At 71.2% G+C, this 396,422-nt stretch carries 345 protein-coding genes, 4 tRNA genes and 2 pseudogenes (1 of these 351 running past the window's edge); 177 read left to right on the forward strand and 174 right to left on the reverse strand.

Annotation, left to right across the window (positions count from 1 at the left end):
* Positions 1 to 647, reverse strand: the start of a protein-coding gene (locus tag D458_RS0115390; protein WP_026119334.1) for a metallophosphoesterase family protein. It extends 895 nt beyond the left edge of the window; the window shows 647 of its 1,542 coding nt (coding positions 1-647); the start codon lies at positions 645 to 647; its stop codon lies off the left edge, out of view.
* Positions 648 to 743: 96 nt separating this feature from the next.
* Here D458_RS0115390 and D458_RS0115395 point away from each other — a divergent pair, with 96 nt between their 5' ends.
* Both D458_RS0115395 and D458_RS0115400 read left to right on the forward strand, forming a co-directional pair.
* Positions 744 to 1,094: a metallopeptidase family protein gene (locus D458_RS0115395; protein ID WP_017587644.1), complete on the forward strand. Its 351-nt coding sequence runs from the start codon at positions 744 to 746 to the stop codon at positions 1,092 to 1,094.
* 427 nt (positions 1,095 to 1,521) lie between these two features.
* Positions 1,522 to 2,838 carry an MFS transporter gene (locus tag D458_RS0115400; protein WP_026119335.1) on the forward strand — a complete coding sequence of 439 codons (1,317 nt, stop codon included), beginning with the start codon at positions 1,522 to 1,524 and terminating at the stop codon, positions 2,836 to 2,838.
* Here the strand turns inward: D458_RS0115400 and D458_RS37940 are convergent.
* From D458_RS37940 to D458_RS0115420, 4 genes are all read right to left on the reverse strand, one after another.
* Positions 2,835 to 2,969: a hypothetical protein gene (locus tag D458_RS37940; RefSeq protein WP_017587646.1), complete on the reverse strand. Its 135-nt coding sequence runs from the start codon at positions 2,967 to 2,969 to the stop codon at positions 2,835 to 2,837. The genes D458_RS0115400 and D458_RS37940 overlap by 4 nt on opposite strands.
* On the reverse strand, positions 2,969 to 3,229 hold the full coding sequence (locus tag D458_RS0115410; protein WP_017587647.1) for a PspC domain-containing protein: 261 nt from the start codon (positions 3,227 to 3,229) through the stop codon (positions 2,969 to 2,971). Before D458_RS0115410 ends, D458_RS37940 begins: the two co-directional genes overlap by 1 nt.
* Positions 3,230 to 3,481: 252 nt before the next feature.
* On the reverse strand, positions 3,482 to 4,093 hold the full coding sequence (locus D458_RS0115415) for a TetR/AcrR family transcriptional regulator (RefSeq protein ID WP_017587648.1): 612 nt from the start codon (positions 4,091 to 4,093) through the stop codon (positions 3,482 to 3,484).
* A gap of 184 nt (positions 4,094 to 4,277) precedes the next feature.
* A complete protein-coding gene (locus D458_RS0115420; protein ID WP_017587649.1) occupies positions 4,278 to 5,057 on the reverse strand; it encodes an SAM-dependent methyltransferase in 780 nt (259 codons plus the stop codon).
* A gap of 512 nt (positions 5,058 to 5,569) precedes the next feature.
* Here D458_RS0115420 and D458_RS0115425 point away from each other — a divergent pair.
* Positions 5,570 to 6,181 (forward strand): DUF4352 domain-containing protein, encoded by a 612-nt coding sequence (locus tag D458_RS0115425; protein WP_026119337.1) that lies wholly within the window; start codon positions 5,570 to 5,572, stop codon positions 6,179 to 6,181.
* A 387-nt stretch (positions 6,182 to 6,568) separates the two neighbouring features.
* Here the strand turns inward: D458_RS0115425 and D458_RS38170 are convergent.
* Positions 6,569 to 6,763 (reverse strand): annotated as a pseudogene (locus D458_RS38170) (hypothetical protein); the annotation flags it as partial.
* 198 nt (positions 6,764 to 6,961) lie between these two features.
* Between D458_RS38170 and D458_RS0115435 the strand changes: the two are divergent.
* Positions 6,962 to 7,037, forward strand: a tRNA-Lys gene (locus D458_RS0115435).
* A 244-nt stretch (positions 7,038 to 7,281) separates the two neighbouring features.
* On the opposite strand, the gene D458_RS35095 is transcribed toward D458_RS0115435, so the two are convergent.
* The gene (locus D458_RS35095) at positions 7,282 to 7,455 is read right to left on the reverse strand and encodes a DUF397 domain-containing protein (protein WP_017587652.1); all 174 of its coding nucleotides are present in this window, start codon (positions 7,453 to 7,455) and stop codon (positions 7,282 to 7,284) included.
* The gene (locus tag D458_RS0115445; RefSeq protein ID WP_051049694.1) at positions 7,452 to 8,219 is read right to left on the reverse strand and encodes a helix-turn-helix domain-containing protein; all 768 of its coding nucleotides are present in this window, start codon (positions 8,217 to 8,219) and stop codon (positions 7,452 to 7,454) included. The genes D458_RS35095 and D458_RS0115445 overlap by 4 nt, the downstream gene beginning before the upstream one ends.
* Before the next feature lie 538 nt (positions 8,220 to 8,757).
* Between D458_RS0115445 and D458_RS37945 the strand changes: the two genes are divergently transcribed.
* The 7 genes from D458_RS37945 to D458_RS0115480 all read left to right on the forward strand — a co-directional run bounded on the left by D458_RS37945 (position 8,758) and on the right by D458_RS0115480 (position 13,305).
* Positions 8,758 to 8,889: a hypothetical protein gene (locus D458_RS37945; RefSeq protein ID WP_017587654.1), complete on the forward strand. Its 132-nt coding sequence runs from the start codon at positions 8,758 to 8,760 to the stop codon at positions 8,887 to 8,889.
* 100 nt (positions 8,890 to 8,989) lie between these two features.
* Positions 8,990 to 9,517, forward strand: a complete 528-nt coding sequence (locus D458_RS0115455; RefSeq protein ID WP_017587655.1) for an ATP-binding protein — start codon at positions 8,990 to 8,992, stop codon at positions 9,515 to 9,517.
* Entirely contained in the window at positions 9,514 to 9,993 is a 480-nt protein-coding gene (locus D458_RS0115460) for a hypothetical protein (RefSeq protein ID WP_239647964.1), read from the forward strand. The genes D458_RS0115455 and D458_RS0115460 overlap by 4 nt, the downstream gene beginning before the upstream one ends.
* A 252-nt stretch (positions 9,994 to 10,245) precedes the next feature.
* Positions 10,246 to 10,386, forward strand: coding sequence for a hypothetical protein (locus D458_RS37000; protein ID WP_169556882.1), 141 nt, complete (start codon positions 10,246 to 10,248; stop codon positions 10,384 to 10,386).
* 9 nt (positions 10,387 to 10,395) lie between these two features.
* Positions 10,396 to 11,589 (forward strand): cupin domain-containing protein, encoded by a 1,194-nt coding sequence (locus D458_RS0115470; RefSeq protein ID WP_017587658.1) that lies wholly within the window; start codon positions 10,396 to 10,398, stop codon positions 11,587 to 11,589.
* Complete coding sequence (locus tag D458_RS0115475; protein ID WP_017587659.1) at positions 11,586 to 12,491, forward strand: aldo/keto reductase; 906 nt, start codon at positions 11,586 to 11,588, stop codon at positions 12,489 to 12,491. Before D458_RS0115470 ends, D458_RS0115475 begins: the two co-directional genes overlap by 4 nt.
* Positions 12,463 to 13,305, forward strand: coding sequence for a phosphotransferase (locus tag D458_RS0115480; RefSeq protein WP_017587660.1), 843 nt, complete (start codon positions 12,463 to 12,465; stop codon positions 13,303 to 13,305). The genes D458_RS0115475 and D458_RS0115480 overlap by 29 nt, the downstream gene beginning before the upstream one ends.
* A gap of 487 nt (positions 13,306 to 13,792) precedes the next feature.
* Here the strand turns inward: D458_RS0115480 and D458_RS35535 are convergent, their stop codons facing one another.
* Positions 13,793 to 14,587 carry a Crp/Fnr family transcriptional regulator gene (locus tag D458_RS35535; RefSeq protein ID WP_083936326.1) on the reverse strand — a complete coding sequence of 265 codons (795 nt, stop codon included), beginning with the start codon at positions 14,585 to 14,587 and terminating at the stop codon, positions 13,793 to 13,795.
* Positions 14,588 to 14,589: 2 nt separating this feature from the next.
* Entirely contained in the window at positions 14,590 to 14,811 is a 222-nt protein-coding gene (locus D458_RS0115490) for a hypothetical protein (protein WP_017587662.1), read from the reverse strand.
* Between the two features lie 2,040 nt (positions 14,812 to 16,851).
* Between D458_RS0115490 and D458_RS36395 the strand changes: the two genes are divergently transcribed.
* The 4 genes from D458_RS36395 to D458_RS0115520 all read left to right on the forward strand — a co-directional run bounded on the left by D458_RS36395 (position 16,852) and on the right by D458_RS0115520 (position 19,617).
* On the forward strand, positions 16,852 to 17,151 hold the full coding sequence (locus tag D458_RS36395; RefSeq protein ID WP_160168054.1) for an SdpI family protein: 300 nt from the start codon (positions 16,852 to 16,854) through the stop codon (positions 17,149 to 17,151).
* Between the two features lie 19 nt (positions 17,152 to 17,170).
* The gene (locus tag D458_RS33580; RefSeq protein ID WP_017587666.1) at positions 17,171 to 17,860 is read left to right on the forward strand and encodes a hypothetical protein; all 690 of its coding nucleotides are present in this window, start codon (positions 17,171 to 17,173) and stop codon (positions 17,858 to 17,860) included.
* Positions 17,861 to 18,046: 186 nt separating this feature from the next.
* The gene (locus D458_RS0115515; RefSeq protein WP_017587667.1) at positions 18,047 to 18,613 is read left to right on the forward strand and encodes an SdpA family antimicrobial peptide system protein; all 567 of its coding nucleotides are present in this window, start codon (positions 18,047 to 18,049) and stop codon (positions 18,611 to 18,613) included.
* Positions 18,604 to 19,617: a sporulation-delaying protein SdpB family protein gene (locus tag D458_RS0115520; RefSeq protein WP_083936327.1), complete on the forward strand. Its 1,014-nt coding sequence runs from the start codon at positions 18,604 to 18,606 to the stop codon at positions 19,615 to 19,617. The genes D458_RS0115515 and D458_RS0115520 overlap by 10 nt, the downstream gene beginning before the upstream one ends.
* A 240-nt stretch (positions 19,618 to 19,857) precedes the next feature.
* Here the strand turns inward: D458_RS0115520 and D458_RS0115525 are convergent, their stop codons facing one another.
* The 6 genes from D458_RS0115525 to D458_RS0115550 form a co-directional block, all read right to left on the reverse strand.
* Positions 19,858 to 20,499 carry a response regulator gene (locus tag D458_RS0115525; protein ID WP_017587669.1) on the reverse strand — a complete coding sequence of 214 codons (642 nt, stop codon included), beginning with the start codon at positions 20,497 to 20,499 and terminating at the stop codon, positions 19,858 to 19,860.
* Positions 20,492 to 21,751: a sensor histidine kinase gene (locus D458_RS0115530; protein WP_017587670.1), complete on the reverse strand. Its 1,260-nt coding sequence runs from the start codon at positions 21,749 to 21,751 to the stop codon at positions 20,492 to 20,494. Before D458_RS0115530 ends, D458_RS0115525 begins: the two co-directional genes overlap by 8 nt.
* Positions 21,752 to 21,753: 2 nt before the next feature.
* Positions 21,754 to 22,455, reverse strand: a complete 702-nt coding sequence (locus D458_RS0115535) for an ABC transporter permease (protein ID WP_017587671.1) — start codon at positions 22,453 to 22,455, stop codon at positions 21,754 to 21,756.
* 34 nt (positions 22,456 to 22,489) lie between these two features.
* Entirely contained in the window at positions 22,490 to 23,407 is a 918-nt protein-coding gene (locus tag D458_RS0115540; protein ID WP_026119338.1) for an ABC transporter ATP-binding protein, read from the reverse strand.
* 136 nt (positions 23,408 to 23,543) lie between these two features.
* The gene (locus D458_RS0115545) at positions 23,544 to 24,737 is read right to left on the reverse strand and encodes an AlbA family DNA-binding domain-containing protein (protein ID WP_017587673.1); all 1,194 of its coding nucleotides are present in this window, start codon (positions 24,735 to 24,737) and stop codon (positions 23,544 to 23,546) included.
* A gap of 240 nt (positions 24,738 to 24,977) precedes the next feature.
* A complete protein-coding gene (locus D458_RS0115550; protein ID WP_017587674.1) occupies positions 24,978 to 25,988 on the reverse strand; it encodes a GlxA family transcriptional regulator in 1,011 nt (336 codons plus the stop codon).
* Positions 25,989 to 26,071: 83 nt separating this feature from the next.
* On the opposite strand from D458_RS0115550, the gene D458_RS0115555 reads away from it, so the two are divergent.
* The gene (locus tag D458_RS0115555; RefSeq protein WP_017587675.1) at positions 26,072 to 27,376 is read left to right on the forward strand and encodes an MFS transporter; all 1,305 of its coding nucleotides are present in this window, start codon (positions 26,072 to 26,074) and stop codon (positions 27,374 to 27,376) included.
* Positions 27,377 to 27,824: 448 nt separating this feature from the next.
* On the opposite strand, the gene D458_RS0115565 is transcribed toward D458_RS0115555, so the two are convergent.
* Positions 27,825 to 28,568 carry an AlkZ-related protein gene (locus tag D458_RS0115565; RefSeq protein WP_017587676.1) on the reverse strand — a complete coding sequence of 248 codons (744 nt, stop codon included), beginning with the start codon at positions 28,566 to 28,568 and terminating at the stop codon, positions 27,825 to 27,827.
* 64 nt (positions 28,569 to 28,632) lie between these two features.
* Between D458_RS0115565 and D458_RS0115570 the strand changes: the two genes are divergently transcribed.
* The 3 genes from D458_RS0115570 to D458_RS0115580 are packed head-to-tail and all read left to right on the forward strand — an operon-like array spanning position 28,633 to position 32,396.
* Positions 28,633 to 29,736, forward strand: coding sequence for a CdaR family transcriptional regulator (locus tag D458_RS0115570; protein ID WP_051049695.1), 1,104 nt, complete (start codon positions 28,633 to 28,635; stop codon positions 29,734 to 29,736).
* Between the two features lie 52 nt (positions 29,737 to 29,788).
* Entirely contained in the window at positions 29,789 to 31,042 is a 1,254-nt protein-coding gene (locus tag D458_RS0115575) for a glycerate kinase (RefSeq protein WP_017587678.1), read from the forward strand.
* Entirely contained in the window at positions 31,035 to 32,396 is a 1,362-nt protein-coding gene (locus D458_RS0115580) for a GntP family permease (RefSeq protein ID WP_017587679.1), read from the forward strand. The genes D458_RS0115575 and D458_RS0115580 overlap by 8 nt, the downstream gene beginning before the upstream one ends.
* 160 nt (positions 32,397 to 32,556) lie before the next feature.
* Here the strand turns inward: D458_RS0115580 and D458_RS0115585 are convergent, their stop codons facing one another.
* The 3 genes from D458_RS0115585 to D458_RS0115595 all read right to left on the reverse strand — a co-directional run bounded on the left by D458_RS0115585 (position 32,557) and on the right by D458_RS0115595 (position 34,984).
* Positions 32,557 to 33,540: a permease prefix domain 1-containing protein gene (locus D458_RS0115585; RefSeq protein ID WP_017587680.1), complete on the reverse strand. Its 984-nt coding sequence runs from the start codon at positions 33,538 to 33,540 to the stop codon at positions 32,557 to 32,559.
* Positions 33,537 to 33,878, reverse strand: a complete 342-nt coding sequence (locus D458_RS0115590; RefSeq protein WP_017587681.1) for a PadR family transcriptional regulator — start codon at positions 33,876 to 33,878, stop codon at positions 33,537 to 33,539. Before D458_RS0115590 ends, D458_RS0115585 begins: the two co-directional genes overlap by 4 nt.
* Positions 33,879 to 33,988: 110 nt before the next feature.
* Positions 33,989 to 34,984, reverse strand: a complete 996-nt coding sequence (locus D458_RS0115595; RefSeq protein WP_017587682.1) for a phosphotriesterase family protein — start codon at positions 34,982 to 34,984, stop codon at positions 33,989 to 33,991.
* Positions 34,985 to 35,225: 241 nt separating this feature from the next.
* Here D458_RS0115595 and D458_RS0115600 point away from each other — a divergent pair, with 241 nt between their 5' ends.
* Together D458_RS0115600 and D458_RS0115605 are read left to right on the forward strand one after the other, a co-directional pair.
* On the forward strand, positions 35,226 to 36,458 hold the full coding sequence (locus D458_RS0115600) for a DUF418 domain-containing protein (RefSeq protein WP_017587683.1): 1,233 nt from the start codon (positions 35,226 to 35,228) through the stop codon (positions 36,456 to 36,458).
* A gap of 37 nt (positions 36,459 to 36,495) precedes the next feature.
* The gene (locus D458_RS0115605) at positions 36,496 to 37,227 is read left to right on the forward strand and encodes a TetR/AcrR family transcriptional regulator (protein ID WP_017587684.1); all 732 of its coding nucleotides are present in this window, start codon (positions 36,496 to 36,498) and stop codon (positions 37,225 to 37,227) included.
* A gap of 10 nt (positions 37,228 to 37,237) precedes the next feature.
* Here D458_RS0115605 and D458_RS0115610 read toward each other — a convergent pair whose 3' ends face one another.
* From D458_RS0115610 to D458_RS0115620, 3 genes are all read right to left on the reverse strand, one after another.
* Complete coding sequence (locus tag D458_RS0115610) at positions 37,238 to 37,774, reverse strand: SRPBCC domain-containing protein (protein WP_017587685.1); 537 nt, start codon at positions 37,772 to 37,774, stop codon at positions 37,238 to 37,240.
* Positions 37,771 to 38,067: an ArsR/SmtB family transcription factor gene (locus D458_RS0115615; protein WP_017587686.1), complete on the reverse strand. Its 297-nt coding sequence runs from the start codon at positions 38,065 to 38,067 to the stop codon at positions 37,771 to 37,773. Before D458_RS0115615 ends, D458_RS0115610 begins: the two co-directional genes overlap by 4 nt.
* Before the next feature lie 88 nt (positions 38,068 to 38,155).
* On the reverse strand, positions 38,156 to 38,740 hold the full coding sequence (locus D458_RS0115620) for a TetR/AcrR family transcriptional regulator (RefSeq protein ID WP_017587687.1): 585 nt from the start codon (positions 38,738 to 38,740) through the stop codon (positions 38,156 to 38,158).
* A gap of 69 nt (positions 38,741 to 38,809) precedes the next feature.
* Here D458_RS0115620 and D458_RS0115625 point away from each other — a divergent pair, with 69 nt between their 5' ends.
* The 3 genes from D458_RS0115625 to D458_RS0115635 all read left to right on the forward strand — a co-directional run bounded on the left by D458_RS0115625 (position 38,810) and on the right by D458_RS0115635 (position 41,414).
* A complete protein-coding gene (locus tag D458_RS0115625; protein WP_017587688.1) occupies positions 38,810 to 39,394 on the forward strand; it encodes a GNAT family N-acetyltransferase in 585 nt (194 codons plus the stop codon).
* 68 nt (positions 39,395 to 39,462) lie between these two features.
* Positions 39,463 to 40,836, forward strand: a complete 1,374-nt coding sequence (locus D458_RS0115630) for an amidohydrolase family protein (protein ID WP_017587689.1) — start codon at positions 39,463 to 39,465, stop codon at positions 40,834 to 40,836.
* 62 nt (positions 40,837 to 40,898) lie between these two features.
* Positions 40,899 to 41,414, forward strand: coding sequence for a DinB family protein (locus D458_RS0115635; RefSeq protein WP_017587690.1), 516 nt, complete (start codon positions 40,899 to 40,901; stop codon positions 41,412 to 41,414).
* A gap of 152 nt (positions 41,415 to 41,566) precedes the next feature.
* Here the strand turns inward: D458_RS0115635 and D458_RS0115640 are convergent, their stop codons facing one another.
* A complete protein-coding gene (locus D458_RS0115640) occupies positions 41,567 to 43,234 on the reverse strand; it encodes an MFS transporter (RefSeq protein ID WP_017587691.1) in 1,668 nt (555 codons plus the stop codon).
* A 168-nt stretch (positions 43,235 to 43,402) separates the two neighbouring features.
* Here D458_RS0115640 and D458_RS0115645 point away from each other — a divergent pair, with 168 nt between their 5' ends.
* The 9 genes from D458_RS0115645 (at position 43,403) to D458_RS0115685 (ending at position 50,635) form a co-directional block, all read left to right on the forward strand.
* The gene (locus tag D458_RS0115645; RefSeq protein ID WP_017587692.1) at positions 43,403 to 44,188 is read left to right on the forward strand and encodes an ABC transporter ATP-binding protein; all 786 of its coding nucleotides are present in this window, start codon (positions 43,403 to 43,405) and stop codon (positions 44,186 to 44,188) included.
* Positions 44,185 to 44,988, forward strand: a complete 804-nt coding sequence (locus tag D458_RS0115650; RefSeq protein ID WP_017587693.1) for an ABC transporter permease — start codon at positions 44,185 to 44,187, stop codon at positions 44,986 to 44,988. The genes D458_RS0115645 and D458_RS0115650 overlap by 4 nt, the downstream gene beginning before the upstream one ends.
* 57 nt (positions 44,989 to 45,045) lie before the next feature.
* Positions 45,046 to 45,483, forward strand: a complete 438-nt coding sequence (locus D458_RS0115655; RefSeq protein ID WP_017587694.1) for a hypothetical protein — start codon at positions 45,046 to 45,048, stop codon at positions 45,481 to 45,483.
* Between the two features lie 178 nt (positions 45,484 to 45,661).
* Positions 45,662 to 46,465 carry an ABC transporter ATP-binding protein gene (locus D458_RS0115660; RefSeq protein WP_017587695.1) on the forward strand — a complete coding sequence of 268 codons (804 nt, stop codon included), beginning with the start codon at positions 45,662 to 45,664 and terminating at the stop codon, positions 46,463 to 46,465.
* Between the two features lie 97 nt (positions 46,466 to 46,562).
* On the forward strand, positions 46,563 to 47,363 hold the full coding sequence (locus D458_RS0115665) for an ABC transporter permease subunit (protein WP_051049705.1): 801 nt from the start codon (positions 46,563 to 46,565) through the stop codon (positions 47,361 to 47,363).
* A gap of 11 nt (positions 47,364 to 47,374) precedes the next feature.
* The gene (locus D458_RS0115670) at positions 47,375 to 48,475 is read left to right on the forward strand and encodes an ABC transporter substrate-binding protein (RefSeq protein ID WP_017587697.1); all 1,101 of its coding nucleotides are present in this window, start codon (positions 47,375 to 47,377) and stop codon (positions 48,473 to 48,475) included.
* A gap of 42 nt (positions 48,476 to 48,517) precedes the next feature.
* Positions 48,518 to 49,600, forward strand: a complete 1,083-nt coding sequence (locus D458_RS0115675; RefSeq protein ID WP_017587698.1) for an LLM class flavin-dependent oxidoreductase — start codon at positions 48,518 to 48,520, stop codon at positions 49,598 to 49,600.
* The gene (locus D458_RS0115680; protein ID WP_017587699.1) at positions 49,597 to 50,253 is read left to right on the forward strand and encodes a cysteine hydrolase family protein; all 657 of its coding nucleotides are present in this window, start codon (positions 49,597 to 49,599) and stop codon (positions 50,251 to 50,253) included. Before D458_RS0115675 ends, D458_RS0115680 begins: the two co-directional genes overlap by 4 nt.
* Before the next feature lie 130 nt (positions 50,254 to 50,383).
* On the forward strand, positions 50,384 to 50,635 hold the full coding sequence (locus tag D458_RS0115685) for a DUF2795 domain-containing protein (protein ID WP_017587700.1): 252 nt from the start codon (positions 50,384 to 50,386) through the stop codon (positions 50,633 to 50,635).
* A 33-nt stretch (positions 50,636 to 50,668) separates the two neighbouring features.
* Here the strand turns inward: D458_RS0115685 and D458_RS0115690 are convergent, their stop codons facing one another.
* The gene (locus tag D458_RS0115690) at positions 50,669 to 51,724 is read right to left on the reverse strand and encodes a fatty acid desaturase family protein (protein WP_017587701.1); all 1,056 of its coding nucleotides are present in this window, start codon (positions 51,722 to 51,724) and stop codon (positions 50,669 to 50,671) included.
* A gap of 729 nt (positions 51,725 to 52,453) precedes the next feature.
* Between D458_RS0115690 and D458_RS0115695 the strand changes: the two genes are divergently transcribed.
* The 7 genes from D458_RS0115695 (at position 52,454) to D458_RS0115725 (ending at position 58,427) form a co-directional block, all read left to right on the forward strand.
* Positions 52,454 to 53,446: a siderophore ABC transporter substrate-binding protein gene (locus D458_RS0115695; protein WP_017587702.1), complete on the forward strand. Its 993-nt coding sequence runs from the start codon at positions 52,454 to 52,456 to the stop codon at positions 53,444 to 53,446.
* Between the two features lie 79 nt (positions 53,447 to 53,525).
* A complete protein-coding gene (locus tag D458_RS0115700) occupies positions 53,526 to 54,515 on the forward strand; it encodes an ABC transporter permease (RefSeq protein ID WP_017587703.1) in 990 nt (329 codons plus the stop codon).
* A gap of 16 nt (positions 54,516 to 54,531) precedes the next feature.
* Positions 54,532 to 55,590 carry an iron chelate uptake ABC transporter family permease subunit gene (locus D458_RS0115705; protein ID WP_017587704.1) on the forward strand — a complete coding sequence of 353 codons (1,059 nt, stop codon included), beginning with the start codon at positions 54,532 to 54,534 and terminating at the stop codon, positions 55,588 to 55,590.
* Positions 55,587 to 56,342, forward strand: a complete 756-nt coding sequence (locus D458_RS0115710; RefSeq protein ID WP_017587705.1) for an iron ABC transporter ATP-binding protein — start codon at positions 55,587 to 55,589, stop codon at positions 56,340 to 56,342. The genes D458_RS0115705 and D458_RS0115710 overlap by 4 nt, the downstream gene beginning before the upstream one ends.
* A 55-nt stretch (positions 56,343 to 56,397) precedes the next feature.
* A complete protein-coding gene (locus D458_RS0115715) occupies positions 56,398 to 57,306 on the forward strand; it encodes an aminoglycoside phosphotransferase family protein (RefSeq protein WP_017587706.1) in 909 nt (302 codons plus the stop codon).
* A 306-nt stretch (positions 57,307 to 57,612) separates the two neighbouring features.
* Complete coding sequence (locus D458_RS0115720) at positions 57,613 to 58,032, forward strand: NUDIX domain-containing protein (RefSeq protein ID WP_017587707.1); 420 nt, start codon at positions 57,613 to 57,615, stop codon at positions 58,030 to 58,032.
* A gap of 98 nt (positions 58,033 to 58,130) precedes the next feature.
* A complete protein-coding gene (locus D458_RS0115725; RefSeq protein WP_017587708.1) occupies positions 58,131 to 58,427 on the forward strand; it encodes a DUF4287 domain-containing protein in 297 nt (98 codons plus the stop codon).
* Positions 58,428 to 58,461: 34 nt separating this feature from the next.
* Here the strand turns inward: D458_RS0115725 and D458_RS0115730 are convergent, their stop codons facing one another.
* Together D458_RS0115730 and D458_RS0115735 are read right to left on the reverse strand one after the other, a co-directional pair.
* Entirely contained in the window at positions 58,462 to 60,270 is a 1,809-nt protein-coding gene (locus tag D458_RS0115730) for an alkyl/aryl-sulfatase (RefSeq protein ID WP_017587709.1), read from the reverse strand.
* A gap of 137 nt (positions 60,271 to 60,407) precedes the next feature.
* Positions 60,408 to 62,162 (reverse strand): SulP family inorganic anion transporter, encoded by a 1,755-nt coding sequence (locus tag D458_RS0115735; protein WP_017587710.1) that lies wholly within the window; start codon positions 62,160 to 62,162, stop codon positions 60,408 to 60,410.
* Positions 62,163 to 62,489: 327 nt separating this feature from the next.
* Between D458_RS0115735 and D458_RS0115745 the strand changes: the two genes are divergently transcribed.
* Together D458_RS0115745 and D458_RS0115750 are read left to right on the forward strand one after the other, a co-directional pair.
* A complete protein-coding gene (locus D458_RS0115745) occupies positions 62,490 to 64,016 on the forward strand; it encodes an FAD-dependent oxidoreductase (protein WP_017587712.1) in 1,527 nt (508 codons plus the stop codon).
* Entirely contained in the window at positions 64,013 to 64,636 is a 624-nt protein-coding gene (locus D458_RS0115750; RefSeq protein WP_017587713.1) for a TetR/AcrR family transcriptional regulator, read from the forward strand. The genes D458_RS0115745 and D458_RS0115750 overlap by 4 nt, the downstream gene beginning before the upstream one ends.
* A 39-nt stretch (positions 64,637 to 64,675) precedes the next feature.
* Here the strand turns inward: D458_RS0115750 and D458_RS37950 are convergent, their stop codons facing one another.
* From D458_RS37950 to D458_RS33590, 3 genes and pseudogenes are all read right to left on the reverse strand, one after another.
* Positions 64,676 to 65,323, reverse strand: a complete 648-nt coding sequence (locus D458_RS37950) for an FAD-dependent monooxygenase (protein WP_152521147.1) — start codon at positions 65,321 to 65,323, stop codon at positions 64,676 to 64,678.
* A gap of 118 nt (positions 65,324 to 65,441) precedes the next feature.
* Positions 65,442 to 65,906 (reverse strand): annotated as a pseudogene (locus D458_RS38175) (FAD-dependent monooxygenase); the annotation flags it as partial.
* Positions 65,903 to 66,391: a GbsR/MarR family transcriptional regulator gene (locus tag D458_RS33590; protein WP_017587715.1), complete on the reverse strand. Its 489-nt coding sequence runs from the start codon at positions 66,389 to 66,391 to the stop codon at positions 65,903 to 65,905. The pseudogene D458_RS38175 and the gene D458_RS33590, both read right to left, overlap by 4 nt.
* A gap of 233 nt (positions 66,392 to 66,624) precedes the next feature.
* Between D458_RS33590 and D458_RS0115765 the strand changes: the two genes are divergently transcribed.
* The 5 genes from D458_RS0115765 to D458_RS0115785 all read left to right on the forward strand — a co-directional run bounded on the left by D458_RS0115765 (position 66,625) and on the right by D458_RS0115785 (position 71,047).
* Entirely contained in the window at positions 66,625 to 67,140 is a 516-nt protein-coding gene (locus tag D458_RS0115765; RefSeq protein WP_017587716.1) for a hypothetical protein, read from the forward strand.
* A gap of 79 nt (positions 67,141 to 67,219) precedes the next feature.
* A complete protein-coding gene (locus D458_RS0115770; RefSeq protein WP_017587717.1) occupies positions 67,220 to 68,017 on the forward strand; it encodes a DUF4097 family beta strand repeat-containing protein in 798 nt (265 codons plus the stop codon).
* Between the two features lie 28 nt (positions 68,018 to 68,045).
* Positions 68,046 to 69,011: a daunorubicin resistance protein DrrA family ABC transporter ATP-binding protein gene (locus D458_RS0115775; protein WP_017587718.1), complete on the forward strand. Its 966-nt coding sequence runs from the start codon at positions 68,046 to 68,048 to the stop codon at positions 69,009 to 69,011.
* Positions 69,008 to 69,793 (forward strand): ABC transporter permease, encoded by a 786-nt coding sequence (locus tag D458_RS0115780; protein ID WP_017587719.1) that lies wholly within the window; start codon positions 69,008 to 69,010, stop codon positions 69,791 to 69,793. Before D458_RS0115775 ends, D458_RS0115780 begins: the two co-directional genes overlap by 4 nt.
* 48 nt (positions 69,794 to 69,841) lie before the next feature.
* Entirely contained in the window at positions 69,842 to 71,047 is a 1,206-nt protein-coding gene (locus D458_RS0115785; protein ID WP_017587720.1) for a cytochrome P450, read from the forward strand.
* 109 nt (positions 71,048 to 71,156) lie between these two features.
* Here D458_RS0115785 and D458_RS0115790 read toward each other — a convergent pair whose 3' ends face one another.
* The 4 genes from D458_RS0115790 to D458_RS33595 form a co-directional block, all read right to left on the reverse strand.
* Positions 71,157 to 72,071, reverse strand: coding sequence for an SDR family NAD(P)-dependent oxidoreductase (locus D458_RS0115790; protein WP_017587721.1), 915 nt, complete (start codon positions 72,069 to 72,071; stop codon positions 71,157 to 71,159).
* Between the two features lie 90 nt (positions 72,072 to 72,161).
* The gene (locus D458_RS0115795; RefSeq protein WP_017587722.1) at positions 72,162 to 73,730 is read right to left on the reverse strand and encodes a fluoroquinolone export ABC transporter permease subunit; all 1,569 of its coding nucleotides are present in this window, start codon (positions 73,728 to 73,730) and stop codon (positions 72,162 to 72,164) included.
* A complete protein-coding gene (locus tag D458_RS0115800; RefSeq protein ID WP_017587723.1) occupies positions 73,727 to 74,605 on the reverse strand; it encodes an ABC transporter ATP-binding protein in 879 nt (292 codons plus the stop codon). The genes D458_RS0115795 and D458_RS0115800 overlap by 4 nt, the downstream gene beginning before the upstream one ends.
* Complete coding sequence (locus tag D458_RS33595) at positions 74,598 to 75,185, reverse strand: TetR family transcriptional regulator (RefSeq protein WP_017587724.1); 588 nt, start codon at positions 75,183 to 75,185, stop codon at positions 74,598 to 74,600. Before D458_RS33595 ends, D458_RS0115800 begins: the two co-directional genes overlap by 8 nt.
* 171 nt (positions 75,186 to 75,356) lie before the next feature.
* Between D458_RS33595 and D458_RS0115810 the strand changes: the two genes are divergently transcribed.
* Genes D458_RS0115810 through D458_RS0115820 form a run of 3 tightly spaced genes read left to right on the forward strand, consistent with a single transcriptional unit; the run spans position 75,357 to position 78,615 of the window.
* Positions 75,357 to 76,046 carry a TetR/AcrR family transcriptional regulator gene (locus tag D458_RS0115810; RefSeq protein ID WP_017587725.1) on the forward strand — a complete coding sequence of 230 codons (690 nt, stop codon included), beginning with the start codon at positions 75,357 to 75,359 and terminating at the stop codon, positions 76,044 to 76,046.
* A complete protein-coding gene (locus D458_RS0115815) occupies positions 76,043 to 76,963 on the forward strand; it encodes an ABC transporter ATP-binding protein (RefSeq protein WP_017587726.1) in 921 nt (306 codons plus the stop codon). The genes D458_RS0115810 and D458_RS0115815 overlap by 4 nt, the downstream gene beginning before the upstream one ends.
* On the forward strand, positions 76,960 to 78,615 hold the full coding sequence (locus D458_RS0115820) for a hypothetical protein (protein WP_017587727.1): 1,656 nt from the start codon (positions 76,960 to 76,962) through the stop codon (positions 78,613 to 78,615). The genes D458_RS0115815 and D458_RS0115820 overlap by 4 nt, the downstream gene beginning before the upstream one ends.
* Before the next feature lie 119 nt (positions 78,616 to 78,734).
* On the opposite strand, the gene D458_RS0115825 is transcribed toward D458_RS0115820, so the two are convergent.
* Positions 78,735 to 79,613, reverse strand: coding sequence for an alpha/beta fold hydrolase (locus D458_RS0115825; protein ID WP_017587728.1), 879 nt, complete (start codon positions 79,611 to 79,613; stop codon positions 78,735 to 78,737).
* A 328-nt stretch (positions 79,614 to 79,941) separates the two neighbouring features.
* Between D458_RS0115825 and D458_RS37005 the strand changes: the two genes are divergently transcribed.
* The 9 genes from D458_RS37005 (at position 79,942) to D458_RS0115870 (ending at position 88,204) form a co-directional block, all read left to right on the forward strand.
* Positions 79,942 to 80,112 (forward strand): hypothetical protein, encoded by a 171-nt coding sequence (locus tag D458_RS37005; protein WP_017587729.1) that lies wholly within the window; start codon positions 79,942 to 79,944, stop codon positions 80,110 to 80,112.
* Between the two features lie 126 nt (positions 80,113 to 80,238).
* Positions 80,239 to 83,115 carry a DUF4040 family protein gene (locus D458_RS0115835; RefSeq protein WP_017587730.1) on the forward strand — a complete coding sequence of 959 codons (2,877 nt, stop codon included), beginning with the start codon at positions 80,239 to 80,241 and terminating at the stop codon, positions 83,113 to 83,115.
* Positions 83,112 to 83,420: a sodium:proton antiporter gene (locus tag D458_RS0115840; RefSeq protein WP_017587731.1), complete on the forward strand. Its 309-nt coding sequence runs from the start codon at positions 83,112 to 83,114 to the stop codon at positions 83,418 to 83,420. The genes D458_RS0115835 and D458_RS0115840 overlap by 4 nt, the downstream gene beginning before the upstream one ends.
* Positions 83,417 to 84,937, forward strand: coding sequence for a monovalent cation/H+ antiporter subunit D family protein (locus D458_RS0115845; RefSeq protein WP_017587732.1), 1,521 nt, complete (start codon positions 83,417 to 83,419; stop codon positions 84,935 to 84,937). Before D458_RS0115840 ends, D458_RS0115845 begins: the two co-directional genes overlap by 4 nt.
* Positions 84,934 to 85,311 (forward strand): Na+/H+ antiporter subunit E, encoded by a 378-nt coding sequence (locus tag D458_RS0115850; protein WP_017587733.1) that lies wholly within the window; start codon positions 84,934 to 84,936, stop codon positions 85,309 to 85,311. The genes D458_RS0115845 and D458_RS0115850 overlap by 4 nt, the downstream gene beginning before the upstream one ends.
* Positions 85,311 to 85,568 carry a monovalent cation/H+ antiporter complex subunit F gene (locus D458_RS0115855; RefSeq protein ID WP_017587734.1) on the forward strand — a complete coding sequence of 86 codons (258 nt, stop codon included), beginning with the start codon at positions 85,311 to 85,313 and terminating at the stop codon, positions 85,566 to 85,568. Before D458_RS0115850 ends, D458_RS0115855 begins: the two co-directional genes overlap by 1 nt.
* A complete protein-coding gene (mnhG, locus tag D458_RS0115860; RefSeq protein WP_017587735.1) occupies positions 85,565 to 85,903 on the forward strand; it encodes a monovalent cation/H(+) antiporter subunit G in 339 nt (112 codons plus the stop codon). The genes D458_RS0115855 and mnhG overlap by 4 nt, the downstream gene beginning before the upstream one ends.
* 309 nt (positions 85,904 to 86,212) lie before the next feature.
* Positions 86,213 to 86,416 (forward strand): cold-shock protein, encoded by a 204-nt coding sequence (locus D458_RS0115865; protein WP_017587736.1) that lies wholly within the window; start codon positions 86,213 to 86,215, stop codon positions 86,414 to 86,416.
* Positions 86,417 to 86,674: 258 nt separating this feature from the next.
* Complete coding sequence (locus tag D458_RS0115870; protein WP_017587737.1) at positions 86,675 to 88,204, forward strand: DEAD/DEAH box helicase; 1,530 nt, start codon at positions 86,675 to 86,677, stop codon at positions 88,202 to 88,204.
* A gap of 123 nt (positions 88,205 to 88,327) precedes the next feature.
* Here D458_RS0115870 and D458_RS0115875 read toward each other — a convergent pair whose 3' ends face one another.
* Positions 88,328 to 89,386, reverse strand: coding sequence for an alcohol dehydrogenase catalytic domain-containing protein (locus tag D458_RS0115875; protein ID WP_017587738.1), 1,059 nt, complete (start codon positions 89,384 to 89,386; stop codon positions 88,328 to 88,330).
* 188 nt (positions 89,387 to 89,574) lie between these two features.
* On the opposite strand from D458_RS0115875, the gene D458_RS0115880 reads away from it, so the two are divergent.
* Both D458_RS0115880 and D458_RS0115885 read left to right on the forward strand, forming a co-directional pair.
* Positions 89,575 to 90,273, forward strand: coding sequence for a FadR/GntR family transcriptional regulator (locus D458_RS0115880; protein ID WP_017587739.1), 699 nt, complete (start codon positions 89,575 to 89,577; stop codon positions 90,271 to 90,273).
* Positions 90,270 to 91,481: an MFS transporter gene (locus D458_RS0115885; RefSeq protein WP_017587740.1), complete on the forward strand. Its 1,212-nt coding sequence runs from the start codon at positions 90,270 to 90,272 to the stop codon at positions 91,479 to 91,481. Before D458_RS0115880 ends, D458_RS0115885 begins: the two co-directional genes overlap by 4 nt.
* A gap of 269 nt (positions 91,482 to 91,750) precedes the next feature.
* Here the strand turns inward: D458_RS0115885 and D458_RS0115890 are convergent, their stop codons facing one another.
* Entirely contained in the window at positions 91,751 to 92,404 is a 654-nt protein-coding gene (locus tag D458_RS0115890; RefSeq protein ID WP_017587741.1) for a response regulator, read from the reverse strand.
* The gene (locus tag D458_RS0115895) at positions 92,361 to 93,671 is read right to left on the reverse strand and encodes a sensor histidine kinase (protein WP_239647966.1); all 1,311 of its coding nucleotides are present in this window, start codon (positions 93,669 to 93,671) and stop codon (positions 92,361 to 92,363) included. Before D458_RS0115895 ends, D458_RS0115890 begins: the two co-directional genes overlap by 44 nt.
* Positions 93,672 to 93,849: 178 nt before the next feature.
* Here D458_RS0115895 and D458_RS0115900 point away from each other — a divergent pair, with 178 nt between their 5' ends.
* Positions 93,850 to 95,016 carry a DUF418 domain-containing protein gene (locus D458_RS0115900; RefSeq protein WP_026119345.1) on the forward strand — a complete coding sequence of 389 codons (1,167 nt, stop codon included), beginning with the start codon at positions 93,850 to 93,852 and terminating at the stop codon, positions 95,014 to 95,016.
* A 174-nt stretch (positions 95,017 to 95,190) separates the two neighbouring features.
* On the opposite strand, the gene atzF is transcribed toward D458_RS0115900, so the two are convergent.
* The 4 genes from atzF to D458_RS0115920 form a co-directional block, all read right to left on the reverse strand.
* Positions 95,191 to 96,930, reverse strand: coding sequence for an allophanate hydrolase (gene atzF, locus D458_RS0115905; RefSeq protein WP_017587744.1), 1,740 nt, complete (start codon positions 96,928 to 96,930; stop codon positions 95,191 to 95,193).
* The gene (gene uca, locus D458_RS0115910) at positions 96,930 to 100,604 is read right to left on the reverse strand and encodes an urea carboxylase (protein WP_017587745.1); all 3,675 of its coding nucleotides are present in this window, start codon (positions 100,602 to 100,604) and stop codon (positions 96,930 to 96,932) included. The genes atzF and uca overlap by 1 nt, the downstream gene beginning before the upstream one ends.
* A gap of 49 nt (positions 100,605 to 100,653) precedes the next feature.
* A complete protein-coding gene (locus D458_RS0115915; RefSeq protein ID WP_026119346.1) occupies positions 100,654 to 101,382 on the reverse strand; it encodes a GntR family transcriptional regulator in 729 nt (242 codons plus the stop codon).
* Positions 101,383 to 101,752: 370 nt separating this feature from the next.
* Positions 101,753 to 103,315: an SLC13 family permease gene (locus tag D458_RS0115920; protein ID WP_017587747.1), complete on the reverse strand. Its 1,563-nt coding sequence runs from the start codon at positions 103,313 to 103,315 to the stop codon at positions 101,753 to 101,755.
* A 255-nt stretch (positions 103,316 to 103,570) separates the two neighbouring features.
* On the opposite strand from D458_RS0115920, the gene D458_RS33600 reads away from it, so the two are divergent.
* Positions 103,571 to 104,569 (forward strand): TAXI family TRAP transporter solute-binding subunit, encoded by a 999-nt coding sequence (locus tag D458_RS33600; RefSeq protein ID WP_040702480.1) that lies wholly within the window; start codon positions 103,571 to 103,573, stop codon positions 104,567 to 104,569.
* 1 nt (position 104,570) lies between these two features.
* Here D458_RS33600 and D458_RS0115930 read toward each other — a convergent pair whose 3' ends face one another.
* Together D458_RS0115930 and D458_RS0115935 are read right to left on the reverse strand one after the other, a co-directional pair.
* Entirely contained in the window at positions 104,571 to 105,977 is a 1,407-nt protein-coding gene (locus D458_RS0115930) for a sensor histidine kinase (RefSeq protein WP_017587749.1), read from the reverse strand.
* Between the two features lie 3 nt (positions 105,978 to 105,980).
* A complete protein-coding gene (locus tag D458_RS0115935) occupies positions 105,981 to 106,649 on the reverse strand; it encodes a response regulator transcription factor (protein ID WP_017587750.1) in 669 nt (222 codons plus the stop codon).
* Between the two features lie 702 nt (positions 106,650 to 107,351).
* Here D458_RS0115935 and D458_RS37955 point away from each other — a divergent pair.
* The gene (locus D458_RS37955; protein ID WP_026119347.1) at positions 107,352 to 107,546 is read left to right on the forward strand and encodes a DUF397 domain-containing protein; all 195 of its coding nucleotides are present in this window, start codon (positions 107,352 to 107,354) and stop codon (positions 107,544 to 107,546) included.
* A gap of 48 nt (positions 107,547 to 107,594) precedes the next feature.
* On the opposite strand, the gene fxsT (D458_RS0115945) is transcribed toward D458_RS37955, so the two are convergent.
* The 4 genes from fxsT (D458_RS0115945) to D458_RS0115960 are packed head-to-tail and all read right to left on the reverse strand — an operon-like array spanning position 107,595 to position 115,927.
* On the reverse strand, positions 107,595 to 112,151 hold the full coding sequence (gene fxsT / locus D458_RS0115945; protein ID WP_017587752.1) for an FxSxx-COOH system tetratricopeptide repeat protein: 4,557 nt from the start codon (positions 112,149 to 112,151) through the stop codon (positions 107,595 to 107,597).
* Entirely contained in the window at positions 112,148 to 113,317 is a 1,170-nt protein-coding gene (locus tag D458_RS0115950) for an AAA family ATPase (RefSeq protein WP_017587753.1), read from the reverse strand. The genes fxsT (D458_RS0115945) and D458_RS0115950 overlap by 4 nt, the downstream gene beginning before the upstream one ends.
* Positions 113,318 to 113,348: 31 nt before the next feature.
* The gene (locus D458_RS36085) at positions 113,349 to 114,992 is read right to left on the reverse strand and encodes a hypothetical protein (protein WP_017587754.1); all 1,644 of its coding nucleotides are present in this window, start codon (positions 114,990 to 114,992) and stop codon (positions 113,349 to 113,351) included.
* Positions 114,989 to 115,927: a S1 family peptidase gene (locus D458_RS0115960; RefSeq protein ID WP_026119349.1), complete on the reverse strand. Its 939-nt coding sequence runs from the start codon at positions 115,925 to 115,927 to the stop codon at positions 114,989 to 114,991. The genes D458_RS36085 and D458_RS0115960 overlap by 4 nt, the downstream gene beginning before the upstream one ends.
* Positions 115,928 to 116,675: 748 nt before the next feature.
* Between D458_RS0115960 and D458_RS0115965 the strand changes: the two genes are divergently transcribed.
* Complete coding sequence (locus D458_RS0115965) at positions 116,676 to 117,380, forward strand: AAA family ATPase (RefSeq protein ID WP_026119350.1); 705 nt, start codon at positions 116,676 to 116,678, stop codon at positions 117,378 to 117,380.
* Between the two features lie 206 nt (positions 117,381 to 117,586).
* Here D458_RS0115965 and D458_RS0115970 read toward each other — a convergent pair whose 3' ends face one another.
* Together D458_RS0115970 and D458_RS0115975 are read right to left on the reverse strand one after the other, a co-directional pair.
* Positions 117,587 to 118,027: a DoxX family protein gene (locus tag D458_RS0115970; protein ID WP_017587757.1), complete on the reverse strand. Its 441-nt coding sequence runs from the start codon at positions 118,025 to 118,027 to the stop codon at positions 117,587 to 117,589.
* 196 nt (positions 118,028 to 118,223) lie between these two features.
* Positions 118,224 to 118,730, reverse strand: a complete 507-nt coding sequence (locus D458_RS0115975; protein ID WP_017587758.1) for a MarR family winged helix-turn-helix transcriptional regulator — start codon at positions 118,728 to 118,730, stop codon at positions 118,224 to 118,226.
* Positions 118,731 to 119,135: 405 nt separating this feature from the next.
* On the opposite strand from D458_RS0115975, the gene D458_RS0115980 reads away from it, so the two are divergent.
* Entirely contained in the window at positions 119,136 to 119,705 is a 570-nt protein-coding gene (locus tag D458_RS0115980; RefSeq protein WP_040702481.1) for an NADAR family protein, read from the forward strand.
* 289 nt (positions 119,706 to 119,994) lie between these two features.
* Positions 119,995 to 120,237, forward strand: a complete 243-nt coding sequence (locus D458_RS0115985) for a hypothetical protein (RefSeq protein ID WP_017587760.1) — start codon at positions 119,995 to 119,997, stop codon at positions 120,235 to 120,237.
* Positions 120,238 to 120,297: 60 nt separating this feature from the next.
* Here the strand turns inward: D458_RS0115985 and D458_RS0115990 are convergent, their stop codons facing one another.
* Entirely contained in the window at positions 120,298 to 121,089 is a 792-nt protein-coding gene (locus tag D458_RS0115990; protein WP_017587761.1) for an SDR family oxidoreductase, read from the reverse strand.
* 136 nt (positions 121,090 to 121,225) lie between these two features.
* Here D458_RS0115990 and D458_RS0115995 point away from each other — a divergent pair, with 136 nt between their 5' ends.
* Positions 121,226 to 122,149 carry a helix-turn-helix transcriptional regulator gene (locus tag D458_RS0115995; protein WP_017587762.1) on the forward strand — a complete coding sequence of 308 codons (924 nt, stop codon included), beginning with the start codon at positions 121,226 to 121,228 and terminating at the stop codon, positions 122,147 to 122,149.
* A 60-nt stretch (positions 122,150 to 122,209) separates the two neighbouring features.
* Entirely contained in the window at positions 122,210 to 123,778 is a 1,569-nt protein-coding gene (locus D458_RS0116000) for a hypothetical protein (RefSeq protein WP_040702482.1), read from the forward strand.
* Between the two features lie 56 nt (positions 123,779 to 123,834).
* Here the strand turns inward: D458_RS0116000 and D458_RS0116005 are convergent, their stop codons facing one another.
* From D458_RS0116005 to D458_RS0116020, 4 genes are read right to left on the reverse strand one after another with little or no spacing between them, the layout of a single operon-like run.
* On the reverse strand, positions 123,835 to 124,755 hold the full coding sequence (locus D458_RS0116005) for a carbohydrate ABC transporter permease (RefSeq protein ID WP_017587764.1): 921 nt from the start codon (positions 124,753 to 124,755) through the stop codon (positions 123,835 to 123,837).
* Positions 124,752 to 125,723: a carbohydrate ABC transporter permease gene (locus D458_RS0116010; RefSeq protein WP_017587765.1), complete on the reverse strand. Its 972-nt coding sequence runs from the start codon at positions 125,721 to 125,723 to the stop codon at positions 124,752 to 124,754. Before D458_RS0116010 ends, D458_RS0116005 begins: the two co-directional genes overlap by 4 nt.
* The gene (locus D458_RS0116015; RefSeq protein WP_017587766.1) at positions 125,720 to 127,138 is read right to left on the reverse strand and encodes an ABC transporter substrate-binding protein; all 1,419 of its coding nucleotides are present in this window, start codon (positions 127,136 to 127,138) and stop codon (positions 125,720 to 125,722) included. The genes D458_RS0116010 and D458_RS0116015 overlap by 4 nt, the downstream gene beginning before the upstream one ends.
* A gap of 38 nt (positions 127,139 to 127,176) precedes the next feature.
* Positions 127,177 to 129,639, reverse strand: coding sequence for a beta-glucosidase family protein (locus D458_RS0116020; protein ID WP_017587767.1), 2,463 nt, complete (start codon positions 129,637 to 129,639; stop codon positions 127,177 to 127,179).
* 170 nt (positions 129,640 to 129,809) lie between these two features.
* On the opposite strand from D458_RS0116020, the gene D458_RS0116025 reads away from it, so the two are divergent.
* A complete protein-coding gene (locus tag D458_RS0116025) occupies positions 129,810 to 130,517 on the forward strand; it encodes a TetR/AcrR family transcriptional regulator (RefSeq protein WP_017587768.1) in 708 nt (235 codons plus the stop codon).
* 156 nt (positions 130,518 to 130,673) lie between these two features.
* On the opposite strand, the gene D458_RS0116030 is transcribed toward D458_RS0116025, so the two are convergent.
* On the reverse strand, positions 130,674 to 131,972 hold the full coding sequence (locus D458_RS0116030) for a L,D-transpeptidase (protein ID WP_017587769.1): 1,299 nt from the start codon (positions 131,970 to 131,972) through the stop codon (positions 130,674 to 130,676).
* Positions 131,973 to 132,291: 319 nt separating this feature from the next.
* Between D458_RS0116030 and D458_RS0116035 the strand changes: the two genes are divergently transcribed.
* Together D458_RS0116035 and D458_RS0116040 are read left to right on the forward strand one after the other, a co-directional pair.
* Positions 132,292 to 132,615 (forward strand): DMT family transporter, encoded by a 324-nt coding sequence (locus D458_RS0116035; RefSeq protein ID WP_017587770.1) that lies wholly within the window; start codon positions 132,292 to 132,294, stop codon positions 132,613 to 132,615.
* 31 nt (positions 132,616 to 132,646) lie between these two features.
* A complete protein-coding gene (locus D458_RS0116040; RefSeq protein ID WP_017587771.1) occupies positions 132,647 to 133,240 on the forward strand; it encodes a TetR/AcrR family transcriptional regulator in 594 nt (197 codons plus the stop codon).
* 112 nt (positions 133,241 to 133,352) lie between these two features.
* Here D458_RS0116040 and D458_RS0116045 read toward each other — a convergent pair whose 3' ends face one another.
* The 6 genes from D458_RS0116045 to D458_RS0116070 all read right to left on the reverse strand — a co-directional run bounded on the left by D458_RS0116045 (position 133,353) and on the right by D458_RS0116070 (position 143,261).
* The gene (locus tag D458_RS0116045; RefSeq protein WP_017587772.1) at positions 133,353 to 135,374 is read right to left on the reverse strand and encodes an ABC1 kinase family protein; all 2,022 of its coding nucleotides are present in this window, start codon (positions 135,372 to 135,374) and stop codon (positions 133,353 to 133,355) included.
* 169 nt (positions 135,375 to 135,543) lie between these two features.
* Complete coding sequence (gene dacB / locus D458_RS0116050; protein WP_017587773.1) at positions 135,544 to 137,154, reverse strand: D-alanyl-D-alanine carboxypeptidase/D-alanyl-D-alanine endopeptidase; 1,611 nt, start codon at positions 137,152 to 137,154, stop codon at positions 135,544 to 135,546.
* Positions 137,155 to 137,294: 140 nt separating this feature from the next.
* Positions 137,295 to 139,541 carry an ABC transporter ATP-binding protein gene (locus D458_RS0116055; RefSeq protein ID WP_040702483.1) on the reverse strand — a complete coding sequence of 749 codons (2,247 nt, stop codon included), beginning with the start codon at positions 139,539 to 139,541 and terminating at the stop codon, positions 137,295 to 137,297.
* Positions 139,538 to 140,461, reverse strand: a complete 924-nt coding sequence (locus tag D458_RS0116060; RefSeq protein WP_017587775.1) for an ABC transporter permease — start codon at positions 140,459 to 140,461, stop codon at positions 139,538 to 139,540. The genes D458_RS0116055 and D458_RS0116060 overlap by 4 nt, the downstream gene beginning before the upstream one ends.
* Entirely contained in the window at positions 140,454 to 141,464 is a 1,011-nt protein-coding gene (locus D458_RS0116065; RefSeq protein WP_017587776.1) for an ABC transporter permease, read from the reverse strand. The genes D458_RS0116060 and D458_RS0116065 overlap by 8 nt, the downstream gene beginning before the upstream one ends.
* A gap of 84 nt (positions 141,465 to 141,548) precedes the next feature.
* Positions 141,549 to 143,261, reverse strand: coding sequence for an ABC transporter family substrate-binding protein (locus D458_RS0116070; protein WP_026119353.1), 1,713 nt, complete (start codon positions 143,259 to 143,261; stop codon positions 141,549 to 141,551).
* Between the two features lie 663 nt (positions 143,262 to 143,924).
* Between D458_RS0116070 and D458_RS0116080 the strand changes: the two genes are divergently transcribed.
* Together D458_RS0116080 and D458_RS0116085 are read left to right on the forward strand one after the other, a co-directional pair.
* Positions 143,925 to 144,398: a hypothetical protein gene (locus D458_RS0116080; RefSeq protein ID WP_017587779.1), complete on the forward strand. Its 474-nt coding sequence runs from the start codon at positions 143,925 to 143,927 to the stop codon at positions 144,396 to 144,398.
* A gap of 134 nt (positions 144,399 to 144,532) precedes the next feature.
* Entirely contained in the window at positions 144,533 to 145,147 is a 615-nt protein-coding gene (locus D458_RS0116085; protein ID WP_026119354.1) for a rhomboid family intramembrane serine protease, read from the forward strand.
* 94 nt (positions 145,148 to 145,241) lie between these two features.
* Here the strand turns inward: D458_RS0116085 and D458_RS0116090 are convergent, their stop codons facing one another.
* From D458_RS0116090 to dcd, 5 genes are all read right to left on the reverse strand, one after another.
* Positions 145,242 to 146,168: a glycine betaine ABC transporter substrate-binding protein gene (locus tag D458_RS0116090; RefSeq protein ID WP_026119355.1), complete on the reverse strand. Its 927-nt coding sequence runs from the start codon at positions 146,166 to 146,168 to the stop codon at positions 145,242 to 145,244.
* Positions 146,169 to 146,359: 191 nt separating this feature from the next.
* Positions 146,360 to 147,313 (reverse strand): glycine betaine ABC transporter substrate-binding protein, encoded by a 954-nt coding sequence (locus tag D458_RS0116095; protein ID WP_017587782.1) that lies wholly within the window; start codon positions 147,311 to 147,313, stop codon positions 146,360 to 146,362.
* Positions 147,314 to 147,354: 41 nt separating this feature from the next.
* Positions 147,355 to 148,581, reverse strand: a complete 1,227-nt coding sequence (locus D458_RS0116100) for an ABC transporter permease (protein WP_017587783.1) — start codon at positions 148,579 to 148,581, stop codon at positions 147,355 to 147,357.
* Entirely contained in the window at positions 148,578 to 149,603 is a 1,026-nt protein-coding gene (locus D458_RS0116105; protein ID WP_193374624.1) for a quaternary amine ABC transporter ATP-binding protein, read from the reverse strand. The genes D458_RS0116100 and D458_RS0116105 overlap by 4 nt, the downstream gene beginning before the upstream one ends.
* Positions 149,604 to 150,017: 414 nt before the next feature.
* Positions 150,018 to 150,602 (reverse strand): dCTP deaminase, encoded by a 585-nt coding sequence (gene dcd / locus D458_RS0116110; protein ID WP_017587785.1) that lies wholly within the window; start codon positions 150,600 to 150,602, stop codon positions 150,018 to 150,020.
* A gap of 123 nt (positions 150,603 to 150,725) precedes the next feature.
* On the opposite strand from dcd, the gene D458_RS0116115 reads away from it, so the two are divergent.
* Positions 150,726 to 150,799: transfer RNA gene (locus D458_RS0116115), tRNA-Gly, on the forward strand.
* Positions 150,800 to 150,994: 195 nt separating this feature from the next.
* Here the strand turns inward: D458_RS0116115 and D458_RS0116120 are convergent.
* Complete coding sequence (locus D458_RS0116120; protein WP_026119357.1) at positions 150,995 to 151,603, reverse strand: TetR/AcrR family transcriptional regulator; 609 nt, start codon at positions 151,601 to 151,603, stop codon at positions 150,995 to 150,997.
* Between the two features lie 261 nt (positions 151,604 to 151,864).
* Between D458_RS0116120 and D458_RS0116125 the strand changes: the two genes are divergently transcribed.
* Together D458_RS0116125 and D458_RS0116130 are read left to right on the forward strand one after the other, a co-directional pair.
* Entirely contained in the window at positions 151,865 to 152,815 is a 951-nt protein-coding gene (locus tag D458_RS0116125) for an alpha/beta hydrolase family protein (RefSeq protein WP_017587787.1), read from the forward strand.
* A gap of 925 nt (positions 152,816 to 153,740) precedes the next feature.
* Positions 153,741 to 154,064: a MerR family transcriptional regulator gene (locus D458_RS0116130; RefSeq protein ID WP_017587788.1), complete on the forward strand. Its 324-nt coding sequence runs from the start codon at positions 153,741 to 153,743 to the stop codon at positions 154,062 to 154,064.
* Between the two features lie 248 nt (positions 154,065 to 154,312).
* On the opposite strand, the gene D458_RS0116135 is transcribed toward D458_RS0116130, so the two are convergent.
* Positions 154,313 to 155,425: a baeRF2 domain-containing protein gene (locus tag D458_RS0116135; RefSeq protein ID WP_017587789.1), complete on the reverse strand. Its 1,113-nt coding sequence runs from the start codon at positions 155,423 to 155,425 to the stop codon at positions 154,313 to 154,315.
* A 221-nt stretch (positions 155,426 to 155,646) separates the two neighbouring features.
* On the opposite strand from D458_RS0116135, the gene D458_RS0116140 reads away from it, so the two are divergent.
* Positions 155,647 to 155,850, forward strand: coding sequence for a CsbD family protein (locus D458_RS0116140; RefSeq protein WP_017587790.1), 204 nt, complete (start codon positions 155,647 to 155,649; stop codon positions 155,848 to 155,850).
* 606 nt (positions 155,851 to 156,456) lie between these two features.
* On the opposite strand, the gene D458_RS0116145 is transcribed toward D458_RS0116140, so the two are convergent.
* Positions 156,457 to 157,356, reverse strand: coding sequence for a CPBP family intramembrane glutamic endopeptidase (locus D458_RS0116145; protein WP_017587791.1), 900 nt, complete (start codon positions 157,354 to 157,356; stop codon positions 156,457 to 156,459).
* 497 nt (positions 157,357 to 157,853) lie between these two features.
* Between D458_RS0116145 and D458_RS0116150 the strand changes: the two genes are divergently transcribed.
* The 7 genes from D458_RS0116150 to D458_RS0116180 all read left to right on the forward strand — a co-directional run bounded on the left by D458_RS0116150 (position 157,854) and on the right by D458_RS0116180 (position 163,475).
* Positions 157,854 to 158,147, forward strand: coding sequence for a lactococcin 972 family bacteriocin (locus D458_RS0116150; RefSeq protein WP_017587792.1), 294 nt, complete (start codon positions 157,854 to 157,856; stop codon positions 158,145 to 158,147).
* A gap of 13 nt (positions 158,148 to 158,160) precedes the next feature.
* Positions 158,161 to 158,463, forward strand: a complete 303-nt coding sequence (locus tag D458_RS0116155; RefSeq protein ID WP_017587793.1) for a lactococcin 972 family bacteriocin — start codon at positions 158,161 to 158,163, stop codon at positions 158,461 to 158,463.
* Positions 158,464 to 158,507: 44 nt separating this feature from the next.
* The gene (locus D458_RS0116160) at positions 158,508 to 158,801 is read left to right on the forward strand and encodes a lactococcin 972 family bacteriocin (protein ID WP_026119358.1); all 294 of its coding nucleotides are present in this window, start codon (positions 158,508 to 158,510) and stop codon (positions 158,799 to 158,801) included.
* Between the two features lie 75 nt (positions 158,802 to 158,876).
* Positions 158,877 to 160,964 (forward strand): hypothetical protein, encoded by a 2,088-nt coding sequence (locus tag D458_RS0116165; protein WP_017587795.1) that lies wholly within the window; start codon positions 158,877 to 158,879, stop codon positions 160,962 to 160,964.
* A gap of 24 nt (positions 160,965 to 160,988) precedes the next feature.
* Complete coding sequence (locus tag D458_RS0116170) at positions 160,989 to 161,624, forward strand: ATP-binding cassette domain-containing protein (RefSeq protein ID WP_017587796.1); 636 nt, start codon at positions 160,989 to 160,991, stop codon at positions 161,622 to 161,624.
* A 134-nt stretch (positions 161,625 to 161,758) separates the two neighbouring features.
* A complete protein-coding gene (locus tag D458_RS0116175; protein ID WP_083936331.1) occupies positions 161,759 to 162,571 on the forward strand; it encodes a trypsin-like serine protease in 813 nt (270 codons plus the stop codon).
* A gap of 163 nt (positions 162,572 to 162,734) precedes the next feature.
* Positions 162,735 to 163,475: a hypothetical protein gene (locus D458_RS0116180; RefSeq protein ID WP_017587798.1), complete on the forward strand. Its 741-nt coding sequence runs from the start codon at positions 162,735 to 162,737 to the stop codon at positions 163,473 to 163,475.
* A gap of 299 nt (positions 163,476 to 163,774) precedes the next feature.
* On the opposite strand, the gene D458_RS0116195 is transcribed toward D458_RS0116180, so the two are convergent.
* The 6 genes from D458_RS0116195 to D458_RS0116220 all read right to left on the reverse strand — a co-directional run bounded on the left by D458_RS0116195 (position 163,775) and on the right by D458_RS0116220 (position 170,149).
* Positions 163,775 to 164,914 carry a PQQ-dependent sugar dehydrogenase gene (locus tag D458_RS0116195; RefSeq protein WP_017587801.1) on the reverse strand — a complete coding sequence of 380 codons (1,140 nt, stop codon included), beginning with the start codon at positions 164,912 to 164,914 and terminating at the stop codon, positions 163,775 to 163,777.
* A 34-nt stretch (positions 164,915 to 164,948) separates the two neighbouring features.
* Positions 164,949 to 166,103, reverse strand: a complete 1,155-nt coding sequence (locus tag D458_RS0116200; RefSeq protein WP_017587802.1) for an FUSC family protein — start codon at positions 166,101 to 166,103, stop codon at positions 164,949 to 164,951.
* 129 nt (positions 166,104 to 166,232) lie between these two features.
* Positions 166,233 to 166,970 (reverse strand): polyamine aminopropyltransferase, encoded by a 738-nt coding sequence (locus D458_RS0116205; protein ID WP_040702508.1) that lies wholly within the window; start codon positions 166,968 to 166,970, stop codon positions 166,233 to 166,235.
* Positions 166,971 to 167,042: 72 nt separating this feature from the next.
* A complete protein-coding gene (locus D458_RS0116210) occupies positions 167,043 to 167,642 on the reverse strand; it encodes an O-methyltransferase (protein WP_026119359.1) in 600 nt (199 codons plus the stop codon).
* 281 nt (positions 167,643 to 167,923) lie between these two features.
* Positions 167,924 to 168,628 (reverse strand): Crp/Fnr family transcriptional regulator, encoded by a 705-nt coding sequence (locus tag D458_RS0116215; RefSeq protein WP_017587805.1) that lies wholly within the window; start codon positions 168,626 to 168,628, stop codon positions 167,924 to 167,926.
* 126 nt (positions 168,629 to 168,754) lie between these two features.
* Positions 168,755 to 170,149, reverse strand: coding sequence for an MFS transporter (locus D458_RS0116220; RefSeq protein WP_239647968.1), 1,395 nt, complete (start codon positions 170,147 to 170,149; stop codon positions 168,755 to 168,757).
* A gap of 360 nt (positions 170,150 to 170,509) precedes the next feature.
* Between D458_RS0116220 and D458_RS0116230 the strand changes: the two genes are divergently transcribed.
* Positions 170,510 to 170,944 (forward strand): VOC family protein, encoded by a 435-nt coding sequence (locus tag D458_RS0116230; RefSeq protein WP_026119360.1) that lies wholly within the window; start codon positions 170,510 to 170,512, stop codon positions 170,942 to 170,944.
* 45 nt (positions 170,945 to 170,989) lie between these two features.
* Here D458_RS0116230 and D458_RS0116235 read toward each other — a convergent pair whose 3' ends face one another.
* The 5 genes from D458_RS0116235 to D458_RS0116255 are packed head-to-tail and all read right to left on the reverse strand — an operon-like array spanning position 170,990 to position 178,582.
* A complete protein-coding gene (locus D458_RS0116235) occupies positions 170,990 to 172,150 on the reverse strand; it encodes a VWA domain-containing protein (protein ID WP_017587809.1) in 1,161 nt (386 codons plus the stop codon).
* A gap of 11 nt (positions 172,151 to 172,161) precedes the next feature.
* A complete protein-coding gene (locus D458_RS0116240) occupies positions 172,162 to 174,447 on the reverse strand; it encodes a DUF5682 family protein (protein ID WP_026119362.1) in 2,286 nt (761 codons plus the stop codon).
* Entirely contained in the window at positions 174,447 to 175,577 is a 1,131-nt protein-coding gene (locus tag D458_RS0116245) for an ATP-binding protein (RefSeq protein ID WP_017587811.1), read from the reverse strand. The genes D458_RS0116240 and D458_RS0116245 overlap by 1 nt, the downstream gene beginning before the upstream one ends.
* Positions 175,578 to 177,230 (reverse strand): DUF5691 domain-containing protein, encoded by a 1,653-nt coding sequence (locus D458_RS0116250; protein ID WP_017587812.1) that lies wholly within the window; start codon positions 177,228 to 177,230, stop codon positions 175,578 to 175,580.
* Positions 177,227 to 178,582, reverse strand: coding sequence for an SWIM zinc finger family protein (locus D458_RS0116255; RefSeq protein WP_026119363.1), 1,356 nt, complete (start codon positions 178,580 to 178,582; stop codon positions 177,227 to 177,229). Before D458_RS0116255 ends, D458_RS0116250 begins: the two co-directional genes overlap by 4 nt.
* Positions 178,583 to 178,972: 390 nt before the next feature.
* Between D458_RS0116255 and D458_RS0116260 the strand changes: the two genes are divergently transcribed.
* A complete protein-coding gene (locus tag D458_RS0116260; protein ID WP_017587814.1) occupies positions 178,973 to 180,409 on the forward strand; it encodes a cytochrome P450 in 1,437 nt (478 codons plus the stop codon).
* Positions 180,410 to 180,683: 274 nt separating this feature from the next.
* The gene (locus D458_RS0116265; protein ID WP_017587815.1) at positions 180,684 to 181,556 is read left to right on the forward strand and encodes an alpha/beta hydrolase family protein; all 873 of its coding nucleotides are present in this window, start codon (positions 180,684 to 180,686) and stop codon (positions 181,554 to 181,556) included.
* 546 nt (positions 181,557 to 182,102) lie between these two features.
* Here D458_RS0116265 and D458_RS0116270 read toward each other — a convergent pair.
* The 6 genes from D458_RS0116270 to D458_RS0116295 all read right to left on the reverse strand — a co-directional run bounded on the left by D458_RS0116270 (position 182,103) and on the right by D458_RS0116295 (position 190,049).
* Positions 182,103 to 183,428, reverse strand: a complete 1,326-nt coding sequence (locus D458_RS0116270) for an ABC transporter substrate-binding protein (RefSeq protein WP_017587816.1) — start codon at positions 183,426 to 183,428, stop codon at positions 182,103 to 182,105.
* A 26-nt stretch (positions 183,429 to 183,454) separates the two neighbouring features.
* Entirely contained in the window at positions 183,455 to 184,549 is a 1,095-nt protein-coding gene (locus tag D458_RS0116275; RefSeq protein ID WP_017587817.1) for a branched-chain amino acid ABC transporter permease, read from the reverse strand.
* A 6-nt stretch (positions 184,550 to 184,555) separates the two neighbouring features.
* The gene (locus D458_RS0116280) at positions 184,556 to 185,407 is read right to left on the reverse strand and encodes a branched-chain amino acid ABC transporter permease (protein WP_017587818.1); all 852 of its coding nucleotides are present in this window, start codon (positions 185,405 to 185,407) and stop codon (positions 184,556 to 184,558) included.
* A 10-nt stretch (positions 185,408 to 185,417) separates the two neighbouring features.
* On the reverse strand, positions 185,418 to 186,182 hold the full coding sequence (locus tag D458_RS0116285; RefSeq protein ID WP_017587819.1) for an ABC transporter ATP-binding protein: 765 nt from the start codon (positions 186,180 to 186,182) through the stop codon (positions 185,418 to 185,420).
* The gene (locus D458_RS0116290; RefSeq protein ID WP_026119365.1) at positions 186,179 to 187,042 is read right to left on the reverse strand and encodes an ABC transporter ATP-binding protein; all 864 of its coding nucleotides are present in this window, start codon (positions 187,040 to 187,042) and stop codon (positions 186,179 to 186,181) included. The genes D458_RS0116285 and D458_RS0116290 overlap by 4 nt, the downstream gene beginning before the upstream one ends.
* 103 nt (positions 187,043 to 187,145) lie before the next feature.
* On the reverse strand, positions 187,146 to 190,049 hold the full coding sequence (locus D458_RS0116295; protein WP_026119366.1) for a helix-turn-helix transcriptional regulator: 2,904 nt from the start codon (positions 190,047 to 190,049) through the stop codon (positions 187,146 to 187,148).
* 415 nt (positions 190,050 to 190,464) lie between these two features.
* On the opposite strand from D458_RS0116295, the gene D458_RS0116300 reads away from it, so the two are divergent.
* Positions 190,465 to 191,610: a carboxylate-amine ligase gene (locus tag D458_RS0116300; protein ID WP_017587822.1), complete on the forward strand. Its 1,146-nt coding sequence runs from the start codon at positions 190,465 to 190,467 to the stop codon at positions 191,608 to 191,610.
* Here the strand turns inward: D458_RS0116300 and D458_RS0116305 are convergent.
* Both D458_RS0116305 and D458_RS0116310 read right to left on the reverse strand, forming a co-directional pair.
* Positions 191,607 to 192,587 carry a carbohydrate kinase family protein gene (locus tag D458_RS0116305; RefSeq protein ID WP_017587823.1) on the reverse strand — a complete coding sequence of 327 codons (981 nt, stop codon included), beginning with the start codon at positions 192,585 to 192,587 and terminating at the stop codon, positions 191,607 to 191,609. The two genes, D458_RS0116300 and D458_RS0116305, sit on opposite strands and share 4 nt — an antisense overlap.
* Positions 192,584 to 193,876, reverse strand: a complete 1,293-nt coding sequence (locus D458_RS0116310; protein WP_017587824.1) for an AGE family epimerase/isomerase — start codon at positions 193,874 to 193,876, stop codon at positions 192,584 to 192,586. Before D458_RS0116310 ends, D458_RS0116305 begins: the two co-directional genes overlap by 4 nt.
* A gap of 264 nt (positions 193,877 to 194,140) precedes the next feature.
* On the opposite strand from D458_RS0116310, the gene D458_RS33605 reads away from it, so the two are divergent.
* Entirely contained in the window at positions 194,141 to 196,171 is a 2,031-nt protein-coding gene (locus D458_RS33605; RefSeq protein WP_083936333.1) for a cation:proton antiporter domain-containing protein, read from the forward strand.
* Between the two features lie 30 nt (positions 196,172 to 196,201).
* Here the strand turns inward: D458_RS33605 and D458_RS0116320 are convergent, their stop codons facing one another.
* The 6 genes from D458_RS0116320 to D458_RS0116345 form a co-directional block, all read right to left on the reverse strand.
* Positions 196,202 to 197,023: an alpha/beta fold hydrolase gene (locus D458_RS0116320; RefSeq protein ID WP_017587825.1), complete on the reverse strand. Its 822-nt coding sequence runs from the start codon at positions 197,021 to 197,023 to the stop codon at positions 196,202 to 196,204.
* A 91-nt stretch (positions 197,024 to 197,114) separates the two neighbouring features.
* The gene (locus tag D458_RS0116325; RefSeq protein WP_017587826.1) at positions 197,115 to 198,512 is read right to left on the reverse strand and encodes an acyltransferase family protein; all 1,398 of its coding nucleotides are present in this window, start codon (positions 198,510 to 198,512) and stop codon (positions 197,115 to 197,117) included.
* A 407-nt stretch (positions 198,513 to 198,919) separates the two neighbouring features.
* On the reverse strand, positions 198,920 to 199,750 hold the full coding sequence (gene nadE / locus D458_RS0116330) for an ammonia-dependent NAD(+) synthetase (RefSeq protein ID WP_026119368.1): 831 nt from the start codon (positions 199,748 to 199,750) through the stop codon (positions 198,920 to 198,922).
* A gap of 126 nt (positions 199,751 to 199,876) precedes the next feature.
* Positions 199,877 to 200,461, reverse strand: coding sequence for a putative glycolipid-binding domain-containing protein (locus tag D458_RS0116335; protein ID WP_026119369.1), 585 nt, complete (start codon positions 200,459 to 200,461; stop codon positions 199,877 to 199,879).
* Positions 200,462 to 200,604: 143 nt separating this feature from the next.
* The gene (putP, locus tag D458_RS0116340; RefSeq protein WP_017587829.1) at positions 200,605 to 202,176 is read right to left on the reverse strand and encodes a sodium/proline symporter PutP; all 1,572 of its coding nucleotides are present in this window, start codon (positions 202,174 to 202,176) and stop codon (positions 200,605 to 200,607) included.
* A gap of 260 nt (positions 202,177 to 202,436) precedes the next feature.
* Positions 202,437 to 203,165 (reverse strand): FadR/GntR family transcriptional regulator, encoded by a 729-nt coding sequence (locus D458_RS0116345; RefSeq protein WP_017587830.1) that lies wholly within the window; start codon positions 203,163 to 203,165, stop codon positions 202,437 to 202,439.
* A gap of 517 nt (positions 203,166 to 203,682) precedes the next feature.
* Here D458_RS0116345 and fxsT (D458_RS0116350) point away from each other — a divergent pair.
* The gene (fxsT, locus tag D458_RS0116350) at positions 203,683 to 206,238 is read left to right on the forward strand and encodes an FxSxx-COOH system tetratricopeptide repeat protein (RefSeq protein ID WP_017587831.1); all 2,556 of its coding nucleotides are present in this window, start codon (positions 203,683 to 203,685) and stop codon (positions 206,236 to 206,238) included.
* A gap of 7 nt (positions 206,239 to 206,245) precedes the next feature.
* On the opposite strand, the gene D458_RS0116355 is transcribed toward fxsT (D458_RS0116350), so the two are convergent.
* From D458_RS0116355 to D458_RS0116380, 6 genes are all read right to left on the reverse strand, one after another.
* Positions 206,246 to 206,458: a DUF397 domain-containing protein gene (locus tag D458_RS0116355; RefSeq protein WP_017587832.1), complete on the reverse strand. Its 213-nt coding sequence runs from the start codon at positions 206,456 to 206,458 to the stop codon at positions 206,246 to 206,248.
* A gap of 467 nt (positions 206,459 to 206,925) precedes the next feature.
* On the reverse strand, positions 206,926 to 208,008 hold the full coding sequence (locus D458_RS33610) for a ribonucleotide-diphosphate reductase subunit beta (RefSeq protein WP_017587833.1): 1,083 nt from the start codon (positions 208,006 to 208,008) through the stop codon (positions 206,926 to 206,928).
* Positions 208,009 to 208,117: 109 nt separating this feature from the next.
* Positions 208,118 to 210,670, reverse strand: a complete 2,553-nt coding sequence (locus tag D458_RS0116365; RefSeq protein ID WP_017587834.1) for a ribonucleoside-diphosphate reductase subunit alpha — start codon at positions 210,668 to 210,670, stop codon at positions 208,118 to 208,120.
* Between the two features lie 867 nt (positions 210,671 to 211,537).
* Complete coding sequence (locus D458_RS0116370) at positions 211,538 to 212,110, reverse strand: hypothetical protein (protein ID WP_017587835.1); 573 nt, start codon at positions 212,108 to 212,110, stop codon at positions 211,538 to 211,540.
* A 26-nt stretch (positions 212,111 to 212,136) separates the two neighbouring features.
* Positions 212,137 to 213,843: an NYN domain-containing protein gene (locus tag D458_RS0116375; protein ID WP_017587836.1), complete on the reverse strand. Its 1,707-nt coding sequence runs from the start codon at positions 213,841 to 213,843 to the stop codon at positions 212,137 to 212,139.
* 199 nt (positions 213,844 to 214,042) lie between these two features.
* The gene (locus tag D458_RS0116380; RefSeq protein WP_026119370.1) at positions 214,043 to 216,958 is read right to left on the reverse strand and encodes a sigma-70 family RNA polymerase sigma factor; all 2,916 of its coding nucleotides are present in this window, start codon (positions 216,956 to 216,958) and stop codon (positions 214,043 to 214,045) included.
* A 233-nt stretch (positions 216,959 to 217,191) separates the two neighbouring features.
* Here D458_RS0116380 and D458_RS0116385 point away from each other — a divergent pair, with 233 nt between their 5' ends.
* The gene (locus D458_RS0116385; protein WP_017587837.1) at positions 217,192 to 217,947 is read left to right on the forward strand and encodes a hypothetical protein; all 756 of its coding nucleotides are present in this window, start codon (positions 217,192 to 217,194) and stop codon (positions 217,945 to 217,947) included.
* Between the two features lie 1,071 nt (positions 217,948 to 219,018).
* Entirely contained in the window at positions 219,019 to 219,627 is a 609-nt protein-coding gene (locus tag D458_RS0116390; protein ID WP_026119371.1) for a hypothetical protein, read from the forward strand.
* Here the strand turns inward: D458_RS0116390 and D458_RS0116395 are convergent.
* The 3 genes from D458_RS0116395 to cutA all read right to left on the reverse strand — a co-directional run bounded on the left by D458_RS0116395 (position 219,597) and on the right by cutA (position 221,345).
* Positions 219,597 to 220,253, reverse strand: coding sequence for a GNAT family N-acetyltransferase (locus D458_RS0116395; RefSeq protein WP_017587839.1), 657 nt, complete (start codon positions 220,251 to 220,253; stop codon positions 219,597 to 219,599). The genes D458_RS0116390 and D458_RS0116395 overlap by 31 nt on opposite strands.
* 151 nt (positions 220,254 to 220,404) lie before the next feature.
* Positions 220,405 to 220,986 (reverse strand): hypothetical protein, encoded by a 582-nt coding sequence (locus tag D458_RS0116400; RefSeq protein WP_017587840.1) that lies wholly within the window; start codon positions 220,984 to 220,986, stop codon positions 220,405 to 220,407.
* On the reverse strand, positions 220,983 to 221,345 hold the full coding sequence (gene cutA / locus D458_RS0116405; RefSeq protein ID WP_017587841.1) for a divalent-cation tolerance protein CutA: 363 nt from the start codon (positions 221,343 to 221,345) through the stop codon (positions 220,983 to 220,985). The genes D458_RS0116400 and cutA overlap by 4 nt, the downstream gene beginning before the upstream one ends.
* A 61-nt stretch (positions 221,346 to 221,406) precedes the next feature.
* Here cutA and pyrE point away from each other — a divergent pair, with 61 nt between their 5' ends.
* Positions 221,407 to 221,940, forward strand: coding sequence for an orotate phosphoribosyltransferase (pyrE, locus tag D458_RS0116410; RefSeq protein ID WP_017587842.1), 534 nt, complete (start codon positions 221,407 to 221,409; stop codon positions 221,938 to 221,940).
* Between the two features lie 184 nt (positions 221,941 to 222,124).
* Here pyrE and D458_RS0116415 read toward each other — a convergent pair whose 3' ends face one another.
* The gene (locus D458_RS0116415; protein WP_017587843.1) at positions 222,125 to 222,508 is read right to left on the reverse strand and encodes a RodZ domain-containing protein; all 384 of its coding nucleotides are present in this window, start codon (positions 222,506 to 222,508) and stop codon (positions 222,125 to 222,127) included.
* A gap of 428 nt (positions 222,509 to 222,936) precedes the next feature.
* On the opposite strand from D458_RS0116415, the gene fbaA reads away from it, so the two are divergent.
* The 11 genes from fbaA to D458_RS0116470 all read left to right on the forward strand — a co-directional run bounded on the left by fbaA (position 222,937) and on the right by D458_RS0116470 (position 235,100).
* The gene (fbaA, locus tag D458_RS0116420) at positions 222,937 to 223,959 is read left to right on the forward strand and encodes a class II fructose-bisphosphate aldolase (RefSeq protein WP_017587844.1); all 1,023 of its coding nucleotides are present in this window, start codon (positions 222,937 to 222,939) and stop codon (positions 223,957 to 223,959) included.
* 351 nt (positions 223,960 to 224,310) lie between these two features.
* Complete coding sequence (locus D458_RS0116425) at positions 224,311 to 224,739, forward strand: hypothetical protein (RefSeq protein WP_017587845.1); 429 nt, start codon at positions 224,311 to 224,313, stop codon at positions 224,737 to 224,739.
* A gap of 45 nt (positions 224,740 to 224,784) precedes the next feature.
* Positions 224,785 to 225,546 carry an ABC transporter ATP-binding protein gene (locus D458_RS0116430; RefSeq protein WP_017587846.1) on the forward strand — a complete coding sequence of 254 codons (762 nt, stop codon included), beginning with the start codon at positions 224,785 to 224,787 and terminating at the stop codon, positions 225,544 to 225,546.
* A 77-nt stretch (positions 225,547 to 225,623) separates the two neighbouring features.
* Positions 225,624 to 226,916, forward strand: coding sequence for a hypothetical protein (locus D458_RS0116435; RefSeq protein WP_017587847.1), 1,293 nt, complete (start codon positions 225,624 to 225,626; stop codon positions 226,914 to 226,916).
* Entirely contained in the window at positions 226,904 to 227,584 is a 681-nt protein-coding gene (locus D458_RS0116440) for a hypothetical protein (RefSeq protein ID WP_017587848.1), read from the forward strand. Before D458_RS0116435 ends, D458_RS0116440 begins: the two co-directional genes overlap by 13 nt.
* A gap of 44 nt (positions 227,585 to 227,628) precedes the next feature.
* Positions 227,629 to 228,045 (forward strand): DUF3151 domain-containing protein, encoded by a 417-nt coding sequence (locus D458_RS0116445; RefSeq protein ID WP_017587849.1) that lies wholly within the window; start codon positions 227,629 to 227,631, stop codon positions 228,043 to 228,045.
* A gap of 214 nt (positions 228,046 to 228,259) precedes the next feature.
* Positions 228,260 to 229,543 (forward strand): adenylosuccinate synthase, encoded by a 1,284-nt coding sequence (locus D458_RS0116450; protein ID WP_017587850.1) that lies wholly within the window; start codon positions 228,260 to 228,262, stop codon positions 229,541 to 229,543.
* 49 nt (positions 229,544 to 229,592) lie between these two features.
* Positions 229,593 to 230,843, forward strand: coding sequence for a phosphoribosylamine--glycine ligase (gene purD, locus D458_RS0116455; protein WP_017587851.1), 1,251 nt, complete (start codon positions 229,593 to 229,595; stop codon positions 230,841 to 230,843).
* Between the two features lie 164 nt (positions 230,844 to 231,007).
* Positions 231,008 to 231,913: a phosphoribosylaminoimidazolesuccinocarboxamide synthase gene (locus D458_RS0116460; RefSeq protein ID WP_017587852.1), complete on the forward strand. Its 906-nt coding sequence runs from the start codon at positions 231,008 to 231,010 to the stop codon at positions 231,911 to 231,913.
* A gap of 375 nt (positions 231,914 to 232,288) precedes the next feature.
* Complete coding sequence (gene murA, locus D458_RS0116465; RefSeq protein ID WP_026119374.1) at positions 232,289 to 233,584, forward strand: UDP-N-acetylglucosamine 1-carboxyvinyltransferase; 1,296 nt, start codon at positions 232,289 to 232,291, stop codon at positions 233,582 to 233,584.
* A 250-nt stretch (positions 233,585 to 233,834) separates the two neighbouring features.
* Positions 233,835 to 235,100 carry a hypothetical protein gene (locus tag D458_RS0116470; protein ID WP_017587854.1) on the forward strand — a complete coding sequence of 422 codons (1,266 nt, stop codon included), beginning with the start codon at positions 233,835 to 233,837 and terminating at the stop codon, positions 235,098 to 235,100.
* 140 nt (positions 235,101 to 235,240) lie between these two features.
* Here D458_RS0116470 and hisC read toward each other — a convergent pair whose 3' ends face one another.
* Positions 235,241 to 236,323, reverse strand: coding sequence for a histidinol-phosphate transaminase (hisC, locus tag D458_RS0116475; RefSeq protein WP_017587855.1), 1,083 nt, complete (start codon positions 236,321 to 236,323; stop codon positions 235,241 to 235,243).
* A gap of 159 nt (positions 236,324 to 236,482) precedes the next feature.
* Here hisC and D458_RS0116480 point away from each other — a divergent pair, with 159 nt between their 5' ends.
* Positions 236,483 to 237,139, forward strand: a complete 657-nt coding sequence (locus D458_RS0116480; RefSeq protein WP_017587856.1) for a hypothetical protein — start codon at positions 236,483 to 236,485, stop codon at positions 237,137 to 237,139.
* Here the strand turns inward: D458_RS0116480 and D458_RS0116485 are convergent.
* Both D458_RS0116485 and D458_RS0116490 read right to left on the reverse strand, forming a co-directional pair.
* On the reverse strand, positions 237,114 to 238,103 hold the full coding sequence (locus tag D458_RS0116485; protein WP_017587857.1) for a MauE/DoxX family redox-associated membrane protein: 990 nt from the start codon (positions 238,101 to 238,103) through the stop codon (positions 237,114 to 237,116). The two genes, D458_RS0116480 and D458_RS0116485, sit on opposite strands and share 26 nt — an antisense overlap.
* A gap of 3 nt (positions 238,104 to 238,106) precedes the next feature.
* The gene (locus D458_RS0116490; protein ID WP_017587858.1) at positions 238,107 to 239,078 is read right to left on the reverse strand and encodes a hypothetical protein; all 972 of its coding nucleotides are present in this window, start codon (positions 239,076 to 239,078) and stop codon (positions 238,107 to 238,109) included.
* Positions 239,079 to 239,374: 296 nt separating this feature from the next.
* On the opposite strand from D458_RS0116490, the gene D458_RS0116495 reads away from it, so the two are divergent.
* The 6 genes from D458_RS0116495 to D458_RS0116520 all read left to right on the forward strand — a co-directional run bounded on the left by D458_RS0116495 (position 239,375) and on the right by D458_RS0116520 (position 244,830).
* The gene (locus D458_RS0116495; RefSeq protein WP_017587859.1) at positions 239,375 to 239,563 is read left to right on the forward strand and encodes a hypothetical protein; all 189 of its coding nucleotides are present in this window, start codon (positions 239,375 to 239,377) and stop codon (positions 239,561 to 239,563) included.
* 253 nt (positions 239,564 to 239,816) lie between these two features.
* Positions 239,817 to 240,344, forward strand: a complete 528-nt coding sequence (locus tag D458_RS0116500) for a SigE family RNA polymerase sigma factor (RefSeq protein WP_017587860.1) — start codon at positions 239,817 to 239,819, stop codon at positions 240,342 to 240,344.
* A 398-nt stretch (positions 240,345 to 240,742) separates the two neighbouring features.
* Positions 240,743 to 242,695, forward strand: a complete 1,953-nt coding sequence (locus D458_RS0116505; RefSeq protein WP_017587861.1) for an ATP-binding cassette domain-containing protein — start codon at positions 240,743 to 240,745, stop codon at positions 242,693 to 242,695.
* A 96-nt stretch (positions 242,696 to 242,791) separates the two neighbouring features.
* Positions 242,792 to 242,878 (forward strand) — tRNA-Ser (locus tag D458_RS0116510).
* A 108-nt stretch (positions 242,879 to 242,986) separates the two neighbouring features.
* On the forward strand, positions 242,987 to 243,592 hold the full coding sequence (locus tag D458_RS0116515) for a cysteine hydrolase (RefSeq protein WP_017587862.1): 606 nt from the start codon (positions 242,987 to 242,989) through the stop codon (positions 243,590 to 243,592).
* 86 nt (positions 243,593 to 243,678) lie between these two features.
* Complete coding sequence (locus D458_RS0116520; RefSeq protein WP_017587863.1) at positions 243,679 to 244,830, forward strand: glycerol dehydrogenase; 1,152 nt, start codon at positions 243,679 to 243,681, stop codon at positions 244,828 to 244,830.
* 55 nt (positions 244,831 to 244,885) lie between these two features.
* Here the strand turns inward: D458_RS0116520 and D458_RS0116525 are convergent, their stop codons facing one another.
* Together D458_RS0116525 and D458_RS0116530 are read right to left on the reverse strand one after the other, a co-directional pair.
* Positions 244,886 to 246,286, reverse strand: a complete 1,401-nt coding sequence (locus D458_RS0116525) for a TrkH family potassium uptake protein (RefSeq protein ID WP_083936335.1) — start codon at positions 246,284 to 246,286, stop codon at positions 244,886 to 244,888.
* Complete coding sequence (locus tag D458_RS0116530; RefSeq protein WP_017587865.1) at positions 246,283 to 246,990, reverse strand: response regulator; 708 nt, start codon at positions 246,988 to 246,990, stop codon at positions 246,283 to 246,285. The genes D458_RS0116525 and D458_RS0116530 overlap by 4 nt, the downstream gene beginning before the upstream one ends.
* 303 nt (positions 246,991 to 247,293) lie before the next feature.
* Between D458_RS0116530 and D458_RS0116535 the strand changes: the two genes are divergently transcribed.
* Positions 247,294 to 249,858 (forward strand): sensor histidine kinase, encoded by a 2,565-nt coding sequence (locus tag D458_RS0116535; RefSeq protein WP_026119378.1) that lies wholly within the window; start codon positions 247,294 to 247,296, stop codon positions 249,856 to 249,858.
* A gap of 100 nt (positions 249,859 to 249,958) precedes the next feature.
* Here the strand turns inward: D458_RS0116535 and D458_RS0116540 are convergent, their stop codons facing one another.
* Together D458_RS0116540 and D458_RS0116545 are read right to left on the reverse strand one after the other, a co-directional pair.
* Positions 249,959 to 251,929, reverse strand: coding sequence for a M3 family metallopeptidase (locus D458_RS0116540; protein WP_083936341.1), 1,971 nt, complete (start codon positions 251,927 to 251,929; stop codon positions 249,959 to 249,961).
* 110 nt (positions 251,930 to 252,039) lie between these two features.
* The gene (locus D458_RS0116545) at positions 252,040 to 253,578 is read right to left on the reverse strand and encodes an ABC transporter substrate-binding protein (protein ID WP_017587868.1); all 1,539 of its coding nucleotides are present in this window, start codon (positions 253,576 to 253,578) and stop codon (positions 252,040 to 252,042) included.
* A 356-nt stretch (positions 253,579 to 253,934) separates the two neighbouring features.
* Here D458_RS0116545 and D458_RS0116550 point away from each other — a divergent pair, with 356 nt between their 5' ends.
* Positions 253,935 to 255,713: an ABC transporter ATP-binding protein gene (locus tag D458_RS0116550; protein ID WP_017587869.1), complete on the forward strand. Its 1,779-nt coding sequence runs from the start codon at positions 253,935 to 253,937 to the stop codon at positions 255,711 to 255,713.
* Positions 255,710 to 257,452: an ABC transporter ATP-binding protein gene (locus D458_RS0116555; RefSeq protein WP_017587870.1), complete on the forward strand. Its 1,743-nt coding sequence runs from the start codon at positions 255,710 to 255,712 to the stop codon at positions 257,450 to 257,452. The genes D458_RS0116550 and D458_RS0116555 overlap by 4 nt, the downstream gene beginning before the upstream one ends.
* A gap of 110 nt (positions 257,453 to 257,562) precedes the next feature.
* Here D458_RS0116555 and D458_RS37960 read toward each other — a convergent pair whose 3' ends face one another.
* The 5 genes from D458_RS37960 to D458_RS0116580 all read right to left on the reverse strand — a co-directional run bounded on the left by D458_RS37960 (position 257,563) and on the right by D458_RS0116580 (position 261,366).
* Complete coding sequence (locus tag D458_RS37960) at positions 257,563 to 258,135, reverse strand: HD domain-containing protein (RefSeq protein WP_017587871.1); 573 nt, start codon at positions 258,133 to 258,135, stop codon at positions 257,563 to 257,565.
* A complete protein-coding gene (locus D458_RS0116565; protein WP_017587872.1) occupies positions 258,135 to 258,932 on the reverse strand; it encodes an ABC transporter permease in 798 nt (265 codons plus the stop codon). Before D458_RS0116565 ends, D458_RS37960 begins: the two co-directional genes overlap by 1 nt.
* 14 nt (positions 258,933 to 258,946) lie before the next feature.
* Positions 258,947 to 259,726, reverse strand: a complete 780-nt coding sequence (locus tag D458_RS0116570; protein WP_017587873.1) for an ABC transporter permease — start codon at positions 259,724 to 259,726, stop codon at positions 258,947 to 258,949.
* Entirely contained in the window at positions 259,723 to 260,673 is a 951-nt protein-coding gene (locus D458_RS0116575; protein ID WP_017587874.1) for an ABC transporter ATP-binding protein, read from the reverse strand. The genes D458_RS0116570 and D458_RS0116575 overlap by 4 nt, the downstream gene beginning before the upstream one ends.
* A 96-nt stretch (positions 260,674 to 260,769) precedes the next feature.
* The gene (locus D458_RS0116580; RefSeq protein ID WP_239647970.1) at positions 260,770 to 261,366 is read right to left on the reverse strand and encodes a GNAT family N-acetyltransferase; all 597 of its coding nucleotides are present in this window, start codon (positions 261,364 to 261,366) and stop codon (positions 260,770 to 260,772) included.
* A 149-nt stretch (positions 261,367 to 261,515) separates the two neighbouring features.
* On the opposite strand from D458_RS0116580, the gene D458_RS0116585 reads away from it, so the two are divergent.
* Positions 261,516 to 262,088, forward strand: a complete 573-nt coding sequence (locus D458_RS0116585) for a DNA-3-methyladenine glycosylase I (protein ID WP_017587876.1) — start codon at positions 261,516 to 261,518, stop codon at positions 262,086 to 262,088.
* A 61-nt stretch (positions 262,089 to 262,149) separates the two neighbouring features.
* Here D458_RS0116585 and D458_RS0116590 read toward each other — a convergent pair whose 3' ends face one another.
* Entirely contained in the window at positions 262,150 to 263,949 is a 1,800-nt protein-coding gene (locus D458_RS0116590) for an ABC-F family ATP-binding cassette domain-containing protein (RefSeq protein ID WP_017587877.1), read from the reverse strand.
* A 151-nt stretch (positions 263,950 to 264,100) separates the two neighbouring features.
* Here D458_RS0116590 and D458_RS0116595 point away from each other — a divergent pair, with 151 nt between their 5' ends.
* The 4 genes from D458_RS0116595 (at position 264,101) to D458_RS0116610 (ending at position 267,866) form a co-directional block, all read left to right on the forward strand.
* A complete protein-coding gene (locus tag D458_RS0116595; RefSeq protein ID WP_017587878.1) occupies positions 264,101 to 264,733 on the forward strand; it encodes a TetR/AcrR family transcriptional regulator in 633 nt (210 codons plus the stop codon).
* 282 nt (positions 264,734 to 265,015) lie between these two features.
* Positions 265,016 to 266,074: an ATP-binding cassette domain-containing protein gene (locus D458_RS0116600; protein WP_017587879.1), complete on the forward strand. Its 1,059-nt coding sequence runs from the start codon at positions 265,016 to 265,018 to the stop codon at positions 266,072 to 266,074.
* Positions 266,071 to 266,952 carry an ABC transporter permease gene (locus tag D458_RS0116605; protein WP_017587880.1) on the forward strand — a complete coding sequence of 294 codons (882 nt, stop codon included), beginning with the start codon at positions 266,071 to 266,073 and terminating at the stop codon, positions 266,950 to 266,952. Before D458_RS0116600 ends, D458_RS0116605 begins: the two co-directional genes overlap by 4 nt.
* 131 nt (positions 266,953 to 267,083) lie before the next feature.
* Positions 267,084 to 267,866: a TetR/AcrR family transcriptional regulator gene (locus tag D458_RS0116610; protein WP_017587881.1), complete on the forward strand. Its 783-nt coding sequence runs from the start codon at positions 267,084 to 267,086 to the stop codon at positions 267,864 to 267,866.
* A 182-nt stretch (positions 267,867 to 268,048) separates the two neighbouring features.
* On the opposite strand, the gene D458_RS0116615 is transcribed toward D458_RS0116610, so the two are convergent.
* The 5 genes from D458_RS0116615 to zwf all read right to left on the reverse strand — a co-directional run bounded on the left by D458_RS0116615 (position 268,049) and on the right by zwf (position 273,480).
* Positions 268,049 to 268,558: a thioredoxin domain-containing protein gene (locus D458_RS0116615; protein ID WP_239647971.1), complete on the reverse strand. Its 510-nt coding sequence runs from the start codon at positions 268,556 to 268,558 to the stop codon at positions 268,049 to 268,051.
* Positions 268,559 to 268,709: 151 nt separating this feature from the next.
* Positions 268,710 to 269,360 carry an FMN-binding negative transcriptional regulator gene (locus D458_RS0116620; protein ID WP_017587883.1) on the reverse strand — a complete coding sequence of 217 codons (651 nt, stop codon included), beginning with the start codon at positions 269,358 to 269,360 and terminating at the stop codon, positions 268,710 to 268,712.
* A 78-nt stretch (positions 269,361 to 269,438) separates the two neighbouring features.
* On the reverse strand, positions 269,439 to 270,077 hold the full coding sequence (gene eda / locus D458_RS0116625; RefSeq protein WP_017587884.1) for a bifunctional 4-hydroxy-2-oxoglutarate aldolase/2-dehydro-3-deoxy-phosphogluconate aldolase: 639 nt from the start codon (positions 270,075 to 270,077) through the stop codon (positions 269,439 to 269,441).
* 71 nt (positions 270,078 to 270,148) lie between these two features.
* A complete protein-coding gene (gene edd, locus D458_RS0116630; protein WP_017587885.1) occupies positions 270,149 to 272,008 on the reverse strand; it encodes a phosphogluconate dehydratase in 1,860 nt (619 codons plus the stop codon).
* Positions 272,005 to 273,480, reverse strand: coding sequence for a glucose-6-phosphate dehydrogenase (gene zwf, locus D458_RS0116635; protein ID WP_017587886.1), 1,476 nt, complete (start codon positions 273,478 to 273,480; stop codon positions 272,005 to 272,007). Before zwf ends, edd begins: the two co-directional genes overlap by 4 nt.
* A 239-nt stretch (positions 273,481 to 273,719) precedes the next feature.
* Between zwf and D458_RS0116640 the strand changes: the two genes are divergently transcribed.
* The 3 genes from D458_RS0116640 to D458_RS0116650 all read left to right on the forward strand — a co-directional run bounded on the left by D458_RS0116640 (position 273,720) and on the right by D458_RS0116650 (position 278,172).
* Entirely contained in the window at positions 273,720 to 274,907 is a 1,188-nt protein-coding gene (locus D458_RS0116640; protein ID WP_026119379.1) for an ROK family transcriptional regulator, read from the forward strand.
* A gap of 360 nt (positions 274,908 to 275,267) precedes the next feature.
* Positions 275,268 to 275,981 (forward strand): hypothetical protein, encoded by a 714-nt coding sequence (locus D458_RS0116645; RefSeq protein ID WP_017587888.1) that lies wholly within the window; start codon positions 275,268 to 275,270, stop codon positions 275,979 to 275,981.
* A 448-nt stretch (positions 275,982 to 276,429) separates the two neighbouring features.
* The gene (locus tag D458_RS0116650) at positions 276,430 to 278,172 is read left to right on the forward strand and encodes an LCP family protein (RefSeq protein ID WP_017587889.1); all 1,743 of its coding nucleotides are present in this window, start codon (positions 276,430 to 276,432) and stop codon (positions 278,170 to 278,172) included.
* Positions 278,173 to 278,396: 224 nt separating this feature from the next.
* Here D458_RS0116650 and D458_RS0116655 read toward each other — a convergent pair whose 3' ends face one another.
* Entirely contained in the window at positions 278,397 to 279,491 is a 1,095-nt protein-coding gene (locus tag D458_RS0116655; RefSeq protein WP_017587890.1) for a hypothetical protein, read from the reverse strand.
* Positions 279,492 to 279,857: 366 nt separating this feature from the next.
* The gene (locus D458_RS0116660; RefSeq protein WP_026119380.1) at positions 279,858 to 280,676 is read right to left on the reverse strand and encodes a hypothetical protein; all 819 of its coding nucleotides are present in this window, start codon (positions 280,674 to 280,676) and stop codon (positions 279,858 to 279,860) included.
* A gap of 318 nt (positions 280,677 to 280,994) precedes the next feature.
* Between D458_RS0116660 and D458_RS0116665 the strand changes: the two genes are divergently transcribed.
* Positions 280,995 to 282,731 (forward strand): sensor histidine kinase, encoded by a 1,737-nt coding sequence (locus D458_RS0116665; RefSeq protein WP_017587891.1) that lies wholly within the window; start codon positions 280,995 to 280,997, stop codon positions 282,729 to 282,731.
* Between the two features lie 138 nt (positions 282,732 to 282,869).
* Here the strand turns inward: D458_RS0116665 and D458_RS0116670 are convergent, their stop codons facing one another.
* Genes D458_RS0116670 through D458_RS0116685 form a run of 4 tightly spaced genes read right to left on the reverse strand, consistent with a single transcriptional unit; the run spans position 282,870 to position 286,538 of the window.
* Positions 282,870 to 284,102: an ABC transporter permease gene (locus D458_RS0116670; protein WP_017587892.1), complete on the reverse strand. Its 1,233-nt coding sequence runs from the start codon at positions 284,100 to 284,102 to the stop codon at positions 282,870 to 282,872.
* Positions 284,099 to 284,911, reverse strand: a complete 813-nt coding sequence (locus tag D458_RS33615; RefSeq protein ID WP_017587893.1) for an ABC transporter ATP-binding protein — start codon at positions 284,909 to 284,911, stop codon at positions 284,099 to 284,101. Before D458_RS33615 ends, D458_RS0116670 begins: the two co-directional genes overlap by 4 nt.
* Positions 284,908 to 286,041, reverse strand: coding sequence for a peptidoglycan-binding protein (locus tag D458_RS0116680; protein ID WP_017587894.1), 1,134 nt, complete (start codon positions 286,039 to 286,041; stop codon positions 284,908 to 284,910). Before D458_RS0116680 ends, D458_RS33615 begins: the two co-directional genes overlap by 4 nt.
* Complete coding sequence (locus D458_RS0116685; RefSeq protein ID WP_040702519.1) at positions 286,038 to 286,538, reverse strand: hypothetical protein; 501 nt, start codon at positions 286,536 to 286,538, stop codon at positions 286,038 to 286,040. The genes D458_RS0116680 and D458_RS0116685 overlap by 4 nt, the downstream gene beginning before the upstream one ends.
* A 202-nt stretch (positions 286,539 to 286,740) precedes the next feature.
* On the opposite strand from D458_RS0116685, the gene D458_RS0116690 reads away from it, so the two are divergent.
* A complete protein-coding gene (locus D458_RS0116690; protein WP_017587896.1) occupies positions 286,741 to 287,397 on the forward strand; it encodes a response regulator transcription factor in 657 nt (218 codons plus the stop codon).
* Between the two features lies 1 nt (position 287,398).
* A complete protein-coding gene (locus D458_RS0116695; RefSeq protein ID WP_083936336.1) occupies positions 287,399 to 288,700 on the forward strand; it encodes a sensor histidine kinase in 1,302 nt (433 codons plus the stop codon).
* A 187-nt stretch (positions 288,701 to 288,887) separates the two neighbouring features.
* On the opposite strand, the gene D458_RS0116700 is transcribed toward D458_RS0116695, so the two are convergent.
* The 8 genes from D458_RS0116700 to D458_RS33620 all read right to left on the reverse strand — a co-directional run bounded on the left by D458_RS0116700 (position 288,888) and on the right by D458_RS33620 (position 295,844).
* Complete coding sequence (locus D458_RS0116700; protein ID WP_017587897.1) at positions 288,888 to 289,802, reverse strand: DMT family transporter; 915 nt, start codon at positions 289,800 to 289,802, stop codon at positions 288,888 to 288,890.
* 97 nt (positions 289,803 to 289,899) lie between these two features.
* The gene (locus D458_RS0116705; RefSeq protein ID WP_017587898.1) at positions 289,900 to 290,394 is read right to left on the reverse strand and encodes a hypothetical protein; all 495 of its coding nucleotides are present in this window, start codon (positions 290,392 to 290,394) and stop codon (positions 289,900 to 289,902) included.
* Between the two features lie 100 nt (positions 290,395 to 290,494).
* Positions 290,495 to 291,517 carry an ABC transporter ATP-binding protein gene (locus D458_RS0116710; protein ID WP_017587899.1) on the reverse strand — a complete coding sequence of 341 codons (1,023 nt, stop codon included), beginning with the start codon at positions 291,515 to 291,517 and terminating at the stop codon, positions 290,495 to 290,497.
* Positions 291,518 to 291,520: 3 nt separating this feature from the next.
* Entirely contained in the window at positions 291,521 to 292,375 is an 855-nt protein-coding gene (locus tag D458_RS0116715) for an ABC transporter permease (protein WP_017587900.1), read from the reverse strand.
* Positions 292,368 to 293,174, reverse strand: coding sequence for an ABC transporter permease (locus D458_RS0116720; RefSeq protein WP_017587901.1), 807 nt, complete (start codon positions 293,172 to 293,174; stop codon positions 292,368 to 292,370). The genes D458_RS0116715 and D458_RS0116720 overlap by 8 nt, the downstream gene beginning before the upstream one ends.
* 47 nt (positions 293,175 to 293,221) lie before the next feature.
* Positions 293,222 to 294,097, reverse strand: a complete 876-nt coding sequence (locus D458_RS0116725) for an ABC transporter permease (RefSeq protein ID WP_017587902.1) — start codon at positions 294,095 to 294,097, stop codon at positions 293,222 to 293,224.
* A complete protein-coding gene (locus D458_RS0116730) occupies positions 294,090 to 294,890 on the reverse strand; it encodes an ABC transporter permease (protein ID WP_026119383.1) in 801 nt (266 codons plus the stop codon). Before D458_RS0116730 ends, D458_RS0116725 begins: the two co-directional genes overlap by 8 nt.
* 213 nt (positions 294,891 to 295,103) lie before the next feature.
* Positions 295,104 to 295,844 carry an alpha/beta fold hydrolase gene (locus D458_RS33620; RefSeq protein WP_017587904.1) on the reverse strand — a complete coding sequence of 247 codons (741 nt, stop codon included), beginning with the start codon at positions 295,842 to 295,844 and terminating at the stop codon, positions 295,104 to 295,106.
* 49 nt (positions 295,845 to 295,893) lie between these two features.
* On the opposite strand from D458_RS33620, the gene D458_RS0116740 reads away from it, so the two are divergent.
* Complete coding sequence (locus tag D458_RS0116740) at positions 295,894 to 296,592, forward strand: helix-turn-helix transcriptional regulator (protein ID WP_017587905.1); 699 nt, start codon at positions 295,894 to 295,896, stop codon at positions 296,590 to 296,592.
* Positions 296,593 to 296,629: 37 nt separating this feature from the next.
* Here the strand turns inward: D458_RS0116740 and D458_RS0116745 are convergent, their stop codons facing one another.
* From D458_RS0116745 to D458_RS0116755, 3 genes are all read right to left on the reverse strand, one after another.
* Positions 296,630 to 297,385 carry an SDR family oxidoreductase gene (locus D458_RS0116745; RefSeq protein ID WP_152521150.1) on the reverse strand — a complete coding sequence of 252 codons (756 nt, stop codon included), beginning with the start codon at positions 297,383 to 297,385 and terminating at the stop codon, positions 296,630 to 296,632.
* 99 nt (positions 297,386 to 297,484) lie between these two features.
* Positions 297,485 to 298,093 carry a dihydroxyacetone kinase subunit DhaL gene (gene dhaL / locus D458_RS0116750; protein ID WP_017587907.1) on the reverse strand — a complete coding sequence of 203 codons (609 nt, stop codon included), beginning with the start codon at positions 298,091 to 298,093 and terminating at the stop codon, positions 297,485 to 297,487.
* Positions 298,094 to 298,104: 11 nt separating this feature from the next.
* The gene (locus tag D458_RS0116755; RefSeq protein WP_017587908.1) at positions 298,105 to 299,100 is read right to left on the reverse strand and encodes a dihydroxyacetone kinase subunit DhaK; all 996 of its coding nucleotides are present in this window, start codon (positions 299,098 to 299,100) and stop codon (positions 298,105 to 298,107) included.
* 227 nt (positions 299,101 to 299,327) lie between these two features.
* Here D458_RS0116755 and D458_RS0116760 point away from each other — a divergent pair, with 227 nt between their 5' ends.
* Positions 299,328 to 300,539 carry a DUF418 domain-containing protein gene (locus D458_RS0116760; RefSeq protein ID WP_026119384.1) on the forward strand — a complete coding sequence of 404 codons (1,212 nt, stop codon included), beginning with the start codon at positions 299,328 to 299,330 and terminating at the stop codon, positions 300,537 to 300,539.
* Positions 300,540 to 300,643: 104 nt separating this feature from the next.
* Here D458_RS0116760 and D458_RS0116765 read toward each other — a convergent pair whose 3' ends face one another.
* From D458_RS0116765 to D458_RS0116780, 4 genes are read right to left on the reverse strand one after another with little or no spacing between them, the layout of a single operon-like run.
* Positions 300,644 to 301,231: a hypothetical protein gene (locus D458_RS0116765; protein ID WP_017587910.1), complete on the reverse strand. Its 588-nt coding sequence runs from the start codon at positions 301,229 to 301,231 to the stop codon at positions 300,644 to 300,646.
* Positions 301,228 to 301,827 (reverse strand): DUF6286 domain-containing protein, encoded by a 600-nt coding sequence (locus D458_RS0116770; RefSeq protein WP_017587911.1) that lies wholly within the window; start codon positions 301,825 to 301,827, stop codon positions 301,228 to 301,230. The genes D458_RS0116765 and D458_RS0116770 overlap by 4 nt, the downstream gene beginning before the upstream one ends.
* The gene (locus D458_RS0116775) at positions 301,821 to 302,012 is read right to left on the reverse strand and encodes a hypothetical protein (RefSeq protein ID WP_017587912.1); all 192 of its coding nucleotides are present in this window, start codon (positions 302,010 to 302,012) and stop codon (positions 301,821 to 301,823) included. The genes D458_RS0116770 and D458_RS0116775 overlap by 7 nt, the downstream gene beginning before the upstream one ends.
* Positions 302,013 to 302,049: 37 nt before the next feature.
* Positions 302,050 to 302,580, reverse strand: coding sequence for an Asp23/Gls24 family envelope stress response protein (locus D458_RS0116780; protein WP_017587913.1), 531 nt, complete (start codon positions 302,578 to 302,580; stop codon positions 302,050 to 302,052).
* 196 nt (positions 302,581 to 302,776) lie between these two features.
* Between D458_RS0116780 and D458_RS0116785 the strand changes: the two genes are divergently transcribed.
* From D458_RS0116785 to D458_RS33625, 7 genes are all read left to right on the forward strand, one after another.
* Positions 302,777 to 303,328 carry an RNA polymerase sigma factor gene (locus D458_RS0116785; protein ID WP_017587914.1) on the forward strand — a complete coding sequence of 184 codons (552 nt, stop codon included), beginning with the start codon at positions 302,777 to 302,779 and terminating at the stop codon, positions 303,326 to 303,328.
* The gene (locus D458_RS0116790) at positions 303,319 to 303,885 is read left to right on the forward strand and encodes an anti-sigma factor (protein ID WP_017587915.1); all 567 of its coding nucleotides are present in this window, start codon (positions 303,319 to 303,321) and stop codon (positions 303,883 to 303,885) included. Before D458_RS0116785 ends, D458_RS0116790 begins: the two co-directional genes overlap by 10 nt.
* Before the next feature lie 158 nt (positions 303,886 to 304,043).
* Positions 304,044 to 304,904 (forward strand): ACT domain-containing protein, encoded by an 861-nt coding sequence (locus D458_RS0116795; RefSeq protein ID WP_026119385.1) that lies wholly within the window; start codon positions 304,044 to 304,046, stop codon positions 304,902 to 304,904.
* A 121-nt stretch (positions 304,905 to 305,025) separates the two neighbouring features.
* Positions 305,026 to 306,270, forward strand: coding sequence for a hypothetical protein (locus D458_RS0116800; RefSeq protein ID WP_017587917.1), 1,245 nt, complete (start codon positions 305,026 to 305,028; stop codon positions 306,268 to 306,270).
* Between the two features lie 73 nt (positions 306,271 to 306,343).
* On the forward strand, positions 306,344 to 307,123 hold the full coding sequence (locus tag D458_RS0116805) for a L,D-transpeptidase family protein (protein WP_026119386.1): 780 nt from the start codon (positions 306,344 to 306,346) through the stop codon (positions 307,121 to 307,123).
* A 21-nt stretch (positions 307,124 to 307,144) separates the two neighbouring features.
* Positions 307,145 to 307,909: a protein phosphatase 2C domain-containing protein gene (locus tag D458_RS0116810; RefSeq protein WP_017587919.1), complete on the forward strand. Its 765-nt coding sequence runs from the start codon at positions 307,145 to 307,147 to the stop codon at positions 307,907 to 307,909.
* A 418-nt stretch (positions 307,910 to 308,327) separates the two neighbouring features.
* A complete protein-coding gene (locus D458_RS33625) occupies positions 308,328 to 308,822 on the forward strand; it encodes a hypothetical protein (protein WP_017587920.1) in 495 nt (164 codons plus the stop codon).
* A 16-nt stretch (positions 308,823 to 308,838) separates the two neighbouring features.
* Here the strand turns inward: D458_RS33625 and D458_RS0116820 are convergent, their stop codons facing one another.
* Both D458_RS0116820 and D458_RS0116825 read right to left on the reverse strand, forming a co-directional pair.
* On the reverse strand, positions 308,839 to 309,402 hold the full coding sequence (locus D458_RS0116820) for a TetR/AcrR family transcriptional regulator (protein ID WP_017587921.1): 564 nt from the start codon (positions 309,400 to 309,402) through the stop codon (positions 308,839 to 308,841).
* A gap of 9 nt (positions 309,403 to 309,411) precedes the next feature.
* Positions 309,412 to 311,526, reverse strand: a complete 2,115-nt coding sequence (locus tag D458_RS0116825; protein ID WP_017587922.1) for an MMPL family transporter — start codon at positions 311,524 to 311,526, stop codon at positions 309,412 to 309,414.
* A gap of 385 nt (positions 311,527 to 311,911) precedes the next feature.
* Here D458_RS0116825 and D458_RS0116830 point away from each other — a divergent pair, with 385 nt between their 5' ends.
* From D458_RS0116830 to D458_RS0116850, 5 genes are all read left to right on the forward strand, one after another.
* Positions 311,912 to 313,216 (forward strand): multidrug effflux MFS transporter, encoded by a 1,305-nt coding sequence (locus D458_RS0116830; RefSeq protein ID WP_017587923.1) that lies wholly within the window; start codon positions 311,912 to 311,914, stop codon positions 313,214 to 313,216.
* Positions 313,217 to 313,295: 79 nt separating this feature from the next.
* Positions 313,296 to 313,823, forward strand: a complete 528-nt coding sequence (locus D458_RS0116835; RefSeq protein WP_017587924.1) for a PadR family transcriptional regulator — start codon at positions 313,296 to 313,298, stop codon at positions 313,821 to 313,823.
* Positions 313,820 to 314,560, forward strand: coding sequence for an ABC transporter ATP-binding protein (locus D458_RS0116840; RefSeq protein ID WP_017587925.1), 741 nt, complete (start codon positions 313,820 to 313,822; stop codon positions 314,558 to 314,560). Before D458_RS0116835 ends, D458_RS0116840 begins: the two co-directional genes overlap by 4 nt.
* On the forward strand, positions 314,557 to 316,917 hold the full coding sequence (locus D458_RS0116845) for an FtsX-like permease family protein (protein ID WP_017587926.1): 2,361 nt from the start codon (positions 314,557 to 314,559) through the stop codon (positions 316,915 to 316,917). Before D458_RS0116840 ends, D458_RS0116845 begins: the two co-directional genes overlap by 4 nt.
* A 111-nt stretch (positions 316,918 to 317,028) precedes the next feature.
* Positions 317,029 to 319,818, forward strand: coding sequence for a DEAD/DEAH box helicase family protein (locus tag D458_RS0116850; RefSeq protein WP_026119387.1), 2,790 nt, complete (start codon positions 317,029 to 317,031; stop codon positions 319,816 to 319,818).
* An 86-nt stretch (positions 319,819 to 319,904) separates the two neighbouring features.
* On the opposite strand, the gene D458_RS0116855 is transcribed toward D458_RS0116850, so the two are convergent.
* Complete coding sequence (locus D458_RS0116855) at positions 319,905 to 321,434, reverse strand: MFS transporter (protein WP_239647973.1); 1,530 nt, start codon at positions 321,432 to 321,434, stop codon at positions 319,905 to 319,907.
* Between the two features lie 231 nt (positions 321,435 to 321,665).
* On the opposite strand from D458_RS0116855, the gene D458_RS0116860 reads away from it, so the two are divergent.
* The 3 genes from D458_RS0116860 to D458_RS36750 all read left to right on the forward strand — a co-directional run bounded on the left by D458_RS0116860 (position 321,666) and on the right by D458_RS36750 (position 326,155).
* On the forward strand, positions 321,666 to 323,372 hold the full coding sequence (locus D458_RS0116860; protein ID WP_017587928.1) for a choice-of-anchor I family protein: 1,707 nt from the start codon (positions 321,666 to 321,668) through the stop codon (positions 323,370 to 323,372).
* Between the two features lie 178 nt (positions 323,373 to 323,550).
* Positions 323,551 to 324,744, forward strand: coding sequence for a PP2C family protein-serine/threonine phosphatase (locus tag D458_RS0116865; protein WP_239647974.1), 1,194 nt, complete (start codon positions 323,551 to 323,553; stop codon positions 324,742 to 324,744).
* Positions 324,745 to 325,081: 337 nt separating this feature from the next.
* Positions 325,082 to 326,155, forward strand: coding sequence for a hypothetical protein (locus D458_RS36750; protein ID WP_017587930.1), 1,074 nt, complete (start codon positions 325,082 to 325,084; stop codon positions 326,153 to 326,155).
* Between the two features lie 40 nt (positions 326,156 to 326,195).
* Here D458_RS36750 and D458_RS0116875 read toward each other — a convergent pair whose 3' ends face one another.
* The gene (locus D458_RS0116875) at positions 326,196 to 327,449 is read right to left on the reverse strand and encodes an FAD-binding protein (RefSeq protein ID WP_017587931.1); all 1,254 of its coding nucleotides are present in this window, start codon (positions 327,447 to 327,449) and stop codon (positions 326,196 to 326,198) included.
* Positions 327,450 to 327,642: 193 nt separating this feature from the next.
* Here D458_RS0116875 and D458_RS33630 point away from each other — a divergent pair, with 193 nt between their 5' ends.
* Entirely contained in the window at positions 327,643 to 328,419 is a 777-nt protein-coding gene (locus D458_RS33630; protein ID WP_083936338.1) for a DUF4429 domain-containing protein, read from the forward strand.
* Between the two features lie 58 nt (positions 328,420 to 328,477).
* Here the strand turns inward: D458_RS33630 and D458_RS0116885 are convergent, their stop codons facing one another.
* Positions 328,478 to 329,335, reverse strand: a complete 858-nt coding sequence (locus D458_RS0116885; protein ID WP_017587933.1) for an ABC transporter permease — start codon at positions 329,333 to 329,335, stop codon at positions 328,478 to 328,480.
* A gap of 266 nt (positions 329,336 to 329,601) precedes the next feature.
* Between D458_RS0116885 and D458_RS0116890 the strand changes: the two genes are divergently transcribed.
* The gene (locus D458_RS0116890; RefSeq protein WP_017587934.1) at positions 329,602 to 330,555 is read left to right on the forward strand and encodes an ATP-binding cassette domain-containing protein; all 954 of its coding nucleotides are present in this window, start codon (positions 329,602 to 329,604) and stop codon (positions 330,553 to 330,555) included.
* A 6-nt stretch (positions 330,556 to 330,561) separates the two neighbouring features.
* On the opposite strand, the gene D458_RS0116895 is transcribed toward D458_RS0116890, so the two are convergent.
* The 3 genes from D458_RS0116895 to D458_RS0116905 all read right to left on the reverse strand — a co-directional run bounded on the left by D458_RS0116895 (position 330,562) and on the right by D458_RS0116905 (position 334,591).
* Complete coding sequence (locus tag D458_RS0116895) at positions 330,562 to 331,287, reverse strand: class I SAM-dependent methyltransferase (RefSeq protein ID WP_017587935.1); 726 nt, start codon at positions 331,285 to 331,287, stop codon at positions 330,562 to 330,564.
* 92 nt (positions 331,288 to 331,379) lie between these two features.
* Positions 331,380 to 333,953 (reverse strand): class III lanthionine synthetase LanKC, encoded by a 2,574-nt coding sequence (gene lanKC / locus D458_RS0116900; protein ID WP_017587936.1) that lies wholly within the window; start codon positions 333,951 to 333,953, stop codon positions 331,380 to 331,382.
* Positions 333,954 to 334,009: 56 nt separating this feature from the next.
* Positions 334,010 to 334,591 (reverse strand): GNAT family N-acetyltransferase, encoded by a 582-nt coding sequence (locus tag D458_RS0116905; RefSeq protein ID WP_017587937.1) that lies wholly within the window; start codon positions 334,589 to 334,591, stop codon positions 334,010 to 334,012.
* A gap of 208 nt (positions 334,592 to 334,799) precedes the next feature.
* On the opposite strand from D458_RS0116905, the gene D458_RS36090 reads away from it, so the two are divergent.
* From D458_RS36090 to D458_RS0116920, 3 genes are all read left to right on the forward strand, one after another.
* Positions 334,800 to 334,898 (forward strand): SapB/AmfS family lantipeptide, encoded by a 99-nt coding sequence (locus D458_RS36090; protein WP_086002516.1) that lies wholly within the window; start codon positions 334,800 to 334,802, stop codon positions 334,896 to 334,898.
* Positions 334,899 to 334,979: 81 nt separating this feature from the next.
* Complete coding sequence (locus tag D458_RS0116915) at positions 334,980 to 335,537, forward strand: hypothetical protein (RefSeq protein WP_017587939.1); 558 nt, start codon at positions 334,980 to 334,982, stop codon at positions 335,535 to 335,537.
* Positions 335,538 to 335,583: 46 nt separating this feature from the next.
* Positions 335,584 to 336,834: an activator-dependent family glycosyltransferase gene (locus tag D458_RS0116920; RefSeq protein ID WP_017587940.1), complete on the forward strand. Its 1,251-nt coding sequence runs from the start codon at positions 335,584 to 335,586 to the stop codon at positions 336,832 to 336,834.
* A 36-nt stretch (positions 336,835 to 336,870) separates the two neighbouring features.
* Here D458_RS0116920 and D458_RS0116925 read toward each other — a convergent pair whose 3' ends face one another.
* A complete protein-coding gene (locus tag D458_RS0116925) occupies positions 336,871 to 338,127 on the reverse strand; it encodes a nucleotide disphospho-sugar-binding domain-containing protein (protein ID WP_017587941.1) in 1,257 nt (418 codons plus the stop codon).
* Between the two features lie 275 nt (positions 338,128 to 338,402).
* Between D458_RS0116925 and rfbA the strand changes: the two genes are divergently transcribed.
* The 8 genes from rfbA to D458_RS0116965 all read left to right on the forward strand — a co-directional run bounded on the left by rfbA (position 338,403) and on the right by D458_RS0116965 (position 346,979).
* A complete protein-coding gene (gene rfbA, locus D458_RS0116930; RefSeq protein ID WP_026119390.1) occupies positions 338,403 to 339,299 on the forward strand; it encodes a glucose-1-phosphate thymidylyltransferase RfbA in 897 nt (298 codons plus the stop codon).
* Positions 339,296 to 340,291, forward strand: coding sequence for a dTDP-glucose 4,6-dehydratase (gene rfbB / locus D458_RS0116935; protein ID WP_017587943.1), 996 nt, complete (start codon positions 339,296 to 339,298; stop codon positions 340,289 to 340,291). The genes rfbA and rfbB overlap by 4 nt, the downstream gene beginning before the upstream one ends.
* An 85-nt stretch (positions 340,292 to 340,376) precedes the next feature.
* Complete coding sequence (locus D458_RS0116940) at positions 340,377 to 341,492, forward strand: AMP-binding protein (protein WP_017587944.1); 1,116 nt, start codon at positions 340,377 to 340,379, stop codon at positions 341,490 to 341,492.
* Positions 341,489 to 342,988 carry an aromatic amino acid ammonia-lyase gene (locus D458_RS0116945; protein WP_017587945.1) on the forward strand — a complete coding sequence of 500 codons (1,500 nt, stop codon included), beginning with the start codon at positions 341,489 to 341,491 and terminating at the stop codon, positions 342,986 to 342,988. Before D458_RS0116940 ends, D458_RS0116945 begins: the two co-directional genes overlap by 4 nt.
* Positions 342,989 to 343,020: 32 nt before the next feature.
* Positions 343,021 to 344,061, forward strand: a complete 1,041-nt coding sequence (locus tag D458_RS0116950) for a ketoacyl-ACP synthase III family protein (RefSeq protein WP_026119391.1) — start codon at positions 343,021 to 343,023, stop codon at positions 344,059 to 344,061.
* A 13-nt stretch (positions 344,062 to 344,074) separates the two neighbouring features.
* Positions 344,075 to 345,220 carry an acyl-CoA dehydrogenase family protein gene (locus D458_RS0116955; protein ID WP_017587947.1) on the forward strand — a complete coding sequence of 382 codons (1,146 nt, stop codon included), beginning with the start codon at positions 344,075 to 344,077 and terminating at the stop codon, positions 345,218 to 345,220.
* Positions 345,217 to 346,707, forward strand: a complete 1,491-nt coding sequence (locus tag D458_RS0116960) for an AMP-binding protein (RefSeq protein WP_017587948.1) — start codon at positions 345,217 to 345,219, stop codon at positions 346,705 to 346,707. The genes D458_RS0116955 and D458_RS0116960 overlap by 4 nt, the downstream gene beginning before the upstream one ends.
* Positions 346,704 to 346,979 (forward strand): hypothetical protein, encoded by a 276-nt coding sequence (locus D458_RS0116965; RefSeq protein ID WP_017587949.1) that lies wholly within the window; start codon positions 346,704 to 346,706, stop codon positions 346,977 to 346,979. The genes D458_RS0116960 and D458_RS0116965 overlap by 4 nt, the downstream gene beginning before the upstream one ends.
* Positions 346,980 to 347,011: 32 nt before the next feature.
* Here the strand turns inward: D458_RS0116965 and D458_RS0116970 are convergent, their stop codons facing one another.
* A complete protein-coding gene (locus D458_RS0116970) occupies positions 347,012 to 347,998 on the reverse strand; it encodes an aldo/keto reductase (protein WP_026119392.1) in 987 nt (328 codons plus the stop codon).
* Between the two features lie 217 nt (positions 347,999 to 348,215).
* Here D458_RS0116970 and D458_RS0116975 point away from each other — a divergent pair, with 217 nt between their 5' ends.
* Complete coding sequence (locus tag D458_RS0116975) at positions 348,216 to 349,493, forward strand: activator-dependent family glycosyltransferase (protein WP_026119393.1); 1,278 nt, start codon at positions 348,216 to 348,218, stop codon at positions 349,491 to 349,493.
* Positions 349,494 to 349,568: 75 nt separating this feature from the next.
* On the opposite strand, the gene D458_RS0116980 is transcribed toward D458_RS0116975, so the two are convergent.
* Positions 349,569 to 350,822, reverse strand: coding sequence for an activator-dependent family glycosyltransferase (locus D458_RS0116980; protein ID WP_017587952.1), 1,254 nt, complete (start codon positions 350,820 to 350,822; stop codon positions 349,569 to 349,571).
* A gap of 375 nt (positions 350,823 to 351,197) precedes the next feature.
* Between D458_RS0116980 and D458_RS0116985 the strand changes: the two genes are divergently transcribed.
* The 3 genes from D458_RS0116985 (at position 351,198) to D458_RS0116995 (ending at position 354,853) form a co-directional block, all read left to right on the forward strand.
* Positions 351,198 to 352,550, forward strand: coding sequence for a nucleotide sugar dehydrogenase (locus tag D458_RS0116985; protein ID WP_017587953.1), 1,353 nt, complete (start codon positions 351,198 to 351,200; stop codon positions 352,548 to 352,550).
* 5 nt (positions 352,551 to 352,555) lie between these two features.
* A complete protein-coding gene (locus D458_RS0116990) occupies positions 352,556 to 353,542 on the forward strand; it encodes an NAD-dependent epimerase/dehydratase family protein (protein ID WP_026119394.1) in 987 nt (328 codons plus the stop codon).
* A gap of 135 nt (positions 353,543 to 353,677) precedes the next feature.
* Positions 353,678 to 354,853, forward strand: a complete 1,176-nt coding sequence (locus D458_RS0116995) for a class I SAM-dependent methyltransferase (protein ID WP_017587955.1) — start codon at positions 353,678 to 353,680, stop codon at positions 354,851 to 354,853.
* On the opposite strand, the gene D458_RS0117000 is transcribed toward D458_RS0116995, so the two are convergent.
* Entirely contained in the window at positions 354,826 to 356,130 is a 1,305-nt protein-coding gene (locus D458_RS0117000) for an activator-dependent family glycosyltransferase (protein WP_040702488.1), read from the reverse strand. The genes D458_RS0116995 and D458_RS0117000 overlap by 28 nt on opposite strands.
* 557 nt (positions 356,131 to 356,687) lie before the next feature.
* Between D458_RS0117000 and D458_RS33635 the strand changes: the two genes are divergently transcribed.
* The 4 genes from D458_RS33635 (at position 356,688) to D458_RS0117020 (ending at position 361,332) form a co-directional block, all read left to right on the forward strand.
* The gene (locus D458_RS33635) at positions 356,688 to 357,266 is read left to right on the forward strand and encodes an LmbU family transcriptional regulator (RefSeq protein ID WP_239647975.1); all 579 of its coding nucleotides are present in this window, start codon (positions 356,688 to 356,690) and stop codon (positions 357,264 to 357,266) included.
* Between the two features lie 242 nt (positions 357,267 to 357,508).
* Positions 357,509 to 358,621, forward strand: coding sequence for a DegT/DnrJ/EryC1/StrS family aminotransferase (locus D458_RS0117010; RefSeq protein ID WP_017587958.1), 1,113 nt, complete (start codon positions 357,509 to 357,511; stop codon positions 358,619 to 358,621).
* On the forward strand, positions 358,618 to 359,997 hold the full coding sequence (locus tag D458_RS0117015) for an NDP-hexose 2,3-dehydratase family protein (protein WP_017587959.1): 1,380 nt from the start codon (positions 358,618 to 358,620) through the stop codon (positions 359,995 to 359,997). The genes D458_RS0117010 and D458_RS0117015 overlap by 4 nt, the downstream gene beginning before the upstream one ends.
* Positions 359,998 to 360,042: 45 nt before the next feature.
* Positions 360,043 to 361,332, forward strand: coding sequence for an activator-dependent family glycosyltransferase (locus tag D458_RS0117020; protein ID WP_017587960.1), 1,290 nt, complete (start codon positions 360,043 to 360,045; stop codon positions 361,330 to 361,332).
* Positions 361,333 to 361,372: 40 nt separating this feature from the next.
* On the opposite strand, the gene D458_RS0117025 is transcribed toward D458_RS0117020, so the two are convergent.
* Together D458_RS0117025 and D458_RS0117030 are read right to left on the reverse strand one after the other, a co-directional pair.
* Positions 361,373 to 361,657, reverse strand: coding sequence for a hypothetical protein (locus D458_RS0117025; RefSeq protein ID WP_017587961.1), 285 nt, complete (start codon positions 361,655 to 361,657; stop codon positions 361,373 to 361,375).
* 43 nt (positions 361,658 to 361,700) lie between these two features.
* Positions 361,701 to 362,243 (reverse strand): GNAT family N-acetyltransferase, encoded by a 543-nt coding sequence (locus tag D458_RS0117030; RefSeq protein WP_017587962.1) that lies wholly within the window; start codon positions 362,241 to 362,243, stop codon positions 361,701 to 361,703.
* A gap of 359 nt (positions 362,244 to 362,602) precedes the next feature.
* Here D458_RS0117030 and D458_RS33640 point away from each other — a divergent pair, with 359 nt between their 5' ends.
* Together D458_RS33640 and D458_RS36095 are read left to right on the forward strand one after the other, a co-directional pair.
* Positions 362,603 to 363,427 carry an SAM-dependent methyltransferase gene (locus tag D458_RS33640; RefSeq protein ID WP_017587963.1) on the forward strand — a complete coding sequence of 275 codons (825 nt, stop codon included), beginning with the start codon at positions 362,603 to 362,605 and terminating at the stop codon, positions 363,425 to 363,427.
* A 401-nt stretch (positions 363,428 to 363,828) separates the two neighbouring features.
* Positions 363,829 to 363,933: a SapB/AmfS family lantipeptide gene (locus D458_RS36095; RefSeq protein WP_152521151.1), complete on the forward strand. Its 105-nt coding sequence runs from the start codon at positions 363,829 to 363,831 to the stop codon at positions 363,931 to 363,933.
* Positions 363,934 to 364,038: 105 nt separating this feature from the next.
* Here D458_RS36095 and D458_RS0117045 read toward each other — a convergent pair whose 3' ends face one another.
* From D458_RS0117045 to D458_RS0117060, 4 genes are read right to left on the reverse strand one after another with little or no spacing between them, the layout of a single operon-like run.
* Complete coding sequence (locus tag D458_RS0117045; RefSeq protein ID WP_026119397.1) at positions 364,039 to 365,190, reverse strand: ABC transporter permease; 1,152 nt, start codon at positions 365,188 to 365,190, stop codon at positions 364,039 to 364,041.
* Entirely contained in the window at positions 365,187 to 366,380 is a 1,194-nt protein-coding gene (locus tag D458_RS0117050; RefSeq protein WP_017587966.1) for an ABC transporter permease, read from the reverse strand. Before D458_RS0117050 ends, D458_RS0117045 begins: the two co-directional genes overlap by 4 nt.
* Before the next feature lie 2 nt (positions 366,381 to 366,382).
* Positions 366,383 to 367,318, reverse strand: a complete 936-nt coding sequence (locus tag D458_RS0117055) for an ABC transporter ATP-binding protein (protein ID WP_239647976.1) — start codon at positions 367,316 to 367,318, stop codon at positions 366,383 to 366,385.
* Positions 367,305 to 368,603 carry an activator-dependent family glycosyltransferase gene (locus D458_RS0117060; protein ID WP_017587968.1) on the reverse strand — a complete coding sequence of 433 codons (1,299 nt, stop codon included), beginning with the start codon at positions 368,601 to 368,603 and terminating at the stop codon, positions 367,305 to 367,307. The genes D458_RS0117055 and D458_RS0117060 overlap by 14 nt, the downstream gene beginning before the upstream one ends.
* 194 nt (positions 368,604 to 368,797) lie before the next feature.
* Between D458_RS0117060 and D458_RS0117065 the strand changes: the two genes are divergently transcribed.
* Positions 368,798 to 370,054, forward strand: coding sequence for an activator-dependent family glycosyltransferase (locus D458_RS0117065; protein ID WP_017587969.1), 1,257 nt, complete (start codon positions 368,798 to 368,800; stop codon positions 370,052 to 370,054).
* A 32-nt stretch (positions 370,055 to 370,086) separates the two neighbouring features.
* Here the strand turns inward: D458_RS0117065 and D458_RS0117070 are convergent, their stop codons facing one another.
* Entirely contained in the window at positions 370,087 to 371,085 is a 999-nt protein-coding gene (locus D458_RS0117070) for a Gfo/Idh/MocA family protein (RefSeq protein ID WP_026119398.1), read from the reverse strand.
* Positions 371,086 to 371,351: 266 nt separating this feature from the next.
* Between D458_RS0117070 and rfbH the strand changes: the two genes are divergently transcribed.
* From rfbH to D458_RS0117085, 3 genes are all read left to right on the forward strand, one after another.
* Entirely contained in the window at positions 371,352 to 372,689 is a 1,338-nt protein-coding gene (gene rfbH, locus D458_RS0117075; RefSeq protein WP_017587971.1) for a lipopolysaccharide biosynthesis protein RfbH, read from the forward strand.
* A gap of 173 nt (positions 372,690 to 372,862) precedes the next feature.
* The gene (locus tag D458_RS0117080) at positions 372,863 to 373,615 is read left to right on the forward strand and encodes an ABC transporter ATP-binding protein (RefSeq protein WP_051049700.1); all 753 of its coding nucleotides are present in this window, start codon (positions 372,863 to 372,865) and stop codon (positions 373,613 to 373,615) included.
* Complete coding sequence (locus D458_RS0117085) at positions 373,615 to 376,065, forward strand: FtsX-like permease family protein (RefSeq protein WP_017587973.1); 2,451 nt, start codon at positions 373,615 to 373,617, stop codon at positions 376,063 to 376,065. The genes D458_RS0117080 and D458_RS0117085 overlap by 1 nt, the downstream gene beginning before the upstream one ends.
* A gap of 48 nt (positions 376,066 to 376,113) precedes the next feature.
* Here the strand turns inward: D458_RS0117085 and D458_RS0117090 are convergent, their stop codons facing one another.
* From D458_RS0117090 to D458_RS0117100, 3 genes are all read right to left on the reverse strand, one after another.
* A complete protein-coding gene (locus tag D458_RS0117090) occupies positions 376,114 to 376,806 on the reverse strand; it encodes a response regulator (protein ID WP_017587974.1) in 693 nt (230 codons plus the stop codon).
* A 31-nt stretch (positions 376,807 to 376,837) separates the two neighbouring features.
* Positions 376,838 to 377,992: a sensor histidine kinase gene (locus D458_RS0117095; protein ID WP_017587975.1), complete on the reverse strand. Its 1,155-nt coding sequence runs from the start codon at positions 377,990 to 377,992 to the stop codon at positions 376,838 to 376,840.
* A 211-nt stretch (positions 377,993 to 378,203) separates the two neighbouring features.
* On the reverse strand, positions 378,204 to 380,441 hold the full coding sequence (locus D458_RS0117100; RefSeq protein WP_017587976.1) for a glycoside hydrolase family 3 C-terminal domain-containing protein: 2,238 nt from the start codon (positions 380,439 to 380,441) through the stop codon (positions 378,204 to 378,206).
* 171 nt (positions 380,442 to 380,612) lie between these two features.
* Between D458_RS0117100 and D458_RS0117105 the strand changes: the two genes are divergently transcribed.
* The 3 genes from D458_RS0117105 to D458_RS0117115 all read left to right on the forward strand — a co-directional run bounded on the left by D458_RS0117105 (position 380,613) and on the right by D458_RS0117115 (position 383,722).
* Complete coding sequence (locus D458_RS0117105; protein ID WP_026119399.1) at positions 380,613 to 381,257, forward strand: TetR/AcrR family transcriptional regulator; 645 nt, start codon at positions 380,613 to 380,615, stop codon at positions 381,255 to 381,257.
* A gap of 832 nt (positions 381,258 to 382,089) precedes the next feature.
* A complete protein-coding gene (locus D458_RS34880) occupies positions 382,090 to 382,632 on the forward strand; it encodes a hypothetical protein (RefSeq protein ID WP_017587978.1) in 543 nt (180 codons plus the stop codon).
* Between the two features lie 886 nt (positions 382,633 to 383,518).
* The gene (locus D458_RS0117115) at positions 383,519 to 383,722 is read left to right on the forward strand and encodes a tyrosine-type recombinase/integrase (RefSeq protein ID WP_017587979.1); all 204 of its coding nucleotides are present in this window, start codon (positions 383,519 to 383,521) and stop codon (positions 383,720 to 383,722) included.
* Between the two features lie 148 nt (positions 383,723 to 383,870).
* Here the strand turns inward: D458_RS0117115 and D458_RS0117120 are convergent.
* Both D458_RS0117120 and D458_RS0117125 read right to left on the reverse strand, forming a co-directional pair.
* Positions 383,871 to 383,946: transfer RNA gene (locus D458_RS0117120), tRNA-Arg, on the reverse strand.
* Between the two features lie 149 nt (positions 383,947 to 384,095).
* Positions 384,096 to 385,346, reverse strand: coding sequence for an aspartate aminotransferase family protein (locus D458_RS0117125; protein ID WP_017587980.1), 1,251 nt, complete (start codon positions 385,344 to 385,346; stop codon positions 384,096 to 384,098).
* Between the two features lie 159 nt (positions 385,347 to 385,505).
* Between D458_RS0117125 and D458_RS0117130 the strand changes: the two genes are divergently transcribed.
* Positions 385,506 to 386,972 (forward strand): NAD-dependent succinate-semialdehyde dehydrogenase, encoded by a 1,467-nt coding sequence (locus tag D458_RS0117130; RefSeq protein WP_017587981.1) that lies wholly within the window; start codon positions 385,506 to 385,508, stop codon positions 386,970 to 386,972.
* A gap of 383 nt (positions 386,973 to 387,355) precedes the next feature.
* On the opposite strand, the gene D458_RS34885 is transcribed toward D458_RS0117130, so the two are convergent.
* From D458_RS34885 to D458_RS0117160, 6 genes are all read right to left on the reverse strand, one after another.
* The gene (locus D458_RS34885; protein WP_017587982.1) at positions 387,356 to 388,183 is read right to left on the reverse strand and encodes a hypothetical protein; all 828 of its coding nucleotides are present in this window, start codon (positions 388,181 to 388,183) and stop codon (positions 387,356 to 387,358) included.
* Positions 388,184 to 388,484: 301 nt separating this feature from the next.
* Positions 388,485 to 389,279: a hypothetical protein gene (locus D458_RS0117140; RefSeq protein ID WP_026119400.1), complete on the reverse strand. Its 795-nt coding sequence runs from the start codon at positions 389,277 to 389,279 to the stop codon at positions 388,485 to 388,487.
* Positions 389,280 to 389,497: 218 nt separating this feature from the next.
* The gene (locus tag D458_RS0117145) at positions 389,498 to 390,187 is read right to left on the reverse strand and encodes a GntR family transcriptional regulator (RefSeq protein ID WP_026119401.1); all 690 of its coding nucleotides are present in this window, start codon (positions 390,185 to 390,187) and stop codon (positions 389,498 to 389,500) included.
* An 84-nt stretch (positions 390,188 to 390,271) separates the two neighbouring features.
* Complete coding sequence (locus tag D458_RS0117150; protein ID WP_017587984.1) at positions 390,272 to 391,021, reverse strand: maleate cis-trans isomerase family protein; 750 nt, start codon at positions 391,019 to 391,021, stop codon at positions 390,272 to 390,274.
* Between the two features lie 38 nt (positions 391,022 to 391,059).
* Positions 391,060 to 391,908: a maleate cis-trans isomerase family protein gene (locus D458_RS0117155; RefSeq protein WP_017587985.1), complete on the reverse strand. Its 849-nt coding sequence runs from the start codon at positions 391,906 to 391,908 to the stop codon at positions 391,060 to 391,062.
* 106 nt (positions 391,909 to 392,014) lie between these two features.
* Entirely contained in the window at positions 392,015 to 392,497 is a 483-nt protein-coding gene (locus D458_RS0117160) for a DUF3830 family protein (RefSeq protein WP_017587986.1), read from the reverse strand.
* A gap of 346 nt (positions 392,498 to 392,843) precedes the next feature.
* On the opposite strand from D458_RS0117160, the gene D458_RS0117165 reads away from it, so the two are divergent.
* The 3 genes from D458_RS0117165 (at position 392,844) to D458_RS0117175 (ending at position 396,402) form a co-directional block, all read left to right on the forward strand.
* A complete protein-coding gene (locus D458_RS0117165) occupies positions 392,844 to 393,875 on the forward strand; it encodes a D-2-hydroxyacid dehydrogenase (RefSeq protein ID WP_017587987.1) in 1,032 nt (343 codons plus the stop codon).
* A gap of 26 nt (positions 393,876 to 393,901) precedes the next feature.
* On the forward strand, positions 393,902 to 395,431 hold the full coding sequence (locus tag D458_RS0117170) for an amidase (protein ID WP_017587988.1): 1,530 nt from the start codon (positions 393,902 to 393,904) through the stop codon (positions 395,429 to 395,431).
* A gap of 299 nt (positions 395,432 to 395,730) precedes the next feature.
* Positions 395,731 to 396,402, forward strand: a complete 672-nt coding sequence (locus D458_RS0117175) for a response regulator (RefSeq protein ID WP_017587989.1) — start codon at positions 395,731 to 395,733, stop codon at positions 396,400 to 396,402.
* Positions 396,403 to 396,422: the final 20 nt, after the last annotated feature.

Below are 396,422 nucleotides of genomic sequence, written 5' to 3' on the forward strand. Positions count from 1 at the left end.
CTGAACCGGCTGACCACGTCGTCGGCGCTGCCCACCACCTGGGGGGCGCCCGCGATGAGACCGGTGTAGCGCGGTTCGGCGATGGCGCTCGGGTTGAAGGTGAGGCCCGCCAGGCCGCCGAAACCCACCAGGACGGCCAGCGAGGTGACCCCGCTCGCCAACGCGCGCCAACCGCTGCGGAACAGCAGGAGGCCCATCACGGCCGCGCCCGCGGTCGCCGCGAGCACGGAGCGCAGCAGGAGGGCGATCACGCCGCTGGTGAGGTCCGAGCCGATGCCCGCGGCCATCCGGTTGATGGCGTCGGGGTCGGCGAACATCTCCTCGGCCGCGGCGAGCCGGATCTCGGTGATGGTCGCCTCGAGCTTCAGGGGCGCCGCATGGGTGTCGAAGGCCAGCTGGCCCAGGGGGGCGACATTGACGACGGTCTCGCCGTGCCACTGGGGGCTCAGGGAGAAGGTGACGTCGGCCGGACCGATCGGTGTGACCACCTGACCGCCGAGGGCCAGTCCCAGCCAACCCCCGACCAACCCCGCGACGACGACGCAGCTCCAACGCCACAGACGCCCGGCACGCCATCGGCGGAGGGCCTCCCGGGACCGTTCGAGGGCCCCCCGAAAGTCGTAAGCGCGAATCTCTCCCCAAGACAACACACCCCCATCATGCCGTTGACGGAAGCTGTTCCCAATATTTCCTCCCCTCCAGAGTGTTATGTCTCTTCCTTGCCGCTCCGGGAAGGCAGCACAATGGCAGGCGTGGTTGAACTGACGCGCAGGGACTTCGAGGAACTGGTGGCCGACGCCCTGGACCAGATCCCGCCGGAGCTGGCACAGCTCATGGACAACGTGGTGATCACGGTCGAGGACGAGTCCCAGGAGGGTCTGCTCGGTCTGTACGAGGGGATCCCGCTGACCGAACGCGGCGACTCCTACTTCGGCGTGCTCCCGGACCAGATCTTCATCTACCGGCTCAACATCTGCTCGATCTGCGAGTCCCCGGAACAGGTGGTGGACGAAGTCCTCATCACCGTCGTCCACGAGATCGCCCACCACTTCGGCATCGACGACACCCGGCTCACCGAGCTCGGCTGGGGCTGAGCGTTCCGGAGCCGGCCTCCGGGGCCGACTGCTTCAGGAACGACCCGAAAGGCATCGGGACTCCGTCGGCCGATAATCACTCAGAGTGACATTCGGATGAGCATTCATCCGAAGATCCCATAAATAAGGGCCCCGCCGAGCGATTTTGCATTTGCAATCACGCGTCGGCATGCAACAACACCCTCCGCGCCATCTGCCGCGCCAAGCCCTCGCAAACCCCTCCCGTTCAACCGGGGCCACCTGGGAAAACCATCGGGTCGTCAGTCCCGAAGGGCGACACGGAATCACACCGGGGGAATTACCCGGAGCAACGAATCAGACACGAATTTCCCCAACCGACTTGCCAGTCAGGCCACCTTCCGGAACCGTTGGTCATTGGAGCACGACTCAGCGTGATTTCACCCCTGTGACAGTGAGGGAGTGCCGGGTGGGCAATCCGAGCCTCGACAAAGCCCCTGACGGCGGAGAGCAAGAGTCTTCGGAGGCGCAGGCCGACAAATGGCGCAGCAGTTACCGCGACGTCATGGCCATCGGCGAGTTCCGCTCCATGTGGTTGGCCCACGCCCTGTCGATGATCGGCACCAACCTGCTGAACATCACTTCCAGCGTCCTGGTCTACCAACTGACGGATTCGGCCTTCGCGGCCGGAATCACGCTGGCCGTGATGTTCCTTCCGCCGATTCTCGCCGGCCCCCTGTTCTCCGGGCTCACCGACATCCTGCCGCGACGCCAGGTGATGGTGGCCTGCGACGTGATCAGGGCAGTCGTCATCATGCTCGTCGCGATACCCGGCATACCGGTCTGGCTGGTCTGGGGGCTGCTGTTCGTCTCGATCCTGCCGTCGATCCCGTTCGCCGCGGCCCGGGCGGCCCTGCTCACCCAGATCGTCCAGGGTGAGCGCTACGTGGCCAGCACCGCGATCATCCAGCTGACCGCCCAGTTCGGAATGCTCCTCGGGCTGATCGCGGGCGGTGTGATCGTCACGTTCGTCGGCCCCAACATCACTCTGCTGTCGACGGGCATGCTCTTCGTCCTGTCCGCGCTGATCCTGCGGTTCGGGGTCAGGGCCCGGCCCACCCCGGCCCGGGAGCGGTCCGACGAGAAGCGGCCCGGATTCCTGGTGACGATCAGGGACGGCGCCAAGCTGGTCTTCAGCGACCCGAAGCTGCGCACCCTCGCCCTGCTCGCCTGGCTCGCGGGCCTGTACTCGGTCCCCTACGGGCTGGCCAACCCCATGGCCGCCGAAGCGGGCGCCGGGCCGGCCGCGGCCGGCTTCATCATGGCCGGGCAGTCGATCGGCGCGCTCGTCGGCGGTTTCGTGCTCACCCGGCTGATCCCCCCGCCCACCCGGGTCCGGCTGCTCGGGCCGCTCGCGATCCTCACCTGTGTGCCGCTGCTGCTCTGGGTGCTCCAGATGCCGCTGTGGATGATGATCGGGGCCCTGGCGCTCTGCGGGGCCGCCGGCTCCTACCAGTTCGTGGCCAACGCGGCCTTCGTCCTGTGTGTGCCCAAGGAGGGCCGCGGTCTGGCCTTCGGCCTGGTCGCCTCTGGGCTCCAGGCCGCGCAGGGCCTCGGCATCCTGCTGTCCAGCTACTTCGTCGAGATCACCGGTACCAGCACGGTCATCGCCGGAGCGGGCCTGCTCGCCCTGCTCTCCGCGATCGCCCTGTCGGTCCCGTGGGCGCGGATGTCCAAGGAGGTCTCCGCGCGGATGGAGGAGACCGAGTCGGAGACGGCCTCCTAGTGAGAGGCGGTCGCCCAGCGTTCGGAGCGGTGCTCGGCGGTCTGGTCGCGAGCCTCCTCGGGCTCGCGCTCCTCCCGCGGGACACACAGCTCACGACGCTGCCAGTCGGGGTGCGCGCGCAGGCTCCACATCAGTTACCACCTGACTTTCCCTGGAAGTTGCGGATGATCTGCTCCAGCAGGGAACGCCGCTCGCTCTCGGCCGGCATGAGCAGCCAGGCCAGAATGTAGATCGGGATACCCGCCATGCCCAGCAGGGCGAGGACGACGAAGATGATCCGGACGATGGTGGAGTCCACCCCCGTGTAGGCGGCGATGCCCCCACAGACACCGGTCAGGAAGCGGTCGGATTCGCTGCGCTGGAGCCGCTTGCTCCCGTGGTTCTCGTTCATACCTCCACCTTGCCCGCCAGTGACGACGATTCCCATCGGGGAGAGCCCTGGGCGGCCCCTGACTTACGTCCCCGACTCCTGAGGAGAGTCCGCTCCGGGGGCGCTGGCCCCGTGCCGGTTCGACGGATCCGGGGTCCGCGGGGTTCCTGAGGCGTGGAGCACACCGCGGCCCCGAACGGGCTCAGGGTTCCACTCGGGCGTGAGGGTTCCGGATGTGGGGGTTCCGGGCGGACGCGGGGATTCCGGGCGGGCTCAGGCGTCCGTCTCGGGGGCGAAGACCTCGCCCAGCGTCCGGAACGACTCCGCGAGGCGGTCCTTCAGCTCGTCGATCCCCGCTTCGGACTGGTCCGGGACCATCTTCATGGACTGGCGCACGGCGGACATCGCGGCCGCCGCGGCCAGCTGGGAACGCGGGTCGTCGTCGGGGGCGCCCGAGCGCTCGGCGATCGCCGAGGCCAGGCTCAGCTCCATGCTGTGGAAGCGGCCGAGGAGGCCGGGCAGGAGGTGGGGTTCCCGGGCCATGAGCAGCTTGCGCTGCGCCATGTCGGCCCGCCGCGTCTCGAGGTCGCCCGAACCGAGCAGGGAGGCCACCAGCAGGGCGCTGAGGTCCTCGACGAACACCCCCGTGGGGCCGCCCGCCGCGAACGCCTCTCGCACCGCCTCGTCCGGGACGCTGGTGACGTCGTCGAGGAGGGCGTCCTCCTTGGTCGCGAAGTAGTTGAAGAAGGTCCGGGGGGAGACGTCGGCCGCGGCCGAGATCGCCTCCACCGTGACCTTCTCCAGCCCGTGCTCCAGGGTGAGCCGCACCGCGGCCTCCCGCAGCGCTCGGCGTGTGGCCAGCTTCTTGCGTTCCCTCAGCCCCATGGGTCCTCCCCTTACACGGATAATTGTTGCATCTCGTGCAAATTTTCTCAATGTGTACTTTTTCATGCCACAGCACAAGAGGCCCGGCCCTGTCTGGGCCGGACCCCTCAGGGCCGGAGGCTCCGGGTCCCCTCAGGGACGGAACCCGTGCCGGCGTTCGGTGATCATCTCATTCCAGTCGGCATCAGGGCTTGCGACCGACCGCCCCGTACCCGTCCACCTCGGGCGGCACCCCGAAGCCGCTCACCTCGTACCGCCAGCGCGTGACCGAGACCAGACCGGGCTCCACCAGCTCCAGCCCTTCGAAGAAACCCCCGAGCTCCTCCGGGCTGCGCTGGACGTAGGGCACCGCCCCGCTCTCGTTGTACTGGTCGTGCGCCTCGACGTTGGCGTCACTGAGCACATTGGTGCCGTCGTTGATCACCAGATACCCGCCGGAGGGCAGAGCCGCCACCAGCTGACGCACCAGTCCCCGGGCCTCCTCGTAGTCGGGGATGTGCCCGAGGATGCCCATCAGCATCAAGGCGACCGGCTTCTCGAAGTCCAAGGACTTCCGGACGGCCTCCAGGATCACCTCCGGCTCCCGCAGGTCCGCGTGCACGTAGTCCGTGGAGCCCTCGTCCGTGCTGGTCAAAAGGGCCCGGGCGTGCGCCAGCACCAGCGGGTCGTTGTCCACGTAGACGATCCGCGCCTCCGGGGCCACCGCCTGGGCGACCTCGTGCGTGTTGTCCGCGGTGGGCAGCCCGGTGCCCACGTCGAGGAACTGCCGGATCCCGGCTTCTCCGGCCAGATAGCGCACGGTCCGGGCGAGGAAGGCCCGCGAGGCCCTCGCCCCCTGCGCCATCCCGGGAAAGACCTGGAGGAACTGCTCGCCGGCCTCCTGGTCCACGGGGTAGTTGTCCTTGCCACCCAGCCAGTAGTTCCAGACTCTGGCCGAATGCGGGACGGTGGTGTCGATCTCCATCTGCCTGCGCACCTCACTGCGTCCGAACGCCCCCCGTACCCGGCCCACCCTAGAACCCTTGCGAGCAAAGCATTCCAGCGCTCTGCGACCGCCCGTGGAAACCTGCACTGCGCCGGCCCTACCACTGCGGTAGAGTTGTCCCGGCGACGAGCCCGGTGCCGTCGTAGGGCCTTAGCTCAACTGGCAGAGCAGCGGACTTTTAATCCTGTTTCTGTGCACCTCTGTGGCACACCAGTCTGACCAGGTGAAACGTGACCATGCACGTGACCTCTGCAGCACAGTTCCGCTGCTGTGAGAATGGCCTGATCCGGCCATGATCACCGAATCACTCGCGTTTTCCATTTCACAGTCCGTGCGCTTTCCCGCCCGTTTTCCGCTACGCTCACCGCCATCGCCGCGCATCCCCGTTCCCTGCCCGGCGCACCGACGGAACCCCGTACCCAGCCTGCCCGTCTGACCCTCTGCGGCTCCCGCTCCGCCGCCCCCTTGCACACGAGAGACGGAGCTCCCCCATGTCGTATCCCCCCTCAGGTCCCCAGCAGCCCCACTACGGGCCGCCCCAGCCGCCGCCTCAGCCCCCGAAGAAGGGCATGTCCACCGGCGGCAAGATCGGGCTAGGCTGCGGAGGCTGCCTCGGTCTGCTCCTCATCCTCGCCCTCATGGGCGGATGCATGGCCGCCCTGTCCGGCGACACCGCACCGGCCGCCCCGCCCGCCGCCAGCTCCTCCCCCGATACCGAGGAGAGCGCTGCCGAGGAGGTCGAGGAAGAGCCCGCCGAGGAGGTCTCGGACGTCGTCCTGACCGCCACGAACGCGGGCACCGCCGGGGACGTCGTCGACGACACCGTCTACACCGTCCTCGACATCACCGTCGAGAACGGCAGCGAGGAGGACCTCGAGGTCAACCCGATCTACTTCTCGGTGGTCCTGGCCGACGGAACCGTCATCAGCGACTGGGCGAACGCGATCTTCGCGGATATCGACCAGCTCGACGCTGTGACTCTCAGCCCGGGCCAGCGCACCGAGGGGCAGATCGCGGTCGTCGGCGAGGGTCTCGACATCGCGACGGTGGAGATGTCGGAGTTGTTCGGTCTGCAGGAGACCGTCACCGCCGACGTCAGCTAGGACCCCACAGCTGAAAGCGGCCCCGACCGGTGCTACCAACACCGAGTCGGGGCCGGCCCATCTCCCGAGACCCGGACGTAACCGGAGACGAGCATGGCCACCGTGCCCCGCCCGCTGGTGGGGCCCCGACCGGCCACTGACCGCGACAGCCCTCGTCGCCCTGGAGACAGTGGCCGCGGACCACGGATGCCACCCCCTGACCCCTGTCAGCGAGGGTGAGGATGACCGCCCGGTCCCGCGGTCCTCGAAGCTGCCGCCCTCGCAGGTTTTCAGGAGGGCCTTGACCTGGTCGGCTTCCAGGAGCTTCATGTCCTTCTCGGGGACGTTGACGGCGTCGGCCTTCAGCCTCGGGTTCTTGCCGGGTTTCAGCTCGTCCTCGCGCACCATCCAGCGGAAGAACGCTTTGAGGTTGCGGTAGTCCAGGGCGGCGGTATCGGGGCTGGTGGCGATCTTGCGATCGAGGAGGGAGCCGCGGACCATCGTCGCCTTGGTTTTGGACGCTTTCATCTCGTGGCCCTGGGCGTCGAGGTAAGCGGCGAACCTGTGGACAGTGCGGCGGTAGGAGGTGATGGTGCCTTCGGAGCGGCCGCGGGCGTGGAGTGCGAGCGCCTAGCTGCTCATGTGCTCGGCGCACGGGTTGCGGCGTGGTGGTGTGGTACTCATGCGCGGAGGGCCTCTCACGTTCGTGCTGGTGAGTGAATCCTCTGCTCTGTAACCCCTGTGGTATCCGGTAGGATGTCGTCTTGGTGAAGCCCCTGCTGGTCAGGCAGGGTGTACCACGGGGCCTTAGCTCAACTGGCAGAGCAGCGGACTTTTAATCCGCGGGTTCGGGGTTCGATCCCCCGGGGCCCTACCAGAAAAACCCCAGGCCAGAGCGCACACATCAGCGCCCGGACCTGGGGTTTTCGCGTACCCGGGAGCCGGTCCCGTTTCATGTACACTCCGCGGCCTCGGCGGTGTACCCCCTCACCGAGAGCCCAGCTCCGGAGAGCCCCCGTGAACAACAAACGCCCGGCGGGGAAACCCTGCCGAGCGCTTGGACTAGCTCTTGGAGGCGGACAGTCGATCAGGCTGTGTCACGGGGGCCGGTCACTTCCCAGCTATCGGTCCGAGACCACGGTTCCCAGCAGCGCGGACCACTCAACCGCGTTGAAGGACAGGTGCCCCGCCTCCCGATTCTGCGTGTCCCGCACATCCGCGCCCCCGGAGTGCTCTCGCGCCTCAACACAGTTCGCCCCCGTGTTGCTGTACGAGGACTTGTGCCAGTGGTTCATGTCGTCAAGCCTTCCAATACCTGTCGAGAGTGCTCGGCGGGGAGGGAAGCCGCCAGGGCCCCTGTGACGAGTGATGCAAGCCGGTCGTAACCCTCGGAATTCTCGTAGATCACGTTACCGTCCACGTGATCGCTGGAGATCACGGTCTCCCCGGAGCGCAGGCGAAAGACGAGCAGCGGAGAGGTAACCGCCGCAAGAATGGAACCCTCCGGAACAACGTGCACGGACACGTCCCGCTTCTTCACCACCGTGAGTAGGTGCTGGACCTGGGCTCTCCTCACATTCGACGGGGAGCCCGTCAGAGCGGTCACCGGAAAAACAGCCGTCATACGCAGCCCCGGCAGCTCTCCCAAGCGTCGTGTCCGCACGTGGGTGAGGTACTCGATTTCCCTGTCGGAGGCCTGTGGCCAGCCCAGCCGGAACACCCACTGGGCGTACTCGGCGCACTGAAGGTACCCGGGCACCAGCACCGGGGACACGCACTGCAGAGTCTGCGCGGCCTGCTCGATCGCTGACAGCGACCTCGCCCACTCCGGGGTGACCGTGCCTGTACGGCCAAGCCTCCATGCCGCAAACAACTTTTTGTCTGCATTGAGTAGCTTGTCCAATTCCTCCGCAGTTTCGCGCTGCGGGAGTGAGTGTCCGTTAGCCCACCTGGAAACGGATGCTGACGAACACCCCAGGTGGGATGCTACCTGCTCCTGACTCAGCCCTTTGAGTTCTCGGTATTTCGTGAGCAGCTCACGAAAGGGGGGTTCACTCATGCGTGCAAGATTACGCGCAAGAGCAGAAACCTGTCAGGAAGTTACGAGAATCAAACAAGCAGTGGCGCAAGGAACACGAGAGGGCCGACCGTTGAAGCACGACCCCAACGGGAGCCCTACATGACCGACCTCCTCTACTGGCCTCGGCCCTGGCTCAACGGTGGCGCGTTGAACGCCCTGGTACCGCCCTCGAACCAACACCGTTCTCGCCCCCGCAGGGCTGGACGTGTGCGCACCTACGCTTCGTCTCTCCGGACCTGCTCTCGGAGCCAGCCGCCGCGTACACCCCGCCTGCCGCCGGTCCCGGACCCCCGAAGACCGTTGGACACCGCTCCTCTGCAGATCCTTCAGATGGTTCTGGCAGGAGCGCACCGACTGAGAGTGGCCGTATGAGCATCACGGCGTCGATGCCATTGCTGCCCGAGGTGACTCTCCCCCTCAGCCAACTGGTACCCGACGAGTAGACCCAGCCCCGTCGGGGCGCTGGAGTAGGGCCGATCAGCGGTCGGCATTCCTCAGCTCCGCCCGGTGAGGCGCGATGGACAACCAGACGACCTGTTCAGACCCCAACGGGCACGACTACGTCCCGGACCAGCCACCGGTCAAGCGCGGGAACACGGCCACCGCGACCTGCCGCTACTGCGGGCACACGATCACGGCCACACGCTGAGGCCCACAGCCAAGGCGACCAAGAAAAAAGCTCTGGCGGGTGCGTGAACACCCCCAGAGCAGGCCGACAAACACCAACCGTAAAGAAAAGAGTTGCCGACATGGCCATTGTGCCGCACCCGCACACCCCGCTCCACACCCCCGCCACGCCCTACACCGGACGCCGCTGGCCCTCCCGGATCTACCCCGGCGAGCTGGCCCGGACCGCCTGGATGCGCACCGACCTGGCCGTGGACCTCTCCCGCCTGGCCGGGATGGACCAGGAGACCATCGAGAACATGGTGCTGTGCGCCAGCGAGATGTTCGCCAACGCCTGCGACCACTCCCGATCGGGCCAGGACCCCGAAGGCCGCATCATCCGCACCCTGCACATGCCCACCCACGCGACGATCCAGGTCGCGATCGTCGACGACGGCAACCGAACCGACATCGCCGAACCCACGGGGCCGAAGATCCCGCACGAGCGCACCTTGGAGGAGTGGGAGCAGGCCGAGCGCGGCCGGGGCCTGCTGCTCATCCACTACCTCGCCGAACGCTGGGGCACCCGCTCGGTGCTGGACTTCCCCTTCTGCGCCGGGCTGGGCACCGTCATCTGGGCCGAGTTCACCTTGGGCGGTGGTCAGGCATGACCGTCACCGACACCAGGGTGCGTTCGGTACTCGCCGCGCCCCGAGGACACCGGTTCTCCCGTCCCGGCTCCCTCCAGCCGGGTTCCTTGCCCCCGACCACCTCCCGTCCGATGGACACCCTGCCGGAATCGCATCAGGACCGGCGGGAGCGGCTTCTACGACAGATGCAGGACAACCCCAGAGTCGCCTACATGCTCGAACACGGCCCCGTCCCCCACTGGGCGAAGGTAGCCCGCCAACAGCAGGAACGGGCTGAAAGGAAAGCCAAGGAAGCCAGGGCGGCCAGGCTCTCCGAGGAACCGGTGCCCGCCGATCTCCCCGGCATGCTCCCGCGCGGCTCTCGGGGCCGCCATCGGGCCCCGCGCCGGTGGTGGAGCTGGCCCGCCCTGGCTATCAGCTCGGTGCTGCTCTTCGGGCACGCGAGTACGGAAGCGGTCGGCCAGGCGGCCACCCGGACGGGCGGATTCCCGCTCTAACCACCAGCACCACAACCGCGTTCAAAGACTTTCCCGCATGAGAGGGACGGTCACAACTGCCATCGGCACGTCCTGTGTCAACACGTGGATGCCGCGACCGAGAAACGCCTGAACCCCGCTCGGCCTTGAAGAACCGTCACTGTCCAGGCCGGGAAGCAGGGCGAAGCCCAGGAAGGGACGCATGGTCCGAGCACGAGCACCGCCCCGTGCAGAGCACACCCCCCGAATCCAACGATGTACGAGGAGATCCTGATGGACAGCACCACGCAGTACGCCGACGACGACCTGGTCCTCGCGGTGGAGGACATCGCGGCCGTCCGGTCCCGCGCCGAGCAGCCCTCCGACGGCGGCAGCACCGGCAGGGGCGACACCAACGACAACGGCCTGTACTAGGAGCACACCTTGACCGCTGACCTGATCAGCGGCCGTCTGGGCGGGGACCAGTTCCCCGCCCGGGTGCTCGGCCGCGAACACCGCCGCTACCCGGCCGGCGAAGGCGAACGAGAGGCCTTCGCCGACCTGCTGAACTGGTCGGATCTGAACACACTGCTCGCGCACCAGCGGCTCGACTCCCCCAGGATGCGGCTCGCCGCGGGAGGGGTCGTTGACGCTGGTGCCTACACCCGGCTTCGGCAGTACCGCCGGATGCCCAACTGGAACCAGCCCGTTCCCCACCTGTTCCAGCAGCAGCTCAAAGAGGGCGCGACCCTGGTTCTGGACGCCATCGACGAGATGCACCCGCCGATCGGACGGCTCATCAGCGAGCTGGAGGCCTGGCTCAGGACCGGAATCCAGGTCAACGCCTACGCCTCCTGGACCAGCCGGGAAGGTTTCGGAGTCCACTGGGACGACCACGACGTCATCGTTCTCCAGGTGTCGGGGCGCAAACGGTGGCGCATCTACGGCAACACCCGTCTCGCCCCCTTGCATGAGGACGTCGAGTTCGCCGAAGAGGAACCCACGGAGATCATCGACGAGTTCGTCATGGCTCCCGGGGACGTCCTGCACGTCCCCCGAGGATGCTGGCACGCGGTCGCTGCTTCCGAGGGCGAGCCGAGCCTGCACCTGACCTGCGGTCTGGTGACCACGACCGGGGTGAACTTCCTGCGCTGGCTGGTCAACGACCTGGTCGGGCACGACGAGGTCAGGGCCGACGTTCCGCGTGCGGCCGCCGAGCACGCGCTCTGGGCCCGGCGTATCTCCAAGCTGGTGTCGGACCGTCTGCGTTCTCCGGAGGTGGTGGAGGAGTACTGGCGGAGCCAGGACGAGACCTCGGCGGCACGTCCGGTGTTCAGCCTGCCGGTCGCGGTCACCGGCGACCTGACGCTGTCCTCCGTCGTCCGGTTCGCCTCCCTGCGAGGCACGGTCACTTCCGAACGCACCCAGGCGGGAGACGAAGTGGTCTATGCCGCGCAGGGGCGGCGCTGGCGCCTCTCAGCCAAGGTCGCCCCGGCGATCGCCCACCTGAACCGCAACGGGCCCACCAGTGTGAAGGAGCTGCACGAACTGGTCCCTGACGTCTCGGAGAAGGCGCTTCTGGGGCTGCTGCGCAGGTTGATGGACGATGGTGCGCTGGCCTGGGAAGGCACCGTATGACCCTCCTCGGCATGGGGACCTACCGGAGCCGCGACGCCGCCACCTCGGTGAGCATCGCGGCTCCGGCCGGGTGCACTCTCATTGACACCGCTCCCGTGTACGGAGGCGGTTCACACCAGGCCGCGATCGCGCCCGTGTTGCGTGAACATCCCCGGCTCCGTCTCTCCACCAAGGTCGGCTACATGACCGGTGGCCAGGCCCGGGTGGCGCTCACCAGCGGCGCGCTTTCCCAGGAGGAGGCCGCGCTCCGGCACAGCATCGCCCCCGACTACGTGCGCCACCAGGTCGCTATGTCGCGCACCGAACTCCGGCGAGCGCCCGACCTGGTGTACCTGCACAACCCCGAACACCACCACCAAGAGCGGGGCGACCTCCACCAGCGCCTACGGTCCGCCTTTGCCGTCCTGGAGGAGCTGTACGCCTCCGGTGCCATCGGCGGGTACGGCGTCGCCACCTGGAACGGGTTCGACACCGGGGCGTTCACCGTCGCCGAGCTGCTCCACCTCGCCGAGGAAGCAGCAGGCCGCCCCGAGAACGGGCTCCGCGCGATCCAGCTTCCCGTGTCCATGGTGAAGATCGCCCCCATCCGCCAGAGCCTGGAAGGAAGCGGCCCCATCGCCCAGGCCAGCCAGGCAGGATTACAGGTGTGGGCTTCGGCGCCCTTCCACGGCGGTGAACTGTTGCCGCTGATCACCTCGAAGCTGGCCGAAGCGGTACGGCCCGGAGCGGACCCTGTTGAGGCCGCGCTGAAGGTCACCGCGTCAGCACCGGGGTTGACAGGGGTACTGATCAGCACCACCAACAGCAAGCACTACGCGCAGGCTGCCGAAGCGATCCGTGAACCTGTGCCCGACCACCGACTCAAGGAACTCTGTGACCTCCTCGACCCACCTGCCCGCTGACCTGAACAGGCGATGGCACCAGTCGGCCGAACACCTCGGAGCCCACGCCCCTGCTGGGGTCTCGTTGCATTCCGGGGTGGGTGGACGCACACTGAGCGGCCCGGTAACCGCGGCCGCTGGGCTCCCGGCTTGGCTGAGGGTGATGGCCGCACCACGGCCGGAGGGAAAGATCTGGGAAGGCGCCGCACTCGCGGACACGCTGCTCGGTGAAGCGGTTCCGCGCCCGGTGATGCTCGGCGAGCACGCATGGCAAGAAGAACAAGGCGCGTTCCAGGCGACTCTGTGGACGCGCCTTCGCGGGCAGGTTCTCTCACCGACGCCGGACCTGTCCGAGACGGCTCCGGTGGACGACCAGTGGTGGCAGAACCTGCGCGCCTGCATGGAAGAAGTTCGCGCTACCTCGGTCCCATCGGGCCGGGAGGTGATGACACAGGCGTACATCAACCGAATCCCCCGGTTCATCCCCGAGCTGGCCGGAGAAGACCTGACGGTGCACCGCTGGGAATCGGCTCACGGAGACCTGCACTGGGCTAATCTGACCCGCGACCCGCTGGAAGTCATCGACTGGGAAGGGTGGGGAACCGCCCCGGCCGGATACGACCCGGCCGTCCTGCTGGCCTACGCCCTCCCCACCCCGGCCACCGCCGCGAAAGTGCGCCAAGTGTTCGGTGACGTGCTGGACACCGAGCACGGCCGCCTGGCCCAGTTGGTGATCTGCGCCGAGATCATCCAGGCTTCCGAGCGAGACGACGTCCACGCCCGGCTGAAGCCCTACGTAGAGCGGCTCGCTGGCGAAGTGCTCGTCCAGCAGTAGTCGGACTCAGCAGGTCCTGCCCGATCACCCGAGTGGCGTGGCCTGGTTCATGCGCGGGCACAAAGCAGAGCTTCCATCACACCCGGCCCGAAACACCAGTACCCCGCCGGTCAGGCAAAAGTGCGAGGCTGTTCCTTTGGTTTCCAGGACTTCTCAGCCGCCGGTTTCGTAGGCATGCTGCCATCGCCAGGCCGACATGCGGGTGATGAGTTAGGTGCAAGCGATCTGGGCATCGGTGGATCTGAAGTCAAAGTCGTCCGCGGCGGCCATGCGCACCGCCTCGCGTCGCTGGCGTTCTGCGGCGGTCAGTCCGCCGCCAGTGGAGTACCTCATATCTTCGCTATACTCCGACGGGACGGCCTGTCATGAACGACAATCCCACAATTAAAGTTCAGCAAACGTCCGGGGCCGCTTCAGACCCCGAACCCAACACACGTCAAACCCTCCAACGCACCGGACAGAAAACACTCAGCTACGAAAGCAGAGTTCAAGCGCTGGCAGCAGCGTTCCCCCGTGACACCGACGCATGCCCTCGCCGGATAGGCGCTGGAGACCTCCGTGTTCCTCGCAATCCAGAGATCATGGCGAGTTTCTCAGGATCAACCACGAGGATTGAACGGTGCATCGTTACGATGACCTTTCGATCCCGCCAGTTACGCAGGATCCTTTCCACCGTCCCCCTGGAAGACCCGATCCAGGAGGCAAGCTCGTCCTGGCTCAGTGGAATCTCGTGCCTCTGGTCGTTAATCCTCTGACCTCGGCGCGTAGGCATTTCCAGGAGTGCTCTAGCGAGTCGCTGGTTGGCATTCTCGCCTGCGGCCTGAGAGAGCCTCTTCTCCGCGTCAGTCAGACGAACCTGCAGATCGCGGGTGACCAGCTGCCAAATTTCAGAGTGGTCCCTCACCAGCTCACTGAAGTCCTTACCGCGAATAAACCTCGCGGAGACAGGACTGAGGGCGCGAGCCTGGCTGCTTCTAGGAGAGGATGTTCCAGTCCTACTAAAGGTCTTCTGGTTGATTCCATCCAAAACCTCACGCTCGCCGACCAGGTCACCTGCCGAGCGGATGTCCAAAAGTGTCTCTGCCCCTGTGGCCGTGCGCGATGTCAGGGCCACTGCACCACTCAGGATCAACACGACGAAGCCACCCATGTCGCCCTCGCGGTAAAGCATCTGCCCTTGGCTGTACCGGCGATTTGTGGAGAGCTCCATGAAGCCCTTCAAAGACGACTCCGTGAGTCCTTCATAAAACGTGCCATAACGCACGATCTCAACAGCGGCCATGATCAGCGCTCCCGCAGAGACCGGATCATGCCAGCAATCGCCGTGAGAACGGCCGCCAGCGCGGTAAGTACGGCAGCGACCATCACCGGTTCCTGATCGCTCACCTGATAGACGACAAAGCCGATGAGGGCGAGCGCCGCCAAGGCCACGAAGGCCTTGATCCACACGTGTCGCTGCCCTTCACTCAGGCCTTTGGGTACGAGTTCGCGGGAGTCCGCGGTCATTCTGTTGCTCCTTGCCGAGCCCGATAAAAGATCCACACCCGACCTTCCGGAACCTGGTAGGCGGTTCCGCGTCCCGGTGGTAGGCCCGGGCCGCAAAGGATGGCCATGATGTGCGAACACCAAGATATCCGTCTCCGAGGACAGCGAAGGGCCGTGCACCCTGGGGTGTACGGCCCTTCGCGACGGTTGGCTCACCATGGGCTACCACCCCCACAGCGCTCCTACCTGCAGCTATATGTCGGGCTCGGCAAGAGACACGACCTGCGATACCCCCACCCTAAGCCCGTACGCCGAGGCCAACTTCCCTCATATGTTGGATTCGTTCTCGATGAACCCATAGTACGAGTTATGCACACGGCTGACCTCTCGCCCGGATGAGCAAAGATCCTGCTCGATGCCACCGCTGCAATGACTTCGGGGCACCGGGACTTCGGTCGAGATACTACTCGCCTTCGCCCTGTTCACCCTTGAGATGTCGGAGCATCTTTCCAGCTCTGGAGGGGCGCTACCTGCTGTTTTGACGAACCGCATCACGTTGTCCGCGTGACCGAGCAACCGACGCAGATTCCCCTACCGGTGTCGCTGGAGATGGCCCTGCGGTAGGCGATCCTGGCGTACTCCGGCCGGGAGCTGGGAGAGATGGTGTGCAGGAAGAACTCTGATGCTCCCTCATCCTCGGCTTCCAGGATCCCGTCCTTGTCCAACGCCGACAGAACGGGGACGGCTTCCTCACAGGTAGTGCCCGGGAAGATTGACCACAGGTTGTGCTGAGGTGGTGGTCAGTGGCCGCGTGCTTGCGGAGGCCGCATAGTGGTCACGGCACGCTGACCTTGAGTATCCAGCGGATTCTGACGGCACCCTGGTGGTGCCCGAACTAGCTCCGTTGTGGCTCCGGCGTTCCGGAACCCGGCGGTCGGCGGTGGTCTTCCGTGGTCTCCGGTGGCACGACACCGCCCGGGCAAGCCGGAACGAAACATCACATAGCGTGGCGAAATACCCGCCATCCCGTGAACTTTTAATCCGCGGGTTCGGGGTTCGATCCCCCGGGGCCCTACCAGGGAGAACCCCAGGTCAGAGCGTGATTTCAACCGCTCAGGCCTGGGGTTTTCGCGTGCCCGGAGGCCTGCCCCGGCTTCTTCCGGAGAGCTGTCGCACTTGACCAGCATCACCAGAGGGCACCCACCGCTGCAACGAACCCAGCAGAGGCGGCCGGCAGACCGTCCGGCCACGAACTCTCCGCCGTCACCCACCGCTTCCGCCCCCTGGCCGAGCTTGCTCTGGCCGGGGAGGCCATCACGTGCGATGTCCGTGCACGCCCACCTCCGGGCGCCGCCCCGGATCGCTGACACGGACCCGGCGAGGTTATTTTTCCGCTGGAAATACTTATTCATGGTCATTCGATTCTGACACCCTCCCCCATGATCCCCACGAAGGATTTCATGCGCTTCACCCGTTCAAGCGCGACTCGCCCCAGCCATCGTGCACGACATCACCCCCAATCTCCCGGAACCCCATTAATGATCTCCGACAAAGACCAGGAGCAGCCTGCACCTGAAGCCCCTCACGCCAGTGGTGACCCATTTCACACACAGAGCTCGAGCTGGGATCCCCAAGGGCAAGCAAGCTTTTTATGGAATCGTAACAAGAAAGCGCTGACCAGGAAGAATTTCCTTTCCTTCTCTCCTGCTCTCCTCACGCCGTCGCAAGCATCACCCTGCCCGCCAGGACCTCGAGCCCTAACTCCATGGCCTTCATCATCCCTGGTCATACCATTCCCGTCAGACGAACTGACCGACTGCATGCTTACGGAGCGAGGGCATAGGAGCGCATTACGCCCTCACCACGCTTGACAAACCGCTGCATTGACACAGCGGCCCCTCGTGCGATTCGGTAGGCATCGCCGCGAACACCTCGCGCCACTACAGTGACCACGATCAAAAGAAATGCGCGACCTTCATGGAAGTACTAGCCTCGCTCCTCAGTGCCGCAGCAGGCATTGCCGCCTTGTCCGGAGTGGCCCACCACATCAGACAAGCGACCATGAGCGGGAACCTGGGAAAGAACTCCGCGGTCGGTCTGAGAACGCGCATCACGAAATCTTCGGACACCGCCTGGGAATCAGGCCACAGGGCCGCAGCTCCATGGCTACTGGCCTGTGCCTATACGGGATATTCCAGCAGTGCACTGACCATCGTCTTTGCGGCATTGACGATTGCAGGAGTATTTTCCGGAGTCGGGGCCATGATCGTCCCGGCCCTCGGCTTCACAGCCGTCATCACAATTCTCGCGATTGCGACAGTCATTGCCCACAGGACCGGCAAGGACGCCATTCGCAAATAAAGGAAAAGGAGTTCACGGTTTGAAGAACCGCATCACAGCTACCGTGGTGGCCGCAACGCTCGTCGCCGGCTCCACGGTCACCGTGTCGGCCTCCGCCTTCGCCGACACCGCACCCCCGGTCAGATCCAACGCCTCCGGGAACGAGAGCCGGGCCGAACTCATCCAGAACACGGAGGAGTTCCAAGAGACAGCGCGCTACTCCCAGGAGGAGGTTCTCCAGCTCCTCCTGGCCGGCCAGGGGCCCATCGCCGAAGCGAACCCCGAACTCCTCGACACGCTGGGCTTCTCTGCGGAGAAGCCCCATACCGACGAGGAGGCCCTGGACCAGCTCATCAGCGACTACCTCACCTACGAGAAGGACTTCGAGGAGAAGGTCGCCGTACCGGTCCGGTCCGGCGATCCGCAGAAGGTGGAAGCTGCCCTGGTAGCGCTCTCCGAATCCTTCATGGGCTTCCTCGACGCCCCCGCAGACAACACCAGCAATTCGTCCGCGGCGTCCGGCTGGACCTACCAGGGGGTCAACGTAGCGATCTACGCCAACGCGGTCGGTGTGGTCAACGTCGCCGGCTACACCAACGCGGGGGTCGCGACCCTTGCGTTGGCGACGCTCGCGGTGGTGACCTTCTACTTGGAGGACGAGGACGCCGGCCAGAACGGCTTCGAGGAGCAGCACGTCATCAACGAGCTCACCGAGGCCATGGCCAACTGATCTGTTGACTGTGGGGCTCCCGGCGGAGACGGCCCGAATCTTCATCGCCTCCGTTCCGGAAGTCTCTGAGCCGCTCCCGGGCGGCCAGTCGGGGCCGCGCCTCCGCGCGGGGTCCCGACCCTGTCGGTATGTCGGTAGAGAATCAGTGACGAAAAGGCTTGTCAATTGGCCGCTCACCAAACCGGTGTGGAGAAAGACGATGACGGTGGGCACCGGGGTGCCGGCGCATCGGTCACCTTGACTCTGGTCATCCTCGTTCTTGCGGGATCGATCTTCTACGCCCTCCCCAGCAACACTCTCTCTGTTCGCGACGGCGGAACCGTGCGGACCCTTTTCGCGCGCACCATGCCACAGAATTGGGCGTTCTTCACCAAGCCGCCGAACGATCCGGAGCTCGTTCCTTACACAGCCGACGGGGATGGTTCCGTCGATTTCGCCTCCACGATGCCTAACGGTAGCGCCGAAAATCTTTACGGATTGACCCGTACACAGCGCGCGCAGGGACCGGAGATCGCCAACATGGCCAACCGAATCGAGGAGTGGACGGATTGCGGCTCCCTGAATGGTGATTGCCTGAGCGAGGTGGCTTCGGGTACACCCGTCCAGTGGGTCGAGAACACTTCTCCGGTACCAACACTGTGCGGCAAGGTCATCATAGCCAGGACCGAGCCCGTGCCCTGGCCTTACCGGGACAAATACCGGGGTTGGAGAATCGACGACGAGATGGCGCTGATCGAGGCCCGATGCCGGTAACGACCGCAGTGAAGACAACAGCGAACCGGGTGTTCTCCCGCGTTTCTGCCGCCGCAGCAGCCTTTCCGGAGCAGTCGCGCGTCCTGGGTCTAGGACGCACCATCGTGGCACTCGCCCAGGCGTCCGTGCTCGGGCTGACTCCCTCGGCCTACCTCTTCGTGCCGGTCGGAACTGACGAGTTCGAACCCGCATGCGACGCCCCGTACGCGGTGAGCGCCTACTGCCTCGCAAACGGCATCGATCGACAGATCGTCAGCTGGTTCCTGCTGGCGATCCTCCTCGTAGTCGCCTCCGGCCTCCTACCGAGATACACGGCATTACCACACTTCTGGGTCTCTTTTTCCGTCCACGGTCATATTGCCCTTCCGGACGGCGGGGAGACCGCAGCGCAAGTCGGCACTGCATTCCTCGTACTGGCCTGTGCGAACGACCGCCGGATGTGGCACTGGCAACGGCCTCGCAATCCTGAGAAAGCATCAGCATTCCAGGGCATTGCTTGGGCGGGCCACTGGGGCCTGCGACTACAACTGGCCTACCTCTACCTCAACAGCTCAGCTGCCAAGCTGGCTGTTGAGCAGTGGGGTTCGGGGACCGCCGTGTATTACGTCACCCGTATGGAGTCATTCGGAGCGTCCGGGTTGTTCGCCAACACTGCTCTGTGGCTCACGGCCATACCGGCGGCAACCCTCGTGCTGTCATGGGGCACGATCGTGGGAGAGGCCAGCCTGGCGTTCTTGATCTTGCGAGGCGGCCGTATGCAGGTCCTGGCCTTCGGCGTGTGCGCGGTACTGCACATCGGGATCATTCTCAGCATCGGCATCGTGAGTTTCGGGCTGACCATGGTCGGCTTGGTGATGTGCGCGACGTCGCAGGGCCTGTCCGACTACGCACACAGGACAGGTGTCCGCGGTCAGAAGGAACGGGAAGGCCTCGGACCGAACGCCCCAGCGCCCAAGGCATCGGAGAAGCCTGCGAAACGGCCGCAAGCTGCCGGACAACACTGATCGGACCTGCTCGTCGGCGCCATGCGCTACCTCCCGCTCTCGCCCGGCTGCTCCTGAGCCAAAGGGCTCGTGGTCAGCCTCACCGAGGAGCCCTTGCGCCGGACCTTTGTCGAGATGGCCCGGCCCGTCCGGTCTCCGCCGCCGCGGCTCCGTGCTTCGGGTTCTCGTTCCCGACGGAGCGGGACGGGTCCGCTGACCCGGGCACGCCGCCCCGGCTCCGGCCGGGACGGCGTGCGTGGGTCAGCCGTTGCCGAGGTCCAGCAGGCCGCGGCGGAAGCCCGCGGCGACCGCTGCCGCCCGGTCGTTGACGCCGAGCTTGCCGTAGAGGTGCAGGACGTGGGTCTTGACCGTGGCCTCGCTGATGAACAGGCGGGCCGCCGCCTCGCGGTTGGTGGAGCCGTCGGCGATGAGCCTGAGGATCTCCAGCTCCCGTTCGCTCAGGGGCACGGCGGGCTCGCGGACCCGGCCGACCAGGCGGGTCGCCACCGTCGGGGAGAGCACGGTCTCCCCGCGCGCGGCCAGGCGGACGGCGCGGACCAGCTCGTCGGGGAGGGCGTCCTTGAGGAGGTAGCCGGTGGCCCCGGCCTCGATGGCGGGGCCGACGTCGCTGTCGGTGGCGTAGGTGGTCAGCACCAGGACCCGGGTCGCGACCCGCAGCCGGGTGAGCTCCCGGATGGCCTCCACGCCGCTCGTCCCCGGCATGCGCAGGTCCATGAGGACCACGTCGGGTTCCAGGGAGCGCGCGAGCTCGACGGCGCGGCCCCCGTCGGCGGCCTCACCGACCACCTCGAACCCCGGTTCGCGCTCGAACATGCCGCGGATACCGTCGCGGACGACGGGATGGTCGTCGACGATCAGGACACCGATGCGGGCTTCACTCACCGGAGGGCTCCCTCGGAACGGCCGGGACAGTGGCGGAGACCGCCGCCCCGGCACCTGGTTCGGACTCGATCTCCAGGGTGCCCGCGAGCCGGGTCACCCGCTGGCGCATCGAGGTCAGGCCGAAACCGCCGCTGGCCTCGCTGCCGGGTGCGAATCCCGCGCCGTCGTCGCGGACGTCCAGGACGACCAGGTCCCCCACGTACGACAGGGTCACCCCGACGCGGGTGGCCCCCGCGTGTCCGGCGACGTTGGACAGGGCCTCCTGGGCGGTGCGGAGCAGAGCCGACTCGACCTCCGGATGCAGAGGGACGACCGGTCCGGTGGTGGTGAAGTCGGCGCGCACCCCGTTGAGCCGGGACCACTCGGCGGTGAGGCCGGCCAGGGCGTCGGTCAGCGGAGCGCCCTCCAGCGGGGCCGGGCCCAGGGCGTGCACGGATCTGCGCGCCTCCACGAGGTTCTCGCGGGCCAGGCGGGTGGCGTTGGCGATCCTCAGCCGCCACTCGGCGCGGTTCGGGTCGTCGGGATCGGCGAACGTGTCGGCCTCGGCCCGTTCGGCCGCCTGGAGCTGGGCGATGATGCCCACGAAGCCCTGGGCCAGGGTGTCGTGGATCTCCCGGGCCATGCGCTCGCGTTCGTCGTGCGTCCCCGCCTCGCGGGCCTGGAGCAGCAGCTGCGCCTGCAGCCCCTCGTTCTCCCGGATGGTCTCCCGCAGCTGTTCCACCATCCGCCCGCGCTCGTCGCTGCGCTCCGCGGTGACCTCGCCGAAGTGGCTGAAGATCGCGACCATGTAGACGACGGCGGCCACGAAGAACACGTGGAAGAGGACCGACGCGGGGGTGGGATCGGGGAGCCCGCCCAGGTAGGCGGTGACGGTGACGGCCGCGGTGGCCGCCACCCCCGCGAACTTCCAGCGGCCCCGGAGGAAGTGCCAGGAGTAGACGTAGCCGGTGAAGCCGAAGAATCCCGCGAACCAGACGCTCCGGGTGCTGAGCACCGCGATCATCACGACCAGTGCGGCCACGAGGGCGGCCGTCCGCTTCGGGTGCGCGGACCACTCCGGGTTCAGCCCGGTCATGGCCCAGATGAGCGCCGCCGCGAGGGCCACGAGGCCGAGGGTCTCCAGGTTCCGGGGCCAGGGGCTCTCATGGGTGACCACGGTCAGGACGGTGGAAGCGGCCAGCAGGACGTAGGGCACGGCGGTGATGAGCCGCCGCTGGCGCAGGTCGAGGTCGTGTTCCGGCACCGTCTCCATACTCACTCCCAGCGGAAGGATCTGGCCGCCACGAGGCTGAGGACCACCGCGTACACGGCCATGGTGACCAGCGGCAGCGGTTCGAGGGCTCCGCCGTTCCAGAGCTCGTGGAGGCTCTGCCGCAGGGCGCCCATGGGGGTGTACCGACCGACGACGGCAAGGATATCGGGCATGTGTTCGACGGGCTGCATGAGTCCGCCGAGGTAGGCCAGGGGAAAGTAGAGCAGGACGCCGAACCCGTTGGCGGCCCGCCCGTTGGGGGCGAGCGCGGCGATGAGCAGGCCGACGGAGAACATCGCGGCGGTACCGAGCAGGAAGACCAGCAGGAACCCCAGGGGCCCGGGCGCCCGGGCCCCGAGGAAACCGACCCCGACGACGAGCAGCAGGGCGGCCGTGGCCACAGCCATGACCAGCTGGAGCAGGAGCTGCACGGTGAGCAGGTTGCCCGGACTCACGGGGGTCACCGAGAGCCTGCGCAGGACGCCCCGTTCCCGGTAGGTGGCCAGGGTGGTGGGGAGCAGGTAGAGACCGACCAGGCCGAGCGCCATCGACACCGCCATCGGCATGAGGAAGGTGTCCCCCTCGCTGATCCCCCCGCCGAACACCAGGAGGATGAAGAGGGGGATGAGCAGTGAGAACACCGCTCCGGGTTCACGCACCATCAGTTTGGTCTCGACGTGTGTGAGTTTGGCGAGGACAGGCACAGCGGTTCTTCCGTTCGGGTCGGGCCGGGCGGGTTCAGGCCTGGAGGGAGCGGCCGGTGAGGGCGACGAAGGCGTCGTCGAGGGTGCGTTTGTCGATGCGCAGGTCGGAGACGAGCACGTGCTCGCGGGCCAGGGACGCGGTGACGGCGGTGACGAAGTCGCCCCGCCCGGCCACGGTGACCCGGTCGCCGGTACGGCTCACCGACGTCACCCCGGCGAGGTTCCCCAGCAGACCGTCCGGATCGGGGGCTCCGGCGTCCACGAGCCGAAAGCTCATCCGGTACTCGGCGTCGACCCCGTCGATCAGGCCGGCGGGGGTGTCCAGGGCGACGACGGAGCCCCGGTCGAGGACCGCGACCCGGTCGCACAGCTCCTCGACCTCGTCCATGAAGTGGCTGACCAGCACCACGGTCACGCCCTCGGCCCGCACCCGCTTGACCAGTTCCCAGGTGGCCCGGCGGGCCTGGGGGTCGAGTCCGGTGGTGAGTTCGTCGAGGAACGCGACCCTGGGGTCCCCGACCAAGGCCAGGGCGATGAACAGGCGCTGCTTCTGCCCGCCGGAGAGCTTCCCGAACCGCGCGCCGCGCTTGTCCGCGAGGCCCCACCGGTCCAGCAGCTCCCGCCAGTCGCGGGAGCGGTCGTAGAACGAGGCGTAGAGGTCGAGTGCCTCCCAGACCTTGATGTTCTCGGGCAGCTGGGTGTGCTGGAGCTGGACGCCGACGTGCTCGCTCAGCTGCTTCCGCTGCCGGACCGGATCGAGCCCGAGCACCCGCACCGTCCCGGAGTCGGGCCGCCGCAGGCCCTCCGCGCACTCGACGGCGGTGGTCTTGCCGGCGCCGTTGGGGCCGAGGAGTCCGAAGACCTCCCCCTCCTCCACGGAGAAGGAGACCCCGTCCAGGACCACGTGGTCGCCGTACTTCTTCCTGAGCTCTGTGACCTCGATGATCGCCATGCCCACAAGCCTGGTCCGCCGGGCCTCGGAGCGAATCGCCTGTCCGGCCCCGATCCCGCGCGGATCCGGCCGACCCCCGCCATCCACCGTTCGGTGGATGGCGTCCCCGGAGCCCGGCGGACGGCCCGGCCCGGGCTCACTCCGGGTCGGTGAGCAGGTCCGCGTGGGCCGAGGCGTTGCCCAGGGAGCGGAGCAGCTCTCCCACGAGGCGGTCGGTGGCGCTGCCGGGTTTCTCCAGCTCCAGCTGGGGAACCCGGGTGACCTGCTCGTAGCGCTCGGCGTCGTACTCCACTCCGGGGGACGGGTACCGCTCGTCGGCCCAGGCGGAGACGCCGTGCAGGTTGGTGACGGCCACGCCCACGTCCCAGCTGCCGCCGTATCCCGCATCCTTCGAGAGGCTGCCGAGCAGGTCGAGGAAGGCGCGGACCCGGAAGGCCAGTGCGCCGTCGAAGATCAGGTGCTGGCCGTACCGGCGGTCGGCCGACCTCCCGCAGTACAGGAACACCTCGCCGCGCTCGCGGACGATGAACCGCAGGTCGTTCTGCTCCCTGGCCTCCGCCGCGGTCTGGCTCGCGATGCCCACGCCGCCCGCGGTGCGGAACCCGGACCACAGGTCCCCGAACTCCGGGGCGACCAGGGCGGTCTCGCCGCCGCGTGAGCGGGTCCGCTCCGAGATCCCGTCGCGGACCAGGTCGAACAGGAGGGGGCGCGCGTCCTCGGCGGCGGTCCAGGCCTTGAACATCCCGGGGATGCGGCGGGAGGGCAGCGCGACCACGTGCAGGTGGGCCAGTTCGCCCTCGGGGAAGGGGTCCCTCTCCACCTGTTCGCGCAGCGCGGTGCGCACCACGTCCAGGGAGGCGTCCCTGGCCCGGATGAGCCGTTCCACCTCGGCGTCGGACAGGCGCCGCTTCTCCCGGTCGCCGCGCCCGTAGTACGCGCCTCCCGCCATGTGCGGGGCCAGAGGCGAGGCGGGGACCTCGATGAGCAGGTACCCGTGGCCCGGCCGGTCGCTGTCCAGCCAGTCCACCGAGACCTGGAGCGGCGGGTCGCAGGAGGAGGCCGCGATCCGGGCCGGGGTCTCCAGGATCTGGTCGACCCACTCGACCGGGGCCAGCTCGAAGCGCCCCTCGGTCTTGACCTCCCGCACCCCGACCACGATCAGCCCGCCGTCGATGGCGAACGACGCCATGTCCTTGGCCTGGTCCTTGGAGCTGCGGAGCTGCTGTTTGGCCTCGCGTTTGGGCGTCTCGGTGAACGCGCCCTCGTTCAGGGCCGCCTCGAGTTCGGCTTCGCTGGAAGGGCGCCACGTCGGGGGTAGGACTCGATCCATGTCGGCATCATGCCCACTATCACCGACAACCCCGCACGACTTCCCGAACTCGGGTCCGTGGTTCCCCGGGCCGGAGGGCCCCGGGCCGGAAGCGGGGCCTCCGGCGTCCGGAACGCGACGGCGCGGGGTCAGCGGGCCGCGGGGTCCGGTAGGGGTTCAGGGTGCCACCGGGTCCGGTAGGGGTTCAGCGGGCCGCGGGGTCCGGTAGGGGTTCAGCGGGCCGCGGGGTCCGGTAGGGGTTCAGGGGGACGCGGGGTCCGGTGCCGTCCCCCGGAAGGTGCGGCGGTAGGCGCTGGGCGACACCCCGAGCTCGGTCTGCATGTGCTGGCGCAGCGACGCCGCGGTGCCGAACCCGGCCCGGTCCGCGATCCGGTCCACCGACAGGTCCGAACCCTCCAGGAGCCGGCGGGCCAGGTCCAGTTTGCGCTGGGTGATCCACCGGCCCGGTGACAGTCCCGTCTCCTGCCGGAAGCGGCGGGTGAACGTGCGCACGCTCATCGACTCCCGCTCGGCCATGTCGGCCAGGCTCGGCTGGAGGTACAGGTGCTCCTGGGCCCAGGCCCGGGCTCGGGCGGTCGCGGACCGCTCCGGGGCGGGCACGGGCAGGCGGATGTACTGGGCCTGTCCGCCGTCCCGGTGCGGCGGCACCACGGTGTTGCGGGCCACCTCGTTGGCGACGGCGGCTCCGTGGTCGGTGCGGATCATGTGCAGGCTGAGGTCGATGCCGGAGGCCACCCCGGCGGAGGTCAGCACCCGGCCGTTGTCGGTGTAGAGCACGTCCGGGTCGAGATCGATGTGCGGGTACATGGCGCGGAAGTACCCGGCGGACATCCAGTGCGTGGTCACCCGGCAGCCGTCCAGGATCCCGGCCGCGGCGAGCACGAACGCCCCCGAGCAGATGGAGGCGATCCTGGTGCGTTCGCCGATCCTGCGCAGGGCGGCGGCCAGGTCCGGGCGGATCGGGTCGTGCGGGCGCTCGACGTAGTCCTCCTGGGCTGCGGGCAGGATCACCGTGTCCGCCTCCTCCAGGGCCTCCGGGCCGTGGCGGACGTTGAGGGTGAGGTCGGAGTCGGCGTCGGTGGTGACCACCCCCGGTTCCAGGGCGCAGGTGGCCACCTCGTAGAGGGGAAGGCCGTCGGCTCCGCGGACCCGACCGAACAGGCGGTGGACGATCCCGGCCTCGATGGGCAGTACACCGTGCCGGACGAACAGGGCCACGCGGTGGCGGCCCGGGTGGACGAAGACGTTCATGACACGATCCTATGGCCGGATTCTTTCGGATGTTGTCTTTCGGGTCACTGTTGATCTCTGACCTGGAACGCGAGCCTGGAGGCATGTCTTCCAGAACCGAGCCGCCGAACCCTGTTCCCCCCGTCGCCGAGGCCCGGCCCCGGTCCGCGCCGATCCACCGCGCCTGGATGATCGCTCTGGTCGCGGGGCTGACCATCGTGGCCGCGGCGGCCTTCGCAGCGATGCCCGGACTGCTCGTCACCCCACTGAACACCGAGTACGCGTGGTCGCGCGCCTCGATCGCGCTGGCCTCCTCGGTCAACATGGTCGTCTACGGGCTGATCGCGCCGTTCGCGGCGGCGATGATGGACCGGTTCGGCATCCGCCGGATCGCCCTGGCGGCGCTCGCGGTGATCGTGGTCGGCGCCGGGCTGACCACGGTGATGACCGCCTCCTGGCAGCTGACCCTGTACTGGGGTCTGCTCATCGGCGCGGGCGCCGGGTCGCTGTCGATGACCTTCGCCGCGACCGTCGCGCACCACTGGTTCCTGGAGCGGCGGGGCCTGGTCGTCGGCGCGCTGACCGGGTCGAGCGCCTTCGGTCAGCTGGTCTTCCTGCCCGTACTGGCCTGGACCGTCGACGAGCGGGGGTGGCGGCCGGCCGTCGTCACCCTGGCGCTGGCCGCCGTGACCGTGGCCGTCCTCGTGGCCCTGGTCCTGCGCGACCACCCCGCCGACCTCGGACTGCGGCCCTACGGGGCGACGGTGGACGTGCCCAGGCCGAGGGCGGAGCAGGGCGCGGCCCGGCGGACGGTCAGGATCCTGTTCGCGTCGGTGCGCAGCCGACAGTTCTGGATCATCGCGGGGACCTTCGCGGTGTGCGGGGCGACCACCAACGGAATCCTGTGGACCCACTTCGTGCCCGCCGCGCAGGACCGCGGGATGGCGGTGACGGTGGCCGCGGCGCTGGTGTCGACGATCGGCGTGTTCTCGCTGGTCGGCACGGTGATCTCAGGCTGGCTGACCGACCGTTTCGACCCGCGCCGCCTCCTGGTCCTCTACTACGGGGGCCGGGGTCTGCTGCTGACCGCCCTGCCCGTACTGCTGGGCCCGGAAGCCGGGCCCGCGATCGTGGCCTTCGTGGTGGTCTTCGGCCTGCTGGACGTGGCGACCGTGCCGCCGACCATCCTGCTGTGCCGCAGGGCGTTCGGCGCGGACGGCGCCGTCGTCTTCGGGTGGGTCAACGCCCTCCACCAGGTGGGCGCGGGCACCATGGCGGTGTTCGGCGGCCTCACCCGCGACCTGACCGGCGGCTACGGCCCGGTGTGGCTGATCGCGGCGGGGCTGTGCGCGGTGGCCGCCCTGCTCGCCGTCCGGATCACCCGGACCGACGCGACCACCGAGGGGTGAACACCGTGACCGACCGCTCGAACCCGGGCCCGCCCCCGGACACGGAGCCGGGCCCGGGCCCGGGCGGCGCCGGACCGCGCCGCCCCTCCCCGCAGTTCTGCCTGGTCCTGCTGCTCCTGGCCGCGGCCGTCGCCTACGTGGGGCTGGCCGGGTTCGACCAGAGCCTTCGCGCCGCGCGGGGCGAGGGTGCCCCGGGGGTGTTCACTGCCGACAGCCTCACCTGCGTCCAGCACCCGGGGCACGAGTCCTGCACCTGCAACGGGGCCTTCGTCCCCGAGGACTCCGAGGAGCCCCGGGGCGTCCACCTGCACGCCGCCGGACACGAGACCTGCCAGGTGGGCGAGCCGGTCCCGGCGATCGACGCGGGCGCGGCCAACCGGGTCTACGGCCCGGACGGCTCCCGCGAGTGGCTGTTCTCCTCGGCCCTCGTCACCGGTTCGCTGGCGGTCTACGCGGGTGTGGCCCTGGCGTGGGCCCGGTGGGCCCTCTCGCGGTCCCAGCGGAAGGCGCGCCGGAGTTCGCGCGGGGCCGCCTCGACCATGGTGTCCAGGAAGCGGGCGGCGGCGGAGGCGTCCCGTGCCTCCCGGTCGCCTTCCCCGGGCACCTCGAAGGCCCGGGAGGTCAGCTCCACCACCGAGGCCGGCCAGCCGGGCCCGGAGTCGTCGCAGCCGTAACCGGTGATCAGCAGCGCGCGGCCGAGCTCGGTGACGTAGCGGTCGGACTCCTTGCTGCCGATCCCGAGTGCGGCCCGCAGCGCCCGGGTGGTCATGGGCCCCTGGAGCAGCAGGGTCCGGGCCAGGTCGCGGGCGCCCGGGCTCAGGGTCCCGCAGCGGGTGAAGTCGTCCGGCTCGCCCGGGTACTCGTACAGGTCTGCCAGCAGGTCGGGGCTGATCAGCGTCTGCCTGGTCCCGATGAACCTGCCGAGCCAGGCCTCGCCCCGGGCGGGGAGTTCGTCCTTCCAACCCCACATCGCCTCGAAGTCGGCGCCCATCCCCGTGGAGAGCACCTCGGCCGTGTCGTCGCGGGAGATCTCCCGCAGGCAGGGGTAGGTGGGCCGGTCACCCCCGAACAGCACGGCGAACCCGACGTCGTGCACGAACTCCCGGGCCTCCCCGAGCGTGCGGACGACCGGTCGGTCGCACCACCAGCGCTTCAGCCGCGCTTCGAGAAGATCGTCCACCGCGTGGTCCATGCAAGCTCCTGAGGAGGTGAGGAATCGAACGCTCGTCCGGGTCGGGCGTCAATATCCTGGCAGCATGCCCGAAGACCGTCGGCGGACGCCGCTGAGCAGTGAGCTCGCACAGCGGGTGGTCGACCTCATCGCCCCGACCATCAGCCACAACATCAACGTGATGGACGAGCACGGCACGATCATCGCCTGCATGGACCCCGGCCGGGTCGGCAGTCTGCACCACGGCGCCCAGCGGGTCATCGCCGAGCGCCGCAGCGTGCTGGTGACCGTGCCCGAACCCGGGACGTCCGACCGGCCCGGCGCCAACGAGCCCCTCATGATCGACGGCGAACTGCGCGGGGTCGTCGGGATCACCGGGAACCCGCGGGAGGTCGAGGACCTGGCCCGGGTGGTGGCGCTGACCGTCCAGCTGCTCATCGCCCAGGAACACGAGCAGGACGCGGTCAGCAGACGGCACACCGAGGCCCGCGACCTGGTGGCGGCGCTGAGCTCGGGGACGACCCGCCCGGACGACGCCCGGGCACGCCTGGCCGCGGCGGGGCTCGGGCCGCCGTGGTCGCTGGCCCTGTGGGCGGCGGACGCCCCGCGCCACGGCGGCGGGGTCGCGCCTCCCCCGCTGGCGGAGACCGCCGCGACGAAGGTGAACGGCAGCGGCGGACGACGGGCGGCCGTCCTGCACGGCGCGCTATGGATCATCAGCCCCGGTCGGCCCCCCGCGGCGGACGCGCTGGGCCTGCCCGCGGAGAGCCGCCACACGTACACACCGGCCACCGACGACGTGGAGTCGCTGATGGCCTACGCGGAGGAGTCGCGGGCACTGTGCCGGTACGCGGGGCTGATCCCCAGCATCGAGCGTCCCGAACCGTGGTCGCGGGAGCTCGCCGTGTCCGTGGCCCACCTGCCCCGCCGGTCCCTCACCCGGATGACCGCCCGTACCGCGTCCCTCAGCGAGGCGCAGCGCCGGACCGTGTCCGCGATGGCCTCGGCCGGTTCCATGCGCGAGGCGGCCGACGCCGTGTTCGTGCACCGCAACACCCTGCTCCAGCGCGTGGACCGCATCCGGAGCGCGACCGGGCTGGACATCCGGCGGCCGGACCACCTGACCACAGTGCACATGTGCCTGTACGCGGAAGCCGCACTGGGCATTTCGCACATATCTCCGGAATAAAGCCGCAGGAAGACTGGGCGCCACGCCGTCGAAATGCACCGAACCGGATTCTATGATCTGGCTCATGTCCAACGCGTTGCACGCACATGTCGAGAACCAAGACGGCCCCCCTGCCGTTCGCGTCGTGGTGGTCCCGGACTCCTTCAAGGGGAGTGCCTCCGCCGTGGAGGTCGCCGAGGCGATGGCCCGCGGCGCCCGGGAGGCGTACACCGAACGGGGCGTCCCCGCCTCCGTCCACACCCTGCCCTTCGCCGACGGCGGCGAGGGCACCCTGGACGCCCTGCTCGGCGCATGGGGAACCGAGCCGCTCACGGTGGAGACCACCGACGCCCTCGGGCGCCCGACCCGGGCCCGCTTCGGCCTCTCCCCCGACGGCACCACCGGTGTCATCGAGGCCGCGGAGGCCAACGGACTGCCCGGCGTCGCCGACGTCCCCCTCCAGGCGCGCACCGCGAGCAGCCGCGGGGTCGGCCCCCTGGTGACCGCGCTCCTCGACACGGGCGTGGAGGAGATCCTCCTGTGCATCGGGGGTTCGGCCTCCACCGACGGCGGAACCGGAATGCTGAGCGCGCTCGGTGCGCGGTTCCTCGCCGCCGACGGCTCCGAACTCCCTGACGGGGGCGGCCGCCTCGGCGATCTCGCCTCCCTCGACCTGGACCGCCTGGACCCGCGCGCCCGCTCCGTCCGCTGGCGGGTGGCGTGCGACGTCACCAACCCGCTGGTCGGCCCCGAGGGCGCCGCCGCCGTCTTCGGCCCCCAGAAGGGCGCCGGCGCCGAGGACGTGCGCGTCCTGGACGAGGGCCTGGGCCGACTGGCCGACGTCCTGGCCGAGGCCACCGGCAGCGACCTGCGGGACGTACCCGGCATGGGCGCCGCCGGAGGCATGCCCGTGACCCTGACCTCCCTCCTCGGAGCCGAGGTGCTCCCCGGATCGCAGATGGTCGCCGACGTCCTGGGGGCCGGGGAACTGCTCTCGCGGGCCGACCTCGTCCTCACCGGCGAGGGCCGCTTCGACAGCCAGTCCCTCGGCGGGAAGGTCGTCGACGCGGTCCGCCGCCTCACCCCGCCGGACGTGCCCGTCGTGGTGATCGCCGGCAGCGTGTCGATCAGTACCGGCGAACTCCTGCGCTCCGGGATCACGGCGGCGTTCTCGATCGCCCAGGGCCCCCGGACCCTGGACCAGATGCGGGACGAGGCCGTCTCCGCCATCACCCGGACAGCGTTCAACTGCTGTCGTCTCCTCGCCCACCACCCAGGACCACCGGACACGGCTCCGGACACCGCTAAGGACCACTCCCGTGATTGATCTCCTCATCCTCCTCTTCCTCGTGGCGGGCATCGTGCTCGTCACCGCGAGGTGGAAGGTCAGCCCCTTCCTGGCGCTGATGGGCGCCGCCGTGCTCGGCGCGTTCCTGTACCGGATCCCGTTGGCCGAGATCGTCCCGACCGTGACGACGGCGTTCGGCAGCACGCTCGGCAACATCGGTCTGGTCATCCTCTTCGGCACCATGATCGGTGTGATCCTGGAGCGCTCCGGCGCCGCGATCGCGATGGCCGAGGGCCTGATCAAGCTCATCGGCACCCGGTTCCCGAACCTGACGATGACGCTCATCGGCTACATCGTCTCCATCCCGGTGTTCTGCGACTCCGCGTACGTCATCCTCAACTCGCTGCGCAAGGCGATCACCCTGCGCACCGGAGTGTCCGCGCTGGCCACCTCCATCGCGCTGATGACCGGCCTCTACGCCACGCACACGCTGGTCCCCCCGACCCCGGGCCCGCTGGCCGCCGCCGAGAACATCGGCATCACCGACAGCCTCGGCATGATCATCGCCCTCGGCGTCCCGGTGGCCGCCGTGGCCGCGCTCGCCGGCCTGGCCTACGCGAGCACGTTCTCCCGCAAGGAGTTCACCCCGCTGCCCGCCGACAGCGAGTCGGACCTCTCCGAGCAGTCCTACGACGATCTGCGGCAGAGCTACGGCACGCTGCCCAACGGCTTCCTCGCCTTCTTCCCGATCCTGCTCCCGCTGGTGCTCATCTGCGTCGGCTCGATCGTGAAGCTGCCCGCGCAGCCGATCGGTGACGGCGCCGCGTTCGACGCCCTCTCCTTCCTGGGCACGCCGGTCATCGCGCTCGCCCTCGGCCTGCTCGCCGCGGTGGCGCTGCTGCGCGGCCACGGCAAGCTCGCCCGGTTCAACGATCAGATCAACGACTCCGTGCGCATCGCCGCGCCGATCCTGCTCATCACCGGTGCCGGTGCCGCCTTCGGCGCCGTGCTCGCCGCCTCCCCGCTGACCGGGTTCCTGTCGGACAACCTCAGCGGTCTGGGCATCGGCCTCGCGGTCCCGTTCCTGATCTCCGCGGCGCTCAAGACCGCTCAGGGTTCGTCGACGGTGGCGATGGTGAGCACGTCCGCGATGCTCGCGCCCATGCTGGGCTCGCTGGGCCTGGCCTCCCCGGAGGGCATGGTCCTCAGCGTGCTGGCCGTCGGCGCCGGCGCGATGGTCGTCTCGCACGCCAACGACTCCTACTTCTGGGTCGTCTCGCAGCTGAGCCGCATCCCGGTCGCGACCGCCTACCGGACCCTCACCGTGGCCACCGCCGTCGAGGGCACCGCGGCCTTCGCCACGGTCTGGGCCATCAGCCTGTTCCTGTTGTAGGCACGGCTGTTGCAACTCCGCAAGCGGGGCTGACCGAGTGCAGGCGGTCAGGCCGTGCGAAGAGGGTCCGGAGCAACGTTCCGAGGCCACCGAACCACAGAGCCGGCCGCCCCGGGTTTCCCGGGGCGGCCGGCCCTGTGCGGTTTCGGTGCAGTGGAGGTCAGGCCCGGAGGGCGGCCTGGCGGGTCCGGTTGAGGCAGCTGCCGATCTCCCAGGCGGAGACGGCGATCACCGCGGCGGCGAGCGGGAGGGTGGGCACCGACCAGTCGGCGGGCAGGTCGAACACCGCGCCGAACCGCTCGGGGAGGTCGGCGGTGATCAGCTGGTCCTGGACCAGCAGCCACACGGCCACCGTGGCCCACGAGGCGTTGGCGAGCACACTGACCACCGCGAGTGCCGGGGTCCAGTGGCCGACCCGCCAGACCAGGACGGCCACGACGATCTCGACCGCGAGCAGGCCGACGAGGAGCACCGTCCAGGGCAGGGCGAGGTCGGGGTCGAGGACCTGGACCTGGGTGGCGGGGTCCGAGACCCCGGTGAACTGCCAGGACAGGAGGGCGATCACGACGCCCATGAGCAGCACGTGGACGACGGTCGACGGCAGGCTGACCTGGCGCCACGGGGTCTCCTCGGGCAGCTGCCCGGTGTCCCAGGCGACCAGCGGCTCACCCTGCCGGTCGGCGGGGCGCGTCCGTTCGACGAACGCGTAGGCGAGGGTCACCCAGAAGCCGACGTGCACCGTGACGCCGATGGCGGCGGCGACCGACTGCAGCGCGATGTCGCCGAAACCGTCGGGTCCGGACACGAACTGCTCCGCGAACAGCAGGACGAGGACGAGCGGGACCAGGATCGCCAGGAGGGCCCTCAGCAGCCGGACGTAGCCGGGGTACAGGCCCGGTCCGACGAGGTAGCGGGGCTTCTCCCCGTACTGGGCGGCGAGGACGTCGGGGTCGCCGAGTTCGGTGAGCGCCTCCTTCTCGGCCCGGTCCGGGTCGGTCCCGGCCTCGACCTTGGCCTCGACCGCGTCCAGGACGGTTCCGCGCAGTTCCCGCGCCACGTCCGGGCCGGTGTCCGGCCCCAGGTGGCGGGTAACGCTCCAGACGTAGCGGTCGGTCAGCGTGGATCCGGTTCTCTGGTCACTCATCGGGTCTCCCCTTGTTCGAGGGAGCGGACCGCGCCGTCCAGCGCGTGCCATTCCCGGGTCAGTTGTTCGTGTAGTGCTTCGCCGTCCGGGCTGACCTTGTAGAACTTGCGCGGCCGCGCCTCCGCCGTGTCCCACTCGCTGGTCAGCAGTCCCTGCTTCTCCAGGCGCCGCAGGAGCGGGTAGAGGGTGTTGCCGTCGACCGAGAACCCGGCCTCATCCAGGTACTCGAGAAGCGCGTATCCGTAATAGGGCCGCTTCAGAGTGGCGAGACAGGCCAGGACGACCGTCCCCCGCCTCAGTTCCTGGATGTGCCCGGCCAGGAGCTCGTTTTCCTTCATACTTCACACGATAGTGTGCCTCACACACCACAGTCAATCGCACATCAATGTGGAGGCGACAAAAAGAACCCCCGGCGCAGGCCAGGGGTCCGACAGGGGTTTCGACGGGATCAGGGCTTGGGGAGCGCGCCCTCGAAGAAGGCCCGGGGCGTGTCCACGAGCATCGTGTGGACCTGCTCCTCGGTCACCCCTCGCTCCTGGACGTAGGGGAGCACCTCCTCGCCCAGGTGGAGGTAGTTCCACTGGGGCAGGAAGGCCATGACGTTCGGGTCGATCCAGTCGTTGAAGCAGGCGGCGTCCTGGGAGAGCACCATCCGCTCGGCGTAGCCGCGCCGGCACATCTCGACGAGGGTGTCCGCGCGGGCCTCGAAGGTGGTGTCGAAGTTCAGACCGAACCGGTCCATGCCCAGGACGAAACCCGCGTCGGCGAGCTCCGAGAGGTGGTCGGTGTCGGTGGTGTCGCCGCTGTGGCCCAGGACGATGCGGGCCGGGTCCACACCCTCCTGGTCGCACATCACCTGCTTGACCAGCAGTCCCGTCCCCGAACCCGGGTGGGTGTGCACGGTGATCGGGACCCCGGTCTCGTGGTGGGCCCGGGCCACCGCGCGCATCACGCGTTCGACGCCCGACCGCAGGCCCTCCTCGTCGATCGCGCACTTGAGCATCCCCGCCCGCACCCCGGTTCCGGCGATGCCCTCGGTGATGTCGGCGACGAACATGTCGACCATGGGGTCGGGGACCTCCGTGCCGAGCGCCTCGTTCAGGGCCGGGCCCCGGTACCGGAAGTAGCGGGGGACGCTGTCGTAGGTGTAGATCCCGGTCGCCGCCACGATGTTGAGCTCGGGCACCTGCTCCGCGATCCGCCGGATGCGCGGCAGGTACCGGCCGAGCCCGATCACGGTGGGGTCGACGACCGTCCGGACCCCCTGGCCGGCCAGCGCCCGCAGCCGGGTGACGGCGTCCGCGACGCGCTCGTCCTCGTCACCCCACTCCTGGGGGAAGTCCTGCTGGATGTCCGGGGTGAGGATGAAGACGTGTTCGTGCATGTAGGTCCGGCCGAGGTCGGCGGCGCCGACCTCACCAAGGACGGTGCTGACTGTGGTCATCCGGGCAGCTCCTCACCTCGCCCGCCCTCCCCGTGCGGAAAGCGCGCGCACCTGACTGGGCAGGCGGAAACTACCACAGGTGTGACCTGGAGCACTCGCCCGGGGATCAGTGGACGGCGGGCTCCGGCGGAGTGAGTCCGACGCCGTCCAGCCCCACGGGGGCCGGACACCGCCCTTGAAGGGGTCCGGCGGGTCGCCTATAATTCTGAACAGTGTTCAAAGATGCAACGGGGGACCGCACATGCAGGCGTCACGACTGTTGGCACCCGACTTCGCCAGGGGCGGCATGCTCCTGCTGATCCTGCTGTCCAACTCGGCCTTCTTCCTGTACGCCGGGGCCTACACGCTCTCGGGCGACTACCCGGACCCGGCCTCGGCGGCGGACAGTGTCACGCAGTTCCTGATGCTCGCCCTGCTCGACGTGCGGATCTACCCGCTGTTCGCCTTCCTCGTCGGCTACGGGATGGTTCAGACCCTCACCCGCCGGACGGCCTCCGGGGCCGACCGGGACGAGGCCGCCAGGACCGTCCAGAGCCGCAACCGGTGGCTGTTCGCCTTCGGGTTCGTGCACGCCCTCCTGCTGCTGGGCACCGAGGTCCTGGCCGCCTACGGGATCATCGGCCTCGTGCTGTGCGCCCTGTTCCTGCGCGGGAGCGACCGACGGCTGCGCGGGGGCATCCTCACCGGGATCGGCCTGCTCACCGCGGTGTTCGCGGTGGCCGCGGTGGTGCTGGCTGCGATCGTCCTGGTCGACCCGGCCGGCGGAGCCGCCGGGGCCGCAGCCGCGGAGGAGGGAAACCGCTCCCAGCTCAGCGGTGCCGCCGAGGACAACTACCTCGTGTCCGTGCTGTACCGCCTGGGCACCTGGTTCGTGCTGCTGTTCATCAACGGCTTCGGCGTGGTGCTGCCCACCGCGATCCTGATCGGCATGTGGGCGGCCCGGAACCGGATCCTGGAAGAGCCCGAGCGGCACCGCACGCTCATCCGGCGCGTGGCGGTCTTCGGTACCGCACTGGGCCTGGCCGGAGCGCTCCCCGGGGCGCTGAAGCACGTGGGGGCGTTCGACCCCGCGTCCTTCCACGGGCTCTCCGACCTGGCGACGACCATGACCGCCTGGACCTCCGGACTCGCGGGCGGCCTGGGGTACGTGGCGCTGTTCGTGCTCGCCGCCGGACTCCTCACCCGTCAGGGGCGCCCGCCCGTGGTGGTGGCCTCGGTGGCCGCGCTGGGCAAGCGGTCGCTGAGCGGCTACCTCACCCACTCGATCGTGATGGTCCCGGTGCTCTCCGCCTGGGGCTTGGGTCTGGGCGCCCACCTGACCAGCTTCACCATGGCCCTGTTCGCCCTCGGGCTCTGGCTGGCCACCGTGGTGGTCGCCGCCCTCATGGAGCGGTGGGAGGTGCGCGGCCCCTTCGAGGTGCTGCTGCGCCGTCTCAGCACCAGGAAACCGGACCGCGAGCCCACTGCCTCCTAGGCCGCCCGTCCCTCGGGCCGGGCATTAGATTGGGCACATGCCGACGACACCCGATTCCGGCCCCGGCGGCCCTTCCCGCCGAAGGGCCTCCGGAGGGCGCCGCAGGCCGGGGCCCCGGCGGCGGCTCTCCCTCGAGCTGATCGTCGACACCGCCATCGAACTGGTCGAGGCGCGGGGGCTGAGCGCCCTGTCCATGCGCAGCCTCGCGGAACGGCTGGGGACCGCCCCCGGCACCCTGTACACCTATGTCGCCAACCGCAGCGCGCTGGAGGCCCTGATCCTGGATGCCGTGGTCGCCCGGGACGGCCTCCCCCACGAGCTGCCCGGCACCTGGTTGGAGAAGCTGGAGACCTGGGCTCGAAAGGACTGGGTGACCTTCCGGGAGAAACCGTGGGTGATGGAGCTGCGCCGGGCCAACCCGGACTTCGGCCCGGCCTCGGTCATCTGGCTGGACTCGGCGCTGCGGGTCTTCGACGGCACAGAGTTACCCGCACAGGTGAAGCTCGACATGATCGACGCCCTGGACGCCTACGTGCTCGGTGCCGCCACCGTCGACGTGCAGTCGAACGGCCGCGCACCGGGCCCCTCCCCCGAGCTGTCCGGCAAGCTGGACGAGGCCCAGCTGAAGGTCCCGACGCTCTTCCAGGCACTCAGCACCGGGGCGACGCCCTTCAGCGCGAGCGGGTTCGAGTTCGGCCTGCACTGCCTGCTCGCCGGTTTCCGGGCGATCGCCGAGGAAACGCGGGACGCTCCCCCGCAGGCCCCCTGAGCCCCGGAGCCTACTCCGAGGCGTCCGCGTAGAGTTCCGCGACCTCGCCCACGGCGTTCCAGGCGTCGTCGGCGGATCTGCCCTCGGCGGCCAGGTCCAGGGCGTCGAGCATCACGTGCCAGCCGGTGGCGAAGTCCGCGGCGGGCCCGGGGAGGAGCTCGCTGTGCACGAGCGTGAGCCGAGTCCCCTCGGGTGCGGCCTCCACCGTCCAGCGGACCACCGAGTCGGGGACGCCCTCCCAGCACCAGCTGTGCACGAGGACCCCCTGTGTTCCCGAGCCCTCCGCCTCCCCCGGCGGGACGGCCTCGCCGACCACGCCGGTGGCGGTTCCCTCGTCGCCGAAGTCGAAGCTGACCGCGCCGCCGACCCGCGGGTCGATCGCGCAGCCGGGGAGCCAGAGCGCCAGCCTCCCGGGTTCGGTGATCCACGCCCACACGCGCTCCGGGGTGTGGGCGAGGACGCGTTCGAAGCGGATCCGGAACGCACCGTCCGGACCGGTGCCGAGCGTGCCGCGCCGGAGCGCCTGAGTCGGGTTCGGGGTCGTCATGACTCTCCTTCGTCCATCGCCTGTTCCAGGGCGTCGAGCGCCGTGTTCCACCGACCGCGCTGGGCTTCGAGCCAGTCGCCCACCTCGTCCAGCGCGGACGCGTCGACCGAGTAGAACCGCTGCCGCCCCTGGCGGCGTACCCGCAGCACCCCGGCCTCGACGAGCACCCCCAGGTGCTGCGACACCGCCGGGCGGCTGATGTCGAACCCGGCCGCGATCTCGCCGGCCGAGCGCTCGCCCGCCGCCAGGACCTCGACCACGCGCCGACGGTTCGGCTCTCCGATCGCCTCCATGACATCCACACCAGATATGTAAGCAGTGACTTACGCATTTGGTCAAGGGATGGCCCGAAGGGGTTCCCCGGCCCCGCCCTCACCCGGGTCAGGCCTTCGGAGCGGCCTCTTCCTCCCCCAGGAGCGAACGCACGCCCGCGGCCATACGGGTGCCGTCCGGAGCGCTGTCGGGGTCGACCAGGAACAGGGCCATCGTGCCCGGCAGCATCGTGAGCAGCAGCGCGCCGAGCCCGTTCTCCTGCTCCGGGGTGACCTCCCCGTCCGGAACGTCGAGCACCAGGGCGGCAAGGCTCCGCCGGGCCACCGAGTGCCACTCCGCCAGCTGCGCACGGAGTTCGGGGCGGCCACCCATCTGCGCCAGGGCCTCGAAGTTGGCGGCCACCATGGTGTGCACCTCGGGATAGGACCGGACGAGCTGGTTCATCGCCTCCTCGAACCGGCCCATCGGATCGGTCCGCACCAGCGCCAGGGACCCCAGCAGGCGGGTCGACCAGTCGTGGACGGCCTCGACCATCGCCCGGGTGAGCAGGGCCTCCTTGGAGCCGTAGTGGTAGCCGATCGACGCCAGGTTGGTCCCGGACACGGCCACGATGTCCCGGGCGGTGGTCCGGGCGTACCCCTTGGTGTACAGGCACTGCTTGGCGCCTTCGAGCAGCTGTTCCTTGTGTCCCATGCGTTGATTCTAGCCCCGATTTATACAAGCGTCTTGTACAAACGTCATATACATACGTATGATCACAGCATGGAGATCAAGCGGCTGAACAAGGGCGAGGAAGGGCGCGCCATCGCCGTCCTCGCCGAGGCGATGTATGACGACCCCGTGCTGAGCTGGCTGTTCCCCGACCCCGAGGGCCGGACCCGCGCGATGCCGTACGCCATGGGGCACTTCACCTCCAGGGCCATGGCCACCGACCGGGTGCTCATGGACGGGGCCGATCAGGCCGCCTCCCTGTGGTTCCTCCAGGGAGGCGGCGCTCCCCCGGCCACCTCGGACGAGGACCCGGTCGGAGGCGGGGCGGCCCCCGAGGCGTTCGTGCCGTACATGGAGCGGCTCGACCTCCTGGGCCGGATCGTCACCGAACGCCGGCCGGCCGAACCCCACCTGTACCTGTCGGTGATCGGCACCCTCCCCGAAGCCCGCGGCCGGGGTCTCGGCGGGGCCCTCCTCGGCCACCGCCTGTCCGACAACGAGCTGCCCGCCTACCTGGAGGCCAGCTCGCCCCGAAGCCGGGAGCTCTACCTGCGCCACGGCTTCGAGCCCCACGGGGACCCGATCCGGCTCCCGGACGGCCCGACCGTGTACCCGATGCGGCGCCCCGCGCCCTGACCCGCCCCACCGAACCGGCCCCTGCCCCGAGCCCGACCCCACCCCGAACCACCCATCAGGGAGAGACCATGCGGGCCTACACCCACGCCACCGTCATCGACGCCACCGGAACCCCTCCGCTTCCCGACCACACCGTGCTGGTCGAGAACGGTGTGATCACCGCCGTCGGGCCCACCGCCACGACCTCCGTCCCCGAGTCCGCCGAGGTCGTCGACCTCACCGGCCGGTACCTGATCCCCGGTCTCACCGACGCGCACACCCACAGCAACGGCGACGAGCGGATCGCTCCCGCCCTCCACGTCCTCAACGGCGTCACCGCCGTCCGGGAGATGTGGGGCTCCGACGAGCAGCGGGGGTTCCGTGACCGCATGGACGCGGGCACGTCGCTCGGGCCGCGCTGGACCATCGCCGGGAACCTGATCGACGGGGCTCCGTCGCTGTGGGACGACGCCCCCGGACCCCAGGCGCCGACCGTCGTCGCCAACCCGAGGGAGGCGCGCAGGGCGGTCAACCAGTCCAAGGACGAGGGGGCCGACTTCGTCAAGATCTACTCCAGGCTCGACGCGGACTCCTACCACGCGATCCTCGACGAGGCCCGGCGGCTCGACATCCCGGTGGCCGGCCACCGCTCCGACCACGTGCCCCTCCTCGAGCAGATCGAGTCGGGACAGCGCTCCTTCGAGCACGTCCACGGCCTGTGGCCCGCGCTCTCGCGGGACGCCGAGGCGATGGAGGCGGCGATGGATCGGATCCGCCTCCAGCCGGACACCTATTACTCCAGCTGGTTCCAGCAGGTCAACGAGGTGGAGTGGGAGGCAGCCAACACCTACGGCCCGGCCGAGTCGGCCTCCGTCTTCGAGCGGATGGTCGCCAACGAGGTCGCCTACTGCCCCACCCTCTTCATGCACAAGAACCTGGACCTGCCCGAGCGGGTCCGGTTGACCGACCCCCGCATGCGCTACATGACGCCGGACACGGCTCAGATCTGGTCGTACGTGCTGGACAGCATGTACCTCAAGGGCCGCAGCGCCGACGAGGCGGCCAAGCGCCGCGTGCTGTTCGAGCTGCGCCGGGCGGTCGTCTCCGCGATGGACGAGGCCGGGGTCCGCATCCTCGCCGGGACCGACACGCAGACCGTGGGCGTCATTCCGGGTTTCGCACTGCACGAGGAGCTGGAGCAGATGGTCGAGGCGGGCCTGACACCTCTGCGCGCGCTCCAGACCGCCACCCTCGAACCCGCACGATTCCTCGGCCGCGAGGCCTGGTCGGGCACCGTGGAACCGGGCAGGGTCGCCGACCTGCTCGTCCTGGACGCGGATCCGCTGGCGGACATTCGCAACACCACCCGGATCCACTCGGTGGTGACGCGCGGCCGCCACATCGGCCCCGAGGAGCGCACGGCTCTGCTGGCCGAGGTCGAGAAGGCCGCCTCAGGAGCCTGACCCGACCGTGCCCAGGTGAAAAGAAGCTGTGTCCCGTGGGGCTGCTGTGACAGATTGGGCCCATGCCTGACTACCGCCGTGACCTGCTCCGTGACCAGTACGACCTGACCTGGGCACTCTTCGAGTACCACCTGGAGCGCCTGCAGCCCGAGGACTTCCTCTGGGAGCCCGCCGAACTCTGCTGGACGCTGCGACGCGGCCCGGGCGGGGTGTGGACCCCGGACTGGGCCGACAGCGAACCCGACCCCGTGCCGGTGCCCACGATCGCCTGGCTGACCTGGCACATCGGCTGGTGGTGGACGGTGACCCTCGACCACACCCTGGGGCGCACCCCGCAGGAGCGCGCCGAGATCCGGTGGCCGGGCGAGGAACTGACCGTGGACTGGCTCCGCGGGCTCAACACGGAGTGGCTCGTGGCGCTGTCCGAGGCGGACCTGGACGAACCCGCCTCCTTCCCCTGGCAGGGGGCGGACGGGAAGACCAACGCGCACACCGCCGCGTGGGTCAACAGCGAACTGATGAAGAACGTCGCCGAGATCGGCCAGCTCCGCATGCTACGCGCGGCGAGGAAGGCCTGAGGGCGGTCACGTCCCGGGCGCGTTCGCGCACACCGGTGTGCGTGGGAACCGCTGATGCGCCAGTACACCCACGAGCACACCGAGCGGTGGAGCGGGAAGGCCGCCGGGGCCGACGCGCTCGGCAGCACCGCCGACGCCCTGCGCCCCCTGTGTCAGGGCCGGTCCCGGTCCCCGGCGGCCGCCGGGGACCTCTCCGGGGCCGCCGCGCCGCCTTCCGGGCTCCAGTCCTCAGCGGGTCTCCGGCCCTCACCGGGATCCTCTTCCCCGCCGGGTTCCCCGTCCTGGGTGGCGTCCAGGCGGGTGTGGCGCAGCAGCCACAGCACCGCCACCCCCACGGGGGCCAGCAGGAGGGCACCGAAGCCGTACCCGGTCTGGATCGCGGTGGTGAAGGAGCCGAAGGCGGCGTCCAGCAGCTGTCCCGCCTGGTCGGCCGGGAGGTGTTCGGCCACACCCACGGCCCCGCCGACGCTCTCCCCGGCCTCCTCCAGCGCGGGTCCGGGGATGCCCTCGAGCCCGGCCCCGTGGAGGCCGCGCCGGTAGACGACCGCGGCCATGCTGCCCAGGAAGGCCATGCTGAGCGCGCCGCCGAAGCCGCCCGCCACGTCGGACATCGCCGCCGCGGATCCGGCCTTGCGGACCGGGGCGCTGACCACGATGAGGTTGACGCCGAGGGTGAAGAGCGGGCCGAGCGCGGCCGCCATGACCGTGGCCGCCGTGATCAGGGCGGGGGCGCCGGCCTGGCCCGCCATGAGGGCGAGCGCACCGCCGGCGGCGGAGGCCACGAGCAGACCGCCGCCCATGGCAACGGAGGGCCGCATCCAGCGGGTCAGCAGGGGCGCCGCCATCCCGCTGACGATGGAGGCGAGCGCCGGGACCACCATCAGGGCGCCGGTCTCGGCGGGTGAGAGGCCGAGTGCGGTCTGGAAGTACTGGACCAGCAGCATGTCCGCGCCGCCGTAGGCCAGGAGCATCATCAGCATGGCGCCGAGGGACACGGCGAAGGCGGGTACGGCGAACAGCCGCATGTCCATGAGGGGTTCGGGCAGGCGCAGCTGTCTGCGGACGAACAGCGCCCCGAGCACCAGCCCGACCGCGACCGGCAGCAGGTAGGGCCAGACCGGGCCGTCGGACCCGGAGGAACTGCGGTCGGCGATCTCCTGGAGCCCGAAGATCACGCCGATGATCGCCGCCATGGACAGCAGGACGCTGAGCACGTCCACACTCCCCTCGGCCTTCTCCCGGTGGCCGGGCAGGAGCGGCGCGCTGAGCAGCAGGAGCACGGCGACCGGGACGTTGATCAGGAAGACGGCCCCCCACGGGAAGTATTCGAGGAGGATCCCGCCCAGAGGCGGTCCCAGGGCCATTCCGCCGGAGAAGGCGCTCATGACCACCGCTACGGCCACGGAGAACTGGCGGGCGTCGGCGAAGAGCACGCGGAGCATCCCGAGGATGCTCGGTGTCATGGTGGCCGCGGCCGTGCCCATGAGGGCCCGCATGGCGATCAGGACCTCGGGGGTGGGCGCGAAGGCCGCTCCCAGGGAGGCGAGCCCGTAGACGGCCACCCCGGCCATGAGCAGGCGGCGGCGCCCCGTCCTGGCGCCCAGCCAGCCCATCGTGAGGACCAGGCTGACCGCGAGGAACTCCCCCGCGTGCAGGAACCACAACAGCTGGGTGCTGCCCGGTGACAGGTCGGCGGCGATCGCCGGCAGGGCTATGAACAGTACTGACATGTCCGTTGCCGCCATCAGCAGCGGCAGCGTCATGACGGCGAGGGCCAGCCACTCCCGCCAGGTCGCGCGTTGGGGGGCCTCGGTGCTCACGGTGTCCTCCAGGGTCGGTGTCGTACGCCCAACGCTAGAACCTCAACCAATGTTGAGATCAATCCGGAAGGCCTCCCTCTTCTGCAATTCTATTTTGCTATGGAAATCACTTGCCAATATGGAAAGTAGTTGCCACTCTGAAGATACACCCCCGACGGAAGGCACCGCATGCACCACCACGCACCGGCCCTGGAAGCCGCGGGGCTGGTCAAGCGCTACGGCGCCGTGACCGCCCTCGCCGGGATCGACCTGACCGCCGCCCGCGGCGAGGTCCTCGGCCTCCTCGGACCCAACGGCGCGGGCAAGACCACCGTCGTCGAGATCCTCACCGGGATGCGCGCCCCCACCGCGGGCACCGCCCGCGTCCTCGGCCTGGACCCGGTCCGGCAGCGCGCCGAGGTCCGCACGCGTGTCGCCGTCCAGCCCCAGCACGCCGCCCTGTTCGAGCGCCAGACCGTCACCGAGACCCTGCGCCTGTGGGCCTCCCTCCACACCGACCCCGCCGACCCCGAGGAGGTGATCGGGCGCATGGGGCTGACCGGCTCGCGTGACGTGCGTGTGAACCGGCTCTCCGGCGGCCAGCGCCAACGACTCCTGGTCGGCACCGCGCTGGTCTCCCGCCCCCTGCTGCTGGTCCTCGACGAACCCTCCACCGGCATGGACCCCAACGCCCGACAGGATCTGTGGGCCGCGGTCCGGGGGCACCGCGACAGGGGCGGGACCGTACTGCTGTCCACCCACTCCATGGAGGAGGCCGCCGCGCTGTGCGACCGGGTCGCGCTCCTGGACCGGGGCCGTGTCGCCGCCCTGGGCACCCCCGCCGAGCTGGTCTCCCGTTACGCGCCCGGACATGCGGACCGAGGGGTGGGGTTCGGACTGGAACAGGTCTTCCGCGACCTCACCGGCCGCACCCTCGCCGACGCCGACGCCGAGGCCCCGGAGGAGGTCCGATGAGCGACCGCACCGCCGCGACCCCTGAGACCGCCCGCCGCGCCCCGCGCTCGGCCACCCGCGAGCTCCTGGGCCTGCACACCCGCGAGTTCGTCCGCGACCACCGCAACTCCCTGCCCGCCCTGATCCTGCCCCTCGGCATGGGCGCGCTGTTCCTGTCCGTCGCCGAAGCCGTTCCCGACACCGACGGTGCGCCGACCTTCGGGCAGATGATCGTCCCGATCCTGCTCCTCCTGACCGTGACCGGCGCACCGCTGACCGGGACCTCGGGCCCTCTGGCCGCCCTGCGCGTCCAGGGCTCGCTGCGCCTGCTGGGCACCACCCCCGTGGGCCGGGCCCGCCTGCTGCTGACCCACATGCCGGTACGCCTCGGCCTGGTCCTGGCCCAGCTGACCGTGCTGATCACGGCGAGCACACTCCTGGGCCACGTCGTCCCCGCCGACCTCCCGGCCCTGTTCGGGACCTCCCTGCTGGGCCTGCTGATGTTCGGCGCCGCCGGCTACCTGATCGGCGGGGTGATGCGCGGGATCGACTCCGCCGTCCACACGGCCCTGTTCGTGCAGATGGCCTCGTTCCTGCTGTGCTTCATGTTCCTGCCCATGGGGATGCTCCCGGACAGCCTGCAGAGCGTCGTCGGCCACCTGCCGCCCGGTTTCCTCGCCGACCTGTTCCTCTCCCCGAACCCGGGGTGGGAGCGGCTCCACCCGACCTGGCTCTCGGTACTGGTCGTCCTGGGCACCGCGGTCGTCCTCACCGCCCTGGCCGTCCGCTTCTTCCGCTGGGACCAGAGCGGTCGGGGATGACGCGCACAACCACACAAGGCCTGCCCTGTAGGGCCTGTGTGTAATATCGTCCCTTCCATGAAGCCCCCCGCACAAGATGCCCCGGACCACAGCGCCCCCTCCCCGGACCTGGTCGGCGCCCTCTCCGCACACCTCGGCCGCCAGCTCACACCACGCGAGTTCTCACTGCCCGGCGGGGGCCGTGTCGCCGTGGACGGAGCCGACGGCGACCCGCCCGAGGTGATCGTCCAGTGCACCCGGGTCCGGGGACAGCTCAAGTCCAGCCACCGCAACAAGATCATCGCGGACGCCTTCAAGCTCATGTGGCTTCGTGACAGCGCCTTCCCCCGAGCCCGGGCACTCCTCGCGGTGAGCCCCGAGTGCTCGCGCCTCTTCAGCCCCGACGCCTGGCTCACGATCGCCCTACGGCACTCGCGGATCACCGTGGTCGTGCCCACTGAAGGAGGCATCACCACCCCGATACCTCTCCGTGACCATTCGTTCACCGGGGGGTAATGCACCGCTCCTAGCTTTAACGCGTCAACGACCCCGCGGGCCGCCGACCGCTTCACCGCTTCCGCCCGCTCTCCAACGACGTCCTGGCCGCTCCCTGCCCAGGACGACTACACGGAGGGTGCCCGGTGAAACGCCGTACCCCGCATGAGAACGCTCCGATTCCGGTCGCGTACCCGACGTGACCGACGATCACATCGAGATACGGGGCCTCACCAAACGCTACGAGGGCGGCGACCCCGGTCGGCCCGCCCTGTACGACGTCGACCTCGACATACGCCACCGCCACTTCGTCAGCCTCATCGGCCCCAGCGGTTGCGGAAAGTCCACCCTCCTGCGAGTGATCGCCGGACTCGAGAGCCACGACGGCGGACGGGTCTCCCTCTTCGGGCAGACCCCGCTGCAGATGTGCCGGAGGAAGGCCGTCGGGCTGGTCCCCCAGACACCGGCCCTGCTGCCGTGGCTCACCGTGCGCCAGAACGTGGCGCTGCCCTCGAAGGTCAACCGGCGGGCACGGCGGCAGGGGGACTCCCCCGACGAACTCCTGCGCGCGGTCGGCCTCGACGACGCCGCCCACCGCTACCCCCACGAGCTGTCGGGGGGCATGCGGCAGCGCGTGGCGATCGCCCGGGCCTTCGGACTCCGCCCGGACGTGCTCCTCATGGACGAGCCGTTCTCCGCTCTCGACGAGTTCACCCGTGAGGCGCTCCAGCTCCAGCTCCTCGCCCTGTGGCAGAGCAGGGCGACCACGGTCGTGTTCGTGACGCACTCCGTACACGAGGCGGTCACGCTGTCCGACCGGGTCGTGGTGATGTCCGCCCGCCCCGGCCGGGTGCACGAGGTCGTGCCCGTCGACCTGCCCCGGCCCCGGGACCGGGAGGCCGTGACCGGGTTCCGGACGAACGGCCTGGAACAGCGCGTGCGCGCCTCCCTCCAGGGCGCCTGGGAGAGCGGCGCCGCGCCCGACGACCTCGTCCGCCGGTGAGGGAACGGTGAAGGAGAGAACGGACGTGGCCGACCACGCACTCCGGCACGCCCCCGGCACGCCCGCTGGGACCGCCCCCGGCCCCGTTCCCGGCCCCGTGTCCAGGAGCACGCCCGGCACCCGGCGGCGTTCTCCGCTCCACCCGGTCGTCTGGCTGCCCACCACCGTGCTCCTGGTGGTCCTCGGGTTCGCCTGGTCGGCAGTGGCCGAGGAGCACCCCTACATCCTGCCCACGCTGTCCGAGGTCGGCGGAACCCTCGTCAGCGACCCCCTGCTCTTCCTGGGAAACGCCTGGGCCACCCTCCGGATCGCCCTCGTCGGTGCGGTCTTCGGCGCCGGAACCGCCTTCGTCCTCGCACTCCTGATGTCGGAGATCCCGGTGGTCCGGCGCGCGCTCATGCCCCTGGCCGTGGTCCTCAACGTGACCCCGGTCGTGGCCATCACCCCGGCCCTGGTGGTGGCGTTCGGGTTCGGCATGACCCCGAAGGTCGTGGTCACCGCGATCATCACCTTCTTCCCGGTGCTGATCAACGTGACCACGGGCCTGCGCTCGGTCCCCGTCCCCGTCCTCCACGTCTTCAGGACCCTGCACGCGTCCCGCCTGGAGGTGCTGTTCCGCCTGCGGATCCCCAGCAGCCTCCCGTACACGCTCGCCGCCCTCCGGGTGGTGCTTCCCCTGTCCGTCGTGGGTGCCGTGGTCGCGGAGTTCGTCGCCGCCGGGTCCTCCGGCGGTCTCGGGACGATGATCCGCAACTCCGCCGCCACCGCCCGCCTGGACTACGTCTACGCCGCCATCACCTGTCTGGCCGCGATGGGCGTCCTGATGCTCGCGCTGGTCACAGCGGTCGAACGCCGACTGCTGTTCTGGCACGACTCCCAGCAACAACCCGCCACATGAACGGAACACCCATGCCCGCCCCCACCCCCCGGCGCCCCCTCGATCTCCGACTGGCCGCCGCCCTCCTCGCCGCAGGTCTGTTCGCCACGGCCTGCGGCCCCGACGCGAGCGACGACGCGCCCCAGGCCGCCCCGGTCATCGACCAGGAGCGCTGCGACACGAACGCCGCGGCCGGGACCGTCACCTACATCACCGGCTACCACTACCAGGCCTCCGTCACCCAGTTGGAGGTCATCGCCGCGGACGCCCTCGGCCTCTTCGACGCCCTCTGCCTGGACGTGGAGATCCAGCCGGGCAACGGAGACGTCATGGGCAACGCCCAGCTGGTCTCGGCGGGCACCGCCCACTTCACCCCCACCAGCAACGAGGCGGAGATCCTCCAGGCCAATGCCCGGGATCACGAGATCATCGGCATCGCCACCTACGGCCACGTCCCCATCTCCTCGCTGCTCACCGGGACCGACATCGAGGACCTCACCGAGCTGGAGGGACAGACGCTCGGCCACCAGAGCATGATCCCGGCCCCGCTGGAGGCCATGCTGGTCGCCGCGGGCGTCGACGTCGACGCCATCGACCAGGTCGAGGCGGGCTACGACCCCAGCGTCCTGCCCCGGGACCAGATCCAGGCCCTGACGGGGTTCCGCTCCAACGAGCCCCACCAGCTCGACGCCATGGACGAGGACTACACCGAGTGGCTCCCCGAGGACTTCGGGGTCGTCGGTTCGTTCGGCGTGATGGCCACCAACCCGGAGTGGGCCGAGGAGAACCCCACTGTCACCGAGGACTTCCTGCGCGCCGTCGCCCAGGCCTTCGACCACTGCTCCGAGAACGGCGAGGAGTGCGTCCAGTACGCAGCCGACCTGGACGAGGCCGGGTACGACACCGAACACAACCTCAAGGTGTGGAACACCGAACGGGAGCTCGTGGGCGCCTCCACCCCGGACGACCAGCCCAACGGCTACATCGACCTCGCGCTGACCGAGCAGGAGGGCGAGACGCTCCTGGACAACGGCGCCCTGGACGAGCTCCCCGACCTGGAACCGCTCTTCGACCCGCGCTACCTGGAGTCGGTCCACGTCGCGACCGAGGTGGTCTGGCCCGGCCAGGAGTGACCGCACGGACAGAACCGCACAGGGACGACAGAGGAGTCCACCTTGGCAGCACCAGAGAGAGCCCCGTCGGCCGCGACCGAGTACGGGATCTTCCTCCCCATCGGCAGCGGCGGCTGGATCGTGTCCGAGACGGCCCCGCACCCGGAGGCCACCTACGAGTACAACCGTGAGGCCGCCGTCCTCGCCGAGGCCCACGGTTTCGACTTCGTCATGTCCATGGGCAAGTGGCGCGGCTACGGCGGCGCCACCGGACACTGGGAACACACCCTGGAGTCCATGACGATGATGGCCGGGCTCGCCGAGGCCACCGAACGCGTCAGGGTGTGGGCGACGGTCCACGCCAACCTGTTCCACCCCGCCCTGGCCGCCAAGATGTTCACCACGCTCCAGGAGATCAGCGGCGGGCGCGCCGGGATGAACATCGTCGTCGGCGCCTACGCGCAGGAGTTCTCGCAGATGGGGCTCTGGCGGGAGGACCTGGACCACGCCGACCGCTACCGGTACACCGAGGAGTGGGCCACCGCGCTGCGCCGTCTGTGGACCGAGGACTCGGTGACGATGGACGGCGAGTTCCTGCGGCTGGACGACTGCCGCTCGCTGCCGCACCCGGACCCGCTCCCCACCCTGATCGGCGCGGGACGCTCCCCCGCCGGCCTCGGATTCCAGGCCCGCCACTGCGACGGGTCCTTCCTCACCGCGCCGGACCTGCCGGGGCTGCGTGAGGCGAGTCGGCGCGTGAAGGAGGGCGCGGAGCGGAAGGGCCGGAGCATCCGCACCTACTCGATGCTCACCGTGGTGATGGACGAGACCGACGCGGCGGCCGAGGCCCGCAGGGCCGAGTACGGCCGGGGCGCCGACGTGGAGGCCATCGTCAACATGAAGCGGTCCTGGGGGCTGCCCCTGGAGAAGGCGCTGTCACTGACCGCCGAGTGCCCGGAGGACGAGGCGTTCCAGACGCCCTTCGTCACGGGCTCCCCCGCGACGGTGGCCGGGCGGGTGCGGGAACTGGTCGAGGAGGCGGAGCTGGACGGGCTGATGCTGATCTTCCCGGACTACCACGCCGATCTCCGCGCGTTCGGCGAGCGGGTGATGCCCCTGCTCCGCCCCGAGGAGGCGCTCCGGTGACCGGCCGCCTCACCGACGTGTCCGGGCGCTCCCTGCCCCTCCCCGCTCCTCGGGAGGAGGCCGCGCTCCTGGTCGTCGACGTCCAGCGGGACTTCGCGGACACCGGACGGCTGCCCTGGCTGGCCGACAGCGATCGGGCCCGGGTCACAGCGGCGGTGGGGCGCACGGCGGAGCTGGTCCGGAGCGCGCGCTCCGCCGGGGTCCGGGTGGTCTGGGCCGCCCTGGAGCAGGATCCCGACCAGCCGTGGGCGTCCTCGCTCTGGCTGCGCGGCCTCACCCAGGTGCCGCGGGAGGACCGCCTGGCACGGGAGCCGTGCGTGGCGGGCACCTCCGGCGCGGAGTGGTTCGGGGTGGCCCCCGCCCCGGGTGAGGAGGTCGTCGTCAAGCGGCGCTACTCGGCCTTCCACGGCACCGACCTGGCCGAGCTCCTGCGCGGACACGGAGTGACCTGGCTGACCGTGTGCGGGCTGACCACCGACTGCTGCGTGGACGCGACCGTCCGGGACGGCTTCCAGCTGGGTCTGCGAACCGTGGTCGCGGCGGACGCCACCGCCGCCTACGAAGAGGGCCAGCACGCCCACACGCTCAGGGTCCTGTCCCGGATCGCGGCGGTGGTCGCCACGGCGGAGGAGGTCGCGGCGGCCTGGGGCTGAGACGGCCCGGGGGGTGGGGCGGCCCGGGGTTGAGTCCCCGCCCTGCCGGGTAGTCCCACCTGTGTCCGTACAGGTCCAGACGGTTTCGCGCCCCGGAAGCAGGGGTGCGCGGTACTCGGGGGGACAGACGATGGGTGTCAAACGCGGCCGCGACGGGCTCCGGAAGATCCTGGACGGGGTGGATTTCCCCGAGACCCGGGATGCGGTGGTGGCCGCGGCCCTGGACGCGGGCGCCGACGAGGAGATCATGAGCGCCCTGCGGGCCATTCCGGACGCGGAGTACTACGAGGCCAAGGAGATCCTGGGCGCGGTCCCGCTGCCCGACCGCGAACCGGGTTCGCACACGGAGACGGCGCGGTCCCAGGAGCGCGAACAGCGCTAGAGACCGCGCCGGCGTCCGGCTCGAGCAGGTGGATCAGGCGGGTGTCCTCGCGCGCAGCGGGGCGCCCGCCTTGTGCATGTGGGTCATCGCCTCCACGTGCGAGCGGATGAAGCCCGTCTCGTGGTAGGACACCCCGATCTCCGCGCAGTAGTCGCGCACGATCGGCTGGGCCTTGGCCAGGTGGGGGCTGGGCATGTTCGGGAAGAGGTGGTGCTCGATCTGGTAGTTGAGCCCGCCGAGCGCGAGGTCGGTGAAAGCGCCGCCCTGGACGTTACGCGAGGTCAGTACCTGTTTGCGGAGGAAGTCGAGCTTCTCGCCCTTCTTGAGGATGGGCATGCCCTTGTGGTTGGGCGCGAAGATGCAGCCCAGGTAGACCCCGAACAGCCCCTGCTGGACCGCGATGAACACGACCGCCTGGAGGGGGTCGAGGACGACGAAGACCGCTCCGAGGTAGAGCACGAAGTGGGCGGCCAGCAGCGCGCCCTCCAGGACCCGCTGCTTGGTGGAGGGCTTGAACAGCGCCCGCACACTTCCGACGTGCAGGTTCAGCCCTTCCAGCAGGAGGAGCGGGTAGAAGAGGAAGGCCTGGTACTTGCCGAGGAAGGCCGGGATGCCCCGGGCCGCCTCGGCCTGGTCCTTCGACCACACGAACAGGTCCGGATGGACGTCCGGGTCGTGCTCCTCGTGGTTGGGGTTGGCGTGGTGGCGGGTGTGCTTGTCCTGCCACCAGCCGTAGCCCAGGCCGATGCCGAGGTTGCCGACGATCCGGCCGAAGGCCTCGCTGATGCGGCGGCCACTGAAGATCTGCAGGTGCGCGAGTTCGTGGGAGACCAGCCCCACCTGGCCGAAGACGGCGGCCATGGCGACGGCGGTGACGATCTGCCACCACGAGTTCCCGATGAGGAAGAACGCCGCCCACGTCCCGACGAAGGCGAGGGCGATGAGGCTCAGACGCACCGCGAAGTAGACGGGTGTGCGTTCCATGAGGCCCGCGTCCTGGACGCGTCGGGACAGTCGAGCGAAGTCGCTGCCCCTGACCCTGGTGGCTCCCGCCCCGGGCTCCCGGGCCTCGGTGGTGTTGTTGGGCATGGCTGCTGCCCCTCCCCGATGTTGGTGGCACCCCCGGCTCTGGTGGCACCTATACCTCCACGCTAGGTCGGGGCGGACTCAAGGGCCAGGGCGTTCGCACGCCGTGAAATAGGGGTGCCTGCACCCGTGTCTATCCGGACCTCTTGCTTTGCTACCCGCTGGTCACCCGAGTAGGGAATCGCACGGGGCGACCGAGGCCCGTTCGGTGTCTTGGCCTTGCCTTCCCCCTGGCCCAGGGAGAGCTGCTGCGCCCCCGATCCGAAGGTGCCCCGTGACACCCCAGCGGAAACCCTGCTCCCCCATGACCCCGAGCACCTGGGCGGACTGACCGGGCCCCTGCGCTTCCTGATGACCGAGGCGCTGGCCAAGGAGCCGCGGGACCGGCCCTCCTCCGTCGACGTTCTGCACCGCCTGCTGGGGCACACACCCGGGTCGAGGGCTGCCCCCGCCCGGATACCCGGCGAATCCGGGACCGCGGCGGAGCCGGGCTCGCGAACGCCCCGCCGACGGCGAGTCCGGTCGCCGCGTGGACGGTGACGGCCCTGGTGGCCCTCCTCGCCGTCATCGGAGTCGCGGCGTCCCAGCTCTGACCCTCGCCGGATCAGCGCGTCATGGCTGATCACAGCCCCGAAAACTGAGGACAACGTCTCAAACGGCACTCCGTTGCACGTTCAATAAAAAGGTTAGGTTAGGCTCTCCTTCGTCAACAGCTCTTGGAGGAGAACCACCATGAAGTCCCCCGGTCGTCCCGTCACGGCGCTCTCGCTCATTCTGGCATCGTCCCTGGTCATCGCCGGATGCTCGACCGACCAGCAGGACGCCGACGCCTCCGCCGCGGCGGAGGGCGCCACGGCCGAGGTCGAGGACAACAACGGCACGCAGACGGTGAACACCCCGCCCGCGTCGGTCGTCGCGCTCGACAACCGGACCTTCGAGACACTGTCGGACTGGGACATCGAGCTGTCCGCCGCCGCCGTCTCGCTGATGCCCGACACGATCGACTACACGCAGGACGACTCGATCGTCGACATCGGCACGCACAACGAGCCCGACCTCGAAGCGATCGTCGCCGCCGAGCCGGACCTCGTCGTCAACGGCCAGCGCTTCGCCCAGTACCACGACGACATCGCCGCCCTCGTGCCCGACGCGACGGTCCTCGAGCTCGACCCGCGGGACGGCGAGCCCTTCGACGCCGAACTCAAGCGCCAGGTCACCGTGCTCGGCGAGGTCTTCGACAAGCAGGACGAGGCCGCCCAGATCGTCGAGGACTTCGACGCCGCCGTCGAGCGGGTCGTCGAGGCCTACGACGAGGGCGACAGCGTCATGGCCGTCACCACCTCCGGCGGCGAGATCGGCTACCTGGCCCCCGGCGTCGGCCGCTCCCTCGGCCCGGCCTTCGACCTCTTCGGGCTCACCCCGGCGCTCGAGGTCGACGGTGCCAGCGACGACCACCAGGGCGACGACATCTCCGTCGAGGCCATCGCCGACTCCGACCCCGACTGGATCCTCGTCATGGACCGCGACGCCGCCGTCGCCGCCGACGAGGCCGGGTACGAGGAGGCCGACAAGATCCTGTCCGAGTCCGAGGCGCTCTCCGGCGTGACCGCCGTCGAGAACGAGCAGATCGTCTACATGCCCATCGACACCTACACCAACGAGGGCATCCAGACCTACACCGAGTTCTTCAACGCGTTCGCGGACGCTCTGGAGGCCCGGGCTTGATCCGCATCATCCGTGGGACACGCGCCGACGGTGTCGAGCACACCGTCGGCGCGTGCCGCTGTGCGGGGGGCGATCGCACATGACGACCGCGCCCCCGACCCCGGCGCGCGCACGGCGCGGGGGACGGCTCCTCGACTGGAAGCTGCTCGTCGGCGTCCTCGTCGTGGGCGGCCTGCTCGCGCTCTCCCTCACCACCGGGGTGTACGACGTCTTCGGCGCCGAGGACGGCAGCGAGATGTTCGCGATCACCCGCATCCCGCGCACCGTCGCCCTCGTCCTTGCGGGCGCCGCCATGGCGATGTCGGGCCTGGTCATGCAGCTGCTGACACAGAACCGCTTCGTCGAGCCGACCACCACCGGCACCACCGAGTGGGCCGGACTGGGTCTGCTCACGGTGATGATCCTGTTCCCCGGTGCGAGCATCAGCGCCCGCATGTCCGGCGCCGTCCTGGCGGCGTTCATCGGCACGATGGTGTTCTTCCTGTTCCTGCGCCGCGTCACCCTGCGTTCCTCACTGATCGTCCCGATCGTGGGCATCATGCTGGGCGCCGTCGTCAGCGCGGTGTCGACCTTCATCGCGTTGCAGACCGACATGCTGCAGAACCTCGGCGTGTGGTTCGCGGGCAGTTTCACCTCGGTCCTGCGCGGCCAGTACGAGCTGCTGTGGATCGTGGCGCTCGTGGCCGTCGCGGTGTTCGTCGTCGCCGACAGGTTCACCGTCGCCGGTCTCGGCCAGGAGATCTCGACCAACGTCGGCCTGAACTACAACCGCGTCATCCTGCTGGGCACCGGCCTCATCGCGGTGGCGACCGGCGTCGTGACCGTGATCGTGGGCAACCTGCCCTTCCTCGGGCTCATCGTCCCCAACGTCGTCTCGATGCTGCGCGGCGACGACCTGCGCAGCAACCTGCCGTGGGTGTGCCTGCTCGGCGTCGGCATCGTCACGGTGTGCGACCTGATCGGCCGGACCGTCATCATGCCCTTCGAGGTGCCCGTGTCCCTCATCCTCGGGATCGTCGGCGCCGCCGTGTTCATCCTTCTCCTGTTGAGGCAGCGCCGCCGTGGCTGAGTCGACCGCTTCCCGTGTGAGCCCCTCCCCCGAGGGCCCCTTCCGCACGTCCGAACCGCTCCCCGCGAGGTCCGAGCGCTCCTCCCGAACCCTGCCCACCAGGCGCGCCCGCCGCCGCTACCGGATCATCGTCACGGTGCTCTCGGTACTGGCGGTCGGATTCGCGTTCGGCTTGCTGGCCTGGGACAACCCGATGCCGGTGGGTTCGGACGGCTTCTGGCGGATCGCGGAGATGCGCGCCACCAACGTCGTGGTGATGGCCGTGGTGGCGATCTGCCAGGCCATCGCCACGGTGAGCTTCCAGACCGTCACCAACAACCGCATCATCACCCCGTCGATCATGGGGTTCGAGGCGCTCTACATCGCCGTCCAGACCAGCGCGGTGTACTTCCTCGGCGTCGCCGGGATCCTGGCGATCCAGGGGGTCTCGCAGTTCCTGCTGCAGATCGCGGTCATGGTCGGCTTCGCGATGCTGCTGTACGGATGGCTGCTGTCCGGCAGGTACGGCAACCTCCAGGTGATGCTGCTGATCGGCATCGTCATCGGCGGCGGCCTCGGCTCGGTCTCCGCCTTCATGCAGCGCCTGCTCACCCCGAGCGAGTTCGACGTGCTCTCCGCTCGGCTGTTCGGCAACGTCGCCAACGCCGACGCGTCCTACCTTCCGGTCGCGATCCCGCTGTGCCTGGGCGCCGCGGCCCTGCTGGTGCTGAGCTCGCGCCGGCTCAACCTCGTGGCGCTGGGCCGTGACGCGAGCGTCGGCCTGGGCCTGAACCACCGCCGCGAGACCATGCGCGTGCTGTTCCTGGTGTCGGTCCTCATGGCGGTCTCGACCGCGCTCGTGGGACCGATGACCTTCCTCGGGTTCCTCGTCGCGACCCTGGCCTACCAGTTCGCCGACACCCACGACCACCGCTACGTCTTCCCCGTCGCCGCGCTGACCTGCTTCGTCGTCCTCAGCGGCGCCTACTTCGTCATGCGGAACATCTTCTACGCGAACGGCGTGGTCTCGATCATCATCGAGCTCGTCGGCGGCCTGGTGTTCCTGTTCGTCATCCTCAGAAAGGGCCGGCTGTGATCACCCTCGAAGGTGTGCGCAAGAAGTACAGCAGCGAGGTCGCGATCGGCCCCGTGGACCTGGAGATCCCCAAGGGCGGCGTGACCGCGCTGGTGGGTCCGAACGGCGCCGGGAAGTCGACGCTCCTGACGATGGTGGGGCGCCTGCTCGGCATCGACGAGGGCACCATCGAGGTCGCCGGGTACGACGTGACCAGCACACCGTCCAAGGACCTGGCCCGGATCGTCTCGATCCTGCGCCAGGAGAACCACTTCATCACCCGGCTGACCGTGCGCCAGCTCGTCGCCTTCGGACGCTTCCCCTACTCCCAGGGGCGGCTGACGGTGGAGGACGAGGAGGTCGTCAGCCGGGCGATCGACTTCCTGGACCTCACCGACCTGGAGAACCGCTACCTCGACCAGCTCTCGGGCGGGCAGCGCCAGCGCGCCTACGTGGCGATGGTGCTCTCCCAGGAGACCGAGTACGTACTGCTGGACGAGCCCCTCAACAACCTCGACATGCGCCACTCGGTGCAGATGATGAAGCACCTGCGCCGCGCCGCCGAGGAGCTCGGCCGGACGATCGTGATCGTGCTCCACGACATCAACTTCGCGGGCCACTACGCCGACCGGATCTGCGCGGTCAAGGACGGCTCGGTCGTGGAGTTCGGCACCCCGGCACAGATCATGACCGACGAGGTCCTCACCCGGGTCTTCGAGACCCCGGTGACCGTGGTCGAGGGCCCCAACGGGCCGCTCGCGGTCTACTACTGAACCCGGCACCGGCCGGGGCGTGTCCGGCGGACGCGCCCCGGCCGATACTGGAGTGATGCGCACACCTCCCGCCGAAGTGGCCGTCACCCCCGAACTCGTCCGCCGGCTCCTGCGGGACCAGCACCCCGACCTCGCGGGACTGCCCGTCGCCGAGATCGCCCACGGCTGGGACAACTCGATCCTCACCCTGGGCGAGCGCATGTGCGTCCGGATGCCCCGGCGCGCGGCGGCGGCGCAGCTGGTCGTGAACGAACAGCGGTGGCTGCCCGGGATCGCCGAGCGCGTGGGCGTCCCCGTCCCCACTCCGCTGCGTGTGGGACGACCCGGCCAGGGCTACCCCTGGCACTGGTCGGTCAACCCGTGGTTCGAGGGCCGCACCGCAGCCGAGACCCCGGTCGGCGAGCGCTCCGACCTGGTCCGGCCGCTCGCCCTGTTCCTGTCCCGTCTGCACGTGCCCGCCCCGGAGGAGGCCCCCCGCAACCCGTTCCGGGGCGTCCCCCTGCGCCGGCGCGACGGGAAGGTGCGCGAACGCCTCGCCGACAGCGCCCTCCCCCGAAGCGCGGAGCTGCTCGCCCTGTGGGAGGAGCTGGTCGGGACCCCAGCCTGGACCGGTCCGGCGCTCTGGCTGCACGGCGACCTGCACCCCGCGAACCTCCTGGTCGGTACGGAGGAGCGCACCCGCGCCGAGGACCGCCCGACCCTGGCCGCGGTCCTCGACTTCGGCGACCTCACCTCGGGCGACCCCGCCTCCGACCTCGCGGTGGCCTGGCTGGCCTTCGGCCCCCGGGACCGCGCCCGCCTGCGCGCCGAACTGGACCGCCGGGCGGGGATCGACGACCACACCTGGGCCCGGGCCCGCGCCTGGGCGGTCCTCTACGCCGTGCTCCTGGCCGGCAGCGCCGAGGAGCACCCGCTGCTGGGCGCCATCGGGGAACACACCGTCACCCAACTGCTGGACACGTGAGGCGAGGAAGCGTCTCCAGCGTGTCCGCGGCGAAGAATTCGAAGGATGAGGCACAAGGTGGCCTTCGAAGGAGGCCGACCTGGTGGCCTGGCGCAGGTCCAGCTACTCCGGAAGCGGTGACGGCAACTGCGTACTGGGCGGGATCGGTCCGCACCCGGTGGCGGCCGCCATCAGCAGAGGGGCGGCGGTCAGCGCGGGCAGGGTTCAGAGCAGGGACATCGGTGCGACTCACTTCTGGTCGGGGACTCCCCTGTGGGATGCCCGTGCGCCACCCCTGGTTTCCCTTGAAGGCCTACCGTGGGGCGCATGGACACCGACCAGCCACAGTCCACGCTCCTGCGCGGCGCCGTCGCCCTCATCGAGAACGCCCGCGGGGAGCTTCTCCTCCACCTGCGGGACGACATCCCCGGTATCGCCTGGCCCGGCCGCTGGTCCGCGCTCGGCGGGGGCTGCGACCCGGGCGAGAGCCCCAGGGAGACCATCGTCCGCGAACTCGACGAGGAGGCCGGGCTCGCCGTCGACGACCTGGTCGAGCTCTTCGAGATCCCCGACCCCGGAGGGTCCAGCGACGTCGTCACCGTGTTCGCCGCGACCTGGGACGGCGACGCCGGGGCGCTGCCCCTCGCCGAGGGGGTCGAGCTCGGCTGGTTCCGCCCCGAGCACCTGGGTTCCCTGAACCTGCCGCCGTTCCTGCGCGAAGCGCTCCGCAGGTACCTCGGGGACTGAACCGGCACCTCGGGGACCGAACCGGGGCCCGCTTCCCCGGAAATGTCTCAGGCGGGTGCGAGCATCGGGTTCTGGATCCTTTACCGGAGGAGGAACCCATGTCGTTCCAGGCCTATCTGGACACCATCGAGGACAGGACCGGACTGGTCCCGCGCGCACTGGTCGACCTCGCGAAGGAGAAGGGGTTCGACGACCCCTCGGTCAAGGCGGGCACCGTCGTCCAGTGGCTGGCCGACGACTACGGCCTGGGCCGCGGCCACGCGATGGCCCTGGTCCACGTCATCAAGAAGGGCCCGAAGATCGACGCCAAGCACGTGGGCACCTCGGGCAGTCACCGGGACGCCTCCGCGGAGCTCTGGCTGGACGGCAAGGCCACCAACCCGGACAGGACCTGACCCCGGGTCCGGGGGCGCGCCCCCGGACCCGGGGTCAGGGCGTGACGATCGCGAAACTCGGGTCGGGGTCGTCGAGCACGCTCAGGAGCTTGCCCAGGACACCCAGGTCTCCGCTGTGGTCCAGGTCGTCGGCGTTGCCGTTCGCGAGCAGCCCCAACAGCTGCGGCTTGGTCAGCTCGAAGCTCAGGTCGGCCTCCCCGCCGCCGTCGCCCTGCGTGGGCCAGTGCACGAAGGCCCCGTTGGACAGCTGGGTCCGGTAGTTCTCCCCGAGGTCGGTGAAGGTCCAGTCGATCACCAGGGGCGTCCTGGCGGCCTTGGGCCCGTTCACCCGGATGGCGACGGTGTCGAAGAGCTGGGTGACGGTGAGCATGGCGGCCAGGCTCGACGAGCCGAGCTCCGTCTTCACCACACCGTCGCGCAGCTCACTCGCCCCGGTCAGGTAGCAGTTGCGCCAGGTGGCGTTCTCCGCCCCCTCGCCCAGGCGCTGGTACACCGAGGCGAGGAGTTCCTTGGCAGCGGAGTTCGACGGCTCCGCGAACACGGCGTGCCTGAGCAGCTGCGCGGCGAACCGCAGGTCGCCTGCGTCGGCGTAGGCGCGGGCCTTGGCCAGCACGGCGTCGATCCCGCCGATCGTGTCCACGTACCGCTTGGCGCTCTCCGCCGGCGGGTGCTCCCACAGCGAGGACGGGTTGCCGTCGTACCAGCCCAGGTAGCGCTGGTAGATCGCCTTCACGTTGTGGGAGAGCGAACCGTAGTAACCACGCGTGTTCCAGGCCCCCTCCAGCCCCTCCGGCAACCGCATCTCCTCCGCGATCTCGGGGCCGGTGAGACCCTGGTTGAGCAGGCGCAGGGTCTGGTCGTGCATGTAGGCGTACAGGTCGCGCTGTTCGGACAGGAAGCCCACGATCTTCTCGCGACCCCAGGTCGGCCAGTGGTGCGAGGCGAACAGCATGTCCGCGCGGTCGGCGAACAGCTGGATCGCCTCGTTGAGGTAGCGGGACCAGATCCGGGCGTCGCGGACCACCGCGCCGCGCAGGGTGAGGATGTTGTGCATGTTGTGGGTGGCGTTCTCCGCCATGCACAGGGCCCGGCGGTCGGGCAGCAGGAAGTTCAACTCCGAGGGGGCCTCGGTGCCGGGGGTCATCTGGAAGAGGAACCGCACCCCGTCCACGACCTCCTCCTGGCCGGTGCGGGAGATGTCCACCGTCGGCGGGATCAGGCCGGGCGTGCCCACCGACACGGTCGGGCCCAGCCCCATGCTGACGACCCCGTCGGGTCCGGTGCCCAGGTTCGCGCCCGAGTAGTACATGCCCCGCCGCAGCATCGCCGGGCCCGCGTACACGTTCTCCACCACGGAGTGCTCCAGGAAGCCCTCCGGCGCGAGGATCGGCACGTCGTCCTTCTCCGGGTCGATCACACCGGGGGCGCCGCCGAAGTGGTCGAGGTGGGAGTGGGTGTAGATCAGCCCCGTGACCGGCCGTTCGCCGCGGTGCTCCCGGTACAGGGCCAGCGCGGCCGCGGCGGTCTCGGTCGAGATGAGCGGGTCGACGACGATCACCCCGCGATCGCCCTCGATCAGGGTCATGTTCGACAGGTCCAGGGCGCGGACCTGGTAGATTCCCTCGGCGATCTCGTACAGCCCCTGCTTGGCGCACAGCTGGGACTGGCGCCACAGGCTCGGGTGGACGGAGTCGGGCCGCTCCCCCTCGAGGAACGAGAAGGCGTCGATGTCCCACACCACGTGCCCCTGGGCGTCGCGGACCACACCGGGGGTCAGCTTGCCCACGAAGCCGCGGTCGGCGTTCTCGAAGTCCGTCTTGTCCTCGTACCTGAGCTCGGTCACGGTCGTCCCTCCAGAGGAGCACGCGAGTGCGGTCGGACTGTCCGGTCCACCCTCCATGATCTGCGGGGACCGCCCGCCGGGGCGGCGGCGCCATGCCAAGGCCGGGCCAACTTCCGGTACTGATCCGCCCGGGACGGTCAGCCGGCCGGGGTGGCGGGGCCGTCCGGGGCGTCGGGGCCCCGCTCGTCTCGCGCGTCGTCCCGCCCCGCTGCCCTGACCGCCTCCTCGACGGTGGCGAAGACGTCCTCCGGTGTGTCCAGGAGATCCCTGACCTGGCCGATGCCGTGGGCCAGGAGCAACCGGCCGCCGGCCCCGCGCACGTCGTCGGACAGGCGGCGCAGCATCCGCGCGGCGGTCAGGTCGACGAACGGGACCGTCTGGGCGTCCAGGACGACCGCGCGCGTCTTCGGGTCCTTCGCCTCCGCCACGGCGCGGTCGTGGACCCAGGCGGCGTTGGCGAAGAACAGGCCTCCCTCGACCCTCAGCACCACCACGCCCGGTTCGGGGCGGTTACCGGAATCCCGGGCGAGGTCCTCCCACTGGGGCCGGACGTCGCCGACGGTGGCGGCGACCCGGCCGAGTTCGGCGATGTTGGGGCGGGAGGCGCGGTACAGCAGGAGGAGCAGGGCCAGGCCCACACCGATGAGCAGGCCCTGGAGGGTCCCGAAGAGGAGCACACCGAACATCGCCCCCACCGCGCTGATGAAGTCCGCCCGGGCCGTCGCGCCGTAGGCGGCCCGCAGGCCCGGCGTGGCGACGCGGTACAGCTCACGGATGGCGCGCAGGTCGACGAGCTCGACGACGGCGGTGATGACCACCGCCGCCAGGACCGCCTCGGGGAGCTTCTCGAACAGGCCCGTGAGGAACAGGAGGGTCAGCACCGTGAACAGTGCCGCGGTCAGACCCGAGACCTGGGAGCGGGAACCGGCGCCGGCGTTGACCGCGGTCTTGGACAGGCTTCCGTTGACGACCATGCCGGAGCCGAACCCCGAGGCGAGGTTGGCGGCGCCCATCCCGAAGAGCTCCCGGTTCCCGTCGATCCTGTCCCCCGTCCGGGCCGCGTAGGTCTTGGCCGCGCCGAAGCCCTCGGCGAACCCCAGCAGCGCCACGGCCGTCCCACCGCCGACCAGCGCCCCGTACTGGCTGAGGGAGAGGTCGGGGAGCCCGAGCGGGGGAAGCCCCGAGGGGAGCGTGCCCACGATGTCCACCCCGTGGCCGTCGAGGCCGAGCAGCACGGTCGCGGCCACCCCCGCGGCCACGGCGAGCAGCGCGGCCGGGACCAGGGGCAGGAACCGGCGGAGCACGAGGATGCCGACGACGGACAGGGCCCCGATGGCGAGGGTCGGTACGTGCGTCTGCCCGAGTGCCGTGACCAGGCCCCACAGCTTCCCGAAGAACTCGCCGTCGCCGCCGTCGACCCCGAAGAGGGCCGGGAGCTGGCCCACGACGATGGTCAGGGCCAGCCCGGTGATGAAGCCCTTCATCACCGGTTCGGAGACGAACGACGCCAGGAAGCCGAGGCGGAGCAGCCCCGCCACCATCGCGACCGCGCCGGCCACGACCGCCAGGCCGGCGGTCAGGGTCGCCGCGTCGGCCCCGCCGCCCGAGACAGCGGCCACGATGCCGGCGGACAGGACCGCCGTGGTGGACATCGGCCCCACGACCAGCTGGCGGGAACCGCCGAACAGCGCGTAGAGGGCCAGGGCGGCCGGTGCGGCGTAGAGCCCGGTGATCGGCGGGGCCCCGGCGAGCGTGGCGTAGGCGATCGACTCGGGGACCAGCACGGCCCACACGGTGAGTCCGGCGACCAGGTCCCCGCGCAGCCAGCCCTTCCGGTAACCGCGCAGGGTCGGCGGGACGAGGCCGGGCCGCCGGTGCTCGGGTCCGCTCATCAGCGTCCTTTCCGCAGGTCGTGTCAGGCGAGGGCGGTCCTCGGACCGTTGGGAGCCGAGGCGGGTCCGAGGGGCGCGTCGGTCAGGACCCGGAGCTCGTCCTGGTGGCGGATCAGCCGGGTCCGCGTCGTGCTCTGCCGCTCCTCGCCGCCGGAAAAGTCTTGCCGGTGAGCGGTCTCCGGATGGCCAACCCCCGCCCTCGGAAGGCACAAGAAGGCGCAAACACAGCCGAAAATCCCGTTCCCTGACCGGGCCCGCCCCGGCCCTGCCCCACACCTGGGCCTATTATGTTTACGGTACCGATCCGTTAATGAATTAAGGAACGCCATGTACGACACCGATGTCCTGGTGGTGGGGGCAGGCCCCACGGGGTTGACCGCGGCCTGCGCACTCGCGCTCCGCGGTGTCTCCGTGCGGGTCATCGACGCGGCGGACGGCCCTTCGCCGAGTTCACGGGCGAACTTCCTGCACGCGCGGGGGGCCGAGGTGCTCGACCGGCTGGGGGCACTGGGGGACCTGCCCGAGGAGGCCATCTCGGCGCTCACCATCACGGTGCACGTGGCCGGCGAACCGGTCTCCGTCGTGCGCTTCGGCGACGCCGGCCTGCGCACCAGCCGTCCCGCGCTGCTCGCTCCGCAGTCCCGGGTCGAGCAGGCCCTTCGGGAGCGCCTGAGGGAACTGGGCGGCACGGTGGAGTGGGGTACGCGGTTGGAGGGGATCCGGCAGGAGCCCGACGGGGTCGTCGCCTCCGTGGAGGGCGGCGGTCGGATCCGGGCGCGTTGGCTCGTGGGGTCCGACGGAGCGCACTCCGCCACCCGCAAACTCGTCGGTGAGGCGTTCCCGGGTGCTCCCGTCGCGGACACATGGCTGCTGGCCGACGTCCACATGGACTGGCCTCTGGAGCCCGACGGCTCCTACGGCTGGCTGCACCGCGACGGGGTCGTGGGTGCCCTGCCCATGCGCGACCCTGCCGGTGAGGGCGTGATCTGGCGCCTGATGGCCTACGTCCCCGGCCTCCAGGGCCGACAGCTCGGCGAGGAGGAGATCGTGGACCGCCTACGCACGCTGCTCCCCGAACGCACCCTCGTCACCGACGCACGCGTGCTCGACGCCACCTGGGCGTCGGTCTTCCGGATCCACCGGCGGCTGGCCGACTCCTACCGCCACGGCCGGGTCCTGATCGCCGGGGACGCGGCGCACCTGCACTCCCCCATGGGCGGCCAGGGGATGCTGACCGGCATCGGGGACGCGGAGAACCTCGCGTGGAAGCTCGCGCTGGTCCTGCACGGCAAGGCCGACTCCGCACTGCTGGACACCTACCAGGACGAGCGGCGGCCGCTGGCCGAAACGGTCCTGCGCACGACCACCGCGAACTCCCGGCTGCAGCTCGGCGAGGGCGCGGTGCTGCGCTACCTGCGTGAGCACGTGCTGCTCAAGCTCATCGACCTGCCCTCGGTCCAGCGCTGGGCCACCGCCGCCGCCTCGCAGCTGGGCGTGAGCTACCGCAAGGGCCCCCTGGGCGGGCGGCGCCCCCTCCTCCCCTCGAGACGCCCCGAACCGGGCGACCGGGTCCCGGACCTGGCCTGTCTGCGGGAGGACGGCGGCCGGACCCGCCTGCACGGCGAACTCGGCTCGCACTGGGTCCTGCTGGCGCCCACAGCCGACCCGCGCGGAGCCGAGACCGTCCGCGACCGCCTCGGGGACGGCGTCGTCGTCCTCCGACCCGAGACGGAAGGGCTCTCCGACGTGCTCCTGATCCGCCCCGACGCCCACCTGCTCTGGCGCGGCCGCCCGGACGACGACCGCCTCGGCCGCGTGCTGGACGGCCTGCTTCAGGAAGGCCGGACCCGATGACGGCTGAAGGGGCACGTCCTCAGCGCGGTCGGCCCCGTGACCCCGCGACCGACCGGGCGATCCTCGACGCGGCCCTGGAACTGTTCGTCGAGAAGGGCGCCGACGGAGCCAGTATGCAGGCGATCGCGGCGCGTGCCGGAGTCGGCAAGCTGACGGTCTACCGGCGGTGGTCCTCCAAGGAGGAACTGATCGCCCAGGCCATCGAGAGCACGCGGGGCGACCTCGCCGCGCAGCCCGTGGACGACACCGCGGCGACCGTCACCGAGCTGGTGGAACAGGTCGTCCCGGCCGCCGCGGCCGCCATCACCCGGCCCGGGTTCCGTGCCGTGCTGGCACAGATGCTGGGTTCGGCCCAGACCCACCCGCGCATCATGGAGGCCTGCTGGGAGCACTACATCCTGCCCCAACGCGAGGCCGCCGCGGACCTGCTCGCACGGGCCGTGGAGGAGGGGACGGTCGAGGCCGGGGCGGACTTCGACGCGCTCATCGACATGATGGTCGGCGCCGTGATCTACCGCGTCCTGCAGCCCGTGCCCCTGGACGCGGCCGAAGCGGAGCGGTACCTGAGGTCCGTCTACCGGCAGGCCGGGCTCCTCCCCGCGGCGCCCGGAAGGGGTTGACCGGAGCGTCCGCGCCCCGGTGAGGAGGGCGGCTCCGGCTCACACCTGCTCCGGCGGTGTCCGGGTGTCCCGTACCGGAGCCGGGCCCGGGAGGGCGGGTGGCTCCCACCCCCACAGCCGGGACAGCCCTCGCTCGGCCCACCGGGGCCAGCGCGATGACGGCACCAGTGACATCACGGCCGCCGTCGCGGCATGGGCGGACCGGCTCGGGGAGAGGTTCTGGTCGGCGTTCTTACGAGCCTCCGCGGCCACCCACTGAGAGCGCGGGCGGCGCTCGGCGTCGTAGCGCGCCAGCCCTTCCTCCACCCGGCCCGAGGCGGCGAGCGAAGCCGCCAGTACCACCGCGTCCTCCAGCGCCTGGCCCGCCCCCTGAGCCAGGTCCGGGCACATCAGGTGTGCGGCGTCGCCCAGCAGGGCGACCCTCCCGTTCACGTAGCGGTCCAGAGGAGCGAGGTCGAACACGTCGTGGTGGAGGACGTCCGACGCCGGGGTGGCCTCCACCAGTTCGCGCAGGTCGGCCGGCCAGGAATCGATCCTGCGCAGTACTTCGGCGCGGTCGTCGCCGTAGCGGGTGCCGGGCCGCTGGGAACGGCAGGCCACGGCCCAGTAGACCCGGTTCCCGGCCACGGGCATGGCGAGTGCGTAGGAGCCGCGCCCCCTCACCATGAAACCCCGTTCCAGGGGCACGCGTGCGATCCCCCGCCAGACCGTGCCCCCGGTGAAGCGGGGAGGATCCGCCTCGGGCCACGGGGCGCCGCACGACGCTGTTCGCGCCGTCGGCCCCGATCACCAGATCGGCCCGCAGCTCCCCGTCCGCGAGCTCGACCGCGGCGCCGCCCGGCTCCGGCCGCAACCCGGTCACCTCCGCCCCGGTGCGCAGCCAGGCGGACGGGACCGCTTCGAGGAGGATGCGGTGCAGGTCCGCGCGGTGGAAGCCGAGCAGGGGGGAGGTGCTTCCGGGGAGCGCCGTCACCAGCCGCCGCCCGGACGGCAGCCGCAGGTCGAAGGGACCGTGGAAGGGAGTACCGGTCTCGCGGACGCGCTCCCCCACCCCGAGGGCGTCCAGGGCGCGCAGGGCGTTGGGCGACTGGGACATGCCCGCCCCGACCTCGTCGAAGGAGGGCGACCGCTCCAGCACGGTCGCGGTCCAACCGGTCCTGTGCAGCGCCAGGGCGGCGGCCAGGCCTCCGATGCCGCCTCCGACGACCACCGCGGTCCGCCGGGGTGTGCGGTGTCCCTGAGCGGGAGCGTCTCCCGGAGTCCTGGTCACGACTGCTCCCCCGAGTCAGGAGTCGAGCGGTGTGCCGGCGCCGGGGCCCCGCCCTCCGCCTCGTCCGTGGACACGACATCGCTCAACACGTCCTGGAGCCGCTGCAGGACGTGGTCCGCCTGGCGCACGCGACGCGACCGTTCGCTCCGGGCGTCGAGCAGGTCGATCCCTTCGGCCGTGATCGCCCGGAACGACCTCAACGCCGCCACCTGCTGCTCCACCACCGCCTGCCAGGCGTTGTCGACCAACCGGTAGTAGGTGGTCCGCGAACCGGGGCGGTTGATCCGTTCCACGAAGCCCACGCCGGTGAGCTGTCGCAGGTTGGGGGTCATCGACCCCCGGCTCGCACCGATCGCCTCGGCGATCTGCCCGGCCGACTGCTCGACCGGCTCACAGACCATGAGCCAGCCCAGCACGCGGCCGGTGATCGGCGGCAGGCCGTCCACCGCGGTCAGATGGGAGGCGATGCGGTCGACCCACTCCATGAGTCGATCGTGAGCGTCGGCAGACATATTCAACTCCGATGGTCGTTTCAGTCACTACTGAAACTAAAGCCGCGGCCGGGCCCCGCCAAGGGGCCGGAAACGGAGCGCGCCACCAGCGGCCACGCCTCCCGCGACCCCGCTCCCGCCTCGGGATGTGCCACTGCTGACGTCAGCCGCAGAAATGAGGCTTGACATGACGCCATCAATGACGTCATTATGACATCATGGATTTGATGCCGCATGTCGACGAACTCCGCCGCCAGTTCCTGGCAGCCGCCGAAACCGGGGACGAGGACACCAGGGTCATCGCTGTCCGCCTCAGCGAAGCCCTGGCCCCTGCCACACGCCTCACCCTGCTGGACGCCCTGGCGGCCGCCACGGACGAGATCACCCGGGACCTCGCTCCCGGATCGGTCGAGGTCCGGCTCCGGGGGGAGCGGATCGAGTTCATCGTGACGCCGCCTCCGACCGACGAGCCCACCGGGACCGCACACCTGACATCTGATCGGCGTCACCATGACGTCGCCCCGCTGCTCCTCGAAGGCGAGGAGGGGGGCACCTCGCGGATCACACTGCGGCTGCCCGACCACCTCAAGCCGCATGTGGAGGAGGCGGCCCGCTCCGAGGGGCAGTCGGTCAACGCCTGGCTGGTCCGGGCCGTGGCCGGGGCGCTCGGACCCGAGGGCCGCCGGACCGCCCCGCGCACCAGTCACCAGATCGGACGCGATCACACCGGCTGGGTCCGCTGACCGGACCCCGGCACCCGAATCCACCACCACGTCTCCCGAACGCGGAGACGACCCACACCACGATCACAGGGAGACAGCTGTGACCACCTTCGCCACCCCCGGACCGATCACCGCCGACATCACCGTGGTCTCCGGCACCCTCCAGATCATCGCTGGAGACCGCGCCGAGACCACCGTCGAGATCCGCCCGCGCGTCGACCACAAGGACAACGACGTGCGCGCCGCGGAACTCGTCGAGGTCGACTTCGCCGGCGGCCGCCTCGAAGTGCGCGACCCCCAGCCCTCGGGCCTGGGCCGCGTGATCGGGCGCAAGGGCATGGTCGACATCACCGTCGAACTGCCCGCGGGCTCACGCGTCCTCGCGGAGTGCGGGTTCGGCAACATCCGCTGCGAGGGGGCCCTGGGAGCCTGCGAGATCTCCACCTCCCACGGCAACATCACGGTGGACCGTCTGACGGGCAACGCCAAGCTCACCACGGGCCACGGCTCGATCCGGGCGGAGGAGATCGACGGTTCCGCCGTGGTCAAGTCCACCAGCGGCGCCATCACCCTCGGCGAGGTGACCGGAGAGCTGCGGGCCAACTCCGCGCACGGCGACGTGACCGCCGACCGCACCCTGGGCTCGGTCACCGCGCGCACCACCCACGGCAGTATCCGGCTCGGCCAGGTGGTGCAGGGCAGCGTCGGCGTGGAGACCTCCTACGGCGAACTGGAGATCGGCGTCCGCGAGGGCACCGCGGCCTGGCTGGACGCGGTCTCCACCAAGGGCGTCGTGCGCAGCTCCCTGGAGGCCGCCGACAGCCCCGCCCCCACCGACCGGACCGTCGAGGTCCGGGCCCGCAGCGTCTGGGGCGACGTCCTGGTCCACCGCTCCTGACAGCAGGCCCGAGAGAAACGAGGCAGACATGACACAGCACACCCCCGGCACGGCCGTAGCGGCCACCGGGCTGCGCAAGTCCTACGGCGACCACGTCGTGCTGGACGGCGTCGACCTGGACATCCCCGCGGGAACCGTGTTCTCGCTGCTGGGCCCGAACGGGGCCGGCAAGACCACCGTCGTGAAGATCCTGTCCACCCTGATCGGCGCCGACGGCGGCCGGGCCAGTGTGCTCGGGCACGACGTGGCCACCGAGTCCGAGGCGGTGCGCGCCGCGATCGGCGTCACCGGCCAGTACTCGGCGGTGGACGGCCTGCTCACCGGGCGCGAGAACCTGATGCTCATGGCGAGGCTGCACCGTCTGGGCCGGACCGACGCGAAGCGGCGCGCCGCCGAACTGCTGGAGCGCTTCGACCTCGTCGAAGCCGCGGGCAGACCCGCCGCCACCTACTCCGGGGGCATGCGCCGACGGCTCGACCTGGCGATGACCCTGGTGGGCCGGCCGCGGCTGATCTTCCTCGACGAGCCGACCACGGGACTGGACCCGCGCAGCCGCCGGGACATGTGGCAGATCACCCGCGACCTGGTGGCCGACGGCGTCACCGTCTTCCTCACCACGCAGTACCTGGAGGAGGCGGACCAGCTCGCCGACCGGATCGCGGTCCTGGACCACGGGTCGATCGTGGCCCAGGGCACCGCCGCCGAACTCAAGCGCCGGGTCCCCGGCAGCCACGTCCGGCTGCGCTTCACCGAGGCGCCGTCCCTGGAGTCCGCGGCCCGGGTGCTGGGCGGTGAGGCCGACACCGAGGCCCTGACGCTCAAGGTGCCCGGGAACGGCGGCGTCGCCTCGCTGCGCGAACTGCTGGGACGCCTGGACACCGAGTCGATCCTCCCCGAGGAGCTGTCGGTGCAGACCCCGGACCTGGACGACGTCTTTCTCGCGCTCACGGGTCACCGGAGCGCCGACGACAACGCAAGGAAGGCGAACCGATGACCACGCTCACCCACGCCCTCGGCGACTCGGCCACGATGGTGGCCCGCCAGCTGCGGCACATGCAGCGCTACCCGTCCCTGACGCTGACCCTCATGGGTATGCCCATCGTCTTCCTGCTGCTGTTCGTGTACGTCTTCGGCGGCGCGATGGGCGCCGAGGGGGCCTCCGGCAACCGGTCCGACTACGCCAACTACATCGCGCCCGGAATCATGCTGATCACGGTGGCCAGCGCGGCCCAGGGCACGGCCATCTCGGTGGCCATGGACATGACGGAGGGCATCGTCGCCCGGTTCCGCACCATGGCGATCGCCCGGGTCTCGGTCCTGAGCGGGCACGTCGTCGGGAGCCTGATCCAGGCGATGCTGGCCGTGGCCGTGGTCACCGCGGTGGCGGTGCTGATCGGGTTCCGGCCCAGCGCGGGTCCGGCTGAGTGGCTGGCGGCCTTCGGCCTGCTGGCGCTGGTCTCGTTCGCGCTGACGTGGCTGTCGGTGGCGCTGGGCCTGGTCGCCAACAACGTCGAGTCAGCCAGCAACCTGCCGTTGCCGCTGGTCTTCCTGCCCTTCCTCGGCAGTGGCTTCGTGCCCACCGAGACCCTGCCTGCGGGTGTGCGGTGGTTCGCCGAGTACCAGCCCTTCACCCCCGTCATCGAGACCCTGCGGGGCCTGCTGTTGGGCACCGAGATCGGAAGCAGCGGGATCCAGGCCCTCGCCTGGTGTGCCGCCATCGCCCTGGCCTCCTACCTGTGGGCGCGGAAGCTGTACAACCGCGACCCCGCCGTCTGACCGCCGTTAACGAACCGGACCACCGACCCCGCGAGACGAGGAACGACCATGAGTGCAACCCTCCACACCCTCACCACGATGCCCACCGAACGCCGGACCGGCTGCCCCTTCGCGCCTCCGGAGGAGCTGCTCGAGGCCCGCCGGCACGGCCCCCTCAGCCGCTACGTCTTCCCCGGCGGCAAGCCCGGCTGGCTGGTCACCGGCTACGAACTGGTCAGGTCGGTCCTGGCCGACCCGCGGTTCAGCTCCCGCAAGGAACTCATGCTCCACCCGACCATCGACGTCACCGGAATGGAGCTGCCTCCGGCGCCGCCCGGCGAGTTCCTGCTCATGGACGCCCCGCAGCACACCCGCTACCGGAAGCCGTTAGCGGGCAAGTTCACCGCCCGGAGGATGCGCATGCTCACCGAGCGCGTCGAGCAGATCACCGCCGAGCACCTGGACGCCATGGAGGAGGCCGGGCCGTCGGCCGACCTGGTGACGGCCTTCGCCAGGCCCATCCCCGCGATCATGATCTGCGAGCTGTTGGGGGTGCCCTACGAGGACCGGGACTCCTTCCAGGAGAACGTCGAGTCGTTCATGGACGGGGAGACCGGCGACGAGGAGCTGCTCGCTGCCTACACGGGGACCCAGGACTACCTCGCGGAGCTGGTGGCAGCCAAGCGCGCGAACCCCACCGACGACGTGCTCAGCGACCTCACCGACAGCGACCTCACCGACGAGGAACTGCAGGGGATGGCCCTGCTCCTGTTGGCGGCCGGTTTCGACACCACCGCGAACACCCTGGCCCTGGGCACCTTCGCGCTGCTGCGCAACCCGGAGCAGCTGGCCGCGCTGCGCGCCGGCCCCGGGCCGGCCGACGGGGCGGTGGAGGAGCTGCTGCGGTACCTGAGCGTCGCCAAGACGTTCATGCGCACGGCCCTGGAGGACGTCGAACTGGGCGGACAGACCATCGAGGCCGGGACGACGCTCGTCCTCTCACTCAACACCGCGAACCGGGACCCCGAACGCTTCCCCGACCCGCACGCGCTCGACATCCGCAGGCAGGACGGCGGGCACCTGGCCTTCGGCCACGGCGTCCACCTGTGTCTGGGGCAGCAGCTCGCCCGCGTCGAGATGGGGGTCGCGCTCCCCGCGCTGTTCGAGCGCTTCCCCACCCTGCGCCTGGCCGTACCGGCCGAGGAGATTCCCCTGCGCCCGGAGAGCGCGGACATCTACGGGGTGAAGAGCCTCCCGGTCGCCTGGGACGTGTGAGGGCGGCCGGGACCCGGGCCCGCGCCCGGAACCGGTCCGCCGTCGACACGCGCGGAGGCGGTTCCGGCCGGTGGGCCCGGTGCGGGTGCTCTCCACGCCCGCACCGGACTCACCAGGCCCACTCCGGGTGTCCGGTCGCCTCCTGACTCACCTGCCACAGGCGCTCGCGGGCCTCCTCGTCGTAGGCGAACGCGGGGGCGGGCACCGGACGGCACCGCTCGTCGCGGTAGACCCCGCCCGAGGCCTTCCGGTCACCGCTCCACGAGCCCACGGGGTCGTTCCAGGGGTCCGGCCGGGTGGCGATCCGGGCGTAGGTCCGGGCCAGCTGTTCCGGCGGGAGCGCGGCCCGGTTCTTCGGTGCGTACAGCGCCCGGAGCAGCGAGGGCATCGCGGCCACCCGGTCGGCGTCGAGCCGTACGGCCGGCACCCGCAGGCAGACCACGTCGACCGCGCCCCGCGCGTGCCGGGCCAAGCGCAGGCTCAGCATGATCTGGGCCAGTTTCGCGTGGTAGTAGGCCTTGGTCGGGCTGTACCAGCGGGGTGAGTCGAGCTCGTCGAAGCGGATCCTGATCCAGGGCATCGCGACCAGGCCCTTGCTGGCCACCGTGACCAGACGCGGTGCGGGCGCGGCGGCCATGAGCGGGCTGAGTTCGGCGGTGAGCAGGTGCGGCCCCAGGTGGTTCGTGGCCCAGAAGAGCTCGTGTCCGTCGTCGGTGAACCGGGGTGCGCGCATCGTCTGGTCGAAGACGGCGGCGTTGTGGATCAGGACGTCGAGGCGGTCCAGCTCGCCGGTGATCTCCGCGGCCGCGGACCGGACGGACGCCGGGTCGGCGAGGTCGGTCACGACCAGTCTCGCCGGGACGGCGGCCCGGCTGTTGACCTGTTCGAGGGCGGCCCCGCCCCGGACCGCGTCGCGGCACAGGGCGTAGACGCGGTGCCCTTCGGCCGCCAGTTGTCCGGCCGCGCGGAGACCGATTCCCGAGTTGGCCCCGGTGACGGCGATGGTGAGGGGTTTCAGCGGCACGGTGGCCTCCTGTTCTGGGCAGGCCCGGGTCGGGTCCTGCGGTGGATCGGGGCGCGGACCACGCACTCTCCTCGCAGACCCGCCGAAACGCTACCCGAGCAGGCGCGCCCTCGTCCGCCGGACCAGGACCAGCGCGACGGCCCCCGCGCTCACGAGCCCGCCGAGCAGGACCGCCGCCGCGGGAACGGCGGCGCCCGGGGAGCCGGGCAGGGTCAGCAGCGCCCACGCGGGCGGCAGGAGCAGCAGCGGAGACCACCAGAGCCCGGGCAGCACCCAGACCAGCACCGGCACGAGAACGGACACGGCCGCGGCCCCCTTGACCACGACCAGGGCCTCGACCTTGTTGCTCGCGAACGCCACGGCGGTCAGCACCACCAGGGGTGCGAACAGTGCGGCGAGCACCACCGCGACGACCAGGTCCGACGACATCGCCGGGCCCAGACCGGAGACGGGAACGGCGATCGCCAGCCCGGTCAGGGTGAGAAGGAGGGCCGTCCCCACCCGGAACCCGAAGTAGGCGGTCAGGGACAGCGGAGTGACCCGCAGCACCAGCAGGGCGCGGTCGTCGGCGTCCTCGGTCACACGCAGCGCCACCACCGCTCCGACCATCACCGGGACGTGCAGCAGGACCAGCGCGCCGAACACGGCGGGGGCGTGCGGGGCGAGATCGAAACCATGGGTGGACCGCAGGTACTCGACCAGCGCCGGACAGGCCCACCGGAGGGCCAGCGCCAGGGGCAGCGGGGCAAGGGCCACGGCCAACAGCAGGGGATCGCGTCGCGCACCGGCGAGTTCGTACCGGGCGAGGCTCACGACCGGGTGGAGCACCCTTCCGGGTCCGACCGGGCGTGGGCGCACCCGCGCGGACCGGCGGGCGAACCGCCGACGCGGGCCGCGGTCGGCGATCGGCACGCCCTCCCCGGTCCCCCGCCCCCCGCGGAGTACCGTCCCCTCACCGGTGACGGTGGTCCGTCGGGCCGCCCACCAGCAGAGGGCCACCGCACACCCCACCGCGTACAACACCGCCGCCCACCAGGCGGGCCCCTCCGGGAGACCTGCCTGCCCGGTCAGGCCGCGGCTGATCAGCTCGGCGCCCGCCGTGGTGGGCACGGCCCACAGCAGCGGGCTCTGGACCGCGCCGGACAGGTGCAGCACCGGGACCGCGACGAGCGGGGCGATGGCCGGGGCCGCGGCGAGCAGGGCGCCCTGGAAGGTACGGGTGAGCGCGCCCAGCCCCAGACACACGGCCACCAGCAGGACCGAGGTCAGTGCGACCCCGGTCACGGCGTATCCGAGCGCGCCCCACAGCCGCCCCGCCGGTGCGGTCACCACGACCATGGGGACCGCCATGGCGACGACCGGGAGGGTCAGCGTGCCCACCCGCACGAGCGCGGCCTCCCCCGGGCTGACGGGGGTGACCGCCCGGGCGGCGTCGGTGCCCTCGACCCGCTCGAACATGAGCAGTGCGACGGCGAACAGCGCCCCGAACCCGGCCGTGTCCAGGAACAGGAGGTAGGGGACCAGAACCTGCGCGCCCTGCGAGGGCAGGGCCAGCAGCAAGCCGGTCCAGAGCACGGCGAGGACGGCGGCGATCGCCACGACCCCGTACCGCCACACCACCTTCGCCTCCAGCGCGAACGTGCCGACGAGCCGGTTCACAGCCGGACCCTGGTGACCGCGGCGAAGACGTCGTCGAGCGTGGCCTCACGTGTGTGCAGGGTCGTGACCGCGCCCGAGGCCACGAGGCCGGACAGCTCACCGCCGGCTCCCAGCTCCGAGAGGTCGAAGGTGCGCCGGAGTGGTCGCCCGCCGGTCACGTACTCGGCCACGACGCCGGGGCGGCCGTAGCGGCGGCGGAAGCCGTCCGGGGTGTCGACGGCGGCGATCCGTCCGTCGACCACGAAGGCGAGCCGGTCGCACAGGTCCTCGGCGGTGCGCATGTCGTGGGTGGTGAGGAAGACGGTGGCGCCCCGGTCCGCCTCGGCCCGGATGACCTCGCGCAACCGTGCCGCGCGCACGGGGTCCTGGCCCGACGTGGGTTCGTCCAGGAAAAGCAGCCGGGGGCGGTTGAGCAGGGCCCGGGCCAGACTCAAGCGCATCCTCATCCCCTTGGAGAAGGCGCTCAGCCGCTGGTCCGAGGCCTCCCCCAGGTCGACGCGGTCCAGCAGTTCGGCGGGGTCCGCGACGGGTCCGCGGTAGAGGGAGGCGAACACCTCCAGGTTCTCCCTCGCGGTCAGGCGGGTGAACTCGGCGGGCAGCTCGAACCCCACGCCGATCCGCTCGTAGTAGTCCCTGCCCCATTCCGGCAGCGAGCGGCCGAGCACGCTCACGCGGCCTTCGTAGCCGCGCAGCAGCCGGGTCAGAACGCGTTGGACCGTGGACTTGCCCGCGCCCGAGGGACCGAGGAAGCCGAAGATCTCCCCTGCCCCCACGGTGAAGTCCATCCGCCGCACCGCGTCCTCGTCCGCCCCGCGGTAGCGCACACGCAGATCCCTCACGGAGACGGCGTCGTCGGTGCCGGTGCTCTCAGCCATCCCGGACTCCAGGTGTCTCGAGTACGTCGAAGGCCTGGTCCATGAGGGCGGGCAGGTCGCTCTCGCCGCCCTCCTCGACCCAGACGGTGATGGCGGTGGTGAGCGCGGCGGTGCAGGCGGAGGCGACGACACGGGCGGCGAGGGGTGGCGCACCGGCCTCTTCCGGTTCGCTGAGCCCCCGCTCGAAGGCGGCCCGTGATCCGCTCATGCTCTCCCCGATACGCGCACGCAGGGCCGGGGTGGTCAGCAGCAGCCGGGAGCGCAGCAGCAGGGCCTCCCGTTCCTGCGCGTAGACGGCGGGCACCGCGCTCATCACCGCGTCCCGCACACGGCGCACCGGGGACTTCCCGGCGGGTTGGGCGCGTACCAGCTCCTCGAGCATCGGGTCGTAGTCGTCGCGCAGGACCACGTCCTCCTTGGCCGGGAAGTAGCGGAAGAACGTCATGTGCGAGACGCCCGCCTCGGCCGCGATCCGCGCGACGGTCGTGTCCTCGTATCCGTGCTCGGCGAACAGCCGGAACGCCGCCTCCCTCAGTGCGTTTCGGGTGCGTTCCCTCTTCTGCTCACGCCAGTGCGCCATGTACCCCGAGCCGATTCGTGTTAGTTGATAACAAGTTACTTTCTAACATTAACCGCCCGAACCCTTCCCGTAAACCGCCGGGAGGGGGCGACCCGCCCCCGGGGCATCACGAGACCCGAAAAGTGACTACTCATACGTGTAGTTTGCTACATGTCCATGTAGTATCGCGGCATGGACTCCGCACGACCCGAACCCGATCCCGACCTCACCGGGCGCGCCCGCGTCCGCGACGCCGCGCTGAAGGTCTTCGCCGAACACGGCTTCAAGGGCGCCACCGTCCAGCTCATCTCCGCCGAGGCGGGCGTCTCCACCGGCCTGATCCGCCACCACTTCGGCTCCAAGGAAGGGCTGCGCGCCGCCTGCGACGCCCACGCCATCGGCACCCTTCTCGACCAGGCCCGCCGGGCCCTGGAAGAGGAGGCCTCCGCTCCCGGATTCGCCACCTCGATGTACCGGTCGAGCCAGGCGAGCACCCGCTATCTGGCGCGCGCCCTGGTGGAGGGGTCGGCCGCGGCCGACGAGCTCTTCGAGGCCGGCGCGGACCTCGCCGAACGCTTCCTGTCCGAACGGTGGCCCGACCGGTTCCCGCCCGGTTCCCCGGCCCTCAGGGACGCCGCCGCGGTCATGGGCACCATGCACCTGGGCCCTCTCGTCCTGCACACGCACCTGGCCCGGCGGATGGGGGCCGACACCCTGGACCCCGAGCACGCCCCCCGGGTGGGAACCGCCATCGCCGCCCTGTACACGTCCATGGCCGACTTCCTCGCCGACACCCAGGGACGGAGAATCACCGACGCCCTGGGCGGGCACGGCACCGGGGCGACCACGGAACCGCTTCCCCCCGAGGGAGAACAGCCATGAACAGCGCCGCCGTCGAGATCACCGGACTCGTCAAACGCTTCGGCACCACAACCGCCCTGGACCACCTCGACCTACTCGTGGGCACCGGGGAGGTGCACGGCTTCCTCGGCCCCAACGGGGCGGGGAAGACCACCGCCCTGCGCATCCTGCTCGGCCTGACCCGCGCCGACGCCGGCACCGTCCGCCTGCTCGGCGGTGACCCGTGGCGCGAGGCGGCCGAACTCCACCACCGCCTGGCCTACGTGCCCGGTGACGTCACCCTCTGGCCGGGTCTGTCCGGCGGCGAGATCCTGGACCTGCTGGGCCGGATCCGTGGCGGCACCGACCCCCGGCGCCGCGCCGAACTCACGGACCGCTTCGACCTGGACCCGCGGACCAGGGGGCGCGCCTACTCCAAGGGCAACCGGCAGAAGGTCGCACTGGTGGCGGCGCTGGCCGCCGACACGGAACTGCTGGTACTGGACGAACCCACCTCCGGCCTGGATCCGCTCATGGAGGCGGTGTTCCGGCAGACCGTCGCCGAGGAGCGGGACCGGGGGCGCACCGTCCTGCTCTCCAGCCACATCCTGTCCGAGGTCGAGGCCCTCTGCGACCGGGTGAGCATCATCCGAGCCGGTCGCACGGTGGAGAGCGGGACCCTGGCCGAACTGCGCCACCTGTCCCGGATCGACGTCACCGCCGAACTCACCGGCCCCCCGGACGGGATCGCCGACCTGCCCGGGGTGCACGAGGTGACGGTGGAGGGCACCCGCGTGCGCCTGCAGGCCGACCCCGACGCCCTCGACGCGCTGTGCTCCCGTCTCGCCAGGGCCGGTATGCGCGATCTCACCGCCGGACCGCCCTCCCTGGAGGAGCTGTTCCTGCGCCACTACGCCGCGGACACCCCTGCCGGCACCGTCGCCGAGGGGGCCCGGTGAGCGCCCCCGCGGCCCCTGGCGCCCCCGCCCGACCGCTCCGAGGCCGGTCGGCCCGGCGGCCCGGTGCGGCTTCGGGCGCGGGCCACCTGGTCCGGTCGGCCCTGCGCCGGGACCGGGCTCTGATCGCGGTCTGGGCGGCTGTCACCGTCGGCGTCGTCCTGGGCGGGGTGGCGGCGGCCGAGACCACCTACCCCACGGCCCAGGACCGACAGGACCGGTGGGAACAGCTCCAGAGCGTGCCGATGTTCGTGCTGTTCCAGTCCAGGGCCTTCGCCGACACCGCCGAGGCCCTGGCGGTGCAGCAGGCCTTCGCGGGCGGCACCATGTGCGCGGCGCTGGGCGCGATCCTGCTGGTCGTACGGGGCACCCGGGCGGAGGAGTCCTCCGGGCGCCGGGAGCTCCTGGGCGGGCTGCCGCTGGGGCGGCACGCCGACCTGGCCGCGGCGCTGGCCGTCGCCCTGGGCTCGGGTGCCGCCCTCGGGGCGCTGATCGCCTGCGGGCTGATCGTGTCCGGGATGCCGGTCGCCGGTTCCGTGGCCCTCGGCCTGGTCACCGCCATGGCGGTGTGGACAGGGGCGGGGACGGCCGCTCTCGCCGCCCAGCTCACCTCGGGCCCCGGCCGGGCGGTGGGTCTGGCCTTCGGCGCGTTCTACCTCCTGCACCTGATCCGGGGGTTGGGCGCGATGGCGGGCGGGGACGCCCTCCGGTTGACCTGGGTGACGCCCCAGGGGTCGTGGGAGAACCTGCGCTCCTTCGCCGACGAGCAGTGGTGGGCGCTGCTCCCCGCACTGATCTGGATCGTGCTGACCGTGGCCGCGGCCTTCGCCCTGGCCGACCGCCGCGACCTGGGAGCGGGCCTGCTGCCGCAGCGCCCCGGTCGGGTGCGCGGAGCCGGCTGGCTGCGGTCGGTACCGGCACTGACGTGGCGGTTGGACCGCGTCCCGCTGGCCGGCTGGGCGGTGGCGGTCGCCGTGACGGGGCTGGCGATGGGGTACGTCGGGGCCGGTGCGATGGCCGAGTACGCCGACATGCCGTGGGTCCGGGGCATGGGCGCCGAGCTGGGAGTGGCACCCGCCGACACCTTCTTCACCTACGTCGTCTTCGTGTTCGTCTTCCCCGTCGCCGCGCAGGCGCTGTTCACGGCCCTGCGGATCCGCCGGGAGGAGACCTCGGGAACAGCCGAGCTGCTGTTGTCCGGCCCGACCGGACGGACCGCCTGGGCGCTGGCACACGCGGGCGCGGCACTGGCCGCCCCCGTGGCGCTGTTGGCGGTCCTGGGCGTGTCCGTCGGCCTGGGGTCCGGACTCGGCGGAGGACAGCTGTGGGCCGACGTCGCGCGGTTCACCGGGTTGACCCTGTCCCTGGCCCCGGCCGTGTGGGTCGTGGTCGGAGTGGCCGTCCTGGCCCAGGGGCTGGTGCCGCGCCTGAGCACGGCGGTCGGGTGGACGGCGCTCGGTGCGGGCATCGTGACCGAGATCGCGGTGAAGACCGGCCTGATCCCGGAGCTGCTGTTCCTGCTGCTGTCACCCTTCGCGCACGTCAACCCCTATTACCAGGGGTCGGTGATCACCTATCCCGCGCTCACGGCGCTGGCCGCCGCGCTCGTGGCCGCCGGGGTGTGGGCGCTGCGCCGAAGGGACCTGCCCGTCTGAGGCGGGCGCGGACGGCCCCGCGCTGCCGTCCGAGGTGGGGGCGAGGCTCCCGCGCCCGCCCCCGGGCTCTCCCCGCGCGGCCGGGGGACCTGTGCGGGCGGTCCCGGGACTCCCCGGGGTCAGACGTCGGCCTGGCGGACCAGATCGGCGACCTCACCGGAGGACTCGTAGGGGGCCAGGTGCCCGGCGCCCTCCAGGACGTGCAGGTCGGTGTCCAGGAACCGGCGGGCGGGGCCGTGCAGGCGGGCCGGTGAGAAGAACACGTCGTCCGAACCGGTCGCCACGGTGACGTTCTTCTTCTGCCAGGCCAGCAGCGACTCGGTGGGCAGCGGCCCCGGGGCCAGGCTGGTCCGGCAGTACTTGCCCACCATCGTCATCCACCCGGCGAACGGGTGGGCGGGGTGACGGAAGTCGGGCCCGCTCATGAAGTTGAGCAGCCTGGTGCTCTTGTCCTCCCGGGGTCCGATCATCCACGGCAGCGTCACACGCATCAGCTCGGGTGGGGCGGCGGCGCTGGTCAGACCGGCCGGAGCGATCAGAACCATCCCCTTGACCAGGGAGCACGGTTTCGAGGCCAGGGCGACGGCCGCGCCCAGGGAGTGGCCGAGGACGATCGCGGGGCGGTCCACCAGCAAGGGGAGCACTTCGTCGAACCACGCGCCGTACGCCTCCGCGCGGTGTCCCTTGGGTCGGAGCCCGCAGCTGAGCCCCGGCTGGCCGGGCAGGTCCACCAGGACGACGTCACGCTCCGCCGTCATGTCGGAGGCGGGCGAGGCGCTGAGCGCGCTGTTGAAGTTGGTACCGCTGAGCACCACCACCGGCGCCTCGGAGCCGCCGGGCATCCGGAAAGCGCGGGTCGGTCCGATCGCCGTGCTGATCTCCGGCAGGGAGGTCAGGTCCGGATACTCGTCGAGCCGTTCCCGGCACCATCCCCGGACGGTTCTCTCTGCGAGTTCTGAGCGGTATACGCGCGCGCCGTGGAGAGCGGTCTCCGGCATCGGGCACCTGGTTTCGGGTAGGGATGAGCAGTTCGCCGACCAGCCTTCCCGGCACACCTGACCCGCACTCTACGCCTGTACGCCAGGTCAGGCCAACCAGCGGAAACTTCAACGAACCGGACGGCGGCAACGGATTATTTTACCTGTTCAGGGACTATATTGACCGGAGCCCCTTGACGTCGGTGCCGATTTCTCCCCGCTGGGAGAACATGGCCGGAACTGGACATATACACCAGCATCGACGAACATGGGCGCGGCGCCACAAGCGCTACAGGTGTGCCGGGAAGACTGGTCGGCGTCCCTACGACCCATGTCCGGAGCACACCGCATGACCAAGACCGTCACCACCCCTTCGCGCGCGCTGCGCCGAAGCCGCTTCGGTGAGCGCCACAAGCTCCCGATCGGAAACCGCCGTCCGCACGGCACCAACGGCTATACCACATCCTGGGGAACCAACGCGCACGGCGAGCTCAGCTCCTGCCCGCCGGGACCCGGTTGACGGCGTCCGTCCGACGCTGTCCCGAAACCACTCCTCATCCGTTGTCGCCGCGCGCACCGCACCGGCCGCCCCCGGGCCGCCGTGCTTCTCAGCCTGCGCGGCGCAAAGCCGTGAAAGGACAGTGGCGTGGTGCTGCTGCTTCTGATGATCGTGCTCGCCGTGACCGTGGCGTGCACACCGTTACTAGACCGATTGCTGGGCCGGAACGCCGGTTGGCCCATCTCCGCTGTCTTCCTCGGCCTGACCCTGCTGGTGGCCCTCCAGGCCCCCCAGGTCCTGGGGGCCGGTGAGCCCCTGGAGTTCTCCCGGCCGTGGATGCCGCAGATCGGTGTCGACCTCCACCTGCGCATGGACGGCCTCGGCTGGCTGTTCACCATGCTGGTCACCGGCATCGGCTCGCTGATCATGGCGTACTCGACCCGGTACTTCCCGCCGGGTCGCAGGCTCGGCTTCTACTTCCTGATGTCCCTCTTCGCCATGGCGATGACGGGCCTGGTCCTGGCCGACGACGTGGTGCTGCTCTTCGTGTTCTGGGAGCTCACGACGATCGCGTCGTTCTACCTCATCGGACTGTCCGGGGTCTCGGCCGACCGACCGGCGATCCGCACGTTCCTGCTCACCGCCATGGGCGGACTCGCCCTGCTCGCGGCGGTCGTGCTGCTCATCGTACGCACCGGAACCAGCCGGCTCAGCGTGATCCTGGCGGACACGTCCTGGACCCAGGACACCGGGTTCACCTCGTTGGTCGCGGTACTGGTCGCCACCGCCGTGTTCACCAAGTCGGCGCAGTTCCCGTTCCACTACTGGCTGCCCGACGCCATGGCGGCGAGCACCCCGGTCAGTGCCTACCTGCACGCGGCCGCGATGGTCAAGGCCGGGATCTACCTGGCCATGCGGTTCACCCCCGCCTTCGGCGACCTGCTGCTGTGGAACACCCTGCTGATCACCCTGGGTCTGACCACGGCCGTGATCGGCGCGGTCTTCGCCCTGCAACAGCACGACCTCAAGAGGCTCGCGGCCTTCTCCACCGTCAGCCAGCTCGGCTTCCTCGTCGCGGTGATCGGCGTGGGCACCCCCGCCGCCCTGGTCGCGGCGGCCGTGCACACCGTCGCGCACGCCCTGTTCAAGTCCGCGCTGTTCATGGTGGTCGGCCTGGTCGACATCCAGACCGGCACCCGCGACCTGCGCCGACTCGGCGGCCTGCGCAAGCGGATGCCGGTCACCGCGACCGTCGCCGCGTTGTCCGCCCTGTCCATGGCGGGCATCCCGCCGCTGCTCGGCTTCATCAGCAAGGAGAACCTCTTCGAGTCCCTGATCCACGCGCCCGGACCGGCGTGGTTCGGGCCGGTGGCCGGGATCGTGGCGGTCGGTGCCGCCGCGTTCACCTTCGCGTACTCGTTCCGGTTCGTCTACGGGGCCTTCTGGGGGCAGCCCCGGGGCGAGGACGAGGAGAGCACCGCGACCGAGGCGCGCTCCAGCTTCTGGCTCCCGGCGATCACCGCCTCCCTCGGCGGTCTGCTGCTCGGCCTGACCGTCCCGGCACTGGACCCGCTGGTCAACGAGGTGGCCCTGAACGCCACGCACCAGAGCGCGGACGCGCACCTGCTGCTGTGGCACGGGTTCAACGCGGCCCTCGGCATGTCGGCCCTGGCCATCGGCCTGGGCGCGCTGCTGTCCTGGCGGAGCCGCTCCGGTGAGGCCCTCGCCGGCCGCGACCTCGTCCCGGTCACCGGCGTGGGGGTCTTCGAGGCGCTCTACGACGGGGTCATCCGGGCGGGCAAGCGGACCGGCGACCTCACCCGGACCGACTCCCCCGCGTTCCACCTGGGAGCACCGACGATCGTCATGGTCGTGCTCGCCGCGGTGGTCGCGGTGGCCGGCCTGGGCCTTCCGCCGGTGGCCGGACAGACCGCCCTGGGCCTCGACTGGCTGCTCGTGGGCCTAATGGCCGTGGCCGTCGGCTCCGCGGTGGTCACCCGCTCCCGTATGGCGGGTCTGGCACTGGTGGGTGTCGCCGGTTTCACCGTCGCCCTCTGGCTGTTCTTCCTGGGCGCCTTCGACGTCGCCCTCACCCAGCTGCTGGTGGAGATCCTGACGGTGGTCATCGCGGTACTCGTACTGCGCCGCCTCCCCGAGAAGTTCCACACGGTGAAGCGCAGCCGCACCGTCCTGACCGCCGCCATCGCGATCGGCGCCGGCCTCAGCACGGGAGCGGCCGCCTACGCCCTGACCGGCCGCCGGGAGATCTCCGCCGCCGGCGAGTACTTCCTGAGCAACGCTCCCGACGACACCGGTGGCACCAACGTGGTCAACACGATCCTGGTGGACTACCGCGCCCTGGACACCTTCGGTGAACTGGTGGTGCTGGGCGTGGCCGGGCTGATCATCATCGCGGTGCTGCACTCCAGCGGCCTGCTGCCGGTGCACGCCTCCCGCCGGGTCACGGTGGCCGAGTCCAACGCCGCCTACTCGGCGAACGACAACACCGTGCTGATGCGCACGGTCGGCCGCTTCCTGATGCCGCTCCTGGTCCTGTGGTCCATGTACCTGCTGCTGCGAGGACACAACGAGCCGGGCGGCGGCTTCATCGCCGGACTCGTGGGCGGATCGGGCTTCGCACTGCTCTACCTGGCCGCCTCGAGCGACACCAGGGCACGCATCCGGCTCGCCTACCCCGCCATCATCGCGGCGGGCGTCCTGGTCGCCGCGTTCTCCGGGTTCCTCGGCTACGCCGACGGATCGTTCCTCAAGCCGCTGCACGCCGAGATCCCGCTGGCCTGGGGCGGATACTTCCACTTCACCACCGCGCTCATCTTCGACGTGGGCGTCTACCTGGCGGTGGTGGGCGTCCTGCTCACCGCGCTCAACGAGCTCGGCCTCGACCAGGGGTCGGGAAGGAGAGCCAAGCCCAGGGAGGCCGACGCGGAACAACACCCGCCGGCCCTGTCGTCCGACGAGGACACGTCCGCCCTGGACGGCTCCACCACCGGAGGTAACCGATGACCCTCGCCATCACCATCGGCATCATGGTCGCCGGGGGCGTCTACCTGATGCTCCAGCGCGGCATGGTGCGCATCGTGTTCGGCCTCATCCTGGTGGGGCACGCCGTCAACCTGCTGATCATGTCGGCGGGCGGCGTGGGCCGCCGGGACCTGCCGCTGCTCCAGTTCGGTACCGCGCTCACCGCGGGTGACCCGCTTCCGCAGGCGTTCGTGCTGACCGCGATCGTGATCGCCTTCTCCATCGCGATCTACATGCTCACACTCGCCGCCTCCGGCAGCGACGACGACACCGAGGACGCCTCATGAACACCTCGCTGCTCCCTCTCTTCGTCGCCGTCCCACTGGTCGCCGCCGGGGCGCTGATCGTCCCGAAGGGCCCCCTGTGGGTGCGCCGGGCCCTGCTGCTCGCGCCCAGCGCGGCGGCACTGCTCGCCGCCACCTGGCTGCTCTGGCTCACCCGGGACGGGGCCGTGTTCGCCCACAACGTGGGGCTGTGGCAGGACGGCATCGCGATCCCGTTCGTCGTCGACGTCTTCAGCGCCCTGATGCTGTGGACCACCTCGCTCCTGGCGCTGGTGTGCTCGGTCTTCGCCATAGCCACCGGGGACGACCGGCAGCCCTTCTTCGCCACCCTGGTCCTGGTGCTGACAGCGGGTGTCTCCGGTGCCCTGCTCACCGGCGACATCTTCAACATGTTCGTGTTCATCGAGGTCATGCTGTTGCCCTCGTACGGGCTGTTGGCGATGCTCGGCGTCCTGGGGCGCCTGCGGGGCGGGCGGATCTACGTCACCGTCAACCTGCTGACGTCCACCATCTTCCTCGCCGGCGTCGCACTGGTCTACGCCGCCGCCGGAACCGTACACCTCGGTGAACTGGCCGGCTCCGCCAAGGAGAACCCGACGGTCGCGGTCGGCATGGGCGTGGTCATCCTCGCCCTGTCGATCAAGGCGGCCGTCGTCCCGGTGCACGGCTGGCTGACCCGTACCTATCCCGCCGCCTCACCCGCCGTCACGGCACTGTTCTCCGGCCTGCACACCAAGGTGGCGATCTACGCGATCTACCGCCTGTACGCGCTGGTCTTCGACGGGGACGCGAAGTTCCTGTGGATCGGCGTGGTGGCGTTCACCCTCACCATGCTCATCGGGGTGATGGGCGCGGTCGGCGAGAACACCACCCGTTCCATCCTCGTCTTCCACATGATCAGCCAGATCGGCTACATCCTGCTCGGGGTCGCCCTGTTCACGGAGTTCGGTCTCATGGCGGGCATCTTCTACCTCATCCACCACATGATCGTGAAGGCGTCCCTCTTCCTGTCGACCGGAGCGATCGAGCACACCTACGGGACCGGCGCACTGGACCGGTTGGGCGGTATCGCCAAGCGGGAGCCGCTGCTGGCCCTGGTGTTCATGGGTGCGGCTCTCTCCCTGGCCGGTCTCCCGCCGTTCTCCGGGTTCGTCGCGAAGCTGACCCTGGTGATGGCGGCCGTGGAGGACGCCCAGTGGACCGCTGTGGCCGTGATGATCGCGGTCAGCCTGATCACCCTCATGTCCATGCTGAAGATCTGGGGAGGGGTGTTCTGGGGCCAGGAGCCGCCACCGGACGACCGCGGCGCACCGGCGAAGGCGGGTGAGAACGGCTCCGTCACCACCGGCACCCGCACTCAGCCGAAGATCCGCACCGCGCTGCTCGTCCCCGGCCTGATCCTGACCGCGACCACCCTGGGCATCGGCCTCGGGGCACAGGTCCTGCTCGACCTGAGCGCACAGGCGGCCGCCGGGCTGTTGGACACTTCCGGATACGTCGAGGCGGTGCTGGGACGATGACCTATCTGATGTGGGCGCTGCGGCTGCTCCGCTTCCCCTTCTACGCGGGCTGGGAGATCATCAGGACCTCCTTCGAGGTGATGCGGGACATCCTCACCCCGGGGAGCTCCACGAACCCTGCCTTCGTCGAGGTCCCGGTCCGGTGCCGGACCGACCTCGAGTTCACGTTGCTGGCCAACCTGATCTCGCTGACCCCGGGCACGGTGACGGTGGCCGTGCGGCAGGAGCCCGCCGCCCTGTGGGTCCACGGCCTGTACGTGGAGGACCGGGAGTCCTTCCGGCAGGACATCCGAACGATGGAGGACCGTGTTCTCGCGGTCACCCGCCCGACGGGCTCCCCCGAGAGCGCCCCGGGCGAAGGAGGACGTCACTGATGCAGCTCATCGACATCGGCCTGGCCGCGATCGTCGTGGCCATGGCCATCGCCGCGTACCGCATCCTCACCGGACCGTCCGCGGCCGACCGGGGCGCCGCCTCCGACGTGGTCTTCTTCGGCTTCGTGGGGCTGGTCGCCATGCTCGGCTACCGGCTGGAGACCGAACTGGTCGTGGACATCGTCCTGGTGGCCGCACTGGTCGGCTTCCTCGCCGCACTGTCCCTGGCCCGACTGATCACCGGAGGTAAGCGATGAACGCCCTGGACATCGCGGGAGTCGCCTGCATGATCGCGGGGGCCGTGGTCTTCCTGGTCGGTGCCATCGGCCTGATCCGCCTCCGGGACTTCTACGCGCGGCTGAGCGGGGTGAGCATCGCGGGCGGCCTGGGAACCGCCCTCCTGCTCCTCGGGCTGCTGTTGCACTACCCGTCCGTGGAGAACGCGGTCAAGATCGGGCTGGCCCTGCTCATCCAGCTGGCCACCGCGGCGGTCGGCGGCAACGCGATCGCCCGTGCCGGTTACCTGACCGGGGTCGAACCCGCCGACAACACGAAATTCGACGATCTGGCAGCCACCGAGAAGGACTCGTAGACACGCCGGTGGTTCCGACGGGGCCCCGCCCTCCGCGTGAGCGGACGGCGGGGCCCGTCTCGTTCCGACAGGCCCCACGCAGGCGGGAAACCGCACCCCAACGCGTTTTGGCGGTCAGTCGTTACCACGATTTACGGTGCCTTGTGACACACGATATTTCATCCCCGGATCGAAAATCCTGTGCTAGATTCTAAGAAGTTGCAGTCGTGATACCCGTTGATTTTGCTTCGTTTCGGGTGATCACCGCGGTGACGGGAAAATCGTCAGACCGCGGTTTTCTTCTTATGCTCCCGAACGAGAGGTACATCTATGGCTACCGGCAAAGTCAAGTGGTTCAACGGCGACAAGGGCTTCGGCTTCATCGAGCAGGACGGCGGCGGCGCTGACGTCTTCGCCCACTACTCGGCCATCCAGGCCAACGGCTACCGCGAGCTCGCGGAAGGCCAGGCCGTCGAGTTCGACGTCACCCAGGGTGCCAAGGGTCTCCAGGCTGAGAACATCAACCTGATCTGACCGAACACGCCCTAAGGCTGTTCAAGCGGCAGGGGCCCGCCCGCAAGGCGCAGGGCCCCTGTCCGTTTTGCTGTTTTTCAGGACCGGTTTTCTGGCCGTCGCTCACCGACAGGCGCCGGTTCGTCCGCCACGACCCCGGGTTTTCTCCGTGTGGGCCGTGGATCTCGAAGTATTTTCTTCGACGCACACCCGGTGCCACACGCCGAAGCCCCGCTGCGGGCTTCTCGCCCGGCAAGCGTCGTCGGCGAAAGGTCACATATGAACAACCCTCGTGCCAACACGCGTCGCGGCCGTCCCTCCAGCGGTCCCGCCCCCTACGGCCGTCAGCGCCCCCGTCGTTCCTTCGACGGCCCCCAGCGCGGAGGCGGCTACCAGGGCCGCTCCGGCGGTGGACGCTCCTCCAGCGGTGAGTTCGCGCTTCCCGTCACGGTCAACCCCGGGCTCGACCCGGTCGACAACTTCCAGGACCTGGACATGCCCGCGCCGCTGAAGGCGACGCTGGCCCGCCAGGGTCTGACCACCCCGTCCGCGATCCAGGCGGCCACGCTGCCGAACTCGCTGGCCAAGCGCGACGTCCTGGGCCGCAGCCAGACCGGCTCGGGCAAGACGCTCGCCTTCGGCCTGGCCCTGCTGGCCCGACTCGACGGCCGCAGCGCCGAGGAGCACCGCCCGCTGGCCGTGGTCCTCGCCCCGACCCGCGAGCTCGCCCAGCAGGTCACCGACGCCCTCACGCCCTATGCCCGCTCGGTGCGGGTGCGGATGTCCACCGTGGTGGGCGGCATGCCCATCCACCGCCAGGCCCGCGCCCTGCGCCAGGGTGTCGAGCTGCTCGTCGCCACCCCGGGCCGCCTGCGCGACCTGATGGAGCGCGGCGACTGTGTACTGGACCAGATCGAGGCCGTCGTCCTCGACGAGGCCGACCAGATGACCGACATGGGCTTCATGCCGCAGGTCACCGCGATCCTGGAGCAGGTCCCGGCCGACGGACAGCGCATGCTGTTCTCCGCCACCCTGGACCGGAACGTGGACCAGCTGGTCCGTCGCTTCCTCAAGGACCCGGTCGTCCACTCGGTCGACCCGTCCGAGGGCGCTGTCTCGACCATGGAGCACCACGTCCTGCACGTGGCCCACTCGGACAAGATGGCCACCGCCACCCACATCGCGGCCCGCGACGGCCAGGTCATCATGTTCCTGGACACCAAGCACGCCGTGGACCGGATGGCGCAGCACCTGCTGGACAGCGGCGTCCGGGCAGCCCCGCTGCACGGCGGCCGCTCCCAGCCCCAGCGCACCCGCACCCTCAAGCAGTTCAAGGAGGGCACGGTCACCGCGCTGATCGCCACGAACGTCGCCGCGCGCGGCATCCACGTGGACGGTCTGGACCTGGTCGTGAACATCGACCCGCCCACGGACCACAAGGACTACCTGCACCGCGGCGGCCGTACCGCCCGCGCCGGCGAGTCCGGCAACGTGGTCACCCTCGTGACGCCCAACCAGCGCCGTGAGATGACCCGCCTGATGCACCGCGCGCGGATCGAGGCGCAGATCGCCCAGGTCCAGCCCGAGGACGCGGAGCTGGCCCGCGTGACCGGTGCCCGCACCCCGTCCGGTGTCCCGGTGGCCCTGCCGAGCGAGCCCCGTCGTGAGAACCGTCAGCGCGGCCCGCGCAGCGGCGGTTACGGCGGCTCCCGCGGTGGCGGCTACGGCGGCGGCAGCGGCTTCGGCGGCGGCTCGCGCGGAGGTTCGGCCTCCCGCACGCGTCGTCCGCGCCGCGCCCCGCAGGCCTAGCCTGTAGACACGAGCCCCGCCACCCCCTGTGGGTGGCGGGGCTCCGTCGTGCCCGGCCGGGGGTTCGGAAACACCGGGTCCGGGGCGCCAGGTTCAGGGAGGCACTCTTCAGGGGCGCACGCTTCAGGGGCGCACCAGAACGCGCGCGTACGCGCCCCGGCGCATGAGCTCGAACCCGTCCGTGATCTCCGGCAGCGGGACCGGCGGGGACAGCAGTCGCTCCAGCCCCAGGCCGCCGCCGTGCTCCAGGAGCCAGTCGACACCCCGGACGAAGCTCTCCAGGGTGTAGTTGTGCACCCCGACCACACTGATCCTGCGGGTGACCAGCAGCGCCGGATCGAGCGTGACCGCGGTGGCTCCCGGGCTGACCGAACCGGCGGCGACCAGGCGCCCGCCGACGTCCACCGCGTTCAGGGCTCCGAGGAACGCGTCGGGGTGGCCGGAGGCCTCCACCGCCACGGGATACGGGCCTCCCCCACCTCCCGGGTCCGGGTGCCCGCCCAGGCTCTCCGCCAGCGCCAGGCGCTCCTCGGAGACCTCCCGCACGGCCACCCGGCAGCCCATCCCCGCGAACATGGCGACACAGTAGGCGCCCACCGCCCCCGCGCCCACCACCAGGACGTCCCGCCCGGCCGCCTCCGGCCCGGCAGCGGCGACGATCTCGGCGGCGGTCGCCACCGCACACCCGGCGGAGACCACCAGCGTGTCCTCGTGGCCGTCCGGGACCCGCAGGACGGGAACGCCCGGGAGCAGCCGCACCCGGTCGGCCAGGGTCCCGGTGGCCCGCGGTTCCCGGTCCACCGACTCGTGTCCGTACTTGAGGACCGAACGGCACTTCATGGCGAGTCCGGAGGCGCAGCGGTCACAGGTCCCGCAGGCGGCGTACAGGGCGAAGACCGCCCGGTCGCCCGCCCGCAGCGGAGTCCCCCTCAGGTCACGGGCACCGGGGTCGGCGTCGCGGACCACACCCACCCCCTCGTGTCCGAGGGCCGTACGCGGCGGCGCCGGGCGGTGTCCGAGCACCGTGTGCAGGTCGGAACCGCAGACGGCGGCGGCGAGCACCGTCAGGTCGACCTCGCCCGCCTTCCGGGGAGAGAGCTCGACCCGTTCGATCCCCACCCTCCCGTCGTCGAAGGTCGCGATCGTCGCGAGGTCGGCCCCTCCGCGTGGTTCGGTGTCCAAGGAACCCTCCGTCCGCTGTGCTGGAGGCCCATCGTGGTGGGCGTCGGCCACAGCGCGGTATCCACCGGGTGGCCCTCGGGAGAACGTCCAGCTCAGCGGCGCTCGGCCGGAGCGCCCCTTGTGCACCCGCGCACCGCGCCCTAGACTCCGTGCAAATGTCGGACATCTAGGAGTCAGCCGTGTCGCCCATGACCCAGCCCACCCGGGCCGAGCCCCTGGTCGTCCAGGTCGGCAAACAGTTCCGGGAGCGCATCGCGAACGGCGACTGGCCCGTGCACAGCCGTATCCCCGGGGAGAAGCACCTCGCCGAGGACCTCGGGGTCAGCCGGGGCACCGTCCGCGAGGCGCTGCGCGCGCTCACCATGTCCGGGCTGCTGGAGCCCCGCGTGGGCGACGGCACCTACGTGCGGGCCAGCGACGAGCTCACCGGCCTGCTCCGGCACGGCGGCGGCACCGAACTCGAACACGTGCTGGACGTGCGCGCCGTACTCGAAGTGGCCGCGGCCGAACGCGCCGCGCGTCACCGCACCGACGCCGACCTCGAAGCCATGCGATCGGCCCTGTCACTCCGGGCCGGGGCCGAGCGCGCCGGAGACGTCGACGCCTACGTGAGCGCGGACTCCCGCTTCCACCGGGCCGTGGTCGGGGCCACGGGAAACCCGCTGCTCACCCGGCTCTACGACGCGCTCCGGGAGAACGTGGTGGAGTCCATCCGCCGCACCACCTCCCTTCCGGAGGAGGGAGACCTGAACGACCTGCACGAAGGCCTGCTGGCGGCGATCGAGGCCCGCTCCCCCGAGCGCGCCCGTGCCATCGCGGTGGAGCTCGCGGACGAACTGGGCTTCATCAGCGCCGTGGTCGACGCCCCCTCGGACGGGACCGAATGAGCACCCCCGTCCGGGCCGTCTCCCGATCCCGCTCCCGGAACCGGCTGGTCCCGGCGCTGGCCCTGGTCTCCCTCCTCCTGGTCAGCTCCAGCCTGCGCCCCGCGCTGACCTCGGTCGGCCCGGTCCTGGAACGGATCGGCACCACCACCGGCCTGTCCGACAGCGCTCTGGGCCTGCTGACCGCGCTCCCCCTGCTCGGCTTCGCCCTCTTCTCCTCGATCGTCCACGGGCCGGCCGCGCGCTGGGGTGTGGACCGCGTGCTCCTGGCCGCCCTCGCCGTCCTGGCGGCCGGGATCGCGATCCGCTCCCTGCCCGCGCTGCCCGCGCTGTGGATCGGCACCGCGATGATCGGCGCCGGTGTGGCCTTCGGCAACGTACTGGTCCCGGTGATCCTGCGGCGCGACCACCCGGGACGGATCGCCCTGTTCACCGGGCTTTCCACCTCGGTGATGACCGGCTTCGCCGCCCTCGGCGCCGGACTCGCGGTACCGCTCGCCGCGGCTCTGGGCGGTTGGCGGATGTCGCTCGGCCTCTGGGCCGTGCCCGTGGTGGTCGCCTTCCTGGTCTGGGCGGCCCGGACCCGCTGGGCCCCCTCGCCCGCGCCCGTCACCTCGGCCGCCGGCGCACCCGCCGAACCCGTCGGCTCGGTGTGGCGCTCGGCGACCGCCTGGCAGGTCACCGCGTTCATGGGGCTGCAGTCGACCGCCTACTTCACGCTGATCAACTGGCTGCCCTCCGTCGAGGCGTCCCGGGGCGTGAACCCGCAGACCGCCGGTTGGCACCTGTTCGCGTTCCAGGTCGCCGGGGTGGCGGCCGGGTTGGCGATCAGCGCGCTGATGGGTCGGCGCGCGGAGCAGCGCCCGGCCTGCCTCGCCGTGAGCCTGGCCATCCTGGTGGCCATGGCCGGACTCCTGTGGGTCCCGCAGTGGGGCGTCCTGTGGATCATGCTCGCCGGGGTCGGCACGGGAAGTTCCATCGTGGTCGCGCTGTCCCTGATCGCCCTGCGCGGCCGGAGCCAGTCGGAGACCACCCGCCTCTCGGGTATGGCCCAGTCCATGGGCTACCTCCTCGCCGCCGGCGGCCCCATCGCGGCCGGCGCCCTCCTCCAGCTCACCGGGTCCCCGGACCTGGTGCTGGTGCTGGTCGGCGCCCTGGCCCTGGTCCAGGCGGTGGTCGCCTTCTGGGCGGGCCGGGACCGGAGGGCCTGACTCCCCGGCGCCGAAGACCCCGCTGTGGGGCGGGGCCTTCGGCGTCAGGGGTGACGAGGAGGCAGCTAGGCCCTGTTTTTCTGGATGCTTTCGCTCGTGTCGGCGGAGCCGACATCGATGCGAGCGGCCGTCTCCCCTACTGTGCATTGCTTCGCAAGCTCAGCAGTTTCGCACAGCGGGGGCCCGCCTGGGTTTGGCTGTCCGAGTGATATCGGCGCAGCGAGAGGCCGCCTGGTGGTCGCGAGCGCGGAATGATCCAAAAACAGGGCCTAGCCGTCCGCCCAGGTGGTCAGGCCGTGGCGGTAGGCGTAGACCGCCGCCTGCACCCGGCTCCGCACCCCCAGCTTGGCCAGGATCCGGGCCACGTGGACCTTGGCCGTGCCGTGGGTGATGCCCAGCTCCCCGGCGATCCGGGCGTTGCTGCGGCCCCTGGCCACCAGCACCAGCACCTCCCGTTCGCGGGACGTCAGCTCCTCGACCAGCCGCGGCGGTGTGCGCGGCGAGGTCCTCGCGAACCGCTCCACCAGGCGCGGTGTGACCCTCGGATCGATCACCCCCTGGCCGGAGGCCGCCGCCCGCACCGCCTCCACGTACAGCTCCGGTTCGCTCTCCTTGAGCAGGAACCCCACCGCCCCCGCCTGGAGCGCGCCGAACAGGTACTCGTCGGTGTCGAACGTGGTCAGCATGACCGTCGGCGGCGAAGGTGAGAGTCCCGACAGTTCCCGGGCCGCCTCGACTCCGTCCATGCCGGGCATCCGGATGTCGGTGAGCACCGCGTCCGGGTGCAGACGGCGCGCCAGGGACACCAGCTCCCGGCCGTTCGCGGCCGCCCCCACCACCTCCACGTCCTCGACCGGCCGGAACAGCAGCCGCAGCCCCTCACGGGCGGCTGGCTGGTCGTCGGCGATCAGCAGTCGGATCATCCGTCCCCTCCCTGCTTCGCGTGTTCTCCGCTGTTCCGGGACCGGCCGCACCGTCCGCCCGGACACCCTCCGCTGGGAGCACGGCCCGCACCCGCCAGCCCCGCCCGGGGCGGTTCCCCGCCTCCAGGACGCCGCCCAGCTCACCGACGCGCTCCCGCATCCCCGCCAGACCGCGCCCGCCGGAACCCTCCGCCGCCACGATGCGCCATCCGTCGTCCTCCACCATGACCGTCAGCGCGTCGGCCGTGCGCGTCAGCCTCACCCGGACCCGCCGCGCCGACGAATGCCGCAGCACGTTGCCCAGGGACTCCTGGACGATCCGGTACGCGTCCGCTTCCACTCGCTCGGACAGGCCCTCCCCGACCCCCTCGGACATCACCAGCTCCACGTGTACCCCCGTGCCTTCCAGAGCCGACGCCAAGGACGCAAGGTCCGCCAGCCCCGTGCCCGGCACCGCCCCGGTCAGCCGGTCCTCGCGCAGAGCCTCCAGCAGTTCACGCACCTCCCGCACCGCGCGGCCGGACAGATCCGCGACCGACCCGAGCACGGCGACCGCTTCTGGGTCCCGGCCCGCCAGGGCCTGCCGACCACCGACCGCCAGCAACCGGATCGCGCTGAGGTGGTGACCGGCGATGTCGTGCACCTCGCGGGCGATCCGCTCCCTCTCGCGTAGCCGCTCATACTCGAACGCGTTGCGCGCCTCGCGCCGAACCCCCTCGGCGCGGTCGGCCCGCAGCCGCCACACGTACCCCGCCAGGACGGGGATGAGGACGGGCAGCGTCCCCAGGGCGAAGCCCACGAAGTTCCCGGTCACGGACGCGGCTGGGGCGGACGGGTCCCCCGACCACTCGACCATCCCGTTGGTGTCAGGGAAGAGAATCACCTGGGAGGCAGACCAACACGCGACCCCCGCCGCGGCCAGCACCGGTACCGCACCGGGGCGCCGGTAGGCCGCGGACGCCGCGGCGAGCATGGCGGCGAACACGGGGCTGCCGTAGCCCACGGTCACGTACGAGACGAACGAGAGGGCTCCGGTCGCCAGAACCACCGTCAACGGGAACCGCCGCCGCAGCACCAGAGGGGCGCAGGCGAGCAGCACGACCGTGTGGGAGAGCCACCCCGCCTCGGCGCTGCCCTCGATGGGAGCGAGCTCCAAGACCACCAGCCCCACCAGTACCGCCACCACCCCGTCGCGCACCGGGACGGGGAGCCACCGCCATCGCCACCGCCTCCGCGCGAACGTTTCGCCCGCCTCTGCCGCACCCATCCGTCCATAGTGCGGCACGGCGCACGGTGTCCGCGTCCGCCGAAAGGCGTACGGGTGACGGCGGGGCTCGGAGGGTCAGAGGCGTACGGGCAACGGGCGGGGCGCGGAGGTCGAAGAAGCCCGGCCCTATACCCTTCGGCGGATGCCCCGGCGGGCGAAACCCCGGGACCATACGCCCATGGACACAACCACACGACCGCCCGCGCCCCCGCGCATACCGCTCCTGGACGTGCTGCGCGGGTTCGCCATCCTGGGCACACTCGCCATGAACATCTGGCTCTTCGGCTATCCCGAATCAGGCGGCTACGGCCCCGTCGCCGAAGGGCTGCGGAGCATGTTCATCGACGGCAAGTTCTTCGCGATGCTCACCCTGCTGTTCGGCGTCGGCCTGGCCATCCAGTACCGGGCCGCGGCCGAACGTGGTCACTCCCGGCCGAGCAAGCAGATCTGGCGCGCCCTCCTCCTGCTGGTCGAGGGGGCTCTGCACGTCGTCCTCCTGTTCGCCTGGGACGTGCTCATGGGCTACGCGATCACGGCGCTGCTGGTGGTCTACGTCCTCGGCCTCTCCGAGCGGACGCGCTCGGCCGTCATGTGGACCGCTTTGGGCCTCCACCTCACCTTCATAGGTTCGGTGACGGCGCTCACCACCCTGTTCTTCCCCGTCGTTCACAGTCAGAGCCCCCCGATGCAGACCGAGAAGGGCCGGCTGTACCTGGAAGGGAGCTACGCCGACCAGGTCCTGTACCGGGCGACGGACTTTCTGGACTCCCGGGTGACGGTGCTCCATACCTTTCCCCTGATGGTGTTCCTCTTCCTGTTCGGTGTGCGCCTGTACCGGGCCGGAGCGTTCGGAGACGACCGGGCCGGTCGGGCCCTGCGGTCCCGGATGACGGTCTGGGGCCTGGGGCTGGGTCTGCCGCTCAACGCGCTGCCCACCGTCTGGCCCGACGACTCCCTGTTCCTGATCGGGAACCGCGTCTTCGCCGTGGTGCTGATGCTGGGGTACGTGGGACTCGTGGGACTGCTGATGGACCGGGTACGGCGAACCGGGCTGGTCACGGTCTCCCTGACCGCCGTGGGCAGGACGGCGCTCAGCTGCTACATCCTCCAGAACCTCCTGGCCTCGGTGCTCTTCTACGACTGGGGCCTGGGCCTGGCCGCTCACGCGCACCACGCGAGCTGGATAGTGGCCGCCTGGGCGGGGATCAGCCTGGTGCTGGTCGCGGGTTCGCGCTGGTGGCTGTCGCGTTTCGCGCGGGGGCCGATGGAGCTGCTCCAGGCCCGGATCCTGGCCCGGGTCACCGAGCGCAGGCCCGCCTCCGGCCCGCCCCCTGTCAGGATGTGAGGCGCTCAGCGGGGAAGCCCCCCGGCCGCCCGGGACACCGAGGACCCGGCGGTGGCCGTCCGCGGCCACCGCGATCGAGACGCCGGAGGACTTCCACCGCCGCAGGGGTCGGCGGCCGGGGTCGGGGCGGAGCCGGACCAGGCTTCACGATCACACCGCTTCGCAAAGGAGTGGCTAGGCCAGGGACTCGCGGTAGGCGATCCAGCCGCCGTGGCGGGTGATGTCCTCCGCTCCCTCCGCGGCGGCGGGGTCGCAGCCGAAGCCGACCACCGTACGCCCGTCCGCGAGGGTGACCGCGCCGAGGGACATCGGTGCGGGCAGCGCCGCCAGGAAGGTGCCGAGGCCGGCCGGGGAGATCGACCAGACCTCGCAGCGCAGCGCCGCGCCCCCGCTGTTCACCCGCAGCAGGCCGGGCTTGGGCGGTGTGGTGGCGAGGGCGAACAGGCGGTAGTCCTCGCTGGTGGCGGTCTCCTCCACGAAGCGCGCGCCGAGGTCGGTGAGCTGGTGGTTGAGCGGCTGGCCGCGCAGGTGCGCACCGAAGACGGCCAGTTCCGGTCCGTCGGCGGGACGGATCCGGCCGGGCTCCTCCTCGTTGAGGAGTCCGGCCAGGTCCAGGGCCACCTGGTCCTCGAAGGCGTTCGTGACCACGGTGACCCCGAACAGGTGGCCGTCGGCGGTGCCGGCGGGCACAGCGACGGCAGCGAGATCGAGCAGGTTCACGAAGTTGGTGTAGGTGCCCAGCCGGGCGTTCTCGCCCACCGGATCAGCGGCCACCTCGGCCAGGGTCGGGTGCCCGACGGTGGTCGGCAGCAGAAGCCCGTCGAACCCGGAGAGGAGTTCGCGGGCGATCGCCTTGTACGCGGTCAACCGGTGCTGGTCGGCGGCGAGCGCGGTGGCGGGCAGGTCCGCGGCGGCCAGGATGATCCCGGCGACCGTGGGGTCGGCGCCCTCCGGGTGCGCCTGGAGGAACTCCCCCACCGCCGCATGACGTTCGGCGACCAGCGCGCCGTCGTAGAGCAGCCTGGCGGCCTCCAGGAGCGGGGAGACGTCGACGCTCTCCACCGTCGCCCCGGCGGCGGTGAAGCGGTCGGCGGCGGCCCGGAAGGCGTCGCGCTCGGCGGCGCTGAGGGGGGCGAGGCCCTCGGTGGTGGGGACGGCGATCCGGGCCGGGTTCCGGGGGGCCAGCCGGACGTCGGCGGGCCGGTCCCGGCCGGCCGGGTCCTTCTGGTCGGGCCCGGTCATGACCGCCAGGGCACGCCGACCGGTGGCCAGGTCCGGAGCGAACACCGTGACGGTGTCGTAGGGCTTGGCCGCGGGCACGACCCCCGTGTTGGGGACCAGCCCGAGGGTGGGCTTGAGGCCGACGATCCCGTGCAGGGCGGCGGGCACCCGGCCGGATCCGGCGGTGTCGGTGCCCAGGGAGAAGTCGGCGATGCCCAGGGCCACCGCCACGGCCGAACCGGAGCTGGAGCCTCCGGAGACCCGCTCGGGGTCGAAGGCGTTCCGGACGGCCCCGTAGGGGCTGCGGGTTCCCACGAGGCCGGTGGCGAACTGGTCCAGGTTGGTCTTGCCGAGCACCAGCGCCCCGGCCTCCACCAGGCGTTCCACGGCGGTCGCGCTCACCTCGGGCGTGTACGCGAAACCGGGGTGCGCGGCGGTGGTGGGCAGCCCGGCGACGTCGATGTTGTCCTTGACCGCCACGAGTGTGCCCGCCAGGGGGAGCTCCTCGTCCCCGTTCTCCCTGATCAGGGCCAGGCGCTCCTCCAGCGCCTTGGCCTCCACCAGCAGGTCCTGTTCGGGACGCAGGGTGATCCAGACCTCCGGCCGGTCGGCCTCGGCGATCCGGCGGTAGGCGGCGCGCACTCTTTCGGTGGGAGCGGGTGCGGTGGGAGCGGGTGCGGTGGGAGTGGGCATCAGGCGGTTTCTCCTTGCGTGATGACGGCCATGGCGTGCCCCGGGTCCAGGTGCTGCCCCGGGCTGACGAGGATCTCGGAGACCGTGCCCGCGCCGGGCGCCCGGACCACCACCTCCAGCTTCATGGCCTCCAGACGGACGACGGGCTGCCCCTCCTCGACAGTCTCGCCCGGTTCCACGTCCACCTTCCAGACACTCGCCGAGAGCGGCGCCGCCACTAGGGACGCCCCGGGCGGCAGGTCCAGCTCCCCGGCGGGCGCGGCCGGTTCGGGTTCGGGCCTGTCCTCGAACTCCCCCGCGGCCTCCCAGCGCCGGCGCTCCTCCTCGAAGGCGGTGGCCTGTCTCTGCTCGAACTCCCTGATGGAGTCGGCGTTCTCCGCCAGGAACCGCTCGTGGTCGGCAAGGACGAACTCGCCCTCGGTGACCTGGAGCTCGTGGCGTCCGGCGAGCAGGTCGGCGCGGATGTCCAGCAGCTCCTGCTGTTCCACCGGGTACCAGGTGATCTGGTCGAAGAACCGCAGCAGCCACGGCGTTCCGGGTTCGAACTGGCCGTACTGGCGCAGCCCGGACCAGATCGGCACGGTGCGGCCGATGAGCTGGTAGCCGCCCGGGCTCTCCATCCCGTACACGCACAGGTACGCACCGCCGATCCCGACCCCGGCCTCGGGCGTCCAGGTCCGTGCGGGGCTGTACTTGGTGGTGACCAGTCGGTGGCGCGGGTCCAGCGGGGTCGCCGCGGGCGCGCCCAGGTACACGTCGCCCAGACCCAGCACCAGGTAGGAGGCGTCGAAGACGATGTCCCGAACCTGGTCCACGGTGTCCAGTCCGTTGATCCGGCGGATGAACTCGATGTTGTCGGGGTTCCAGGGCGCGTCGTCGCGCACACCGGTCTCGTAGCGGGCGATGGCCTCGTGGATGGAGGGATCGTCGAAGGACATCGGCAGGTGCAGGGTCCGGCTGGGCACCCGCAGCCGGGAGGTGGGCGGCAGCTGCGCCTCGATCTCCTGGAGCAGGCCCAGGAGGGTGCGCAGCGGCAGCACCGCGGGGTCGGTGTGCAGGTGCAGCGAGCGCACGCCGGGTGTGGTGTCCACGATCCCGGCGGGGGCGGCCTGGTCGAGGGCGGCCATGAGGGCGTGCACGCGCATGCGCAGGCCCAGGTCGAGCACCATCGGGCCGTACTCGACGAGGAGGTTGTCGTGGCCGCTGCGCCGGTAGGTGACCTCGGGGGTGCCGTCACCGGCGGGGACGCGGGCCAGGACGCCGTCGTCGCCGTCGGACCCGGTGGAGCGCAGCAGGGGCGCGGCGAGGGGTTCGGTGTGCAGCTTCTCCGCGGCGGCCTCGGTGACCGGGTGGAACCGGACGGTGTCGCCGGGGCGGAGCTGGCCGATCTTCCAGCGGGCGCCGGTGACCACGGTGACCGGGCAGACGAACCCGCCGAGGCTGGGGCCGTCGGGCCCCAGGAGCACGGGGGTGTCCCCGGAGAGGTTGACCGCGCCGACGGAGTAGGCGGTGTCGTGCACGTTGGAGGGGTGCAGCCCGGCCTGGCCGCCGTCGGGTCGGGCCCAGGTCTGCTTGGGACCGGACAGGCGCACGCCGTTGCGGGCGGACTGCGGGTGGACCCGCCAGGCGGTGGCGTAGAAGTCGGCGAGGCCCTCCCGAGTGAGGAACTCGGGCGCCGCGTGCGGGCCCTCGGAGACCTCGATGTCCCAGTGCGCGCCGTCACCCTCCGCCGCTTCGGCGGGCGTCCGGAAATCGGGCCGGTCTGCCTCGGGGACGGGCGCGGTGGCGGGAGCGTCGGCCGGCAGCGGACAGGAAGGGGTGCTGCGGCCGGAGGCCGTCCGCTGAGGGTCGCGAAGGGCGGCGAGCGGGCGCAGGACGTCGCCCGGGCGCAGGGCCCGGCCCGCGTGGCCGCCGTACTCTCCGGCGGTGAACGTGGACGTGCTGCCCAGGTACTCGGGGATGTCCAGACCGCCCCGGACCAGCACGTAGGTGCGCATGCCCGGGCCCCGGGCGGGACCGACGTCGAGCAGCGCCCCGGCGGGTACCTCCACCGGCTCCCACTGGGGCACGGGGCTTCCGTCCACGGTGACGTCGGCGGGGGCACCGGTCACGCACACGGTGGCGGTGTGGGTGAAGCGCAGTGCCGGGCCCTCCATGGTGCACTCCAGGCCCGCGGCGCCCTCGGGGTTGCCCAGGGCGGTGTTGCCCAGGCGCAGCGAGAGGTCGTCCATGGCTCCCGACGGGGGAACACCCACCTGCCAGTACCCGGTGCGGCCCGGGAAGTCCTGGACGGTGGTGAGGGTGCCCGCCCGCTCCACCTCGATCCGCGGTTCGGGGTCGCCGACGGTGCCGCAGGTCGCGGTGGTGTGCGCGGCGGCGCGCACGTCCGGGTGGACGCTCAGGGCGCGCAGCAGGCCCAGGTTGGTCTGCACCCCGTCGATCCGCGTCTCCGCCAGGGCGCGGCCGAGCCGGTCCAGGGCGTCCTCGCGGTCGGTGCCGCGGACGATGACCTTGGCGAGCATGGGGTCGTAGTCGCTGGTCACCCGTTGGCCGGTCTCCACCCAGCCGTCCACGCGGGCCTCCACGGGGGCCTCCACCCGGGTGAGCAGGCCGGAACTGGGCCGGAAGTCGTGCGCCGGGTCCTCGGCGTACACGCGGGCCTCCACGGCGTGGCCGGTGCGGGCCGGTCCCTCCGGAGGGACGTCGGCGAGCACGTCCTCCCCACGGGCCAGCCGCAGCATCCAGGCGACCAGGTCCACCCCGGAGATCTCCTCGGTGACCGGGTGCTCCACCTGCAGACGGGTGTTGACCTCCAGGAAGGAGGCCTCACCGCGTTCCACGTCGTAGACGAACTCCACGGTCCCGGCGCTGCGGTAGGACACCCCGGAGCAGAGTTCGCGGGCGGTGCGGTGGAGTTCGGCGCGCAGGGCATCGTCCAGGTCGGGGGCCGGCGCCTCCTCCACGACCTTCTGGTTGCGGCGCTGGAGCGAGCAGTCGCGGTCCCCGAGGGTGACGACGTTGCCGTGGCCGTCACCGAAGACCTGCACCTCGATGTGGCGGGCCCTGGACACGAAGCGCTCGACGAACACACCGCCACCGCCGAAATGGGTCAGCGCCATCCGGCTGACCTGGTCGAAGGCCGCGCGCAGGGACTCCTCGTCGGGGCAGGGGCGCAGGCCGATCCCGCCGCCGCCCGAGGTGGACTTGAGGATCACCGGGTAGCCGATCCGCTCGGCGGCGGTGACCGCCTGCTCCACGTCGGGGAGGGTCTCACTGCCCGCCACCATCGGCAGCCCGGCCGCGGCCGCTGCCTTGCGGGCGGTGTGCTTGTCGCCGAACTCCTCCAGGTGGCGGGGCTCGGGACCGACGAAGACCAGCCCGGCGGCCTCCACGGCGTGGGCGAACTCCGAGCTCTCGGACAGGAAGCCGTAGCCCGGGTGGACCGCACCGGCGCCGGTCTCGGCCGCGGCCGCGAGGACGCGCTCGATGTTCAGGTAGCTCTCGGCGGCCGGGGGCGGGCCGAGGCGGACGGCCTCGTCGGCCATCCGGGGGTGCGGGGCGCCCGCGTCGGCGTCGGAGTAGACGGCGACGGTGCGCAGCCCGAGTTCGCGGGCGGAACGGATGATGCGGCAGGCGATCTCGCCGCGGTTGGCGACGAGCACGGAGTCGAACACGGGGCTCTCCCTCTGGTCGGAGGCTGAGGCTGGCGGTCGGGAGGGCGGGTCAGAAGAGGTCGGAGTGCAGCGCCATCTGGGTCAGGGCGCGCTGGGCACGTTCCAGGACGACCTCCATGGACGCGCCCACGTGCTCGTGCAGGGCGCGGTAGGCGGCGTCGAGTTCGTCCGCGCGCAGGTGCTCGACGATCTGGATGTGCTCGGTGATGGTCGAGGTGATCCGGTCCCCGGTGAGGAAGTCGTACATGCGCACGCGGCGGATCCGCTGGTTGACGGAGACCAGGGACTCGGTGAGGGCTCCGTTGCCGGAGGCCCGGGACAGGGCGGCGTGGAACTCCTCGTCGAGGAGGACGAACGAGGGGTCGGGCGCGGGAGGGCCGGCGCGCAGCCCTTCCCAGCGGTCCAGTTCGGCGACGAGGATCCGCGGGTCGTGCCGGATGGTGCGGTCCTCCATGGCACGGGCGATACCGCGCAGTTCGAGGGCGACCCGGAGTTCGTAGAGGTCGCGCAGCTCGGCGAGGTTGGGGACGGCGACGTAGAAGCCGTTGTCGCGGCGCTCGACCAGGCCGTCGGAGTGCAGGCGGGCCAGGGCCTCGCGGACGGGGGTGCGGGAGACCCCGAAGTGTTCGGCGAGCCGGACCTCGCCCAGGCGGGTGTGCGGCGTGATGCGGCCGCTCAGGACCTCCTCACGCATCAGGGCGTGGACGCGGTCGCGGCGGGAGAGGGTGCTGTCCTCCGCGCCGGCCGGCCCAGGCCGTGTATACATCGGTGTGTCCATGGCCCCAGACGCTAGAAAGCCCTTGTTTCACGAACCCTGTCGCGGGGTGAAGCCTGGGTTTCCCTGTGTTTCCGCGTGTTTCGCGCCTGGGTGGGGCGGGCGTCCGGGGGCCGGGGTGGGTGTCCGTGCGGGGCGCCCGGGATCCGGGCGGGGGTCCGAGCCGGGGCGTCCGGGCAGCCCGGACACGCGAAGGCCCGGGCTGACGAGGGCCCGGGTACAGGAAGAGGGCGCCCCTCCCGGTTCCGATGAACGGTGTCGGAACCGGGAAGAGCGCCCTGGGAGTGCCGGGACGGCGGTCGGGAGAGGAGATCGCCGCCCCGGGGAAGGGGCCCCCCGCTCTCTGCTCCGGGCGGCCCGTGGTCGGAAGGGCCTACATGGAGATCCCCAGAGCCCAGGCCATCAGCACGTACATGGTGGCGACGATGCACAGGAGGGCGGCCAGGTTGAGCCAGACACCGCCCTTGATCATCTCGCCGATCTTGACGTAGCCCGAGCCGAAGGCGATCGCGTTCGGCGGGGTCGCCACCGGGAGCATGAAGGCCATGGTGGCGGCGAGCGCGACCGGGACCACCAGGGTGAGGATGTCGATGTCCATACCCATCGCCACACCGCCCATGATCGGCAGGAAGGTCGCCGCCGTGGCCGTGTTGCTGGTGAGCTCGGTGAGGAAGAGGACGAGCGCGGTGACAGCCGTGATCAGCACCCAGACGGGCACGCCGGACAGGAAGGAGACCTGCCCGCCGATCCAGGCGCTCAGGCCGGAGCTCGTGAACTGGGCCGAGATCGCCAGGCCGCCGCCGAAGAGCAGCAGGACGCCCCAGGGGAGCTTGACCGCGGTGTCCCAGTCGAGCAGCTGGGTCCGCCTGTCCACCGGGATGATGAAGAGCAGGACGGCGACGGTCATCGCGATGCCGGCGTCACTCACGCTGCCGAGCCACGGGGCGGCGGCGGCCACCGACTCGATGTCGGCGATCATCGGGACGAAGATCCAGGACAGGGCGGCGAAGGCGAAGATCGCGAGGACCAGCTTCTCACCGCGGGACATCGGCCCCATCTTGCCGAGCTCATCGCGGATGAGCTCCTGGGCGCCCTCGACCTTCTTGATCTCCGGTCGGAAGAGGCGGGTGAGAACGAACCACGCGATCAGCATGAAGACCACGGCCAGCGGCACACCGGCCATCATCCACTGGCCGAAGCCGATCTGGATGTCGTGGGTCTCGGACAGGTAGCCGACCATCAGGACGTTGGGCGGGGTGCCGATCAGGGTGGACACGGAGCCGATGGAGGCGGCGTAGGCGATACCCAGCATGAGCGCGGTGGCGAAGTTCGCGTCCGTGCGGCCGCCCCGGAACTGGGCGATCAGCGCGATGACGGAGAGGCCGACCGGCAGCATCATCACGGCCGTGGCGGTGTTGGACACCCACATGGAGATGAAGCCGGTGGCGATCATGAAGCCGCCGACGAGACCGACCGTGTTCGATCCGACCTTCGAGACGATCGTCAGGGCGATGCGCTTGTGGAGGTTCCACTTCTGCATGGCCAGGGCGAGCATGAAGCCGCCCATGAAGAGGAAGATCGTGTCGGATCCGTAGGAGGGGGCCACGTCACCGATGGCGGTGCCGTCCACCATGAGGGGGAAGAGCACCAGCGGCAGCAGGGAGGTCACCGGGATCGGGATCGCCTCGGTCGCCCACCAGACCGCGATCCAAGCGGTGACCGCCGCGACCACGGACCCGTTGACCGACAGGACCTCGTCGGTCTCGCCCTCGCCGAGCGGCAGCGGCATCTCGGGCATGAGGAGGAAGATCGCGAGAGCGAGCAACGGTCCCAGGACGAGGCCGATGATCCGGCCCCGGGTCATGACGTGCGAGGATCTCTCCTCACGTTTGACCGACGACATGTCGGGGGTGTCGACGGCCTTCGAGCTCGCCATGTGCTCCTCCTCCGTTGGGCGCCGTCCAGGCGGACGCCCGTCTTCGGAGGCGCGTCCCGCGGTTTGCCGCGGGGTTACCTCCGGGTTACTTCCTGACTCCACAGATGGTGAGCTCACAGGGTGGTGTGTGCAAAGTAACTCCGCATTTCTTGGGATTTCTCTGACATTGAGCCACGTTAGGTGTGTGTTCCGGGACACGGGGTGAGGTGGGGTGACCCCCTCAGCCCAGGCCTGGGGCCCGCCTAAGCTGCGAGTATGGGATCTACGGGACCGACCAGACGCGCCGCTCTCCTGGGAGCCGCGGGGGCCCTCACCGTCGGCGCCGTGAGCGGTTGCACACGCGGCCCGGCCCCGGACCTCGACCGGATCGTGATCGCCACCGGCCCGCCCGGGGCCGTCTACCGGGAGATAGGAGGGGCGATCGCGGCCCTCCTGGACCAACGGCTCTCCGACATCGAGGTGGTCACCGTCGAGACCGGCGCCTCGCACGACAACCTCCTCCTCCTGGAGGACGGGGAGGCCCACCTGGGCCTCGCCAACCTCGACTCGGTCCTCGACTACGGCACCGAACGGCCACTGCTCAGCTCCGTCGGACGGCTCTACGACAGCTTCGTCCACCTGGTCGTCACCGACGACTCCCCCGTGTGGCGGCTGACGGACCTCGAGGGTGCGCGCGTGTCGATCGGCGCGGTCAACTCCGGTACCGAGTTCACCGCCGAACAGATCTTCGACGTGACCGGGATGGAGCTCGAGGTGGTCCGGATCGACCAGGCCGAGTCCGCGCAGTCCCTGGCCTCCGGTGAGATCGACGCGATGTTCTCCCTCACCGGCCTCCCCACCCCCGCCATCACCGACCTGGCCCGGCGAACCCCCGTGCGCCTGATCGACCTGGCCGACGCCGCCGACCTGATGGTCACCGTCTACCCCGAGGCGTACTTTCCGGCGACCATCCCCGCCACCACGTACTCCCGCAACCCGGCCTGTCCCACGATGTCCATCCCGAACCTGCTCCTGTGCCGCGACGACCTGCCCGAGGACCTCGTGTACGTGGTCACCGACACCGTCTACACGGGCGCGGCCCGACTGGCCGAGCAGCGGCCCGAAGCAGCGCAGATCAACGTGCGCACCGGTATCTCCACCGGCGTCGTGCCCCTGCACCCGGGCTCGGAGAGCTGGTACCGGGACAACAAACCCGCCTCCCAGTGGTCGGACTCGCCGGAGGACCTGCCGACACCGGCGGTCCCCACCGAATAGGTCAGTCCCGCACGACGGGGGGATCGGCCGGGGGCAGTGTGATGACCACGCCGAACCCCCGACGCCCCTGGTCGGCGAGGCCGTCTCCCAGGGTGAGCCGTCCGCCGGCCTCCCGGACCAGGTCGGCGACGATCGCCAGCCCCAACCCCGTGCCCTCGGTGTTCTGGTGGCTGGGCGAACGCCAGAACCGGTCCAGGGCGGCCTCCCTCTCCTCCTCCGGCAGGCCCAGGCCGTTGTCGAGCACCCCGATCCGCACCTGCTCCCCGTCCTCGGCCCGCACCTCGATCCGGGTGCCGCCGGACAGCCGCAGGGCGTTGCTGACCAGCTCGTCGAGGATGCTTCCCAGCCCGCCCGCCGGGGCGTGCGCCCACAGGTGGTCGGGCAGGTCCGTGGTCACCTCGATCCCCCGTGACTCCCCCAGCGCGTTCCAGCGCGCCACCCGGATGTCGACCAGCCCGACGACCTCCACCGCCTCGGTACCGGTCACGCTCTCCAACCGGGTGGCGGCCAGCAGCGAGTTCAGCATGCGGTGCATGACGGTGGTCTCGTCGATCGCGACCGCGTGCGCCTCGCGGGCCTCCGGGCCGTCGAGGTAGGGGGCCAGGTTCTCCACCGAGAGCCGCAGGCTGGCCAGAGGGTTGCGAAGCTGGTGGGAGGCCTCGGAGACGAAGGAGCGCTGCCGCTCCAGCGCACGGCGCACCACCTCCACCATGGTGTTGAAGGAGTCCGTGAGCCGACGCAGCTCCGGCGGTCCGCGCTCCGCGTCCACGTGCACGTCCAGGTCTCCCGAGGTCACCGACGTGGTCGCCGCGTCCAGCCGGCGGATCGGCTGCAGGACCCAGTGGGACAGCGGCACCGACGCCGACACCAGCAGGGCCAGCGGCAGGGTGCTGGCCAGGACCATCCACCCCCACGCGCCGAGGATGGCCGCGCCCAGTTCCTCGGTGGGCGCGACCAGCACCACCGCCCCGGCGACCTCGCTGTCCCGGCCGATGGGTTCCGCGATGACCAGCGGCTCCGCCTGCCAGGGCCACACCGTGGTCGGCGGCTCCGGGCGCTCCCCCGCCAGCGCCGCGGTGATCCCGCCACCGGTGGCCACGTCCGCCACCAGGGCCCGCATCCGGTCCTGTTCACCGGAGCCCACGACCACCTGCCCGTCGGGGGCGACCACCACCGCGGGGATGCCGTAGAGCTGTTCGTACCGGGCCATCTCCTGGACGAGGGCGTTGGTCCGCTCCGCCTCCAGGGCGGTCCCCGCCAACGAGGCGAACCGGCCCGCGTCACCCAGCCGGTCGACGTAGACCTCCTGGGTCTGCTGCTGGGCGATGACCGCGCCCAACGGGGCCAGCACCGCCGCCACCAGGACGAAGGCGGCCGGAAGGAGGATCGCCAGGAGCCGCCGCAGCACGGGTCAGGCCTCGTCGAGCACGTAGCCGACCCCGCGCACCGTGCGGATGCGGGGGACCGCGCCGACCTTGGCGCGCAACGAGGCGATGTGCGTGTCCAGGGTCCGCGAGGAGGCCTCCCAGGCGGCGCCCCACACCTGGTCGAGGATCTGGTCCCGCGCCACCACGTGGGGAGAGCGCTCCACCAGCAGACGCAGCAGGTCGAACTCCTTGCGCGTCAGCGGAAGCACGCCCTCGCCGACCCGCGCCTCACGCGCGTTGACGTCGAGGGTGAGTCGGCCGACCCGCAGCGGCGGGTCCTCCCGCTCGGGCTCGGCCCGGGCCGTCCGGGTCCGCCGCAGCACCGCGTCGATCCGGGCGAGCAGCTCAGCGACCCCGAAGGGTTTGACCACGTAGTCGTCGGCGCCGGCCCGCAGCCCCCGCACCCGGTCCCGCTCCTCACTCCGCGCGGTCACCGCGATGATCGCCGTCTGCGGGCGCTCCCGGAGCCTGCGCAGGAGATCGATGCCGTCAGCGTCGGGCAACCCGAGGTCGAGCAGGACCACGTCGGCCGGGGGCGCCGAAAGCGCCCGCTCGGCCGTGGCCACCCGCTGCACGTCGAAGGAGGCCGCGCGAAGCGCGGTGACCAGCCCACGGGCCACCCGGTCATCGTCCTCGACCACGAGAATACGCATGGCTAGTCATAGTAGGCAGAGTTCGGCGTGCCCGACCCCCCGGGCACGCGGTCCGCCGCTCACGGTCGTCGACGGTCCTCCCCGCGCGCCGCCTGGAAACACCCCTCCGGGTGCACGCCGCGCGTACCGGAATCCGACAGCCCGCATCCTCCGTGAAGGCCTGGTGGGAATTCAGAGAAAAACGATGCTGGCGTGACGGATGTGAATTCGGGCAACCAGTGAAATTGTATCGATTCGATCACACGATCTGGTGTCGGTCCCGGATTCCGTTTTCACTTCACCCGCAGATGTTCCCGACTTCGCCGCGCACCGCCGAAACCGACTTACCTGCAGAGGAGGAATCGGGACCATGTTCCCCGTGGCATCGGCGACCATTTCATCAGTGCTGAACTGGCGTCTCCCTCAGTCCAGACCTTCGGCTCCGGCGATGCGTCCCCGGATAGGTCAAACTTGAAACGTACTGCTCTCATCGATTTATGGAGCACTTCTCCGACACGGGCCGGATGCGGACGACATGAACAAGGCCCTCATGGGGATGTACAAGCAGGACCTGTTATCAGCACAATACATAAGTGGGACAGCGCCGACCCGAACTTATTCCAAGGACCAGGGGAAACAGGAGCATCAATGGTGGCAGCGGAAGGATCGAGGCCGACGCGTGGGTGAGGCAGAACTGTGCAGACGAGCCAGACGGGGGCTCAGGTGAGAGGGCTTGGAAAAGACCTCGGCCAGTGGCGGAAGTCGAGTTACAGCTCGAATGACCGAGAGTGCGTCGAGACGGTGCTGTGGGAGTGCGGGGACATCGGCCTTCGGGACTCCACCCGGCGCAGCGGCACCGTCCTGGAGTTCCGGTCGAATCAGTGGACCGCCCTGCTCGAGCGTGTCCGCGCCGAATGAGCACGGGGAGTCGCGGTCCGGCCCGTCCCGGACCGCGCACCCGTCATGTCAGACCATGCTGACGTAGATGTCGGCGTCCCCGCGTACCTCGTCGTCCAGGGTGAGGGTGGCGGGGTGCTGGGGTCCCATGAGGTCCCGATAGCGCCGCCGGAGATCCTCGTATTCCTCGGCCACGTCCTCCCCCAGACCCTTGCGGCTGAGCAGGAGGTTGCGTTCGGCCAGAAGTGTCAGCGGGTGGTCCGCGCCCAGCTTGGTCCGGCACGCGGCCAGGGCCTGCTCGTCGGTCTCCCTGGCAGTGCCGATGTCCCCCAACAGGAAGTGGTTGTTGGCCAGGTTCACCTGACAGGCCAGAGTGTTCGGGTGGTCGTTGCCGATCGCCGCCGACATCAGCTCCAGGGCCGAACTGTCCAGGGCCAAGGCCTCCGCGGGCCGGTTGAGGCGGCGCAGGATGAGTGCTCGGTTCACGTTCGCGGCTGCCACGTACGGGTGGTTCTCCCCCAGAAGCCGCGCGTAGGGATCGGCCACCTCTTCCGCCAGTTTGAGGGCCTCGTCGAAGCGGTCGATGGTTCGCAGCGACCGGGCGTGCACCATGGCGATGTACAGGGCCCGCGGGCTGCTGCGCCCTTGGAGGGCCACGATGCGCTCCCAGGCGTGCTTGGACTGCTCGTAGGCCTCCTGGTGGTGCCCGGCCCGGCGGAGCATCACCGACCAGGCGGCGATGAGGCCGAACACCTGGGCGTCGTCCTGGTCTTCGGGTGCTTGGAGACCAGCGACCAGGTCCGCCTGGATCCGCTCCGCCTCCTGATAGCGCCCCTCCTCCATGAGTGCCTCGGCGTAACCGTGGATCGCTCCCTCGGTACGCCTGTGGTTCCTGCCCAGGACGATCTCGAACCGTCGCAAGGCCTCCTCGTACCGGAGCGAGGCGCGGTCGGGGAAACCGGTGAGCTGCTCGTTGAAGGCCACCGTGCGGGACATCATCAGGGTCTGCGGATCGTCCTCGCCGAACAGCCGGATCCGTCGTTCGAGACTAGCTGTGGCCTCGACCAGACCGTCGTGGAAGCGCCCGGCCAGCCACAGGTTGCGGATGTTCTCGTGCTCGGCCTCCAGGACCTCCGGGTCGTCCTCTCCCAGGACCTCGCGCATGGTCGCCAGGGTGTCCGCGCACAGCTCCCGCGCCTCGGACAGGCGCCCCAGCGCCTGGAGGGCCCGGGAGAGCTGGATCGCCATGGCGAGGGTGTCGGGGTGCCGGCCACCGAGCGTCCGCTGCCAGGTCTCGTAGGCGGCCTCGCACAGGTTGATGATCTCCTGGCCCTGGCCGCGCGCCACACCGGTCCAGCAGAGCGTGATGACCACCCGGCGCATCCACGGGTCCTCGCAGTCCCAGGCCTCGGAGGCCCACACGTGCGGGAGCAGGTCCGCGTAGCGCGGGTTGCCCTCGGCGACGTCGCCGCGGGGGCCGGCGCGGCCCAGCAGCTGGTGGGCGCAGTGCTGGAGCGTGATCCGCTCCTCGGCGCTCATCGGGGTCTTCACCGCCATCTGGACCAGCCGGTGCAGGGAGATGCTGTTCTGCTGGTGGTCGATGTGCGCCAGGCTGTTGCGGCCGATCGCCCGGATGGCGACGTTCAGCTTGGTGGGGTCCTCCAGGATCTCGACCAGTTCCGGCGGTCCCTTGACCCCCCGCGCGAACTCGAAGACGTACTTGGGGATGGGCGCCGCGGACAGGAACGAGCAGAGCTGGAGCAGGCGCAGCGCCCCCGGGTTGGTCACCGCCAACCGGTCCAGGGAGACGTTCCAGGCCGCCGCCACCGGGATCTGGTAGTCCGGGTCCTCCGGCTCGAGGAGGAGGATCATCTCCTCTTTCTTGCGGGCGAACTGTTCCAGGTACTCGGCCGCGGACATGCCGCTCTCGTGCAGCCAGACGGCCGCCTGGTTCAGTGCCAAAGGCAGGTCGCCGAGCTCTTCGGCCAGCCGTTCGGCCTCCTCCACGGTCAGCGACCGCGGTCCGCGCCGGTGCAGCAGTTGAATGCTCTCACTGCGGTCGAATTCTCGGATCGACATGGAGCCGTGGCCCCCTGGAAGCTCCCAGCTTCCGTCCCGAGAAGTGATGATCACGTGCCCCTCGCCCCCGACCGGAAGAAACCTTTGAAGTTCCGCCCGGGACTGCGCATTGTCATAAACGAGGAGCCAGCGCCGGAAACGATCGCCTCTGCGGAGAGCCTCCAGGACCTCGCTGACCACGTACTCGTTGTCGGCGCCTGATCCACCGATTCCGAAGTGCGAGGCTATATGGGAAAAGGAGTTTCTGACCTGGTTGATGTGCCGCGACGGGATCCAGCAAATCAGATCGTAGTCGTCGGCGTTCCGGTAGAGGTACTCCTTGGCCATTTCGGTCTTTCCGACACCGGACATGCCTCGAAGAGCCGTGATGACCTGTTGTTGATCCCGGCCGAGCTGGTTGCGAAGTGAGGTCAGCAACTCCTCCCGCCCGACGAAGGAGGCGTTGCGGTGCGGAACCTGGACCCAGGTCGTGGCACGCGGACGCCCCCCGGTCGAGCCCCGTCCGACACGGTCGGTGGGCCTGGAGGATGATGCGAGAGAATCTGTCATGTTTTCCCCACCAAACTGGCTCTCGGGATTTTCCGGACTTCCCCCCATGCTCCCCGGGGCCGATCTGGGACGCGTCCGCAAAGGGACATCCGCAGAATCCTCGTGCGCAGACCCGGACGCCTGTGATTCTAGACCAAACCCGTGGAGTGTCTGCGCTGATGAGATAGCGCGGGAAGAGTGGTTCTGCTGTTCCTCGTGATCGGTGGAGCGCTCTGTGGTGATACGTACGGAATCGGCGTGGAACCCCGTTATGGAAACCGCTTCCAGAGCAGGGGACATCACGTTCATCCAATAAGCGGATCTTTCCGTTCTGCGCGGGTTCTCAGGCCTTCGTCCGAGCAGCAGAAGGGACAGTTCCTCGAACCACGGGTCCACCTCGCGCAGCTGCTCGGCGGCCAGGCGCAGCATCCTGCGGACCTCGGGCACACGGCCGCCCAGGAGCAGGAGCTCACGGCGGACCCCGTCACGGAACTCCCACCGCGGTTCCTCCCCCGGCGGGTTCGCCCCCTCACCGTCCACGAGCTGGACGAGGCCGCTGAAGAACACCTCGGTGAGCTCGGAGGGCGAGTCACCGCCGAGGACGTCCTCGCAGACGGCCTCCACCATGCGCGGTTGGAGGGGGACGGCGGCCAGCGCGACCGCCAGTTCGAAGGCGTCGGGGCTGACACTCTGCTGGAAACGGCGCACCTCCTCCGCCCGACCGAGCTCGGTGGACCTCCCCAGGACGATCTCGTCGCCGGGTTCGGCGGGGCGCTCCCGGGAGGGGAACTCGGCCGTGTGCACCCACAGCCGGGAACGGCTGCGGAACATCACGAACGAGGCCCAGTCGTGCAGCGCCCCGGGCCACAACGGCAGAACCGGGATGAGGGTGCCGTAGGGCGCCTCCTCCTCACCGACCTCGGTGATCGCGCGCTCCCTCAGGTAGCTGCTGTTCGGCGCGCCCGGGGCGGCCGGCCAGGACAGCCTGATCTCGGAGGGGACGGTGCGGATGGTGCCGCGCCGCCACACCTGCGGCTGCAACAGGTGGAGCACCGCGACCGCGTTCCGGGAGCCCAGGTCCGCCAGCCAGGACTGGAACTCCCGGTCCCGCCAGGCGGCTCCGAGCCCTCCGGTCAGAACGAGGACGATCCTGGGTCCGGGTTCCTCGGGTCCCGGAACCCGGCACGCCCGCCCCTTGGCGTCCACCAGCCGCGGCACTCCCGCGCGTTCGGAGTCGAAGCGCATCCGGCGCACCTGGCGGAAGACACCGCTGTCCTGGAGCATCCGGCTGAACGCGTCGGCCACCCCCTGCTGGAAGAGCATGGACACGCCCTCGTCCACGAGCACGGTCAGCCGCACCGCCCGCAGGCGCCGGCGCCGGGTGGCGGGGACGACCGGGACCCCGGCGACCCGGCGTTCGTCCTCGTCCCACCAGAGACTGTCCAGGAGCGCGCGGGCGTAGTTCCGGGCGGTCGACTCCGGATCGACCTGGTCGGCCGGTCCCTGCGGGGTCCTGAGGTTGAAAGGGCTGAGGGCGGCCAGGAGTCGCTGCCGGTCCTCCAGCACGGGCGGGACGAAGGCACCCTCCAGCCCTGAAGAGGAACGAGGGGTGTCCTGGTCCGAGGTTCCACCGCGCGGCGCCGTCCTTCTCCCGACCGGCCCGGTCCGTCCCGTCGCTCCGGACCGTCCACCCGCCAGATCGACGGGCCGGAGCCCGGGCTCCGAGGCGGCGGCCCCGGAGCCGGTCTCCGTGACGGGTTCGGCCCGCGACCACGGCCCGTCGGCGTCCTCCGCGAGACCGGGAGCGCCGCCCTCCCACGGAAGGGGCTCGGTGTCGGGGGCGTGGAGACGGGGGGCGTAGCGCGTCGGTGCCGCGTCCGTGCTCCGCTTCATCACGGCGGCGAGGTGGAGGGCGTCGGCCAGGTCGGTCGCGGACAGGCCGAGGGCACCGAACGGGAACTCCGCTCGGTGTCCGTCCGACCGACCGCCCGGAGGCACCGGGGAGCCCTCCTCACTCATTCAGGGTTTTCCATGTTTTCCGTCAGCCGGTGCCAGAGGAGCTCGGCCAGGTAGTCGATCTGTTCCTGCTGTTCGCCCGGCACCGGTTCCTGCCGTCCTGTCTCGGAGAGCAGGTAGACCGCGTTGAGCAGCTGGTCGAGGGCGAGCCTGTCCCCGTTCCTGCCCGCTTCGAGGAACCTGCCGACCAGCTCGCGTGTGCCGGTCGGCAGGTTCCCCCTGAAGTGCCCGGCGACCGCGGCCAGCAGTTCGGACTCCTCGGGCATGCCCATGCGCACCGGGATGCAGCGCCGCAGGAAGGCCGGGGGCAGGTCCCGGTCGGTGTTGCAGGTCAGGACGATGATCGGGAACGCCGAGCAGAGGATCTCGCCGCCGTGGACCTCGACCCGTTCCCCCGGGTCGTCGGTGCCGACCTCGATCGACTCGGCCACGTTGGCCAGTCTGGCCAGTTCCGGGATCCGGTAGCCGCCGTTCTCGAACAGGTCTAGGAGGTCGCCGGACAGGTCGAAGTCGCCGAGGTCGAAATCGTCGACCAGCAGGACCCGGGGCAGCTTCCGGGGGAGGAAGGCGGTGCCCAGCGGGCCGAGGGTGAGGTAGCGGCCGATCGACTTCGCGCTGCTGCTCAGGTGCGCCTCGGTCTCCCCGCCGCCCTGGGTGGTCTCCGGGGCGAACCTGCGGTCGGGGAAGCCCGACAGCCTGTTCCGGGTGTTCTCCAGGTTGAGGTCGTGGATCTGGGTGAGGGGGTCGTAGGTGTAGAGGCCGTCCCCGACGGTGGCGCGGCTGGTCACGGACCAGCGCAGCAGCCGTCCCAGTTTCAGTTCGCGCGCGATCTGGTGGGCCAGGCTCGACTTCCCGATCCCGGGAGGGCCGACGAGCAGCAGGGGGCGCCGCAGGTGGATCGCGGCGTTCACCTTGTCCAGGAGCTCCCGGCGTCGGGGGCCGAGCGGGACCGCGAACCCCAGGGAGCGGGTCGGGCCGAGGTGGCGCTCACTGTCGACGTCCGGTGGCGGGGAGGTCGGCTCGGGGGTGCCGGAATAGGTGCGCCAAGGGGGCGGCGGGGGTAACTGGGCCGCCAGGTCGAGGTGGACGCGCGGTTGTCCGGTCCCATGGAAGATCCACCACCCCGGTATCTCCCGCGCGGAGTCGGTCGCCCCTGGTTCTGTGCTCATGGAGTGTCCTTCGAACCGCGCCCAACGGCGGCTAGCGGATGCTGTCGGGGGATATCCGGAGGGTCTGCGGAGGACGGACGGGCAGGTCGTCGTGGAACATCAGGGCCACCGCGAACCCGTCCTCGATGTGGACGCTGTCCTGGTCGGTGGCTTTTCCGGTCCGTGATCGGAGAAGGGTCGCGGGGAGCCCGTGCACCTGGTCCGCCGTCAACGTCACCTCTCCTTTCAGCCGCACCGGATCCAGCCAGTCATGAACCGAGCCGTTCTGCGTTCCGGAATGCCACACGAGAACCGGAACTCCACCATCAAGCGCATCGTGAACATGCCTCACGGGCTGTTCGAGCCCTCCGGGGACAGAAAGGCAGATAACGCGTTCATCGTCCCATCGTCTGTTGGGCAGTCTCTCACTGATATCCCCTTTGTGGAAGAGATCAAGCACGCGCGCCTTCCCTTTCCTTTCGAGGGAACCCCAGCGTTTCCGAGCGTGCATCCACGCATTCCTGGCCGCGCCTGACCGGTGGTCCGCCACCTCCGCCGCCCGGTAGACCACCTCGGCCCTGGTACCCAGCCTCTCCCTGCCCAACGCCGCCTGGCTCTGCCAGAGCTCGACCCGGAGGGCGCACATCTGGGACACCGAGGCGATCACCTCGACCCGGAGCGCGCGATGGTTCCTGGTGCGCACGTCCTCCGCGAGCTGACCGAGACGGTCTCCCAGTCTGGCCGCGACCTCGTCCCGGCTGACCCGGTCCACCCAGTGTTCGAGGAACTCCGGTTCCCCGCCGCTCTGCTGGCTGAGCACGGCCCAGCTCTCCAGTTCGACCTGCTCCCTGCGCGCACCGGGATTGACCCACACCACCAGCCGGGCCGGGGTGTCCACCAACTCCGGGTCGCCCCATATGAACTGCTGTGGACTGGTACTGCCCCAGTGCCTCAACAGACCGGCGCAGGGCAGCGCGGGCAGGAGCTTGGCGAGCTGCTTGCACAGCCCCCGCACCGGCGGCTCACCCTTCACAGCGGTGAACTGGGAGAGGCAGACCAGGGCCTCCCACGCGTTGCCCGGCTCGGGCAGGCGACCCGGTGCGGCGCTCCTGCTCCTCACCTTCCTGAACGCGATCTGGACCATGTCCTCGCAGGCGACGGGGGTGAGCTGTCGGCGCACCTCGTCGAGGTCGGCCCCAGCGGCGTCGAAGAGCTGGGCGGAGAGTGTCTCGTTCTCCTCCTTCTCGACGAGGGGGCGTACCAGCCTCACCACCCTCTCCGCCTGCAGGGAACCGTCCTCCCACCGGTGGAGCCACCGGCTGAGGTCGAGGAAGGCGAAGCGCCGTACGCAGTGGTCGACGAGGCGCTCCGCGAAGACCATGAGGGAGCCCGTCGGCACACGCCTCTGCGCACTGGACGAGACGAGGTAGCTCAGCAGACTCGTCTGTCCCTGCTCCTCCGACAGGCGGCCGATCTCGCACAGGGCGTCCACGATCTGGGCGCGCAGGTCCGGAGGCAGCGTGTGGATCCCCGGCTCGCCGTGGACCGGTTCGCCGTGAACCGATTCGCCACGGGCCGGTTCATCGTGGGCCGGTTCGCCGCGGGTCGGTTCATCGTGGGCCGGGTCGCCGTGGACCGGTTCGCCACGGGCCGGTTCACTGAGGCCGACCTCGCTGAGGCCCGCTTCGCCGCTCATGCGTCCTCTCCCAGCAGGGGGCGGGCCGTCGCCCAGACCTCGCGCATGGCGGCGGTGCCCTCCTCCCGCTGGTCGAGCTGCTCCAGGACCCGGCGCAGGACGCCGAAGTTCCGGTGGGCGATGGACACCAGGTGCTCGGCGTAGACGTGGGCCGACTGGTCGAGCCTGATCCGCCTCCGGAGGCGGACCTCGAGCGCCTGGTGGAAGAGTTGGCGCGTCTCAGGCAGGGCGACGGTGTCCAGCTCCGCCACGGCCAGTGCCAGCTCACGGATCTGATCGGCCTGGGCCGCCGGGTCAGGCAGCGGTTCGGGCACGGGTCCGGGCACCTCTGCCAGCGGCTCCCACGCCTCCTGGATCTCTTCGGTGGGGATCATCCAACCGATCCTCCCGTCGGCGGAGGCCTCGCAGACGATGCCCAGGACCTCGCCGCTGTGGTCCTCGATCACCCCTGCCCCGCTGAACCCGCGCTGGAGGTGGAGCGCGTTGTCGGGCGCGACGTCGAACTGGCAGTACTCGCTCCTGCTCCCGCCGAAGCGACGCAGACGGGCGGTGACCCACTGGCCGTGCTCGACACCGGGGAAGCCCACGATGCTCAACCACTCGCCCCGGCGACGGAAGGACCCCACCGGAGTGAGTGCGGCCGGGGCGACGCCGGGTGCGGGCTCGAGGCGCAGGACCGCCAGGTCCCAGGGCGCGTGGTCCTTCCACCACCAGCCGTCCTCCACCACGGTTCCGGTCAGGACCGGCTCCGTCAGGCCCGGGCGGCGCACGTAGACGGAACTGCCGGGGCCGGGGTCGGACCCTCCACGGGCGAGGACCGCGTTGTAGACGACGTGTGCGCAGGTGATCGCGTGGTTCGGGGACACGAGCACCGCGGCCCCGCGCAGCTGCTGTCCGTCCCCGTCGACCACCTTCAACTGCCAGTCTGTGGACACAGTGCTCCCGTTCGGTACGGGGGCCGGAACGGGGGGACGGTCCCGACTCAAACACAGCCCCACTGACAACGTGACTGTTCGTTATTCCCCACATACTACCGACCACAATCCGAACACCGCGATCGATAGAACTCACTCTTACCGAAACAGAAAGGGCATCCTCATCCGATGCGAATCGATCGGACACCCCTTCACCTTTCTGGCCTCTAAAGCCTCACGAATAAACAAACGAAACAACAGCCCCGCAGAAAGCACGAACGGCTGCCCGACATCCTTCATGGGCGGCCGCGTCAGCGATGCGAGTCCACTCCAAACCAACGTTCGGGGCCCGGACCAGGCCGGACGCCGAGTCGGCTCGGATGCCGGCCCGAACCGTGTTGCGCCGGCGGGCCGAGGCCGTGCGATGATCATGTCCCGTGGATCGGGGGATCTGGCAGACGCCCAGTGGGCGGCGCCGGAATCGTTGCCTCCGAAGGGCGTCGAGCCCGGACGGTCCCCAGCGCGCACCGAGCGCCAGCTGATCTCCCGGGACCTCCCCGTGGGCTCCACCACCACCCCAACCCACCGACACTCGGCCGGCGCACCCCTCCAGATCGTGGTTCTGGCGCCGACCGTCACCCGGGGCGCGCGGGAACGCGCGGTACCCGTCGGAACCGTCGATGTCCAGTTGCACCATGACGTCGGTGACGCGGCCGCTGCAGAGCCGCGCCGCACCGGCGCGAAGGTCGGCTTTGAGGAGCTACCGAAGATGTTCCAGGGTCTGGTGCGGTACGTGCCCGCGGCGAAGGGGTCGGCGGTGCGCGGAGCGGTCTACCCTCGGCGGTCCCTGGTCCTGGTCACCGGGGTGCCCGGGGCTGGGAAGAGCACCCTGCTGCGGCGGCTGTTCGGTCTCGACGGGGACGAGAGACGGCCCGTGCTCACCGCAGACGGTGTGCGGGTGATCGACTCGCTGCAGTCGCGGTACCAGCTGGGGTCGCTGCTCGGCCGGGTCCCCTACCCGCTGTGGCGCTGGGTGGTGCACGTACTGCACCTGGCCCAGGTGGCCGCGGCGCTGCGGGGCGGCCCGGTGGTGGTGCACGAGTGCGGGACCCGGCGCCCGGTCCGCGTGCTGCTCTCCGTGCTCTGCCGACTCCGCCGGTACGAGGTGCATGTGCTGATGATCGACGCCACCCCGCAGGAGGCCCGGAGCGGGCAGGAGGCCCGGGGGCGGCGGGTGACCGAGCGCAGCCACCGGATGCACTCACTGCGCTGGCGGCGGTTGCGCGCGGCCACCCTGCACGGGCCGGCGGCGTTCGCGCCGGGCGCGCGCAGTCTGCTCGCACTGGACCGGCGCCGGGCGAGGGAGCTGGCCTGGATCCGGTTCGGACCCTGCGCGGACACCCGTGGCCCCCTGCACACCGCGGCGGGGGCGCCCTCTGCCCAGGTTGAACCCGTGATGTCCGACACCTCGTGAAACCGGCTGGTCACGACGGCACTCCGCCCCCGTGGGGCACGGGCGAGGGTGCGGGTCGACGCCTCAGGGGCAGCGGCGACGAGAACAGGTGCGGATACGGGCGGTCGCGACCCGCCAGGACCAGCGGGCCGCGACCTTGGACGGGACCGTCCAGGCGGCCTCGATCCGGATCCGGCTCTACGGCCCGACCCGTTCGGGAACAGTGCCTAGGCGGGCACGGACTCCGCGGTTCCCCGCTCCCCGCGGACGCGGCCCCAGGGCATCAGGCGGTCCACCGCGTAGCGTCCGCCGGAGAAGCCGAGGGCGAGCGCGGCGGCACCGAGGACCAGGGGCAGCTCGAAGCCGCCGACCAGGGGGTCGCCGACATGGGCGAAGGCGTACGCACCGCCCATCATGAGGGCGAGGGCCACGCCCGCGACCGGCAGGGCGAAGCCGACGACGAGCGCGACACCCGCACCCACCTCGGCGGCCACCGCCAGGAGGGCGGCGAACTGCGGGAAGGGGACGCCCATCGCCCCGAAACCCCCGGCGGTGCCGGCGAGGTCGGCCGCCTTCGGCAGCCCGTGGGCGAGGAAGACGACGCCGACGACGATCCTGGCCAGCAGGGCGGTCGTGTCACTGATCCTGAGTCTGAGCGTTTCGGTCATGGTGGTTCCTGTTCTGTGAGCGGGTATCCCGGAGTCAGGCGGATCCCGTCGACGTGCGGTTCCAACACTTGAGATCGCAACCTTTTCCCGAGAAACAAGATGGTAGTACGTATCCGCCCGAACACATAGCGTGCATGTCACAGAGTTGGAAAAGGTCCACCATCCGCCCTGGTCAGGGCCGATAACAGAACACGGTTCAGTCCTGGGAGCCGATCCCGTCCGGGTCCGGGTACCTGGGCTCCTCGCCCTGGGGGTCGAGCACGGACAGCATGGACTCGGAGATCTCGCGCAGCTGCGCCACCTGTTCACGGCTGAGCGTGTCGAACAGGACCCGCCGGACCTCGTGCACGTGGCCCGGGGCGGCCGCCTCCAGGACCTTCAGCCCCGCCGGGGTGAGTTCGACGATCGTGGTGCGCCGGTCTCCCGGCCGCTTGAAGCGGCGGATCATCCCCTCGCCCTCCAGTCGCGCCGCCGCGTGCGAGAGCCTGCTCGGCGAGGAGCGCAGCAGGCGGGCCAGCGCGGTCATCGTCAGCTCCCGCTTCGGAGCCTCGGACAGCATCGCCAGGATCTGGTAGTACGCGTGCGGCAGCCCGGAGTCATGCCTGAGCTGACGGTCCAGCGCCCCGTCGAGCAGGTTGACAGCCATGAGAAAGGCACGCCAGGCCTGCTGCTCGCCGTCGTCGAGCCAGCGTGTCTCGGCCATCTGACCAGAGCCCCCGAAATACTTGAGCGTTCAATTGTATGGCTCCGTGGGAAGGAGCACCCCCTGGCCGTCGCCCCCGTGCGGACCCGACGGCCGATCGACTGGTCTGGTGGCCCTCTCCCCCCGACGAGGGCCCCGGTGGACTCCGCGCGCCGACAAGGACACACCGCCGGGCACCGGCGCCACCCACCCCGCTGACCTAAGGATTCCAGGGTTTCCCGCAACGCTACTACGACGTGCCCCGCACCGCCCCCGAAGCTCCCCCGCCCGCCGGACGGGGCCGGGCGCCCACCACTGGTCCAGTCGTTCCGGTCCGACCGGGCACCCGGGTTCCGGGCCCATGAACACCGGAAACCCGCCGAAAGGGCTACCGGAATGTCGTGGGGTTCTGGGAAACTCCCGTCCATGACAGGCACACGCACCCCTGCCGACGCGAGGACCGTGGAGGATCTGCTCCGGATCGACGGACGGATCAAGTACCTGCACTTCTGGGGGCACCAGCCACCGCCCGGCGGAGTGTCGGCGAGCTGCCTGTCCCAGTGGTGGGCGGCCGACTTCACCGTGGACGGGGTCACCTACCCCACCGCCGAGCACTTCATGATGGCCGGAAAGGCGCGACTGTTCGGCGACACCGAGGCAGCCGAACGGATCGTCGCGGCGGGCCACCCGCGCGACGCCAAGACGATCGGCCGCGAGGTCCGCGGCTTCGACCAGGAGGTCTGGGAGCGGGAGCGCTTCGAGATCGTCGTCCGGGGCAACGTCGCCAAGTTCGGCCAGAACGAGGACCTGCGTGCCTTCCTGCTCGACACCGGACAGCGCGTCCTGGTCGAGGCCAGCCCCCGTGACCGGGTGTGGGGGATCGGAATGGGCAAGGAGAACGAGAAGGCCGAGCACCCCCGTTTCTGGCGGGGGCGCAACCTGCTCGGCTTCGCCCTGATGGAGGTCAGGTCCAGGCTCTCCGCGCAGACCGGCTGAGGGAGGCCCGCCGACGGCGTGCGGGACCCGTTCTCCCCGATTTCACTTCGGATTCCCCTGTTCACCCTGCGTCGCCATCACTGCGGGAGTAGAGTCCGAACACGCGGACAGCACGGTGCCCGGGCACCCGCGCCTGTTTCCCGCCTTCGCCTGGCGCTCTCGCCATCGAACCCGCGGCCCGACCCCGAGGTCCCGCCGTGCCTGGGAGACAGATCCTCCAGCTTCGCCGAACGCGCGAGTTCCGGACTCCACCGTCCTCTCTTTCCAGGACGACACTCAGGGGATTCCCATGGCCTACTACCGCATTCAGCTGCACGACGGCACTTCCCGCACCCTCCAGGCGGTGCGGATGCGCACCGACGCGAGCAGCCTCTACCTGGAGGAGCGCGCCGCCGGAGACTGGCGCGAGGTGTTCAGCAACCCGATCGACGACGTCGAGCGCGTCCAGCGCCGGTTCACCGAGAACGACGGCACCTGGACCTGGCTCCAGGAGCGGCTGCCCGCCCCGGTCGGCGGGGTCCGCGCCTGGTGAACCCGGCGGCGCGGGACACAGCGGTCCCGCGCCTCCGGCCCTCCGAGGCCGAACCGGGGTCTACCAGGGCAGGACCCCGTAGCTCTCCGGGTCGTCCGCCGAGGCGAGGTGCCCCCACAGGACCCCGCTGGGTCCGTCGTCGGGCAGGTTCGCCAGGTACAGGCTCACCTGTGCCCCCTGCCTCGCGCTGCGTGAACCGCTGTGCCCGTTGAGGTCGGTGGCGCAGAACCCCGGGTTGGCGGCGTTGACCTTCACGGACGTGCCCGCGAGCTCCTTCGCGTACAGGGCGGTGAGCATGTTGACCGCCGCCTTGGACACCGGGTAGGCGGGTGAGCCGGACATCCCGAAGAAAGGGCCCTCCGGATCGGTCATGGACCCGATCGAGCCGATCTCACTGGACACGTTCACCACCCGCCCCGCCGGGGACCGGCGCAACAGCGGCAGGAACGCGTTGATCACCCTCACCACGGAGACCGTGTTCACGTCCAGGAGTGTGCGCAGCTGATCCGGATCAGAGGTGCTCGGGGTGGCCCCGAGACCCAGGGCCGCGCCCGCGTTGTTGACCAGCACGTCCAGCCGTCCGAACTCGGTCTCCACCCTGGCCGCGGCCGCCTTCACGCTCTCCGGGTCGGTGATGTCCAGGGACACCAGGCGCACGTCCCACCCCTCGTCCCGCAGGTCCCTCTCCGCCGTCGCGCCGAGCTCCGGGTCCCGTGCGCCGAGCAGGACGAGCGCGCCCTCCTCCCCCAGCAGCCTGGCGGTCTCCAGCCCGATGCCCTTGTTCGCCCCGGTGACCAGGGCGATCCTCGTGTCGTCGTCGTTGGTGCTCTGCTTGTTCCGGCTCTGGCTCATGCGCTCATCGTGGGCACCGGAACGTCTCGGGAAAAGGGGTCGGCCGATGGTGGTACCGGCGGTACCAGTGTCATCGGCGCACGGGTCGGGCACTCTGGAGGAGAGCCCGTGGCGATCGAGCACAGAGGAGGACGTGATGGCGGACCGCTCCGAACTGGCCGCGTTCCTGCGGCACCACCGCGGCCGGATCGTGCCCTCCGACGTCGGACTCCCCGAGACCGGCCGACGGCGCACCCCTGGGCTGCGCCGCCAGGAGGTGGCCCAGCTCGCCGGGATGTCCGTGGAGTACTACGTGCGCCTGGAACAGGCCCGCGGCCCGAACCCCTCCGACCAAGTGCTGTCCGCGCTCGCCCGGGCACTCGTGCTCTCCGCGGACGAGCGCTCCTACCTGTTCCGGGTGGCCGGAGCCGAGCCCCCGCCGGTCCTCGCCCCGGTCCGGGAGGTCTCCCTCGCCGTCCGGCACCTGTTGGACAGCCTCACCGCCACCCCCGCCTACGTCCTGGACGCCAAGTACGACGTCCTGGCCTGGAACACGATGGCCACCCACTTCATCGGCGACATGGCCGCGGTCGACGAGTCCGAGCGGAACATCATCATGTGGATGTTCCGGCGCTCCGACGACGACCCGCAGGTGGCGGAGCACCCCGACGCCAACTGCATGGAGCGCAACTCGGTGGCGGACCTGCGCGCGGCCTATGCCCGTTATCCGGGTGACCGCGGCATCAACCGGATGCTGACCACGCTTCTGGGCACCTCGCCCCGGTTCGCCCGCCTGTGGGAGGAGCGCACCGTGCAGGAGCGGCGCGGCTTCCACAAGAGTGTGGCGCACCCGCTCGTCGGCCGTCTGGAGTTCGAGTGCCAGGTGCTGCACGTCCCCGAGACCGATCAGCGGATCATGCTGTACTGCGCCGAACCCGGTTCCCCGAGCGAGGAGGGCATGCGCCGGCTGGCCGCCGAGTACGCACCGCCCGGTGCGGGTGATTTCCCCGGCGGGGCGCGCAACGCCGCCCTCAGCGCCGAGCGCGAAATCCTCGGGAGCGCTCCGGAGGGCCTCCAGTAGTCTGTCGGCGCCCCCGCCCCGGCTCACTCTGCACCGAACCCGCTCTCCCATCGAGGATCCGTGCCCGAATCCCCCGCCGTGGACCCCGAGGTGCCCAGCACCCTCCGCGCCGTCCTGTGGCTCCCCCTGTCCCTCTACGCCCGGCACCCGATCGCCCTGCTCGCGGCCACCGCCCTCCCCCTCCTCCCCGGCCAGGCGCTCGGCGCCTACTACAACATCAGGGAGACCGAAGGCGCCCGCGTGGTCGACGGTGAGGTACTCGCGCCGCCGACGCGACCCGGCTTCGACGACTCACTCACCCTGGGCGTCCTCACTCTGGAGCCCGGCTGGCCAGGGGGCGCGCTGACCTTCGTGGGCTGGGTCCTCGGCCTGGCCGCCGGATCACTGGTCGCGGCAGCCCTGCTCCTGGGTCTTCGGCTCCCCGCCCGCGCCGTGGTCAAGGCCGTGCTGCGCCGCCTCCCCCTGCTGCTGACGTGGGCGGTGGTGGTGCTGGCGTACGTGCCCGTCTCCCTGATCACCGGCGGAATGGGCTTCGCGGCGCTGGTCTCCCACCTCCAGGGCTTCTCCTCGGGGATCGCGGGTGGGGTGTTCTGGCTGCCGATCGGGGTGGCACTGCTGGTGGCACTGACACCCCTGCTCATCGGCATGCCCGTCGCCCTGCTCCGCGGTCTGACCCTGGTCGAGGGGATCGGTGCGGCCTGGCTGCTGTGCCGTCGCCGCCGGATCGCTCACGTGCTGTGCCTGTTCCCGCTGGCCGCCCTGCTCCTCCTGCCCCAGGAGATCGGGGAGCGGATGGCTGAGACGGCGGCCGGAACCGTCCCCGCCCTCGGGACCGCACTCGGCCTCAAGATCCTGCTGGTGCTCTTCCTCGCCCCGCTGCCCGTGCTCCTGCTGACCGCGCAGTCGCTGTGGACCCGCCCCGGCCCGGTGCCGATCGCAGGCCTGTCCGACGGGGAGTGGATCGCCGACCAGCTGGACGAGCGTGGTGCCACCGCCGAGGCGCCCCACCGCCGACCGATCGCCGCCGCAGCCCTGTTCGCCGTCCTCGTGGCGGTACCCCTGGTCGGAGGCGGTGTCCTGGGGGCCAACCCTCACGGCGCCCCGGTCGTGACCACCGAGCGGCTGGACCGCGGCGAGTTCCACCAGCTGACGGGGGACGCGGCACCGGCCGAGTACGGGGAGCACGCCCCGGTCGAGGTGACCCGCTCGGACGGCCGCCCCCTGGTCGCGGACCGGGACCGGGACGTCCACCTGCGGGACTGCCGGAACACCGAGTGCTCGGAGTGGGACACCGTCTCCCTGGGCGGTGGCACGATCACCGTCCTCCACACTCCGCCCGGGTTGGCTGTCGACGACCGGGACCGTCCCCGGATGGCGTTCCTGGCCGGGGACAGCGCGATGCTGACCTTCCTCGCCTGCGCCGACCCCGGCTGTTCCAGCTGGGAGAGCGTGGAACTCCTCCACCTGAGCGACGTCCGGTCCACCCCGACCCCGGAGAACCACTGGGACTCGGCGCCCGTACTGGTCCTCTCCCTGGACGGTGACCGGCCCGTCCTGCTGGTGGGGCACACCCGGGTCACCTGCCTCGACCCCATGTGCGGCCTGACCGGGGGCCCGGGGCAGGAGTGACTGTGGGCGGCGGGACCCCCGAAGGGCTCGGACGAGGGCCCCGCCGGTCTTGGGGATCAGCCCTTGATCGAACCCTCCGTCAGCCCGCCGCGCCAGAAGCGCTGCAGGACGACGATGGCGATGACCAACGGGATGATCGACAGCATGGAGCCGGTGACGACGTTCGTGTACATCTCGATGTCACGGCCCTGGTAGGACTGCCAGGTCACCAGGCCCAGGGTGATCGGGTACAACTCCTCGTCGGCGAGCATCACCAGCGGCAGGAAGAAGTTGTTCCAGATGCCGACCATCTGGAACAGGAAGACCGTCACCAGGGCGGGGGCCATCAGGCGCAGCCCCAGCGAGAAGAAGATGCGCCCCTCCCCGGCGCCTTCCAACCGGGCCGACTCGATGATCGAGTCCGGCACCGAGGCGTCGGCGTAGATCCGGCACAGGTAGAGGCCGAACGGGGAGATGAGGCTGGGCAGCAGCACCGCGAGGTAGGTGTTGGCCAGGCCGATCTGACTGAACAGCAGGTACAGCGGCAGGGCGGTGGCGGCGGCCGGGACGAGCACCCCGCCGAGCACCATGCCGAAGACCAGTTCGCGGCCCCGGAACCGGTACTTGGCGAGGGCGTACCCGGCCGCGGCGGCGAGCAGGGTCGCCAGCAGGGCTCCGACCACCGAGTACAGGATGCTGTTGAACGTCCAGCGCAGGAAGATCGCGCCGTTGACGCTGAACACCCTCGCGATGTTGTCGAACAGGGCGAACTCGCTGCCGAGCCCGAACCCGAACGAGTTGAACAGGTCCGAGGTGGTCTTGGTCGAGGCGACGAACACCCACAGCACCGGGATGACGAAGTACGCGGTGACGGCGGCGAGGATCGCGGTGACCAGGATCTTGGAGCGCAGGGGCGCGCCGGTGGCGACCCCCTTGCCCGTGGGGCGGGGGGCGGAGGCCTTGCCTCCGGGCTTCGTGGCGTCGGCAGTGACCGTCATCGGTTCCGGCCCTTCCTGTTCATGAACCAGAGGAACCCGAACGAGAGCACGAAGGCCGTCACGGCCACGATGACGGACTGGGCCGCCGCCACGTTGTAGTCGTTGTCGGTGAAGGCCGAGTTGTACGCTGCCATGTTCGGCGTGTACGCGGAGTCGATGTTCACCGTGAAGCCCGCGATGATCAGGGGTTCGGCGAACAGCTGGAGGGTGCCGATGATCGAGAAGATCGTGGTCAGCACCAGGGCGGGGCGGATGAGGGGGATCTGGATCCGCCAGGCGATCTGGAACGGTCCGGCACCGTCGATGCGCGCCGACTCGTACAGCTCGCCCGGGATGGTCTTGAGCTGCGCGATCAGGATGAGCATGTTGTAGCCGATGAACAGCCACGTGATGATGTTGGCGATCGACCACAGGACGCTGGTCGGACCGAGCAGATCCAGTTCCAGGCCCACCAGCCCGGCGACGTCGATGACCGGGGACAGGCCCGGGGTGTACAGGAAACCCCAGAGCAGCGAGGCCACGACACCGGGGACGCCGTAGGGCATGAAGTACATGGCCCGGAAGAAGCCGGGCCACTTCGCGGAGGCGGACTCCAGCAGCAGGGCCAGGAGCAGCGCGGCGCCGAGCATGACCGGCACCTGGACGATCCCGAACAGCAGGACGCGGCCGATCGAGTCGACGAACGCGTCCTGGCCGAGGGCCCGGGCGTAGTTGTCGAACCCGGCGAAGACGGTCTCGCGGCCCTCCTCACCGAACAGGCCGAACCGGCGGACCTGGATGAAGCTCTGGTAGACCGCGTACAGGATCGGCAGCAGGAAGCACAGGACGAAGAGGCCGACGAACGGGGCCAGGAAACCCCAGGGGACCAGATTCCCGGTCCGGAACCCGCGCTGGGGGGCGCGATCCCGGGTGGGGGCCGACCGGCCGGACGGACTCGGGGAGGCCGGGACACGCGTGGTGGTCGTCATGACTCGCTCCTCACCGACAGGCCCTTGGCACGGATGTCCCGGACGGTGTTCTCCTGGGCCTGCGCCAAGGCGTCCACGAAGGAGGTGCCGTCCGCGACCGCGGAGCGGAACGCGTCGCCGATGTGGTTCTTCGTGGCGCTGAGCGTCGGCCCCCACACCCACTCGGTGGGGATGTGCTCGGTGGCCTCGGCGACGATGTCGGTGTAGTTCTGGTCCGAGAAGAAGGGGTCGGGGCCCTCGTTGCGGACCGCGTTCTCGTTGACCTCCTCGGATGCCGCCCACCCGATCCCGCACTCGGTGATCATGGCGTCCACCGCGCGCTGGTCGGTGCTGAGCCAGTTCGCGAACCGGACCGCCTCGTGGGGGTGCCGCGCACCGCTGAGGACCACCGAGGCGGAACCGCCCCAGGTGCCCTCACGGCGGGGTTCGCCCTCCCACTGCGGCATCCCGGAGACCTCCCAGCGGCCCGGGTTGTCGGGATCGTTGCCCTTGATGATGGCGTCGCCCCAGCTGCCGACCGTCCAGGTCCCGATCGTGCCCTGCTGGAGGCCCTGGAACCAGCCGGTGGACCACACCGGGTGGGTGAGGTCCAGGACGTCCTCGTTGACCAGCTCCTCCCAGAAGCGGGCCACCCGTGCCGAGGCGTCGTCGACGAAGTTGACCGTCCACTCCCCGCCCTCGGTGCTGAACCACTGGGCTCCGGCCTGCATGCACATGCCCGCGAGCCAGTCGGCGTCACCGACCGGGAAGGACTCGATGGCGGCGCCGTCCTCGGCCGCCGCGGCGCGCCGGGCCGCCTCGGCGTACTCGTCCCAGGTGGCGGGGGCGCCGTCGATGCCCCACTCCTCGTACTTGTCGGCCCGGTAGAAGTACATCAGCGGGCCCGAGTCCACGGGGATGCCGTAGTGACCGTCGATGTAGGAGGCCTGGAGCCACTGCCACTCGTCGAAGCGCTCGATGTGGTCCAGGGCCCCGTACCGGCTGAGGTCCTCCAGTCCGTTCTCCAGCAGGAAGGAGGGGATCTGGAAGTACTCGACCTGGGCCAGGTCGGGCTGGTTGCCCGCGACCAGGGAGTTGAACATCTTCGCGTAACCGCCGTCGAGGCCACCGGGGATGGTGACCGCCCGGACCTGGATGTCGGGGTGTTCCGCGTTCCAGATGTCGGCGACGGCCTGGAGTGCGGGCCACCAGGTCCAGTAGGTGAGGGTGATGTTCTCGTCCGGGGCCTTGGGCGGCACGAGCGGCCGCTCTCCCACGGGGCCGACGGTGGCCGCGCATCCGCCGAGCGCCGCGACGGAGCCGGCAGCGGACGCTGTCAGCCCGGCTCGGAGCAGCCCTCGGCGGGAGAGCCCCTGGTTCGACAGGCCCGGTCGGGTGAGCCCGCCCGGTCCTCTGCGGGGGATGGGAACTTTCATGCTGGTTCCTTAGGGAAAACCTGCGGTGGGGGGTGGACTCAGCGCACGTCGAGGGGGAGACGGTGCGCGAGGGCGCGGCTGGAGGAACCCACCGCGAGGTGGTAGGTGCCCTTCGGGGTGCGCCACGAATGCGCAGCGGGGTCCCAGACCGCGAGACTGCGCGGCGGGATGTCGAGGTGGACCGTGACCTGCTCTCCGGGCGCGGCGTGCACGGAGGCGAAGGCGGCCAGGGAGCGGAGCGGCCGGGCGGGTCCGCCCTCGGCGGGCGGCTCCACGTAGACCTGCACCACGTGGCGTCCGGGGCGGGCACCGGTGTTGGTGAGGGTGGCGGTGACGGTGAGGGGGTCCGCGGCCAGGCCCTCCACCAGGGTGTCGGACTCGAGGGCGGCGGCGGAGAGTTCGGCGCCGTCGGTCTCCCAGTCGGTGTAGCCGAGCCCGAAGCCGAAGGGGCGGTGGGGCTCCACCCCGTCCCGGTCGTAGGCGCGGTGGCCGACGAACACGCCTTCGTCGTAGGTGAGGACGCCGTCCACCGGCCGGGTGTCCATGATCGGGACGTCGTCGTGGTCGCGCGGCAGGGTCCAGGGCAGTCGTCCCGTGGGCTCGGCGCGGCCGGTGAGGGTGTCGGCGAGGGCGTGGCCGTACTCGTGGCCGCCGAACCAGGACCACAGGACGGCGGGCACCTCGTCCAGCCAGGGCAGGAGCACGGGGGCGCCGGCGTTGACCACGACCACGGTGTTCGGGTTGGCCGCGCTCACCCGGCGGACGAGTTCGTCCTGCGGGCCGGGCAGGTCCAGGGTGGGCCGGTCGTAGCCCTCGGACTCGACCTCGTTGTTGGTACCGACCACCACGACCGCGACGTCCGCGGCCTCGGCGGCCCGGACCGCCTCCTGGATCTCCTCCTCGTCGGTCGGCCCGGGGGGCCGGTGGCGGATCTGGGAGATGACCGCGCGGCCGAAACCGCCGAAGTCGCCGACCTCGGCCTCGACCCGGATCCGCACCCTGCGCGGACCGTCGCCCTCGGCCACCTCGATCCCGACACGGGGACCGTCGGGGTTGGAGTGGCGGGACTCCAGGATGTCGTCGACCGAGGCGGGGGCGTCGGCCTCGCTGACGACCTCACCGTCGATCCGGCTGGTGTGGCGTCCCACCACGGCGACCTCCACCAGGTGGGTGCCGGGTTCGGTGAGGGTGAGCACGGCGTCGAGGGCGGCCCGTTCGGCCTCCTTCGGCGCCCCGATGTGGAACGCCCCACCGGTGACCTCGGGGCCGTCGACGGTCATCCCCGAGCCGTCGTACAAGGTCAGGTCGATCTCGGTGAGGCGTTCGGCTGTGACCACCGGCAGGTGGCGGCGGGGGTCGCCGCCGCGCACGAGGGTGAGTTCGACGTCGTCGGGCAGGGCCTCGCGCAGCCCGTCGGCCGGGCTGACCAGGTACTTGGAGTTGACGTGCGCGCTACCGCCGCCCTGGGTGTAGGCGTCCACGGCGTTGGGACCGATGAGCGCCACGCTGCGGACCCGGTCGGCGGCGATCGGCAGGACGCCGCCCTCGTTGCGCAGCAGGACGTGGCCGCGCGCGCCGACCTCGCGCAGGACGACCCGCTCGTCCTCGCCGTCCACCGCCGGGGCGGTGTCCTGGTCGAGCTTGCCGACCCGCTCGGCCAGGAGCAGCAGGCGGGCGACCTTGTCGTCGACCACGGACTCGGCGACCTCACCGGAGCGGACCGCCTCGACCAGGGCATCGCCCCAGGGGCCGTCGGGGCCGGGCATCACGAGGTCGAGTCCCGCGTTGGCGGAGGGCGCGGTACTGCGGGCGGCGGCCCAGTCGCTGCACACCACCCCGTCGAAGCCGAGTTCGTCCTTGAGCAGTCCGGTGAGGAGGCCCCGGTGGTCGGTCATGCCGGCGGCCTCGGCCCCGTCGTCGACCCCGTTGTAGGCGGCCATGACCATCCAGGCCCCGGCGTCGAGCACGGCCTCGAAGGGCGGCAGGTAGACCTCGCGGAGCGTGCGTTCGTCGATGCGGGAGTGGTAGCTGGTGCGCTCGTGCTCGGTCTCGTTTCCGATGAAGTGCTTGGGGCAGGTGCCCACGCCCTCGCCCTGGACAGCGCGGACGAAGGCGGCGCCGAGCTCCGCGGTGAGAAGGGGGTCCTCGGAGAAGCACTCGAAGTGGCGGCCGCCGGCCGGGGAGCGGTGGAGGTTCAGCACGGGGGCGAGGACGACGTCGACGTCCTTGCGGCGGGCCTCGGAGGCGAAGAAGCGCCCGACGCGCTCCATGAGCCCGGTGTCCCAGGAGGCGGCGACCGCTGTGGGGCTGGGCGTGCTGGCCGAGTGCTCCATCTGGTTGAGGTCGGTACCGCGGACCCCGGCGGGGCCGTCGGAGACGGTGACCGGCAGCAGTCCGGCCTCGGGGCTCTCATGCAGAACCCACCCGGTACGTCCGGTGAGCAGGCGCACCTTGTCCTCGAGGGACAGGCGGGCGACGCGCTGGTGAAGTTCCGAGTCCATGAGCCCCTAGCCCTGTGATCTGTGTCTCTTGAGGCGAGAGACTAGTTACTAAATGTTCATTAAGTCAAGGGGGAGTGGGAAAGTCTCGATAGCGTGGGGTACGCCCCGGCCTCGACGTCCCGGCTGTCGGCCCGGAGTACCCCCGCGGTACAAGGAAGTGGAGAGCAGGAATGAGCGAGACGACCCCCACGGAGACGCGCTCCAACGAGGGCCGGCCCCCTGAACGCGCCCCGCGCAAACGGGTGAACCGGCGCGAGCAGATCCTGCGCACCGCGGCCGACGCGTTCGCGGCCCAGGGCTTCAACAACACCTCGCTGGCCGATATCGCGGCGATGCTCGACATCACCCCGGCGGGGGTCCTGCACCATTTCGGTTCCAAGACCGACCTGCTCACCGCCGTGCTGGAGCTGCGCGACAACAACGATCCCGCACCCCCGGGCAGCGGCATGCTCGACCACCTGGTCACCACCGCCGAACGCAACGCGGAGCGCCCCGGGACCACCCAGCTGTACGCCGTGCTGTCCGCCGAGAGCGCCACCGCCGGCCATCCCGCGCAGGAGTGGTTCCGCGAGCGCTACACGGTGCTGCGCCAGGAGGTCGAGGACGCGGTCCTGGACCGGCTGGGTCCCGAGCACAGGGAGGCCGCGGGCACCCCCGGGCCGAGCGGCCACTCCCCCGCCCGGTCGGCGGCCGCGGCCGTCCTCGCCGCCATGGACGGGCTCCAGGTGCAGTGGCTGCTGGACCCGGAGGCGGTGGACATGGCCGCCGTCACCGAGCTGGTGATAGACGCCGTCGTGGCCAGGCTGAGCACCCGGGCGGACACCGGGAAGAGCTCAGGGGAGGGATCCCAGGAGGCCTCGGGGAACACGGAGGGCTGACACGCGTAGCGGGCACCAACGGAACCGGACACACAAGCACCGGGCACCCGCGTGCCGACTGCACGCGTGCCGGACACACAGAAAAGGGGGCGCCGCGGTGCTGTTCGCACCGCGGCGCCCCCTCGGGCCCGTCGGGCCGTGGCCTTCAGGCCGGTGTCACAGGTCCTCACCGTGCACGGAACCGGGGGTGCCGTAGGTGGTCATCTGCGGCTCGGAGGTCTCACTGCCCTCGAGCCACTCGTCCCAGGACTTCTGCCAGTAACCCCAGCCGTTGTCGTGCTCGAACTCGCGGTCGGTCCCGGTGGTGTCGAGGACGTCACCCATCAGGGTGTTCTCGAAGAACCACTTGGCGTCGTCGTAGCGCAGGTTGGTGCAGCCGTTGGAGGTGTTGGCCGAACCGATGTTGCCGTTGTAGGACGCCTCGTGCACGAACTCGCCGCTGTTGGAGGTGCGCACCGCGTACTGCACGTCGACCTTGTAGGAGCCGGGGGCGTCCTCGGGGATGCCCACGGTCGCCGAGTCCATGGTCAGCTGCTCGTAGCGCTCCATCAGCACGTGCGTGCCGGTGGTCGTGGTGTCGAACTCGCGGTTGGCCGCGCCGTTGCTCACCTCGAGGACGCGCTCCTCCTCGCCGTCGACCTGGATGACCATCTCGTGGTCGGGCACGTGCATGGTCGCGATGAGCTCGCGGCCGATCTCGAAGTCGATCCGGTAGTTGCGCACGCCGTAGATGCCCTCGGACGCCTCGACGCCCGCGAGGTTCAGGTCGACGCTGACCTCCTGGTACGGCTCCCAGTACTCCTCGGGCCGGAAGACCGCCATCTGGTCGGTGATCCAGTTCCAGGCGCCGGCGGTCTCCTGCTCGGCGACGACGTTCATGGAGTTCTCGACCTGTGCCTTGTTGGTGACGGGCAGGTCGAAGTTGATCACCACGGGCATGCCGACACCGACGGTGTCACCGGAGCTGGGGAAGTTGGAGACGAGTTCGAGGCGCTGGCCGGGGACCGCCTCGAAGGTGGTGAACTCGGTGCTGAGCTCGGTCTCCTCACCGGCCTCGTTCTCGGCCGTGGCGGTCACCACGATCTCCGAGCCGGGGCGCAGGTTCCAGTCACTGACCCACTCGGTCTCGTCCTCGTTGAGGGTGCCGGTCATGGCGTAGAGGTCGGCGTCGTCACCGCCCTCGCCCTCGCCCGCGGCCTCGCTGACCACGGTCTGGTCGACCTGGACGTCGGTGATGACCCCGTGCTCGGCGCTGACCCGGACGGGGGTGTTGGGCGCGATCTCCTCGCTGCCGGTCTCCGGAGTGATGCTCAGCTCGACCGGAGTCTCGTCGGCGGGATCGGCGTTGCTCTGCGTCTCGGCGTCACCGGACGTACAGGCGGTCGCGACGAGCGCGAGTGCCGCCAGTCCGATGCCGAACCGACGCACCACCGCCGGGTGGGTCTTCCCCGTCACGTCTGGACCTCCATAGCTGAAAATCGAATCCCGACCTACTTCTCCGAGTAAGACGCTCCCGCACGGAAAAGGTTCAGAAATCCCGTACATCGGTATGGAGCGGTTATCCGGGACACGTGCCCTGGGGCACCCGGAACCGCTGAGAATACACCCAGGGGGTACGGGTCCGGACCGCCAGGGGGTGGGGTTCCGGCTGCCCGGAAGCGCCTCTGCTTGCCCTGCCATCATGCCCGATCTAGAATGTTGTTCGTTCGCTCAGGTTTCTTGTGGGATGAAAGTTGTCCGTTCGCTCAGGTTTTTGGAGACAAGGAGACGTCACATGCCCTGGATCTGGCTGGCCGGAGCGATCGTCCTCGAGGTCCTCGCCACCACCTCCCTGAAGTTCTCGGAAGGGTTCACCAAGCTCCTGCCCTCGGTCCTGGTCGTCGTGGGCTACGTGGGAGCGTTCTACATGCTCTCCCAGGCACTCACCCGGGGCATGCCGCTCGGTGTGGCCTACGGGGTGTGGGCCGCGATCGGGATCGCCCTGCTCGCGGTGATCGGAGCCGTCTTCCTCGGCGAGTCCCTGACCTGGGTCCAGGTGGGGGGCATCGCGATGGTCATCGCCGGGGTCATGGCCCTGGAGATGGGCGGACAGCACTGACCGCCGGCACGGGCCGACAGGAGGGGAGAACATGAGTACCGACCAGCAGCTCGAGGACCCGGAGAACATCAGCGACGGCCGCCGGCGCAAGGGGGAGCAGCGGCGCCGCCTGCTCCTGGACGCCGCCATGGACGTCATCACACGGGACGGCGTCACCGCCGTCAGCCAGCGCCGGGTGGCCGCCGAGGCGGGGGTCCCGCCCAGTACCGTCACCTACTACTACGCGACCGTCGACGATCTCCTGGTGGACGCCCTCACCCGGGTGAACGACGCCTACGTCCGGCGGGTCGACGCCCTTCCGAAGGACCCGGACGAGGCCCTGCGCGGCTTCGCCGCCCTCATCGCCGAGTGCGCGGAGACCGACCACGCGCACGCCCTGGCCGAGATGGAGCTGTTCCTCATGGCGGCCCGGCGCCCCGCCCTGCGGGCGCAGATCGACCGCTGGACGGCGGCCGTGGACGCCTTCCTCACCCCCTACCTCCCCGACCCCGCCGCTCGGGCCGGAGTGGCCGCGGCCTCGGACGGCTACTTCCTGCGCTGCTGCACCGCCGATCCGCCGCCCGGTGCCGACGAGGTCCACCGGGCCCTTCGGCGTCTCATCGACCGCGAGCACGCCGCCCGCTGAAGCTGCTGCGCTCGCCGACCCGGCCCCGGCCCGGCGGTACGGATCGGCGTCCCGGATCCGGCGGTAGGGGCAGGCGTCCCGGATCCGGCGGTACGGACCGGCCGGATCCCGGTCATCTCCGCCTGCGGTCGCCGCCGTCCCGGACCATGTCCACCAGCAGTCGCAGCACGAACATCGCCGTGGCCGCCAGCAGCATCCAGGCCAGCAGGTTCAGCGCCTGCGCGTGGGTGGCCAGTTCCGACCAGGACACCCCCGGCGTCTCGGTGACGTTGAACAGTCCCACCGACATGAACCCGGTGACCACCGCCAGCACGGTCATGACCGCGCTCCGCAGCACCGAGCGCAGGAGTCTTCGGTCCTCGGGGTGGGCGAACATCCGGGCCTGCACGGTGAAGCGGCCCTTGTGCAGCTGGTCGGTGATCCGGTCCAGTCTGCGCGGCAGCCGACGCAGGGTGGGCAGCAGGGCGATCAGCTCCCCCGAGGCCATCTCCCGCAGGTTGCCCGTGCCCAACTGCTCGGACATCCGCGCCCCGGCGTACCGCTTGGCCTCGGCCACCGTGTCGAACCCCGGGGACAGGTGCACCAGGGTCCCCTCCAGCGTGGCCAGCGCCCGGAAGACCGCCGCCAGCTCGGCGGGCAGGACCAGCCCGAACCGGGTGACCAGCATCAGCAGCTCGGTGAACATCCGCATGCTGGCGGCGGCCCCGCCGTGCAGGTAGCGCGCCATGAACTGGCCGAGTGAGCGGCGCAACCGCTCGGAGTCGATCTCCCCCGGGTCGTCGACCACGTCGAGGAGGGTGTCGGTGAGCAGCACCGCGTCGCCCCGGTCGATGGCCAGCAGCATCATCTGGAGGGCCTCCCGGGTCTGGGCGTCCAGACGGCCCACCGACCCGTAGTCCAGCAGCCCGACCCCGCCCTCGTCGAGCAGCAGGATATTGCCCGGGTGGGGGTCGGCGTGGAAGATCCCGCTCAGCAGGACCTGCTCGAGCAGGCAGTCCAGAAGGGTCCGGGCGATCCGCTCCCCCTCCTCCGGGGGAAGCTCGCGCCCGTCGACCTGGGTCCCGTGCAGACGCTCCATCACCAGGACGCGGCGGCTGGTGTAGGCCTCGTAGACCTGCGGGATCCGCACCGGGGAACCGCTGGTGGCGTCGGCGACGGCGGCGATGTTGGCCGCCTCCACCTCGAAGTCCAGCTCCTCCAGCAGCGCCTCGGCGAACCCCTCCGCCAGTTCGAGCACACCGATCGCGGGCCCCCAGTCGGTGTTCTCGTCGAAGCGCCGGGCCAGCCTGCGGATGATGTCGAGGTCGCGCCGGACCACCGGGGCGATCCCGGGCCGCTGCACCTTGACCACGACCTCCTCGCCGCTGTGCAGCCGGGCCAGGTGGGCCTGGGCGATGGAGGCGGCGGCCAGGGGTTCGGGGTCGAACTCGGCGAACACCTCACTTGACGCACGGCCCAGTTCGCCCTCCAGGCAGTCGCGGATCTGCTCGTAGGGGACCCGTGCCACCTCGCTGTGGAGACGGCCCAGCTCCTCCACGAACACCGGGGGCAGCAGGTCGCGCCGCGTACCCACCACCTGTCCGAGCTTCACGAACACCACCCCGGCCTCCTCCATGGAACGGGCCAGGGAGCGGGCCAGGCGCCGCTGCGCCGAGGTGTCCTCGACCCCCTCCCGGCGGCCGACCACGTAGCCGCCCAGCCCGTGCCGGGCCAGGATCCACAGGATGCGCCGGTAACGGCCCAGCCTGCCGAACCAGTCCCTGGCCTCGCGGGCCATGGCCACCGGACGGACCCTGGTGCCCCGGGGCAGGAGCAGTTCCAGGGCGACGAACGCGAGCATCGCGCCCACCGCCATCGCGAAGAGCATCAGCGACATGAACCCGGGCTGGTTCAGGTCGGCCGGATCGTTGGAGTTGAGCGCCTCGAAGGTGCCGTAGTAGGCGAGGATCGCGCCCACCGATCCCACCGGCGCCCCGACCAGCGCCGCCAGGGCCAGCCTCGGCAGGTTGAACGGCACGTCCATGAGTCTGCTGGCCAGCTTGCCCAGGCCCAACAGGATCAGGACCAGCACGATCAGCGACAGCACCTGGCTGACGACCATGCCGAACACCGAGGTGATGGTCAGTGATTCCATGAATGTCCTTCTGGCTGGGGAGAGGGCAACAACACTGCCAGGTCCCGCCCTCCGGCGACAGCCGGTGCCCCCAGCCTGTGGACAACTCCGCGGCCGCACCGGACCCCGCACGCGGAGGGGCCCACGGGAACGCGTCCCGTGGGCCCCTCCGTCGCTCCGGTTCGGCGGATCAGCAGGTCAGCTCCCAGGAGCACTCCTGCTCACCGCCGGCCTTGTCCACCCGGCTCATGGAGACCGTCCCCGCCGGGGCCTCGTTGCCCAGGTACTCGGCCAGCCGGATCACGACCGCGTCCTGCACGGACCTGGGCGCCGCACCCGAGTGGCCGTTGTTGACCACGCTGAAGTACAGCTCGCCGCCGTCGGGGCCCTGCACGTAGCCCGAGAGCGCGCTCACCCCGGTCATCGTGCCGGTCTTGGCCTGGGCGACCCCCTCCGCGGCGGTACCGCCCATCCGCGAGGCCAGGGTGCCGCCGACGAACGGGTCGCTGTCGCCCGCGACCGGCAGCGAGCGGTGCCAGACCTCGTACCAGGAGGCCTCCTGCACGCTGTCGAGCAGGTCGACGACGCCGTTCGCGGTGACCCAGTTGCCCCGGGACAACCCCGATCCGTCGTTGAAGACCAGGTCGGAGGTGTCCACGCCCAGCTGCTGGAGCGCCTCCTCCTGGGCGGCCAGTCCCGCCTCCCAGGACCCCTCGCCGGAGACCTCCTGGCCGATGCTCTTGACCAGCATCTCCGTGTGCTGGTTGTTGCTGAACTTCATCAGCGGCACCAGGACCTCGCCCAGCGGCATGGAGGAGTGCTCCGCGACCACCCTCGGGCGGTGCCACTCACCGGGGACCTCCCCGCGTGCGACCTCGCCCTTGACGGTGACGCCGTTGTCCTCCAGGGCCTGGGCGAACAGGTGGCCGGCCAGCCCGGCGGGCTCGTCCACGGTGCGCAGCGCCACCACCGGCGCGGCGTCCGCGGGCAGTGATCCGGTGACCTCGATCGTGTTGGTGCCCGCCGGACGGTCGATCACGAGACTGCTGCCCCCGCCGGCCGGGCCGGTGACGGCCCGGTTGTCCAGCTCGGCGTAACCGTCGGCGGCGCCCAGGTCCACGCTCACGGCGTCGCCCTCGGACCCCGCTGAGACGGTCACCTCGGTCACCCCGGTGTCGTAGCGCTCCCCGTGGGCCACCGTCAGGGCCGAGATCTGCGCCGAGTAGGCGTAGGGCTCGTCCTCGGGCCACCAGTCGTCCACGAGCCGCTGGTCGTCGAACCACGTGTCGTCGGCGTACAGGTCGCCGACCGAGGTGACGCCGGACGCGGCCACGTCCGCGGCGATGGCGTCCAGGTCGGCCTCGTTCAGCGTGGGGTCGCCGCCGCCGACCAGGTACAGCTCCGGCACGTCGCCCCGGCCCGGACGGCGCTCGACCACGGCCTCGGTCCCGAAGGTGTGGTCGGTGCCCAGCACCTCCAGCGCCGCGGCGGTCGTGAAGGCCTTCATGTTGGAGGCGGGCAGCAGCTGGGTGTCGGCGTCGCGCGCGTAGAGCACCTCGCCGGTGTCGGCGTCGGTGACCACCACCCCGGAGGTCGCGCCCTCCAGCGAGGGGTCCTCCAGGATCGCGTCGATGTCGGCGCGCAGGTCCTCGGCGCGTTCCGCCGGGTCCGCGGTGTCGGCGAACGCCGGGGCGGAGGTGAGCGTGGTGAGGGAGACCAGCGGGGCGGTGACGAGGGCGGCCGCGGCCAGCCATCGTCGTCCGCGCAGCGGCTCCTGCCGGCGGGGGGTGGCGGGGGTCATGGATCTCCTCGGAGAAGTGCCGATCGGGAGTATGCCAGGCGAACTTAACCGACGGTCGCCTTTCGGCGCCAGAGCGTGCCCGGCGCTTCGCCGACGAAAAGGGCGGGCCGGGGTACGCCCCGACCCGCCCCGCACCCCCGCTAGATCAGCTCGATCACCTTCGAGTAGTGGCACGCGTCCCGGTGGCCGGCGCCCCGGTCCATCAGCTCCGGGGGCTCCTCGACGCACTTGGCGCGTTCGGCGTCCGAGAGCTCGTTGGCGAACTTCGGACAGCGGGTCCGGAACCGGCAGCCCGACGGCGGGTCGGCCGGGCTGGGGATGTCACCGGTGACGGTGATCCGCTCCCGGGTCCGCTCCTTGACCGGGTCCGGCAGCGGGATCGCCGAGATCAGCGCCTGCGTGTACGGGTGCGCCGGAGAGGAGAACAGCTGGTCCGTCGTGGCCGTCTCCACCATCTTGCCGAGGTACATCACCGCCACGCGGTCCGCGATGTGCTTGACCACCGACAGGTCGTGCGAGACGAACAGGTAGGACAGTCCCAGTTCGTCCTGCAGGTCCTCCAGCAGGTTGATCACACCCGCCTGGATGGACACGTCCAGGGCCGAGACCGGCTCGTCCAGGACCAGCACCCTGGGGTTGAGCGACAGCGCCCGGGCCACCCCGATGCGCTGGCGCTGGCCGCCGGAGAACTCGTGCGGGTAGCGGGAGCCGTGCTCGGGGTTGAGCCCGACCAGTTCGAGGAGCTCCGAGACCCGCTTCCTCGCGTCCCGGTGCGCGCTCCCGTGGATGCGCATCGGTTCCGCGATGATGTCCGCGACCGTCATACGGGGGTCCAGTGACGCGAACGGGTCCTGGAACACCAGTTGGAGGTCCTTGCGCAGCGGACGCATCCTCCGGTCGGTCAGGTCGTGCAGCGGTCGGCCCAGGTAACTGACCTCGCCCGAGGTGAGCTTGATCAGGTTGAGCAGCAGCCGCGCCGTGGTGGACTTGCCGCAGCCGGACTCGCCGACCAGCGCGAGGGTCTCCCGCTCACGCAGGTCCAGTGAGATCCCGGAGACCGCCTGCACGTCGCCGATCCTGCGCCGCAGCAGCCCCTTGGACCGGATCGGGAAGTTCTTGACCAGATCGGTCGCGGTGAGCAGGACCTTCGGCTCAGCCGTGCCGGAGCCCGCGCGCCCCGGCTCCTCGCCCAGCTCATCCAGGTACTCCCCGCGGGCCCCGGCCACCGACGACTCGGCCGCCTCCACCTCGGCGACGGAGCCCACGCCCTCGGTGTCCACGGACGTGGCCCTGAACAGGTCGGCCGCCGTGGCTCCCACCAGCTCCTCACTGAAGTGGCAGGCGGCAGTGTGCGCGGGACCGGTTCCCTCCACGGACCCGCCGTCCTCCACCGCGTCCTGCCGGTCACCGGTCTCCAGGAGGGCCAGCCGCGGCTCCTCCTGGTGGCAGAGGTCCCGGGCCATCGGGCAGCGCGGGGCGAACCCGCAGCCCTCCGGCAGGTCCCGCAGGGAGGGCGGGGTGCCGAGGATGGGGGTGAGCCGGTCGCCCCGGTCACCGTCCAGACGCGGCAGCGAACCGAGCAGCCCCAGCGCGTAGGGCATGCGCGGCCGGTAGAAGACCTCCTCCACCGCACCCATCTCCACGATGCGGCCCGCGTACATCACACCCACCCGGTCGACCTGGCCGGCGACCACACCGAGATCGTGGGTGATGAGCACCAGGGCGGCCCCGGTCTCCTGGCGGGCCTTCTGGAGGGCCTCCAGCACCTGCGCCTGGACGGTCACGTCGAGGGCCGTGGTGGGCTCGTCGGCGATGATCACGTCCGGGTCGTTGGCCATCGCGATCGCGATCACCACACGTTGGCGCATTCCGCCCGACAGCTCGTGCGGGTACTGCCTGAGCCGCTGCTCGGGGGACGGGATGCCCACGATCTCCAGCAGCTCCAGCGCCCGGTCCATCGCGGCCTTCTTGCTCACCTTCCTGTGGGCGAGCACCGCCTCGGCGATCTGGTAACCGATCGTGTAGACGGGGTTGAGGGAGGTCAGCGGGTCCTGGAAGATCATGGCGATCTTCTGTCCCCGGACCTCGCTGATCCTCTTGTCGGAGAGCCCGATGATCTCCTGGCCCAGCAGCTTGGCCGAGCCCTCCACCTTGGCGTTCCTGGGCAGCAGGCCCATGATCGCCATGGAGGTCACGGACTTGCCGGAGCCCGACTCCCCCACGATGCCCAGGGCCTCGCCCCGGCGCAGCTCGTAGGAGACCTCGCGGACCGCGGGCAGCGGACCGTCGTCGGAGGGGAAGGTGACGCTGAGGCCGCTGACCTCGAGCACCACGTCGTCGGCGCCCGCCGCTGCGGTGTGTTCTTCGTTCATGTGCTCAGTCGTCATCGCCGCACCCTGGTCTGTCGTGGGTCGAGTGCGTCCCGGAGGCCGTCACCGATGAAGTTGATCGTCAGGCAGATCAGCACCAGCAGCACACCCGGCGGATAGAACAGCCACGGACGGGTGGAGACCGCTGTGCGGGCCGCCCCGATCATCTGGCCGAGCGAGATGTCCGGCAGCTGGATGCCCAGCCCCAGGAAGGACATGCCCGCCTCGGCGAGGATGGCCACCGCCACCAGCAGGGTGGCGGCGACGATGATCGGTCCGGCCGCGTTGGGCAGCAGGTGTCTGATGATGATCCACGGCGCGGAGGCCCCCGACGCGCGGGCGGCCTCCACGAACTCCTGCTCCCGCAGGGACAGGACGACGCCGCGCACCACACGGGCGATGGTGGCCCACGAGAAGATCGAGATGATCAGCGCGATCGCCGCCCAGGAGGCTCCCGCCCCGCTGTTGCCCGCGATCGCCGCGGCGGCGACGAGCAGCGGGACGATCAGGAAGATGTCGACGATCCGCATCATGAGCGCGTCGACCCGCCCGCCGTAGTACCCGGCGGTGGCGCCCCACAGGGCACCCACGGCCGTGGACAGCAGCGAGACGGTGAAGGCGACCTTCAGCGTCTGCTGGGCCCCGCGCATGAGCTGGCCGAGGACGTCGTGTCCGGCTGCCGAGGTGCCCAGCGGATGCGCGCCGCTCGGCGGCTGGTTGCTGGGGATCTCCCGGTAGACCGTGTGGTCCCAGGTCCAGAAGAAGGGCCCCACGAACGCGAACAGCGCGATGAGAGCCAGGAGGACCAGGCTGATCATCGCGGGGCGGTGCCGGCTGAACCTGATCAGGACGGTCTGGAGCTGGGTGCGGTCGGCGCTGTTCTTCGCCTTCTTCGCCGGTTCACGGTGGGCGCTTCCGAACATGCCGTTCTCACTCATAGCGAATCCTCGGGTCCAGCACGGCGTACAGCAGGTCGGCGACGAGGTTGGCCAGGATGACCATCACCCCGCTGAGCAGAAGCCAGCCCATCAGCGCGAAGGAGTCGTTGTTGTCCACCGCGGTGATGAAGAAGTCGCCCAGACCGCGCCATTGGAAGACCACCTCGGTGAGGATGGCCCCGTCGATGACACCGGCGACGCCGATGGCGACCACGGTGGTCAGCGGGATGAGCGCCGTGCGCAGGGCGTGGCGCCGGATGACCGTGTGGTTGCGCAGGCCCTTGGCCCGTGCCAGGCGCACGTAGTCGCTGTTCATCACCTCGAGCATGGAGGTCCGTTGGTAACGGCTCCAGGAGGCGAAGCTGATCAGCATGAGCACGATCGTCGGCAGAGCCATGTGGGCGAAGGCGTTGAGGAACTGGTCCCACAACGGCTCCCCCTGGGCCCGGAAGCGCCCGTCCCCGATGGTGGCGAAGACCTGGTCCCCCACCAGTTGGTTGAACTTGACCCCCGCGGCCTGCATGATGCCCGCGAACCAGAACGTGGGCAGCGCCAGGGCCAGGAAGCCGATGAAGGTGAGGGTGTAGTCGAGTTTCGAGTACTGGCGCAGCGCGCTGATCACACCGGTGACGATCGCGAGGCCGAGCGCGAAGACCATGGCCGCGCCGACCAGGCGCAGGGTGGTCCACAGGCGTTCCGCGATGGCCGTGCCGATGTCGTACTGCGGGCCCTGGGTGGAGGGGCCGAACTCGCCCTGGAGCAGGCCGATGTCGCCGTTGCCTCCGATCCCGGTCATCCACAGCCAGTAGCGCTCGGGCATGGAACGGTCGAGGTAGAGCCGCGCCTCGGCCTGCTGCAGTACTTCCTCGCTGGGGGGCGGCTGGGCCATCCGGACGTCGGCGAGCGGATCACCGGAGACGTCGATCATCACGAAGGTGAGGACGGATGCGAGGATCAGGACGGGAATCGCGCCCAGAACGCGCCGCATCGTGTAAACGAGCATGGGAGTGATCCTTCAGGGGTGGACGAGGACCGGTCCGGCCCCGGGGAGGGGTGTCCCGGGGCCGGACCTGGGTTGCGCGCCGGACTAGCTGGCGACGTCCCACTCACCGATGTTGTAGGTGGCTCGGTAGCTGGACTGAAGGTTGTCCTGGACGTTCACGAGCCGGTCGGTGTTGGCGAAGAAGTAGTTGGGCTCCGCCATGATCGGCAGCACGTAGGCGTCCGGGACCAGGATCTCCATCGCCTGGTTGCTGAGGTCGGCAGCGGTGTCCAGGTCGGGGGCGTTGACCGACTGCTGGGCCAGGTCGTCGACCTCCTCGTTGGAGTAGCCGCCGTAGTTGCTCCCGCTCTCGCTGTGCCAGAACTGGTCGGCGTTGCCGGTGAAGTACGGGGAACCCGACCAGCCGTACTGGACGATGTCGTACTCCGACGCGGCGAGCATGCCGCCCAGGTCGTCGGTCATCTCGATGTTGGCCGTGATGCCGATCTCGGCGAGCTGCGCCTGGATCAGCTGGACCGAGGTGTTGCGGACGGTCGAGTCGGTGCTCCGCAGGCGGAACGGGCCGATCTCGTCGCCGTCGAGGCTGAGGGTCTCACCGGACTCGAAGCCCTCGTAGCCGGCCTCCTCCAGGATGCTCCGGGCCTCGTCGAGGTCGCCGGTGCCCTGGCTCTCGCCCTCGAAGTGGTCGACGTAGTAAGGGCTGTCGGCAGCGAAGACGTGGTTGTTCTTCAGCTCGTAGTCGGGGTAGCCGCCGCCGAAGTTGCGGTTGGCGATGTCGTCCCGGTCGATCGCGGTGAAGATGGCGCGGCGCAGCTCGACGTCCTGGAGCTGCTCGTTCTTCAGGTTGAGGTCGACGTGCTCCCAGGTGGCGCCTTCGGCGATGGTCAGCTCCGCGTTGGGCAGGTCCTGGACCTGGGTGATGACGTCCTCGCTGTAGTCAGCGGGGTTCGCGCCGTCGATCTCACCGTTGACGAAGGCGTTCACGAAGGTGCCCTCGTCGGTGTTGAAGAGCATCGTGACCTTGTCGAGCGCGGGGGCCTCACCGAAGTAGTTCGGGTTCGGCTCCTTGACGACCTCGTTCTCGAGGTCGCCCTCGGTGATGATGAACGGGCCACCGGACCAGTCGGGGCGTTCGGCGTGCAGCCAGGCGTAGTACTCGCCCAGCTCGTCCGGGTCGTCGACGTCCCAGCCGTTCTCCTCGGCCAGGTGCGCGGGCAGGAACCCGCCGGCCTGGCTGTGGGCGTCGAACAGGCCCATCCACTCCGGGTCGGCCAGCCCCTCCTTCAACTGGAAGGTGGCGGTCTTGCCGTCGACCTGGACGTTGTCGACCTTGTCGAAGCTGGTGGAGGCGCGGGGGTCGCAGTCGGCGCAGTAGCCCTCCTCGGGCGAGGTGCCGAGCATCCAGCTGACCCGCAGGTCCTCGCCGGTCATCGGCTCGCCGTCACTCCACACGGCGTCGTCGGCGAGGGTGATGCTCCACTCGAAGGGACCCTCGTCGGGGTCGTCGTTGACGAGGGTGGGTTCCTCGGCGAGCACGTCCATGTCGTACTCGTACGTCGCGTCGGGCTGCCACTGACCGGTGTAGGGGAGAACGCCGGAGAGCATCTGGACGACGTAGACGCTGCCACCCGCGAGGCTGGTGGCCTGCCAGGCACCGGGAAGGCTGTTGATCACCCAGGTGACCTCCTTGGGGCCGCCCTCCCCGCCGCCACCTCCGTCACCGGAACAGCCACTGGCCACCAGCACCGCTGACGCCGCCGCGGCGGCGAGTGCCAACGTCTTTCGACGCTTGAACATAGTCACACCCTTGATCCCTTATGCGAACTGGCCGCGGGGCTGATCCCGACCGGGCGCACCCCGCCAAAACTAGGCGATTAGTAATTTAGAAGACCATTGAGCGAAATGTCTGTATAGCCCCACTGGCGGATTCGTGACCCATCCGCAACCGGCTCGCCCTCGGGCTCTCTGAGGCCGGACACGAACTCTCGCCACGTCGGCAAACACCGGTTCACTCCACCGTCGACCCAGGTCAGACCAGCAGGATCAGGGAAGTCCAAGCCGCCGGGATTCGGACAAGCCAGAAAAGGATTGCGGATTACAGGAGACCCTCTCCAGCAAAGAAGCATCCACAAACGAGGTTTAACTACCATTTCGACGCAGACGACTACCGAGAGATAACCAGACAAACAACAACAAAGTTCTCATCTATGCCAAAAGCCATCGCCAGCTCCACCTTTCACCCCCCACAGCCCTCGCCCCACCCTGAGAGAAAATTGATGGGATGATCCGGTCAACCCTTCTCGAAAGGCGACAAGAGGGAGGAAAACTCCGCCCGTGTGTCCTGAACCCCCACGCACGGGCTGACCGAAACCGAGAACCCAGTACCCACGAAGCGGATAGGGTTCCCTGTGACGGCCTCCGTCATCCTCAGCGCCCCGCCCAGCGAGAGAGGCATCCGCCGTGTCCGAATCGGTCCGCCTGGTCTGCCCTGTAGGCCGCAAGTACGTGGAGCTGTGGGGTGGTTACGCTCTGCTGACCCTGGGCGTCGTGGCCGTGGCCCTCGACCCCGCCCACTGGGCGAACATCGTTCTCGGCGTCATCCTCGTACTCCTCGGCGCCGCCTCGGCCGTCCACGGCCACCTCATCAAGGCACCGGTCCTGGAGGTCTCCGGGGAGGAGTTCCGCTACGAGCGCGGCAGCTACGTCGTCCGGATCCCCTTCAAGGAGATCGGCTCCTACTACGTGCTGCCCGGGCGCATCCGCTCCCTGGGCCTGTGCGACCACACGGGGCGCCCCAAGCGCTTCCCCTCGCTGAAGAGCCGCCGGACCTCGCGCACCTACCTGCCGCTGACCGGGATGACCAACCCCGCCAAGGTGGAGTCCTTCATGGCCGTGGCCGGCATCCCGCCGCGCAAGCGCTCCCTGGCCTCCTGAGCCGGTCCCGGGGCCGTCCGGTGCGGTGCCGAGCTGCCCCGCGAGACTCTCATCTGTGAACACATCGGATCAATTCGCCCACACGCGCCCCATGGACATACCGCCCCAAGGCTGATTCATCTAGTCTCGATGGGGTGAAGCAGTCCAGAATCACCGCCATCCTGACCGTTGCGGGGATGCTCGCGGCCATGTGGGTCCTCGAGATCCTCGACACCCCCTTGGGGGGCCACCTCGACCGGCAGTTCGGGATCCAGTCCGGCAGCACCGACTCGCCCTGGACCGTGCTGACCGCACCGTTCATGCACGGCAACTTCGCCCACCTGATCGGCAACTCGCTGCCGTTCCTGGTACTGGGGTCCCTCGTGGCCTTCAGCGGCCTGGGCCGGTTCCTGCTCACCACACTGATCGTGGCCGTCGTCAGCGGCGTCGGTGTGTGGCTGTTCACCTCCAACGGCGTCATCACCGTGGGCGCCAGCGGGCTGGTCTTCGGCTACTTCGGCTACACGGTCCTGCGCGGCATCATCGAACGCAGAACCGTCGACATCGTCATCATGATCTGCGTGGTCATCTTCTACGGCACCATGATCTGGGGTGTCCTGCCCCAGCACCCCGGCGTCTCCTGGCAGGCGCACCTGTTCGGTTTCCTCGGCGGCCTCCTGGCCGCCTACGTCCTGCCCAAGCGCGACAAGCCCGGCCAGATCAGCCAGCGGAGCATCGGGGGCGCCCAGGGCGGCTACTACGCCCCCTGAGCCCGCACCGGCCCGAGCGGTCCCGTACGGGACCCGCACAGGACCGCGGGGGCCGTCTCCCGTGAGGAGACGGCCCCCGCGGTGTGTCCGGAGGTCAGAACCGAAGGTCCTCGGCGTCCTCCATCAGGGTGCGCTCCAGGAACACGGGGTTCTGAGCGAGCCACTGACGGGCGCCCGCGACGGGGTCGGTGACCCCGGGACCGACCGTGAGCGCCTGCAGGGAGGCCAGCTCCTCGTCGTCCATGGTCCAGTTGCGGATCCACTCGGCCAGCTCCGGGTAGTCCTCCTCGAACCCCGAGCGCCCGATCGAGTGCAGGCCCTCGACACCGCCCATCGCGCCCTGCGGGTCCTCGAGGTCCCTCAGCTCGTACTGGGCGTAGGCCGGGTGCGGACGCCACAGCGTTACAACGATGGGCTCCTCCTCCAGAACGGCCGCGTCCAGCTCGGCCACCATCGAGGAGCCCGACGAGGTCTCCAGCTCGAAGTCCTGTTCCAGCCGGTACCCGGGCATGGCCTGTTCCCGGGTGACCTGGGTCAGGCCGGCGTCCGGTTCGATGCCGACGATGGTGCCGCCCAGCTCGTCGGCGTGCCCGGGGAGGTCGTCGATCGACTGCACGTCGTCCATGTACTCGGGGACCGTGAGGGTGAGGGTGGCGTTGTCGTACCAGGAGCCCAGGCTCTCGATCCGCCCCCGGTGCTCCTCCATGTACTCGTGGTGGGTGACCGGGAGCCACATGTCCAGGTAGAGGTCGAGCTCGCCGTCGGCCACCCCCTGGAAGGCCGGGGCGACGTCGGTCTCGGCGACCGTGACGTCGTAGCCCTTCTCCTCCAGGACGGCCTCCCACATGTGGGTGACCGCGACCGCCTCCTCCCAGGCGATCAGCGCGATGGTGATCTCCTCGAGGTCTCCACCGCCGTCGAGACCGGGCACCAGGCCGCCCTCACCCGCGCAGGCGGACAGCAGGAGCACACCGCTCATACCGGCGGCGGCCAGGCCTGCACTGCGCTTACGGCTGTCCATCATGTAATCGTCTTCCCTCACTGCGTGCTTCTGCGGGCCGGTCCGCGTGAGGGGGGTCCATCGGTACCGGCTCCGGGACTTCGCCCAGACGACGGCCGCCCCCACACGTGGTGGAGGCGGCCGACTTCGTATGTCTACCCGATGATTCGGGTGTTCTGTACGCCCCGTGACGGGCGCCACACGCTGAGGTCCTAGAAGTCCAGGCCCTCGGCGTCCTCACCCAGGGTGCGCTCCAGGAACTCGGGGTTCTCGGAGAGCCACTCGCGGGCGCCGGCCTCGGGGTCCTCGACGTCGTCGCCGACGGTCAGCGCCTCGAGGGAGGCGAGCTCGTCGTCGTTCATGGACCAGTCCTCGAGCCAGCCGGAGAGCTGCGGGTAGTCGCCGCCGAAGCCGTCACGGCCGACCGCGTGGATCGTCTCGGCGTCGCCCATGAGGCCCTCGGGGTCCTCGAGGTCCTTCAGGTCGTGCTTGGCGTAGGCCGGGTGCGGACGCCACAGCGTCACGACGATGGGCTCCTCGTCGGCGATCGCGGAGTCCAGCTCGGCGAGCATCGCCGCGCCGGAGGAGGTCACCAGCTCGAAGTCCTCGTTCAGGCCGTAGCCCGGCATCGCGTCGTTCTGGGTGGTGTCCGTCAGACCGGCGCCCGGGTCGATGCCGACGATGCGGCCGTCCAGCTCGTCCACGTGGTCGAGCAGGTCGGGGATGGAGTTGACGTCCTCCATGTACGCGGGGACCGTCAGGGTCAGGATGGCGTTGTCGTACCAGGAGCCCAGGTCCTCCAGCTGGTCCCCGTAGTCCTCCCAGTACTGCTCGTGCGTGTTGGGAAGCCACGTGTCCAGGAAGAGGTCCACGTCGCCGTTGGCGGCACCCTGGTACATCGGGGCGACGTCCACGTCGGTGACCTCGACGTTGTAGCCCTTCTCCTCCAGGACGACCTCCCACATGTGGGTGACCGCGATCGCCTCTTCCCAGGCGATCAGCGCGATGTTGACGTCCTGCAGGTCGTCACCGGTGCCCGAACCGCCGTTCTGGCCCTCGTCGGAGCCTCCGGTCAGGTCCTCACCGCCGCCGCCACAGGCGGTCAGCAGGAGCACACCGCTCATACCGGCCGCGGCCAGGGCCGTCATGCGCTTTCGGCTGTACATCTGGTTTCCTTCCATCAGGACTTCTGTGAAACGGCCGGGTGTCAGGAAGAACTGCTGACCCGGGCCTGTGGACTCTTACGGGTGACGGCCGCGGTCAGGCGGTCCAGGAAGATCGCCAGGATGACCACGGCGATGCCCGCCTCGAAGCCCAGCGCGCCGTCGTTGCGTGTGATGCCCTGGTAGACCTGGCTGCCGAGACCGCCCGCACCGACCATGCCGGCGATGACGACCATGGACAGGCCCAGCATGATCACCTGGTTGACACCGGCCATGATCGTCGGCAGCGCGAGGGGGAGCTGGATACCGGTGAGGATCTTGCGCCTGGGGGCGCCGAAGGCCTCGCCGGCCTCGACCAGCTCCTTGTCGATCTGCCGGATGCCGAGTTCCGTCAGGCGCACACCGGGCGGCATCGCGAACACGATGGTCGCGACCACACCGGGCACCGCACCGATGGAGAAGAAGAAGATCGCCGGGATCAGGTACACGAACGCGGGAAGCGTCTGCATCAGGTCCAGGACCGGCTTGGCGATCTTGCTCACGAGGTCGTTGTAGGCCGCCAGGATGCCGATCGGGATCGCGATGACCACCGCGATGAAGCTGGCCACCAGGACCAGGCCCAGGGTGTCCATGGCGTTGGACCACTGGCCGACCGAGGCCACGAGGGTGAGCGCGATCAGCGAGAACACGCCGAGGCGCCATCCGGCCACCGAGAGCGCGAGCAGGCTCAGCAGCAGGATCATCAGCACGGACATCGGGTTGGTGACCAGCATCGGCAGGACCAGCCAGCCGAGCAGGACCAGCACGAGCCAGCCGCCGGCGAGGATCCCCGTGCGCACGCGGTTGGCCGCGTCCACCGCACCCAGGGCGGCCGTCGCGATCAGGAAGACCAGCGAGACGACCGTGTAGGGCTCGACGTTCGTGTCGAAGAGGTTCATCGCCCAGACGAAGAGCCCCGGAACGCTGTTGATGATGCTGGTCATCAACCCGAACTGCGCCTCTCCGATGTACAGGAGCGAGGTCACCACGACGATGGCGAGCAGCGGGATCCGGCGGGTGCGCACCAGCGGGACCGCGATGATCACGGCGGCGATGAAGGCGAGTTGCCCGGCCCCGGGTTCGACGAAGAACCCGGCGAGCACGGAGACGGCCCAGCGGATGAATTCGCCGATCACGTCGAAGACCACGCCGAAGTGGGCCTTGAGCCAGCTGTTGAACGCCTCGAACCCGTCACCGATGGGCAGGGAGGGCGGGAAGTTCACGGGGGTCACTTGGCGGCCTCCTCGTTCTCGTCCCGGACGAGGGAGGCGAGCACCGACTCACGGGTGACCATGCCCAGCACGTCGCCCTCGGCCGACACCACACGGAGGCGGTCCGAGGTGGAGACGCTGGTGTACAGGTCCGCCACGAGCGTGTCCGAGCTGACCTGGGGGGCGTCCGCGTCGACGGCGGCGTCGGCGAGCGCCTCCGCGGCGGTGAGCACACGGCTGCGGTCGACGTCCTCGACGAAACGCTCGACGTACTCGTTGGCCGGGGCGTTCAGGATCTCCGAGGCCTCGCCGATCTGGGCGACACGGCCGTCGCGGAGCACGCAGATCCGGTCACCGAGCCGCATGGCCTCGTTGAGGTCGTGCGTGATGAAGATGATCGTCTTGCCCAGCGTCGCCTGGAGCTCCAGGAGCTGGGTCTGCATGTCGCGGCGGATCAACGGGTCGAGCGCGCTGAAGGCCTCGTCCATGAGGATGATGTCGGTGTCCGCGGCCAGGGCGCGGGCCAGGCCCACACGCTGCTGCATACCGCCGGACAGCTGCTCCGGGAGCTTGTCCTCCCAGCCTTCGAGGCCCACGAGTGCGAGGGTCTCCTTGGCCTTGGCGAAGCGCTCCGCGCGGGGCAGCCCGCGCAGCTCGAGACCGTAGGCGGCGTTCTCCAGCACCGTCCGGTGCGGCAGCAGGGCGAAGTGCTGGAAGACCATGCTGATCTTCTCGCCCCTGAGCTTCAGCAGGTTCTTCTGGCTGAGGGTGGTGATGTCCACGCCGTCGATCTCGACTGATCCGGCGGTCGAGTCGAGAAGTCCGTTGAGCATGCGGATCAGGGTCGACTTCCCCGATCCCGACAGGCCCATGACGACGAAGATCTCGCCTGGTTGGACCTCGAAGGACACGTCGATGACAGCAGCGGTCACGTCGAGGTCGGCGATGGTGTCGCGGTGGCTGCCGTCGGCGAGCCGTTCTACGGCCACCTTCGACTGCCTACCGAACACCTTGTACAGGTGGTCTGCGCGTACTACTGGCACGGTCTCCTCTATGGGGCTGTCCCTGCCGCGAGGCACAGAGGGGCCCTAAGACCCCGCAGCTGGCCTGCGGTTCCCTCAGGTAGACGGTCCGCGCAGAGCCCCCCCGTGCGCGCCCGAATCGGGCGAAACCACTACCTGGTTCACGTCGGGGCGCCACCTTACCGAGATGTGTACGCACAGTTCAGGCGGTATGTCACTACCAGATAACATGTTTAGCCGCCATAAAACCCGTCCGCCGACCTATAGCACCGGATGCCGACGCCGGAGAGCGCCCATATGTGATCTATACCACTGACCATTTTGTGGCGACACGGGTCACAGTTGCGTGACAGGGACACGAAACGACAGAACGTGTCAGAGCATGACCGTACCGTAGTCCCCCCTCGAGCCGCCAGAGTGGCCCAACCACAGGGCCTATCGCTCCGTGATCCGGGTTCGCGAGAAGTTCTGGTGCGACCGCGAGGGCGTCGGCCCGCGCTGCCCCTGGTAGCGGGAGCCGTAGGCGGCGGACCCGTAGGGGCGCTCAGCGGGCGAGGTCAGCCGGAACATGCACAGCTGCCCGATCTTCATGCCCGGGTAGAGCTTGATCGGCAGGGTCGCGACGTTCGACAGCTCGAGGGTGACGTGCCCGGAGAAGCCGGGGTCGATGAATCCCGCCGTCGAGTGCGTGAGCAGCCCGAGCCGGCCGAGCGAGCTCTTGCCCTCGAGGCGGCTCGCGATGTCGTCCGGCAGGGTCACCATCTCGTACGTGGAGGCCAGCACGAACTCGCCGGGGTGCAGGATGAACGCCTCGTTCCCGTCCGTCTCGACCAACCGGGTCAGGTCCGGCTGTTCCACCGACGGGTCGATGTGCGGGTACTTGTGGTTCTCGAAGACCCGGAAGAACCGGTCGAGGCGGACGTCGATACTCGACGGCTGGATGAGAGAGGGGTCGAAGGGATCGATCCGGACCCGCCCGGAGTCGATTTCTGACCTGATATCGCGATCGGAGAGCAGCACGCTCCGAACTTACCGCCTGCGAGAACACCCCGGAGGCGCCAGCGGCAACCGCGCCGACTTGCCCCCGGACCCCCGAGTTGGGCTAGGATAGCCAGCGTTGGTCCGCCCTTCAGGCGCCACCGCGCGGATGTAGTTCAATGGTAGAACTTCAGCTTCCCAAGCTGATAACGCGGGTTCGATTCCCGTCATCCGCTCCAGACACACAAACGGCCAGGTCGTTCGGGTTTTCTCGAACACCTGGCCGTTTGCTTTTCCCAGGGCGTGACCCGGCCGCCGTGCCACACACGTGCCTGGGCCGCGCCCCGGCGGAGGAACCGGAAGAGCCGACCGCCTGAGGCACGGTCCTCGACGGTCGGCGTCCCGGTCAGCGGTGTCGTTCCCCCGCCCTGTTCTCACGGGTTCGCGGTGGGGGCGGCCGCCGTTCCGCGCAGACCGCGGATGAGCAGTCCGACCATGTGGCGGGGGTCGTACCGGGTGTCGGACTCGTGTCCGATGCAGAGGTTCCCGATGCCCCTCATCAACTCGTAGGCGTCCACTCCGGGCGTGGTCTGGCCGGCGCGTTCGGTGGCCTCCAGCAGCTCCGCGCACACCGGAACGAGCCGCTCGAGGAAGTAGGCGTGCAGCTGGCGGAACCCGGTGTCGTCCGAGCCCAGGGCGTCGGCGAGGCCGTGCTTGGTGATGAGGAAGTCGACGAACCGGTCCACCCACGCGAGGAGGGCGTCGAGAGGCGACGCCGCCTCGGCCAGGAGCCGGGGCCCGGCGGCCGCACAGGCTTCCACCTGGTGCCCGTACACCGCGACGACCAGATCGGTGCGGGTCGGGAAGTGCCGGTAGATGGTCCCCAGGCCGACGCCCGCCTCCGCCGCGATCTCACGGATCGGCGCGTCGACGCCCGAAGCCACGAAGACGGCGGCCGCCGCCTCGAGAAGTCTCTGCTCGTTGCGCTGCGCATCGGAACGCCGAGCACGACGCGGGGACGCCGCCGGGCCTTGTCCTGTCATCTGAGTAGTCCCTGAGGGGCCTTGGCGCCGCGGAACGTCTTCCGCGGCTCCGGTTACTGGAACGCTGATCCGCCATGAGTGTAATCGGCCGGGCCCCGCAGACCGGCGACCGGCCAGACCGCGCCCAGCGCCACCTTGACGATCCGGAACCTTGTTCCGTATCGTCTTTAACGGAACACTGATCCGTTAAGGCTTGGCCGTGTGCCGACCACGCAGTTCCTGCGGCGTCAGCCGTGCCAGCTCACGAGAGGAACCACGTCCATGAGCTACACCCGAACACCGGTGCCCGCCTCAGCGGTGCTCTCCATCGCGCCGGTGACACTCCCGACCCCGAACCGCGCCGTCGATCTGCAACTGCGGGTTTCGGCACCGGTATCCGGCTCGCACCTGCCCATCGTCCTGTTGTCGCACGGGCACGGACCGTCGAACTTCCTGTCGTCGCTGTACGGCTACGGACCACTGGGCGACTTCCTGGCAGCGCACGGCTTCGTGGTCGTCCAACCCACGCACCTGGACTCCGCGACACTCGGCCTGCGCGACGCCGACGACGCCGAAGCGCCTCTGTACTGGCGCACACGGGCCGCGGACATGTCGTTCGTCCTCGATCACCTCGACGAGGTCGAGAAGGCACTGCCCGAACTGCGAGGACGCACCGACCGGGACAGGATCGCCGTCGTGGGGCACTCGATGGGCGGGTTCACGGCGGGCCTGCTGCTCGGCGCCCGTACCGTCGACCCCGCGGACGGATCGGAGATCGATCTCGCCGATCCGCGCCTCACCGCCGGCGTCATGCTGTCCGCGCCCGGGAACGGCGGTGACTCACTGAGCGAGTACGCCAAGGAGCACTACCCCATCCTGTCGGGCACCGATTTCTCCCGCATGGACGCTCCCGTCCTCGTCGTCGGGGGTGCCGAGGACGACTCGACCCACCTGACCGTCCGCGGCCCCGAGTGGTACACCGACGCCTACACGTCCTCGCCCGGCCGGAAGTCGCTGCTTCAGCTCTTCGGCGCGGGGCACGCCCTCGGGGGCGTGTCCGGCTACGACGCGGCCGAGGCGTCGGACGAGAGCCCGGAACTGGCCGCCGCGACCCTGTGGCTCACCTGGGCGTTCCTGCGCACGGAGCTCGGCCTGGACGAGCACGCCTGGGACTTCGCAGGCCACGCGCTCACGAGCGCACCCGCCCCGCTCGGACGCGTCGAGTCCGGATGACCGGCACGCGAGGGAGCGGCTTCGGAGAAACCGTCCTCAGCGAGACCTGAAAACTTGTAGCGGCGAGAGTAGACATGGCTATCTCGTGCTGCTAGATTTCCTGTCGTAGCCACCGAGATACACGGCTGGACCACCGGATACGCCGGTGGAGAGCAGTACGGCCCGACCGGCGCGCTTGGCTGTACGGCGCCGGGGGCCGGCAGGACAGCAGTACCGAAGTTGAGCAGTACCGGTTTCCCGCTTGTTCAGGGGAGGCCGCAGCAGTACGGCCCGACCGGCGCGCTTGGCTGTACGGCGCCGGGGGCCGGCAGGACAGCAGTACCGAAGTTGAGCAGTACCGGTTTCCCGCTTGTTCAGGGGAGGCCGCAGCAGTACGGCCCGACCGGCGCGCTTGGCTGTACGGCGCCGGGGGCCGGCAGGACAGCAGTACCGAAGTTGAGCAGTACCGGTTTCCCGCTTGTTCAGGGGAGGCCGCAGCAGTACGGCCCGACCGGCGCGCTTGGCTGTACGGCGCCGGGGGCCGGCAGGACAGCAGTACCGAAGTTGAGCAGTACCGGCCTCTCGCTCCCACAGGGGAGGCCGCAGCAGGAAGAAGGACGCGGTAGGGCTTGACCGGCGCACGGTTGTTCGGCGCCGGGGGCCGGTAGGACCGCAGTCGAAAGCAGTGCACGAAATGAGAAGCGAGAGGAGTAGATGCCATCAGGATCGCCTGAGCGAGGAGAAGTTCCGCTCGGGTACCGCAGGCCCCTGTTCTGGAAGAGGGTGGTCCACGGTCACACAACCGCGATCCCCGCGCTCCCGTCCCAGCTCGACCTCGGGAAGCGGAAGACCGGCAGCGGCCGGTAGGTGGTATTGAACTCTCGGGCCCCAGCGCCACATGGCGCTGGGGCCCTCGACGTGCGTTCAGGAGAAGAAGGACACACACTTGCCCCGTCCCGAGACCGGTCACCGGTTCGACGATGACGACTACCCCGCCTACACCGTGGGCGCCGCCGCAGAGATGATCGGCACCACGCCGGCCTTCCTGCGCGCTCTGGGTGAAGCCAAACTGATCGAGCCCCTGCGCTCGGAGGGCGGCCACCGACGCTACTCCCGCTACCAGCTCAGGATCGCCTCCCGAGCGCGTGAACTCGTGGACGAGGGCACACCGATCGAGTCCGCGTGCCGCATCATCATCCTGGAGGACCAGCTGGAGGAGGCACAGCGCATCAACGAGGAACTGCGCACCGCCGACCAGGCCGAGGAGTGAGAGTCCCGGCCCGAGGTGTTCTCCCCGGTCGCGACATGCTCCTCACCGCTCTCCCCGCTCGGCGCCCGGGTGGGGATTCTCGTTTTCCGCAGCCGTTTCCCGGGCTCCGTGCGACCGGAGTCGTCCGGCGGTTCGATGCCCGCCGACCGTGCAGACACCGGGACGTTCGTTTTTCGCCGGCCTGGCCTCTCACCGTTTCCGCGCGGGCCGAGGCATGGAACCGGTGCCCTGTCCACGGGTCTTCGGGGTCAGGCCGGGGTCGGGAAGCGGAGGAGGGCTCCGATGCCACCGTCGAGCTCCGCCTCGTCCAGCGGAATCAGTTCGAGTCCGGCACCGGTCGTGGCTGCCGCACGCGGGATGGCTGCGCGGGCGGGTTCGGTACGGGGATCGGCCACTCCCAGGTCGCGAAGTTCCTGTGCGGCGATGGCGACCTGCTCACCGGACTCGCCGATGTACAGCTCACGCTCGGCTCCGGGGAGCTCGTCGTTCCACAGCAGTGTCTCCACCTGACCGCGCTGGAGCGCGTGCACGACCGCGTCCATCCCCTCCACCGAGGCGCCGTCCGCACGGCCGCGACCGAGGGCGTCCACCGACTCCCGCAGGTGTTCGGTGGCCTTGGCGTCCAGCCGCTGAGCCAGTTCCTCCTCGAGCGGTGAGTTCTCCGATCCCGGTCCACGAGCCCCTGTCTCCAGGTACTCCACCCGTTCCCTCAGGTCGCCGGGGAGGAGGTCGGCGATGTCGCCGCGCACCTGCACCTCGCCGGCGAGGGCGATCACCTCGGCACCGCTGGTTCCGGCAGCCTCCGTGACCGCCTCCGCCACCAGGCTGAGGTTCTGGCTCACCTGTTCGTCCACCGCGCGCTGCATCTGCTTGTGGTGGAAGCCTCCCTCGCGGACCTTGTGCACGGGCTTGTCGTCACCGTCCACCCTTCGGGCCTCGATCCGCCCGTCGACGTACTCGGTGGCCAGGTCGGCACCGACACTGTCGGCGACGACCAGCACGTGCGGCACGCGTCGGCGCTCGGCCGCCATGTACGGGAGCGGGTCGGGCAGGGCACCCACGCTCACCTGGAAGTCCTGCTGCGGCGGTCGGGCCACCGTGGAGTTGAAGACGACCTCGTCACCGGAGGCGTACACCACCTGGCCGTGCGGGCCGGGCACTCCCTGGGTGTCGCCCACCACACCGTCCATGGCTGCGACGGTCTCCTCGGGGGCTCCCTTCTCCAACAGGGCCGCGCGGGCCTGTTCCCAGCGCAGTCGGATCGTGTGCTCGGCGTCCTCGACGTTTCGGGAGGAATTGATGAACAAGGACGCCACAGGCCCGGGGCGGTCATAGAGGGGTTGCAGAAAAGTCAGGTCCATGTTCGTTCCTCCACTCATTCGGTTCGGAGAACCTACGGCTTACCACTTCGTTGAGAGCCCTGCCCACGTATGTCGAACCCAATCGGACGTGAACCGCAGACCGGGTGTGCCCTGCGCCACTTCGAATGAATTTCGAAAATTCCGAGTAAAAGCTCTGAGATGTGGCAGGACTTCAGGGAGACAGGCAACGATGCCACCGTTCCGCACAAGGAGGAGGGCTCATGGGCCAGTCGGAGAAACTCAAGGGCAGGGCGACCCAGGCCACGGGCAAGCTCAAGGAGATGGCCGGGAGGGCGACCGGCAACAACCGGCTGCGCAACCGGGGCCGCTTCGAGATGCTCAAGGGGCGTGCCGTCACGCGGGCCGCGGGCTGGAAGGACTCCGTACGCGGGGCCTTCAGGAACCGGCGTTCCAGCGGGCGATGAACGCCTGAACAGCGCCCCGCCGCCGCATCATCGGCCCCTCCCGCGACACTTCGCGGGAGGGGCCGACTCCTGTGCTCCGCACTCCCGGGACGTAGGCCTCGACAGCATATGGACCGGCACACATACGGGAGGCCGCCGTGTCCGAGTTCTTCCCCCAAAGACCTCAAGGACACGGCGGCCGTTTCCCCAAGGGGCCCGCCACGCACGAGATCCTCCCCCGAAGACCTCAAGTGCGTAGCAGCTTCATTCCCCTGCCCGACGCTAACACACGCGGGCAGTGGTTGACCTACCCAACGAGCCAGTCGAAAACATCCGAGCGGAATTAACTTTCCTTTATACGCAGCCTTGTAAAATCGCGCGGGGTAACAGGGGCCGGTGCTACGCGTGAGGTCTTCTTCCCCATGCCCGTCAGCCCTCGCGAGCGTCCGGATCGGCCGACAGGTACACGCGCGGCCTTTCCCGTCCTTCTCCACGGGAGCGCAGCGCCGGCACGGCGCGGACGCTCTCCCCCTCCCACCGACGGCGCACCGGTCGACGGGACCGCTGCTCATGTCGGCCGAACGGCCCTCCGTCCGGTCGGCCCCAGCGGGGCGGGACGGAGGGGCCTCACCATTCCATCGGCGGGTAGGCCACGAGGAGCAGGCCTGTTCTCAGGAGGATGTTCAGCCAGATGTTGCGGTAGCACGACCACAGGTAGCCGCACAGCAGGCCGACCGGGGTGTAGGTGAGCAGGGCCAGCCCGAGGTCGTGGGTCAGGGGGCCGTCGGGCAGGGGGATCAGGAGCAGGTAGGGCTGGACGAACGCGTAGAACAGGGCGAACAGCAGGGACGCGGTGATGATCGCCGTCCATCTGCCCCAGAGGAGCTCCAGGCGGCTCTGGAGCATGCCGCGGAAGAAGGTCTCCTCGCAGACCGCGGCGATCAGGTACAGGACGGCGACTCCGAGTACGAGCACCACTGGTTGCCGGGGGTACTGCCACGGGGTGAGCATGAGGGACATCAGCGCGATCGCCAGCAGGACCGGGGCGAGCCCGAGCCAGCGCCACCGGTCGGTCACCTTCATGGCGATGTCGGACAGGGCGGTGCCCGCTCCGAGGAACAGGGTCGTCAGGCGGTCGATCGCGATCGCCGGGAGGGCGAGGAAGAAGAGCAGCCGTGCGACCAGGGACATCGGGGCCAGCGAGCCGGCCGAGGCCTCCGGGGCCAGGCCCTCGAGGATCCAGTCCAGGATCCCCACGAACACGACACATGCCACCAGGCAGAAGGCCAGCCAGAGCAGCTGACCGTGAAGGGGCTGGGCGGTGAGGGCGATCCTGACCCTCGCGTCGAGTTCGCGGCGCTGCCCGTAGCGCACGGCCAGGAACCCGCAGAGGACACCCGCGACCGTCAGCGGCCCCCAGGAGACCAGCAGCGCGAACCCTCCGTGGAACATGACGTCCTGGCGCAGCCCCGGGTCGACGACCAGAGTGAGTGCGACCACGAGCAGGGCGACAGCTGAGATCAGCACACCTTTCACCACTGGTACCCCCTGTCCCATCATCCCCCGGGACCAGCGAAAGGGCGCGTACCGGTCCGAGGCGTGTCGATCCGGGAAAACCGGTTGTCGATCCCCGGGGAGCGGCGGAGGGTGGCGGACCATGGCCGACGAGCACCCCCTGACCGGTTGCGGGCCGGCCTGCGGCTCGTCGAGAGGTGCGGCGGGTGGCACCGCGAACCGTTCCATGAGACGAGCCCTGCCCACATCGGCGTCTACGGCCGGCCCTGAACCGCCACGATTCGAATAAATCACAAAGAAATAGTTCAATAACCCCGCACCGCGGTTCGTGGACCCATTACCCCAAGGTCCTTCTTCTGTCCGGATCGTGTCCGAACCCGGCCACAGGAGAGATAGGCGGGGAAAAGGCGGTGTAGTACTGACTTCCAGAGGGGCGGAGCACCTCGCACCACTCTCTGTGAGGTCTGTTTTCCTCTGCCACATTCCAAGATTCGGTCTGGGGTTGTCGAATGAAGAAACGCGTCAAACGCTGTACCGCCGTCGTGTTCCTCGCCGCGGGGATCACCGCGGGGACCATGGGGGCGGCGCTCGCCGGAACCCATGTCGGGGGCGGGACCTGGTACCACGGGGTCACCGCCTCCAGCGTCCACTCGAACTACCACCACTCCCACAACTGCCACGGGTCGACCGCGGTGGGCACCTACACCGACCGCTCCAGGAACACCGCGCCCGGACAGACCTCCTATGCCAGTGCGCCCAAGGCCCCTACGAACAACCAGGCGTACTACCGCAACGGCTGTTAGGGAAAGGAGCCATGTGAAAACCCTCAAACGCGTTTCCGCCACCGTGGCCGTTGCCGCCGTGGTTTCCATGGGAACCGCCGGGGCCGCCTTCGCCGGGTATTCCTTTGTCGGCGGCGGGGAATGGTACCGGGGTGTCACCGGAGTCCCCGGAATGGGCGAGGTCTACTCGAGGTACCACCACGGTTCCGCCTGCCACGGCGCCACCGCGGTCGGTACGCGCACCGTTCGTGTGAACAGGGACGCCGGGCAGTGGGCCGACGCCTACGCCCCGCGCGCCAACGCGAACAACCAGAACTACTGGCGCAACAGCTGCTAGCCCCGGGAGCCACCGTGAAGACCCTCAGGCAGACACCCCTCACCATGACCGCCGCCGTCACCGTCGTCGCCGTCACCGCCGTGGTCGCCCTGGGAACCGCGGGCGCCGCCTCCGCCCAGTCCTCCAGCGTCGGCGGCGGCATCTGGGAGCGCAGCCTCACCGGAGTCCCGGGCCAGGGGTTCGTCCGCTCGTACTACCACCACCCGGAGAACTGCCACGGAGCCACCGCCGTGGGCACCCACACCGAGCGGGTCAACGCACCGGCCGGAACCTGGGCCCGCGCCGAGGCCTCACGGGCCATGGCCAACAACCAGCAGTACTGGCGCAACGGCTGCTGACCGACGTCCGCCCTGTGGACCCGTCGGCACGCGTCGCCCACGGGTCCTCCCCTCCCGCCCCTACAGGACCGCCAGGTGCCGAACCGGACCCTCTCCTTCGCCTACACGGCGTGTGTCGCGTTCGCCGCGCTCATCGCCTTCCTGCTCGCCGCCACCGCCGAACCGACCCTCCACGTGCTCGAACGCTCCGCACTGGTCTGGATCACCGAGAACGACGGAACCCACGACACCGACGACGTCGCGCGCTCCGTGCAGGAGGTCGCCGACTCCCACGACGCCGCCATCGGCTACAGCGTCCTCGACGTCCACGACCCGTCGTCGCTGGCCCACCTGTACCTGGCGGTCTCCGACCCCGACTCCCGGTACGCCCGCTGGCTGGACGAGGGCTACCCCTCCTTCGGGCGTTCCTTCACCATCCGGACCCACCCCCTCGCCGAGTTCGGTGGCGTGGGGCCCAACGGCTACTACCTGGTGTTCGGTCCCCCGGAGGCCGAGCCCGCCCTACGCGAGGCACTCGCCGGGCACGGCCTGTCCGAGGCACCCGGAACCCAGACCACCCGTCTGTGGCACTTCCTCGCCGGCGGCCACCTGCTCCACCTCGTGGCGGTCGCCCTGCTCACCACCGTCACCGCCACCGGCGCGGGGGTCCTGCTCTCCTCCCGCGACCACGCCGTCAGGCGCCTCCAGGGCCGCTCCTACGCGGGCATCCTGGCCGGAGAGCTGACCGGCGTGCTCCGCCTGTGGGCGGTGGTCCTGCCCGTTGCGGCGGCCGCCGTGGCGGGTTTCCTCGGCCTCTACAACGGCGGGAACCAGCTCGGCTTCTACACCTCCCTGGCCCTGCTGCTGTTCGCGCTGCTCGCCCTGGCCTGCCTGGTGGCCCACGCCCTCGCGCTGGCCCTGGTGCACACGACCGGTGTGCTGCCCGCGCTGAAGGGACGCCTGCCCGTACGCGGCACCACCGTCGCCGTCCACCTGGTGCGCGTCCCGGTGCTGGTACTGACCCTCGCGCTGCTCGGCACCGTGGTCGCCACCTCGCAGGAGGCCCGGGACCAGCGCGCCGGGCTGGAGATCCTCGAGCGGTACGGAGAGGTCTCGCGCCCCGCGCTGAGCGCCAGCTACGGCTGGTCCGACGAGCGCGCGGTCGACGAGGCCCTCGGCCCGTGGCTGAGGCGGGCCGACACCGACGGCCACATGGTGCTGGCCGCACGGCTCCGCCCCGCCGAGATCGTCCCGGTCGGTCCGGGCCCTCCGGGCAAGATCTCCGGGCGGGGCTCCCCGGGCACACCCGTCCTGGAGCACCCGGTCCTCGTGGTCAACGACACCTATCTGCGGGAGGAGGCAGTCCTCTCCCCTTCCGGAGAGCGGTACGGGCCGTCCGGGAACGTCCGGGTCCTCCTGCCCGTCTCCGCGGCCGGGCACGCCGAACAGCTGGCCGAGGGGGTGGCCGGCTGGCTCGGGAGCAACAGCGGCCCGGGGCGCGAGTTCGACGTGGAGGTGCTTCCCGCGGCCGACGGCCAGACCGTCTTCACCTACGGCGCCGGGGAACGCGTCGGCGAGGCCCTGCCCCTGCTGCACGAGCCGGTGGTCGTGGCGCTGCCCAACGGTTCGGTCCTGTCCGACAACGGCTACGTCAACCACATGTCCGGGCGGCAGACGGTCTTCCCCGACCCGGACGTGGTGGAGGCGTTCCGGGCCGACGACCCGGAGGCGTCACGGTACGTCTCGATGGTCGAGCCCCTCGGCACGAGCGCGCTCAGGGCCCACGCCGTCACGGTGAACACGCTGCGGACCGAGCTGTTCAATCTGGTCGGCGCGGGCACCGTACTCCTGTTGACCGCCATGGCGGCGTGTGTCGTCCACGTGCGCACCCGGGCACAGGAGATCTTCGCCCGGCACATCAGCGGGTGGGGGTTGCTGGCCACCCACCGAAGGCTGCTGGCCGCCGAGGCCGCCGTCGCGGCGGTGTTCGTCGGATGGGCCCTCTGGAGCACCGTCACCGGAACGGCCGCGGCGAACGACCCCGCCCGGCCCGCTCCGACCGCGGTCACCGGGGCCGAACCGCTCCACGCGCTGGGGATCGCACTGGCCTCACTCGCACTCACCCTGGGCGCCCTCGCCCTCTTCCACCGGCGCCTCGTCCGTGAGGGCGCCTCCCAGGCCTGACCGCCCACAGAACCGAGGAACACCGTGATCACTCTGGAGCACCTCAGCAAGTCCTTCGGCGACCGTGTCCTGTGGGAGGAGCTCGACCTGACCGTCGAACCCGGCCGCATGCTCGCCCTGGTCGGTGCCAGCGGGTCGGGCAAGACCACCCTGCTCAACTGCATGGGCCTGCTGGAGCGGCCCGGCGGCGGGCGGATCCTGTTCGAGGGCACCGACCTCACCCGGCTGGGTCCGGGGCGGCGGCGCCGGTTCCGCCGCGACCACCTCGGCTACCTGTTCCAGAACTACGCCCTGATCGAGAACGCCACCGTGAAGGCCAACCTGGACGTGGCCCGCCGCCGCGGAACCCGCCCCGACCACGCGTCCGCCCTGGCGGGGGTCGGCCTGGCCGGGCGCGGGAGGGAGCGGGTCCACCACCTGTCCGGCGGCGAACAGCAACGTGTCGCCCTGGCCCGGCTCATGGTCAAGCAGCCTTCCCTGGTCCTGGCCGACGAGCCCACGGGGGCTCTGGACCACGCCAACAGCACCGTGGTCGTGGACGTCCTGCGCCGGATGAGCCGACGGGGCTGCGCGGTGGTCGTCGCCACCCACGACCCCGCCGTCCGCGACGCCTGCGACACCGCCTTCGACGTGGGCGCACGGGCCCGGATGTCCCCCTGAGTCGACAGTGCGACTGTCACCCCAGGGCCGATGCGGCGGAGGGCGCCGCGGGCTCAGGATGGACCCGTGATCGAGCAACTCGAGGCGGCCGTGTCCGGTGAAGGGGGACGGCCTTTCAACGGACGGGGTCGGGCATGAGCGAAGCCGGAGAAGCCGGGAAAGTCGGCGAAGCGAACGGACGGCGTCGGGCCGAGCGCTCTCGGGCCAGGCCCCGGACACGTGTCGCGGTCGCCTCGGTGCTGGTCGTGGTGCTGGGTTATGCGGCGGGCGTGGTCTGGGACTACACGCGTCCCGGGCCCGCCCCCGTGCCCGGCCACGGCCCGGTCACCACGCAGGACCACCCGTGGCGGGTGGTGATCGCACACCGCGACGACCTGAGAACCGACGAGGGCCACACCGTCGACGCCGTCGGGAAGTGGGTCGACCCGGAGTACGCGGACGGCCGCCAGACGATCGTGGGCGGCCTGATCAGAACGGACCACAAGACCCCCGGGGACATCGGAGTGCTGCTTCTGGAAGAGGAACTGCCCTACACCACCCTGCCCATGGCCGCGGCGGACGATCCCCCGCTGACCGGCGGTGAGACGACGGAACTCCTGGGGTGGCGGGTCTCTCCGGAGGACGAGCCCGTGCTGTGGGGGTCGCCCAGCCGCGTCGAGCCCGACGACGAGTGCGCGCGGCGTGCCGACAGGACAAGGAGTTTCGCGCCGCCGCCCACGATGCACGGCATGAGCTACGACACCGACTCCTACCTGTGCGCCGGGGCCGACGGTTTCGCCGCGCCGATCCGCGGCACCGACAGCGGCAGCTCCCTGGTCGTCGACGGCCTGATCGTCGGGGTGCTCGCCTGGACGCTGCCGGCCGAGACCACCGCGCCCGCCTACTACACACGGGTGGCCTCCTACGAGGAGGCGATCGCCCGATTCCTCGACGAGGCGGACCGGTGAGGCACTCCGGCAAGGCGGATCGTGCGGGCGCAAACCCCCTCCAGGGTGGGGTTTCCGTGGCGGAGCTGTAGCATCTGAGGCGGATTCTCCCCCTCGTCCGCGTGTTCCCCGGTCCCGGAGAAAGCCGTGTGGCGGGGCTGCCCCAGACACGGAAACGGACGGCATGGACGCTGAAGAGACCCAGGTCATGGCCAGGACCGGCCAGTTCACCACGACACTGAGCTGGGAGACCGCCGTCAGGAGCCGGGTCGCCGCCGCGGTCGACCGGTTCTCCGGCCCCCTGGCCGACCTCGCCGAGCGCGACGCCAACGACGGTGACACCCGGATGCTGGTCGCCGACTTCTTCGACGTCGGACTGAACTTCAGCAAGTACCAGGACCTGACCACGGAGTACCGCACCAGCGGGGACTCCATCGACTACGCGATCGTCCTGGACGGCAAGCTCTTCGCCCCGGTCGAGGTGCGGCGGATCGGCCAGGGGCTGGACCTGCGCAACATCCAGATGTCCCGGCGGCTGGCCGCGCAGGAGGGCGCGGAGTGGGTGTTCCTCACCAACGGCCGGGTCTGGCGGGTCTACCACCTGCGCCCCGACGGTGAGGGGCACGTCCCGGTCCCGGTCGTCGACATCGACCTCCTGGACGCGGAGGCCCACGACCGCAACGTCGACGGCCTGTTCCACCTGACCCGTGAGGCGGTGGAGCACGGCCGGCTGGACTCGCTGCGCCGGTGGTGTGAGGCGGCCGAGGCGGCACCGCTCGCGAAGACGCTGCTCAGTGAGGAGGTCGTCGCGGCGGTGCGCGCCCGGTTGCGTGAGGGCGCCGAACACCCGGGGCACCTCGGTGAGGACGACAGGATCCATCGTGTCCTCGCCGAGGAGATCCTCCCGGGCAACCTGCTCGGCTGATCACGGTGGCCCGTCCCGGGACCAGCGGTCCACCGCCGGTCCCGGGACCGTTCACGTGTCAGAGCTGGTGTGCCTCTGCCACACGACGGCGATGGCCGGCGCACCGGCGATGAACAGCAGCGCGACCGTACCGACGAGTCCGCCCACCGACGCACCCGTGACCGGAAGCTTCGGCTTGACGGCCGAGGGCTGCTCAGGTGTCGGGTCCGGGTCCGGGGCTCTCCGCGAGCGTGGACTCACCCGGGGCGACGCGGACGGCGGTGACGTCGTCGGTGCCGCTCACGCCCCGACGGCCGTCGTCACTCCAGCGGAACGCGCATGACGCGGTCGTCGTCATCGGCCGGGGAACCCCAGGAGTCCAGATTGCTGGTGCCCAACCACAGGGAGTCGCCGTCAGGATGGGTGACCACCGTGCGCAGGCGGCCGAACTCGTCGACGAAGTGCGGCTCGGGCTCGCCCACCGTCCCGTCACCGTTGAGCGGGATCTCCCAGAGGCGCGCGCCGCGCAGCGACGCCACGTACAACGAGTCCCCGGCGACAGCCGCGCCGCTCGGCGAGGCCTCGGCGGGCTCCCAGGTGACCAGCGGATCCGTGTACTCGTCACCGCCTCCGGGGCCCTCGACCACCGGCCAGCCGTAGTTGTCGCCCGGCTCGATCAGGTTGACCTCGTCCAGGGTGTCCTGACCGAACTCGGTCGCGTACAGGTTCTCCTCCTCGTCCCAGGCCAGACCCTGTACGTTGCGGTGCCCGTAGCTGTAGACGTGGTTGTCGAAGGGGTTGTCCGGCGCGGGGTCGCCGAGGGTGGTGATCCGCAGGATCTTCCCGCCCAGGGAGTCGGTGTCCTGGGAGCTGTCCGTGTCCTGGGCGTCCCCCGTGGCCACGTACAGGTACCCGTCGGGGCCGAAGGCGATCCGGCCGCCGTTGTGGTTGGTCGCGGCCGGGACACCGTCCAGGATCACCTCGGTGTCGCCGAGGGAGTCGGCGTCGGCGTCGTACTCCACCCGGCTGACCCGGTTGTCCGAGTCGGTCGTGTAGTAGACGTACGCGTAGGGCTCCTCGGGGAAGTCCGGGTCCAGGGCCAGGCCGAGCAGGCCACCCTCGCCGCCGTGCGCCACCCCGTCGATCGTGCCGGCCTCGGAGGTCTGCCCGTCCGGGGCCACGCGGGCCACGACCGCCGAGTCGCGTTGGGCGACCAGCGCGGAGCCGTCGGGGAGGAAGTCGATCCCCCACGGGACCTCGAGATCGGTGGCGATGTCCTCGGGCTGCCCCGGGGCGAGGGCCCCGGATCCGGCGGACCCCCCGTTCTCCGTGCCCTCCCCCGGGCCCGCACCGCCGGCCCCGGTGGTGGAACAGCCGCTCACGAGAAGGGCCGCGCCCAGGAGGGAGAGGGTTCGTACGCCGGTTCTGTTCTTCCGTGTGCGTGCGGGTGTCCGTTCCATGTCCGAACCCTGCCCACTCGGCACGCGCGTACCCTCACCCGCGGTCCGAGGGCGCGCTCTCCCCGCGCGTGCTGTTGTCGTAGCCCTGGTTGACCTCCTCGAAGAGCCGTTCGACATCGGTGACCAGGGCGCTGTAGACCGGCCAGTTCTCGTCGTCCCAGCTCTCGCGCATCCTGGTCCGTTCCTCGTCCACCAGCCGCAGCGCCTCGTCGACCCTGGCACACAGTTCCGCGGAGGGCTCCGGGTATTCGGGCTCCTCGGCGTCGTACACGGCCTGGAGGATGCCCGAGGCGTGGTCGAGCAACGGGGCGTACTCGCGGAGGAAGGCATCGTCCGGCCCGGGGAAGCGCGATCCCTCGCCCGTGGTGGAGCGCAGGGTCCGGACGATGGACTGCACGTGCCGGGAGGACCGGCTCAACGCGGAGATCCAGCCCTGGTAGTTGTCCAGGACGGCGGGGTCGGGACGGCGCCCGGTGAGCAGGAGCCTCGGGTTGAGCCGGAGCCGCTCCTCCTGTCGTCGGACCGCCTCCTCGGCGTTGCGGACGGTGCCGTCGAGTCCGCCGCAGGCTCGTCCCCAGTGGTCCAGGTTCATGCCGTCCCTCCCTTCGCGCAGGCCCTCGGCCATCTCGCCGGTCAGGGAGCGCAACCCGTCCGCGAGGTCCAGGACCGCGTTCTCGGCGTCACGGAACCGGATGGCGGGAGCGAGCACCGCGTTGACGACCAGGGCGGAGGCGGCGCCCAGACAGACCATCAGCAGGAGGTATCCCAGGTCGGAGGCGCTTCCCGCCGTGCCGCCCGCCAGCGCGAAGGCCGCGACCACGGGCAGCTGGGTGCCCTGCGTGCCGAACCACCGCGCCTGTCCGGCGATCAGCGCGACCAGGACCAGCAGGGGGAACGACCACAACTGCGGGCCCACCGTGAGTCCGACCAGCCCGGCGAGCAGGGCTCCGGCGAAGACCGCCGCGATGTAGCGGGACGACTGGAGCACCGAGCCGTACACGCTCGGCCGGACCACGAGCAGGGCGGTGAAGGGCGCGAACCCGATCTGGGAGGTGGCCCCGATGAGGGTGCCCACCCACCAGGCCAGAGTCGCGGCCAGTACGCACTTGATGATGACGACGGCGGTCTCGCGCTCGAATCCGCGCCGTTGGCGAGCGCGCCGGACCCCGTCCCTCAGTCTGTCCAACATCCCTGATCCCCCGCTCTGGTTCGCTTCCACCACACCGTTACCCCGTTTCCAGTTACGGGAGTTTCAGCCGCGCCGGAAGGGACGGATGCGCTTGTGTCGGACCACACGCGAAGACGCCGGGGGCGGTTGTCAGCCGGAGGCGGGAGCCGTGGCCAGGTACACCGTGTTGGTGGCGGGCTGCTCCTGGTAGGGGTTGGGGAAGCTCACCACCTCGGCGCGCACGTCCGTGAAGTGCTCGCGCAGCACGTCCGTGTAGTCCTCGTCCGGCGGGTCGTTGGACCACAGGGCGAAGACCCCGCCGGGGTGCAGGTGGGCCAGGAGGCGGCGGACCCCGTCGGGCTCGTAGAAGGGCGCGTGCGCGGGGTTCAGCAGGTGGCGCGGCGAGTGGTCGATGTCCACGACCACGGCGTGGAAGCGTCGGCCGGGGTGCTCGGGGTCCAGGTCCTCCCCCGCGGCGAGGGCGAAGAAGTCGCCCTGGGCCAGCGCGCAGCGGGTGTCGGCGGTGAGCCGCTTCCCCGCCGGGATGAGCTCGGCCTCGTGCCAGGCCACCACCTCGGGCAGGGCCTCGACCACCACCAGGGAGCGGACGTCGGGGTCGTCGAGCACGGTCAGGGCGGTGTGCCCGAGCCCCAGGCCTCCGACCACCACGTCGTACCCGCCGTCGGGGACGGGCGCGCGGTGCAGCTCGGCCAGGGCGAGCCGGGCCACGTCGATCTCACCCTGGACGAACAGGCTGGACATGAGGAAGTCGTCGTCGAGCTTGATCTCGTGGACCTCGGCCTTGGCCATCGGATCCCATCGCACACGGAGACTGATCACGCCCATGGGTGTGGGCCGCCAGTCGAGTTCCTGGAAACGCAGGTTCACGGTGCCCCCGGTCGGTTCGCGCACACGGTCGCGTGCCCTTACGACCCTAGGGCGTGAGCAGCCGCCACCGCTCTATTTGCGGACCATGACCAGAACACCGCAGGACCAGCCGAGCAACGGGAGGCGCTCCCAGCCGGAACGGGACTCCAGGTTCTCGACGAGGGCCTCCACCGCCAGGCAGTGGTCCTCCGGCACAGAGGCGCCCGCGGGTTGGCGTGCGAGGTCGTCCACCACGTAGAACCCGCCCCGGTCCACCAGGGCGAGCGCCTCGTCGAGGTGGGTGAACTTGCCCGGCCAGGTGTCGGCGAAGACCAGGTCGTAACCGGGACCGTCGTCGGTGGCGCGTGCGCTCAGCCACTCGCCGCCGTCGGCCTCGAAGATCGTCACCCTGGGGTCCGCCGTGTGGTGGCGCCGGGCCACGCCCAGGCACTCGGGGTCGTTGTCGAGGGTGTCCAGCCGGGCCCGCTCGTCCATCCCGGCCAGCAGCCAGGCGGTTCCGGCCCCGGTCCCGGTGCCGAGCTCCAGGATCCGTCCGCCGGGCTTGGACGCGACGAGGGCCCGCAGGAGCTGCCCGACCGCCTCCTCGCAGGACATGCTGAAACCGATGCCCTCGGTGTCGCTCTCGATCGCGTCGAGGGTGGCGGGGCGCCGGCTGGTCGGGGTCGCTGCCACGGGGACCACTCTCCGTTCGGTGGGTCGGGTCAGCCCAGGCTATGCCGGAGAGGGTGGTGTTGTCAGGGAGGTTCCGCCAGGTCGGACGGGGGCTGTCGGAACGGTGCCGTCCTCACCGTTCCGACAGCCCTGCCGCGCTTCTCCGCACAGGAGAGGGCACCGGGGGAGGAGGCGGCGCTGGCCGTGCGGAGGCGGGGCCGGGCGTGATGCCCGAGTGGATTGTGTCGCCTTCGGGTCCTGTGGACCACCGACCAGTCGGCAATTCGGCCGGGAAAGGTTCACTAAGCGGCTTCGTAGACCCCGTTCAGGCCCTCCATGTCCACGATCACCACGTTCTTGTAGCTGGTGAGCAGGAGCCCCTTCGCCCGGAAGCGGCGGATCGCGTTGCCGACCGCGTCCGTGCGCGCACCGATGAGTTTCCCCAGATCGGTGTGGGAGAGCCGGACCCCCAGATGGACACCCCTCTCGGTGGGGACCCCGTGGCGCCGGGCCATGTCGACCAGGACCCGGGCCACCCTGGCCTCGACCTCGTAGCCCGCGAACTCCGCCCGCTGGCGGTCCGCGCACTCCTGGCGCTCGGCCGTCACGGCGATCATCGCCCGCCACGCGTCGGAGTGCTGTTCCAGGAAACCCTCGAAGACCTGGTGCGGGTAGACCCGGACCGTCAACGGGGCACACGAGGTGACCGTGGCCGTGGGCCGGGTCTCCCGGAACATGCTGAGCTCACCGACCAGGTCGCCCCACCGCCGGATCCCGAACATCGCCTCGGTGCCGTTGCGCAGCACGGACGTGATCGTGACGCACGCAGGGTCCGCCGAGGCCCCGTACCCCGGCGGACCCAGGAGCATGACCTGTTCCTCCGCGTCCCCCTGGGTGATGAGGACGCGGTTGGCGGGCAGGCTCCGCGGCCGCGCGAGCGAGAGGAACCGGGCCGCGCTCCGGGGTTCGAGCCTGGACATGAAGCTGCCCGGCGGCCAGTCGGTCATGCGTCCTCCCCCGTCATCCCCACCATGGTGCCCGGGTGGTACCCGGTTCCGCCAAGGAAGCACGGAAAACAAGGCATCTTGTTATCTCCCGACAACCCCCAGGTCAGGGCGGCCACCCGGTGGCTGTCACCGCCAGGTGGTGACCCGTGCGCGCGGAGTACGGGTCAGGGCGAGGACAGCGAGCACCACCAGCAGGACGAACCCGACGAGGACCAGGGCGACACCGTGCAGGGCCCCGGTGAACCCGGGACCGTCGAGCCGGCCGCCGGTGAGGACGGCCAGGGCCGCGCCCACAGCGGCGATGGAGACGGTTTCGAGGCTCAGCCGGGTCGCGTTGAACACCCCGGCCGCGGTGCCCACCCGCTCGGGCGGAACCGCACCCAGACCCAGGCCGTCGATCATCCCTCCGGTGAGACCCACACCCGTACCCACCAGCAGGAACGGGAGCAGCACCGACCACGGGGTGGCGTCCGGGCCCAGCGTGGTGAAGCCGAGGACGCCCGCGCCCAGAAGCAGGAGCGCGCCGACGACCACCCCCGTGTGCGGGAGCCGGTTGGCCAGCTCCGCGCCGACCGCGGGCAGGAGCAGGGTCGGAACGGTCAGGAACAGCAACCAGAGCCCCGCCGTGCCCGGGCCCAGCCCGACCACGTTGATCAGGTAGGAGGGCAGGTAGACCAGAAGCGGCACCAGCACCGACATGAAGGTCGCCGCGGCCAGGGCGTAGGCCACGAACCTCCGGTTGGCCAGCAGGCCGACGTCGACCAGCGGCTCCTGCCGCCGCCGCTCCACCACGACGAACAGCCCGAACAGGACCACGGCCGGGACCAGGAACGCCACGAGCGCGGGAAGCCCCCGGCTGGGTCCCTCGACCAGCCCGCCGATCAGGCTGAGCAGCGCCGCGGTGAACAGCGCGCCGCCGAGCCAGTCCACGGACCGCCCGTCGCCGCACATCGCGGGCACCCTCGTGACCAGCAGCAGCACCAGACCGGCCACCAGCGCGGGCCCTGCGAAGGCGAACCGCCAGCCCAGGTTCTCGACCAGCAGCCCCGCCACCGCGGGCCCGAAGGCGGTGCCCGCGCCCAGAACGGTCCCGAGCAGGCCGAAGGCCCTCGCCCGGGCCGGCCCCTCGAAGGTCAGAGCGAGCATCGAACCCCCTCCGGCCACCGCGGCGGCCGCCCCGGCCCCGCCCAGGGCCCGCAGCGCGACCAGCGCCCCGATGTCCTGCACGAGCAGGCACAGCAGACCGCAGACGAAGAAGAGGGCCACCCCGAAGGCGTAGACCCGGCGCCGCCCGACCGCGTCCGCGATCGACCCGGCGCTCACCAGGAAGGCGGCGAAACAGGCGTTGTAGGAGTTGACCACCCACTGCGCCGACGTGAGCCCGACGCCGAGGCCGCGTTGGATGTCGGGCAGCGCGACCGAGGCCCCGGTCAGGGACAGCGGGAGGAGAAGTGTCGACAGGAGAACGGTGACGAGCACGATCGTGCCGCCGCCCCTACCGTCGTTCGGAGGAGTTTTCACGGGTACATCCGGTGTGTTTCGAAGGACACCGGGCAGCCCGAAGGACCGCACCGGCTTGGAAGCTGATGCGGCGGTCAGGACGTGAGGTGGGTCAGGCCGCCGCTAGAGGGCGGCCAGCTCTTTCGCGAGCGGCATGGAATGCAGGTTAACCCCGGCCGGGACGCCCTGGCCAAGGGTTTTTCCGAGAGGGCGGGAGGGCAGTCCTGGCAGGTCCAGAGCCTGCGCGGGGGTCGACACGACGTTCGCGTCTCGGTCTCCGGTGCGGTGCTGGGCTCCACGGGTGCGGCGCTGGCGAGACGCCTGTCGCCCCGGGCGTAAAAGTACTTTCGGGTGTCAGCGGTACGCCGCTACGGTGGCCCGATGACTGCGATCATGGATATTCAGGTCACCTTCGACTGCGCGGAGCCGATGCGCGTCGGCCGGTTCTGGTGCGAGGTGCTGGGGTACGTCGAGCCGCCGGTTCCGGAGGGGTTCGCGAGCTGGGACGAGTTCGACAGCTCGCTGCCGCCTGAGCAGCAGGGTTCCGCGTTCGCCTGCGTCGACCCCACAGGAGCCCGGCCGCGGCTGTACTTCCAGCGGGTCCCCGAGGGCAAGACCACCAAGAACCGCGTGCACCTCGACGTCCGGGCCGGTGCCGGGCTCGTCGGAGAGGAACGCCTCTCCACGCTCCAGGCCGAGCGCGCCCGGCTGGAGGAGCTCGGCGCGACATGCGTGCGGGTGATGGAGGCTGACGAGGTCAACGAGTCCTGCATCACGATGCAGGACATCGAGGGCAACGAGTTCTGCCTCGACTGAGGACCCGGGCGGGGCCGCAGGGGGTCCGGCCCCGCCCGGGCGGGATCACTCGTCCAGGTGCTTGTCGACCCAGGCGTCCAGCGGCTGGCCCTGGATGGCCGCCGCCATCAGGTCGGGGAACGCGTCCGGGGTGCAGGCGAAGGCCGGGACTCCCAGATCGGCCAGGGCCGACGCGTTCTGGCGGTCGTAGGAGGGGGCGCCCTCGTCGGACAGGGCCAGCAGCACCACCACCTGGACGCCGGCTGACTTCATCGCCGCCACCCGCTTGAGCATCTCCGCGCGGACGCCGCCCTCGTAGAGGTCGCTGATCAGCACGAAGATCGAGTCCTGGGGGCGGTCGATCAGGCCCTGGCTGTAGGCGATCGCCTTGTTGATGTTGGTACCGCCCCCGAGCTGGGTGCCGAAGAGGACCTCGACGGGGTCGGTGAGCTCCTCGGTGAGGTCGACGACGGCGGTGTCGAAGACCACCAGGGAGGTCTTCAGGGTGCTCATCGACGCGAGCACGGCCCCGAACACACTGGCGTAGACGACGGAGGAGGCCATCGAGCCGCTCTGGTCGATGGCCAGGACGACGTCCTTCTGCACCCCCTGGCTCCGGCGCCCGTACCCCACGAGGGTCTGCGGGATCACCGTGTTGTGTTCGGGCAGGTAGTGCGCGAGGTTGCGGCGGATGGTCGCGTTCCAGTCGATGTCCGCGACCCGGCGGGGGCGGTGGGTGCGGGCCGAGCGGTCGATCGCCCCGCGGATCACGGACCGGGTCTTCTGGGCCACGCGCTTCTCGAGGTCGTCGACCACCTTGCGCACGATGACACGGGCGCTCTCGCGGGCCTCCGCGGGCATCACCCGGTTGAGGGAGAGCAGGGTCCCGACGAGGTGCACGTCGGGTTCGACCGCCTCCATCATCTCGGGTTCGAGGAGGAGCTGGTGGAGGCCGAGCCGCTCCATGGCGTCGGACTGCATCACCTGGACGACGGAGGACGGGAAGTACTCCCGGATGTCCCCCAGCCAGCGGGAGACACGGGGCGCCGAACCGCTGAGATCGCCCCCGCGTTCGTCTCCCTGTACCGGGGAGTCGCCCCGGTTGTACAGGGCGGCGAGTGTCGAGTCCATCGCCTGGTCGCTGCCGGTCAGGGTCGCGCACTGGGACTGCGCGCCGAGGACCAGCCGCCAGCGGCGGGCCCTCTCGCTGACGGCGGAGTCCTCCACTGCTTCCACGCTCACGCGCTGCTCCCTTCCAGTAGGGCCGTCACGGCCGCGACCGCCGGGGCCGCACGGCGGGTGTCGATGGGGCGCCGGACACGGGTGGCCGTGGTCCGGCCACCGTCGGCCCTGGTCACGGCCGCGCCGATCTCCTGGCGTTCGGGCCCGCCGAAGGCACCGAAGGTACGGCGGAGCAGCGGCAGGACGGCGGTGAACCGTTCCTCGGACAGGCTGAGCAGCCACGTGTCGATGAGGCCGAGCAGCTGTTCGTCGTGGACCAGGATCAGCCCGCTGCCCTGGAGGAACCCCTCCAGCCAGGCGGCGGCGCGGGTGGGCTCGGTACCGGGCGACATCGCCAGACCGAGCCTGCGGCGCAGCTCCTCCGGGGCGATCCGGCCGGAGTCGGCGAGGATGCGGTTGACCCGTCCGGCGATCCGGCCCGGGACGCTGTCCCGGCCGGCCAGGGACTCGAGGGCGTCCGTCCAGGCGCGGGCGTCCTCATCGAGGAGCCCGGCCGCGCTGTGCGTCCGGTCGATGGCCTTGACGAACGCGGCCGCCGCGTCGTCGTCCAGCCCCCGGACCGCGGGGGCCAGTCCCACGCACACCCGGGCCAGCAGCTGGCGGGCGACCGCGCGCAGGTGGGCGCTGTCGGTCCCCCGCACGTCCCCGTAGCGGGCCGAGCGGGCCAGCGGCGGCAGCGCCGACATCAGGTGGGTGATGTCGCTGTCGGTGGCGGCCCGGTCGGTGAGCAGGGCGAGCACGTCCGGGAGCGCGTCGCCCAGCTCGGCGAACAGGCACTGTTCGGTGAGCGCGGTCAGGGTGGGCAGTTCGGCGTCGGCGGCGATCTCCACCACCCGGGCGGTGGCCGCGGAGGCCACCGTGGTCCCCCACGGCGCGGCCTCGATCAGCGCGACGTCCATGTCGGGTTCCCAGCGCAGCCGCCAGGACTCGCGGAAGGTTCCGCGGGACCTGCCCTCGGCGGTGCGCGGCACGCCCCACTCGACTCCGAGCATCCGCAGCCGGTGCAGCAGCACGCTGCGTTCGCGCTGGCCGTCCTTGCGCAGATCGAGGTCGAGGTCGCGGTCGAAGGCCTCCGGTTTGAGGCGGAGCCTTTTCTGCGCGGCCCTCAGGTCGCGCTGCAACGGCACCATGGGGGTGTCCGGGGGCACGGAACCGAGCCGTTCACCGATCACCATCCGCCCGTGGACCAGGGCCGCCCGGGCCTGCTCGCCCTCGCAGAGGACGGCGGTGACCGCTTCGGAGACCTCGTCGATCCCGGCCAGGGGCCGCCCGCGCAGCACGGCGAGGCTCTCCGCGAGCCGCACGCCCTCGATGACGTGGGAGGAGGAGACCGGCTGGCCCTCCTCGCGCAGGATCCGGGCGGCGTCGGTCAGCCACCGGTGGATCGGCAGATCGGGTGCGGTGAACAGGTGGTGATACCAGCCGGGCGAGGTCACACCGGCGCCGTAGCCGCTGGCGGTGGCGAGCCGACCGTGCGTCCACGGCACCCAGGTGGCGGTGGTCTTCACCTTGGGCAGCCCCTTGAGCAGGGCGGTGTCGTTCTTGACCGGGTAGTCGGAGAGGTCGCGCAGGGCGGGCGCGTGCCAGGCGCCGCACACCACCGCCACCCGCTCGTACCCCTCCTTGAGCACGGCGCGCAGCGTCTGGCGCATGTACGCCTCGCGGCACGCGTCCCGGCCGGTCTCGGGCCCGGACTCGGCGCGGACGGCGGCCATGGCGTCGGCGATCGCGGGGAAGGGCGAGGGCTCGCCGTCACCGCGCTGTTCCACGACGTCGTCCCACCAGCGTTCGGCGTCGTCGTATCCGGCGGCCTCGGCGAGCACCCCGAGCGGATCGGCACGGACCCCGGATGCTTCCCGGTTCCCCTCTTCCTCACCGCTGTCCGACGAACCCTGCTCCGCGGCCTCCGCCCGCTCGATCCGTTCCGCGAGCGTGTGGGCGGCGGGCAGGTCGCAGAAGCGCACCGGCACGCCGCGCCCGTGCGCGTGGACCAGGGCGGCCCACTCCGGGGAGAAGGACGCGAACGGCCAGAATCCCCAGCCCTCCTTGGAGCGCACCGTCCCCGCCCTGGGGGTGTCGGCCAGGTGGACCAGCAGCGCCACCGGCGGTTCCAGACCGCCCACCAGGGAGGTGATCGCGTCGGCCTCGGGCGGGCCCTCGATCAGCACGATGTCCGGCTTGATCTCGTCCAGGGCGGCCGCCACGGCCCGGGCCGAACCCGGACCGTGGTGGCGGACACCGAGGACACTCACCTTGTCTGTGTCCGGTCGGGCTCGTCCCATCAGGCGCCCACCTCGCGGCAGGCCCGGTAGAAGTCGCCCCAGCCGTCGCGCTCGCGGGCGACGGTCTCCAGGTACTCGCGCCACACGACCCCGTCGGAGACCCGGTCCTGGACGACGGCGCCCTGGATCCCGGCGGCGACGTCCGCGGGCCGCAGCTGTCCGTCACCGAAGTGGGCGGCGAGCGCGATCCCGTTGGTGATCACCGAGATCGCCTCGGCGGTGCTGAGGGTGCCGCTGGGCGACTTGACCCTGGTGGTGTTGTCCTCGGTGACCCCGGAGCGCAGCTCCCGGAAGACGGTCACCACCCGCTGGATCTCGGTGAGGCTGGTGGGCACCTCGGGCAGTTCCAGGGACCGTCCGAGCTGCTCCACCCGCTGGGTGACGATGCGGACCTCGTCCTCCGCGCTGTCCGGGACGGGCAGCACCACGGTGTTGAAACGGCGGCGCAGCGCGCTGGACAGGTCGTTGACGCCGCGGTCGCGGTCGTTGGCGGTGGCGATGATGTTGAACCCGCGCCGGGCCTGCACCTCGATGCCGAGTTCGGCGACGGGCAGAGCCTTCTCCGACAGCACGGTGATGAGGCCGTCCTGCACGTCGGAGGGCATGCGGGTGAGCTCCTCGATACGGCCGATGGAGCCGCGCGCCATGGCGGTCATCACCGGGCTGGGCACCATCGCTGCCTCGGAGGGGCCCTCGGCGAGCAGCCGGGCGTAGTTCCAGCCGTACCGGACGGCCTCCTCGGAGGTGCCCGCGGTGCCCTGGACCAGCAGGGTGGAGTCGCCGGAGACCGCCGCCGCGAGGTGTTCGGACAGCCAGGTCTTGGCGGTTCCGGGGACACCGATGAGCAGCAGGGCGCGGTCGGTGGCGAGGGTGGCCACGGCCACCTCGACCACGCGGCGCGAGCCGATGTACTTGGGCGTGATCTCGGTGCCGTCGTCCAGGGTGGTGCCCAGCAGGTACTGGGTGACCGCCCACGGGGACAGCTGCCACCCCGGGGGGCGCTGGCGGTCGTCGGCCCCGGCCAGTGCCTCGAGCTCGGCGGCGTAGGTCTGCTCGGCGTGGGGCCGGAGCGCGCCGGACAGTTCTTCGGGGGTACCGGACGACGGGTGGGCGGTGGCGGAGGTGGTCAACTAGAGCTCCCTGTGCATGTCGAGCCGGAATCGGAGGGTTTCGCGGAGGTGGAGGTAGGCGTGGCCCTCCTCCTCGTGGGGTGGTTGTTCGGGCAGGAGGTCGAGGTGTTCGGGCGGCATGTGCTCGGCGACGGCCTCGCAGAGGAACCGGTAGCCGCGGGCGTCCCTCCTCGAGAGCGGTCGGGCCAGGCGGCGGACGACCTCCTCGGAGAGCTCACGGGTCCACGGGGCGCCGACGGCGTGCAGGACCTGGCCCAGGACGCCCCTCTCCCCGGAGAAGTCGCTGTTCCAGCCGCTGTCGGTGTGGGGGGTCAGATCGGTCTGCTCCGCGGGGTCGTCGGCGGGGCCGAGCGCGGCCAGGACCGCGGCGCAGCGCTCGTCACCCGGCAGCGCGGCGAACAGCTCCCTGGTGCGCGGCCAGTGCCGGCTCATGGCACCGGAGCGGAGCAGCTGGGCCAGTCCCGACCCGGGGTGGTCGAGGAGGGCCCGTGCCCAGTCGGGGTCGGCCTGGAGGCAGACGGCGTCGGCGAGGGCCTCGCGCAGGTCCCGCTCCTCCTCGGCCAGGTTCAGCACCCCGGTGGGGTCGAGCCGCAGGCGCTCGGTCCAGGTGTCCAGCGGCGCGTGTGTGACCAGGACACGGCCGAGTTCCCAGCGCTCCTGGCGGGACCTCGGCCACTTCTTCGGCGGCACCAGGGCGAGGTCGCGCAGCTGGTCCGCGGCCGTGACGTCCATGTCGACGATGTCCACGGCACGCGGGGCGCCGCGCCCGCCGCTCAGCTGTCGGTCCAGGTGTTCGCGCAGGTGGGAGCGGAGGCGGTGGGCGTGGGCGCTGTCGGGCAGCCGGGTGAGCAGGGTCAGGGCGAGGCCGCGCACGTTGGCGCTGCGGTCGTCCAGGGCCTGGTCGAGCACCGCCTCGTCGTCGGGTCCGAGGTTGACCGTCAGGGCCTCGAGGAGTCCGCGCCGCTCCTCACCCCTGTTCTCCGAGGGCCAGGCGGCGGCGAGGAGGTCCCGGGCCGCGGCCGGGTCGGTGGCGCGCAGGGCGAACAGGGTCCGGCGCCGCTCGGCGGGGGTGCCGTGGTGCCAGGCCCGGTCGGTGTGGACGTCGGTGGCCAGGGGTTCGCGGGCGATGAAGGACCACGCGCTGTTGAAGGAGGCCAGCCAGGTGCCGCGCCGACCGACGGCGGTGGCGACGAGGGGGCGCAGGCTGCTGTCCCGGGAGGCGCGTTCGAGCAGGTCGGGGGTCTGTGTGTGGCTGACCCGCCGTCCGCCCCGGACCGCCAGGTCCAGCCACTCGGGCAGGAGCTCGGGGCGGTTGGCGAGGATGGCGTCCAGCCGGTGGGCGGCGTCCGCTCCGACCTGGGGCCGGGGGTCGGGCTCGTCGGGGGTGACGGGTTCGGCGGTGTGCGCGGTGTACCCGGCGCGGGTGCGCACGGTGTCGACGGCGACCAGGTCCAGCAGGCCGGCGGCGCCCGCGCGACGGCTTCGGGGCAGGTCGGGCAGGTGCGGGACGGCTCGGCGGGAGGTGCCGACCAGCGCGGTGGAGACCAGGCGGTCCCAGGAGGGGGTCTCGACGGAGGGGGCTTCGGGAGAGGGGTGCGCGGGGGTCCTGGTGTCGGGGGTCGGGGGGACTTCGGCTGTTCGGGGGTCGTTCACAGGGAGACTGCCTTTCCGTCGGCGTCCCACACGGTCATGGGGCTCAGGCCGGTGCCCGGCGACCATTCGGCGGCGATGGTGGCGGGGCGGCCGCCGGTGACCGCGAGGAGCCGCCACAGCTCGCCGCTGTCCATGGGCAGGGAGGCCCCGGTGGGGTCGGCCAGGTGCCAGCCCTCGCCCCGGGCGGGGACCGCGTTCTCCAGGACCACGGGCCAGGCCTCCAGCCAGGGGTCCTCGGCCAGGGCCGCGGCGTAGGAGTCCAGGGCCTGGTCGACGGTGCCGCCGGGCGGCGGCGAGGCGGGGCGTTCGGTCAGTGCTCCGGCCCGAACCGCTCTGCGGCCGTCCGGGTGGAAGGCGAGTTCGCCCTCGGCCTCGGTGCCGGGCCGGAAGGGGGAGTCCGGGGTATGGGTGGGGCGGGCGTAGGTCAGGGAGAGGGCGTACCGGCCGGTGGCGGCCCCGCGCAGCCACTGGCGGCGGCTGCGCATGCCGTCGGGGGTGAGGCTGTCCCGGTGGCCGAGGACCCGCCAGGTGTCCTGGACCCGTTCCCCGGTCGCCAGGACCTCCTCGGTACGGGTGCTGATCCCCACCCGGGCGCGCAGTACGGCCCGGGAGCGGAGCTTGGTCCGGGTGCGCGCGTCGTCCGAGGAGTGGGGCCCGGTCCCGGCGACGGCTTCGGCGCCGGAGGCCGTGTCGGCCCCGGAATCGGCCCCGGCGGTCGCCAGGTAGCCGTCGACCAGCAGGTGCAGCATGCCGAGGCGCTCCAGGAGGCGGTCCGGCCAGCGGTCCCCGCCGTCCCTGCCGCCGCTCCTGCCCCCGGTCTGGGGCAGCTGGGTGACCAGGGAGGCCGCACCGCCGGCCTTGGCGTCCACCAGGCGTTTGGCCATCCGGTCCCAGTGGTCGTAGCCGAGTTCGGGGATCTCGGCGAGGCCGCCCTCGACCTGGTCGTGCAACCACAGCCGGAGCTCCTCCAGCCCGGCGGTGACCGCCCGGTCCCGTGCCCGCAGGGTGGCGGCGGCCTTCTCCGGGTCGGCCGGGGCGGGGGCCGCGGCGCCGGTCGCTCGCTCCTGTCGGGCGACGCGGCCCGTGAGCCACTTGGTGACCCATTCGGGCCGGTCCTCGCGGTCCTCCACCGTGCCCTGGCTCCACAGGGAGAGCAGGCCGAGGACGTGTTTGCAGGGGATCTTCCGGCTGGGGCAGCTGCACTTGTAGGCGGGTCCCTTGTCCCCGTCCAGGTGCGCCGCGGCCAGATAGGGCTTGGCCCCGCTCCCCTTGCACTCACCCCAGACGGCCGAGGCTCCGCCGCCGTCGGCGACGACCACGCCGCTCTGGGGCCACGATCCCGGCTTGGCCACCTTGAGCGCGGCCTTGCGTGATGAGGGGTCCGGAGCCAGAGCCCAGACTTCGTCGGTACTCCATCGATCGCTCACACAGGCAACTCTAGGGAGCACCACTGACAATCCGGGGCCCTCACGACACCGCCCGGCGCCGGACAAAAAAGAAAAAACAATCACGACCGCACAAAAGGATTGCCCTGACAATCCGTCCGTGTTGAAAAGTCGGCGGCAACGCTCCTAGAATGCCACGACCAGGGCGACTCCATCCCCGGCCGCCGACCCACTCCCGTGCCGAACTCTTTCTGCACATCCCGCTTCCCCCTTTCCCGTCACCGCGCCAGTGCCACGTCGATCCGAAGGGAGGGAAGCGGCCCCGCGATCCCTTTTCCGGGTGTCCGCGCACCCGAAATGACCACGACACAGCACGGCGGAGAACATGCCAGGCCCGCCTCCGCCTCCCAGGGACCCGCGGCCTCGACCCCCGCGACCCGGCCCCCCGCCGCCCAGGGGTGCCCGGCCGACATCGTCCGGTTGTACGAGCCCACACCGCCCGAGGGACGTACCGGACTCTGGAAGCGGCTGCGCGAACGGCACGGCCCCATCGCCCCGGTGGAGCTGGAGACCGGGGTGCGCGCCTGGCTGCTGCTCGACTACCAGGAGACCCTCGCCCTCCTCCAGCAGCCGCAGCTGTTCTCCCGCGACACCCGCAACTGGCGCGAGGCGATCGAGGGCCGTGTCGACCTCGACAGGACCGTCCCGATGATGACCTGGCTGCCCAACGCCCTCTACGCGGACGGCGCCGAACACGCCCGGCTGCGCTCGCCCGTCATGGACGGCCTGAACCGGATCGACATGACGGCCATGGCCCGCACCGTGCGGCGGATCGCCGACGAACTGGTCGACTCGTTCGTGGTGCAGGGCAGCGCCGACCTGATCGGTGACTACGCCGGCCAGCTCCCCGCCCTGGTGGTGAACCGGCTCTTCGGACTGCCCGACAGCTACGGCCACATGCTCAACGGCCTCACCGCCCTCATCTTCAGCGAGGACTCCCAGCGCACCGAGGAGTCGATCAACGGCATGCAGCAGTACTTCGCGGGCCTGGTCGCCCGCAAGGCCGAGTCCCCCGGGCACGACCTCGTCAGCTGGATGCTCGGGCACCCCTCGCGACTCACCCACCGGGAGGTGGCCTACGCGGCGGCGCTCGTCGTCAGCGCCAGCCACATGATGACCGCCCACCTCATCGGCAACACGATGCGCACACTGCTCACCGACGACCACATCCGCTCCGCCCACACCGACGCACGCCTGTCCACGCACGACCTCCTGGACCACGTCATGTGGAACGACAGCCCCCTCCAGCTGCTGGCCGGACGGATCGCGCTCCAGGACGTACGGATCGGCAACGCGCGGGTGCGCAAGGGCGACGCCATCTACCTCTCGGTCGACGGGGCGCACCGCGACCCGGCGGTGCGGATCGGCCGGTCGGACCCGGACACCGGGCTGGCCAGCGGCAGCCGCGCCCACCTGACCTTCGGCGCCGGGCCGCACAGCTGCCCGGCCCGCGCGCTGGGCCGTCTGGTGGCCTCGACCGGCGTGTCCGTGCTCCAGGAGCGGCTCGGCGGGCTGCGGCTGTCGGTCGACCCGCAGGAGCTGCGCCTGCTGAGCTCCCCGTTCCTGCACGGGGTCCGGGAGCTGCCGGTCGCCTTCCGGCCCGGTCGGCCCTGCGAACCGCCCGCCGTCCGGACCCAGCAGATGGAGCAGGTCCCGCCGGTGGCCGAGGAGGAGCAGCCTCCGGAGGACCTGCTCGGGAGGCTGCTCAGCTGGTGGCGCGGCCTCGGCAGGTGAAACATGACGCGGGTTTTTCGGGCTTGTGAACAGGGACGCCTCCGTCACTGGTGATTCAACGGATGCACGTTCACGAGATCGACTTCATAGTCGGATCCACGCCCCCATAAGGACGCCCGAGAAACTCGGCTTCCGGGAAGCATGCTTTATGGGGACCCGGTCCGCGGACTCAGGCAATTCCGCGGATTCCCGCTGCACGAGAAAAGGAAAAGACGTGCGAACAGAGAATCCCCCCTCCCCCGTATCCCCCAAGCCCCGGAGAAGCCGTTCCTGGTTGTCCGGAATCGCCGCGAAGTCCGCACTGGTCGTCGGACTCTCGCTGTTCGGCGCCGGCGCCGTCGTCTCCCCCGCCCAGGCCGCCAACCCGTACGAGCGCGGTCCGGACCCGACGGAGCGGAGCGTCACCGCCACCAGGGGCCACCTCGACACCGACACCACCAGCGTCTCCTCCCTGGTGACCGGGTTCGGCGGCGGCACCATCTACCACCCCACCAACACCAACGAGGGCACCTACGGCGGCGTGGTGATCGCGCCCGGATACACCGCCGGGCAGTCGTCCATGTCCTGGTACGGGCACCGCCTCGCCTCCCAGGGCTTCGTGGTGTTCACGATCGACACCAACTCGCGGTACGACCAGCCCAACAGCAGGGGCCGGCAGCTCGACGCGGCGCTGGACTACCTGGTCGACCGCAGCAACGTCCGTGCCATGGTGGACGGAGACCGCCTGGCCGTGATGGGCCACTCCATGGGCGGCGGCGGCACGCTCGCGGTCGCCGAGGACCGGCCGGAGCTGCGCGCGGCGATCCCGCTGACGCCCTGGCACACCCAGAAGCGGTGGGGCGACGTGGAGACCCCGACCCTCATCATCGGTGCCCAGAACGACGCCACCGCGTCGGTGCGCTCGCACTCGATCCCGATGTACGAGAGCCTGGACAGTTCGCTGGACACCGCCTACCTGGAGCTGCGCGGCGCGAGCCACTTCGCGCCGAACGTCTCCAACACCACCATCGCGAAGTACAGCATCTCCTGGCTGAAGCGGTTCGTGGACGATGACGAGCGCTACGAGCAGTTCCTGTGCCCGCCGCCCCGGACCGGGATCGGCACGGACTTCTCCGACTACCGGGACACCTGCCCGCACGGCAGCTGAAGCGCCTGAGACGCGCTCAGGGCGGCGGCCCGGAGGGAACCCCCTCCGGGCCGCCGCCCTTTCGTGTCCCGTCGCGTTCCCCGGGTTCCGGCCGGAGCCCGGTCGGCCGGTCGGCCGTGGGGCCGGTCGGCCGGTCGGCCGGGGGCCGTGAAGCAACAGCCGTGGGGCAACGGCCGTGGCGGGGCCGGTCGTGGAGACCGGGGCCGGAGGACGGGACAGGAGGCCAGGGCCGAAGCCGGGGACGGGAAGACGACCGGGGAAGACAAGCCGGGGGGGTCCCGGGCCCGTTCCCCGGTTCGAGGAGCACGGCCGTCCCCGCCTCACGCGGCACGGCCGTGCTCCTCGACGCGTTGCGGGCGCTCCACCTCGACCCGCTCGGCCACGCGGCCGGGGCCGCGGTCCCGTACCGGCCGCGGCTCTCCCGCCAGGCACCAGGACGAACCAGACGATCTTGCCACCAGGGGCGGGGGCAGGACCCGCCCCGGAGCACGAAGCGGCCCGTGGCCGGAACACCGTCCGGGCCACGGGCCGCACTCGAGCATCGGGCTAGTCGTGGAAGGGCAGGTCCTCCGGGGAGAGCCGCTCGAAGTCGACCTCCTCGATGGGGCCGCCCTCGCGGTCGGTCACCCTGGCCTCCTGGACCATCTCGATGGTGCCGCCCGCCTTGTACTGGACGACGTACACACCCTCGTGGCCGCCGTGGTCACCGTCGCTGGAGGAGAAGGGCGTGAAGCCGGGGCCCTGCCACTCCTGGGTCTCCAGGGCGTCGATGAGCGACTGGCGGGTGAGGTCCTCACCCGCGGACTTGAGGACCTGGGCGAACATGACGGCCTGGGTCATGCCGAACACGTGCGTGTTGGTGGGGGCGCCACCGTCGCCGTACTCGTCGTAGACGGACAGGAAGAACTGGCCCCAGTCGTCGTCCTCGTCCTCCACCCGCGGCATGTAGCTCGTGATGAGCGCACCGTCGAGGAAGGCGTCCGCGGGGACGTCCTCGGCGTCGGTGCCGTCGGTGAACTCGGCCAGCAGAGCCTGCAGCGTGGCGGTGTCACCGCCGATGCTGGAGACCACCCACTGCGGCTCGTAGCCCATTCCGGCGGCCTCGAGCATGGCGAGGGCGACGAAGGCGGGGATGCAGGAGCAGACGATCACCTCGGCTCCGGAGTCCTCCATCTCGGCCATCTGCGAGCTGAGGTCGGGCACGTCCGACTCGTAGTGCTGACGGGTGACGACCTCGTCGGAGAGGTACTGGTCGAGCCCGGCCTGGGAGTCCTCGCCGATGTCGTCGTTCTGGAACAGGTAGCCGACGTTCTGGTCAGGGAAGTTCTCGACGATGTACTCGCCCTGGATCTTCGCTTCCTTGGTGTAGTCGGTCTGCCAGCCGTAGGTGAGCGGGTGCTCCTCGGTGTTGTTCCAGGCCAGAGCGCCCGAGGACGGGAAGACGTCGGGGACGCCCTCTTCGTTGAGGTAGTCCAGGACACCGCTGTGGGTGGGCGTGCCCAGGCCTCCGACCATCGCGAAGATCTCGTCCTCGATGACCAGCTGACGCGTGACGTCGATGGTCTCGGAGGGGTCGTACTTGTCGTCCTCGACGCGGTAGTCGATCTCCCTGCCGTTCACACCGCCCTGGGCGTTGACGTAGTCGAACACGGCCGCCGCTCCCTGGGAGACGGCCAGGTATCCGGGCGCGGCGGGGCCGGTGAGGGGCTGGTGGGAGCCGATGATGACGCTGTCGTCGGTGACACCGGGCGCGACGTCCAGGTCGACCTCGGCGCTGTCGCCGACCTCGCCGGCACCGGAACAGGCGGTGGCCAGCAGGACCAGGGCAAGGGCCGAAGCCAGGGCGGCTCGGGTTCCACTTCGTTCTCGCATGGATTTCTCCTTCATCGGGGGGGGAGTTAAGAGGAGCTGCTGCGGGCTCGGAGCCGTGCTCTGAGGCTTTGAAGGGCGCCGTGGACCCCGAGGGGCCAGAAGCGCAGGATGAGGATGAGGACGATGCCGAAGAACACGACCGGCAGGTTGTTCTCCGCGTTGCGGCTCATGTCCATGGCCCGGGCCAGGTCCCTGGCCCAGATCTCCAGGTAGACGATGGCGACCGAGGCCCACAGGGCGCCCCACAGGCTGCCGATACCGCCGAGGACCAGGGCGGCGAGCAGGGTCAGTGAGAGCACCAGGGTGAAGCTGCTGGGCGTCACGGTGCCGAGCACGTAGGCCTGGAGGCCGCCGGCCAGACCGCCCGCGGTGGAGGCGATGACGAAGGCGACCACCTTGGTCTTGCCGACGGGGATGCCGGCCATGGCCGCGGCGGTCTCGTCGTCGCGGAGGGCGCGCATGCGGCGGCCGAGCCGCCCCGCGGAGATCGTGGCGAGCACGGCCAGGCCGATGACGACCGTGGTCCACACGACCAGGGCACGCCACTCGCTGGTGCTCAGGAGGCCGTCGAGGAAGGGCGGCGCCCCGGCGGTGCGGATGTTCAGGCCGTTGCTGCCGCCGAAGACCTCGTGGTAGCGGTGCGTGAGCCCGGGCAGGCCGACGGCGAGGATGAGTGTGGCACCGGCCAGGTAGGGGCCGTGCAGGCGCGCGGTGGCGGCGCCGACCGCCACACCCGCCACGATGGAGACCACGACGATGATGCCGAGGTTGGCGGCGAGCGGCAGCATCGGCTGGTGCAGGATGAGCAGCGCCATCGTGTAGGCGCCGATCATCATGAACGCGCCGTGTCCGAGGGAGACCTGGCCGGAGCCGCCGACCAGCAGCTGCAGACCGGCGATGGCGAGCATGGTGTAGCCGATGGCGGCGATCCGCAGGGCGGTGAGGTCGCCGGTGGCGAACAGCAGGCCGGTGACGGCGGCCAGCCCGAGTGCGGCCAGGAGCAGGTGGCGCGCGGGCAGGGGCAGCGATCCCCACCGGGAGGTCCGGGGGGTCCGGGGCGGTTCCGCACCGGCGCCGGAGGTGGTGGAGCGCTCTTCGCGCTCGGTGGTGGGCGAGGTCATGGCTGGCTACACCTTTCGCGCGGTCGGTCGGGACAGGATGCCGTCGGGTCGCACGCTCAGGACGATGACGACGATGGCGAGGGCGGTCAGGGTCGCCAGCTCGGGACCGACGAAACCGGACACGTAGGACATGCCGAGGCCGATGAGCAGACCGCCGATGACGGCGCCGAAGGGGTTGTCCAGTCCGCCGACGACCGCCGCGGTGATCCCGAAGACGAACACGACGTCGAAGACGTTCGGAGAGATGAACGGCGGACCGGCGAGCATGCCCGCCAGCGCGCCGATGAGGGAGGCGATGCCCCAGCCCGCGGTGAGCATGAGGCCGACCTTCACACCGCTGAGCCGGGCGGCCTCGGGGTGGAAGGCGGCGGCGCGCATCCGCAGGCCGAGCGGGGTGAACCGGTACAGGCCGAACAGCAGGAGGGCGACCACGCCCACGGCGACCAGCGAGAACACGTCCGCGGGGGAGAAACGCCCCACGTAGCTGAACGCGTACCGGAAGCCGTGCTGTTCGTTGCCCCAGATCATGCCGACCGCGCCCTGGACGACCAGGAGGAGGCCGAGGGTGACGATGATGGCGTTGAGCTGGGAGGTCCGGGCGATGGGCCGCACGATCACGCGTTCCACGAACGCGCCGACGAGCAGGCCGGTGGTGAGGGCGGCGGCGAACCCGAGCCAGTAGGAGCCGGTGAGCTGGGTGACCGTGTAGGCGGTGTACACGGACAGCAGCGCGAGGGCGGGCTGGGCGAAGTTCACCAGCCGGGTGGCCTGGTAGATGATGACCAGGGACAGCGCCAGCGCCGCGTAGGCCGCCCCGGACGCCAGCCCGTTGAGGGTCAGGGTGATGAAGTAGTTCATGGGGTCTCCCTCAGAAGCCGAGGTAGGCGTGGCGCGTGCGGTCGTCGGCCAGGAGTCCGTCGGAGGGCCCTTCCGCGGCGACGCTCCCCTGGTTGAGGACGTAGCCGTGCTCGGTGACGGACAGGGCCCCGGCGGCGTTCTGCTCGACCAGGACGACGGTGAGCCCGATGCGGTCGCGCAGGTCGCGCAGCAGGGTGAAGATCTGCTTGGTGACCAGGGGCGCGAGACCGAGTGAGGGCTCGTCGAGGAGCAGCACCCGGGGCCGGCCCATGAGCGCGCGGCCGATGGCGAGCATCTGGCGCTCACCGCCGGAGAGGGTGCTGGCGGTCTTGGTCCGCCGCTCCACCAGGGGCGGGAACAGGTCCATGACCTCGTCGAACGTGGTGCTGCTGCGCCGGTCGGAGCGCCACAGGCCGCCGAGGCGCAGGTTCTCCTCCACGGTGAGCTCGACGATCACGCCGCCGCCCTCGGGGACGTGGGCCAGACCCCGGGTGATGACCTTCTCGGTGGGCAGGCGGGTGATGTCCTCACCCTCCAGGAGCACCCGGCCCGAACTGGCGCGGTGCAGTCCGGTGAGGGTTCGGAGCAGGGTGGTCTTGCCCGCGCCGTTGGCGCCGAGGACCGCGCACAGTCCCTGCGCTGGGACGGCGAGGCTGACGTTGTCGAGGGCCCGGACGGCCCCGTAGGAGGCGCTGAGGTTCTCGACGGCGAGGATGGGCTCGGCGTCCGGTGACGCGCCGTTCCCGGCGGCCCCGGGGAGGGTCTGGGCGTTCATCGGGCAGCTCCCCCGTTGCTGTTGGCGCTGTCGTTGCCGAGCGAGGGGTCGACGACGGCGGCGGTTCCGTCGGAGGACCCTTCGGAGGCCGGTGTGCCCAGGTAGGCCTGGGTGACGGCGGGGTCGGCCTGGACCTCCTCGGGGGTGCCGGAGGAGATGACCTTGCCGAAGTTGAGGACCACGATGTGGTCGCAGACCTCCATGACCAGGTCCATGTGGTGCTCGACGAGGACGACCGCCATGTCCTTGCTGAAGCCGCGGATCTGCTCGGCGAGCGTGTCCATCTGCTGGCCGGAGAGCCCGCTGGCGGGTTCGTCCAGGAGCAGGAGCTCGGGTTCGCTGACGCAGGCCCGGGCGAGGGCGACCTGCTTCTGCACGCCGTAGGGCAGGGTGCCGGGCAGCCGGAGGGCGTACTCGGCGATTCCGAAGCGCGCCAGGGTGGCCATGGCCCGCTCCTTGAGCTCCCTCTCGTCGCGGTGGTGTCGCCCCAGGCCGCTGATCAGGGAGAACGCCCCGCCCTTGGCGAGACGGTCGGCGCCGACCATCACGTTCCAGATGACGGGCATCATCGGGAAGAGGTTGAGGCCCTGGAAGGTGCGGGCGATCCCGGCCTTGGCCAGGTGGTGGGTGCGCTGCCCGGGCGGCGGCGCGCCCTTCCAGGAGATGGCCCCCTTCGTGGGGCGCAGCACCCCGGACAGGACGTTGAAGAGGGTGGTCTTACCCGCTCCGTTGGGGCCGATGAGGCCGACGACGGAGCCCGGTTCCACCTGGAGTCCGACGTCGTCGAGCGCGGTGAGCCCTCCGAAGCGCACGGTCACCCCGTCCGCTCTCAGGAGATGTTCCGGTGCGGTCGTTGTCATGACTGCCTTTCTCGCGGTTGCGACCAGAGAACCCGTACCGACCAGTTGGTATGAACAGGTGGGCCGTCCGCTCCGTCGCGTCCGGACCCTTTACGGGGGGTGTTCAGTTCAGAAGGCGGGCCAGGTCCACACGGGACCTGATGTTGAGCTTGCGGAAGATGCCCCGCAGGTGGTGCTCCACGGTTCGCGGGCTGATGAACATGTGAGCGGCCACCTCGCGGTTGGTCGCACCCTCCGCCACCAGCCGGGCGATCTGCTGCTGTTGGGCGGTCAGCTCACCCGTGGCCGGGGTCTCGGGACCGCGTTCGGCGGTACCGATGGCGCGCAGCTCGGCGCGGGTCTGTCGGACCCACAGCCGGGCCCCGAAGCGCTCGAAGGTCTCCAGCGCGTTGTACAGGTGCTCACGGGCCCGGCCGGGTAGGCGGGCCCGTCGCAGGAAGGCACCGAAGATCAGCTGGGTGCGCGCGTGTTCGACGTCGTCGTCCCCGCCGGTCCGGTGCAGGGCCAGCGCGGTCTCGAAGTGGTCGGCCGCCTCGTCGCCCGTGGCGAGCAGGCCGTCCCCGCGCGCGGCCAGGGCCAGCGTGCTCGGGCTGGCCACGGCATCGGCCCAGCGCCGGTACCCGGCCTGGGAGGCGCTCGCCCACTCGGTCTCGCCCATGCGGACCGCCGCCTCCACGAAGTGCGGCGCGGTGAGCAGGCGCATGGTGGGGTGTCCGTGCCCGGGGCCGGCGTGCACCAGGGAGCGCAGCCGGAAGAACGCCTCCGCGGCGTTGCCGCGCGAGAGCTCCAGGACGGCCAGTGCCCAGGCGGCCAGGGCGGAGGGCAGGCCGAGGCTGTTCTCACCGGCCTGGGCGGTGACCGCGCGGGCCCGGATCCGGCAGGTGTCGACGTCGCCCTGGATGGCGGCGATCATCGCCAGCGAGGCCAGGTTCTGGGTCGCCCAGATGGACTGCCCGGACTCCCGGGAGGTGCGCAGCCCGGCCAGGGCGGTCCCGGCGGCGGACGGGAAGCGGCCGCTCCAGAACTCGGAGAAGACGAGGAAGGACAGGGCCGGGGGGACGAAGGCGTGTTCGCCCCGGGAACGGGCGGCCTCCACGGCGCGTGAGGTGATGGTGCGCACGTAGGGGGTGTCACCCAGGCGCAGGCCGCAGATGCCCGCCCACACCATCTCCGAGGGCGCGGTCATCTCGTGCGAGAGCCGCACGGCTTCGCGGAGCAGCGGGGTCGAGTTCACGTAGTCGCCCCGGAAGGAGATCGTGCACCCCTCCAGGTAGGCCGCGGTCAGCCGCATGGAGGCCGAATCGTCCGGGCGGACCAGGGGGACGGCGAGGTCGGAGGCCTTGGCGTGGCGTACCGGGTCACCGGCGAAGGAGGCGCTGTCGGCCGAGCGGACCAGCGCGCGCAGGGCGAGGTTCCGGTCGTGCGGGACGAGGTCGAGGCCGACCGAGTACAGGCGCTCCGCGGCGTCGATCGCGTTGGAGTCGCGCATCTCGAACTCGGCCTCGATGAGGTCGACGACGGCCCTGCGCCGGTCCGACACCGCGAGCGGCCGGGCCTGCCCGAGCAGGCGGGCGGCGCGCACGGAGTCACCCGCGAGGTAGGACTCGAAGGACGCGGTGGCCAGGCGGCAGGTGCGTTCGTCGGGGTCGGGGGTGAGGGCGGCGGCGCGCTCGTTGGTGTGGGAGGCCGGAAGCGGGCCCTCCAGGCGCTTGGCCCGTCTGGCGGCGGCCGCGATCTGGTCGGCGAGGCCGGCGTCGGGCGCCTCGGCACCGTAGGCGGCGTGCCGGGCGAACTCGACCGGGGCGTACTCGCGGTCGGTCACCCCGGACAGGGCCCGGTGGGCCCCGCGCAGCCGGCCGGCGGGGGTGCCCTGGGAGATGGCCTCCCGCAGGAGGGGGTTGACGAAGACCAGGGTGTCGCCGTCCACGCGCACCAGGCCGCGCTCCTCCGCCGCCTCCAGCGCGGACACGGTCAGGGCGGGCGGAGCCGGGGCGGGTTCGGCGGCGGCGTCCGGGGAGGGTGCGGGCCGGGACGGGGCCGGCTGGTCGGAGGCGGACGCGGCCGAACCGTGCGCGGCGTCGAGCAGCAGGTGGATCCGGGGTTCCGCGGACAGGGCGCCGAGCAGCAGGAGCTGCCTGGCCCTCTCCGGGAGCTCCCGGTAAGGGGTGAGCAGGGCCGACCGCAGGCGCCCGGCCAGGGGCAGGGGTTCGGGAAGGGGCTGGTCGCCCTGGACCTGCTCCGTGGTCAGGGCCGCCAGGAAACCGAGGACGGCGGCCGGGTTGCCGTGGGCGGCGCGCACCAGGGCGGCGCGGACCGAGGAGGACAGGTGCGCGGGAGCGCGGTCGGTGAGGACGTCGTGGACCGCGCGGTCCTCCAGCGGAGCGAGGACGTGCTCGGGCACGCCCGGGACGAGGGAGGAACCGGCTCCCTCACCGATCCCGGGGCGATCGGCGGAGGCCGGCTTTCCGCGCCCCTCCCCCGCGGTGAACACGGCGGCGACGTGGGTGCCGGTGAGCCGGCGGGCGGCGAAGGCCAGGGCGTCGAGGGAGGCGCAGTCGAGCAGGTCGGCGTCGTCCACGCACAGCAGGAGGGGCTGGTCGGCGCTGACCTCGGAGAGGAGTTCGAGGAGGGCGGTGTAGAGCGCGAACCGGTCGGTGTCGGCGATGCCGCCCCGGGTGAGCGCCTCGTGCAGGAGGTCGCGCCGCGGCGCGGGGAGCCGGTCGAGCACGGACTCCACGGGACGGAGGAGGCGCTGGAGGCCGGAGAGGGGGAAGTCGGCCTCGTCCGCGACCCCGCCCATATGGAGGACGGTGAATCCACGTGCGGTGTTGCGGGTGTGTTCGAGGAGGATGCTCTTGCCCCGGCCCGGGCCGCCCGTGAGGAGCACGGACGCACCTCGCCCGGACCTCGCGTCGCCCAAGGCGTCGGCGAGGATCCGCTGCTCAGCGTCCCGGCCCCGAAGGCGTACGCTCAGGGGCTCCGTGTACCGTTCTGTCACGTTGCTCACATTCGCACAGCGCTACCCCGTCCCGGCAGGTCTGCGCGGCCACACTGGTCGTTTCACCGATACCCGCACCGACTCGCACACGGTACCTGCGCGAAGGGGTTCGGACGGCTTCCGAGGACCCCTCCGGGAGGGGCGGCCGGAACGCGGAACCCGGTACCCACCTGGGCTTCCACTCCGCTGGAAAAGTGACGACGATCACCCGGACAAGGCCGGGCCGACGCCCTCCTGGGCACCTGCACACGTCAGGCCTGGTTATCAAGACGTAACGTGCGGGCAACACCTCACCCGCGAACCAGACAAAGAGGACATACAACACTCCGGATAGCTTTTTGTTCTCTTCGGGACACTGTCGCGACCGTCCCCCATCGGGATATCCAGTGCGGGACACACTGGACCGGACAGCCGGAGGAACCGTATGGAGAACCGCCCCCTCACCGCGAGCGTTCCCGTCAGCGCCGCGAACCGACCCCTCACGTTCGGTGTGGAGGAGGAGTTCTTCGTCGTCGATCCGCGCACCCGACGCATCCTCTCCCGGGCACCCGACGTCCTGGCCCGCACACGGTCCCTCGGCCCACACCTGTGCGGTGAGTTCACCGGCGCCCAGGTGGAGGCCAACAGCCCCGTGTGCACCACCGCCGAGGACGCCCGCTCGTTCCTGGCGAGCGCCCGGAGCGAACTCCACCGGGCCGCCGAGAGCGCGGGGCTGGCCGTTGCCGCCACCGGCACCGTGATCCTCGGCGACCCCGCCGCGGCCTCCGTCAGCAAGGGCCGACGCTACGCCGACATCGCCGCCCACTTCGGCGCGCTCCGCGACGCCCACGTGGTGTGCGGCTGCCACGTGCACGTCGGCATCCCCGACCCGGCCACCGCCGTGGAGGTCAGCGACCACCTCCGCCGGTGGTTACCCTTCCTCGTCGCCCTCTCCGCGAACTCGCCCTTCCAGTCCGGCCGGGACACCGGCCACGCCAGCTGGCGGACGGTCAGCTGGAACCGGCTGCCGTCCTCGGGGCCGCCGCCCCTGCTGCGCACCCTCACCGAACACGAGCGCGCCGTCCGCGGGCTGGCCGCCAGCGGGGCGATCCTGGACCGGCACATGGTCTATTGGGACATCCGCCTCTCCGACCACCTGCCCACCCTGGAGATCCGCGTGGGCGACGTGGCCGCCACCGCCGAGGAGGCGCTGCTCTTCGCCACCCTCACCCGGGGGCTGGCCGCCCGGGCCCTGACCGACGTGCGGCACGGCGTCCCGGCTCCCGCCGTCAACGGCCCCACCCTGCGCGCCGCCGTGTGGCGGGCCGCGAGGGAGGGGCTGGAGGGGATCGTCCCGGACCCGCTGACCGGTGAGGCCCTGACCGCGGGCACCGCGATGGAGCGGGTCCGCCGCGCGGCGCTGCCGGGTCTGGCCCTCACCGGTGACACCGACCTGGTGTCCTCCCTGCTCGACCGGGTCCTGACCGCGGGCTCCGGTGCCGCCCGCCAGCGCTCCGCCCACGCTCGCCGGGAACGGATGAGCGACGTGGTGGACCACGTCGTCGCCCAGAGCCGGGAGGGCCTGCCCTAGACCTCCTTCTGCGCGCGCAGTTCGGCGGCGGTCGGCGGGTCGGCCCCCTCCCTGGTGACCGTGTACGCCGCGACGGAGGCGGCGAAGGCCAGCAGATCGGTCAGGTCCCGCTCGGTCAGAGCGGCCAGGCGGCTGCGGGGCTCGGACCCCAGACGTCCGTCCAGGTCCAGGCGGTGGAGCAGGGCGCCCATGAAGGAGTCGCCCGCTCCCACGGTGTCCACGACCTCCGCCTTCGGCGCGGGGACCGAGGCGGACACGCCTTGGGAGAGGGCGAACGCGCCGTCCGAGCCGCGGGTGACCACGACCAGCGCCGGGCCGAGCGCGGCCAGGGACTCGGCGGCCCGCTCGGTGGTGAGTCCGGGGTAGAGGAAGGCGAGGTCCTCGTCGCTGGCCTTGACCACGTGCGCCTGGGCGGTGTGGCGCAGGGCCAGGGCGCGGGCCGCGTCCGGGTCCCCGATCACGCTCTCGCGGATGTTGGGGTCCAGGGTCACGGTCACCTGTCCGCGACCGTGCTCACGCCGCAGCAGCGCCTCGATCCGTGAGGCACCGGGTTCCCGGAACAGCGCGATCGAGGCGGCGTGCAGAGCCCTGACCCCGGGTTCCAGGCTCTCCGGGAGTTCGCCCGGGCGCCAGCGCCAGTCGGCGGCGTCGGCCATCCGGAAGTCGTACCGGGCCGACCCGTCCTCGTTCAGGGTGGCCAGGGCCAGCGCCGACGGTTCCTCGGCCGCGACCAGGCCGGAGGGGTCCAGTCCCTCGGCCAGGAGGCGGCTCCGGATGAGTTCCCCGAAACCGTCGGATCCGATCCTGGCCAGCAGCCGGGTGGGCAGGCCCAGGCGGGAGGCGGCCACCGCCGTGTTGGCCGGACCGCCGCCGGGGGCCGCCCGCAGGACGTCGGGGCCCTGCCGGGTGGGCAGCAGGTCCATGACGTTCTCCCCGACCACGACGAGCCGGGCGGGGCTCACGGGTTCCGTGCTCACGCAGCCCCTCCTTCCTGGGGTGTGGCGGGCAGGGCCGCGCCGATCGAGGTCGAGAGGCCCACCTGGGGCAGGAGTACGGCCTGGTAGGCGTGGTAGACGTCCGGTTTGCCCGCCCACACCGAACCGGCGGGCCGGTTCGAGGGGTCGAGTTCGTGCCGCCAGCTGCCGTGCTCGCGGTCCACGTGGAAGCGGTCGGCGTAGTCCCACCAGCGGTCGTAGTACTCGGTGTAGGCCTGGTCGCCGGTGCGCCGGGCCAGCGTCCACGCGGTCATGGTGGCCTCGGCGACCACCCAGTGCATGCGCTGGCGCACGACCGGCCGGTCCTCCCAGTCCAGGGTGTAGGCGAACCCCTCCGCGCCGTCCGCGTGCCAGCCGCGCCGGACGGCGTTGGCGAAGAGGAGTTCGGCGTCGGTGCGCAGCCAGGCGGGAACCGCCTCGCCCGCGCGCTCCAGCGCGAGTTCGAGGTGGACGAGCAGGCGCGCCCACTCCAGGAGGTGGCCGGTGGTGCTGCCGAAGGGGCGGAAGGGGTGGTCCGGCTGGTCCCGGTTGTAGTCCGGGATCGGCTGCCAGTCCGGGGTGAAGTGCTCGGGCAGGCGCCAGTCGTGCGCGGCGGCGACCCCGTGCACCAGGCGTTCGGCGATGGCCAGGGCCCGGCGGGTCCAGCGGATGTCGCCGGTGGCGTCGGCCGCTGCGAGGAGGGCCTCCACCCAGTGCATGGCGCTGTTGGCACCCCGGTAGGGCTCGGTGGCGGTCCAGTCGGCGTCCCAGCTCTCCCGGACGCAGGCCGCCTCCTCCTCCCAGAACCGTTCGTCGAACACCGTCAGGGCCCGGGTGAGCAGGTCGCGCGCGCCGGGGCGCGCGGCCAGGGTCGCGGACGACGCGGCCAGGACCACGAAGGCGTGCGGGTAGGCGGACTTGGCCGGCAGCCCCCGCTCACCCGAGGACGCGTGGGAGCGCTCCCGGACACGGGCCGCGTCCCCGCCCTCCGGCACCTCGTCGAACCATCCCCCCAGGTCGCCGTCGCACAGCGGCCCGGTGAGGGCGGCCAGGCCGTGGTCGGCGAGTTCCGCCGCGTCCGGGTCCCCGCGCAGGTGCGCCAGGGAGAACACGTGCGTCATCCGCGCGGTGATCCAGGTCTCGGTCGGGCGGTCGGGCTCCACCCCGCCCTTGGCGTCCAACCAGCCGAACCCGTCGGGGACGGCGGCTCCGGCGGCGAAGCCGACCAGGCGCCGCTCCTCCGCGTTCAGCCACGCGGGTTCGCCCGGGACCGGGTGTGTCGATGTGGTCAAAACCAGTGCCTCCTCGGGAGTCGCTTCGCGCGCAACGCTATCCCGCTCCCTCTCCTCGGGAAAGACCGAGGAGCAGCCTGAGGGCCGGAGGACGTTCGGGTCGTGTCCGCACATAACCTGAATGCCGATATATCTCGTTGAGTCGCGGTGGGGCCTCACCGGTGGTCGCGTACGACCGGTCGGCCCGACAGTACCCGCGTCCAGTCGGCGGCGGGAGCCGGATTCCACCCGCCACCACCGCGAACACCCAGGAGGCAGACAGTGATGCTCGCTGCGGGGGAGACCCCCGTGTACCTGGGCCCCATCGTGGCGCTGCTCGTCGCCGCGGGGCTCATCGGAGCGCTCTTCGTCCGGTTGAAGGTCGTCCCCATCGTCGGGTTCCTCCTCGCCGGCGTCCTCATCGGCCCGCACCAGCTGGGAGTCGTCGCGGACGAGAGCCAGGTGGAGGCCGCGGCCGAGATCGGGGTCATGCTGCTCCTGTTCACCATCGGCGTGGAGTTCTCCGTCGAGCGCCTCGCGAGGATCAAGAAGTTCGTCCTCGGCGGCGGCACCGTGCAGGTACTGCTGACGACCGCCGTCGTGGCCGCCCTCTGCCTGCTGTTCGGGGTCGACTGGCGGGTCGGCGTCTTCACCGGATTCCTCGTCGCGCTCTCCTCCACCGCGATCGTGCTCAAGGTGGTCGCGGCGAAGGGGATCACACAGCAGCCGGTCGGACAGGCCTCGGTGGGCACCCTCATCTTCCAGGACCTCGCCATCATCGTGATGGTCCTGCTGATCCCGATCCTGGCCGGGCAGAGCGAGGGCGCCTGGGACATCGTCCGCGCCCTGGGGACCGCGGCCCTGGTCCTGACCGCCGTGATCGTCATCGCCCGCAAGGTGATGCCTCCGCTGCTGGAGCGGGTGGCACGCCTGTGCTCCCCCGAGATCTTCCTGCTGTCCATCGTCGCCATCGCCCTGGGTGTGGCCTACCTGACCTCGCTTGCCGGGGTCAGCGACGCACTGGGGGCCTTCCTCGCCGGCATGGTGCTGAGCGAGTCCCGGCACAGTGCCCACGCGCTGAGCGAGATCATGCCGCTCCAGATGATCTTCAGCGCCGTCTTCTTCGTCTCCATCGGCATGATGCTCGACGTCACCGTGCTGGCCCAGCTGTGGTGGATGGTCCTGCTCGCCGCCCTCGCCGTCGTGGTCGTCAAGGTGGTCACCGCCTACACCGCGATCTCCGTTCTCCGGGTCGGGGCGCCGACCGCGGTGGGAGCGGCCTTCCTCCTCGCCCAGATCGGCGAGTTCTCCTTCGTCCTCCAACAGGTGGGCGCCGAGTACGGGCTGAGCCCGGCCGGGCTGGGCGCCGACGGGGACCAGCTCCTCGTGGCCGTCACAGTGGTCCTCATGACCGTCACACCCGCGCTCGGCGCGCTCGGCGAGCGCCTCGCCAAGCGGATGGGAGGGCGGACGGGCCGGGGGACGGCCCCCTCCGCCGACCGGGGCGGCCGGGAGTCCGATGACACGAGGAACCGGGTCCTGGTCTCCGGGTGGGGACCGGTGGCCAAGAACCTGTCCGCCTACCTGCGGTCCAACGACGTCCCGGTGACGGTGACGACCCTCAACCCGGACCTGGCGGCCCAGGCCGAGGCCGAGGCGCACACCGTCGTCCGCGGGGAGGCCACGAAGGCGAGCGTCCTCCACGAGGTCGACATGGACCGGGTCAAACTGATCGTGATCTGCGAGAACACGGCGGAGGAGGCCGCTCACGTCGCGCACATCCTGAGCGGTGTCGCCCCCGGCGTCCCGATCGTGGTGCGGCCCGTGGACGCCCCCGACGTCCCCGGACTGTACGACGCGCACGCCACCCGCGTGGTGGACACCCAGCGCGCGGTGACCGAACCGCTGGGCCGTGCGGTCCTGGACCTGCTCGGCATCGACCACACCGGGAAGAACCACCCCGACCCCACCGTCATGTCCCTCTTCACGCCGGACCCCGCATCCTCCTGCGCGCACACGGAGAACCTCCGGCCCGTCCTGCCGAAGAGCCCCGGTTGCACCGAGTGCCTGAGGCAGGGCCGACACGACTGGGTCCACCTGCGCCTGTGCGCCCACTGCGGTTTCGTGGGCTGCTGCGACGACTCCCCCGGCCGGCACGCGAGCGCGCACGCGGAGGGAGGCGCGCATCCGGTCGCGACCTCCGTGGAACCCGGCGAGGACTGGGCCTGGTGCTACCTGGACTCGGTCAGGATCGAGCCCGACAGGGCCGGGACCGGCGGAGTGGGAGCCGGCGGAGTGGGAGCCGGCGGGGCCTGAGCCCGCGGGGCGGGTGCCGCGGGGGCGGGCTCACCCCCGCGTGGACAGCCTGTGCTCCCGGTCGGCGGCGTGGCAGGTCCAACGGATGTGTTCGGCGACGCTGAGGGGGTCGTCAGCCATCGGGATGTGTCCGGCCCCGAGCAGGGACACCATGCGCGCGTTGGGCACCCGCTGGTGCGCGTGCTCGGCGCTGGAGGGCAGCAGTGTCCGGTCCCGGTCGCCCCAGGCGATCGTGACCGGGCACCGGATCGGGCGCGCGGTGAAGTCGTAGTCGGCGATCCTCGGCACCATGCGCACGTAGGGCGCCCCCGGTTCGAGCCCCTGGACACCGAACCGGGTGGCCTTGGCCTCGGGCGAGGAGGGGTCGCCGCGCAGGGCGATCCGGGCCGCGGCCCGTGCGGGCGGGGTGTCCGCCAGCCGTTCCTTGACCGGCATGGGGATGCGGGTGGCCAGGTTGGCCACCAGGCCCACCGTGCGCATGCCCCAGCGGGCGAGGTGGTCGGAGAACCCGGCCGGGGAGAACACCGTCACCGACCCGGCCACCCCCTGGACCCCCAGTTCCAGGGCGATGGAGCCGCCCAGGGAGTTGCCCGCCAGGTGCGGGCGCTCGAACCCGTGGAGCTCGCAGAACTCCCGGACCACCCGCACGAGACTGTGCACGTCGTAGGGCTCGTCCCGCTCCGGGGCGGGGGACTCCCCGAACCCCGGCAGGTCCACGCTGACGACCTCGTAGTCAGCGGCCAGCCGGGGGGCCACGGCCCTCCAGCACTGTCTGCGGTCACCGAGCCCGTGCAGGAGGAGCAACGGGCGGCCGCTGCCGTACCGGTCGTAGGCGATGTGTCTGGGGTTCATCACACCTGTCTACCCGGCGTCCATCCCCCGTCCACCGGGGCGAGCCGTGAAAATGGGCAAAAGGTCGTCCTGCCGTCGGCCGGACCGGCCTTCAGTTCGCCCGCGTGCCGATCCTCGGACCGGTCGGCAGACCGATCCGCAGGCCCGGACGGGACGCGGCCGCACGGGGTACGCGCGGGGCAGCGGTCAGCAGCAGGCCCGACACCACCGCCACCAGACCCAGCACCGGCGCCAGTCCGAAGCCCAGACCGGCCACCGTCAGGGCCAGCAGCCCTCCGCCGATCAGGGCCGCGGCGGCCAGCACCCGCACCGGGCCCGGGTCGCCCTTGAGGACCTTGGGCGGGTTCTCGAACCGCACCGCCCAGTTGGCCAGCGGCAGGACCAGCGGCAGCAGGACGGCCATCCCGAGCACGCCCCACAGCAGCCACAGCCCGGTCATCGGGTCGGGCGTGTTGATGCCCAGGCCGTACACCACGACCCCGGCCACCACCGTGATCGGCAGCATGTGCCACAGGTACACGGTCATCAGCTGCGGGGAGACCCAGTCCAGCATCCGTGCCACTCCGGGCCGGTCCGACCAGGCGGAGATCCGGTCGCGCAGCAGCATCGCGACCCCGACCTGCACCGCGCCCAGCGCCGCCAGCACCAGGGTCGGCGGGGCCACGTTCGAGGTCTCGGCCGCGAACACCCCGGTCATGTTCATCGAGTAGGGACCGGCGTACACCAGGACCACGGCGGTCACGGCGCCGACCGCGATCATCCACGCCGCGTGGGAGCGGCGGATCGCCCCGGTCCCGTACAGGAACCCGAGCTGGTGCACGGCCAGCCAGACGAACGCCACGTTCAGGAAGCCGAACGCCTCCACCCCGAACCCGAACCGGCTCAGGTCGACGGCCACGGCGCCGGTGATCAGCGCGGCCGGAACCCACCAGCCGAACCGGTCGTGCGCGGCCACCAGGACCGGCGTCGCCACGACCACCAGCACGTACGCGGCCAGGAACCAGAGCACCATGCCCGCGGCGCCCGCGCCGACCAGCACCGGCTGCTCGGGCGCGCCCGCCAGCACCGCGACGTGGCAGGCGAGGATCCACACCACGGCGAGGGGGACCACCGGCCAGGCCAGTCTCCGCAGCCGCTTGGCCCACCAGACGGAGGCGGTCTCGCCCCGGGCCGAGGCCGAGCGCCAGCTGATCAGGTTGGCGGCACCGCCCACGAAGAAGATCAGGGGCATGACCTGGGAGACCCAGGTCAGAGCGAACCCGCCCGGGGCGCTCAGGACACTGCTCGCCGCGAGCTGGCCCTCGGACTGCACCGTCAGCACCGGCAGCCACCAGTGCTGCACGACCACCAGGACCATGACGAACAGGCGCAGGGCGTCGAGGAAGCGGTCGCGAGCCACCGCCGGCCGCGGCACGGCGCGTACCGACGCGGCCACGGGGGCCGTGGTCGGAGGCCTGCCCTCTCCTGAGGGTTCGACGGTCACGGTCATAGGTTGTCGCTCCTTGGTCTTTCCCGGGTGCTGGGGGACGTCCGGGCACGTGGAGGTGCCTTGGCCGTGCTGACCGGGGTGTGCTGACCTGCTGGGGGCCGACACGTCTCGGTGTGTGCCCTGTTGGCGGGCGCGCACCGGCCCGGATCATCATGCGGCGACGCGTCGTTGGTACGACCTTAGGCGGAGGGGCAAGGGGCCCGCGATGGAGCTGGGTACCCTTATCTCCTGCGGCCAGCCCACCCCCGGAGGGTGGTGCAGGCACCACCGGGACCCCTGGGTCGCTGGTGGGACAGGGGTTCCCGGGATTTCGCCGGGGCCGGTGGAGTTCGTGGAACGGAGGGATCCGGGGCCCATCGAGGGGCCCGGAAGCGGTGGTGTCCGGTGGGTGGGACGCTGCCGTCCGGTCAGGGCGCGGTGGGCATGGCCCGCTTGTGGGCGGTGACACGGTAGCGGTCGACCAGGGTGCGCACCACGTGGTCGGAGACCGGGAGCCCTTCGAGGAAGTCGTCGATCTGGTCGTAGGTCAACCCCAGCGCCTCCTCGTCCGGCTTCTGCGGGGTGAGAGTCTCCAGGTCGGCGGTGGGCACCTTGTTCACGAGGTCCTCCGGGGCGCCCAGTTCGGCTGCGACCGCGCGCACCCGCCGCTTGGTCAGGCCGGTCAGCGGGACCAGGTCGGCCCCGCCGTCACCGTACTTGGTGAAGAAACCGGTGACCGCCTCGGCGGCGTGGTCGGTGCCGACCACCAGCCCGCCCAGACCGCCCGCGACCGCGTACTGGGCGATCATCCGCTGCCGGGCCTTGACGTTGCCGACGACGAAGTCCTCGGCGGCGGCGTCGCTGTAGGTCATGCCGCCCGCGGTGAGGGAGGCGGCCATGGCGTCGACGGCCGGACGCACGTCCACGGTCAGGCAGCGGTCGGGGGCACCGAACTCCACGGCGCGAGTCGCGTCGTCCTCGTCCTTCTGCGCGCCGTAGGGCAGGCGCATGGCGACGTACTCGGCCTCGTGCCCGGCCTCACGGGCCCGGTCGGCGGCGAGGCGGCACAGCCGGCCTGCGGTGAGCGAGTCCACGCCGCCGCTGATCCCCAGGACCAGGGCGCGGGCGCCGGTCGTGGTCAGTCTCTCGGCGAGGAAGGCCACGCGGCGCTCGATCTCTGCTCCGACGTCGAAGTGCTCGGGGACTTCGAGGTCGCGGATGATCTCGCGGCGCTCCTGGCTCAGCTCGGTCTCGGTCACGTGCGCTCCCTGCGTGTGGTGCATGTGTCCACCGATTATCACCTGTACCGGGGATCGCTTCCCACACCGGCTCTCCGGTCCGGGGCCGTGGGCCGGAAGCCGGGACCGGGGCCTCGGCCGGGGTGCTCAGGCCTCGGGGCGCAGACGGCGGGCGAACCGCTCGTAGTCCACCACCAGGCCGTCGCCGTCCACGGACAGCCGGTACTCGCCGTGGAGGGGGTCCCGGTAGGTGTACCGCTCCAGGCCGTCCTCGGCCGGGTGGCGGGTGTATCGCTGGCGGACGCGGCGGATACGCAGGGAGGGGATGTCGATCCACGCGACCGCGATGTCCCGGTGCTCGCCCGGGCGCAGGCCGAGGCGGCGGATCGGGAGCGTGTTCGTGAGGGGGGTCGCGGCGACGTCGACGTCCAGGCAGCCCACCAGCTCGGCGAGGGGGTGGCCGTTGACGTCGACCCAGTGGCCGCCCTGGGCCCGGAGGGTGACCGACTCCAGCCCGGAGGCGGACAGCACCTCGGCGCGGACCTCACGGGTCGTCCAGGCCAGGTCCGCGCGGACGGTGAAGCGTGTGAAGAAGCGTTCCTGCCCCTCCACCACGGTCTCCCCCGCCTCCAGCCGGTGGCCGTCGGGCTCGGGCAGGAGTGTGCCGAGCCCCAACCCCTCCGGGACGTCGGTACGGGTCCAGGCTGCCGGGTGTTCCGTCACTGGCGACATGTCACCGTTCTACCGTTCCGGGCGGGACGGCGCCAGAGCGTGAACGTGCCCGTGCCGAACGCGACACGGGCACGGAAGCCTTTCGTTACAGGGCCTGCGGCTCGCCCCCGGGTGAGCCGCAGGCCCTGTCCGACAGGACCGGGTCAGGCGACCTGCTCGGCCTCCGGGGTCCCGCCCTGCTCGATCTCGCGGACGACCTTGTCGAAGTCCTCCTCCATCTGCTCGCTGACCTTGCCCAGGCTGTTGAAGGCGAGGATGGCGCCGAAGCTGAGGATGACCGCGGGAACCATGGCGTACAGACCGGTTCCGATGTAGGCGCTGTCGACGATGTCCCAGATGATGGCCGTGGCGCCGCCGACGAGCATGCCGGCCAGGGCACCGGTCCAGGTCATGCGCTTCCAGAACAGGGCCAGCAGCAGGACCGGGCCGAAGCCGGCACCGAAGCCCGCCCAGGCGTAGCCGACCAGGTCCATGACGGACTGGTTGCCCCACAGCGCCACACCGGCCGCGATGACGGCCACCGCGACCACCGTGCCCCGGCTGATCCAGAGCAGCGACCGGGGGGAGGCCTCCTCGTTCACGAAGGCCTTGTAACCGTCCTCGGTGAGGGCCGAGGCGGCCACCAGGAGCTGGGAGTCGGCGGTGCTCATCACCGCGGCGAGGATGGCGGCCAGCAGGAGACCGGCCACCAGCGGGTGCGTCAGCGCCTCGATCAGGCGCGGGAAGACCTGCTCGGGTGTGTCGAGCGGGGTGTCGAAGTAGGCGATGCCGATGAAGCCCACCAGGACGGCCAGGGCCATCGCGGAGACCGCCCAGGCGACGCTGACGAACCCGGCCTTCGGGATGTCCTTCACCGAGCGGATGCCCATGTAGCGGGCCAGGATGTGCGGCTGGCCGAAGTAGCCGAAGCCCCAGGCCAGGCCGGAGACGATGACGACCCAGCCGAGGGTCTCGGTGGAGACCCAGGCGCCGGTGTCCAGGTCCAGGGCCGTGCCGCCCACCACGGACAGCAGGTCCTCGCCCCGGCCCGCGACCCTGTCGGCGAGCCCGGCGAAACCGCCGAGGGCGGTGATGGCCATGACCGGGACCACCAGCAGGGCGGCCCACATCATGGCGGCCTGGATCACGTCCGTGTAGGAGACCGCCAGGAACCCGCCGAGCACCGTGTAGAGCACGACGATGCTGACGCCGATCACGATGGCCGGAGCCGGGCCCAGGCCGAAGACCTGGTCGAAGAGGGCGGCCATGGCGACGAGGCCGGAGGCGACGTAGAAGAAGTAGAAGACGATGATGAGCACGGCCGAAACCGCGCGCAGGGCACGGGAGCGGTCGTTGAAGCGGTTCTCGAGGAAGGAGGACAGGGTGAGGGAGTCGGACTCACCCCCGAAGCGGGAGTCGCTGACCCTCTCGGTGTAGACCCGCAGACGCGGGGCGACGAGGATCCAGCTTCCAGCGAACCCCGCCGCGAGCCCGACGGCGATCCAGGCCTCGCCGAGGCCGGAGACGTAGATGGCACCCGGGAGCCCCAGCAGCAGCCAGCCGCTGAAGTCGCTGGCGTTGGCGCTCAGCCCGGCCACCCAGCTGTTGAGCTGGCGACCGCCGAGCACGAAATCGGCCTGCGAGACGGTTCTCCGATAGACCCAGAGACCGATGGCCACCATGACGGCGAGGTACACGCCGAAGGTCGCGATTGACGCGAGCACGGAGTCGTTCATCCGTCTCCTCCCTTCCTTTGGAGCGCGGAAACTTCACTCACGCGCATATGACGAACTCTGTCCGCGATCATCACTCCTCGTTGTCGGGACCACAATGCCCTGTGTGCGGAACAACACCTGTTCGAGACCTCGTTGAGTTCTCGACCAGGCATTATTGTCCGATTGGCCAGCGCCGTGGCAGCCGGGTTGTCTGATCGGACATAAACGCCGGGACCGCGCTCGCGCCAGGGGCCCGGGACGCCCCGCAGGTGCTCCGGCGCTCAGCCGAGCAGCTCCCGGAGCCGCCGCTCCACCCCGGCCAGGTGCTCTCCCAGGGCCCGGCGCGCCGCTTCGGGGTCGCGCTCGCGCACCGCCCGGACGATACGGCGGTGCTGGCTGTCACTGGCCGCCAGCCCTGCCTCGGACAGGGGCGCGACGTCCATGAGCTGGTTGATCCGCATCCGCGCGTCCGTGAGCGCGGCGGCCAACCGATCCGAGCCGGCCAGCTGGGCCAGGGTGATGTGGAAGACGGTGTCGCAGCGCCGGTAGTCGGCGGGTCCGGCCTCGGCGGCCACGGCCACACGCCGGTCCAGCAGGTCCCCCTGGGACCCGGTGATCCCGGTCTCGGCCAACCGGACCACGGCACCGGTCTCCAGGCCGCGCCGGAAGGCGAGCAGGTCCTCCAGGGCGGTACCCGTCTCGACGAGGTCGCGACGCGCCTCCTCGGGTGTGGGCCTGGGCGGGAGGTCGGCGACGAACGTGCCGCCGCTCCGGCCCCGCCGGGACTCGACGTACCCCTGGCGTTGGAGGAGGCGGATCGCCTCGCGCAGCGTGATGCGGCTGACGCCCAGGCGGGAGGCCAGGTCGCGTTCGGCCGGGAAGCGGGCGCCCGCCGGGACGACGCCGAGCCTGATGGCGCACATCAGCCGCTCGACGGTGACCTCCAGGGCGTTGCCGACCTGGACCGGGCGGAAGACCGCCTCGGCCGCGGGATCGCAGGGTGGGACCACGGGGCCAGCTTAGGGCGTGTTCTGCGACCTCGCCCGGAAAAGACCGATCTTCGACGCGTTCACCGGCTCCCCGTGCCGAGCCCTTCACACAGGTGGCTTCCGCACCACCGGGCACACCGTTCACACCCTTCGGTGACGGTCGCGTATCCCCGTATCCACAGGCAGTGGACAACTATCGACACGGCACAGAGCAGAACCTAGCCTGGGAGAGAGCGAGCACACACCCGTGGTCGGCCCCGTCCACCGCAGCGGGTGGTCCCGCCCCTCACCCCGCCCCTCTCCCCCTCCAGCAGCCGTCCGCCCTGACCGGGCAGGCCCCGCGGCGACCCCGTCCGGGCGCCCGCGCCGACGCTCCTCCGCACCCGCCCCGGGGGGCCACCGCCCTCACTTCCTCCTCCCTGATCCGCGGCGCCTCTCCGGGACCGTCCGAGAGCCCCAAGTGAACGGTTCCGCTGCCCGGCCCCGGAGGTACCGCGGGGCCGCGACCCCGCCGCCACACGAGAAAGCTGGTGGACCGATGACGACCGGCCCCGGCCGCCCCCGCCGGAGGGACCCCGCGCGCCTTCCGGTGATCGGCGGGGTTCCCCGCACCAACCCGGACTTCACCGGACGCGAGTCCGTCCTGGAACGGATCCACGACGCCCTCGGCTCCCGCACCGGCTCCCGCTTCCTGATCGGCGGCGGCAGCGGTGTCGGCAAGAGCCGCATCGCCGCCGAGTTCGCACACCGCTACGCCGCGGACTACGACCTCATCTGGTGGGTCCCCGCCGCCACCGACATCGAGACGCACCGCGCCTACCTGCGCCTGGCCGAGCACCTCGGACTGCCCGTCTCCTACGAACACGTCCCCCGCACCGTGCAGACCGTGCGGCAGGAACTCTCGGAGAACGCCGGCCTCGGCTCCTGGCTGCTGGTGTTCGACGACGTCGCGGACGTGGAGGCGCTGGCCGACGAGTACTTCCCCCACGGCGGCGGGCACATCCTCGTCACCTCCCGCGGACACCGGTCGCTGCCCCGGAGCAGGCCCGGGCACCGGTTCGACGGACAGGTGGTCCCCCGGATGACCAACGCCGAGAGCCTGGCCCTGCTGCGGCGGGTCTGCCCCGCCCGCCTGGACACCCCCGGTGACGGGGAGCGCCTCGCCGAACTGCTCGAACACCTCCCCCTCGCCCTCGGCCAGGTCGGCGCGTTCCTCCGGGAGTCCACCATGTCGACCCATGACTTCCTCGAACTGTTCGAGGAGCGCTACGACGCGATGGTCTGGCACATGGGGGCCGACGACGACCACACGGCCCCGCTCCGGGTGGCCTGGAGCATCCAGGCCGAGCAGCTGCTGGACGGCCCCGACGACCGGGAGCGCGAGACCAGGCGCATGGTCCTGGAGCTCATCCGGCTCTGCGCCTTCTTCGCGCCCCGCCCCCTCTCCCGTGCCCTCTTCACCCGGTCCCGCGGCCTGGGGCCCACCCCCGAGCGGTCACTGCTGCTCGGCGACGGCATCCGGCTCGGCCGGGTCCTGGAGTACATGGGCAGGCACAACCTGGCCTACTTCGACCACGAGCGGAACACCTTCCAGCTGCACGAGCTGTTCCAGTCGGTGATCCGTGACTCGCTCACCCTGGAGGAACGGGTGCGCTACCGGCACCTGGCCCACCTGATCCTGGCCCAGAACGACCCCGCCGGCCCCGTCGACCCGGCGCACCGCACCGCCTACCTGCTGCTGTACGCGCATGTGAAGGCCTCCCAGGCCTGGGCCAGCCGGGACGCGCGGGTGCGCGGCACGGTGCTCAACGTGGTCGACTTCCTCACCGAGGTGGGCAACTACACGGACGCGACCAGCCTCGTCGGGCAGGCCGTCAACGCCTGGGGCGACGCTCCGGACCTGCTCCTGCGCGCGCGGCTCCGGCGCAACAAGATCCGGCGCGTCCACGGCGAGTACGGCACCGCGCTCGAGGAGGCCGAGGAGCTCCACGCCGAACAGGTGCGCCGGCAGGGCCCCGACGACGACGAGGCGCTGGAGTCGCTCCGGGCGGTCGCCATCGCGCTGAGCGGCCTGGCCCGGTTCGAGGAGGCCGGACGGCTGTTCCGCCGCATCCTGGACCACCGGCGGGAGCGGCACACCGACGCCGACCCGCGCACCCTGGAGGCCGCGCACGACTACGGGCAGACGCTGCAGGAGCAGGGCAGGTTCGGGGAGGCCCTGGCCATCGACCAGCGGACCGTGGCCGGACGGCGCGCCCTGCTCGGGCCGAACGACGTGCAGACCCTGCGTACGGGGCTGTCCCTGGGACTGAACCTGATCCTGCTGGGGCGCCTGGAGGAGGCCCGGGAACAGATCACCGAGTGCATGGAGCGGTTCGGGACCGCGGCCGAACCCGACAGCCCGCACGCGCTCCAGGGGATGCTCTTCCTCTCCGTGGTGTACCGGCGGCTCGGCGAGGCGGAGCGGGCGCTGGAGCTGTCCGGCCGGGCGCTCTCCCTGTACCTGCTCAAGCACCCGCCGACCGTCCGGCAGGTGCTGTACTGCCGGGTCATCCACATGGTGACGCTGGCGCAGACGGGGGCGGTGGACCAGGCGGTGAGCGAGGTGGACCGGCTCCTGCGCCCGCTGGACGAGCGCTACCCCTCGGAGCATCCGTTCCCGGCCACGGCCAGGATCAGCATGGGCATCGTCCTGCGGGCCGCCGGACGCTACACCGAGGCGCTCAAACTCGACCAGGAGGGCCTGGAGCGGCTGCTGCGGATCTACGGCCCGGGTTCGTTCAGCAGCCTGCCCGCCGCCCTGAACGTGGCCACCGACCTGTACCACCTGGACCGGTTCCACGAGGCCCGTGACCTGGAGGCTCTGACGGAGGCGGACTGCCGTCACCGACTGCCCGCCGACCATCCGATCCTGCTGACGGCACGCCGGAACCACCTGGTCAGCCGACGTGCCGGGGGTGAGGACGTGAGCGAGGCGTGGGATCGGCTACGCGTGGAGTTCGCCGAGCGCTTCGGCGAGGACCACCCCGGTACGGCGTCCATGTCCTCGTTCACCCGTCAGGACTGCGACGTGTTCCCCGTCGCGTCCCTGTGAGACGGCCTCAGAAAGGTCCCTTGGAAACCGCGAGAAAGGTGCTCCACTCACGGTTGTCAAACCTCAGCTGAGCGTCCTCGGGGTGTACCGAGTCGCGGAAGAACGATTCCCCTGACGTCAGGTTGAGAACCTCACAGCAGGCCCCGATGTCGTAGGAGTACTGCGACTTGCGCCATCGGCCGAAAAAGGCCTGAGATTCCCCCGCGCGCGCTTCGATCATGTTGTTGTCCTGAATCTTAGTCAGCGTTGACCCTGGCGAGTTCCGACCACGCCACTCCGGGGCCCATACCAAACCAAGCGATGACATAGCAGGTCAGAGCCTTGTCAGGCGAGACATGAAGGCGCCCGCGCGCGACGCGGCGGGAAACACAGGGAACATTAGCGCAAGGAGCCCCGCTTCGGCGATACCCCAAACGGACACGGCTCGTGAATTTCCTTGATCGTTCCTCATCAGTGACCGAAGGCGATTCAGCGAGAGCACGTGGTGAATTGGCGAGAAGTACTTGCTTTCGTGCCCGTTTGGCCGTATTCACAAGCCGTTTTCACAAGGCGGATCGACGGCAGAGCGCCCGGACCGTGACCACATCCAGAACTCATTCCGGGCGCTCCGGGCATGCGAACGGCCCGGGGCGCGCGCCCGCCCCGGGCCGTCGGAGGGGAGAAACTCGGTCTCTCCCAGGAGAGGACCTAGTCCCAGTCCAGGCCGCCACCCGTCTGGTACTCGATCACTCGGGTCTCGAAGAAGTTCTTCTCCTTCTGGAGGTCCATCATCTCCGACATCCACGGGAACGGGTTCTCCGTCTCGCCGAAGATCGGGGCGAGGCCGATCTGCTCGGCGCGCCGGTCGGTGATGAAGTGCATGTACTTCTCGCACAGCTCGGAGTTGAGGCCCAGCACGCCGCGCGGCATGGTCTCGCGTCCGTAGGCCACCTCGAGCTCACAGGCGTCGGTGAGCATCTGCCGCACCTCGGCCTGGAACTCCTCGGACCACAGGTGCGGGTTCTCGATCTTGATCTGGTTGATCACGTCGATGCCGAAGTTCAGGTGGATCGACTCGTCGCGCAGGATGTACTGGTACTGCTCGGCGATGCCGACCATCTTGTTGCGGCGGCCCAGCGAGAGGATCTGCGCGAAGCCGGTGTAGAACCACATGCCCTCGAAGATCACGTAGAACGCGACCAGGTCACGCAGGAAGGCCTGGTCGGCCTCGGGGGTCCCGGTGCGGAACTCCGGGTTCTCCAGGTTCTGGGTGTACTTGAGCGCCCAGGCGTCCTTCGCGGTGATCGAGGGGACCTCGCGGTACATGTTGAAGAGCTCGCCCTCGTCCAGGCCGAGGCTCTCGCAGATGTACTGGAAGGTGTGCGTGTGCACCGCCTCCTCGAAGGCCTGGCGCAGCAGGTACTGGCGGCACTCCGGGTTGGTGAGCTGGCGGTACACGGCCAGGACGATGTTGTTGGCGACCAGGGACTCCGCGGTGGCGAAGAAGCCCAGGTTGCGCTTGAGCATGAGGCGCTCGTCCTCGGTCAGCCCGTCCTTGGACTTCCACAGCGCGATGTCGGCCTGCATGGCCACCTCGGTGGGCATCCAGTGGTTGTTGCACCCGGACAGGTACTTGTCCCACGCCCACGTGTACTTGAGGGGCAGCAGCTGGTTGACGTCGGCTCGGGCGTTGATCATCGACTTGTCGTCGACGTTGACGCGCTCGGCGTCGCGCTCGATCTCGCCGAGGCCGCTGATGGGGGCGGCGCTGTTCTCGGAAACCGCGGTCATGCTCGAAACTTTTCCGTTCTCCGGTCGGGCCGGGGTCGTCTGTGGGGAGCGGAGGGAGAACAAGGGGGCGGGGCGCCCGCGACTGCGGCGGGCGCCCCCGGAACCCTCGTTACTGGCAGGCCTCGCACTCGGGGTCCTCGATGCTGCACGCCTGGCCGTCGACGATCTCGAACTCGTCCTCGGGCTCGGGCGCGACGGGCTCGGCCACGGGGGCCGGGCTCGGCGTCGGCGCCGGGGCGGCGGGCACCGGGGCGGCCACGGGAGCGGCCGGGCCGGAGGAGACCGCGTTCAGGCGGCCGTCCGTGCCCTTGAGCGTGCTCTTCTCCACGTGGGTGGCGCTCTGCGAACGCAGGTAGTAGGTGGTCTTGAGACCGGAGCGCCAGGCGCGGCGGTACAGGGCGTCCAGCTTCTTGCCGCTGGGGGCGCCCATGTACAGGTTCAGCGACTGGGCCTGGTCGATCCACTTCTGGCGGCGCGAACCGGCGTCCACGAGCCAGTTGGGGTCGATCTCGAACGCGGTGGCGTACAGGGCCTTGAGGTCGTCCGGGACGCGGTCGATGTCACCGAGGCTGCCGTCGTGCATCTTCAGCGCGGACACCATGTCCTCGTCCCAGAGGCCGCGGTCCTTGAGGTCGCGGACCAGGTAGTCGTTGACCACCGTGAAGTCGCCGGACATGTTCGACTTGACGAACAGGTTCCGGTAGACCGGCTCGATCGACTGGCTGACGCCGGTGATGTTGGCGATGGTCGCGGTGGGCGCGATCGCCATGACGTTGGAGTTGCGCATCCCGTTGGACTTGACGCGCTCGCGCAGGGAGTCCCAGTCCAGGGTCTCGCCGCGGTCCATGTCCAGGTCGCCGCCGCGGGAGTCGGCGAGCAGGCGCAGGGAGTCGATCGGCAGGATGCCCTGGCTCCACAGCGAGCCGTCGAAGCTCTCGTACGCACCGCGCTCGGTGGCCAGCTCCATGGACGCCTCGATGGCGTAGTAGCTGATCAGCTCCATGCTCTCGTCCGCGAAGGTCACCGCGCCCTCGGAGGCGAACGGCGTGCGGATCTTGAACAGCGCGTCCTGGAAGCCCATGAGGCCCAGGCCGACCGGGCGGTGGCGCATGTTCGCGCGGCGCGCCTCGGGGATCGTGTAGAAGTTCACGTCGATGACGTTGTCGAGCATGCGCACGGCGGTGCGGACGGTGCGGCGCAGGCGCTCGACGTCGATGCCGTTCGGGCCCACGTGCTGGGGCAGGTTCACCGAGCCGAGGTTGCAGACCGCGACCTCGTCCTTGCTGGTGTTCAGCGTGATCTCGGTGCACAGGTTGGAGGAGTGCACCACACCGTTGTGCTGCTGCGGCGAGCGCAGGTTCGACGGGTCCTTGAAGGTGATCCACGGGTGGCCGGTCTCGAACAGCATGGTGAGCATGCGGCGCCACAGGTCCACGGCGGGCATCGTCTTGGAGACCTTGATGCGGCCGGCCGCGGCGTCGGCCTCGTACTTCTCGTAGGCCTCGACGAAGTCCTGGCCGTACTTGTCGTGCAGGTCGGGCACCTCGTCCGGGGAGAACAGGGTCCAGGTGCCCTGCTCCTCCACGCGCTTCATGAACAGGTCCGGAACCCAGTTCGCGGTGTTCATGTCGTGGGTGCGGCGGCGCTCGTCACCGGTGTTCTTGCGCAGGTCGAGGAATTCCTCGATGTCGATGTGCCAGGTCTCGAGGTAGGCGCAGACCGCGCCCTTGCGCTTGCCGCCCTGGTTGACCGCGACCGCGGTGTCGTTGGCGATCTTCAGGAACGGGACGACGCCCTGGCTCTTGCCGTTGGTGCCCTTGATGTGCGAGCCCAGGCCGCGGACCGGGGTCCAGTCGTTGCCCAGGCCGCCCGAGTACTTGGACAGCATGGCGTTGTTGCTGATGCCGTGGAAGATGTCCTGCAGGTCGTCGCCGACCGTGGTCAGGAAGCAGGACGACAGCTGCGCGCGCACCGTGCCCGAGTTGAACAGGGTGGGGGTGGAGGCCATGAAGTCGAACGAGCTCAGCAGCTCGTAGAACTCGATCGCGCGGGCTTCGCGGTCGTCCTCGTTGAGCGCCAGGCCCATCGCGACGCGCATGAAGAACGCCTGCGGGAGCTCGTAGCGGACGTCGTCGCTGTGCAGGAAGTAGCGGTCGTACAGGGTCTGGAGACCGAGGAAGGTGAACTGCTCGTCGCGCTCGGCGTGCAGCGCCTTGCCCAGTCGCTCCAGGTCGAACTGGGCCAGTGCCGGGTCCAGCTGCCCGAGGGCGATGCCGCGGCCGACGTAGGCGCCCAGGTAGCTGGCGTAGCGGTCGTCCATGTCGGACTGGGTGGCGGTCTCGGGGGCGCCGCCGACGAAGCTCAGGGCCTCGGTGCGGAGCTTGTCCAGCAGCAGGCGGGCGGCCACGTACGAGTAGTTCGGGTCGACCTCCACGTAGCTGCGGGCGGCCATGACCAGGGCGAGCTCGACCTCGGAGGCGGCAATGCCGGGATAGAAGCCCCTCCGCGCCTCGGTGAGGACCTTGTCCGCCGAAACACCGGTGAGCCGCGCACAGGCCTCGGTTACGACGTGCTCGATCCGGTCGATGGCGGCGCGGGCGCCACCTCCGTGGGTCGGCTCGGGCCGAACGGATACGGGCACGGCCTCGACGTCAAGGGTCATACAGCGGCTCCAACCTCGGTAAAGAAGAGTCCCGGCGGGGAAACGGGGTTCACGAGTAGCAGACGCGCGGCTCGCACCGGCGGCCCAACGCACTGGGTGCGAATGAACCTGTGACCGGTGGGTCGCGGCGACTCCCCTCGAAGCCCCCTCGTCTGCGTTGTCGGCGGCTGGTCCTGGGACCCGCGGGTGACCTACTCGACCACTGCTCCCCGAAGTCGATCGGACTCCGGCGGACGTGGCGGTCGTCGTTCCCGCCTGTTTCACCAGGGCGGGAACCCCGGTGAACCACCAACGGGACCCGATACTACATCTAGGGGCGGCTGCCTTGGAACACCCCAAGATGATGGCGTGTCGCTGATTTCTCGGATTCTTCGACGAGTGTCGAACACACGCGTGGAGCGTGGTATGAGTGCCTCATCATCGCCCGATTTCGAGGCGTGTCCGGCCGGGTTCGCAGGCTTTCGGAGAGGGTCGCACACAGCCTAGGACGTCGGCGGGGCACACGTGTCCGCCCGACTCCCGGAGATGGGCCACAGGTGGTCTGCAGGGGCGCCGGGACGGGGCCTGCGCGGCACGGGAAAGGTGCCGGAACCTGGCGTACCCGGTCGGCGTGGCAGCGGGAGCCGTGCACCGGGCGTCCGGAACCGGACGCCCGCCCCCGGCCCGGGACGGTCCGGGACGCGTCAGAAAGCTCACTCCTCGCCGCCGGACAGGGGGTCGTTCTCACGCCCGGCCCGGTCACCTCCTCCCCGGCGATCCTGGAGGTGACCGGGGCCGGGCACGGGCGTGTCGGGGGTCTTCGTGCAGGCGTGGGTGACCGCGATGACCGGGTCCCCGCGTTGTGGGCGCGGGTCCGGCTGCGGGAGCTCACTCCGTGTCGAGGAGGAGGTCCAGGTCGTCCTCGGGCAGACCGAGGTCGGTCCGGATGCGGAACCGGATCCTGAGGAGCTCGAAGAACAGGTCCCGGGTGTAGGCGGGCGGGTTCGTGCCCTCGAACCGGCGGGCGCCCGCGGTGGCCCAGCGCTCGGCGCCCTCCAGGTCGTCGTGGGCGTAGAGGACCTCCGCGACGTGGATGTGGGTCTGGAGTCCGGGTCCGTCCCCGGTCTCCAGCCGTTTCAGGTGCTCGTAGGCCAGGTCGTGCTCGTCCAGCTGGAGCAGCGCCCCGGCGCTCAGGGCGTGTGCGTCGACCACGGTGGGACCGCCGTCGTCCATGGCCCGCTGGTACGCGGCGCAGGCCCGCTCGAACTCCTGGGCGATCTCCCACTGCTCCCCGGCGCGCACGAACAACTCCGCCCGGGTGACCTCGCTACCGGCGTCGACCCTGTTGGCCAGATCCAGCAGTTGGGCGGCGATCCGACTGTGTTCGCCGGACCTGACGGCGTGGAATTCCAACCGGTCGAGTTCTGCCGTCGTCACGTGGGTCAACCGCATCGCCCCCATCCCCTACTCGCACTCGCGCGCACCGGTCAGGGTCTGGCACGCTCCAGCGCCTGCCAGAACCCCTGGCGCAGTCCGTCACGGACCTCGTCGCGCAACAGGTGGTCGATCGGGAGTGAGGAGCCCTGAAGCAGACGTGCCTCCAGGTCGGAGGGCATCCGCGGCCTGCGGGCCAGGACAGCCTCGACCCACAGGGCGGGCGCCTCACGTGCGATCGACTCCGCGAAGTCGTTCCCTTCCTTGTGCGCGACATGCACCGCGTCATCAACGGTATGCGCGGGGGAGCCCGTCTGCTGGGTATATCCAGGACTAGGGCTGGATTCCTGGTAACCACCGGGGCCGAACCGGCTGTCGTACTCGGGACCAGTAGGTCGCCGTTCCCCGAACCGGGGGTCGGCGCCACCGCGGCGTGCGGTGTCAGTTTCCGTACTGGTCCCATAGGTAGGGTTTGTGTCCGCCCCACCTCCGAAGCCTGGCTCCTCACCGGATCCGAACCTCAGGTCCTGCTGGGGAGGTGGGGTGTTTCTCTGCGGTGGCCCCTGCTGGGGATCGGCGAACGAGGCCTGTGGGCCGGTCCCGTTGTTGAAGGCTCTCTGGGGCCCCGTCCCGTTGAAGGACGGCTGGGGTCCGGTCATCGAGTGGCCCTGTGGCTGTCCCGGTACCGGTCTGCCGGGGAGACCGTAGCCCCCCTGCTCGATCCCGCGCATGGACTGGTGTCCGCCGGTGCCGGAGGGCGGGTAACCGCCCTGGCCGCCGGTGCCGTGCCCGTTCTGCGTGGCGTGACTGTTCTGGGCGGGGTGCCCGTTCTGGGCGGGGTGGCCTCCCGTGGCCCCGGGATAGGACCCGTTGCCGCTCACCCCGGGCGGGACCTGCCCGCCGGAGGGGAAGCCGTTCGCGTCGATCGCACCGGAGGGCGTGTTCTCCGAACCCGGTCCGGCCAGGTGGTCGACGCCGCGCTGTTGCGCTATCGAACGGCGCATCGCACGCAGCTGCTCCATGGCGCTGCCCTGGGGCACGGGCTGGCCGCCGGTGCCGGCGAACATCGCCTCGAGGCCGCCGGTGGAGGTACTGACCGGGTCGACCCGGCCGGTGTTGGCGGCCGCCGCCACGGGCTGGGGCGGGGTCTCCGGCGCCGACCGGGTGCGGCCGTTGGAGAAGGGGGTGGTGGTCTTCGCGGCCGTCTCCTGGGTGGAACCGCCGCCGGAGAGCAGGCTGACGTGCGGGCGCAGGTGCCCGGCACCGATCTCGATGAGGTCGTCGCACTCCCGGCGCAGCGCGCGGGAGATGGTCCAGTTGCCCTCCACCGAGATGTGCACGACGGTGACGCGCACACCCATGTCCTGGACGTCGGCGACCACGGACGCCATGTCCTCGTCCCCGCTAACCAGGACCGCGTCGCACAGGACGCCGGTACGGGCCAGGGTGGTGAGGTCGCGCTGGACGTAGCTCTCCACGCCCTCGCGGCGGCCCGGGCGTATCCGGGCGGCCCGGAACTTGATACCGGGGATGTCGGCGATGCTGTCCTGTTCCTGGGCCCGCCGGTCGTCGGCGATCGCCTCGTACCAGTAGCAACGCAGGAGCGGCAGCCCCGTCCGGTCCCGCGCCACCTCGTTGAGGAACTGGACGAGACCGGAGTAGTCCCAGGCGACGGAGTCCCGGTTGCGGGTTCCGTGCACGGCCATTGCACCGTCGGCGAGAAGGTATCCCGCGTCGACGAACAACGCGCAGCGGTCCACGTGACACCGCCCCCTTCCCTGTCGATCTCTGGGGCCATATCCATGACCGGGGCACAGCCTAGCCAAGTCTGTCTCGTTTTGCGTGCCACCGACGAACACTGACAGTTACGGTCTTGCTACACACAGGCGGTCTTCTGGGATGACTTGCGGTTTTCCGCTCGCCTCACGAGCGCCGGAAAGACCTCCCCCTCAACGGACTTCACGTGCGCATCGGGGCCGTGAGGGCCACGACCCCCACCAACACGGCGTCCTGGCCGGAGGAGATTCGGATATCCGTTTTACGCCCGAGTACTGCGTTGAATCGGACCACGTCCGTCCCGAACGTCATCGGGTCGCCCACGGCACCGCGCGCGGAGCTCACGAAGACGTTGTCGACGCTCCCGTGGCCCCCGGTCGGTGCGACCGGCGTCCCGCCGACCGTCACCCGGTCACCGCCGAGATCCGCGTCGCCCTCCCAGGCCACCACGTCGAACGTGGCCGCGACCGACTCCGGCAGCAGGCCCGACACCGGGAACCGCGCCCCGGTCTCGTCCTGGAAGACCGCACTGGTCTCGTCCAGCACCATCGCCTGGTGGTAACCCTCCACGGCGGGATCCTCCAGGACCACGACGAGGCTCCAGCCCGCGTGGACGCCCCGGCCCTCCCGGGTCGGGATGTCACCGACCCACCACTCGCCACCACCACCCGCCCGGACCAGTTCGGTGACGTTGGCGAACGCCTGGTAGGCGGGGTAGGCGGGCAGCTGGGCGACCCGGGTGTCGGAGGCCGTGACCGTCGTGTAGGCCGCCATGCCCGGGCCCTTGATCCGCGCGGTGGGCATGCCGGGTTCACCGGCCGCGGAGAAGTACAGCCCGGCCCAGCGCACCGTCCCTCCGGCCGGGAGTTCCCAGGTGACGGAGCTGGAGGAGGTGGTGGTGGGGTCCTGGTCCCGGTCGAGCGGGGCCATCACCCAGTTGTCGTTGTCGAGCCGGTCACCGACCCGGTTCCGCGCGTCCGCGCACGGGCCGGACCCGTCCCCTTCCTCCTCTTCCTCCTCGGCGTACCCGTCCTCGGGGACGGGGGAGGGTTCGGCGGGGGTGTCGACCGGGTCCTCGGCCCCTTCGGAGCCGCCCGCACCACCCGCACCGCCGGCTCCGCCCGAACCGTCGGCGTCTCCGGCGCCCTCCTCGGAGCCGTCCGGCACATCGTTACCGGATTCGTTCCGGGGACCGTCGAGGACCCCACCATCACCCAGGACATCACCGACCCCATCACTCACATCGGCCCCCGGGGCCTCGGAGTCAACGGGCGCCCGCCGCAGGTCGGCGCCATCCCCCGAGTCGGTGGGAGGTCCCCCGGGGTCGGTCGGTGCGGGCGGAACCACCGGACGCTCGTCCGGCAGGTCCACCGAGCCCCCCGGCCGGCCCCACCACGGCCAGGGCCACCCGCCCGTGGGCGGATCCGGTTCGGTGCAGGTCAGCAGGGCGTTGCCGACCGCCTCCGTGCGCACCTGTCCCGCGGTGGCGTAACGGGCGGCGATGCCGTCCGGGGTCACCCCCCGCTCGCCGACCGCCTCGAAACTGATCCCGCCGGAGGAGACCACCACGCTGGCGGGCACGTTCACGTCGGCGTCGGTCGCCACACGGACGTCGAAGAACTGGGTACTGGTCTCACCCTCGCCCATCCCGGGGCGCACGCACTCACCGCCGCCGCTCCCCGCGGAGCAGCCCCAGTCACCGTGGCCGACCGCCATCGGGACCGCGTTGCCCGCGCCGCCGGAGGAGATCATCTCCACGCCGGGCGGCAGGGTGATGGCGGCGACCACGTCACCGGCGGTGTCCGTTCCCAGGTTGAGCACGTCCAGGACCATGATCCCGTCGTTGCCCGGGACCAGCGCGCCGACCGGGTCGATGCCCGCGGCGAACTCCGGCAGCAGCTCCTCCGGCTCCTCCGGTTCCTCCGGGGGTTCGGGCGCCTCCGGGGGTTCGGGCTGCTCCGGCTCGTCCGGGGGCTCGGGGGCCGGCGGCGCGGGGGTCGGGACCGAGGCCGCCGGGACGTCCGCGGGCGGCGCCGGTACGGGCTGGGGCGCCGGCGGGTTCGGGGCGGGCGGATCCTGTGCGGGCGGATCGGCCGGAGGGCTGTCGGGGGCGGGCTCCCCCGCGGGCGGCTGTTCCTGGGGCGCCGCCACCGGAGGGGGGTCGACCGGGGGCGCCCCCTCGCCGCCGACCAGGGCGAGCGCGACCGCGGCGGCCACACCCGCGGCGGCCACGGCCCCGGCGGTGGCCTGCTGCTGACGGCGGGACATCCGGTTCCACCAGGCACCGGTCGCGGCCCCGCCCGGGGTGGCGGTGAGGTAACCCGTGGCACCGAAGCCGACCACCAGGGGAAGGACGATCCCGCGCAGTCCGACGTTGACGTCCATCAGCTCCGCGTACACCTCGCGGCAGTCCGCGCAGTCGTCCATGTGCCGGTCGACCTTGGTGGTGTCGCGCTTGGACAGGCCCCCGCGCACGTAGGCGCCGAGCAGGCCGAGCGTGGGCCGACAGGCCTCCGCCGCACCTCCTCCCGCCAGGTGCATCTGCAGGTAGGCCTGGCGCAGCCCCTCGCGCGCCCGGTAGGCCAGGGCGGCCACGCCGTTGGCGTTCATCCCGAGGATGGTCGCGGCCTCGGCGGGCTTGACCCCCTCGATCTCCGTGTGCCAGAGCACGGACTGCCAGCGCTCGGGCAGGGAGAGGAAGGCACGGGCGATCAGCGACCGCTCGAGGCCCTCCAGCGCCGGGTCGACGAAGGGCTCGCCGGAGTCGTAGCTCTCCATGTCGTCGGTGACGAGCTGGCGCTTCTCCCCTCTCCCCCGGTCATAGGCCGCGTTGCGCACCGCCGTCAGGAGGTAGGGGCGGAAGGCGTCGCTGGGACCGCCGCCGCGCTGGATGACGCTGAGCACCTTGGTGAACGCCTCGGCGACCGCGTCCTCGACCTCGGCCTCACCCCGCAGCAGTTGGCGGGCCAGGCCGCGGGCGGCTCCGGCGTGGCGTTCGTAGAGGGTCCCGTAGGCGGCGTTGTCGCCCGCCTTGACCCGCTCAATGATCTCGGCGTCACCGACCAGTGTCTCGGTGTGCTCGCCCTCGGCGTCGGTCACCCAGCGCCCTTTCCCTTGTGGTGCCGTCTCCCCCGCCGCGAGCCGGAACTTGTGGGGCGCGGGGGAATGAAGGTCCGGCGTCGGAGAATCACGTGCTCGAAAAAATATCCCGTATCCGCGTCATAGCCGCTACCGATCTACGTGATTGGGGTGAGGGCGAACGGAGCGGGCCCACCGCGGGGGCGCGGACCCACCTCCGTTCACCTGGCGAAACGACGACCGGGAGCAGTGCCATGGGCGAGATCGATGTGGGTGCCGGAGCGCGGGACCGTGTGGTTCACCGTGCCCGGAAACTGCGTGCGCCGTGGGGGCGCCGGAGCAGGGATGAGGGGTGGAATCCGGCCGAGGACTGGTGGACCCCCTCCGTGGACGCCGTCTGCGAGGCCCACACGGGCGGCCGCGACCTGTCCGGAGCCTGCGCCCGGCTCGGGGAGGCCCGCGCCCGCTCCGGGGTGGGCATCGGCCGGGCTCTGACCGACCTCGGCGCCTTCGGCTCCGTCGCGGGCTGGGACCAGGTCCCGCTTCCGCTCCTGCGCTCACTGGCCGAGGGCTGGGTCGAGGGCACCCTGAGCCGCGACACCTGTCAGGACCCCCTCACCGGCCTGGCCAGCGAGGCGTACCTGCGCACCCGGATCAGCGAGCTCTACCGGAGCGCGGACGACACGGTCCCGGCGGCGTTCGGCCACCGGTTGGTCGTGGTGGCGCTGGACCCCTCGCTCGACCCCTGGCGGCGGACGGCCCGGCTGATCGTGCTCGGACACGAGCTGAGCCGCTTCTTCACCCGGGGCGAGTCCGTGTGCCTGGCCGGCCGGGGCCGGATCGCGGTGGTCACCGAGGACGGTCCCGGGCTGGAACCGGAACTGGACGAGCTGCGCACGGGGATCGGCTGGGAGCACGGGGCCGCCGTGTGGTCGGTCCCGATGCCCGGCACCCACCGGGAGGCGGCGGCCCTGGTCGACGGCCTGGGGAGACCTCGGCGGGACGAATGACCCACTGACGCCGCCGCGGACCCCGCGGCCTTCCTAGAGGGGGGAGGGCCCGGTCCGGGCGGCACGCCGACCGCCGCGCGAGGCTGAGGGGACGAGCGCGGAGCGGTCGGTCCCGTCCGACGGGGCCCCGGGCTCTCTGGCCCCCACGGGAGGGCGGCCCACAGGACCGTCGGACGGACAGGCGCCGCACGACCGCGGCGTCCGGAGGCGCGCTCACACAGGGGAGGTGGGCGCGCCTTCCGTCATGTCAGCGGACGATGTGGTGGGAAGGTCACCCGACCTTGAGACGTCCGGGGCTGACCCGGACCGTCGGAGGGAACGCCTCTCTGGCTCCGTCCCGGGGTGAGGGCCCTTGCCCCGCAGGAGGACAGGCGTGGCGCGGGGGTTCTACGAGGGCTACGCGTAGGGGGGCGGGGCCTGGGGGCCCGGGGCATCCTGTGGCGGGGGCGGTGCCTGGACCACGGGGGGACCCTGCGGCGGAGGCGGCCCCTGCGGCTCGGGTGGGAACCACTGGGAAGCGACCGGCCGCGGCGGGGTGTGGTGGGCCGGCCCCGGATCGGCGTCCCCCGGGTGCGGTCGGCCGTTGAGGAAGGCCTCCGAGTAGGAGTCGGCGGCGAAGGTGAGCGGCCCCGTCGGCCGCGGGGCCTGGGGCCGGGCCTGCTGCGGCCCCGTGGGCCGGGGAGCCGAGGAGCGCGGAGCCTGTCGGGGACCCGGGGGCGGCGGAGCGGCGGGCCGTGGTTCGGGCTGTTCCGGTCGCCGGTTCGGAGGCTGCGCCGGAGGTGCGCTGTTCCACGGCGCCCTGGTGGGCCCGGTGGGCTGGTGGGGCCCCGGGCGCTCGATGGCGTAAGGGCTCGGTGGAAGGGCGTATCCCTGTTGTCCGGGCCGTTCCGGTGCGGGCATCCCGGACCCGCGTCCGTCGTCGTTCATCGCCGGCTTCCCTTTCCGCTCGACGCGTCACGCGTGCGGGCACACACTCCAGGAAAGCACACACAACCATTCGCTTGATGACCAACATCAACAAAGCGATACATAAGCCCTGAAAGGTGCAGCATTCGCTGGTAACTTCCAAGAATGCTGACACGCTTTGCTGGATTCTTCGTCGGTTCGGTGTTCGGACTGGCGTTCGTACTGATCAACAGCGGTCCACCCCTGCCGCCCGCGGTGTCGGCGGTGACCCGGACCCTCGCCGTGGGGGCCGCCGTCGCCATTGTCGTCCTGGTGCTCCTCGCCGTGCGGAAGGAGTCCCGGGAGAGCGCGGAGGAGCCCGAGGCCTCCCCCGGCCCGGCGAGCACGCCGCAGTTCGGTGCCTTCTTCGGTGTGGTCACCCTGGTCGAGGTGGCCCTCATCATCGGCGGAGCACAGGTCATCAGCAGGCTCGACGGGATTCCCGACCAGGCCGGGGTGGCCTGGGTCGCGCTCGTCGTCGGCCTGCACTTCTTCCCGCTGGCCTGGTACTGGAAGCAGCCCGAGATGCTCTACGTCGCCGGGTACGGCACTGTGCTCGGCGGTGTCGGCCTGCTCATGGCCCTGTCGGGGTACCCGGACTGGGTGCCGCTGGTCAGCGGCGTGGTCACCGGCGCGGGCATGCTGCTCGGCCTCCTCACGGGCCTGCTCCTGATGCGCCGCGGGACCGGCGAGCCCGCCGGCCGTCAGTCGGGCAGCTCGCCCAGTCCGAAGTAGGGCAGGCACGGTTCCAGGCCCTCGATCTCCACCGGAACCGTACGGTGCCTCTCCCACTCCTCCCGGGTCAGCAGGTACCGCGTCTCGTGGACCTGCCGGCCCCGGACCGAGATCAGCCGCGAGCCGTTGGGCCGGTAACCCAGCTTGCGGGACACCCCCCGCGAAGCGGTCGAGGCGTCGAAGGCAGCCGTGATCGCGGCGTCCGCGCCCAGTCCCTCGAAGGCCAGGTGGAGGACGGCGGCGCGCATCTCCGTGCCGAGGCCCCTTCCCTGGAACCGCTGGGCGAGCCACGAGCCCGTGTCCACCTGGCGGGCGACCGCGAAGTCCTTCGCGGTCATGTCCTGGATGCCGATCACGGTGCCCTCGTGCACCGCGACCCCGTTGAACGTCCAGTTCTCGGGCGTCCACGCCGCCATGGCCGACCAGTTGTGCTGGATGACCCCCTGGGCCAGACGGCCGGGTGTCTGGTCGGTCCACGGCACGACGAACGGCATCTGCTCCGGGTCGTGGATGCCCGAGACCGCGGCGTCGGCCAGCTGGGCCAGGTCCGCGTCGGAGGGCATCCTCAGCTGGAGGCGTGGTGTGTTCAGGCGTAGCCCCATCGGGGGGAAGTGGTCCGCGATCATGTCCCGATTCTGGGGACGCCCCCTCCCGTTGTCACCTGGATTTCCGTCCGGCCGGAGACCGCCGCGCCCCGGTCCGGAGGTCCGACGGCCGCCGGTCCGACGGCTCAGCAGTTCCGCGACCCTACGGCCCCGGCTCAGCGGCTCGCCGCGCTCAGCGAAGGAGTCCGCCCATGAGCGCGGCGAGCTCGCCGGCCGCCTCGGACCGGTCCCCCGTGGCGTCGCGGACCACCCAGCCGCGCATCCCGGCCAGGTGCGCGGGGTGCGCGAAGGCGGGGTCGGTCAGCAGGTAGCCGCACGGAGCGTCCGGCCAGTCCGGGACGGTGGGCAGGCGCTCGGTGCGGTAGGCGGCCGGTTCGTCCGCCCTGGCCGGGACCCCGGTGAGCAGCTGGTTCCGGGTGAGGTCGTCCCGGGTCGGGCTGCCGGGCTGCGGTAGCGGAGCGTCCACGAGCACGTAGCCCAGGACCGGGCGGTGCGCGGAGCGCTGGGCCGCGCCGACGGCACCCAGGAGCGGTCCGCTGTCGCCCTCGGCGACCAGGACCACCGGGGAGCGGTCGGTGACCAGTCGGCTGATCTCCAGGCTCGCCCGGGCGACGTAGCGGGCGGCGTGCGGCGCGGTGTCGTCGTCCGGGACCTCGGGGAAGACCGGGGTGTGCCCCTCGGCGGTGAGGGCCTCCCCGACCCCCGGAAGCGAGAAGGGGGCGCGGAGGGTGGGGGGTAGGAGGACGGCGATCACGCGGGACCGCCCGCCCTGGTCTCGTCCCGAACCCAGGTCAGGTACGCCGGGTTCCCGCCGGTCACGGGCACGGCGACGATCTCGGGGACGTCGTAGGGGTGCGTCTCGACCAGGTGCGCGACCAGGTCGTCCACGCGGTCCGCGGCGGTCTTGAGCACCACGGTCCACTCCTCGTCGGACTGGACCGAACCCTCCCAGCGGTAGAAGCTCGTGATCGGGCCGCCCACCTGCGCGCAGGCCGCCAACCGGTGCCCGACCACGGAACGGGCCACCTCCTCGGCGCCCTCGCGGCTGTCCACGGTGGTCTCCACCCGGACGGTTCCGGTGTGCTCCTGGCCGGTGTTCTCCTGCATCGACATCCCATCCGGGGCGAGAGCCCTGGTCCGCGCGGCCCCACCCGGTGTTCTAGGCTCACTGGTCATGAGCGAACGTGATGAACTCCTGCGTCAGATCAACGATAAGGCGGTCGTGCGCGGGAAGGTGACCCTGTCCTCCGGCAAGGAGGCCGACTACTACGTCGACCTGCGCCGGATCACCCTCGACGGGGAGGCCGCGCCGCTGGTCGGCTCGGTTCTGCTGGACACCGTGGAGGACCTGGAGTTCGACGCGGTGGGCGGTCTGACCCTGGGCGCGGACCCGGTGGCCACCGCCATGCTGCACGCCGCGCACGCGCGCGGACGCAAACTGGACGCCTTCGTGGTGCGCAAGGCGGGCAAGGCGCACGGTCTGCAGCGCCGGATCGAGGGCCCGGACGTGAAGGGGCGCCGTGTGCTGGCGCTGGAGGACACCTCCACCACCGGCGGTTCGGTGATGACGGCCGTGGAGGCCCTGCGTGAGGCCGGCGCCGAGGTCGTGGCGGTCGCGCTGATCGTCGACCGCGGCGCGCGCGGCAAGCTGGAGGAGGAGGGCCTGGAGTACCGGCCCGTCTTCGAGGTCTCCGACCTGGACGTGTGATCCCTGGTCCGCGCGGTGGGGTCTTCGGGCCCCGCCCCGGACCGCGGGTCGGGGGCGGCCGCGCTCGGGAGCCCGCCGGGTCCGGGCGCGCCGAAGCCCGCAGCCGCACCGAGGGCCTGGCCGGGGGTGAAGGGCCTGGCCGAGGAGGGTCCGGACTACGGGTTGAGGGTGAAGCGCTTCCGTATTACGGATTGAGAGTGAAGCTGTGCCCCGGCCCGCGATCGGAGATGTCGCGCTCGCTGCCGTTGACGTAGACCTCGACGGCGGTCGGGTCGCCGATGGTGACCTCGAGGCCGTTGGCGTTGTCGGGGTAGTTCACGGAGTTGCCCTGGGTGAGTTCCTGGTCCAGGAGCACGTCCCCGCCGGGAACCCGGACGAACACCGTGCTGGAGTCGCCCACCACCCGGATGTAGAGGACACCCATCTCGTCGGTGTCCACTCCTTCGGCCGCAGCCTCTGACGCGTTGGCGCTGACGCTGGTGCCCGTACCCGGAATAGCTCGGTACAAGAAGTACCCGCCGAGGGCCACCAGAGTGACCAGGAGCACGACAGCCCCGACGATGGCCATCACCTGGCCAACGCCGCGCGGATCGTTCCTATGCCTTCCCACGGCGACGAATGTAGCGCGTATCACGACAAAAAGCGACAGCAGTCGCCCCCCAGGTGCAGCTTCACCACTATTCGTGACATAGCCGCACAGAATCTCCGGTCCGCGCCCGGCCCCCTCTCGACCCCCTCCCCCGGTGCCCTTTCCCGGCCCCGTAAGCTGCGGGTACGTCGCCGATCCGGAGCATTTTGGTCTAGACCTTTCCAACGGCTCCGGCTATTCGGGATACTTGGACGACACCTGGTGGACACCTCCGGACGCACGGCCCCCGGGCCGCCCCCGACAGTCCGGTCTCCTCCACCGGGGCAACGCACGTGGGGTGCCGTCGGTACGCGAGAGTCTCGCGTCGGCGGCCGCTCGCTCCAGGCCGAACCAGGGAGAGTCAAGCCATGCCCATCGCCAGCCCCGAGGTCTACACCGAGATGCTGAGCCGCGCGAAGTCCGAGGGCTTCGCCTACCCGGCGATCAACGTGACCTCCAGCCAGACGCTGCACGCCGCCCTGCGCGGCTTCGCCGAGGCCGAAAGCGACGGCATCGTCCAGATTTCCACCGGTGGTGCGGAGTTCCTCTCCGGCGCTTCGGTCAAGGACATGGTCACCGGGTCGGTCGCCTTCGCCGAGTTCGCTCGCGTCGTCGCCGCCAAGTACCCGGTGAACATCGCCCTGCACACCGACCACTGCCCGAAGAACAAGCTCGACGGCTTCGTCCGCCCGCTCCTGGAGATCTCCAAGGAGCGCGTGGCCAAGGGCCAGGAGCCGCTGTTCCAGTCCCACATGTGGGACGGCTCCGCTGTCGAGCTGGAGGAGAACCTCCAGATCGCGGACGAGCTGCTCGCCGCCTCCAAGGCCGCCCGGACCATCCTCGAGATCGAGGTCGGCGTCGTCGGCGGCGAGGAGGACGGCATCGTCGGCGAGATCAACGAGAAGCTGTACACCACCCCGGAGGACGCCCTGCGTACCGCCGAGGTGCTGGGCCTGGGCGAGAAGGGCTACTACCTGACCGCCCTGACCTTCGGCAACGTGCACGGCTCCTACAAGCCGGGCTTCGTGAAGCTGCGCCCCGAGGTCCTCAAGTCCGCCCAGGAGGCCGTCGCCGCCAAGTACGGCAAGGCCAAGGCCTTCGACTTCGTGTTCCACGGCGGCTCCGGCTCCACCATGGAGGAGATCCACGAGGCGATCGGCTACGGCGTCGTGAAGATGAACATCGACACCGACACCCAGTACGCCTACACCCGCCCGGTCGTCGACCACATCATGAAGAACTACGACGGTGTGCTGAAGGTCGACGGCGAGATCGGCAACAAGAAGGCCTACGACCCCCGCGCCTACGGCAAGGTCGCCGAGGCCGGCATGGCCGCCCGCGTGGTCGAGGGCGCCCAGCACCTGAAGTCCGCCGGCAACAAGATGAAGTAGGACCCCGCCCGACCGCTCCCCGGCGGTCCGGCACCCGGTGTCCGGCAGTCGTGTCACGACCGCCGGACACCGTCCTTTTGTCCCGTGTCCCGTGTCCCGCATCCCCGTTCTCCCACGCCTCGCCCGCCCCCGTGGCGGGCATCGGTCGCAACACGAAACGCGCCCGTGGACTGCCCGAATCAGGCGGACAGATATTCTCCGGACCCCTCTTCCGAGGGAAACCCGGGTGCACTTTTCACTGCATTTCCCCACAGGACGCCCAGCGTCGAAAAAGGACCTTCCAACCTCGGTTTCGCGTCCGTCGGCCCGGGAATTCACCCCGCGCTTCTCCCTCGGACAGAATGAGGAAACGTGAAGGACAGGAACCGATCGGTCCGCCTGGCGGCTGTCGGCGTGCTCGTGGCGGGCAGCGTGCTCGTCGGGGGCTCGACGGCCGGCGCCGCGTGGGCCTCGTCGTCCCCGGCCGCAGCCGCGTCCCGAAGCGCGAGTGAGCAGGCGGCCGCCTGTTCGCTCGGCGCCGACAACCCCACCGCTTCGAACGGCACCGTCTCCGGAACCGGATCCCGTGCCGGCTGCGGGGGCACGGTGACCCTCACCGTGCAGGTACGCAGGCACCGCACCGCCTGGCCCGACAAAGTCGTGGCCGAGACCAGCCGGACCGGGTTCTCCAACGGAGACCTCCGAGCCTCCGGAAACTGCGACGGACAAGGCACCTACTTCACCGAGACCAGGAGTTCGAGCGGAAACAAACTGTCGTCCGGAAGGACGACCCTGTGCTGACCAGGATCCCCGGACGAATTCCGGTGGGGGCGAAGGGGCGGGCCCGTGCGGGTCACCGCTGAGGGTCTGGACTTCGGTTACCGAAACCGGAGAAAGGTCCTGGACGGCCTCACCTGGACCGTGGAGCCCGGGGTCACCGGGCTCCTCGGCCCGAACGGCGCGGGCAAGACCACTCTGCTGTCGCTCATCGTGACGCTGCTCCCCGTCCGGGGAGGGCGCCTGCTCATCGGGGAGCACGACCTGTCCACCGGGACCGGCCGCTCCCGGGCCCGCCACGAACTCGGGTTCGTACCGCAGCGCTTCTCCCTGACCGGTGAGCTGACCGTGGCGGAGACCGTCGCCTACGCCGCCTGGACGCACGGGCTGGACCGCCGCGAGTGCGGGGAGGCGGCCCGGCGGGCGCTGGAATCCGTGGACCTGGCCGGGCTCGCCGACCGGCGCACCCGGACCCTGTCCGGGGGCCAGCGCCAGCGCGTGGGCATCGCCGCGGCCCTCGCCCACGACCCCCGCGTCCTGATCCTGGACGAGCCCACCGCGGGTCTCGATCCGGGGCAGCGGCTCCGGGTGCGCGAGGTCGTGGCCGGCCTGGGCGCGGACCGGACCGTGCTGATCTCCACCCACCTCATCGAGGACGTCGCCCACCTGTGCACCCGGATCGGGGTCCTGGCGGGCGGCCGGATCGAGTTCCAGGGCACCTTTCCCGAACTGGAGGCCCTGATCGACGACGTCCCCGGGGCGAGCGCCTACGGCTCCGGGTTCGAGCGCGCCTACGACCGGCTGATCGCCCGGGTCGGAGAGCGACCGTGAGCCCGCTCCGGAACCGGGCGCCCCGGAGTGAGGCGGCCCAGGGCACGTCGTCCCGGAACACGTCGGTTCGGAGCAGGTTGACGACCTCGCCCCTCTTCTGGCCGCTCCCGCCGCCCCTGGTGCTGGTCCCGGCCGGGATCGTCCTCCTCATGACACTGACAGCGACCTGGGGTCAGCTTTCCTGGCGCGCCCTGGACTGGGTGTACCTCTCCGGACAGGTGGGGGTCCAGGCCCGGCTGCCGGTCGTGGTGGCGGCCGGTGCCGCGGCCTTGGCTGCCGCCCGCCTCACCCGGCCGAGTCTGGTGTTCGCCCAGTCCTGGCAGCCCCGTCTGGGGCGGGATGTCCCGCTGCGGCACGTGACAGTGGTCATCGGCTGGTGCCTGAGCGCCTATCTGGTGGGGCTGCTCCCGCTGACCGCCGCCGTCGCCTCGCAGGGTGCGGGCACGCCGAACCCCGTGCCCGTCCTGGGTGCGCTGACCGGGTTCGCGGCCCTCACCCTGCTCGGCTACCTGTGCGGGGTCGCCCTGCGCGGGTTGATCGCGGTTCCGGTGGCGATCGGTCTTGTCTTCGTGTGCACCAGCCTGCCCCTGGTCGCCGACGCCTGGACCGCCCTGTCGCTCCAGCTTCCGTTCACTCCCTCCCTCGGTATGCGGGAGAGCGTCCCGCTCGGCCTCTACCGGCTGGGGTTCTTCCTGCTCCTGGCGACCGCCGCCGCGTGGACGTCCGTCTGGCTGCTGCGGGCCCCGCGCCGGTGGTCGGCCCCGCACGTCACGGCGGTGGTCGCGGTGGCGACCGCCGCTGTCCTGCCCCACCTGCACGCGTTCCCGCTCGTGACCTACGCTCCGGTCGGCTCCGAGGTCTGTGCGGAGCGCGAAGGGGTCCGTTACTGCGTGCACGAGGGGCACGCGGACGAACTCGCCCTGATCGTCGAACTGGCCGCCCCGGTCTTCGCCGCCTACGGGTCGTCCGAAGCCGCCCCCGCGCAGGTGCGCGACCACAGCCTGGCCACCGGGGACGACGAAGTGCTGCACGGCACCGGGCACGGCGTGCTCTGGACGCGCGTCCACCCGGGCTGGGACCCCTACCAGGAGGTACCGCAGGCATCCGCCGGGTGGCTGGTACCCGACCTGCTCGTGTGCGGTTCCGAGGGTGTGGCCGGGACCGGCGGGGAAGCGACCCCGCAGGAGCGCCGGGCGGCCGTGCTGGTGGGGCTCCAGACCTGGCTCGCCTCACGGTCCTTCCCCGGTTCTCCCGGCGCCGGGCCGTTCGCGGAGGCCGCCCCCGACGAGGTCCGGGACTGGATCGGCCGGAACGAGGACCGGCTCGCCCGGTGCGAAGTGGAACCCGAGGAGCTGCCGTGGCGACCGTGACACCGCACCCCGTCCTGGTGCCGGTGCGCCCTTCCCTGCTGCCGATGCTGCAGGCCCTGGCAGCGGCCGTGGCGGCGGTGGCCCTGGGCTCGGCATCGGCGGGCGTCGTGGTGCCGGTGGCGGTGTTCGACTGGCCCAACGAGGAGCAGCGGATCCCCGTCGCCGAACTGCTGTGCGTGTGCGCGGCCTCGGTCGGGGCGTGGGCGAACCGCCCCCGCCTGTGGGAGTGGGAGCGGCTGGGCGGGGCCCGGACGCGGGTCCGGGCGGCCGCGGTGGCCGCGCTCGGAGTTCTGCTGCCGGGGGCCGCCGCGTCGGCGCTGCTGCCCTCCGCCTCGGAGGCGGAGAACCCGTGGCTGCTGGTGACCAACATCCTGCTGGCGGTGTCCGCCGTGTACCTGCTGGCGCCCTTCCTGGGCGCGGTGCCGTCCGGGCTGGTCGTGCTGGCGGGGATCTTCCTGGGGGCGGCGGCCTGCAACATGGTGCCGGGACTGAACCGGGTGAGCCCTTACGCGTACGTGGGGTCCGACGGGTGGAGGGCCCCGGACCTGCTCGCCGGTCCGACGCTGCCCGCCCTGGCCCTCGTGCTGGCCCTGGCCGCGGTGGCGGCGCACGCGGCGACGCACGGCTCCACCGCCCGGGTCCAGCGGCACGGGTCGGAGGCGGGTTGAGCCCGGCTCTCCGGGAGGTGCCGGCCCGGTGGCAGGATGGGGGCATGAACCTGCACCAGAACCTGCTGAACGAGCCGCCCGAGACGCGCCTGCCCGACGACCCCGAGGCGCGCGAGGCGCTGGCCGCCTCGGACGACCCCACCCCGGTCGCCGGTCGTTTCCCGACCTACTCCGCGGCCTGGGCGCGCCTGGCCGAGCTGGCCCTGGCCGACGGCCGGCCGGTGACCGCCTACGCGTACGCCCGCACCGGATACCACCGCGGCCTGGACCAGCTGCGCCGCTCCGGTTGGAAGGGCCACGGCCCGATCCCGTGGGAGCACGAGCCCAACCAGGGCTTCCTGCGCGCCCTGCACGCCCTGGGCAAGGCCTCCGAGCAGATCGGCGACGCCGAGGAGGCCGAGCGCTGCGCGACCTTCCTCAAGGAGTCCAGCCCGGAGGCGGACCAGGCGCTCAACGGCTGAGTCCGCCACGCCGGAGCCGGCCGGGGAAAAGGCGTGCGCACAGAGCACGCGGGAACCGTGTGACACAGGCGCCGCAAAGCCCCACTTAACCCGGATGCGCAGGTCGTGTACGCTCAATACGCAACGGCCCCTGTCGCTGCCTTGCGCCAGGGGTTCATCCATGTTCGGGGCCGGAAAAGCCCCGGTCAGGTGTCGAGCGAAGAGGTAGAGACCAATGCCGGCGATCACGCTCGTGGGTGCCCAGTGGGGCGACGAGGGCAAGGGCAAGGCGACCGACCTGGTCGGTGACCGTGTGGACTACGTGGTCCGCTACCAGGGTGGCAACAACGCCGGGCACACGGTGGTCATCGGCGACCAGAAATACGCCCTCCACCTGCTGCCCTCCGGCATCCTGTCCCCGAACGTCGTGCCGGTCATCGCCAACGGCGTGGTCATCGACCCGGGTGTGCTGTTCGAGGAGCTGCGCGGCCTCCAGGAGCGGGGTGTGGACACCTCCCGCCTGGTCATCTCGGCCAACGCGCACCTGATCATGCCCTACCACCGGGCCCTCGACAAGGTCAGCGAGCGCTTCCTCGGCAAGGGCAAGATCGGCACCACCGGTCGCGGCATCGGCCCGACCTACGCCGACAAGGTCACCCGCCAGGGCGTGCGCGTGCAGGACATGTTCGACCCCAAGATCCTGCGCAAGAAGATCGAGCTCGCCCTCCACGACAAGAACCAGCTCCTCACCAAGGTGTACAACCGGCGCGCCCTCGAGGCCGAGCCGATCATCGAGGAGTACCTGGGCTACGCCGAGAAGCTGCGCCCGCACGTCGCCGACACCTCCCTGATCCTCAACAAGGCGCTGGACGAGGGCAAGACGGTCTACCTCGAGGGCTCGCAGGGCACCCTCCTGGACATCGACCACGGGACCTACCCGTTCGTCACCTCCTCCTCGCCCACCTCCGGCGGCGCGGCCGCGGGCGCCGGCATCGGCCCCAACCGCATCACCAAGGTCGTCGGCATCCTGAAGGCCTACACCACCCGCGTCGGCTCCGGCCCCTTCCCGACCGAGCTCCTCGACGAGCAGGGCGTGTGGCTGCGCACCCAGGGCCACGAGTACGGCGTCACCACGGGCCGCGACCGCCGCTGCGGCTGGTTCGACGCCCCGATCGCCCGTTACGCCACCCGGATCAACGGCATCACGGACTTCTTCCTGACCAAGCTCGACGTGCTCACCGGTCTGGAGCGCATCCCGGTGTGCGTGGCCTACGACGTCGACGGCGTGCGCCACGACGAGATCCCGATGACGCAGACCGACTTCCACCACGCCACGCCGATCTACGAGTACTTCGACGGCTGGTCCGAGGACATCACGGGCGCCCGGAAATTCGACGAACTCCCCGAGAACGCGCAGGCTTACGTGCGTACTCTTGAGGAGATGGCGGGCGCTCCGATCTCCGCCATCGGCGTCGGTCCGGGCCGCGAGGAGACCCTCCAGCTGCGTTCCCTGGTCTGACCCGGCGACCACCCGTAACGTCCTCCAGCAGAAGAAGAGGCCCCCTGTAGTGAAAGCCCTCGTTCTCGGCGGCGGAGGCCGCGAGCACGCACTCGTCCGAGCTCTGTCCCTTGATCCGGGCGTCACCAGCATCCACAGCGCACCCGGCAACCCGGGCATCTCCGACCTGTCCGAGAACCACGTCATCAACGTGACGGACGGGCTGGCCGTGACCGAGCTGGCCGCGCGCATCCGGGCCGAGCTGGTCGTGATCGGCCCGGAGGCGCCGCTGGTGGCCGGGGTGGCCGACGCCCTGCGCGACCGCGGCATCCCGGTGTTCGGCCCCGACAAGGAGGCAGCCCGGCTGGAGGGCTCCAAGGCCTTCGCCAAGGAGGTCATGGAGGCGGCCGGGGTCCCCACCGCCAAGGCGCGTGTGTGCCGCAGCGCCGGCCAGGTCTCCGAGGCCCTCGACGAGTTCGGGGCGCCCTACGTGGTCAAGAACGACGGGCTGGCCGCGGGCAAGGGCGTCGTGGTGACCGAGGACCGCGCCCTCGCGGAGCAGCACGCCCGCGAGTGCGGCCGGGTCGTCATCGAGGAGTTCCTCGACGGCCCCGAGGTCTCGCTGTTCGTGCTCACCGACGGCACCCACGCGCTCCCGCTGCTGCCCGCACAGGACTTCAAGCGCGCCTACGACGGCGACCAGGGGCCCAACACGGGCGGCATGGGCGCCTACGCCCCTGTCCCCTGGGCACCCGCCGGCCTGGTGGACGAGGTCATGGAGTCGGTCGTCCGGCCGACCGTGTCCGAGATGAACCGCCGCGGCCACCGCTACCAGGGCCTGCTCTACGTGGGCCTGGCGCTGACCTCCAAGGGTCCGCGCGTGGTGGAGTTCAACGCGCGCTTCGGCGACCCGGAGACCCAGGTCGTGCTGGACCGGCTGGCCACCCCGATCGGGACGGTCCTCCAGGCCACCGACACCGGCGGTCTCGGTTCGATCGGTTCGCTCCAGTGGAAGTCGGGCGCCGCGGTGACCGTCGTGGTCGCGGCGGAGAACTACCCGGGCGACCCGGTCAAGGGCGACCTCGTCGGCGGCCTCGACGCCGCGAACTCCGTCGAGGGCGCCTACGTGCTGCACGCGGGCACCGCCTGGGACGGGGTCCGCGACGTCAAGTCCAACGGCGGCCGCGTGCTGAACGTGGTCGGTACCGGCTCGGACCTGCGCCAGGCCCGTGAGCGCGCCTACGAGGCCGCGAGCAGGCTCGAACTGCGCGGCTCCTTCTACCGCACCGACATCGCCGAGCGGGCCGCCGCCGAGGTCTAGCGACGGGCGACAGAACCCCTCAAGGGCCTCCGGCGGCGCGCCGGGGGCCCTTGTGCGTGCGTGCCGCCGCCCCGGAGGAGACGGAGCGCGGGGGCTGCCCGAGCGGGCCCGTCACCGGGAACGCGATACTGGAGGGGTCCGCACCGAAACCAGAGAGAAGCGTCATGAGTGGCTTCGTCACCGTTCCCGAGCCCGTCGAGGTTCCGGGGCTCACCCATCTGCACACCGGCAAGGTGCGCGACCTGTACTCGACGGCCTCCGGCGAACTGGTGATGGTGGCCAGCGACCGCGTCTCGGCGTTCGACTGGGTGCTGCCCACGGAGATCCCCGGCAAGGGCCGACTGCTCACACAGCTGTCCCTGTGGTGGTTCGAGCGCCTCGGCGACCTGGTCGCCAACCATGTTGTCTCGGACACCCCTCCCGAGGGCGCGCCGGCCGACTGGGCCGGGCGCACGCTGGTCTGTGAGCGGCTGGACATGGTCCCGGTGGAGTGCGTGGCCCGCGGCTACCTCGCCGGTTCCGGGCTGGCCGAGTACCGGGTGGACCGCACGGTGTGCGGCGTCCCGCTCCCCGAGGGCCTGACCGACGGCTCCGAGCTGCCCGAGCCGGTCTTCACCCCGGCCACCAAGGCCGAGGTCGGCGACCACGACGAGAACGTGTCGTTCGAGGTCGTGGCCGAGCGGCACGGTGAGAAGCTCGCCGCGGAGCTGCGCGACCTCACTCTGCGGGTCTACGGGCGCGGCCGGGACATCGCCCGGGAGCGCGGTGTGCTCCTCGCCGACACGAAGTTCGAGTTCGGTCGGAACGGCTCGGGTGACCTCGTCCTCGCCGACGAGGTGTTCACCCCGGACTCGTCCCGTTACTGGCCCGCCGACGAATGGCACCCGGGACACGCCCAGCCGTCGTTCGACAAGCAGGTCCTCCGCGACTGGCTGACTTCGGCCGGGTCGGGGTGGGACCGCGCCTCGGACACACCGCCTCCGGAACTCCCTGCCGACGTGGTGGAGCGCACTCTGTCCCGTTACACGGAGATCTACAGGCGTCTGACCGGTACCGACCCCGCCCTGTGACCGACGGCGGCGGCGTGATTCAGCGCACGCGAACGTCGTTTCGGCTGTGAGAGCGCGTATGGTGGTGGAGTCGTATGCAACACCGGAGTAACGGAAAGCCATGCGTACGACCCCTGGTCTCTCCCTCCGGCGTCATGCCTCTTTGGCCGTTTGGCGGGACTCTTACCGCGATCTGCGGGTATACCACGTTCTGAGCCGGTTGGCGTGAGCGGGTTGCTATAGAGTCAGCGCGAACCCACCGGTTCACTGGCCGCGCAGGTCACACGCAAGTTGGTCGCAACGTTCCGGGGGAATCCCGCGTCTAAAACGCATACGGGCGACACCCGACGTGGGTGACCTTTTTTTCACATCTGCCTCACAAAGGAGCACATGAGCATGGGCCAGGAGGTTCGTTACCGCGTCCGCGGCGGACGCCCCCTCAGTGGAACGGCGTTCATCCAAGGCGCGAAGAACGCCGTCCTGCCGATGATCGGGGCCGCCCTACTGGCGGCCAAGGGCCGTACTGTGCTGCGGAACGTCCCGGTCATCGAGGACGTCTACCGCGCGCTTGAGCTCGCCGAACACGTGGGCGCCAAGGTCGCTTTCCATGAGGCCGAGCGCACTGTCGTCATCGACGCGTCCGGTCTCAACGACCCCGAGCGCGCCGTCCTGCCCGCCGACATCGCGGCCCGCTTCCGCGGCTCCGTGCTCTTCGTTCCCGCGCTGATGCACCGCACCGGCCGCGCGCGCATCGAGGGTGTCGGCGGCTGCAACCTCGGCAGCCGGAACCTCGACTTCCACTACCGCGGCTTCGCGCGGCTGGGCGCCGAGGTCACCGAGGACCTCGAGCTCAACCACATCAACGTGGAGGCGAGCAAGCTCCGCGGCGGTCACCTGTACCTGGACACCCCGTCCCACACCGGTACCGAGAACCTCCTGATGGCGGCCGTGCTGGCTCCTGGCACCACCGTGATCGAGCACGCGGCCCTCGAGCCCGAGGTCATCGACGTCATCAACTTCCTCTCCGCCATGGGCGCGAAGATCAGCGGTGGCGGCACCGGTCTGATCACCGTCGAGGGCGTCGAGGAGCTCACCGCCGTCGAGCACACCATCATGTCCGACCGCATCGACGCCGGTGTGTTCGCGATGACCGTCGCCGCCACCGGTGGCGAGGTCAGCCTGGTGGGCGCCAACCTGGACCACCTGGGTGTGGCCCGCTGGAAGCTCGAGCAGATGGGCGTCGGCTTCTCCCAGGAGGGCGCCGTCCTGCACGTCCAGCGGGACCCGTCCGTGCCGCTGCGCCCGATCAACGCGGTGACCTCGCCGTTCCCGGGCTTCGCGACGGACCTGCAGTCCCCGCTGATGGCGCTGGCCACGCTCGCCGAGGGTGAGAGCTACATCCACGAGGCCATCTACGACGGCCGCTTCGCGCTGGCCGACGAGCTCAACAAGATGGGCGCCAAGATCGAGGTCGAGGGCACCCGCGCCATCGTGCACGGTTCCACGAACCTGCGCGGCGCCGAGGTGATCGCCCACGACCTGCGCACCGGCGCGGCCCTGGTCCTCGCCGGACTGGTCGCCGAAGGTGAGACAATCGTGGCGCCTGGTTATCTGGTTGACCGCGGTCACGCTCAGTTCGCGACGCGGCTTGCCGCGCTGGGCGGTGACGTGGAGCGCGTCACCGTCTCGTAGGAGCCGTAAGCGCAGTTCGAGCCGGGGTGGGAGGCTTCCTCCCACCCGGGCTTTCGGCGTTGATATGGAAAACGATCTTCTTTGGCCCCGCACAATGGGTACGATCTCGGCAATCATGCCGTGACAGAGATCGGGTCGGGAAACCAGTGGGCGCACATAGTGAAGAGCGTGGAATGGTAGCGGGGAGCAACCCGAGGTGAGTGCGCAGCGTACTGGCGATTTGACGATCGGCGTCATAGGACCCCATGAGGTGGTCGAACGGGTCATGCTCATGGGTCCGGGGTCCACCGGGCCCCTCAACGCCAGACTCATCGCCGCCGCCTACCGAGATGAGCAAGAGGCGACGGACAAGGTCGTCAGGCTGGGTTCGGCGATCGACGCCTATCTTTTCGCCAGCCCTGTCCCCTACGAGTTCGCACGGAAGGCCGGCGTGTTGACCATGCCCGCGACCTTCGTGCCGCTCGGCGGGGCGAGCCTGCACGAGGCCTTGCTCCGAGCGACCCTGGACGAGCGGTACGACCCGACCAGAGCCAGTCTCGACGTGCTCAGCCGTGCCGACGTGGTGGAGGCCTACTCCGAGGTCGACCTGCCCGTGGACGGCATCCATGTGCACGAGGAGCTGACCAACACCGCCCAGCTCACCTCCTTCCACGAGGGGCTGTGGCGGCGCAAGGCCACCAAGATGGCGATCACCTGCGTACGCGGCGTCGCCGAGCGCCTGGAGGCCATCGGCGTGCCGGTGATCCGGCTGCGTCCGACCAACGCGGGTGTGCGCAGCGCCCTGCAGACCGCCGGTCTGCTGGGTGCGCACCACCGCTTGGAGGAGGCCCAGCTGGGTGTGGTCGTCGTGGACGTGCCGACGCTGCGCGACTCCTCCCGCCGCTCCACCCCGCGCTACTGGCGCGAGGAGCTGCGGCTGTCGCTGCACCGCCTGCTGCTCCAGGAGGCCCACCGGATCAACGCGACGGCGCACCGGCTGGACGACCACTCGTTCATGGTGACCGCCACGCGGGGTTCCCTGGTCACCGCGACCGAGGGGTTCCGGCAGCCCCCGTTCGTGGAGCGCATCAAGGCGGAGCTGGGCATCGCGATCGAGGTGGGCATCGGCATGGGCCGGACCACCCAGGACGCGGAGTCGCACGCACGCGCGGCGCTCAACCGGGCCCAGGCGTCCCGGCAGAGCTTCGCGGTGGACCGTGAGGGCCGTTCACTGGTTCCGGCGCAGCGCGCTCCGGCCCGCCAGTCGTCCGAGCCCCTGCGTACCAAGGGCAGGGAGACCCTCGTCCGCCTCTCGGAGAAGATCGCCGAGGAGGACGGGCCGCTGGTCGTGGACGCGGAGAACGCCGGGCGCATGCTCGGGGTCACCTCCCGGACCGCGCGCCGGCTGCTGCGCACCCTGGTGGAGGAGGGCCTGGCCTGGCCCCTGCCGCCGAACCGCACACTCCAGCCCGGCCGTCCGCGACAGCTCTACCGGCTGATCGTGGAGAAGCTGGACAAGGACGCCGCGGGCAAGTAGCCCGCACGTGCCGCCGCGGCGTGCATCGGCACGGATCCAATGCACGGTGCGGGTGCACATGACGACACGCCCGACGGGGGCGGCCCTTCACATGGGGCCGCCCCCGTCGGTGTTGCGTACCGCCGCCCGGCGGGTGGTCCTCAGCGGCGCTTGCCGTAGGCGGTGGCGACGGAGAGGAACACGTCGTTCTCCTCGGGCGTGCCGAGGCTGACCCGGGCGCCCTCGCCGTCGAACGGACGCACGGCGACACCCTCCTCGGCGCAGGCGGCGGCGAAGTCCAGGGTGTCCCCGTCCAGCCGCAGCCACACGAAGTTGGCCTCCGTGGGGGGCACGGTCCACCCGGAGGCCACCAGGGCCTCACGGACGCGCTCACGCTCCTTCACGGTGGCCTCCACGCGCTCCAGGAGCTCGGGTTCGGCCTCGAGGGACGCGATCCCGGCCGCCTGGGCGAGGTGGTTGACCGCGAAGGGCACGATCGTCTTGCGCGCGGCGGAGGCCACGTGGGGGTGGCCGACGAGGTAGCCCAGGCGCACGGCGGCCAGCCCGTAGGCCTTGGAGAAGGTGCGCAGGACCGCCACGTTGGGGCGGTCGCCGTACAGCTTCACGCCGTCCGGGACCTCGGGGTCGCGCACGTACTCGCGGTAGGCCTCGTCGAGGATGACCAGCACGTGGTCGGGGACCCGGTCGAGGAAGTCGACGAGCTCCCGCTCCCGGACCGTGGTTCCGGTCGGGTTGTTCGGGTTGCACACCAGCACCATGCGGGTGTTCTCGGTGATCGCGGCGAGGAGCGCCTCGAGGTCGTGGGTCTCGTCCCTGAGCGGGACCCGGACCGACGTCACCCCGGCCAGCTCGGCGAGCAGCGGGTAGGCCTCGAAGGAGCGCCAGGCGTAGACGACCTCGGCGCCGGGCTCTCCGACGGCCTCCAGGAGCTGCTGGAGCAGGCCCACAGAGCCCGCGCCGAGCGCGACGTGGTCCTCGGGCACGTCCAGGTGCGCCGCGAGCACGGCGATCAGCTCGGTGGCGCCCGGGTCCGGGTAGCGGTTCAGGTCTGCGGAGGCGCGGGTGATGGCCTCACGCACCGACGGGAGCGGACCGTAGGGGCTCTCGTTGGAGGACAGCTTGATCGAGCGCCCGCCGGGCCCGACGACCCTGAGCCCGGGCTTGTAGGCGGGGATGGACTCCAGTACCGCCCGCAGATATGGCGATTTCGACTCCGACACCATTGTCCTTCCTCAATACTTTGTGCTAACCCCGCGACACTCTCAGCAATGAGAGGCCCGGGCCGGTCACCGCTCCAAGCGGAAATATCGCACAAACGAGGAGATACCACCATGCGTTTGCGTCATAGTCCTGTCCGCCCCGCCTCGGCCGTCGCGATCGCGATGACCTGTGCGGTCACCCTGGCCGCCTGCGGCGGCGCGGACGAGGAGCAGGCCGACGACCCCGGCATGGAGGCGGCGGCGCAGCTGCACGACGCCCAGCCGCTGAACGTCGGAGACGTGACCCTGCTCCCCGAGAGCAGTGAGGCCGGAACCTACTCCGAGCTTGTCACAGTGAAGTACTCCGAAGAAGTCCGGGCCTCCACCGAGCTGGACAAACCCGAGTGCATGGACGCCGCCAACCGGTGGGGCGACCTGGAATCCGTGCGCGACGCGCCCGCCTCCGTGGCCGCCTACGAGTGGTCCGAGGGCAACGTCTCGCACATCCTCGTCCAGCTCGACGAGGAGTCGGCGGCCGAGGCGCTGTCCGTCGAGCCCCCGGAGACCTGCGCGGAGTACACCGCCACCTACGAGGACGGCAGCAGCTCCGACTACGGGGTCACCGACCTGGACGTGCCCCCCGTGGGCGACGAGTCACGCTCCTTCGGCATCCAGGTCAGCGACGACGACGGCGAGAACCACATGTACACCGTCATGTACCGCAACGGCGGCCTGCTGGGCACCACCTCCGTGATGGGGCCCGGCGAGGCCGAGGACTACGAGCAGCTGCTCGTGGACTTCAGCGAGGCCGCCGTCAAACGACAGGACCAGATGCTCTGACCCCGTCCGGAAGGCCGCGTCCGGACCCGCCCGGGGACTCCTTCGCCAGGGTCCCGGCCTTGGCCCCGCCCCGTCCCTCGGCCTCGTCCCGCTTGGCCGCCTGGCGCGGCCTGGGCAGCCTGCGCGGCGGCCCCTGGAGGTCGAGCGTGGTCACCGCGCCGAAGGAGGCGATCACCGTGCCGCTCTCCCGGTCCACCAGGACGGCGCGCACCCCGGTCCGGCCCGGGCCGCCGATCCGCACCGCGTAGACCACGTCCACGCGGTGCCCGTGGCGCAGGCCGTCGTAGCGCAGGAACCGCCAGCAGCCGTGGCGCCACGTCTCCTCCGGCCGGCTCCGGATCATCACCTTGGCGTTGGTCCGCCAGACCTCGCTGCGGTGCAGGCGGCGGGTGGTCCGCCGTTCGGAGACCTCGCGCAGCGCGCAGGGCTCGCGGGTGGCGGCCCGGGCCGCCGCCTCGCGGAGTTCGGGGCTGAGCAGGGCCAGCAGGAGCAGCTCCGCGCCGAGGACCGCCCCGTGGAGCGCGGTGGGCGCGGAGGCCACCTCCCAGCCGGTGGGCGCCAGCCCGACCGTGGCGGCCGCGGCCACCGCGAGCAGCGACGCCCGGGCGAGCGTGCGCCGGCCGATCGGCGCCTGGCTCAGGCCTCCGAAGCAGCCGCACCCGGCCTCGGGATCACGGCGGCGGGCCACCAGCAGCAGGACGACGGACACCGCGAACACCACGGCGGTGAGCACCCTGGCCGCCTCGCCGAGGAGGCCGGTCGCGGTCAGCAGTGCCACCGCGAGGGCGGCCTCCAGCAGGCAGGTGGCGAGTGTGGCCGGGCGGCGCAGGCGTTCGGGCAGCAGGACGGCCACGCCCGTCCCCGCCGCCTGCGGAGCGGCCTTGGCCGCGGCGCCGAGCAGGAGCAGGGCCGCGAGCAGCGGCAGCTGCACCTCGCGTACCGCTTCGAGTACCTCCGGGAACATCGGTCAGCCCTCCTGGTTGGCGACGGTCATGGTCGCGTTGAAGCAGCCGGCCTCCAGCCGCCCGCCCAGGGCGACGAAGGAGGTCATGGTGAGGGAGGCGAGGCGGCCCGCGCTCTGGCTTCCGCAGGACGGGCACAGGTCGCACAGCCAGCTGTCGGCGGCGGCGCAGTCGACGACGGGGACGACGGCGGTGTCCCGGGTGCAGTCGTTGCGCAGGCTGAGCGCGGCCCCGGTGGACAGCAGCGGCAGCGGCACGCAGGAGGTGCGCCGGTCGCACTCCCCGGGCACGCCCTCGTGGCCGACGGGGTCGAGCGCCGGGTAGGCGGCCCCGGCCACCAGCGCCCGCGGGTTCAGGTGGCTGGAACGGCCCCAGGCCGGGTCGTACCAGGTGGCGATGCCGGTGACGGTCGTGGAGTACTGCCGCGTGGGCGGGCGGCGCGGAGTCGAGTTCAGCGGGTAGGGCGGCTGGGTGGTGACCGGACGGGCCGCCCAGACCTCGCCGTCGCGCCAGGTGCCGACGGCGTCGAACAGGTAGCCGGGCTCCAGGTTCGGGTGCCGTACGGCGATGCGCCCGGAGATCCGGTAGGGCAGGACCACGGTCAGGCGGGGACGTCCGTGCCCCGGATCGATCTGGAGGCTGTCCCCCTCCCGGCCCGTGATGACGCCCGTGGCCCGGGCCGCCTGGGCCCAGACGCGTTCGGCGACCAGGCGGCCGTCGTGTGAGCACAGCACCACGGCGTCGTCCCCGGGGCGCAGCTCGGCGGGCCGGACCTCGCCGCCGCGCCAGAAGGAGGTGACCCGTTCGTAGAGGAAGCGCTCCTCCCCCTCCGGTGTGGCCAGGCAGAGCATGTAGGAGGTGGCGTCGACGACCACGCCGCGCGCGACGCGGTGGTGGACCGGTGTGGGTTCGGGTGCGGATTCGGCACCGAGCACGGCGGCTGTGAACCGACGGCGGTCCCGTCCGCTGTCCGTCATCACTGACATGTCCTTCGCGCCCCCTTGTAGACCGACTCGTCCGTCTGTGCCCATTGTGACCCCCGGCCCCTGGAACAGCCGCTCACACGCCGACACGCACCCGTTCGTGTCGGTGACATGTCCTGGGCATTGCACAACGACGGGGTCGCGGCCCCGCCTGTGAACGAAGGAGAACTCCGTGTGAAACGGCCCGGTTTCGAGGCCACCGCGCCATCACCGCATGCAAGCATTCGCGCACAGCTCGTGGCCGCGAAGTTGTCGATGTACTCCCCGAGTTCCGGAAAGAGCGCGAAGACATGAACAAGAACCGCACCCTGCTCAACACCGTCGCCGTCGCGGTGGCCGTTCCGTTCGTCCTGTTCGGCCTGGCCGCCCCCGCCGGTGCGGCCGAACTCGCGCCCGTCGCGGGCGCGGTCGACCACCTGGTGGCGGTCACCTCCGAGCAGCTGGGCCTGAGCGCGACCCTGGCCCACCTCGGCCTGTAGGAGCCCGTCGGGGCCGCGGCCCCGGCCGCTCCGGACGCGACCCGTCCGGCGAGAGCCGGCGGCGGAGGGGAGAGGCGTCCCCTCCGCCGCCCTCGCGCTGTTTTCTACCTGTTCGCGCGGTTTGTCGGCACGTGGTTCCCAGCTGCCTGGGCATTTGCGTTCGCTGTGTGAGAGTGAGAGTCCAGGGCGGCTCCGAGCCGCGGCACACACAGCGACGGCGCGCGACGGGAGTCGGCGCGGCCCGCGAGGGGCGGTGATCGGCGTGACGGGAATGACCCGGACCCCCAGGTCCGAGGAGTTCAGCCGCTACGTGTCCGAACGCGGACCGGCCCTGCTGCGCATGGCCCGTTCCCTCACCAACAGCCACGCGGACGCCGAGGACCTGCTCCAGGCCGCGCTGGTCAAGACCTTCCTCGCCTGGGGGCGCATCGCCAACCCGCGCGCCCGCGACGGCTACGTCCGCCGGGCCATGGTGAACACCCAGATCTCGGAGTGGCGCCGCAACCACCTGGAGGTCTACCCCACCGACGAGATCCCCGAGCAGCGGGTGGACGACCCCACCTGGCGCAGCGACCTCGCCGACGTCGTGGGCCGCTCCATCGAACGCCTGCCCGACCGCCAGCGCACCACGGTGCTCCTGCGCTACTACGACGACCTCACCGAGGCCCAGATCGCCGAGCGGATGGGCGTCACCATCGGCACCGTCAAGAGCACCCTGTCCCGGGCCGTGGAGAAGCTGCGCAGCGACGCCGACCTCATCATCGAGCGCACCACCGCCTGAACCGGTCCCGTCCTCGACCCGGCCCGCCCCGGTCCGGCATGGCGTCGGCCCGGCGTCGGCCCGGCGTCGGCCCGACCCGGTCCGGCGCCGGAGAACCTGGCCACCAGGTTCTCCGGGACGCTTCGCCCGGCCTCCGGTTTTCGGACCCCGGCCCGCCAGCCACCGGCAGCCTCCCCCGGTGCTTTGCGCGCGGCCGATTCGTACAGGCATTCGGATCGCGACTATCCCCCGACTTCCGTCCCGCTCCCCCGCGCGCCCCGCCCCGACAGGCCGCGCACGCCTGCCGACCGGAGTGTGATCCGGCCCGTCCGCAAACACCGCGCCCTTCCCACGGCATGGTGCCGCCGGGCCATGATCGGCACCGCCCGATCCCGCCCCGACCTCCAGGAGGAACCGCCGTGCGCACCACCCACGCCCCCGAGGACCGAGGGCCGGACACCTCCGAAACAGGCCTTGACCTGCCCGAACTCGCCCCACCCAGGTGGAACCGGCACGGCGCCGACGTCGCCGGGGCCTCCTGGTTCCGGATCGCCCGCCGCATGCCCGTGCTGGTCGGTCAGGCCGCCGCCCTGGCCTGGCGGAGCGGTCCCCGGGACGTCGTGGCCACCGCCCTGTTCAACCTCGGTTCGGGGGTCTCCACCGCCTGGGCCCTGCTGGCCACCACCTCCGTACTCACCGAACTCTTCGCGGAGGTGCCCACGCCGGACCGGGTGGCCGCCGCGCTCCCCTCTCTGGCCCTGCTCGCCCTGGCGCTCGTGCTCCGCGGCGGTTGCGGCGCCCTGGCCGGCCGCGCACAGGCCCGCCTGGTGCCCAAGGTGGTCCTGGCCGCGGAACGGCGCCTCCTGCGCGACGCCACCTCCGTGGAGCTGCGGGCCTTCGACGACAGCGACTTCCACGACCACCTCTTCCGCTCCCACACCCGGGGCTGCGACGAGGCGGGCGCCCTGGTCCGACAGACCACCGACCTGCTCACCTCCCTGGTGGGGATCGTCGCCGCGGCCGGGGTGCTGACCGCCCTGCACCCGGCCCTGGTCCCGCTCCTGCTGCTGGCGATGGTGCCCCAGTGGTGGGGTGCGGCCGCGGCCGCGCGGATGCGGTACCGGATGATCCTCGCCTTCACCGAGGGGCGGCGCCGCAAGTACATGCTCCAACAGCTCATGACGGCGCGGGAGAGCGCCGCCGAGGTGCGCTCGTTCACGATGGAGCGCCGCCTGCTCGCCGAGTTCGACCGCATCGCCCGTCGCGAGCTGGACATCCACCTGGGATTGGCCACCCGCCAGTCCGCCGTCCGGCTGGTCGGGGACACCGCGAGCGGACTCGTGACCGCGGGAGTGTTCGCCGTGCTCGCCGTGCTGCTGGCCCAGGGAGTGGTACCGATCGCTGTCGCCGGAGCGGCCGTCGTCGCCGTACGGGTGGCCCAGGGCGCGCTGAGCAACGCCCTGTACGCGGTGGCCGGCGTGTACGAGTCGGGCCTGTACTTCTCCGACTTCACGGCCTTCCAGGACGAGGCCCGCACCCGGCTCCCGCGTCCCGGCCTGGCGCCCGCCCCGGCCGGGTTCGAGCGGATCGAGCTGCGGGACGTCACCTTCGGCTACCCCTCCGGAGAGGGCTGCGCCCTGCGCGACGTGAACCTCACCCTCCACCGGGGGCGGACCGTGGCGCTGGTCGGGGAGAACGGCTCGGGCAAGAGCACGCTGGCCAAGCTGCTGTCCGGGCTGTACTCCCCCCAGCGGGGAAGCGTGTGCTGGGACGGCACCGACCTGGCCGGGGTGGACGGGGTGAGTCTGCGCGAGCGGATCTCCGTGATCGCCCAGGACCACACCCACTGGCCGCTGACCGCACGCGGCAACACCGTCATGAGCAGCACCGACTGCCCCGAGCGCTTCGCCCGGGCGGCGGCCGCTGCCCAGGCCGACAGCGTGGTCGCGGCGTTCCGGAACGGCTGGGAGACCCTGCTGGACAAGCGCTTCGCCCACGGCGTGGAACCGTCCGGCGGCCAGTGGCAGAGGCTCGCCGCCGCCCGGTCCTTCTACCGGGGTGACGACGGCGACGCGGTGCCCCTGCTCATCGCCGACGAACCCACCGCCGCCATGGACGCCCGCGCCGAGCACGGCTTCTTCACCTCCGTGCACCGGCATGCGCACCGTACCGGCGCGACGGTGGTCCTCATCACCCACCGGCTGGCCTCCGTGCGGATGGCCGACCACATCGTGGTCCTCGACCGGGGCCGCGTGGTCGCCGAGGGCAGCCACACCGAGCTGATGGCCGGAAACAGCCCGTACCGGGAACTGTGGGAGCTCCAGGCCGCCGCCTACCGGACCCCGCCCGTGCCGCAGCCGCGCACTCCCTGAGCTCGGGCGGGAGGGGCCGGGCCCGCGCACAGCCCCTCCTGCCCGGGAGATTCGTTTTGCGCAGGGCTCCCGTGCTCTGTAGTCTGGTCGCAGCCAGGAGGATTCGCCTAGAGGCCTATGGCGCCGCACTGCTAATGCGGTTAGGGGGCAACCCCTTCATGGGTTCAAATCCCATATCCTCCGCCGGTAAGAAAGGGTCCCTGCCCACGTGGTAGGGGCCCTTTCGTCATGTCGGGACCCGGGCGCCCCCGGGTCGACCGCCCTCCCCGGCGACAACCCTGGAGCATGCCGATGCGAGACGACATCCACCGCTCAGCCGTACTGGCCCTGCACTGGCAGGTCAACGTGATCGAGCCGCAGGGGGTCTTCGGTCCGCTGCTGGCCGAGCCGGTGCTCAGGAGCGGCGTGGTGAAGCGCGCCGCGGACTTCCACCGGTTCATGCGTTCGATCGGCGTACCCGTCTACTTCACCCGGTTCGTCGTCCCCGAGGACGAGGGGCAGCTGGTGCGCAACACCGCCTTCATGGAGATGGTGGGGGCGCAGCAGGAACGGTTCCGGCCGGACGGCCCCGGAGCCGAGCTGATCACCGAGATGCGGGAGTTCGCCGATCCGCAGCACGTCGTCGACAACCAGAAGCTGTCGGGCCTGGCCGGGAACCACCTGCCGGACCTGCTGGCCGCGCGAGGGATCGACACGGTCCACCTGACCGGTGTCGCCACCAACCTGACGGTCGAGCAGACGGCCCGGCACGCCACCGATCTCGGTCTGACGGTGCGTCCCGTCAGCGACTGCACGGCCGCGGCGGACGAGGACGTCCACGGCGCCTCCCTCGCGAACCTGGACCTGACGACCCGCGGCCTCGTCACGTCCGCCGACGTCCGGCACGCGCTGGGCTGATCGGCACACGACCCCCGCTCCTGTGTTTGGGGCACCGGAACACCGGTCAGGCGGAGGACAAGGAGCAACGACCTCAGGGGGCAACCATGGACCGGAACACTCCGTCCCTACGCGTCTTCGCCTCACCCGGCCGCTACGTCCAGGGGCGGGGCGCGATGGAACAGCTCGGCACGCTGGTCGGCAGGCTGGGGAGGAGCCCCCTGGTCCTCACCGACGACGTGGTGCGGGGCCTGGTCGGCGACACGCTGGAGCGCTCCTTCGAGGAGGCGGGGGTCCCGCTGACCTTCGAGCGGTTCGGCGGCGTCCCCACCAAGGCGGAGTCCGAGCGGATCGGCCGGGCCGTCGAGGACAACGGCCACGACGTGATCGTGGGGCTGGGCGGGGGCGCGGCGATCGACGCCGCCAAGGCCGCGGGGGACAACGCCGGGGTGCCCTGGGTGAGCGCCGCCACGGTGGCCTCCACCGACGCGCCCACCTCCGCGCTCTCCGTGGTCTACACGGAGGAGGGCGCCTTCGAGTCCTACCGCTTCTACGACCGCAACCCCGCGCTGGTGGTGGTCGACACCCAGCTGGTGGCGCAGGCGCCCACGAGGTTCCTGGCCGCCGGGGTGGGCGACGCCCTGGCCACCTGGATCGAGGCCCGTGCCCTGCGGGGCACCGGCGCCCCGAACATGGTGAGCGGGCTCCCCACCAGGGCCGGGACCGCCCTGGCCCAGCTCTCCTGGGACATCCTGTGGGAGTCCGCCCTGCCCGCGCTGGACGCCGTGGAACGGGACCTGGTGACGCCGGACGTGGAGGCGGTGGTCGAGGCCACCACCCTGCTGTCCGGGCTGGGCTTCGAGTCGGGCGGGCTGGCCGCCGCGCACGCGGTGCACGACGGCCTCACCGCGGTCGACGAGACCCACCACCTGGCGCACGGCGAGAAGGTCAACATCGGCTCCCTCACCCAGCTGGTCCTGGAGGGAGCCGCCACCGCCGAGGTGGAGGAGTTCGCCGAGTTCACCGCACGGGCGGGGCTGCCCACCACACTCACCGAGGCCGGACTGGGCGACGCCGACGACGCGCTGTTGGACCGGGTGGTCGAGGCCGCCACGGCCCCGGAGGAGACCATCCACAACCTGCCGTTCGCCCCCTCCCACCGGGACGTGCGCGACGCGCTCCGCGCGGTGGAGGGGGTCGGCCGCCGTGGGCGGGAGCGCGCGGGGCTGGGTGGGCCCGAGGCACCGAAGAAGGACTGAACCCGGGCCGGGTCACCGCCGTCCGGCCGGACCCGGGTGCGGTGAGGACCGCTGGTCAGCCCACGATCGGGCGTTCCTCGGGGAGTTCGTAGGCCCGGCCGCGCCTGCGCATGGCCAGTGCCGACGCCAGGGTGATGGGGCCGATCCGCCCGACGAACATCAGGAACACCAGGAGCAGCTGCCCGGAGGCCGGCAGGTCACCGGTGATGCCGGTGGAGAGTCCGACGGTGGCGAAGGCCGAGGTGGCCTCGAAGAGGATCTGGTCCAGTGTGAACGGGGTGATCGTCATCAGGACCAGCGTCGCGGACAGCACCAGCCCCAGTGACAGCACCACGACGGTGGTGGCCTGTGTCACCGTGGCCTGGCTCAGCCGCCGGCCGGCCGCGTGCACCGTGGGCTCGCCCCGCACGTTGGCGTGGACCACCAGGAGCAGGATCGCGAACGTGGTCACCTTGATGCCGCCGGCGGTGCCCGCGCTGCCGCCCCCGATGAACATCAGGATGTCCGTGGCCAGGAGCGTCTGGGTGTTCATCGCGCCGAAGTCCAGGCTGTTGAACCCGGCGGTGCGCGGCATGACGGCCTGGAAGAAGCCGGTCAGCAGCTTCTCCCTCAGGTTCAGCGCGCCCATGGTGGCCGGGTTGTTCCACTCCGTGGCCAGGAAGGCCGCCATACCGATCAGCAGCAGGGCCGCGGACATCCCCATCGTGATCTTGGCGTGCACCGACCAGTGGCGGGGCTCCCCCCGGCGCCGGGAGAACCGCCACAGCTCCACCCACATCGGGAATCCGAGACCGCCGGCGATGACGGCGAGGGCGATGGGCACCGTGATCCACGGGTCCGTGGCGAACCCCACCATGCTGTCGGAGTAGAGGGAGAACCCGGCGTTGTTGAACGCGGAGACCGAGTGGAAGGTCCCGGTGTACAGGGCTTCGGGGAAGGTCAGGTCGTAGGCGAGCCACCAGCGCACGGTGAGCACGGCCAGCAGCGCGCCCTCGAACAGGAGGGTCACCCAGAGCACCCCGGTGACCAGTTGGCGCACCTCGCCCAGGGAGACCCCCTTGGCCTCCGAGCCGGTGTAGACGGCCATCCGCAGGCCGAGTCGGCGTCCCACCACCAGCGCCAGCACCGTGGCCAGGGCCATCACCCCGAAACCGCCGACCTGGATCAGCAGGAGGACCACCACCTCGCCCGGCGTCGACCAGTACGCGGAGGTGTCCTCCACCACCAGCCCCGTCACGCTGGCGGCCGAGGCGGCGGTGAACAGTGCCGTGAGCGGGGGAGCGGACTCACCGCTCTCGGTGGCTCCGGGCAGCGACAGGAGCCCGGTGCCCGTCAGCACCAGGGCGGCGAAGGCCACCACGGTGAACTGCGGAGGGCTCGCCCAGAACCATCTCCGCCGCCGGTGCCGCCAACGGGACCACCGCGGCCCCGGACGGAGGCGTCGACCGGGGATCACGCGTCCTCCCCCGGAGCGAACCGGTAGCCCAGGCCGGGTTCGGTGAGGAAGTAGCGGGGGCGGGGCGGGTCCGGCTCCAGCTTCTGCCGGATCTTGGTCATGAACACCCGCAGGTAGTTGGTCTCCCGGCCGTAGTTGGGCCCCCAGACCTCCTGGAGCAGCTGCCGGTGGGTGACGAGTCGGCCGCGGTTGCGCACCAGCACCTCCACGATGTGCCACTGGCGGGGGGTCAGCTGCACCGTCTCCCCACCCCTGGTGATCTGCTGGGCGGCCAGGTCGATGGTGAAGTCCTCCGTCACCACCGAGACCTTCTCCTCCGACGGCGCCGTCCTGCGCATCGCCGCGCGGATCCGGGCGAACAGTTCGTCCATCCCGAACGGTTTGACGACGTAGTCGTCGGCACCCAGGTCCAGGGCCTGGACCTTCATCGGCTCCGTGTCCCGGCCGGACAGCACCACGACGGGGACCTCCGTCCAGCCGCGCAGCCCCCGGAGCACGTCCAGGCCGCTCATCTTCGGCAGGCCCAGGTCCAGCAGCACCAGGTCGGGGCGGTGGTGGGCCACGAGTCTGAGCGCGTGCTCCCCGGTGTCGGAGAGCAGGGGGGTGTACCCCCTCGCCCGCAGGTTGAGGTCGAGGGCTCTGAGCAGACGGGGGTCGTCGTCGACGACCAGGACCACCGGCGCGGCGGTGTTCCGCTCGTTCATACGGGTCCGTTCTGTGCCGTGTCAGCGCGTTCTTCCCTCAGCGGGCGCCTGAACTGGGTTTTCGTCTTTTCGTCCGACATCACGATGGTAGGAGGGGGAGCCCCCGCGGAGCCCGGGGCACACCCGAGGGGTCCTGCGGGTCAGCACGGACGCCGCGGTCGACTATGCGCCGGCACGGAGCCCGGACGGTGTCCGGGTAGCGCTCCGTTAGCGCCAACCCGAGGGGATTTAGCGGACAGTTAGCGCCAATGAGCCCCAAAACACCCGATGACCAGTGAGGATGGTTTCCGAGGAGGTACCGCTGTGACACGTGGGAGCTTGCGGGTCTATCTGGGGGCGGCACCCGGGGTGGGCAAGACCTACCGGATGCTGGACGAGGCCCATCGGCGCCGTGACCGGGGCGCGGACGTGGTCGTGGGGTACGTGGAGTGCCACGGCCGGGTGATGACCGAGGCGATGATCGACGACCTGGAGGTGGTCGCGCGCACCCGGATCACCCACGAGGGGCGCTCCTTCGAGGAGATGGACCTGGACGCGGTCCTGGAACGCCGCCCCCAGGTGGTCCTGGTGGACGAACTGGCGCACAGCAACGTGCCCGGCAGCCGCAACGCCAAGCGGTGGCAGGACATCGAGGCGCTTCTGGACGCCGGTGTCACCGTGCTGTCCACACTCAACATCCAGCACCTGGAGTCCCTCAACGACGTCGTGGAACGCGTCACCGGGATCCGCCAGAGCGAGACCGTGCCCGACGCGTGGGTGCGCGCCGCCGAGCAGATCGAACTCGTCGACATGACCCCCGAGGCCCTGCGCAAGCGGCTCGCGCACGGCAACGTCTACCGCCCGGAGAAGATCGACGTCTCCCTGGGCAACTACTTCCGCAGCGGCAACCTGTCCGCCCTGCGGGAGCTGGCCCTGCTCTGGCTGGCGGGCCGGGTCGAGGACGAACTGGAGAGCTACCGCAGCGACCACGGTGTGACCGACACCTGGGAGACACGGGAGCGGGTCGTGGTCGCGCTCACCGGCGGCCCCGAGGGCGAGACGCTCCTGCGCCGTGCGGGCCGCATCGCCCGACGCGGCAGGGGTGCGGACCTCCTGGCCGTCCACGTGGCCCGCAGCGACGGCCTGACCGGCGCCGACCCCGCCCTGCTGGCGAGGCAACGCGTCCTGGTGGAGCACCTGGGAGGCACCTACCACCAGGTGCTGGGTGAGGACGTGGCCCGTTCGCTGATCGCGTTCGCACGCGGTGTCAACGCCACCCAGCTGGTGCTCGGAGCCAGCCGCCGGGGCCGGATCGCCCGGTTGTTCTCCCCCGGCATCGGGGCCGCCACGACCTCCCTGTCCGGACCGATCGACGTCCACCTGGTCACCCACGAACACACGGGCGTGCGACCCGCCGCGGGCCCCGGGAGCACGGTCTCCCGGGGCCGCAGGCCGGCCGCCTGCGCGCTGGGTCTGCTGGGCCTGCTCCTGGTGGGGTTCGGGGTGGGCACCCCGGCGGGCGAGGTCTACCTGAGCAGCGCGATCGTCCTGGTGTTCGCCACGGTGACGGTGGTCGCCCTCGTCGGGGGGATGCGGCCCGCACTGCTGACCTCGGTCAGCGGCTTCGCCGTACTCAACCTCCTCTACACCGAGCCCTACCTCACCCTCACCGTCGCCAACGTGCAGAGCCTCCTGGCCCTGGCGGGCTTCGTGGTCGTGGCGGTGTCGGTCAGCGTGGTGGTGGACCAGGCGGCGCGCCGTACCAGGGAGGCGGCACAGGCGGGAGCGGAAGCCCAGATCCTGGCGACCGTCGCGGGCAACGTCCTGCGGGGCTCGCGTCCGCTGGAGGCGCTGATGGGGCGTCTTCGGGAGACCTTCTCCCTGACCTCGGTGGCCCTCCTCCAGCGCAGACCCGGTTTCTCCGCGCGGCCCGACCAGCGTCAGGACCGCCAGCAGTGGGAGGTGGTCGCCGCCGCGGGCGAGGACCACCCGCTCTCCCCTGCGGAGCGGGACACCGAGGTACCGGTGGACGACAACCTCACCCTGGTGCTGCGCGGCCGCCGGCTCGAGGCCGGAGACCGCAGGATCGTCGAGGTCTTCGCCGCACAGGCCGCCATCGCCCTGCGCCAGGAGCGGTTGGAGCGGGAGGCGGCCTCGGCCAGACCGCTGGCGGAGGCCGACCGGATGCGCACGGCCCTGCTCTCGGCGGTCAGCCACGACCTCCGGGCGCCGTTGGCTTCGGCGAAGGCGGCGGTGACCAGTCTGCGCAGCCGCGAGGTGCGCTTCAGCGACCAGGACCGGGACGGGCTCCTGGCCATGGCGGACGAGTCCCTGGACCAGCTGACCAGCCTCGTGACCGACCTGCTGGACATGAGCCGCCTCCAGGCGGGGGTGCTGGGGGTGACCGCGTGTCCGCTGCAGCTGCGGGAGTCCGTGTTCTCCGCGTTGGGCCAACTGGACGGGGACGCGGGGTCGAGGGTGCGGGTCCTGGTCCCGGAGGAGCTGCCGGAGGCGCTCGCCGACGCGGGACTGCTCGACCGGGTGCTGGTCAACATCGTCGGCAACGCCCTGCGGTTCAGCCCCGAGGACCGGCCGCCGACCGTCACCGCGTCCTGGAGCGGGGACCGAATCGAGCTGCTGGTGGCCGACCACGGTCCCGGAGTCGCGGAGGAGGACCGGCAGAACATGTTCGTGCCGTTCCAGCGGCTGGGCGACACCGACAACCACAGCGGCCTCGGGCTGGGCCTGGCCCTGTCCCAAGGGCTGGCCGAGGCCATGGGCGGTTCCCTGGAGGCCGACTCCACGCCCGGCGGCGGGCTGACGATGCGGTTGACGCTGCGGGTCCCGGAGTGCGTGCGCGGCGCGGCCGTCCCGGAGGCCGACCGCTGACAGCGGCGCCCCCGGTTGTCCACAGGCTGTGGACAACCGGGGGCGAAAGAAGGCCGGCGGCCCGGCCCCGCGCGCCGGAGCGGGGCCCGGGCCCGGTGTCCTAGTGGAGGCCCTTGCGGGTGAGCAGGGGGTCCATCCCGGGCTCGCGGCCCAGGAAGTCGGTGACGGCCGCCATCGGGTCGACGCTGCCGCCGAGGGACAGCACCTTCTCACGGAAGGCGTCGCCGCCCGCGCGGGTGAGGCCGCCGTTCTCCTTGAACCACTCGACGCTCTCGGCGTCCAGGACCTCGCTCCACACGTAGGAGTAGTAGCCCGCGCTGTAGCCGTCGTCGGAGAAGATGTGCTGGAAGTACGTGCTCCGGTAGCGGGGGCGCACCAGCGGGTGCAGGACGCCGGCGGCCTCGAGGGCCTCGGCCTCGAAGGACGCGGGGTCCTCCACGGTCTCCCCGGGGGCCAGGCGGTGCCAGGCCCAGTCGAGCAGCGCCGCGGCGAGGTACTCGAAGGTGCCGAAGCCCTGGTTGAACTGGCCGGCGGCGGTCAGCCGCCCCACCAGCTCGGCGGGCACCGGCTCACCGGTCTCGTGGTGCCTGGCGTAGTTGGACAGGACCTCCGGCCAGAGCGCCCACATCTCGTTGACCTGCGAGGGGAACTCCACGAAGTCGCGGGGCACGCTGGTGCCCTCGACCCGGGGGAAGCGCACCGCGGACAACAGCCCGTGGATGGCGTGGCCGAACTCGTGGAAGGCCGTCTCGACCTCGTCGAAGGTGAGCAGGGTGGGCCCGGACACCGGCTTGGTGACGTTCAGGTTGTTGACCACCACCGGCTTCTCGTCCAGGAGGAAGGACTGATCGACGAGGTTGTGCATCCACGCGCCGCCGCGCTTGGTCGGGCGGGCGTAGGGGTCCAGCAGGAACAGGCCCAGGGCGGTGCCGTCCTCGTCGAAGACCTCCCAGACGCGCATGTCGGGGTGGTAGCCCGCGAGGTCGGTGCGCTCGGTGAAGGTGATCCCGTAGAGCAGGGTCGCGGCGTGGAAGACGCCGTCCTCGATCACCCGGCCGAGTTCGAAGTAGGGCCGCAGCACGCTCTCGTCGAAGTCGTAGCGGGCCCGGCGCACCTGCTCGGTGTAGAAGGGCCAGTCCCACGGCTCGATGTCGTGTCCGGCGTGTTCGGCGAGGACCCGGGCCTCCTTCTCGACGTTGCGGCGGGCCGGGCCGACCAGCTGTCCGAGCCGCTCCTCGACCGCCTCGACGGTCTTGGCGGTCTGGTCGGCGACCTTGTAGGCCGCGTGGTCGGGGTACCCCAGCAGCTTCGCCCGCTCCGCCCGGATCGCGGCCGTGCGGGCGGCGATCTCCAGGTTCTCCGGGGCGCGCTCGGCGCTCAGGGTGTACAGGCGCTCGCGGACGGCCCGGTTCGTGAGCTGGGCCAGCGCGGGCTGCACGGTGGTGTTCAGCAGCGGAAGGACGTACTCGTCGTCCTGCTTGATCGCGCTGATCCAGGCCTCGTCCAGGCCGTCGAGGTCGGTGGCGTCCGTCGTGACGAGGGCGGCCTCGCCGGTCGCCCGGACGACGTTGCGCGAGAACTCCGTGCCGAGCTCGGCGAGTCGGGCGTTGAGCTCGCGGAGCCGCTCCTGTTCCTCGTCGCCGAGGTCGGCCCCGGCCTTGACGAAGTCGAGGCGGTACCGCTCCAGCAGCCAGGCCTCCTGGGGGTCGTCGGTGGTGACCTGCTGGATGCGCGCCCACAGGTCGCGGTTGAGGGAGACGGCGTCCCGGTGCCGGGCGGCGCGGGGGACGAGCTCCTGCTCGATCTCACGGATGCCGTCGGTGGCGTCGGAGCTGGTCAGGGTGTGCAGGACGGTCTCGACCCGCTTGAGGGTGGCGCCGGAGCGCTCCAGCGCGGCGATGGTGTTGTCGAAGGTCGCGGGCTCCGGGTTGTTCGCGATCGCGTCGACCTCGGCGAGGTGCTCGGCCACACCCTGCTCGAAGGCGGGCAGGTAGTGCTCCTCACGGACCGCAGCGAAGTCGGGAAGGCGGTAGGGCAGTTCGCTGGGTGACAGGAACGGGTTGGCGGTCAAGGGATGGTGCTCCTCGTCGATCAAGGTAGGTGGCTCGTGCCGTTCTACCGTGCCGCCGACGGCCTGTCACCCGTCAGCCGGGGCGGCCGCGCCGGACCGCCCCGGTCCGCTCACTCCGACCCGATGACGTGCGGGTCCGGCAGCGGTTCCCGGGGATCGGTCATGGGCAGCTCGACGATGGGCACGTACCTCCCGGTCGCCTCGCCACCGCCCTCCGGGCTGTAGCTGAGGGTCCCTCCCCCGGCCTCGACGGCGTACGCGGAGTTGAGCAGCATCAGCCGGGACCTCACCTCCTCGGGGGTCGGCACGTCCTCCGTGCCCCCCTCCTCGGCGGTCATCCGCACCGCTCTGACGGCCACGGCCGCGGCGTCGTGGTTGACCAGCGCGTAGCCGTTGGCGAGCCCGCTGACCTGGCCCCCTTCGACATACCTCAGATAGGCGTCCCGGAACCTCGAGTACCCCCGCGGGACGACCTCCTCCCCGCTGGAGGTGCTCTGCCAGCGGGTGTCGATCCCGGACGCGTACACGAGGGTGATGTCGTTCGCCTCCAGGATCTTCATGGTCCTCTCGTCCTCGAGGATGCTCAGTCCGGTGACCACGAACAGGATGCGCAGGGGTTCCTCGAACGTGCAGATCTCGGCGTCCAGGGCGTCCAGGAAGACGTCGAGGTCGGGGGCGCGACCAGCGAAGAGGACCGTGTTGACCTGGGTGCTGCACACGTTCCGGGCCACGTTCTGGAACAGCCCGCTGATCGGGGTGTCGCCGACGGTGGTCCCCCGGTAGGACTGGGTCGCCTCGTCGATGTGGTCCTGGAGGTGTTCGCGGTAGGCCTGGTACAGCGTGGAAGCGAAGAGGTCGTCGTTGGTGTCCTGCACGATCAGCGCCCGGACCGGGGAGGGGACGGCGTCGAGGTAGGCGCCGAGCGCCTTGATGTACTCGTTGTTGCTGGGAGCCGCCCGGATCACCCCGGGCAGGGCCGGGGCCTCCGGGTCACCGGCGTCGTCCAGCCCCCTGGGGCCGTGCGCCAGGCCGTCTGCGGTGACGGCGGAGGAGACCATGGGGATGTTGTGCGCGTTCAACCGTTCGGCGATGTCTCGCGTGCTCGGGATGCTCACCCCCATGCCGGTGACGGCGACCAGGGGCCGTTTCTCGTCCTCGGACATGGACACGAGGTCGTCCACGACGGGTCCCCACTGCTCCTGCTGGCTGCCCACGTTGGCCAGGACCAGCTGGATCTGCGGGAACTTGTCCCCGAAGCTCTGGCTGCTGTTGGCCCGCCGCACGGCGGTGTAGGCGCCCTCCAGCGAACGGAGCATCCGTTCCGCGTCCATCGGGCTGACCGAGTCGAAGGTCAGAATGCCGAGAAAGGCCACCCGGACCACGGGGGTCTCCCCCTGTCCCAGTTCCTCGACCCGGTCGTTCTCCTGCTTGATCTGGTTCTGGATCCGCTCGAACTGGGGGTGGAAGGAGTAGGAGCCGTCGGTGATTCCGATGCACTGGCCGTCGATCTCCTGGACCCCGCTGTCAGGGCCTCCACAGGTGAACCGGTCCCAGAGGGCGACGGTGGTCGCGACAAGGGTGACGGCGAGCGCGCCCGCGAACCCCAGCAGCAAGGCTCGTTTCCAGTCCTTGCCGCCCGTGTCGGCCATCTGTGGTCACCTCTCCTTTGCCGGTCCGCGCACCCTGGCGGCGCGACCGGTTCGCCCTCCAGCGGGTCTGCCCAGGGTCCCCCGTCAGACCGTCAAGGACTTATGATGCGCGTTTTTCCTCGATATATGAGCGGACTTATCTTTCGTGACGGAGGCGTTATAAGAATTCCCTCCCTTTTATCGCCGCGAATCACCGGAGTCACTTTTGAGACCCCGCGTCGGTTCCGGGACCTGACCGCTGAATCAGGTGCCCCGAACCGACGCCCCCGCCTCCTCACCTCTCGGACACCCCCACCCGAGCACCTTTCCGGCGCTCTGGTTTCATGACTGTGATCCAGCACGCACGGAGGTGTTGCTTGCCCGTTCCCACGGGTGTCCCCGGCCCCTGGGGAACTCTCCCGCTCCCCCGCTCCGCACTTCCCCCCATCGGCACCCCCGACCTGCGCGGCCCCTTCCGCTTCGTGTGGTGGCTGATCGCCTCGCAGCCCTGGCGCGTCCTGCGCGGCACGTTCTACGGCACCCTGTGGATGGTCGGGCTGATGACCCCGCCCTACCTGCTCTCCCGGGCCATCGACGACGGGCTGCGCGCCGAGAACGTCCGGGCGCTCCTCCTGTGGGCCGGGATCACCGCCGTGGTCGCCGTGGTCACCGCGACCGTGTCGATCCTGCGGCACCGGACGATGTTCCTGGTCCGCACGGACGCCGCGCTCCGCACCATGCGCGCGATCACCCGGCACTCCACGGTGCTGGGCTCGTCCCTGTCCCGCCGGGTCACCTCCGGTGAGCTCTCCACGGTGCAGGCCTCCGACGTCCTCCAGATCGCCCACATCCTGACCCTGACCGGCCCCGGCGTGGGCTCGATCATCGGCTACGTGGGCGTCGCCGTCCTGCTGTTCACCATCTCCCCGCTGCTCGCCGCGATCGTCGTGCTCGGGGTCCCGGTGCTGGGCCTGGTCATCGGCCCCCTGATGGGCCGGCTGCACAGCAGGCAGGCCGTCTACCGCGAGCACCAGGGGCGCACCACCGCGCTGGCCGCGGACATCGTGTCCGGTCTGCGGGTCCTGTGCGGGATCGGCGGCAAGACGCACTTCGCCCGCCGCTACGAGGAGCGGTCCGGGGAGCTGCTCCACCAGGGCTACCGGGTCAGCGAGACCACCAGCTGGTTCCAGGCCGTGAGCGCCTGCCTGCCCGTGGTCTTCCTCGGCGCGGTCACCTGGGTGGCCGCCCGCCTGGCCGTGACCGGCCAGGTCACCGTCGGCGAGACCGTCGCCGTCTACGCCTACGTGGCGGTCCTCATCCTCCCGGTCTTCTTCCTCGTCGAGATGGCCGACTCCGTCGTCCAGGGCCTGGTCTGCGTGCGCCGGGCGCTCGCCCTGCTCACCCTCGAACCCCCGCGCACCGGCAGCGGCAGGGACCTCCCCGGACCGGAGGAGGATTCGGAACTGGTCGAACCGCGCTCCGGGGTGACCGTCCCGCCGGGCCTGACCACCGCCCTGGCCGGTGCCGTCCCCCGGCAGGCCGCCGAGGTCGTGGACCGGCTGGGCCGCTTCACCGCCTCCGACACCCTGTGGGGCGGTACCGGGCTGCGCGACCTGGCGCTCGACGAGGTCCGCCACCGGATCCTGGTCTCCGACAACGACTCCTACCTGTTCGCCGGCTCCCTGCGTGAGGTCCTGGACCCGCACGGAACCCGGACCGACACCGAGATCCACTCGGCACTGCACGTCGCGGGCGCCGACGACGTGGTCACGTCCATGCCCGACGGCCTGGACTCCGCGGTGGAACCCCAGGGCCGCAACCTCTCCGGCGGCCAGCGCCAACGGGTCAGGCTGGCCCGGGCCGTGCTCGCCGACCCCGAGGTCCTGCTCCTGGTCGAACCCACCTCGGCCGTGGACGCGCACACCGAGTCCACCATCGCCGAACGGCTGCACGGGGCCAGGGCCGGACGTACCACCGTGATCGTGAGTTCCTCCCCGCTGCTGCTGGACCGGGCGGACCGGGTGGTCCTGCTCGTGAACGGGGAGGCCGCAGCCGTCGGCACCCATGGTGAGCTGCTCACCGAACGGCCGGACTACCGGGCGCTGGTCTTCCGCGGCGCCCCGAACGGCGAGAACGGCGAGGAGAGCCCGCAGTGACCGAACGACTCCCGGTCGCGGACCGCGCCCAGGTGCGCCGCGACACCGTCCGGCTGCTGAGCACCGAACGCGGACGGGTGTTCCGGCTGATCCTGCTGACCTGTCTGGCCGCCGGCGCCGGACTGGTCGGCCCGTACCTGCTGGGCCGGATCATCAACATGGTGGAGGAGGGCACCGCCACGCTGGGCCGTGTGGACCTGCTGGCCGCCTGCGTGGTGGCGGCGGCCTTTCTCCAGCTCCTGCTGACCCGGTACGCGCGCCGTGCCATCTACCGCTTCGGCGAACACGTCCTGCGGCGGCTGCGCGAGGACTTCGTCGGCCGGGTGCTGTCCCTGCCCACCCGGGTGGTGGAGCGTTCGGGCACCGGCGACCTCACCACCCGCGTCTCGGCGGACGTGGCGACCGTGGGGACCAGCCTGCGCGGGGCCCTGCCCGGGATCAGCATGGCCCTCATCCACATCCTGGTGCTGCTGGTCGCGGTCACCTGGCTCCACCCGGTGCTGGGGCTGTGCGCGCTGCTGGGGTTCCCCCTGGTGTGGCCGGCCCTGCACTGGTACCTGAAGCGCTCCCGTGAGACCTATCTGGCGGAGGGCGCCGCGCTCTCCAGCGCCCTGGAGGGCACCACCGCCACCGCCGAGGGCGGCCGCACCGTGGAGGGTCTGGGCATCCAGGAGGACCGCCGGGAGGTGACCGAGCGGGACGTCGGCGTCCTGTACCGGGCCCGCCGGGGCGGCCTCCGGCTGCGGACGGTGCTGTTCCCGGTCGCCGAGTCGGTCTTCGTGCTGCCGACCTCCGCTGCCCTGCTGGTGGGCGGGATGCTGTACCTGAACGGCGGGATCAGCCTCGGCGTCCTGGTGACCTGCCTGCTGTACGTGCAGCAGATGGTGGACCCCATGGTCGGCATCACCCAGCGGGTCGAGGAGCTCCAGCGGGCCGGGGCCTCGTTCGCGCGGCTGCGGGGTGTGCAGCAGCTGCCCGAGGAGTCCTCGGACCCGGGACGGCTCCCCGCCGACGACCGTATCGAGCTGGTCGGCGTCCGCTACGCCTACGTGCCCGGACACGACGTGCTGCGCGGCATCGACCTCAGCGTGCGGCCCGGGGAACGGCTCGCGCTCGTGGGTCCGTCCGGGGCGGGCAAGAGCACGATCGGCCGCCTGCTGTCCGGGGCGGACGTGCCCGGTTCGGGACGGGTCCTGCTCGGCGGTGTGCCCGTCGCCGAGCTCTCCCCCGAGGTGCTGCGCGAGCGGATCGTGCTGGTCACCCAGGAACACCACGTGTTCACGGGAACGCTGCGGGAGAACCTGGCCATCGCCGCCGAGGGCGCCGACGACACCGAGCTGTTGCGGGCCCTGGACTCGGTGGACGCCGACTGGGCGCGGAAACTGCCCGACGGCCTGGACACCCTGGTGGGATCGGGCGGCGAGGCCCTGGAACCGGCCCGGGCCCAGCAGGTGGCGCTGGCCCGCGTGGTGCTGCTGGACCCGCACACGGTGGTGCTGGACGAGGCCACCTCGCTGCTGGACCCGCGAACGGCGCGGCACACGGAGCGGTCCCTGGCGGCGGTGCTGGAGGGCCGGACGGTGATCGCGATCGCGCACCGCCTGCAGACCGCGCACGACGCCGACCGGGTGGCCGTGGTGGCGGACGGGCTGATCACCGAGCTCGGCACGCACGACGAGCTCCTCGCGGCGGACGGAGCCTACGCGGCCCTGTGGAGTTCCTGGCACGGCACCGACTGAACCGGCGCCCGGGCGACCCCGCAGACCGGGTGAACCCGTGGTGGGGGAGGGGTGGGGAAGGGGTGGGGAACCCCGGACGGCCTTCGCGGTCGAACACGCGGGAACCGCGTCTACTCCCCGGCCGCCGTCCCGGGCGGGACCACCGGGTGGCGGGCCTGGTGGGCCAGGCGCTCGTCGGCCCGCTCGGCCAGCACCCTGAGCTCGTCGTCCAGGCCCATGTAGACCTCCCACTCGGGTTCGCCCGCCGTCTCGGCGATCCGGCGCGTCACCGCCAGTTCCAGTCCCGCCACCCGGGCCCCCTTCCACACCTTGTCGGCCAGGCTGACCAACAGGTCCTCCAGCGCACGGCCCGGCGCCGACCAGTCGCCGTGCGTGGCACAGAACCGGGCCAGGTCCGGCGGCACGCCCCGGTCCCGGAGCATCCGCTCCCCCGCCACCTCGTGCCGGTGGCCGGGTCCGGTCAGCTCGCCGGTGTGCCGGGCCTTGCCGACGTCGTGCAGGGCCGCGCCGAAGCGCACGGCCTCGGTGTCCACCCGCAGGTCGGGATGGGCCCGGCGCAGCCAGGCCAGGATCTCCGCCGCGGTGTCGTGGACCAGTTCGCCGTGCGCCACCAGGCGGGGCGGCGCCCCGACCGAGGCGAGCAGCCGTACCGCCTCCTCCGGGAGCGGTCGGTAGTCCCCCATCAGTCCAGCGCCCCGTTGCCCGTGCGGGCCCTGGCGAACACCTGGCGGAAGGACACCAGGGCCAGCGACAGCCAGCACGCCGCGGCCAGGAGCATCAGCCCCACCGAGGCCAGGACCGCGGAGGCGGGCGCGCCCGCCTCCACCGCCCGCACCGCCGCCAGGCCGTGGGTGACCGGGAGGGCCTGGGCGATCCACTGGACCGGGACCGGCCAGAACTCCACCGGCACCATCGCGCCGCTGATCGCGATCACGCAGGTGGTGCTGATGGCGCTGATGATGTTGCGCGCCTCGGAGAGGACCAGGGCGAACGAGGCGACGAGCATCGTCATGCAGTAGGTGGACAGGCAGGTCAGCACGACGATCCCGACCAGGACCGGCACCTGGTGCCACTCCCAGGCGATCCCGAAGAACGGCGGGACCGCCAGCAGCGCGATCGACGTGGTCGCGGTCGCCGATGCGGGCCACTGGAGGCTGCGGCCGAAGTAGAACACCCCGGGCTCGACCGGGGAGGCGGTCAGCAGGCCCATGGTGCCCTGGTGCCTGTCCCAGCAGGTGGACGCGGTGGCCAGCATCGTCTCGGCCACACAGGTCATGACGGCGGCGCCGAGGACGATGTGCACCGTGTACTCGGGGTCGCCCACCAGCACCCCCACGAGGCTGTAGAAGACCATCTGGCAGAGCAGCCGGATCAGCCAGCCGAAGAGCCAGGTCCTCCAGCTGTACACGACTCCCAGGTCGGCGCGGGCGATGACCGCGGCATGGCGCACGGTGCGCGCCGCCTGGACGGGTGTGATCACGGTTCTTCCCCTCATCAGACGCGGGACAGGGTGCCCTCGGCGCGGGCGCGCCGGAGGAAGCGGACGAGCGTGAGGGAGCCGAAGGCCAGGGCGGCCGCCCCCAGGGCCGCCATCGTGAGGAGCCGGAGCGCGACCGCCTCCACCGGAGCGGGTTCGAGGGCGTCCCGGAACAGGTCCGCACCCCAGGACAGGTAGAGGACCCGGCTCGCCCCCTCCAGCCAGACGGGGAAGAGCGCCACCGGCACCATCACCCCGGCCAGCAGGAACACCGGCATGGACAGGGAGTTCTGCACGATCCGCGCGCCCGGGGCGACGATGAACACCGCGGACAGGGCGGTGACGGTGGCCGCCGTGGCCAGGGAGGTGGCCAGTACCGCGAGGACGAACACCACCGGGTGGTGGATGGTGATCCAGACCCCGAACACCAGGCCGGCGGTCACGATGGCCAGGGCGAACGCGGGCAGCGAGATGAACATCGCCCCGCACAGGCGGCCGAACACCAGCGACGGCAGGGAGACGGGCGAGGCCAGCAGGGGCTCCAGGCGGCCGTTCTCCCGGTCCTCGCTGATCATCTCCCCGGCGAACATCAGTCCGGCGGTCCACAGCGACATCAGCGTGGGTGCGACCACGGCGTAGGAGGCCAGGTCGGTGCGGCCGGAGTAGAGCATCATCGACATCAGGACGACCGTGGTCAAGGGCGCGCCGACCAGGGCGAAGTAGGTGTCCGCGCTGCGCACCATCGCCCGGAGCTGGAACCCGAGGCCGAGGGTGAACCCGCCGAGCAGGCGCCTCACGGATCCACTCCCATCCCGCGTCCGCCGACCAGGTGGAGGTAGACCTCCTCCAGCGTGGGGCGGCTGAGGGAGACGTCGCGGACCTCGGCGTCGACCAGGGCCCGCTGCACCGCGAGGGTGGCCTCCGGGGCCTCGGTCTCCACCCGGGTCAGACCGCCCCCGGTACCGGTCACCGAGACCACCCCCGGCAGCACGGCGAGCTGCTCGCGCACCCGCTCCGGAACACCGCGGGCGTCCACGCGCTCGTAGGCGGAGACCAGGTCGCCGACGGTCTCCGGGGTCTCGGTCATCACCAGCCTGCCCTGGTCGATGAGCGAGACGCGGTCGCTGAGCGCCGCCGCCTCGGCCATGTCGTGCGTGGTCATGAGGATGGTGGTGCCGCCGCCGCGCAGTTCGCCGACCAGTGCGCGGAAGTCGCGGGCGGCCACCGGGTCCATGCCGACGGTGGGCTCGTCCAGGATGAGCACGCCGGGGTCGGAGACCAGGCCGCGGGCCAGGTGCAGGCGCTGCTTCATGCCCCGGGAGAACCCGCCGACCACCTCCTCGGCCCGCTCTGCCAGGCCCACCCGCTCCAGGAGCTCCCCGACCCTGCGGCGGCGCCGGGTACCGGTGATCCCGTAGACGGAGGCCCAGAAGGTGAGGTTCTGGCGTGCGGTGAGCCGGTCGTAGGCGCCCTTGTCACCGCCGAAGACGATCCCGAGCGAGCTCTTCACCCCGGCGGTGTCGGTGACCACGTCGTGCCCCAGCACCCGGACGGTGCCCGAGGTGGGCAGCAGGACCGTGGAGACGATCTTGCACAGGGTGGTCTTGCCCGCGCCGTTGGGGCCGAGCAGGCCGTGGACCTCGCCCTCGGGGACGACCAGGTCGATCCCGCGCAGCGCCTCCAGCGGATCACCCCTCTTGCGCTGGTAGACGCGTCTGAGGCCGGTGATCTCGAGGGCGCTCACGTGCTTGCTCCTCCGGGGGGTCGGGGGGTGGAGACGCTGGGGTGCCGGATCCGGGTGCGGCCGGTGCGGGGTGGGCACCGACCATTTATCTTGACATCAAGCTACCCCAGGGGTTCCCGAAGCCTCAAGGCCCGACCCCGGCCGGGGCGAGCAGCGCTCGTGGATGTACTCCAGCCCGTCGATCTCGTCCCACTGCTCGCCCACCCACTCGAAACCGAAGCCGGCGATGGTCGCGAGCGAGGCCTTGTTGTCCGGACTGATCGAGGCCCGCACCGTGGCGACCTCGGGCGAGGCGTCGGCCCGGCGGAGCAGTTCGACCAGGGTGGCCCGCGCGTATCCGCGGCGGCGCAGCTCCGGCACCACCGAGTAGCCGATCTCCACCATGCGGCGCTCGTCCGGCGGACCGTGGAAACCCGCGTGGCCCACCGCCCAGCCGCCGTCGGCGTCCACGACCACGTTGGCCAGCCAGCCCGCCCGGCTGGGAACCGCCCGGAGCTGGCCGAGGCGGTACTTGCTCAGCCAGAGCATCTCCTCACTGGCGAAGTGCTCTCCCAGCTCGGTGCCGACCAGCACACCGGCCGTCTCCCGGTCCCCTTCGGCAAGTGCGGCGAGCACGGGTTCGGTCATCTCCACCAGGCGCACCCCGGGTCCGGCGGGGCGCTGTGGTCCGGGGGCTGTGTCTGTGTCTGTCACCGTCCCATCCTTTCCCGGCTCACCCGCCCCCACAACGTGTTTTCGTCCCCCGCTGTGACTCAGAGTGTCCCACCGCTGGTCCGCGGACCGTCACAGGGATCCGGGACGATGGGTACACCCGTCCGAACCACCCCGCCGAGGAGCACCCCGTGACCGACACCGACGCCTCCCGCTGCGCCTGGGCCCGGAACGCCTCCGAGCTGATGACCTGCTATCACGACACCGAGTGGGGGCGCCCCTCGCACGGCGACGGGTACCTGTTCGAGATGCTCGTCCTGGAGGGGGCCCAGGCCGGACTGTCCTGGTCCACGGTGCTGAACAAACGCGAGAACTACCGGCGCGCGATGGACGGTTTCGACTTCGAGCGGATCGCTTCCTACGGGCAGGCCGAAACGGAACGCCTCCTCGCCGACCCCGGCATCGTCCGCAACCGCCTCAAGGTCGCCTCCGCCGTACGCAACGCCCAGGCCTTCCAGCGGATCCGCCAGGAGTTCGGCAGCTTCGACGCCTATCTGTGGGGCTGGGTCGAGGGCACGCCGATCGTCAACCACTGGACCGCCCCGGAGGAGGTCCCGGTGACCACCGACCTGTCGGACCGGCTGAGCAAGGACCTCAAGAAGCGCGGGTTCAACTTCGTGGGCAGCACCATCGTCTACTCGTACCTCCAGGCCACCGGCCTGGTCGACGACCACCTGGAGGGCTGCCCCGCCAAACCCGCCTGAGGCCCCCTCAGGAGGGCTGCCCTCTTGACGTACGCCGCGCTGCGGGAGAACGTACGCTGCTTCACCCGCGGGGCACCTCCTCGGGCGGGGCGCCTCTGGTGAGCGCCCAGTGCCGGGTCACCCCGATCTCCCTGAGGAACACGTGGTCGTGGCTGACCACGAGCAGTGCGCCCCGGTAGGCGTTGAGGGCCTCGGCGAGCCGGCGTTGGCTGTCCAGGTCCAGGTTGTTGGTGGGCTCGTCCAGGATCAGCAGGCGCGGTGGCACGTCCGCGAGCAGCAGGCGGGCCAGGCAGACCCGGAAGCGCTCACCGCCGGAGAGGTCGGCCGCCGACTGGTTCACCCGGTCGCCTCGGACCAGGAACCGGGCCAGGCCCGCCCGGATGGTCCGGGTGTCGGCAGAGGGTGCGGCGGAGCGCAGGTTGTCGAGCACGCTCAGCCCGTCGTCCAGGACGTCCAGCCGTTGCGGCAGGTAGCCGATCCGGCCGGTGACGTGCGCGACCCGCACGGGCGGGCCGTGGGCGACCGCCTCCCGGGTGTGTCCGGCCGCCTGATCGACGATCATGCGCAGAAGGGTGGTCTTGCCCGATCCGTTCGGGCCGGTCAGGGCCACCCGTTCGGGGCCGCGCAGGTACAGCCGCCCGCCCGCCGCCCGCACGGCGGCCTCTCCCGGGCCCGGTCCCGGGCCGGTACCGGTCGCCGCGGGGCCGCCCGACGCCTCACCCGGTTCCGTCTCGCGCGGTGGTTCCGGATCACGCAGTGCCCCCTCCTCCCGTTCCGGTGGATTCTCCTCCGACAGGCCCCGTTCCGAGCGGGTCAGCTCCAGGACGTCGTGTCCGGCCGGGACCTCGGTACCGGGCAGAGAGATCCGGATGGCGGCGTCGTCACGCACCGCGTCCTCGGCGCGGCCGAGGTCCTGCCGGGCCTCGGCGAGTTTCTCCTCCTGCATGATCCGGTGCTTGCCCGCCGAGACCTGGGCCTCGCGCCTGCGCTGGTTCATGATGACGCGCGGCTCGCGTTTGGTGTCGTACTTCTTCTTGCCGAAGCGGACCCTGCGGGCCAGCTTGACCTGCGCCTCGGCGAGCTGGCGCTTCTCCCTGCGCACGTCCGCCCCGGCGGCGCGGACCATCCGCCGGGCGGCCTCCTGCTCGACGGCGAGCTGCTCGGTGTAGGCGGTGAAGTTCCCTCCCCAGGTGCGTAGGCGGCCGTCGCGGAGTTCGGCGATCCGGTCGACCCGTTCCAGTAACTCGCGGTCGTGGCTGACCACGACCAGCACGCCGGGCCAGGACTCGACAGCCGCGTACAGACGGGACCGGGCCGGCCGGTCGAGGTTGTTGGTGGGTTCGTCGAGCAGGGTGACGGCTGGGCGGCGCAGGGCGATCCCGGCCAGGGCGGTCAGGACCGTCTCTCCCCCGGAGAGGGTGTCCACCCTCCGGTCCAGCGGGAAGCGGCCACCTGTGGGCAGCACGCCGAAGCGGTCGAGCTGGGCCAGAGCACGCTCCTCGATGTCCCAGTCCTCGCCGACGGCGGCGAAGTTGGCTTCGGTGGCCTCCCCCGCCTCGATGGCGTGCAGGGCCGCACGGACCCGGTCCACTCCGAGCAGTTCGGCGACAGTGCTACGGGTGGCCAGGGTCAGCGACTGGTCGAGGTGGGCGACGTCCCCTCGAACGCTGATGCTGCCGGAGGTCGGGGAGAGACGCCCGGCAGCGAGTTCGAGCAGGGTGGACTTTCCGCTGCCGTTGCGGCCGAGCAGCCCGGTGCGTCCGGCGCTGAAGGCCGCGTCCAGGCCGGAGAGCGCGACGGTGCCGTCAGGCCAGGTCAGGCCGAGCCCGGTACAGACGATGGCGTCTGGCGGATGGGTCACAGGGCCTCCCGAAGGTGGTGGGGAACGGTTGAGGACGCAGGGTCGATCGACGCGGGCCCATGGCGAACCCCTCCTTCAGGTGGACTGATGCGACGGATGTCGCACTAGCAGAATGACACGCTTCCCCGTCAAACGCAACTAGAGTTGCGTTATGAGTTCTCAGGAGTCCGCCCCGGGCAGCGCCCGCCCCGGCGGCCGCACCGCGCGCAACACCACCGCCGTCCTCCAGGCCACCCTCGACGAGCTGGGCGAACACGGGTACGGAGCGATCACCGTCGACCTCGTGGCCGCACGGTCCGGTGTCCACAAGGCCACCGTCTACCGCCGCTGGGGCGGCGTGGACGGACTGGTGCGCGCCGCACTGGACTGGTCGGCGGACCAGGACTGGGAGCCCGCTCGCACCGGTGGCCTGTACACGGACCTGCTGGCCCTGGCCGAGACGGTGGCGGAGGGTTTCACCGAGGCCCCCGAGCGGGAGGTGTCGGCCGCCGCGATCGCCGCCGCCTTCGAGTCCGGGGCCGTGGCCGACGCCCTGCACCGCTTCATGGCCGACCGGCACCGGCGCTCGGCCGTGGTGGTGACGGAGGCGATCGCCCGGGGCGAGCTCCCGGAGGGCACCGACCCGGAGGAGGTGGTGCGGTCGGCGGTCGCACCGGTCTACTACCGCCTGCTGGTCAGCCGCGAGCCGGTCTCCCCCGCCGATCTGCGCCGGACCGCGCGGATCACCGCCGACGCCGCCGCGGCCGGCGCCTTCGTCCCGGCCGCACCGGATCCGGCCCCCTGAGCCCTCCTGGCGGAACGCCCCTGCCCCACTGCGGCCGCCCTCCGCACACCCCGCCGGGAAGCCCGACCCACGGGCCACGGCGCCAGGGCGCCCCGGCAGTCCGGCAGTCCGGCAGTCCGGCAGTCCGGCAGTCCGGCAGTCCGGCAGTCGATCGAACGCCGATCCGCCTGCGCGCACAAGGGGATCCAGAAAAACTTTAGCCCATAAGGAATTATCTGGGCCAGGCCACGCGTTCCCTTCTCCGTACGCCGTACTGTACGGGGTACGAACAGAAGGGATCCCATGGCATCCGCACCCATACCGGCACGCTCCACCGCCGGCGCCCCCGTCACGCCCGCCGCCACCAGCACTCCCAGCGCCATCAGCGCGAGGGGGATCGGCCGGAGGTTCAAGAACACGTGGGCCCTGCGCGGGTTCGACCTCGAGGTCGGCCGGGGCACCGTCCACGGCCTGCTCGGACCCAACGGTGCCGGGAAGTCCACGGCGGTCCGCGTGCTCACCACCCTGCTCCGCCCGCACGAGGGCACCGCCGAGGTGGCCGGGCACGACGTGGCCGCCCAGGGCGCCCGGGTCCGCTACCGGATCGGGCTGGTCGGCCAGAACGCCGCCGTCGACGAGATCCTCAGCGGCCGCCAGAACCTGGAGCTCTTCGGCCGCCTCTACCACCTGGGCGTCCGCGCGGCCGCCCGCCGGGCCGACGAGCTCCTGGAGCGCTTCGGCCTGTCCGAGACCGGGAAACGCCCGGTCAGCACCTACTCGGGCGGGATGCGCCGCAGGCTCGACCTGGCCGCCGGAATGATCCTCAGTCCGCCCGTGATGTTCCTCGACGAACCCACCGTCGGCCTCGACCCGCGCGGTCGTGACGAGGTCTGGTCCGCCGTGCGCGACCTCGTCGACGGGGGCACGACCGTCCTGCTCACCACCCAGTACCTGGAGGAGGCCGACCAACTGGCCGACCGGATCTCGGTGATCGACGCCGGCCACGTGATCGCGGAGGGCACGCCCGCCGAGCTGAAGGCGAGGATCGGCGGGGACCGGATCGACGTGGTCCTGCGCGACGAGCACGCCCTGGCGGAGGCCGCCGCCCTGGTAGAAGGGGCCACCGGCCACACCGTGCGCACCGCCCCGCGGGAGCGGCGGCTCAGCACCGAGGTGGACGACCGCGCGGCCTCCCTGACCAGGGCGGTGCGCGCCCTGGACGAGGGCGGCGTGGCCGTGGCGGACGTGGTCCTGCGCAGCCCCAGCCTCGACGAGGTCTTCCTCCACCTGACCGGCCCCGACAGCGCGGCGACCACCGGTCCGGCCCGACCCGACGAGAACACCACGGAGGCCCAGCGATGAACGACACCGACCGGACCCGCACGCCGCACACCGCCCCGGCCACCGCTCCGTCCGCCTTCCCGGCGCCGTCACCGCCGGCCGGACCCCTGTCCCGCCTGGGCTGGGCCGCCGCCGACGGCTGGACCGTGGCCCGGCGCGATGTCACCCACTGGCTGCGCCAGCCGTGGGAGCTGCTCTTCGGGCTGCTCTTCCCGGTCCTCATGGTGCTGATGTTCGTCTACCTGCTCGGCGGCGCCATGTCCGTGCCCGGCGGAGGGGACTACACCGAGTACCTGATGCCCGGCATGTTCGCGATGGTCATGGTGTTCGGCCTCGGGGAGACCGTCACCGCCGTGACCACCGACTCCGTCCGAGGCGTCACCGACCGGTTCCGCTCGATGCCGATGGCCGCCTCCGCCGTGGTGGTCGGCCGCTGTCTGGCGGACATGCTCCGGTCCACGGTCACCCTGGCCATCCTGATCGGGTTCGGGATGCTCGTGGGGTGGCAGTGGCACGGGAGCGCGGGCGCGGCCCTGGCCGGGTTCGGGCTGCTGCTTTTGCTGCGGTTCGCCCTGGTGTGGGTGGGGATCTACGTGGGTCTGCTCATGCGCGGACAGGGCGGGATCGCCGTCATCCAGACCCTGGAGTTCCCGATCGGTTTCCTGTCCAACGCGTTCGTGGCCACCGCGACCATGCCGGTGTGGCTGGGCGCGGTCGCGGACTGGAACCCGATGTCGTCCACCGTGGCGGCCGCGCGGGAACTGTTCGGCAACCCGGCGGCGGGCGGGGACTCCTGGATCACCCAGAACCCGCTCCTGATGGCGGTGGTCTGGCCGCTGGTGCTGGTCGCGGTGTTCGCCCCCCTGTGCGTGCACCGGTACCGCAACCTCAGCGGCTGATCCCCGCCGCCGGCCTCCGGGATCGGAACCGGGGCGCCCCGGTTCCGGCCCCGGGCCGGGCCCGCGATCACCGGTCCGTACGGGCGTACACTGACCCGTACGCCCTACGGAACCAGTACCAGGACGGACCGATGGCCCCGCAGCACAGCAAGAGTGGTGACCCCGCGCGCAGCCTGGCCCTGCTGTGGCGCACCCAGGAACCCGCGAGCCGCCGGCGCGGCAGGCCCGGACTGAGCGTGGACCGGATCGTGGCGGCCGCCACCGAGCTGGCCGACGCCGAAGGGCTCGCCGCGCTCTCGATGCGCAGGGTCGCCGAGGCCCTGGGCGTGGGCACGATGTCGCTGTACACCTACGTCCCGGGCAAGGGTGAGCTCATCGACCTGATGGTCGACTCCGCCTACGCCGACCTGGACGCCGACGACCGCTCCGGCACCTGGCGGGAGCGCCTCCGCAGGATCGCGCACGCCAACCGCGCCCTCTACATCCGCCACCCCTGGATGCTCCAGACCGTCACCACGCGCCTGCTCGGCCCGAACCTCATCGCCAAGTACGACCACGAGCTCTCCGCCGTGGACGGGCTGGGCCTGAGCGAGATCGAGATGGACTCCACGGTCAACCTGGTCAACGGTTACGTGGAGAGCACCGTGCGGCAGACCCTGGGCGCCGAACAGGTCGCCCGGGACTCCGGGATGGACGACGAACAGTGGTGGCGGACCTACGACCCGCTGCTGGCCGCGCTCGTGGACGACTCCCGGTACCCGACCGCCTCCCGGGTGGGCACCGCCGTCGGCAGCGCCCACCAGGCGGTCTACGACCCGGAGCACGAGTTCTCCTTCGGCCTGGAACGCGTCCTGGACGGCGTACAGGTCCTGGTCGACACCCGCTCCTCCGGCTCCGACCAGCGGGCGGGCTAGGGAGTGTTCCGCGGATGCTTTCGGTGGGCTCGGCGCTTGCGCCGATGACTGTGAGCGGCCGTCCAGGCAATCTCTCGCCAGACGATGAACGAGGTCAGCCTGGGGTTGGCTGTCCTAGTGATATCGGCGCAGCGAGAGGCAGCCTGGTGGTCGCGAACCCGAAATGATCCAAGGAACACGACCTAGCCCAGCTCCTCGGAGATGGCGATCTCCAGTTCGTGCTCGGTCATGGCACCCGGGACGGTGGTGTGGGTGCCGTCGGGGCTGATGAAGACCAGCGTGGGCGGGCTGATCACCCCGAACCCGGCCCAGATGAGGCCGTCGGCGTCGATGACGTTGGTCATCGCGTCGAGCCCGTGGGTCATCTCGAAGTCCAGGAGGTCGTCGGGTTCGCCGCGGCCGGCCACCCCGTGGAACTCGATGTCGTCGTGGTTGTCGGCGGCGGCCAGTACCAGGGGCGCCTGGGGGACGCACTCGACACAGTCGGCGGACCAGAACCAGAGGACTGCGGACACCTGGTCCAGGCTCTCGCCGTCGAACTCCTCGCCCCAGGTGGTCTCCGCCTGGAAGGACAGGGCGCGGTTGATCTCCTCGGACGCTTCGGGGGCGGGGGTGACCGCGTTGGCGGTGTCCTCGGGGTCGCTCCCACAGGCCGTGAGCGCGAGGCCGACGGCCATGGTCGCGGTCAACACGGTCGTACGATTTACCGTGATGCCCATTTCTGCACCTCAATGTGGAATTGGAAGGGGGGTGTGCCACGGGCCGGAGACTTATTGGCCCGGCGCGCGGCAGAAAGCAGTATGCACCCAAATCACAATGGGGTCATCCTTCACAAGTACAACATCATCCCCGCTTCTCCCAGGGGCCGACGGCCTTGATCCGCCGCCGCTGCCGGTCGGCCGCCCCGGCGTCCCGTCCGCCCCGTCCGGTGAGCCGGTCGGCGACGTCCTCGCGCAGGGCCACCGGCCGGTGGTCGTCGTACTTGAACTTGGCGGCGGCCTCCACCACGTGCAGGACCAGCCCGCGGATCCCGGAGAGCATCCGGCCGTAGGGCGGGCCGTCCGGGGTGACCTCGGCGTGGTCGCCCTCGGGCTGGAAGTGGGCGAGCTGGCGGGTGAGGAGCTCGGCCTTGGCGGCCGGGTCGTCCACGAGTTCGGCCCGGCAGGTGAACCGCACCGCCGAGTAGTAGCTGGTGGGGACCCCGTCGAGGGGGTCCGTTCCGGACCGGGCACGCCAGGGGCCGGGCACGAAGGCGTAGTCGTCGATCACCGTGAAGGTGACCGGGTCGCCGTCACCCAGCGCCTGCCACACCGGGTTCGGACGGGCCAGGTGGACCAGGAGGGCGCCGGAAACCGGTGCCGCGTGGGTCGGCACGACCACGGGCGGACCGCCGTCGAACCCGTTGACGGCGAGCTGACCGAAATCGCGCCCCTCGGCGATCCACCCCCGCCACTCGCCCTCGTCGACCGCCGCGTCCCACGGGTGGATGAGCATGAGAAGACCTCCGGAATAAATATGCGCAATACTACATATTATTCCGAAGGTCTTCCAGGGATTTTCCTGTGCGTGAGGTCAGCGGGGCAGTGCCGCGGCCTCACGGGCGAGTGCGGTGACCTCGTCCCAGCGCCCCTCCGCGACCAGGGAGGCGGGGGTCAGCCAGCTGCCGCCCACGCAGCCCACGTTCGGCAGCGCGAGGTAGTCCGGAGCGCTCTCGGCGGTGATGCCGCCGGTCGGGCAGAACCGGATCCCGGGCAGCGGTCCGGTGAGGGACTTGAGGAACCTCGCCCCGCCGGAGGCCTCCGCCGGGAAGAACTTGAGTTCGGTCAGGCCCAGCTCCATCAGCGCCATCGCCTCGGACACCGTGGCCACCCCCGGCAGGGCGGGCAGGCCGGTGTCGGCCAGCGCCCGGGCCAGCGCCGGGGTGCACCCGGGGCTGACCAGGAAGCGCGACCCCGCCTTCGCGGCGGCCTCGGCCTGCTCGCCGTTGACGACGGTGCCCGCGCCCACCACGGCCTCGGGCACCTCCTGGGCGATCCGCTCGATCGCGTCCAGGGCCGCCGGGGTCCGCAGGGTCACCTCGATGCCGGGCAGACCGCCCGCCACCAGGGCACGGGCCAGCGGCACGGCGTGCTCGACGTCCTCGACCACCACCACGGGCATCACCGGGGCGAGGTCGAGGACGTCCGCGCCGGAGCGGGGGATCGTCGTCATGGCTGTCTCCAAGAGGTCGGTGGGTACGGATACGCCGCGGACGGCGGTGTGCGCGGCGGCAGGCCGGGGACTCAGTGGCCGAAGACGCCGGCGCCGGTCTCGGCCGGTCCGACCGCCCCGCGCAGGGCGGCGAACAGCTCCCGGCCGGTCCCGGCGGAGGAGTCCACCGTGGGCCGGGCGTCCTCTCGGCCGCTGAGGTCGGCCAGGACCTCCAGTGTGCCCCGGGCCGCGTCCAGCCGGATGACGTCGCCGTCGCGGACCCTGGCCAGCGGACCGCCCGCCTCCGCCTCGGGGGAGACGTGGATGGCCGCGGGCACCTTGCCGGAGGCGCCGGACATGCGGCCGTCCGTGACCAGCGCGACCTTCTGGCCCCGGTCCTGGAGCACGGCCAGCGGCGGGGTGAGCTTGTGCAACTCGGGCATGCCGTTGGCGCGCGGTCCCTGGAACCGCACCACCGCGACGAAGTCCCCGGTCAGCTCACCGGCGGAGAAGGCCGTCTGGAGCTCGGCCTGGTCGGCGAAGACCTTCGCGGGCGCCTCCACCACGTGCCGCTCGGGCGCGACCGCGGACACCTTGATCACGGCGCGGCCGAGGTTGCCCGTCAGCATGCGCAGACCGCCGTCGGGGGCGAAGGGGTCTCCGGCCGGGCGCAGCACCGTCTTGTCCCCGCTCTCCGCGAGGCCGTCCACCCAGGTCAGCTCGCCGTCCTCGGTGAGCTGGGGCACCTGGCGGTAGCGGTTCAGGCCCGGTCCGGCGACCGTCCGGACGTCCTCGTGCAGCAGACCGGCGTCCAGCAGGGTGCCGATGAGGAAGGCCATGCCGCCCACCTCGTGGAAGCGGTTCACGTCGGCGGCGCCGTTGGGGTACATGCGGGTGAGCAGCGGCACGGCGTCGGACAGCGCGGCGAAGTCGTCCCAGGTGAGCTGGATCCCGGCGGCTCGGGCGATGGCGACCAGGTGCAGCGTGTGGTTGCTGGAGCCGCCGGTGGCCAGCAGCGCGACCACCGCGTTGACGATCGCCTTCTCGTCGATCTGCTCGCCGACCGGTGTGTGGTGCTCGGTCAGGGCGGTCAGTCCGAGCACGCGGCGACCGGCCTCGGCGGTGAGGGCCTCGCGCAGCGGGGTGCCGGGCTGCTCGAAGCTGGCCCCGGGCAGGTGCAGGCCCATGACCTCCATGAGCATCTGGTTGGAGTTGGCGGTGCCGTAGAAGGTGCAGGTGCCGGGCGAGTGGTAGGCGGCGGACTCGGCCTGGAGCAGCTCGCGGCGGTTCACCTTGCCCTCGGCGAACTGCTGGCGGACCCGGGCCTTGTCCTTGTTGGGCAGGCCGGAGTGCATCGGACCGGCGGGCACGAACGCCGTCGGCAGGTGCCCGAAGGACAGTGCGCCGATGAGCAGGCCGGGCACGATCTTGTCGCACACGCCGAGCATGAGGGCGCCGTCGAACATGTCGTGGGACAGGGCCACGGCAGCGGCCATCGCGATGACGTCGCGGCTGAACAGGGAGAGCTCCATGCCCGCGCGGCCCTGGGTGATGCCGTCGCACATGGCGGGCACGCCGCCGGCGAACTGGGCGACGCCGCCCGCCTCGGAGACCGCCTTCTTGATGACGGCCGGGTAGGTCTCCAGCGGCTGGTGGGCGGAGAGCATGTCGTTGTAGGCGGAGACGATCGCCAGGTTCGGGGTGACGTCCCCGGCCAGGGCGAGCTTGTCGCCGACCCCGCAGGCGGCGAACCCGTGCGCGAGGTTGGCGCAGCCCAGGGAGGTGCGGGCCGGCCCCTGGCCGACGGCCTCGCGGATGCGGGCGAGGTAGGCGGAGCGGGTCTCGGTGCTGCGTTCGGTCAGACGCCGGGTGACCTCGGCGATCACCGGGTGGATCTCCGTCTGCGGTCCCTGTGCTGCGGTGTCCGGGGTGCTGGGGGTGTGCGCGGTCATGCCTGCTCCTCTTCGTGCCACGTGCTGCCGGTACGGCCGATGAGCCGCTGTGCTCCTGCGGGTCCGGAGCTTCCGGCGGGATAGGTCTCGGGTACGGTGCCGAGGCTGTTCCAGGCCTCGATGATGGGATCCACCCAGCGCCACGCGGCCTCGACCTCGTCGCGGCGCATGAAGAGGGTGGAGTCCCCGGCCAACACGTCCATCAGGAGCCGCTCGTAGGCCTCGGGAGAGCGGGTGGCGAAGGTGTCGGCGAAACTGAGTTCCAGCGGGACCGGCCGCAGCCGCAGCGCGCCGGCGCCGGGCGCCTTGGCCAGCATGGTGAGGTGTATGCCCTCGTCCGGCTGGAGGCTGATGACGAGGCTGCCCGCGCCCGGCGCGGCGGCCCCGGGGAAGATCGTGTGCGGGACGTCGCGGAAGCGGATGACGATCTCGGAGCGGTCGTGCGCCATGCGCTTGCCGGTGCGCAGGTAGAAGGGCACACCGGCCCATCGCCAGTTGGCGACCTCGGCGCGCAGGGCCACGAAGGTCTCGGTGTCGCTGGTCGGCGGTCCGCCGGCCTCGTCCAGGTAGCCGAGGACCTCGTCCCCCTGGACCGTTCCGCGCGTGTACTGGCCGCGGACTGTGTGCTCGGCGACCTTGGTCTCGGTGATGGGTCTCAGCGACTGGAGGACCTTGAGCTTCTCGTCCCGGACGGCGTCGCGGTCGTAGCTGGCCGGGGGCTCCATCGCGGTGAGGCAGAGCAGCTGGAGCAGGTGGTTCTGCACCATGTCGCGCATGGCTCCGGAGGAGTCGTAGTAGCCGCGCCGGCCGCCCACCCCCACGGTCTCGGCCGCGGTGATCTGCACGTGGTCGATCCACCGGGAGTTCCACAGGGGTTCGAGGAAGACGTTGGCGAACCGCAGCACGAGCAGGTTCTGCACCGTCTCCTTTCCCAGGTAGTGGTCGATCCGGTAGACGCGGGACTCGTCGAAGACCGCCCCGACCTCGTCGTTGACCGCCTGGGCGGAGGCGAGGTCGCGGCCGAGGGGCTTCTCCATGACGACGCGGGACTCGGGGGTGACCAGGTCGGCGTCCTGGAGGCCCCGGCAGATGGCGCCGGAGATCATCGGCGGCACGGCGAGGTAGAAGACGCGGTCACGGCCGGGGGCGAGCGCGGCGGCGAGGTCGGCCCAGCCGGAGGCGTCCCCGCCGACGTCGACGGTCACGTGGGAGAGGCGGCCGAGGAAGCGGCGCAGGACCTCGGGCTCGACGACCTGGACGGCCTTGTGGCCGCGGACGGCGGAGGAGGCCTTGTCGCGCAGGTCGGCGTCGGTGAGTCCGTCTCGGGAGACCGCGACGACCCGGGTGTCCCGGTCCAGGTGTCCGTCGCGGTCCAGGAGGTACAGGGCGGGGAGCAGTTTACGCATGGACAGGTCACCGGTTCCGCCGAAGACCACCAGGTCGGTGGGGCGGGGCGCGGGCTGCTGCGGCATTCGGTTGGCTCCTGCGGGGAGGGACGGAAGGGAGGGGGAGGGCCGGAAGAGAGGCAGGGGGTCTCGCGGTCGGCTTCCCGACCGGGTGCGCCGGGGCCCGGGGCCGTCTCCTACGGGTCTTACGGCCCGGTTTCGACCCTAATCCCACTATGGTAAAAAACCAAGCACACTTCTGAACATAAATTTACATAAGTGAACGGCCTTCAAGGCACCCCGCCGAGTGAATGGTTCAATGAGGCATGGCCAGAACCCCCGGACGCTTGTCCTCCACCGCCACCAGCGGCCACATCCTGGAGATGATCCGCACCGGCGTCGCCACCAGCCGGTCCGAGATCGCCCGCGCGACGGGGCTGTCCCGACCCTCCGTGGCCCTGCGGGTCACCGAGCTGATCGAGGGCGGACTGGTGACCGAGGGGACCCGGGCCGTCTCCAGCGGGGGCCGGCCGCCCACACTCCTGGAGTTCAACGCGTCCAGCGGGCTGATCCTCACCGCGGCCCTCGGCATGGCCCGCAGCCAGGCCGCCGTGTGCGACCTCGACGGGCGGGTGCTCGTGCGCACCCCCGGCTCACCCCGGATGGAGCAGGGCCCCGACACCACCGTTCCGTGGCTCCTGGACACCTGGTCGGAACAGATCGCCGCGCTGGGCCGCTCCCCCGAGGACGTCCGCGGCGTCGGCATCGGCCTGCCCGGCACGGTGGAGTTCCACGCCGGACGGGCGGAGGACCGCCCCTTCCTCGGCAAGTGGGCGGGCGTGGCCCTGGCCCCCCTGGTCTCCGAGCGCTTCCCCGTCCCGGTGACCGTGGACAACGACGTGAACGTGATGGCGTTGGGCGAGCACATCGCGGGCGGCCACGGCCACACCGACGACATGGTGTTCGTGAAGGTCTCCACCGGGATCGGCGCCGGGCTGGTCTCCGGAGGCCGCCTGCTGCGCGGCGCCCTCGGCGCGGCCGGGGAGATCGGCCACATCCCCGTGCGCGACGGCGGTGGACTGCCGTGCCGCTGCGGCAACACGGACTGCCTGGAGGCGGTCGCGGGCGGGCGCCGGCTGCTGGTCCGCGCGGCCGAGGAGGGGCGGGAGGTTCCGGGGCTCAAGGAACTGGTGGCGCTGGCCTCGGAAGGCGACCCCGTGGCGGTCACCCTGGTGCGCGAGGCCGGGCGACGGCTGGGCGAGGCGCTCGCGGGTGCGGTCAACCTGCTCAACCCGGAGCTGATCGTCCTCGGCGGCGACCTGGCCGAGGCCTACGACCACCTGGTGGCGGGCGTGCGCGAGGTGGTCTTCCAGCAGTGCACCGCACTGGCCACCCGGCAGCTGCGGATCGTGTCGAGCGCCCTGTGGGACGACGCCGGCGTACGCGGCTGCGCGGCCATGGTCAGTGAGGAGATCCTCTCACCCGAGGCCGTGAACAAACTCCTGGCCGGTTAGGGAGTTCGGGATCCGGCGGACTCCGGGACCGGCCGGACCAGGCCATTGTCCACAGCCTGTGGACAGAGGTGTTTACCCGAATCAGGACCGGGCAAGCGATAAAGCGAGTGCGCGCTGCCGACAATGACCGCATCCGTACTGAGCTGCGAAGGCGCCGTTTCCGCGAGCGCCCGTTTCGTCATGACACTTGACAACCAGTACTGATCTGCCGAATAGTCACGCACCCGAGTACCGACCGGTACTCATCCGGCACCGACCCCGCCCCGAAACCCCCCGCCGATCCCCGTTACCCCGTCTCCCCTTCACCCCGTGGCCATGTCCCGTGCGGACCACCGCCCGGAAAGGTCTCCCGTGCAAGAGTTGTTCACCAACCCCGCCGTGCTCGTCGTGGTGGGCGCCGCCGTCAGCCTCGTCACCAGCGTGACCGTGACCGCGCTGCACTCCCGCCAGATCCGCCGCGCCGAACTGCGCACCAGCACGCGCACCTCCGCGCGCAACCTCACCAGCGCCTTCATAGCGGAGCGCGACGGCACCGCGAACGGCACCGACTTCCTGCGCGAGGCGGAGCTCACGGTCATGTCGATGACCGACCGCAAGACCCGCGAACGGCTCAGCGGGATCGTCCGCCTCCTGCGCGAACACGACCTTCCCGAGGTCGAGCAGCTGAGCGGCGTCAGCGCCGCCGCCGCCAAGCGCGTCCTGTGCGACCACGCCCTGGACGTCCTCGGCGCCCATCTGCGCGCGGACCGCCTGCCCGAGGTGCCCGCCGTGATGCGCAAGATGCTCAGCATCGAGGAGGAGGCCATCAGCATCCACTCCGGAGAGGCCCCCGCGCCCAGCGCACCGATCGAGAAGAGCGCGGTCACCGCGCGCCCGCGGCACACCGGCACCGCGAAGGGCACCGGAAACACCGGGAGCACCGGGAGCACCGGCGGCACCACACGCAAGACCACCAAGAGCACCAAGACGGCTGCCAAGCCGACCGGCAAGAGCGGCGGACGCACCGCCACCACCGCGACCGCGACCGCCGACGACGAGGAGCCCCGGAAGGAGAGCACCTTCTGGGACGACTGACCCAGAGGTGACAACGCGGGATCTTTGCGCCGAACGCCGCTTCGCCACCAGGAACACGCGTTTCACCGGCGGGTCAGAAGTGATTCACACGGGAACAGATGAGACAGTCGGACAGGAAAGCCTCAGGCGACTGCCACCCGGCGAAGGAATTGTGCGGCGCAATTGTGGTCAGGAACCGCGCGTAGGGACAACCCGAGCGCGCACACATCAGGAACTTCACCTAGGATCACTGCCACGCGCAGGTTCCGGTCTCTTCGGCAACCCCGGTCCGCTGGTGTCCCGGCTTTCCACACACACCCCCTCGGCGACTTTTCGGTCATGATTCCGGGCTGCCCGTGCGCTTCCCCCGCGCGACCTCCGCCCTCTTCGGATCCGGACGCGTGGCCCACCCGGGCCGGTGTCCAGCTGTTGGCAAGCCCAGCCGTCCGAACTCACCGAGATTGTCACTATGCCCGCTGACGAGAACTCCGCCGATCCCGGCGCGGACCACACCCCAGACGAGACCCACGAGCCCCCTCCCCAGCCGGAGGGGACCGCGGACGACGCCGCCGAGCAGGACGCAGATCGGGACGAGGGCGAGCCGGACGAGGCCGAGACCCGTGTCGAGGGCGAGCCGGACGAGGCCGAGACCCGTGCCGAGGGCGAGCCGGAGGAACCGGACGAGAACCGCGCCGAGAGCGATCCGGACGAAACGGACGAGACCCGCGCCGAGGGCGAGCCCGACGAAACGGACGAGGGCGAGACCCGTGCCGCGGCCGCCACCGAGGCCGACGCCGAGGCCGCCGGGACAGCCGGGGAGGACGTCCCGGAGACCGTCGTCATCGACACCGACGCGCCGGTCGAGACCGCCGCGGCAGCGGAGACCGAGGCAGCAGGCCCCGCGGAGGCGGGAACCGGGGAGCCGGAGGCCGAAGAACCCGGGACCAAGGGCGGCACCGACGCCGCCGCCCCACCGGAGGAGAGCTCGGCGGGAGCGGCCGCGGCAGCCGCCGGCCAGGGGAACAAACGCAAACGGAGCCGGCTGGGCAGGGTCGCCCTGTGGACCTCCGCCACGCTGGCCCTGGTCATGCTCGCCGGAGTGGCCGCCGCCTACGGCTACTACTACTCCCTGCGCTCCGACATGACGCAGCACGACATCGGTTCGGTCCTCAGGGAGGAGGAGCGGCCGGACAAGATCAGCGACGCGGTCAACATCCTCTTCATCGGCTCGGACGGGTACGAGGAGGACAGCCCCGCCTACTCCACCGAGTTCGAGGGCGAGCGCTCGGACTCCCTGATGCTCGCGCACATCTCCCCGGACAAACGCGTCTCGGTGATCAGCTTCCCCCGCGACTCCCTCGTGCAGCTCCCCGAGTGCGACGCCTACGGCCAGGCCGAAGGCACCTACGGCTACTTCGGCATGATCAACGCCGCGATGTACCACGGCGGACCGCCCTGCGTCGTGCGGACCATCGAGACCCTCACCGACATCCGGGTCGACCACTTCGTGCACCTGAGCTTCGCGAGCTTCCGCGACGTCGTGGACGCCATCGGCGGGGTGGACATGTGCATCCCCGAGCCGATGGAGGACCGCCGCTCCAAGCTCGACCTCGACGCCGGTGAGCAGACCCTCGACGGCGACCAGGCCCTGTCCTTCGTCCGGGCCCGCTACGACATCGGCGACGGCGGCGACATGGGGCGCATCGACCGGCAGCAGATGTTCCTCGCCGCCCTCGCCGGCCAGGTGACCAGCAGCGACGTGCTCAGCAGCCCGACCAAGCTCAACGGCATCCTCCAGGCGGTGGCCCAGCACAGCGCCACCGACCGGGAGCTGTCCCTGGACCGGATGCTGTCCATCGCGGTCACCATGGCCGACGTGGACCTGTCCGACATCGAGTTCCACACCGTCCCCTGGTACCAGGCGCCCTACGACCCCAACCGGGTCATGTGGCACGAGGAGGAGGCCGCCGAGCTGTTCACCGCGGTGCGCGAGGACCGTACGCTGCCCGAGCTGCTCGCAGCCGACGACGCCTCCACCCCGCAGGAGCCGCCGACGGACGAGCCCACCCCGGCTGACCCGACGGGCCCGGAGGAGGGTCCCGAAGAGAGCGGGGCCAACCCCTCCGCCCGCCCGGGCGAGGGCCGTGACGCCACATCCAACCCGTGCCAGGACGGCCTCGGCTTCGGCACCGGCGAGGACGACGGCTGGTAGACGCCCCAGCACATGGAGGAGGCCCCCGTCGCGGATCCGCGACGGGGGCCTCCTCTCGCCCCTGGCAGGGCAGGCGCCTCGGGTGGCGGGGACTCCGACGTCCCGCCGGTACGCGCCTGGGAACCCCCACAGTCCCCGCAGGCGCCTCGAACAACAGGGCGGTCACACGCGCCACCCGAGGCTGTGTGCGCCCGCCACGACCGACGGGCGCACGTTCTTGGTTGCTAGCTGACGAGAGCCGGACCGAAGGGCTGCTCCTCGGCGCCGGGCAGCTCGACGGGCAGGACCTCCGTGGGCAGCTCCTCGGCGAGGGGCAGGGTGGCCACCTCGGGCTCGCCCAGCTCGGGCAGGCCCTGGACGTCGATCAGGTCGCCGCCGGGGGTCTCCGGCAGCAGGCCGGTGACCAGGTCGGTCTCGGCACCGGACAGCGGCAGGGTGCTCTCGGCGCCCAGGCCGCCGACCGCGTCGCCGAGGTCCCCGACGGTGCCGGAGACGGCGTCCTCGGCGGCACCCGTGGCCTCGAGGTCCCCGGCGCCGGACATCGGCAGGGTTTCCTGGACGTCCCGCGGCAGCAGGGTGGTCACCCCGCCGGTGAGGTCGGCGTTCTCACCCGCGTCCAGACCCACCGGGTCGCTCATCGGGACGGTCTCGCCCAACTGGGCGGTGTCCAGGTCGTCCAGGCCGACCACGTCCAGGCCGGGCTCGTGCAGACCGGCCCCGGCCCGGTTGCCCAGTTCGGTGACGGTGTCGTCGACGACGGCCGCGCCCTGCTCCAGGCTGACCGGGGAGGCCGGCGCGCTCATCGGGAGGGTGCCGCCGCCCAGGGGCAGGCCGTCGAGCAGGCCGGCGCCGCCGAGCAGCATGGACAGGGGGTCGACCGCGCCGCCGGCGTCGCTGAGCGGCAGGGTCTGGGTGGGCAGTCCCTCGGTGGCGCCCTCCAGGTCGAGCGGTCCGACGTTGGCGGCGTTGTCCTCACCGGTCTGCAGCGGGGTGTCCGTGGACAGCGCGTCCGTGGAGACGGTGTCGCCGACGATCGACCCGACGGGGTCGCTCTGGTGCTGGACCTCGGCGCTCTGGTGCTGGAGGTCGGGCTGGGCGGAGATCTCGCCGGGCTGGACCTTGACGAGGTCGCCGACGGGCGTGGTGACGCCTTCGGTCAGGGCGGTGGGGACCTGGTTGCCCAGGTCGCCCAGGGGGAGGCCGTCCGTGACACCGCCGAGCGTGTCGGCCCCGGCGATACCGGCGCCGAGGGCGACGAATCCGGCGGTGCCGGCGGCCACCAGCAGGGTCCGAGCTGAGGAACGGGCGGTGTGGAACATGGTGTGTCCTTCCGGAGTGTGCGTGTGTTCGGTTCGGGGGCGCGACGGAGCGGGTGTCGTGCCCCGCCGCGTCGGACCGGTTCCCTGGCCGGGGGAGGCCGGTCCTGAGGGTGGTACGGGCGAGCTCTCCGGTCGGTGAACCCGTACGCCCCTGGTGGGAGCGGGTGGGTTCGGTCCGGATTCAGTCGGTCGGTCTGGCGGACCACCGGCTGACGTGAACCTCGCGGACGAGGTGCGGGGCTCACGTCAACCCCCAGAAGTCACCGGAAAGGACAGGTGTGTCTGGGAAGGCGTGCCGTGGAAACCGGTCGCGTGCGGCGCGGGACGCTCGGGGCGGGGTGCGCGGGACGCGGGTCCGGTGGTCCGCTAGTCCGGGGAGAAGGTCGGCTCGTCGGCGGAGTCGGCCGGTGCCGATCGCAGGACGTGCCGGGCGGCCTCGAACAGGCCGGGGGCGGGAGCCGGGGCGCCGGTGACGGGCAGGAAGCCGGCGACGGTGGGCGCGGGAGCACTGCTCCCGGAGGCGGGGGCGGCACCGCCCGCGACGGCGGTGACGGGCTCGGCACCGCGGGGACCGGTGTCACCGGCCCGGTCGCGGTCCGGACCGTCCGCCTCCTGGGCGGCGGAGGAGCTCTGCTCCTGGGCTGCCACGAGGGCCTGCGCGGCGGGCTGTTCGGCCGCCGTCGGCACCTCGGGCAGCTGCTCCGCCCGGGTCGTGCGGTCCTGACGGGCCTCGGCGGAGGCGTCCTCGCCACCGTCGGACTCCGGAGCGGGTTCGGTGACCTGCTCGGAGACGGGGGCGACGAGTTCGGGAAGGGGTTCGGGGCGCGGCAGGGAGGTCTCCCGGACCGCGTCACGGACCTGCTGGACAGGGTCGGCCGTCTCGGCCTCGACCGCCTGCGCGGTCTCCGAGGCGCCCTCCACGGCCTTCGTGGCGTGTTCACCGACGGAGGTGACCGCCCCGCTGACGGTCCCGCCGAGGTTGCCGGTGCTCTCCACGAGGCCGCTCTGGAGCGGGTTCTCGCCCCCGGGCAGCTCGGCGGAGTGCGCCGGGGCCGCGGAGGCGAGCCACACGGTGAACAGGAGCCCGGTGAGCAGACCGGCGAGCGTCAGGGCCCGTCGGAGTGGTTCCGGGCACACGGAGGGACGGACGCCTGTGGCGCCGACCGTACCGTGGTATCCAGACACCGGAGGGTTTCCTTCCGCCGTGTGAGCCGGTCCATCCCGGCGAAGTACCGAGGGGACGACAAGCTCGTGGGGTTCATGTGAATAGCACCGGAAAACACAGGGGTTCAGGTGCGGGACGCGAGGTCAGAGAGGCCTTCGTGCGCCGACTGACCGTGACGTTAGCATGAATTACCGGGCCGCTGTCCTCGATTCCCGGGGAATTCCCAGCCCCTCGGACAAGCTTCCGAGCAGCCAGATGTGGCAAACCGGGAAAAAACCAACGACAATTCGTCTATTAGCCCTCAACCCCTCAACGGCTCTGCGGAGGTTGACCCACACATGACCGAGATCCCCCAGAGCCACCGACTGTCCCCGAAGCCCCTGGACGAGCTCCTCGCGGAGGTGCATTCCCAGATGAACCCGGGGCTGTCCGCCCAGGGAAGGGTGCACTCGCTGCTCCAGGCGGTTCTGGACATCGGTGGTGATCTGGACCTGGCCACCGTGCTGCGCCGGCTCACGGAGGCCGCGGCACACCTGGCCGAGGCCAGGTTCGCCGGGCTGGGTGTGATCGGTGAGGACGGAAGCTTCACCGAGTTCATCCCGGTCGGGTTCTCCCAGGCTCAGGCCGAACGGATCGGCCGTTTCCCGCACGGCAAGGGCGTGCTCGGCACACCTCTGTACGAACGCGCCACGCTACGCCTTTCCGACCTGCGTGATCACCCCGACTTCGGCGGTTTCCCGGAGGGGCACCCGAGCATGTCCAGCTTCCTGGGAGTACCGATCCAGGTGCGCGGCGAGGTGTTCGGCAACCTCTACCTGACCGAGAAGGAGAACGGCGGGCAGTTCGACGAGGAGGACGAGGCCGTCGTCACCGCGCTGGCCACCGCCGCCGGCGTGGCGATCGAGAACGCCCGCCTGTACGAGGAGACCCGGCTGCGCGAGCGGTGGCTGGGAGCCTCCACGGAGATCACCACCCGGCTGCTGTCGGGGGCCGACACCGACGAGGTGCTGGCCTTCATGGCGGAGCAGGCCCGGGAGATCGGCGGGGCGGACACGGCGGTGATCATGCTGCCGGACCCGCACGCGCGGGGACACCTGTTCGCGGAGATCGCGGACGGCCCGATAGCCCAGGAGATCCTGGGGACGCCGGTGGAGGTCCACGACTCCGCCTGCGGATGGGTGTACGAGTCGGGTGAGGCCGTGACCATCCCCGACCTGCGGCAGGCCAACTGCCCGATGCTCACCCACCGCGGTTACGGCCCCGGGCTGCTGGTGCCTCTGGGCACCCCCGGGAACACCCGCGGGGTCCTGCTGCTCGGCAAACTCTCCGAGCGGGCACCGTTCGACGCCAACATACGGCGCATGCTGCACTCCTTCTCGGTACAGGCCGGAGTGGCACTGGAACTGGCCGAGGCCCGGCGGGACAGCGAACGGATCGTGGTCCTGGAGGAACGGGACCGGATCGCCAAGGACCTGCACGACGTGGTGATCCAGCGGTTGTTCGCCTCCGCGATGACCCTGATGAGCACGGTCCGGCTGATCACCTCCCCGGAGGCCGAGGAGCGGGTCCAGCGCACCATCGACGAGCTGGACAGCACGATCCGCGAGATCCGGTCGACCATCTTCGACCTCCAGAACCCGCCGAGCAGACGGGACACCTCCCTGCGCGGGCGGATCCTGCGGCTGGCGGAGAACACCGCGCACAGCCTGGGCTGCCACCCGGGGGTGAGCCTGGACGGGCCGATCGACGCGTCCGTCACCGACGAGGTGGGCGAACAGCTGCTGGCGGTCCTGGGCGAGGGACTGACCAACGTCGCCCGGCACGCCCGCGCCACGGAGGTGCACGTCTCGGTGACCGTCGAGGAGCAGGCGGTCACCGGTCGCCCTACGACCCTGGCGCTCACCATCACCGACAACGGCGTGGGCCTGCCCGAAGAGGGCCGGCGAAGCGGCCTGCGCAACCTGGACCAGCGGGCCCAGGCCCTGGGCGGCGGTTTCAGCGCGCAGAAGGGCGAGACCGGCGGCACCGTCCTGGTGTGGCGGGTCCCGGTCACGCCCCCCGCCCCGGAGGCCTGAGCCGGTCCGGGCCCCCGACCCGGCCGTCCGCGAACCGCGCGGCCCGGCCGCGAAGGCTCCGCGGCCGGGCCGCCGTGGTCCCGGTGTCCCCTCGACGGTTCCCCGGTGCGGGCCGACCCGGTGGTTCCCCGGCGCGGTCTAGCCTGCGCCGAGGGCTTCGGTGGGGTGTTGGGAGGCCGCCCGCAGGGCGGGTACGATCCCGGCGACCGCGCCGATGAGCACGGTGGCGACGACCGCACCTGCCCCCGCCCACCAGGGCAGGGACACCGGCCAGCCGCGCAGGAGCGCGTACCCGCCGGTGGCGAGGGAGCCCAGCAGCACCCCGAACACCCCGCCCAGTGCGGACAGGGTCATCGCCTCCACCAGGAACTGGCCGCGGATGTCGCGCCGGGTGGCGCCCAGGGCGCGGCGCAGGCCGATCTCGCCCCTGCGCTCCAGCACGGAGATCACCATCGTGTTGGCCACCCCCACCCCGCCCACGAGCAGGGCCACACCGCCCAACCCCAGCAGCAGCCCCTGGAAGGTCTGGTCGGCGGCCTGCCGGGCCTCCAGCGCGTCCGAGGGCCGCGACACCCGGGCCTCGTTCGGCTTCTCGGGGTTGGCGTTGCGGCCCACCTCGTCCCGAACCCGCTCCACGTGGTCGGGGTCGACCCGCACGTACACGGTGGAGGCCTCGCCCTTGGCTCCCAGCACCTCCTCGGCAACCTCCTGGCCGACCAGGGCGGCGTTGTCCAGCTCCGGCGCCAACTCCGCCCGCTCCAGGACACCGACCACCGAGAAGTAGGTGCCGCCGACGAGCACCAGTGTGTCCGGGGTGATCCGGTGGACGCCCAGGCGCTCGGCGGCCGCCGCACCGAGCACGACCGCCGGGTGGTCGGTGGTGGCGGCGTTCAGCCACACGCCCTCGTCCACCTCGGCGCGGACCGCCTCCAGCAGGTCGAGGTCGACACCGTAGGCGCCGATCCCGCCGGACTCCCCGCTCGGGACGAGGTCGCTGCGGTAGACGTTGGCCCCGCCCACCAGTTCCACCTGTGAGGTGTGCTCGACCTCGGGCATCCGGTCGATCCGCGCCCGCGCCTCCTCGGGGAGTTTCGCGGCGCCGCCGAACAGGTCGCTTCCGGGTTCGACGGTCACGAGATTGGTGCCCAGCCGGGAGATCCGCTGGTCCAGCTCGGCCTGCCCCGAGGAGGAGACCCCCACCACCGCGACCATCGCCGCGATGCCGATGGCGATGCCCAGGGCGGACAGCACCACACGGGTCGGCCGGGCCCGCAGCCCGCTCGAACCGGTGCGCAGCCGGTCGGCCGGGGAGAGCCGGGCGGGGCGCAGCTGGGCGCGGCGGTCGCGCCGGCGTCGGGCGAGCCCCGTCATCGTCCCGCCTCCGTCCGGCACGGGGCGTCGCCCGGGAGGGCGGAGTCGGAGACCACGCGGCCGTCGCGCACCTCCACCCGTCGGGGCAGGGCAGCGGCCAGTTCGCGGTCGTGCGTGATCACCACGACCGTCACCCCGTCCCCGTGCAGTTCCCGGAGCACCCGCATCACGGTTTCCCCGGAGGTGGTGTCCAGGGCGCCGGTGGGTTCGTCCGCGAGCAGCAGCCGGGGCGATCCCACCACCGCCCGGGCGATCGCCACCCGCTGTTTCTGACCGCCGGAGAGCTCGTGCGGACGGTGGTAGGCCCGGTCGGCCAGCCCGACCCGCTCCAGGGCCCGCAGCGCCAGCCGGACCCGTGTGCGGGCGGGGACGCCGGAGTACAACAGGCCGTCGGCCACGTTGTCCACGGCGTACACGTTGGGCGCCAGGTGGAACTGCTGGAAGACGAAGCCGATCCAGCGCGCCCGCAGCGCGGAGAGCTGGTCGTCGGCGAGCGCCCCCACGTCGTACCCGAACACGCGCACCGTGCCGGAGGTCGGCGCGTCGAGCGTGCCGAGCAGGTTGAGCAGTGTGGACTTGCCCGAACCGGAGGGGCCGACGATCGCCAGCAGCTCGCCCCGGCCGATCCCCAGGCCCACCCCGTCCAGGGCGCGCACACCACCCGGGTAGTGGCGGCTCACCGCGGTGAACTCCACAGCCGGCCCGGGGTCCCGCGTGGTGGTCGGGGCAGGACCCCCGACGGCCGTGGAGGGCCGCGCGGCGGCCTCGCAGGAGTCCGTGGCGGCCGCTTCCGGCTTCTCGGCGGTCATTCGGGAACCACCACCTCGGTGCCGGCGTCGATTCCGTCACCGGCCACCTCCACGAGGCCGTCGGAGAACCAGCCGGTCTCCACCGGAACGTCCTCGACACCGTCATCGCCCACCACGGACAGCCCGTAGCCCCCGCCGGAGAGGGCAATCAGCGCGCCCACCGGGGCGGCGAGCACGTCCTCACGCGCCTCGCCCCGGGCGAGGACATCGACCGGGGCCCGGTCGAGGAAACCCTCGGCACCCTCCTCCAGGGAGATCAGCACCTCCACGGTCGGCTTGCCGTCGCCGCCCGTCTCCGGCTCGTCCTCCTCGACCCTGGCGACGTCGCCCACGGACGACACCTCACCGGTGACCGTTCCGCCGTCGGGCATCTCCACGGTGACCTCGTCGCCCTCGGCCACGAGGTCGCGGTCGCCCACCGCGAGGTCGATCCGGACCACCTGGCGGGTGGAGGCGGTGGTGAGCAGGGGTGTCGCCGGGGCCACGTTCTCCCCGACCGCCACCTCGTGTCCGGCCACCCGGACCGGGCCGGAGGAGTACCAGATCCGGTCCGGTTCGACCGTGCCGGTGACCGCCGCCCCCTCGGTGTCCTCCTGCCAGCGCCTGACCGCCTCGGCGGTGAGCTGTGTGTACTCGTCGTCGACGGTGAACCCGGCGTACCCCAGCTCGGCGAGGGCCTGCTCGAACTGGCGCACGTCCGGCCCTCTGGCGCCGGGCTCCAGGGTTCGGTAGGCGGGCTTGTCGCCCCGCAGCAGGATCACGGGACGGCCGTCGACCTCCCACGCGCGCTGACCGGCGGAGAGCTCCGCGCCCTCCTCGGGGAGCCAGGTGAGCACCCCGTCGGAGCGGGAGAAGAACGAACCCCCTCCCGCGTAGCCGAGGGTGCCGTCCAGCCGCTCCTCCCGGAGCAGGGTCGTGCGCTCCACGGAGGCGGTGGCCCCGGGGGCGGCGGCCTCCTCCGGGGCGCCCCTGGGCCAGCCCCGGACCGTCACGGCCGCCCCCGCGCAGAGCACCGCCAGGGTGAGGAGGGCCGCGATCAGCCACAGGAAACCGCGTCCGCGCCGGGGCGGGCGGCCCCTGCCGGTGTCGTCGACGTCCTCCTCGCCCAGGAGTCCGGTGTCCGCGCTCACGAGCCGTCCCCGAGTTCGAGGCCGAGGTCGGCCTCTTCGGTGCAGGTGGTGACGGCAGCCATGTGCTCGTCGTCGTCGGGGTCGACCGGCAGGGTCAGACCCGCGCCCGGCTCGGGGTCCTCGATGTCGATGCCGTTCTCCCGCAGGCACTCGGCCAGCTTCAGGTCGGTCTCGAACCGTTCCTCCTCGGAGGGGGCATTCTCGTCCACGGGGAGCAGTTCCTCGCACGCCTCCATCGCCTGGGCCGTATCCTCGTCGCCCTCCCCCGTGGCGGGGAGGGCGATCATGCCGCCGTCGCCCTCGGGGTCGGGCATGTCGACCCCGTGGTCACGCATACAGGCGGCGAAGTCCAGCATCGCCTCGTCCATCGACTTCTCGGTGTCCCCGCCGCCGTCAGCGCTGCCGTCCGCGCCGTCGTCCCCGCCGAGGACCCCGCATCCGGTGAGCAGCAGCCCGGCCGCCGCCGCGGTCGCGGCCATGAGGGTCAGTGCGCGCATGTCGTTCACTCCTGCTTCGGGTTCGGTGATGTCGGAGCCCATGCCAGTGGGTCGGCGGTTAGCCGGTGGTTAGGGCGGCCGGGACTCCCGTCGGGCGGGCGAGCCGGGTGGTCCGGGCTAACCTCGGCCTAACCGGGCGGGCGATAGTGCTGGCCAGTCGGGGTTCGAAGAACCGGCAGGGCTACAGGGGCGGGGAAGAGGCATGCGGATTCTGGTGGTGGAGGACGAGCCCGACCTGGCGGAGACAGTCGCCGAAGGGTTGCGCGGTGAGGGCATGGCGGTGGACGTGTGCCACGACGGAGACACGGGGTTGGAGATGGCCACCGTGCACGACTACGACGTGGTGGTCCTGGACCGCGACCTGCCGGTGCTGCACGGGGACCAGGTGTGCCTGCGGATCACCGAGGACCCCGGCGTGCAGGCACGGGTGCTCATGCTCACCGCCGCCGGCGGCCTGGAGGACCGGGTGGACGGACTCGACCTGGGCGCCGACGACTACCTGGCCAAACCCTTCGCCTACCTGGAACTGGTGGCCCGGGTGCGGGCCCTGGGGCGCAGGGCCCGGCCCGCGGCGCCGCCCCGGCTCAGCCGGGCGGGGCTGCTGGTGGACACCACCCGGCGGACCGCCTTTCGCGACGGCCGGGAGCTCTCGCTCTCGCCCAAGGAACTGGGGGTGCTGGAGGAGCTGCTGCGCGCGAACGGGGCGCCGGTGACCGCGACCCACCTGATCGAGAAGGTGTGGGACGCCCACCTGGATCCGTTCAGCGGAGTGCTGAAGGTGGTGGTGCACGGGTTGCGCCGCAAGCTCGGCGATCCTCCGGTGATCGAGACCGTGCCCGGCCACGGATACCGGATCTGACATGGCCGACGGATCCGAGACGGCCCCCGGCGCGAGGGACGGACGGGTGTCCGGCACGGCGCGTTCCGGTACGGCGCGTTCCGGTACGGCGCGCCGGGGGCTGGACCGCCTCACCGGCCTCACCCTGCGCACGAAGCTCGCCCTCGTCTACACGGGGGTCTTCGCCCTCGGTGGAGGAGTGCTGCTCACGGCCAACTACGCGATGGTCTCCGCGAGCCTGGAGGTCCGGGGGTTCGAGCTGGCCAGAACCATCGAGGTCACTGCCGAGGACGGTGTGCCGCTCATGGTTCCGGGGACCCCCGTCCAGCCCTTGGAGAGTCCGGAAGCCACCGACCCGTGGGCGACGGCGGGTCGAGCGGAGCCCGCCACGGCCCTGGTGGACCACTACCAGGACGGGGTGCTCTCGGACCTGCTCCTCAACTCGGTCCTCGTCCTGGCGGGGGTCACCCTGCTGGCGGCGCTGGCCGGTTGGCTGATCGCGGGCCGGCCGATGCGGCGCCTGCACCGGGTGACCGAGACCGCGCGCACGCTGTCCGAGCGGGACCTGCACAGCAGGCTGGAGCTCACCGGCCCCGAGGACGAGTTCCGGGAACTGGGCGACACCTTCGACGGGATGCTCTCCCGCCTGGAGCGGGCCTTCGACTCCCAGCGCCGATTCGTCGCCAACGCCTCACACGAACTCCGCACTCCGCTGTCGGTGCAGCGTGCCGCACTGGAAGTACCCCTGGCTCAGGACCGGGTGCCCGATGATCTGCGACCGGCCTTCCGTCGGGCGCTGGACTCGGTGGGCCGCAGCGAGGCACTGATCAGCGGGCTGCTGTTGTTGGCCCGCTCCGACCGCGGACTGGCCCGGACCGAGGAGGTGGACCTGGCCGGGGTGGCCCGTGACACGGTCGGGCTCTTCCGAGGTGAGGCCGAGGGGGCCCACGTGGAGCTGCGGGTCGACGTGGAGCCGGCACGGGTGGACGGCGACCCGGTCCTCCTGGAGCACCTGGTGCGCAACCTGGTGGAGAACGCCGTCCGCTACAACACCCCAGAGGGCTGGGTGGAGGTGCGCGTGCGCACCGCGGCGGGGCGCACCGTGCTCAGGGTGGCCAACACCGGCGGGGAGGTCGGCGACGCGGACGAGCTGTTCGAACCCTTCCACCGCGGTGACGCGGTACGCCTGCACAGCTCCCGGCCCGGCAGTGGGCTCGGGCTGTCCGTCGTCCGCTCGATCGCCGCCGCACACGGGGCCAGGGCCACCGCGAGAGCCCGCCCCGGCGGGGGTCTGGTGGTCGCCGTGGGCTTCCCCGAACTCTGACCGGATGAAGGCCCGACCAGCTGGAAGGGCTCGGCCGACGGGACACAACGAAGCCGTGACGAAACTACGCAACGAAAGAATGTCCGAGTGGTGGGGCGGTCCCGGGAGCGGTGGGTGAAACGTTTCTCGGGCCGGGTTGTCCACAGGCTGGGGACAACGGGCCCGGAGGCAGCCCCGGGAGCGGGCTTCAGGGGTGGGTTCGGGGTCTCGAGGTGCCGGAGGCGGAGTCCGGGGCGCCGTCGGAGGGGACGGTGAGCAGGCGGATGCCGTACCCGGCGCCCACCGCGCACACCAGGGCGACCGCGCCGCCGATCCAACCGCCGGCGTAGGTCTCGCCCATGAACCCCACGCCCACCAGTGCCGCCGCGACCGGGTTGACCAGGGTGGTGATGCCCAGCGGCGCTCCGAGGTCCATGCCCTGGTAGGCGGCCTGGGCGAGGAAGAGCCCGAAGACCGCGATCACCGCGGCGGCCGGGCTCGCCGGGTGCGTGAGCCCGGCCGACAGGCCGTCGCCGAAGGCCCACACGGCGGTCTTCACCGTCGCCGCGGAGACCCCGAAGGCCACACCGGCGGCGGCAGCGAGCAGGTAGCTGCGCCAGGCCGCCGACGGGGACCGGCCCGCGGCCCAGGCGACCGCGGCGAGCAGGGCGACACATCCGGCGCCCACCAGCACGGAGTCCTCCGCGGACAGCACCCCGCCCTGGTCACCGGTGACCGTGACCGCCAGCAGCACTCCGAGCGCCAGCATCGTGCAGACCGCGCCGCGCCACTCCGCGCGGCTCACCCTCCGGTGGGCGAGCCGGGCCGACCACGGGATACCGAGGACCAGGACGAGGACCCCGAGCGGCTGGATGACGGTCAGCGGTGCGAAGCTCACCGCGGCGACCTGGAAACCGGCGCGCCCCCCGTTGAACACCAGGGACATCCACCAGAGCGGGTGGCGGAGGATCGACCCCAGTTGGCGCCGGCCGGTCAGCGGTTCGGGGACGCGGACGGCGAGCCTGCGCTGGGCCACGGCGGCGGCCGTGTAGGCGACGCAGGACAGGACACCGAAGGTGATCCCGATCCACATCCCGTACGGCAGAGGAGTCATGCCGACCATCCTCCCGGCCCTCGCGGGAAAGGGGTGCCGGGGGCACGGCGAACACGGGTGTCCGTGTCCGGACCCGGCCCGGAGACGGGCACTCGGGCGCCAGGTCCTACCCGGCGGCGGGGACCCGGGCGGCCGTCAGCCGGTCCGTGCGGGAGGAGCGGAAGTAGCGGTTGGCGGTGGGGACGAAGACCGCCACCGTGGCCACCACCACGGCCACGACGTAGACCAGCGTGTGCGCGGTCCGGACGAGGAGCTCGATCCCGTGGCCCTCGTAGCCCAGGCCGAACACCCCCAGCCCCGACAGCACCCCGATCCCCATGGAAACCAGAACACTCGCCAGCCCCACACCGGTCATGAGCACCACCAGGGTGACCCTCGCCCACCCGTACCCCCGGGCGAACCAGGCGACCAGGAGGGCGGAGAAGGCGTAGAGCGGTGCGCGCGCCGCCAGCGCGAGCCACGGCACGGCCCCGCCGTCGGCCAGCCCGGGGGCGACGGCGAGGGAGGTCTCGGTGATCCCCGCCGCGATCGCCACCGCCCACAGGACCGTGGCCCAACGCACCGGGTTCGGAAGGGTCGGGTTCGGAAGAGCGCTGTGCATGGAACCCACGTTTCCGTCCCGGAGCGGGGGTTTCCATGGTGGTGACACCACCACCGCCCGTGGTACCCGCTCCCCCGCCCCTCGGGTTCCGAGGCCCCGGTCAGGTCCGGTCGCCGGCGGGGACCGTGCCCCGGTAGAGGGCGGAGACCACGCCCTCGATGTCGGGTTCGCGCAGGGTCAGGTCGGCCACCTCGTGCTCCCGGGCGACCTCCGCGATCACCCGGGCCGGGTTGTCCGCCAGCTCCAGCCACTGGCGCGGACCGTCCACCCGGACCGTGGTGGCGCCCTCGACCTCGATCGCGGGCGCCGGGGCCACGAGGTCGACCACCAGCACACGCGGGGTCGGGACGGTGGCGCGCAGCTCGGGCAGGCCGCCGTCGAAGGCCAGCCGCCCCTTGTCGATCACCATCACCCGGTCGCACAGCCGCTCCACGTCACCGAGGTCGTGCGTGGTGATGAGGATGGTGGTGCCCCGTTCCCGGTTGATCTTCAGCAGGAACTCGCGGATGGTCGACTTGCTGACCACGTCCAGGCCGATGGTCGGCTCGTCCAGCACGAGCAGGCGCGGGGCGTGCAGCAGGGCCGCGGTGAGGTCCCCGCGCATGCGCTGCCCCAGGCTGAGCTGGCGGACGGGGGTGCCCAGGAAGGGTTCGAGCTCCAGGAGTTCGGTGAGCTCGGCCAGGCGCTCGGCGTGGGCGGCGGCCGGCACCCGGTACAGGTGGCGGGTCAGGGTGAGGCTGTCGCGCAGCGGCAGGTCCCACCACAGGGTGGTGCGCTGGCCGAACACGACCCCGATCTCCCTGGCCAGGCGGGTGCGTTGGCGGGACGGCTCCATCCCGGCGACCCGGACGCTGCCCGCGGTGGGGGTGAGGATGCCGGTGAGCATCTTCATCGTGCTGGACTTCCCGGCGCCGTTGGGGCCGAGGTAGCCGACGATCTCCCCGGTGCGGACGGTGAAGCTCACGTCCTGGACGGCGCTCACGGTGCGCCTGGTGCGGCGCAGGAAGGGGCCCTCGGTGAGGACGAAGTCACGGCCGAGCCCGACCGCCTCGATGATCGGGGCGGCGGCCGCCCCGGCCGCGGGTTCGGTGGGGGACTCGGTGGCGGGTTCCCTGGTGGTCATCGGTCAGCTCCCTGTGGATCGGTAGTGGCGCAGCCCGAACCGCCACAGCAGGGCGGCTCCGGCGCAGGCGAGGACGGCGATGACCGGGCCCGCGAAGCGCAGTGCCTCCGGCATGCCGAGGGGGTCGGGTCGGTCGAGGACGAGCAGGGCGGGCTGCCAGCTCACGAAGGCCAGCGGAACCACGTAGGTCACCGAGCGGACGATCTCCCTGCCGTAGATCGCGATCGGGTACTCGGTGAGCGCCTGCCCGCCGTAGGTGAGCGAGTTGGCCGCCTCCCGGGCGTCGGCGACGAAAAACTGGAGGCAGCCGGTGGCCACCCAGATCGCGCAGCAGATCAGCACCCCGGACAGCATCATCAGGGGAAGCAGGAGCGCTCTGCCGAGCGTCCACTCCACGTCGGTGCCGGCCAGCGCGATCCCCAGCACCGCCAGGGCGGGGACCACCTTGCCGAGGCGGCGCGGAGAGAACTCGTCGGCGGCGACCTGCACCAGCGGCGAGACCGGCCGGACGAGCATGGCGTCCAGGGATCCGCTGCGGATGTGCCGGCCGAGCCGTTCCACCGCGCCCATGAACATGTCCGCGATCCCGAAGGCACTGGCGGCCAGCCCGAAGACCATCAGCCCCTCGTACACCGTGAACCCGGCCAGGGTCCCGGCGTGGCCGAAGACGATCACCACCGCGCCCACCTGGGCGAGGACGCTCACCGCCACGGCCAGCGACATCAGGGCCAGTGAGACCGGGTACTGGGCGACGGCGCGCACCCAGATCCAGGCCAGCCTGCGGTAGTCCCGGACCGGGCGGAGCACCGCTGCGGCGGCGCGGGCCGGTCCGCCCGGAGGAGTGTTCCCGTCAGCCACCCTGGATCACCACCTTGCGGGTGGCCCGGCCGGTCGCCCAGGCTCCGAGGGCCAGCAGGGCCGCGGCCCACGCCGCCTGCAGCAGCAGAGCGCCGAACACGCTCCCACCCGGCAGCGTGTCCTTGCCGAGCAGGATCTCCGCGGGGATCTGCACCATCGACGCCCACGGCAGCAGCCGCAGCACGTCGGCGAGCACGGACGGGAACAGTGCCAGGGGCAGCAGCATCCCGGAGACGACCGGGCCGACCAGTCCGGCCACCGTCCACAGGCCCCGGGTGTCCAGCAGCCAGAAGCCGCTCAGCGAGTACAGGTAGCGCAACGCGAACCCGACCACGGCGGCCAGGGCGAACGAGGCCAGGACCAGTACCGCGTGGACCGGACCGCCGGGCAGCACGACGTCGAACAGGAGCAGGCCGACGCAGAAGGTCGGTACGCCCCGGAAGAAGAACGTGAACGTGGCCCGGCCCAGGTCCTGCGCCAGCCACCAGCCGAGCAGGGAGACCGGGCGGAGCAGGTCGGTGGCCACGTCCCCGGTGCGCACGCGTTCGGCGAGGTCGAGGGAGGGCGCGGTGTTGACGATCAGGGTGACGGCGATCAGCGCCTGGCCGACGAACACCTGGGTGACGGCGTCACCGGCGTCGTAGCCGCTGATCCTCGGGCGGGCCGCGAACACGGCGAGCAGCACCATCGCGTTGATCGCGCCGAAGACCGAGTTCGTGAGGGCTCCCGCGACGAGCGCGGCGCGGTAGGTCGAGTGGCGGTGCAGCCCTCGGGCGTACACCGCGGCGTGGACCCGCAAGGGGGCACACTCCTTTCGGTGGGGCGGGGGGTTGGTGGGGCGGCGGGTCAACTGCCGGTGGAGCGGTAGTGGCGCAGCCCGAACCGCCACACCAGGGCCGCCGCCAGGGCGAGGACGACCGCGACGAGGGGACCGAGGAAGCGCAGCGCCTCGGGCAGACCGGTGGGGTCGGGGCGGTCCAGGAGGTAGAGCGCGGGCTGCCAGCTCACGAAGGCCAGCGGAACCACGAAGGTCACCGACCGCACCAGGCCGCGGCCGTAGATCGCGATCGGGTACTCGGTGAGTGCCTGCCCGCCGTAGGTGACCGAGTTGGCCGCCTCCCGGGCGTCCGCGACGAAGAATTGGAGGCAGCCAGCGAGCACCCACACCGAGGAGCAGACGGCCGCCCCGGAGACCAGCAGGACCGGGAGCATGAGCACCCGCCCGAGCGTCCAGTCGATGTCGCACGCGACCAGCGCGAACACCAGCGCGGCCAGCGCCGGGACGAGCTTGCCGAGACGGCGCGGGGAGAACTGGTGGGTGGCCAGTTGGACGAGCGGCGGGACCGGCCGGACCAGCATGGTGTCGAAGCTGCCCGTGCGGATGTGGTCACCGAGCCGGTCCACCGAACCCATGAGGAAATCGGCGGTGCCGAACGCGAGGGCGGCCAGCGCGTAGACGAGCAGGCCCTCGTACACCGTGAACCCGGCCAGGGTGCCGGCGTGGCCGAAGACCACCACGACGGCGCCCATCTCGGCCAGCGAGGAGAGGGCGAGCCCGAAGGTGAACAGGGACAGTGCCATCGGGTACTGGGCGACCGCGCGGCACCAGGTCCAGGCGAGCAGGACGTAGGTGCGCAGCGCCCGACCCGCGGCCCGGAGCGGGTTCGAGGTGCGGGGGGCCTCCGGTGCCTCCGGGTTCTCCGGGGAGAGCGTGTCAGCCACCCTGGATCACCACCTTGCGGGTGGCCCGGCCGGTCGCCCAGGCTCCGAGGGCCAGCAGGGCCGCGGGCCACGCCGCCTGCAGCAGCAGACCGCCGAACACGCTCCCACCCGGCAGCGTGTCCTTGCCGAGCAGGATCTCCGCGGGGATCTGCACCATCGACGCCCACGGCAGCAGCCGCAGCACGTCGGCGACGCCCGCGGGAAAGAGCGTGAGCGGGAGCAGCATCCCCGCGAGGACCGGTCCGGCCGGGCCCATGACCGCCCACACGGCGCGGGTGTCCATCAGCCAGAAGCCCACCACCGAGTACAGGTAGCGGAACGCGAAGCCCACCACCACGGCCAGGGCGAACGAGACCAGCGTGAGGACCCAGCGCAGCGGATCACCGGGCAGGACGAGGGAGAACAGGAGCGCGCCGATCGCGAAGGTGGGCACGCTGCGGAAGGCGAAGTCGAAGGTGGCCCGCCCCATGTCCTGGGCCAGCCACCAGCCCATGAGCGGGACCGGGCGGAGGAGGTCGTTGCCGACCGCGCCGGTGCGGATGCGGTCGCTGAGGTCGAGCGCGGGCCCCATGACGGCGATCGGGGCCAGCAGCGCCTGGGCGACGTACACCTGGGTGACGGCGTCGGTGGCGTCGTAGCCGTTGATCTCCGGGCGGGCCGCGAACAGGGCGAGCAGCACCATGGCGTTGATCGCGCCGAAGACCGAATTGGTGAACACCCCGGCGGCGGTGGCCGCACGGTAGGTCGAGTAGCGGCGCAGCCCACGGGCGTACACCGCACAGTAAACACGCACGGGCGTGGCTCCCTGGCAGGTGGAGAACGTGCAGAAGCATCCGGTCTCGACCACGCGGGGCCCTGTTGCGGGAACTGCGGGGAGACACGGGTTCGGCACGTCCCTGGGCCGTGGAAGGCCAGGTCCGGGTCGCCGCGAAGGAGCGACACTAGCACGGCCCGCGGGCGGCCACCACGCCTTCGGCGAAACCGGCCGCGCGGTGGCCGCGACCGGTCAGCCGAGCGTCACCTCCGAGCGGAGGAACCCGGTGACCAGGCGGGCGAGGGACCCGGGGGCCTCCAGCATGGGCAGGTGGCCGGTGTCGAGCGTCTCCTCCCAGGTGACGCCCTGGTCGCCGGAGAACAGGTTCGCGGCGAACCGGCGCTGGAGTCCCGGGGCCAGCGCGCGGTCCCGTGAGGTCAGCACGTAACCGCGCCGCTGCCGGATCGGCTCCCGACCGGTCCTCCCCCGGAACAGCGCGGTCGGCTCGGTGACGAAGTCCGCGACGACCCGATCGGTCATGTCCTCCCCCAGCCCCGCGGTCAGTCCGCCCCTGATCACCGATTCGGGCGGCCGGGTACCGGCGATCCGCATCACCAGGCTCAGCAGCAGGCGGTTGGGGAAGGGCATGGACGAGACGAACGAGCCCTCCGGCCCCGGCACCACCGCGCTCACCCCCAGCAGGGCGCTCACCCGTTCGGGGGCCAGGCGCGCCAGCTCCGCGCCCACCACTCCCCCAGCGGAGTGCGCGACGACGGCGAACCGGTCCCACGGGGCGGACGCCAGTGCCGCCGCCGCGTGGTCGGCCAGGCTCACTCCGCCTACGCCTCCGGCACCGGAGTCCGCGTGGCCGTCCGGCCTCGCGGCGACAGCGGTCTCACGCGAGGAGGCCAGTTCCTTCCGGGTGGCGTCCCAGATCCAGCTGGGCAGTCCGGCTCCGCTGATCAGCAGTACGGGTTCTTCCGATGTCGTCATGTCTCCATCATTCACCGGGGTGTTGTCACCCTCATGGCACTATTTCCCCATGAACCGCACCGATCGGCTGTACGCGATCCGGGAGGAGCTGCGCCGCGCAGGGCCCCGGGGACGCACCGCCCAGCAGCTCGCCGGGATCTTCGAGGTCAGCGTCCGCACGGTCAAACGCGACGTCTCCGCGCTCCAGCAGGGCGGGTTCCCGGTCCGGGCGCGCACCGGCCCGGGCGGCGGGTACGTCGTCGACCCGGCGGCGACGCTCCCGCCGGTGAACTTCACCGTCGCCGAGGTCTCCGGGCTGGCCGCGGCCGTGTCCGCCCATCGGGGCCAGCCCTACGACGGCCAGGCCCGCGCCGCCCTCACCAAGGTGCTCGGGGTCATGGAGCCGCAGGCCGGGCGGCGGGTCACCGAGCTGACCGCGCGGGTGTGGATCGACCGCGCGGAAGCCGATACCGGGAGCGCCCGCTCACGGCACGCCGTCGACCGGGCGCTCCAGGAACAGCGGGTGCTGTCGCTGCGCTACCGGGACCGGGAGGGCGTCCTGACGGACCGGACCGTCGACCCTGTCCTCCTCGCACGCGCCGGGGGGCACTGGTTCCTCGTGGCGCACTGCCGCCGGAGGGAGCAGATCCGCTGGTTCCGGCTCGACCGCGTCGAGCGGGCGCGGGTCACCGCCGAGCGCGCGGCCGACATCCCGGTCGAGGCGGTCGGCACCCCGCCGCCGACCGCCGGAGCCGTCACCGGCCCCTGAGGGCCGGGCGGCCGGCGGGCCGCCCGGTCAGCAGGGGTCAGCCGCGTCCGACGAGGGGCATCTCCCGGGCCATCACGGTGAGGGTCGGGACGTTGACGTCCAGGGGCAGGGACACGATGTGCGCGACGGTGTCGGCGACGTGTGCGACGTCGATGGTGGGTTCCGGCCGGACCGAACCGTCCGCCTGGCGGGCGTCGCTCCCGAATCCTCTGGTCATCTCGGTGGCGGCGTTGCCGACGTCGATCTGTGTGCAGGCGATCCCGTGGCCCCGCAGGTCCAGGTTCATCGAGGCGGTGAGGCCGTTGATCGCGTGCTTGCTCACCGTGTAGGCGACGCTCGAGGGCCGCGGCGCCTGCGCGGAGACCGAGCCGTTGTTGATGATCCGCCCGCCCTGCGGGGACTGGGCCTTCATCATCCGCGCGGCTTCCCGCGCGCAGTTCAGCGAGCCGGTGACGTTGGTGTCCAGGACCTCGCGCCAGGCGCTGTCCTCGATCTCGTCCACCGAGGCCGCCGGGCCGAACACCCCGGCGTTGTTGAAGAGCACGTCCACCCGCCCGAAGCGCTCGCGGACCTCCCCGAAGAGCGTCCGGACCGACTCCGGGGAGGTCACGTCCGCCTCGACGACCACCGCGCCGGGGCTTCCGTCGGCGGTCTCCTCCAGGGTTTCCCGGCGCCGACCGGCCAGCACCACCGAGTGGCCGTCCCCGAGCAGCCGTCTCGCGGTCTCCCGGCCGATCCCGGCGCCCGCCCCGGTGATCACGACGACCTTGTGGTCGTTCACAGCAGCGCTCACGGTCGGCCCCCTCGTTCGGTTCGGTCCGGAGAGACTACCGAGCCGTCCCGTCCCGCCCCGCACGCGGGGAGGCGCCGAGGATCGCGGCGTGGGCGGCCCTCAGGCCCCTTCCGCGGACTCGAAGAACCAGGCCACGGAGACCGCTCCCGGGTCGAGGACGCTCTGGGCGCGCTCCCCCAGGTAGCTGGCGCGGCCCCGGTGGGCGATCATGCCGCTGGTCGATTCCGCCCCGGTCCGGGCGGCGCGGGCGGCCTCCCGCAGGGCTTCGCGCCAGGATCGGGTCCCGGTGGTGGCCAGTGCTTCGGTGGCCGGGACCATCGCGTCGACCATGGTCTTGTGGCCCACCTCGGCCCTGCCGAGGCGGCGGACGGCTCCGGTGGCGGTGTCGAAGGCCTTGGCGAGGTCGGACACGGTCCAGGGTGCGGAGGGACCGGCGCCGAGGCGGCCGAACCAGAGTCCGAACAGCGGACCGCTGGTGCCCCCGGAGGCGAGGAAGGTGTCCGAGACGGACTGGAAGACCTCGGCCGGGTTCTCTCCTTCGAGGTTGGCGCGGGCGCGTTTGAGGGCGGAGCCGATGTTCCAGCCGAAGTCTCCGTCACCGGCCTGTCTGTCGAGTTCGGTGAGCTCGTCGACGTCCTTGATCACCCGGTCGGCGAAGGCCAGCAGCCAGGCTTCGGTCTCCGCGCCGGTGAGTTCCGTTTCGGGCATCGCTGTTCCTCTCACCAGACCAGTGCGGGGGTCCGCACCGGTGCGTCCCAGAACTTCACGAGGTCGTCGGTCAGCGCGGTGAGCGTGATCGACAGCCCCTTCATGTCCAACGAGGTCACGTACGGCCCGACCAGCGAGCGCGCGATACTCACGCCCAGGCCGTCGAGGACTCTGCGGGTCTCCCGCGCAGCCACACCGAGCTCCAGGCCGTGGGTCGCCCCGAGCCCGTTGACGATCGCCAGGACGGAGTCCCCGCGTTTGATCCCCACGGACTCGACCAGGGGCCCTACCAGGCTCTCCACCAGTGCGGCGGCCTCGGGAGCGGGCCGGGTCTCGATGCCTCGCTCCCCGTGGATACCGACGCCGAACTCCATCCGGCCGGGCTCCAGCTCGAAGGAGCGCTTGCCGGTCATCGGGTTGGTGCAGGCCTCGAAGGCCACGCTGAGGGTCGCGGACCGGGCCACCACGTCCTGGCCGAGCGCGCGGACGTCGGCAACGGGCGCGCCGGCCTCGGCGGCCGCCCCGCAGATCTTCTCCACGGCGACCACGGCGGCGGTCCCCCGGCGCCCGGGCCCGCCGTCGTCCTCGCGCTGGGTGGCGAGGTCGTCGTCGACCAGCACCTGTTCGACCCGGTGGGTCTCGGCGAGGAGCTCGGCGGCGATGGAGAAGTTGAGGACGTCCCCGGTGTAGTTCTTCACCACCATCACGGTGCCCGCACCGGTGTCCACGGCCCGGATCGCCGCTCGGACCTGGAGGGCGGTGGGGCTGGCGAACACGTCCCCGGGCACGGCGGCGTCGAGCATGCCGGGGCCGACGAACCCGGTGTGCAGGGGCTCGTGGCCGGACCCCCCTCCCGACAGCAGGGAGACCTTCCCCTCGGCCGGCACCCGCCGGGTGACGAACAGGGGGTCCGTGTGGACGTCGACCAGCCCGCCGTGGGCCTCGACGAGCCCTTCCAGCGCCTGTTCGACCAGGGTCTCGCGTTCGTTCATGAAGAACCGGCTCATGCCGCCTCCCGGGTTCGGAAAATCCCTCGGTCGGGCACCGCGCGAGGGGCAGCGCGCCGTGTCCCACTCCCCGGCCTACCCAGTTCCGGACGGCCGACCGCCTTCTTTCCTGGCCGATCGGCTGGCCGGTCGGCCGATGCGGCCGTCCACCCGGCCGGCGAAGACTGCGGAGTACTGCCGGACGCGGCACGAACGAACACCACCGACCGACGAGGGGGAGAGTCGACATGTCGGCGACAACGGGGGGCTCCGGCGGGCTTCCGCCCAGGGCACCGCGCAGGCTGGCGCCCGACCTGGCCCGGGGTGCCATGCTGCTGCTCATCGCGATGGCCTACGCGGGGGTGTACGCCGGGGGCGGGTTCGGCACGGACGTCTCGGGGGCGCCGTTCCAGGACCGGGCGGCGTCGCTGTTCACCACGCTCTTCCTGGACAACCGGGCCTTTCCGATGTTCGCGATCCTCTTCGGCTACGGCATGGCCTGGATGGTCTCCCGGCAGCGCGCGCGGGGAACCTCGGAGCAGGAGGTCCGGCGGCTGCTGCGGCGCCGGGGCGGGTTCCTGCTGCTGTTCGGCTTCGTGCACGCGTTCTTCGTCTTCCCCGGCGAGATCCTCACCTCGTACGGTCTGGCGGCGCTGGCCACCGGTTGGCTGCTGCTGCGCTCGAACCGGGCGATCGTGCGCGCGGCCGTGGTGTTCGCGGTGTTCTACGTGGTCACGGTGCCGATCGGGATGATCGGCATGGCCCTGGGCACGGAGACGGCCGGCGCCGAGGCGTTCGCCCTGCCGGGGTACCTCACCACTGAGGACTGGATCAGCCGTCTGGTGGGCCTGCCGTTCGGTCCCCTGTTCATCGCTTTCGCCTACCCGCTGCTGCTCCTGGTGGTCCTCGGCTACCGAGCGGGGCGGGCCGGGCTGTTCGACGACCCCGCGGCTCACCGGAGCCTCCTCACCAAGGTGGCGGTCGGCGGGATCTCGGTGTCCGTGCTGAGCGCCCTGCCGATCGCGCTGACCGCACAGGGCGTGCTCTCCCCGGACGCGGTCACCGAAGGGCTGTTCATGGCCCTCCAGGTGCTCGGCGGGGTGCTCGGCGGCGCCGGGTACGCGGCGCTGTTCGCCGTCTGGGGTATCCGGCTGGAGCGGATCCGGGGCCCGCTGAGCAGGGCGGTGGCGGCGATGGGTCAGCGGTCGCTGACCTTCTACATCCTGAACTCGGTGCTGGTGGCGGTGGTGCTCCAACCGGACCTGGTCGGCCTGGGCACCTCGACCGGCGCCGCCGGTGCCCTGCTGGTGGCGGCCACGGCGTGGACGGTCAGCCTGGCACTGGCCACCTGGCTGGAGCTCCGGAACCGTCCCGGCCCGCTCGACCAGCTGATGCGCCGCTGCGTGTACGGCGGGCGCAGGGCGCGCGGCGCGGCCGTGGAGGCCCGGGACAGGGGCTGAGTGTGTCTGACGGGGGCGGGGGCCTTCTCCGGGTCCTCCCCAGTGACCCGGGGCCCGCTCCGCCCCCGTCGCTCAGCCCGAACCCGCGCGTGTACGACGCGGGTTCAGGCGAGTTCTCGGCCGGACGGCGGTCCGGTGACCGAGATGCGCAGCACCGTCGGGATCCGGTCCAGGTCCAGCGAGACGCGCAGTCTGGCGAGCGCCTCGTTGCGACACCGTTGCCACACGGCGACGGGGTCGGCGTCCTCGGCGAGGACGAGGTCCAGCAGGAGGCTGGGGTCGCGCGGGGACTCGGTCAGTCGGGCCCGTCCGCGGTGCACGCCCGGGTAGGCGCTGACCTCCCTGGACAGGGCCTTGCAGGCGGCACGGGCGACGACGACGGTGCGTCCCCGTTCTCCCTCGTGGAGGCGGAGTGAGGCGACCCGCGCGGAACGGCCCTGCACGAGCAGCCACCGCAGGGCGAGCGCGGTCACCGCCACGGCCGCCCCCGCGACCGCGTAGGGCACCCAGGGCGCGTCCGGCAGCGGTGCGATCCACTCGCCCGCCGAACCGTGGGCGAGCAGGGGCGCCGCGGTGCCGGCGGCCAGCAGGAGCGCGCCGACCAGGGCCAGTCCCTGCCGGTTGCCCCGGGCGGTCCGGCGAGCGCGACGGTGCGGGTAGCGCCTCCGCCGGGTCCTGCTCCGGGTCCTCACCGGAGGGCCCCCTTCACGTACCGGACCCTGGCACGAACCCGCACCGGGCGGGCGGGGGCGAGTTCGAGCACACGTTCCCGGACCCGGCTCTCCACCCCCGCCCTCAGCGCGACGTCGGTGTGCTCGGGGGCTCGGACCACGACCCGGACGGTGCGGGAGCGTATCCGGGCACGGGCCCCGGTGACCCCGTCCACCTCGAGGGCGGCGCTCTCGACCATCCGGCGCAGCCCTTGCCGGGACAGGCCGACGACCAGGTCGCGGTCGTCGGTGCGCAGGACCATGTGGCTGGCCTTGCCCGGGATGAGCGCGGTGAGCAGCAGGTACAGGCCTATGGTGGCGGTCGCCGCGGAGGCGACTGTCAACTCGGGACCGGCCCACCGGGCACTGGCCGCGGATTCGGAGACCCGCTGCAGCGGAAGGACCCGCAGCGGCGACCCGACCAGCACGGCGATCACCTCGGCGGCGGCCACCCCGGCGATCAGCACGGTGACGGTGCTGACCAGGATGGCGGCGGTCGACCTGCGGGGGCGGAAGGTGCGGATCGCGACGCGCTGGGCGGAGCGTGACTCGGCCGCGGACACCGTGGCGCTCACCATCGCGCACCCCCGCTCTCACGGGCGCGGGTGAAGAGCGTGGACAGGTCCGTCTCTCCCGCGTAGGCGCGCCCGGCCAGGAACCCGGCGACGCCGAGGACCAGGACGAGGAGGAAGGCCCCGAACCCACCGAAGTAGGCCACGAGGCCGAGGGCGGACCCGTAGGTCAGACCGACGATCGACCACATCGTTCGTGCTCCTTAACTGCTCTGGGGGAGGTACTCGTCAGCGGACGCGGGGCTCGGCCGGGGTCTCCTGGGTGTCCTCGTCCGGGAGGTGGATGTCGTCGACGGTCACGTTGACCTCGGTGACCTCCAGTCCGGTCATGCGCTCCACCCCGGCGGTGACGTTGCGGCGGACGACCGCGGCGAGGTCGGGGATGGAGATGCCGTACTCGACGACCAGGTTGATGTCGACGGCGGTCTGGGTCTGGCCGACCTCGACGGAGACCCCGCGGGCGGCGGTGTTGGTGGAGGTGGAGCCCGGGATGCGCTCCCGGACGGCGTCGAAGGCGCGGGCCGCTCCCCCTCCCATCCGGTGGACGCCGCGGACCTCGCGGGCGGCCATCCCGGCGATCTTGGCGACGACGTGGTCGGCGATGTCGGTGCGTCCGGTGCCACCGGCGCGGTCGGCGCGCTCGGGGTTCCGGTCGGTGCGGGCGACGTCGGTGCGGTGGGAGGAGGCGGTGTCGGGGGCGGCCGACGCGGGGGCCTCGTGGATGTCGGTCCGGGGGGTCGCGGGGTTCCTGGCTGCCATGGTGTGCCTCCTGTGATCCGGGTGCGTGCGGCCTTTCGTACGGGCCGTCATGTGGAGGACACGGGAGAGGGGGTCTGGCTCACGCGGAAACTTATGTGACCTGGAACACATTTGCTGATCACAAAAACACTACGTAGTGTAGTTAACTTATGACGACAGGTAGTTACCCCGGCCTCGGGAGAGCTGGATCCCGCAGATGCACACGGACACCGCACTACCGGAGAGCGTGCTCGTGGAACGGGCACAGGACGGCGACGACCGGGCCTTCGAAGCCCTCGTCCGCCGCCACCAGGACGTTGTCTACCGCATCGCCCTCCGCACCCTCGGCAACGCGGCCGAGGCCAGGGACACCGCACAGGAGGCCCTCATCACGGCCTGGCGCAGGCTGCCCGACCTCCGGGACCCGAGCACCTTCCCCGCCTGGCTCCACCGCATCGTCGGCCGCCTCGCGCTGAACGCCCTGCGCGCCCGCCGCCCCGAGGATCCCGCCGAGGCGGAGGACCCCGGAATCCGGGAGCGGGAGGCGGGCCCCGCCGACCGGGCCATCGCCACCAACCTGCACGAGGCCCTGTTCCAGGCCCTGTCCGGGTTGCCACCCCCACAGCGGATCTGCTGGATTCTTCGGGAAATGGAAGGATTGGGCTATGAGGAGATAGCGGAGATCGTCGACACCACCCCGACCGCCGTACGCGGGCGCATCCACCGCGCGCGTACCCATCTCGTGGAGGCGCTCGAACCATGGCGGTAGACCCGTCCCACGACCACGACCAGCTGCCCTGCGGGACCTCCGCCGACGCGCTCCTGGGCCACCTCCGGGCGGGCACCGCCACCGGACACGAGCGGACCTGCCCGCACTGCCGGGCCGCCGCTGAGGAGTTCCGGCCGCTCCTGTCGGCTCTGGACTCGGCCCCGGACGAGGGCCGCGAGATCACCGCGCCGCCCGGGCTGCTCGACGACGTGATGCGCACGGTGCGTGCCGAGGGGCGCTCCCGGGAGACCCTCCGGCTGTCCGGCCCCGGCACCGGGGACACCCCCGGTGACACCCGGATCCGCCACTCGGCGGTCTCCGCGATGCTGCGCGTCTGCGTGGACCCGGCCGGGGGACTGATCATCGGCGGCTGCCGGATCAGGAACACTCCGGACGGGCTGGTCGTCGCCGCCACCGCACGGATCCTGAACGGCACCGTCATCCCCGAGGCCACCGCGGCGGCCCGGCAGGCCATGGGCTCCTTCGTCGAGGACCGCCTGGGCCTGCGGGTCGCGCGCATCGACATCGACGTCACCGACGTCATCGAGCTCCCCTGACCGGAACGGACACGACCGGGGCGCCGCCCCGACCCACGCGCCGCGTTCACCGGGTGTCACGGGGCCGGACGCGACCGTGACCGGCATCACCCCCTGCCGTTACCGGGTCGACACAGAACAGCGAACGGGCGCAACGTCGGCTTGGCACCTTCGAGGGCATGGACGCTTTCAGTGGCAGCCATGGAACCGACGACCGTCACGGATTCTTCGGCCGAGAGGTGCTGGAGATGGGGACCCTGCTGTTCGCCGCCGGAGCGGCGCACCTGCTGGTGGTCTCCCTCGGCCACAGCGACAGCGGGGTCCGGACCCTGATCGTGCTGGGGGTCGTACTCCTCGTGTTCTCCGCCCTGCACCGCTGGCGCAGGCACCGCCGATCCCGCCGCCGACCACCCTCGCCCCTGCCGGGTACGGCCTTCCCCGGCCGCTCCGCCTCCCCCGTCGAGGACCGGCTCTGGAGCGTGCGGGTCACCGTCGCCGACGTGCCCGGCGGGCTGGCCGCCCTCACCGGCCGGTTCGCGGCGCTCGGGGTCGACATCCGCCTCATGCAGGTCCACCCGGACGGCACCGACGCCGTCGACGAGTTCTTCGTGAGCGTGCCCCCGGTCCTGGACGAGGCCGACCTGCGCCGCGCCGTGCGGGACGCCGGCGGCCGCCACGCCGTGGTGCGCACCGCCGACGTCCACGAGCTCAGCGACACCACGAGCCGAACCCTCGCCATGGTGGACGCGCTGGTCACCGGCGCGACCACCCTCGAACGCTGCCTGCTCGCCCTCGCCGCGGCCCACGACGTCCGCCGTGTGGAGGTGCCCGAGGGTGTCGGCGGGGACGGACACGGCGGGGCCCGAGAGGAGCTGTCCGGTACCGCCATGGCCCTGCCCGCGCCCGGTGGCGGAGTTCTGGCGGTCCACCGCGCGGGGGTGCCGTTCACCCCGGTGGAGTTCGCCCGCTGCCGTGCCCTGGCCCAGGTGGCGCGGTCGTTGGAGGAGCGCTCGCTGGAGGGGCGGTCGTACGACCGCTGACCGGGTAGGGGACCGTTGTCCCGCCCCGTCCGCCCGCCGTGGTGAACCGGGGCGGCGGGCGGGGCGTCGGACCACAGCGGGTCCCGCACGGGATCCGCACCCGGAGCGAAAGGCACCAGACATGACATCGGACCTCCCCGGCGCCTGGAAGACGCTGGAGGCGGGGGACGCCCCGGCCGCGGTGCGTTCCCTGCGCCACACCGCGGACGGCCTCACGGTCGGGGACCTGGCCGAGTTCACCGCGGCGGTCGCTCGCGCCCAGGGCCTGGACGACCTCGCCACCTCCTCCGAGGCTCTGCGGGAACAGCCCGACAGCGCCCAGGCCTGCTACGACTTCGGGTTCGAGTGCCTGGAGGCCGGAGCACCGCACCTGGCGGTCCCCGCCCTCCGGGCCGCGCGCCGACTCGCGCCCGCCGCCGCGCCGGCCCTGTGGGAGCTGGTCTCGGCGCTGGAGGACCAGGAACGGCACGGTGACGCGGTGCGCGAGCTGCGGGCCTGGGAGGGCGACCTCCCTGACTGGCCGGGCGGTTACCTGCTCGCCTACAACGCGCTGTGCTCCGGGGACGCGGGCACCGCACGCGAGGTCCTCGACCGGCTGTCGACCCCCGACGACGACAGCTGGGACCTGGCCCACGACCGGATCACCCGGATGGTGGACCGGGCCGGGGCCGCGCGGGCGGCGGGCCCCATGGACGAGCGGGACCTGCGCGGTTGGCAGTTCGCGCTGACCGGGGCGGTCCTCGGACAGATCTCCCCGCACGGCTTCGACGAGGGCATGAACGGCCGGTTCGCCTACCTCGGCGACTCCTACACCTCGTGCCTGACGGGGCTGCGGGACCTGGCCGCGGTGCTCGGGGCCACGGGGCAGCGGCCGGACGCGGTCATGCCGCTGCCGGACCGCTCCAGCCGGATCCTCGGGCTGGCCGCCGCCCGGTCGCTGGACCTTCCTGTGGTGCCGGTGGACCCGGAGCGCTCGGACGCCGTGGTGGTCGCCTACGACCTGAACGACACCGACCCGGAGCTGCTGCGCCGGCTGGTGCCCAGGGCGCCCGGGCAGATCCTGTTCGAGCACGCCTCCTGCTGGACGTCCCCTCCCGGGGCCACCGCCGACGTGGTCTCCGTGCTGCACCAGCAGGTGGTCCGGCCCTGGGGTGAGAGCTTCAGGGTGGTGGACGGCGGGGTCGAGCAGGTGCCCGCGGACGACGCGCCCGAGGAGGAGCTGGCCGAACGGATCCTCGCGGCCGAAGCCGAGGAGCGGGACCCGGCGCTGACGCCCTTCGCCGAGGCGGTCACCGACCACTGGGCCCGGGGCCCGCGCCTGCCCGTGGCCACCTCCGGCCCGGTCCGCAGCTCCCGCTTCGAGTAGCCGGCGGGGCACGGTTCCGAGGGTGAGCGACCCGGATCCGGGACAACGGCGGGCTTATGGGTAAATGGGACGTATGGTTTCCCCCCGATCACACTCCGCAAGGACCCCCGTCCGAACGACCACCCTCACCCTCGGGGCGGCCTGCGCCCTGGCGGTGGGGACGGCGCTGCTGTCCGCACCGGCGCACGCCGCACCCGTCCCGGCCCCGGCTCTCTCCGCCCCGGCCGCCTCGGTCCCCTCCTCCGTGGAGGTGACCGAGGACCTCCGCAAGGGCGACTCCGGCGCCCAGGTGAGTGCGCTCCAGGAACAGCTGGCCGCGCTCGGCTACTGGATCGACGGCGTGGACGGCGAGTTCGGCCTGCACACCGAGCACGCCGTACTGGCGCTCCAGAAGGCCGCCGGGATCGGCCGGGACGGCGTCGTCGGCCCCGACACCCGGGCCGCGCTCAGCGCGGGCACTGTGCCGACCGCCGCCACGGGCTCGGGTTCGGTGGTGGAGATCGACCTCGAACTCCAGCTGCTGCTGGTCGTCACCGACGGCGAGGTCGAGAGCGTCATCCACACGTCCACCGGTTCCGGTCAGCCCTACGAGGGCTCCGACGGCTCCGAGCGGATCGCCACGACGCCCACGGGCGAGTACGCGGTCTTCCGTGACGTCGACTCCTGGGACCCGGGCCCGTACGGGGCGCTGTACCGGCCCAAGTACTTCAACGGCGGCATCGCCGTGCACGGGTACCCCAGCGTCCCGGCCCAGCCCGCCTCCAAGGGCTGCGCCCGGGTGAGCCTGGCCGCCATGGACTGGCTGTGGGAGCAGGGCCACCTGGACGTGCACGCCACCGTGTCGGTGCGCTGAGCCGAGGCCGGGAGGCGACCTGTGCCCTTCCTCGTCGCCACCGCCCCCGGCCGCCCCGACCACCCGAACGAGGACTTCGCGGCGGTGACCGCCACCGCCGCGGTCCTGCTCGACGGGGTCAGCGCCCCCGTGCACCCGGACAACGGCTGTTCGCACGGGGTGTCCTGGCACACGCGGCGCCTGGGGGCGCTGCTGCTGGCCGGGGCGGACGCGGGGGCCTCCCTGCGTGAGGCGCTGGCGGAGGCGATCACCGCGGTGTCGGCCGCGCACGAGGGGACGTGCGACCTCGGCAACCAGCAGACGCCCTCGGCCACGGTGGTGGCGGTCCGGGTCGCCGACGACCACCTGGAGTACCTGGTGCTGTCGGACTCGGTGCTGCTCACCGAGGAGGGCGCAGGGGTCCGGCTGATCGCGGACACGAGGTTGGACGACCTGCGTCCCCGGGTGGCTCCGGGGACGCCGGTCCGTGCCTGGCGCAACGTCCCGGGCGGGTTCTGGACCGCCGGCGCCGATCCCCGGGCCGCTGAGGAGGCCCTGGCCGGGACGGTCCCCAGGGGTGCGTTCCTGGCGATGACCGACGGCGCGAGCCGGGCGGTGGAGGTGTTCGGCGACCTGTCCTGGGAAGGCGCTTTCGAGCTGGTCCGGCAGCGGGGTCCGAGCGCTCTGGTGGAACGGGTGAGGGACCTGGAGGCGGCGGACCCCTCCTGTCGGCTGCACCCGCGCGGCAAGGCCCGGGACGACGCCACCGCACTGTGGTGGGAACCCGCCCCTCCCACTCCTAGTTAGGGACGTCCTCAACCCCTAGTTTCGGACATGGCATTTCTCGGGAAAGAAAGATCGTTTTCCAGCCATACCCAAGTGAACAGGGAAAAGAATGCATCTGACATTACGGACGTTTCCATTGGGGCCAGAGATCACCTTTGATCCGTTTTCATAGAAAACTTCTCAACAGGACACCCCGTGGCGAAGCCACCGTGTCGGAAAGAGACGTACGCCTCCCACAAACCCGGACACCAGGCGCTTTCGCGTGTCGTCTTCTTCCGGTAGATTTCCCTGTAACCGGTCAGTCGGAGTTCCCGCCGCAACGCCCCGCATCCGCTGGTCGACCTTCTCAGAACCCCCTTGACCGCACCCGTGCCCCACGGGTGCCGGAGAGTCTTTCCATGACCCAGGCCGTCGCGCCGACCGCCGAAAAGGAGACCGTGTGAGTGTCCCGGGCGTCCTCGAACCGACCGGTCCCAACCGCTCACTCCCCCGGCCCGGTTGGCTCGACCGTGTCCCCTCCGAACCCATGGCCCTCCCCATAGACCCCAACGAGAGCGCGCACCCCGAACCGGAGCAGCGCCCCAACCCCATGGACGCGAACACCCCCGAGGAGTTCCTCCTGACCATGCGCCGCTACCTCGCGTGGGCGGGTGACTGGTCGTACCTGGAGCTGGAGTACAAGTGCGGCGGCGTGGTCAGCGCCCCCAAGTTCCAGCGCGCGCTGGAGGGCACCGAGCTCCCCGGCTACGTGTTCCTGATGGCCTTCGTGACCGCCTGCGTCGGCACCGACGAGGGCGAACGCCTCCGCTGGGCCACCTCCTGGCACCGCCTCCGCCGCGCGGCCCGCGCAGCGGAGGACGCCCGCCTGCGCGCCCTCCAGCAGGAGACCCGACCGGAGGCTCCGCACCAGGACGGCCCCCCGCAGGACAGCTGACCTCGGGCCGCCGTCCTCAGCCGGCGGCGGCGCCCAGGTAGGTGAGCAGGTCCTCGACCAGACCCGCGGGGTCGGTACGGCCCTTCTCCGCGGACAGGTGCCCGGCCAGGGACAGGTCGACCGCGCCGTGGGTCAGGGAGTGGACCAGCGCCGCGGCGCGTTCGGTGTCACCGGCGGGCAGAAGCCCCCTGTCCTGGGCCCCCGCCACCAGGACGACCAGCGCCGTCCGGGCCTCCGCGGCCGCGCGGCCCAGGACCGCCGACTCGCTGCGCCACGAGCCGAACACCAGCTTGAACCGGGCCGGGTGGTCCAGTGCCCAGACCGTGTAGAGGTTCAGCGCCGCCCTCAGGCTCTCCGGGCCGGTCGGGGGCAGGGACCGCAGCGCCGCCCCCAGTCCGCCGAGCTCACCCGCCGCGACCTCCGCGAGCAGGTCCTCCTTGTCGGCGAAGTGCTTGTACGGGGTGTTGTGCGAGACCCCGGCCAACCGCCCCACCTCGCGTAGCGTGACCGCCTCGGGACCACCCGAGTCCAGGAGTCGGGTGGCGGCGTCGAGGAGCTTGTCCCTGGTCGTGGTCGGCATCCCCGCAGACTACCGAGCGGGCCACCAGTTGGCGCGGCCGAGCAGGCGCATGGAGGCGGGCACCAGCAGTGCGCGGACCAGGGTGGCGTCCAGGATCAGCGCGACGGAGAGTCCGATGCCCAGGGTCGTGACGACCAGCGAGTCCGACACGATCCCCGTGGTCGCGAGCACCACCACCATGAGCAGGGCGGCGCCGCTCACCACCGCCCCGGTGTGCTGCAGCGCACCGGCCACGGAGCGGGCGGTGTCCCCGGTGCGCGTGTACTCCTCCCGGGCGCGGCTGACGATGAAGAGTTCGTAGTCGGTGGTCAGGCCGAAGGCGATCACCAGGACGATCTCGTACAGCCACAGGTCCGTGGTGCCCACCGGGTCGAATCCCAGGAGCGGGGCGAGGCCGCCTTCCTGGATCGCCCAGGTGAGCAGGCCGAACGTGGCCGCCAGGGAGAGCACCGCGGCCAGCACCGCCTTCACCGGCAGCACGACCGACCGGAATGCCAGGCCGAGCAGGACCAGGGTGGCCGCCACGACGAAGGCCAGCACCCCGGGCAGGGCGGCGAGGGTGGCCTCGGTGTCGTCCAGGGTCCCGGCGGGGGTGCCCGCACCGCCGACCAGGACCTCCCGCGCCCCGGGCGGTACCGGTTCGGCGCGGATCGCGCGGACGAGGTCGAGGTTGCCCGGGTCGTCGGGCGCCCCCTCGTAGGCCACGCTGAGGTGTGCGAGCCCGTCAGAGGTGTGCTCCACCCGTGTGCCGGAGGCCCCGGGCAGGGCTGCGAGCCGGTCCGCGTAGGACTCCAGCCCCGGCAGGTCGGCCTCCCCCTCGCCGACGACCGCGACGTCCATCGTCGGGCTCGCGGGGCCGCCCACCGGGAAGTCCTCCGCCAGGATGCGGGAGCTCACCTGGCCGTCGTTGTCGGAGGGCAGGTAGCGGTGGCTGACGGTCCCGGCGTCGAGGGACAGCAACGGCAGGGCGGCCAGGGCGAGGACCGCCGTCACCGCGGTGAGGCTCAGCCAGGGGCGGCGCATCACCCCGGTGGCGAGCCGTTCCCACAGGCCGGTGGCGGTCAGGGCGGGAATCGGCAGCGGGAACCGGTTCACCCGGTGGCCCAGGACCGCGAGCAGCGCGGGCAGCACCACGACCGCGGCGGCGATGTTGAGCAGGACCACGCTGATCCCGCCGAGCCCGATGGAGTGCGAGACGGGCTGCGGGAACAGGAGCATGCCGCAGAGGGCCACCGCGACGGTGATCCCCGAGTAGGCGACGGTGCGTCCGGCGGTGGCGAGGGTGGGCGGGAGCGCGGCCGCGACGTCGCCGGTGCGGGAGAGCTCGTCGCGGAACCGGCCGACCACGAAGAGGCCGTAGTCGATGGCCAGGCCCAGGCCGAGGAGCACGGTGATCTGGAGGGCGAAGACGGACACCTCGGTGACCTGTGTCCACAGTCGCAGCAGGGCGGTGGCACCGATGATCGAGAGCACCCCGAGGGCCAACGGCAGGAGCGCGGCGACCAGGCCGCGGAACACGACCACGAGCAGGACGAAGAGCAGCGGCATCGCGATGACCTGAGCGGCGACCAGGTCGTTCTCGGCGATCACCTGGAGTTCGTGGACGCTGGTGAGCTGACCGCCCAGGTGGTGCTCGAACCCGTCGGCGGGCAGGTGGTCCAGGACCGCCTGGTAGGAGGCGAGCCGTTCCTGTTCGTCCGCGCCGGCCATGGTCAGGGCGACATAGGTGGAACGCCGGTCCTCGGAGACGAGGAGGTCGGGGTCGTACGGACCCGGGTCCCAGTGGTGCAGCGCCGATTCCACGTGTTGTCCGGGGAGCCGGTCGAACACCCCTTCCAGGGCGGCGGCCCGGTCGGGATCGTCCACGGTGCCGCTGTCGGCGCCGCCGTCCGGGGAGGCCGTGTAGACGGCGACGGCGTCGATCCGTTCCGCCCCGACCCCCTCGGCCCCCTCCAGCAGGGCCTCGGCCCGCGCGGTCTCGGTGCCCGGGGCGTCGTAGCCGGAGGTACTCAGCTCACCGAACACCCCGGCGCCCCAGATCCCTGCCAGCGGTACGAGCAGCGCGGTCACCAGGACGACCGTCCAGCGCCGGCGATAGGTGAACCGTCCCAGCAGGGAGAACATGCGCGCCTCCTTGGTTGACAACGTCAACCCATGGTTGTGGGCCACCCTCCGAAGGGTCCGCAGTGGCGGCGTGTAGACACTGACAACTTTAGATACCGGGGTGACAGTGTCAACCCCCCACCGGCCGGACCGGCGGCGGCGAACGCCCCGGGTGAGCGCCCTCACGCCGCACGAAACCCCTTATGGGCAGGGGGTTCCAGCCTGTGGTTCGGATCACCGGACAACTTCGGTCAAGCGGGGATTGCCATCCCGTGGTCACCCGTTGCACGCGGAGTGTCCCGCACATGGGACCGCCCCAAGGTGCCCCACCCGAAGGTGGCTCACGGCGCCGAACACCAACCCCCAGGTTGACCCTGACCTTCCACAGCCATGCCCTGGAGAGCTCGTGAGCCTTACCGTCGCACGCCCGAACGCGCACAGGAACAACCGGATCGACAACGACCGGCCCAACCGCACGAACACCAGCCCCCCGGCCCCGGCCCCGAGCCGGTCCACCGCCCTGCTCGTCCTCGTCCTCGGCGTCCTGTCGGCCATCGGCCCGCTCGCCACCGACCTCTACCTGCCCGCGCTCCCCGAGATCGCCGCCGACCTCGGGGCCAGTGAGTCCCGGGTCAAACTGACCCTGACCGCCGTGATGGCCGGCCTGGCCCTCGGGCAGCTCGTCTCCGGCCCGCTGAGCGACCGCTGGGGCCGCCGCGCTCCCCTGCTCGTGGGGACCGCGGTGTTCACGGCGGTGACCTTCGCGATCGTGTTCGTGTCCTCGGCCGAGGCGTTCATGGCCCTGCGGTTCCTCCAGGGGCTGTCCGCGGCGGCCGGCCTGGTGGTCTCCCGCGCGGTGGTGCGGGACGTGTTCCACGGCGACACAGCCGCGACCTTCTTCTCCCGGCTCGTGCTGCTGACCGGGCTGGCGCCCATGCTCGGCCCGGTCCTGGGCGGTCAGCTGCTGCTGTTCGGACCCTGGCAGCTGATCTTCGGGGCGCTGGGCCTGACCGGAGCGGCGACCTTCGCCCTGGTCCTGTTCGCACTGCCGGAGAGCCTGCCGCGCGAACAGCGCCGGCGCCAGGACCCGCGGGTCCTCGCCCGCACCTTCGGCCGCCTGCTCCGCGACCCCGGGTTCATCGCGCCGACGATGGTCCTGACGCTGAGCTTCGGGATGAGCTTCACGTACATCTCCGCGTTCTCGTTCGTGTCCCAGTCCGAGTTCGGGGCCACTCCCCAGCAGTTCAGCCTGATCTTCGGCGTGACCACGCTCGGCATGATCATCGGCAACCAGGTCAACGTGGTGCTGATCCGCCGGATGGAGCTGCGCCGCCGCCTCGGGCTGGGGCTCGTGGGCGCGGTCGCCTCCGTGGCGGGGATGGGCCTGCTGGCCGCGAGCGGGTCGGCCGGCCTGGTGACGGTCACCGCGGCGCTGTTCGTGATGATGGTCTTCACCGGGCTCATCTCGCCCAACGCGACGGCGATGGCGCTGTCCGGCCAGTCCTCCGAGATCGCCGGGACCAGCTCGGCGCTGCTGGGGACGCTCCAGTTCGGGGTGGGTTCGGCGCTGGCCGCCACCGCCGGGCTGACCGGCTCCACCACCATGGCGAGCATGACCACGGTGATGCTGGCGACGGCCGTGGGCGCCGCCCTGGTGTTCCTGTACGCGGCCGTGCGCGAGCGCGCCGCCGGCCCGGCCCCGGCCGTCTGAGCGGACCGGGCCGGGCCGCCCCTGTGGATGGCCTTCCGGCTATACACACGGGGTATACATCATGTGTATAGTCAGTCGCATGTCACTCGGCCAAACACTTCTGGGGCTGCTGGAAACCCGCCCCCAGCACGGATACGACCTCAAGCGGGCCTACGACGAGCGCTTCGCCACCAAGCGCCCGCTCGCCTACGGGCAGGTGTACGCCACCCTGTCCCGGCTCCTGAAGAACGGGCTGGTGGAGGTGGACTCGGTGGAGCCCGGTGCGGGCCCCGAGCGCAAGCGCTACACCGTGACCGACGCCGGGGTCACCGACGTCGAACGGTGGCTCGCCTCCCCGGAGAGCCCCGAGCCCTACCTGCAGAGCACCCTGTACACCAAGGTCGTGCTGGCCCTGCTCACCGGCCGCTCGGCCGACGACATCCTCGACGTCCAGCGCGCCGAGCACCTGCGCCAGATGCGCGAGCTCACCCGCCGCAAGGCCGACGGAGACCTCTCCGACCAGCTCATCTGCGACCACGCGCTGTTCCACCTCGAAGCCGACCTGCGCTGGCTGGAACTGACCGCCGCCCGGCTGAACGACCTGGCCGGAGAGGTGCGGGGCCGATGACCCACTCCACCCCCCGGACCGCACCGGCCCCGGAGAGCACCGGCACCCCGGAGGACGCCGTGGAACCGCTGCTCGTCGGATCGGGCCTGCGCAAGTCCTTCGGCCTCACCCAGGCCCTGGAGGACGCCTCCCTGAGCCTGTACCCCGGCGAGATCGTGGCCGTCATGGGCCCGTCCGGCTCCGGGAAGTCCACCCTGCTGCACTGCCTGGCCGGGATCGTGCGGCCCGACGGCGGCCGCGTCGGCTACGGCGACACCGACCTCACCGAGGTCTCCGATTCCCGGCTCAGCGACCTGCGCCGTACCGAATTCGGCTTCCTCTTCCAGTTCGGCCAGCTCGTCCCCGAACTCTCCTGTGTCGAGAACGTCGCGCTGCCCCTGCGGTTGGGCGGGGAGTCCCGGCGCCGGGCCGAACGCACCGCCGTCGACTGGCTGGAGCGGCTGGACGTGGCCGAGGTCGCCGGGAAGACCCCGGGTGAATGCTCGGGCGGCCAGGGCCAGCGGGTCGCGGTGGCCCGGGCCCTGATCACCCGGCCCCGGGTGGTGTTCGCGGACGAACCGACCGGTGCCCTCGACTCCCTCAACGGGGAGCGGGTGATCCGGATGCTCACCGACGCCGCGAGGGAGAGCCGTGCCGCCGTGGTCCTGGTGACGCACGAGCCCCGGGTGGCCGCCTACGCCGACCGTGAGGTCGTGGTCCGGGACGGCCGCACCCGTGACCTCGGAGGGCTCGCATGAGCCTGCGTGAACGCGCTCCCGGAAAGGTCCGGCAGGAGCGGGCCCGACCGTCCTTCCTCAAGGACCTCTGGCTGGGCGCCCAGCTCTCCGTGCGCGGTGGCAGGGAGGTCGTACTGCGGACCCTGCTGACCGCGACAGGGGTGGGCGTGGCCACAGCCGCCCTGCTTCTGGCCGCTGCCCTGCCGACCGTCATGGCCCACCTGAACGAGCGTTCGGCGGACCGCCTCGACTACCAGGTGGCGGAGTACCCGCCACCCCCCGCGGGCGAGGACACCCTGCTGTTCAGCCTCGCCGACACCGCCTACGAGGGAAACCCGATCCACGGACGGATCGTCCGGGCCGAGGGGTCCGATCCCCCTCTCCCTCCCGGGGTGTCCGAGATCCCCGGCCCCGGGGAGATCGTGCTCTCCCCCGCTCTGGCCGAGCTCCTCGAGGAACCGGAGAACGAGGTACTCCAGCGCAGGTTCGACCACACCCCCGTCGGAGAGATCGGGCCCGAGGGCCTGATGGGACCGCACGAGCTGGCCTTCTACCTCGGTGACGGGGAGTTGACCCTGGACAACGCCGGGAACCGGATCACCGGCTACGGCGGGGAGCCGGGCCCCAGCGGGGACGAACCCGTCATCATGCTGCTCGGTGCGGTGGGCGTGATCGTCATGCTCACCCCGGTGGTGGTGTTCCTCGGCGCGGCGGTGCGCTTCGGCGGCGAACAGCGCGACCGGCGTCTGTCCGCGCTGCGGCTGATGGGCGCCGACCGCGGCGCCACCCGGCGTATCGCGGCGGGTGAGACCCTCCCCGGGGTCGCGCTCGGCCTGGCCCTCGGAGTGGGATTCTTCCTCCTCGGACGCCCGATCGTGGAGTCGGTGCCGATCTCGTCCGGGTTGTACACCGCCGACGTGACACCGCACCCGGTGCTCGGCCCCCTGGTGTTCGCCGCGGTACCGTTCCTGGCCCTGTGGGTGGTGCTCGGCTCGCTGCGCGGTGTGGTGGTCGACCCGTTGGGCACCGTACGCCGCGCGGAGCGGACGCGTCCCAGGCTGTGGTGGCGACTGCTCCTGTTCGTGCTGGGGGTCTCCCTCATCGTTCTGAGCATGCGTCTCAGCCTCGCCGGGAACCAGTGGGTCCCGATGGTGTCGGTCGGGCTCCTGGCCTCCCTGTTCGGCACGACGGCCGTGCTGCCCTGGTTGGTCGACCGGCTCTTCGGCCGCGCCTCGGGCGGGCCTCTCTCCCTCCAGCTGGCCCTGCGCCGGCTGGGCGCGGCGGGCGGCGGACCCACCCGCGCGGTCAACGGGATCGTGGTGACCGTGGCGGGCGCCATCGCGTTGCTGAGCCTGTTCGCGAACGCCTGGGACGACTCCACGGTGGAGCTCGCGGAGACCATCGAGGAGGTGTACGCGGATCAGGAGTTCGGCGCGCCCGGGTTCCAGCTCCAGACCGATCTGCGGTCGGTCCCGGTCGGGAGCGACCCCGCCGGTGCCGTGGCGGAGGTGCGGGGCGTGGAGGAGGTCCTGGCCTACAGCAGGGTGGACGGCGTCACCGACGACGGCTCCGGGATCCGCGTCCTCGTCGCCGACTGCCCCTCCCTGCGGCTGATGGCCGACCTGCCCGAGTGCTCCCCCGGGGACGCCTTCAGCGGGGTGCCGGGGCTGGAACCCGGTGGCACGCTCATGGTCGGGGGCGGCGACGAGGTGAACGCGGCTCCCTGGACCGTGCCCGAGTTCACCGAGTTCGACGGACCCCTGGTCGAGCACCCCTGGTACGGGTTGGGGCACACGGCGAAGGACGCCGTGCTCGCCACTCCGGAGGCGGCCGCGCTGCCCGAGGGGATCGCGGTACCGGGCACGCTCTGGATGCGGGCCGACCCGTCCGCCTCCGGAATGGCGGAAGAGCTCAAGGCCGCTATCGCGGCCCTGGACCCGACGGCCCGGGTGGAGATCCCGTTCGCCAGCGCGACCATCCCCACCATGATCAGGATGCGTGACGCGCTCACCGCCGGGGCCCTGGCCGCCCTCACGGTGATCGCCGCCGGACTGGTGGTGGGCACGGTCGAGCAGATCCGGGAGCGCAGGAGGGTGCACGCGGTGCTCACCGCCTTCGGCACCCGACGACGCACTCTGGTGGCGTCGGTGCTGTGGCAGACCGTGCTTCCCGTACTCCTGGGCATCGCCCTGGCCACGGTGGTCGGGATGGCTCTGGGAGCTCTGATTCAACGATTGGTGGGGCTCCCCGTGGCCTTCGTCCTGCCAGACATCCTCATCATCGTCGGCGCGGGGCTGGGCGTGGCGGTCCTGACCACCCTGCTGGCCCTGCCCCCGCTCCTGAGGACCATGCGCCCGGAGGGTCTGCGCTGGGAGTGAGCGTGCCGCGGTGAACGACCCGGCGGGTCCGCGGTTCGAGCGGGCGCGGACCCGCCGCCCGGTTCCGGGCCCTCATGGTGGGAGGGTCCGGAACCGACCTAAGCTGGTTCAATGTCCGCCACCACCGGGAAGACCGGGACCGGCCCGCCGCTGGACGGCTCCCCCTTGGCCGGGGCGGCCTGGCCCGGGGAGCTACGGCCCTACCAGCGCGAGGCCCTCACAGAGGTGGACCGGCGCTGGTCGGACGGGGCCGGGCGGACCTGGATCGTCCTCCCGCCCGGCTCCGGCAAGACCCTCGTCGGGCTGGAGGCCGCCCGGCGCCTGGGCCGCCGCACCGTGGTCCTGGCGCCCAACACCGCCATCCAGGGGCAGTGGGTACGGCACTGGGAGGGCTTCGACCGGCCCGACGGCTGCACCGCGGGGACCGACCGGGGCCTCGGGCACGCCGTCAACGCGCTCACCTACCAGTCGCTGGCCGTCTTCGACCCGGATGCCGAGACCGACGAGGAGGGCCGCTCGGCCACCCCCGTGCGCGACCGGCTGCACGCCAACGGGCGGGCCCTGGTGGACGCGCTGCACGACGCCGGTCCGCTCACGCTCCTGCTCGACGAGTGCCACCACCTCCTCCAGGTGTGGGGGCGCCTGCTCGCCGAGATCCTCGACGAACTCCCCGACGCCCGTGTGATCGGGTTGACCGGCACTCCCGCCGGGAGCCTCACCGCGGCGGAGAAGGAACTGGTCGACCGGCTCTTCGGCCCGCCCGTCATCGGGGCGTCCGTCCCCGCGCTGGTCCGGGACGGGTACCTCGCGCCGTTCGCCGAGCTCGTGCACGTCACCGAGCCCACCCTGACCGAGCACGAGTACCTGGCCGGTCAGGGGGCCCGGTTCGCGGCGATGTGCACGGACCTGCTCGCCCCCGGGTTCGCCACCACCGACTTCCTGCCCTGGCTGGACGCGCGCTTCGTCTCCCGGGACATCCGTGAGGGCGGGCGGATCGGCTGGAGCACCCTGGCCGCACGGTCCCCCGAACTCACCGACGCGGTGCTGCGCCTGCACCACCAGGGGCTGGTCGCGCTGCCCGACGGCGCCCGGGTCCACGAGCGGCACCGGCACCCGCCCCGGGCCGAGGACTGGACGGCGCTCATCGGCGACTACGCCCGACACTGCCTGGCCCCCGGTTCCGACCGGGAGGGCTCCGAACGGGACGAGGAGGCGCGCCAGCGCATCCGGGCCGCCCTGCCGTCCGTGGGATACCACCTCACCCGCAACGGAATCCGCCGCGGCGCCTCCCCCGTGGACCGGGTGCTCGCCCGCAGTGCCGCGAAGTCCCTGGCCACCGTGGAGATCCTCGCCGCCGAGAAGGACGCCGTCGGCCCCCGGCTCCGGGCGCTCGTCCTGTGCGACCACGAACGCGCTTCCGCCCGCGCGCCCGCCGCGCTCCGGGGCGTGCTCTCCGACGACGCGGGGTCGGCCTGGCTCCAGGTGGGACGGCTCGCCGCCGACCCGCGCACCTCGGTACTGGACCCTGTGCTGGTCACCGGCAGGACCGTGGCGACCGGACCGGACACCAGCGCCGCGTTCCTGGACTTCGCCCGCGACGCGCTGCCCGGGGTGGAGCTGTCGGTCCGCGAGACCGACGGACTGCACGTGGTGGAGGGCGCCTGGACCTCGCGCGTCTGGGTGGGCGTGGTGACCCGGTTCCTGGAGTCCGGCGGCTGCCAGGTGCTGGTGGGCACCCGGGCGCTGCTCGGCGAGGGGTGGGACGCGCGCGGGGTGAACACGGTGGTGGACCTGACCACCGCCACCACCCCCACGTCCGTGGTGCAGAGCCGCGGGCGGGCGCTGCGGCTGGATCCGGACTGGCCGGAGAAGACCGCGCACACGTGGACGGTGGTGTGCGTGAGCCGCGAGCACCCGCGCGGGACGGCCGACTGGGAGAGGTTCGCGCGCAAGCACGAGGGGTACCTCGGAGTGAGCGCCGACGGCGAGGTGATGAGCGGGGTCGCGCACGTGGACCCGGAGCTGTCCCCCTACGAGCCGCCCGCCGATCCGGGGGCGGTCAACGCCCGCATGCTGGCCCGCGCCGCCGACCGGGAGGGCACCCGGAACCGCTGGCGGCTCGGTACGGGGTACCGGGACCGGTTGCTGACCACCCTCCGGGTGCGTGCGGCCAAGGGGCAGGAGACGGTGGGCACGGAGACAGCGGAACCGGGTGCGGACCTGGCGCCGCCGCCTCCGCCCCGGGCGCTGGTCGGACCGGAGGGCGTACGGATCCCGGGCGGGAACCGGCCGTCGAAGAAGACGGTGGCCCTGGCCGTGTTCGCCGTGGTGTTCCTGGCCGTGGCGGTGTTCGAGCCGTGGGCGGCGGTTCCGGCGCTGGGCTTCGCGGCGCTCGGTTCGGGCTCGTGGCTTCAGGAGTGGCGGAACCGCCGGCCGCTGCGCCGCGAGGCCGAGCAGCCGGTGGAGACCATCCGGTACGCCTGCGCCGTGGCCGACGCGCTGCGCGGGGCCGAACACTCCCGAACGGGAGCGGAGGGGGTCCGGGTGCACGTGGACACCGACGGCGTGTACCGGTTCACCCTGACCGATCCCGAGTCCTCCGAGCTGTTCGCCGAGGCCCTCGACGAGGTGCTCGGCCCCCTGGTGGGCAGCCCTCGCTACCTGGTCCCCAGGTACGTCCCCGCGCCGAAGGGACCGCCGAGGGCGGTGTACCACGCGGTGCCCTCACTGCTGGCCCGCAACCGCAGGGGCGCCGACGCCTTCGAGTCCGCCTGGCGCGTGTGGGTCAGCTGGGCCGACGCGGTCCACACCCGCTCCGACGAGGGACGCGCGCTGCTCGCCGCCCACCTCGGCAGCTCCCCGGTCGAGGTGACCACGGCCCGCCGCCTCGCCTGGGAGTGAGGTCGGGACGGGCCCCGCGGAAAGCGACGGCCGGAACGGGCCCTGTGAGAGCACGGCAGGACCCGTTCCGGTGATCGGCGCGTCCGTCAACGCTCGGCGGCCTTCGTCCCCCCGGGCAGCGCGTCGCCGTCCTGGAACACCGCGGGCGCCTCTTCCGTGGTGCCACGCCTCCCGGACAGGAGGGCGAACACCCCGATGGTGGCCACCAGCGACAGGGCTGCGACGCCCAACGAGGTGACGTCCCAGGCCGCCGTGAAGTGCTCGGCCAGGGCTCCGGGATCGGAGCCCTCCAGGTCGCCCGCGGTCACCCCGCCGGCGATCTCCGCAGAACCGGTACGGAAGGCCACGATGCTGGTCAGTGCCGCACCGAAGACGGCGATGACCAGGGCCTCGGCTCCACCTCGCAGGGTGTTGAGGAAGCCGGCCGCCATCCCCACCTTCTCCGGTTCGACGATGCTCATCGCCTGTCCGTCGGTGATCCCGAACGAGAGCCCCATGCCGGTGCCGATCAGCACCAGCGGTAGGAACAGTCCGAGCGGGGTGATGCCCGGGTGCAGCACCAGAAGCAGCCCGTTGCCGACGGCCACGAACAGGAGCGCGAGAACGATCAGTCCGCGTGGCGACACACCCTGGTTGACCAGCCAACCGCCCAGTGGCGGGGCCACCAGCACCGGGGCCGTGAGCATGAGCATCATCAGACCCGCGGTCTGGGCCGAGGCTCCCTGTACGCCCTGGAGGTAGGTGGGCAGGAAGACCAGCACCCCGAGGAAACCGATCGAGGTGGTCAGGGTCGCGAGACACCAGGCCATGAAGCGGCCGTTGCCGACCAGGCTCAGGTCGAGCACAGGCTGGGCCACCCTGCGCTGGACGGCGACGAAGACCACCAGGAGCGCCAGGCCGGCCGACAGCGCGCCGACCACCCTCGGGGTTCCCCAGCCCAGCTCGGGCGCCTCGATGATCGCGTACATCACCAGGGTCAGGCTGAGGACGAAGGTCACCACGCCGCCCCAGTCCACACGCGGCCGCTCCGGGGCACGGGGCTCGGCCATGAACACCGAACCGGCCAGGATGACCAGGCCGACCCCGACATAGGCGAGGAACGCCGCACGCCAGCCCGCCGCGCCGACCAGCAGGCCGGAGAGCGTCGGCCCGATGGCGATGCCGACACCCGCCATGGTGCCCATGGCGGCGAAGGCCCGGGTGCGCGCGGCACCGTCGAAGGCGGTGGCCAGCAGCGCACCGCCGCTGGCCATGATCGCGGCACCGCCGATACCGGTGATCAGGCGGGCGGCGTCGAGCAGGAGGATGTCACCGACCAGGGCGCTGGCCCCGTTGCCCAGCGAGAAGACGACCGCGCCGATGACGAACAGCAGCCTCCTCCCGAACAGGTCGGAAAGGGAGCCGCAGACCAGGGTGAAGGCGGCGAAGGTGAGGTTGTACCCGGCCACCACCCAGTGCAGCGGAGCGCCGGAGGCTTCGAGCTCCGCACCGATGCTCGGAACGGCGACCGCCGTCCCCGAAATCGACATGGCCACGACCAGGACTCCCAGCATGACGCCGGCGAGCAGCAGCCCCGGACTTGATCTCTGACGTGGTCTCCCGCGCGTCGTACCCACGTGTTTCTCCTTCGCTTCGGCAGCCTTCGCCCCCATCCTCAAACCTCAAGTAAAGTTGATGTCAATACGGTGCGTCGGGGGCCGGTCACCGAAAGGTGCTCCCCGGCCGCGCCTTCGGAAGCTGGGGCTTCATCCGCAGGACACCGGGTGTTCGGCCCGGGCTCTTCCTCCCCTGGTTGGCTCGGCGCGGGCGCGACCGCGCCCGAGTCCCCCGAACCACCAGGAAGCACCATGCGCACGACCCTGACCGCCTCGGCCGTCCTGGCCCTCGGCCTCACCACGGCCGTTCCCGTCCACGCCGACGACTCCCCCTCGTACGGAGCGCCCGAGGCGAGCGGGGCCATCGGGCTGTCCGCGCTCGGCAGCTACCACACGGACGTCTTCGACGACTCCGCGGCCGAGATCGTCGCCCACGACCCGCGCACCCAGCGGCTGTTCGTGGTGAACGCCGCGTCCGCGACCGTGGAGGTCCTGGACGTGTCCGACCCCGAGCGGCCCGAGAAGCTCTTCGACCTGGAGACCGCCGGGGTGGCGGCGGCCGACGGTTCCGTGGTGGAGGAGGGCGGCGCGGCCAACTCCGTGGCGGTCCACGGGAACACCGTGGCCGTGGCGGTGGAGGCGGCGGACCACACCGACGACGGCTGGGTGGTCTTCTTCGACACCGACGGCAACCCGGTGAACGCCCTGCGGGTCGGTGCCCTGCCGGACATGGCGACCTTCACCCCCAACGGGCGCATCCTGCTGGTGGCCAACGAGGGCGAGCCGAACGACGACTACACGGTCGACCCGGAGGGTTCGGTGAGCGTGGTCGAGGTGGGCCGCAGGCCCGCCTCGCTCACCCAGGACGACGTGCGTACCGCGGACTTCCGCGCCTGGGACGAGGGCCGCGAGCTCCACCCGGACGTGCGGGTGTTCGGACCCGACCTGTCCACCGGCGAGCCCGGCACCCCCGGGCGGGTGGCGCGCAACCTGGAGCCCGAGTACATCGTGGCCGACACCGCCTACAGCGCCCACGTGGTGCTCCAGGAGGCCAACGCCTTCGCTGTCCTGGACCTGCGCACCGCGGAGTTCACCGACATCGTGCCGTTCGGGCTGAAGGACCACCTCGAGCCCGGGAACGAGCTGGACGTGTCCGACCGGGACGACGCGGTCGACATCGCCAACTGGCCGGTCCTGGGCATGTACCAGCCCGACGGGTTCGACTCCTACCGGTGGCGGGGACAGACGCTGCTGGTCACCGCCAACGAGGGCGACGCCCGTGACTGGGACGGCTACTCGGAGGAGACCCGGCTGAAGAACCTGGACAGGACGGCCCCGCTGTGCGAGGACTCGCCCCGGATCCAGGACTTCCTCGCCGACAACGACCAGGGGATCAGCAGCGTGGACGAACTGCTGGCCGACCACAACATGGGGCGTCTGACGGTGAGCACCGCCGACGGTCTGCGTGAGGACGGCTCCTGCTACGAGGACGTCCACGCCTTCGGCGGGCGCTCCTTCTCGATCTTCACCGCCGACGGCGAGCAGCTCTTCGACTCCGGCTCCGACTTCGAGCGGATCACCGCCGAGGCCGCGCCCGAGTACTTCAACTCCAACCACAAGGAGAACAGCTTCGAAACCCGCAGCGACGACAAGGGCCCCGAGCCCGAGGACGTCGTCCTGGGCAAGGTGGGCGGCCGCACCTACGCGTTCATCGGCCTGGAGCGGGTGGGCGGGGTGATGGTCTACGACGTCACCGACCCGCACGACGTGACCTTCACCCAGTACCTCAACCACCGCGACTTCGACGCCGAGCCGGGTACCCGCGAGGCCGGCGACCTGGGCCCCGAGGGGCTGACCTTCATCAGCGCCGGGGACTCCCCGGTTCCGGGCACCCCCGTCCTCGTCGTCGCCAACGAGGTCTCCGGCAGCACCACGCTGTTCCGCGTCGACCGGGGCTGAGCCTCCGTGGCAAGGGGGAGGGGGCGGAGTTCCCTCTCCCCCGCGCCGATGACCCGGTGTTGGCGGGCCGACGCGTAACATGGCGTTCCGCCGCTTCCGAACCGAACGCGGCGCGAGGGTGAAAGGCGTCCCCGACGGGGCATGATGTGGTCCTCACACCAAGACGCAGGTGGTCGGCGTGTCCGTCAACGAAGAACTGGTCGAGATGTTCGCCGGGCTGCTCGAGGACTCGCACCTGACGACGATCGAGCAGCTCCCGGCGACGGTGGGCAGCCGTGCCGAGCGCGCGGGCTTCCACCACGTGGCGATCTACGTGGTGGACCTCCAGCAGGACGTGCTCCGGCTGCTGGTCCGTGGCGGGTCCGAGAACGACCCCGAGTACAGCGAGACCGAGCTGTCGATCAACGACACCCTGGCCGGACGCTCCTTCGAGACCCTCACCCCCCTGAGTGAGACGGGTGCGAAGCTCGACCGGTGGTGGGTCCCCCTCCAGGACGGGGCCGAGCGGCTCGGAGTCCTGCGCGTGGACACCGAGGAGTCCGGGGACGCGACCCTGCGCGCCATGCGGGCACTGGCGGTCATGGTCGCGATGATGGTGGTGGTCAAGCGCGAGTACAGCGACTCCTTCGCCCGGCTGTGCCGGACCCGGCCGATGAGCGTGGCGGCCGAGCTCCAGTGGAACCTGACGCCGCCGAACGAGTTCGCCAACAACCAGGTGACCATCAGCGCCGTCCTCGAACCGGCCTACGAGGTCGGCGGCGACGCCTTCGACTACGGGATCGACGACGACGTGGCCCACGTGGCGGTGTTCGACGCGATGGGCCACGACGTGACCGCGGGCCTGGCCGCCAACCTCGCTGTCGCCTCCTACCGCAACAGCAGGCGGGAGGGCGCCTCCCTCATGGAGACGGGTGAGGCGATCGAGGCGACCCTGGTGGAGCACCTGGGGACCGTCCGCTACGTGACCGCCCTCATCGCCGACCTGAACCTGAGGACCGGGATGCTGACGTGGATCAGCCACGGCCACCAGCCGCCGGTGCGGATCCGGGGCGGTCGCATGGTCGACCTCCCCGAGGGCCAGCCGGGCTCCCCGCTCGGCGTCGACCTGGGGCTGGGCGCGACCGCGTGCCAGGAGCAGCTCCAACCGGGAGACCGCCTGGTGCTGTTCACCGACGGGATCACCGAGACGCACAACCCGGGCGGCGACGAGTTCGGCCTGGACCGGTTCGTGAACTTCATCGTCCGCCACAACGCGGAGGGCCTCCCCATTCCCGAGACCCTGCGCCGCCTGATCCACGGCATCCTCGACTACCACGGCGGCGCCCTCCAGGACGACGCCACCGTCCTCTTCCTGGAGTGGCACGGCCCCTGAACCGGAGCGCGGCAGGGCGGGAGCCGACCCAGCCACGCGCCCGGAAGGACGCGAACTTCGGAAAACAGTTCACCGAATTCGGATAACAACACGGGATATTCTTTGGGAATCCACTCCCCTGAAACACGGGGAGGGTTATCCGATTGTCATTGCACGGTGTCCTTTGCCTTCCCTTTGCGCAACTAGAGTCTCCGACTGGACAGTATTCACGCAGTTCAAGAGCGCAGTACTGCTCAGCCGCCCGCGAACGTCCGCCTGACCGCACAGCCCGGACGCGCAACATCCCCCTCCCGGCCGGAAACCCGAGAAACGGCCGGGCGCACCGAATGAGGGTTCCTTGAATTCCTGTGCCCGCAATCGCACCCGCCGCGCCCTTCAGGGCGGCCTGGCCTTCGTCGCCTTCGGCGCCCTGAGCCTTTCGGCCGCGCTCCCCGCCCACGCCGACACCGGGGAGGTCGGCTACGCCCGTGCGACCGTCGCGGGTGAGGCCGACATCCACACGCTTTACCCCCAGGCCGGAGACGTCCACGGCACCTTCCGGTACCTGGACGCCTTCGACGGTGAGATCTTCGCGGACTCCAGGACCGGCATCCTGGTGGACGTGGTGGAGGACGAACTCCGCGCCCAGGTTCGCTTCGAGGAGCTGCGCATCGAGCTCACCGAGGGTGACGTCGAAGCCATGCGCGAGGCGGCCGTGGACGGTGTCTCACAGCCCGGTCTGGAGAACCCCGAGGGCGGCTCCGACGAGCTGGTCCTCCAGACCTCCTTCACCGGCACCCACATCATCACCGAGCAGAACTGGGCCGGTGACCAGGAGTTCCTCCACGAGGAGGGCGAGACGTCCGTCGCGGTGAACGAGGTGGGCGCCGAGTTCTCCTTCGTCACGGAGACCTCTCCTTGGGAGGGCACCGTGGAGCGTCGGCCGCTGTGGGGCGCCCACCAATCCCTCGACCTGGTCGTGGAGTTCCCTGAGGAAGAGTTCAGCGTCACCTACCGGATCGGTGAGACCTGGGTCGGCGCCGACGTCCCGCCCGCGACCGACGGCGGTGGCGAGGACGGCAGTGGCGAGGACGGCGGTGGCGAGGACGACGACGGTGACACCGGCAGCGGAGATGAGGACTCCGGCGAAGGCGACGGGGGTTCCGAGGACACCGACGGCGAGGGCGGCGAAGAGGGCGGGGGCGGCACCGGCAACGGCTCCGGCGAGGACGAGAACGAGGACGTCGACGCCCCGGCCGACGAGAAGGGCGGCAAGGACGACGAGGACCTGGCCCGGACCGGGGTACCGGTCGTCGGCCTGATCGCCGCCGGTGCGGCCGTGGCCGTAGGCGGTGGCGCCGCCGCCTACCTGGCCCGTCGCAGGAAGAACGCGTCCGCCGGGGCGGACACGGCGGAGAACAGCGAAGGCTGATCCTCGGCGAGAACGGCGCCCGGGCTTCTCCGGGCACCGTTCAGCCCCGGGGGAAGAGGGCGTCGACGAACGGGTTGCGGAACTTCCCGGCCGGGTCGAAGCGCTCCAGCAGGGCGGCGAAGTCACCGGCGCGCGGGTAGGAGGCGACGACCTCCTCCGGGGGCAGTCCGGAGAGCTTGCCCCAGTGCGGACGCGCGTCCAGCGGGGCGAGGCGCTCCTCCACCGCGGCGAGCACCGGGGCCACCGCCTCCGGGTTCCGGTGCCAGGTGAAGTGGAAGGCCACCGAGTCCCGACCGTAGGCGGGGCTGAGCCACAGGTCGTCGGCGCGGACCGTGCGGACCTCGGAGATGTGCAGTACCGGGGCGATCAGGCCCCCGATCCGCCGCAGCGCCGCGAAGGCCTCCGGGGCGGCCGCGCGCGGCAGGTAGAACTCGGACTGGAGCTCCTCCCCCGCGCTCGGCTGGAACTCGGAACGGAAGTGCGGAAGCCGCTCGAACCAGGGGCCGGCCACCCCCAGCTGCTCGGTGGCGGGGTCGGTCGGCGCCCCCGGGACCGGGTGCTCGGGACCGGTCGCGGGGCGGCCCCCGCCCCAGGTGCCCTGCGGCCGGCCCTCGCGGTGCTTGAGCCAGACCCGACCGGTGTCGGAGTTCCAGTCGGTGAACAGGCTGACGCTGTAGGCGGCCCCGAACACGTCGTCGAAGCGGTCCGCGACCCCGTCCAGCGGGACGTCCAACCGGACCCGCTGGGACACCTGGAAGTCGGGTTCGACCTCCAGGGTGAGGCGGGTGACGATGCCGAGGGCGCCGAGCGCCACCACCGCACCGGGGAAGGCGTCGTCGCCGCGGCGCAACCACTCCGGTCGGCCGTCCGGACCGATCAGCTCGATGCCCCGCACCGCGGCGGACAGGCACTGCTGCCCGTCCCCGGAGCCGTGGGTCCCGGTGGCGCAGGACCCGGCCACCGAGATGTGCGGCAACGAGGCCAGGTTGCCCAGCGCGAAGCCCTGCCGGTGCAGTTCGGCGGCGAGCTCGGCGTACCGGGTCCCCGCGGAGACGGTCACGGTGGAGGCCGCCGGATCGACCTCGATCTCCCTCGGAAGGGCGTCCAGCCGGACCAGGTCGTGCCCGGAGTCCGCGACCCCGTTGAAGGAGTGGCCGCTGCCGAGTGCGCGGATGCGCGGGCTGTCCTGCACCAGCGCGGAGAGTTCGTCGAGGCCGTCGGGGTGGTGGATCCGGGGACTGGAGTAGGTGAGGTTCCCGGCCCAGTTGCGGACCGGCGCGGGCGAGGCGGCCATGCGGTGTCTCCAGGGGGGAAGCAGAGGGGTGTCCCACCCTACGGGGGAGCTGTTCTCCCCGATCGGCCCCCCACCGCTTTCACGCAGGCGGAGCGAGCGGGACCCGGACGTCCTCTGCGGCCGGGCCCGCAAGCCGTCGGCCATCGGTGCTCGGACACCCGGCTGCCCCGGCGCCCCGTCCTATGCTGGGGCCATGGCAGAGGTGAGTGGTCGTGAGGGTTCGTGGTCCTTCGACGGAGCCGCGGTGTGGTTGGCCCCGGGAAAGCGGGCGCACGCGCTGTGCCGGGCCCTGGGAGTGGTCTCCCTGCCCCTGGACGCACTGGTCGGTGCCGTCTTCGAGCCCTCGGGCCGCGGGGGCGTGCTGCGCGTGTACCCGCGTCCGGGAGCCGACCCCTTCACGGAGGTCACCCAGGGGACGCTGAACACGAGGGTCGACCCCTACGCACTGCGGATCGGCAGGTCCGGGGTGCTCGTCGCCGAGTACTTCGCCGAGACGGTGGCGGCGGAGCTGGCCGCGGCCGGGCCCGGGAACGACGCCCCCGCGGACCGGTACCTGGTGGAGCCCCCGAAGGTGCCGGTCCACTCCACGGTGGGCGACGCGTCCGTCACCTTCGACGGCTCCGGCGTCTACGTCCGCCCCAACTGGAAGTCGGAGAACGCCAAGCGGGAGGACGGTTCCGGGCGGCTCTCCCTGGAGGAGATCGCCGAGGTCCGGTGGACCCCGGCCACGGGCAACCGCGACGGAAGCCTGCGCTTCGTCCCCGTCTCCGGCGAGCGGCACTCCGATCCCCGGTACGACCCCTACTCCGTGCACTGGAGCCTGTGGGGGAAGGACTACTGGGGCGGGACCACGTCCGTCGTCGCCGCCGCGGTGGCGGCCCGCCTGCCCCACCCCTCCGCGCGCGGGCTTCCCGAGAAGGGCACCCCGCGGGCGCTCCCCTGGTGGAAGGGGTCCACGGAGCGGGGGTGACCTCCGCGCCCGGGGCGGACGGGGGCCGCGCGGATTCCGTGCTCGCCCCCCTCCGCGCTCACTCGGAGCGGTTGAAGCGGGTCACGACGAGCCAGATCAGCAGGGCGCAGGCCGCCGCCACCAGTCCGACCTCGGCGACCCACGGGATCCGCCACCCGAACCAGACGACACCGGGGTTGTACAGCGCCTCCGTGGCGGCGGACGTGTCGAGGTGGGCGAAGACCGCCTGCCGCATGGGGTCGACCACGTACGTGACGGGGTTGACCAGGGTGATCGCCGCGAGCCAGGGGGGCAGGTTGCCGATGGGGAACAGGGCGCCCGACAGGAGCACCAGGGGCGAGATCACCAGCTGGGCCATACCCATGAACCCCTCGCTTCCCTTGACCACCAGGGCGATGAGGATTCCCAGAGCGGACGCCGTCAGCGCGACCAGGAAGGTCAGGGCCAGCAGGACGAGCAGCAGCATCGGCGCGTAGGGCACCCCCGCCAGCCCGGACACGGCCAGGACCAGGCACGCCTGGATCGTCGCCAGGGTCGCTCCCGAGAGGACCTTGCCCAGGGCCAGGGCGGAGCGCCGGGCCGGTGCGACGAGCATCCCGCGGAGGAAGCCGGCCTCCCGGTCGGTGACCACGGTGGCGGCGGAGGACACCGCGGTCCCGATGACCGCCATGACCACCACGCCGGGGAACATGACCGCGGTCAGCGGCAGGCCGTCGTCACCTCGCGGGACGAGCGAGCCGAACCCCACCCCGATGACGAACAGCCACATCAGGGACTGCAGGAGCATGGAGACGGAGCGCCCCACGTCGTGGAGGAAGCGGAAGAGGTCGCGCTGGAGGACGACCCGCACGGTGCGCAGGTCGTGGCGGAGGCCGAGGGGGGCGGCGGGTCCGGGCAGGGGGCGGGCGGCGGTCATCGGGTGTCCTTCGCTGGTCCCGGGCCCGGCGAAGGCGGGCCCTCTGGATGGTCGAACGCGGGCTCCGGGGACGCGCGCCCGGCGGTGGGGCCGCTCTTGCGCCCGCCGGTGCCGTCTCGTAGATTCCGATCGCCCGGCCGCCGACGCGGCACCGGCGCGACCCTACCCCGCTCCGTCGTGGAACGGGAGGGCACAACGCCGCGCTCGGTGAGCGCCGCACGGAGGGAGGACCGGTGGAGGACACAGGGGCCCCCGGGCCGAGGCCGATGCTCCGCGCGCGCGGTCTGGCCAAGAGCTTCGGTGAGGTGGAGGCGGTCAGAGGGGTGGACCTGGAGATCGCTCCGGGGGAGCTGTTCGGGCTCCTCGGCCCCAACGGCGCGGGCAAGTCCACGCTGATCGGGATGCTCTCCACGCTCATCACCCCGACCTCGGGGTCGGGGAGCATCGCCGGGTTCGACATCGTGCGGGAACGCGTCGACGTGCGCCGCAGCATCGGCTTGGTGTTCCAGGAGCAGACGCTCGACCGGTACCTGACCGGTTGGTACAACCTCAGGTTCCACGCCGAGGTCTACGGGGTCCCCGCCGACGAGGTCGACGACCGCGTGGAGGAGGCGCTCAGGGACGTGGGCCTGTGGGAGGAGCGCGACAGGCTGGCCGGGACCTACTCCGGCGGCATGCGCCGGCGGTTGGAGATCGCCCGGGGGATCCTGCACCGCCCGGCCCTGCTCTTCCTCGACGAGCCGACCGCCGGACTCGACCCCCGGTCCCGCGAGGCCGTCTGGGACCGGATCAGGGAGCTCAACGAGCTCGGCGGCACCACGGTCCTGATGACCACGCACTACCTGGAGGAGGCCGAGAACTGCGACCGCATCGCCATCATCGACGGGGGCCGGGTCGTGACGTCGGGCAGCCCCGCCGAACTCAAGGCGTGCATCGGACAGGACCGGGTGGAGGTCGTGGCCCGAGCCCCCGAGGCACTGCGGAACGAGCTGCGCGACAAGCTGGGCGTGCACCCCGTGGTCGAGGGGGACACGGTCTGGTTCACGGTCGAACAGGGACGCCTGTTCGTCCCCCGCCTGTTCTCCGAGACGACCGCCGAGATCACATCCGTGCAGGTCAGAGCCCCGTCTTTGGACGACGTCTTCCTGGAGTACACCGGCAGGGGGATCAACGCGGGGGCGGTGGAGGCCGCACCGGCCGCCGGAGGCCCCGCGCGCTGAACCGCCTCACCCGTGCGCGCGCCGTCCGATCCACAGGCCGTGGGCGAAGGGGTCCGTCCGCACGTGTTCGGCCTCGCACCCGGCCTCGGCGAAGGCCGTCGCGAACTGCTCCGGCGTGAACAGGGACATGCGCATCGACTCCGTCGCGTGGCGCAGCCCCTCCTCCGGGTCGGCCACGGCGTAGTGCACGGCGAGTTCCATCCTGTCCCCGCGCCCGGGGAGGAGGCGGGAGTGGGACAGCCGGACGACGGTCCGGTCCCCCTGGTCCACCACGTCCCGGGAGACGTATCCGGGCAGGAACTCGTCCGGACCGACCCAGGGCTCGACGAGGAGCACCCCGCCGGGGTTCAGGTGGTCCAGCAGCAGCCGGACGACGTCGGCCAGCTCGGCCTCGGAGTCCAGGTGGGGGATGGCGAACAGGCAGCAGACGACGTCGAAGCGCTCCGCCAGCCGGATCCGCCTCAGGTCGCTGCGCCACGCGCGCAGGCCGGGGACGCGCGCGCGGGCGAGCGCCAGCATCTCCTCCGAGCCGTCCAGTCCCGCGACCTCGTCGAAGTGCTCGGCGAGGGCGCGCAGGTGCAGGCCCGTGCCACAGGCGACGTCGAGCAGAGAGGTCGCACCGGGGGCGCGTTCGTCGACCAGCTCACGGATCCGGGCGGCCTCCCCCGCGTAGTCCTTGCCCCGGTGGATCATCACCGCGTCGTAGATCGCGGCGTAGTCGGTGTCGTACATGTGGGTGCTTCTCCGCCCGAGTCCATCGTCCGTCGGTCCCGTGCCGCGAACCGCCGCGGCCGCGTGCCCCGCGGGGCACGCGCGATCATCCGTCAGCCCCTCGCTGCCCCGTTCCCCTCGCCGCGACCACCGGTCCCCGGGGGCTCGGCGAAGAAGGGGAGGAACGGGCCGCCTCCGCCCGCGGCGGTGCTCAACGCGAGGAGGACGCCCGCTCCCCCGGTGGCCAGGTCCATGGAGAGCCGGGGCATCCGGCCGCTGGGGAAGGCCGTGTGTCCCCGGAAGGGCAGGGCGTACCACTCCAGTTCGAGGGTGCGCGAGCGCAGGTCCTGCTCCGCGCCGCCCAGTCTGGCCAGGGCCGCGAGCTGACCGGCCTTGCCGTGGAAGAGGTCGGCCTGGGCGAACATCGACGTGTGGCAGGAGCGTTCCAGCGCGGGCAGGTCCTCCGCGCAGCGGCCGTCCTCCCGGTACTCCAGGAGGTCCTTGGCCACGAGGGCGCACCCGAGTCCCCCGGCCTCGATGTTGGGCAGCGCGCGCACCCCGCGGTCGGGGAGCAGGCGTGTGCCGTCGGGCATGACGGTGCTCTGGTCGAGGTCGAGGTGGAGCGCTCGGACGGCCGTGTCGAGGCAGGAGGTGTCCCCGGTCGAGCGGTACAGGTGGAGGAAGCACAGGGCCACCCCGCTCCAGCCGCGCATGAGCCCCGTCCGCCCGGCTCGCCGGTGCTCCTCGGAACTCTGCCGCCGGGCTGCGTCGACCGCCCCGGACAACCGGTCCGCCAGGGCGAGGGCGCGCTCCATGTGGTCGGTCCCGTAGCCGCGCCCGGCGAAGTGGGCCAGGTTCGCGCAGGTCCCCGCCAGCCCGGAGAAGAGGGAGATGCCCTCGTGGTCGGCGCCGGTGTCCCGCTCCACCAGGGCGGCGGCCTCCTCGCGGTGCCCCAGGTGGTCGAGGACGTACGCGAGGCCGGCGACGCCGTCGTAGAAGCCGGGGTGGGGGGAGCGCAGGCGCCGGGAGGCGGCGACGAGCCACGCCTCGAGTTCGGGCGAGCGCTCCAGTCCGGCACGGTCCAGTGCCCAGAGGACGCCCGCCGCGCCGTGGGCCATCCCGTACCCGCCGGTGAGGAACTGCTGGAGGTCCCCGGGGAAGAGCCGGTCGGTCCGCGTGGGCTCCGCGGAGGCCAGGATACCGGCCGCGATCGGCTCGCGGCCGACCCGGGAGGGGCGCGGTGCGCCGGTGCGCGCCGCGGGGTCCGCGACGAGTTCGCGCGCGATGCCGTCCGCGAACGCGCGGGGGACGGGGAAGGAGTCCTGGAGCAGCTCCACCAGTTCGGCGGCCTTGTCCGGGTCGAGCGCGATGATCCTGGAGAAGGGGATGAAGACGGCCAGCCGGGTCGCCGCCAGGGCGTAGAGGTCGAGGTCCGTGCCGCTCCTGGCGCGCGTGGCGAATCCGGCCGCTCCGAGCGGCGGCCGGTGGTCGGTGTCGGACGCGTCGAAGGACAGCTCGTAGTCGACGAGGGAGACGGTGTCGTCCGGGCCGACCAGGACGTTGTTGGAGTGCAGGTCGGCGAAGACCAGGCCGCGCGCGTGGACGGCGGCCAGGATCTCCTCCAGCCGCTCCAGGACGCGCAGTGCCCTGGACGTGAAGGCGGCGATCGCCTCCTCGCCCGCGTGCGCGTCGGCGATCCCGGGGTGGTGGAGGGTGCACCAGGAGCCCAGTGTGCGGCCCTCCCTGTACTCCTGGACCAGGAAGCGGTGACCGCCCAGGGTGAAGCTCCCCAGCAGCTGGGGGACGCCGGGGACGCCGACGAGGCGGCGCAGGTTCGCCTCCTCGCGCACCTGCCGCTCCACGGCGTCCCGGAGGTCCCCGTCGAGGCCCGCGTGGGGACGCGCCTCCTTGAGCACGACCTGGGTGCCGTCCTCCTCCCTGCGCGCCAGGTAGATGCCTCCGGCGTTGGAGAAGTGCAGGGCCCGGTCGATGACGTAGGGCTGGCGCTCGCCCCCCGAGGCGGCGTCCGCGTGGGGTTTCAGGAAGGAGGGGAGGGTGACCCAGGACGGCGGGGAGAACGCCGGGAGGCGTCGGTCCGGGACCAGGGTGCCGTCCGGGTGGCGCAGGGCCGGGACCGGGGCCCCGTGTTCCCCGGGGCACCACATCTCACGGAAGGCGCCGTACCTCACGTAGAGGGGGCCCTCCTCCCACCGCAGGTCGCTGAGGACGCGGGGGCCGGGCCCGCCGCCGATCCGCGCGGACAGTCCGCGCAGGGTCCGCTCCAGCTCGTCCTCGTCACGGGTGTAGATCGTCAGGAGCTTTCCGCTGGAGGCGCGGGGGGCGTACTTGGTGTTGGCGGCGACGAGGAGGTTCCGGTTGAGCAGGTGCTTGAACGTGAGCCCGTGCTCGGTGCAGTGGTCCCAGACCGCGCGACACGTCGCGTCGGCGGTCTCCACGGTCGCCGATACGTGGATCTTCCATCCCTGCTCGGGGAGGGAGGCGGCGTCGGGGGAGACCACGTGCCAGTGACCGCTCCTCGTGCGGCTCCAGCCCTCGGGGAGCGCCGACCCCGTGACCGTGAAGTCGACCGGTGCCCCGACGGACAGGGGGGAATCGCTCGTGATGCGGCTCGGATCCTCGAAGAACACCGGATCGGCGAGTGTGTACATCTCGACCAGGTCGAGCATGGGGGACTCCTTCGGCGGTGGCGGAGGGTGGTCTGCTCAGCGCGGGCACTGGTGTCTCAGCCGGTGCGGGAGGCCTCCCGCCGCTCCGGGCGCGGCCCGGCCGCGATGCGGTCGAGGATGGGCGCTCCCGTAACCTCCCACGTCCGGCGGGACACCGAGTAGAAGTGCAGGTCCCACAGGCGGCCCTGGAAGTAGACGTGCTGCGGGAGGGTGGCCTCCCTCATCGTGTCGGTGAGGGAGGAGCCGAACTGCCCGAGGCTCGCGTCCGTGGTCAGGAAATACACCTTTCTCAGGTCCTCCCGGTCCGCGAAGGCGTAGTTGACGAGCATCATCATGGATTCCGCCCCCACGCCGACAGGAAGCCGCCCCACCCGCATGAAAATGCCCAGCTTCGCGTGCCCGGCGGGGTCGTGCTCGCGGATCGAACCGAAGCCGAGGATCTCTCCGGTGCGCAGGTACTCGATCTCGAATATCTCGACGAGCGGTTTCGCCACGTTGTGGTACGAATCGATGAACTCCTCGCGAGACGAGAGGCTTTCCAGCCCCAATTCGACGAGCAGGTCGTAGAGTTCCGCGACGTTCTCCGACGCGAGCGGCCTGAAACGGATGCGCGGGGTCCGCGTGTGGAGTGTGAGCATGGCGCCACACCCTAGACCCAGGCGGTCTCCGGGCCGCCGGAAGCCGGTTCCCTCCAAGTGGTGTGAGCGTCGGCCCGGGGCCGTTTCGTCCCGCCGGCGGGACGGGGAACGCTCGGCGGCGGAGACTGCGCGAACTCCTTGCCGCCCCGGAGGAAGTGGCCTAGGTTCTCCCGTGCCGGCAACGGCTTTCACGAGAAGGGAGGTTGACATGGTTCTCTCTGATGTTCTGGCCCTTCAGGAGTTGGACACCGCTGTGGACGAAACTGTTCTTCTGAACAGCGGAGTCAGCTACGTCGGCTGCAGCTGACACTGACTCTTGACCGTGCGCTGTGAAGAATTCTTTTCTTCACAGCGCCTTTTCTCGTCGGTGCAGTTGTTGGGAGAGTTTGTGCACGGTGTCATCCACCCCCATCTGCGGACGCGTGCCGCCGGGCTCGTGTCCACCAAGGAGCGGTTCGGGGCCGAGCCCCGCGAGGAGTTGTCCCGGCGGGGCCTTCGGGGGCTCCCCAGCGAGGACGTCTTCGCGTCGCTGTGGCCCAGGAAGTACGAGGGGGTGGCCGCGCAGTTCCTCGTGGAGGACGCGGCGACGGACCGGGTGGGCGGCTACGCCTCCCTCCACGCCCTCAGCTCCCAGGGCCGCTACGTCAAGTGCTCGGTCGCAGCGGACCCGGACGTGCTGGGGCCCGAGGCCCTGACAGACGCCTTCGCGCTCACCGTGAACTACGGCTTCTCCATGTGGAACGTGCGCAAGGTCTACTTCTGGGTGGTCGATCTGGGGCTGCCCGCGCTCCGCGCCACCGGGGTCGAGATCGTCAGGGAGGGGACCCTGCTGGAGTACGTGCGCGACGGGGAGCGCCTGCGCACGGTCCGCATCTTCGCCGTCTACCGCGAGGCCTGGGACGCGGTCGGCGCCGACCGCGTCCGGCGCGCGGTGGAGGCGGAGTGAGCGGGGGCCGTCTCCCGGTTCCCGGCGCCGGAGGGGGGTCGCGGTCGTGCGGGTGTTGATCGCGACGCAGGCGGAGCGGACCCACTTCCTGGGTCTGGTGCCGGTGGCGTGGGCGCTGCGCGCGGCCGGGCACGAGGTGCTGGTGGCCAGCCAACCCGCCCTGGGCCCCGTGGTCACCGGCGCGGGGCTGCCCTTCGCCCCGGTCGGCAGGGACCACTACTTCGCGAGGGTCAGCCGGGACGGGCTGGCCGACCGCCATCTGGACTTCGACATGGCGGAGGACCGTGATGAGGTTCTGACCTGGGAGTACCTGAGGGAGGGGTACGGCAAGGTCGTGACCTGGTGGTGGCGGATGGTGAACGACCCGATGTTCGACGATCTGGTCGCCCTGGGCCGGTCCTGGCGTCCCGACCTGGTCGTCTGGGAACCCTCCACCTACGCCGCGCCCGTCGCCGCCCAGGCCTGCGGGGCCGCCCACGTGCGGCATCTGTGGAGTGTGGACCTGTTCACCAGGGTCCGCCGCATCTTTCTCCGGCGCTGGGCGGAGCAGCCCGAGGCCGACCGCGAGGACCCCCTGGCCGACTGGCTGGCCGGCAGGGCCGCCCGCCACGGGGTCGAGTTCTCCGAGACCCTCGTCCAGGGCCAGGCCACCATCGAACAGGTCCCAGCCTCCCTGCGCGTTCCCTCACCCCCCGGTGTGGACTACCTCCCCATGAGGTACGTGCCCTACAACGGACGCGCCGTCGTCCCCGACTGGCTGCGCACCCCGCCCGAACGCCCCCGCGTCGGGCTGAGTCTGGGCACCACGGCCACCCTGAGACTGGGCGGCTACACCGTCGACGTCACGGCCCTCCTGGAAGGGCTGTCCGAGCTGGACGTGGAAGTGGTCGCGACCCTGCCCGTACACGAGCAGGCCAAGTTGGGCACCGTCCCGGGCAACGTCCGCCTGGTCGACTACGTGCCCCTGCACGCCCTCGCCCCCACCTGCGACGCCATGGTCACCCACGGCGGCCCCGGGACCGTGCTCACCGGGCTCGCGCACGGGGTGCCCCAGCTCCTGGTCCCGCACGCCCGGATGTTCGACATCCCGGTGTTGTCGAGGCTGGTGGAGGCGCAGGGCGCCGGCACCGTCCTGCCCCCGGAGCAGGTGGACCCCGACACGGTCGGCGCCGCTGTCCGCACCCTGGTGAACGAGCCCGGACCCGCACGCGCGGCACGCGGACTCGGCCGGGAGATCGCCGCCCTGCCCACACCCGCACAGCTGGCCGACACACTCACCGCGCTCGCCCGCCGCTGACACCGGTCCGTTCGGTACCGGCCCGCCGTTCGGCGCTCAGGCCGACAGGGAACCGCGGGCGTGGGCGATCCGCTCCAGGTCGGCGACGATCCGGTCGGGAGCCGGAGCGCGCAGGGCCCCGTCGCGGAGGCGTGCCGCCCCCTCCCGCAGCGCCTCGTCGGCCAGGATTCCGGACAGCAGCGCGTCGGCCTCGGTACCGAGGACCTCGGACGGGGACAGGGAGCGGGCGGCGCCCTGCTCACGGAGCGCGCGGGCGAGGGGCGCCGCGTCGATCAGCTCGGAGTTGACCACGACGAACTGGGGGACGCCCTCCACCAGTGCGTTGCAGGCCACGTCGAAACCGCCGCCGTGGACCAGCAGCGAAGCCGTCCCCATCAGCATGTGGCTCGCTCCCGAGTCCACCACCCGCACGCCCTCCGGCAGGGCGGGGAGGCCGTCCGTGCGCGAGGGCGGGGAGAGCACGACCACTTCGGCGCCGAGCAGCAGGGACGCGTCGACCACGTCCACCAGCGTCGCGACACCGTCTCCCCTCCTGTCCCAGGAGCCCCAGTCCACCAGGATCCGTCGGCCTACGGCGTCCTCGCGGGCCCACGCGGGGAGGACGGCGGTGCCGCCGTAGGGCACCGGTCGCACGCTCAGGTGCGTACCCGACTCCAGCTTCCGCCAGCGCAGGGCCTCCGGCAGCTGGTGGACGGAGAACTGGCCGAGGAGGAGGTCCGTGGAGAACTCCACGCCGAACGCGCCCGCGCGCTCCTCCAACCACTGGGTGAGCGGGTCGGGGGAGGACTCCGCGGCGGCGCGCTCGGCGTAGAGCCCGCGCAGACGCGCGGGGAGGTCGAGGCCCCACAGGAACCGTCCGTGCGCGGCACCGCAGGCCTCGGCCGCGATCGCCCCGGCGAAGGTGTGGGGCTCCCAGAGCACGAGGTCGGGCCGCCACTCGCCGCAGAAGCGGACCAGGTCCTCCACCACCGGTTCGTTGACGAGCTTCCACCACCAGGTGACGTACAGGTCGTAGGCCTGCCGCAGCTGCTCCGGCGTGAGCGCGTCCGCGTCCTCGCCGAAGGGGTCGAGGAAGGACTCGTCCTCATGGCTGCGGGAGTAGGCCAGGACGTCGGCGAAGGAGTGGTCGGCACCGACCGGCACCACGGTCAGGCCGGTCTCCGCCGCGGTCCCGGCCATGGCCGGCTGGGTGGCGATCCGCACCTCGTGCCCGGCCGCGCGCAGGGCCCACGCGGTCGGGACCATGCTGAAGAAATAGGCCTTGTCCGCGTAGGCGGCGATGACGATTCGCAATGTTTCTCCCTGGCTTCCCGGTATTTCGTTGGTCCGATGTTCTGGGGGCTGAAAAGCGAAGCCGCTTCTTGACAAGCGAGGTCCCCTGCATGTTCATTGCGGGTGTTGCGCCTCGGGGCCGCCCTCCCCACCCAGCGGGATGCCGTTATCGTTGCCGGGGATTCCGCAGGGGAGCTTAGCAGCGGGCGGCGTGATCACGGTTGCGTTCAGGCGTCACATCGGGTCCGAAGTGTTTGGCCAGGAATGTCGGCGTACGGTCCTCACGAGGAGTCACCATGAAGGGTATTGTGTTGGCAGGTGGTACTGGCAGCCGCCTTTACCCCTCGACACGGAGTATTTCCAAGCACCTCTTCCCGGTTTACGACAAACCGATGTTCTACTACCCCCTGTCCGTCCTCATGACCGCCGGCATCCGAGAGGTGCTGGTGGTGTCGAACCCGGACGGCCTCCCCCTCATCCAGAGGGTGCTGGGCGACGGAAGCGCTCTGGGGATGGACATCCGGTACGCGGTGCAGACGGAGCCCAGGGGCATCGCCGAGGCGCTCGTCATCGGCCGCGACCACATCAGCGGCCACCGGAGCGCCCTCGTCCTCGGGGACAACATGTTCCACGGAGAGGGTTTGGACGGACACCTGAACCGAGCGGCCTCCTCCACCTCGGGATGCACGCTCTTCGGGTGTAAGGTCAGCGATCCCCGGAGCTACGCGGTCGCCGGCTTCGGAGAAGGCGGGGCGTTCACCTCTTTGGAGGAGAAGCCCGCGGCCCCGAAGTCGGATTACGCGGTCGCGGGTCTCTATTTCTATGACCAGGACGTGGTGGATATCGCCATGGAGGTCGAACCCTCCGGGCGCGGTGAACTCGAAATCACCGATGTCAACCGCGCCTATCTGGAAAGGGGAAGGGCTGAATTCGTGACCATGGCGAACGAGGTGATGTGGCTCGACCTGGGCACGGAGGAGTCCCTGTTGGAGGGGGGCCGGTACGTGTCCACCATGGCTCGGGACTCAGGGGTACGAGTCGCATGTCTTGAGGAGATCGCGTTGCGCATGGGGTTCATCGGAGTGGAGGAGTGCCACCGCCTCGGGGCGGAGATGGCGAACTCCCCCTACGGCGAGTACGTCATGGAGGCCGCCCGCCGGGCAGCCGGGCTACAGCAGGGTGCGGGTGTATGAGAATCCTCGTCACCGGTGGAGCCGGGTTCATCGGCTCCAACTTCGTCCGGCGCGTGCTCACCGGGGTGTACCCGCTCTTCGCGGACGCCGAGGTGGTGGTCCTGGACAAGCTGACCTACGCGGGCACGACGGAGAGCCTGGGGCCCGTGGCGGACGACCCCCGCCTGACCTTCGTCCAGGGGGACGTCTGCGACGAGCAGGTGGTCAACAAGCTGATGCGCGGGGTGTCGCTGGTCGTCCACTGCGCGGCGGAGACCCACGTCGACCGCTCCATCGCCGAGGCGGAACACTTCGTCCGCACGAACGTGCTGGGCACGTACCACCTGCTGGAGAGCGCCTTCAGGGAGAACGTGCGCAACTTCGTCCTCGTCTCCACCGACGAGGTCTACGGAACCCTGGACTCGGGCTCCTGGGTGGAGACCGACCCGCTGGAGCCCAACTCGCCGTACTCGGCGTCCAAGAGCGCCTCCGACCTGCTGGCGAGGTCCTTCCACCGGACCTACGGCATGAGGGTCTGCGTGACGCGGTGCGCCAACAACTACGGGCCGTTCCAGTTCCCGGAGAAGATGGTCCCCCTCTTCGTGACCAACCTCCTGGACGGGATACCGGTCCCGCTGTACGGGGACGGCCGCAACGTCCGCGAGTGGGTCCACGTCGACGACCACTGCGACGCCCTCGCCCTGGTGGCCGAACACGGTGAGCCCGGCGAGGTCTACAACATCGGCGGGCCCGCGGAGAAGCGCAACCTGGAGGTGACGGAGGCGATCCTGGACCTCCTCGGCCAGGACCGCTCCATGATCCGTTTCGTCGCCGACCGGAAGGGCCATGACCGGCGCTACTCGGTGGACGGCTCCAAGGCCGCGGCCCGGCTCGGGTACCGCCCCGCCCTCTCCTTCGAGGAGGGCCTCGCGCGCACCGTCGACTGGTACAAGGACAACCGCGCGTGGTGGGAACCGCTCAAGAAGCGCCATCAGCGGCAGAACACCCCCTGACGGGACGGGTCCCGCATCCGTCCCGCCGGCGGGACACCCGGGTTCCACCACGCCTGGACACGAGTACGAACCGATCGGGACTGGGATGGCCACTGACGAACTTTCGCCCCGGGAACTCCTCTCGAAGCCGCCGGGCGCCCCAGAACTGACGGACCGTCCGTGGACGGTGCGGTGGGACCTCGTGGACGGATCGGCGGAGGAGCTGGTCGCCGACCTGCTCCCCCCGGAGACGGAGTTCTCGACCTCGGGGAGCACGGGGACCCCCCGGTCCTGGTTCCGCACGGACGGGCAGCTCCTGGACGAGGCACGCCTGCTCGCCGGCCTCGTGGCCGACACGCGTCCGGAAGCGGTGGTGTCCTTCGCCCCGCCCAGGCACGTCTACGGCCTGCTCGCGAGCGTCCTCGTCCCGGCCGTGCTGGGCGTTCCCGTCTGGTACGTCCCCCGGTTCGGCTCACTCCCGTCCACTAGGCACCGCCGCTGGGCCGTGGTGGCGATCCCCTGGACCTTCCGCATCCTGGGGCGCCGACGGGCCTGGCTGGAGTCGGCCGAGCGGCTGGCCTTCGTGCACAGCACGGCAGTCCTGCCACGGAGCGCGGTCGACCTGCTGTCCGGCCTGGAGGCGAAGGCGAGCCTGGTGGAGGTCTTCGGATCGACGGAGACCGGTGGTGTGGCCTACCGGCGCTGGGCCTCCGACGCCGAGGCCTGGCACCTGTTCCCCGACGTGGAGTTCGCGGGGGACGGGGGCGGGCCGTCCCAGGAAGAGGCCCCGCTCGTGGTGCGCAGCCCGCGCATCGCCCGCCCGGAGGAGGGGACCGCCGGACCGGAGCACCGGATGGACGACCACGTCCGCCGCGTCGGCCGACGGGAGTTCGCCTTCGCCGGACGCCGGACCCGGATCGTGAACGTCAACGGCAGGCGGCTGGACCTCGATCTCATGGAGGAACGGCTCCTCGCCGCCGTCGACTGCGACGACCTCGCCTGTGTCCCGGTGCCGGACGAGTTCACCGGTGAACACTTCGACCTGCTGCTCGTGCCGGGGCGGACCGGGGCGCCCGATCCCGAGGCGCTGCGCAAGGCGATCGAAGGGCTCGCGTGCCGTCCCCGGAGCGTGAGGACGGTGGAGCGGATCGACCGCTCCGAGACAGGAAAACTGCGGCGTGTGCAGTCCGCGCAGCCCCACCCCGAAGGAGTGCACAGATGACGCTCGCCCCGACCCGCCTGTCCGACGTCGCCGGCCTGGCCTCGCCGGACGCACGGCTCGACTGGACCGAGGACGACCTCGGGCGCATGCGGGACAGCGCCGCGACCATGGCCGAACACCTGGCCGCCGGCGCCGACGTCTACGGCGTCACCCGGGGTTTCGGCCCGCTCGTCGCCTTCCCCGCCGCTGAGTCCTCGGGAGAGCAGGGCGCGGGCCTGATCGCCCACCTCGGCAGTGCGCAGGGAGAACCGCTGTCCCCCGAGGTCAGCCGACTCGTGGTCGCCCTTCGCCTCACCAGCATGCGGCGCGGCTACTCGGCGGTGTCGGTCGAGTTCTGGCAGAGGCTCGTGGAGCTCTGGAACCAGGGGTTCACCCCCGTCATCCCGCGTGAGGGGACGGTCAGCGCGAGCGGTGACCTCCAACCCCTCGCCAGCGCCGCCCTGGCCTTCGCCGGGGAGGGAGAGGCGTGGGTGCGCGACGACGTCGGGGCGTGGTCCAGGGTGCCCGCCGCGAAGGCGCTGGCCCAGCTCGGGGCGGTACCCGTCGAGTGGGGCGCCCGCGAGGCCCTGTCCTTCGTCAACGGCAGCGGGGTCGGGCTCGCGGCCACCATCGACAACCACACGCGGATCACGGACCTCGTGCGTGCCTCGGCGCTGCTCACGGCGCGCGCGGCGGAGCTCCTGGGAGCCAACCCGCAGGCGTACGCAGCGGGTATCTCCGAGGCCCGGGGGCAGAGCGGACAGACGGCGGCCGCGGAGTGGATCAGGTCCGGCCTGCCCGCCTCCGCGCAGTGGAACAGGGAGCGCCCCCTCCAGGAGCCGTACAGCCTGCGGTGCGCGCCGCAGATCCTGGGAGCGGTCCTCGACCAGCTCTCCTCGGCCGAGCGCATCCTGCTCAGGGAGGCGGCGGGCACGACCGACAACCCCGTGAGCCACGGGGGCGAGGTCCTGCACGGAGGCAACTTCCACGCCATGCCGGTCGGGCTCTGCTCCGACCAGCTCGGGCTGGCCCTGCAACAGGTCGCCTTCATGGCCGACCGCCAGCTGTCCCTGCTGTGCTCCCCGGAGACCAACGGCGGGCTCCCCCCGATGCTCACTCCCAGGCCCGGGGCCGGCAGCGGTCTGGCCGGGGTGCAGGTGAGCGCCACCTCGTTCGTCTCCCGGATCCGCCAACTGGTGACCCCCGCGAGCCTCACGGCCCTGCCCTGCAACAACGGCAACCAGGACCACGTGCCCATGACACTGAACGGCGCCAACTCCGTGGCGCAGGCGGTGGAGCTGGCGTGGCTCGTCATCGGCTCGCTCGGGGTGGGCGTGGCCCAGCTCGCGGCCCTGTCCGGCCGGACCGGGGAGGACGGCGTCTGGGGCAGGATCGGCGAACTCAGTCCGCCGCTGGACCGGGACCGGCCCCTGGCCGAGGAGGTGCGGGCCGTACGCGACGTCCTCGCCGCGGAGGCCGGGGCCAGGGCCGCCGAATGGACGATCCCCGGGCTCTGACCCGCGCCGTACCGACACTTGAGAGGTGACCCTTGCAGACGCCAGAGCTGTGGATACGCGGTCTCGGCGCGTACCTCCCGGACACCCGGGTGAGCGTGGAGAGCGCGATCGACCAGGGTCTCACCACGGCGGAGGAGGCCGCCGTCCACGACATGGCCGGGGCCGCCGTCGCGGGGGACCTCCCCGCACCCGAGATGGCGCTGCGCAGCGCCCGGGAGGCCTTCGAGCGGAGCGGGGCCGACCCCGACGACGTGCGGCTCCTCCTCTACACCGACACCTGGCACCAAGGGCCCGACGGCTGGTTCCCGCAGTACCACCTCCAGCACCACCTCGTGCGCGGCCACGTGCTCGCCGCGGAGGTCCGCCAGGGGTGCAACGCCCTCTTCACCGCCATGGAGCTGGCCGCGCCCCACCTGCGCGACGCCCCCGAGGACGCGACCGCCCTCCTCGTCGCGGCGGACAACTTCGGCACCCCCAACATCGACCGCTGGCGGTCGGGGGCCTTCGTCATGGGGGACGGCGCCTGCTCGGTCCTGCTCGGCCGCGCTCCGGGGCCCGTCCGGGTCCTGGCGGTGGGGTCGATGGTCGTGCCCGAACTGGAGCTGTACCACCGCTCGGGCGAGCCGGAGTTCCCCCCGGCCGCGACCACGGGGCGGTTCCTCGACTTCAAGGCTCGGGCGTCCGACCACGCCGACAGGCACGTGGCGGACCCGAGCGTGTACACCTCCTGGTTCACGCTCCAGAAGACGATGGTGGCCCTGGTGGAGCGCACGCTCGACGAGGCGGGGGTGGGCTACGGGGACATCACCCGGGCCGCCTTCGGCAACCTCGGCCCGGAGGCCGTGGAGCACCGCTGGATGAGGGTCCTGGGCCTGCCCATGGAGCGGTCGACGTGGGACCACGGGAGGACCGTCGGACACGTCGGCGCCGCCGACCCCTTCCTCGGGCTGCACCACCTGCTGGAGACGGGCGCGGTCGCCCCCGGCGACCACGTGATCCTCGGGGGGATCGGTTCGGGGATGACCGCGTCCTGCGCCGTGGTGAGGGTCGACGGACCCTGGCCCGGCGTCTGAGGCGGAGGACACCATGGACTTCGACCTGAGCACCGAACAGCACGGACGCGCCGAACGGGTCCGGACCCTCGTCCGCGACCGTCTGCGCGGCACACCTCCGCGCGACCCCGACTCACCGCTGACCCGGGACGAGTGGGGCGTCCTGGCCGAGGCCGGCCTCACCGGCGCCTGCCTCCCCGCCTCCGTCGGCGGCGGCGGCCTGGGAGCCCTCGACACCGCCCTCCTCCTGGAGGCCGCGGGCTCCGCCTGCTCCCACGGCGGGCCGCCCTTCGCGGCCGCCGCCCACCTGCTCGCCTGCGGTGTCCCGATGCGCGACTTCGGCCGGGGCGAGGCGGTCGGGGACCTGCTGCGGGGCATGGCCTCGGGGGCGCTGTTGGCGGGCAACGCGGCGACCGAGGACGAGGCCGGGTCGGACGTCAACGCCATGGCGGCCACCGCCGAGCGCGACGGGCAGGACTACGTGCTCGACGGCACCAAGGCCTTCGTCAGCAACGCGGCGGAGGCCGACGTGTTCGTCGCCTACGCCGTCACCGATCCGTCCGCGGGCTTCCTCGGAACGAGCGCGTTCGCCGTCCCCCGGGGGACGCCCGGGATCACCGTCGGACCGCCCCTGCGCAAGGCGGGCCTGCACGCCTGCGGGGCGGCGCGCGTCACCTTCGCCGGGTGCAGGGTCCCGGCCGCGCTCCGCCTGGGCGCCGAGGGTCAGGGAGGAGCCGTCTTCCAGTTCTCCATGGGATGGGAGCGGGCCTGCCTCCCGGCCATCTACCTGGGAGCCATGGAGGACCAGTTGGACCAGGTCGTGGCACACGTGCGGGGCCGCCGCCAGTTCGGCAGGCGCATCAGCGAGTTCCAGGCCGTCTCGCACCGCGTCGCGGACATGCGGCGGAGGCTGGAGGGGGCGCGGCTCCTCCTCTACCGCGCGTGCTGGCTGCTCGACGAGGGACGTCCCGAGGCGGCGGCCGCGGCGGCCCTGTCCAAGGTCTCCGTCACCGAGGCGGCCGTGGCCAACGGCCTCGACGCGGTACAGCTCCACGGGGCCTCCGGGTACCTGGTCGAGACGGGTGCGGAGGAACGGCTGCGAGACGCCCTCGCCGGGACGCTCGCCTCGGGCACCAGCGAGATCCAGCGCGAGATCATCGCCCGTGGGGAGGGACTGTGAACCTCCAGGACCTGGTCCGCCGGTCCGCCGCCGAGGCGCCGGACCGGACCGCCGTGCGCTTCGCCGGCGAGGAGCTGACCTACGGGGAGCTGGACGCCGCGGCCGACGCGCTCGGGGCGGTGCTGTCCTCTCTCGGGGCGGGAGCCGGTGAGCGCGTCCTGGTCTGGGCACCCAAGGGGATCGGGGCGGTGGTGGCCTCCCAGGCGGTGCTCAGGACGGGGGCCGTGCACGTCCCGGCGGGCAGTGCGATGCCGCTCGACCACGTCGTCCGGATCGCGCGGGACTGCCGTCCGCGCGTGGTGTGCGCCACCGCGCGAGACCTGGAGCGGATACGCGGTCTCCTGGACCCGGACACGCGCTACCTCGACCTCGACGCGCCGGTCAGCGGGTCCGGCACGACGCCGCGGGTCTCGGTTCCCCCGGAGGACGCGGCCTACATCCTCTACACCTCGGGTTCGACCGGCCGACCCAAGGGAGTCACGATCAGCCACGCGGCTGTTCTCGCGTTCGCGGAGTGGGCGTGCCGGGAACTGGACGCCGGCCCCGAGGACCGGTTCGCCAACCACGCCGCCTTCACCTTCGACCTGTCCCTCCTGGACCTGTACGCGGCTTTCCGTGCGGGGGCCTCGGTCACCCTCGTGCCCGAGGGCTACGCCTTCGCCCCCGACCGGCTCGTGGACTTCGTCCACAGCGAGCGCGTGAGCGTCTGGTACTCCGTGCCCTCCGCGCTGGTGCTCATGCTCAGGGACGGCGGCCTCGCGGACCGTCCCCCTCCCCCGTCGCTGAGGGCCGTCCTCTTCGCGGGTGAGGTGCTGGCCGTCGAGTACGTCCGCCGCCTCGCGGCGTGGAGCCCGGCACGGCTGCTCAACCTCTACGGACCGACGGAGACCAACGCGTGCACCTTCCACGAGGTCGGACCCGCCGACCTGGAACGGGACCAGCCGGTCCCCATCGGACGGGCCACCGCGGGCAACCGCGTCCGGGCGCTGGCCCCCGACGGCTCACCGGCGGTGGCGGGACAGATAGGTGAGCTGGTGGTGGAAGGGCCCACGGTGATGGTCGGGTACTGGGGACAGGCACCCGTGGAGGGCGCCTACGCCACCGGGGACCTGGTCCGCACGCGCGAGGACGGCGCCTTCGACTACGTGGGCCGCAAGGACAGCATGGCGAAGGTCCGCGGGTACCGGGTGGAACCGGGTGCGGTGGAGGCGGCGCTGGAGTCCAGCCCCGACGTCGAGGCGGCCGCGGTCGTCGTGGCCGGTGAGGGCCTCGCGGCGGCCATGACCGCGTTCGTCGTCCTCGGGAGCGGGGCGCGGGTCGGGGTCCTGGGGATCAAACGGCACGCGGCGCGCCACCTGCCCTCGTACATGATCCCCGACCACGTCCGCTTCGTCGGGGAACTCCCCCTGACGCCCAACGGGAAGACCGACAGGCTGGCGCTCGCCGTACAGGCGGGCCCCGGCCGGGACAGAGAGGAGACCACGTGACGGCCGACGCCACCGAGCAGGAGGTGCGGGAACACCTCCTGCTCTTCATCCGGGACACGTTCCTGGAGGGTGACCCCCACGGCGAGCTCACCGTGGACTCGCCGCTCGTCGAATGGGGGGTGCTCACCTCGATGAACACCGCCGTCCTGATGAACCACGTGCACACGGGCATGCGGCTGGACATCCCGGTGGAGCGGCTGGACCCGCGGGCGTTCACCGACGTCCGGAGCATGGCGGCGATGCTGTGCGGGGGCGGGACCGCTCGGGAGTGACCGGGGCGGACCCTCCTCCCCGGCTCCCGCACTCACCAGGACCAGGCCTCCGGGGCGGGTCCGCCCTTGCCCACCGGCGGGAACAGGGCGTCGATCCGCTCGGAGGCCTCCGCGCCGATACGCAGGTCCAGCGCGCGCAGGACTCCTTCGAACTGCCCCAGGGTGCGCGGCCCGACGATCGTGGAGTCCACTCCGGGCCGGGACAGGACCCACGCGACGGAAACCTCCGCCGGGTCCTCGTCCAGGGAGGCGCACAGGTCCTCGTAGGCACTGATCGTCTCCCCCTGTTCCTCCAGGACCTGCATCGCGCGGCTCTTCGCGGTCTTGACCGCCGTGCCCTCCCGGAGCTTGCGGATCGAACCGCCGAGCAGACCGCCGTGCAGGGGTGACCAGGTGATGACCCCGATCCCGTAGGCCTCCGCCGCGGGCAGCACCTCCAGCTCCACGTGGCGGGTGACGAGGTTGTAGGCGCACTGTTCGGACACCAGACCGAGGAAGTTGCGCCGGGCCGCCGCCTCCTGGGCCTGGGCCAGGTGCCAGCCGGCGAAGTTGGACGAACCGACGTAGCGGATCTTGCCCTGGTGGACCAGCACCTCCATCGCCTGCCAGACCTCCTCCCAGGGAGCGGTGCGGTCCACGTGGTGCATCTGGAACACGTCGATCCAGTCCGTGCGCAGTCTCCGCAGCGACTCCTCGCACGAGGAGATGATGTGGCGCGCCGAGAGGCCCCGGTCATTGGGCCAATCGCTCATCGGGTTGAAGACCTTGGTCGCGAGGACGGTCCGCTCGCGCCTGCCGCCACCCTTGTCGAACCATTCTCCGATAAGCTCCTCGGTCATTCCCCGGTGCACCTGCCACCCGTAGTGGTTGGCCGTGTCGAAGAAGTTGACACCGTGGGAGAGGGCCGCGTCCATCATCGCGAAACTCTCCGCCCTCGGAGTGTTCACGCCGAAGTTGAGCGTCCCCAAGCACAGTCGGCTGACTTCCAGTGCCGTCCGGCCGAGACGTGTGTATTGCATTCTCTCCCCTGTTTCCTTGTTTCTCTCGCTGGGGGTGGAACGGAGGGCTGGGAAAAGGCGGCCCCGAGGAAGGCTGTCACGTTTCGGAGGGCTTTCCCGTCGCTATGCTTCGTCCCGGCGGGACCCGGAGCCGCGACGGTCGCCTCGCCCCTGCTGCACGGAGGGGCACCGTATCCCGGTGACCGGGAACCGGACCTATCCCTTGGGGGAGGAAACCTTGCGCGTCGTACTCGCCTCGTACACGGAGAAGACCCATTTCATCGGCATGGTGGCCCTGGCGTGGGCGCTGCGCGCGGCCGGGCACGAGGTCCGCGTCGCCACCCAGCCCGCGCTCTCGGGGTTCGCCTCCGAAGCGGGCCTGGCCTCGGTTCCGGTGGGCCGCGACCACCGGCTCCGCAGCGGTTTCGATCTGGTGGCCGGCTGGGGCGAGGGTGACGCCCGGGGATTCTTCGACGTGGGCGACTCCTGGCCCGGGGCCCTGCCGTGGGACGAGCTGCGCTGGGGGATGCGCGACACGACGGCGTGGTGGTGGAAGCCCGTCAACGAACCGATGCTGGAGGACCTGGTGTCCTTCTGCCGCTCGTGGCGACCCGACCTGGTGATCTGGGAGTCGACCACCTTCTCCGCGGCGATCGCGGCCGAGGCCTGCGGCGCCGCGCACGCGCGGTTCCTGTGGAGCCTGGACCTGTTCGCGGCCATGCGCGAGCAGTACCTCCAACGCGCGGCCGAGCGCCCCGAGGCCACCCCCGACGACCCCATGCGCGCCTGGCTGGAGGACCGGGCCGCACGCCACGGGGTCGAGTTCTCCGAGACCCTGATCCGCGGCCAGTTCACCCTGGACTACCTCCCGGCCTCGCTCGGCGTCCCCGCCGAGACCGGGACCCCGAGACTCCCCCTGCGGTACGTGCCCTACAACGGGCGCGCCGTCATCCCCGACTGGCTGCGCACCCCGCCCGAACGCCCCCGTATCGGGGTCAGTGTGGGGACCAGCACCACCGACTGGTTCGGTGGGCACACCTACTCCCTGACCGACCTGCTCAAGGGCCTGTCCGAGCTGGACGTGGAGGTGGTCGCCACGCTGCCCGACGAGGAGGCGGCGCGGATCCGCGGCCTTGCCGACAACGTCCGGCTGGTGGGCTACGCACCGCTGGACATCCTGGCTCCCACCTGCGAACTCATGGTGACCCACGTCGGCCCCGGGACTCTCAGCTCCGGCCTGGTCCACGGAGTTCCCCAGCTGCTCGCCCCGGGGCCCCGGCTGGACGCGCCCCTCCTGGCCCGCCGGGTGGAGGAGGCCGGGGCCGGTCTGGTGGTGACGCCGGAGGAGGCGTGCGGGGAGCGCTTCCGGGAGACGGCCCGCCGGATCCTGGCGGACGGCGGTTTCACTGAAGCTGCGGGCCGCCTGCGCGCGGAGATGGCCGCCATGCCGTCCCCGGCGAGCGTCGTGGCCGCACTGCCCGGCCTCCTCGAACAGGGGTTCTCCCGAACGGCGTGAGACGCCTGTTCTGACGGGGGCGGGTGGTCCCGCTGGCGGGACAGCACGCGGCTGTGGCCTGTGTTTCTGGTGGGGTCAGCGGCGGGCGAGTGCGGTGAGTGTGTCGGCCAGCTGTGCGGGTGTGGGCAGGTCCGCGATCTCGCGGCCGAGTCCGCGTGCCGCGTGTGCGGGTCCGGGCTCGTTGACCAGGGTGCGGACGGCGGCGCCGACCGTGTCGGGGTCCACCTGCTCCGGGGGCAGGACGGTGCCCGCCCCCTGCGCCTCCACCAGCCCCGACAGCAGAACGGTGTCGAACATCCGCGCGTGCGGGACCAGGAGCTGGGGCACCCCGTGGGCAAGGCCGGTGAGCACGGTCCCGGGGCCGCCGTGGGTGACCATGGCGTCGCAGGTGGGGGCGAGGGCGTGCAGGGGCACGTAGTCGACCAGGCGGACGTTGCCGGGAACGGTGCCGAGCTTGGCCTGCTCGTGCGCGGGCAGCGTCGCGACCACCTCCACGTCCAGCTCGGACAGGCCGCCGAGGACCTCGTCCAGGGAGATCTCGTGCCCCCCGTACCAGTCCGTGGTGCTGGTGCCCAGACTCAGCCCGACGCGGGGGCGCTGCGGCGGGGTGCGCAGCCAGTCGGGGACGACGGCGCGCCCGTTGTAGGGCACGTACCTCATGGGGAGGTAGTCCACACCGGGGGGTGAGGGAACGCGCAGGCAGGCGGGCACCTGTTCGATGGTGGCCTGGCCCTGGACGAGGGTCTCGGAGAACTCGACCCCGTGGCGGGCGGCCCTGCCGGCCAGCCAATCGGCCAGGGGGTCCTCACGGTCGCTCTCGGGCTGCTCCGCCCACCGCCGGAGGAAACGCCACCGGGTCCGCGCGAAGACGTCCGCACCCCACAGGTACCGCACGTGGGCGGCCCCGCAGGCCTGGGCGGCGACGGGCGCGGCGTAGGTGGAGGGTTCCCAGACGACCAGGTCGGGGCGCCAGGACCGGCCCAGGGCGACCAGGTCGTCGAACATCGGGTCGTTCACCATCCGCCACCACCACGGCACCGTGAGGCGGTAGCCCCCCAGCAGGTACTCCCAGGTCAGAACCTCCTCACGGTCCTCCGCCATGTCGAACTCGTCGTCACCGCCCATCGCGTGGTAGCGCCGCATCACCCTGCGCAGGGCGTGGTCCCTGCCGACCGGGGCGAAGGGCAGCCCCGCGTCGGCGACGACCCCTCCCAGGGCGGGCTGACTGGCCACCAGAACCTCGTGCCCGGCCGCGCGCAGCGCCCACGCCACCGGCACCAGACCCAGGAAGTGGGTCCGCTCCGCCTGCGTCGCGATCAACACCCGCACGACCGCCGCCTCCGTCCCCGTGTCTTCGACCGACCGGACGCGGCCGGGTCTGGCGCCGTCCGGTGAACACGACCGCCGAGATGATACAAGCGGCGGCCATTACTTCCCAGAGCGGGTTTTTCGCGCCGCTGAAATGCTCCGCTCGCGGAGGCGGCCTGCGTCGTTGGTGAGTAGGGTGTCCGTCCAGTCCCCGCCCGGTGAGGCTTTACCTGGTGTCGCCCCGTCCCCCGTTGCTGTAGGAAGTGGTTTCGGAGGGGCCGGGGAGAAGTCGGTCAGCCGAACGGGCAGATGCCCGGCTCGATGAATGAGCCTTTCCTGCCAGAATTCCCCGGGCTTTTCCCAGCAACGCCGGGTGGCGAGTCGAATGGAGCTCATATGCGTTTCCTGTTGGACCGGGAGGAGATCACCGTCTCGGTCGTCGGCCTGGGATACGTGGGGTCGTGCGTCGCCGCCAGCCTGGCGGGCGACGGCGTGGACGTGGTCGGCGTCGACGTGAACACCCGCCTGGTCGAGGAAATCCGGGCGGGTCGCTGCCACCTCAGGGAGCCGGGGCTCCCCGAGGCCCTGGCCCGGGCGCACGGCGCGGGCCGCCTGCGCGTGACGACCGACTTCGCCGCGATCTCCGACACCGACGTGGTCGTCGTCGCGGTCGGCACCCCGATCGGGGAGGACGGGGTCCTGGCCGAGTCCCAGGTCCGGAGCGCGGCCGCCGAGATCGGCCGCTGTCTGCGCCCCGGTCAGCTGGTCATCTTCAAGAGCACGGTCCCACCCGGCACGACGCGCGACCTGGTCGTACCGCTCCTGGAGGGCGGGGGACTGGTGTGCGGCCGGGACTTCGGAGTGGCGTACTGCCCCGAACGGCTGTCGCAGGGCAGCGCCCTGGCGGAGATCCGGGAGCTTCCCGTGGTCGTCGGCGGCTGGGACGCGCACAGCGGCGCCGCGGCGGAGAGGTTCTGGCGGTCCCGGCTACGGGTGCGGACCGTCGCCTGCTCCTCCATCGAGGCCGCGGAGACGGTCAAGCTCCTCAACAACTGGTGGATCGACCACAACATCGCCCTGGCCAACGAGCTCGCCCGGTACTGCTCGTCGATCGGCGTGGACGCCATGGAGGTCATCGCGGCGACCAACCGGGTGCCGAAGGGCGGCGGGAGCATCAACGTGCTGTCCCCGGGGGTCGGGGTCGGCGGCTCCTGCCTGACGAAGGACCCGTGGATGCTCTGGCGTTCGGCGCGGGACAGGGGCGTGCACCTGAACACGGTCGTCGCGGCCCGGGAGGCCAACGACGCCATGCCCGCCTATGTCGCCGGGCTGATCGCCGACGGGGTCGGTGAACTGGGGACCCCGGTGCAGCGCGCCCGGGTGGCCGTCCTGGGGCTGTCCTTCAAGAACAACACGGGGGACCTGCGGTCGACACCGACCCTGCCGGTGGTGGCGGCCCTGCGCGACGCCGGGGCGGACGTGGCGGTGTACGACCCCCTGGTGCCCCCGGAGGAGATCTCCGGGACCTTCGGCCTGGATCCGTCCCCCACCGCGGAGAAGGCGGTGGCCGGGGCCGACTGCCTCGCCGTCCTGGCGTGGCACGACGAGTTCGCCGACCTGGACCTGGCCGCGCTGCGCACCCTCACGGCACCGGACTGCCTGTTCCTGGACGGCCGGGCCCATTTCGACAGTCAGACCGTCGAGTCCCTGACGGGGCTCGGGTTCACCTACCGAGGGATCGGACGATAGACGTCATGGCACGTGTCGTAGTTACCGGAGGCAACGGCTTCATCGGGAGCCATCTCGTGGACCGCCTCCTGCGCAGGGGCGACGAGGTCGTCGTCTTCGACTCCCAGGAGCCGCACCCGCAGATCGCCTCCTCCTGGGAGGGCGTCGAGGAGGTCCGGGGCAGCGTCTGCTCCCCCGACCAGCTGGCCGCGGCCATTCGGCCGGGGGTGGACGTGGTCTACCACCTGGCCGCGGTCGTGGGGGTGGACCGCTACCTGGCGTCGCCCCTGGACGTCATCGACGTGAACTTCACCGGGACGCGCAACGTCCTCGACCTGGCGGAACGAACCGGCGCCAAAGTGGTCCTGGCCAGCACCAGCGAGCTGTTCGGCAAGAACCCGGCCGTCCCGTGGAAAGAGGACGCCGACCGCATCCTGGGCACGACCGAGGCGGACCGCTGGAGCTACTCCTCCAGCAAGGCGCTGGCGGAGCACCTGACGTTCGGCTACATGCGCCAGCGCGGCCTCAACGCCTCCATCATCCGCTACTTCAACGTCTACGGGCCGCGCCAGCGCGTGTCCTTCCTGGTCAGCCGGAGCGTGGTACGTGCTCTGCGGGGCGAGGCACCCGTCGTCTACGACCAGGGAAGGCAGACCCGGTGCTTCACCTACATCGACGACGCCATCGACGCGACGATCGAGGTCGGCACGCGCTCCGAGGCCGACGGTGAGTGCTTCAACGTCGGGAGTTCGGACGAGGTCGCCATCCGGGACGTCGTCGACCTGATCGTGGAGCTCGTGGGCGGCGGGGTCGGGTCCACGTCGATCGACACCCAGGACGAGTTCGGCGCCTCCTACCAGGACCTCGACCGACGGGTTCCGGACACCGGGAAGGTCTTCGCCCAGCTCGGGTGGAAGAGCAGCACCTCCCTGCGCGAAGGGCTCGAACGGACCATCAGGTGGGCGCGCGAGAACCCCTGGTGGCTCGAACAGCCGGAGCCGAACGCCGGATGAGGCGGCCACCGGCGGTTCCACCCGCCCTCCCCGGGCCGCCGACCCGGCGGCCCGTCCCCCGACATCGACATCCAGGAGTTTGGGTTGGTCCCCACCGCGACGTGCCGTGTCTGTGCAGGAACGGTCACCGAGTTCATGGACTTCGGACGCCAACCGCTGTCCGACGCCTTCCGAGACCCCGCCGACACGAGTGAGGAGTTCTTCTACCGGCTCGCGGTCGGCGCCTGCGCGGACTGCGAGATGGTGCAGATGATGGAGGAGGTACCCCGGGAACGCATGTTCCACGAGGGCTACCCGTACTACTCCTCCGGATCCAGCGTCATGCGCGACCACTTCCGGTCGACGGCGCAGAAGCTGCTGGCCGAGCACGCGGCCGGGGACGACCCCTTCGTCGTCGAACTCGGGTGCAACGACGGCGTCATGCTGGAGACCGTGGCCCGCGCCGGCGTGCGCCACCTCGGAATGGAGCCCTCCACGGGCGTCTCCGAGGTCGCCAGGGACAAGGGCGTGCGTGTGCGCAACGCGTTCTTCGAGAAGGCGACGGCACTGCGCATCCGGGAGGAGGACGGCCCCGCGGACGTCGTGTACGCGGCCAACACCTTCTGCCACATCCCCTACGTCGACTCCGTACTGGAGGGGATCACGGCTCTGCTGGCGCCCGGCGGGGTGTTCGTCTTCGAGGACCCCTACTTCGGCGACGTCTCCGAGAAGGCGTCCTTCGACCAGTTCTACGACGAGCACTTCTTCCTGTTCACCGCCACCTCGGTACGGAACATGGCCCGGCGGTTCGGCCTGGAGCTCGTCGACGTCGAGCGGCTGCCCACCCACGGGGGCGAGCTCCGCTACACCCTGGCCAGGGAGGGCAGTCGTACGCCCGCCCCGGCGGTGGGGGCCCTGCTGGCGGAGGAGGACAAGCGCGCACTGACCTCACCGGAGGTGCTGTCGTCCTTCACCCGGCGGGTCGGGGAGAACCGCGAGCGGTTGGTGGAGGAGCTGCGGTCCCTCCGCGACCAGGGCAGGCGCGTCGTGGGCTACGGAGCCACGGCCAAGAGCGCTACCGTGCTCAACTTCTGCGGGATCGGCCCCGACCTCCTCGAGTTCATCTGCGACACCACCCCGGCCAAGCAGGGGCGCCTCACGCCGGGCTCCCACGTGATGGTGCGCGACCACGGGGCGTTCACCGACTCCTACCCCGACTACGCGCTCCTCCTGGCCTGGAACCACGCCGAGGAGATCATGGCCAAGGAGACGGGTTTCCGGGACGCCGGGGGGCGCTGGCTCCGCTACGTGCCGGACGTCAGGACGACCTGAGGCCCGGCGTCCGCGCCCTCACCCGCGCACGCGGCCAACCGTCCGGCCACGTCGGCGGGTGAGGGCATGGCGGCGATCTCCTCGCGCAGGCGCCGGGCCGACTCCGCGTAGCGGCCCTCCTCCAGGAGCAGGGCCGTACCCGCTCTGACGTCCTCCGGCACGGGCCCGGCGGGGTCCACGGCCACGCCGGCCCCCTGGGCGGCGAGGAGCGAGGCCACCAGGGGCTCGTCGTACATGTGGTGGGCAACGGTCACCTGCGGCACCCCGTACACGAGCCCGGACATGACGGTTCCCGAGCCGCCGTGGGTGATCATGGCGTCGCAGGTGGGTGCGAGGGCGTGCAGGGGCACGTAGTCGACCAGGCGGACGTTGCCCGGGACGGTGCCCAGCTTGGCCTGCTCGTGTACGGGCAGTGTGGCGACCACTTCCACGTCCAGGTCGGACAGCCCTTCCAGGAGGGCCGTGACGTCGACGGTGTAGCCGCCCAGCCTCTGGGTGGCCGTGGTGCCCAGGCTCAGTGCGACGCGGGGGCGTTCGGGCGGGGTGCGCAGCCAGTCGGGGACGACGGCACGTCCGTTGTAGGGCACGTACCGCAGGGGGAGTCTCGGGGTCCCGGTCTCGGCGGGGACGCCGAGCGAGGCCGGGAGATGGTCCAGGGTGAACTGGCCGCGGATCAGGGTCTCGGAGAACTCGACCCCGTGGCGGGCGGCCCGGTCCTCCAGCCAGGCGCGCATGGGGTCGTCGGGGGTGGCCTCGGGGCGCTCGGCCGCACGCTGGAGGTACTGCTCGCGCATGGCCGCGAACAGGTCCAGGCTCCACAGGAACCGCGCGTGCGCGGCACCGCAGGCCTCGGCCGCGATCGCCGCGGAGAACGTGATGGGCTCCCAGATCACCAGGTCGGGTCGCCACGAGCGGCAGAAGGACACCAGGTCCTCCAGCATCGGATCACTGACGACCTTCCACCACAGAGGGATCAGGACGTCACGGTATCCGGAGCCCAGTACCTCGAGGGAAGGCCGCTCCGGCTCGGTCACGCGCATCATGTCGAAGTCGGGCCGGGTGTCCTCCGCCATACGCCGGACCCATGCGATGACCTGAGGAAGCAAATGGTCGGAACCGACGCTCACGAATGGCAGCCCGGTGGCCGCGACGGTGGGGGCGAGTTCGGGTTGGCTGGCGACGCAGACCTCGTGCCCGGCCGCGCGCAGCGCCCAAGCGAGTGGGGTCATGCCGATGAAGTGAGTTTTTTCTGAGAATGTTGCGAATACGATACGCATCGGTAATCCTCGGTCCTCTCTCCGTTTGTTCAGATGTGGTGGGCAAAAATTCTGGGCCGGGGTTCCTATTGGAACGCTACTTCCCTATTAGGACGCCGCCGGAGCCATGACCACCATGGACCCGGCTCAGCGCCGACTTCCATGTTTCGGGCTTTCTGCGGCCAACACACACGGTCGGGCTCGATACAGGCCCTTCTACCTGCGGATTCTCATCGACACACCACTCTGACCTGCGCTTACACGCTGGCGTGAATATGGCGTCACCTAAAGTTAGTAAAAGGCGGAGGGTTGTCTGACGGGGAGTGTCTCTCCTAGGATGACACCCGCACTGGCCGCCTGTTATCCGGATATACGACCAGTCGGCTTCATTGCCTTCCCCGGATGTTGGTTGGAGCTTTAACTGGTTTTTCCTAGCGCTGTTTTCACCCAGTGGCCAAAACTCAACAAGTCTCCTGTTCTTGGAGTTCATATGAGGAGATTGGATGTCGCCAGGAAAGGGTTCGGGCAGTAGGTCTACGATGAAGGCAGGATCTCTGGACACTTCGGAAAATCAACCCGTGGGGAAGAATTTCAGCCGGAAGGCGCCTGCGGGGAGGGCCACACGGAGGGTCAGCCTCGATCTACCGGACGGCATGGCGATAGGCGACTGGGAGTCCTGGGGGCATCACATCTTCGTCATCTCGGACGCGTCGGGATGGTGGCTCGGTGACTGGCTCATCTATGGACAGAAGAACTACCCCCAGCGGTACAAGTACGCTATCGAGCGAACATCGCTGGACTACCAGACGCTCCGCAATTACGCCTGGGTCGCGAGGAAGTTCATCGCCGGCCGCCGTCGGGAGAACCTGAGCTTCCAACACCACGCCGAGGTGTGCGGGCTCCCCGAGAACGAGCAGGAGTACTGGCTGGCACAGGCCGAGTCCGGACGCTGGTCCAGGAACGAACTGCGGCGGCGCATCAAGCTCCACAACCGTTCCGAGAGCGCCCTCCAGGAAACCGCGTACGTCCAGGTGGCCATCGATATCGAACGCAAGAAGAAGTGGCAGGCGGCAGCGGAGAACTCGGGCATGAGCCTGCTCGAATGGGCCTCCTCGACGCTGGACGTGGCCGCCAAGAAGACGATCGAAGTAGGTTGACCAGGGTTCCGCAACCCTTTCACTTCTGCGGTAAGCATTCATCCCTCCCCCACAGGGGGATGTCCTGATCCCTCCCCCACAGAGGGATCGTCCGGTCCCTTCCCCACAAAGGGACCCCGGTGGCTGTCCTCCCAGGTCTTCTCCCGAGAACCCGGACAGCCGCCACGGTTGAGCCTTTCCTGTTCATGAGCCCTGCCCCCCGCACCTTTCACCGACGCGGGCCTTGGAAAACGGAGGATCGTATGACGACGCATGTCTGGGGATACCTGGAGGAGTACGAGAAGGAGCGGGAGGACATCCTCGACGCCGTCGACACCGTGTTCCGGTCCGGCAACCTGATCTGGGGTCCCTCCCTCGTCGCCTTCGAGGAGGAGTTCGCCGGCTACCACGGGGTGTCCCACTGCGCCGGTGTCGACAACGGCACCAACGCCATCGTCCTCGGGCTGCGCGCCCTCGGCGTCGGCGAGGGCGACGAGGTCATCACCGTGTCGAACACCGCGGCTCCGACCGTCCTGGCGATCACCCTGGCCGGCGCCACGCCCGTCTTCGTGGACATCGACCCGCAGACCTACCTGATGCGCGTCGACCAGGTCGCCGACGCGATCACCGAGCGCACTCGCTGCATCGTGCCGGTCCACCTCTACGGCCAGTGCGTGGACATGGACCCGCTCAAGGAGATCGCCGCCGAGCACGGCCTGTTCGTCCTGGAGGACTGCGCCCAGGCGCACGGTGCCACGCAGCACGGGCGCGTGGCCGGATCGATGGGCCACGCGGCGGCCTTCTCCTTCTACCCCACGAAGATCCTCGGGGCCTACGGCCACGCGGGCGCCACGATCACCTCCGACGCCGGCGTCGACGCCGAGCTCAAGCGGCTCCGGTACTACGGCATGGACCGCGAGCGGTACTACGTCGTCACCCCCAACGGCCAGAACAGCCGGCTCGACGAGGTGCACGCGGAGATCCTGCGCCGCAAGCTCGGCCGCCTGGACGAGTACATCGCGGACCGCCGCCGGGTCGCCCGGGTCTACGACGAGGCGCTCGCCGACACGGACCTGGTCCTGCCCGCGACCGCGCCCGGAAACGAGCACGCCTACTACCTCTACGTGGTCCGCCACCCCGAACGGGACCGGATCATCGAGGCGATGAAGGCCCACGACATCACCCTCAACGTCAGCTACCCCTGGCCTGTGCACACGATGTCCGGCTTCTCCCACCTGGGGTACGAGCCCGGCAGCCTGCCGGTGACCGAGGAACTGGCCCACGAGATCTTCTCGCTGCCGATGTACCCGTCCCTTCCCCCCAAGGAGCAGGAACGGATCATCGAGGCCCTGACCGCCACCCTGTCCACCCTGTGAACAGCACCGCGAACGGAGCCCGGTTCACGCTTCCCGCACGGGACCGGGAGCGTCCGCTGGTCTCGGACAGCGACCTGGACCGGTGGTGGGAGAGCAGGCCCCGCGAGGAGCTGCTCTCCGTCCGTCCCGTGGGCTTCGGGGAGACGAGCCAGTGGCGCTTCTCCGAGGAGACCGGGGACCTCGCGCACCAGAGCGGCGGCTTCTTCACGGTCAGGGGGCTGAGAGTCACCTCCGGCGACCGGACCGTCTACCAGCCGGTCATCGACCAGCCGGAGATCGGCATCCTCGGCATCCTCGTGAAGAGGTTCGACGGGGTGCCCCACTTCCTGATGCAGGCCAAGTTCGAGCCGGGGAACGTCAACCTCCGCCAGATCTCGCCGACGGTCCAGGCCACGCGCAGCAACTACACGGGGGTGCACGGCGGTCGCGCCACCCCCTACGTCGAGTACTTCCGCGCACGGCGCCGCGGCCGGGTCCTGGTGGACGTCCTCCAGTCGGAGCAGGGGGAGTGGTTCTGGCGCAAGCGCAACCGGAACATCGTCGTGGAAGTGGACGAGGACGTCCCCGAGCACGAGGACTACCGGTGGTTCACGCTCCGGCAGATCCAGGCCATGCTGCGCAAGGACAACCTCGTCAACATGGACGCTCGGACGGTGCTGTCCTGCCTGGCCGTGGACCGCGCCGCCGGGGACGCGGCGGAGGAGGACCCCTTCTCCCGGGCGCTGGCACGCTCCTACGGCGGGGAGTCGCTGCACCCCCTGACCGAGGTCGTCAGCTGGTTCACCGAGGCCAAGGCGGTCGCCGACCGGAGTTCAGTGCTCCTACCGCTCTCCGAGGCGAAGGGGTGGCACAGGACCGGCACGGAGATCGCCGCCGGGGAGGACGCGGGCTTCCGCATCCTCATGGTCTCGGTGGAGGCGCGTATCCGCGAGGTCGGCTCCTGGGTGCAGCCCCTCCTCGCGCCCAGCCGCCCGGGGTTCGCGGCCTTCCTGGTCCGCGAGATCGGAGGCGTGCTCCACGTCCTCGTCCGGACGAGGGCCGAACCCGGGACCCGCGACCTGGTGGAGATCGCTCCGACGGTGCAGTACTCGGCCTCGGCACGCGGGCTCGGCCTGGAGGACCCCTTCGCCGACGCGGTGGCCGCACCGCCCGGGCACCGCCTGCGCTACGACGCCCTGCTCTCGGAGGAGGGAGGGCGTTTCCACCACGCGCAGACCCGGTACCGGATCGTCGAGGCGGACCCGACGACGTCCCCGGAGGTCCCGCCGGACTTCCTCTGGGTCACCGTCGCCCAGCTCATGGACCTGGTCCGGCACAGCCTCTACCTCAACATCGAGGCCCGGACCCTGCTCCTCTGCCTGCACACCCTGCGGTGACCCGGGGCCTCCCCCGTCCCGCCCGTCCATGAAGGAGACCGCGCCGTGCGCGTCCTCGTCGCCAGCCAGGCGGAGAAAACCCACGTGTTGGGCATGGTCCCGCTGGCCTGGGCTCTGAGGGCGGCCGGGCACGAGGTCAGGGTGGCCAGCCAGCCCTCGCTGGCCCCCACCATCACCCGCGCCGGCCTGCCCGCCGTCGCGGTGGGACGGGACCACCTCTTCAACCAGATGCTGAGCACCTCGAAGAGCACCGGCTTCGCCGAGACCGAGGGCTTCGACATGACGCGCAGCGATCCGGAGGCCCTGGGTTGGGACTACCTGTTGGAGGGGTACCGCGAGTTCGTCCGGTTCTGGTGGAACCCCGTCAACGCCTCCATGGCCGACGACCTGACCGACTTCTGCCGGTGGTGGCGGCCGGACCTGGTGCTGTGGGAGCCGACGACCTTCTGTGCTCCCGTGGCGGCGCGCGCCTCGGGGGCGGCCCACGCGCGGGTCCTGTGGGGGATGGACGTGTTCGCGCGGGTGCGCCGCCGCTTCCTGGAGCGCAGGGCCGAGAACCCCGGGGAGCGGCGGGAGGACCCGCTCGCCGAGTGGATGGAGCGGCTCGCCCGGCGGGCGGGGACCGACTTCGCCGAGGAACTGGTCTCCGGTCAGGCGACCCTGGACCCCTACCCCGAGGGGGTGCGCCTGCCTCCTGAAGAGGGGGTCGGGCACATCCCCGTCCGGTACGTGCCCTACAACGGGACCGCCGTCGTACCCGACTGGCTCCGCGCTCCCGCCGAGCGCGGGCGCGTGTGCCTGACCCTGGGTTCGGCGGCGCCCGAGAGGTTCGACGACCGCCGGAGGCTTCCCCTCCCGGAACTGCTGGAGTCGGTCGCCGCGCTGGACGCCGAGGTCGTCGCCACGCTGTCCCCCGGCCAGAGGGACGGGCTCGGAACGCTGCCCCCCAACGTGCGGGTGGTCGAGTACGTCCCCCTGCACGCGCTCCTCCCGCACTGTTCCGCGGTCGTCCACCACGGAGGGGCCGGCACGTTCTGCACCGCCGTGTTCCACGGTGTGCCGCAGCTCGTCCTGCCCGGGTTCTCGATGGCGCAGTACCTGTTCGACGAGTCCCTGCTCGCGGAGCGGGTCACGGAGACCGGCGCGGGCCTGACGCTGGCGGGAGACCGGATGACCGCAGGGGAGATCGCCCGCCGGACCGGCCGCCTGCTCGACGAGCCCGGGTTCGCCGAGGGTGCGCGCCGGGTGCGCGACCGGGCACGGGCGATGACGAGTCCGGCCGGGCTCGTCCCCGTGCTCGAACAGCTGGTGGAGGAGGTGCGGGGAGCACCGTGACCCGCACCTCCAGGGGTGCCCCGTCCGGCCACGCGGCCGGTCACGCCTTCTCGGTGGCTCCCCGCTGCTCCAGGATGTTGTTGGCGATGAACTCGGTCAGCTCCTCGAAGCTCTCCCCGGAGAACTCCGCCATGTCCTCCAGGAGGGACACGTTGTAGACGTCCTCCAGCGCCAGGAGCAGCTGGACGATCGAGAACGAGTCCAGGTCGCTCATCGCCTGCGGCTCGGGGAGGTCGAGCTGGGGTTCGTTCGACGTGAACATCAGGACGGTTGCTGCCTGCGTCCTGATCTGGGTCAGGATCTCACTCCGGTCTGTCGCGGCCATGGTCGCCGCACCTCTTCTCTCGAGTTCAAGTGGGGTGGGAAGGTCAGGCGTCCTTCGGCTTCATGGAGAGCCGTCGGACGAACTTGGCGCCGAAACGCTCCCAACGGTCGCGCTGGATCACGAAATGCGACGCGTCCTCCAGGCCGGGAGGGCGTGCCACGTCGGACGCCGGGGGCTTCTCCTCGGTCACCATGGTCGGGTTGTTGCGCAGGCCCTCGGCCCGTGCGCCGACCGACCAGAAGCGCACCTCGTCCACGGGCCACGCCTTGAACGCGCGGTCCACGGTGAGCACGGTGGTCTCCAGGGCCAGACCGGCCGGGTTGGCCTTCTCGTCCACGATCACGTCGACCTGGATACGCCGCCGCTCCTCGTCCAGGCGGGAGAGGGAGCAGAACCCCAGGACGCGCCCGGTGGCGGGGGAGACGGCGAAGAACTGCTCCGCGGCGTCCGCGGGGTCGCCGGGCAGGGGATGGACCAGGTCGCTCAGACCGGGGAACTCCCCGACGCCCTTCTCGGCCAGGACGCGGACGACGCCGTCGGGGCCGAGGCTCTCGGTCTGGTCGAGCCTGACCCTGCGTGTTTCCATGAGGACTTCTGACACGATTTCCTACCTCGAATCCTTGTCGGTCCGCGGCCGTGCCGTTCCGGGCGTGTGCCGACGGCTGAATCCGCGGATACGGGTGGTGAATACGCGCGGGAAGGGGAACGGCGCTCACCCGTCCCGCCGGCGGGACAGCCGAGAACGGGTCCGTGCAGCCTATTCGCCTGTTCTTCCACGGTTTCATCACCGATCGGCGCCTTCTCGGCTTTCCCGGTAGTTTGCCCAGTTCATGGGTGTGTGATGGGGTTCGGGGACCCATAGTCGTAGAGCGCGGGAACCGTGGGCAGGAAACGCGCGGACCTCGTCGGAAACGACGCCGAGGAACCTCCTGGAGGGAGACCGACATGTCGATCTACCGCACCATCGACAACGAGACGGTCTGGAACCTGCTCGACGCCGAGCACCCCGTGATCGACCCGCTGGCGCCGGAGTCCGTCGATCGCCTCCTGGGCCAGGTCGCCCTGCCCCCCGGTGCGCGGGTGATCGACATCGGTTGCGGGCTCGGGGCCCTGCTGCTGCGCGCCCTCGAACTGCACCCCGGCACCACCGGTGTGGGCGTGGACATCTCGGCCGCGCACGTCGAGAAGGCCGGGGAACAGGCCCGGAAGCGGGGCCTGGCGGACCGGCTGGACACCCACGTGGCCGACGCCAACACCTTCGACACCGGAGGGGAGACCTACGACCTGGTGATGTGCATGGGTCTGTCCGCCGCGCTGGGAGGCCTGCGCGCCACCCTCGACCACCTGCGTCCCCTGGTGGCGCCCGGCGGACACCTGCTGCTGGGAGAGGCCTTCTGGACGCGGCCCCCGAGCCCGGGAGCGCTCGCCGCCCTGGACATCGACTCCGACACGCACAGCGACCTCGACGGACTCTTCGACGCCGTCATCGACGGCGGGTGGGCGCCGGTGTACGCCTACGAGAGCACGCGGCGGGAGTGGGACGACTTCGGCTGGGCCTGCGTCCGTGCGCTCGCGGACTGGGGGATGTCGGAGAACGACCCGGCGACCAGGGCCGGCGTCCTGCGTTTCATGGCCGACTACCGGGACAGCTGGCTCCAGGGCTACCGCGACTCGATGGGGTTCGCCTCCGTCCTGCTGAGGCCCGTGCCCGCACCGCTGGCCGCCCACACCGCCCGCCGCCGCGGTTTCGTCCCCTGGGCCGCGGACTGAACCCGCCGGGCACCGGTCCGACCGGCCCGTTCCCCGGGGAGGCCCGCCCTTCGCCCGCCACTCGAATAGCAGCGCGGTCGCGGATGGAATAACCTACGTTTCCGTCCGTGATGAGCTTATTTCTAAAAGTGATGGGAATGACCGCGTGCGGCGTTCTCGAACTGCGGGAACTCGGGGTCGGGACCGCCGTTCATGACGGAGTTCTCCTCCGCAGCTCCACCGAGCTCAACGGCTGTCGATGAACTTTCGGGATTCTCCGGCGGCGGCTTTCACGGCTCGCTTTTCAAACGTGCTGTTATCGTTGCCCCGCCCCGGCATGAATGCCGGGGCGGGTCGCGGTCCGGCCAGGGGAATCCCCTGCGTTTCCGCCCGCGATGATCTTCTCTCGAAAGGTGATGAGAATGACTGTCAACGATGTTCTCGATCTGCAGTCCCTGGAGGACGGCCACCGTGCCGACGAGGGCGAGTTCCTCAACAGCGGTGCCAGCCTCGTCAGCTGCAGCTGACGCCGCTTCCGAGCGGCGGTGACGAACCGGTACCCGTGATCGGCGCACCGCCCGTGTAGATCAGGGTTGCCGTGGCCCCCGGCCACGGCAACCCGCCCCTCGGGCCTATCCGGTGACGGCGGAGCGGAACCGCCACACACCGAGCCCCATGAGGGCGACGGCGAACCCCAGGAGCACCACCAGGTTCGTCGCCACGTCGCCCACCGACCCCTGGTCCCGCACCAGGGTGCTGAAGGCGTCGTACCCCCAGGCGTGCGGGGTCGCGTACGCGAGCTCGGCCATGGTGCCCTCGAAGGACTCCAACGGGACCATGGTGCCCCCGAGCGCACCCGCGCCCAGGCTGATGCCCACGGCCGCCGCCAGGGCCCCGCCCTCGGTCCTCGCCAGGCTTCCGAGCAGCAGTGCGGCACCGGCGCTGACCATGCAGAACACGGTCGTCACCAGGGTGGTGGCGAGCGGGTCCCCCCAGTCGACGCCGAACAGCAGGGCCGACCCGACCAGGATGAGCAGGGCCTGGACGAGGGCGATCAGGAACCGGCCCAAGGCCTCCCCGAAGACGATGGCCCCCGCGGACGTGGGAGTCGCGTACATGCGCCGCAGGACACCCGAGCGGCGGCTCTGGACGATCCCGAGGCACGTCGTGAGCGCCGTGATGAAGGTGTAGAGGAGCAGCAGAGGAGGAGCCGCCAGGCTGTGGGAGGAGATCCCCTCCGGGAAGGCGGACTCGCCGGTGGTGACGGAATCCACCCGGACCCCGGCCACCTCGGTCTCCTCAGCCCTCTCCAGGCGTTCGCCGAAGTCCTCGTCGCGGACGGTGCCCGTGACCTGGGCGGTACTCAGCAGGGACGACTCCTGCGCCACCACCGACCGCACCCAGATCCCCATGTCGACGGCGGAGGCGTCCCCGCTCCGGGTGACGAACTCCAGCTCCACCCGGCCGCCCTCACTCACCCGGGCGTCGTAGTCGTCGGGGACGACGAGTCCGGCGTGGGCGTCCCCGCTCTCGACGAGATCGCGCATCCGGTCGTCCTCCACACGCAGGACGTCGATGCGTTCCTCCTCTTCCAGGGCCTCGACCAGCCGGTCGCCGAACTCACTCCCCTGCGGGGCGACGAGTCCCAGCACGGGCCTGCTCTCCCCGTACATCAGCCCCATCATGAAGACCATCAGGAAGGGCAGCAGGATGACGAAGAAGATGTTCGTCCTGTCTCGGAAGACCCGGCGCACGTGCAGTGCGCTGATGACCACCGGCCTCATGACTTCACCATCCGTCCCATGCGGAGCAGCGCGACGGCGGTTCCCACCAGTCCCAGACCGAGGAGGACCGCGCACGGCACCAGGACCGCGGAGAGCCCTCCCGCCGAGAGGTCGGTCAGGCCCTCCAGGAACCACCGGTGCGGGGTCAGGTAGCTGACCACCGCGAGTTCGTTGAGTTGCGAGATCGGGAAGAGCGCGCCGCCGAAGGCGCCGAGCAGCATCGCCAGGACCGAGAGCCAGTTGGCGGCCTGCTCCGATCCGCTCGCGAAGCCGGCCACGGCGGCGGTGAGACCGACGATGGCGAGCACGCCCGTGAGGACGAGGGCCGCCACACCCAGCGGGTGGCCCCACTCGGCTCCGAAGAGCAGGGTCGTGGCCAGGGCCAGGACCGCCATGTTCACCAGGCCGATGAGCAGCCCGCTGGAGAGTTTGGCGGTCAGGATCGTCCACCGGGGGATGGGGCTGGCCAGCATTCGGGCCAGGGTTCCGTTGGCGCGCTCCTCGAAGATGCTGGTCACGTTGAACATCGCCGCGAACAGGACGAAGAAGTAGGCCATCGACGCCGAGTAGTAGGTGGCGGTGTCCAGCTGCCGTGTGTCCAGCCCGTCGTTCTCGGCCACGGTGAGCGGGGCCCGTGCGGACTCGGCCTCTTCGAGCAGGAGCGCCGCCGCCTCCGGGTCGGGCTCGGTGTCGAAGGCGCTGGCGACGGTGAGGGTGATGCGGTGGTGCTCCGTGGCGTAGGCGCGGCCGATCTCCTGGGCGATGTAGGCCGCGACGGGCGACTCGGCGTCGCCGACGACGGTGAGCACCGCTTCCTCGCCCGAGTCCAGGGACCGCGAGAAGTCCTCGGGGATGAGGAAGGCGGCGTCGGCGTCCCCGTCCTCGACGGCCTCGCGGGCCCCGTCCTCGGAGTCCACGACGACCAGGTCCAGCACACCGTCCTCGTCGAGGGGGCGCAGCATCCCGTCGACGAGGTTCTCGCCGAGCGTGCCGTCGTCGCCGTTGACGACCGCGTAGGTCGATCCGGTCCGCTGCTGTGCGTCTCCGCCGAGCAGCATGTTGAAGAAGAAGGCCACGCCGAGCGGGAGCAGGAGCCCGAAGACGAGGAAGCTGCCGTCGCGCAGCCGCTGGCGTACGTCCTTGGCGACGATCGCCGTGACCACTGCCGCGGGGTTGGGTCCGTTCGCCATGGCTACTCCCGGAGTCCCTTCCCGGTGAGGCGGAGGAAAACGGCTTCGAGGTCCGGTTCCTGGACCTCCACCGACCTGATGTCCATGTCCTCCTCCGTCAGTGTGCGCAGGACGGAGGGCAGGACGCCGCGGGCGTCCTCGGTCAGGAGCCGTATCCGGGTGCCGTCGGCGGAGACCTCGGACACGCGGTCGAGGGCACGCAGCCGGTCGAGCGCCTTGTCGGCCGGGCCGCCCAGGGTGACCAGGACCGTGTCGTCCTCACCCACCTGGGCGACCAGTTCCCGCTGCGTCCCCTCGGCGCGGAGCCGGCCGCTCTCGATGATGCCGACGCGGTCGCAGAGCCGCTCGGCCTCCTCCATGTAGTGCGTCGTGTAGAGCACCGAGAGCCCGCCCCGGGTCAGCGCCTGAACGCTTTCGAGGATCGAGTTGCGGCTCTGGGGGTCCACGCCGACCGTCGGTTCGTCGAGGATGAGGAGCTTGGGGTCGTTGAGCAGGCTGAGCCCGATGTTGACGCGTCGGGCCATCCCCCCGGAGAAGGTGGACACGGCCTCGCCCGCGTGGTCGGACAGGCCGACCATCTCCAGGACCTCGTCCGCCTTGGCGCGCGCCCTGGCCCCCGACAGCCCGTACAGGCGGGCGAAGAAGCGGAGGTTGTCCCGCGCGCTGAGGTCCTTGTAAACGGCGATCTCCTGCGGGGCGAACCCGATGAGGGCCTTGGTCCGGCTGTTCGTGACGCTGTGCTCGGCACCGTCGATCCTGATCGTCCCGGCATCGCGCTGGAGGATGCCGATGATCATGCCGATGGTGGTGGACTTTCCCGCGCCGTTCGGCCCCAGCAGGCCGTAGGTCTCCCCTTCCTCGATGATGAAACTGACGTCGTCGACGACCAGGTTCTTCCCATATCTCTTGCTCACTCCTCGGACTTCAAGGACGGGCACGCTCTCTCCTCATCTGTTCGTCCGCGTCTTTCGTGGGGGCGAGCGCGGTGAGTGTGTCGGCCAGCTGTGCGGGTGTGGGCAGGTCCGCGATCTCCCGGCCGAGTTCCCGTGCCGCGCGTGCGGGTCCGGGCTCGTTCACCAGGGTGCGGACGGCGGCGCCGACCGTATCCGGGTCCACGCGCTCCGGATCGAGGACGACCGCCGCTCCCCTGGCGGCGACCGCGGACGCCAGGAGGGGTTCGTCGAAGGTGGGCCGGGGCGCGACCACCTGGGGCACCCCGTGCGCGAGCCCGGTGAGCACGGTTCCCGTGCCGCCGTGGGTGACCATGGCGTCGCAGGTGGGGGCGAGGGCGTGCAGGGGCACGTAGTCGACCAGGCGGACGTTGCCCGGGACGGCGCCCAGCTTGGCCTGCTCGTCCTCGGGCAGGGTCGCGACCACCTCCACGTCCAGGTCGGACAGACCCTCCAGGACCATCGGCACGTCGATCCCGAACCGGCCCAGCCACGCCGCCGTGCTGGTGCCCAGGCTGAGTCCGACGCGGGGGCGTTCGGGTGGGGTGCGCAGCCAGTCGGGGACGAGGGCGCGTCCGTTGTAGGGCACGTATCTCATGGGGAGGTAGTTCAGGCCGGGGGGTGTGGGCAGGTGCAGGCAGGCGGGGATCTGTTCGATGGTGGCCTGGCCGTGGATGAGGGTTTCGGAGAACTCGACCCCGTGGCGGGCGGCTCTGCCGGTCAGCCAGTCGGCCAGGGGGTCCTCACGGTCGGCCTCGGGCTGCTCCGCCCGCTGCTGGAGGAAACGCCACCGGACGGCCCCGAAGAGGTCGCCTCCCCACGGGTGGCGGACGTGGGCGGCGCCGCACGCCTCCGCCGCCACCGCCCCGGAATAGGTGATGGGTTCCCAGATGACCAGGTCGGGGCGCCAGGACCGGCACAGGGCGACCAGGTCGTCGAGCATCGGGTCGTTCACCATCCGCCACCACCAGGTGACGACCTGCCGGTAGTCCTCCAGGGTCCGGTGCCAGGGTTTCGCGGGCCCGCCGTACTCGGAGAAGAGCGGAACCCCTCCCCTGAGCCCGTCGAAGGAGGAACGGGCGGTGAGGTGCCGCCAGAAGCCGTGGTCCCTGCCGACCGGGGCGAAGGGCAGCCCCGCGTCGGCGACGACCCCTCCCAGGGCGGGTTGGCTGGCCACCAGAACCTCGTGCCCGGCCGCGCGCAGCGCCCACGCCACCGGCACCATGCTCAGGAAGTTCGTCCTCTCGGCGAGGGAGGACACGACGACGCGCACGCTTCGCACTCCTTGGGGGGATGGGGGGCGGGTTCCGGGGGCTGCGAACCAGGGCCGCGCCGCCGGAACGCCCATGTGTAGCAGCTTCCGGGCGGGACGGGGAGGCCCGCGGCCGCCAGTCAGGGGTTGGACGCGTCCGCGCGCCTGCTCTAGTGTTCCGACGCGTTGCGACGAGGAGCGGGGGCAGGGGACACATGCGGGTGCTGATGGCCACGGCGGCCGAGAAGCCGCACTTCCTCGGGATGGTGCCCAGCGCGTGGGCGCTGCGTGCCGCCGGGCACGAGGTGCTGGTGGCCAGCCAGCCCGCCCTGGGCCCCGTGGTCACCGGTGCGGGGCTGCCCTTCGCCCCGGTCGGAAGGGACCACCGCTTCTGGCGCACCATGAGTGCCCTCGATCTCCACGACACCCTCGACGACGTGCCGCTGTTCGGACGCGTCACCGACCCCTTCGACCAGGTCCCCTGGGAGTACCTGCTGGAGGGCTATCGCCGGGTGGTGCCGTGGTGGTGGCGGATGGTGAACGACCCGATGCTCGACGACCTGGTCGCCCTGTGCCGGTCCTGGCGCCCCGACCTCGTGGTGTGGGGCTCGGTGAGCTTCGCCGGGGCGGTGGCGGCGGAGGCGTGCGGCGCCGCCCACGTGCGGTACCTGTGGGGCGCGGACGTCTTCGCGCGGACCCGGTCACGGTTCCTCCGGCGGTGGGCGGAGCAGCCCGAGGCCGACCGTGAGGACCCCCTGGCCGACTGGCTGACCGGCCGAGCCGCCCGCCACGGGGTCGAGTTCTCCGAAACCCTCATCCACGGCCAGGCCACCATCGAACAGATCCCCGCCTGCCTGCGCCTGCCCACACCCCCCGGCCTGAACTACCTCCCCATGAGATACGTGCCCTACAACGGACGCGCCCTCGTCCCCGACTGGCTGCGCACCCCACCCGAACGCCCCCGTGTGTGCGTCACCCTCGGCACCACGCTCATGAGCCAGGGCCCGGCAGGCGGCGCCCTGTTCCGCGGCCTCGTCGAGGGTCTGTCCGACCTGGACGTGGAGGTGGTCGCCACACTGCCCGCGCACGAGCAGGCCGAGCTCGGCACCGTTCCCGGCAACGTCCGCCTGGTCGACTACGTGCCCCTGCACGCCCTCGCCCCCACCTGCGACGCCATGGTGGACCACGGGGGGTGGGGGACGGTCCTCACGGGGCTGGACGCCGGGGTTCCCCAGGTCATCGTGCCGAGCTGGTTCGACGACCCGATGCTCGCGGACATGCTGGCCCGCGAGGGAGCGGCGATCACCGTTCCGCCCCGGGAGATGACACCCGGGACCGTACGGAACGCCCTCTCGGCGCTGTTGGACGATTCCTCCCACGCCAAGGGGGCGGCACGGGTTCGGGACACGATGCGGGGCATGCCGTCTCCGGCCGCCCTGGCCGAAGCGCTCGAGCGGTGGGCGTCGGGCTGACCTGTTCGGGCCCCGCCTCCCGCTCCCCCGGGTCAGGCAGGCGCCCGGCCCTCGGCCGACCGCCGGAACCGGTCGACGAGGTCGGCCATTTCCAGGATCGGGGCGGTGTCCACGGCACGGCGCCCGCGCACACCGTCCGCGAACGCGGAGAGCACGTTGCCGAACTGGTGCTCGGCTGCCAGGGACACGCGCTCCTCCTCCGCTCCCCGCCGCAGCTCCAGCGTCGGGCTCAGCGTCTCCGGCGGTGTGAAGGCGCGGTCCAGACTCAGGGTCCCCCCGTCCCCCCACACGGTGTACGTGTTGCGGTACTGGAGCCCGAAACCGAAGCCGACGTGCACCGTCGTGCCGTCCGGACCGCTCAGCAGCGCACCGCCGCGGACGTCCACCCCCGTCCGGGCGCAGTACTCCAGCACCGCCCCCCGCAGCCGGAGGTCGCTCCCCAGCATGAACTGGGCCAGGCCGAGGGGGTACACCCCGACGTCCAGCAGGGCCCCGCCGCCCAGCGCCGGGTCGTACCTGATGTCCCCGGGTTCGCGCTCGGGCACGCCGAACTCGCACATCAGGGCACGCGGGCTGCCGATCACACCCGCGCCCAGCAGGCGCCGCGCCTCGTGGTGCTGCCCGTGGTGACGGAAAGCGAAGTTCTCCAGGAGGGTCAGCCCACGCCTCTCGGCCTCGGCCACGAGTGCGGCGGAGGTGTCGTGCCCGATGGTCAGGGGTTTCTCGGACAGGACGTGCAGCCCGGCCTCCAGGGCCCGGGCCACCCACGTGGGCCGCAGCCCGACGGGCAGGGGGACGTAGACGGCGTCGAGGTCGTCCCGGGCGAGCAGGGCGTCGTAGCCGGTGACGGCCTCGCCCCCGAAGCGCTCGGCGAACGCTCGGGCCTTGGCCGGGTCCCGGCTGGCCACCGCGGCGAGCTCCACGGACGGCGTCACCTCGACGGCGGGCAGCACACGCCTCCAGGCGATCTCGGCGCAACCCAGCACCCCGAGCCTGACCGGCGCTCCAGCACTCCCATGTTCCAGGGACACACGATCCTCCTCCGTGTCGGCCGCCTCCGAGCCACCGGGCCGCCGGCGACCGACCGCGGCCACGGCGCGGCCATACTGCCAGAGCCGGACCCGCGCCGGGCGTCCCGGAGCAGGGCCGGCGGGAACGGCTCTGGTTCCACCGCCGGAACGCCCCTATCCTGTCCGACGCCGTTCCCGGGGCCGGGCCGACGGAGTCCTGTCTTCCGCTGGGCGGGAGCGGGACGGGCACCGGTCACGGCCACCCGCGCAGAAGGGAAGTACCGTTCATGGCGACCACCGACGAGGTCACCGAGGAGGCCCGGGCCGTTCTGGACGGCGTCCGCGCCTACCACCGCTCGGCCGCCCCCGAACGGGACTTCGTCCCCGGAGTGACGGAGATCTGGCCCTCGGGGGCCGTCCTGGACGAGGAGGACCGGGTGGCCCTCGTGGCGGCCGCCCTCGACATGCGGATCGCCGCGGGCGGGAGCTCCCGCAGGTTCGAGTCCCTGTTCGCCCGACGGCTCGGTCGGCGCAAGGCCCACCTGACCAACTCCGGTTCCTCCGCCAACCTGCTCGCGCTGACGGCGCTCACCTCGGGCCTGCTGGAGGACGAGCGCCTGCGCCCGGGGGACGAGGTCGTCACGGTCGCCGCGGGGTTCCCGACCACCGTCAACCCGATCCTGCAGAACGGGCTCGTCCCCGTCTTCGTCGACATCGAATTGCGCACCTACAACACGACCGCCGAACGGGTGGAGCGGGCGATCGGCCCGCGTACCAGGGCGATCATGATCGCCCACGCCCTGGGCAACCCCTTCCAGGCGCGGGAGATCGAGGAGATCGCGCGGGACCGGGGCCTGTTCCTGGTGGAGGACGACTGCGACGCGGTCGGCTCCTTCTACGAGGGGAGGGCGACGGGGTCGTTCGGGGACCTGTCGACGGTCAGCTTCTACCCGGCCCACCACATCACCATGGGCGAGGGCGGCTGCGTCCTCACGTCCAACCCCGCCCTGGCGCGGATCGTGGAGTCCCTGCGCGACTGGGGACGCGACTGCTGGTGCGAGCCCGGGGAGAGCGACACCTGCCGCAAGCGGTTCAGCTACCAGCTGGGGACGCTGCCGTACGGCTACGACCACAAGTACACGTTCTCCCACGTCGGCTACAACCTCAAGGGGACCGACCTCCAGGCGTCGCTCGGACTGACCCAGCTCGACAAGCTGGACGCGTTCGGGGAGGCCCGCCGCCGCAACTGGCGGCGGATGAGGGAGGGGCTGGACGGCCTGCCGGGGCTGATCCTGCCGGAGGCCACCCCCGGCAGTGATCCGAGCTGGTTCGGGTTCGTGATCACCGTGGCCCCCGAGGCCCCCTTCGACAGGGCGGAGCTGATCCACTTCCTGGAGGCGCGGCGGATCGGGACGCGTCTGCTCTTCGCGGGCAACCTCACCCGCCACCCGGCCTACCTGGAACGCCCGCACCGGGTGGCGGAGGACCTGGTCAACAGCGACATCGCCACGGAACGGACGTTCTGGACGGGCGTCTACCCGGGGCTCACCGACGAGATGATCGACTACGTGGTGTCATCGATCACCGAGTTCGTCAAGAGCGCCGCCGGGGGGACACGGGCCTGAGGCCGGGAGCGGTCGGGCTCACCAGGCGGACCCGGAAGCCGAAGGCCGTGACCCCGGCCGACGGGGCGGACCCCTGACGATCGTCAGGGGTCCGCCCCGTCGCTCGTCACTGTCGGCCGGAGGGCGCCCCTTCCTAGCGTGGAACCTCCGAGGTCCACCAGTGGGAAGGCGCCATGAACACACCTACCGCCACACAGCAGGAAACCGCCTTGGAGGCGATCGGCCTCGTCAGGAGGTTCGGTGAGGGGGAGACCGCGGTGACCGCCGTGGCCGGGGTGGACCTCGGTTTCCGGCGCGGTGAGTTCGTCGCCGTCATGGGGCCCTCCGGGTCGGGCAAGTCCACGCTGATGAACCTCCTGGCCGGGCTGGACACCCCCACCGAGGGCCGGGTCGTGGTCGAGGGGACCGACCTGTCCGGCCTCGGCGACCGGCAGCTGACCCGGCTGCGGCGCGAGCGCGTCGGGTTCGTCTTCCAGGCCTTCAACCTGATGCCGGCTCTGACCGCCGAGCAGAACGTCCTGCTGCCCCTCAAGCTCTCCGGCCGACGCCCGGACCGGGAGTTCTTCGACGAGATCGTGCGCTCCCTGCGCCTCCAGGACCGGCTCGGCCACCGCCCCGCGGAACTGTCCGGGGGACAGCAGCAGCGCGTCGCGATCGCCCGCGCCCTGTTGGCCCGGCCCGCGGTGGTGTTCGCCGACGAACCGACCGGCGCCCTCGACGTCTCCAGCGGCCACGAGATCCTCGGGAGGCTGCGGGAGGCCGGGACCCGGCTGGGCCAGACCGTCGTCATGGTCACCCACGACCCCGTCGCCGCCACTTACGCCGACCGGGTGCTGCTGCTCTCCGACGGCGCGCTCCACGGCACCGTCGAACGGCCCACCACGCGCGCGGTGCTGGCCGCCATGGCCGGGGCGGAGGGGGCCTGATGCTCGGTTACGCCTGGGCGCAGGTGACCGCCCACCCCCTCCGGCTGGCCGCGGTCCTGGCCGCGATCACGCTCGGCACCCTCTTCCTGGCGGCCACCGGCGTGTTCACCGCCACCTCCGCCGCCGGGATGCGCCTGGTCGCCGCGGCACCGCTGACGGCGGCCGACGTGGTCGTGGACCGCGACCCGCAGGCCCCCGACCCCGGTGCCGACTGGCCCGCGCGGGTGGCCGAGCACCCCGACGTCACGGCCACCGCCCCCGTGCACGCGCGGACCGTCCAGCTGGTCACCGACGGCGTCCGCGCCACCACCAACGTCTACAGCGTCTCCGACCGGCCCGAGCTCCGCTGGTTCGAGCTGGCGGAGGGGGCGTGGCCCGCGGCCGCGGACGAGGTGGTGGCCGACGCACCGACCCTGGAGTCCGCCGGGCTCACCGTGGGCGACACCCTGCGCCTCCTCGACGGCGAGGGCGGGGAGACCGAGGTGACCGTGGTCGGCGCGGCGGACCTGGGATTCCGTCCGCTGACCGGGGTCCAGTACCAGCTCTACTCCTCCGAGGCGTTCTTCGCCGGGCAGAGCCCTCCGAGCGTCACGGCCCTGGTCGCCGCGGGCAGCTCCCCCGAGACGGTCGTGGAGAGCCTGGACGCGTCACTCCCCGACGACCTGTACCCCATGACCGCCGAGGAACAGGCCGACCTGGCCGCGGACCGGTTCGCGGGCGGCTCCCAGCAGCTCGAGCTCATCCTGCTCGTGTTCGCCCTCATCTCACTGCTCGCGGCCGCCCTGGTCATCGCCAACACCTTCACCGTCCTGCTCTCCCAGCGGCGCCGGGACACCGCGTTGCTCCGACTGGTGGGAGCGGACCGGTCGCAGGTGCGGAACCTGGTCCTGACCGAGGCGCTGATCGTCGGCTCCGTCGGGTCGGCCCTGGGTGTGACCGTCGGCGTGGGAGCGGGCTACGTCGGCGCGTCGCTGATGGGCCTGACCGGGGACGGCCTGCACGTGAGCGCTCCGGCTCTGGCCGGGGCGTTCCTGGTGGGCGTGCTCACGACCGTGTGCTCCGCGTGGTTCCCCGCACGCAGGGCCGCGTCGACCGCGCCGGCCGAGGCCCTGCGGTCGGCCTCCCTGACCGGCGGGGACCGGTTCCGGTTCCGGCCCGTCCACGCGGCCGGTCTGGTCCTGGCCTCGCTCGGAACCGCCGGAACGGGGTTCGGAGCACTGACGGAGAACCTGCCGCCGGCGATCGCGGGCGGTTTCCTCGGAGCGGTCGGCCTGCTCCTGTTCCTGCGTTACGCGATCTCCCGGCTCGTCTCGGGCTCCGACCTCCTGCTGCGGCGGGCCGGCGGGGTGCCGGAGCTGGCGGGGGCCAACCTCCGGCGCAACACCGGCAGGACCGCCACGGCCACGCTCACCCTGGTGCTCGGGCTGGGCCTGGTCACCGCCCTCGTCACGGCCGCGGCCACGGGGCGCGCCACCATCGACGGCGACCTGGAGGCCCGCTTCCCCGTGGACGTGAGCGTGCGGGTGGACGCGGGCTCGGTCTCCCCCGACACCGTCGCCATGGTCCGTGACCTCGACGGGCTGGAGTTCACGGAGGCGCCGAGGACGGAGCCGGTGACCGTCGGCGGCCTGGGCGAGACCACCCTGGTGGGGGTCTCACCGGAGTTGGCCCGGGCGGCCGACGCGCCGGTCCTGGCGGAGGGCGGCTCCGAAGCCCCGGCCGTGCTGGTGTCCGGGGAACAGGCGGACGCGCTCGGAGCCGCGTCGGGGGAGGTGGTCGACCTCGCTGTCAACGGCGAGACGCACCGCTTCACCCTGCACGTGTCCCGGCTCGCCACCGTCTCGGGCGTCCCGCGCCCGGTCGTGCTCGAGGACGTCCTGGACTCCGTGGTCCCGGGCGACGACCGGGGCATGGTGTGGGGGGTGGCCTCGGAGGGCGCCGACACCGGCGCCCTCGCCGAACAGACGGCCCGCGTCGCCGGGGCGGATCCCGAAATCGCCGTGGGCGGGGCCCTCAGCGAACGGAGGGACCTCACCGACGTCCTCGACGTCCTGGTCGGCCTGTCACTGGCGATGCTCCTGGTCACCGTGGTGATCTCCGGCCTCGGAGTGGCGAACACCCTGAGCCTGTCCGTCATGGAGCGCACGCGCGAACTGGCCCTGCTGCGGGCCCTGGGGCTCACCCGGGGCGGCCTGCGGGCGACCCTGGCGGTGGAGACCGCGGTCACGGCCGCCCTGGGCGCCCTGCTGGGGCTGGTGATCGGTGTCCCCTACGGGCTGGTGGGGGTGAGCGCGATCGTCGGGGGGACCGCGCCGCTCGTGGTGGCCGTCCCCTGGGCACAGCTCCTGCTCGTGCTCGCGTCCGCCCTGGTCATCGGGTTGGCGGCGACGCTGCTGCCTTCCCGTAGGGCGACCCGGATCGCCCCCGCCGAAGGGCTGGGCGCCGACTGAGGGGTCGGGAGGGCCGAAGGGTCGGGGCCGGCTCTGAGCGGCCGGCCGTCACGGTTCCGTCGGCGGTGTTCCGGCGGCACCGTCCCCGGCCCGGCCGACCAGGCCCGCCTCGTACGCCAGCACGGCCGCCTCGACGCGGTTGCGTACCCCCAGGCGTTTGAGGATGGTGCTGACGTGGCCCTTCACCGTGCCCTCCACGAGGAAGAGCCTGCGCCCGATCTCCGCGTTGGACAGCCCGGCGCCGAGCAGGGCGAGGACCTCGCGCTCCCGTTCGGTCAGACCGCCCACCTGTTCGGCGGCGGCCACCCTCCGGGTCGACCGGCCGTGCTCCATCTCGTTCAGGACCCGCCGTGCCACCCGGGGGGAGAGGAAGGCCCCGCCCTCGGCCACGGCCCGCACCCCCAGCAGCAGCTCGCGGGGGTCCCCGGTCTTGAGCAGGAACCCGTCGGCGCCCCCGGCCAGGGCGCGGACCACGTACCTCTCCTCACCGAAGGTGGTCAGGACGACCACCCTGGTGCCCGGTGCCGCGCGCCGTATCTCGGCGGCCGCGGCCAGCCCGTCCACCACCGGCATGCGGATGTCGACCAGGGCGACGTCGGGCCGGTAGGAGAGGGCCATCTCGACCCCCTCGCGCCCGTCGGCGGCCTCCGCCACCACCTCGATACCCGGATCGTTGGCGAGGATCGCGCGCACACCCGCCCGGATCATCGCCTCGTCGTCCACCAGCAGGACCCGCACCACGGTCGGCGCCCCTCCCCTCACCACGTCTTCTTCACCGGACCACCGTCATCACCAGGAGCAGAACGTACCCCGCGCAGGCCACCGCCACGGGCACGCCCACGACCAGTCCTATCGCCCACGCGGCGCGTCTGCGGGCCCGCCGGTGGGGCTCCGGGGACAGCGGTCCGGCGTCCTCCACCCGTGGCACGGCTCCCGGCGGGGGTCCCCCGTGCAGCGGCAGCCGGGCCTCGACCGCCCAGCCCGGCCCGTCCGGGCCCGCGTGGAAGGTGCCCCCGGCCAACCGGACGCGTTCGCGCAGACCCACCAACCCGGTACCGCCGCTCGCCGGGTGCGCGCGCGGGGACCCCTCGCGGGGAGCGGCCCCGGACACACGGACCGACACCGCGTCGGCCGACGTGTCCGTCTCGACCCGCACGGCCGCACCGGGGGCGTGCCGGGCGGAGTTGGTCAGCGCCTCCTGGACCACCCGGTGCAGCGCCCGGTCCACCAGTACGGGCAGCGTGACCGCCTCGCCCGACCGGACCAGCTCCACGTCCATCCCGGACGCCCTCGAGCACTCCACCAGGGAGGCGAGGCCCTCGTCCAGCGGGCCCAGCGGGGCGGGCTCCCCGTCGGACCGCAGCACCCCGACCGCCTCGGCGAGCCGGTCGGCCGCCCGGGCCGCCGCCTCCCGCAGCCCGGCGGCCTCGGCACGGCGGTGCCCGGGCAGGTCGTCCGCCAGTTCCAGCGCGCCCGAGCGCAGTGACAGCAGGCCCAGCTCGTGGCCGACGGCGTCATGGAGCTCCCCGGCGATCCGGGAGCGTTCGCGCATCCGGACCTGCTCGGCGACCAGCCCGGCCTCGTTCTCCAGGATCCGGGCCCGCTCCCAGCCCGCCCGCTCCAGGGCGGCGGTACTGCGCAGGTACCGGCCCACCAGCCAGGGCAGGGGCACGGCGAAGAACACCAGGGCCCCGCCGGTGGTCCACAGGCCCACGGGCTGGCCGGTCCACCACAGCCACACCGCACCGGCCGTGACACCGGTCGCGTACACAGCGGCCGCGGGGCGGGGGTCCGCCGACAGGCGGCCGGTGAGCAGGAGCAGGAACGGCACCGGCAGCAGCAGCCACGGCCACACCAGACAGAGTGGGATCAGCACGACCACGCAGGTCAGGGCCGCGTGGCCGGGTGGGATCCGAGGAACGCGCATACCCGGGACGGTAGCCTGCCGCGGCCGTCCGGGACATCTGACGAAAGTCAGGGGCGGGCGGCCGTCGAGAACCGTCTCGCCGCGCTACAGGCGATCGTCGACCAGAGTCACCGGCACAGACCTCCCCGGTGAGACCGATGCGGAGGACGAGCCCCCCGCATCGACGCCACCGGATATCGGGGTAGCGGCTGCCCCGGGTCGCGGTCCTCCGTCATTCCTCCTGGTTGAGGTGGGCGATCAGTGCCTCGATCGAAGCCAGGTCCCCCTGGCCGAAGCTCACGAGGCGTCGCAGCGGGATCGAGGCCATCATCCGTGCCATGTCGATTCCCATCGTCTCCTCGGAGCCGTCGGCGGCCTCGGGAACGGCGAAGTGCTTCGCAAGCAGCTCCGCGGCCCGGGGATCGGCCATGACCTCGCCCAGGGTGGAGTCGAGTGTCAACGGCAGGCGCAGCCGGTCGCCCTCGACCACGACCGTGGCGGTGGCGCGCAGGTCTCGGCTGGAAGCTCCGGCCCAGACACGGTACTCACCGTCCTCGACCACCCACCGGTCACCGCGGACTTCCCAATACGCCAGGTCCTCGCGCGGAAGCAGGACCTGGACCTGTCGGCTCCGGCCGGGGTCCAGGGTCAGGCTCGTGAAGCCCTTCAACTCTCGGGAGGGCCGCGTCACCGCGGAGTCGGGCTTGGCGACGTAGAACTGCACCACCTCGCGGCCGGCACGGTCGCCGGTGTTGGTCACGGTCACCCGTGCTGTGATGCCCTCCGGGCCCTGGCTCAGTTCCAAACCGCTGTAGGTGAAGTCGGTGTAGGACAGGCCGTGGCCGAAGGGGAAGGTCACCTCCATCTCACGGGCGTCGTACCAGCGGTACCCCACGTGGAGCCCTTCCCCGTAGTACACCTGGGAGTTCTCCCCCGGGAAGGAGAGGTAGGCCGGGGTGTCCTGGAGGCGGACCGGCACCGTCTCGCCGAGCCGCCCCGAGGGGTTGACCCGCCCGAAGAGCACGTCGGCGATCGCACCGCCCGCGGCCTGTCCGAGCAGCGCTCCGTCCACGACCGCGGGGGCCAGGTCGGCCACCGGGGCGAGCCTGAGCACTCCCCCGTGGGAGAGCACGACGACCACACGGGGCTGCACGCGTGCCACGGCCGCGAGCAGATCGAGTTGTTCGGCAGGCAGCTCGATGTCGGTACGGTCGAAGCCCTCGGACTCCTGGCGCGCGTCCAGGCCGAGGAAGAGGACGGCGGTCTCGGCCGCGGCGGCGGTCGCGACGGCCTCCTCGCGCAGGGCCGTCGGGTCTTGTTCCCCGTCGATGCAGAACCCGGGGGCGAAGGACACCGTGCCGCTCCCCGCGAGGGCACGGATCTCCTCGAGCGGTACGTCCACCCGCGTGGGGTTGACATGCGAACTGCCGCCGCCTTGGTAGCGCGGGGTCTGCGCGAACGCGCCGATCACCGCGAGGGAACCACCCGGTGAGAGGGGAAGTGTCCGATCGTCGTTCTTGAGCAGGACGACGCACCGCGCCGCCGCCTCACGCGCGAGTGCGTGGTGGGTCTCGACGTCGTAGGCGGTCTCACCGCCGGGGGCCCGGCGCGCCTTCTCGGCCAAGGCGGCCACGCGCACAGCCGCGGTGTGGACGTTCTGGATCTGCCCGGCGTCGTTCTCGACCTCGGCGGCGAGCGCGGCGTCGCTCGCGCCGCCGTCACCGGGCATGACCAGGTCCAGCCCCGCGGCCACGGCGGCGGCCCGGTCCTGCACCGCGCCCCAGTCGCTCACGACCACGCCGTCGAAGCCCCACTCATGGCGCAGCACCGTGGTGAGCAGCCAGTGGTTCTCGGAGGCGTAGACGCCGTTGATCCGGTTGTAGGAGCACATCACGGTCCACGGCGCGGACGTGCGGACGACCTTCTGGAAGGCACGCAGGTAGATCTCGCGCAGCGTGCGCGGATCGATGTTGGAGCTGGAGCGCATCCGATCGTGCTCGGCGTTGTTGGCCGCGAGGTGCTTGAGCGAGGCGCCCACACCGGTGCTCTGGATCCCGGACACCCAGGCGCCGGCCAGGGCTCCGGTCAGATGGGGGTCCTCGGAGTAGTACTCGAAGTTGCGCCCGCCCCGGGGGTCGCGCTTGATGTTGACGCCCGGACCCAGGAGGACGTCGACGCCCAGGGCCCGGGCCTCGCGTCCCAGAGCCGTGCCCACGCGTTCGACCAGGTCCGGGTCCCAGCTCTGAGCCAGTCCCACCGCCGGCGGGAAGCAGGTGGCGGGCCGGCTTTCGGCGATACCGAGGTGGTCGCTCGGACCGGTCTGCCGGCGCACCCCGTGTGGTCCGTCGGTGAGCACGAGCGAGGGAACGCCGCCGATCGCCTTGGTGCTCCAGAAGTCGGCTCCGCTGCCGAGCTCGACCTTCTCCCGCAGCGTGAGGCCGTCCAGGTCGGGGCCAGGGGATGGGTTCACGAGTGGTGCTCCTCTGCAGCGGTGACGGTCGGCGTCGGCCTCAAAATTGAGTGAAGACTAAATTCAGAAGACCGATGAGAGCATATGAGCTCCCCAGGAGCCAGAGCAAGGACGTGACCGTGGAAAAAAGCTAGCGTGGTTCAGTTTTCAGGTGTGCATAGAGTCATCTCCATGACCACCACTGCCTCTGCTGGATCACGCGGCCCCTACGCCCGGTCGGTCGAACGCCGCAGGAGCATCGCCCAGGCGGTGCTCGACACCGTGGTGGAGAAGGGGCACGAGAACGTCACCACCGCCGAGATCGCTCGCCGCGCCGGCACCAGCGAAGCCACGGCGCTGTACCACTACCCCACCAAGGAGCACCTGCTCGTCGCGGCTCTGGAGCTGTCCGACGAGCAGACCGCGCTGCGCCCCTCCATCGCCGAACACCGTGCGGTCCTGCACGACCTGCGCGAGTTCGTGGCCACCACGGCCGAACGGACGAACATCATGCGTCTGCACACTGTGCTCCTCGGCCGCGCCGGCTCCCCCGGCCACCCTGCCCGGGAGTTCCTCATCCGGCGCAACCAGGAAGCCATCGCGTACTTCGCCCGGCTGGTGCGCCATCGCCAGCAGGAAGACCTGGCCCACCCCGGACTCGATCCCGTCGAGGTCGCCCGTCAGTTCATCGCGGCCTGGGACGGCCTCCAGGCCCAATGGCTCCTCGACCCCTCCTTCGACTTCGGGGACCACCTCGTCCAGGCGTTCCGCCGCCTTTCAGGACAGAACTGGATGGAAACCCGAACTGCTCTCCTGGATCCCTCCTGCGGCCTGTGACACCAGAGCAGTACTCACCACGCACCGGCACCCCGGCCCGGGTGCGGGTCGTCCGTCTCCGAGCCCGGCGTCACCGCGATGGCGGAGGGCTACTCAGTGGGCTCTTCCTGTACGGGTGATGTAGCGGCGCGAAGGCATCGCCTCACAGAACGCATCAACCACCAGGCCAGAAGAAACACACACAGGATTCCGTAGCCGATTGCCGCGTCCCGGGCTCCGACGAGGGACATCGCGGCTATGGGAAAAAGAGAACCCCATCCAGCGTGAAGGCGCCAGTCCGACCAGTCCAACCGCTCTCTCCTTTGCGCCCGGAGACCACCGGGGGGCGCTCATGCCGCCCCTGACAGGTAAGACAACTCGGGCCGAGCGACTCACGCAACCCCTGGCCCCACAGGCGGCCGAACAGGTCGCCGCCGAGCACGGAGTGCGCGTTCGACCGGTCTCCCCGCGGCGGATCCGGTGCGAAGAGGGCTGCTACCAGGAAGCCCAACCCGGGTGCTCACCGTCTGAGACCGCGCCCGGAGCCGGCCCCGGGCATCTGCACTGAATGTGCATCACGGCCCTGACGAGGGCTCTACGACCCATGGCACAAAAGAAACGGCCCGAGCTGCTTTCGCAGTTCGGGCGCGGGGTCTGGGCCAGTACAAGAGGAAGCCCGGCTTGCCAGAGCAAGTACCGGGCTTCCTCTCCACTGTCCCAAGGTGGTGCACTCGGGAGGACCCGAACCCCCAACCCACTCCAAAGAGTGAGTGGGAAGCACTCCCTGCCGCCACTGAACGTCCCTTGTGGCCGGTGGTCCTAGAGCCGTGGCACTGCCATAGCCTCAGTGGTCATGTTCAACTGGTGGCAGGTACTGGCGGATGACGAACGCCAGCAGTGGACCCTGGACCCTTTCGTGAGTGTGGGGCCACTGGCGTTCGGAATGACTCCCAACGAGATCTCTGAGGCACTCAGCGGTGTCACAAGTGAGGACCAGCGGCACAGGTTTCGCTGTCCCGCGAACGAGACCGTGGACATCATCGTGGAGGGCGTGTATCAAAAGTTCGGTCTGGAGCTGTACTACCAGCAGGAACGGCTGGCCGGAGTCGTGGTCGACGCGCTGCGCGGGCCCCAGGTCTTCGTGGAGGGGGAAGCCCTGGTCGGCCGGTCTCCTTCCGCGCTGGAGCAGTGGATGCTCGACCGTGCCGAGAACCGCGAGCCGTATTCGGAGCTCACCTACATGAGTGCGGGAGTTCCTGGATCGGACTCACTGGGCGCGATTCTGGACGTGCAGCGCGCAGGCGATCACCTACTCACGCGGCCGGTATTCGTTCCCCGCGAGGCGCTGGACGACCTCTCCCACTTCCTGCCCCGGAACGCGTGGTCGCGTTGTTGAGCGCCCGTCACCCAGCTCGGGATGACCCGGTGGCCTCTCGTGTCACCGCCCAGCGCCAGGGCCCTGAACTGCATAAAGACGAGAATCCACAGGCCAGGGTGCTGGTCGCCGCCACAGAACGTCTGTCACCTGCCTGCGCCCGCACCTCGACCTCAGCGAAGCGGACCAAGTGCTGGGACTGGAAGGTGACCAGGACCTCTCCTTCGGGTCGCTTGGCAGCGCTCGGGGAGATCTCCAGAGGGATCGGGGCAGGGCCTCCCCGACCATCAAGGACAGCGAAGAAGGGTGATCGCCTTGGCGAGAGATCTTGCAGGGCAGGTAGCAGTGCCGTTGCGCACTCGTTCTCCCGAAAGGTGACGTGCAGCTGAGCAGGTCGACTGCCGTACTGATCCATCTTCTTGCTGACCTGGCGTTGGAGCTCCTCTACCGGTCACCTCGCTTCTCGGCGAGAAGCGCGTTGAGGCGCTGGTCGGAGCCAAGGAGGCTACGCCGGCGCAGAAAGACGTCAAGGGCGATCACGAGTGAGCCCGGATCTCCACCTCTGTGGACACCAGGGCCCGCGAACTCTTCGGCATAGGTGAGTCCCGTGAACTGACCTCCCGCGCAGAGGTGTCGCGCGTTCGTGCACCCGGGGGCACACGCGAACAGGACTGTATGACGGGAGCCGGGTGCGTCATGCGGGGCTCTGTGCACCCGCTGGTGCACTCGGAACGCGAAAACGGCCCCTGGTGCGCGAAAGATCTTCGCAGCTCAGGGGCCGTCTTTCGAACGGAGCGGATGACGGGAATCGAACCCGCGTTATCAGCTTGGGAAGCCGAGAACGCTCCGAGCGGCTGACCTCGCACTTCGTCTACCTCCGCTGGAACGAGGCCGCCGCGCTGCGGGCATGGGACTCACTCCGCACAAGCTCCGGCACACAGCCGCGTCACTCGCCATCGCCGCCGGGGCGGACGTGAAGGTCGTGCAGGCGATGCTCGGGCACGCGACCGCCACGATGACCCTCGACCGGTACGGGCACCTGTTCCCGGACCGCCTGGACGAGGTGGCCGAAGCGATGGACGCCGCCCGGTCACGGGTGCTCGCCGCCTGACACCGATACCGAGGACGGCCCCGGGCCGACCCCGGGCATCTGCACTGAATGTGCATCGCGGCCTGTAAGAGGCCTCTCCGACCCATGGCACAAAAGAAGCCGCCCGAGCTGTTCTCACAGTTCGGGCGGCTTCTCCACTGTCTCAAGGTGGTGCACTCGGGAGGACTCGAACCCCCAACCTTCTGATCCGTAGTCAGATGCTCTATCCATTGAGCTACGAGTGCAGGTCTTCAGTTGTGTGTCGCCCGGGTGAGCCGTGCTCTCCCTTGCGACGTCTCCGACTCTATCACGGTGCTGGAGTGCCTTCGCGCCATTTGTGGGTGTGACGCGGGCCATGCGGACGCCGCCGGTCTCCCGGCGGCGTCCGGGCAGATCAGCCGGCTTCTTCGAGGGAGGCCGCCCACAGCTCGAGGGCGGTGTCGATCTGGTCGGCGTCGACCACGAGGGCCGGGATGAAGCGGACGACGTTGCCCGCGGGGCCGCAGGTCAGCAGCAGGAGCCCGTTCTGCGCGGCGGCCTGCTGGGCGCGCTGGGCGGCTGCGGCGTCGGGGCTGCCGTCCGGGGTCACGAACTCGTTGGCCTGCATCAGGCCGCGGCCGCGGACGTCACCGATGGCGGGGTTGGCCTCCGCGACCTTGGCGAGGCCCTGATGCAGGCGCTCCCCCTGGCGGGCGGCGTTCTCCACGAGCCCTTCTTCCTGGATGACGTCCAGGGTGGCGAGGGCGGCGGCACAGGACACGGCGTTGCCGCCGTAGGTGCCGCCCTGGGAGCCCGGCCAGGCCTTGTCCATGATCGCGGCGGGCGCGGCGATGGCGGAGAGCGGGAAGCCGCTGGCCAGGCCCTTGGCGGTGATGACGATGTCGGGGCGGATCCCCGAGGGCTCGTGGCCCCAGAAGGTGCCGGTACGGCCGAAGCCGGTCTGGACCTCGTCGGCGACCAGCAGGAACCCGTGCTGGTCGGCGCGCTCGCGCAGGCCCTGGAGGAACGCCGCGGGGACGGGCACGTAGCCGCCCTCACCGAGGACCGGTTCGATGAACACGGCGGCGGTGTCCTTCGGGGAGGTCACCGTGGCGAACTGGTAGTCCAGCTCGCGCAGCGCGTAGGCGACGGCCTCCTCCTCGGTCATGCCGAGCCGGTAGGCGTACGGGAAGGGCGAGACCACGACCCCGGGGACGAGCGGGCCGATGCCGGCGCGGATCTTCACCCCGGAGGTGGTCAGGGAGGCCGCTCCCATGGTGCGCCCGTGGAAGGAGCCCTGGAAGACCACGGCGTTCTGCCGGCCGGTGGCCTGGCGGGCCAGACGCAGTGCGGCCTCCACGGCCTCGCTGCCGGAGTTCACGTAGAACAGCCGGTCGACACCGGAGGGAAGGACCTCGCCGAGCCGCTCGGTGAGTCGCAGCAGGGGCTTGTGCATCACGGTGGTGTACTGGCCGTGGATCAGCGTCGCGACCTGCTCCTGGGCGGCGGCGACCACCTTCGGGTGGCAGTGCCCGGTGCTGGTGACACCGATCCCTGCCGTGAAGTCCAGGAAGCGCCGGTCGTCCTCGTCGTAGATGTAGACACCCTCGCCTCGTGCGGCGAGGACCGGGGTCGCCTGCTTGAGGGCCGGGGAGAGCTCCGCCATGCGATGGCCTCAATTCCTTGTATCGGGTTCCGTAGGATTGTTGACAATCGACGCTGCTATGGAAACATCCGGGGCGTGGCGGTGTCCAGCGGGCGCACGTCGGGCAGTTCTGACCACAGGCCGCCCATACCGGGGCGGCCCGTCGACCAAGGAGAGAACATGTCGGATCAGGAAGCACGGGTCGTCGCGCAGGTGGACAAGAGGCTCTTCCTGGGAGGGAAGTGGCGGGACGCCTCCTCCGGCGCCACCTTCGAGGTCGAGGACCCCTCCACCCGCAAGGTGCTGTGCGACGTCGCGGACGCGGGCAAGGAGGACGCCCTGGAGGCCCTGGAGGCGGCCGTGCGGGCCCAGCCGGAGTGGGCGAAGGTCGCGCCCCGCGAGCGCAGCCAGATCCTCTACAAGGCCTTCCAGCTGCTCATGGAGCGCCAGGAGGAGCTGGCGGTCCTCATGACCCTCGAGATGGGGAAGCCGCTCGCCGAGGCCAAGGGGGAGATCGCCTACGCGGCCGAGTTCTTCCGCTGGTTCGCCGAGGAGGCCGTGCGGATCGACGGCGGTTTCGCCACCTCGCCCGACGGCAAGTCGCGGTTCCTCGTCATGCGCCAGCCGGTCGGCCCGTGCATGCTCATCACCCCCTGGAACTTCCCCATGGCGATGGGCACCCGCAAGATCGGTCCGGCCATCGCCTCCGGGTGCACGATGATCCTCAAGCCCGCCCACCAGACCCCCCTGTCCGCGCTGGCGCTGGCCGGGATCCTCACCGAGGCCGGGCTCCCCGAAGGCGTGCTGAGCGTCCTGCCCACCACCGACCCCGGCGGGATCACCGAGCCCCTCCTCACGGACGGCCGCATCCGCAAGCTGTCCTTCACCGGGTCCACCGCCGTGGGCAAGAAGCTGCTGGAGCAGAGCGCCCACCAGGTCCTGCGCACGTCCATGGAGCTGGGCGGGAACGCGCCCTTCCTGGTGTTCGACGACGCCGACCTGGACGCCGCGGTGGACGGGGCGATGCTCGCCAAGATGCGCAACATCGGCGAGGCCTGCACGGCGGCCAACCGGATCTACGCGCAGTCCGGGATCGCCGAGGAGTTCTCCCGGCGGCTCAGCGAGCGCATGGGCGCGCTCACGCTGGGCCGGGGCCTGGACGAGACCGCGGACGTGGGCCCGCTGATCGACGAGAAGGCCCGGGACAAGGTCCAGAGCCTGGTGGACGACGCCGTGGAGCGCGGTGCCCGGGTGCTCGTCGGCGGCGGTCCCGGCGAGGGCCCGGGGCACTTCTACCAGCCGACCGTGCTCGCCGACGTCCCGTTCGCCGCGGAGCTGTCCAACACCGAGATCTTCGGCCCGGTGGCGCCGGTGCTGACCTTCGAGACCGAGGATGAAGCGGTCCGGGTCGCCAACGACACGGAGTTCGGGCTGGTCAGCTACCTGTACACCCGGGACCTGAACCGGGCCATGCGGGTCAGCGAGGCCCTGGAGACCGGCATGGTCGGCCTCAACCAGGGCGTGGTGTCCAACCCGGCGGCGCCGTTCGGCGGGGTCAAGCACTCAGGGCTGGGCCGCGAGGGCGGCCGGGTCGGCATCGACGAGTTCCTGGACACGAAGTACGTGGGCATCGGCGGACTCACCTGACCGAACCCGCCTGTTCCCCTCTGTTCGCAAAATCGTGAAACGGCGCCGCGGAAAGGGCGTCACGAAATACGCGACGCAAAATCGGGAAAGGCGGATTTCGAACACGGAAAGGGCACCCCCGGCGCCTGGGGCGCGAGGAGGGGCACGGCCCCGGGAAGGAGCCCGCGGCAGCCCGCCCGGGCCGCGGACCCGTCTTCCTTTCCCGGGGCCGCTGGAGGTGCCTCGGACAGCGGGGGTTCCTCCCGTACCCCCTGGCCCCTCTGGAGGCGCTCCGTGAGCCCCCGGTTCCACGGGCGCCTCCGCCAACGCGGAGCGGCTTTCACACTGTCCGAGGCCGCGCACCCGATCTCAGCGAACGGGCGCGCGGTCCTTCGGTGGTCTGTCTAGAGCAGACCGCCGGTCAGGTCGGTGTCCGGGACCTCGGCGTCGAGGAGGCCGGTGTCCACGGCGTCGGTGTCGGGCAGGCCGGACTGGTCGGCGGCACCGTCGAGGACGTCCTCGACGTCCTCGGCGCCCGGCGCCTCGGGCAGGGCGCCGGTGTCGATGTCGGACACGTCGGGCAGCTCGGCCAGGTCGGTCACGCCCTCGACGTCAGCCGCGTCGGGGGCCTCGACACGGTCATCGGCCTCGGGCAGGGTGTCGACGGCCTCCAGGTCGGCGTCGACGCCGTCCAGGACCTGGCCCAACACGGAAGCGGCCTCGGCGGAGACGGCCTCGGCGTCACCGCGGGCCACGACGACGGCGTAGAGCACGGGGTAGGTGACGCCCCGGGCGGCGGCGATGTACTCGTCGGTGCTCGGCTCCGGGACGTTCACCTGGGGGAGGGTCTCGTCGACGCCGTCGACCAGGTCCTGGGCGGAGTCCGCGGCGTCGTTGGCGTCGGGCGCGGTGACCTCGGGGATCTCGACCTCGGGCGCACCGGCCTCGGGAGCCTCGACCTCAGGAGCCTCGGCCTCGGGCACGGAGACGTCCGGAGCGTTGACGCGGTCGGCGACCCTGTCGACCGTGCCGGGGTTCACGACCTTCTTGACCGTGCCCGGGTTGACGATCTTGTTGACCGTGCCCGGGTTGACGATCTTGTTGGTGGAACCCGGGGCGGCGACGCGGTCGAGGGTGTCAGCGGAGGCCAGACCGCTGCCGAGGGCGACGAAGCCGGCGGTGGCCGCGGCGATCAGCAGGGTCCGAGCCGGGGTGCGGGCGCTGTCGAACATGGGTTTCCTCAAAGTCTGTGTTCGGTCGTTCTCGTGTGTGGCCCGGCCGGGGGTCCGCGCAGGGGACGACGGTGCCAGGGGACTCCCGGCCGGGGTTCTCAGTCAGTGGTCCGGCGGACCGCGGACTGACGTGAACTCCGCTGCTGTCGACAAGTACGCCTGCTGGGCAGGCCTTGGAGAGCGGGACTCACGACAGTCCCCAGAGCTTCCTGGCGGTCACTCGCACGCAGGCGAGGAGGCCGGGGCTGGGCGGGTCGGGCGTGGGCCGGACGTCGCGGCGTGGCGACAGGGAGAGGACCCGTTAGTCGGGTGCGAAGGTCGGCTCGTCCGCGGCGGCGCTGGGGACCGCGTGCAGGAAGTGCCGTGCGGCCTGGTCGAGGCCGGGCGTCGGCGCGGGAATGCCGACGCGGGAGGGGAAGTTCGCGCAGGCGGGGCCAGTGGCCGTACCGATGTGCGCGGAAGCGGTGGGATCGGCCGGGACGGTCGCCGACGGGGGCGCGTCCTCGGTCGCGGGCGCGGTGGCCCCGGTGTCTGTGCCACCGGGTTCGGGGAGGCCGTCCAGCACGTACGGAGTCTCGTGGACGCGCTCGGCGGTGCCGGCCTCCGGTTCGGTTTCCTCGGCCGGATCGGCGGCCGGCTGAGGACTCCGCCCCTGCCCGGTCCCGGTCTCCGTGTCCTGCCCGGCGTCGGCCGGAGCAGCGGGGGCGGCGGTGCCCTCGATGTGCCCGCCGACCTCGGCGGCGGTCCCTTCAAGGGTGGTGTCGAAGGCCTCGTGCACCGGTTCCACGGTCTCGGTGACCGGTTCCAGTACCGTTTCGGCCTTCTCCGTCGCCCGCGGGGCCACAGCCTCGGCGCCCTCGTGCGGGGCTTCGGTGAGCGCGCCGTCGACCCGGCCGGTGGTCTCCACCAGTCCGGTGTCACCGGCCGGGGCAAGGCCCTCGGACTCCGCGGCCTGCGCTGAGGAGGCTCCGAGGATCCAGAGGGCCGCCAGGGCCCCGCACAGCAGGCCGAGCAGAACCAGGGTGCGCCGGACCGGGAGTGAGAGCACCACGAGACGCGCGCCGAAGGCGTTCGCGAAGCCGTGGAGTGCAGTCACCGGAGGTCCTTGGCAGGGGCTGTCAGGGGTTCGTGCGGCCGGATCCGAAATGGCTTTTCCATACCGCCGAAAAGGACGCTAGCACGGAATACCCATCCGCACGCAACCCGTACGACGCAATTTCCCGCAGCGAATTGACCGACCGTCCTTTCGGTTTCGGGAGGCCGTCCGGTACCCGGCACCGGAAATGGCCACGGCAGCCCTTGCCGTGACGGCTCTCAGGCCTCGGGATCGAGCTCAGGCGCCGGGGTCCCGGTGCCGAGCCGGGCGACGGTGTCGAGCATGTGCGACTCGATCAGCTCGGCCAGGCGGTCCTCGGCGCCCTCCACGATCGCGTCCAGGATGCGCCGGTGCTCGTCCAGGAGCTCCTGGGGTTCGGGGTAGACGTCCTGCATCACGGTCAGGCACATGCGGGTCTCCACCAGCAGTGTCTGGGCCATGCGCTCCAGCCGCGAGTTGCCCGAGCAGCTGACCAGGGTCCGGTGGAACTCCTGGTCGGCGTCGCTCATCGCGGTCCGGTCGCCGCTGGCCGCGGCCTCGGCCAGCCGGTCCACCGCGGGGGTGAGGCGGGCCAGGGCCTCGCCGCGGTTGCCGCGCATGACCAGCTCGCAGGCGGTCCGCTCCACCGCGAGGCGGGCCACGTAGACGTCCCGGACGTCGTCGGGGGTCAGCTCGCGCACGAACAGGCCCCTGTGCCGTTCGCTGCGGAGCAGCCCTTCCTGGACCAGGCGCTGCATGGCCTCGCGGAGCGGTCCCCTGCTCACACCCAGCTGCCCCGCCAGCTCGGCCTCGCCGAGCTGGTCCCCCGGGGCGAGGGAGCCGTACATGATCGCCGCTCTCAGCTGATCGGCGATCAGCTCGGCGGTGGACCGCCGAGGAACGGGTCTGAGCTGGCCAGGGGCTGACATGGGGTTCCCTTCGGGACGGAGGCGTGCAGGGCGATCAGGGTGACGGGGCAACGGTGACGAACCGGACGCGGGCAGGCCCTGAGGTTAACCGGCGGCGAACACACTCCTGACCACGGAGGAGCCGGAACGGAACAGGGTTCCGGGGCCGGGCCGGGCCTCGTGCCGGCCGGTGAGCCGGATCCCCTCCCAGACGCTCACCTGGTTGGCGGTGAGCACGGTCTTGCCCAGCAGAGCCTCCATCGGTTCGATGAGGTCGGCGCTGTGCAGGGCGGTGTCGGGGACGAGGACCGCCTCGGCCCTGGGGTGGTCGTTGGAGATGACGAAGTCGAGCGCGTCGTCGGGGTCGAGGTGGCCCACCTCGGCGGCCGTGGCGATGCCGTGGCTGGCCATGGACACCACGGAGACCCCCGCCTCGGTGAGGAACTCCACGAAGCGCTGGGCGACGTCGTCCGGGTAGGTCGCGGCGATCGCGACCCGGGTCAGGCGGAGCTGGCTCAGGGCGTGCACGAAGGCGAAGGACGTGCTGGAGCTCGGCACTCCGGTCACGTCCCGGACCCCCTGGACCTGGCGCCGGGCGCCCTCCCAGCCGTACACGAAGCTCCCGCTCGTGCAGGCCCACACCGCGGAGTCGACCTCCATGGCGTTGAGCTCCTGTGCGCCCTTGGCGAGCACCCCCTCGCTGCCGACGTCCAGAAGGGCGTCCACACGGTGGGCGTCCTCGCGCATGAGCGTGTGCACCACGGGCAGTTCGATCCCCCCGCCGAGTATTCCGGCGAAGGTCTTGTAGTCGTCCTCGGCGCTGTGGCCGGGGTACAGGATTCCGACACGGGTCATGGTTCTCCTCGAGGCGTGGGCGCCCTCCCGGGCGGTGGTCACGCGGCGCTGGGCGCCGCCACGTCGATCAGCCGCTGCCCGTGGGCCACGGCCCGGCGGTCGGCGGCCCGCAGCAGGTCCCACATGGTGACCTGGTTGGCCGCTATCACCGGTTTGCCCAGTTCTCGTTCCAGGGGCGCGATGATGTCGTAGGTGAGGACGTTGGTGCAGCTGATGTAGACGGCCTGCGCGTCCGGGCGGTCCACCTCGTGCACCGCCTGGGCCACCTCGGCGTAGGTGACCTTCCAGATGTGGCTGAGCAGGCCGAGGCCGACGCTGGAGGTGACCCCCACGCGGTGTTCGGCGAGGTAGCCGAGCAGGCGGTCGGTGACGCTGTCCACGTACGGCGTGACCACCGCGATCCGGTCCACGTCCAGGGTCTCCAGGGCGCGGATCAGCGCGCCCGAGGTGGTGACGGCGGCCGGTGCGCCCGCGGCCAGCATGGTCCGGTGGAGTTCGCGCTCCCCCTTCGCGCCGTGGACGAAGCTGCCCGAGGCGCAGGCGTAGCCGACCGCGAGGGGTTCGGGCGCCAGGAGCGCGCGGACCGCCCTGGTCACGCCCTTGCCCTTGCTGAGCGCGGCGGCCTGGTCGACCGTCACCGGAACGCGCACGTACGGCAGGCGGGTGACGTGCAGCGAGATGTCGTCGGGGGCCCAGCGCCACAGTTCACGGTCGAGCGCGAAGTCGTAGGGCGCGATCACGCCGATCCCCGCCTGCCACGGGGTCAGTGTGGCCGCCGACAGCTCGACGACCCCCTGCGCGGCGGGCTGCTCGGGTACTGGCGCGTTCACCGCGGAGCGCGCGGGTTCCGTGTCGTCGTGGGCCGTTCGGTTTCTCTCGGTCCGCATCGGTCACTCACCTCCCAGGGCTGTTCACAGTGCTGTGCTGGCGTGTTCTGTTCTTGCGGGTCGGCCGGCGCTTCCGTCGGCCCGTCCCCCGGTCCCGGCGGCCCGGTCAGCGGTCGAGCCGCTCGTAGAGGAGGCGCTCGCCGACGCTGCCGGAGCGCCAGACGTCGTTGCAGGCCTCGGCCATGGCGGGGAGGTTCTCCACGACGGTCGCGAACACGTTGCCGGGGACCCAGCCCACGTCGCCGTTGAGCAGGAGGTTGTTGCGGCCGTAGAAGAGGGCGAGGTCGATGACGCCGGGCAGGTGGCCGATGCCCTTGTCCTCCTTGAAGGTGCGGTCGAGCATGCCCTCGTCGAAGGAGAAGTAGACGATGTCGCCGGGGATCGGGGTGACGGTGGGGTTCTCCTGGCCCGGTTCGGGGTCGGCGAACCTCGGGACCATCGTGTAGACCTCGTTGCGCGCGTACTTGGCGTGTTGGACGGCGTCGCCCTGCGGGAGGGCGTTCCACACCGCCTCGCAGGTGCGCGGCGCGTCCTTGTCGAGCAGTTCGGCCACGCAGGAGACCCCGCGCTGGGCGAGTGTGACGGTCATGTACCTGGGCAAGTGCCTTCCCTTCAAGTGCTGTCCTTCGACGGAGTACTTCGGGAGTTGTCGGCCACCAGGGTCACGGGACTGTTGATTGTCGACAATCTTACGATCAACCTGCCGGGGGCGGCAATAGACCCCGGGACGTGTGGGTATCCCGCCAACGTCGGCGGGGGCGAGTGATGCCCTTTAGAGCACCATAGGCCCGAAACAGCCGCTTTGTGGATTGTTGACAATCCTCAGGCGGCTCCCTAGCGTTTCCCGTGCAGGGCGGATCCACCCCTCCCGACGGCAGGATGAACAAGGTCGGAGCGCCGAGCTCCGAGCACCGCCGCAACCGGAAAGCACGCCCGTGAACAGTTCCACCTCCACCCCGTCCGCACCCGAACGCCCGCGCCTCGTCGTCCTCCGGGGCGACGACCTCCCGCCGGGCCACGAGCGCATCGACGACCACCCCGGACTCGGGGAGGTCGTCTACGCCACCGCCGACGAACTGGCCGCGAAGCTTCCCGGCGCGGACGCGCTGCTCGTGTGGGACCTGTTCACCGAGGCGCTGTCCGCCGCCTGGCCCAAGGCCGACTCCCTGCGGTGGGTGCACGCGGCCACCACCGGGGTGGACAACCTGATGTTCCCCGGACTGGTGGAGAGCGACGTCGCCGTCACCAACTCGCGGGGGGTGTTCGACGAGCACATCGCCGAGTACGTCCTGGGTCTGGTCATCTCGTTCGCCAAGGACTTCCACCGCACCTGGGGGTACCAGAACGAACGGCTGTGGAAGCACCGTGAGACCGAACGCGTGGCCGGCAGGCGCGCCCTCGTCGTCGGCACCGGGCCCATCGGCCGCGCGATCGCCCGCAAGCTGCAGGCCGTGGGCATGGAGGTCCGCGCTTCGGGCAGCCACGCCCGGGACGGCGACCCCGACTTCGGCTCCGTCGCGGAGTCCAGCCTGGCCGAGCGGGCCGACGGCGGCGGACGCACCCTGCACGGCGAACTCCCCGAGGCCGACTACGTGGTCGTCGCCGCCCCACTCACCGAGAGCACCCGGGGTCTGGTCGACCGGCGCTTCCTCGACCTGATGAAACCCACCGCGCGGCTGATCAACGTGGCCCGCGGCCCCATCGTCGTCCAGTCCGACCTGGTCGCCGCCCTGGACCGGGACGCGATCGCCGGCGCGGCACTGGACGTCTTCGAACGGGAACCGCTCAAGGCCGTCAGCCCGCTGTGGGGCCTGCCCGGGTCCCTCGTCTCGCCGCACATGTCCGGTGACGTGATCGGTTGGCGCGAGGACCTGCTGGAGCTGTTCCTGGACAACCTCGCCCGCTACCTGGACGGGCGGGAACTGCGCAATGTCGTGGACAAGAGCCGGGGCTACGTACCCGGCTGACCCCTCGCGTGACTTGGGAGGCTGAAGTGACGATCCGTTCCGACCGGGCCGAAACCGACAACGCTGGTGCGGCCGTCGGTACGGCCGAAGGCTCCACCGGGGCCGACGAGGGCGCCGCACCCGGCGTCCCGTCGGCGCGTCAGGGGAAACCCGTGACACCGGCCGACCTGTCCGCCGAACAACTCCTGCACGCCTACTCCACCGGGGAGCTCTCCCCGGTGGAGGCGGTGGACTCGGTGCTCGAACGCATCGAGCAGGACAACCCCGCCCTGAACGCCTTCTGCCTGGTGCGCCCCGAGGAGGCGCGCGCCGCGGCCCGCGCCTCCGCCGAGCGGTGGCGGCGCGGTGAGCCCGAGGGGCGGCTCGACGGGGTGCCCGCCTCCGTCAAGGACATCCACCTGACGAAGGGGTGGCCCACCCTCAAGGGGTCGGTGACCTCCTCGCAGGAGGGCCCGTGGGACGAGGACTCACCGGTGGTGGCCCGGATGCGCGAGCACGGGGCGGTGTTCGTCGGCAAGACCACCACCCCCGAGCTGGCGTGGAAGGGCGTCACCGACAACCCGCTCACCGGGGTCACGCGCAACCCGTGGGACCTGTCCACCACCCCCGGCGGCTCCAGCGGGGGCTCGGCGGCGGCGGTGGCGGCCGGGATGGGTCCGCTGTCCACCGGGACCGACGGGGGCGGGTCCATCCGCATCCCGGCGAGCTTCAGCGGGATCTGCGGGATCAAACCCACCTGGGGCCTGGTCCCGCACTACCCCGCGAGCCCGTTCGGGTCGCTGGCGCACACCGGGCCGATGACCCGGACCGTGGGCGACATGGCGCTGATGCTGGACGTGATCTCCGGGTTCGACTCCCGGGACTGGATGGCGATGCCGACCCCGGGCCCCGGCCTGGCCGGGGCGGGCCGCGGCACCGACCCCGAGGAGCTGGTCCGGGGGCTGCGGATCGCCTACAGCCCCACGCTGGGCGGGCTGGACGTGGACCCGGAGGTGGCCCGCTCGGTCGCCGACGCGGTGCGCGTGTTCGAGTCGCTGGGCGCCACGGTGGAGGAGGCCGACCCGGGGCTGCCGGAGTCCGCGGACGAGTTCCACGTGCTCTGGTACTCGGGCGCGGCCAAGGCCACCGAGAAGCTCACCGAGCGCGACCGGGACCTCCAGGATCCGGGGCTGCGGGAGATCATCGCGGAGGGCCTCACCTACTCGGCGCAGGACTACCTGACCGCGATGGCGCTGCGGATGGCGATGGGTGCCCGGATGGGCCGCTTCCACGAGACCTACGACCTGCTGCTGACCCCGACCATGCCGATCGTGGCCTTCGAGGCCGGCCTGGAGTCACCTCCGGAGCTGGCCGGGCGGCGGTGGACGTCCTGGGCCGGGTTCAGCTATCCGTTCAACATGACCCAGCAGCCCGCCGCCAGCGTGCCGTGCGGGTTCAGCGGGTCGGGGCTGCCGATCGGCCTCCAGGTGGTGGGCCCCCGCCACTCCGACGAACGCGTGCTCCGGGCCTGCCGTGCCTTCGAGCTCGCCCGTCCCTGGGCTTCGCGGCGCCCGTGAACCCTTCGCGGGAGCCGTGGAACCTCCGCGTCGGCGGGTGAGCGACCTGTCGACAAAGAGGGTGACCGCCCTGTCGACAAAGAAACTGTGTGACGGGATGGTGACGATGCGGCGACAGTAGTCACATCCACACCAGCCGTGATCAGGCACTATGCTCCCCGGGCAAGATTTTTGTCCGATTCCAGGACCTTTGCCCGGGGAGTTCGGTGCCTTAAGGCCCCCGCTGCACCCCGCGTAGGTATTAACGTCTTCATCGGAGTGGTGTCACGTGCGTGCGGACGCGGGATGAGGGAGGTCCGATGACTGGCGGTGGAGCCGAGGGTGCTCGGAAGCAGATCAGGGTCTTCCTCGTCGACGACCACGAGGTCGTCCGGCGCGGTGTGGCCGCGCTGCTGGAGACCGAGGACGACATGACGGTCGTGGGCGAGGCCGGGACCGCCGAACAGGCGCTGTCGCGGATCCCCGTCGTCCTGCCCGACGTCGCCGTGCTCGACGTGCGGCTGCCCGGCGGCTCCGGTGTCCAGGTGTGCCGGGAGATCCGCTCCGACCACCCCGGGATCGCCTGCCTGATGCTCACCTCCTTCGCCGACGAGGACGCCCTCTACGACGCCGTCATGGCCGGGGCCGCCGGGTACGTGCTCAAGCAGATCCACGGCGCCGACCTGGTCGGCGCGGTGCGCACGGTCGCCGCGGGAGGTTCCCTGCTGGACTCGGGGAGCACCGGGGCGATGCTGGAGCGGCTGCGCGGCGCCCAGGCCGAACCGGACCCGCTGGCCGAGCTGACCCCGCAGGAGCGGCAGATCCTCGACCTCATCGGCGAGGGCATGACCAACCGGCAGATCGGCGAGCGGCTCTACCTGGCCGAGAAGACCGTGAAGAACTACGTGTCGGCGCTGCTGGCCAAACTGGACCTCAAGCGCCGCACCCAGGCCGCGGTCCTGGTCGCCGAGCTCCGCGGCCGCCGCTACTAGCCCCCCCCCCCCCCCCCCCG

It is taken from the genome of Nocardiopsis ganjiahuensis DSM 45031, from assembly GCF_000341085.1.
Taxonomy (GTDB): Bacteria; Actinomycetota; Actinomycetes; order Streptosporangiales; family Streptosporangiaceae; genus Nocardiopsis; species Nocardiopsis ganjiahuensis.

Bases quoted from the DNA above. Each gene is read 5' to 3' on its own strand.
- D458_RS0115395 (WP_017587644.1), top strand. From the start codon at position 744: ATGGCAGGCGTGGTTGAACTGACGCGCAGGGACTTCGAGGAACTGGTG.
- D458_RS37940 (WP_017587646.1), bottom strand. From the start codon at position 2,969: ATGTGGAGCCTGCGCGCGCACCCCGACTGGCAGCGTCGTGAGCTGTGT.
- D458_RS0115410 (WP_017587647.1), bottom strand. From the start codon at position 3,229: ATGAACGAGAACCACGGGAGCAAGCGGCTCCAGCGCAGCGAATCCGAC.
- D458_RS0115415 (WP_017587648.1), bottom strand. From the start codon at position 4,093: ATGGGGCTGAGGGAACGCAAGAAGCTGGCCACACGCCGAGCGCTGCGG.
- D458_RS0115420 (WP_017587649.1), bottom strand. From the start codon at position 5,057: ATGGAGATCGACACCACCGTCCCGCATTCGGCCAGAGTCTGGAACTAC.
- D458_RS0115425 (WP_026119337.1), top strand. From the start codon at position 5,570: ATGTCGTATCCCCCCTCAGGTCCCCAGCAGCCCCACTACGGGCCGCCC.
- D458_RS35095 (WP_017587652.1), bottom strand. From the start codon at position 7,455: ATGAACCACTGGCACAAGTCCTCGTACAGCAACACGGGGGCGAACTGT.
- D458_RS0115445 (WP_051049694.1), bottom strand. From the start codon at position 8,219: ATGAGTGAACCCCCCTTTCGTGAGCTGCTCACGAAATACCGAGAACTC.
- D458_RS37945 (WP_017587654.1), top strand. From the start codon at position 8,758: ATGGACAACCAGACGACCTGTTCAGACCCCAACGGGCACGACTACGTC.
- D458_RS0115455 (WP_017587655.1), top strand. From the start codon at position 8,990: ATGGCCATTGTGCCGCACCCGCACACCCCGCTCCACACCCCCGCCACG.
- D458_RS0115460 (WP_239647964.1), top strand. From the start codon at position 9,514: ATGACCGTCACCGACACCAGGGTGCGTTCGGTACTCGCCGCGCCCCGA.
- D458_RS37000 (WP_169556882.1), top strand. From the start codon at position 10,246: ATGGACAGCACCACGCAGTACGCCGACGACGACCTGGTCCTCGCGGTG.
- D458_RS0115475 (WP_017587659.1), top strand. From the start codon at position 11,586: ATGACCCTCCTCGGCATGGGGACCTACCGGAGCCGCGACGCCGCCACC.
- D458_RS35535 (WP_083936326.1), bottom strand. From the start codon at position 14,587: ATGGCCGCTGTTGAGATCGTGCGTTATGGCACGTTTTATGAAGGACTC.
- D458_RS0115490 (WP_017587662.1), bottom strand. From the start codon at position 14,811: ATGACCGCGGACTCCCGCGAACTCGTACCCAAAGGCCTGAGTGAAGGG.
- D458_RS36395 (WP_160168054.1), top strand. From the start codon at position 16,852: ATGAGCGGGAACCTGGGAAAGAACTCCGCGGTCGGTCTGAGAACGCGC.
- D458_RS0115520 (WP_083936327.1), top strand. From the start codon at position 18,604: ATGCCGGTAACGACCGCAGTGAAGACAACAGCGAACCGGGTGTTCTCC.
- D458_RS0115530 (WP_017587670.1), bottom strand. From the start codon at position 21,751: ATGGAGACGGTGCCGGAACACGACCTCGACCTGCGCCAGCGGCGGCTC.
- D458_RS0115540 (WP_026119338.1), bottom strand. From the start codon at position 23,407: ATGGCGATCATCGAGGTCACAGAGCTCAGGAAGAAGTACGGCGACCAC.
- D458_RS0115545 (WP_017587673.1), bottom strand. From the start codon at position 24,737: ATGGATCGAGTCCTACCCCCGACGTGGCGCCCTTCCAGCGAAGCCGAA.
- D458_RS0115550 (WP_017587674.1), bottom strand. From the start codon at position 25,988: ATGAACGTCTTCGTCCACCCGGGCCGCCACCGCGTGGCCCTGTTCGTC.
- D458_RS0115555 (WP_017587675.1), top strand. From the start codon at position 26,072: ATGTCTTCCAGAACCGAGCCGCCGAACCCTGTTCCCCCCGTCGCCGAG.
- D458_RS0115565 (WP_017587676.1), bottom strand. From the start codon at position 28,568: ATGGACCACGCGGTGGACGATCTTCTCGAAGCGCGGCTGAAGCGCTGG.
- D458_RS0115570 (WP_051049695.1), top strand. From the start codon at position 28,633: ATGCCCGAAGACCGTCGGCGGACGCCGCTGAGCAGTGAGCTCGCACAG.
- D458_RS0115575 (WP_017587678.1), top strand. From the start codon at position 29,789: ATGATCTGGCTCATGTCCAACGCGTTGCACGCACATGTCGAGAACCAA.
- D458_RS0115585 (WP_017587680.1), bottom strand. From the start codon at position 33,540: ATGAGTGACCAGAGAACCGGATCCACGCTGACCGACCGCTACGTCTGG.
- D458_RS0115590 (WP_017587681.1), bottom strand. From the start codon at position 33,878: ATGAAGGAAAACGAGCTCCTGGCCGGGCACATCCAGGAACTGAGGCGG.
- D458_RS0115595 (WP_017587682.1), bottom strand. From the start codon at position 34,984: ATGACCACAGTCAGCACCGTCCTTGGTGAGGTCGGCGCCGCCGACCTC.
- D458_RS0115600 (WP_017587683.1), top strand. From the start codon at position 35,226: ATGCAGGCGTCACGACTGTTGGCACCCGACTTCGCCAGGGGCGGCATG.
- D458_RS0115605 (WP_017587684.1), top strand. From the start codon at position 36,496: ATGCCGACGACACCCGATTCCGGCCCCGGCGGCCCTTCCCGCCGAAGG.
- D458_RS0115610 (WP_017587685.1), bottom strand. From the start codon at position 37,774: ATGACGACCCCGAACCCGACTCAGGCGCTCCGGCGCGGCACGCTCGGC.
- D458_RS0115615 (WP_017587686.1), bottom strand. From the start codon at position 38,067: ATGGAGGCGATCGGAGAGCCGAACCGTCGGCGCGTGGTCGAGGTCCTG.
- D458_RS0115620 (WP_017587687.1), bottom strand. From the start codon at position 38,740: ATGGGACACAAGGAACAGCTGCTCGAAGGCGCCAAGCAGTGCCTGTAC.
- D458_RS0115625 (WP_017587688.1), top strand. From the start codon at position 38,810: ATGGAGATCAAGCGGCTGAACAAGGGCGAGGAAGGGCGCGCCATCGCC.
- D458_RS0115630 (WP_017587689.1), top strand. From the start codon at position 39,463: ATGCGGGCCTACACCCACGCCACCGTCATCGACGCCACCGGAACCCCT.
- D458_RS0115635 (WP_017587690.1), top strand. From the start codon at position 40,899: ATGCCTGACTACCGCCGTGACCTGCTCCGTGACCAGTACGACCTGACC.
- D458_RS0115645 (WP_017587692.1), top strand. From the start codon at position 43,403: ATGCACCACCACGCACCGGCCCTGGAAGCCGCGGGGCTGGTCAAGCGC.
- D458_RS0115650 (WP_017587693.1), top strand. From the start codon at position 44,185: ATGAGCGACCGCACCGCCGCGACCCCTGAGACCGCCCGCCGCGCCCCG.
- D458_RS0115655 (WP_017587694.1), top strand. From the start codon at position 45,046: ATGAAGCCCCCCGCACAAGATGCCCCGGACCACAGCGCCCCCTCCCCG.
- D458_RS0115670 (WP_017587697.1), top strand. From the start codon at position 47,375: ATGCCCGCCCCCACCCCCCGGCGCCCCCTCGATCTCCGACTGGCCGCC.
- D458_RS0115685 (WP_017587700.1), top strand. From the start codon at position 50,384: ATGGGTGTCAAACGCGGCCGCGACGGGCTCCGGAAGATCCTGGACGGG.
- D458_RS0115690 (WP_017587701.1), bottom strand. From the start codon at position 51,724: ATGCCCAACAACACCACCGAGGCCCGGGAGCCCGGGGCGGGAGCCACC.
- D458_RS0115695 (WP_017587702.1), top strand. From the start codon at position 52,454: ATGAAGTCCCCCGGTCGTCCCGTCACGGCGCTCTCGCTCATTCTGGCA.
- D458_RS0115700 (WP_017587703.1), top strand. From the start codon at position 53,526: ATGACGACCGCGCCCCCGACCCCGGCGCGCGCACGGCGCGGGGGACGG.
- D458_RS0115715 (WP_017587706.1), top strand. From the start codon at position 56,398: ATGCGCACACCTCCCGCCGAAGTGGCCGTCACCCCCGAACTCGTCCGC.
- D458_RS0115720 (WP_017587707.1), top strand. From the start codon at position 57,613: ATGGACACCGACCAGCCACAGTCCACGCTCCTGCGCGGCGCCGTCGCC.
- D458_RS0115725 (WP_017587708.1), top strand. From the start codon at position 58,131: ATGTCGTTCCAGGCCTATCTGGACACCATCGAGGACAGGACCGGACTG.
- D458_RS0115735 (WP_017587710.1), bottom strand. From the start codon at position 62,162: ATGAGCGGACCCGAGCACCGGCGGCCCGGCCTCGTCCCGCCGACCCTG.
- D458_RS0115745 (WP_017587712.1), top strand. From the start codon at position 62,490: ATGTACGACACCGATGTCCTGGTGGTGGGGGCAGGCCCCACGGGGTTG.
- D458_RS0115750 (WP_017587713.1), top strand. From the start codon at position 64,013: ATGACGGCTGAAGGGGCACGTCCTCAGCGCGGTCGGCCCCGTGACCCC.
- D458_RS33590 (WP_017587715.1), bottom strand. From the start codon at position 66,391: ATGGAGTGGGTCGACCGCATCGCCTCCCATCTGACCGCGGTGGACGGC.
- D458_RS0115765 (WP_017587716.1), top strand. From the start codon at position 66,625: ATGCCGCATGTCGACGAACTCCGCCGCCAGTTCCTGGCAGCCGCCGAA.
- D458_RS0115775 (WP_017587718.1), top strand. From the start codon at position 68,046: ATGACACAGCACACCCCCGGCACGGCCGTAGCGGCCACCGGGCTGCGC.
- D458_RS0115780 (WP_017587719.1), top strand. From the start codon at position 69,008: ATGACCACGCTCACCCACGCCCTCGGCGACTCGGCCACGATGGTGGCC.
- D458_RS0115785 (WP_017587720.1), top strand. From the start codon at position 69,842: ATGAGTGCAACCCTCCACACCCTCACCACGATGCCCACCGAACGCCGG.
- D458_RS0115800 (WP_017587723.1), bottom strand. From the start codon at position 74,605: ATGGCTGAGAGCACCGGCACCGACGACGCCGTCTCCGTGAGGGATCTG.
- D458_RS33595 (WP_017587724.1), bottom strand. From the start codon at position 75,185: ATGGCGCACTGGCGTGAGCAGAAGAGGGAACGCACCCGAAACGCACTG.
- D458_RS0115810 (WP_017587725.1), top strand. From the start codon at position 75,357: ATGGACTCCGCACGACCCGAACCCGATCCCGACCTCACCGGGCGCGCC.
- D458_RS0115815 (WP_017587726.1), top strand. From the start codon at position 76,043: ATGAACAGCGCCGCCGTCGAGATCACCGGACTCGTCAAACGCTTCGGC.
- D458_RS0115825 (WP_017587728.1), bottom strand. From the start codon at position 79,613: ATGCCGGAGACCGCTCTCCACGGCGCGCGCGTATACCGCTCAGAACTC.
- D458_RS37005 (WP_017587729.1), top strand. From the start codon at position 79,942: ATGACCAAGACCGTCACCACCCCTTCGCGCGCGCTGCGCCGAAGCCGC.
- D458_RS0115840 (WP_017587731.1), top strand. From the start codon at position 83,112: ATGACCCTCGCCATCACCATCGGCATCATGGTCGCCGGGGGCGTCTAC.
- D458_RS0115845 (WP_017587732.1), top strand. From the start codon at position 83,417: ATGAACACCTCGCTGCTCCCTCTCTTCGTCGCCGTCCCACTGGTCGCC.
- D458_RS0115850 (WP_017587733.1), top strand. From the start codon at position 84,934: ATGACCTATCTGATGTGGGCGCTGCGGCTGCTCCGCTTCCCCTTCTAC.
- D458_RS0115855 (WP_017587734.1), top strand. From the start codon at position 85,311: ATGCAGCTCATCGACATCGGCCTGGCCGCGATCGTCGTGGCCATGGCC.
- mnhG (WP_017587735.1), top strand. From the start codon at position 85,565: ATGAACGCCCTGGACATCGCGGGAGTCGCCTGCATGATCGCGGGGGCC.
- D458_RS0115865 (WP_017587736.1), top strand. From the start codon at position 86,213: ATGGCTACCGGCAAAGTCAAGTGGTTCAACGGCGACAAGGGCTTCGGC.
- D458_RS0115870 (WP_017587737.1), top strand. From the start codon at position 86,675: ATGAACAACCCTCGTGCCAACACGCGTCGCGGCCGTCCCTCCAGCGGT.
- D458_RS0115880 (WP_017587739.1), top strand. From the start codon at position 89,575: ATGACCCAGCCCACCCGGGCCGAGCCCCTGGTCGTCCAGGTCGGCAAA.
- D458_RS0115885 (WP_017587740.1), top strand. From the start codon at position 90,270: ATGAGCACCCCCGTCCGGGCCGTCTCCCGATCCCGCTCCCGGAACCGG.
- D458_RS0115890 (WP_017587741.1), bottom strand. From the start codon at position 92,404: ATGATCCGACTGCTGATCGCCGACGACCAGCCAGCCGCCCGTGAGGGG.
- D458_RS0115895 (WP_239647966.1), bottom strand. From the start codon at position 93,671: ATGGGTGCGGCAGAGGCGGGCGAAACGTTCGCGCGGAGGCGGTGGCGA.
- D458_RS0115900 (WP_026119345.1), top strand. From the start codon at position 93,850: ATGGACACAACCACACGACCGCCCGCGCCCCCGCGCATACCGCTCCTG.
- atzF (WP_017587744.1), bottom strand. From the start codon at position 96,930: ATGCCCACTCCCACCGCACCCGCTCCCACCGCACCCGCTCCCACCGAA.
- D458_RS0115915 (WP_026119346.1), bottom strand. From the start codon at position 101,382: ATGGACACACCGATGTATACACGGCCTGGGCCGGCCGGCGCGGAGGAC.
- D458_RS0115920 (WP_017587747.1), bottom strand. From the start codon at position 103,315: ATGGCGAGCTCGAAGGCCGTCGACACCCCCGACATGTCGTCGGTCAAA.
- D458_RS33600 (WP_040702480.1), top strand. From the start codon at position 103,571: ATGGGATCTACGGGACCGACCAGACGCGCCGCTCTCCTGGGAGCCGCG.
- D458_RS0115935 (WP_017587750.1), bottom strand. From the start codon at position 106,649: ATGCGTATTCTCGTGGTCGAGGACGATGACCGGGTGGCCCGTGGGCTG.
- fxsT (WP_017587752.1), bottom strand. From the start codon at position 112,151: ATGAGTGAGGAGGGCTCCCCGGTGCCTCCGGGCGGTCGGTCGGACGGA.
- D458_RS0115950 (WP_017587753.1), bottom strand. From the start codon at position 113,317: ATGAGCACAGAACCAGGGGCGACCGACTCCGCGCGGGAGATACCGGGG.
- D458_RS36085 (WP_017587754.1), bottom strand. From the start codon at position 114,992: ATGAGCGGCGAAGCGGGCCTCAGCGAGGTCGGCCTCAGTGAACCGGCC.
- D458_RS0115965 (WP_026119350.1), top strand. From the start codon at position 116,676: ATGTTCCAGGGTCTGGTGCGGTACGTGCCCGCGGCGAAGGGGTCGGCG.
- D458_RS0115970 (WP_017587757.1), bottom strand. From the start codon at position 118,027: ATGACCGAAACGCTCAGACTCAGGATCAGTGACACGACCGCCCTGCTG.
- D458_RS0115975 (WP_017587758.1), bottom strand. From the start codon at position 118,730: ATGGCCGAGACACGCTGGCTCGACGACGGCGAGCAGCAGGCCTGGCGT.
- D458_RS0115980 (WP_040702481.1), top strand. From the start codon at position 119,136: ATGACAGGCACACGCACCCCTGCCGACGCGAGGACCGTGGAGGATCTG.
- D458_RS0115985 (WP_017587760.1), top strand. From the start codon at position 119,995: ATGGCCTACTACCGCATTCAGCTGCACGACGGCACTTCCCGCACCCTC.
- D458_RS0115990 (WP_017587761.1), bottom strand. From the start codon at position 121,089: ATGAGCCAGAGCCGGAACAAGCAGAGCACCAACGACGACGACACGAGG.
- D458_RS0115995 (WP_017587762.1), top strand. From the start codon at position 121,226: ATGGCGGACCGCTCCGAACTGGCCGCGTTCCTGCGGCACCACCGCGGC.
- D458_RS0116005 (WP_017587764.1), bottom strand. From the start codon at position 124,755: ATGACGGTCACTGCCGACGCCACGAAGCCCGGAGGCAAGGCCTCCGCC.
- D458_RS0116010 (WP_017587765.1), bottom strand. From the start codon at position 125,723: ATGACGACCACCACGCGTGTCCCGGCCTCCCCGAGTCCGTCCGGCCGG.
- D458_RS0116015 (WP_017587766.1), bottom strand. From the start codon at position 127,138: ATGAAAGTTCCCATCCCCCGCAGAGGACCGGGCGGGCTCACCCGACCG.
- D458_RS0116020 (WP_017587767.1), bottom strand. From the start codon at position 129,639: ATGGACTCGGAACTTCACCAGCGCGTCGCCCGCCTGTCCCTCGAGGAC.
- D458_RS0116025 (WP_017587768.1), top strand. From the start codon at position 129,810: ATGAGCGAGACGACCCCCACGGAGACGCGCTCCAACGAGGGCCGGCCC.
- D458_RS0116035 (WP_017587770.1), top strand. From the start codon at position 132,292: ATGCCCTGGATCTGGCTGGCCGGAGCGATCGTCCTCGAGGTCCTCGCC.
- D458_RS0116040 (WP_017587771.1), top strand. From the start codon at position 132,647: ATGAGTACCGACCAGCAGCTCGAGGACCCGGAGAACATCAGCGACGGC.
- D458_RS0116045 (WP_017587772.1), bottom strand. From the start codon at position 135,374: ATGGAATCACTGACCATCACCTCGGTGTTCGGCATGGTCGTCAGCCAG.
- dacB (WP_017587773.1), bottom strand. From the start codon at position 137,154: ATGACCCCCGCCACCCCCCGCCGGCAGGAGCCGCTGCGCGGACGACGA.
- D458_RS0116055 (WP_040702483.1), bottom strand. From the start codon at position 139,541: ATGACGACTGAGCACATGAACGAAGAACACACCGCAGCGGCGGGCGCC.
- D458_RS0116060 (WP_017587775.1), bottom strand. From the start codon at position 140,461: ATGAGTGAGAACGGCATGTTCGGAAGCGCCCACCGTGAACCGGCGAAG.
- D458_RS0116065 (WP_017587776.1), bottom strand. From the start codon at position 141,464: ATGCTCGTTTACACGATGCGGCGCGTTCTGGGCGCGATTCCCGTCCTG.
- D458_RS0116070 (WP_026119353.1), bottom strand. From the start codon at position 143,261: ATGTTCAAGCGTCGAAAGACGTTGGCACTCGCCGCCGCGGCGGCGTCA.
- D458_RS0116090 (WP_026119355.1), bottom strand. From the start codon at position 146,168: ATGGACAGCCGTAAGCGCAGTGCAGGCCTGGCCGCCGCCGGTATGAGC.
- D458_RS0116095 (WP_017587782.1), bottom strand. From the start codon at position 147,313: ATGTACAGCCGAAAGCGCATGACGGCCCTGGCCGCGGCCGGTATGAGC.
- D458_RS0116120 (WP_026119357.1), bottom strand. From the start codon at position 151,603: ATGACAGGACAAGGCCCGGCGGCGTCCCCGCGTCGTGCTCGGCGTTCC.
- D458_RS0116125 (WP_017587787.1), top strand. From the start codon at position 151,865: ATGAGCTACACCCGAACACCGGTGCCCGCCTCAGCGGTGCTCTCCATC.
- D458_RS0116135 (WP_017587789.1), bottom strand. From the start codon at position 155,425: ATGGACCTGACTTTTCTGCAACCCCTCTATGACCGCCCCGGGCCTGTG.
- D458_RS0116140 (WP_017587790.1), top strand. From the start codon at position 155,647: ATGGGCCAGTCGGAGAAACTCAAGGGCAGGGCGACCCAGGCCACGGGC.
- D458_RS0116150 (WP_017587792.1), top strand. From the start codon at position 157,854: ATGAAGAAACGCGTCAAACGCTGTACCGCCGTCGTGTTCCTCGCCGCG.
- D458_RS0116160 (WP_026119358.1), top strand. From the start codon at position 158,508: ATGACCGCCGCCGTCACCGTCGTCGCCGTCACCGCCGTGGTCGCCCTG.
- D458_RS0116175 (WP_083936331.1), top strand. From the start codon at position 161,759: ATGAGCGAAGCCGGAGAAGCCGGGAAAGTCGGCGAAGCGAACGGACGG.
- D458_RS0116180 (WP_017587798.1), top strand. From the start codon at position 162,735: ATGGACGCTGAAGAGACCCAGGTCATGGCCAGGACCGGCCAGTTCACC.
- D458_RS0116195 (WP_017587801.1), bottom strand. From the start codon at position 164,914: ATGGAACGGACACCCGCACGCACACGGAAGAACAGAACCGGCGTACGA.
- D458_RS0116200 (WP_017587802.1), bottom strand. From the start codon at position 166,103: ATGTTGGACAGACTGAGGGACGGGGTCCGGCGCGCTCGCCAACGGCGC.
- D458_RS0116215 (WP_017587805.1), bottom strand. From the start codon at position 168,628: ATGACCGACTGGCCGCCGGGCAGCTTCATGTCCAGGCTCGAACCCCGG.
- D458_RS0116230 (WP_026119360.1), top strand. From the start codon at position 170,510: ATGACTGCGATCATGGATATTCAGGTCACCTTCGACTGCGCGGAGCCG.
- D458_RS0116240 (WP_026119362.1), bottom strand. From the start codon at position 174,447: ATGGGACGAGCCCGACCGGACACAGACAAGGTGAGTGTCCTCGGTGTC.
- D458_RS0116260 (WP_017587814.1), top strand. From the start codon at position 178,973: ATGACCACGACACAGCACGGCGGAGAACATGCCAGGCCCGCCTCCGCC.
- D458_RS0116270 (WP_017587816.1), bottom strand. From the start codon at position 183,428: ATGCGAGAACGAAGTGGAACCCGAGCCGCCCTGGCTTCGGCCCTTGCC.
- D458_RS0116275 (WP_017587817.1), bottom strand. From the start codon at position 184,549: ATGACCTCGCCCACCACCGAGCGCGAAGAGCGCTCCACCACCTCCGGC.
- D458_RS0116280 (WP_017587818.1), bottom strand. From the start codon at position 185,407: ATGAACTACTTCATCACCCTGACCCTCAACGGGCTGGCGTCCGGGGCG.
- D458_RS0116285 (WP_017587819.1), bottom strand. From the start codon at position 186,182: ATGAACGCCCAGACCCTCCCCGGGGCCGCCGGGAACGGCGCGTCACCG.
- D458_RS0116290 (WP_026119365.1), bottom strand. From the start codon at position 187,042: ATGACAACGACCGCACCGGAACATCTCCTGAGAGCGGACGGGGTGACC.
- D458_RS0116300 (WP_017587822.1), top strand. From the start codon at position 190,465: ATGGAGAACCGCCCCCTCACCGCGAGCGTTCCCGTCAGCGCCGCGAAC.
- D458_RS33605 (WP_083936333.1), top strand. From the start codon at position 194,141: ATGCTCGCTGCGGGGGAGACCCCCGTGTACCTGGGCCCCATCGTGGCG.
- D458_RS0116320 (WP_017587825.1), bottom strand. From the start codon at position 197,023: ATGAACCCCAGACACATCGCCTACGACCGGTACGGCAGCGGCCGCCCG.
- D458_RS0116325 (WP_017587826.1), bottom strand. From the start codon at position 198,512: ATGACCGTGACCGTCGAACCCTCAGGAGAGGGCAGGCCTCCGACCACG.
- D458_RS0116335 (WP_026119369.1), bottom strand. From the start codon at position 200,461: ATGTCGCCAGTGACGGAACACCCGGCAGCCTGGACCCGTACCGACGTC.
- putP (WP_017587829.1), bottom strand. From the start codon at position 202,176: ATGAACGACTCCGTGCTCGCGTCAATCGCGACCTTCGGCGTGTACCTC.
- fxsT (WP_017587831.1), top strand. From the start codon at position 203,683: ATGACGACCGGCCCCGGCCGCCCCCGCCGGAGGGACCCCGCGCGCCTT.
- D458_RS0116355 (WP_017587832.1), bottom strand. From the start codon at position 206,458: ATGATCGAAGCGCGCGCGGGGGAATCTCAGGCCTTTTTCGGCCGATGG.
- D458_RS33610 (WP_017587833.1), bottom strand. From the start codon at position 208,008: ATGACCGCGGTTTCCGAGAACAGCGCCGCCCCCATCAGCGGCCTCGGC.
- D458_RS0116365 (WP_017587834.1), bottom strand. From the start codon at position 210,670: ATGACCCTTGACGTCGAGGCCGTGCCCGTATCCGTTCGGCCCGAGCCG.
- D458_RS0116370 (WP_017587835.1), bottom strand. From the start codon at position 212,110: ATGGGGGCGATGCGGTTGACCCACGTGACGACGGCAGAACTCGACCGG.
- D458_RS0116385 (WP_017587837.1), top strand. From the start codon at position 217,192: ATGGGCGAGATCGATGTGGGTGCCGGAGCGCGGGACCGTGTGGTTCAC.
- D458_RS0116390 (WP_026119371.1), top strand. From the start codon at position 219,019: ATGCTGACACGCTTTGCTGGATTCTTCGTCGGTTCGGTGTTCGGACTG.
- D458_RS0116395 (WP_017587839.1), bottom strand. From the start codon at position 220,253: ATGATCGCGGACCACTTCCCCCCGATGGGGCTACGCCTGAACACACCA.
- cutA (WP_017587841.1), bottom strand. From the start codon at position 221,345: ATGTCGATGCAGGAGAACACCGGCCAGGAGCACACCGGAACCGTCCGG.
- pyrE (WP_017587842.1), top strand. From the start codon at position 221,407: ATGAGCGAACGTGATGAACTCCTGCGTCAGATCAACGATAAGGCGGTC.
- D458_RS0116415 (WP_017587843.1), bottom strand. From the start codon at position 222,508: ATGGCCATCGTCGGGGCTGTCGTGCTCCTGGTCACTCTGGTGGCCCTC.
- fbaA (WP_017587844.1), top strand. From the start codon at position 222,937: ATGCCCATCGCCAGCCCCGAGGTCTACACCGAGATGCTGAGCCGCGCG.
- D458_RS0116445 (WP_017587849.1), top strand. From the start codon at position 227,629: ATGAACCTGCACCAGAACCTGCTGAACGAGCCGCCCGAGACGCGCCTG.
- D458_RS0116450 (WP_017587850.1), top strand. From the start codon at position 228,260: ATGCCGGCGATCACGCTCGTGGGTGCCCAGTGGGGCGACGAGGGCAAG.
- D458_RS0116460 (WP_017587852.1), top strand. From the start codon at position 231,008: ATGAGTGGCTTCGTCACCGTTCCCGAGCCCGTCGAGGTTCCGGGGCTC.
- murA (WP_026119374.1), top strand. From the start codon at position 232,289: ATGGGCCAGGAGGTTCGTTACCGCGTCCGCGGCGGACGCCCCCTCAGT.
- hisC (WP_017587855.1), bottom strand. From the start codon at position 236,323: ATGGTGTCGGAGTCGAAATCGCCATATCTGCGGGCGGTACTGGAGTCC.
- D458_RS0116480 (WP_017587856.1), top strand. From the start codon at position 236,483: ATGACCTGTGCGGTCACCCTGGCCGCCTGCGGCGGCGCGGACGAGGAG.
- D458_RS0116485 (WP_017587857.1), bottom strand. From the start codon at position 238,103: ATGTTCCCGGAGGTACTCGAAGCGGTACGCGAGGTGCAGCTGCCGCTG.
- D458_RS0116490 (WP_017587858.1), bottom strand. From the start codon at position 239,078: ATGACGGACAGCGGACGGGACCGCCGTCGGTTCACAGCCGCCGTGCTC.
- D458_RS0116495 (WP_017587859.1), top strand. From the start codon at position 239,375: ATGAACAAGAACCGCACCCTGCTCAACACCGTCGCCGTCGCGGTGGCC.
- D458_RS0116515 (WP_017587862.1), top strand. From the start codon at position 242,987: ATGCGAGACGACATCCACCGCTCAGCCGTACTGGCCCTGCACTGGCAG.
- D458_RS0116520 (WP_017587863.1), top strand. From the start codon at position 243,679: ATGGACCGGAACACTCCGTCCCTACGCGTCTTCGCCTCACCCGGCCGC.
- D458_RS0116530 (WP_017587865.1), bottom strand. From the start codon at position 246,990: ATGAACGAGCGGAACACCGCCGCGCCGGTGGTCCTGGTCGTCGACGAC.
- D458_RS0116545 (WP_017587868.1), bottom strand. From the start codon at position 253,578: ATGGCCGACACGGGCGGCAAGGACTGGAAACGAGCCTTGCTGCTGGGG.
- D458_RS37960 (WP_017587871.1), bottom strand. From the start codon at position 258,135: ATGGGGGACTACCGACCGCTCCCGGAGGAGGCGGTACGGCTGCTCGCC.
- D458_RS0116595 (WP_017587878.1), top strand. From the start codon at position 264,101: ATGAGTTCTCAGGAGTCCGCCCCGGGCAGCGCCCGCCCCGGCGGCCGC.
- D458_RS0116600 (WP_017587879.1), top strand. From the start codon at position 265,016: ATGGCATCCGCACCCATACCGGCACGCTCCACCGCCGGCGCCCCCGTC.
- D458_RS0116605 (WP_017587880.1), top strand. From the start codon at position 266,071: ATGAACGACACCGACCGGACCCGCACGCCGCACACCGCCCCGGCCACC.
- D458_RS0116610 (WP_017587881.1), top strand. From the start codon at position 267,084: ATGGCCCCGCAGCACAGCAAGAGTGGTGACCCCGCGCGCAGCCTGGCC.
- D458_RS0116620 (WP_017587883.1), bottom strand. From the start codon at position 269,360: ATGCTCATCCACCCGTGGGACGCGGCGGTCGACGAGGGCGAGTGGCGG.
- eda (WP_017587884.1), bottom strand. From the start codon at position 270,077: ATGACGACGATCCCCCGCTCCGGCGCGGACGTCCTCGACCTCGCCCCG.
- edd (WP_017587885.1), bottom strand. From the start codon at position 272,008: ATGACCGCGCACACCCCCAGCACCCCGGACACCGCAGCACAGGGACCG.
- zwf (WP_017587886.1), bottom strand. From the start codon at position 273,480: ATGCCGCAGCAGCCCGCGCCCCGCCCCACCGACCTGGTGGTCTTCGGC.
- D458_RS0116640 (WP_026119379.1), top strand. From the start codon at position 273,720: ATGGCCAGAACCCCCGGACGCTTGTCCTCCACCGCCACCAGCGGCCAC.
- D458_RS0116650 (WP_017587889.1), top strand. From the start codon at position 276,430: ATGCCCGCTGACGAGAACTCCGCCGATCCCGGCGCGGACCACACCCCA.
- D458_RS0116655 (WP_017587890.1), bottom strand. From the start codon at position 279,491: ATGTTCCACACCGCCCGTTCCTCAGCTCGGACCCTGCTGGTGGCCGCC.
- D458_RS0116665 (WP_017587891.1), top strand. From the start codon at position 280,995: ATGACCGAGATCCCCCAGAGCCACCGACTGTCCCCGAAGCCCCTGGAC.
- D458_RS0116670 (WP_017587892.1), bottom strand. From the start codon at position 284,102: ATGACGGGGCTCGCCCGACGCCGGCGCGACCGCCGCGCCCAGCTGCGC.
- D458_RS33615 (WP_017587893.1), bottom strand. From the start codon at position 284,911: ATGACCGCCGAGAAGCCGGAAGCGGCCGCCACGGACTCCTGCGAGGCC.
- D458_RS0116685 (WP_040702519.1), bottom strand. From the start codon at position 286,538: ATGCGCGCACTGACCCTCATGGCCGCGACCGCGGCGGCGGCCGGGCTG.
- D458_RS0116690 (WP_017587896.1), top strand. From the start codon at position 286,741: ATGCGGATTCTGGTGGTGGAGGACGAGCCCGACCTGGCGGAGACAGTC.
- D458_RS0116695 (WP_083936336.1), top strand. From the start codon at position 287,399: ATGGCCGACGGATCCGAGACGGCCCCCGGCGCGAGGGACGGACGGGTG.
- D458_RS0116700 (WP_017587897.1), bottom strand. From the start codon at position 289,802: ATGGTCGGCATGACTCCTCTGCCGTACGGGATGTGGATCGGGATCACC.
- D458_RS0116705 (WP_017587898.1), bottom strand. From the start codon at position 290,394: ATGCACAGCGCTCTTCCGAACCCGACCCTTCCGAACCCGGTGCGTTGG.
- D458_RS0116710 (WP_017587899.1), bottom strand. From the start codon at position 291,517: ATGACCACCAGGGAACCCGCCACCGAGTCCCCCACCGAACCCGCGGCC.
- D458_RS33620 (WP_017587904.1), bottom strand. From the start codon at position 295,844: ATGACGACATCGGAAGAACCCGTACTGCTGATCAGCGGAGCCGGACTG.
- D458_RS0116740 (WP_017587905.1), top strand. From the start codon at position 295,894: ATGAACCGCACCGATCGGCTGTACGCGATCCGGGAGGAGCTGCGCCGC.
- dhaL (WP_017587907.1), bottom strand. From the start codon at position 298,093: ATGCCCGAAACGGAACTCACCGGCGCGGAGACCGAAGCCTGGCTGCTG.
- D458_RS0116755 (WP_017587908.1), bottom strand. From the start codon at position 299,100: ATGAGCCGGTTCTTCATGAACGAACGCGAGACCCTGGTCGAACAGGCG.
- D458_RS0116760 (WP_026119384.1), top strand. From the start codon at position 299,328: ATGTCGGCGACAACGGGGGGCTCCGGCGGGCTTCCGCCCAGGGCACCG.
- D458_RS0116770 (WP_017587911.1), bottom strand. From the start codon at position 301,827: ATGGTGAGCGCCACGGTGTCCGCGGCCGAGTCACGCTCCGCCCAGCGC.
- D458_RS0116775 (WP_017587912.1), bottom strand. From the start codon at position 302,012: ATGTGGTCGATCGTCGGTCTGACCTACGGGTCCGCCCTCGGCCTCGTG.
- D458_RS0116780 (WP_017587913.1), bottom strand. From the start codon at position 302,580: ATGGCAGCCAGGAACCCCGCGACCCCCCGGACCGACATCCACGAGGCC.
- D458_RS0116785 (WP_017587914.1), top strand. From the start codon at position 302,777: ATGCACACGGACACCGCACTACCGGAGAGCGTGCTCGTGGAACGGGCA.
- D458_RS0116790 (WP_017587915.1), top strand. From the start codon at position 303,319: ATGGCGGTAGACCCGTCCCACGACCACGACCAGCTGCCCTGCGGGACC.
- D458_RS0116795 (WP_026119385.1), top strand. From the start codon at position 304,044: ATGGACGCTTTCAGTGGCAGCCATGGAACCGACGACCGTCACGGATTC.
- D458_RS0116800 (WP_017587917.1), top strand. From the start codon at position 305,026: ATGACATCGGACCTCCCCGGCGCCTGGAAGACGCTGGAGGCGGGGGAC.
- D458_RS0116805 (WP_026119386.1), top strand. From the start codon at position 306,344: ATGGTTTCCCCCCGATCACACTCCGCAAGGACCCCCGTCCGAACGACC.
- D458_RS0116820 (WP_017587921.1), bottom strand. From the start codon at position 309,402: ATGCCGACCACGACCAGGGACAAGCTCCTCGACGCCGCCACCCGACTC.
- D458_RS0116825 (WP_017587922.1), bottom strand. From the start codon at position 311,526: ATGTTCTCCCTGCTGGGACGGTTCACCTATCGCCGGCGCTGGACGGTC.
- D458_RS0116835 (WP_017587924.1), top strand. From the start codon at position 313,296: ATGTCACTCGGCCAAACACTTCTGGGGCTGCTGGAAACCCGCCCCCAG.
- D458_RS0116840 (WP_017587925.1), top strand. From the start codon at position 313,820: ATGACCCACTCCACCCCCCGGACCGCACCGGCCCCGGAGAGCACCGGC.
- D458_RS0116845 (WP_017587926.1), top strand. From the start codon at position 314,557: ATGAGCCTGCGTGAACGCGCTCCCGGAAAGGTCCGGCAGGAGCGGGCC.
- D458_RS0116850 (WP_026119387.1), top strand. From the start codon at position 317,029: ATGTCCGCCACCACCGGGAAGACCGGGACCGGCCCGCCGCTGGACGGC.
- D458_RS0116860 (WP_017587928.1), top strand. From the start codon at position 321,666: ATGCGCACGACCCTGACCGCCTCGGCCGTCCTGGCCCTCGGCCTCACC.
- D458_RS0116875 (WP_017587931.1), bottom strand. From the start codon at position 327,449: ATGGCCGCCTCGCCCGCGCCGGTCCGCAACTGGGCCGGGAACCTCACC.
- D458_RS33630 (WP_083936338.1), top strand. From the start codon at position 327,643: ATGGCAGAGGTGAGTGGTCGTGAGGGTTCGTGGTCCTTCGACGGAGCC.
- D458_RS0116885 (WP_017587933.1), bottom strand. From the start codon at position 329,335: ATGACCGCCGCCCGCCCCCTGCCCGGACCCGCCGCCCCCCTCGGCCTC.
- D458_RS0116890 (WP_017587934.1), top strand. From the start codon at position 329,602: ATGCTCCGCGCGCGCGGTCTGGCCAAGAGCTTCGGTGAGGTGGAGGCG.
- D458_RS0116895 (WP_017587935.1), bottom strand. From the start codon at position 331,287: ATGTACGACACCGACTACGCCGCGATCTACGACGCGGTGATGATCCAC.
- lanKC (WP_017587936.1), bottom strand. From the start codon at position 333,953: ATGCTCGACCTGGTCGAGATGTACACACTCGCCGATCCGGTGTTCTTC.
- D458_RS0116905 (WP_017587937.1), bottom strand. From the start codon at position 334,591: ATGCTCACACTCCACACGCGGACCCCGCGCATCCGTTTCAGGCCGCTC.
- D458_RS36090 (WP_086002516.1), top strand. From the start codon at position 334,800: ATGGTTCTCTCTGATGTTCTGGCCCTTCAGGAGTTGGACACCGCTGTG.
- rfbA (WP_026119390.1), top strand. From the start codon at position 338,403: ATGAAGGGTATTGTGTTGGCAGGTGGTACTGGCAGCCGCCTTTACCCC.
- rfbB (WP_017587943.1), top strand. From the start codon at position 339,296: ATGAGAATCCTCGTCACCGGTGGAGCCGGGTTCATCGGCTCCAACTTC.
- D458_RS0116940 (WP_017587944.1), top strand. From the start codon at position 340,377: ATGGCCACTGACGAACTTTCGCCCCGGGAACTCCTCTCGAAGCCGCCG.
- D458_RS0116945 (WP_017587945.1), top strand. From the start codon at position 341,489: ATGACGCTCGCCCCGACCCGCCTGTCCGACGTCGCCGGCCTGGCCTCG.
- D458_RS0116955 (WP_017587947.1), top strand. From the start codon at position 344,075: ATGGACTTCGACCTGAGCACCGAACAGCACGGACGCGCCGAACGGGTC.
- D458_RS0116970 (WP_026119392.1), bottom strand. From the start codon at position 347,998: ATGCAATACACACGTCTCGGCCGGACGGCACTGGAAGTCAGCCGACTG.
- D458_RS0116985 (WP_017587953.1), top strand. From the start codon at position 351,198: ATGCGTTTCCTGTTGGACCGGGAGGAGATCACCGTCTCGGTCGTCGGC.
- D458_RS0116990 (WP_026119394.1), top strand. From the start codon at position 352,556: ATGGCACGTGTCGTAGTTACCGGAGGCAACGGCTTCATCGGGAGCCAT.
- D458_RS0116995 (WP_017587955.1), top strand. From the start codon at position 353,678: ATGGACTTCGGACGCCAACCGCTGTCCGACGCCTTCCGAGACCCCGCC.
- D458_RS0117000 (WP_040702488.1), bottom strand. From the start codon at position 356,130: ATGCGTATCGTATTCGCAACATTCTCAGAAAAAACTCACTTCATCGGC.
- D458_RS0117010 (WP_017587958.1), top strand. From the start codon at position 357,509: ATGACGACGCATGTCTGGGGATACCTGGAGGAGTACGAGAAGGAGCGG.
- D458_RS0117025 (WP_017587961.1), bottom strand. From the start codon at position 361,657: ATGGCCGCGACAGACCGGAGTGAGATCCTGACCCAGATCAGGACGCAG.
- D458_RS0117030 (WP_017587962.1), bottom strand. From the start codon at position 362,243: ATGGAAACACGCAGGGTCAGGCTCGACCAGACCGAGAGCCTCGGCCCC.
- D458_RS33640 (WP_017587963.1), top strand. From the start codon at position 362,603: ATGTCGATCTACCGCACCATCGACAACGAGACGGTCTGGAACCTGCTC.
- D458_RS36095 (WP_152521151.1), top strand. From the start codon at position 363,829: ATGACTGTCAACGATGTTCTCGATCTGCAGTCCCTGGAGGACGGCCAC.
- D458_RS0117045 (WP_026119397.1), bottom strand. From the start codon at position 365,190: ATGAGGCCGGTGGTCATCAGCGCACTGCACGTGCGCCGGGTCTTCCGA.
- D458_RS0117050 (WP_017587966.1), bottom strand. From the start codon at position 366,380: ATGGCGAACGGACCCAACCCCGCGGCAGTGGTCACGGCGATCGTCGCC.
- D458_RS0117065 (WP_017587969.1), top strand. From the start codon at position 368,798: ATGCGGGTGCTGATGGCCACGGCGGCCGAGAAGCCGCACTTCCTCGGG.
- rfbH (WP_017587971.1), top strand. From the start codon at position 371,352: ATGGCGACCACCGACGAGGTCACCGAGGAGGCCCGGGCCGTTCTGGAC.
- D458_RS0117080 (WP_051049700.1), top strand. From the start codon at position 372,863: ATGAACACACCTACCGCCACACAGCAGGAAACCGCCTTGGAGGCGATC.
- D458_RS0117085 (WP_017587973.1), top strand. From the start codon at position 373,615: ATGCTCGGTTACGCCTGGGCGCAGGTGACCGCCCACCCCCTCCGGCTG.
- D458_RS0117095 (WP_017587975.1), bottom strand. From the start codon at position 377,992: ATGCGCGTTCCTCGGATCCCACCCGGCCACGCGGCCCTGACCTGCGTG.
- D458_RS0117105 (WP_026119399.1), top strand. From the start codon at position 380,613: ATGACCACCACTGCCTCTGCTGGATCACGCGGCCCCTACGCCCGGTCG.
- D458_RS34880 (WP_017587978.1), top strand. From the start codon at position 382,090: ATGTTCAACTGGTGGCAGGTACTGGCGGATGACGAACGCCAGCAGTGG.
- D458_RS0117115 (WP_017587979.1), top strand. From the start codon at position 383,519: ATGGGACTCACTCCGCACAAGCTCCGGCACACAGCCGCGTCACTCGCC.
- D458_RS0117125 (WP_017587980.1), bottom strand. From the start codon at position 385,346: ATGGCGGAGCTCTCCCCGGCCCTCAAGCAGGCGACCCCGGTCCTCGCC.
- D458_RS0117130 (WP_017587981.1), top strand. From the start codon at position 385,506: ATGTCGGATCAGGAAGCACGGGTCGTCGCGCAGGTGGACAAGAGGCTC.
- D458_RS34885 (WP_017587982.1), bottom strand. From the start codon at position 388,183: ATGTTCGACAGCGCCCGCACCCCGGCTCGGACCCTGCTGATCGCCGCG.
- D458_RS0117145 (WP_026119401.1), bottom strand. From the start codon at position 390,187: ATGTCAGCCCCTGGCCAGCTCAGACCCGTTCCTCGGCGGTCCACCGCC.
- D458_RS0117150 (WP_017587984.1), bottom strand. From the start codon at position 391,021: ATGACCCGTGTCGGAATCCTGTACCCCGGCCACAGCGCCGAGGACGAC.
- D458_RS0117155 (WP_017587985.1), bottom strand. From the start codon at position 391,908: ATGCGGACCGAGAGAAACCGAACGGCCCACGACGACACGGAACCCGCG.
- D458_RS0117160 (WP_017587986.1), bottom strand. From the start codon at position 392,497: ATGACCGTCACACTCGCCCAGCGCGGGGTCTCCTGCGTGGCCGAACTG.
- D458_RS0117175 (WP_017587989.1), top strand. From the start codon at position 395,731: ATGACTGGCGGTGGAGCCGAGGGTGCTCGGAAGCAGATCAGGGTCTTC.